This is a genomic window from Bacillus sp. URHA0034, from assembly GCF_056280405.1.
Genome location: NZ_JBWCDK010000002.1, coordinates 5,415,337 through 5,876,709 on the forward strand (window position 1 = coordinate 5,415,337; position 461,373 = coordinate 5,876,709).

Annotated in this window: 422 protein-coding genes, 3 tRNA genes, 12 rRNA genes, 8 pseudogenes, 2 riboswitches and 1 other annotated feature (1 of these 448 only partly in view); of the genes and pseudogenes, 313 read left to right on the forward strand and 132 right to left on the reverse strand. The window is 40.0% G+C overall.

Translation table 11 applies throughout. The annotated features are described in order from the left end of the window. Window positions 1-18 precede the first annotated feature (18 nt). The 4 genes from ACZ9EE_RS28290 to ACZ9EE_RS28305 all read left to right on the forward strand — a co-directional run bounded on the left by ACZ9EE_RS28290 (window position 19) and on the right by ACZ9EE_RS28305 (window position 3,453). The gene (locus ACZ9EE_RS28290) at window positions 19-963 is read left to right on the forward strand and encodes an EamA family transporter (protein WP_476031891.1); all 945 of its coding nucleotides are present in this window, start codon (window positions 19-21) and stop codon (window positions 961-963) included. A gap of 293 nt (window positions 964-1,256) precedes the next feature. Further along, window positions 1,257-2,027: a transporter substrate-binding domain-containing protein gene (locus tag ACZ9EE_RS28295; RefSeq protein ID WP_476031892.1), complete on the forward strand. Its 771-nt coding sequence runs from the start codon at window positions 1,257-1,259 to the stop codon at window positions 2,025-2,027. Window positions 2,028-2,083: 56 nt separating this feature from the next. After that, a complete protein-coding gene (locus tag ACZ9EE_RS28300; protein ID WP_476031893.1) occupies window positions 2,084-2,728 on the forward strand; it encodes an amino acid ABC transporter permease in 645 nt (214 codons plus the stop codon). Beyond that, window positions 2,725-3,453: an amino acid ABC transporter ATP-binding protein gene (locus tag ACZ9EE_RS28305; RefSeq protein ID WP_476031894.1), complete on the forward strand. Its 729-nt coding sequence runs from the start codon at window positions 2,725-2,727 to the stop codon at window positions 3,451-3,453. Before ACZ9EE_RS28300 ends, ACZ9EE_RS28305 begins: the two co-directional genes overlap by 4 nt. Before the next feature lie 251 nt (window positions 3,454-3,704). On the opposite strand, the gene ACZ9EE_RS28310 is transcribed toward ACZ9EE_RS28305, so the two are convergent. Next, on the reverse strand, window positions 3,705-6,770 hold the full coding sequence (locus tag ACZ9EE_RS28310; RefSeq protein WP_476031895.1) for a glucuronyl esterase domain-containing protein: 3,066 nt from the start codon (window positions 6,768-6,770) through the stop codon (window positions 3,705-3,707). 375 nt (window positions 6,771-7,145) lie between these two features. Between ACZ9EE_RS28310 and ACZ9EE_RS28315 the strand changes: the two genes are divergently transcribed. The 6 genes from ACZ9EE_RS28315 (at window position 7,146) to ACZ9EE_RS28340 (ending at window position 13,940) form a co-directional block, all read left to right on the forward strand. Next, the gene (locus tag ACZ9EE_RS28315; protein WP_476033132.1) at window positions 7,146-7,943 is read left to right on the forward strand and encodes an AraC family transcriptional regulator; all 798 of its coding nucleotides are present in this window, start codon (window positions 7,146-7,148) and stop codon (window positions 7,941-7,943) included. Between the two features lie 252 nt (window positions 7,944-8,195). Beyond that, complete coding sequence (locus tag ACZ9EE_RS28320; RefSeq protein WP_476031896.1) at window positions 8,196-9,419, forward strand: YecA family protein; 1,224 nt, start codon at window positions 8,196-8,198, stop codon at window positions 9,417-9,419. Window positions 9,420-9,552: 133 nt separating this feature from the next. Further along, window positions 9,553-11,208, forward strand: coding sequence for a LytS/YhcK type 5TM receptor domain-containing protein (locus tag ACZ9EE_RS28325; RefSeq protein ID WP_476031897.1), 1,656 nt, complete (start codon window positions 9,553-9,555; stop codon window positions 11,206-11,208). A 2-nt stretch (window positions 11,209-11,210) separates the two neighbouring features. Beyond that, window positions 11,211-11,975, forward strand: a complete 765-nt coding sequence (locus tag ACZ9EE_RS28330; RefSeq protein ID WP_476031898.1) for a LytR/AlgR family response regulator transcription factor — start codon at window positions 11,211-11,213, stop codon at window positions 11,973-11,975. Window positions 11,976-12,123: 148 nt separating this feature from the next. Then, window positions 12,124-13,371, forward strand: coding sequence for an L-lactate MFS transporter (locus tag ACZ9EE_RS28335; protein ID WP_476031899.1), 1,248 nt, complete (start codon window positions 12,124-12,126; stop codon window positions 13,369-13,371). Between the two features lie 389 nt (window positions 13,372-13,760). Then, on the forward strand, window positions 13,761-13,940 hold the full coding sequence (locus ACZ9EE_RS28340; protein WP_476031900.1) for an H-type small acid-soluble spore protein: 180 nt from the start codon (window positions 13,761-13,763) through the stop codon (window positions 13,938-13,940). A 125-nt stretch (window positions 13,941-14,065) separates the two neighbouring features. On the opposite strand, the gene ACZ9EE_RS28345 is transcribed toward ACZ9EE_RS28340, so the two are convergent. Further along, complete coding sequence (locus ACZ9EE_RS28345; RefSeq protein WP_476031901.1) at window positions 14,066-14,533, reverse strand: CBO0543 family protein; 468 nt, start codon at window positions 14,531-14,533, stop codon at window positions 14,066-14,068. 180 nt (window positions 14,534-14,713) lie between these two features. Between ACZ9EE_RS28345 and istA (ACZ9EE_RS28350) the strand changes: the two genes are divergently transcribed. Together istA (ACZ9EE_RS28350) and istB (ACZ9EE_RS28355) are read left to right on the forward strand one after the other, a co-directional pair. Next, on the forward strand, window positions 14,714-15,964 hold the full coding sequence (istA, locus tag ACZ9EE_RS28350) for an IS21 family transposase (RefSeq protein WP_476025930.1): 1,251 nt from the start codon (window positions 14,714-14,716) through the stop codon (window positions 15,962-15,964). Next, window positions 15,961-16,713, forward strand: a complete 753-nt coding sequence (gene istB, locus ACZ9EE_RS28355; protein WP_476031902.1) for an IS21-like element helper ATPase IstB — start codon at window positions 15,961-15,963, stop codon at window positions 16,711-16,713. Before istA (ACZ9EE_RS28350) ends, istB (ACZ9EE_RS28355) begins: the two co-directional genes overlap by 4 nt. Here the strand turns inward: istB (ACZ9EE_RS28355) and ACZ9EE_RS28360 are convergent. Then, window positions 16,675-17,196, reverse strand: coding sequence for a CBO0543 family protein (locus ACZ9EE_RS28360; protein WP_476031903.1), 522 nt, complete (start codon window positions 17,194-17,196; stop codon window positions 16,675-16,677). The genes istB (ACZ9EE_RS28355) and ACZ9EE_RS28360 overlap by 39 nt on opposite strands. Window positions 17,197-18,081: 885 nt before the next feature. On the opposite strand from ACZ9EE_RS28360, the gene ACZ9EE_RS28365 reads away from it, so the two are divergent. The 4 genes from ACZ9EE_RS28365 (at window position 18,082) to ACZ9EE_RS28380 (ending at window position 21,233) form a co-directional block, all read left to right on the forward strand. After that, window positions 18,082-19,089, forward strand: a complete 1,008-nt coding sequence (locus tag ACZ9EE_RS28365) for a LacI family DNA-binding transcriptional regulator (RefSeq protein WP_476031904.1) — start codon at window positions 18,082-18,084, stop codon at window positions 19,087-19,089. 267 nt (window positions 19,090-19,356) lie between these two features. Then, a complete protein-coding gene (locus ACZ9EE_RS28370; protein WP_476031905.1) occupies window positions 19,357-20,211 on the forward strand; it encodes a sugar phosphate isomerase/epimerase family protein in 855 nt (284 codons plus the stop codon). 27 nt (window positions 20,212-20,238) lie between these two features. Further along, on the forward strand, window positions 20,239-20,685 hold the full coding sequence (locus ACZ9EE_RS28375) for an alcohol dehydrogenase catalytic domain-containing protein (protein ID WP_476031906.1): 447 nt from the start codon (window positions 20,239-20,241) through the stop codon (window positions 20,683-20,685). Next, window positions 20,682-21,233, forward strand: coding sequence for a zinc-dependent alcohol dehydrogenase (locus ACZ9EE_RS28380; RefSeq protein ID WP_476031907.1), 552 nt, complete (start codon window positions 20,682-20,684; stop codon window positions 21,231-21,233). The genes ACZ9EE_RS28375 and ACZ9EE_RS28380 overlap by 4 nt, the downstream gene beginning before the upstream one ends. Before the next feature lie 193 nt (window positions 21,234-21,426). On the opposite strand, the gene ACZ9EE_RS28385 is transcribed toward ACZ9EE_RS28380, so the two are convergent. Together ACZ9EE_RS28385 and ACZ9EE_RS28390 are read right to left on the reverse strand one after the other, a co-directional pair. Then, on the reverse strand, window positions 21,427-21,783 hold the full coding sequence (locus tag ACZ9EE_RS28385) for a Rieske (2Fe-2S) protein (protein WP_476031908.1): 357 nt from the start codon (window positions 21,781-21,783) through the stop codon (window positions 21,427-21,429). Window positions 21,784-21,807: 24 nt separating this feature from the next. Next, complete coding sequence (locus ACZ9EE_RS28390; RefSeq protein WP_476033133.1) at window positions 21,808-22,866, reverse strand: amidohydrolase family protein; 1,059 nt, start codon at window positions 22,864-22,866, stop codon at window positions 21,808-21,810. A 585-nt stretch (window positions 22,867-23,451) separates the two neighbouring features. Between ACZ9EE_RS28390 and ACZ9EE_RS28395 the strand changes: the two genes are divergently transcribed. The 23 genes from ACZ9EE_RS28395 to ACZ9EE_RS28505 all read left to right on the forward strand — a co-directional run bounded on the left by ACZ9EE_RS28395 (window position 23,452) and on the right by ACZ9EE_RS28505 (window position 50,387). Next, on the forward strand, window positions 23,452-24,198 hold the full coding sequence (locus ACZ9EE_RS28395) for a phytanoyl-CoA dioxygenase family protein (protein ID WP_476031909.1): 747 nt from the start codon (window positions 23,452-23,454) through the stop codon (window positions 24,196-24,198). 146 nt (window positions 24,199-24,344) lie between these two features. Then, window positions 24,345-25,496, forward strand: a complete 1,152-nt coding sequence (solA, locus tag ACZ9EE_RS28400) for an N-methyl-L-tryptophan oxidase (protein WP_476031910.1) — start codon at window positions 24,345-24,347, stop codon at window positions 25,494-25,496. Window positions 25,497-25,704: 208 nt separating this feature from the next. Further along, a complete protein-coding gene (locus ACZ9EE_RS28405) occupies window positions 25,705-26,325 on the forward strand; it encodes a YesL family protein (protein WP_476031911.1) in 621 nt (206 codons plus the stop codon). 379 nt (window positions 26,326-26,704) lie between these two features. Next, the gene (locus tag ACZ9EE_RS28410) at window positions 26,705-28,069 is read left to right on the forward strand and encodes an ABC transporter substrate-binding protein (protein ID WP_476031912.1); all 1,365 of its coding nucleotides are present in this window, start codon (window positions 26,705-26,707) and stop codon (window positions 28,067-28,069) included. Between the two features lie 115 nt (window positions 28,070-28,184). Continuing rightward, entirely contained in the window at window positions 28,185-29,183 is a 999-nt protein-coding gene (locus ACZ9EE_RS28415) for a carbohydrate ABC transporter permease (RefSeq protein ID WP_476031913.1), read from the forward strand. A 34-nt stretch (window positions 29,184-29,217) separates the two neighbouring features. Next, window positions 29,218-30,066, forward strand: a complete 849-nt coding sequence (locus tag ACZ9EE_RS28420; protein ID WP_476031914.1) for a carbohydrate ABC transporter permease — start codon at window positions 29,218-29,220, stop codon at window positions 30,064-30,066. A 124-nt stretch (window positions 30,067-30,190) separates the two neighbouring features. Continuing rightward, window positions 30,191-30,865 (forward strand): ribulose-phosphate 3-epimerase, encoded by a 675-nt coding sequence (rpe, locus tag ACZ9EE_RS28425; protein ID WP_476031915.1) that lies wholly within the window; start codon window positions 30,191-30,193, stop codon window positions 30,863-30,865. Between the two features lie 25 nt (window positions 30,866-30,890). Continuing rightward, on the forward strand, window positions 30,891-31,886 hold the full coding sequence (locus ACZ9EE_RS28430; RefSeq protein WP_476031916.1) for an ROK family protein: 996 nt from the start codon (window positions 30,891-30,893) through the stop codon (window positions 31,884-31,886). Then, on the forward strand, window positions 31,877-32,332 hold the full coding sequence (rpiB, locus tag ACZ9EE_RS28435; protein WP_476033134.1) for a ribose 5-phosphate isomerase B: 456 nt from the start codon (window positions 31,877-31,879) through the stop codon (window positions 32,330-32,332). Before ACZ9EE_RS28430 ends, rpiB begins: the two co-directional genes overlap by 10 nt. A 32-nt stretch (window positions 32,333-32,364) precedes the next feature. Further along, window positions 32,365-32,910 (forward strand): D-lyxose/D-mannose family sugar isomerase, encoded by a 546-nt coding sequence (locus ACZ9EE_RS28440; RefSeq protein ID WP_476031917.1) that lies wholly within the window; start codon window positions 32,365-32,367, stop codon window positions 32,908-32,910. 25 nt (window positions 32,911-32,935) lie between these two features. Further along, window positions 32,936-36,256, forward strand: a complete 3,321-nt coding sequence (locus ACZ9EE_RS28445) for a glycosyl hydrolase (protein WP_476031918.1) — start codon at window positions 32,936-32,938, stop codon at window positions 36,254-36,256. A 9-nt stretch (window positions 36,257-36,265) separates the two neighbouring features. Continuing rightward, on the forward strand, window positions 36,266-36,772 hold the full coding sequence (locus tag ACZ9EE_RS28450) for an ureidoglycolate lyase (protein ID WP_476031919.1): 507 nt from the start codon (window positions 36,266-36,268) through the stop codon (window positions 36,770-36,772). Between the two features lie 94 nt (window positions 36,773-36,866). Beyond that, window positions 36,867-37,796, forward strand: a complete 930-nt coding sequence (rbsK, locus tag ACZ9EE_RS28455) for a ribokinase (protein WP_476031920.1) — start codon at window positions 36,867-36,869, stop codon at window positions 37,794-37,796. A gap of 18 nt (window positions 37,797-37,814) precedes the next feature. Continuing rightward, complete coding sequence (locus ACZ9EE_RS28460) at window positions 37,815-38,960, forward strand: amidohydrolase family protein (protein WP_476031921.1); 1,146 nt, start codon at window positions 37,815-37,817, stop codon at window positions 38,958-38,960. Window position 38,961: 1 nt separating this feature from the next. Continuing rightward, the gene (locus ACZ9EE_RS28465) at window positions 38,962-40,365 is read left to right on the forward strand and encodes a family 4 glycosyl hydrolase (RefSeq protein ID WP_476031922.1); all 1,404 of its coding nucleotides are present in this window, start codon (window positions 38,962-38,964) and stop codon (window positions 40,363-40,365) included. After that, complete coding sequence (locus ACZ9EE_RS28470; protein WP_476031923.1) at window positions 40,365-41,267, forward strand: carbohydrate kinase family protein; 903 nt, start codon at window positions 40,365-40,367, stop codon at window positions 41,265-41,267. The genes ACZ9EE_RS28465 and ACZ9EE_RS28470 overlap by 1 nt, the downstream gene beginning before the upstream one ends. Before the next feature lie 24 nt (window positions 41,268-41,291). Further along, window positions 41,292-42,197 (forward strand): nucleoside hydrolase, encoded by a 906-nt coding sequence (locus ACZ9EE_RS28475; RefSeq protein WP_476031924.1) that lies wholly within the window; start codon window positions 41,292-41,294, stop codon window positions 42,195-42,197. Continuing rightward, window positions 42,131-43,159, forward strand: a complete 1,029-nt coding sequence (locus tag ACZ9EE_RS28480; protein WP_476031925.1) for a DMT family transporter — start codon at window positions 42,131-42,133, stop codon at window positions 43,157-43,159. The genes ACZ9EE_RS28475 and ACZ9EE_RS28480 overlap by 67 nt, the downstream gene beginning before the upstream one ends. After that, on the forward strand, window positions 43,156-45,246 hold the full coding sequence (locus ACZ9EE_RS28485) for a glycoside hydrolase family 36 protein (RefSeq protein WP_476031926.1): 2,091 nt from the start codon (window positions 43,156-43,158) through the stop codon (window positions 45,244-45,246). The genes ACZ9EE_RS28480 and ACZ9EE_RS28485 overlap by 4 nt, the downstream gene beginning before the upstream one ends. A 196-nt stretch (window positions 45,247-45,442) precedes the next feature. Further along, on the forward strand, window positions 45,443-47,608 hold the full coding sequence (locus tag ACZ9EE_RS28490; RefSeq protein WP_476031928.1) for an alpha-amylase family protein: 2,166 nt from the start codon (window positions 45,443-45,445) through the stop codon (window positions 47,606-47,608). Between the two features lie 119 nt (window positions 47,609-47,727). After that, the gene (locus ACZ9EE_RS28495) at window positions 47,728-48,744 is read left to right on the forward strand and encodes a LacI family DNA-binding transcriptional regulator (protein ID WP_476031930.1); all 1,017 of its coding nucleotides are present in this window, start codon (window positions 47,728-47,730) and stop codon (window positions 48,742-48,744) included. 30 nt (window positions 48,745-48,774) lie between these two features. Beyond that, window positions 48,775-50,136, forward strand: a complete 1,362-nt coding sequence (locus tag ACZ9EE_RS28500; protein WP_476031931.1) for an MATE family efflux transporter — start codon at window positions 48,775-48,777, stop codon at window positions 50,134-50,136. Window positions 50,137-50,213: 77 nt separating this feature from the next. Further along, a complete protein-coding gene (locus ACZ9EE_RS28505; protein ID WP_476031933.1) occupies window positions 50,214-50,387 on the forward strand; it encodes a hypothetical protein in 174 nt (57 codons plus the stop codon). 360 nt (window positions 50,388-50,747) lie between these two features. Here ACZ9EE_RS28505 and ACZ9EE_RS28510 read toward each other — a convergent pair whose 3' ends face one another. From ACZ9EE_RS28510 to ACZ9EE_RS28525, 4 genes are all read right to left on the reverse strand, one after another. Then, window positions 50,748-51,119, reverse strand: coding sequence for a radical SAM protein (locus ACZ9EE_RS28510; RefSeq protein WP_476031934.1), 372 nt, complete (start codon window positions 51,117-51,119; stop codon window positions 50,748-50,750). Between the two features lie 186 nt (window positions 51,120-51,305). Further along, on the reverse strand, window positions 51,306-51,698 hold the full coding sequence (locus ACZ9EE_RS28515; protein ID WP_476031935.1) for a 4Fe-4S cluster-binding domain-containing protein: 393 nt from the start codon (window positions 51,696-51,698) through the stop codon (window positions 51,306-51,308). A 33-nt stretch (window positions 51,699-51,731) separates the two neighbouring features. Next, window positions 51,732-52,367 (reverse strand): glycine radical domain-containing protein, encoded by a 636-nt coding sequence (locus ACZ9EE_RS28520; protein ID WP_476033135.1) that lies wholly within the window; start codon window positions 52,365-52,367, stop codon window positions 51,732-51,734. 144 nt (window positions 52,368-52,511) lie between these two features. Beyond that, complete coding sequence (locus tag ACZ9EE_RS28525) at window positions 52,512-52,658, reverse strand: hypothetical protein (RefSeq protein ID WP_476031936.1); 147 nt, start codon at window positions 52,656-52,658, stop codon at window positions 52,512-52,514. A gap of 213 nt (window positions 52,659-52,871) precedes the next feature. Here ACZ9EE_RS28525 and ACZ9EE_RS28530 point away from each other — a divergent pair, with 213 nt between their 5' ends. From ACZ9EE_RS28530 to ACZ9EE_RS28550, 5 genes are all read left to right on the forward strand, one after another. Then, window positions 52,872-53,732 carry a helix-turn-helix domain-containing protein gene (locus ACZ9EE_RS28530; RefSeq protein ID WP_476031937.1) on the forward strand — a complete coding sequence of 287 codons (861 nt, stop codon included), beginning with the start codon at window positions 52,872-52,874 and terminating at the stop codon, window positions 53,730-53,732. 87 nt (window positions 53,733-53,819) lie between these two features. Continuing rightward, complete coding sequence (locus ACZ9EE_RS28535; RefSeq protein WP_476031938.1) at window positions 53,820-54,659, forward strand: sugar phosphate isomerase/epimerase family protein; 840 nt, start codon at window positions 53,820-53,822, stop codon at window positions 54,657-54,659. Window positions 54,660-55,050: 391 nt separating this feature from the next. After that, window positions 55,051-55,797 (forward strand): phytanoyl-CoA dioxygenase family protein, encoded by a 747-nt coding sequence (locus tag ACZ9EE_RS28540; RefSeq protein WP_476031939.1) that lies wholly within the window; start codon window positions 55,051-55,053, stop codon window positions 55,795-55,797. Between the two features lie 264 nt (window positions 55,798-56,061). Then, window positions 56,062-57,084 (forward strand): LacI family DNA-binding transcriptional regulator, encoded by a 1,023-nt coding sequence (locus ACZ9EE_RS28545; protein WP_476031940.1) that lies wholly within the window; start codon window positions 56,062-56,064, stop codon window positions 57,082-57,084. Between the two features lie 15 nt (window positions 57,085-57,099). Beyond that, window positions 57,100-57,993, forward strand: a complete 894-nt coding sequence (locus ACZ9EE_RS28550; protein ID WP_476031941.1) for a nucleoside hydrolase — start codon at window positions 57,100-57,102, stop codon at window positions 57,991-57,993. Between the two features lie 56 nt (window positions 57,994-58,049). On the opposite strand, the gene ACZ9EE_RS28555 is transcribed toward ACZ9EE_RS28550, so the two are convergent. Both ACZ9EE_RS28555 and ACZ9EE_RS28560 read right to left on the reverse strand, forming a co-directional pair. Beyond that, on the reverse strand, window positions 58,050-60,098 hold the full coding sequence (locus ACZ9EE_RS28555) for an alpha-amylase family glycosyl hydrolase (RefSeq protein ID WP_476031942.1): 2,049 nt from the start codon (window positions 60,096-60,098) through the stop codon (window positions 58,050-58,052). Window positions 60,099-60,146: 48 nt separating this feature from the next. Continuing rightward, window positions 60,147-60,761 carry a YesL family protein gene (locus tag ACZ9EE_RS28560; RefSeq protein ID WP_476031943.1) on the reverse strand — a complete coding sequence of 205 codons (615 nt, stop codon included), beginning with the start codon at window positions 60,759-60,761 and terminating at the stop codon, window positions 60,147-60,149. Between the two features lie 134 nt (window positions 60,762-60,895). Between ACZ9EE_RS28560 and ACZ9EE_RS28565 the strand changes: the two genes are divergently transcribed. The 11 genes and pseudogenes from ACZ9EE_RS28565 (at window position 60,896) to ACZ9EE_RS28615 (ending at window position 74,061) form a co-directional block, all read left to right on the forward strand. Beyond that, window positions 60,896-62,686, forward strand: coding sequence for a glycoside hydrolase family 2 protein (locus ACZ9EE_RS28565; RefSeq protein ID WP_476031944.1), 1,791 nt, complete (start codon window positions 60,896-60,898; stop codon window positions 62,684-62,686). Window positions 62,687-63,003: 317 nt separating this feature from the next. Further along, window positions 63,004-63,180: pseudogene (locus tag ACZ9EE_RS28570) on the forward strand (sugar phosphate isomerase/epimerase); the annotation flags it as partial. Window positions 63,181-63,260: 80 nt separating this feature from the next. After that, window positions 63,261-64,428, forward strand: a pseudogene (locus ACZ9EE_RS28575) (Gfo/Idh/MocA family protein). Between the two features lie 143 nt (window positions 64,429-64,571). Then, window positions 64,572-65,609: a LacI family DNA-binding transcriptional regulator gene (locus ACZ9EE_RS28580; protein WP_476031945.1), complete on the forward strand. Its 1,038-nt coding sequence runs from the start codon at window positions 64,572-64,574 to the stop codon at window positions 65,607-65,609. A gap of 65 nt (window positions 65,610-65,674) precedes the next feature. Continuing rightward, window positions 65,675-66,628 (forward strand): MDR/zinc-dependent alcohol dehydrogenase-like family protein, encoded by a 954-nt coding sequence (locus tag ACZ9EE_RS28585; protein WP_476031946.1) that lies wholly within the window; start codon window positions 65,675-65,677, stop codon window positions 66,626-66,628. A 64-nt stretch (window positions 66,629-66,692) separates the two neighbouring features. Continuing rightward, the gene (locus ACZ9EE_RS28590) at window positions 66,693-67,784 is read left to right on the forward strand and encodes a Gfo/Idh/MocA family protein (protein WP_476031947.1); all 1,092 of its coding nucleotides are present in this window, start codon (window positions 66,693-66,695) and stop codon (window positions 67,782-67,784) included. 126 nt (window positions 67,785-67,910) lie between these two features. Continuing rightward, window positions 67,911-68,855 carry an ABC transporter permease gene (locus ACZ9EE_RS28595; protein ID WP_476033136.1) on the forward strand — a complete coding sequence of 315 codons (945 nt, stop codon included), beginning with the start codon at window positions 67,911-67,913 and terminating at the stop codon, window positions 68,853-68,855. Between the two features lie 27 nt (window positions 68,856-68,882). Next, complete coding sequence (locus ACZ9EE_RS28600; protein WP_476033137.1) at window positions 68,883-69,779, forward strand: carbohydrate ABC transporter permease; 897 nt, start codon at window positions 68,883-68,885, stop codon at window positions 69,777-69,779. A gap of 123 nt (window positions 69,780-69,902) precedes the next feature. After that, a complete protein-coding gene (locus ACZ9EE_RS28605) occupies window positions 69,903-71,510 on the forward strand; it encodes an extracellular solute-binding protein (RefSeq protein WP_476031948.1) in 1,608 nt (535 codons plus the stop codon). A gap of 425 nt (window positions 71,511-71,935) precedes the next feature. Beyond that, complete coding sequence (gene nagZ / locus ACZ9EE_RS28610) at window positions 71,936-73,681, forward strand: beta-N-acetylhexosaminidase (RefSeq protein ID WP_476031949.1); 1,746 nt, start codon at window positions 71,936-71,938, stop codon at window positions 73,679-73,681. Window positions 73,682-73,860: 179 nt separating this feature from the next. Then, window positions 73,861-74,061, forward strand: coding sequence for a cold-shock protein (locus ACZ9EE_RS28615; protein WP_042463323.1), 201 nt, complete (start codon window positions 73,861-73,863; stop codon window positions 74,059-74,061). Window positions 74,062-74,205: 144 nt separating this feature from the next. Here the strand turns inward: ACZ9EE_RS28615 and ACZ9EE_RS28620 are convergent, their stop codons facing one another. Further along, window positions 74,206-74,415, reverse strand: coding sequence for a hypothetical protein (locus tag ACZ9EE_RS28620; RefSeq protein WP_476031950.1), 210 nt, complete (start codon window positions 74,413-74,415; stop codon window positions 74,206-74,208). Window positions 74,416-74,554: 139 nt separating this feature from the next. Then, entirely contained in the window at window positions 74,555-74,800 is a 246-nt protein-coding gene (locus ACZ9EE_RS28625) for a hypothetical protein (RefSeq protein ID WP_476031951.1), read from the reverse strand. 123 nt (window positions 74,801-74,923) lie between these two features. Here ACZ9EE_RS28625 and ACZ9EE_RS28630 point away from each other — a divergent pair, with 123 nt between their 5' ends. The 10 genes from ACZ9EE_RS28630 to fsa all read left to right on the forward strand — a co-directional run bounded on the left by ACZ9EE_RS28630 (window position 74,924) and on the right by fsa (window position 84,616). Continuing rightward, complete coding sequence (locus ACZ9EE_RS28630) at window positions 74,924-75,946, forward strand: DUF3231 family protein (RefSeq protein WP_476031952.1); 1,023 nt, start codon at window positions 74,924-74,926, stop codon at window positions 75,944-75,946. Between the two features lie 206 nt (window positions 75,947-76,152). Continuing rightward, window positions 76,153-76,548, forward strand: a complete 396-nt coding sequence (locus ACZ9EE_RS28635; protein WP_476031953.1) for a VOC family protein — start codon at window positions 76,153-76,155, stop codon at window positions 76,546-76,548. Window positions 76,549-76,948: 400 nt separating this feature from the next. Then, window positions 76,949-77,752, forward strand: a complete 804-nt coding sequence (locus tag ACZ9EE_RS28640) for a J domain-containing protein (RefSeq protein ID WP_476031954.1) — start codon at window positions 76,949-76,951, stop codon at window positions 77,750-77,752. Further along, window positions 77,742-78,308 (forward strand): methyltransferase domain-containing protein, encoded by a 567-nt coding sequence (locus ACZ9EE_RS28645; protein WP_476031955.1) that lies wholly within the window; start codon window positions 77,742-77,744, stop codon window positions 78,306-78,308. The genes ACZ9EE_RS28640 and ACZ9EE_RS28645 overlap by 11 nt, the downstream gene beginning before the upstream one ends. Before the next feature lie 230 nt (window positions 78,309-78,538). Beyond that, complete coding sequence (locus tag ACZ9EE_RS28650; RefSeq protein WP_476031956.1) at window positions 78,539-78,673, forward strand: BA3454 family stress response protein; 135 nt, start codon at window positions 78,539-78,541, stop codon at window positions 78,671-78,673. A gap of 48 nt (window positions 78,674-78,721) precedes the next feature. After that, window positions 78,722-79,393, forward strand: a complete 672-nt coding sequence (rpiA, locus tag ACZ9EE_RS28655) for a ribose-5-phosphate isomerase RpiA (protein ID WP_476031957.1) — start codon at window positions 78,722-78,724, stop codon at window positions 79,391-79,393. A 76-nt stretch (window positions 79,394-79,469) separates the two neighbouring features. Then, window positions 79,470-80,987 (forward strand): glucose-6-phosphate dehydrogenase, encoded by a 1,518-nt coding sequence (gene zwf / locus ACZ9EE_RS28660; protein ID WP_476031958.1) that lies wholly within the window; start codon window positions 79,470-79,472, stop codon window positions 80,985-80,987. 22 nt (window positions 80,988-81,009) lie between these two features. Then, complete coding sequence (gene tkt, locus ACZ9EE_RS28665) at window positions 81,010-83,004, forward strand: transketolase (protein ID WP_476031959.1); 1,995 nt, start codon at window positions 81,010-81,012, stop codon at window positions 83,002-83,004. A gap of 18 nt (window positions 83,005-83,022) precedes the next feature. Beyond that, entirely contained in the window at window positions 83,023-83,922 is a 900-nt protein-coding gene (gene gnd, locus ACZ9EE_RS28670; RefSeq protein WP_476031960.1) for a phosphogluconate dehydrogenase (NAD(+)-dependent, decarboxylating), read from the forward strand. A gap of 31 nt (window positions 83,923-83,953) precedes the next feature. After that, entirely contained in the window at window positions 83,954-84,616 is a 663-nt protein-coding gene (gene fsa, locus ACZ9EE_RS28675; RefSeq protein ID WP_476031961.1) for a fructose-6-phosphate aldolase, read from the forward strand. A gap of 141 nt (window positions 84,617-84,757) precedes the next feature. Here fsa and ACZ9EE_RS28680 read toward each other — a convergent pair whose 3' ends face one another. Next, window positions 84,758-85,078, reverse strand: coding sequence for a winged helix-turn-helix transcriptional regulator (locus ACZ9EE_RS28680; RefSeq protein WP_476033138.1), 321 nt, complete (start codon window positions 85,076-85,078; stop codon window positions 84,758-84,760). Window positions 85,079-85,358: 280 nt separating this feature from the next. After that, a complete protein-coding gene (locus tag ACZ9EE_RS28685; protein WP_476031962.1) occupies window positions 85,359-85,853 on the reverse strand; it encodes a hypothetical protein in 495 nt (164 codons plus the stop codon). A gap of 192 nt (window positions 85,854-86,045) precedes the next feature. Here ACZ9EE_RS28685 and ACZ9EE_RS28690 point away from each other — a divergent pair, with 192 nt between their 5' ends. From ACZ9EE_RS28690 to pdxR (ACZ9EE_RS28705), 4 genes are all read left to right on the forward strand, one after another. Beyond that, the gene (locus ACZ9EE_RS28690; RefSeq protein WP_476031963.1) at window positions 86,046-87,110 is read left to right on the forward strand and encodes an NAD(P)H-dependent flavin oxidoreductase; all 1,065 of its coding nucleotides are present in this window, start codon (window positions 86,046-86,048) and stop codon (window positions 87,108-87,110) included. A gap of 135 nt (window positions 87,111-87,245) precedes the next feature. Beyond that, a complete protein-coding gene (purU, locus tag ACZ9EE_RS28695; RefSeq protein WP_476031964.1) occupies window positions 87,246-88,145 on the forward strand; it encodes a formyltetrahydrofolate deformylase in 900 nt (299 codons plus the stop codon). 195 nt (window positions 88,146-88,340) lie between these two features. Next, a complete protein-coding gene (locus ACZ9EE_RS28700) occupies window positions 88,341-89,084 on the forward strand; it encodes a hypothetical protein (RefSeq protein WP_476031965.1) in 744 nt (247 codons plus the stop codon). 172 nt (window positions 89,085-89,256) lie between these two features. After that, on the forward strand, window positions 89,257-90,693 hold the full coding sequence (gene pdxR / locus ACZ9EE_RS28705) for a MocR-like pyridoxine biosynthesis transcription factor PdxR (protein WP_476031966.1): 1,437 nt from the start codon (window positions 89,257-89,259) through the stop codon (window positions 90,691-90,693). Window positions 90,694-90,729: 36 nt separating this feature from the next. On the opposite strand, the gene hemG is transcribed toward pdxR (ACZ9EE_RS28705), so the two are convergent. Further along, a complete protein-coding gene (gene hemG / locus ACZ9EE_RS28710) occupies window positions 90,730-92,112 on the reverse strand; it encodes a protoporphyrinogen oxidase (protein WP_476031967.1) in 1,383 nt (460 codons plus the stop codon). 144 nt (window positions 92,113-92,256) lie between these two features. After that, on the reverse strand, window positions 92,257-92,718 hold the full coding sequence (locus ACZ9EE_RS28715; RefSeq protein ID WP_476031968.1) for a YfmQ family protein: 462 nt from the start codon (window positions 92,716-92,718) through the stop codon (window positions 92,257-92,259). Between the two features lie 446 nt (window positions 92,719-93,164). Here ACZ9EE_RS28715 and ACZ9EE_RS28720 point away from each other — a divergent pair, with 446 nt between their 5' ends. Continuing rightward, window positions 93,165-93,305, forward strand: a complete 141-nt coding sequence (locus ACZ9EE_RS28720) for a hypothetical protein (RefSeq protein ID WP_476031969.1) — start codon at window positions 93,165-93,167, stop codon at window positions 93,303-93,305. Window positions 93,306-93,408: 103 nt separating this feature from the next. On the opposite strand, the gene ACZ9EE_RS28725 is transcribed toward ACZ9EE_RS28720, so the two are convergent. Then, window positions 93,409-93,879, reverse strand: coding sequence for a divergent PAP2 family protein (locus ACZ9EE_RS28725; protein WP_476031970.1), 471 nt, complete (start codon window positions 93,877-93,879; stop codon window positions 93,409-93,411). A gap of 422 nt (window positions 93,880-94,301) precedes the next feature. Here ACZ9EE_RS28725 and ACZ9EE_RS28730 point away from each other — a divergent pair, with 422 nt between their 5' ends. Beyond that, entirely contained in the window at window positions 94,302-95,696 is a 1,395-nt protein-coding gene (locus ACZ9EE_RS28730) for an MATE family efflux transporter (protein WP_476031971.1), read from the forward strand. Window positions 95,697-95,767: 71 nt separating this feature from the next. Here ACZ9EE_RS28730 and ACZ9EE_RS28735 read toward each other — a convergent pair whose 3' ends face one another. Continuing rightward, a complete protein-coding gene (locus ACZ9EE_RS28735) occupies window positions 95,768-96,250 on the reverse strand; it encodes a DUF2798 domain-containing protein (RefSeq protein WP_476031972.1) in 483 nt (160 codons plus the stop codon). A gap of 128 nt (window positions 96,251-96,378) precedes the next feature. Here ACZ9EE_RS28735 and ACZ9EE_RS28740 point away from each other — a divergent pair, with 128 nt between their 5' ends. The 3 genes from ACZ9EE_RS28740 to ACZ9EE_RS28750 all read left to right on the forward strand — a co-directional run bounded on the left by ACZ9EE_RS28740 (window position 96,379) and on the right by ACZ9EE_RS28750 (window position 98,235). After that, complete coding sequence (locus tag ACZ9EE_RS28740) at window positions 96,379-96,516, forward strand: hypothetical protein (protein ID WP_476031973.1); 138 nt, start codon at window positions 96,379-96,381, stop codon at window positions 96,514-96,516. A gap of 160 nt (window positions 96,517-96,676) precedes the next feature. Next, a complete protein-coding gene (locus ACZ9EE_RS28745; RefSeq protein ID WP_476031974.1) occupies window positions 96,677-97,945 on the forward strand; it encodes a flavin-dependent oxidoreductase in 1,269 nt (422 codons plus the stop codon). After that, the gene (locus ACZ9EE_RS28750; RefSeq protein WP_476031975.1) at window positions 97,942-98,235 is read left to right on the forward strand and encodes a Dabb family protein; all 294 of its coding nucleotides are present in this window, start codon (window positions 97,942-97,944) and stop codon (window positions 98,233-98,235) included. Before ACZ9EE_RS28745 ends, ACZ9EE_RS28750 begins: the two co-directional genes overlap by 4 nt. 67 nt (window positions 98,236-98,302) lie before the next feature. Here the strand turns inward: ACZ9EE_RS28750 and ACZ9EE_RS28755 are convergent, their stop codons facing one another. Beyond that, complete coding sequence (locus ACZ9EE_RS28755; protein WP_476031976.1) at window positions 98,303-99,796, reverse strand: response regulator transcription factor; 1,494 nt, start codon at window positions 99,794-99,796, stop codon at window positions 98,303-98,305. Further along, complete coding sequence (locus tag ACZ9EE_RS28760) at window positions 99,793-101,526, reverse strand: sensor histidine kinase (RefSeq protein WP_476031977.1); 1,734 nt, start codon at window positions 101,524-101,526, stop codon at window positions 99,793-99,795. The genes ACZ9EE_RS28755 and ACZ9EE_RS28760 overlap by 4 nt, the downstream gene beginning before the upstream one ends. A 174-nt stretch (window positions 101,527-101,700) precedes the next feature. Here ACZ9EE_RS28760 and ACZ9EE_RS28765 point away from each other — a divergent pair, with 174 nt between their 5' ends. The 17 genes from ACZ9EE_RS28765 to ACZ9EE_RS28845 all read left to right on the forward strand — a co-directional run bounded on the left by ACZ9EE_RS28765 (window position 101,701) and on the right by ACZ9EE_RS28845 (window position 122,997). Next, a complete protein-coding gene (locus ACZ9EE_RS28765) occupies window positions 101,701-102,960 on the forward strand; it encodes an ABC transporter substrate-binding protein (protein WP_476031978.1) in 1,260 nt (419 codons plus the stop codon). 91 nt (window positions 102,961-103,051) lie between these two features. Further along, on the forward strand, window positions 103,052-104,002 hold the full coding sequence (locus ACZ9EE_RS28770; protein ID WP_476031979.1) for a carbohydrate ABC transporter permease: 951 nt from the start codon (window positions 103,052-103,054) through the stop codon (window positions 104,000-104,002). Next, window positions 103,999-104,817 (forward strand): carbohydrate ABC transporter permease, encoded by an 819-nt coding sequence (locus ACZ9EE_RS28775; protein WP_476031980.1) that lies wholly within the window; start codon window positions 103,999-104,001, stop codon window positions 104,815-104,817. The genes ACZ9EE_RS28770 and ACZ9EE_RS28775 overlap by 4 nt, the downstream gene beginning before the upstream one ends. Before the next feature lie 51 nt (window positions 104,818-104,868). After that, complete coding sequence (locus tag ACZ9EE_RS28780) at window positions 104,869-107,133, forward strand: alpha-galactosidase (RefSeq protein ID WP_476031981.1); 2,265 nt, start codon at window positions 104,869-104,871, stop codon at window positions 107,131-107,133. A gap of 70 nt (window positions 107,134-107,203) precedes the next feature. Continuing rightward, window positions 107,204-108,052 carry an amidohydrolase family protein gene (locus ACZ9EE_RS28785; protein ID WP_476031982.1) on the forward strand — a complete coding sequence of 283 codons (849 nt, stop codon included), beginning with the start codon at window positions 107,204-107,206 and terminating at the stop codon, window positions 108,050-108,052. Beyond that, window positions 108,049-108,849 carry an SDR family NAD(P)-dependent oxidoreductase gene (locus ACZ9EE_RS28790; RefSeq protein ID WP_476031983.1) on the forward strand — a complete coding sequence of 267 codons (801 nt, stop codon included), beginning with the start codon at window positions 108,049-108,051 and terminating at the stop codon, window positions 108,847-108,849. Before ACZ9EE_RS28785 ends, ACZ9EE_RS28790 begins: the two co-directional genes overlap by 4 nt. Window positions 108,850-108,873: 24 nt before the next feature. Continuing rightward, the gene (locus ACZ9EE_RS28795) at window positions 108,874-109,209 is read left to right on the forward strand and encodes a UxaA family hydrolase (RefSeq protein ID WP_476031984.1); all 336 of its coding nucleotides are present in this window, start codon (window positions 108,874-108,876) and stop codon (window positions 109,207-109,209) included. Then, window positions 109,206-110,372: a UxaA family hydrolase gene (locus ACZ9EE_RS28800; RefSeq protein ID WP_476031986.1), complete on the forward strand. Its 1,167-nt coding sequence runs from the start codon at window positions 109,206-109,208 to the stop codon at window positions 110,370-110,372. Before ACZ9EE_RS28795 ends, ACZ9EE_RS28800 begins: the two co-directional genes overlap by 4 nt. A 32-nt stretch (window positions 110,373-110,404) precedes the next feature. Continuing rightward, window positions 110,405-111,178: an SDR family NAD(P)-dependent oxidoreductase gene (locus ACZ9EE_RS28805; RefSeq protein ID WP_476031987.1), complete on the forward strand. Its 774-nt coding sequence runs from the start codon at window positions 110,405-110,407 to the stop codon at window positions 111,176-111,178. 33 nt (window positions 111,179-111,211) lie between these two features. Beyond that, window positions 111,212-112,105 carry a fumarylacetoacetate hydrolase family protein gene (locus ACZ9EE_RS28810; protein ID WP_476031988.1) on the forward strand — a complete coding sequence of 298 codons (894 nt, stop codon included), beginning with the start codon at window positions 111,212-111,214 and terminating at the stop codon, window positions 112,103-112,105. A 79-nt stretch (window positions 112,106-112,184) separates the two neighbouring features. Continuing rightward, a complete protein-coding gene (gene fucU / locus ACZ9EE_RS28815; protein WP_476031989.1) occupies window positions 112,185-112,610 on the forward strand; it encodes an L-fucose mutarotase in 426 nt (141 codons plus the stop codon). A gap of 249 nt (window positions 112,611-112,859) precedes the next feature. After that, window positions 112,860-114,554, forward strand: coding sequence for an endo-alpha-N-acetylgalactosaminidase family protein (locus tag ACZ9EE_RS28820; RefSeq protein WP_476031990.1), 1,695 nt, complete (start codon window positions 112,860-112,862; stop codon window positions 114,552-114,554). Between the two features lie 90 nt (window positions 114,555-114,644). Beyond that, window positions 114,645-115,970, forward strand: coding sequence for an alpha-galactosidase (gene melA, locus ACZ9EE_RS28825; protein ID WP_476031991.1), 1,326 nt, complete (start codon window positions 114,645-114,647; stop codon window positions 115,968-115,970). 228 nt (window positions 115,971-116,198) lie between these two features. Beyond that, on the forward strand, window positions 116,199-119,174 hold the full coding sequence (locus ACZ9EE_RS28830; RefSeq protein ID WP_476031992.1) for a glycosyl hydrolase family 95 catalytic domain-containing protein: 2,976 nt from the start codon (window positions 116,199-116,201) through the stop codon (window positions 119,172-119,174). Beyond that, complete coding sequence (locus tag ACZ9EE_RS28835) at window positions 119,167-119,799, forward strand: Ig-like domain-containing protein (protein ID WP_476031993.1); 633 nt, start codon at window positions 119,167-119,169, stop codon at window positions 119,797-119,799. Before ACZ9EE_RS28830 ends, ACZ9EE_RS28835 begins: the two co-directional genes overlap by 8 nt. A 296-nt stretch (window positions 119,800-120,095) precedes the next feature. Continuing rightward, window positions 120,096-121,658 carry an acetate--CoA ligase gene (locus ACZ9EE_RS28840; RefSeq protein WP_476031994.1) on the forward strand — a complete coding sequence of 521 codons (1,563 nt, stop codon included), beginning with the start codon at window positions 120,096-120,098 and terminating at the stop codon, window positions 121,656-121,658. Between the two features lie 256 nt (window positions 121,659-121,914). Then, window positions 121,915-122,997: an inorganic phosphate transporter gene (locus tag ACZ9EE_RS28845; RefSeq protein WP_476031995.1), complete on the forward strand. Its 1,083-nt coding sequence runs from the start codon at window positions 121,915-121,917 to the stop codon at window positions 122,995-122,997. A gap of 74 nt (window positions 122,998-123,071) precedes the next feature. Here the strand turns inward: ACZ9EE_RS28845 and ACZ9EE_RS28850 are convergent. Next, a tRNA-His gene (locus ACZ9EE_RS28850) sits at window positions 123,072-123,157 on the reverse strand. A gap of 205 nt (window positions 123,158-123,362) precedes the next feature. Between ACZ9EE_RS28850 and ACZ9EE_RS28855 the strand changes: the two genes are divergently transcribed. Continuing rightward, on the forward strand, window positions 123,363-125,525 hold the full coding sequence (locus tag ACZ9EE_RS28855; protein WP_476031996.1) for a sensor domain-containing protein: 2,163 nt from the start codon (window positions 123,363-123,365) through the stop codon (window positions 125,523-125,525). A 135-nt stretch (window positions 125,526-125,660) separates the two neighbouring features. Here the strand turns inward: ACZ9EE_RS28855 and ACZ9EE_RS28860 are convergent, their stop codons facing one another. Further along, entirely contained in the window at window positions 125,661-125,834 is a 174-nt protein-coding gene (locus tag ACZ9EE_RS28860; protein WP_476031997.1) for a hypothetical protein, read from the reverse strand. 127 nt (window positions 125,835-125,961) lie between these two features. On the opposite strand from ACZ9EE_RS28860, the gene ACZ9EE_RS28865 reads away from it, so the two are divergent. Together ACZ9EE_RS28865 and ACZ9EE_RS28870 are read left to right on the forward strand one after the other, a co-directional pair. After that, window positions 125,962-126,462, forward strand: a complete 501-nt coding sequence (locus ACZ9EE_RS28865) for a hypothetical protein (protein ID WP_476031998.1) — start codon at window positions 125,962-125,964, stop codon at window positions 126,460-126,462. A 12-nt stretch (window positions 126,463-126,474) separates the two neighbouring features. Continuing rightward, window positions 126,475-127,392, forward strand: coding sequence for a TIGR01777 family oxidoreductase (locus tag ACZ9EE_RS28870; protein WP_476032000.1), 918 nt, complete (start codon window positions 126,475-126,477; stop codon window positions 127,390-127,392). On the opposite strand, the gene ACZ9EE_RS28875 is transcribed toward ACZ9EE_RS28870, so the two are convergent. Next, window positions 127,393-128,445 (reverse strand): DUF3231 family protein, encoded by a 1,053-nt coding sequence (locus ACZ9EE_RS28875; protein ID WP_476032001.1) that lies wholly within the window; start codon window positions 128,443-128,445, stop codon window positions 127,393-127,395. It abuts the gene before it with no gap. Between the two features lie 144 nt (window positions 128,446-128,589). On the opposite strand from ACZ9EE_RS28875, the gene ACZ9EE_RS28880 reads away from it, so the two are divergent. After that, a complete protein-coding gene (locus ACZ9EE_RS28880) occupies window positions 128,590-128,952 on the forward strand; it encodes a group I truncated hemoglobin (RefSeq protein ID WP_476032003.1) in 363 nt (120 codons plus the stop codon). A gap of 52 nt (window positions 128,953-129,004) precedes the next feature. Here the strand turns inward: ACZ9EE_RS28880 and ACZ9EE_RS28885 are convergent, their stop codons facing one another. Then, window positions 129,005-129,382, reverse strand: coding sequence for an SET domain-containing protein (locus tag ACZ9EE_RS28885; RefSeq protein WP_476032004.1), 378 nt, complete (start codon window positions 129,380-129,382; stop codon window positions 129,005-129,007). Between the two features lie 143 nt (window positions 129,383-129,525). Here ACZ9EE_RS28885 and ACZ9EE_RS28890 point away from each other — a divergent pair, with 143 nt between their 5' ends. The 8 genes from ACZ9EE_RS28890 to ACZ9EE_RS28925 all read left to right on the forward strand — a co-directional run bounded on the left by ACZ9EE_RS28890 (window position 129,526) and on the right by ACZ9EE_RS28925 (window position 138,179). Then, entirely contained in the window at window positions 129,526-129,924 is a 399-nt protein-coding gene (locus tag ACZ9EE_RS28890; RefSeq protein WP_476032005.1) for a hypothetical protein, read from the forward strand. Between the two features lie 233 nt (window positions 129,925-130,157). Further along, window positions 130,158-131,369 carry a threonine ammonia-lyase gene (gene ilvA / locus ACZ9EE_RS28895; protein WP_476032006.1) on the forward strand — a complete coding sequence of 404 codons (1,212 nt, stop codon included), beginning with the start codon at window positions 130,158-130,160 and terminating at the stop codon, window positions 131,367-131,369. 188 nt (window positions 131,370-131,557) lie between these two features. After that, window positions 131,558-132,385, forward strand: a complete 828-nt coding sequence (locus ACZ9EE_RS28900) for a uracil-DNA glycosylase family protein (RefSeq protein ID WP_476032007.1) — start codon at window positions 131,558-131,560, stop codon at window positions 132,383-132,385. Window positions 132,386-132,657: 272 nt separating this feature from the next. Then, window positions 132,658-133,155, forward strand: a complete 498-nt coding sequence (locus ACZ9EE_RS28905; protein WP_476032008.1) for a TRAP transporter small permease — start codon at window positions 132,658-132,660, stop codon at window positions 133,153-133,155. Window position 133,156: 1 nt separating this feature from the next. Further along, entirely contained in the window at window positions 133,157-134,452 is a 1,296-nt protein-coding gene (locus ACZ9EE_RS28910; protein WP_476032009.1) for a TRAP transporter large permease, read from the forward strand. 50 nt (window positions 134,453-134,502) lie between these two features. Beyond that, the gene (locus tag ACZ9EE_RS28915; RefSeq protein ID WP_476032010.1) at window positions 134,503-135,528 is read left to right on the forward strand and encodes a TRAP transporter substrate-binding protein; all 1,026 of its coding nucleotides are present in this window, start codon (window positions 134,503-134,505) and stop codon (window positions 135,526-135,528) included. A gap of 94 nt (window positions 135,529-135,622) precedes the next feature. Then, window positions 135,623-137,476: a sensor histidine kinase gene (locus tag ACZ9EE_RS28920; RefSeq protein ID WP_476032011.1), complete on the forward strand. Its 1,854-nt coding sequence runs from the start codon at window positions 135,623-135,625 to the stop codon at window positions 137,474-137,476. Beyond that, the gene (locus ACZ9EE_RS28925) at window positions 137,448-138,179 is read left to right on the forward strand and encodes a response regulator transcription factor (protein WP_476032012.1); all 732 of its coding nucleotides are present in this window, start codon (window positions 137,448-137,450) and stop codon (window positions 138,177-138,179) included. Before ACZ9EE_RS28920 ends, ACZ9EE_RS28925 begins: the two co-directional genes overlap by 29 nt. A 58-nt stretch (window positions 138,180-138,237) precedes the next feature. On the opposite strand, the gene ACZ9EE_RS28930 is transcribed toward ACZ9EE_RS28925, so the two are convergent. Beyond that, window positions 138,238-138,963: a MurR/RpiR family transcriptional regulator gene (locus ACZ9EE_RS28930; protein WP_476032013.1), complete on the reverse strand. Its 726-nt coding sequence runs from the start codon at window positions 138,961-138,963 to the stop codon at window positions 138,238-138,240. 236 nt (window positions 138,964-139,199) lie between these two features. Here ACZ9EE_RS28930 and ACZ9EE_RS28935 point away from each other — a divergent pair, with 236 nt between their 5' ends. Further along, window positions 139,200-140,636, forward strand: a complete 1,437-nt coding sequence (locus tag ACZ9EE_RS28935; protein WP_476032014.1) for a glycoside hydrolase family 1 protein — start codon at window positions 139,200-139,202, stop codon at window positions 140,634-140,636. 227 nt (window positions 140,637-140,863) lie between these two features. Continuing rightward, window positions 140,864-142,885 carry a glycoside hydrolase family 3 protein gene (locus ACZ9EE_RS28940; RefSeq protein WP_476032015.1) on the forward strand — a complete coding sequence of 674 codons (2,022 nt, stop codon included), beginning with the start codon at window positions 140,864-140,866 and terminating at the stop codon, window positions 142,883-142,885. 157 nt (window positions 142,886-143,042) lie between these two features. On the opposite strand, the gene ACZ9EE_RS28945 is transcribed toward ACZ9EE_RS28940, so the two are convergent. After that, the gene (locus tag ACZ9EE_RS28945) at window positions 143,043-144,215 is read right to left on the reverse strand and encodes a sulfite reductase subunit alpha (protein ID WP_476032016.1); all 1,173 of its coding nucleotides are present in this window, start codon (window positions 144,213-144,215) and stop codon (window positions 143,043-143,045) included. A gap of 426 nt (window positions 144,216-144,641) precedes the next feature. Continuing rightward, complete coding sequence (locus ACZ9EE_RS28950; protein ID WP_476032017.1) at window positions 144,642-145,817, reverse strand: endo-1,4-beta-xylanase; 1,176 nt, start codon at window positions 145,815-145,817, stop codon at window positions 144,642-144,644. Window positions 145,818-146,290: 473 nt separating this feature from the next. On the opposite strand from ACZ9EE_RS28950, the gene ACZ9EE_RS28955 reads away from it, so the two are divergent. The 5 genes from ACZ9EE_RS28955 (at window position 146,291) to ACZ9EE_RS28975 (ending at window position 152,131) form a co-directional block, all read left to right on the forward strand. Then, complete coding sequence (locus ACZ9EE_RS28955) at window positions 146,291-147,493, forward strand: amidase (protein WP_476032018.1); 1,203 nt, start codon at window positions 146,291-146,293, stop codon at window positions 147,491-147,493. Between the two features lie 24 nt (window positions 147,494-147,517). Further along, on the forward strand, window positions 147,518-149,173 hold the full coding sequence (gene ggt, locus ACZ9EE_RS28960; protein WP_476032019.1) for a gamma-glutamyltransferase: 1,656 nt from the start codon (window positions 147,518-147,520) through the stop codon (window positions 149,171-149,173). Window positions 149,174-149,299: 126 nt separating this feature from the next. Then, entirely contained in the window at window positions 149,300-149,881 is a 582-nt protein-coding gene (locus ACZ9EE_RS28965) for a chromate transporter (RefSeq protein ID WP_476032020.1), read from the forward strand. Next, the gene (locus tag ACZ9EE_RS28970; RefSeq protein ID WP_476032021.1) at window positions 149,878-150,408 is read left to right on the forward strand and encodes a chromate transporter; all 531 of its coding nucleotides are present in this window, start codon (window positions 149,878-149,880) and stop codon (window positions 150,406-150,408) included. The genes ACZ9EE_RS28965 and ACZ9EE_RS28970 overlap by 4 nt, the downstream gene beginning before the upstream one ends. Window positions 150,409-150,661: 253 nt before the next feature. Continuing rightward, window positions 150,662-152,131: an IS1182 family transposase gene (locus ACZ9EE_RS28975; protein ID WP_476031266.1), complete on the forward strand. Its 1,470-nt coding sequence runs from the start codon at window positions 150,662-150,664 to the stop codon at window positions 152,129-152,131. Window positions 152,132-152,436: 305 nt separating this feature from the next. Here the strand turns inward: ACZ9EE_RS28975 and uraH are convergent, their stop codons facing one another. The 5 genes from uraH to ACZ9EE_RS29000 all read right to left on the reverse strand — a co-directional run bounded on the left by uraH (window position 152,437) and on the right by ACZ9EE_RS29000 (window position 157,950). Beyond that, complete coding sequence (gene uraH, locus ACZ9EE_RS28980) at window positions 152,437-152,790, reverse strand: hydroxyisourate hydrolase (protein ID WP_476032022.1); 354 nt, start codon at window positions 152,788-152,790, stop codon at window positions 152,437-152,439. A gap of 46 nt (window positions 152,791-152,836) precedes the next feature. Continuing rightward, window positions 152,837-154,264, reverse strand: a complete 1,428-nt coding sequence (locus ACZ9EE_RS28985; RefSeq protein WP_476032023.1) for an NAD(P)-binding domain-containing protein — start codon at window positions 154,262-154,264, stop codon at window positions 152,837-152,839. Between the two features lie 53 nt (window positions 154,265-154,317). After that, on the reverse strand, window positions 154,318-154,827 hold the full coding sequence (uraD, locus tag ACZ9EE_RS28990; RefSeq protein ID WP_476032024.1) for a 2-oxo-4-hydroxy-4-carboxy-5-ureidoimidazoline decarboxylase: 510 nt from the start codon (window positions 154,825-154,827) through the stop codon (window positions 154,318-154,320). A gap of 16 nt (window positions 154,828-154,843) precedes the next feature. Beyond that, window positions 154,844-156,169 carry a nucleobase:cation symporter-2 family protein gene (locus ACZ9EE_RS28995; protein ID WP_476032025.1) on the reverse strand — a complete coding sequence of 442 codons (1,326 nt, stop codon included), beginning with the start codon at window positions 156,167-156,169 and terminating at the stop codon, window positions 154,844-154,846. Between the two features lie 179 nt (window positions 156,170-156,348). Further along, a complete protein-coding gene (locus ACZ9EE_RS29000; protein WP_476032027.1) occupies window positions 156,349-157,950 on the reverse strand; it encodes a PucR family transcriptional regulator in 1,602 nt (533 codons plus the stop codon). Window positions 157,951-158,148: 198 nt separating this feature from the next. On the opposite strand from ACZ9EE_RS29000, the gene allC reads away from it, so the two are divergent. The 5 genes from allC (at window position 158,149) to ACZ9EE_RS29025 (ending at window position 163,886) form a co-directional block, all read left to right on the forward strand. Then, window positions 158,149-159,396 (forward strand): allantoate deiminase, encoded by a 1,248-nt coding sequence (gene allC / locus ACZ9EE_RS29005; protein WP_476033139.1) that lies wholly within the window; start codon window positions 158,149-158,151, stop codon window positions 159,394-159,396. A 15-nt stretch (window positions 159,397-159,411) separates the two neighbouring features. Next, entirely contained in the window at window positions 159,412-160,674 is a 1,263-nt protein-coding gene (locus ACZ9EE_RS29010; RefSeq protein WP_476032028.1) for a pyridoxal-phosphate-dependent aminotransferase family protein, read from the forward strand. A 47-nt stretch (window positions 160,675-160,721) separates the two neighbouring features. After that, the gene (locus tag ACZ9EE_RS29015) at window positions 160,722-161,576 is read left to right on the forward strand and encodes a spore coat protein (protein ID WP_476032029.1); all 855 of its coding nucleotides are present in this window, start codon (window positions 160,722-160,724) and stop codon (window positions 161,574-161,576) included. Window positions 161,577-161,698: 122 nt separating this feature from the next. After that, complete coding sequence (locus tag ACZ9EE_RS29020; RefSeq protein WP_476032030.1) at window positions 161,699-162,505, forward strand: hypothetical protein; 807 nt, start codon at window positions 161,699-161,701, stop codon at window positions 162,503-162,505. 190 nt (window positions 162,506-162,695) lie between these two features. After that, complete coding sequence (locus ACZ9EE_RS29025; RefSeq protein ID WP_476032031.1) at window positions 162,696-163,886, forward strand: MalY/PatB family protein; 1,191 nt, start codon at window positions 162,696-162,698, stop codon at window positions 163,884-163,886. 93 nt (window positions 163,887-163,979) lie between these two features. Here the strand turns inward: ACZ9EE_RS29025 and ACZ9EE_RS29030 are convergent, their stop codons facing one another. Genes ACZ9EE_RS29030 through ACZ9EE_RS29040 form a run of 3 tightly spaced genes read right to left on the reverse strand, consistent with a single transcriptional unit; the run spans window position 163,980 to window position 164,618 of the window. After that, window positions 163,980-164,192 (reverse strand): c-type cytochrome, encoded by a 213-nt coding sequence (locus ACZ9EE_RS29030; protein WP_476032032.1) that lies wholly within the window; start codon window positions 164,190-164,192, stop codon window positions 163,980-163,982. Further along, window positions 164,146-164,334, reverse strand: a complete 189-nt coding sequence (locus ACZ9EE_RS29035; protein ID WP_476032033.1) for a hypothetical protein — start codon at window positions 164,332-164,334, stop codon at window positions 164,146-164,148. Before ACZ9EE_RS29035 ends, ACZ9EE_RS29030 begins: the two co-directional genes overlap by 47 nt. A gap of 23 nt (window positions 164,335-164,357) precedes the next feature. After that, window positions 164,358-164,618: a hypothetical protein gene (locus ACZ9EE_RS29040; protein WP_476032034.1), complete on the reverse strand. Its 261-nt coding sequence runs from the start codon at window positions 164,616-164,618 to the stop codon at window positions 164,358-164,360. 178 nt (window positions 164,619-164,796) lie between these two features. Between ACZ9EE_RS29040 and tatC the strand changes: the two genes are divergently transcribed. The 9 genes from tatC to queE all read left to right on the forward strand — a co-directional run bounded on the left by tatC (window position 164,797) and on the right by queE (window position 172,553). After that, on the forward strand, window positions 164,797-165,534 hold the full coding sequence (gene tatC, locus ACZ9EE_RS29045; protein ID WP_476032035.1) for a twin-arginine translocase subunit TatC: 738 nt from the start codon (window positions 164,797-164,799) through the stop codon (window positions 165,532-165,534). 86 nt (window positions 165,535-165,620) lie between these two features. After that, entirely contained in the window at window positions 165,621-165,818 is a 198-nt protein-coding gene (gene tatA, locus ACZ9EE_RS29050) for a twin-arginine translocase TatA/TatE family subunit (protein WP_476032036.1), read from the forward strand. Between the two features lie 101 nt (window positions 165,819-165,919). Further along, window positions 165,920-166,684, forward strand: a complete 765-nt coding sequence (locus tag ACZ9EE_RS29055; protein WP_476032037.1) for a gluconate 2-dehydrogenase subunit 3 family protein — start codon at window positions 165,920-165,922, stop codon at window positions 166,682-166,684. A 22-nt stretch (window positions 166,685-166,706) separates the two neighbouring features. Beyond that, the gene (locus ACZ9EE_RS29060; protein ID WP_476032038.1) at window positions 166,707-168,422 is read left to right on the forward strand and encodes a GMC family oxidoreductase; all 1,716 of its coding nucleotides are present in this window, start codon (window positions 166,707-166,709) and stop codon (window positions 168,420-168,422) included. Window positions 168,423-168,527: 105 nt separating this feature from the next. Continuing rightward, a complete protein-coding gene (locus ACZ9EE_RS29065; protein ID WP_476032039.1) occupies window positions 168,528-169,562 on the forward strand; it encodes a LacI family DNA-binding transcriptional regulator in 1,035 nt (344 codons plus the stop codon). 48 nt (window positions 169,563-169,610) lie between these two features. Further along, the gene (locus ACZ9EE_RS29070) at window positions 169,611-170,549 is read left to right on the forward strand and encodes a carbohydrate kinase family protein (protein WP_476032040.1); all 939 of its coding nucleotides are present in this window, start codon (window positions 169,611-169,613) and stop codon (window positions 170,547-170,549) included. 150 nt (window positions 170,550-170,699) lie between these two features. Beyond that, window positions 170,700-171,359 (forward strand): 7-cyano-7-deazaguanine synthase QueC, encoded by a 660-nt coding sequence (gene queC, locus ACZ9EE_RS29075; RefSeq protein ID WP_476033140.1) that lies wholly within the window; start codon window positions 170,700-170,702, stop codon window positions 171,357-171,359. Between the two features lie 2 nt (window positions 171,360-171,361). Next, window positions 171,362-171,844, forward strand: a complete 483-nt coding sequence (gene queD, locus ACZ9EE_RS29080; RefSeq protein WP_476032042.1) for a 6-carboxytetrahydropterin synthase QueD — start codon at window positions 171,362-171,364, stop codon at window positions 171,842-171,844. Continuing rightward, the gene (gene queE / locus ACZ9EE_RS29085; protein ID WP_476032043.1) at window positions 171,837-172,553 is read left to right on the forward strand and encodes a 7-carboxy-7-deazaguanine synthase QueE; all 717 of its coding nucleotides are present in this window, start codon (window positions 171,837-171,839) and stop codon (window positions 172,551-172,553) included. Before queD ends, queE begins: the two co-directional genes overlap by 8 nt. A gap of 20 nt (window positions 172,554-172,573) precedes the next feature. On the opposite strand, the gene ACZ9EE_RS29090 is transcribed toward queE, so the two are convergent. After that, complete coding sequence (locus ACZ9EE_RS29090; protein WP_476032044.1) at window positions 172,574-173,584, reverse strand: FUSC family protein; 1,011 nt, start codon at window positions 173,582-173,584, stop codon at window positions 172,574-172,576. 167 nt (window positions 173,585-173,751) lie between these two features. Between ACZ9EE_RS29090 and ACZ9EE_RS29095 the strand changes: the two genes are divergently transcribed. Next, window positions 173,752-174,873: an NAD(P)/FAD-dependent oxidoreductase gene (locus ACZ9EE_RS29095; protein ID WP_476032045.1), complete on the forward strand. Its 1,122-nt coding sequence runs from the start codon at window positions 173,752-173,754 to the stop codon at window positions 174,871-174,873. 518 nt (window positions 174,874-175,391) lie between these two features. Here the strand turns inward: ACZ9EE_RS29095 and ACZ9EE_RS29100 are convergent. Together ACZ9EE_RS29100 and ACZ9EE_RS29105 are read right to left on the reverse strand one after the other, a co-directional pair. Next, window positions 175,392-176,873 (reverse strand): sodium:solute symporter family protein, encoded by a 1,482-nt coding sequence (locus ACZ9EE_RS29100; protein ID WP_476032046.1) that lies wholly within the window; start codon window positions 176,871-176,873, stop codon window positions 175,392-175,394. Further along, entirely contained in the window at window positions 176,873-177,076 is a 204-nt protein-coding gene (locus ACZ9EE_RS29105) for a DUF3311 domain-containing protein (protein WP_476032048.1), read from the reverse strand. Before ACZ9EE_RS29105 ends, ACZ9EE_RS29100 begins: the two co-directional genes overlap by 1 nt. A gap of 252 nt (window positions 177,077-177,328) precedes the next feature. Here ACZ9EE_RS29105 and ACZ9EE_RS29110 point away from each other — a divergent pair, with 252 nt between their 5' ends. From ACZ9EE_RS29110 to ACZ9EE_RS29130, 5 genes are all read left to right on the forward strand, one after another. Then, on the forward strand, window positions 177,329-177,940 hold the full coding sequence (locus ACZ9EE_RS29110; protein ID WP_476032050.1) for a TetR/AcrR family transcriptional regulator: 612 nt from the start codon (window positions 177,329-177,331) through the stop codon (window positions 177,938-177,940). A gap of 13 nt (window positions 177,941-177,953) precedes the next feature. After that, on the forward strand, window positions 177,954-179,762 hold the full coding sequence (gene ftsH / locus ACZ9EE_RS29115) for an ATP-dependent zinc metalloprotease FtsH (RefSeq protein ID WP_476032051.1): 1,809 nt from the start codon (window positions 177,954-177,956) through the stop codon (window positions 179,760-179,762). A gap of 271 nt (window positions 179,763-180,033) precedes the next feature. Continuing rightward, window positions 180,034-185,142 carry a rhamnogalacturonan lyase family protein gene (locus tag ACZ9EE_RS29120; RefSeq protein WP_476032052.1) on the forward strand — a complete coding sequence of 1,703 codons (5,109 nt, stop codon included), beginning with the start codon at window positions 180,034-180,036 and terminating at the stop codon, window positions 185,140-185,142. 176 nt (window positions 185,143-185,318) lie between these two features. Next, window positions 185,319-186,155, forward strand: coding sequence for an RMD1 family protein (locus ACZ9EE_RS29125; RefSeq protein WP_476032053.1), 837 nt, complete (start codon window positions 185,319-185,321; stop codon window positions 186,153-186,155). Window positions 186,156-186,319: 164 nt separating this feature from the next. Continuing rightward, window positions 186,320-187,270 (forward strand): ribose-phosphate diphosphokinase, encoded by a 951-nt coding sequence (locus tag ACZ9EE_RS29130; protein ID WP_476032055.1) that lies wholly within the window; start codon window positions 186,320-186,322, stop codon window positions 187,268-187,270. Window positions 187,271-187,387: 117 nt separating this feature from the next. Here the strand turns inward: ACZ9EE_RS29130 and ACZ9EE_RS29135 are convergent, their stop codons facing one another. The 3 genes from ACZ9EE_RS29135 to ACZ9EE_RS29145 form a co-directional block, all read right to left on the reverse strand. Then, window positions 187,388-189,700 (reverse strand): thiamine pyrophosphate-dependent enzyme, encoded by a 2,313-nt coding sequence (locus ACZ9EE_RS29135; protein WP_476032056.1) that lies wholly within the window; start codon window positions 189,698-189,700, stop codon window positions 187,388-187,390. Window positions 189,701-189,717: 17 nt separating this feature from the next. Then, a complete protein-coding gene (locus tag ACZ9EE_RS29140) occupies window positions 189,718-190,728 on the reverse strand; it encodes a 2-oxoacid:acceptor oxidoreductase family protein (RefSeq protein WP_476032057.1) in 1,011 nt (336 codons plus the stop codon). Between the two features lie 302 nt (window positions 190,729-191,030). Beyond that, window positions 191,031-192,611: an acetolactate synthase large subunit gene (locus ACZ9EE_RS29145; protein ID WP_476032058.1), complete on the reverse strand. Its 1,581-nt coding sequence runs from the start codon at window positions 192,609-192,611 to the stop codon at window positions 191,031-191,033. A 67-nt stretch (window positions 192,612-192,678) separates the two neighbouring features. Between ACZ9EE_RS29145 and ACZ9EE_RS29150 the strand changes: the two genes are divergently transcribed. The 6 genes from ACZ9EE_RS29150 (at window position 192,679) to ACZ9EE_RS29175 (ending at window position 197,175) form a co-directional block, all read left to right on the forward strand. After that, window positions 192,679-193,362 carry a hypothetical protein gene (locus tag ACZ9EE_RS29150; protein WP_476032059.1) on the forward strand — a complete coding sequence of 228 codons (684 nt, stop codon included), beginning with the start codon at window positions 192,679-192,681 and terminating at the stop codon, window positions 193,360-193,362. 72 nt (window positions 193,363-193,434) lie between these two features. Then, complete coding sequence (locus ACZ9EE_RS29155) at window positions 193,435-194,364, forward strand: aldo/keto reductase (RefSeq protein WP_476032061.1); 930 nt, start codon at window positions 193,435-193,437, stop codon at window positions 194,362-194,364. A 404-nt stretch (window positions 194,365-194,768) separates the two neighbouring features. After that, window positions 194,769-195,149, forward strand: coding sequence for a hypothetical protein (locus ACZ9EE_RS29160; protein ID WP_476032063.1), 381 nt, complete (start codon window positions 194,769-194,771; stop codon window positions 195,147-195,149). After that, window positions 195,139-195,633 carry an aminodeoxychorismate lyase gene (locus ACZ9EE_RS29165; protein WP_476032065.1) on the forward strand — a complete coding sequence of 165 codons (495 nt, stop codon included), beginning with the start codon at window positions 195,139-195,141 and terminating at the stop codon, window positions 195,631-195,633. Before ACZ9EE_RS29160 ends, ACZ9EE_RS29165 begins: the two co-directional genes overlap by 11 nt. Before the next feature lie 112 nt (window positions 195,634-195,745). Then, window positions 195,746-196,285 (forward strand): NADPH-dependent FMN reductase, encoded by a 540-nt coding sequence (locus ACZ9EE_RS29170; RefSeq protein WP_476032067.1) that lies wholly within the window; start codon window positions 195,746-195,748, stop codon window positions 196,283-196,285. A 158-nt stretch (window positions 196,286-196,443) separates the two neighbouring features. Continuing rightward, window positions 196,444-197,175 (forward strand): DUF475 domain-containing protein, encoded by a 732-nt coding sequence (locus tag ACZ9EE_RS29175; protein WP_476032069.1) that lies wholly within the window; start codon window positions 196,444-196,446, stop codon window positions 197,173-197,175. Between the two features lie 44 nt (window positions 197,176-197,219). Here the strand turns inward: ACZ9EE_RS29175 and ACZ9EE_RS29180 are convergent, their stop codons facing one another. Further along, window positions 197,220-197,513 (reverse strand): hypothetical protein, encoded by a 294-nt coding sequence (locus ACZ9EE_RS29180; RefSeq protein WP_476032071.1) that lies wholly within the window; start codon window positions 197,511-197,513, stop codon window positions 197,220-197,222. 293 nt (window positions 197,514-197,806) lie between these two features. Here ACZ9EE_RS29180 and ACZ9EE_RS29185 point away from each other — a divergent pair, with 293 nt between their 5' ends. Beyond that, a complete protein-coding gene (locus tag ACZ9EE_RS29185; RefSeq protein WP_476032073.1) occupies window positions 197,807-197,983 on the forward strand; it encodes a hypothetical protein in 177 nt (58 codons plus the stop codon). A gap of 53 nt (window positions 197,984-198,036) precedes the next feature. On the opposite strand, the gene ACZ9EE_RS29190 is transcribed toward ACZ9EE_RS29185, so the two are convergent. Beyond that, complete coding sequence (locus ACZ9EE_RS29190; protein WP_215042177.1) at window positions 198,037-198,231, reverse strand: alpha/beta-type small acid-soluble spore protein; 195 nt, start codon at window positions 198,229-198,231, stop codon at window positions 198,037-198,039. Window positions 198,232-198,387: 156 nt separating this feature from the next. Between ACZ9EE_RS29190 and ACZ9EE_RS29195 the strand changes: the two genes are divergently transcribed. Further along, the gene (locus tag ACZ9EE_RS29195) at window positions 198,388-199,941 is read left to right on the forward strand and encodes an NAD(P)H-hydrate dehydratase (protein WP_476032075.1); all 1,554 of its coding nucleotides are present in this window, start codon (window positions 198,388-198,390) and stop codon (window positions 199,939-199,941) included. A 465-nt stretch (window positions 199,942-200,406) separates the two neighbouring features. Here the strand turns inward: ACZ9EE_RS29195 and ACZ9EE_RS29200 are convergent, their stop codons facing one another. The 6 genes from ACZ9EE_RS29200 to ACZ9EE_RS29225 form a co-directional block, all read right to left on the reverse strand. Beyond that, entirely contained in the window at window positions 200,407-201,198 is a 792-nt protein-coding gene (locus ACZ9EE_RS29200) for a cytochrome c oxidase assembly protein (RefSeq protein ID WP_476032077.1), read from the reverse strand. 7 nt (window positions 201,199-201,205) lie between these two features. Beyond that, window positions 201,206-201,703 carry a DUF2243 domain-containing protein gene (locus ACZ9EE_RS29205; RefSeq protein WP_476032079.1) on the reverse strand — a complete coding sequence of 166 codons (498 nt, stop codon included), beginning with the start codon at window positions 201,701-201,703 and terminating at the stop codon, window positions 201,206-201,208. A 99-nt stretch (window positions 201,704-201,802) separates the two neighbouring features. Then, complete coding sequence (locus tag ACZ9EE_RS29210) at window positions 201,803-202,585, reverse strand: aldo/keto reductase (RefSeq protein ID WP_476033141.1); 783 nt, start codon at window positions 202,583-202,585, stop codon at window positions 201,803-201,805. A 132-nt stretch (window positions 202,586-202,717) separates the two neighbouring features. Continuing rightward, a complete protein-coding gene (locus tag ACZ9EE_RS29215; protein WP_476032081.1) occupies window positions 202,718-203,554 on the reverse strand; it encodes an SDR family oxidoreductase in 837 nt (278 codons plus the stop codon). Between the two features lie 81 nt (window positions 203,555-203,635). Next, entirely contained in the window at window positions 203,636-204,523 is an 888-nt protein-coding gene (dapA, locus tag ACZ9EE_RS29220; protein ID WP_476032083.1) for a 4-hydroxy-tetrahydrodipicolinate synthase, read from the reverse strand. Between the two features lie 122 nt (window positions 204,524-204,645). Beyond that, window positions 204,646-204,824, reverse strand: a riboswitch (Lysine riboswitch). Between the two features lie 155 nt (window positions 204,825-204,979). Next, window positions 204,980-206,110: a CAP domain-containing protein gene (locus tag ACZ9EE_RS29225; RefSeq protein ID WP_476032085.1), complete on the reverse strand. Its 1,131-nt coding sequence runs from the start codon at window positions 206,108-206,110 to the stop codon at window positions 204,980-204,982. Between the two features lie 292 nt (window positions 206,111-206,402). Here ACZ9EE_RS29225 and ACZ9EE_RS29230 point away from each other — a divergent pair, with 292 nt between their 5' ends. Continuing rightward, window positions 206,403-206,630 carry a hypothetical protein gene (locus tag ACZ9EE_RS29230; RefSeq protein WP_476032087.1) on the forward strand — a complete coding sequence of 76 codons (228 nt, stop codon included), beginning with the start codon at window positions 206,403-206,405 and terminating at the stop codon, window positions 206,628-206,630. A gap of 140 nt (window positions 206,631-206,770) precedes the next feature. Continuing rightward, window positions 206,771-209,374 carry a bifunctional acetaldehyde-CoA/alcohol dehydrogenase gene (gene adhE / locus ACZ9EE_RS29235; protein WP_476032089.1) on the forward strand — a complete coding sequence of 868 codons (2,604 nt, stop codon included), beginning with the start codon at window positions 206,771-206,773 and terminating at the stop codon, window positions 209,372-209,374. Between the two features lie 61 nt (window positions 209,375-209,435). Here the strand turns inward: adhE and ACZ9EE_RS29240 are convergent, their stop codons facing one another. Then, entirely contained in the window at window positions 209,436-209,576 is a 141-nt protein-coding gene (locus ACZ9EE_RS29240) for a hypothetical protein (RefSeq protein ID WP_476032090.1), read from the reverse strand. A gap of 156 nt (window positions 209,577-209,732) precedes the next feature. Between ACZ9EE_RS29240 and ACZ9EE_RS29245 the strand changes: the two genes are divergently transcribed. Together ACZ9EE_RS29245 and ACZ9EE_RS29250 are read left to right on the forward strand one after the other, a co-directional pair. Next, complete coding sequence (locus ACZ9EE_RS29245) at window positions 209,733-210,503, forward strand: NAD-dependent protein deacylase (protein WP_476032091.1); 771 nt, start codon at window positions 209,733-209,735, stop codon at window positions 210,501-210,503. A 109-nt stretch (window positions 210,504-210,612) separates the two neighbouring features. After that, complete coding sequence (locus tag ACZ9EE_RS29250; RefSeq protein ID WP_476032092.1) at window positions 210,613-211,116, forward strand: DinB family protein; 504 nt, start codon at window positions 210,613-210,615, stop codon at window positions 211,114-211,116. 116 nt (window positions 211,117-211,232) lie between these two features. Here ACZ9EE_RS29250 and ACZ9EE_RS29255 read toward each other — a convergent pair whose 3' ends face one another. Together ACZ9EE_RS29255 and ACZ9EE_RS29260 are read right to left on the reverse strand one after the other, a co-directional pair. Next, window positions 211,233-211,910, reverse strand: coding sequence for a YdeI/OmpD-associated family protein (locus ACZ9EE_RS29255; RefSeq protein ID WP_476032093.1), 678 nt, complete (start codon window positions 211,908-211,910; stop codon window positions 211,233-211,235). 24 nt (window positions 211,911-211,934) lie between these two features. After that, window positions 211,935-212,909 carry a 2-hydroxyacid dehydrogenase gene (locus tag ACZ9EE_RS29260; protein WP_476032094.1) on the reverse strand — a complete coding sequence of 325 codons (975 nt, stop codon included), beginning with the start codon at window positions 212,907-212,909 and terminating at the stop codon, window positions 211,935-211,937. A 212-nt stretch (window positions 212,910-213,121) separates the two neighbouring features. Between ACZ9EE_RS29260 and ACZ9EE_RS29265 the strand changes: the two genes are divergently transcribed. The 5 genes from ACZ9EE_RS29265 (at window position 213,122) to ACZ9EE_RS29285 (ending at window position 218,788) form a co-directional block, all read left to right on the forward strand. Continuing rightward, window positions 213,122-213,874: an NAD(P)/FAD-dependent oxidoreductase gene (locus tag ACZ9EE_RS29265; RefSeq protein WP_476032095.1), complete on the forward strand. Its 753-nt coding sequence runs from the start codon at window positions 213,122-213,124 to the stop codon at window positions 213,872-213,874. Between the two features lie 141 nt (window positions 213,875-214,015). Beyond that, entirely contained in the window at window positions 214,016-214,315 is a 300-nt protein-coding gene (locus ACZ9EE_RS29270; RefSeq protein ID WP_476032096.1) for a hypothetical protein, read from the forward strand. A gap of 245 nt (window positions 214,316-214,560) precedes the next feature. After that, entirely contained in the window at window positions 214,561-215,727 is a 1,167-nt protein-coding gene (ftsZ, locus tag ACZ9EE_RS29275) for a cell division protein FtsZ (RefSeq protein ID WP_476032097.1), read from the forward strand. 357 nt (window positions 215,728-216,084) lie between these two features. Then, window positions 216,085-217,623 carry a DHA2 family efflux MFS transporter permease subunit gene (locus ACZ9EE_RS29280; protein ID WP_476032098.1) on the forward strand — a complete coding sequence of 513 codons (1,539 nt, stop codon included), beginning with the start codon at window positions 216,085-216,087 and terminating at the stop codon, window positions 217,621-217,623. Window positions 217,624-217,798: 175 nt separating this feature from the next. Further along, window positions 217,799-218,788 (forward strand): proline dehydrogenase family protein, encoded by a 990-nt coding sequence (locus ACZ9EE_RS29285; protein WP_476032099.1) that lies wholly within the window; start codon window positions 217,799-217,801, stop codon window positions 218,786-218,788. A 75-nt stretch (window positions 218,789-218,863) separates the two neighbouring features. On the opposite strand, the gene ACZ9EE_RS29290 is transcribed toward ACZ9EE_RS29285, so the two are convergent. Further along, window positions 218,864-219,298: a hypothetical protein gene (locus ACZ9EE_RS29290; RefSeq protein ID WP_476032100.1), complete on the reverse strand. Its 435-nt coding sequence runs from the start codon at window positions 219,296-219,298 to the stop codon at window positions 218,864-218,866. Window positions 219,299-219,587: 289 nt separating this feature from the next. Here ACZ9EE_RS29290 and ACZ9EE_RS29295 point away from each other — a divergent pair, with 289 nt between their 5' ends. From ACZ9EE_RS29295 to ACZ9EE_RS29315, 5 genes are all read left to right on the forward strand, one after another. Beyond that, window positions 219,588-220,412, forward strand: a complete 825-nt coding sequence (locus tag ACZ9EE_RS29295) for a formate/nitrite transporter family protein (RefSeq protein WP_476032101.1) — start codon at window positions 219,588-219,590, stop codon at window positions 220,410-220,412. A gap of 186 nt (window positions 220,413-220,598) precedes the next feature. Beyond that, the gene (locus tag ACZ9EE_RS29300; RefSeq protein WP_476032102.1) at window positions 220,599-221,600 is read left to right on the forward strand and encodes a VanW family protein; all 1,002 of its coding nucleotides are present in this window, start codon (window positions 220,599-220,601) and stop codon (window positions 221,598-221,600) included. Between the two features lie 162 nt (window positions 221,601-221,762). Next, window positions 221,763-222,251, forward strand: coding sequence for a PaaI family thioesterase (locus tag ACZ9EE_RS29305; protein ID WP_476032103.1), 489 nt, complete (start codon window positions 221,763-221,765; stop codon window positions 222,249-222,251). Window positions 222,252-222,381: 130 nt separating this feature from the next. Continuing rightward, window positions 222,382-222,768 carry a hypothetical protein gene (locus ACZ9EE_RS29310; RefSeq protein ID WP_476032104.1) on the forward strand — a complete coding sequence of 129 codons (387 nt, stop codon included), beginning with the start codon at window positions 222,382-222,384 and terminating at the stop codon, window positions 222,766-222,768. Window positions 222,769-222,927: 159 nt separating this feature from the next. Further along, window positions 222,928-223,527, forward strand: a complete 600-nt coding sequence (locus ACZ9EE_RS29315; protein ID WP_476032105.1) for a branched-chain amino acid aminotransferase — start codon at window positions 222,928-222,930, stop codon at window positions 223,525-223,527. Window positions 223,528-223,593: 66 nt separating this feature from the next. Here the strand turns inward: ACZ9EE_RS29315 and ACZ9EE_RS29320 are convergent, their stop codons facing one another. Then, window positions 223,594-223,887: a hypothetical protein gene (locus ACZ9EE_RS29320; protein WP_476032106.1), complete on the reverse strand. Its 294-nt coding sequence runs from the start codon at window positions 223,885-223,887 to the stop codon at window positions 223,594-223,596. A gap of 213 nt (window positions 223,888-224,100) precedes the next feature. On the opposite strand from ACZ9EE_RS29320, the gene ACZ9EE_RS29325 reads away from it, so the two are divergent. From ACZ9EE_RS29325 to ACZ9EE_RS29385, 13 genes are all read left to right on the forward strand, one after another. After that, window positions 224,101-225,660: a spore germination protein gene (locus tag ACZ9EE_RS29325; RefSeq protein ID WP_476032107.1), complete on the forward strand. Its 1,560-nt coding sequence runs from the start codon at window positions 224,101-224,103 to the stop codon at window positions 225,658-225,660. Further along, on the forward strand, window positions 225,657-226,811 hold the full coding sequence (locus ACZ9EE_RS29330) for a Ger(x)C family spore germination protein (RefSeq protein WP_476032108.1): 1,155 nt from the start codon (window positions 225,657-225,659) through the stop codon (window positions 226,809-226,811). Before ACZ9EE_RS29325 ends, ACZ9EE_RS29330 begins: the two co-directional genes overlap by 4 nt. Continuing rightward, window positions 226,798-227,040, forward strand: coding sequence for a hypothetical protein (locus ACZ9EE_RS29335; protein WP_476032109.1), 243 nt, complete (start codon window positions 226,798-226,800; stop codon window positions 227,038-227,040). Before ACZ9EE_RS29330 ends, ACZ9EE_RS29335 begins: the two co-directional genes overlap by 14 nt. Continuing rightward, window positions 227,037-228,137 carry a GerAB/ArcD/ProY family transporter gene (locus tag ACZ9EE_RS29340; protein ID WP_476032110.1) on the forward strand — a complete coding sequence of 367 codons (1,101 nt, stop codon included), beginning with the start codon at window positions 227,037-227,039 and terminating at the stop codon, window positions 228,135-228,137. Before ACZ9EE_RS29335 ends, ACZ9EE_RS29340 begins: the two co-directional genes overlap by 4 nt. A gap of 127 nt (window positions 228,138-228,264) precedes the next feature. Further along, complete coding sequence (locus ACZ9EE_RS29345; protein ID WP_476032111.1) at window positions 228,265-229,080, forward strand: uroporphyrinogen-III synthase; 816 nt, start codon at window positions 228,265-228,267, stop codon at window positions 229,078-229,080. A gap of 107 nt (window positions 229,081-229,187) precedes the next feature. Next, window positions 229,188-231,434, forward strand: coding sequence for a DEAD/DEAH box helicase (locus ACZ9EE_RS29350; RefSeq protein WP_476032112.1), 2,247 nt, complete (start codon window positions 229,188-229,190; stop codon window positions 231,432-231,434). 101 nt (window positions 231,435-231,535) lie between these two features. Then, entirely contained in the window at window positions 231,536-232,849 is a 1,314-nt protein-coding gene (locus ACZ9EE_RS29355; protein ID WP_476032113.1) for a glutamate synthase subunit beta, read from the forward strand. 559 nt (window positions 232,850-233,408) lie between these two features. Further along, a complete protein-coding gene (proB, locus tag ACZ9EE_RS29360) occupies window positions 233,409-234,521 on the forward strand; it encodes a glutamate 5-kinase (RefSeq protein ID WP_476032114.1) in 1,113 nt (370 codons plus the stop codon). 7 nt (window positions 234,522-234,528) lie between these two features. Next, window positions 234,529-235,770, forward strand: a complete 1,242-nt coding sequence (locus ACZ9EE_RS29365) for a glutamate-5-semialdehyde dehydrogenase (protein ID WP_476032115.1) — start codon at window positions 234,529-234,531, stop codon at window positions 235,768-235,770. Window positions 235,771-235,864: 94 nt separating this feature from the next. After that, the gene (locus ACZ9EE_RS29370) at window positions 235,865-238,141 is read left to right on the forward strand and encodes an ATP-dependent DNA helicase (RefSeq protein WP_476032116.1); all 2,277 of its coding nucleotides are present in this window, start codon (window positions 235,865-235,867) and stop codon (window positions 238,139-238,141) included. Window positions 238,142-238,270: 129 nt separating this feature from the next. Beyond that, window positions 238,271-238,525, forward strand: coding sequence for a FeoA family protein (locus tag ACZ9EE_RS29375; protein WP_476032117.1), 255 nt, complete (start codon window positions 238,271-238,273; stop codon window positions 238,523-238,525). After that, window positions 238,515-239,204, forward strand: coding sequence for a FeoB small GTPase domain-containing protein (locus tag ACZ9EE_RS29380; protein ID WP_476032118.1), 690 nt, complete (start codon window positions 238,515-238,517; stop codon window positions 239,202-239,204). Before ACZ9EE_RS29375 ends, ACZ9EE_RS29380 begins: the two co-directional genes overlap by 11 nt. 2 nt (window positions 239,205-239,206) lie before the next feature. After that, a complete protein-coding gene (locus tag ACZ9EE_RS29385; RefSeq protein WP_476032119.1) occupies window positions 239,207-240,580 on the forward strand; it encodes a nucleoside recognition domain-containing protein in 1,374 nt (457 codons plus the stop codon). Window positions 240,581-240,627: 47 nt separating this feature from the next. Here ACZ9EE_RS29385 and ACZ9EE_RS29390 read toward each other — a convergent pair whose 3' ends face one another. After that, window positions 240,628-240,924 (reverse strand): hypothetical protein, encoded by a 297-nt coding sequence (locus ACZ9EE_RS29390; RefSeq protein WP_476032120.1) that lies wholly within the window; start codon window positions 240,922-240,924, stop codon window positions 240,628-240,630. Between the two features lie 103 nt (window positions 240,925-241,027). On the opposite strand from ACZ9EE_RS29390, the gene ACZ9EE_RS29395 reads away from it, so the two are divergent. The 3 genes from ACZ9EE_RS29395 (at window position 241,028) to ACZ9EE_RS29405 (ending at window position 242,797) form a co-directional block, all read left to right on the forward strand. Beyond that, the gene (locus ACZ9EE_RS29395; RefSeq protein ID WP_476033143.1) at window positions 241,028-241,351 is read left to right on the forward strand and encodes a DUF1292 domain-containing protein; all 324 of its coding nucleotides are present in this window, start codon (window positions 241,028-241,030) and stop codon (window positions 241,349-241,351) included. Between the two features lie 315 nt (window positions 241,352-241,666). Beyond that, window positions 241,667-241,915 carry a hypothetical protein gene (locus ACZ9EE_RS29400; protein ID WP_476032121.1) on the forward strand — a complete coding sequence of 83 codons (249 nt, stop codon included), beginning with the start codon at window positions 241,667-241,669 and terminating at the stop codon, window positions 241,913-241,915. A 96-nt stretch (window positions 241,916-242,011) separates the two neighbouring features. Beyond that, a complete protein-coding gene (locus tag ACZ9EE_RS29405) occupies window positions 242,012-242,797 on the forward strand; it encodes an alpha/beta fold hydrolase (protein ID WP_476033144.1) in 786 nt (261 codons plus the stop codon). Between the two features lie 40 nt (window positions 242,798-242,837). Here the strand turns inward: ACZ9EE_RS29405 and ACZ9EE_RS29410 are convergent, their stop codons facing one another. Continuing rightward, complete coding sequence (locus ACZ9EE_RS29410) at window positions 242,838-243,377, reverse strand: helix-turn-helix domain-containing protein (protein WP_476032122.1); 540 nt, start codon at window positions 243,375-243,377, stop codon at window positions 242,838-242,840. A gap of 246 nt (window positions 243,378-243,623) precedes the next feature. On the opposite strand from ACZ9EE_RS29410, the gene ACZ9EE_RS29415 reads away from it, so the two are divergent. Genes ACZ9EE_RS29415 through ACZ9EE_RS29425 form a run of 3 tightly spaced genes read left to right on the forward strand, consistent with a single transcriptional unit; the run spans window position 243,624 to window position 245,529 of the window. Beyond that, window positions 243,624-244,268 carry an alpha/beta hydrolase gene (locus ACZ9EE_RS29415; RefSeq protein ID WP_476032123.1) on the forward strand — a complete coding sequence of 215 codons (645 nt, stop codon included), beginning with the start codon at window positions 243,624-243,626 and terminating at the stop codon, window positions 244,266-244,268. Between the two features lie 23 nt (window positions 244,269-244,291). Continuing rightward, on the forward strand, window positions 244,292-244,717 hold the full coding sequence (locus tag ACZ9EE_RS29420; RefSeq protein WP_476032124.1) for a DoxX family protein: 426 nt from the start codon (window positions 244,292-244,294) through the stop codon (window positions 244,715-244,717). Window positions 244,718-244,749: 32 nt separating this feature from the next. After that, window positions 244,750-245,529 carry a dioxygenase family protein gene (locus ACZ9EE_RS29425; protein ID WP_476032125.1) on the forward strand — a complete coding sequence of 260 codons (780 nt, stop codon included), beginning with the start codon at window positions 244,750-244,752 and terminating at the stop codon, window positions 245,527-245,529. 36 nt (window positions 245,530-245,565) lie between these two features. Here the strand turns inward: ACZ9EE_RS29425 and ACZ9EE_RS29430 are convergent, their stop codons facing one another. Beyond that, complete coding sequence (locus ACZ9EE_RS29430) at window positions 245,566-245,931, reverse strand: hypothetical protein (RefSeq protein WP_476032127.1); 366 nt, start codon at window positions 245,929-245,931, stop codon at window positions 245,566-245,568. A gap of 242 nt (window positions 245,932-246,173) precedes the next feature. Between ACZ9EE_RS29430 and ACZ9EE_RS29435 the strand changes: the two genes are divergently transcribed. Then, window positions 246,174-246,458 carry a DUF3219 family protein gene (locus ACZ9EE_RS29435; RefSeq protein ID WP_476032128.1) on the forward strand — a complete coding sequence of 95 codons (285 nt, stop codon included), beginning with the start codon at window positions 246,174-246,176 and terminating at the stop codon, window positions 246,456-246,458. Window positions 246,459-246,474: 16 nt separating this feature from the next. After that, window positions 246,475-247,467 (forward strand): LLM class flavin-dependent oxidoreductase, encoded by a 993-nt coding sequence (locus ACZ9EE_RS29440; RefSeq protein ID WP_476032129.1) that lies wholly within the window; start codon window positions 246,475-246,477, stop codon window positions 247,465-247,467. A gap of 46 nt (window positions 247,468-247,513) precedes the next feature. Here ACZ9EE_RS29440 and ACZ9EE_RS29445 read toward each other — a convergent pair whose 3' ends face one another. After that, window positions 247,514-248,683: a glycosyl hydrolase family 18 protein gene (locus tag ACZ9EE_RS29445; RefSeq protein WP_476032130.1), complete on the reverse strand. Its 1,170-nt coding sequence runs from the start codon at window positions 248,681-248,683 to the stop codon at window positions 247,514-247,516. 194 nt (window positions 248,684-248,877) lie between these two features. On the opposite strand from ACZ9EE_RS29445, the gene trhO reads away from it, so the two are divergent. From trhO to ACZ9EE_RS29480, 7 genes are all read left to right on the forward strand, one after another. Continuing rightward, window positions 248,878-249,828, forward strand: a complete 951-nt coding sequence (gene trhO / locus ACZ9EE_RS29450) for an oxygen-dependent tRNA uridine(34) hydroxylase TrhO (RefSeq protein WP_476032131.1) — start codon at window positions 248,878-248,880, stop codon at window positions 249,826-249,828. Window positions 249,829-249,991: 163 nt separating this feature from the next. Further along, window positions 249,992-251,779, forward strand: coding sequence for an oligoendopeptidase F (gene pepF / locus ACZ9EE_RS29455; RefSeq protein ID WP_476032132.1), 1,788 nt, complete (start codon window positions 249,992-249,994; stop codon window positions 251,777-251,779). A gap of 227 nt (window positions 251,780-252,006) precedes the next feature. Next, window positions 252,007-252,921 (forward strand): hypothetical protein, encoded by a 915-nt coding sequence (locus tag ACZ9EE_RS29460; protein ID WP_476032133.1) that lies wholly within the window; start codon window positions 252,007-252,009, stop codon window positions 252,919-252,921. 20 nt (window positions 252,922-252,941) lie between these two features. After that, window positions 252,942-253,583 carry a DUF4129 domain-containing protein gene (locus ACZ9EE_RS29465; RefSeq protein WP_476032134.1) on the forward strand — a complete coding sequence of 214 codons (642 nt, stop codon included), beginning with the start codon at window positions 252,942-252,944 and terminating at the stop codon, window positions 253,581-253,583. Next, the gene (locus tag ACZ9EE_RS29470) at window positions 253,580-254,713 is read left to right on the forward strand and encodes a DUF4350 domain-containing protein (RefSeq protein ID WP_476032135.1); all 1,134 of its coding nucleotides are present in this window, start codon (window positions 253,580-253,582) and stop codon (window positions 254,711-254,713) included. Before ACZ9EE_RS29465 ends, ACZ9EE_RS29470 begins: the two co-directional genes overlap by 4 nt. Continuing rightward, the gene (locus tag ACZ9EE_RS29475) at window positions 254,710-255,639 is read left to right on the forward strand and encodes an AAA family ATPase (protein ID WP_476032136.1); all 930 of its coding nucleotides are present in this window, start codon (window positions 254,710-254,712) and stop codon (window positions 255,637-255,639) included. Before ACZ9EE_RS29470 ends, ACZ9EE_RS29475 begins: the two co-directional genes overlap by 4 nt. Then, a complete protein-coding gene (locus tag ACZ9EE_RS29480) occupies window positions 255,590-256,948 on the forward strand; it encodes a DUF58 domain-containing protein (RefSeq protein WP_476032137.1) in 1,359 nt (452 codons plus the stop codon). The genes ACZ9EE_RS29475 and ACZ9EE_RS29480 overlap by 50 nt, the downstream gene beginning before the upstream one ends. Here ACZ9EE_RS29480 and ACZ9EE_RS29485 read toward each other — a convergent pair. Further along, on the reverse strand, window positions 256,926-257,906 hold the full coding sequence (locus tag ACZ9EE_RS29485; protein ID WP_476032138.1) for a stage II sporulation protein M: 981 nt from the start codon (window positions 257,904-257,906) through the stop codon (window positions 256,926-256,928). The genes ACZ9EE_RS29480 and ACZ9EE_RS29485 overlap by 23 nt on opposite strands. 119 nt (window positions 257,907-258,025) lie before the next feature. Here ACZ9EE_RS29485 and ACZ9EE_RS29490 point away from each other — a divergent pair, with 119 nt between their 5' ends. Together ACZ9EE_RS29490 and ACZ9EE_RS29495 are read left to right on the forward strand one after the other, a co-directional pair. Next, window positions 258,026-258,829: an RDD family protein gene (locus ACZ9EE_RS29490; RefSeq protein ID WP_476032139.1), complete on the forward strand. Its 804-nt coding sequence runs from the start codon at window positions 258,026-258,028 to the stop codon at window positions 258,827-258,829. Window positions 258,830-258,930: 101 nt separating this feature from the next. After that, window positions 258,931-259,506: a GNAT family N-acetyltransferase gene (locus tag ACZ9EE_RS29495; protein WP_476032140.1), complete on the forward strand. Its 576-nt coding sequence runs from the start codon at window positions 258,931-258,933 to the stop codon at window positions 259,504-259,506. A gap of 140 nt (window positions 259,507-259,646) precedes the next feature. Here the strand turns inward: ACZ9EE_RS29495 and ACZ9EE_RS29500 are convergent, their stop codons facing one another. The 4 genes and pseudogenes from ACZ9EE_RS29500 to ACZ9EE_RS29515 form a co-directional block, all read right to left on the reverse strand. After that, entirely contained in the window at window positions 259,647-261,017 is a 1,371-nt protein-coding gene (locus ACZ9EE_RS29500) for an aldehyde dehydrogenase (RefSeq protein WP_476032141.1), read from the reverse strand. Between the two features lie 41 nt (window positions 261,018-261,058). Next, window positions 261,059-262,259, reverse strand: a pseudogene (locus ACZ9EE_RS29505) (iron-containing alcohol dehydrogenase). A gap of 306 nt (window positions 262,260-262,565) precedes the next feature. Beyond that, the gene (locus ACZ9EE_RS29510; RefSeq protein WP_476032142.1) at window positions 262,566-262,919 is read right to left on the reverse strand and encodes a spore coat protein; all 354 of its coding nucleotides are present in this window, start codon (window positions 262,917-262,919) and stop codon (window positions 262,566-262,568) included. Between the two features lie 27 nt (window positions 262,920-262,946). Next, window positions 262,947-263,213 carry a ferritin-like domain-containing protein gene (locus tag ACZ9EE_RS29515; RefSeq protein ID WP_476032143.1) on the reverse strand — a complete coding sequence of 89 codons (267 nt, stop codon included), beginning with the start codon at window positions 263,211-263,213 and terminating at the stop codon, window positions 262,947-262,949. 64 nt (window positions 263,214-263,277) lie between these two features. Between ACZ9EE_RS29515 and ACZ9EE_RS29520 the strand changes: the two genes are divergently transcribed. After that, window positions 263,278-263,502 carry a hypothetical protein gene (locus tag ACZ9EE_RS29520; RefSeq protein WP_476032144.1) on the forward strand — a complete coding sequence of 75 codons (225 nt, stop codon included), beginning with the start codon at window positions 263,278-263,280 and terminating at the stop codon, window positions 263,500-263,502. A gap of 105 nt (window positions 263,503-263,607) precedes the next feature. Here ACZ9EE_RS29520 and ACZ9EE_RS29525 read toward each other — a convergent pair whose 3' ends face one another. Beyond that, on the reverse strand, window positions 263,608-265,299 hold the full coding sequence (locus ACZ9EE_RS29525) for a GMC family oxidoreductase (protein WP_476032145.1): 1,692 nt from the start codon (window positions 265,297-265,299) through the stop codon (window positions 263,608-263,610). A 238-nt stretch (window positions 265,300-265,537) separates the two neighbouring features. Here ACZ9EE_RS29525 and ACZ9EE_RS29530 point away from each other — a divergent pair, with 238 nt between their 5' ends. From ACZ9EE_RS29530 to ACZ9EE_RS29575, 10 genes and pseudogenes are all read left to right on the forward strand, one after another. Continuing rightward, window positions 265,538-265,681 carry a YjcZ family sporulation protein gene (locus ACZ9EE_RS29530; protein WP_476032146.1) on the forward strand — a complete coding sequence of 48 codons (144 nt, stop codon included), beginning with the start codon at window positions 265,538-265,540 and terminating at the stop codon, window positions 265,679-265,681. 126 nt (window positions 265,682-265,807) lie between these two features. Continuing rightward, window positions 265,808-266,224, forward strand: a complete 417-nt coding sequence (locus tag ACZ9EE_RS29535) for a BlaI/MecI/CopY family transcriptional regulator (protein WP_476032148.1) — start codon at window positions 265,808-265,810, stop codon at window positions 266,222-266,224. Between the two features lies 1 nt (window position 266,225). Further along, window positions 266,226-267,083 (forward strand): M56 family metallopeptidase, encoded by an 858-nt coding sequence (locus ACZ9EE_RS29540; RefSeq protein ID WP_476032149.1) that lies wholly within the window; start codon window positions 266,226-266,228, stop codon window positions 267,081-267,083. Between the two features lie 206 nt (window positions 267,084-267,289). Next, on the forward strand, window positions 267,290-267,709 hold the full coding sequence (locus ACZ9EE_RS29545; protein ID WP_476032150.1) for a DoxX family protein: 420 nt from the start codon (window positions 267,290-267,292) through the stop codon (window positions 267,707-267,709). Between the two features lie 21 nt (window positions 267,710-267,730). Then, window positions 267,731-268,405, forward strand: a complete 675-nt coding sequence (locus ACZ9EE_RS29550; RefSeq protein WP_476032151.1) for a DsbA family protein — start codon at window positions 267,731-267,733, stop codon at window positions 268,403-268,405. A gap of 134 nt (window positions 268,406-268,539) precedes the next feature. Continuing rightward, window positions 268,540-269,052, forward strand: a complete 513-nt coding sequence (locus ACZ9EE_RS29555; protein ID WP_476032152.1) for a DUF3189 family protein — start codon at window positions 268,540-268,542, stop codon at window positions 269,050-269,052. A 159-nt stretch (window positions 269,053-269,211) separates the two neighbouring features. Beyond that, the gene (locus ACZ9EE_RS29560) at window positions 269,212-269,529 is read left to right on the forward strand and encodes a hypothetical protein (RefSeq protein ID WP_476032153.1); all 318 of its coding nucleotides are present in this window, start codon (window positions 269,212-269,214) and stop codon (window positions 269,527-269,529) included. Window positions 269,530-269,646: 117 nt separating this feature from the next. Next, on the forward strand, window positions 269,647-271,206 hold the full coding sequence (gene istA, locus ACZ9EE_RS29565; RefSeq protein WP_476032154.1) for an IS21 family transposase: 1,560 nt from the start codon (window positions 269,647-269,649) through the stop codon (window positions 271,204-271,206). Further along, complete coding sequence (gene istB, locus ACZ9EE_RS29570) at window positions 271,203-271,967, forward strand: IS21-like element helper ATPase IstB (RefSeq protein WP_476024666.1); 765 nt, start codon at window positions 271,203-271,205, stop codon at window positions 271,965-271,967. The genes istA (ACZ9EE_RS29565) and istB (ACZ9EE_RS29570) overlap by 4 nt, the downstream gene beginning before the upstream one ends. A gap of 48 nt (window positions 271,968-272,015) precedes the next feature. Further along, a pseudogene (locus tag ACZ9EE_RS29575) lies at window positions 272,016-272,234 on the forward strand (Gmad2 immunoglobulin-like domain-containing protein); the annotation flags it as partial. A gap of 275 nt (window positions 272,235-272,509) precedes the next feature. Here ACZ9EE_RS29575 and ACZ9EE_RS29580 read toward each other — a convergent pair. Next, on the reverse strand, window positions 272,510-273,517 hold the full coding sequence (locus tag ACZ9EE_RS29580; RefSeq protein ID WP_476032155.1) for a DUF3231 family protein: 1,008 nt from the start codon (window positions 273,515-273,517) through the stop codon (window positions 272,510-272,512). A 359-nt stretch (window positions 273,518-273,876) separates the two neighbouring features. Between ACZ9EE_RS29580 and ACZ9EE_RS29585 the strand changes: the two genes are divergently transcribed. After that, window positions 273,877-274,383 carry a CBO0543 family protein gene (locus ACZ9EE_RS29585; protein ID WP_476032156.1) on the forward strand — a complete coding sequence of 169 codons (507 nt, stop codon included), beginning with the start codon at window positions 273,877-273,879 and terminating at the stop codon, window positions 274,381-274,383. Between the two features lie 40 nt (window positions 274,384-274,423). Here the strand turns inward: ACZ9EE_RS29585 and ACZ9EE_RS29590 are convergent, their stop codons facing one another. The 3 genes from ACZ9EE_RS29590 to ACZ9EE_RS29600 form a co-directional block, all read right to left on the reverse strand. Next, window positions 274,424-274,570, reverse strand: coding sequence for a hypothetical protein (locus tag ACZ9EE_RS29590; protein WP_476032157.1), 147 nt, complete (start codon window positions 274,568-274,570; stop codon window positions 274,424-274,426). A gap of 201 nt (window positions 274,571-274,771) precedes the next feature. Next, window positions 274,772-274,921 (reverse strand): hypothetical protein, encoded by a 150-nt coding sequence (locus ACZ9EE_RS29595; RefSeq protein ID WP_476032158.1) that lies wholly within the window; start codon window positions 274,919-274,921, stop codon window positions 274,772-274,774. A gap of 123 nt (window positions 274,922-275,044) precedes the next feature. Next, window positions 275,045-275,590 carry a DUF421 domain-containing protein gene (locus tag ACZ9EE_RS29600; RefSeq protein WP_476032159.1) on the reverse strand — a complete coding sequence of 182 codons (546 nt, stop codon included), beginning with the start codon at window positions 275,588-275,590 and terminating at the stop codon, window positions 275,045-275,047. Between the two features lie 344 nt (window positions 275,591-275,934). Between ACZ9EE_RS29600 and ACZ9EE_RS29605 the strand changes: the two genes are divergently transcribed. Continuing rightward, entirely contained in the window at window positions 275,935-276,102 is a 168-nt protein-coding gene (locus ACZ9EE_RS29605) for a Fur-regulated basic protein FbpA (protein WP_476032160.1), read from the forward strand. 142 nt (window positions 276,103-276,244) lie between these two features. Here the strand turns inward: ACZ9EE_RS29605 and crcB (ACZ9EE_RS29610) are convergent, their stop codons facing one another. Continuing rightward, window positions 276,245-276,607: a fluoride efflux transporter CrcB gene (crcB, locus tag ACZ9EE_RS29610; protein ID WP_476032161.1), complete on the reverse strand. Its 363-nt coding sequence runs from the start codon at window positions 276,605-276,607 to the stop codon at window positions 276,245-276,247. Further along, window positions 276,601-276,996: a fluoride efflux transporter CrcB gene (gene crcB / locus ACZ9EE_RS29615; RefSeq protein WP_476032162.1), complete on the reverse strand. Its 396-nt coding sequence runs from the start codon at window positions 276,994-276,996 to the stop codon at window positions 276,601-276,603. Before crcB (ACZ9EE_RS29615) ends, crcB (ACZ9EE_RS29610) begins: the two co-directional genes overlap by 7 nt. 280 nt (window positions 276,997-277,276) lie before the next feature. On the opposite strand from crcB (ACZ9EE_RS29615), the gene ACZ9EE_RS29620 reads away from it, so the two are divergent. The 3 genes from ACZ9EE_RS29620 to ACZ9EE_RS29630 all read left to right on the forward strand — a co-directional run bounded on the left by ACZ9EE_RS29620 (window position 277,277) and on the right by ACZ9EE_RS29630 (window position 278,636). After that, window positions 277,277-277,408, forward strand: coding sequence for a hypothetical protein (locus tag ACZ9EE_RS29620; protein ID WP_476032163.1), 132 nt, complete (start codon window positions 277,277-277,279; stop codon window positions 277,406-277,408). A gap of 257 nt (window positions 277,409-277,665) precedes the next feature. Then, window positions 277,666-278,136 carry a hypothetical protein gene (locus ACZ9EE_RS29625; protein WP_476032164.1) on the forward strand — a complete coding sequence of 157 codons (471 nt, stop codon included), beginning with the start codon at window positions 277,666-277,668 and terminating at the stop codon, window positions 278,134-278,136. Next, complete coding sequence (locus ACZ9EE_RS29630) at window positions 278,136-278,636, forward strand: hypothetical protein (RefSeq protein ID WP_476032165.1); 501 nt, start codon at window positions 278,136-278,138, stop codon at window positions 278,634-278,636. The genes ACZ9EE_RS29625 and ACZ9EE_RS29630 overlap by 1 nt, the downstream gene beginning before the upstream one ends. A gap of 110 nt (window positions 278,637-278,746) precedes the next feature. On the opposite strand, the gene ACZ9EE_RS29635 is transcribed toward ACZ9EE_RS29630, so the two are convergent. Next, the gene (locus tag ACZ9EE_RS29635) at window positions 278,747-279,262 is read right to left on the reverse strand and encodes a DoxX family membrane protein (RefSeq protein WP_476032167.1); all 516 of its coding nucleotides are present in this window, start codon (window positions 279,260-279,262) and stop codon (window positions 278,747-278,749) included. Window positions 279,263-279,528: 266 nt separating this feature from the next. Between ACZ9EE_RS29635 and ACZ9EE_RS29640 the strand changes: the two genes are divergently transcribed. The 3 genes from ACZ9EE_RS29640 to ACZ9EE_RS29650 all read left to right on the forward strand — a co-directional run bounded on the left by ACZ9EE_RS29640 (window position 279,529) and on the right by ACZ9EE_RS29650 (window position 281,363). Next, window positions 279,529-280,437 carry a YIEGIA family protein gene (locus ACZ9EE_RS29640; protein ID WP_476032168.1) on the forward strand — a complete coding sequence of 303 codons (909 nt, stop codon included), beginning with the start codon at window positions 279,529-279,531 and terminating at the stop codon, window positions 280,435-280,437. 2 nt (window positions 280,438-280,439) lie between these two features. After that, the gene (locus ACZ9EE_RS29645; protein ID WP_476032169.1) at window positions 280,440-280,646 is read left to right on the forward strand and encodes a capping complex subunit for YIEGIA; all 207 of its coding nucleotides are present in this window, start codon (window positions 280,440-280,442) and stop codon (window positions 280,644-280,646) included. A gap of 423 nt (window positions 280,647-281,069) precedes the next feature. Next, window positions 281,070-281,363 (forward strand): antibiotic biosynthesis monooxygenase family protein, encoded by a 294-nt coding sequence (locus ACZ9EE_RS29650; RefSeq protein WP_476032170.1) that lies wholly within the window; start codon window positions 281,070-281,072, stop codon window positions 281,361-281,363. Between the two features lie 124 nt (window positions 281,364-281,487). Here the strand turns inward: ACZ9EE_RS29650 and ACZ9EE_RS29655 are convergent, their stop codons facing one another. Further along, on the reverse strand, window positions 281,488-281,889 hold the full coding sequence (locus tag ACZ9EE_RS29655) for a GNAT family N-acetyltransferase (RefSeq protein ID WP_476032171.1): 402 nt from the start codon (window positions 281,887-281,889) through the stop codon (window positions 281,488-281,490). A gap of 118 nt (window positions 281,890-282,007) precedes the next feature. Between ACZ9EE_RS29655 and pdxR (ACZ9EE_RS29660) the strand changes: the two genes are divergently transcribed. After that, complete coding sequence (pdxR, locus tag ACZ9EE_RS29660; RefSeq protein ID WP_476032172.1) at window positions 282,008-283,414, forward strand: MocR-like pyridoxine biosynthesis transcription factor PdxR; 1,407 nt, start codon at window positions 282,008-282,010, stop codon at window positions 283,412-283,414. A 19-nt stretch (window positions 283,415-283,433) separates the two neighbouring features. Here pdxR (ACZ9EE_RS29660) and ACZ9EE_RS29665 read toward each other — a convergent pair whose 3' ends face one another. Then, window positions 283,434-284,135, reverse strand: a complete 702-nt coding sequence (locus ACZ9EE_RS29665; protein ID WP_476032173.1) for a polysaccharide deacetylase family protein — start codon at window positions 284,133-284,135, stop codon at window positions 283,434-283,436. A 426-nt stretch (window positions 284,136-284,561) separates the two neighbouring features. On the opposite strand from ACZ9EE_RS29665, the gene ACZ9EE_RS29670 reads away from it, so the two are divergent. The 10 genes and pseudogenes from ACZ9EE_RS29670 (at window position 284,562) to ACZ9EE_RS29715 (ending at window position 295,453) form a co-directional block, all read left to right on the forward strand. Then, window positions 284,562-285,836 (forward strand): VTT domain-containing protein, encoded by a 1,275-nt coding sequence (locus ACZ9EE_RS29670; RefSeq protein WP_476032174.1) that lies wholly within the window; start codon window positions 284,562-284,564, stop codon window positions 285,834-285,836. Between the two features lie 305 nt (window positions 285,837-286,141). Continuing rightward, window positions 286,142-288,514, forward strand: coding sequence for a nitrite reductase large subunit NirB (gene nirB, locus ACZ9EE_RS29675; protein ID WP_476033145.1), 2,373 nt, complete (start codon window positions 286,142-286,144; stop codon window positions 288,512-288,514). 17 nt (window positions 288,515-288,531) lie between these two features. After that, window positions 288,532-288,858: a nitrite reductase small subunit NirD gene (gene nirD, locus ACZ9EE_RS29680; RefSeq protein ID WP_476032175.1), complete on the forward strand. Its 327-nt coding sequence runs from the start codon at window positions 288,532-288,534 to the stop codon at window positions 288,856-288,858. Between the two features lie 91 nt (window positions 288,859-288,949). Further along, window positions 288,950-289,789: a formate/nitrite transporter family protein gene (locus ACZ9EE_RS29685; RefSeq protein ID WP_476032176.1), complete on the forward strand. Its 840-nt coding sequence runs from the start codon at window positions 288,950-288,952 to the stop codon at window positions 289,787-289,789. 19 nt (window positions 289,790-289,808) lie between these two features. Continuing rightward, window positions 289,809-290,597: a uroporphyrinogen-III C-methyltransferase gene (cobA, locus tag ACZ9EE_RS29690; protein WP_476032177.1), complete on the forward strand. Its 789-nt coding sequence runs from the start codon at window positions 289,809-289,811 to the stop codon at window positions 290,595-290,597. 177 nt (window positions 290,598-290,774) lie between these two features. Further along, complete coding sequence (locus ACZ9EE_RS29695; RefSeq protein ID WP_476032178.1) at window positions 290,775-291,143, forward strand: Gp49 family protein; 369 nt, start codon at window positions 290,775-290,777, stop codon at window positions 291,141-291,143. Between the two features lie 304 nt (window positions 291,144-291,447). Beyond that, a pseudogene (locus ACZ9EE_RS29700) lies at window positions 291,448-292,915 on the forward strand (IS1182 family transposase). 414 nt (window positions 292,916-293,329) lie between these two features. Beyond that, window positions 293,330-294,484, forward strand: coding sequence for a serine hydrolase domain-containing protein (locus ACZ9EE_RS29705; RefSeq protein ID WP_476032179.1), 1,155 nt, complete (start codon window positions 293,330-293,332; stop codon window positions 294,482-294,484). Window positions 294,485-294,626: 142 nt separating this feature from the next. Then, window positions 294,627-294,847, forward strand: a pseudogene (locus ACZ9EE_RS29710) (DUF3231 family protein); the annotation flags it as partial. Between the two features lie 6 nt (window positions 294,848-294,853). Continuing rightward, window positions 294,854-295,453: a DUF3231 family protein gene (locus tag ACZ9EE_RS29715; RefSeq protein WP_476033146.1), complete on the forward strand. Its 600-nt coding sequence runs from the start codon at window positions 294,854-294,856 to the stop codon at window positions 295,451-295,453. 56 nt (window positions 295,454-295,509) lie between these two features. Here the strand turns inward: ACZ9EE_RS29715 and ACZ9EE_RS29720 are convergent, their stop codons facing one another. Next, the gene (locus ACZ9EE_RS29720) at window positions 295,510-296,394 is read right to left on the reverse strand and encodes a sulfite exporter TauE/SafE family protein (protein ID WP_476032180.1); all 885 of its coding nucleotides are present in this window, start codon (window positions 296,392-296,394) and stop codon (window positions 295,510-295,512) included. A gap of 177 nt (window positions 296,395-296,571) precedes the next feature. Between ACZ9EE_RS29720 and ACZ9EE_RS29725 the strand changes: the two genes are divergently transcribed. From ACZ9EE_RS29725 to ACZ9EE_RS29765, 9 genes and pseudogenes are all read left to right on the forward strand, one after another. Continuing rightward, window positions 296,572-297,003, forward strand: coding sequence for an RrF2 family transcriptional regulator (locus ACZ9EE_RS29725; protein WP_476032181.1), 432 nt, complete (start codon window positions 296,572-296,574; stop codon window positions 297,001-297,003). A gap of 154 nt (window positions 297,004-297,157) precedes the next feature. Beyond that, complete coding sequence (locus ACZ9EE_RS29730; protein WP_476032182.1) at window positions 297,158-297,646, forward strand: GNAT family N-acetyltransferase; 489 nt, start codon at window positions 297,158-297,160, stop codon at window positions 297,644-297,646. A gap of 434 nt (window positions 297,647-298,080) precedes the next feature. Next, a pseudogene (locus ACZ9EE_RS29735) lies at window positions 298,081-298,451 on the forward strand (DUF3231 family protein); the annotation flags it as partial. Window positions 298,452-298,472: 21 nt separating this feature from the next. Beyond that, on the forward strand, window positions 298,473-299,051 hold the full coding sequence (locus tag ACZ9EE_RS29740; RefSeq protein ID WP_476033147.1) for a DUF3231 family protein: 579 nt from the start codon (window positions 298,473-298,475) through the stop codon (window positions 299,049-299,051). 197 nt (window positions 299,052-299,248) lie between these two features. Beyond that, window positions 299,249-300,451, forward strand: coding sequence for an MFS transporter (locus ACZ9EE_RS29745; protein ID WP_476032183.1), 1,203 nt, complete (start codon window positions 299,249-299,251; stop codon window positions 300,449-300,451). A gap of 246 nt (window positions 300,452-300,697) precedes the next feature. Beyond that, complete coding sequence (locus tag ACZ9EE_RS29750) at window positions 300,698-301,387, forward strand: hypothetical protein (RefSeq protein ID WP_476032184.1); 690 nt, start codon at window positions 300,698-300,700, stop codon at window positions 301,385-301,387. Continuing rightward, a complete protein-coding gene (locus tag ACZ9EE_RS29755; protein ID WP_476032185.1) occupies window positions 301,374-301,838 on the forward strand; it encodes a hypothetical protein in 465 nt (154 codons plus the stop codon). Before ACZ9EE_RS29750 ends, ACZ9EE_RS29755 begins: the two co-directional genes overlap by 14 nt. A gap of 71 nt (window positions 301,839-301,909) precedes the next feature. Then, entirely contained in the window at window positions 301,910-302,890 is a 981-nt protein-coding gene (locus ACZ9EE_RS29760; RefSeq protein WP_476033149.1) for an aldo/keto reductase, read from the forward strand. Window positions 302,891-303,009: 119 nt separating this feature from the next. Further along, window positions 303,010-303,183, forward strand: coding sequence for an asparagine synthase (locus ACZ9EE_RS29765; protein ID WP_476032186.1), 174 nt, complete (start codon window positions 303,010-303,012; stop codon window positions 303,181-303,183). 48 nt (window positions 303,184-303,231) lie between these two features. Here the strand turns inward: ACZ9EE_RS29765 and ACZ9EE_RS29770 are convergent, their stop codons facing one another. From ACZ9EE_RS29770 to ACZ9EE_RS29780, 3 genes are all read right to left on the reverse strand, one after another. Next, window positions 303,232-305,184 carry a GTP-binding protein gene (locus ACZ9EE_RS29770; RefSeq protein WP_476032187.1) on the reverse strand — a complete coding sequence of 651 codons (1,953 nt, stop codon included), beginning with the start codon at window positions 305,182-305,184 and terminating at the stop codon, window positions 303,232-303,234. A 109-nt stretch (window positions 305,185-305,293) separates the two neighbouring features. Beyond that, on the reverse strand, window positions 305,294-305,620 hold the full coding sequence (locus ACZ9EE_RS29775; protein ID WP_476032188.1) for a spore coat protein: 327 nt from the start codon (window positions 305,618-305,620) through the stop codon (window positions 305,294-305,296). Between the two features lies 1 nt (window position 305,621). Then, window positions 305,622-305,828 (reverse strand): hypothetical protein, encoded by a 207-nt coding sequence (locus ACZ9EE_RS29780; protein WP_476032189.1) that lies wholly within the window; start codon window positions 305,826-305,828, stop codon window positions 305,622-305,624. Between the two features lie 438 nt (window positions 305,829-306,266). Between ACZ9EE_RS29780 and ACZ9EE_RS29785 the strand changes: the two genes are divergently transcribed. The 18 genes from ACZ9EE_RS29785 to rrf (ACZ9EE_RS29870) all read left to right on the forward strand — a co-directional run bounded on the left by ACZ9EE_RS29785 (window position 306,267) and on the right by rrf (ACZ9EE_RS29870) (window position 331,082). Further along, a 16S ribosomal RNA gene (locus ACZ9EE_RS29785) occupies window positions 306,267-307,816 on the forward strand. Between the two features lie 193 nt (window positions 307,817-308,009). Next, window positions 308,010-310,945 (forward strand): 23S ribosomal RNA (locus ACZ9EE_RS29790). Window positions 310,946-311,026: 81 nt separating this feature from the next. After that, a 5S ribosomal RNA gene (gene rrf, locus ACZ9EE_RS29795) occupies window positions 311,027-311,142 on the forward strand. The 16S, 23S and 5S rRNA genes sit together here with 2 tRNA genes alongside, the layout of an rRNA operon. A gap of 42 nt (window positions 311,143-311,184) precedes the next feature. Further along, a tRNA-Glu gene (locus ACZ9EE_RS29800) sits at window positions 311,185-311,259 on the forward strand. Window positions 311,260-311,273: 14 nt separating this feature from the next. Continuing rightward, a tRNA-Leu gene (locus ACZ9EE_RS29805) sits at window positions 311,274-311,358 on the forward strand. Between the two features lie 299 nt (window positions 311,359-311,657). Next, window positions 311,658-312,695 (forward strand): PTS sugar transporter subunit IIC, encoded by a 1,038-nt coding sequence (locus ACZ9EE_RS29810; protein ID WP_476032190.1) that lies wholly within the window; start codon window positions 311,658-311,660, stop codon window positions 312,693-312,695. A gap of 74 nt (window positions 312,696-312,769) precedes the next feature. Beyond that, window positions 312,770-313,096, forward strand: a complete 327-nt coding sequence (locus ACZ9EE_RS29815) for a hypothetical protein (RefSeq protein WP_476032191.1) — start codon at window positions 312,770-312,772, stop codon at window positions 313,094-313,096. Between the two features lie 192 nt (window positions 313,097-313,288). Beyond that, window positions 313,289-314,275, forward strand: coding sequence for an aldo/keto reductase (locus ACZ9EE_RS29820; protein WP_476032192.1), 987 nt, complete (start codon window positions 313,289-313,291; stop codon window positions 314,273-314,275). Window positions 314,276-314,365: 90 nt separating this feature from the next. Beyond that, window positions 314,366-315,187 carry a dienelactone hydrolase family protein gene (locus tag ACZ9EE_RS29825; RefSeq protein ID WP_476032193.1) on the forward strand — a complete coding sequence of 274 codons (822 nt, stop codon included), beginning with the start codon at window positions 314,366-314,368 and terminating at the stop codon, window positions 315,185-315,187. 472 nt (window positions 315,188-315,659) lie between these two features. Beyond that, window positions 315,660-317,209 (forward strand): 16S ribosomal RNA (locus ACZ9EE_RS29830). A 193-nt stretch (window positions 317,210-317,402) separates the two neighbouring features. Next, window positions 317,403-320,338: ribosomal RNA gene (locus tag ACZ9EE_RS29835) — 23S ribosomal RNA — on the forward strand. Window positions 320,339-320,419: 81 nt separating this feature from the next. Continuing rightward, window positions 320,420-320,535: ribosomal RNA gene (gene rrf / locus ACZ9EE_RS29840) — 5S ribosomal RNA — on the forward strand. 389 nt (window positions 320,536-320,924) lie between these two features. Then, window positions 320,925-322,473 (forward strand): 16S ribosomal RNA (locus ACZ9EE_RS29845). Window positions 322,474-322,671: 198 nt separating this feature from the next. Then, window positions 322,672-325,608, forward strand: a 23S ribosomal RNA gene (locus ACZ9EE_RS29850). 81 nt (window positions 325,609-325,689) lie between these two features. After that, window positions 325,690-325,805: ribosomal RNA gene (gene rrf, locus ACZ9EE_RS29855) — 5S ribosomal RNA — on the forward strand. Between the two features lie 395 nt (window positions 325,806-326,200). Further along, window positions 326,201-327,750, forward strand: a 16S ribosomal RNA gene (locus tag ACZ9EE_RS29860). Window positions 327,751-327,948: 198 nt separating this feature from the next. Continuing rightward, a 23S ribosomal RNA gene (locus ACZ9EE_RS29865) occupies window positions 327,949-330,885 on the forward strand. Window positions 330,886-330,966: 81 nt separating this feature from the next. Then, window positions 330,967-331,082 (forward strand): 5S ribosomal RNA (gene rrf / locus ACZ9EE_RS29870). A gap of 122 nt (window positions 331,083-331,204) precedes the next feature. On the opposite strand, the gene ACZ9EE_RS29875 is transcribed toward rrf (ACZ9EE_RS29870), so the two are convergent. Continuing rightward, window positions 331,205-332,443, reverse strand: coding sequence for an IS1182 family transposase (locus tag ACZ9EE_RS29875; protein WP_476032194.1), 1,239 nt, complete (start codon window positions 332,441-332,443; stop codon window positions 331,205-331,207). Continuing rightward, window positions 332,415-332,576 (reverse strand): hypothetical protein, encoded by a 162-nt coding sequence (locus ACZ9EE_RS29880; RefSeq protein ID WP_476032195.1) that lies wholly within the window; start codon window positions 332,574-332,576, stop codon window positions 332,415-332,417. Before ACZ9EE_RS29880 ends, ACZ9EE_RS29875 begins: the two co-directional genes overlap by 29 nt. 226 nt (window positions 332,577-332,802) lie before the next feature. Here ACZ9EE_RS29880 and bioB point away from each other — a divergent pair, with 226 nt between their 5' ends. Continuing rightward, on the forward strand, window positions 332,803-333,795 hold the full coding sequence (gene bioB, locus ACZ9EE_RS29885) for a biotin synthase BioB (RefSeq protein WP_476032196.1): 993 nt from the start codon (window positions 332,803-332,805) through the stop codon (window positions 333,793-333,795). A 159-nt stretch (window positions 333,796-333,954) separates the two neighbouring features. Continuing rightward, complete coding sequence (locus tag ACZ9EE_RS29890) at window positions 333,955-334,791, forward strand: hypothetical protein (RefSeq protein ID WP_476032198.1); 837 nt, start codon at window positions 333,955-333,957, stop codon at window positions 334,789-334,791. 30 nt (window positions 334,792-334,821) lie between these two features. Here ACZ9EE_RS29890 and ACZ9EE_RS29895 read toward each other — a convergent pair whose 3' ends face one another. Then, entirely contained in the window at window positions 334,822-336,048 is a 1,227-nt protein-coding gene (locus tag ACZ9EE_RS29895) for an MFS transporter (RefSeq protein ID WP_476032200.1), read from the reverse strand. Window positions 336,049-336,169: 121 nt separating this feature from the next. Continuing rightward, window positions 336,170-337,123 carry an iron-hydroxamate ABC transporter substrate-binding protein gene (locus ACZ9EE_RS29900; RefSeq protein ID WP_476032201.1) on the reverse strand — a complete coding sequence of 318 codons (954 nt, stop codon included), beginning with the start codon at window positions 337,121-337,123 and terminating at the stop codon, window positions 336,170-336,172. A gap of 292 nt (window positions 337,124-337,415) precedes the next feature. On the opposite strand from ACZ9EE_RS29900, the gene ACZ9EE_RS29905 reads away from it, so the two are divergent. The 7 genes from ACZ9EE_RS29905 (at window position 337,416) to ACZ9EE_RS29935 (ending at window position 343,548) form a co-directional block, all read left to right on the forward strand. Next, entirely contained in the window at window positions 337,416-338,444 is a 1,029-nt protein-coding gene (locus ACZ9EE_RS29905; protein WP_476033150.1) for a FecCD family ABC transporter permease, read from the forward strand. Then, window positions 338,444-339,469, forward strand: coding sequence for a FecCD family ABC transporter permease (locus tag ACZ9EE_RS29910; protein WP_476032203.1), 1,026 nt, complete (start codon window positions 338,444-338,446; stop codon window positions 339,467-339,469). The genes ACZ9EE_RS29905 and ACZ9EE_RS29910 overlap by 1 nt, the downstream gene beginning before the upstream one ends. A gap of 13 nt (window positions 339,470-339,482) precedes the next feature. Beyond that, window positions 339,483-340,307, forward strand: a complete 825-nt coding sequence (locus ACZ9EE_RS29915) for an ABC transporter ATP-binding protein (protein ID WP_476032205.1) — start codon at window positions 339,483-339,485, stop codon at window positions 340,305-340,307. A gap of 23 nt (window positions 340,308-340,330) precedes the next feature. After that, a complete protein-coding gene (locus tag ACZ9EE_RS29920; protein WP_476032207.1) occupies window positions 340,331-341,347 on the forward strand; it encodes an NAD(P)/FAD-dependent oxidoreductase in 1,017 nt (338 codons plus the stop codon). A gap of 69 nt (window positions 341,348-341,416) precedes the next feature. Beyond that, the gene (locus tag ACZ9EE_RS29925) at window positions 341,417-341,557 is read left to right on the forward strand and encodes a hypothetical protein (protein WP_215045799.1); all 141 of its coding nucleotides are present in this window, start codon (window positions 341,417-341,419) and stop codon (window positions 341,555-341,557) included. A 179-nt stretch (window positions 341,558-341,736) separates the two neighbouring features. After that, window positions 341,737-342,408 carry an NAD(P)H-dependent oxidoreductase gene (locus tag ACZ9EE_RS29930; RefSeq protein ID WP_476032209.1) on the forward strand — a complete coding sequence of 224 codons (672 nt, stop codon included), beginning with the start codon at window positions 341,737-341,739 and terminating at the stop codon, window positions 342,406-342,408. 15 nt (window positions 342,409-342,423) lie between these two features. Next, window positions 342,424-343,548: an NADH-dependent flavin oxidoreductase gene (locus ACZ9EE_RS29935; RefSeq protein ID WP_476032211.1), complete on the forward strand. Its 1,125-nt coding sequence runs from the start codon at window positions 342,424-342,426 to the stop codon at window positions 343,546-343,548. Window positions 343,549-343,794: 246 nt separating this feature from the next. On the opposite strand, the gene ACZ9EE_RS29940 is transcribed toward ACZ9EE_RS29935, so the two are convergent. Continuing rightward, entirely contained in the window at window positions 343,795-343,941 is a 147-nt protein-coding gene (locus tag ACZ9EE_RS29940; protein WP_476032213.1) for a hypothetical protein, read from the reverse strand. 65 nt (window positions 343,942-344,006) lie between these two features. Further along, on the reverse strand, window positions 344,007-344,315 hold the full coding sequence (locus ACZ9EE_RS29945; protein ID WP_476033151.1) for a hypothetical protein: 309 nt from the start codon (window positions 344,313-344,315) through the stop codon (window positions 344,007-344,009). 239 nt (window positions 344,316-344,554) lie between these two features. Between ACZ9EE_RS29945 and ACZ9EE_RS29950 the strand changes: the two genes are divergently transcribed. The 4 genes from ACZ9EE_RS29950 to ACZ9EE_RS29965 all read left to right on the forward strand — a co-directional run bounded on the left by ACZ9EE_RS29950 (window position 344,555) and on the right by ACZ9EE_RS29965 (window position 348,627). Further along, window positions 344,555-344,824 (forward strand): hypothetical protein, encoded by a 270-nt coding sequence (locus ACZ9EE_RS29950; RefSeq protein ID WP_476032215.1) that lies wholly within the window; start codon window positions 344,555-344,557, stop codon window positions 344,822-344,824. Between the two features lie 12 nt (window positions 344,825-344,836). After that, window positions 344,837-345,712 (forward strand): proline iminopeptidase-family hydrolase, encoded by an 876-nt coding sequence (locus ACZ9EE_RS29955; protein ID WP_476032217.1) that lies wholly within the window; start codon window positions 344,837-344,839, stop codon window positions 345,710-345,712. A 169-nt stretch (window positions 345,713-345,881) separates the two neighbouring features. Then, window positions 345,882-347,090, forward strand: a complete 1,209-nt coding sequence (locus ACZ9EE_RS29960; protein WP_476032219.1) for an ATP-binding protein — start codon at window positions 345,882-345,884, stop codon at window positions 347,088-347,090. A 208-nt stretch (window positions 347,091-347,298) separates the two neighbouring features. Beyond that, window positions 347,299-348,627: an MDR family MFS transporter gene (locus ACZ9EE_RS29965; protein ID WP_476032221.1), complete on the forward strand. Its 1,329-nt coding sequence runs from the start codon at window positions 347,299-347,301 to the stop codon at window positions 348,625-348,627. Window positions 348,628-348,777: 150 nt separating this feature from the next. Here ACZ9EE_RS29965 and ACZ9EE_RS29970 read toward each other — a convergent pair whose 3' ends face one another. Further along, window positions 348,778-349,293, reverse strand: a complete 516-nt coding sequence (locus tag ACZ9EE_RS29970; RefSeq protein ID WP_476032223.1) for a gamma carbonic anhydrase family protein — start codon at window positions 349,291-349,293, stop codon at window positions 348,778-348,780. Window positions 349,294-349,559: 266 nt separating this feature from the next. Beyond that, window positions 349,560-349,808 (forward strand) — a binding site (T-box leader). Window positions 349,809-349,871: 63 nt separating this feature from the next. Between ACZ9EE_RS29970 and ilvA (ACZ9EE_RS29975) the strand changes: the two genes are divergently transcribed. Further along, the gene (gene ilvA, locus ACZ9EE_RS29975) at window positions 349,872-351,137 is read left to right on the forward strand and encodes a threonine ammonia-lyase IlvA (RefSeq protein WP_476032224.1); all 1,266 of its coding nucleotides are present in this window, start codon (window positions 349,872-349,874) and stop codon (window positions 351,135-351,137) included. Window positions 351,138-351,359: 222 nt separating this feature from the next. After that, a complete protein-coding gene (locus ACZ9EE_RS29980) occupies window positions 351,360-352,079 on the forward strand; it encodes a YebC/PmpR family DNA-binding transcriptional regulator (RefSeq protein ID WP_476032225.1) in 720 nt (239 codons plus the stop codon). Window positions 352,080-352,417: 338 nt separating this feature from the next. Here ACZ9EE_RS29980 and ACZ9EE_RS29985 read toward each other — a convergent pair whose 3' ends face one another. Continuing rightward, window positions 352,418-352,837, reverse strand: coding sequence for a hypothetical protein (locus ACZ9EE_RS29985; RefSeq protein ID WP_476032226.1), 420 nt, complete (start codon window positions 352,835-352,837; stop codon window positions 352,418-352,420). 334 nt (window positions 352,838-353,171) lie between these two features. Here ACZ9EE_RS29985 and ACZ9EE_RS29990 point away from each other — a divergent pair, with 334 nt between their 5' ends. The 3 genes from ACZ9EE_RS29990 (at window position 353,172) to ACZ9EE_RS30000 (ending at window position 355,827) form a co-directional block, all read left to right on the forward strand. Continuing rightward, entirely contained in the window at window positions 353,172-354,407 is a 1,236-nt protein-coding gene (locus ACZ9EE_RS29990) for an IS110 family RNA-guided transposase (protein ID WP_476032227.1), read from the forward strand. A gap of 423 nt (window positions 354,408-354,830) precedes the next feature. Next, window positions 354,831-355,346, forward strand: a complete 516-nt coding sequence (locus tag ACZ9EE_RS29995; RefSeq protein WP_476032228.1) for a YbaK/EbsC family protein — start codon at window positions 354,831-354,833, stop codon at window positions 355,344-355,346. A 127-nt stretch (window positions 355,347-355,473) separates the two neighbouring features. Further along, window positions 355,474-355,827 (forward strand): hypothetical protein, encoded by a 354-nt coding sequence (locus ACZ9EE_RS30000; RefSeq protein WP_476032229.1) that lies wholly within the window; start codon window positions 355,474-355,476, stop codon window positions 355,825-355,827. 47 nt (window positions 355,828-355,874) lie between these two features. Here ACZ9EE_RS30000 and ACZ9EE_RS30005 read toward each other — a convergent pair whose 3' ends face one another. After that, on the reverse strand, window positions 355,875-356,279 hold the full coding sequence (locus ACZ9EE_RS30005; protein ID WP_476032230.1) for a hypothetical protein: 405 nt from the start codon (window positions 356,277-356,279) through the stop codon (window positions 355,875-355,877). Window positions 356,280-356,511: 232 nt separating this feature from the next. Between ACZ9EE_RS30005 and ACZ9EE_RS30010 the strand changes: the two genes are divergently transcribed. Next, window positions 356,512-356,919 (forward strand): SET domain-containing protein, encoded by a 408-nt coding sequence (locus ACZ9EE_RS30010; protein ID WP_476032231.1) that lies wholly within the window; start codon window positions 356,512-356,514, stop codon window positions 356,917-356,919. 232 nt (window positions 356,920-357,151) lie between these two features. Continuing rightward, window positions 357,152-357,610: a hypothetical protein gene (locus ACZ9EE_RS30015; protein WP_476032232.1), complete on the forward strand. Its 459-nt coding sequence runs from the start codon at window positions 357,152-357,154 to the stop codon at window positions 357,608-357,610. A gap of 838 nt (window positions 357,611-358,448) precedes the next feature. On the opposite strand, the gene yyaC is transcribed toward ACZ9EE_RS30015, so the two are convergent. Continuing rightward, on the reverse strand, window positions 358,449-359,048 hold the full coding sequence (gene yyaC, locus ACZ9EE_RS30020; RefSeq protein WP_476032233.1) for a spore protease YyaC: 600 nt from the start codon (window positions 359,046-359,048) through the stop codon (window positions 358,449-358,451). 138 nt (window positions 359,049-359,186) lie between these two features. On the opposite strand from yyaC, the gene ACZ9EE_RS30025 reads away from it, so the two are divergent. Beyond that, the gene (locus ACZ9EE_RS30025) at window positions 359,187-359,633 is read left to right on the forward strand and encodes a GNAT family N-acetyltransferase (protein ID WP_476032234.1); all 447 of its coding nucleotides are present in this window, start codon (window positions 359,187-359,189) and stop codon (window positions 359,631-359,633) included. A 43-nt stretch (window positions 359,634-359,676) separates the two neighbouring features. On the opposite strand, the gene ACZ9EE_RS30030 is transcribed toward ACZ9EE_RS30025, so the two are convergent. From ACZ9EE_RS30030 to treP, 9 genes are all read right to left on the reverse strand, one after another. Next, on the reverse strand, window positions 359,677-360,297 hold the full coding sequence (locus tag ACZ9EE_RS30030; RefSeq protein ID WP_476032235.1) for an RraA family protein: 621 nt from the start codon (window positions 360,295-360,297) through the stop codon (window positions 359,677-359,679). A 111-nt stretch (window positions 360,298-360,408) separates the two neighbouring features. Further along, window positions 360,409-360,642: a hypothetical protein gene (locus ACZ9EE_RS30035; protein ID WP_476032236.1), complete on the reverse strand. Its 234-nt coding sequence runs from the start codon at window positions 360,640-360,642 to the stop codon at window positions 360,409-360,411. Between the two features lie 15 nt (window positions 360,643-360,657). Further along, the gene (locus ACZ9EE_RS30040; RefSeq protein WP_476032237.1) at window positions 360,658-360,891 is read right to left on the reverse strand and encodes a hypothetical protein; all 234 of its coding nucleotides are present in this window, start codon (window positions 360,889-360,891) and stop codon (window positions 360,658-360,660) included. A 47-nt stretch (window positions 360,892-360,938) separates the two neighbouring features. After that, entirely contained in the window at window positions 360,939-361,175 is a 237-nt protein-coding gene (locus ACZ9EE_RS30045; RefSeq protein WP_476032239.1) for a hypothetical protein, read from the reverse strand. A gap of 228 nt (window positions 361,176-361,403) precedes the next feature. Further along, the gene (locus tag ACZ9EE_RS30050) at window positions 361,404-362,081 is read right to left on the reverse strand and encodes an SOS response-associated peptidase (protein WP_476033153.1); all 678 of its coding nucleotides are present in this window, start codon (window positions 362,079-362,081) and stop codon (window positions 361,404-361,406) included. Between the two features lie 54 nt (window positions 362,082-362,135). Next, complete coding sequence (locus tag ACZ9EE_RS30055) at window positions 362,136-363,416, reverse strand: S-adenosylmethionine decarboxylase related protein (protein ID WP_476032241.1); 1,281 nt, start codon at window positions 363,414-363,416, stop codon at window positions 362,136-362,138. Window positions 363,417-363,537: 121 nt separating this feature from the next. Next, a complete protein-coding gene (gene treR, locus ACZ9EE_RS30060; protein ID WP_476032243.1) occupies window positions 363,538-364,245 on the reverse strand; it encodes a trehalose operon repressor in 708 nt (235 codons plus the stop codon). A 14-nt stretch (window positions 364,246-364,259) separates the two neighbouring features. Next, window positions 364,260-365,930, reverse strand: coding sequence for an alpha,alpha-phosphotrehalase (gene treC, locus ACZ9EE_RS30065; RefSeq protein ID WP_476032244.1), 1,671 nt, complete (start codon window positions 365,928-365,930; stop codon window positions 364,260-364,262). A gap of 79 nt (window positions 365,931-366,009) precedes the next feature. Next, the gene (gene treP, locus ACZ9EE_RS30070) at window positions 366,010-367,434 is read right to left on the reverse strand and encodes a PTS system trehalose-specific EIIBC component (RefSeq protein WP_476032245.1); all 1,425 of its coding nucleotides are present in this window, start codon (window positions 367,432-367,434) and stop codon (window positions 366,010-366,012) included. Window positions 367,435-368,013: 579 nt separating this feature from the next. Between treP and ACZ9EE_RS30075 the strand changes: the two genes are divergently transcribed. Beyond that, on the forward strand, window positions 368,014-368,553 hold the full coding sequence (locus ACZ9EE_RS30075; RefSeq protein WP_476033154.1) for a GNAT family N-acetyltransferase: 540 nt from the start codon (window positions 368,014-368,016) through the stop codon (window positions 368,551-368,553). Window positions 368,554-368,639: 86 nt separating this feature from the next. Here ACZ9EE_RS30075 and ACZ9EE_RS30080 read toward each other — a convergent pair whose 3' ends face one another. From ACZ9EE_RS30080 to ACZ9EE_RS30100, 5 genes are all read right to left on the reverse strand, one after another. Further along, complete coding sequence (locus ACZ9EE_RS30080; protein ID WP_476032246.1) at window positions 368,640-369,032, reverse strand: thiol-disulfide oxidoreductase DCC family protein; 393 nt, start codon at window positions 369,030-369,032, stop codon at window positions 368,640-368,642. Window positions 369,033-369,269: 237 nt separating this feature from the next. Next, entirely contained in the window at window positions 369,270-369,932 is a 663-nt protein-coding gene (locus ACZ9EE_RS30085; protein ID WP_476033155.1) for a DUF2642 domain-containing protein, read from the reverse strand. Between the two features lie 190 nt (window positions 369,933-370,122). After that, a complete protein-coding gene (locus ACZ9EE_RS30090) occupies window positions 370,123-371,352 on the reverse strand; it encodes a hypothetical protein (protein WP_476032247.1) in 1,230 nt (409 codons plus the stop codon). A 60-nt stretch (window positions 371,353-371,412) separates the two neighbouring features. Continuing rightward, on the reverse strand, window positions 371,413-371,940 hold the full coding sequence (locus tag ACZ9EE_RS30095) for a hypothetical protein (RefSeq protein WP_476032249.1): 528 nt from the start codon (window positions 371,938-371,940) through the stop codon (window positions 371,413-371,415). Window positions 371,941-372,072: 132 nt separating this feature from the next. Next, window positions 372,073-373,161 (reverse strand): CotH kinase family protein, encoded by a 1,089-nt coding sequence (locus ACZ9EE_RS30100; RefSeq protein ID WP_476032251.1) that lies wholly within the window; start codon window positions 373,159-373,161, stop codon window positions 372,073-372,075. Window positions 373,162-373,417: 256 nt separating this feature from the next. Between ACZ9EE_RS30100 and ACZ9EE_RS30105 the strand changes: the two genes are divergently transcribed. The 3 genes from ACZ9EE_RS30105 (at window position 373,418) to ACZ9EE_RS30115 (ending at window position 377,602) form a co-directional block, all read left to right on the forward strand. Then, complete coding sequence (locus tag ACZ9EE_RS30105; RefSeq protein WP_476032252.1) at window positions 373,418-374,251, forward strand: hypothetical protein; 834 nt, start codon at window positions 373,418-373,420, stop codon at window positions 374,249-374,251. Window positions 374,252-374,589: 338 nt separating this feature from the next. Beyond that, the gene (locus ACZ9EE_RS30110) at window positions 374,590-375,948 is read left to right on the forward strand and encodes an arsenic transporter (protein WP_476032254.1); all 1,359 of its coding nucleotides are present in this window, start codon (window positions 374,590-374,592) and stop codon (window positions 375,946-375,948) included. A 148-nt stretch (window positions 375,949-376,096) separates the two neighbouring features. Next, window positions 376,097-377,602 (forward strand): pyruvate kinase, encoded by a 1,506-nt coding sequence (locus ACZ9EE_RS30115; RefSeq protein ID WP_476032255.1) that lies wholly within the window; start codon window positions 376,097-376,099, stop codon window positions 377,600-377,602. Window positions 377,603-377,651: 49 nt separating this feature from the next. Here the strand turns inward: ACZ9EE_RS30115 and ACZ9EE_RS30120 are convergent, their stop codons facing one another. Then, a complete protein-coding gene (locus ACZ9EE_RS30120) occupies window positions 377,652-378,965 on the reverse strand; it encodes a D-serine ammonia-lyase (RefSeq protein ID WP_476032256.1) in 1,314 nt (437 codons plus the stop codon). A 243-nt stretch (window positions 378,966-379,208) separates the two neighbouring features. On the opposite strand from ACZ9EE_RS30120, the gene map reads away from it, so the two are divergent. The 7 genes from map to ACZ9EE_RS30155 all read left to right on the forward strand — a co-directional run bounded on the left by map (window position 379,209) and on the right by ACZ9EE_RS30155 (window position 386,552). Continuing rightward, window positions 379,209-379,949 (forward strand): type I methionyl aminopeptidase, encoded by a 741-nt coding sequence (map, locus tag ACZ9EE_RS30125; RefSeq protein WP_476032257.1) that lies wholly within the window; start codon window positions 379,209-379,211, stop codon window positions 379,947-379,949. 413 nt (window positions 379,950-380,362) lie between these two features. Next, entirely contained in the window at window positions 380,363-381,841 is a 1,479-nt protein-coding gene (locus ACZ9EE_RS30130) for a SulP family inorganic anion transporter (protein ID WP_476032258.1), read from the forward strand. Window positions 381,842-382,023: 182 nt separating this feature from the next. After that, window positions 382,024-382,629, forward strand: coding sequence for an alpha/beta hydrolase (locus ACZ9EE_RS30135; RefSeq protein WP_476032259.1), 606 nt, complete (start codon window positions 382,024-382,026; stop codon window positions 382,627-382,629). Window positions 382,630-382,642: 13 nt separating this feature from the next. Further along, window positions 382,643-383,611: a ring-cleaving dioxygenase gene (locus tag ACZ9EE_RS30140; RefSeq protein WP_476032261.1), complete on the forward strand. Its 969-nt coding sequence runs from the start codon at window positions 382,643-382,645 to the stop codon at window positions 383,609-383,611. 100 nt (window positions 383,612-383,711) lie between these two features. Next, window positions 383,712-384,647, forward strand: a complete 936-nt coding sequence (locus ACZ9EE_RS30145) for an NADP-dependent oxidoreductase (protein WP_476033157.1) — start codon at window positions 383,712-383,714, stop codon at window positions 384,645-384,647. Window positions 384,648-384,706: 59 nt separating this feature from the next. Next, window positions 384,707-385,789, forward strand: coding sequence for a PrsW family intramembrane metalloprotease (locus ACZ9EE_RS30150; protein WP_476032263.1), 1,083 nt, complete (start codon window positions 384,707-384,709; stop codon window positions 385,787-385,789). A gap of 181 nt (window positions 385,790-385,970) precedes the next feature. After that, window positions 385,971-386,552 carry a DUF421 domain-containing protein gene (locus tag ACZ9EE_RS30155; protein ID WP_476032264.1) on the forward strand — a complete coding sequence of 194 codons (582 nt, stop codon included), beginning with the start codon at window positions 385,971-385,973 and terminating at the stop codon, window positions 386,550-386,552. A gap of 49 nt (window positions 386,553-386,601) precedes the next feature. Here ACZ9EE_RS30155 and ACZ9EE_RS30160 read toward each other — a convergent pair whose 3' ends face one another. Both ACZ9EE_RS30160 and ACZ9EE_RS30165 read right to left on the reverse strand, forming a co-directional pair. Beyond that, window positions 386,602-387,162: a DUF1259 domain-containing protein gene (locus tag ACZ9EE_RS30160; protein ID WP_476032266.1), complete on the reverse strand. Its 561-nt coding sequence runs from the start codon at window positions 387,160-387,162 to the stop codon at window positions 386,602-386,604. A gap of 161 nt (window positions 387,163-387,323) precedes the next feature. Continuing rightward, on the reverse strand, window positions 387,324-388,916 hold the full coding sequence (locus ACZ9EE_RS30165; protein WP_476032267.1) for a GMC family oxidoreductase: 1,593 nt from the start codon (window positions 388,914-388,916) through the stop codon (window positions 387,324-387,326). 215 nt (window positions 388,917-389,131) lie between these two features. On the opposite strand from ACZ9EE_RS30165, the gene ACZ9EE_RS30170 reads away from it, so the two are divergent. The 5 genes from ACZ9EE_RS30170 (at window position 389,132) to ACZ9EE_RS30190 (ending at window position 392,467) form a co-directional block, all read left to right on the forward strand. Then, the gene (locus ACZ9EE_RS30170) at window positions 389,132-389,665 is read left to right on the forward strand and encodes a copper resistance CopC family protein (protein WP_476032269.1); all 534 of its coding nucleotides are present in this window, start codon (window positions 389,132-389,134) and stop codon (window positions 389,663-389,665) included. 2 nt (window positions 389,666-389,667) lie between these two features. Next, the gene (locus tag ACZ9EE_RS30175) at window positions 389,668-390,744 is read left to right on the forward strand and encodes a copper resistance D family protein (protein ID WP_476032270.1); all 1,077 of its coding nucleotides are present in this window, start codon (window positions 389,668-389,670) and stop codon (window positions 390,742-390,744) included. Window positions 390,745-390,933: 189 nt separating this feature from the next. Beyond that, a complete protein-coding gene (locus ACZ9EE_RS30180) occupies window positions 390,934-391,197 on the forward strand; it encodes a hypothetical protein (RefSeq protein WP_476032272.1) in 264 nt (87 codons plus the stop codon). A gap of 874 nt (window positions 391,198-392,071) precedes the next feature. Next, window positions 392,072-392,227 (forward strand): hypothetical protein, encoded by a 156-nt coding sequence (locus ACZ9EE_RS30185; RefSeq protein WP_476032274.1) that lies wholly within the window; start codon window positions 392,072-392,074, stop codon window positions 392,225-392,227. After that, complete coding sequence (locus ACZ9EE_RS30190; protein ID WP_476032275.1) at window positions 392,228-392,467, forward strand: hypothetical protein; 240 nt, start codon at window positions 392,228-392,230, stop codon at window positions 392,465-392,467. Window positions 392,468-392,544: 77 nt separating this feature from the next. On the opposite strand, the gene ACZ9EE_RS30195 is transcribed toward ACZ9EE_RS30190, so the two are convergent. Together ACZ9EE_RS30195 and ACZ9EE_RS30200 are read right to left on the reverse strand one after the other, a co-directional pair. After that, window positions 392,545-393,144 (reverse strand): NADPH-dependent FMN reductase, encoded by a 600-nt coding sequence (locus tag ACZ9EE_RS30195; RefSeq protein ID WP_476032277.1) that lies wholly within the window; start codon window positions 393,142-393,144, stop codon window positions 392,545-392,547. Between the two features lie 225 nt (window positions 393,145-393,369). Continuing rightward, on the reverse strand, window positions 393,370-397,029 hold the full coding sequence (locus tag ACZ9EE_RS30200) for a polysaccharide deacetylase family protein (protein ID WP_476032278.1): 3,660 nt from the start codon (window positions 397,027-397,029) through the stop codon (window positions 393,370-393,372). A gap of 304 nt (window positions 397,030-397,333) precedes the next feature. Between ACZ9EE_RS30200 and ACZ9EE_RS30205 the strand changes: the two genes are divergently transcribed. The 5 genes and pseudogenes from ACZ9EE_RS30205 (at window position 397,334) to ACZ9EE_RS30225 (ending at window position 404,173) form a co-directional block, all read left to right on the forward strand. Continuing rightward, window positions 397,334-398,008 carry a hypothetical protein gene (locus tag ACZ9EE_RS30205; RefSeq protein ID WP_476032279.1) on the forward strand — a complete coding sequence of 225 codons (675 nt, stop codon included), beginning with the start codon at window positions 397,334-397,336 and terminating at the stop codon, window positions 398,006-398,008. A 133-nt stretch (window positions 398,009-398,141) separates the two neighbouring features. Then, a complete protein-coding gene (locus tag ACZ9EE_RS30210) occupies window positions 398,142-399,731 on the forward strand; it encodes an amidohydrolase (RefSeq protein ID WP_476032280.1) in 1,590 nt (529 codons plus the stop codon). A gap of 256 nt (window positions 399,732-399,987) precedes the next feature. Beyond that, on the forward strand, window positions 399,988-401,181 hold the full coding sequence (locus ACZ9EE_RS30215; RefSeq protein WP_476032281.1) for a nucleoside transporter C-terminal domain-containing protein: 1,194 nt from the start codon (window positions 399,988-399,990) through the stop codon (window positions 401,179-401,181). Between the two features lie 49 nt (window positions 401,182-401,230). Beyond that, window positions 401,231-402,061: a D-alanyl-D-alanine carboxypeptidase family protein gene (locus ACZ9EE_RS30220; RefSeq protein WP_476032282.1), complete on the forward strand. Its 831-nt coding sequence runs from the start codon at window positions 401,231-401,233 to the stop codon at window positions 402,059-402,061. Window positions 402,062-402,094: 33 nt separating this feature from the next. Then, window positions 402,095-404,173, forward strand: a pseudogene (locus ACZ9EE_RS30225) (thioredoxin domain-containing protein). 14 nt (window positions 404,174-404,187) lie between these two features. On the opposite strand, the gene ACZ9EE_RS30230 reads toward ACZ9EE_RS30225, so the two are convergent. The 5 genes from ACZ9EE_RS30230 to ACZ9EE_RS30250 form a co-directional block, all read right to left on the reverse strand. Next, window positions 404,188-404,526 (reverse strand): hypothetical protein, encoded by a 339-nt coding sequence (locus tag ACZ9EE_RS30230; RefSeq protein ID WP_476032283.1) that lies wholly within the window; start codon window positions 404,524-404,526, stop codon window positions 404,188-404,190. 72 nt (window positions 404,527-404,598) lie between these two features. Continuing rightward, entirely contained in the window at window positions 404,599-405,765 is a 1,167-nt protein-coding gene (locus ACZ9EE_RS30235) for an MFS transporter (protein WP_476032285.1), read from the reverse strand. Window positions 405,766-406,036: 271 nt separating this feature from the next. Beyond that, complete coding sequence (locus tag ACZ9EE_RS30240; protein ID WP_476032286.1) at window positions 406,037-407,671, reverse strand: PhnE/PtxC family ABC transporter permease; 1,635 nt, start codon at window positions 407,669-407,671, stop codon at window positions 406,037-406,039. Then, window positions 407,668-408,426 carry a phosphonate ABC transporter ATP-binding protein gene (locus ACZ9EE_RS30245; RefSeq protein WP_476032288.1) on the reverse strand — a complete coding sequence of 253 codons (759 nt, stop codon included), beginning with the start codon at window positions 408,424-408,426 and terminating at the stop codon, window positions 407,668-407,670. The genes ACZ9EE_RS30240 and ACZ9EE_RS30245 overlap by 4 nt, the downstream gene beginning before the upstream one ends. A 14-nt stretch (window positions 408,427-408,440) precedes the next feature. Then, the gene (locus ACZ9EE_RS30250) at window positions 408,441-409,346 is read right to left on the reverse strand and encodes a putative selenate ABC transporter substrate-binding protein (RefSeq protein ID WP_476032289.1); all 906 of its coding nucleotides are present in this window, start codon (window positions 409,344-409,346) and stop codon (window positions 408,441-408,443) included. 385 nt (window positions 409,347-409,731) lie between these two features. On the opposite strand from ACZ9EE_RS30250, the gene ACZ9EE_RS30255 reads away from it, so the two are divergent. After that, a complete protein-coding gene (locus ACZ9EE_RS30255) occupies window positions 409,732-409,959 on the forward strand; it encodes a spore germination protein (RefSeq protein WP_476032291.1) in 228 nt (75 codons plus the stop codon). A 126-nt stretch (window positions 409,960-410,085) separates the two neighbouring features. Then, window positions 410,086-410,331, forward strand: coding sequence for a hypothetical protein (locus ACZ9EE_RS30260; protein WP_476032293.1), 246 nt, complete (start codon window positions 410,086-410,088; stop codon window positions 410,329-410,331). A 1,731-nt stretch (window positions 410,332-412,062) separates the two neighbouring features. On the opposite strand, the gene ACZ9EE_RS30265 is transcribed toward ACZ9EE_RS30260, so the two are convergent. From ACZ9EE_RS30265 to ACZ9EE_RS30285, 5 genes are all read right to left on the reverse strand, one after another. Next, on the reverse strand, window positions 412,063-412,194 hold the full coding sequence (locus tag ACZ9EE_RS30265; protein WP_476032295.1) for a hypothetical protein: 132 nt from the start codon (window positions 412,192-412,194) through the stop codon (window positions 412,063-412,065). A 366-nt stretch (window positions 412,195-412,560) separates the two neighbouring features. After that, entirely contained in the window at window positions 412,561-413,115 is a 555-nt protein-coding gene (locus ACZ9EE_RS30270) for a CBO0543 family protein (protein ID WP_476032297.1), read from the reverse strand. A 448-nt stretch (window positions 413,116-413,563) separates the two neighbouring features. Further along, window positions 413,564-413,980: an NAD(+)--rifampin ADP-ribosyltransferase gene (arr, locus tag ACZ9EE_RS30275; protein ID WP_476032298.1), complete on the reverse strand. Its 417-nt coding sequence runs from the start codon at window positions 413,978-413,980 to the stop codon at window positions 413,564-413,566. 256 nt (window positions 413,981-414,236) lie between these two features. Beyond that, window positions 414,237-415,547 carry a nucleobase:cation symporter-2 family protein gene (locus ACZ9EE_RS30280; RefSeq protein WP_476032300.1) on the reverse strand — a complete coding sequence of 437 codons (1,311 nt, stop codon included), beginning with the start codon at window positions 415,545-415,547 and terminating at the stop codon, window positions 414,237-414,239. Then, window positions 415,547-416,140 carry a xanthine phosphoribosyltransferase gene (locus ACZ9EE_RS30285; protein ID WP_476032301.1) on the reverse strand — a complete coding sequence of 198 codons (594 nt, stop codon included), beginning with the start codon at window positions 416,138-416,140 and terminating at the stop codon, window positions 415,547-415,549. The genes ACZ9EE_RS30280 and ACZ9EE_RS30285 overlap by 1 nt, the downstream gene beginning before the upstream one ends. A gap of 117 nt (window positions 416,141-416,257) precedes the next feature. After that, window positions 416,258-416,359: riboswitch (purine riboswitch) on the reverse strand. A gap of 210 nt (window positions 416,360-416,569) precedes the next feature. Between ACZ9EE_RS30285 and ACZ9EE_RS30290 the strand changes: the two genes are divergently transcribed. Beyond that, window positions 416,570-417,571 carry an NAD(P)H-dependent flavin oxidoreductase gene (locus ACZ9EE_RS30290; protein ID WP_476032303.1) on the forward strand — a complete coding sequence of 334 codons (1,002 nt, stop codon included), beginning with the start codon at window positions 416,570-416,572 and terminating at the stop codon, window positions 417,569-417,571. A gap of 399 nt (window positions 417,572-417,970) precedes the next feature. After that, on the forward strand, window positions 417,971-418,735 hold the full coding sequence (locus ACZ9EE_RS30295; RefSeq protein WP_476032304.1) for a putative protein N(5)-glutamine methyltransferase: 765 nt from the start codon (window positions 417,971-417,973) through the stop codon (window positions 418,733-418,735). A gap of 133 nt (window positions 418,736-418,868) precedes the next feature. On the opposite strand, the gene ACZ9EE_RS30300 is transcribed toward ACZ9EE_RS30295, so the two are convergent. Then, the gene (locus ACZ9EE_RS30300; protein WP_476032306.1) at window positions 418,869-419,177 is read right to left on the reverse strand and encodes a hypothetical protein; all 309 of its coding nucleotides are present in this window, start codon (window positions 419,175-419,177) and stop codon (window positions 418,869-418,871) included. Window positions 419,178-419,491: 314 nt separating this feature from the next. On the opposite strand from ACZ9EE_RS30300, the gene ACZ9EE_RS30305 reads away from it, so the two are divergent. From ACZ9EE_RS30305 to ACZ9EE_RS30315, 3 genes are all read left to right on the forward strand, one after another. Beyond that, window positions 419,492-420,682 carry a glycine C-acetyltransferase gene (locus ACZ9EE_RS30305; protein WP_476032308.1) on the forward strand — a complete coding sequence of 397 codons (1,191 nt, stop codon included), beginning with the start codon at window positions 419,492-419,494 and terminating at the stop codon, window positions 420,680-420,682. A gap of 91 nt (window positions 420,683-420,773) precedes the next feature. Next, on the forward strand, window positions 420,774-421,718 hold the full coding sequence (locus tag ACZ9EE_RS30310; protein WP_476032310.1) for an L-threonine 3-dehydrogenase: 945 nt from the start codon (window positions 420,774-420,776) through the stop codon (window positions 421,716-421,718). Next, complete coding sequence (locus tag ACZ9EE_RS30315) at window positions 421,719-421,880, forward strand: hypothetical protein (protein WP_476032311.1); 162 nt, start codon at window positions 421,719-421,721, stop codon at window positions 421,878-421,880. A gap of 339 nt (window positions 421,881-422,219) precedes the next feature. Here ACZ9EE_RS30315 and selD read toward each other — a convergent pair whose 3' ends face one another. Beyond that, window positions 422,220-423,275 carry a selenide, water dikinase SelD gene (gene selD / locus ACZ9EE_RS30320; protein ID WP_476033158.1) on the reverse strand — a complete coding sequence of 352 codons (1,056 nt, stop codon included), beginning with the start codon at window positions 423,273-423,275 and terminating at the stop codon, window positions 422,220-422,222. A 140-nt stretch (window positions 423,276-423,415) separates the two neighbouring features. Between selD and ACZ9EE_RS30325 the strand changes: the two genes are divergently transcribed. Beyond that, window positions 423,416-423,655: an Rdx family protein gene (locus tag ACZ9EE_RS30325; protein WP_476032312.1), complete on the forward strand. Its 240-nt coding sequence runs from the start codon at window positions 423,416-423,418 to the stop codon at window positions 423,653-423,655. A gap of 83 nt (window positions 423,656-423,738) precedes the next feature. On the opposite strand, the gene ACZ9EE_RS30330 is transcribed toward ACZ9EE_RS30325, so the two are convergent. Further along, window positions 423,739-424,134, reverse strand: a complete 396-nt coding sequence (locus ACZ9EE_RS30330; RefSeq protein WP_476032313.1) for an Hsp20/alpha crystallin family protein — start codon at window positions 424,132-424,134, stop codon at window positions 423,739-423,741. Between the two features lie 189 nt (window positions 424,135-424,323). Between ACZ9EE_RS30330 and selA the strand changes: the two genes are divergently transcribed. Continuing rightward, the gene (selA, locus tag ACZ9EE_RS30335) at window positions 424,324-425,739 is read left to right on the forward strand and encodes an L-seryl-tRNA(Sec) selenium transferase (protein ID WP_476032314.1); all 1,416 of its coding nucleotides are present in this window, start codon (window positions 424,324-424,326) and stop codon (window positions 425,737-425,739) included. An 87-nt stretch (window positions 425,740-425,826) separates the two neighbouring features. On the opposite strand, the gene ACZ9EE_RS30340 is transcribed toward selA, so the two are convergent. Then, complete coding sequence (locus ACZ9EE_RS30340; protein WP_476033159.1) at window positions 425,827-425,967, reverse strand: small acid-soluble spore protein P; 141 nt, start codon at window positions 425,965-425,967, stop codon at window positions 425,827-425,829. A 91-nt stretch (window positions 425,968-426,058) separates the two neighbouring features. Between ACZ9EE_RS30340 and ACZ9EE_RS30345 the strand changes: the two genes are divergently transcribed. Further along, a complete protein-coding gene (locus ACZ9EE_RS30345; protein ID WP_476032315.1) occupies window positions 426,059-426,349 on the forward strand; it encodes a hypothetical protein in 291 nt (96 codons plus the stop codon). A gap of 38 nt (window positions 426,350-426,387) precedes the next feature. On the opposite strand, the gene sspO is transcribed toward ACZ9EE_RS30345, so the two are convergent. Further along, entirely contained in the window at window positions 426,388-426,540 is a 153-nt protein-coding gene (sspO, locus tag ACZ9EE_RS30350) for a small acid-soluble spore protein O (protein WP_476032316.1), read from the reverse strand. Window positions 426,541-426,864: 324 nt separating this feature from the next. Here sspO and acnA point away from each other — a divergent pair, with 324 nt between their 5' ends. The 9 genes from acnA (at window position 426,865) to ACZ9EE_RS30395 (ending at window position 436,682) form a co-directional block, all read left to right on the forward strand. Next, window positions 426,865-429,570 carry an aconitate hydratase AcnA gene (gene acnA, locus ACZ9EE_RS30355; protein ID WP_476032317.1) on the forward strand — a complete coding sequence of 902 codons (2,706 nt, stop codon included), beginning with the start codon at window positions 426,865-426,867 and terminating at the stop codon, window positions 429,568-429,570. Between the two features lie 369 nt (window positions 429,571-429,939). Continuing rightward, complete coding sequence (gene abc-f / locus ACZ9EE_RS30360; protein WP_476032318.1) at window positions 429,940-431,664, forward strand: ribosomal protection-like ABC-F family protein; 1,725 nt, start codon at window positions 429,940-429,942, stop codon at window positions 431,662-431,664. Window positions 431,665-431,754: 90 nt separating this feature from the next. After that, window positions 431,755-432,291 (forward strand): redoxin domain-containing protein, encoded by a 537-nt coding sequence (locus ACZ9EE_RS30365; protein ID WP_476032319.1) that lies wholly within the window; start codon window positions 431,755-431,757, stop codon window positions 432,289-432,291. A 370-nt stretch (window positions 432,292-432,661) separates the two neighbouring features. Further along, window positions 432,662-432,793 carry an FbpB family small basic protein gene (locus ACZ9EE_RS30370; RefSeq protein WP_160723454.1) on the forward strand — a complete coding sequence of 44 codons (132 nt, stop codon included), beginning with the start codon at window positions 432,662-432,664 and terminating at the stop codon, window positions 432,791-432,793. Between the two features lie 65 nt (window positions 432,794-432,858). Then, window positions 432,859-433,002: an acid-soluble spore protein N gene (locus tag ACZ9EE_RS30375; RefSeq protein WP_160723456.1), complete on the forward strand. Its 144-nt coding sequence runs from the start codon at window positions 432,859-432,861 to the stop codon at window positions 433,000-433,002. 138 nt (window positions 433,003-433,140) lie between these two features. Then, window positions 433,141-433,368 carry a small acid-soluble spore protein Tlp gene (tlp, locus tag ACZ9EE_RS30380; protein WP_476032320.1) on the forward strand — a complete coding sequence of 76 codons (228 nt, stop codon included), beginning with the start codon at window positions 433,141-433,143 and terminating at the stop codon, window positions 433,366-433,368. Window positions 433,369-433,553: 185 nt separating this feature from the next. Continuing rightward, complete coding sequence (locus ACZ9EE_RS30385; RefSeq protein ID WP_476032321.1) at window positions 433,554-435,893, forward strand: AAA family ATPase; 2,340 nt, start codon at window positions 433,554-433,556, stop codon at window positions 435,891-435,893. 3 nt (window positions 435,894-435,896) lie between these two features. Then, on the forward strand, window positions 435,897-436,343 hold the full coding sequence (locus ACZ9EE_RS30390) for an acyl-CoA thioesterase (protein ID WP_476032322.1): 447 nt from the start codon (window positions 435,897-435,899) through the stop codon (window positions 436,341-436,343). A 21-nt stretch (window positions 436,344-436,364) separates the two neighbouring features. Continuing rightward, the gene (locus ACZ9EE_RS30395; RefSeq protein ID WP_476033160.1) at window positions 436,365-436,682 is read left to right on the forward strand and encodes a hypothetical protein; all 318 of its coding nucleotides are present in this window, start codon (window positions 436,365-436,367) and stop codon (window positions 436,680-436,682) included. Window positions 436,683-436,709: 27 nt separating this feature from the next. Here the strand turns inward: ACZ9EE_RS30395 and ACZ9EE_RS30400 are convergent, their stop codons facing one another. Continuing rightward, window positions 436,710-437,864: a CapA family protein gene (locus ACZ9EE_RS30400; RefSeq protein ID WP_476032323.1), complete on the reverse strand. Its 1,155-nt coding sequence runs from the start codon at window positions 437,862-437,864 to the stop codon at window positions 436,710-436,712. A gap of 454 nt (window positions 437,865-438,318) precedes the next feature. Further along, complete coding sequence (plsY, locus tag ACZ9EE_RS30405) at window positions 438,319-438,918, reverse strand: glycerol-3-phosphate 1-O-acyltransferase PlsY (protein ID WP_476032324.1); 600 nt, start codon at window positions 438,916-438,918, stop codon at window positions 438,319-438,321. A gap of 370 nt (window positions 438,919-439,288) precedes the next feature. On the opposite strand from plsY, the gene ACZ9EE_RS30410 reads away from it, so the two are divergent. The 11 genes from ACZ9EE_RS30410 (at window position 439,289) to ACZ9EE_RS30460 (ending at window position 453,207) form a co-directional block, all read left to right on the forward strand. Further along, entirely contained in the window at window positions 439,289-440,593 is a 1,305-nt protein-coding gene (locus ACZ9EE_RS30410; RefSeq protein WP_476032325.1) for a GGDEF domain-containing response regulator, read from the forward strand. A 13-nt stretch (window positions 440,594-440,606) separates the two neighbouring features. Beyond that, window positions 440,607-441,539, forward strand: coding sequence for a sensor histidine kinase (locus ACZ9EE_RS30415; protein ID WP_476032326.1), 933 nt, complete (start codon window positions 440,607-440,609; stop codon window positions 441,537-441,539). A gap of 284 nt (window positions 441,540-441,823) precedes the next feature. Continuing rightward, window positions 441,824-442,237, forward strand: coding sequence for a CoA-binding protein (locus ACZ9EE_RS30420; RefSeq protein ID WP_476032327.1), 414 nt, complete (start codon window positions 441,824-441,826; stop codon window positions 442,235-442,237). A gap of 287 nt (window positions 442,238-442,524) precedes the next feature. Beyond that, entirely contained in the window at window positions 442,525-444,504 is a 1,980-nt protein-coding gene (gene parE / locus ACZ9EE_RS30425) for a DNA topoisomerase IV subunit B (RefSeq protein ID WP_476032328.1), read from the forward strand. Further along, a complete protein-coding gene (gene parC, locus ACZ9EE_RS30430) occupies window positions 444,501-446,939 on the forward strand; it encodes a DNA topoisomerase IV subunit A (protein ID WP_476032330.1) in 2,439 nt (812 codons plus the stop codon). The genes parE and parC overlap by 4 nt, the downstream gene beginning before the upstream one ends. A gap of 101 nt (window positions 446,940-447,040) precedes the next feature. Further along, entirely contained in the window at window positions 447,041-447,787 is a 747-nt protein-coding gene (locus ACZ9EE_RS30435) for a hypothetical protein (protein WP_476032332.1), read from the forward strand. A 165-nt stretch (window positions 447,788-447,952) separates the two neighbouring features. Beyond that, window positions 447,953-448,402 carry a MarR family winged helix-turn-helix transcriptional regulator gene (locus ACZ9EE_RS30440; protein WP_476032333.1) on the forward strand — a complete coding sequence of 150 codons (450 nt, stop codon included), beginning with the start codon at window positions 447,953-447,955 and terminating at the stop codon, window positions 448,400-448,402. A gap of 36 nt (window positions 448,403-448,438) precedes the next feature. Then, window positions 448,439-450,166 carry an ABC transporter ATP-binding protein gene (locus ACZ9EE_RS30445; RefSeq protein WP_476032334.1) on the forward strand — a complete coding sequence of 576 codons (1,728 nt, stop codon included), beginning with the start codon at window positions 448,439-448,441 and terminating at the stop codon, window positions 450,164-450,166. Further along, window positions 450,163-452,040, forward strand: a complete 1,878-nt coding sequence (locus tag ACZ9EE_RS30450; protein WP_476032335.1) for an ABC transporter ATP-binding protein — start codon at window positions 450,163-450,165, stop codon at window positions 452,038-452,040. Before ACZ9EE_RS30445 ends, ACZ9EE_RS30450 begins: the two co-directional genes overlap by 4 nt. A 316-nt stretch (window positions 452,041-452,356) precedes the next feature. Continuing rightward, on the forward strand, window positions 452,357-453,076 hold the full coding sequence (locus ACZ9EE_RS30455) for a DUF1206 domain-containing protein (RefSeq protein ID WP_476032336.1): 720 nt from the start codon (window positions 452,357-452,359) through the stop codon (window positions 453,074-453,076). Then, entirely contained in the window at window positions 453,061-453,207 is a 147-nt protein-coding gene (locus ACZ9EE_RS30460; protein ID WP_476033161.1) for a DUF1206 domain-containing protein, read from the forward strand. The genes ACZ9EE_RS30455 and ACZ9EE_RS30460 overlap by 16 nt, the downstream gene beginning before the upstream one ends. Before the next feature lie 409 nt (window positions 453,208-453,616). On the opposite strand, the gene xerS is transcribed toward ACZ9EE_RS30460, so the two are convergent. The 6 genes from xerS to ACZ9EE_RS30490 form a co-directional block, all read right to left on the reverse strand. Next, window positions 453,617-454,705: a tyrosine recombinase XerS gene (xerS, locus tag ACZ9EE_RS30465; RefSeq protein ID WP_476032338.1), complete on the reverse strand. Its 1,089-nt coding sequence runs from the start codon at window positions 454,703-454,705 to the stop codon at window positions 453,617-453,619. Window positions 454,706-455,001: 296 nt separating this feature from the next. Further along, entirely contained in the window at window positions 455,002-455,556 is a 555-nt protein-coding gene (locus ACZ9EE_RS30470; protein WP_476032339.1) for an NADPH-dependent FMN reductase, read from the reverse strand. Window positions 455,557-455,703: 147 nt separating this feature from the next. Next, window positions 455,704-456,564: an SDR family oxidoreductase gene (locus ACZ9EE_RS30475; protein WP_476032340.1), complete on the reverse strand. Its 861-nt coding sequence runs from the start codon at window positions 456,562-456,564 to the stop codon at window positions 455,704-455,706. Between the two features lie 71 nt (window positions 456,565-456,635). After that, window positions 456,636-456,983, reverse strand: coding sequence for a DoxX family protein (locus ACZ9EE_RS30480; RefSeq protein WP_476032341.1), 348 nt, complete (start codon window positions 456,981-456,983; stop codon window positions 456,636-456,638). A gap of 63 nt (window positions 456,984-457,046) precedes the next feature. Further along, entirely contained in the window at window positions 457,047-458,093 is a 1,047-nt protein-coding gene (locus tag ACZ9EE_RS30485; protein ID WP_476032342.1) for an LLM class flavin-dependent oxidoreductase, read from the reverse strand. A gap of 12 nt (window positions 458,094-458,105) precedes the next feature. Continuing rightward, window positions 458,106-458,750: an NAD(P)H-binding protein gene (locus ACZ9EE_RS30490; protein ID WP_476032343.1), complete on the reverse strand. Its 645-nt coding sequence runs from the start codon at window positions 458,748-458,750 to the stop codon at window positions 458,106-458,108. A 148-nt stretch (window positions 458,751-458,898) separates the two neighbouring features. On the opposite strand from ACZ9EE_RS30490, the gene ACZ9EE_RS30495 reads away from it, so the two are divergent. Then, window positions 458,899-459,459, forward strand: a complete 561-nt coding sequence (locus tag ACZ9EE_RS30495) for a TetR/AcrR family transcriptional regulator (RefSeq protein ID WP_476032344.1) — start codon at window positions 458,899-458,901, stop codon at window positions 459,457-459,459. 422 nt (window positions 459,460-459,881) lie between these two features. On the opposite strand, the gene ACZ9EE_RS30500 is transcribed toward ACZ9EE_RS30495, so the two are convergent. Together ACZ9EE_RS30500 and ACZ9EE_RS30505 are read right to left on the reverse strand one after the other, a co-directional pair. Further along, entirely contained in the window at window positions 459,882-460,427 is a 546-nt protein-coding gene (locus ACZ9EE_RS30500) for an NADPH-dependent FMN reductase (protein WP_476032345.1), read from the reverse strand. Between the two features lie 251 nt (window positions 460,428-460,678). Next, on the reverse strand, window positions 460,679-460,906 hold the full coding sequence (locus ACZ9EE_RS30505) for an NUDIX domain-containing protein (protein WP_476032346.1): 228 nt from the start codon (window positions 460,904-460,906) through the stop codon (window positions 460,679-460,681). 325 nt (window positions 460,907-461,231) lie between these two features. Between ACZ9EE_RS30505 and ACZ9EE_RS30510 the strand changes: the two genes are divergently transcribed. Continuing rightward, window positions 461,232-461,373 carry the start of an acyltransferase family protein gene (locus ACZ9EE_RS30510; RefSeq protein ID WP_476032347.1) on the forward strand. The gene runs 845 nt beyond the window's last position, so 142 of the gene's 987 nt are visible here — the first part of the coding sequence; it begins with the start codon at window positions 461,232-461,234; the stop codon falls past the right edge of the window.

Here is a 461,373-nt window from a genome sequence, read left to right on the forward strand (position 1 = left end):
AAAGGTGGAGAATCAATCATGAAAAGACAAAAGGGTATCGCTCTTGTTATTATAGGAGCCGTATTTTGGGGGATTGGTGGAACTGTTGCAAAAAAGCTTTTTCAACAATATCAAATCGATGTAGATTGGCTTGTAACCACCCGCTTGCTCGTAGCTGGTTTTTTACTCCTAACAGTTCAATTTTTCGGAAAGGACCGTTCCCAGATACTTGGTGTTTGGAAAAATCGAAGGATAGCTTTTCGATTAATGATCTTTGGGTTACTCGGCATGCTTGCGGTTCAATATACGTATATGGCTTCTATTAAACATGGTAATGCTGCTGTTGCAACTCTATTACAATATTTAGCACCGGTTATGATTATCGTTTACTTAATTTTCCGCAAACAAACTGTTTTAACACGAAATGACCTGTTGACTGTTTCCCTGGCTTTAATAGGGTGTTTTTTCTTATTAACAAACGGCTCAATCTCTCAATTATCTGTACCAACACTAGCAATCGTTTGGGGTGTTTTATCTGGAATAGCTTTAGCATTTTATACGTTATATGCCATTCCTTTATTGAAACAATACGATTCCCTTGTCATTGTTGGTTGGGCTATGATGATCGGTGGTTTAGCATTAAGTTTTATCCATCCACCATGGCAAATTGACTTTAAAAGCTTAACACTAGAAACTTATTTCTACTTAGTCTTCGTTATTATTTTTGGTACGATGATAGCATTTTGGTTTTACATCAAAAGTTTGCAAAGTCTAACACCAAAAGAATCAAGCCTGCTAGGAAGCGTAGAGCCACTAGCGGCTGTTTTAACGACAGTCTTTTGGTTAAAAGAAACCTTTGGATTTTTCCAATGGATTGGTACAGTTTGTATCATTGGAATGATATTATTGTTGGCTTTGAATAAAGGTTCCTCTTCAAAGACTGACAAAATTTCAAATAATGAAAAGCCCCTCAAAATTAGCTAGCTCGCTGAGGCGCTTTTTGGCCGGATATTTTTGCAAACTGGTCTATTCGAAACCTAATAATATAATTAGAATATTAAAATAATATCCACAATTCATTTTCAAAAAATAAATTCTGTTTAATTGTTTTATTAGTTACTATGAAGATATTCAAAGGTTAAAAAGTTTTTTTGTATTTTATTAAATAGATAGATTAATACACAAAAAAAACTTTTTCATGTTTGATATATGTGATATATTAAAAAAGTATTGTTTTTATTATATTAGAAATAATCTAAAAAGTAGGGGTGTATTTGATGAGGAAATTTGGTTTATTTAGTTTATTTTTAATTCTAACTCTCTTTATCGCAGCATGCGGAAGCAAGGAAACATCAGGAGAAAAAACGAATAGTGAAAAGGTATATAAAGTCGGCGTGGACACGACTTACCCTCCATTCGAATATAAAGATGGAAATGAGTATAAGGGTATTGATATTGATTTGATCAATGCGATCGCGAAAAATCAGGGCTTTAAAATTGAACTTAATCCAATGGACTTCGGTGGTATTATTCCAGCCATGCAAGCCAATCAACTTGACGTAGCGATTGCCGGAATGAGCATTACAGATGATAGAAAAAAGGTAGTAGATTTCTCAACTCCTTATTTTGATGCAGGATTAACAGTAGTTGTTAAAAAAGAGAATTCAACTACTAAATCAGTTAATGATCTTAAAGGAAAAACGGTTGCCGTTAAAAAAGGCACAACGGGTGCTAAATTTGCACAAGATAATGCAGCGAAACTAGGAATTAAAGTCGTTCAATTTAACGATAGTCCAGCCATGTTCCAGGAAGTTTCAAATGGAAATGCGGATGCACTTATTGAAGATTATCCGGTTATCTCCTACGCTATTGCTCAAAAGGACCTTGGTTTGAAAATTGTGGGTGACCGATTAAATGGAGACCAATATGGAATTGCTGTTTTGAAAGGGCAAAACAAGGATTTATTAGAAAAAATCAATAAAGGTCTTGCTGAACTCAAAAAAGATGGTACATATGATAAAATTGTTAAAACCTATCTTGGTGAATAAGTTTAGTCTAACGGGCGCGCATAAAGCGCGCTTTCTTTTTGAAAGGGGATGAAAAAATGGACGTAATTACAGCATCTATACCAATTTTATTAAAAGGCCTTCAAGTTACACTTTATATATTTGTTATTGCCATTATTCTGGGCTTTTTAATTGGTTTACTGATGGCCCTGTTACGACTTGCACCTATTAAAATCTTAAATTGGATTGCCAAGGTGTATGTGGATGCAATTCGAGGGACTCCATTTATCGTACAGCTGTTTTTTATTTATTTTGGAGTAAATTCTTTACATTTGATTTCATTGAACAGTACAACGGCCGGTATTATCACCGTTGCCATTAACGCAGGGGCATATTTTGCAGAGATTATCAGAGCTGGCATTCAATCGATTGATAAGGGTCAAACAGAAGCGGCTAGATCAATTGGTTTTACTGGAGCACAAACTATGCGTTACGTGGTCCTGCCTCAGGCTTTTAGAAGAATGCTCCCAACAATTACAAACCAATCTATAATTAGTTTAAAAGATACTTCTCTTTTATCTGTTATTGGTATTGCTGATCTAACACAGCAGGGGCAAATTCAGGCTTCAGCAACCTTTGAAGCATTTAAGATTTGGCTGGCTGTAGGTATCATTTATTTTATCATTATTTATTTGTTAACCCTTCTTGCTAATTTCGTTGAAAGGAGGATTCAAGTCCGATGAGTATTATATCAGTAAAAAACTTAAGCAAATCATTTGGGAAACTAGAGGTCTTAAAAGATATTAATGCAGAAGTGCAAGAAAAAGAAGTAATATGTGTCATAGGCCCTTCTGGATCAGGAAAGAGTACATTCCTTCGTTGTCTTAATCGCCTTGAAGATATTTCAGGTGGTGAGGTAGTGATTAACGGGCATAACATAACGGACCCAAAAATTAATATCAACAAAGTTAGGCAAGAAGTTGGAATGGTATTTCAACAATTCAATCTATTTCCTCATAAAACAGTTTTAGAAAATATCACTTTAGGACCTATTAAAATTCTTTCTATTAGTAAAGCGGAGGCTGAAAAAATGGCCCTTGAGTTACTCGATAAGGTTGGCCTGAAAGAAAAAGCAAGCAGCTATCCGGGAGAACTATCGGGCGGACAGAAACAGCGGGTTGCGATAGCAAGGGCACTGGCGATGAATCCTAAAATCATGCTCTTTGATGAACCGACTTCTGCACTAGACCCGGAAATGGTCGGTGATGTATTAGAGGTCATGAAGCAGCTTGCTAAAGAAGGAATGACAATGGTAGTTGTTACACATGAAATGGGATTTGCCCGGGAAGTGGGCGATCGTGTTATTTTCATGGATGGAGGCTATATTGTCGAAGAAAATGAACCGAATCTTTTATTCGGTAACCCTCAGCATGAGAGAACGAAGGCTTTCTTAAGTAAGGTCCTATAAACCGATTCCTTAGATTTGGGTTAGACGTTAAGAGCGTAAAGTAACTGCCTTAAGTGGTAATTACTTTGCGCTCTTATTTTATTCATTGGTTCTGATGCATTATTTCTACTTTTTTATCCTATTATCGACGCCAACAATGACCAGAAGCCGGCCAAAGTTGTTACAAATAGCTGGAGAGTACGGTGACCAATACCATTAGACTAAGTGAGAATATTATGCGCCTCAAACAAAATAACAATGATTCGAGAAACTTACTTGGTTGGCTTCAACTGAACAGGTTCACTTTTAGCGACCGAAACACCGTTCTCATTGTAGACGATATAAGCCCAATAGGTCTTATTGTTGGTCAATCCCTTGATGTGCACTCCATTGGCATCATAGTTAACGTTCCCATACAATTTATATGGGCCTTTTTTCTCCGTATCAGAGAGATACACGGCGTATCCCTTGCCATTTGCGGACTTAATGTCAAAATCTATGTCGGACTGACTGTTTTTATTTTTAGTTACACTAGACGGAATGTACGGTAATTCAAAGGTTTTCTCAATTGGTCCGCCGATCAGATTCCCTGCCGCATCCTTCAGGCGGAAGATAATGAGACCGCCGTTTGTGGAGTCCGCGTTGAGATCACCATTGCCAATGGAAAGGGTTACTTGTGTTCCATTTTCATTCCAAAGGGTTTCCCATTTCTTAGCCACATTTAAGCCGAAACCAAATTCACCCTTGTTTAGAGGTTCGCTGAAATTAATAACAACGTCGGTCTTGTCTCCATTAATGACTGGCTTAACGCTGGTGACTTCGGCTTTGAAATTTGTCGCTTTCGGCGCAGGAGCATCCAGTCGGGAAACCGATCCACCCGCTTGCAATGTGTCTTTCTCTGTTTTTGTGTCGGGGATGATCGGCCACATCCCTGCTGGACCGTTGTTGTATTTTTCCACATTCCAGCTTATTGGCTGAGTAAAATTAGCGGCACCGTCCTTGCCTGAGTTTGCTGCCGAAGCGTAAACGTTGCTGAAAGAAATTTCGAACGTATACCCTGGAATAGTGACAAACTTAAGATTTTTGATATCAAATGTCTTTGATGCTGACCAACCTTCATTCGCGATACGCGCAAATAGATTGTCGTGGAACTGGATGCCGTACTCGAGCAAAGTAGTTTCTTCAGCAGGAATCCGGTTTGGTGTAAAGCTCATGGTGGTCTGCTTGCCGTCAATATAGACCTCCGGTGGGTTTTCGGCGTTGTTATCCAGCCTACTCGAGAAGCCTATCAAGCGGTTTTCTTCACCCTCATCACCTTTGGAGGTAGCATGGCGCAGAGAGTCAGACAGGCTGACAGCTGCAAAGAATACCTCCCTGTTTGCTTTGTCGTCACCAACAGTCCTCAGCTCATAGCGACCGTATTTTGCCTGGTCTTCAGTAAGGTTGTAAGTAAACACTTCTCCGTTGTGACTGGCGGCGCTTACATTTGTACCATCTGGGAGGTAGAGCTTAACGTCCGGCGCGTTAGAATGAGCCGTGATTGTTACTGCATGCCCCACAAGGAAGTTCTCTTGAGTGGTCCACAAGGTGTACTTGTTAGTGCTCGACCATGGCAGGTAGGAACTGTTAATGTCAAATGGATAGGAATTGAATTCACTGACATTGCTATAGTCCTTTGCTGGGTAAGACATACTGTTCAAAGAGCCGTCACCTGTCGGGTACAGATCCTGAACATGCAGCTTTTTGTCATCTTTTTGCTTGAATTCACGGTCCATAATCGCGACTACAAACGGCAAATCGCGGTTATATAGCGCGTGATTGCTCTCACGGGCACGGACGGCAATGTTGGTCTTTTCAATCTCGTCTTTGCCAATGAAGTCGTAAACCTCGGAGGCCGCTTGTACGGACGCCACGCTGCCTTCGTTGCCTAGCCAGTGAGCGTCGATTCCAGACGTCGCGAAGAAGGGACGCGGTGCAACCAGAGAGATTATTTCGTCAGCATCGAATGGCAGCTGGTTGTCCTTATTGACAAAATTAGCCGCCTGTTCAGGGAACCAGCTGCTGCCTCCGCCGTATGAAACGGTCGGTATTTCCGTCTTACCGTAAACCCTGTCTGCTTTGGGATAGGTATTAAAGTTGAAAATCTTGCCCTCGACCTTATAGCGGTAGCTTTGGATGCCAGAGCCGCCTGATTCGCTAGGGAGGCATATGCTGAAGCGATCATCAAACGCTGCGGCAAATAACGCGGCCTTGCCGTAGCGGGAATGCCCTGTAACAAGTGTTCTGGCGGGATCGATACCCAATTCTTGGCCGAATGTTTGCTTACCCTCACCGTCCGGTGTTTTTTGCTCCAGAGCACTGATAACTTGGCTCGCAGCCCAGCCCCACGCCATTTCCGCGCCGGACGCATACTCGTATTGGTCTTTGTTATAGGGATACAGTGTGGTGTATACGCCGCTGCGGTTTATTCCGTCGGATGGATCGGAGTCATCCGCATAGATATCTGTCGGGGTGAAAACGATATCTGCATACCCCTGCTTGTTCATCGTAGCGACATGAGCCTGGGAAAGGGTACTGCCGATTTCAATAATGGCGGGAACCTGGACGTCCTTGCTGCCCCAAACCTCTATCTTTTGCTGGTCTGTCGGATTGTTTATGGTAATAAAGAATCTTGCTGTCTTTTTTGTGTCCGGATTGGTAATCGTCACTACATTGCGTGTTACCATTTTCGTTGGATCGGGTGCCTTATTGATTGTACCTCCATTATCCTTAAAAATTACATTCCAGTTTAACCACCCAAAAAGTTTGATGGTGATGGAATAACCAGCATTCCAAGCATCGATAGCCATTCGAGTGGCATCATCCTGGTCTTTTGCCGGCCCGAAAGTGGTATTATTGACGACTACTTGCCCAGCCAGGAGTTTTGCTGATAATTTATCAAACTCATCTCTCAGGTTGATATCTGTCCCCCAGACGTTAATAGAATTGGGTATTTCTACGACCTTATTATATTCGCCAACCACGTCTTTCACTTGAGTTGGCCAACGGTAGCCCAGCCAGTAGTGCTGAACAAGATCTTTAATCTCATTTTTGCGAGCATCCCATTCCGCGGGAGTAGAAACAGAGCCGTTACCGTTCGGGTCATTTTTGACATCAAAGAACTTAAAAGGATCCGGGATGGTGTTGATAGAGGGGAGCTGGTCAACTCCGGGATATCCCGGCCATATCTCTGACGATGCTGCTAGACTTGTTACGGGAGCCGCTTCAAACACCAATAGTGCACTCAACGCCGCCGAGAAAAAATGTTTGATAGGTTTTACTCGTTTGATGTTTTTCATTCTGATTCCTCCTTTTAACAATTTGGGTTAACGGCAATCATTTAAAATTAATCTTTTCGGAAAACGATTAGTTTCCCGCAACATTCAATTGAATCGATTAGCGGAAATTCCCCCTTGTACTATTAAATTAGTTATTTCATCAGTGTTTTTGGCACTGTACAACCCCATTTGTTTTTTTAAAAGAGATTCGTATTACCTGTTAATTTAGGAAACTAGGATGAAAGACTGATACAAAAATATCCGAAATTAGTACTTTAAACTGAAGGCTTCTTATTTTGAGATGATTGTATAATTAGTTAATAAGGAAATCCATGGACAAACCAAAGCAGATTTGTATTTTTTAAAGATTATTTTAAGTGGGGGACTTAAAAATTGATGATAGAGTACGAAGAAATGGTGCCGCAAATGGGATATTTTATTAGCCGGAGCTGTATGCCCAACTGGGCAATAGGTGAAACCATAATTGATTTTATCGATTTAACGTATATCGTCGAAGGAAAAGCAACGTATGTAATTGACGGACAGCCATATGAAATTGAAAAAGGTGACCTGCTTTGCATTCCAAAAAACAGCCGCCGTGCAGCCATTACTGATTCAAATCACCTGATGGTCAATTTTGCCGCTAACTTTCAGTTCTTTGACTTAAAGGGTAAGGATGTAAAATTGCCTTTTCCCGTTGTTTCAAAGGTTGGTGTTCATGATGAATTGATTTCACTTTATAAAGAACTGAGTGTAGAGTGGCTGAGAAAAGACCCCGGATACAAAATGAAGGTACAATCAATCTTTCTTTCCATCCTCCATCGTTATTTCAGCATGATTTATTACAAAAGTTTTTCTGAACCAATCGATTCCCGCATACAGAAAGCTTTAACCTATATCCATGATCACTACGTCAATACCATCACACTCGATGATTTAGCCAATCTAACAGGATTGAACCCGATCTACTTCGGAAATCTATTTAAAAAGTACATGGGTGTATCCGTCAAAAGATACATTAACCAGGTCCGAATTAACCAATCGGAAAATATGCTTTTGAGTGGAGAATTCCTAGTCAGCGAGGTCGCCCTAAAATGCGGCTTTGAAGACATGTTCTACTACAGCAAGGTTTTTAAACAGGTTAAGGGCTTTTCTCCATCCAAAATAACAACTCGCAGAAAATCTTACCAATAAAATTGATGAAATATACCTCATAACTCATTCATTTGGTGGGAGTTTTGGTATAGCTCTAAGGTTATCAATCGTTTAGGCCGAAACTACAAAATTAGTAGCTATAGAATGAGCCCAAGTTAAGGGCGTAGATGGAATGGGCTAAACAGTTTAATATTGAGACCTTTTTCTGATATAATAAACACTTAAAAAGTAGAGCCCTTTTTTACATATAGCCAAAAATACTTAAACTACTATTTTCAGAAGGTGAACATCTTGAATACTAGCATCATGGATAAAGAAACTTATGAAAGATTACAAAGCGCTTTGGAAGGTTTAAAAGAAATGACCCAGAAGAATCAGCAGAAACGGGAACTAAAAATGTGGAATGATATGTCCGTTCCATTAACCATAAACGATGCGCTTACTAGGTTTTCGAAAGATGACTTAAGTGCCATCAGAAGGCGTTTAGATATAAAAGGCGCTAGTCAGCTAAAAAAAGCGGAATTAATAGACTTATTAAATAGAAAGATTCCACTTTCGCTGGAACAGATCTGCATGTATCTGGACCAAGAGCGTTACAACTTAATCAAAAAAATAGTCCATCATGGCGGATATATGGAAGCGCCAAAATTAACGGCGAATCAACTAGACTACTTTCGCAATTTAGGGATCATCTTCACAGGAACCTTTGAAGGCAAAAAGATCATCGCGATGCCCGAAGAAATTGTTACTAATCAATTTTTTCAAGACAACCAAAAGCAATTAATCACCATATGCCGCCGAAATACCGAATGGATCAAGGTTACGCAAGGACTGCTTTACTATTATGGGACTTTGACCCTCAGTGAGTTACACAATTTACTAGAAAAATACATGAATGAACCTGTCAGACTTTCCGATTACTTAGCTGTGATCGATCATGCTATCTCCTACTACGACCAAATAAGAAGGGATCAGTATGGCTTTTCCAATCTTCGGGTGTTCGATCCAGAAAAAGTAAGAAGAGAACACAAAGCGAGAAGAGACTTGGCATTTTTCCCATTCACTAAACAGCAATTACTAAGGGCGGGTGAACCAGGGTATATTGAACGAAATGATAGCTATCTTCAATTTGTTCATTTTTTAACTCAAAACTATGAAATGAACAGACAAGAAGCGGATGGAATGGTAGAAGAATGCGTCTATGCGGCAAACCTTGAAGAGAGTCTAAATCAAATCTTTCAATATTTAGAAAGCAGAATAGAAATTGAAAATATAGAAATGGTGAAGGCTTGCATGGACAAGGTTGTTAATCTAGTAAATAACACGAAACAATGGTCTCTCAAAGGATATTCACCAAGAGAGCTATCGAGGGCAAATGAGCAGCAGCAATCACTGCAGCCATTGCCAAATCCTAAAGAGAGGATTGTGGATTTTACAATCAGACAGAAAATCGGCCGAAATGACCCTTGTCCATGTGGAAGTAACAAGAAATATAAAAAGTGTTGCGGGCGATAACTATATTGGTGAATCATTTAGTCTGCCTACAGTCGAGGCAGACTTTTACAATTGAACCTACATGCACAAAATAAAGATATAGGTAACTATTATCAACCAAATTTATTGGTGCATAATTTGAGAGGATTTTTCGATGAATACATCATTAGAAATGCTGATCCATTTATTTGAGCGGGCGGCCTTGCTGTTGATTTGTCTGTTCTTTATGATTAGGATTCCAAGGTTTAAGGAATCCCTGCAAAAAGATCGGCATTCGCTGACAGAGCGGCTTGTGATTACCATCTTGTTTTGCTTATTTGCCATTTTTGGTACCTATTCAGGGATCAATGTCGAAGGTTCACTGGTGAATACCAGGATTATCGCCGTTGTGTCTGGTGGTATTTTGTTTGGACCTTGGGTAGGGATCATTTCTGGCGTTGTTTCGGGTGTGCATCGCTATTTGATTGATATTGGCGGCGTCACATCGGTACCATGCCTTATTACGAGTATTTTGGCGGGAATTGTTTCGGGTTATATTAACCGTAAAGTTAAGAGGTCGTTACGCTGGGTGTATGGAATCGCCGCTGGGATGTTTTGTGAAGTATTGACCATGCTGTTGATTCTCGCGATGGCAGAACCATTTTCACTTGGTTTGGATATCGTTTCGAAAATTGCCTTTCCGATGATAGCAGGAGAAGTGAACATTGGTTTAATCGTATTACTGGTCATGAGTGTGGAGGGTGAGAAGGAAACGATTGCGGCTAGACACGCCAAGCTAGCATTAGATATCGCCAATAAAACATTGCCTTATTTTCGTTCCATCAATTCTGATTCCTTACGGCAAATCTGCAGTATTATCAAAAATGATATCAAAGCCGATGCTGTGGCCATCACCGATATTGATCATGTGCTCGCATATGTGGGCTTTGGAGAAGAGCATTATTCGATTGGTCAGGAAATCATCAGTGATTTGACGAAAGAATCGATTCGAACCGGAAAATTCATCATCCGGAATCAAATTGCCGATCACCATACGCCCCAAATTCATTCACTGCTGATTGTTCCGTTTGAGGAACACGGAGAGGTGACGGGAACCCTAAAAATCTACTATCGCAAAGCCTATAAGATGACATACTCGCTACAGACGATGGCGATTGGACTATCACAGATTATTTCTACCCTTATGGAAGTTTCTCGGATTGAACAGATGAAGGAAGCAGCCAACAAGGCAGAGCTGAAGGCACTCCAGACAAAGATAAATCCGCACTTTTTGTTTAATGCGCTCAATGCGATTGCCTCCACGACACGCAGGAATCCGGACAAGGCTCGTGAGTTAATCATCAATTTATCTGGCTATATGCGCTACAATTTAGAGGTAAGTGATGAATTAATTGATATTCATAAAGAATTGGAACAAATCCGCGATTATGTGGAAATTGAAAAGGCCCGTTTCGGCAGTCGTTTGACCGTAGAATATGATATTGATGAAGTGAATGTAAACATCCCAAGCCTTCTTATCCAGCCTTTAGTGGAGAATGCCATCATCCACGGCATCTTAAAGAAAAAGGGACCCGGAGTGGTGACCATTTCAGTCAAGGATTTGGGAAACAGAATAAGAGTGAGCGTCAAGGATACAGGTGCGGGAATTAGTGAGGAGGTCATCCACCATTTGCAGCATGATACGGTCCCAGCTAATAAAATCGGCCTGTATAACGTTCATCAGCGAGTCAAACTGATCTATGGAAAAGGACTGGTGATTAACCAACTGTCACCAGGAACAGAAGTTTTTTTTGATATGGTAAAGGAGTAGCTATGAAAGCAATTATTGTAGAGGATGAAATTCCAGCTCGTGAGGAGTTGGAGTATTTAATTGAAGCCTATAGTGAGATTGAGGTCACTCATTTCTTTGATGATGGCCTAGATGTTTTAAAATATTTGCAGGAGCGGGAAACAGATGTGATTTTTTTAGATATCAATATTCCATCACTTGATGGGATGTTGCTGGCTAGTACGATTAGCAAATTCACGAAAAGACCGTATATCGTCTTTACCACTGCCTATAAAGAACATGCTGCTCAAGCCTTTGAATTGGAAGCCTTTGATTACGTCCTCAAGCCATATGATGAAAAGCGGATGGCAACAATGTTAAGCAGGCTTGAAGCTGCTTATAAACGAAATCAGGCAGAAGCAGCCGTCCCAGAAAGTAGACCGAATGCTAAAGTACAGGAAGTGGAGGGCCATGCAAAATCAAACAGAATCAATTTAAAAAAGAACGATAAAATCATTGTGACGGATGTAAATGACATTTATTATGCGGAGGCAAGTGAAAAGGTGACATTGGTTTATACGCAAGATGAGGAGTATACGATGCAGATGAGTATAACCGAGTTTCAGGCCCTTCTGCCGGAGGACATGTTTTTTCGCTGTCACCGGTCTTATACGGTCAACTTAACAAAAGTCCACGAAATTGTCCCATGGTTTAACCAAACCTACCAATTGCGTTTAAAAGATCTTTCAATCGAAATTCCGGTAAGTAGAAGCAAGGTGAAAGCGTTTCGACAAATTATGAAGCTATAACCTCCATTCATTCCGAATAATAAGCATTTCATTCCGAAAACGGTTTCTCCCTTTTTTTCAGTGGTATTATGATCATGTAAACGATAACAAATAAAGATTACTAATGTTAACCATGATTATTTTTAGAGGAAGAAAAGAGGAGATTGTGATGAAAACTAACACAGATCGTCGTTGGTTGATTGTCGTAGGAACCATTATCGTGCAAATGGGATTAGGAACTATCTATACATGGAGTCTTTTCAACCAGCCCTTGGTAGACCACTTTGGCTGGAAGCTGAATTCAGTTGCTTTTACTTTTTCAATTACCAGCTTAGCACTGGCCTTATCGACGCTGTTTGCCGGGAAGCTGCAAGATAAATGGGGAATTCGCCGCTTAATTGCTTGTGCCGGAATTATCGTCGGTGCAGGATTGATCATTAGCTCCCAAGTATCATCATTGTGGATGCTTTATATTTTAGCAGGTGTCATTGTTGGAGCAGCTGATGGTACCGCCTATATCACATCACTATCGAATCTAATTAAATGGTTCCCGGAAAGAAAAGGACTTATTTCTGGTATTTCGGTTGGTGCTTACGGTACAGGTAGTTTGATATTCAAGTTTATTAACGGGTCATTCATTCAATCAGCAGGAGTTACCCACGCTTTCTTTTATTGGGGATTAATCGTCATGATTATGATCGTCGGTGGTTCATTTCTAGTTCGGGAAGCCAAAATAAGTAACGAATTGAAAATTCAAAATGGCAGCATTCAAAAGGATTTTACCGTTAAAGAAATGTTGAAAACGAAGGAAGCTTATCTCTTATTTGTCATTTTCTTTACATCATGCATGAGTGGATTATTCTTGATTGGAATTGTGAAGGATATTGGTGTAAAAATGGCGGGGCTTGATATTGCAACAGCAAGTAATGCGGTGGCATTAGTGGCCATTTTTAATACTTGCGGCCGAATCATTCTTGGAGCATTATCCGATAAAGTGGGACGTTTACGTGTCGTTTCAGGGGCATTACTTGTTACGGCAGCAGCGGTAACGGTATTAAGTTTTGTTCAACTAAACTATGGATTGTTCTTTGCTTGTGTGGCAGCAATTGCGTTTTGTTTTGGCGGTAATATTACGGTATTTCCAGCGATTGTAGCTGATTTCTTTGGTTTGACAAATCAAAGTAAAAACTATGGAATCATTTACCAAGGCTTTGGTATTGGTGCGATTTCAGGGTCATTTATTGCTTCCTCTTTAGGCGGATTTATTCCTACCTTTAAGTTGATTGCCGTTTTAGCCATTATATCTGTTATCATCGCCATGTTGATCAAGGCGCCAGGAAATGGGACACCTAAAGCGAAGGATAAAAGAAATACTGAAAAAATGCGCAGCCTTTCACCGGATACACGAGTAAGTTAATTGCGATTTTCAATATAAATAGTAGAAATATAACAAAAGAAGCTGACCCAAAAGGTGATTGATGAATAATTTTTGCACACTCTGTTGATTGGAGCGGAAGGCGCGAAGACTCCTGCGGGAGTACGGGGCAGGGGAGACCCCGCAGGAGCGAAGCGACGAGGAGGCTTCCCGTTCCGCCCGCGGAAAGCGAAGCGCCTGGAGCGGAAATCAACAGACTAAAAAAAGAAGGTGACCCTAAAAGTTATACTTTTGGGACACCTTCTTTTTTCTGTATTATTTATGCTAAGGACTACATGAATGGAGGCAAGGGAAACATTTTTTAAATGAATATAAAATGGATATTAGACAAATACTTTTCCCTGAATACTGTTTAGAAGGGTGGTGTAGTTATGAAAGTACAAAGGGCACAAGAAATATTAAATGCTTCTGCGGTAATAAATGTGAACTACAAAGATATACCTGTTTACATTGAAGATGTGGACAGAGGTCAAGAAATGGCGATCATCCATCCGATTGGAGAACCTGACAACAAACAAAGTATTCCAGTATCAGAATTAGTTGAACAATAATTTATAAACATTAAAAGACACCGCTATTTGGTGTCTTTTATATAATAATTGAGCTGCTTTAGGCGGTCATTTATTGATATAGTAATTTAAGCTTAGAGCTGCTCTACAATACTTATTGCACAAGATTAGGTTCTAGCTTTTGAGAAGAACCAAACACAAAATAAGCGCACTATAAAAAAGGAAATAAGGATAGTAATCCAACTGATATACCATTCCCAATGTATGTAATTAATGAGTTCTGTGTATTTTTCGATAAGGACTTCACCGATCGTCAACACCGTACTGAAAACGATATAATAACCTAATTGAATAAAGGTTCTTCGATCATTTGGATACCATACATTAAAGACTGCACAAGCGATAGGAAAGAAATAAAACTCATAATCAAAGCTAGTTCGATTGATCGAAGCAAATGAGCGAACAGGATATTCAATCAGGCCCAACTCTACGACCAATAGACCTATAAGAAAAGTAATAACTTGTTTGAACACAAATGCCACTACTGCAAGTCGAATTTTATTTTTAGGTATCAAAAAAAGAAAACCTGTTGCTACTGCGTAAGCCGATATCAAGATCCACCATTCAATCTTCATTAGTGCCTCCAACGTGTGACTTAATTGGAGTTTTTTCCTTATAGAACCAATTACAGCAGACTAAGCTTATATAGTGTAAAAAACGGTGTTAAAATCCCCAATATAAACGGTTAAAAATTCCCCAAAAATAACGGATAATTGTCTCGATACATCAAAAATCTTTTTGAGTGGAGAGGCAATATGTTAAAGGATGGGGAATTTTTTATGATTAGAGAGTTACACCAGAAAGGATGGACTCAAACTGCAATTGCAGAAGAAACCGGGTTTGATAGAAAAACTATTAGGAAGTACATAAATCAAAATCAGCTTCCTAAAAGATCGGGGAGTAAAAAAAGTAAGGTAAGTAAATTAGATGCATACAAAGATTATTTGTTAAAGCGATTGAAAGAAGGAACAACAAATTGTGTTGTTTTGTTAGAAGAGATTCAAGCAATGGGCTATGATGGTCAAATCACTATCCTAAGGGAGTTTATAAGCCCCTACCGGGCAAAACCAAATAAACAATCAAGTATTCGTTTTGAAACTCCTCCAGGTAAGCAAGCTCAAATGGATTGGGGCGAACTCGGAGAGCATGAGGTCGATGGTAAGAGGAAAAAACTTTATGTTTTTGTCATTGTTCTTGGGTATTCGAGAATGAAATACATGGAGATCACAACCTCTATGAATATGGAACAACTGATGAAGTGTCACATGAATGCTTTCTCGTATTTTAATGGTGTTCCTTCTCAGATTCTTTACGATAATATGAAAACTGTAGTGATAAAACATAGTCCAACAGAAATTCGGTTTAATCGCAAATTTGAGGAATTTTTAGCTTACTATGGTATTGTTCCAAAAGCTTGTAAACCAGCACGACCTCAATCTAAAGGTAAAGTGGAAAGTGCAGTCGGATATATGAAGAAGAACTTTATGCAGCGGAAATTGGAGCCTTCCTTGATAAAGATGAATGAGAGTCTACTAGAATGGCTGAATAAAATAGCTAATAAAAAACCAAATCAAACTACTAAAGAAGCCCCCTTTGATCGTTTTGAAGTGGAGCAAGAGAAATTACTAAATTGGAACCAACGACCTTTATTCCCTATGAATAAGTGGACAACTACAACAGTTGACCCACAGGGATTTATCTCTTACGATAACAAACTTTATTCTGTCCCCTTCCGATATAAAGGATCAGAAGTAAAAATTAAAGAGACCTTAGAGCATCATATTGAGGTTTACTACGAACTTGATTGCATTGCCACACATCCGATAATCAAAGGGATTACCCAATCAATTGCACAACTTAAACATTATAAAGAGAACGAAAAAGAAGAGACGAAAGTGACAACTAAAGGTTTGGCGACCGGTCACAATCCTCTCTCTGGTCCAAAAGTGGAACAGCGTTCCCTTCTGGTTTATGAAGAACAGTCAAAGGCTGGTGAATATGAATGAACACTGACCTTTTAACTGAACGTCTTAAAAGTGTAGGTTTTGATATAACCTCAAATTTAATAGAAGGCATTTTGGAAGATGCCTCTAAGAATAATGTATCATATTCTGACTTTCTTAACACGGTGTTATTACAAGAAATTGAAAATAAAGAAAGGAAAAATCTAGATAGAAGGCTAAAAAAATCAAAACTGCCATTCTATAAAAAAATTGAGGATTTTGATTTTGAGTTTCAATCAAGTATAAGCGAACGTAGAATTAAAGAAGCAATGACTTGCCGCTTCATACAAAATGGCGAGAATATATTACTCTTGGGCCCTCCAGGTGTTGGAAAGACTCATCTAGCAATCGGTTTAACAATAGAAGCACTAGAACAAGGAAATACAGCCTATTATACAAGATGCGATGATTTTATTCTGTCATGTAAAAAGGCAGAGCAGCGAGGAACTACTTGTCGCTTGGTAAATAAATTATCAAAGCCCGATGTTTTAATTATTGATGAAATGGGATACTTTCCATTTGATGACCTTAGTGCAAATTTATTGTTTCAGATCATTTCAAAAAGATATGAGCATGGATCGGTCATTATTACATCCAATAAATCCTACGTTGAATGGGGAAAGATATTTGGAGATGACGTTTTAGCAACTGCTGTCCTCGACCGTTTATTGCATCACTCTACAACGTTTAATATTAAAGGACAATCATATAGATTAAGAGAAAAACAACGGGCAGGCGTTCAACCTATTTAAGGTTGAACGCTGAAATTGGGGAATTTTTGACTGTTGTAAATGGGGAAAAATAAACCGGTGTTGACAATAGAAAAGAAGTCCAATGTAAATCCACATCCCAAACCAAGTCAAGGAATTATATTTTATTAAATCTGTATATCTTTCGAGAACGGTATCATATATCGTGAGGCTAGAAATCCATACGATAAAGTATGCAAATCTAAACCATAGACTTTTCTTTGCTATCCTATGTACATAGAAAATGGCAAACAATACAGGATAAAAGAAATAATTGATTGTAACCGTGAGGTCTGTTGCTTTAGGAAACAACCGAACAGGCGCACTTAACAAACCATATGTAAAAGAAGGCATATCACACAGCCAAATGAATGATTGAAAAATTAGGGCAGCTAATATTCCCTTGCGCCAATCTTTGTTTGGAATAAACAGAAAAAAGCCAATAAAACCGAACAGCCACATGGCTGCCAGAATCATATAATCCATTCGCATGTTTTTGAATTCCCCCTTCCATAAGATAAGTATTTTTTAATGGCAGTAATCTTATTTTCCACCAAAGCTGATTTTTTAATTGTATTCAGACGTTGGTTACTAAAAAACATGCTTCTTAAACTGCGCGACACTTTTATATAATTAGAAAGGTATTACTGGGGGCAAAATTTAAAAAGGCTTTTCTTATTAAAGTAAAGGGCAGGGTGTGCGGCCGAGAATAGGTCATATCATGAGCGGGTAGGATTCCCGTCGAGTAAGAACTTGCCATTCGCTGTGTAGCGTGTCGGATTAACGGGTAACTTTTAGTCTTTAAGCGAAGGCAGTTAGGGAGAAGAGCCGAAAGTCAATTGGTTGAAGCCCATGGATTCGTGTAATGTATAAGATGTAAATGAGCCGTACCAAGGTATGCTCTTCGTCTGCGTCCCATTTGCTGTGTTGTCATAGATTTAAAGTCCCTCGTTGTCTGGGGGGTTATACAAAAGATGGAAAACCAAGAGGCTTTTTTTGTTGCAATATTGTGAAGGTTTTAACTTAACTGTCTGGGGCTTTTTATAATCAAAAAACAAACTGCCGAAAAATCATTTTTTAATTGCCAAACACATTTTAGTTGATTCCTAAATTCAGATGAATTTAGGTTTTAAGCGAAATGAATATTGAATCATTTAGGAAGTTGGCACTTATCTACTGTAAAGTTTACTTTGGACAATTTGATTAACGACCTTAACCTTAAAAAAGGCACCTAAGGTTAAGGTGCCTTATTACCATGATTGGTACAAATCTGTCAGAAAATGATTGACATACAATTCGAAAAATTCATATAATATTGTTTATATAATGTGGTAACGTTACCACAATTATAAAACAGAGAGAGTGATTTCATTGCCAACCATTAGAGATGTGGCTCGACTTGCAGAGGTATCAATATCCACAGTCTCTAGGGTAATAAACCAAAGTGGCTATGTTGGATTAGAAACAAAAGCAAAAGTACTCAAAGCAATGAATGATCTGGGTTTTTCGCCAAACGGAATTGCAAGGGGGCTGGTAAGTGGAAAAACAAATACTATTGGACTGCTGATTCCGGATGTTTCAAATCCATTTTATGCAGATGTATCCAGAGGTGTAGAAGATGCAGCAATAAAAAACGGCTATACCCTGATCCTTTGCAATAGCGATTGGAAAACGGAGCGTGAACAAATTTACTTAAACATCCTGCGCCAAAAATGGGTAGATGGAATAATTGTTGCAGGGAGTAAAAGTGAAGAACATGCGCTCGAAGATTTAGTTGGTTCGGTACCTTTAGTGGTCATTGACAGACAAAATAATCCAATCGGTGGCTCTGTTTGGATGGATAACGAAACGGGTGCCATGATGGCAACGGAATATTTAATCAACACAGGATGTAGAAACATTGTCCATATTTCCGGCCCTGAGCAATCACCCTCTGCAAACGGCAGGAAAATAGGGTTCTTGCAGACGATTGAATCTTATCAGAAAAAAGGTGTATTAGTACAGGGTAAAATTGTTCAAGGTGATTATCGTTTTGAAGGTGGTTATCAAATCGGACTGCATTTGTTGAAATCCCGGGAGCGCCCGGATGGAATTTTCGCCACTAATGACCTGATGGCAATAGGTGTGGTGCAGGCGGTCCAATCTTTGGGTTTTAACGTGCCTGAAGATATTTCTGTCATAGGGTTCGATAATATTGCAATGGGACAATATATTGCCCCAAAGTTAACCACCATTGATCAACCTGGATATGAAATGGGAAAATCTGCATTTGAATTGTTAAAAAGCATAATAAAAACAGGGGATCTTTCCCATAAAGAAGTTCAGTTTCGCCCCAAATTGATTATTCGCAATTCCACGTATAATGTTATTTCAAAGTAATGAGAGAATCAATTGCACTATATACAACTGGTTTCAAAAATTCACGAAATGTTTCCTTCTAAAATACTATAACTTCTTAAAAACCTTATTTGTTCCATCAACTGTAGTCTAAAATCATAGATATATACACCCAGGAAAATGTGACTTCGAAAGAACTTTTTTATAAGTTTAATTGAAAACGCTTTCTGAGATAGATATTTGTAACAATAAGATAAAAATTGGCGGGTAAAATAGTTTTAAATTTTAATAGAAACGAGGAGGATAAATATGATTCCTACACTAAATCCGGTGACTACCGGTCAAAGCGTACCTGTTATGGATTTTTTGAACGCCGCATCAACAACAGGATTTCCTGCAATTGAGTACTCGATTACACCTTTTTATCAAATTGCTCAAGAGAAATCGGTTGATCACGTAAAGCAACTTTTACTATCAAAAAAACTGGAGATTGGTTCGTTTCACCTGCCTGTTGAATTTCGCCTGGATGAGGAGACGTTTAAAAGCGACTTGGCAAAACTAGGCGCAATCGCCGCATTTGCCCGTGAATTAGGCGTAACGAGATGCTGTACTTGGCTGTTTCCAGCAACAGATGAACCGGTAGCAGAGTATACGTGCCGTTTCGTCCGAAGATTGCGTGAGTGTGCCAAGATTTTGGGTGATCATGGAATTCGATTTGGTATTGAATGGGTAGGACCAAAAACGCTTAGAGCAACGAAAAAATATGAATTTATCCATACCATTCCAGGAGCTCTTGATCTCATTGGGGCGATTGGTGAATCCAATGTCGGTTTATTGTTTGATAGTTTCCATTGGTATACATCTGGGGCAACAACGAAGGATATCGAAGCCTTAACAGCAGACCAAATTATTTTAGTTCACATTAATGATGCCCCTGACAAACCGGCTGACGAACAAATTGATAACCAGCGACTGCTCCCTGGGGAAGGAATTATTGATTTATCGGGGATGCTGACATCCCTTAGAAAGATTGGTTATGACAGTTATCTATCCATTGAAACGTTTAGTGACGAACTGCCATTGCTTGGTGCAGAGCAAGCAGCATTAAAAACCAAACAGGCAGTTGACCATGTTTTATCCGGAATCTTCAGCAGGAATGGATAACATTCATTAAAAATTAAGGGGGATTTTATGAAAAAGGCAGCTGTTCTAGGAGAAAAACGAGCTGGATTGGTGGAAGCACCACTACCGGAAATACCAGCCGGCTCTGCGCTCGTTAAAGTTCATATTGCACCTATGTGTGCGGAATACAAAGGATTTTTAGATGGTAATATAAGTGATTGCTTGGGACATGAAGCAGTTGGCGAGATCGTGGAGATTCCGAATCCAGGGCCGCTTCAAGTCGGAGACCGCGTGGTGGCGATGCCATTGTTTGGATGCGGAACCTGCCAATACTGTTTATCCGGCGACTACATTCATTGTTATGAGAGCCTGAAAACCCCAGATGCAACCATGTCACAATACGTGGTAAAACCAACATTTATTCTAAAGAAGATTCCAGATGATGTATCGTATGAAAAGGCCTCCTTGGCGTGTTGTGGATTAGGACCTTCCTTTGGTGTGCATTTCAAAAAATGAATCTGAATGCATTTGATACTGTTTTGATCACAGGATTGGGACCTGTTGGACTTGGGGCTATCGTCAATGCCAGCTACCGTGGCGCTCGTGTGATTGCCGTCGAATCGAATAGTTACCGGGCTGCGCTTGCGTTGGACTTAGGGGCCGAGGCAGTGATTGATCCCCGCGACCCGGAAGCATTAAGCAAGATTGTTGAATTGTGCGGCGGAAACGGGCCTGATTGTGCAGTCGACTGCTCTGGTGTAGTAGCGGCGCACCGCCTTTGCATTGATGCCGTTAAACGCAAAGGCAAAGTAGCGTTCATAGGGGAATGTCATAGCGAAACTCCGCTTGGCATCAGCAGAGATATGATTCGCAAAGGTCTCGAGCTCTATGGATCTTGGCATTATAACTTGAATGATTTTCCTAAGGTCATGCAAATCATACAAAATTCTCCGGTAGTGGATAAATTAATCACACACGTATTTCCGATGAGTCAAATCCAGCAAGCTTTTGAAATTTCATCCTCACAGCAAGCAGCAAAGATATTGCTTAAGCCTTGGGAATAATTTGTAAAAAAATTTAAAAAATAACCCACAAAAAAAGAAGCTTAAAAGCTTCTTTTTCTGCGTATAATTATCAAAAAGCTGCTGATACTGATAGTCTCTTCTAATCGATTTAAACTTGTTCAAGGATTTCGAATCAAATAAATTCGCTTTCCCCTGCGGAGCCTATCAATTTGGCCGGTTGATTTGGCCTTTTTTATGCTCCGATAACAACGCCTATTTTTTCCCCTTCTATAACAAGTTGAAATTTTTTCGTTCTTACTTTGTCACTAAATAAAGATTTACCAGTTTTAATATCGAATTCCCATCCATGCCACGGGCAACGAACAATTTCTTGATCTCTACCATAAATATACTGATATACTTCTGATTCTAAATTCGTTCCACATACAGGTCCTTTACATAGCTTAGCTCCTTGGTGTGGACAATAGTTGTTTAATGCATGGAATTCACCTCTAACATTAAAAATACCGATTGAAAATCCTTTAACATCAACTATTTTATGGGTACCCTCAGGAATTTCATTTATTCCTGCTACATAATGCACAGCCATAGAATCCCACCTCATTTACATTTATCATAATTTATATAGATTTTTTGCATTTTGATAGAAAATTTTATTTTTTGCTTCTGCACTTAATCCTCTTAATATTTTTGATGGATCATCATTATCCCAATGTGGGTAGTCGCTAGAGAACATCAGAATGTTTTCAGCATCGATCATATCAAAGATTCTCAGCAAATCTTTTGGATTTTCAGGCTCTTCAATTGGCTGTGTGGAGAACAAGCAATTGCTGCGAATATATTCGCTCGGAAGTCGTTTAAGCCATGGTACCGAAGAACGTAATCCTTTATAGTTTTTATCTAACCTCCACATAAGGTGAGGTAACCAGGCAATGCCACCTTCAAGACATACAAACTTTAGATTTGGAAATTTTTCGAAGACCCCTTCACATACAAGACTAGTGATATGCGCCATATAGTTCTGCGACAAAATCGTGTGATATTCGATGTATCGTGTTGGATAGCCAGAGGCTGTCGGCGCAGATGATATACCCGCACCTTCCCCACCTGGATGAATGGCAATTGGTAGGCGGTGACGTTCAGCTGCTTCATAGATCGGATGGAAATGTCGCTGTCCAAGCAGGGTACGCTGTGCACTGCCAATCACGATGCCAACTATTTCAGGATGTTCTGCCATGCGGTCAATTTCTCTTACTGCAAGAAGAGGATCTTGAGTTGCGACAACGATAGAACCTCGAAAAGATGGATGCATCGGAAGCCATTCCGATATCAAATAATCGTTATAAGCCGAAGCGATTGCTGCAGCATAATCAGGGTCATGCATGGTAGACACATCCATCATGTTACCGGTCAATATTGCGTATTCAATATTAAATGGATCAATCAAATCCTTAACCAGAAATTCTGGATCAGATGCAGCTGGGCCCCCAGAGGGAGGTGTACAATCTTTACGAAGTACACCGACAGGAGACGGATAGCCTCTATCTGGAATACCGATACCATACCGCGCAACTTGGGACCTCCAAGGCTCCGGTAAAAAAGGCAACAAATCATTTGAGCTTTTTAGTTGGTTATGTACATCAACATCAATAACTTTTGAATAGGCTGACATGTTCATCATCACATTCCTTTCAATTATATATTTATAAAATAAAAGATCTTTCTCATTTTCTTATAGACTTGGACACAAAATCTTAATTCATTCTACTGAAATTTCAAATATTTGTGAATAATCTTTTTTTAATAAATATCTAAAAAATCCTGATCGATTTCATTTTAAGGGCCTTGTACATAAAAATCTTGTACTATATTGTGTGAAATTGTACTATTTTGATGTTAATACAAGAAAGGAAAATCAGAATCCATTTTGCATGGGGACCAGATCCTTGATTCAAACGTTGTTTTTACGTTTAAGTTAATATCATTAGATAGATTATATTTTTCGGTAGAATGATTTTTTTATATTTTAATATTGACAATATAAATTACATCAAATAAGATTTCGTTAAATGCTTACATTTGTTAAACGTTTAACTATGATTGGGAAATTAGTAGAGAGGGAGGTTTAAGGTAAGACATATGTATTAAATACCTTTTGTGAAACTAGATACATATATTCGCATAAAGGTGAACCCGACATTTCTTTAAATTTACGTTAGATTATCTTGGAAATCTTTTAAAAAGGGTGGAATTTGAGATGCCAAAACTTACACAACAGGAAGTAGATTTTTTTAACGAAAATGGATACTGTTTATATCATAAACCATTATTTTCGCAAGAGAAAATGGAGCGATTAGAGGGAATTTTTCAGGAACACTTGGAGGAAAAAGGCAGCAAATTGTCTGATGAACTTGACACGCCCCATTTTCGTGATGAGCGTTTATTAGAATATTTGTTGAGCAATGAAGCACTCGATTTGGTGGAGCCAATCCTTGGCCCGAATATTATCATGTGGACCAGTCACTTTATCTGCAAAGATCCCTATGTCGGCAGGATCACACCATGGCATGAAGATTCTGCATATTGGAATGGGCGCTTTGATAAATATGACAAAATAGTGACAATTTGGCTCGCTCTCGATCGAGTTACAAAAGAAAATGGATGTATGAAGGTCATTGCCGGAAGTCATACCAATGGATTTTCCGAATATGAGGATGTCGATATGACAGTGAATACGTTCCATGCACAAATTAAGAATATTGATGAATCAAAGGCCGTTGATTTTGAGATTGAAAAAGGGGAATGCTCTATCCATGACTCTCGAATCATTCACGGTGCAAACGCGAATCCAAGCCCGCATCGCCGTCTTGGATTTACCATGCGTTATATCTCGGCTGATACAAAAGTACTGCCGGTTGAAATGAATAAAGGTTGGAAGTTTTGGCTGGCGCGAGGAGAAAATGTAGCTGGGAACCCATGTGTAAACGTCCTTTCCAAGTCCTAACTTCCCATTAACCTGTTTGGGAACGACGAACATTTTACATTTGAGACCACTTTTTCTTTGATTGAAAGATCATTTGAATAGTGGTCTTTTGTGTTTATACATAAAATGCTATGATTATCAGAAAAGAAAAGTAGGGAATGTTCAGAATGATGGATCGATTTGAGACAATTGTTATTGGTGCGGGTTCTATGGGAATGGCTGTTGGATATTTTTTGGCGAAACAAGGCGTGAAAACATTACTTATTGATGCTTTTGATCCTCCGCATCCCTTTGGCAGCCATCATGGCGACACACGAATGATTAGGCACGCGTATGGAGAAGGTGCATCCTATGTTCCACTGGTTTTACGAGCCCAAAAGCTCTGGGGGGAATTGGAAAAGGAGTCGGGAAAACAGCTTTTCTATCAAACTGGTGTTTTGAATATCGGTAAAGCGGATTTACCATTCATCCAAGAGGTGGCATATTCCGCTGAGACCAATTCATTATCCCTTGAATATCTGAAACCTGACGAAATTATGAAAGAATGGCCCGGTATCTATGTTCCAGAAGATTATGTCGGTTGTTATGAATCCAGCTCCGGAGTCCTGCTTAGTGAAGCGGCCATTGCAGCCTATCGTCAGCAAGCTCTTGAGCTTGGAACTCAGTTACAAACCAATTCAAAGGTTTGCAACATTCAGATTCGGGATCACGAGGTACAAGTCTCAACAGATACCCATACATACTATGCGGATTCCCTGGTCCTTACTGCAGGAGCTTGGATGGGCAAACTACTTGCTGAGACTGGTTTATCCATTCCGGTAAGACCGATTCGTAAGACTATCGCGTGGTTTGCGTGTAACGAACAACTATATAAATCAAATAATTTTCCTGCGTTTAACTACCACTTTGGTCGTGAAATCTATTATGGATTCCCTAGTTTTAATCAATCAGGTATTAAGGTCGGAAGACACGACCAGGGCATTGAAATCGATCCAGATAACCTAAACCGAGAGTTTGGTTCAATCGTCGAAGATGAAGGGGACGTACGTAGATTCCTTAAACATTACATGCCTGAGGCTGAAGGGAAATTGCTAAAGGGTGCAGTATGTATGTATACTGTAACCCCGGATGAACATTTTATTATTGATCACCATCCCAATTACTCAAATGTAGTCATGGCAGGTGGTTTCTCAGGGCATGGCTTTAAATTTGCTAGTGCGGTTGGAGAACAACTTAGTCAAATGATTATCGCTGGCTCCAGTACATTAGATCTTTCTCTGTTTTCTCTGAGGCGTTTTGATAACAACTTGAAACATTAAATACCAGAGAAAATAAGCAGTTACCTCTCAGGTGAGAGGTAACTGCTTATTCATTGAGGTACTCGATATTTGAACGGTGCCTACTTAACTAGAGGAAGAATATGGTGCTGGGATGTTTTCACATTGACATTTTTCTACTAAAACAATAAGCTACAATTACTTAAATTACTTCAGTTTCCGAAAAATTTTTAAGGATGTGAATATCCGTATGTTAAGTATTAATGGAAAATTATATCGTTTATGTTTATGGATCTCGAACTTTGCGATTCTCAATCTCTTGTTTTTAATCAGTTGTATTCCGATTATTACAATATTTCCAGCTGCCGCAGCCCTTTTTGCTGTTGTTCGGCAACTTGTAAAAAACAACGAAACTAGTATTTTTAAAGGATACTGGATGTTTTTTGCTGAGAATTTTAAGCAGAGTTTTCTGATTGGGCTTGTTTCAACATGTATCAGTTTATTTCTTTTTGTAGATTTTCGGATCATTTACCAAATCGAATCTAGTTTAAAGTCAATTTTATTTGCATGTCTAGTTGTTATCACTATATATTTCATTCTTTTTTTATTAAGTGTTTTCCCTCTGATGGTAAACTCCTACTATACAATGAAAGAGGTGTTTTTGAATGCAGTTAAATTGATTATGTATAAACCACATTTAACCTTGTTAAACTTAATCACATTTTCAGCAATTGTTTATGCATCCTTCATGTCCACATACTTATTGGTCTTCTTTTCTTTCAGCTTTTCTGCATACCTGACTTATTGGTTTGCGGAACGGAAATTTTCTACGCTTGGTTTGTCTCATCCGGATCAAAAAGAGAGAGTTTAGATATCAATATTTAATAATTTATAAATTTAATATTTTTGAGAATTGTTAAAAATTTTTATTATTGACAAGCTATTTGATTGCGTTTACAATTATGTTAAACGCTTAAGTTAAACGCTTAACGTGTTCTTGAATCAAAGTATAACTTCTAGGAGGGATGTAAGGGACTAGGAATTCTCTGAATAATGTGTGCATATGATTTAAACCTTGGAAGACTATTAAGGATATTGTTGAGCTATTACTAGATTAATAGTGAGGATTATAGATTCACTATTTAGCTGAAACTGTCTTTAAAATTTTTAAAGGTTGGTGTAAACGGTTACATATAGTAATCAAAACAAGAAAGATGAAATTATTTTATTCATTCTATGGAGGAGTAATAATGAAGAAGAAACTGTTAGCTGTTGGAATGAGTGTTCTAATGGGAATGTCCTTGCTTGCTGGTTGTACTTCGGATAGCGCATCTTCCGGTTCAGAGAAAAAATCATCAAAAGAAGAACAAAAAGTAGTCTTCTGGACTCACTATACAGATGATCAGAAGTTTACCGAGCAGGCAGTGGCTGATTTTAACAAAAAGCATGACGGGAAAATTGAAGTTGAGTTTAAAATGGTAAGCAACGATAACTACAATAACATGTTGTTATTGGCGCTGAAAAACAACACTAACGCTCCGGATATTTTTGCAGACGGTGTTCAACTACCGCAGCTTGTAGGTCAGAATTATGTTGCACCTTTGGACGATTTGATGAGTAGCGATTTGAAAAATCGCGTGCAAAATTTTAAGGCGTTGGGTAGCAACTGGATGAATGGAAACTGGTATTCATTACCGATGAGAGGTTTCAATTTCCGTCTTGTTTATAATAAAGATATGTTTAAGGCCGCCGGTCTTGATCCGAACTCACCGCCAAAATCTTATGCTGAGTTAGTTGATTATGCTAAAAAGCTTACGAATGAAAAGAAAAAACAATATGGTTTCATGTTGCCTACTGGAGAAAGTTGGATTTGGTGGATTTATGGTAACCAACCATCTTATGCAAGCGGTAAAAGCCATTTAGATTGGAAAACTCTAAAGTATGATTACTCAGCTGCAAAACCAATCTTAGAAACGTACCTCAAGATGAAGAAAGACGGATCATTATATCCTGGCGGTACTTCCATGAAGAATGATCCTGCACGTGCACAGTTCTCTGCTGGAAATGTAGGTATGATGTACGCTGCATCTTGGGATGTTGGAGTATTTAATGATCAGTTCCCTGCTAAAATTGATTGGGGTGTAGCTCCGCTTCCAACAGAAACTGGGACACAACAAGGTAAGGCAGAGTTTAACTTTGGTTCTTACTTACTGATCAATAATAATTCAAAAGTAAAAAAAGCTGCGATGGAATTCTATGAATTCTTACTGAGCCCAGAAGAACTTACGAAGTATTATGAACAAGGATATGGAATCCCAGTATATCCAGGAATCACAGATAAGGCGAAATCACCGAGTAAAAACGGTGCTGCCGGATTTGCAGATATTAGCAACGATGCTTTATACCCAATGGAGCCGCCTACACAGGTAGAAGGTAAAGGCATAGGCGATGTTTATAATGACATCATGAACGGATCAGTATCTGTGGATAAAGGACTAGCTGATCTAACCAAACGTTACAATGCTGCGGTTGAGAAAGGTATTTCATCTAAAGCCTTTAATCCGGATGATTATATTGTCAAGAATTTCAGTGTTCAAGCTCCAAAAGGAGAGTAAATAGCTCTTCCATAGCAATTCGTTAGATTTGATCCTTAAAAAAAGAGGGACAGTACACAATCTTACTATAAGGCTGTTCCTCTTTTCTATTAATAAAAAGTGTGGTGAGGAATACATGAAGATTGAGCAACCAATTGATCAAGTAGAAGCCTTTAAGAATGCAACGGTACCAGCAAGTCCTGCATCATTGTTGAAAAATACAAATAAGAAAACTCTTTGGAATCGAATTAAGGAAAATAAACTCGCATATTTTATGTTGGCGCCTGTTGTACTTGGGTTCCTCGTATTTACAATATATCCTAACCTTTGGGTGATTGTTCTATCTTTTACCGAATATAACGGTGTAAATAGTCCTAAATTTATTGGTTTTGATAATTATGTTCGCCTGTTTACTCGTGATCCATTGTGGTGGAAAGCCGTATTGAATACAATTGTTTTCTCGTTTGGTAAATTGTTAATCGAAATTCCTTTGGCACTTTTTTGTGCCGTCCTGTTGAATAACGCTAAAAGAAAAGGAAACAACTTTTTTAAAAGTATCTTCTTTCTTCCAAATGTTGTAAGTATCGCGATTATGTGTACCGTTTTTTCAGTTTTATTAATGCCTGTAAATGGTTATATTAATGGCTTGCTTACTAGTTTCGGCATGAAACAAATTGACTTTCTTGGCACTTCTCCTGCTGCGATGTTAACGGTTATGGGGGTATCGATCTGGCAAAACTTTGGTCTAAACATGATTCTTTTATTAGCGGGATTACAAAGTATTCCGGCAGAGGTTTATGAAAGCGCAGAAATTGATGGGGCGACGGGCCTAGTACGTTTCTTTAAAATTACACTTCCAATGCTTTCAAGAATGTTCCAAGTCATCCTAATGCTCGCCATCATAGGATCCCTGCAGGTTTTCGATATACAGTGGCTGCTTACTGGTGGAGGACCGTCCAATACAACTGAAGTCATGATGACTAATCTATTCAAATATTATTTCCCGCCTTCATTTGCCCAAAATGCGATTCCTCAAATGGGGTATGGAAGTGCATTAGGCGTTGTTGCTTCAATCATTATCGGTATTGTGACAGTCATTTACCTTTATACCACTAGAAAAATGGATGATAATTGATGAGAATGGTCTTTTATTAAAGGGAGGGTTTTGAATGAGATTGGCTAAGAGGTCAGTTGGGGATCTAATTGTTTATTTATTCTTAATTATCATGTTAATTATCACATTATTCCCGATTTTTTATGGGATTATGGGGTCATTTAAATCCAATATGGACTTTATTACAGGAGACGGTGGGCTAATTCCATCGGAATGGCATTTAGAAAATTATGTACAAGCATGGCAAGAAGCAAATTTCTCGCGATATACGATTAACAGTGTGGTGATTACAGCGTTGGCCATCATTGGCTCCTTGATCATGACATCAATGGCTGGGTATGTGTTTGCGAGAAGTGAATTTCCTGGAAAGAAGTTCATCATGGGTGCATTTTTAGCTACAATGTTTTTAGCAACCGGTACCATTACGATATTTCCTACATTTTCAATTATTAAGGCACTCCATTTAAATGGAAGTATATTTGGAATGATCACCGTATATGTATTCTCGGTCAATGTCGCCAATATTTTCTTGACCATGGGATATATCAAGGGTATTCCGAAAGAAATCGATGAAGCAGCTGCAATGGATGGCTGCGGCTTTTTCAAAACGTATCTCCATATTCTTATGCCTATGTGTCTTCCAATTTTGGCAACTATTGCATTGCTGGTTTTTAAGGCAACATGGAACGATTATATGATGCCAATGGTTTTCAGTCTTTCGAATGATAACATTAAAACATTAACTGTCGGTGTCACATCGCTTGCGAGTTCGGGTGCTGGTTCTTCCGCTTATAACCTAATGTTAGCCGGAACGGCTATAGCTTTAGTACCTCAAATTATATTTTATATGTTTACGAGTAAATTCTTTATTTCGGGCATTACTGTGGGTGCGGTAAAAGGATAAAAAAAATTCCATCAATATAAAGAGAAAAAAAGATAGTTCAATATATTTTTTAAAAATACTGTTAAGCGTTTAACGTATAAAACACAAAAGAGTGTGATTGATTTTTTTGAAAGAGGTGCCGAGAATGGTAAGACTTTCTCCATCGTTAATGTGCGCAGATTATTTGCATCTTGAAAAGGATATCAAGGATCTCGATAGGGCTAAAGTTGATCTCTATCATATTGATATTATGGATGGGCACTTTGTGCCAAATCTTTCCTTAAATTTTGACCTGATAAAAAGTGTAAAAACTGCTACAAATACGCCGATTGATGTTCATTTAATGGTGGATAATCCGGAATCGTACATACAAATTCTAGAGAAGATCAGGCCAGAATACGTATCGTTCCATATTGAAACTCTGAATCACCCAATTCGGTTTATCAATGAGCTTAAGAGCAGAAATATCAAGGCAGGAGCAGCCATTAGTCCAAGTACCAGTTTGAATGCATTGGAGTATATTTTAAAAGATTTGGATTATGTACTGGTAATGACGGTAGAGCCAGGATATGCCGGTCAAAAATTTATTCCGAATATGGTAGGGAAGATAGCGAAATTAAGTGAATTGAGAAACAGTCATAATAAAGATTTGTTAATCGAAGTAGATGGCAACATTAGCGAAGTTACAGGAAAACAGTGTATTGAAGCAGGAGCTGATATTTTGGTTCTTGGAACAGCGAGCATATTTAAAGAGGGAAAAGATTTATACACCTCTGTAATAGAGTTTAAAAATAAGATTTATGGATTTTCTGTTAAATAGCAAAGTAGGTTTAGGGGGCGTATTAATGCGCGAGCGTCATTATATTGGCATCGATATAGGCGGAACAAAAACCAATATAGGATTAATAGATGCAAAAGGACAGATTCTGCAAAGTAAAAGGATAACAACGAAAATTCCTAGTGAAGACAGCATAAACGCGGTTAAGAGAATCATAGAAACTACAAAATCTCTGGTTGATTCGATCATGGTAGAATACGAAGTTGAATCGATTGGGATTGGCGTCCCTGGAACTGTAGAAAGAAAAGAAGGTATCGTTTTACTTGCTCCTAATCTGGGGTGGAAGGATGTACCTGTCAAAAAGCTTTTTAGAGAAGTGTTTTCTGTGCCTATTTTTGTCGGTCAAGACACAGAGGCCGCTGCATTAGGAGAATTTCTTTTTGGAGCCGGGAAGGGGCTCGAGGAAATTGTCTGCATCACTGTAGGAACTGGTGTTGGCTGTGGTTTAGTTTTAAATGGGAAATTGTACAAAGGAAAATTTTTTACAGCCGGTGAATTTGGCCATACTCTGGTTGAAAAAGACGGGTTACAGTGCAACTGTGGCAAAAACGGCTGTCTTGAAGCATATGCTTCAGGTACCGCTATATTAAAGCGCTTTAAAATGAAGTTGGAAACTGGTAACCACACCAGCCTGCTTCAAAGAAAAACTATGAATGAGATAAGAACCGAAGATGTTTTCGCTGAAGCAAAACAAGGAGACAAACTGGCGCTCTCCGTTATAAGTGAAGCAATAGATTACTTAAGCATGGGGATAACAAATGCCGTCAATCTCATTTGCCCAGAAGCCATTATTGTTAGCGGCGGTATTGGATCGGAAAAAGAACTATTTATCAATCCGTTGATTGAAAAGGCCTATTCGCAGATTTATAGCCTTTTGTCAGACAAGGTAAAGATCACCACTGCAGGATTGGGAGAATACGCACCTTTAATCGGCGCGGCAATGCTGTTTAAAGATCCACTATTTAACATGCAAGAGGGAGAAAGGGAAGGTTCATTATGTTAGCACTTGGCAGCGATCATGTGGGTTTGACTTTAAAAGAAGAAATCAAAAAGTATTTAGATGAAAAGGGAATTCAATATAAAGACTTTGGCTGTGACTCTACAGAGAGAACGAATTATCCAATATATGGACAAAAGGTGGCTAAAGCAGTAGTCTCAGGTGATTGTGAAAAGGGAATTTTATTCTGTGGAACAGGTGTTGGTATTTCACTCGCAGCCAACAAGGTAGAGGGCATCAGGGCGGTTGTATGCAGCGATTGCTATACGGCAGTTCTGTCAAGACAGCATAACAATACGAATATATTGTCACTTGGATCTAGAGTGGTTGGTGTTGACCTTGCTAAGATGATCGTTGACGGATGGCTGAATGCAGAATTCGAAGGCGGAAGGCATCAAACAAGAGTCGAGATGCTTGGCCAGATTGAAAAAGGCAAGGACTTATCTGAATAAAATTTCGAGTACGACGTAAAAGGGTGAACGAAATGATAAACAAACAAATCTATGATGAGCTTGCAGAAAAAACACTAGAATACTTGAATCAATCAAATATAGTGTTAACCGAGGAAGAGAAGAAAAATATTGAAGTGGCAGATTTTGGCTTAAACGATATCGAAAATACAGGCCTTCAGTTAATAACTTATATAAATACCGAGCGGGTATGTGCTAAGGAGCTTGTTTTATTTCCTTCTCAAACTTGTCCTGAGCATAAACACCCCGACCGAAATGGACAGCCCGGCAAAGAGGAAACTTTCAGGTGCAGGTATGGGAAAGTGTATTTATATGTAAGTGGAGAGCCGACTGCAAACCCTTCCTGTAAGCCTCCAGCTGGCAGTGAGGAATATTATACAGTCTGGCATGAGGTCGTATTAAACCCAGGAGAACAGTACACGATCATGCCAAATACGCTTCACTGGTTCCAAGCTGGTGAAGAAGGTGCGATTGTATCCGAGTTCTCTACAAACTCTCATGATGAGTCGGATATTTTTACTGATGTTAGAATCAAGCGGATTCCTGAAATAGAAAGCTAATCTTATGAATCAAGGAGTGTAGCAAATGGAACAGAACATTTTAGTACATGGTGAAGCGTTGTCTACGGCTAAATTTAAAACTCCATCTAGGGAATTTGGGATCATGCCTTTCTGGTTCTGGAATGGAGAAATGAGTTATGAAGAAATGGAGTATCAATTAAGAGAATACTATGATAAAGGTATACCAGGTATTTATATTCATGCTAGATTCGGAGTTAAGGAGAAAATCGGCTACCTTTCCGACGATTGGTTCGACCGAGTCAAGTTTACAGTAGAAAAGGCCCAGGAAATTGGTCTTCAAGTTTGGGTGTATGACGAATACAACTGGCCAAGCGGTACTGCCAATAACGAGGTACAAAAGCAGAATCCGGAACTTACACAGCGCTATCTTGAACTTGTAGAAGTGGATATTCCGGGACAGTTTTTTACCTTTCTTGAGGGCACAGATTCAAGATATCACGATTTGGAGCAATCAGAACCGATCTTTGCTTGTGCGATTTTGACGGAAGATTTAAAAAATGGTGTAAACAACTACATTGATTTAATGCCATCGCTTTCGTTTGATAAAGTAATCACCTGGGAAGCACCAAAGGGACCTTGGAAACTATTCTATTTTATAGAGAGAAAAGCTTCCTGGTATACAGATGTTTTAGATAAAGAAACTACCCAAAAATTCCTTGAACTTACACATGAGAGATATAAAGAAACGATGAATGGCAGTTTCCAAGGAAATATAAAAGGTTTCTATACCGACGAGCCTGCGATGCATTATTTCGCAACAGGAAAAGACAATCCGATTGTTCCTTGGTCAAGGAAGATGTTCAAAATCTTCAAAGATGCCAATGGTTATGATTTGAAAAAACACCTTATTAAACTTTTCTACGATTGTGGAGAGGATACTGCGAAGGTACGCTATGATTTCTGGAGCGCTTTAAGCAAGCAGTATGAAGAAGCGTATTATAAGCAAGTTGCTGATTGGTGTGAAGAAAACGAGGTAGTGTTCACTGGTCATTTGCTTTATGAAGAGTGGTTAAGAAAACATGCAAGAACAGGAGGAAACCTGTTCCACATGCTTAGACATTTGGATATGATCGGGGTTGACCATCTGTATCCACGAATTGGTACGAGAGAAATGCCGGATGAGCATGTAGCTTTAAAGCTTGCAAGCTCTGCAGCTCACCAATTTGGAAGCACCAGATTACTGTGTGAATCATTGGGCGGTATCTACTGGGATGCCACAATGGAGAGAATGAAATGGATTGCAGATTGGGAATATGTACTCGGAGTAAATCTCTTTAACCCACATGGTTTCCACTATTCAATAGAAGGAGAACGGAAGAGGGATTGGCCGCCTTCACAGTTCTATCACCATACATGGTGGAAAGATTACACATTGTTCAATGATTATATGGCAAGAATGGGGTACCTGTTAAGCGGTGGAAAGCATATCGCTAAGATCGCCATTTTATACCCTTTAAATAGCATTTGGACAAACTATACCCCGCAGGCAACAAATGCAGTCGGCGATGCGATTGAATTTGACTTTAACTATCTTACGGATACATTGCTCCGTTTGCATGTGGATTTTGATTATATCGATGAAGATGTGATGAAGGATGCTGTTGTTAAGGACGGAAAGATCTGTATTAGGGATGAGGAATACTCATTGTTATTACTTCCGCCAGTGACTCACATCAAAGAAAGCACATTGAAGACGATGGAGGAGCTGTACGAAGCAGGCGGAAATGTCATGGGAGATGCAATCCTTCCATTTGACTGCTTGGAAGGCGATAAAGAAGGCTTTACAGATCGAATCGAGAACTTGTTCCAGGTATCTCCAATTGAAGTGAAAAAGGATTTCGATGCTAATAGTAAACAGGTCTACAGCTTAAAAGTCAATGAAAATAGTAATGGCGGTAAGGTCGTATTTATCGATGGACCAGGACTTTACGTAAATAAGCCTATGGAAGTATTGAAAGAAGCAGTGCTCATGTGTGTGACTCCGGAAATCGAAATCGATAGCGAAGAGGTATTTTATCTGCACCGTGTGAAAGATGACAAAGACTTCTTCTTCATCATTAACCCTGTTGAAGATGGAAGAGAGATCAACGTTACGATCACGTCAAATGGCAGACCTGAGCTTTGGAACCTTGAAAATGGTGATATCAAAGATATGCCTGTATTCCAAAGAAATGGGGGAAAAGTAAGCTTTAAGCTTGCTCTAGAGCCATACGGTTCTGCAATGGTATCATTCTCTGAAACTGATGAACTTCCACATATTGAAAAAACAAATATAACGATTTCTTCTATTAATAATGATGAAGTACATGGTTATGGAAGAGTGGAGGACGATGCTTACGTAGTCATTAACCAAAACGGAACAGTTATGGATTTACGTGCAGAAGCCAAAACGCCATTAGCTCCTATTAAATTCGGAAATGAGTGGGAGTTCACCACCGACCATGAAAATGCCCTGCTGGTTAACAACTGGAAGGTTGCTATAGATGAGGCCGAACAAGGAGAGGAGCAGGGATACCATTTAAGCAGCTTTAATGATGAAAACTGGCTGGACTTTAAAATGGGTGCTTGGGAAATGCAGCTGCCTGAAGAGCGTGACGAAAAGGTTTATCCAGTAGCTTTATGGTATAGAACGACTTTTCAAGCAGAATATATTCCAAACGATCTGAAACTATTAATCGATGGATTTAAAGGCAGCAGCTATGAGTTATATATTAATGAACAAATAGTTAATGAAACACCAGAAAGAAGTTATCTGGATGCAGAAATTAAGGCAGTTCCTATTAAAAATTATGTAAAAACCGGAGTAAACAGTGTTGTTGTCAGAATCGTTGTAAATACGAAAAGTGATGGAATTCTTGATCTATTAAAAATTACCGGAGACTTTGCTTTAAGAAGCAAGGATGATGAATATATCATTACAGCTCCTAAAACTATCATTAACACTGGCAGCTGGACAGTACAAGGCTATCCATTCTTCTCAGGTGCGGGTGATTATACTCAGACGATTTCGGTTGATGAAATCTATATTGGAAAAGTGTTCAAGCTCCGAGTCGAATGCGGTAAAGATGTGGCTGAGGTTTGGGTAAACGGACAAAAAGCGGGCGTCCGTCTTTGGAATCCATACGAGTTTGATTTGACTCCATTCCTTCATGCCGGGGAAAACACGGTAACAGTGAAAATCACAAATACGCTGATCAATGTTTTAGAAGCCGTTGAACAAGCTTCAGGTGTATTTAATCTAAGCTTGGTGCCTTATGATACCTATGAGTTTAAACTTTCAGACGTGGTTTCTGGTAATCAATCATTAATGGGCGCTAGAGAATAGGAAGGCTTCATGATGATATACGAAATTCCACTGAAAAAAATCAATAAAGAAAATTTTCGTGACTACGGGACCTATCTCGACGAAAGTGATATCACTCCTACCTATTCAGATTCAGCCTTTAATTGGTGGAATGCGGTTGGAATCATCGATATAGAAGGTGAAATCTCTGTAGGAGTCGTGCGGCCGAATTTTAATCCGGAATTTTCGGAGCAAGTTTTTGAAGCGCACAACCATACGCCTGAAGTATTGGTACCAATTGATGATAATGTGATTGTGCTGGTAGGAAATAAATCAGCGTTTGACGGTGGAATGCCTTCAAGGGAAGACTTTGAAGCGTTCCTGCTGCCAAAAGGGATGGCGGTAAGTCTAAATCCGGGCATATGGCATCACGCTCCGATGACTTTATCGGGTTCTGTCAAAACGCTTGTGTTTTTTAAAGAAAATACCTCCTTTGAAGATACAATCGTAAAAAATCTGAAAGAGCAGGACCTCGTCATAAAAGTTAAAATTAACTGACATACGACTTGTAATCATGCACGCACCAAATGATAACGGTAGTTTTCATTTGGTGCGTATCACTTTATATATTATTGTACAGGAGGATCCTCCGTTGAACAGTAAACCTTCAGTTTTAGTAATTGGAAGCATTAATATGGATTTGGTTTTGAAGTCGGCGAAAATACCAGTAGGTGGAGAAACGGTACTTGGGGATAGTTACGCTTACATTCCAGGAGGAAAAGGTGCCAATCAAGGAGTTGCGGCAGCAAGGCTCGGGGCAGACGTTACCTTTGTAGGGAGAGTAGGCGAAGATACAAACGGCAAAGAGTTAAAAGGAAATTTGCAACAGGAAGGAATAAACGCTGATTTTGTTATAGAAGATCCAGCCAGCAGTACAGGACTAGCAGCCATCATGCTAGAAGAAACCGGACAGAACAGAATTATTGTCATTCCTGGAGCAAATATGAATATAACAAAAGAGGATTTGCTAATCGCATTTGAACATACATATGATGCCGTTATTGTTCAGCTTGAAATTCCGGATGAAATCGTTCTAGAAGCCTGCAGGTTGGGTAAGTTAAAGAACATTCCGGTTATTTTGGATGCAGGTCCTGCAAAAAGCTTTCCACTAGAGGCCATTGATGGTTTGGAAATATTAAGTCCAAATGAATCAGAAGCATTTGCCTTAACAGGATTGGAAGTTCATTCAATTGAAAGCGCGGAAAGAACAGCCAAAGTGTTAAAGGAACGATCAAACGCAAAAAAAATTGTCTTGAAGATGGGGGCCCAAGGTGCATATCTGTATGAGGATGGCCAAGGTGAATTTTTCCCTGCTCATAAGGTGAAAGCTGTGGATACCACTGCAGCCGGGGACGCCTTTACAGCTGCCTTGACAGTAAAATACATTTCAAGTGGAAATATTAAAGAAGCGATTCGGTTTGCGAATGTCGTGGGTGCCATAACAGTTACCGGAATGGGGGCACAACCATCACTTCCAACGGCTGAGGAAGTCGGTAAGTTTACAGTGCGCTCATCAATCTAACGAATTTGAGGTGTTCATATGTTTTCAGAAACCATTTTAGATAAAGAAACGATTTCAAAGTTTAGAGATCAAGTATATCAAACGCAGTATAAAGATATCCCGGTATTTGATTGTCATACTCATATTATGCATGGTCCTGAAGGCATTCAAAATGCGATGGTTATAAAGGAACTTTTTAACTTTGAGTGGATGAATGTATTGAGTATCCCTACTTGGGATTTCGCACAAAATCTTAAAATGATGGTATTTAAGAACCATTTTACGGAAAAAAGTTATATTTTTGGCGGACTCATTCACAACAAAGAAGTGCTCGAAGCAGGATATGATTACGCAACACAAGCCAAAAATTTAATTGCACTTGGCTTTGACGGAATGAAGATGCTCGAGGGAAAGCCAGAAATCAGAAAAGAACTGCAAAAACCTTTAGATGACCCTTCCTTTGACGAATATTATAAATTCCTTGAAGAGGAAAAAGTGCCGCTTTTAATCCATGTTGCCGACCCTGAAGAATTCTGGGATCGCGAAAAAGTACCGGAGTGGGCATACAACAATGGTTGGTTTTGGGGTGACGGTACCTATACCTCAAAGGAAGATTTGTATCGGGAAGTCGATGGATTTTTGACTAAGTTTCCAAAAATTCATGGCATTTTTGCCCATTTTTATTTCCTATCGGCAGATCTCGAAAAGGCTGCTGCCTTTCTTGATAAATGGGAAAATGTCAGTATCGACTTAACCCCGGGAACCGAAATGTTTGTAAACCTCTCAAAAAATCCTGAAAAAGCGAGAGAATTTTTCCTGAAATATCAAGATCGCATTCTTTTCGGTACCGATAATTTTGATCCTGGCACTGAAGAAGAGCTGGACATTATGACGAAAATTGTACGAATTATGCGGCAGTTCCTCGAGACAGATGATACATTTCAGGTTTGGGATTTAACCTTTAAAGGAATTAAACTTGACCGGGAAGTTTTAGAAAAAATTTATTATAAAAATTTCTTTAAATACGTGAAAGCGGAGCCCAAAAAGCTTAATATAGAAGCCGCTGTAAAGGAAAGCAGGCTCACAATTGAGTTAGCGAACAAGGCTTCAGTAAAAGACTCAAAAATCGAAGAAATGAACCAGCTTTTACATCTTCTTGAAACGGCAGCGAAAGGGGAAGCATAAGATGAAGATTGCACTTATTGGCGGCGGCGGAGTCCGGACCATGTATTTTACAGAAGCTGTCGCGAAGTATGCAAACAGACTCGGTGTTACACAGATTTCCATCATGGACAACGATGAAGAGAAATTAGCGATATTTGGAAATATGGCAAAATACGTTGCCATGAAGGCAAATGACACTTTAAAAATTGAGTTAACCACAGATGTCGTCGAGGCAGTAACAGATGCTGACTATGTCGTGACCACCATGCGGGTTGGCGGCGACGAAGGCCGTGTGATAGACGAAAGAATCGCGTTAAAACATGGGGTAATCGGCCAGGAGACAACTGGTGCCGGAGGTTTTGCTTTTGCAATCCGCACAATCCCAGTCATGGTCGAATATTGCAAGATCATCAAGGAGCATAGCAACAATGCTGTTATCTTTAATTTCACAAATCCGGCAGGGCTCGTCACCCAGGCCATGCATGCACATGGTTTTACAAATGTGGTAGGGGTATGTGATAATCCGACTACCTTAAAGACGGAGGTCGCACATGCATTAGGCTTAGGTGTGAACAGCATCAGCACCAGAATGTACGGCTTGAATCATTTATCTTGGATGGACAGTATTAAAATCAGAGGCATTGAGGTTATTGATAAACTCCTAGCAAGTGATGCGTTCCTTGAAAGCTCCTGGGAATTCGGGTACTTTGACAAGGAATTAATCAAGATGCTTGGCCAAATACCAAACGGATACCTGTATTATTTTTATTATAGTGAAAAGGCTCTAAAGAATATCCTCACATCCGGTCAATCACGCGGTGAGGTCATCCGAGATATTAATAGCAGAATGATTAAGAGATTAAAAGAAATTGATGTAAAGAATAATCCGGAAGAAGCCATTGATGCCTATCAAAAGTTCCTTCATGAGAGGGAAAGCAGCTACATGTCAATTGAACTTGCAGGTAAAAAGCTTGAATCGAAGCAATTCGATTTATCCACTTTATGTATAGAAGGTTTAGAACAAGTGGAGGAAGAAGGAGAAAATTTCGAGGGTTATGCAGGGGTTGCTTTCAATTATATTGAAGCTGTCAAAAATAATACCTCAATGGAAATTCCTCTGAATGTAGCCAATAACGGAGCGATTCCGGAATTAATGGATGATGATGTGGTTGAGTTGACGTGCATTGTGAATAAAGAAGGAACGCATCCAATCAAGGTGGAAAGTGTGCCGGAAAATAATATGCTCCTTATCAATGTTATCAAACGATATGAGAATTTAACTGTAGCAGCAATCAAGAATCGTTCAAAAGATCTGGCTGTACAAGCTTTGATGATCCATCCTTTAGTAAATTCATATTCGCTTGCAAAGGCATTGGTGGAAGATTATCTGGAAGCACATAAGGAATTTGTAGGAGAATGGAATTAATGAAACCATTTGTTTCAGCAATTGCACCCATCAACATCGATATTTTATATTCCGGACTCTCTAGAGTGCCGAATCTCGGTGAAGAGGTTTATTCCAAGCAATTCGACACGCAGTTAGGTGGCGGACCTACGGCAACTATTATTGCGTTAGCGAGGCTTGGGATTCATTGTGAATTTGGAACCTTTCTCTCCAATGACTTAATGAGTACTTTTGCAAAGGACATCCTGGTGCAAAATAGCGTCAAGTTTAAGAATTTATATAAAGGAAGTGATATACCGGTGCTCGTTACCAGTATTGCTTCCTTCCCCGAAGATCGATTTTTTATTACCTATGTTCCCGAATGGAAAGAAATCGACAGTACGGATGAGGAAATTTATCAATTGTTTACCGGCTCCAAAGTATGCAGAGGTTTGGACGGACATAATGAAGTGCTCAAGAAACTAAAGGATGAAGGGACCAGAATCGCATACGATGTGGCGTGGAGCGATGACCTGAATATTGAAAGTCTTCGTGAAACATTACAATATGTCGAAGTGTTTACCCCAAATGATGCGGAAGCTTTAAAAATGACAGGTAAAGCTACGGTTGAAGAAGCATTGGAAGTCATTAGCCAGTATGTGGAGCACGCGATCGTTAAAATTGGGAAAAAAGGCTGCATTACAAAGGCAGGGAATGAAATTCTTCAAGTTCCGGCCTTGGATGTATTCCAAGCAGTGGATACCACTGGAGCAGGGGACAATTTCTTAGCTGGAGTCATGTATGGCATGATGCAGGATTGGGATATTGAAACATGCATGAGGATGGGAAATATCGTAGGAGGCTATTCTACTACTGAGCTCGGCTGCAGTAAAGCACATCTAACATTGGATACCGCCATGGAGTATATGAATTTATACAAATAAAAATCAGCAGGAGGATTTAAAAGCATGAGTGAGACCAAAGAAAAAATCATTATCGATACGGATATAGGCGATGATATTGATGACGCACTCGCTATTTCCTTTGCGGTCAAATCAGCTGAAATCGATTTGATTGGTGTTACAACAGTTTGGAAAGATACTGCAGCCAGGGCGAGATTGGCAAAAAGAGTATTACAAATGCTTGGCAGAGACGACATTCCGGTTTATATCGGATCCAGACAGCCTCTAATAGGTAAAGTAGATGACCATGAAATACCGAATCAATACTCAGAGGATATGGACGGAATTTCGTTCAATACAGAAATGGATGCTGTAGACTATATCATCGATACGGTGATGAAATCAGAGGGTGAAATTAGCCTGGTCCCAATCGGCGCTCTTACCAATATCGCGCTCGCCATTATCAAGAAGCCCGAAATTAAGAATAAGATCAAAAGGATTGTTATGATGGGGGGAGCCTATTACTTCCATTACAATGAGTATAATATCGAATGTGATCCGGAGGCCGCAAGGATTGTATTTGAATCAGGCATTCAAATACAGGCTGTAGGTCTCGATGTTACGCTTAAGTGCCAGCTCACTCAGCAAGATGTAGAAAGAATTGAGCATCCAAATAGTGAAATTACTAAGTTTTTATCCGACCTGATCGGGCGTTGGAGAAGCATTAATAATTATCTGCCAATCTTACATGACCCTTTAGCAGTTTGTGCCGTTTTTGACAAGAAACTCTTAGAATTTAAAGAAGAAAGAATTGTTGTCGAAACAAAAGGTGAATTTACTAGAGGCGCCACACATAATCAAACCAGCTACAGATGGGGCAATACGGATCCTGTAAATTCTAACATATGGACGGCGAAAAATGTCGATCATATGAAGTTTACCAAACTTTTTATGGACCGTGTGTTTGGTTAAAAAAACATCATATAAACGAAAGAGTAATAGATATGCTTAGATTTTCTAAGATTTCAAACCAATTTTCTAATAATATTTATGTGCTTATGTCCATAATTTTGATTCTTTGGGGGACTTTTGCTGCTGTTAGCAAAATGTCCCTTCGCTCACTAGACAGCCTTCAAGCACAATTTTATATGTTCTGTTTAGCCTTTATATGTATGACAGGGATTTGCATACAAAACGGCAAGTTTAAAGAATTAAAGCATTTAGATAGAAAAGAAGTTATTAGATTAATTGGTTATTCCATTCCTTCTTTTCTATATTATGTGTTTTATCTTATGTCCTTAAAGTTAATACCTGCTGTGGAAGCTTCGATGTTGAACTATAGCTTCCCTATTATGATAGTTATATTTTCTATCCCTATGAACGGGGAAAAGCTAGACAGATTGAAAGTGTTCTCATTACTATTGGGATTTATTGGGGTAATTATTATTTTAACTAATGGAAATCTAGCTCATTTAAAGATGTCAAATGCAATGGGTGATTTGTTAGCATTAGGGGCAGCGATTTGCTGGGGAATCTTTTCAAACCTAGGTAAAAAAAATAAGGTAGATACGTTTTTGAGCAATTATATTTATACCACCGTATCCTTCATTCTTACTACATTGTGTATGAATTATTATTCAGAATTTGTTTTACCCAGTTTTCATGAGTTTATTGGGCTTCTATGGTTAAGCTTAAGCAATATCGTATTTAGTTACTATTTATGGTTTCGGGCACTAAAAGTGGCGGATTCCTCAATAGTAGCAAATTTATCTTTTATTACTCCATTTGTCACTTTATTTTTCATTATGATTTTTCTTGGAGAGTCAATACAATACATTCAATTCATTGGCCTGATGATTATATTAGCAGGAACGGCTCTTGAACCTATCAAGTTTAAAATATCAATAAAGAAAATTAAAGAGGAGAAACCATGAGCCAATTCATATCTCTTAATGAAAATGGAATCCATGTCGTGCTTGAAGTTACGGTTGAAAAGGATGTAAGACTTCTTCACTTCTCTTCGCTTCCTTTCGATGAAGCAACACATAAAAATGCTGAGCAAAGAAAAAGATCTCGGCTTGTAGAGGTTCAGGTCACGGGAGAAAATCAAGACGACCATCACGGCTCCAAGCACACAAGAACGAATCCAGGATTTCTTCTTGAATTCCAGGAATACAGAGATTTTAGGAATCATCACGGCAGAAAGCTTGAAATTGAACTAGAAAAAGATGGTCTTATTGTCATTAGCCATTTGCAGTTCTTTGATAATGTTTCCGTCGTTAGGTCATGGACCGATGTAACAAATAAGTCTGATTCCTCAAAGGGAATTGAATACGTATCATCCTTCGCTCTATCGGGAATCGAAAAGGAAGGGCTGCAATGCTGGAGCGAAACATGCAGGCTCCATGTACCACATAACACTTGGTATGGAGAAATGCAGTGGAGAAGCTACTCACTTCCGGAGTTGGGATTATCCCCAGTCAATTATGTCACCTTAAAACGAATTAGCTATAACAGTACAGGCACATGGTCTTCATCCGAGTTTCTTCCGATGGGATGCTTTGAGAATCTGGAAAGTGGGAGCGCATTCGTTTGGCAAATTGAACATAATGGTTCCTGGCATTGGGAACTGGGGGAACAAGCGGAACACCTTTATATTCAATTGAGCGGGCCTTCTGAAAATGAAAGCCATTGGTGGAAAGAATTAAAGTCTGGAGAAAGCTTTACTTCGGTACCCGCAGCTGTTGGCGTTAGCTGTAAATTTGAAAAGGCTATTGTTGAACTCACGAAATATAGAAGGCTCATTCGAAGGGAAAACAAAGACAATAAAAAATTGCCTGTTATCTTTAATGATTATGCTAATTGTCTTGATGGGGATCCTACCACAGAAAAACTGAAGCCGCTTATTGATGCAGCAGCCAAGGTTGGCTGTGAAATATTTTGCATTGATGCAGGCTGGTATTCTGATGGAGATTGGTGGACCGGCGTAGGCGAGTGGTTGCCATCTAAACTAAGGTTCCCAGGAGGAATCGAGGAACCGCTGAACTATATCCGTTCAAAGGGAATGATACCGGGATTGTGGCTTGAAATAGAGGTAATGGGGATCGATTGCCAACTTGCAGAAAAAGTTCCTGATGAATGGTTTTTTGTCCGGCACGGGAAACGGATCATTGATCATGGACGGTACCAATTAGATTTCCGCAACCCTGAGGTTGTAATATTCGCGGACCAAGTTGTAGACAGGCTGGTAAACGAATATGGTGTAGGCTATATCAAGCTGGATTATAACATCAATGGTGGAATCGGAACCGAAATTCTTGCTGATAGCTTTGGTGATGGACTTTTGGAGCATAACAGGGCCTTTTTAAGTTGGATTGACAGTATATTTGAGCGATATCCGGAGCTTATTATTGAAAACTGTGGCAGCGGAGGTATGCGTATGGATTATGCTGGCTTAAGAAGATTCAGTATCCAATCCACGAGCGACCAGTCCGATTATAAAAAATACGCCGTTATTTCTGCAGCTGCTCCGATTGCGGTAACACCTGAACAATGTGGAGTATGGTCGTATCCATTAAAGGATGGCGATGATGAAGAAGTTGTCTTTAATATGGTAAATACGATGCTTCTCCGAATTCAACAAAGTGGGAATATACTTGGAATAAAGAATCAAGGCCGTGAACGGATCAAGCAGGGTATCGACTATTATAAATCGATACGAAGCGACATTCCCAAAAGTTTCCCATTTTGGCCATTAGGTATCCCAACCTATGGAGACGGATGGCTATGTTTAGGTCTTAAGTGTGCAGGAAAAATCTATCTGGCTGTATGGAGACTAGAAGACCAACAAAATACTTGCCTATTACCTTTACAGGAATACAAAGGCACCAATTTAAACGTCAAATGTTCCTATCCTGATAAGGAAAGCTGCATGTATTTATGGAATAAAAAAAGAGGAACGTTAACCGTTACGATGCCCACGAGGAATTCAGCAAGGATATTTGAAATTTCTATGTGTTAAATTCGTCATTTCAGAGAAATAACATTTAAAGGGTAATACTTCTATGGATTATCAATAAGGCCTGCCGGTTAAGGATTTATTATAGTTGTCCTATAAATTTTTGATAGAAGAATTTCGATAGAATTATAGCTTCCATGGCAGTAATTATTGAAAAGTTAATCTAGTTTAACAATTAAAAGAAACGAGAGTGAATCATATGGAAAGAGGAATTTACTTTGACGGCTGGTATAAAAATAACCACTGTTATCATCCAAGTTTGCCATTTCGCAGCATGCAGATGATTGAAGACTTGGAAAAATATAAGGGCACCATATTGGTTTGGTCAGCTCTTGGAGGAGGCTCTATATCACTGCCTTTTCTTGAGCACGAAGCCTATGGAGAAGTCGACCCGCGCTTAAGATTTTATGGATTTATGAACGATAGCGAATTTATCGAAGAGTGCAATAAAAGAGGGATAAAGGTATTTGGGATTGTGTTTGAAGTGCAGGGCTGGGAGTTTCCGGCAGTGTTTAACGAGGACGGTACGGAATTTAAGGCCCTGAATGTTCTAAGGGATGATACAAACCATGATTGGTATGGGCTCAGGGAATTCACTTCCGGAAAGTATGATGGAGTGTTTGGAAAAAGATTAAAGGATTATTTCCCGGAAGGCCTATTTAATAGCGAAGGGATAGAGGTTAAAGATCTTTGGGAAGAATGTGCAGCAAGAGATTATAAAGGAGAACCGGTTCATTCCAATTGGGTCGAGGTTGTGGGTCATAAGCATATTGCGTACCAAATGTGCAGAAATAATCCTGTGTGGAGACAATATTTAAAAAAAATCATGGAAATTCAAATTGACGCCGGTGTGCCTGGCATTCAGCTTGATGAATGTGAATTGCCTATTACAGCCTTGCAAGCAGGAGGATGCTTCTGTAACGATTGCCGAAAGCAATTTACAGAGTACCTGAAGCATATAAAAGCTGAAGGGAAATTAGATGCCCAGTATCAGGATATTGATATAGAAACATTTGACTACAAAGTGTTTTTAAATGAAAGAGATCTTAAGTTTCCAAATGATCCAAAGGGAGTACCACTCTTTAAAGAATATTGGCATTTCCAGGTTCGCGCTGTGAAAAAATATTTTACTGAACTTGTCGACCATGCGAAGGAATATGGATTAAAAAAGGGAAAAGACATTTTAGTGTCAGGAAATTTCTTTAACCTAATGCCTGTGTACTACCCAATTGAAAATAAAGTAGATGTCATCATAACAGAAATGAGACAGACAGTATTTAAACAGCCATATTGGTATCGTTATTCCGCAGGTTTTGCTGGTGATAAGACCATCGTAGTAGCGGAAAATCCATATGGTGGCATTGTTCCTGAACTTGTTGAAATGCTAGAAACCGGAAATGGCTTTGATTTGTATCGAATATTCCTGTTGGAAGCATCGGTTTATGGTTGTAATATGGCTGTACCTTATGGCGGTTGGATGGGAAATACGATTAAAGATTCCTTTTCACCCCCAAGAGGTGTAACAGAGGAAGTTCAAACCTTCCTTGCTGATAAAGAAAGGTTGTTTTCCAAAAAATCTGGTTCAAATGTGGCTGTGTTATACAGCTGGCCAAGCTATTACTGGAGAGAAACAGCTTCAGGTTATTCAGGCAATCTGGTGGATAATAATGAATCCGGCTTATTATCTTATAAGGTAGATGATATCAATGATGCAAATACTCCTAGGCTGCCATTCTGGGAGGTAATCAAGAATTTATCGGACAACCAAGTGAACTATGACGTTATGCTCGCAGCGGATGGAGATATGAGAGAAGATGAATTTAGCCTTGAAGACATCAAAGACTATGAACTTCTAGTACTGCCTGATTGTGATGTATTAACGGAAAACCAGACAAAAGTGTTCGAGGAATTTGTAAACCAGGGTTCTAAGCTGTTAATTTTTGGACGTGCAGCCGATAATGTACATGGATGGCTTGAGACGATGAAACAATTGGACAATGTTTTCTATTGCGAAAATCCTACCAACAAATCGGAAGCACTTGAGACATTTATAGAATGCTTTAATAATGCATATGCAGACGTTTGGCAGATTAAAGCTTCTAACGCGGAAATAGGGATTCAAATGCACCAAACGGTTGAAGGTAGAGCTGTCCATGTTATCAACTATAATTACTCAAAAGAACATGACAAAATCAATACGTTAGAAGAGTTAAAGTTAGATATAAAATTTAAAGAGTCGTATAATAGCGTTCTTGTTTATACACTCGATGGCAGTCAAATTGAATATACTTATGAAGTTCAGGACAACCAAGCTTTTGTGAAGCTTTTGAATGTACCCATTTATACCGTAATTGAATTCAAATAGTATATATTTTACTAAAAGTTCTGCAAATCCAGCGGTTTTTGGCCTGAATTTGCAGAACTCAATTCGCTTAAAAAATACTACGTAAGAAAACGATATATTTGAAGGGAGGGCAAAGTAAATTGGTAACGATTAAGGATATCAGCAGGGAAGCAGGAGTATCAACCGCCTCAGTTTCTAAGGTACTAAATGGTGACTATAAAAATGTAAGTGAGGAAACAAAAAATAGAATACTCCGTATTTCAAAGGAACTAAAATACAGACCGAACCGATTAGCCAGAGGCTTGGTCAATAATCGCACCAACATTATCGGATTGATAGTTTCCGATATCACGAACCCTTATTTTGCTGAGCTTGCAAAAGGAATTGAGAACAGGGCAGATGCTGCTGGGTACAAACTAATCCTTTGCAATACGGATGAAGATGAAGAAAAGGAACTTTCATATATTAATGTCATTCTTGAATACAATGTAGATGGTGTAATTATTACAGGTAGTGAAAAAACAACAAATAGTCGAAGCATTGAAGAGTTACAAAATTATAATATTCCGTATGTTTCAATCGACCGTGAGCAGGGCGATCAAGACTATCGAGTATATGTGGGGAATCTTGAGGGCTCTTACATTGCCACTCAGCATATCATAAGAAATGGCCATACTAAAATAGCCTTTATCGGTGGGCAAGGAATGCACGGAAGTCGGAATTTGCGTTTAGAGGGTTATTTAAAAGCGCTAACTGATTATGGTATTGGACCTAATAATTCACTTATTAAAATAGGTAATTATCAAATGGAAACAGGCTATCATTATACTAAGCTTCTTATCGAAAACGATTCAGAGTTCACCGCTGTTGTGTGTGGAAATGACCTTATAGCTTTTGGTGCACTCAATGCCATAAAAGACAGTGGACTAAAGTGTCCGGAGGACATCTCAATTATTGGGTATGACGATATTTATTTAACTCAAATGACAGACCCTAAGCTTACTACAATTAAACAACCATCGGAAGAAATTGGCAACTATGCAATGGAAGTTCTCCTAAAGCTAATGAAAAAGGAAAATGTTGAAGAAAAAGTAAAATGTTTTGTTCCGGATTTAGTTCATAGAGGCTCGGTGAAGAGAATAAGTTCTGAACCATAATAAGCAGCAAAATATAGAGGGGTTTTAATCATGGCGCTAATCAAACAAATTTTTCGTTTGGCAATTCCCTCTATCGCGACTTTTTCATCGATGACATTTATGGGGCTTCTCACCTTAATGATTGTCGGGAAGTTAGGAGCAGCTGCGCTTGCAGTTGTGGGCATTGCAAATATGTTAATGTACAACATGTGGGCTCTGTTTTCAGGTATCCAAGGCGCCATCAATTATCTGGTTGCACAAAACAATGGATCGGATACCATGCAAGTGGGAAATCAACGAATGCAAATTGCGTTGATTGCTTCATTGGGAATTTCGATTCTTGTATTTTTTACAAGTTTTGTTTTTCCACACATGATTTTAAAAGCAATGGGCGCAAATTTAGCCCTTTTAACCCTTGGAACACCGAACCTTCAGGTTAGGATGATTGCATTCGTGTTGACCATTTTTAACATTGCATTCTTCGCGTATATGCGGGCAATCGGTGATACAAGAACACCTATGATCATATCCTTATTAGCTGATTTTTCTGTCGTGGCTTTTACATATGTATTTTGTTACGGTCAATTTGGCTTTCCAAAACTTGGTCTGCAAGGTGCAGCATGGAGTATGGTAGCAGCTGAAGGTGTTGCGTTTCTCTTGAATTTACTCGTATATTACGGTGTTCTAAATAAGTGGTATATGACACGGAAATGGGTACCGATTGACTTGAGCGAAGTTCGTTTATTCATGAGCGAAAGTGTAAAGCTTAGTATTGCAGAATTGTCTAATAGTTTGGGTATGCTTGTGTTTACAAGTTGTATAACAAGACTTGGAACGGCCGCAGTTGCTGCAAATGAAATCGCGCTAAACATTCTTTCATTTGGTTATATGCCTTCCAATGGATTTGGTGCGGCATCTACTATTGGAATAGGCCAAGAGATTGGAAAAGGCCAACCGCAGGAGGCCAAGAGATTTGGATTGGTCACGGCGTATTTGGGTATGGGATTTATGATACTTGTTTCAATTGTTTTATTCCTGTTTGCCTTGCCGATTACCAAGCTCTATTCTACCGACCCGGATGTTTACTCTCATACTTTATCCTTAATTTACATTGTTGCTTTCATGCAATTGTTTAGTGGAGCTACTGTCATTTTTGGCGGTGGTTTGCGAGGTGTAGGAGATACGACCTTTTTATCTCGAGCATCTTTAGTTTTCAATTGGATCCTGTTTATTCCCGGCACACTTCTTCTTACTCAGGTGTATGATTTAGGCCAAGTCGGAGCATGGGCTGCATTATGCAGTATGAACGTTATAACCGGGGTTGCTAATTATTGGCGATATCATAGATTCAAATGGGATTCTGCTAAAAGTAAAACTATCAACATTAACTTACCGGCGAGTACAGATGTATAATCGCCGTTTTTTTCGTTTCAATAGCTACAATTGTTTCTTAAATAAGGTCTGTTGGGCAAACTGAAGATACGTTTCTGTTGGATATAGTTACGAAAGCAATGAATGATCTGGGGGTTTCGCCAAACGGCATAGCAAGGAGGCTGGTAAGTGGAAAAACAAATGCAATTGGAATGCTGATTCTGGATGTTTCAAACCCATTTTATGCAGATGTATCCAGAGGAGTGGGATATGCAGCAATAAAAAACGGCTAAACCCTGATCCTCTGCAATAGCGATTGGAAAACAGAGCGTGAACAAATTTACATAAACATCCTGCGCCAAATATGGGTAAATGGAGTAATTGTGGCAGGGAGTAAAAGTGTAGAACATACTCTCGAAGATTTAGTTTTTCTCGCAATTTTTTATGTTTTTAGAATCTAAATACAAACTTCTAGATTGTCCCTGCAATTGGGCCTGTTGATTTCCGCTCCGCCTCCTCGGCGCTTGGTACCTTCGGGGTCTCCAGTGACCTCTCTATCCCGCAGGAGTCGAGTGCCCTCCGCTTCAATCAACAGGGGAGTAAATCATCTTAGAGTATTGCAACACACCTTTTCAAACCTTTCCAAGTGTGTTCTATCCGAGTGAAACCTGTTCACAGCCGAGATCGTGGAGCGTCTTTAGCCAATCTGCTTTCAACGCTTCATCCGCCGTTTTTAGATCGTCGAGTGGAGCGGTCGCACCAATCCTGACCGCTTTATGACTGCCCATTTCGTGGTAAGCCATAATCTGAATAGCTTTCAAATTCGGGTATTTGCAGGACATTCCGGTAATACCAGCCAAATGTTCAGATGAGTCATTAACGCCGGGAATCAGCGGACAGCGCAGGATAATCGATGCTTCCGCGTTGTATAGTGCATCGAGATTTTTCAAAATGAGCCGGTTCGACACCCACGTTAGCGCCCGATGGCGTTTTTCATCCGTTTCTTTATAATCAAACAAAAACATATCAATATAGGGGGCAATCTCGGTAAACTTTTGTGCAAGCGCATGCCCGGAAGTATCGAGGCAGACGCGAATATGCTCCTTTTGCAGCCTGGAAGCATGCTATTTGACAAATTCAAACTGTGTCATCGGTTCTCCGCCGGATATTGTTACCCCGCCACCCGACCTTGCATAGTAGTCCGCATCTTTTCATACCTCCGAAAGCACCTGGTCCACAGTCGTTTCATAACCGACAAGCTTTATTGCATCATAAGGACAGGCATCAACACTCGTTTCATTGATGTAAGCCAGATTATGGAAACGGATCCTGTTCCCGGTCCGGATGGGTTCCATCGTTTCATTCGTCTCAGCAGCACTCTTTGATTTTGAGACCCCAGCTGGACAGAGCCGGCCTTCATCAAGGCATCGCACACATGAACCGTAATGAAAGGAGTATTGCGGATTGTGCATTTGCGACTCCGGGTTATGACACCACTTGCACTTTAATGAACATCCTTTCAGAAAAATCGTTGTGCGAATCCCTGGTCCGTCATTCAACGCGAACGGTTGAATATCGAAAATTACAGGCTCATCCATCGCCATAACGTATCATCTCCTCTCAATAAAGAGTCCGGTTTAAGATTTCTTCCTGCACGTTCTTTCTAATTCAACGAATATGGCGCTAAATCCGCCAACTCTGACAAATACGTGTGTATATTTTTCTGGTTCCATCATTGCCCGATCCAGTTCGGCCCGGTTGACGACCGAAATCATCAGCTGTGTGCCGCCCTTGGCAAAGTAGGTTTCCAAAACCGCTTTAAATTGCTCTATTCGTTCCGTGAACAGTTCCCGGCTGACTTTCAAATTATGAACCGCCCCAGCGTGGTTTCGCGGATCGAGTTTGACAATTGAATTGAGCAATGCGGTCATGCCGTTCTTGTCACTGCCGCCAAAGGGAGTATTCCCATTCGTTATCGGTTCCTTTGCTTTTCGGCCATCTGCCGATGCACACGTATATCTGCCAAGAATCGTATTCGCCTGGTTATTGATAATAACGGTTAAATAGGAATGCATTTGTGTCCGGCTTTTCTGCTGTTTGATAGTATGGCAGATGTGCTCATGCACCTTCTTGGCGATTTCATCGGCAGATTCATCATCGTTGCCATACTTAGGAACCCTCTGCAATTGTTTCCGCTCCTCCTCAAATCCCTGGAAATTAGCATCAAGCCATTGTACGAGTTGTTCCAGACTGACTGAACCGTTTCTACTTATAAACTAAGGACCGGATAGCTGTCAAACTGTCAGCTGTATTGATGTTCCGTAAGCTTCCAATGTGCCCCCCAAGTATGTGATGCCAACGTCAAAGATGGATTTGCCCCGATCCAAACAATCATCGTACAGCATGCTTGTGAACAATTAAGGAGCGGTTTCGCCGATTACTCGATATCCGAGTTCTTCCTGTTCAGCCATGATTTCCGTAAAATATTCAATCTGCTGCTTGTAAGCGTCGAATAGCTGATCAAAGGTCGTGACGCCTGATAAAAGCGAATTGACCCAAAACAAATTGCCTGATGTTCCTTTTCAAACATACGGTAAGTCTTGGTAAACAGGATTGCATGAACATGATCTTCTCTCCATGTATTCATCTGTTCTCACCATTCCATTCCAATCTCATCTAATATGATTCCATTGTAGAGTCACTATAAATAAAAATCTTGTTTTATTTTTGCATGAAATTGTGCTATTTTGATATTGAACCAAGAAAGGAAGATCCAAATGATTATTTTGCGCGGAGACGATATCCTTGATTTTGATGCAGAAGTTCATTACGCTTACCATCGGTCTTTACAAACCGTAACTGGATTGCATCGCCATGATTTTTTTGAAATATTTTTGATTACAAAAGGCTCTGTGTATCATTTAGTAAATGGAAAAAGGTTGCAACTTGTCGAGGGCTCGCTTGTCCTGATTCGCCCTGATGATATTCATTGTTATGAAAATGATGGAAATGAAGAATGCGAGCTGTTGAACTTAGCTTTTCCTGAAACAACCTTGGAAGCACTATTTAATTTTTTAGGAGAGGGATTTGATGGGGAACGGCTGTTGGATGATGAAACCCCTCCAAGCAGCATTATTGAGAAAAACGAAATAGAAAACGTCAAAGCAAGATTTCAGGTATTGAACTCCATCCCAAATGATTCAAAAAAAGTAATCAGGTCGGAAGTGAGGGCATTGCTAGCCGATTTGTTCATTCGATTTTTTTCCGGACAAAAAAAGATAGTGGCGGATAACATGCCGGAGTGGCTGAAGGATCTCATTGATGAAATGAAGCATAAAGAAAACTTTACTGTTGGTCTTACAAGGCTGTATGAGCTTTCTCCGAAAAGTCCGGAGCATGTCACCCGAATGATTCGAAAGCATCTTGATATGACACCAACTCAGTGGATCAATAAATGTAAGCTTCAATATGCTGCGAATTTACTCTTGCACACAGATGATTCGATTTTGACGATTTGTATGGAATCCGGTTTTGAAAACTTAAGCCATTTTTATCACAGGTTTCAAAAATATTTTCAGGTCTCTCCAGCAAAATACCGTAATTTAAACCGTAAAATCGTCATCCCGGAAAAGCATTAAACATTATTGGTTGACGGATTATATATAAAGCGATTACATTATCTGTGTAAGCGTTTTTTAATAAAGTAGAGAAATGGAGGTACAGCCATGCAGTTAAAACTTTTTAAATCTCTTTGGGAGGTTGTTGGATTTACTGGTTCTCCACTTAGGATCCGCTTAAATGAGCAAGCAGAAGCCTACATAGCCTCTGTAGCAGAAGCCGGATACACGGGTGTTGAGTCACCACTTCCTATTCCTGAACAAGAAGATTTATTTAGAAGACTCCTAGAAAAATACCACTTGGAATTTATTGCACAGGTCCTAACAGTGGACCCGCATGCCACTTCATTCGAAGATCAGGTGCGTGAGGCGGTTCGTTTTGACCCGCTCTTCATCGTTTCGCAAAGCTCCAAAGATTCGATTGCCTATGAAGAACAAAGGAAATATTTTGAACATGCTGTAGCGGTTGAACGTAAGTATGGGATTGCAGTGGCTCATGAAACCCATCGTGGAAGGGCATTATATGTGCCGTGGAATACGGTTAGGTTGTTAGAAGACGTACCTGGACTTAAGTTGAATGCTGATTTTAGCCATTGGTGCTGCGTGTGTGAGTCGCTGCTTGATGACCAGGAGGAAAATGTAGTGAAATCGTGTGAGCAGTCCATCCATATCCACGGCCGAATTGGCCATGCGGAAGGTCCGCAGGTTTCGGACCCACGGGCACCCGAATATACTCATGAGCTAGAGGTTCATATGAGGTGGTGGGAAAAGATCTGCAAGGCAAGAAAAGAGAGTGGTGCCGAGTGGATGACGTTTACGCCGGAATTTGGACCACCCGGGTATATGCCAACTTTTCCCTTCACAAAACAGCCGGTCACGGATGTATGGGAAGTTAACTTATGGATGGCGGAGTATTTCCGTAATCACTTTAAAAGAATGTTTGCGTGAAGAGTGGTTCCTAAATTTATCACTAGGAATTACTAATAGTTCTAGTCGGTAAAAAGATTGAAAGTTCCTTTTATTGGTAGAAAGTTAGATTGGTAGCAAGTTAGATTGGTAGATTAAATTTTTATAAAATTTTGAATTTTGAATATTGACAAAAGAACCTGCATCTTTTAAGATTACTTCAAACGTTGTATTGTATTTTGTTAAACGTTTAACAGTATATAGAAGGGGGGAAGGACAGAGAAATTTTTGACAAAATGTTCCAAACTCTATTGATTCCTTTTTACTTAACCTAATTTTTGAAACCGTATTCATTGATTGCGTTGAAGGTGATTTGTCAATTCTTTGATTCACGAAGAATACTATTAAATTCTTTGAAAAAGGTGGAATTCCGATGTCCAAACTAACAAAACAGGAAGTCGAATTCTTTAACGAGAATGGTTACTTTTTATATCATAGACCGTTATTTTCGCAAGAGAAAATGGAGAAATTAGAGGAGATTTTTCAGGAACACCTTGCGCAAAAAGGCAGCAAATTGTCAGATGAACTTGATACGCCTCATTTCCGGGATGAACGTTTATTGGAATATTTATTGAGTGATGAAGCGCTTGATTTGGTAGAGCCGATCCTTGGCCCGAATATCATCATGTGGACCAGTCACTTTATCTGTAAGGATCCCTACGTCGGCAGGAATACACCATGGCATGAAGATTCGGCGTATTGGAATGGCCGTTTTGATAAGTATGATAAAATCGTAACTATTTGGCTTGCCCTTGATGACGTTTCAAAAGAAAATGGATGTATGCGGGTCATTGCAGGAAGCCATACCAATGGATTCTCCGAATATGAAGATGTCGATATGTCAGTGAATACGTTCCATGCTCAAATAAAAAATCTTGACGAATCAAAGGCAGTAGATTTTGAGATTAAAAAAGGAGAATGCTCCATCCATGACTCCCGGATCATTCACGGAGCAAACGCAAATACCAGCCCTAAGCGCCGGCTTGGATATACTATGCGTTATATCTCTGCAGATACAAAAGTGCTGCCAGTGGAAATGAATGAGGGCTGGAAATTTTGGCTTGCACGTGGAGAAAATGTGGCTGGAAACCCATGTGTAAACGTTTCTAGCAAAACCTAAAGAGACTTATTAGTCCCCCAATCTTAGGATTCGCAAACTACAAAAACTTAAGTGCATGACCACTTCGTTCATTTGATTGATAGATTAATTGAATGCAGTGGTCTTTTGTGTTTGAAAATAAAATGTTATGATGAAAAAAATGCTGCACGGCCAAAAATGAAGCTTGGATCCCCGATTTACAAATTCTTGGAATACACTCGGAGAAAAGCTTTTTGAGTAGTTAGATTTTAGATTCAAAAAAATGTATATGGAGGGCTCTGTGAATTGGTAACTATTAAGGATATCAGCAGGGAAGCGGGGGTATCAACTGCCTCGGTTTCCAAGGTATTAAATGGTAACTATCGAAATGTAAGTGAAGAAACAAAAAATAAAATACTTCAAATAGCAAAGGAACTAAAGTATAGGCCAAACCGATTAGCGAGAGGCTTAGTCAATAATCGTACCAATATTATCGGTTTACTTGTTTCGGATATCACGAACCCCTATTTTGCGGAGCTTGCAAAAGGAATAGAGAATCGAGCGGATGAAGCTGGATATAAACTTATCCTATGTAATACGGATGAGGATGAAGAAAAAGAACGTTCATATATAAATATGACTCTTGAATACAATCTAGATGGTGTCATTATTACAGGTAGTGAAAAATCGACAAGCACAAGCAGTATAGAAGAGCTGCAAAATTATAGTATTCCGTATGTTTCGATCGATCGTGAGCCTGGGGATGCAGATTACCGAGTATACGTCGGCAACCTGGAGGGCTCTTACATTGCAACTGAGCATATAATCAAAAATGGCCATACTAAAATTGCCTATATTGGCGGGAAAGGTATGCACGGAAGCCGGAACCTGAGGTTGGAGGGCTACTTAAAAGCGCTCACCGAATATGGCCTTGAAGCAGATTATTCACGCATCAAGATAGGCAATTATCATATGGAGACGGGCTATCTGTATACACAGCAGCTCTTAGAAAACGGTTCGGAGTTTACAGCGGTTGTATGCGGCAATGACCTTATCGCTTTCGGTACACTGAATGCCATTAAAGATTATGGCTTAAAGTGTCCGGGGGATATTTCCATTATTGGCTATGACGATATTTATTTAACTCAGTTGACAGATCCAAAGCTGACTACGATCAAACAGCCATCATTGGAAATCGCCAACTACGCAATGGAGGTTCTCTTAAAGCTAATGAAGAATATACCTGTTGAGGAAAAAGTAAAATGTTTTGTTCCTTATTTAGTTGAAAGAGGTTCAGTGAAAAGTATCAGTTCTGAAGTGCAAAAGTAACGGAGGGGGTTTCATGTGGAAAGAATCATTATTGATACGGATATCGGCTCGGATCCCGATGACGCCTTAGCAATTGCACTTGCGATGAAATCACCCGAAATCATCATCGAAGGAATCACCATTGTGAATGGAGATATCGAGCGTAAAGCGAGAATGGCTCACAAAATATTATCCCTCGGAAAATGCAGTGATATCAGGGTTATTCCGGGGATATCAAATTCGTTATTGAAAAACCGGACTCTTTACGCTAACGGCCAAGAAGGCCAGGGGTTTGTTTCTCCGGATGATACTACTACATTTGACGGACATGCTGTAGATTTCATCATTGAAAAAGTGATGAATAATCCAGGTGAAATCAGTTTGGTGGCCATCGGTCCCTTGACCAATATCGCGGCGGCGATGATTAGAGAACCAAGAATCTCTAGGATGCTTAAAAGAATTTATTTAATGGGCGGAGTAACAGGTATAGGAGAACACTATATAGATTTACCGAGAGTCGAATATAATATAAAATGTGATCCTGAGGCGGCATCAGTTGTGTTTTCATCTGGGACTTCCATTTTAATGGTGGGTTTGGATGTTACAATGATGCTGATGTTGACCAAAGATATGCTCAATCAAATAAAAAATAAGTATACTCCGTTGAATGATGTTTTGGCAGGAATTGTTGAAAGATGGCTTACGTTCATCGGAGAGGAAGCTACGCCCATGCACGATCCGTTAGCACTCGCATTAGTGATAAACCCAAACCTGGTCAAAACGCAAAGAATGAATGTGGTTGTCGAATATTCCCATGACCGTTCCTCAGGACAGACACTGGCCTCGCCCGATCAGGATGGGCATGTATCGGTTGCATGTCAAGTCAATGAAAAGCAATTTTTTGAATTGTTATTAAGCCGCTTAGCCTGATTTTAATATAATAAAGACAAGGCTGAGAAATCTCAGCCTTGTCTTTATATTAAAGTTTAATTTATTCGTAAGATTGCGTAGCTATAACCGTCAAGGGAAATCTGGTTTCCTGCCATTTGTGATTGTCCGAATAAAGTTTCTTGAAATGGTAAGTCACTGGACCATTGTTCTTTATTCGAGGATAGGTTGATTACGATAAGCCGTTTATCAGTACTTTTTGAACGAGTGTAGGCCATGATGGACGTTCCGGTATATAAATAATTTATATCGTATTTATTTCCGAGGTACTTTTTCCTTGCATAAAATAGCTCTGTGAAAAACTCTCTTAGCACCGGGCCTTCCTTCCTATAGATGGATGCATCTTCATCTCCTTGATAAATCATAGGAATGCCATCAATCGTAGCCATTAACACCCAAAGCGCCTTTGCTTTTTCAACTCCGTAAACGGCTGTTGCCCGTGCTTTTTGCCAAACCCAGCTTACTGAATCATGGTTTCCGAGAAAACGTAACTTGAGATAATTTTCTGGTGTTGTCAGTAATTGGTGGTGCAGCCATCTTGTCAAGCGTTTGACATAGTCTTCTGGAGCTAAATTTGCCTCTTCCATTTCAAACAATACTCGATATAACGGCATATCGTAGAAAATATCTGTATATGGAGCATATACGGGTACCGGGTTAAAGTTTTCAGGCGTCACGATTGGCTTTTTATTTTGATTCAGGAATCCTTCACGAATGGCTTTTGAAATGCTTACCCCGCCTCGCAGACTCGAGCTGCTCGGCCGATTTCCCATTACGGGATTCCAATTGGATAGACCGCCCATTGCACAATCAATCCTTGCTCCGTCAATATCAAATCGTTCCACATGGTCCTCAACAAGCTCTGTCGTATATTGCCGATAGTCTGGATTCGTCATGTCGAATGATAAACAGTTCCATTCAATCTTAGGTGTACCATCCCTCCACAATGAAGCCCATTCGCGATGCTCAATTCCTAGAGGATCATCCTTCTCCGGGCCATGAGGAACATAATCAAACAGCAAGGTCATGTCTAGTTCGTGCAGTTTTTGGCTGAAGAACTTGACATCTTCATCTGTGCCATAGCGGGGATCAATGATTTTTTGATCGGTCGGATGGTACACCCCTCGATCAAGATGTTCAAAAATGGGTAAAACCCAGACGTGGTCAATCCCTATTTTTTTAAGACCTTCCAATTCTTCTGCATATTCTCGCATTGTCTTACGATCCTGAAAGCCCGAATCCATTGTCCCATGCGGATGACAGGAATATAATATCCCTTCCGTATGACCATCGGTTGGTGGATTCCAGCCTTTTTTCTTATAAAGTTCTCGAATTGGCACAAATGGGTCTTCTTGACCGATGGGCTGAATATAGAGCGTCCCACAGTATATTGTTTCATTCGGTTCGATATAGCTTTCTAGACAGGCGATATTAACATAATGCGGGATGCCTGCATCATCCTTATAAACGCCAGAGCTCCATTTTTCTTCTTCGTCTATAAACAAAATATTGAGATTTCCATAATCAGACACGGTTCGAATAATTGGATTCACAAGGCCGGTGACAACTGGTTCAAAAGGTTTCAGCTGTGAAATTCGAAATTCATCGTGAGGGACATTTCCGGGAAACTCAAATTGAACTTCCCGCGCTTGACCGGAATCACGTAAAATAAAAGCCAAACCATTAATCATCCTTCGGGTAGAACGAGTATTTTTTACCCGAGTGGATACCTCTAAAGTTTCTTCGTTAATCTGATAAATGACGGTGATGACGAGATCATCGATAGCAAAATTGATATGTAATTCATTGAGCGAAGAGTTGTATCCAATAAATTCCCATTCTTTTTGGGGATGTTTAATCGGATCAATTGGCGGCATTTCCCATGTATGGAGAGGATCTAATGAATGGTAGTTAAGCAGACCAAGTTTAAATTCTTTGTCACAACCGACATCAATGAAGAGTCCTTTTGTTGTCCATTCCCATTGATTATTAGCAATACTTAACAACTGTCCAGTAAGACTATTAAATTTACAATGGAAATCCCCATCTTTTAAGATTAATAGTTCATTAGATTTAGTGACCTTCATACGTGCATCCACCTCTTTATTTAATGTAATAACTAGACAACTTAAGAATTATTGAGTATAGGAGCTTTCCTTTCCTTTTTCAACTTTATTAAAGGCATTGTGACAAATCGCATAAATGAAGTAGGCCCCAATGCTGATAGAAAGAAAAATGGATAACGGAAAAACATAACCCAAAGCAGCTATGAGTCCCAGAGCGACTAAGCAAAGGATTGTTAATGGCAGATTGCCGATTGATAGAAAAAAGGATGCCTTTATTAGCTTAATGACACTTGATTTATATTGTGCCATTACTGGAAAAAGGTAAATCGTAGTAAAGGAAAAAAGAATCGTTACAAGGAATAAAGTGATGGAAAAAATAGGCTTTAGGTTGGAAGTCATCTGGTTTGTGAATAAAAAATCAACATACAAAATACTGGAGCAAACAGCCCAAATAATACTAAGCATTACACTCTGGACAAGATTTTCTTTAAAATAACGGAAAAATAGAGTGAATAGTTGGGTGCTTCGTTTCGTCTGCCATTCCCTGACCACGGAGAAAAGAGCGCTAGTAGCTGGGAAAATTGTTACAATTGGCAGACACATAAGCAGCCATAGAATATTTAATAGGAAAAAGTTTGAGATTGTATTGATTATTTGATATAAAGCGCTTTCAAAAAATTTCATTCCATCACCCTTTTATTATTCTATTAATTCTGAAATTTCTGTATTAATATTAAATTAGCATATTTCTTTTAAAAAAAGAAGAAGCCGGCTTAAAATTTCTTAATGTTGTAAAAAAACAGACTGGAGGGAAAAACATGAGCATTCGCAATGAATATCCAAGGCCGCAGCTCGTTCGCAAGGATTGGTTGAATTTGAACGGGGTTTGGTCATTTGCGTTTGATGATGAAAAAATCGGAACAACCGAAAAGTGGTACAAGAGGGGCAATGATCAATTTACGAGAAACATTAACGTCCCATTCGCTTACCAGACACCGTTAAGTGGAATTCATGAACCAGGCTTTCATGATGTTGTTTGGTATAAAAGAGAGTTTCACATCCCTTCGAACTGGCAGGGCCAAAGGGTCATCCTCCACTTTGGTGCCGTCGATTACCGTGCATGGGTGTATGTGAATGAACAATTTGTTGGTTTCCATGAGGGCGGACACGTTCCATTTTCCTTTGATATTACCGACCAACTAACTGGAAGCACAGAAAAAATTTCCATCAAAGTGGAGGATCCTTCGGAAGATGAAACGATTCCAAGAGGGAAACAATTTTGGCTTAAGAAACCAGAAGGCATTTGGTACACAAGGACAACGGGTATCTGGCAGACCGTTTGGCTGGAGGCTGTCAGTCATGTTCATATCCAAAAAGTAAAGTTTACCCCGAATATTGATCAAGGGGAAGTAACAGTTGAATTGGCAGTAACAGGCGAGAAAACAGAAGTGGAAATCGAAATCGAATTTGCAGGAAAAAAGATTGTCAAAGATTGCTGTTACCTCGACGAAGAATATTTTAGGCGTTCGTTTGATTTATACAACCATAAAATCTTTCGAACGGGTGTTCATTATCCCGGGTGGAACTGGGCACCAGAACATCCCAACCTGTTTGACGTTAAAATAACCTTGAAACAGGAAAATACCGTTTTGGACGAAATCAGCTCTTATTTTGGAATGAGAAAGATTCATACTGAAAACGGGATGGTCTACTTAAATAATCGCCCCTATTATCAGAAACTGGTATTGGATCAGGGCTACTGGCCAGAAGGTCTTTTAACTGCACCAACAGATGAGGCGTTGAAAAAAGATATAGAACTTGCTAAAGAAATGGGCTTTAATGGCTGCCGCAAGCATCAAAAAGTAGAAGACCCCCGCTTCCTATACTGGGCCGACCGCCTCGGCTTTCTTGTATGGGGTGAGTGTCCTTCCGCGCCTTCTTTTCATGAGGATGCTGTTGCAAGGATGACCCGAGAGTGGCTTGAAATTATCGAACGTGATTATAATCATCCGTCCATTGTTGCCTGGGTACCATTAAATGAAAGCTGGGGTGTTCCCCAAATTTCAGAAAACCGGCAACAGCAGCATCATTCACTGGCGATGTACCATTTGATCCATTCAATTGACCCAACCCGTCTGGTTATTTCGAATGATGGCTGGGAGCAGACAAAAACCGATATTTGTGCCGTTCATAATTATAATCATGGTAATAAGGATCAGGTGGAAAAGTACGAACAATACAAACTGGAGTTATCGACAAAAGATGCAGTCCTCCATTCGAGTCCGGCGGGAAAAGGGATTTATGCCAATGGCTTTAACCATCAGGGAGAGCCGATTCTCTTAACCGAGTTTGGCGGAATTGGATACAAGGTCGATGAAGAGGATGGCTGGGGATATACGTCCGTGTCGAGTGCAGAAGATTTTATTGCTGACTATAAGCGCATTCTCAACGCAATTTATAGTTCAAGGATTCTATATGGTTATTGCTACACTCAGCTCACAGACGTGGAGCAGGAAAAAAACGGTCTATTAACCTATGAACGTAAGCTAAAATGTGACTTGAAGAATATTAAACAGATAAATGACAGCTGGCATGCGTATACGATATAAAAAGGATAGGTCGAAATTTGGAATAATTAGTAAGTCGAAAAGTGCAGAAAAATAATCATTGATAATGTCGTCCACAAAATTTAAACTAAGAGTAGATAAAACGTTTACATTGATAAAAAACTTCATAATACCCTTTGAATTGTAAACATATTTGATTGAATAAGTTTGTTAAGAATTTACCTTAACAAATTTATTTTATACTTATGTGGAAACGTTTACATATATGTGGCAAGTAATCATTGATCATATTTTAATAAAATACCGTACACATGATTGGGTAAACGTTTTTATCATTTTCGTAAAGGGGTGCAGGTATAGTGAAATTATGTGTTTTTGCTGTTTTATTTCAGAATAAACCTTTTGAAGAAGCACTTGACTATATCGCTTCAAGAGGGCTAAAAGCGATTGAAATTGGCACTGGGGGATATCCCAGTGATACTCATTGTCAACCGGAAAGGCCAATCGCAAATGAGGACAAATTTAACAAAGCGGTTTCCTTTTTTAATCAAATCTTGATTAAAGAAAGGATTGGTGAAGTTTGGTGGACATAGTAAAGAAAAAGGTACGAATCGGAATGATAGGTTATAAGTTTATGGGGAAGGCGCATAGCAACGCGTACCGAAATCTATCATTCTACTTTAATACAGATGTGGAACCTGTTATGCAGGCGATCGCCGGCCGCAATGAGGAAGCCGTAAAAGCGGCAGCAGAACAGATGGGGTGGGCCACCTATGAAACCGATTGGCGTCGCTTAATAGAACGCGATGATATCGATTTAATCGATATTGTGACACCGAACAATGCCCATGTGGAAATTGCCATTGCCGCAGCAAAGGCAGGGAAGCATATTCTTTGCGAAAAACCCCTGGCCCTGACCGTGGAACAGGCTGAGCGAATGCAGCAGGCCGTAAAAAAATCGGGAGTTGTTCACATGATATGTCACAACTATCGATTTGCTCCAGCCATACAATACGCGAAAAAGTTGATTCAAGAAGGAAGACTGGGAAGGATTTATCATATGCATGCTACATACCTGCAAGATTGGATTCTCGACCCAAATTTCCCGCTTGTTTGGCGGCTGCAAAAAGAAGTTACTGGCTCGGGTGCTCATGGCGATATCTTGGCACACAGTATTGACCTTGCTCGTTTCCTTGTCGGAGAATTTACAGATGTGGTGGGGATGATGGAAACGTTTATTAAGAAGAGGCCCATTATCGAAACAAGCGGGGGGTTAAGCGCCAAAGCCGAGGGGACTCAGAATTGGGAGACGTAACCGTTGACGATACGTCGGCTTTTCTTGCTCGCTTTGAGAATGGGGCAACAGGTGTATTTGAGGCGACAAGACTGGCCGGCGGCAATCGAAATGGTAACGCATTGAAATCAACGGTGAAAAAGGCTCCATCCGTTGGGACTTGGAAAATATGAATCTCCTGCAGGTTTATTTTGCAGATGATGAACCGGGTCTTCAAGGTTTCCGGACGATTAATTGCACGGAAGAGCATCACCCATTTGCAGGAGCTTACTGGCCTGCGGGGCACATTATTGGTTATGAACACACTTTCATCAATTTAATGGTGGAACTAATGAATGGGATTGCAAAAGGTATTAGTCCAACACCTAATTTTGATGACGGCGTAAAAAATCAGGCTGTACTTGCAGCAGTTGAACAATCCGTAAACACAAAAAATTGGGTGAAGATCTCGGAACTCTATAAATCAAAAATCAATCTGATCAATCTGTAAAGGAGCAACACTGCTTATGAAAATCTCCTCTCACCTTAAATTGTTGCTTCCGATTACAAAATAGGTTGATGAAAAAGTGACAAAGCTTTTAAATTAGAAAACTAAAAACGTTTACGTTTTTTTGAAAGAATAGGTGTAAGAGAATGAAAAGTACAATTAAGGATGTTGCCAAGGAAGCAAGAGTTTCAATAGCTACTGTTTCAAGGGTGATAAACAATAAAGACCGTGTGAAAGATTCGACCAGAAGAAAAGTAGAAGAAGCTATCAAAAAACTGCAATTTAATCCAAATCAAATTGCACGTACCATGATAAACGGCGAGACGAAGTCTGTTGGACTGATTGTCCCGCATTTGTCTAATGAATACTGGTCACAGGTTGCGGAAGTTATACAAGAAGAACTGTGGCAGTTAGGGTATACCGTGATGTTGTGCACCACATCAGTCGTTGAAAATCCAGTCGATCGGGAAGTCGCATTTTTGAAGAATTTTATGGAAAGACATGTGGATGGGATTATTTTCGGATCACTGAATGATTTCAGCAGTTTTGAACACCCCGATATTAAAGCCATATTGGCGGAAAAACAAGTGGCAATTGTGGCATTTGACCAACGAATTCCCGGTGTCAGCCAAGTAAATGGCGACCATATGTATGGTGCTCAGATCGCTGTCAACCACCTTATTAAGTTAGGACACAAGCAAATTGCTTATATCGGAGGAAGTTTGTTAAATCCCGACCGGGAATTTGGCTATCGAAATGCCCATGTTATTAATAATTTAACCGTAAACGAATCGCTTATAAGGCGAGGAATTGCCACCTTCGACTTTGGATATGCCTCAATGCAGGAGCTTCTTAACTCAGGGGAGGAATTTACGGCACTATTTTGTGGAAATGACCTCATTGCGTTAGGCGCCTTGAAGGCGATTGAAAGTAATAGCCTAAAGGTTCCGGATGATGTTGCTATCGTTGGTTACGATGATATTAATATCGCGAGAATGATCAAGCCGGCATTGACGACCATTAGACAACCAGTTAAAGAAATGGCCAAGGCTGCCGTTGATTTATTGATTGAACTGATTGAGGCGGATGAGGAACAGGAAATAATCCCCAAAAATTTGTTATTTCAAATGGATTTGGTTATTAGGGAAAGTTCCGGTGCAATGGTAAAAGAACTATCAAATTGATAAATAAAAACACTATTACGATTTGTAATGTAAACGTTTTTATTATCTTTAGAGGAGTTGACAATATGAAGGCTGCAGCAATGGTCAAAGCGGGAAGTTTTTCAGTCTATGACATTGAAATACCGACGCCAAAACCAAATGAAGTTTTAGTTAAAATGAAGGCCTGCGGGCTTTGTTCCTCGGAGTTGGGGATGTGGCGAAATAAAGAGTTTAATGTTGAAAATCCACTTTTTATTGGCCATGAAGTCAGCGGTGTAGTTGAAAAAATTGGTGAAGAAGTTACCCAATTTACGCCTGGTGACCGTGTCACTGTTTTTACAGAAAAAGGAGGCTATGCTGAATATATAACTGTCCCTGAAAAAGCCGTCGTTAAAATTGCCGATCATGTCCCATTTGAGTTGGCTTTGGGTGAACCAATCGCCTGTGCGATGAATGGGACTAAAAGATCCGGAGTCGAGATCGGAGATACCGTTGTAATGATTGGCCTAGGATTCATGGGCGCACTGATATTGCAAGGAGTCAAATTGAAAGGGGCGTCAAAAATCATTGCGATTGATCCCCGCGAAGAATCACAGGAGATTGCCGAAAAGCTCGGTGTCGATGTTTTTCTAAATCCCAACAAGGAAAACATTGTCGACAAAGTTTTCGAGCTTACTGATGGCCGGGGTGCAGATGTGGTCATCGAGAGTACTGGTTATCAGGAACCGCTGAATTTGGCAACCAAGCTTGTCAAAATTCGAGGCAGAATCGTTATCTTTGGCTACCATCAAGGCGGCCCGAGAACAATTGACGTACAAACCTGGAATTGGAAGGGGCTTGACGTCGTCAATGCGCATGAACGTGATCCTGAGGTATACATTGATGGAATGCGAATGGGCATAAAATTGTTGAATAATCATCAATTACAAATGGAGCCGCTTGTTACACACTTTTTTACGATTGATCAAATTAATGAAGCTTTTGAAACTGCCAACGCCAAACCAAATGGCTTTATTAAAGCAGTCATTAGAAATGACTAATGGAAGGCCGTCTTACTCAACTCGCTAGAGTTGGAGATTTTAATAACAGTATGAAAGGTTGTTGATGATATTGACAAAAGTAAAGGTCGGTTTAATAGGGTTGGGAGAAGTGGCCCAAATCATCCATTTACCTATTTTAAGAGCGTTATCCAATCAATTTGAAATCGCCGCACTTTGCGATATTTCCCCGCAATTGCTCAGCGTCTTAGGAGAAGAATATCAAGTTGATAATCTGTATACCGATGCCGATGAACTAACAAAGCAAAACGATTTAGACCTGGTTATGGTCCTAAATTCTGATGAGTACCATACTGACTGTGTCCTATCAGCCATTAAGAATAAAAAACATGTGTTTGTAGAAAAACCGGTCACGTTAAATTTGGCAGAAGCAGACGCAATTATCAAAGCTCGTAATGAAGCTGGTGTGCAAGTCATGGTTGGCTATATGAGACGCTATGCCCCGGCGTTCACTCAAGCGGTTGAAGAAGTGAAAAAATTAGAAAAAATTAATTACGTAAGAGTTCGCGATATTATCGGCGAAAACAGATTGATGATTGAACAATCCAGTAGAGTCCACCGCTTTAGTGACATACCTGAGTCCGCCATCAAAGAAAAATATCTTCGAGGTAAAGAGATGGTGAGACAGGCAATCGGGGACGTTCCTGATGAGCTATACGGTACTTACAGAATGTTATGCGGTCTAGGCAGCCACGACTTATCGGCGATGAGAGAACTAATCGGTGTACCAAAACGAGTTGTCTCAGCGGTACAATCGAACTCAGGTCAATTTATAACTGCGATTTTTGAATATGACGGCTTTTACACAACCTTCGAAACAGGCGTTGACAAGCAAAGACGATTTGATGCCTCTCTTGAGGTATACAGCCCGACCAAAACACTTAAGGTTCAATATGATACCCCCTACATTAGACATCTGCCAACGAACCTTCATATTGCTGAAACGATAGATGAATCATTTAATCAAACGATCGTTAGACCTACCTTCAAAGATCCCTACACACATGAACTTGAATACTTATATGATGTAATCACCAAGGGAATGACACCAAAAACCTCCATCGAAGATTATAAAGAGGATTTGAAATTATTTAAGCAAATCATCGAAGTTTTAAGAGCTAGCTTCGTAATGAAATAGGAACCTCGAGGGACCCTGAATCCTTTGGGTTCCCTCGCAGAATGGTATATGGAATAAGGACAGCCCTGACGGAACAATAGAATACAATGATAGATTAATAAAAAGGAGGGTTATTCCTTGGAAGTCGTGACAGAGAAAGCAGTGAACAAAACAAAAGTGACCAGGTCAAGTACAACTTGGAGGAAAATGAAAAAGCATTGGCAATTCTATTTATTAATTGTCCCGCCGATGTTGTATATTATTATTTTCAAATATATCCCACTTGCCGGATTGCAAATTGCGTTTCGGGAATTCAATGTGGTAGGTGGAATTTGGCATAGCCCATGGGTTGGATTTGATCAATTTACTAGATTTTTTCATTCCCCGCAATTTTGGGATTCCTTAAGAAATACATTAATGATCAGCGTCGTGACCTTGGTTTTTACCTTTCCTGCACCGATTATTCTGGCATTGCTATTGAATGAAGTGCGAGCAGGCTTTTATAAAAAGATAAGCCAAACAATTACCTTTGCGCCGCATTTTATTTCGGTGGTCGTTATGTGCGGTATGATTCTTTTGTTCCTTGATCCCAATAACGGGATCGTGTCAAAGCTTTTGCATCTTTTTGGCGTGAAACCGACCAATTACTTGGCAAGTATAGTAGGCTTTAAGTATGTATATGCCTTAACCGAAGTTTGGCAGCATACTGGTTATTCTTCGATCCTTTATCTGGCCGCCTTGGCAGGGGTAAATCCCGAGTTATATGAGGCAGCGAAAGTGGATGGGGCTTCGAAATTGCAAAAGATTATCCATGTAGATATTCCTGGGATTATGCCTGCCATTACCATTCTTTTAATTCTGTCAATTGGCGAGTTAACAAGTGTAGGTTTTGAAAAAGTTCTATTGCTTCAAAATCCGGTGAATTTACCTGGTTCTCAGATTATCGCAACCTATGTTTATCAGATGGGTCTGATAAATGATAATTATAGCTATGCAACCGCAATAGGAATGTTTAACTCTGTTATTAATTTCATCTTGTTATTTGTGGTGAACTGGATTGCCCGAAGAACTTCAGAAAACAGCTTATGGTAATTTCAATGGAAAGAGAGGCTTATTTTGATGAAATCAAGTGCGATTAAAGAACCCTTAGGTGACCGAATATTAACCATTATCATTTACACAGTATTAACACTTATTTTGATTATCGTCACATACCCTCTGCTTAATATAGTAGCATCATCATTTAGCAATCCTAATGCCGTCATAAAAGGTGAAGTGACGATTTTTCCAATCAAGCCAACCCTTATCGCTTATAAAACGGTGTTTAACAATAGCCAGGTGGTAACCGGCTTTGTTAATACAATATTTTATACGGTTGTCGGAACTATTGTTCAGCTTATATTAACGGTGCTAATTGCTTTCCCGCTTTCAAGGAAAGAATTTGTTGGAAGAAAAGTCATCATGTTGCTGATTGTGTTTACGATGTTTTTTGAAGGAGGACTAATTCCTTCCTATATGGTTGTTAAAGACTTAGGATTGGTTGATACCCGCTGGGCCTTGATTATTCCGAAGGCACTTGGTGTCTGGCAGGTGATTATCGCAGTTACCTTCTTTAAGACCACGATTCCAACCGAACTTTATGAAAGTGCCCAACTTGATGGCTGCAGCGACATCAAATTTATTTCTCGGATTGTTTTGCCGCTCTCCAAGCCAATTCTTGCGGTTTTGGTGCTGATGTATGCAGTAGGAAACTGGAATTCCTATTTTGATGCTTTGATTTACTTAAATTCACAGGAATTATATCCATTACAATTAGTGCTCAGAAATATCTTGGTTTTGAATCAAATGAATACGCTTTCTCCAGCAGTAGCCTATAAATTGCAACATTTACAAGGGTTAGCCGACCTTCTTAAGTATGCGCTAATTGTTATCTCCAGCCTGCCGATTCTGTTATTCTATCCTTTCGTTCAAAAACATTTTGTCAAGGGTATGATGATTGGATCTATAAAAGAATAGTTGTTATTACCTTAAACGTTCTTTTTGAAGGTGTATTAAGGGAGGGGATCGTTATGTGATGATACTTGATGGTTTCCTGTTTTCAAAGCTTAACTAAAGTCCAAAAAGGGGAGCGATTAGTGAATGAAAAAGGGTTTAATTAAAACGTTAATTTCAATCACAGCTTTGTTAACTGTATTAGCCGGATGCAGTTCAAAAGAAACAGCAACCGAGAAAACGAAAGATGGAAAAACCATCGTAACGGCATTTTCTGCTGTAACACCAATGGTAACGGATTATAACAATAACGAATTGACCAAAAAAATTGAGAAAAAGCTGAATATTGATATTCAATTCAAGACGACTCCTCAAGATGGAGCCGATCAAAAGCAAAAACTACTATTATCCAGCGGTGATTATCCTGTCGCCTTTATCGGCGGAAATTTCAGTGGGATTGACCAGTTAAAGTATGGTAAACAAGGTATCCTGCTGCCGTTGAATGATTTGATTGATAAGTATGCACCAAATATCAAAGCTGCATTTGATACGATGCCTTGGCTTAAGCAGGCGATTACCATGCCGGATGGAAAAATTTACGGTTTGCCTGGCATGATGGGGTGCTATCACTGTACTTATCCTATCAAAATGTGGATTAACAAAGACTGGTTGAAGGCTGTAAATATGCCGATGCCGAAAACTCCAGCGGATTTGGAGAAGGTATTGGAAGCGTTTAAGACAAAGGATCCAAATGGAAACGGCAAACAGGATGAAATTCCTTTAACCGGTATCCCGAATGATCAAGAAATGAACCCGGTCAATTTCATCATGAACGCCTATACTTACACAGATCATGGCAACTATTTCAAAGTTGAGAATGGCAAGATCAGTTTTGTTGCCGATACTCCGGAGTGGAAACAAGGTCTTGAGTATATGCGTGATTTATATAAGCAGGGATTAATTGATCCTAAAGCATTTACACAACAATTAGAAGGAATTCAACAAGAAGTAAATGGTGGCGATGTACCACAAGTTGGTGTGTTTGCAGGGCTCTGGTCGGGTGCCGGTCTTACCATCGATGATAAAGCAACCCGTTGGACACATTATGAAGCTATTCCTCCGTTAACGGGTCCTGATGGAAAACAAGAAACCGTATACAATGGACATCAAATCTATGGCTCCAAATTTGCCATTACCAATAAGGCATCTAAGGAACAGCAAATTGCCGCAATTAAAATTGCTGACTACATTTACTCCAAGGAAGGCGCGATTGATGAAATGTTTGGTATCAAAGGGAAAGGATGGGTCGAGCCTAAGCCGGGAGACCTTGGAGCAAATGGAGAGCCGGCTCTATTCCGCAGAGGGAATACAAACCCTGATGAACCATCCAATATCCTTTGGGATAATGATTTTACCTTCTTAACAGAAGATATGTATAATGGCCAACAGTCATCACAAGATGTTAATAATGTTGAAGGATATGAGAGATATCTATACTTGCAAACAAAAGAAAAATATGATGGACACCATCCAGCAGAAATCCTGTTAAATGATGTTGTTGATCCTGATAAGGCAAGTGAAATTTCTCAGGTTAAAACTGATATCGTAAACTATGTTCAATCAAGTGCCGTTCAATTTATTATGGGTAAAAAGAACTTTACCAGTGATTGGGATGCTTACGTAAAGCAGATCAAAACACTTGGCGTAGATGGATACGTTCAAGCTTACCAAGAAACTTATGATAAAATGAAATAATAAAGGGTCAACCATGATGAACCTCCGTTAACATTTTGCTTAACGGAGGTTCTATATTGATGCTAGACTAAATAGTAGACACAGATTGTTATAATATATATCAATTATGTGTTCCACCAACAGGCGGAAGAATGGCTAAGTTCAAGCAGACTAAAAGTTCAAAATTCATGCTAAATGGCAAAAAAACGTCTTCAAATTTCGAATTTGAAGGCGTTTTTTACTGTTAGGCGCTAAAAAGTGCTCTCAAATTCGACTAAATAAACCTCTTAAAATATTTCATATATAATTCTAAAGATGGATTGGTACTGTGGTCTTTTTTTCTATTTGAGTATATATAGTGTATAGGTTACTATGAATATACCAGTCTAGATCATTGGGACACATGTTTTTTAAAAAAAATGACGCAGAAAGGAATTAATTATCTTATGCGTAAACGCAGTACCTCCATTTTAAAACCGCTTATTTTTTCGGCGCTCTTACTCGTTATTATTCTAGTTGTTGGCATTTACTTTTTCGGTGGGGTGAGAGGTGAAAAGGCTCCCGACAAGACTGCTCCCAGCACATCCCCCCCGGCTAGTAGTAAACCATCCGATTCAAATGAAGATAAACATTTGAATCTAAGCGCATTAGTACTTAACACCTTCTTACTGTCTAAGGAGGGAAAGGTAGTAAACTCTCCGTTCATTTCCGGCAAGACCCAAAAAATAGAGGTTACGAATCAATGGGGAAGACCAAATCAAACAACGAAAACTTCAAGTGTTAGGTACGAAGAATATACAAAGCACCAGGTTGTCGTTGGCTATCTTGGAGAAATATTGAGTGATATCAGGTCCTATGATTCGCAATTAAAGACTATTCCATTAAATGAAATTAAGAAGGCAGGCGGTGAACCCGATCAAGTTCGGTATTATAAAGATCAATTCAATAACCAAATTATTCTTATATACCATGTTAATTCTCAAACTGATTTAAAATGGATATTACCAAAGCCAACCGAAAAGGAGCCGAATCCCAAAGTGGATCATATTTCTGTGTATACCCAAGTTGAAAATCAAGAAGGAGATCAGAGCGTAGAAAAGATCATTTCGGAAATGAGTTTAGATGAGAAAATAGGACAAATGATGATCGCAGGTATATCGGGTACAAAAATGGATCCACAAATAAAAAGTTTAATCACGAATTACAAAGTGGGCGGGTTGATTTTTTATCAGGACAATTTAGCCAATCCGGAACAAACGGTTCAGCTGCTAAATGAAATAAAGACTGAAAATGTTCACAATCGCCTGCCGTTATTTTTAAGTGTTGATCAAGAAGGGGGACGCGTTACCAGGCTGCCAGGAGGACTTATCAATTTTCCTGCCAATCAAGAGATTGGAGCAATAAATAATTCTCAGTTTTCTTACAAAGTTGGAACGATTTTAGGTAAGGAGTTACATGGGTTTGGCTTCAATCTTGATTTCGCTCCGGTACTTGATATCAACAGCAATCCGAACAACCCAATAATAGGGGACAGGTCATTCGGAAACAATCCGGACGTTGTCAGTAAGCTTGGGATTCAAACCATGAAGGGTATTCAGTCGCAAAATATAATCGCTACGATTAAGCATTTTCCAGGTCATGGAGATACATCGGTTGATTCCCATCTCGAGTTGCCAATCGTCTATAAAAATCTGACTGAGCTAAAAAAACTCGAATTAATCCCGTTTGAACGTGCCATTGATAATGGGGCCGATGTGGTCATGGTCGCACATATTCTACTGCCAAAATTAGATGCTAATTATCCAGCTTCTATGTCCAAGGTAATCATTACGGATATCCTTAGAAAACAGCTTCATTTCAGCGGTGTTGTGATAACGGATGACATGACAATGAAGGCGGTCGCTGACCATTTTAAAATGGGCGCGGCGGCAGTGGATTCCATCAATGCCGGCAGTGACATCATTTTAGTGGCTCATGATTATAACAAAATTGTCGAAACGATTACATCCATAAAAAACGCTGTTCACAATGGAGTGATTTCTGAACAAAGAATTAACGATAGTGTTAGAAGAATTATCATGTTAAAAAGGAAATATGGAATTAACAATACGAACATGGAAAATGTGGATATAGGAGAGCTGAACCAGTCGATAAAAAACCTTCTAGATGAGTACAAAATAGAAAGGAAATAAGAAAACAAATGGTTGTGTTTATGTTTTCTTGCAATTACTATTGAAAAATGTTAAACTTAAGAAGAATTATTTTTGTTCGGTGTAAAGGATAGTAAAAAGATTAACTTTTCGTCTTGATGATCACTGAGTGCAAGGATAGTAACACATTGTGTGCAAAGCACACAGCAGGAGGAAACAAAATGGAACAAGGTAAAGTAAAATGGTTTAACGCAGAAAAAGGTTTCGGATTCATCGAGCGTGAAGGCGGAGAAGACGTATTCGTTCATTTCTCAGCAATCCAAGGCGAAGGTTTCAAATCTTTAGACGAAGGTCAAACAGTTACTTTTGACGTTGAGCAAGGCCAACGTGGAGCTCAAGCAGCTAACGTTCGTAAAGCTTAATAATTAGAACAAGGGAAAGCAGGCTCTTCATAGAGTCTGTTTTTTATTTTTTCTTTCAAAAAAAGGAGCCCTACTCATGAATGAGTAGGGCATATGTAAACAAGTATATCAAATGGTAAATCCCCAATAAAAAGAAGCATCCGATTATTCGGATGCATACTTAACTATTCCATGTAAATAAACTGAGTATTCTCTCTGTACATATTCTCTTAATTTAATTTTTTGTTCTGTTTCTAAAACTCTAACCAATTCTTGAATCTTTTTTTCATCTTCTTTTGTAGTAGGAATTTCTAATGTAAACATATTCCCTCGACTACAATTTAATAATCTTTTTAATAACTCAACTTTATTCATTGGTCATCCCCTTTAGCTCTATATTCGACATAAAGTGGACTTTTTCCTTGGAATTTCTTATATTTTTTCAAGTTTTACCGACTTTCTACTACAGCATCTGATTACAGGGAACCTGACTGACAGAAATAGGTAGCTTTTTTTATTTGCTTTTTTTATACCCACTTTCTACCAATCTAATCATATCACGCCCTGAGGTCTTTTCTGTTTCATGATAACCTTCTTCATCACGCAAACTTAAGTACCAGTTGCTATCGCCATCTTCATTTAGCCTATATAACTTATTTGTCAAAACATTTGTATAAAAATCTCCATTTCTAAGCCTCATAATATCCCACCTCAAATGTATATAACCTGTATTATGCCCAAGATAATCACCTGGAGTCATTCATATTTAATCCAAAAATCCCCTGGATATAAAAGGTAAGGTTGGGGTATTAAGGTAACTACTGCATACTAAAGGAATTTATGGGGAAGGTATTATGTAGTATATCTTTTTTGGAGGTTACTTATGGAGGAAAAAGAAAAACAGATTAGGCTAACAGCGGGTGAAATTGGTCAACTCTGGCTTCAATACTTAAATGATAGCTCAAGCATATGTATTCTTTCATTTTTTTTAGAAAAAGTGGAGGATGTTGAAATTAAGCCTATAATTGAATTTTCTTTAGAATTATCAAAGTTACATATTCAAAAGATTACAGCCATACTAACAGAGGAAAAAAATGTGGTTCCATATGGTTTTAGTATTAAAGAAGATGTAGATTTAACTGCTCCAAGACTTTATTCCGACAGTTTTGTACTAAATTATTTAAACCAAATGTCTAAGGTAGGACTTACAACTTATGCTGGTAGTGTTGCAACATCTGTAAGAAGTGATATTAAATCCTATTACATGAATTGCCTTACAGAAACCATGCAATTATATGATAAGTCAACTCAATTATTATTGTCTAAAGGATTGTTTATCAGATCTCCGAGCCTGCCAAATTTAGAAAAGGTTGAATTTGTAAAAAAGCAATGGTTTATGTTAGATGTGATCGGAGAAAAAAGACCATTAGTTGCCGCCGAAGTCGATAATTTATTTACGAATCTACAAAGAAATGCCATGGGGGTAGCTGCACTTACTGGATTTAGTCAGGTCGCAAAGAATAAGGATGTAAAACAATTCTTTTTAAAGGGTTTAGAAGTTGGCAATAAACATATTAAATTATTAAGAGGTAAGCTTGAGGAAAGTAAACTTCCTGCACCCATGGGTTGGGATTCAGAAATAACAAATAGTACTACCCCTACTTTTTCTGATAAACTGATGATGTTCTTCACAAGTGGTTTGATTTCTTTGAGCATTGGCTATTATGGTACAGCTGTTAGTCAAAGTCCTCGAGGCGATCTAAGTTCAATGTATAACAGACTATCCATAGAAGTTCAGATGTATGCTGAGGATGGAGCTAATATCATGATTAAAAATCGATGGTTGGAACAGCCACCAATCGCATCCGATAGGGATGAATTAATCAGAAAAAATAATCGGTTGTAAATCTTATATAAAGTCCTTCTGCATTTAGCAGTAAGGGCTTTTTTAATATCATTATGAATCATGTATGATATATTGTGAATATTTACTTGTAAAAACTGGATATTCTACCATATCCTCCTGTATAATAGAGATGAAAATAGACTAGCTTAATTTTAATAAAACAACACAATCATAAAATAGAGCGACGTTAATTTTGGGAGGTTCTTATGGGTAGATTAGTTCATTTTGAAATTCATGTGAATGATATGGAACGGGCCAAGAAGTTTTATGGCGAGGTGTTTGGATGGTCATTTCAGGACTGGAGTGATTATGCAGGTATGCCTTACTTTGGAGCCGTAACTGGAAGTAAAGATGAACCGGGAATTAATGGTGCTTTAATGCAGCGCCAAAGTGCTCCTCCAGAAACAAATCAAGCGTTAAATGGATTTGCATGTACAATGGGTGTAGACGATTACGATTCGGCGGAAACGAAAATTTTAAACAATGGAGGGAAGGTTGCCATGCCGAAGTACGCCCTTCCTGGTATGGCGTGGCAAGGTTACTATATTGATCCGGAAGAAAATATATTTGGTATACATCAGCCAGATGCAAACGCCAAATAAGATTTCTGTTTTAACATAGTTCTATACGATCTCTGTCAAGATTGTCTGGCTTGCATTTAAGATGTGCATTCAAAAACAGTAAATTCCTTTAATTTTCTATGTAAACAGGGTAATAGTTGGTTGAAACATAAAGCATCCTATATGGGTGCTTTTCACTTTGTTTACACCAGCTTATTACTTATTAGGTTTTTTGAGTTAACATAATATAATTATGTCGACTTTCATTCTCTATTCAACCTTTACTTAAAAGACCGGTCATGGGTCTCTACTCTTAGTCTATTTGAGCCATTCACTTTAACCATTAACTCCGATAAGATAAATAATGTGAACACGATTAAAAGCAACTATAAATTTAAGACTATTGAGCAACTTTTTAACTCGTGAGGGAAAGGAGAGCAATGTGAACACAGACCAAGCTTTTGACTTTTTAAAAGCCGCAGGAGTTTCAGACGATCAATGCGTCGAAACGGTAAGAAGATGGCTGCGAGAACGGAAAATTAAATACCAGGCAAAGGGTGCGTTTCATCAAACAGACTATATACTTGATGATACCAATCAGGCTATTAACCTATTAAATGATGCAGGTGTTGCGGCTAATATAGGGATTCAAGTCGTTCAACGCTGGCTGTATGAGGGTAAGATTCAAAAAGTAGGAAACGGCAATCGGCTGACTGAATACATAGCAAGCGTGAAAAATCCTAAGCCTTTACTAAACTCTCCTACAGACCAGGATAAATTGATCCGGGAATTAAAGGCAAAAATCAAAGTACAGGATGACCATATAAAAGAGTTAGAGGAACTCCATAAAACATCTGTCAAGACTTTCATCCAGCAAAGAAACAAATTACAAAAAGAGATCCTCAACTTAGAGCTGGAAAAAAATGAATTACAAAAGGAAACAAGAAAAGTACTAAAGGAAAATATTGAATTACGGAGCGAATTGTTATACTTAAAAGATAAACTTTCTAAACAAGGAAAAAAAGTTCCGGAAAAGGCCCAGGTGTTCACATCCGACCAAACTCTTGATTACCGCCAAAAGTTAGGATTATCAAAAACGGCGAGTGAGAAGGAAATTTTAACAAGGTATAAAAAACTTTTAAAAATCACCCACCCTGACCATGGGGGCAATCCAGTAGTTTTTCATTACGTTAAAACAGATTATGATCATTATAAAAATAGTAAAGGTGTAATTAATGAACAGTAAATTAAGATGGAACAGCAAACATAAGAAACGGATCGAGCAACTCGAGGAACCTGCAACCAATCCAAGATTACTAACGCTAGCTCCTTATCTAAGTGGGGGCAGCGCGCTTGATCTTGCCTGCGGACTTGGAGGCAACAGTATGTTTCTTGCCCAAACAGGCTATCAAGTACAAGCCATCGATATTTCGGATGTTGCTATCACTTATATTCAGGAACTAGCAGCAAAAAAGAACCTCTCAATCGATGCCAAGATAGCCGATCTCACTGCGCTCGACCATTTCTGCTGGGACAACGAATCTTTTGATATGATTGTTATCACCAAATATTTAGATCGGATGCTTTTTCCTTCTATAAAAAAAAGTCTTAAAGAGAATGGTTACTTTTTCATGGAGACTTATTATCAATCACCTCAAGCAGGTAACAAGGCGATATCCACTCATTATAAACTGGAGCCTAAAGAGTTGTTAAAAGTATTTGGTGATTGGCAAGTTCTTTATTATGAAGAAAACGAACACGAGGGAAGGCAAACTATTTTTTGCAGGAAATCAGCATCGTAGAAAGCAATGGATCTTATTTTGCAAAACTAAAACTAACATTAAACTGAAAGTGGCCAAGGTAGCTATACCTGGCCATTTTCGGTTTATTTTTATTTCCGAATATCTTTGAATCGAGTTATATTTCTTGACCACAAAAAAGTCTGGGAGTATGATTGGTTACGTTAATTGATACAGGTTACTAATTGTTACCTAAATAGATAATAAAATTGAACGTTAAAGGAGTGATAGATATGGTGGAGGTTACTTTGATGATTCATTATAGAGGTAAAAATTATTTAACGAATGTAATGGTGGAGAAGGGCACACCAGAAAAACAAATACTGCGTATCGCAAGGGAACAAATTAAGAAGCAATGGGTAAAATAAAAAGGCAAATGGTATCTCCAGGTTCTTTCTGAAAGGAGCAAAACTTCCTTGAATGAGAAAAAAAAAGTCGGAGAAAAAGCTGCCGATTATGTTAAAGATGGAATGGTCATTGGGTTAGGAACAGGTTCCACTGTATTTTATACCCTTACAAAACTTGGTCAATTGGTTCAACAAGGACTTTCGATTAAAGGAATCCCTACTTCTCTACAAACCGAGAAATTGGCAAAAGAATTAGGAATACCATTGGTTTCATTTAATGAAATAGAACAAATTGATCTAGCGATCGATGGTGCCGATGAAGTAAACCCAGATTTAAACCTCATAAAAGGAGGCGGGGGTGCCCTATTACGAGAGAAAATCATTGCGAGAGCGGCTGGCACATTTATTGTCGTCGCCGATTCACACAAAATGGTCGATACATTAGGATCCTTTCCACTCCCCGTGGAGGTGATTCCATTTGGGATGGAAATGACACGAAAATATTTAGAAGAGCTTGGCGGATTACCTAAACTACGGCAAAAAAATGGATCCGCTTATCAAACAGATAATGGTCATTATATTTTTGACTGCAGCTTCCGAGAGATCACCCACCCTGGAGATTTAGAAAGAGATCTGAATCTCATTCCTGGTGTTGTCGATAATGGATTATTTGTTGGAATGGCTGACATCGTCATTACCTTAGATCTACATAAGGAAATTGACATTAATTCTCGAAAATAAATCAGGATTGGATGAGAGAAAATAATTAAGTAATACGATATATAGATATAATTTTCAATTATGAGGAGAAACAAACATGGAATCAATGACGTTTGTATTATTTGGAGCAACAGGGGATTTAGCAAAGAGAAAAATATACCCTGCTCTTTATAATTTATATATAGATCAAAAGCTGCCACTGCCCATTTCGATTATTGGACTTGGCAGAAGTAATTTAACACAGCTAGATTTTCAGGAAAAAGTAAAAGAATCAGTTATCGAGTTTTCACGCCGCTTAGAGCATGATGCGAGTCAATTAGGAGAATTTCTTGAGGCTTTTCGATTTAGTACGTTGGATGTAAGTAAGTCAGAGGATTACAAAAAATTGCTTAAGCTGGTTAAGGAACGAGAAGAAAAATTGCAAATAGCAGAAAATCGTATGTTTTATTTATCGGTAGCACCAGAATTTTTTGATACCATTGCTTTGAATATTAATAGCAGCGGCCTCGGTAAAACGGAGGGCTGGAAACGATTAATCATCGAGAAACCATTTGGACATGACCTTCAATCGGCACGCGAACTTAATGAAAAATTGAGCAGTGCCTTTGATGAAGAAGAGATTTATCGGATCGACCATTACTTAGGAAAGCCAATGGTCCAAAACCTCGAAGCGCTTGAGTTTGCAAACCCAGTTCTCCAATCAATCTGGAATAAAGAACATATTGCAAATGTTCAAATCACCGCGAGTGAAATAGTTGGTGTCGAACAAAGAGCAGGTTATTACGATCAAGCAGGAGCTATTCGCGACATGGTACAAAATCATATGCTGCAAATGCTGATGATGACCGCCATGAACTTGCCTTATAAGATTAACGCTGCCGAAATACGAAATGAGAAAAGAAAGGTAATGGAAGCTGTTCGTCCGGTAAGTAATGAAGAGGCTCAATACGAAATTGTTCGAGGACAATACGCTTCTGGAAAGATGGATGGTAAATTAGTTGCAGGTTATCTTGAGGAGCCGGGCGTAAATCCTTCTTCGCAGACCGATACATTTGTGGCCGCACGTTTATGGATTGATAATCCATATTGGAGTGGAGTGCCGTTCTATATACGGACAGGAAAGCGAATGAAGGAAAAATCTACTCGGATTGTTATTGAATTTAAAAATACGCTAAAACTTCTATATAACCAAATTGATCAAAAAGTAGAGCCTAATTTATTAATTATTGAAATCAGCCCAAATGAAAATGTTACCTTGCAGTTGAACAGTAAAAACCATTTGAATAACGGGAAACTGGAACCTGTAAGAATTAATTTTTCTTGTGAGGATTCAGAACGTAATGGATCAAGTGTACCGGAAGCGTATGAAAGACTTATCTATGATGCTTTAATTGGTGATTCCACCTTTTTTGCTCATTGGAAAGAGGTTGAATTATCTTGGGAATGGGTACAGCCAATCCTGAATGCGTTTGAGGAAAATCAATTGCCTCTTTATGAATATCCGTCCGGTTCGTATGGACCTGATGCCGCTGATTCCTTGTTAGCTGAAAATGGCTTCAAGTGGTGGCTGGATGAAACTATTCAAGATGACAAAGAGGCCGTACTTCAGAAATAAAAAAGTCTAGGAGGAAATTGACTTGGCACAAAACATTGAAAACTTAGCAGTTACAACCATTCGTACTTTATCTATCGATGCGGTTAATGCAGCAAACTCTGGTCATCCAGGTCTCCCGATGGGGGCAGCACCGATGGCCTATGCGTTATGGGCGAACCATCTAAATCACAATCCGGAAAATCCGAACTGGTTTAACCGTGATCGATTCGTTTTATCTGCAGGACATGGTTCGAGCTTATTATACAGCTTGCTACATGTATTCGGCTATCAAGTTTCGATGGATGATTTAAAAGGCTTCCGAAAATTAAATAGCAAAACCCCGGGACATCCTGAATTCGGACATACCCCTGGAGTTGAGGCGACAACTGGTCCATTAGGACAAGGGATTGCCAATTCAGTTGGGATGGCGATGGCGGAAGCCCATTTAGCTGCTAAGTTTAATAAAGAAGGATTTCCACTGATTGACCATTACACCTATGCATTAGTTGGTGACGGCGATCTTATGGAAGGTGTTTCTTATGAAGCAATGTCAATGGCTGGGCATATGAAACTTGGGAAACTGGTTGTGCTATATGATTCTAATGATATTTCCCTTGATGGTGAATTAAATGTTTCCTTTTCTGAAGATGTCAAGAAAAGAGCGGAATCTGCCCACTGGCACTATCTAAGAGTAGAAGATGGCAACGATATTGAGGCGATTACAAAAGCGATCCAAGCGGCGAAAGAAAATACAGATCAGCCAAGTTTAATTGAAATCAGAACTATTATTGGTTTTGGAAGTCCCAAGGTAGCAGGTACCAATAAGGCCCATGGTGCACCGCTTGGAGTTGATGAAGGGAAAGTAACCAAACAAGCCTATAACTGGCTTTATGAAGAGGATTTCTATGTTCCAGATGAAGTAAGAGCCCATTTTGAACAATTAAAGCGTAAAGGAATGGATACGGAACAAACCTGGAATCAATTATTCGATTCATATCAAAAAGCGAATCCAGACTTAGCCGTCGAGTTAACTAATGCGATTTCTGGAAAAGTTCTCATCGATGTGAACGATATTTTAACGTTTGACACCGCCAAAGCTGTATCAACACGTGTAGCGAGTGGGGAAGCGATTAATCATTTTGTAAAAACGGTACCAGCTATTTTCGGTGGCAGTGCCGACCTATCTCACTCAACTATGACTGAGATAAAAGGGGAGCAAATATTTGCCGTCGAATCGTATGGTGCCCGCAATGTTTATTTTGGTGTTCGTGAGCATGCCATGGGTGCAGCGGCAAATGGGATGGCTTATCATGGTGGGTTAAAGCCATTTGTCAGCACGTTCTTTGTTTTCAATGATTATTTGCGTCCGTCTATTCGTTTGGCTGCCTTATCCAAGCTTCCAGTTACGTATGTGTTTACACATGATTCGATCGCAGTAGGGGAAGATGGACCAACACATGAGCCAGTGGAACAGTTGGCTGCACTTCGCGCCATCCCAGGTTTAACGGTTATTAGACCAACAGACGCTAATGAAACAGCTAGTGCTTGGACCTATGCGCTTCAACAAACAGAAGGGCCAGTGGCTTTAATTCTAAGCCGCCAAAACTTACCAATATTTAGTGAAACGAAAGCGAATTTAGAAAATGTATCTAAAGGGGCTTATGTTTTAACAGAAACTAATGCAAATCCAGATGTGATCTTAATTGCAACAGGATCTGAAGTCTCATTGGCAGTCAATGCAAAAACCGAACTGGAAAAAGAAAATACCTCTGTTCGGATTGTCGCAATGCCAAGCTGGGAATTGTTTAACAAGCAATCAGCTGAATATAAAGAGACTGTGCTTCCTTCTTCTGTAACCAAACGGGTGGCAATCGAAATGGGCATCCGGTTAGGTTGGGAACGCTATGTTGGTTTTGAAGGAGAAGTACTATCAATTGAGTCGTTCGGTGCTTCTGGAGAGGGTACAGCCGTCATGAAACATTTTGGATTTACGACTGAAAATGTCGTTCACATCACGAAAAATGTTTTAAATAAGTAAAAAATGGGGTAATGGATTATGAAACTAGGATTAATTGGTTTAGGAAAAATGGGTTTTAATCTAGGACAAAATTTATTGGAACACAATCATGAACTGGTTGCATTCGATGTCAATTCGAGTGCTGTCGAAGAAATGAAAAAATTCGGTGCGTCAGGCGTTTCAAGCTTAAAAGACCTTGTTCAATCCCTTGAGCAGCCAAGAATTGTGTGGATTATGGTTCCACATGCCGTCGTGGATTCCGTGATTGGAGAAATTCATCCGTTTTTAAACGAAGGGGATATCGTGATTGAAGCGGGAAATTCTCATTATAAAGAATCGATTCAACGATATAACGAATTGAAGGAACTTGGAATTCATTTTATGGATGCTGGTACTTCCGGCGGTATGGAAGGTGCCCGCCATGGTGCCTGCTATATGGTTGGCGGAGACCCTGAGGCTTGGGATATTGTCGAACCTATTTTTAGAGATACAGCTGTGGAAAATGGTTATTTATATGCAGGCAAAGCCGGCAGCGGCCATTTCTTAAAGATGGTCCATAATGGAATTGAATACGCGATGATGGCTGCGATTGGTGAAGGTTTTGAAGTCCTTGAGAAAAGTGATTTCAATTATGACTATGAAAAAGTAGCCAGAGTTTGGAATAACGGTTCTGTCATCCGTTCTTGGCTAATGGAATTAACTGAAAATGCCTTTTCAAAATATCCGAATTTGGATGAAATTAAAGGGATTATGCATTCCTCAGGTGAAGGAAAATGGACGGTTGAAACAGCCCTCGATCTTCAAACCGCTACACCTGTTATCGCTTTGTCGTTGATGATGCGTTATCGTTCCTTAGAGAATGACACCTTTACAGGAAAAGTAGTTGCCGCCTTAAGGAATGAATTTGGTGGACATGCAGTCGAAAAAGCGAGACAATAGAATAGATTAAATAATAGGAGGAAGAAACATCATGAAATTTTTTATTGATACTGCTAATTTAGACGAAATCAAAAAGGCTTACAAAATCGGGGTTTTATCTGGTGTTACGACCAATCCTTCCTTGGTTGCAAAAGAAGGAGTTAAATTTGAAGATCGTATTGCAGAAATTTTAAATGCGGTTCCAGAAGTTGAGTCTGTATCTGCAGAAGTAACGCCAAACGCTTTAACAGCGGATCAAATGATTGCGGAAGCCGACGAGTTAATCAAAATTAATGGCGGGGATAAAAATATCACCATTAAACTTCCAATGACGCTGGATGGATTAGAAGCATGCCGTTACCTAACTAAAAAAGGTGTAAAAACAAACGTTACCCTTATCTTTACGGTTAACCAAGCTTTATTAGCAGCACGTGCTGGGGCAACCTATGTTTCCCCATTCTTGGGCCGCTTAGATGATATTAGCGAAGACGGTGTACAACTTGTTGCAAAGATTGCTGAGTTATTCCGTGTTCAAAAATTAGATTCACAAATCATTGCTGCATCCGTTCGTCATCCTGACCACGTAACTCGCGTAGCACTCGCAGGTGCACATATTGCTACGATTCCGTTTAAAGTTATTGAGCAAATATCTAAACACCCACTAACAGATCAAGGAATTGAAAAGTTTGCTGCCGATTGGAAAAATTCCATTTAATACGGACAATAAGCAGATGTGATTTAGTTGTTCTAAACCGCATTTCTAAATAAAAATAAAACGACCATCCATATCTATACTGATAAGGATGGTCGTTTGTTCTATAAAATAAAATCTTTCTTTAACGGACAAAAAAATCTGTTATTTATCTTTCATCCAGCAATTTGCCCACTGACTAATAGGTCCTAATATTTTTCCTAGTTCGGTCCCTTTTTGTGTTAATAAATATTCAATTCTTACCGGACGGTCAGGCAAAACATGGCGAAGGACGATTCCATGCTCTTCTAATTCTTTCATCCTCTCCGTGAGAACTCGTTTACTTAAGTCAGGAATCAGGGCATTTATTTCGCTAAAACGCTTCGGGCCGCTAAGTAATACATATATAATTAATCCTGTCCATCTTTTCCCTATTAGCCCAAAAGATCGTTCAACCTCTGGGCAAAGGTTTGCCTCCTCTTCCATCACATCACGCACTTTCTATTTATAATTTAGATATAATTTGTCTCTTATATACTTATTGTAACCATATATTAATTTCTTAAAAAGCTAAATTATTAAATTTTTTTAAGAAAAACCTCTGTTTAATGAATTTGTAATCATTTCGACAAAATTAGAAGGATACGATGAGGAAAGGCAGCGGAAATAAAAGAAGCTTGATTCGAATATGAATAGAAAAATAGGGAAAAGCCTTTCTTAAATGGAAGCTTTTCCCCAAAGCATTTCTCTCATTATTTAAAAGAACTCAAGCTGTAATTCTTTTTTGACTAGGAAATGTGATATCTTCAGAATGGATTGTTAATAATCTTTCTAATAATTCTAGCTTTCCTTTTGTCTCTTTTATTTCGCTTGTAGAAATCACGTTTGCCTGTTTAAGCTGATCGATCGTGGTCGATACTAATTCGTTAAAATGGGTTGAATTTGTTAAAATATATTCAATTAATTCGCTGGCCGCTTGTCTTTCCTTTTCGTTCTTTAAGGCGAAAATATTTTGTTTATCAGTCTCAAAGATAAAGATAGATTGTTGATCTTCTGACATTCTAAGGCCAAATAGCTCTTTTTTTGTTCCATAATATTCATTATTTCTAATCCGCAGCATACCGATGCTAATCATCACTTCATAAAACGGGAAATTTTTATCAGGATAACGAAAATTTGTAAGTTCGATGTTTGAACTTTGATCAATAAATATTTCTTTTTCTAATTCGGTTTGGATCACTTTAGAATCTATTAAGTTCACAATAATTACCTCTTTTCTAATAATAGTTTTATACAAAAAGGAACAAGGGAACAAAAAGTAACCTGTGTATACTAGTATTATATAGCAGCAGTGCAAATAAATCAAATAGACTGTTTTCAACATGATAATCATTCTAAATAACCAGGGGAAAAGGAATGTAACAATCAAAAGATGAAGGGAAGGAAGAACACTATGAATCTAAACACGAAACTATGCGAAATACTTGGAATTGACTATCCAATTATTCTAGCAGGCATGGCTGGAGGCCCTACGACAGTAGATCTTGTAGCTAGTGTCTCAAACGCCGGCGGATTAGGGACCTTGGGTGCAGCCTATCTGAAACCAGAAGAAATAAGAATCGCTATAAGGAGGATTAAGGAGCAAACCTCTAAGCCATTTGCTGTAAACTTGTTTTGTACAGAATGGCAAGATCAATATACTGGAGTGGATGAGTCTCAAAAAGTACTAAATTCGATTCGGGTAAAGTTAGGTATGAAGGAAATGGAAAAAAGGGTTGTAACAAATAACTTTTTTGAAGAGCAATTTGATGTACTATTGAAAGAAAAAGTACCCGTCGTTTCTACGGCTTTCGGGGTCCTTCCCCGTGAGAAAATGGCTGCAGTAAAAGAACGAGGAATGACGGTAACGACGATGGTGACGACGGTTCGGGAGGCGCTTTTGGCAGAAAAAGAGGGAGCTGATATCCTAATTGCACAAGGAAGTGATGCCGGCGGCCATCGGGGAACATTTGAAATTGAGCAAAACACGCTTGGTGCCGCTATCGGAACCTTCTCGCTTGTTCCACAGGTAGTTGATGCAGTATCCGTGCCAGTGGTGGCTGCCGGGGGGATCATGGATAGCCGCGGCCTGGTTGCCTCATTAGCGTTAGGGGCACAAGGAGTGCAGATGGGAACAGCTTTCTTAACGACATCCGAGTCGGGAGCGCATCCGGTCTATAAACAGGCACTTCTCAATAGTACGGAAGAAAGTACGGTGATTACGAAAGTTTTTTCAGGTCGTCCCGCAAGAGGGATTAAGAATGCTTTTATCGAAGAGTACCAGAAGGCGAAGATTGCCCCCGCGGACTTTCCAACGCAAAATACTCTGACGAATGACATTCGAAGGGAAGCTGCTTTTCAAAATAATTCGGAATATATGTCATTATGGGCGGGGCAGGGGACAAGGTTATTACGAAATGAGATTTCAGCTGAGCAGCTGATTAGAGATTTGGTTGCTGGTGCGGAAAGACTTCTTTAGACAAACCGACCAGGAAACTTGAGGGAAGTCCCTATTTTTTCGCGACGTTATTTTAGTAAAGAATTTTCAAATAATTATTAACTATTAACTTTTTTTCAGGTATAATGTTTCAAACAAGATAGAGAGGTTTATAACATGAATGCATTTATTAAAAATCAAATTGAACTATTTCAAGCTCAAAATAAGAATCGTGGACGGCTTTTAGTAAGCTGCCCGGACCAACCAGGGATTGTTTCTGCGATTTCGAAATTTTTATTTTCCCATAACGCCAATATTATCGAATCTAGTCAGTATTCTACCAATCCAGAAGGGGGCATCTTTTTTATTCGAATTGAGTTTGAGTGCCCAGGACTTAAAGAAAAAGCTCAGGAAATGGAAAAACAGTTCGCTGAAATTGCTGAGCATTTCTCAATGGAATGGAAATTTACGCATGCCTACAATATTAAAAAGGCCGCGATTTTTGTATCTAAGGAACTTCATTGCTTACTTGAATTATTATGGGAATGGCAAAGTGGGGATTTAATAGCTGAAATTGCCCTAGTCATAAGTAACCATGAAAATGCGCGAGAGGTTGTTGAAGGGTTTAATATCCCATTTCATTATATTCCAGCGAATAAGGATATTCGTCAACAAGCAGAGGCTGAACAGCTTAAGCTTTTAAAAGAATATGAAATTGATTTCGTCGTACTGGCCCGCTATATGCAGATTTTAACGCCTAATTTTATTAAAGAAAATCCCAATACAATTATAAATATTCACCATTCGTTTTTACCTGCCTTTGTGGGAGCTAGACCGTATGAACGTGCATTTGACCGCGGGGTAAAATTAATCGGTGCGACTTCCCATTATGTAACGAATGACCTTGATGAAGGACCGATTATCGAACAGGATATTAGCCGTGTGGGGCACCATGACAATGTTGATAGCCTTAAAAAGATTGGCCGGAGAATTGAACGAAGTGTGTTGGCTCGAGCTGTAAAATGGCATGTTGAGGACCGAATTATCGTTCATCAGAATAAGACGATCGTTTTCTAATAAACAAAAAAGCTGTTCATCAGGATTTACTGATTTGAAATGACCCCCTTGAGTTGGGCTTAACGATCCAGCTTAGGGGGTTTTTTTATTTGGTTATGATATTAATTTAACAATTTGTTCATAATTTGGTAATAATTCATGGGCATCCTACCATCTGTAAAAACTTAAAACCATTTTTTAGGAGGAAGTTACAAGATGAGAAAGATGCTGATGAATTATTTTTTTGCTATTCCTTTAATGATTGGACTTTTGGGACCAATTCAGGTGTTTGCAGCCACACAGCCAAGTGAACAAAATCAATCCGAAGAGGTCCATGGCCATGGTCATGGTCACTTCAGACATAATCCAGACTTTATTATAAAGCAGGCTGAATCACTGGGGATTAAAACGGATGGCAAAGATACAGAGACCATCGCCAAAGAAGTTAAAGAAGCTATGATTAAAAAGAGAGCTGAGGAACTCGGAATCAGTACGAAAGGGAAACAGATTGATTCACTAGCGAAAGAGGTCTTTGAGACGACCATTAAAAATGAGGCCAAAAAGTTGGGGATTTCAACAGAAGGAAAAGACCTTCGTGATGTTGCGCGAGAAATTCATGAAACCCAAATAAAAAAAGAGGCGAAAGAGCTGGGAATTCCGACAGATGGGAAGGACCTCCGTGATATAGCCCGAGAAGTTCGTAAAACTCAAATTAATAAAGAAGCTAAAGAATTAGGCATTTCAACGGCCAATAAGGGTTTTCATCAAATAGCCCATGAAGTACGCGATAAAAAGATCTTTCAAGCAGCTGAGAAGTTAGGAATAGACACAAAAAATAAATCAGCTGACGAGCTCTTTACGGAAATTATGACAAAACATGCAGATAAGGCAAAGGAGTTAGATCTTTTTCCACATAAAGAACGAATGATGCACTTCTTTAAAGGTCCAAAAGCGGAATAATTTCTTAAAAGCAGGTTCAAACTTTCTGAATCTGCTTTTTTAATAGTATGTATTAAACAACACGAAGGAAAGGAGCAAAGCTTTTTCATTGTAAACGTAAGTTAATCCATAATAAGATGGATACTATAGATTAACAGAAAGATAAATGAATATTTACCGAAGGATCTGACATATGGATTGGACACCTGATAAAAAATCAAAGACACCCATTTATAAACAACTTGCTGTCTATATTGAGAATGGAATTGCTGACGGAACTTTTCCAGCTGATAAGCCTTTGCCCTCGGAAAGGGGCTTGGCGAAAGAGGTGGGAATAAACAGAAGTACGGTTATTGCGGCCTATGACGAGTTAGAATCAAATGGGCTGATTAATCGAAGCAGGGGAAGCGGAACAACCATCAGTAAAGATATCTGGGGAATTACCAAGAAACGGATTCCAAGTTGGAACAGGTATATTGAGGCCGGTTCATTCTTGCCTAACCTGCCTGTAACACAAAGAATACATAAAGAAATGGCAGAGCACAAACTCATCAATTTAGCCAGCGGGGAATTGTCTCAGGATCTATTTCCAATGAATTCACTTAGGGAAATTACATCTAATCGGTCTTTTATTGGATCACTTGGATACGATCATCCACAGGGGAATGCCATTCTCCGGCAAACACTAACTAACCATGTTAAACAGTTTCGTGGGATCGAAACGAATCCTTCTTCGATTTTAGTTACATCAGGGGCGCAGCAAGCTTTGCATCTCGTCGTTCAATGCTTGTTAAAACCTGGGGATGCAGTAGTGATTGAAGATCCTTCCTACCATTATAATCTGCCAGTTTTTAAATCAGCAGGAATCAAAACGTATTTTTTAAAAGTGGAAAAGGACGGAATAGACCCAGAGGAAATCACTGCTTTATATAAAAAACATAGAATTAAAATGATTTTTTTGAGCCCTATTTTCCAAAATCCGACTGGTACTTTATTGGATTTAGACAAGCGGAAAAGGGTGCTTGAAATATCATCTGAGTTTGGAATTCCTATTGTAGAAGATGACCCGTACAGTTTAACCTCATTTAGCGGAGAGCAGATGAAGACTCTTAAATCATTGGATCGAAATGGCAATGTATTATATATTAGCTCGCTTACAAAAATCGTAGCTTCCGGATTACGGATTGGCTGGATTATCGGACCCAGAGCAGTAATCGAGAGATTATCCGATGCGAAGCAGCAAGTAGATTTTGGTCACGCCAGCTACAGCCAATGGGTTGCCAATGACTTTTTAGACTCAAGGGATTTTACAGCTCATATTAAAAAGCTAGCTGAAAAATTAGAAAGCAGGAGAGATCAAATTGTTGCCAGCCTGCAGTCCTTTTTAAAAGAAGAAGTTGAATTTACGATCCCTAATGGCGGCATTCATATATGGTGCAAGATAAAAAAAGAACTGAATGAAATTCAATTGCTAGAAGAGTCGATTAAAAAGGGAGTTATTTTTGTGCCGGGTTCGACGATGGGGTCTATAAAAGGATGTGTCCGGTTTACTTATTCTAGGGAAAATGAAGAGAATATCCATGAAGGAATCAAAAGGTTTGCAGACGCACTAAACGAAATTTTAAACTAGAAAAAGGATAGCTGTCCACGAGCTATCCTTTTTAAATTAAAACATCTGAATAATCTTCTTAGCAGAATCGAATCCGTTTTGGATGCAATCTGGGATCCCTACTCCATAATAGGAACAACCGGCAATGATAACTCCAGGGTAGTCGGCTGCCATTTTGCTTTCAAGCGTCTCGACACTCTTAGGATGGGTAATCAAATAGTTGGGCATCTGATCAGACCATTTCGTGACAATACTTGCAACGGGCTCGGCGTTAATCTTTAGACTTTTATGAATATCATTAAGCGCAATTTCAAGGAGCTCTTTATTATCCATTTTTTCTAAAGAAGTAAATGAAGGATGGCTGCTTTTATAAAAGAGTCTGACAAGCAGATTGCCGGATGTTGAAGTATGTTCCCATTTCCGGCTTGTCCAAGTACAGGCGTTGCATGACAATTCATCTGAATTTGCGGTGATAAAACCTGTTCCATCGGCAGGAAGAACGCTGTCAGGCACATCAAAGCCAACATACACACTAATAAGTGAACTGTTTTTGAAATTTGAATACCTGGATTTTAATTCCGGATCATCAATTAAGTCTTCAGCAGCTGTATTTGGAATACTTAGTACCACATAATCGGCGGCGATCATTTCCTGATTGTTAAGATATACTCGATAAAGCGAGTTTTCTTTTTCAATTTTATTGATTTTCGTCTTTTTTAGAATCTCAACTTCATCAAGTTGTTTTTCAAACGCGTCAATCAGTGAACCTAAGCCATTTTGAAAAGAAAGAAATTTTCTTTCCCCACCCTTAAATTTCTGTTTATTAGCTTCAAGACCTTTGATGATGCTGCCATATTGTTCCTTGTAATCAATCAAATACGGAAGGGTAGATGTGAGTGTCAAGTCACTGAGATTACCTGAATATACACCTGAAAGGACAGGGGATATTTGTTTTTCAACCAATTCGGTACCAAGAAAATACTCAAGAAAGGAACCAATCGAATCGTTCTTAGTAAATGTTTCATTTTTAATATAAAAATCTTTAAGTGCCGCCACTTTTCCTTCTGCAGAAATGAGTGTGCTGTTAGCCAGCGATTCAATACTTGCAGGAATGCCAAAAACAGCATCCTCCGGTATAAGCTTCAATTTTTCATCCGTATAAATATAGGAACGGCCTGTCGCATTATAGACCACTTCTTTTTCTAAACCAAGTTCTTCGATCAGAGTCATTGTCTCCATTTTACGTGCCACAATGGAGTCTGCTCCTGTTTCCATGCAATATCCACTTTGTTTTTTGGTTTTGATTTTCCCGCCAAGCTCATCTTCCGCTTCTGCTAAAACCAGCCTTATATCATTTCTAGTGGATTTCTTCCATTTTTGTAATTCATACATGGCAGCTAATCCTGTAATTCCGCCACCGATTACTACAATTGTTTTCACTCTTGCCACCTCTTATGTTAGCTCATACTTTGTATCTACTAGTGTACCATACCATGGAAGTTAAAATCATATCGGCAATCAGAGAAAAAGACTAGTAAGGCACAAGATTATTAAAAAATTAGGTATAACAAAAGGCTCAGTTTACTAAACTGAGCCATAGTGCATTTTTGGTCTTTCTTTATAATAGGAAAATTTCTGAAGGTTATCAGAAAGAAGACTATAGGCGATTATTTTCTTCTTTTCCTGTTTGACTACATCAATGCGATCGTTATATCGGTACAAAAATAACTTGACCTCTTTTTTGCCTCTTTTTGTATCAATGACGAGTGGAGGTTCACTGTTGTCGGGATTTAAAAATAATTCCTCTGTTCCTGGAAAAATATAGTGTTTCTTTAAAAATATTGCTTCGTTAAAATCATTAATTACTTTCGTTTTGTTTTCGTCTTCCAGCGTTTTTCCGTCTATCGTTAAGGTGACATTCTCTTCACTGAGTTTTGCGTGTGTTTCAAATTTCCTAATTAACCAATTCACAGGACCGGTTGGAAGACAGGTAATTAATATTTTAACCAAACTAATAAGGATTATTGAAATAATAGTCCATGTCATATAGATCATCTCCGTTTATCATCATACCATATTAATTAATTAGGTTAACCAAATGTAGATCCCCAGGGAAATTATCGCGAGAAAAATAATGATGACATAAATTAAGGTCAAATTTATGGTATTTCTTTTTGCTGAACTACTGTAATTTTCGTCAGACCTCCCAGTTAACCATAGCGTAGCGACTACTGCAATTATTAAAATCAATGTAACTAAACCGAACATTATATTCATAATACACCTCGCAAACTAATAAAAATTTAATTATGCTCATAGATTTAATAATAGCTTACCTGGTTAGAAAATGAACCATCCAATTTACAGTAAATTTGACCATCCAATTTTTATAGCTTTTTTGTTATAGAGAGAACAGAATTTTGACACGATATGAGGTAAAATAGTTTTAAGTCTTAATATAGGGATGAATGAAGTTCTTAAGGAGAGCATTCATGAAAGTTAAAAAGAAACGAAAAAAGAGAAAATGGGATTGGCTTTTAGATTTATTTGATGTTGCTGAAGTTATAGGACAAATCTTATGGTGGATGATTCGTGGTATTATCCATTTGGTTGCTAAAATACTCCATCAATAGCTGAAACGATAAAATTATAAAAAAGGTTATGTATGATAGAGATTTTAAAGAGGTTGCATGCGCAAAAACCATCCACCCTTTTTCTTTGGGTGGATGGTTTAGGTTAGAACGGATAAAGATAATATGTAGCCAAACCAATAATGATACCAGTGATTGCCCCACCAAACACTTCAATGGGCTGGTGGCCTAATAATTCTTTTAGTTTTTCACGAGACTCGGGTTTTTTTATTTTCGGGTTTTTTAATGTTTCAATTAATGAATTAAAATCAATCAATAAAGCATTTAAGATTTCCGCATGATAGCCGGCATGTCTGCGAACGCCAGTCGCATCATGCATGACAATCGCGGAAACGACAACACAAATGGCAAATTCATTTGATTTGAATCCAGACATCAATCCAATCACCGTTGTTAAGGAGATAATGGTCGAGGTATGCGAACTAGGCATTCCGCCCGTGCTAAACATCAAATTCCATTTTAGTTCCCTTGTTGAGATAAAATGTATCGGGATTTTTACAAATTGCGCAATCAGCATCCCCAAAAGGGCAGCCAAAATGGGACAGGATAAAAACATAAATAATCCTCCTTATCCTTCAATAAAATTTATCATCACCTCTCAAACTCCCTTAAGAGTAGAGGCTGATATCCCAGTTATATTTATTTACCCTTCATTTAATTAATATAGACTATTTTAAATAAAAAATGGTAAGATTCACAAAAATAATCCACAAAATAAAACGTAAGCTTAGTATCGTTTTTATCAATTGGAGGATTCAGCTAATTCAAATAATAATTTGCTGAATCCTTTCATATAGTTAAAGTGCTGTGTACCATACTCTGGGGTAGGAACGTAGCTTGACTTTTTTTAGCGGTCTCAGTAGGTTAAGATTTTAAGAAAAAAATCCCTTTTATCTTCCAAAAATCGTGCTATAATAGTCCATATTAATTTGATGATTATTATTGAATACATAATAAATTGAAAAGAAGTGTAGCGGTATGAATAAACTCGCAGTGAAGATTAAACCTAGAACCGTCTTTTTGTTAGATAAGTATTTTACTGGTGAATCCATTGATTATAAGAAATTATTTGCGATTATTACGCCCATTTTTGTAGATCAGGCTTTCTTGATCATTATGAGTCTATTAAACACCGCCATGGTCAGTTCCGCCGGGGTTGCTGCCGTTAGTGCAGTCAGTATGGTAGACTCATTGAACATTTTCTTGGTTAACGTCTTTATCGCGGTCGCAACGGGTGGTACGGTCATGGTGGCCCAATATAAAGGCAACGGGAATTCAGAGATGGTGTCCAAAACTGCTACACAAGCGATATCAGCGGTTACCTTATTTTCTGTAGTGCTTAGTGCACTGGTTATCACTTTTCATACGCCAACTTTAAACTTGTTATTCGGTAAGGCGGAAGCAGAAGTGTTTCAAAACGCCAGAATTTATTTAATAGGAAGTTGTCTTTCTTATCCGCTCATCGCGATATTTCAAGCCGTAACGGGCGCATTAAGAGGTGTCGGTGAGACCAAACCATGCTTGAATTTATCCTTATTAATGAATTTAACCAACACCATTCTCAATGTTTTACTAATTACCATTTTTGATATGGGGGTGGAAGGGCTTGTCATTTCCACCATTTTTGCAAGATTACTAGGTGTGGTTGCTTCATTAATCTATATTATTAAATACAATGATACAATCCGATTTAAGTTGAAGAATGCCGTGCATATCGATGCTGCTATTTTAAAGAAAGTTATGTTTATTGGACTTCCATTCGCGGCGGAACAATTATTTTTCAATGGCGGGAAGCTGTTGACACAAACCTTTATTGTTCAATTAGGAACCCTTGCCTTGACCTCTTATGCGATTGGAAATTCGATTGCCCTGCTATTTCAAATTGGACCCAATTCATTAAGCATTGCGATTGTAACAGTAGTGGGACAATGTATCGGGAGAAGGAACATCGAGGATGCAAGGAAATTTATTATTTCCTTAATTGGACTGGGCACGATTCTATTTGTGGTGGCCGACGCCGTGTTGATCCCATTGTTTCCGTTATTAATTAAACTGTTCAGTCCGCCGGATGAAATTATCCCAACGGTTTTTATGATGATTTTAATTTCTGCGGTGGGTCATCCTTTGTTATGGCCAGCAAGCTTCATTATGCCATCGGCTTTAAGGGCAGCAGGGGATTCCAGCTTTACATCCATTGCCTCCCTGCTCTCGATGTGGCTATTGCGGGTAATCCTGGGATATCTATTGGGAATTACGTTTGGATTCGGGATTATCGGAGTTTGGGTAGCGATGAATATCGAATGGGGGATGCGGACATTGATCTTTGTTTGGCGGTTTAAAGGAAAGAAGTGGTATGCACATAAGCTGGTGTGACGATTCAATCAGAATTATAGTTAATAGTGTCAAAGAATAAAGCTGCCCAAAGGCAGCTTTATTCTTTGACACTATGCATTCATGGAATTTTTCCCTTTAACAATCTTAATAAATAAAAAACGAACAATTGGTCCCATAATTAATAGTTGCAGAGGAAAAGCGACTATAAAGTTCTTAATGGCGATGGAGAAGTAGCTTGTAATCATGGATCCTGTCGGTACTCCGTTAGTAAGCAAGGAGGTTCCGAGTCCGTATAAAGACATAAACAGTACCATTCCTATTACCATACAAAAAGATATCGCTAAAATGACATAGACTTTTTTTGATTTGTCAAAAGGAAGCATAAATGCCACTTTCTTTGCTGTTGGACCAACAAGAAATAAATCCAAAAGCAATGCAATCATGAATCCAATAATCCCTTCGATCAACATTTTTCCTACCGACAGTTCATCAATCAATCCATTTAGAAATAAATTATAAACCGACATAATTAGAACCATTCCAAAACACATCATTGTTCCAAATAAAATACTTTCTTTCTTAGTTGTAGGCATTTCTCAATCTTCCCTTCCTTTTATCTTTTGTATTATAGCGATAGTAGTAACCTCTTTATAAGTGAACGTTTTGTGAACATTGTTTAGAAAAACTAAATACTGTTCTATTACCAACTACCTAAGAAAATATGGACTCAAAGATCGTAGGATCGATTGTTGCTATCGTGATAGCGGTTGTTCTTGGATTGATGCCTGCTAGTAACCTTTTAAATCAGGCTTCAACCAAGGCATCAATTTCTAATAAGAAAACAAATTCCATTAATTAAGAGATACATAGAGTGGGGGTAGAATCCGGTTTGGATTCTACCCTTTTTTTGGGTAAAGACAACCGTACGTTACGAGAAAAATATAATATTGATATATTTTAAGATTGTGTAATAATTAAGAATAGTCAGCAAGTTGTGAAAAACAAGGAGAGAGAGTAAGATGACTAATATCAAAACAGCTATTGTTGTTGGCGGCGGGATTGGCGGACTTGTGACTGCCCTTAAACTTCACCGCGTTGGCGTGTCAGTGCGTGTATTTGAAAGTGTAGAAACGATTAAAGCTCTCGGTGTTGGGATAAACCTTTTGCCACATGCAGTAAGAGTTTTAACGGAACTAGGTTTAGAGGGCGAACTAGAAAAAATAGGCCTACCTACAGCCGAACTCCTTTATGTTAACAAATTTGGTCAAAATATATGGCGGGAGCCTCGAGGAGTTGAAGCGGGATACCACTGGCCGCAATACTCCATCCACCATGGAAAGCTGCAAATGTTGTTGTTGGAAGCAGTAAAAAAGGAACTTGGAGAGGCATCAGTACTTACCGGACATCATTTAAAATCTTTCCAAACCTTTGGCGACATCGTGGCTGCGCAGTTTGAAAACCGAAAAACGGGCGAGAGTCTTGGATCTTACTATGCTGACGTCATGATTGCGGCCGATGGGATTCACTCTGTTGTAAGGAAATTTTATTATCCGGATGAAGGCAAAACTAAATTTAGTGGTCGTATTTTATGGCGCGGGATTACAGAGTCTACACCCTTTCTAACAGGAAGATCCATGATTATGGCAGGCTATCAGGATCAAAAATTTGTCGCCTATCCCGTTTGCCCCGATACTGCAGCAAAGGGAAGTTCGCTTGTTAACTGGATTGCGGAGCTAGCGGTTGATGAGGAAATGCCATCTAGGGCAGATTGGAATCGGAAAATTGATAAGGAGATCTTTGCCCCGGCCTTTGCGTCATGGGATTTTGGCTGGCTGAATGTGCCAAAGTTGATTGATGAAACAGATGCCGTTTATGAATTCCCAATGGTTGACCGTGACCCCCTGCCGCAATGGACCTTTGGGCGTGTCACTTTATTAGGGGATGCAGCACATCCCATGTATCCAATTGGCTCCAATGGTGCTTCACAAGCCATACTTGACGCTGATGCTCTGGGAGAAGCAATTTTGACACATCATGAAGCTGTACTAGCATTGAAGGCGTACGAAGAGGCTAGGTTAGAACCAACAGCAAACATTGTCTTATCAAACCGGAAGAATGGGCCAGAAGTGGTTATGCAAATTGTCGAAGAGCGGGCCCCTAGTGGTTTTACCGATGATCTAGAAGATGTGGTTTCATATGAGGAATTAGAGGAAATCTCCAATAGGTATAAGCAAATTGCCGGTTTCGATAAGGAGAAGCTGAATAGTAAACTAGGAGTCAAATTATGATTGAGCATATTGTCTTACTCAAATTTTCGTCAGAAACGACTAATGAAGAGAAGGAAGAATTGATTCGACGGACGTTATGTTTAAAAAATGTGATACCTGGGATTGTCGATATTCAGCAGGGGGCTAATTTTTCAAACCGGAGTCAGGGTTATGAAATGGGCCTGACGGTCCGCTTTGAGGACAAAACCTCGTTAGCAAACTATGGTCCTCATCCGGCACATCAAGATGTATTTAGCTATTTGAAGGAGATTGGCTTAGAAGATAGTATCATAGTTGACTTTGAAATATAATTTTATTAGTTTCAGATTTAGAAGAGGAATATGATCAAAAACGGAGCCTAGTCTGGCTCCGTTTTTTTTATTGGATACTACTTGCTGCCTTAGTCCTGAAATTCTTTTGAAATTCCGATGGATAACTTCCGACTTGTTCGGTAAACAGCTTTGTAAAATGTCTTGTACTGTAATAACCGACTGCCTCTGCAACCTTTTGAACCTGATTTTTCGGGTTTGTTAATAATTCTTGTGCTTTTAATATTCTAATTTTGGTTAGATACTTGATAAAGGTCGTTCCCATTTTTTTATGGAACAAAGTGCTTAGGTAATTGGGGGTTACCTGAAGGTCTTGGGCGATCTGTCCGATCCCAATGTCATTCATATAATGCTCCGCCACGTAAGCAATAACTTGATCCACTAGAAATTGGCTTTTATCCTCATCTTTACTAGTGTTCTTTAACAATTTTTCTCCACAATTTCTTAAATTGTTTATCCATTGCTCGGCATTTTCATTCTCGTCTAGTTGACATGGAATCAAGCAGCTAAGAAATGTACAAAGATTTTCTTTTACATTGTTAACCTCTATTTTTGGGAGTAGGGAGCTTAACTCTTCTAAAAGTTTAAAATAATTTAAAGACGATTTTGCTAGGTAATTTTCCGATAAATTGATTAGTATTTGACTTAATTCAGATAAATCCTTATGTTTCCTTGCATTTTCTATGTCATGTAAAAACAACTGTCGGTTTATTCCTAAAATAGTACGAAAGGAAGCACAATCTTTCATCTTATCCATTAGTATTTTGGTATTTTCTAATGGTGATGGCGTACTTGATATCATGGTAATCGAAAAACCTTGGTCACCCGACGTAGACAGTAATTCGTTGACCTTTGTCATATATTCGTCAATAAAATCCACACTTTCTTGAGCAGTCCATGCTGTTATGAACGCTAATTCTCTGTTTGATAGAGGAAATAGTGCAAATCTTACCTCATTCGTCTGTCCATCGTTCATAATATGCTGTAGTCGGTTACAAAACGGGGTGATTCGATTTGTTTTTTCTTTTTCCTCAAGACCGCTATCCATGATAATGATATGACTGGAAAAGGTTGTATTTTGGTATATTTGATGTAATTCACTAATGGTATTAATACCGTGAAAATAGGAACTTATATCGTTTTCAAATTGTCGATTAAGTTTACTAAAACTTTCTCGTTGATAATTTGCCGCTTTTTCAAGAGCTTTATGTAAATCATCAGGACAGACTGGTTTCAATAAATAATCGGAAGCACCAAGTTTTATGGCTTTTTGGGCATAACTGAATTCAGAGTATCCCGTTAAAATAATCCATTGAGTCGCTGGAGAAATAGTTTTGCCGAGTTTGATGGCTTCAAGCCCAGTAAGACCAGGCATTTGAATATCTACAAAGGCAATGTCGGCTTGAAAGTTTTTTAATTTTTCTACCATATCTGTTCCGTTCGTTGCTTCCTCAATTGTATGTAATGAGAAATCAATTTCTTTTAGCATACTTTTTAAACTTGCCCTCACTAGTTTTTCATCATCTGCCAATAAGATTTTCATTTCTTCACTTCCCTCTCTGGAACTTTGATCGTAACTGTTGTACCTTGCCCTTCAATACTGAAAATGCTAAATAAAGAGTTTTGGTAAAGCAATTTTAGGCGGTCGCGGACATTGGTAATACCAATACTCTTACTTTCTCTTAATCTTTCAGTATTAAATCCTACCCCATCATCTTCAATTCGTAGTTCAAGGTATTTTTCATTGTCTTCAACCAGCTGCCTTGCAGAGATTGTTAATATACAAGGAGTAGAGGATGGTTCAATACCGTGAATGATGGCGTTTTCAACCAAAGGCTGAATAATTAGTTTCGGGACTATATACTCGGAAACCTCCTCATCCATTAAATATTCGACGGAAAGACGATCATCAAATCGTAATTGCTGAAGGCTGCAATAGCTGTTTAATAATTGATAGGATTCTCTAACGGTTGACCAATCCTCCTGGGTAAGACTGTACCTCAATAGTGAGCTTAATGATAAGATTGCCTTCTCAAGCGTATCCCGGTCACCCATACGATTTAAACCAATAAAACCATTAAGGGTGTTGAATAAAAAGTGGGGATGAATCTGGGACTGTAGTGCTCTGAATTCGGCGTTCCGCTGATTTAGTACCGCCCGATATTCACGATTAATCGACTCATTAATTTTTTCAATCATCGTATTAAAGGAGTTTCCAAGCTGAGTAATTTCGTCATTTCCTGTCATGTTAACTCGTACATTTAAATCGCCTTCTTGAACCCTTTTCATGACTTTTATCATCTTTTTGAAAGGTTTGGTGATAGAGCGGGATAGAAAAAAGAATAATAGATAAGTTAATAGCAGCCCGCCGCAAGCAAATAGGATACCGGTTAAATACATCCATTTTACCTTGTTATTTAGCTCTGATTTTGAAAGAAGAATGACAATCTTCCAATTTGCTGGCTTTACTACCTTTGATACCACAACATATTTATCATGTTTGCCTTTTATCGTTTTTTTTCCGTCATTTAATTGTTTTAATACTCCTGCAGAAAATGGTGAACTCGAATAGAATAAATCATTATCCTCATTTAAAATGGCTGAAAACGATTTAACATTAAAATTCAAGTCGCCAAGAATTTCTTTAAGGATCACCGTATCTGCATCAGCCATAATGACACCCAATGGGTTAAGGGTTTCTGGATCTTTAATTAAACGGGCAACAGAAAACACTTCATCGGCAGAGGGTGACATCAAATAGTCTTGTTTATGTGTGCTGATGAAGGCCGCTTTTCCGTCTGCATCAATTGCTTTCTTATACCAGACTTGCTGGTTGTATGGATAATTGGGATATGAACTAGATAGTGATGTGTTTTCAATATATACTGAATTGTCTTTAGTTAGTAATATCGTACCTACAATGTCCTTCCGTACATTTTGAAAATATAGTGGTAATGTTGAAGTTAATGTTTTTTCTACAAACATTTTGGTAGAAAGATTGGCTTGCGGGTAAGTCATGGATGATTTTAATTCAAGCGCATTCATTAACGGATCATTAAAGTATGGAACAATCGTTAATCTTTCCAGGTCATCTAAATAGGACTCTATGTTTCTTGCAGTAGAGGATAATGTGGTCTCTGTTAAGATTTCAGTTTCTCTCCCGATTAGAAATTGATAATAGTAAGGCATAATAAAAGAGATGATCAGGATTGGAACAATAAATGTAATGCCATAAAAAATCGTTAATTTAGATTGCAGGGTATTTGTTTTCATTTTTATGGTCTCCTTTATCTATATAAAGGATAAAAGAAGGGACAATATGTGTCAATATTAAAAATAAGCGCTTTCAGTGTAGATTTGTGACATGTGAAAGCGATTTCTAAGCTGGTATTCTTTAAATAACAGCAGAAAACAACCTGCTAATAAAAACATATTGGGGGAAACGGAATGAAGAAGGGTCTCATTTTTGCGATGATTTTACTTTTATGCGTCGGTATTTTTGGCTGCTCGAACAGCGGCTCTGAAAAAACGGAAGCAAACAGTGACGCTGTTAAATTAACGGTCATGTCTTCCACAGCAGACCAGGGGATGAAAACCGCCTTAACGGATGTAGTGAAGGCATTTGAAAAAGAAAATCCAAACATTAAGGTAGATTTACAATTTCCTGGATCAAACTACGAAAATATTTTAAAAATGAAAATGGCGTCGAACGACTTGCCGGATTTATTTGATACACATGGATGGGCGATTAAGCGCTACGGAAACTATCTAGCAGACCTTAGCGGAGAGAAATGGGCAGCAAATTTATCTGACACAATTAAACCGGTTATCACAGATGATAAAGGAAAATTATATGCACTTCCTTTAAACGAAGCGAAAGAGGGCGTCCTTTATAACGTCGATGTACTAGAAAAGTATCACATTGAAATACCAAAGACCTTTGATGAGTTAGTAGCAGCATCTGAGAAATTGGTAAAAGAAAGTAAAGGCGAGGTTACACCATTCTACTTTGCGGCTTTAGACTCTTGGACAATTGGACAATATTTTGATTACTTTGCAAATCCATTGTTAATCAGCCCGGAAAAAAATGAAGCTGATGCGTTAACAAAAGGATCATTCGATTGGTCAAAATGGACCTTCCTGCCTGAAAACTTCAAGAAATTTTATGATAAAAAGTTAATCAATCAAGATATGCTAACTGCTAAATACGTAGACGAAGCAAGACTGTTTGCGGAAAATAAATTAGCCTTTGCACTTCACGCACCAGCTTCAATTGCGGATGTTAAGAAGATTAATCCAAACGCCAAAATGGGTGTATTCCCAATCCCGTCGATTGAAGCTGGAGACACGCCGACATTCGTTGGCGGGGAACGCTTTACTTTGGGTCTATGGAAGGATACCAAGCATGAGAAAGAAGCAAAGAAATTGCTAGAATTCGTGGCTAAACCAGAAAATATTAAGAAAATCTCTGACACTACACTTGCCCCTGCTCCATTTAAAGATGTGACAGCTGGTGGAGAGTTTGCACCATTCTATGATCAGTACAAAGATGTAAGAGTCCTTCCTTATTTCGACCGTCTATACCTTCCAAATGGAATGTGGGATGTCATGTGTACGCTTGGCCAAGATTTAATCGCTGGTAATATAACGGCAAAAGAATATTCACAAAAAATGAAAGCGGAAGTAGAGCGATTAAATAAGAAATAACAGAGGGGGAGTTTACTCCCCCTTTTTAACAAAGCATCCGTATAGTTAAGATTTAAGTACATAGTTATGCACGAGAGAGGGGAGAAACGAAATGCAGAATGAAGTAAGCCATAATAGCGGAGTCTCCACTGCTCCACAGACGACAGCCGCGGCACATAGAGTAAAAAAAAGAAGAATGAAGTCGGTATTTTGGATTAACATATTATATTTACCAGCCCTACTATTGTTTTGTGTTTTTATTTTCTATCCCTTTTTTAAAGGGATTATCATCTCGTTTACAAACTGGGACGGGTATTCTCAAGAATCAAGATGGATTGGCCTGGAAAATTATAAGCGAATGTTAACCGACACCAATATTGTAACCGTCATCAAGAACACCCTTATTTACGGAGTAGGCAGCACCCTTTTACAGAATATTATTGGTCTTGCCTATGCCCTGTTATTAAATCAAAGCATTAAAGCAAAGGGAATAACGAGAACGATTGTTTATTTGCCAGTCATTATAAGCCCTTTAATTATGGGGTATATCTGGTATTTTATTTTCCAATTCAATGGTGGTGCATTAAATGACATCATTTTGCTGTTCAGGGACAAACCTATCAATCTATTATCTATGCCAAACGTGAATGTGTGGATTATCACCTTTGTGAATACGTTTCAGTTCTTAGGGATCGCCATGACGATATATTTAGCCGGACTTCAATCCATTCCCCAGGATTATTATGAAGCAGCAGACCTTGATGGGGCATCGAACTTTGGAAGATTTAGACACATTACGCTGCCAATGCTCGCCCCCTCCATCACCATTAATATTGTCCTGAATATTATTGGGGGTCTGAAGCTATTTGATGTAATTATCGCCATGACAAACGGAGGACCTGGATATGCGTCCCAATCGTTATCGACGATGATGTATCAAACATATTTTGCTAGACAGGATGCCGGTTATGCCGCTTCGTTAGGAAATCTCATGTTTGTCATCATTAGTATTATCAGTTTAGCTGCGCTCGTGTTCTTAAGAAGAAGGGAGATTGTACGATGAAAAATAATAAGAAGCCTATTTTTATCTTAATCTCAATTCTTATCAGTATTTTTCATATCATCCCTTTATATCTGCTCTTTAGTACATCGTTTAAAAATGAAAGTGACAGCAGCTCCAAGTGGCTGCTTCCACACTATTTGTATACCGATAATTTTAAAAATGCCTGGGAAAATGCCAATCTCGGGAGTGCCTTCATCAATAATATTGTGATTACTGTCACCAGTGTTATCCTTGTCATAATCATTGGTGCTCTGGCCTCTTATCCTCTTGCTAGATATCAGACCATGCTCAATAAAATTATGTACATTGTGTTTATTTCGGCATTAATTGTTCCTCCATTAACCATCCTTGTACCGTTATATCAATTTATCGTTGACCTCGGGGGATTGAATTCATACTGGGCAATGATCGCATTAAATGTGACGTTTAATTTACCAATCACGATTTTCCTTTATACAGGATTTATTGGCACCATTCCAAGAGAGCTGGATGAGGCTGCCATGATTGACGGAGCGTCGAGGATAGGGCTGTTCTTTAAGATAATTCTTCCAATCCTAAAGCCTGTAACAGTTACAACGATTATTTTAACGGGTGTAGCGGTTTGGAATGACTATCAGTTCTCTGTATTCTTCCTGCAAGACAGTGACAGGTTAACGATTACTGTTGCCTTATCGCAGTTCTTTTCACAATACAACAACAATCTTGGCTGGGTTGCCGCAGGATCTTTACTAGGTATGCTTCCACTTACGATTCTGTACTTGTTCTTGCAAAGATACTTTATTAAGGGATTATCAGCAGGGGCAGTTAAAGACTAAGTAGAAAGCTGCATGTTAAAAATAAAATTGGAATTTTCATGAGGTGGCATAATGCAAAGTGTAAAAGAAACGATAAAGGAAGCTGGGATTCTTTTTAACAAGCAAGAAAAAGAGTTTCATATACAGGGGAAGGATTTTAGCTATATATTTACGATTTTAAAAAACAATCAATTAGGCCATGTATATTACGGGAAAAGAATTCACCACGAAACATCCTTTTCCCATCTTTATACATCAACTGAACCGAAAGCGACGACTTCCTGTGTATATGAAGGGGATATCGCTTTTTCACTGGACATTCTCAAGCAGGAATATCCTTCCTATGGAACAAGCGATTACCGTGATCCAGCTTTTCAGATTGAACAGGCAAACGGAAGCCGTATTACCAATTTCGAATATCAAAGCCATACAATTTATAAAGGGAAGCCTAAATTAGCAGGACTTCCCGCTACATATGTGGAACATGAAGATGAGGCAGAAACGCTTGAAATAAAGCTTTATGATTCCTTAATTGAAACGGAAATTACGTTAGTTTATACCGTTTATAAACATTTAAATGTGCTGACAAGAAACAGTAAATTCACTAATTATGGAACTGAGAAACTGAATCTTACCCGAGCAATGAGTATGAGTGTGGACTTTTTTGATGCAGACTTTGAAATGCTGCAGTTATCAGGGGCTTGGGCGCGGGAAAGACATCTGTATAGAAGGGAGCTAAAACCCGGCATTCAAAGTATCTCGAGTACTAGGGGAACGAGCAGTACCCAGCAAAATCCTTTTCTTGCTTTAAAAAGAAAGGAAACAACTGAACATACAGGTGAGGTGTTTGGCTTCAATTTTGTTTATAGTGGGAATTTCTTAGCCCAAGTCGAGGTAGACCAATACAATGTTTCCCGTGTTCTGATGGGAATCAATCCGTTTGACTTTAATTGGCTGCTAGTAGGCGGCGAGAGCTTTCAAACACCTGAAGTCGTTATGGTCTATTCTTCTAACGGCCTTAATGAGATGAGTCAAACCTATCAAACTCTCTACCGTACAAGACTGGCAAGAGGAACCTGGCGTGATAAGGAACGCCCAGTATTAATCAATAACTGGGAAGCCACTTATTTTGAATTTGACGAAGAAAAGATTTTGACAATTGCCAGAACGGCCAAGGAACTGGGTGTAGAGTTATTCGTCCTTGATGATGGCTGGTTTGGTAAAAGGGATAATGATAAGACCTCACTTGGCGATTGGTTTACAGATACTAGGAAGTTACCAAACGGAATTAGCGGTTTAGCTACAAAAATTACGGATTTAGGTCTTAAGTTTGGTCTTTGGTTTGAACCGGAAATGGTATCGAAGATAAGCGAACTCTACCGAGAACATCCGGAATGGATTGTCCATGTCCCAGGACGAAAACCGTCACATGGCAGAAATCAATTTGTATTGGATTTCTCCCGTGAAGAAGTAGTCGATCATATTTACAATCAGATGGCGGCTGTCCTAACAGATGCACCTATCTCTTATGTGAAATGGGATATGAACCGCTATATGACGGAAATCGGTTCACCTGCTCTGTCAGCTGAGAGGCAAAAAGAAGTGGCCCATCGCTATATATTAGGAGTCTACGATTTATATGATCGTTTAACTAATAATTTTCCGAATGTTTTGTTTGAATCATGTGCCAGCGGGGGAGCACGCTTTGATCCAGGTTTACTACATTATGCACCACAGGCCTGGACAAGTGATGATACCGATGCGATGGAACGCCTTAAGATTCAATATGGTACGTCATTCGTCTACCCATTAAGCTCAATGGGAGCCCATATTTCCGCAGTTCCAAACCACCAGGTAAAGAGGGTGACAAGCTTAGATACGAGAGCCAATGTTGCCTGTTTTGGGATGCTTGGGTATGAGCTAGACGTTACTAAAATGACCGATGCTGAAAAACAACAGGTAAAAGAGCAGATTGCATTTTTTAAAAACAATCGGGAGTTAATTCAGACCGGCACCTTTTATCGCTTACAAAGTCCATTTGAAGGGGATGGAAATAGTACAGCATGGATCGTAGTTTCCAAGGACCAAAAAGAGGCCTTAGCGGGTTATTATCAGGTGTTGGCAAAACCAAATCCCGGATTTTCTAGAATTCTCCTAAAAGGATTGAATGAAGATTTTGCCTACCTTGTTGATCAGGATGGCATTCATTTTGGAAGTACCTTAATGAATGCCGGAATATTACTAAAAGGTGAATTCTCAGGAATTGAAACAGAGGGTATTCAAGAGGGGGGAGATTTTTCCTCAAGAATCTTTAAACTCCAGGCTGTTGAAAAGTAATAGCTCTCAAGAGGAAGTGGAGAATACATGTCTCCTCTTCCCAATTACACTACTTAAAGGAGACAGTCGGATGAGAATAGATGCCCATCAGCATTTTTGGAAAATCAATCGAGGAGATTACGATTGGTTGAACCCGGAATTGCAGGTATTATATCGGGATTTTTTGCCGGAGGATCTTGTTCCTCATTTAATGGAACATCGAATCGACGGAACGATTCTAGTGCAGGCTGCCCCAACGATTGCAGAAACGGAGTATCTTTTAAGCTTATACAAAAGAAACCCATTCATAGCAGGGGTGGTCGGTTGGTTAGATCTTGAGAGTGAAATCTTTATCGATGAATACAGAAGACTAAGAGAGGAAGAAGGGTTTATTGGCATTAGGCCGATGCTTCAGGATTTAGAGGATGATCAATGGATTTTGCGTCCGAAAGTACTGAAGAGCATAGAACAACTAGCGAGCGATGATTTTCCTATTGATATTTTGGTGGTTCCGCGCCACTTACCATATATCGAAAAATTGATGGAGTATTTTCCAAATCTAAGAGCGGTAATTGACCATATCGCAAAACCGGATATCTCGTCAGGAATGACCGAAGCATGGATGGAGAGCATAGCAAAACTGGCTCGCTATCAAAATGTCATGTGTAAAATGTCTGGCATGATTACAGAGATGAAGCAGCCCTTAAAACGCACGGAATTAAAGCCTTTTATTAACCATATCTTGAAGTGCTTTGGTACAGAGGCCGTGATGTTTGGCAGTGATTGGCCTGTTTGCTTATTGGCAGGGAGTTATCGCGATGTCTATCAGACATTACTAGCACAACTACCGCCTAGTTTAACAACGTGTGAGTTTACTAACATATTTGGTGAGAACGCCATTAAATTTTATAAATTGACACCAAGGAGTGATTCTTGTTGAGGTTACATGACAAGGTTGTGATTATTACAGGTGGAGCAAGTGGAATTGGTGCTGCTTCGGCATTATTATTTGCCGAACAAGGAGCAAAGGTAATCATTGCAGATATTAACGAAGAAAAAATAGAGCAGTTTGTAAATGAATTATTGGAAAAGGGATACTGGGCCTATGGGGTTCATTGTGATGTTTCAAATGAAGCACAAGTAAAAAGATTAATCGATAGGACCGTTCAGCAATGTGGGAAAATCGATGTCTTGTTCAATAATGCGGGGACTATTCTGCCCAAAACGTTAGAAGAGATCGAGGGGCAGGAATGGGATCGCCTCTTTCAAATCAATGTTAAGAGTATCTTTCATACGACGAAACATGCCGTTTCGTACCTTAAACAAACAAAAGGTTCGATTATCAATATGGCCTCGATGACCGGTGTGGTTGGCCAGCAAAATAATGCTGCCTATTCCTCAACTAAGGGTGCGATTATTGCCTTGACAAAAGCCTTGGCCATTGATTATGCCCCATTTGGAGTCCGCATTAATTCGATAAGCCCTGCCGGAGTTAGAACACCTTTATTAGAGAAATGGCTGGAATTACAGGACGATCCACAGCAGGCAAGTCAGGCACAAGACCAGTCCCATATGCTCGGGCGGACCGCGACTTCCGAAGAGATTGCTAGGGTTGCTTTATTTTTGGCAAGTGATGATTCCTCTTTTGTGACAGGAGAGAATATTGTGACTGATGGGGGAGCGACCCTTGGCTACGCAGCAGGACCGAAACCTGAATGGAGCAGAGTCAACATTTAATAGAAATAGGGGAGGTTGAATGTAATGGCAGATCCGTCAATACAAGCAGGCATGACATGCCTTGTCATGGATGTAAAGGATAATGTAGCTACCGTATTAAGAGATACAACCGCAGGAGAAGAGTTAACGTTTCAGGTTGCCGGGGAGAACCGAACGTTAATGGTTAAGCAGGATATTAAATTCGGGCATAAAATAGCCATTTCTCCGATTCGATTTGGTGAGCTGGTCATTAAATATGGGGAGCCCATCGGTGCCGCAACAACGGCTATTTCAGTTGGAGAACATGTACATGTCCATAATATAGAAGGAATCCGGGGCAGGGGAGATCGAAAAATGACAGGGGAGGAAACACCATCATGACCATTATGATTAAAGGCTTTCGAAGAGCAAATGGAAAAATAGGGATTCGAAACCATGTCCTTTTGATGCCTACGGTAGTGTGTGCCAATCAGGTCGTAAACAGAATTCAGCAGCAGGTACCTGGTACCGTTGCGATCCCTCACCAACATGGCTGCAGTCAGGTCGGCCAGGATAAAGAACGAACACATCAAGTCCTTGTTGGGATGGGAAAGAATCCTAATGTAGGTGCAGTCTTAATCGTTAGTCTTGGATGCGAAGTCATTAACGCACAAAAAATCCAAGCAGAAATTACTGCGGAGACAGGCAAGCCTGTTGTCTGGCTTGATATTCAAAATGAAGGCGGCTCGGTTAAAACCATTAAAAGGGGAATTGAGATCGCACATTCATTAGTTTTACAGGTTCAGGATGTACAGCGGGAGGATGTTTCCCTTGCAGAACTAATTGTCGGCGTGAAATGCGGCGGGTCAGATGCAACCTCCGGTCTGTGCAGTAATCCTGCCTTAGGAAGGACCTCCGATTTAATCCTTCAGCAGGGTGGAAGCATTGTAATGGGGGAAACGACGGAAATCATCGGGGCAGAACATCTTGTTGCGGAAAAAGCAGAATCCGACCAAGTACGAAACAAATTATATGTTTGCGTGGAACGCTTTGAAAAGGAAATTGAACGAATGGGCGTGGACATGCGTGGAGGAAATCCTAGTCCGGGTAATATTGAAGGCGGTTTGTCCAGCATTGAAGAAAAGTCACTTGGCTGTATAAGTAAGGCGGGAACTGCTCCACTGAAGGGAGTGGTCGAATACGCTGAGCCAATACCAGGACGAGGATATTATTTCATGGATTCACCTGGGAATGATATTGAATGTGTCTCCGGTATGGCGGCAGCGGGTGTCCAGCTGGTCTGCTTCACGACAGGAAGAGGCACCCCGACAGGAAACCCAATTGTTCCTGTTATCAAGATTACAGGCAACGAAATGACCGCTAAACGGATGAGTGACAATATTGATCTTGATACAAGTGCTGTACTGAAAGGAACTGAAACGCTCGACCAGGCAGGACAGAAGATTTTGGAGGAAATTGTAAAGGTGGCCTCTGGTGAACTGACAAAAGCGGAGGTACTTGGACATGAAGAATTCAGCATTAATCGGATTGGAATAAGTTTATAAAACAAATTGGTTATTAGAAAGGACTTGGGGAAATGAGATTGGCTGACAAAATTACTTTGATTACTGGCTCCGGTTCGGGTATTGGTAAAAGTACAGCATTGTTATTTGCCAAAGAAGGTGCTGTTGTTATTGTTAACGATTTAAATGAAGAAAATGGGAAACGTACTGTACAAGAAATTAATGAGCTTGGCGGTACAGGGCTCTTTATTCATGCTGATGTCACCAATCCAGAATCAGTTAAGCAAATGGTAGCACAGTGTATTCATACTTTTGGTAGAATTGATGTTCTGTTCAACAATGCAGGCATTAGTAATGTCGGCGCTTTGCACGAGGTCGAGCCGGATGCTTGGGATAAAATAATGAGTGTCAATGTAAAGGGTGTATATCTCCCTAGTAAATACACCATTCCATATATGATGGAACGGAAAAGTGGCAACATTATTAATATGTCATCATGTGCGGCGGAAATGGGACTAGCGAAAAGAGCGGCATATTCGACCACAAAAGGAGCAGTTCTTGCCCTGACAAAAGCGATGCAGGTCGATTATGCCCCTTATAATATTCGTGTTAATGCTCTGCTTCCCGGTACTATTATGACACCGTTCGTTGAAAACTATTTAAAATCATCTTATGATAATCCTGAAGAGGCAATCGAAAATATCAAAACACGCCAGCTTAGCGGAAGCCTTGGGAAACCGGAAGATGTAGCTTCTGCCGCCTTATTCTTAGCTTCCGATGAATCTAAGTTCATGATGGGTTCTCCTCTTTACATAGATGGCGGTGTGGTATTTGGGAAAAATGCATAATGAAAAAATAAAACATGAATGGAGTAGAAAACTATGAAGCTATTAACCTTAATGAGGAATAATCAAACTGTTCTTGGAGTAGACACTGAAAAAGGAGTGGTCGATCTTTCATCCGCTTTATCTGTTGTACCTTCGGAAAATATCCCGACCGATATCATGACTGTTATTTCTGTAGGACCATCGGCAGTTCGTCAGATCGAAAATTATTTAGAAAACCTTGATTTAACGAATGATGAATATGTCCTAAACGAAAAGGACATCCAATGGGGCCCAAGTGTACCGGAACCCAAAAAGATTATTTGCGTGGGGCTTAATTACCGCAGGCATGCAGATGAAACTAATGCCCCTTACCCGGAGGTGCCGATTCTTTTTAATAAGTTCCATAACACCATCACGGCTCATAACAAAGATATCGCCGTTCCCAAAGTAACCGATAAGCTCGACTATGAAGTTGAATTAGGAATAGTAATCGGAAAAACTGCAAAATATGTAACGAAAGAAGAAGCTCTTGATCATGTGTTTGGTTATTGCACCGTGAATGATTTATCTGCAAGAGATTTACAGATGAGGACCCATCAATGGCTGCTTGGAAAAACATGTGATGATTTCAGTCCAGTAGGACCTTACTTAGTAACGGCTGATGAAGTAGGCGACCCGCAAAATCTGCAATTAAAAACAATTGTTAATGGGGAAGTAAGACAGAACTCGAATACATCCGATATGATTTTTACATGTGCGGAAATTATTAGCTATATCTCGCAACATATGACATTAGTTCCTGGAGATCTCATTTTAACAGGAACTCCAGAAGGGGTAGTATTAGGGCTTCCGGCAGAACAACAGGTTTATATTAAGCCTGGTGATGTGGTATCTGTCGAAATCGAAAAGCTAGGGAAATTGACAAATCGTTTTATAGAAGAAAGTTAAACCAGCTCTGGTAATTGGGTATACTCCTCTATTTGTGGGCTATACCCAGTTTTTTCTATTTTAAATAAAGGAGAAAGCAATGTTAAAAGGTATCCCTCCGATTATTTCACCTGATTTAATGAAAGTTCTTTTAGAGATGGGTCATGGTGATGAGATTGTGCTTGCTGATGGAAATTTTCCGGCCGCAAGCTGTGCGCAACGATTGATTCGTGCGGATGGTCACAATATTCCAGAATTGCTCGATGCGGTACTGAAGCTTTTTCCACTCGATCAATATGTGGAAAAGCCATTATCCTTAATGGAAGTAGTTCCTGGTGACCCTGCAGTTCCCTTCATTTGGAATGAATATAAAACCATTGTTAAAAACTACTCTGAAGTGTTTGATGATTTTGAAAAGATTGAGAGATTTGCCTTCTATGATCGTGCCAAACAAGCCTACGCCATTATTGCAACAAGCGAAAAATCCCTCTATGCAAACATCATTTTGAAAAAAGGTGTGCTTTAACTGTTTAGTAAATACAATTTATTTGGGTCGTATCTGTTCTATTGGGGAAATGGTTCTGTACCAATAGGACTTTGTTGTTAGGTAGTTGTAACTATATGTAGAAATGAGCGTTGAGAGTGTAGATTTGGGGCATGCCGGTGTGTGACCGCTCTTTGATAAACTTAATTTGGAAGCGTTTCCTATAATTGGAGTGCAGATGTTCCAAGCAACGCTGACAAATTAAATTGATTGAAAGCGAGGAAGAATTTGTTGAAGAAAAATAAGATTGTCACAGGTTTTTTGTCTGCCAGTTTAGTAATCCCTCTGCTGTTTCCTTCACTACACAGTGTAAACGCTATGGAACTTAGCGCTGTTAAACAGCTTAGTTTAACTGCGGAAAAGACGTCTATTAATCTGGACGGAACGACTCAATTAACGCTTAAGGGAGTCATGGAAGATGGAAGCAATGCCAACTTGGAAGATGCCAATATTCATTATTCCATTAGTGATCCAAAGGTACTTTCATCCGTCCAAAAGACAACAGATGGAGCGATTGTCAGAGCTGGTACGATAACAGATGGGGAAGCAACCGTAACGGCCACTGTTGAAACTACAGATGGGGAAACGAAAACCGCCAGCGTTCCAATCAAGGTTAATCTGGCAACTGATAGGCCATTTATTCATAAATATCATGAAACTTTAACAATGAAAATGTTTATGGCTGATACCACAGGAAAAGTTTTTACAACATTTGAACAGGGGCTAGAAGCCATAAAGAAAATTGATAAAGCAACAAGAGGAATTCCTAAAATTATCTATTTAGTCGGATGGCAATACGATGGACATGATACTGGCTACCCTGCTTGGGATGTAGTTAACCCTAAACTAAAGCGGGAACAGGATGAGACAGCAACTGATAGTCTGAAATGGTTAATGGAAGAAGCATATAAATACAATACCACTGTCAGTTTGCACATTAACATGCTTGATATCAATGAAACCAGTCCATTATGGGATACCTATTTAAATAACGATTTAATTGCAAGGGATGTTAATGGCAACTTGATAAAATACCAATGGGGCTATCCAATCAGCTATACAAGTGAATGGGAAACCGGCTTTGCACAAAAAAGAATTGATAGATTATTAGCGATGCTTCCTATTGAAAAAGCTGGGACGATCCATATCGATGCCTTCCATCAATATATACCAGGGTTACCTGTTGGCCCTATTAGTCCTTACCATGGAATTACCATGGATCAAGATATAGAAACGCAGAAAAAAATTCTAAGGTATTGGCGTGACCATGGAGTGGACGTAACGTCAGAAATGGATGCCGGCTACCGTAAAGATCCACTCATGGGGCTGCAGCCGCTTGCTTGGCATTTTGGAAGAACTGGGTTAAACGGCTTAAAAATCAATCAATTAAAAGTTCCCGCATCCTTATATGTCGGAGGTGACGGCGGCGACCCTCGCTATGGCCAAAGTATGCTTGGTGAAAATATCATTAAAGCCGACCCAATAAATTTAACCGGTTTTCAAACTGATTTTGCTACAAAAACATTACCATGGCAGTTTTTAAATTCCCTAAAAAGAATCTCTGATTCAAATGGGGTAGTTACTTTTGAAAAAGGTGTACAAAGTTGGATTGAAAATGGAAAACCAAAAATTACACAAGGTGACCACGTCATTAGAGATGGCAATGATGTCTTTGTTCCTGCCCTATGGAAAAAAGATAAATACCGTGAAATTCTCGTCTTCAGTAAAGATGGCTATGAAAACCGAACCTGGAAGTTCCCTGCAGATTGGGAAGATGTTAAAAAGGTCGATATTTTTACTGTTGGTTTAGACGGAGTAACCTTAATAGAAAAGAATAAAGAAATTACTAATGGTGAAATTTCTTTATCGCTTGAAAAAGGACAAACGCTTTCCATCATTCCGCATAATGAAAATATTAAGAAATAAGATCTTAGTAGACAAATTGTCATGAACAAATTAAGAAAAGGCAGTTCTTACAAAGCTTAAGAACTGCCCTTTAATAAAGGAGGAATTATCATGTCAAAAATTACTTTCTTAGGTGCAGGCAGTACCGTATTTGCTAAAAATGTTCTTGGTGATTGTATGCTCGTTCCCGCCCTCGAAGGCTTTGAATTTGCCTTATTTGATATTGATGAACAGAGATTAAGAGATTCAGAGAGAATGCTTACGAATTTAAAAGAAAGTTTAAACAGAAACATTGAAATAAAAGCCTATTTACATAGAAAGGATGCATTAAGAGGCGCAAAATATGTGATTAATGCGATTCAGGTTGGCGGATATAAACCAAGTACTGTCATTGATTTTGAAATCCCTAAGAAATATGGGTTAAGACAGACCATTGCGGATACGATTGGCATTGGCGGGATTTTTCGAAACCTAAGAACCATTCCTGTTATGCTCGATTTTGCCCGTGATATGGAAGAGGTCTGCCCGGACGCTCTATTCTTAAATTATACCAATCCTATGGCCGTTTTAACTGGTGTAATGAATCGTTTTACCCCAATCAAGACCATTGGTTTATGTCATAGTGTCCAAGTTTGTACAAAAGAATTGTTTAAATCTCTAGGAATGGATGCGGAAGGAGTTCAAGAAAAAATTGCAGGCATTAACCATATGGCATGGCTGCTTGAAGTGAAGAAAAATGGAAAAGACCTGTATCCTGAAATTAAAAGGAGGGCAAGAGAGTTACAAAAAGCTAAACATCAAGACATGGTCCGATTTGAATTGATGGATAAATTTGGTTATTACGTAACGGAATCCTCAGAACATAATGCTGAATACCATCCATATTTTATAAAATCAAGATACCCTGAACTGATTGAAAAATATAATATCCCTCTCGATGAATACCCTCGTCGGTGTGAGAAGCAAATTAAAGATTGGGAATCGATGAGGGAGGACTTAGTCAACAATCACTCATTAACACATGTACGTTCAAAAGAGTATGGTTCACGTATTATTGAAGCGATTGAGACAAATATTCCATTTAAATTCGGCGGGAATGTACTGAATACGGGGAGACTCATCAGTAATCTCCCTGAAAAGGCTTGTGTGGAGGTGCCGTGTGTCGCCGATAGAAGCGGCATTTCTGCAACCTATATCGGAGACCTGCCAGAACAACTTGCCGCATTAAATCGTACAAACATCAATACACAATTATTGACCATTGAAGCAGCAATGACTGCTAAAAAAGAATATATTTATCAGGCAGCACTGTTAGATCCTCATACAGCTTCAGAATTATCGATTGATGACATTGTTTCCTTATGTGATGACTTAATAGAGGCACATGGTGAATGGCTGCCGCAATTTAATCAGTCCACTTCCATAGCTTTGTCGTAAAAAACATGAACGTCCTATCATTCAATGACAGGACGTTTTTTTATTTTCAAAATCAATAAGAGAAATGAGCGCTTTCAGTATAGATTTGTAGCATATTTATTCATTTTCTCCCATGATAAAATTCAAGGAGTAAGCGTTTTCAAGTTATTGACTGAAGGGAGATGGCGGAATACATATTGAAGTTCTGGTAACAAAACAAAAAAATATGATGACTGGAAGGGGAAGGAAATGAAATCCAAAACAGTGAAACGGATGAAAAAAATACTATCAACAACCATCATCGCTACAAGCTTAACAGGTTTTACGCTGGGAAGCTACCACACATATGCGAAGGACAATGTAAGCTATAAACCACCACAAGCCGTAATAGACCACTTAAAGCAAGATGACTGGGCAGTTATTCAGAAAATGTTAGCCAATTACTATGGCTCCATTACAACTCCGTTAAAAATCACCGATGTCAGCGCGGGAAATTATACCAAAGGCCAATTAATGGGTAATGGTGATATTGGTGTTATCGCTGCGGGAGTATCGAACACTTCACAGCAATTTTATTTTGGTAAAAACGATCTTTGGGGCACTACGCATGGTGAAGCCGGAAGAATAAGAGATCAGGCAGGTATATTATCTGGAGGAGGTCTAGATATTTGGCCTACAACGGGTGCTGGAAGCAGTGCTGCCTCCGTTTTCAAGATGAAGCAGGACCTCTTGAACGCAGAGGTTAACACAGATATCCAATTAAAGGACAATAAGGGTAGTGATGCAACGGTTCAAATGAAATCGTGGACAGCCGATACGGATAATGTTTTTGTAACAGAAATCACCAACACCGGATCGGAGGAAATTACGTTAAACTCAAAATTATGGGTACCCGCTAAAGCCTATCCTGGTTCCGGAGCAGACCAAATGGATGATGCGCAAAAAACCTACCCATATTCCGGCGGGATAGATAAAACAGGGCAAAATCCAGTCCTTTGGACAACCAGAGATACTGAAGCAGGCGAAGACGGTAATACCTCAAATTATCGAAGCCGATTAGCAACAGCCACAACGGTTGTAGGTGCAGAACTTAATAATACCCAAGAGAAAATCGAAGCAAATGATTATTATGATGCTTACAGTAAGAAATATCAAGATTCACTAGGCCAGTCTGGTGATTTTACCGTAAAGGCAGGTTCAAAGGTGTACGTGGTTTCTTATTTTGCGAGCAGCAGTGGTGAACATGATCAAATAAAAACCGTTGATGAAGTTCAAGCCGAAGCGATAAAAGGCATTTCTGCCTACCAATCTCCTGAAGCAATCAATCAGCTTAAAAATGATCATTTAAACTGGTGGAAAAATTATTGGCTTAAAAGCTTTGCCCAATTTAATGATCCAGAGATAAACAAGTATTACTATGCATCTCTATACATTCTCGGAAGCTCTAATCGGCCGACAAGTGAAAATGGAAAGGTAAATCCGCAGAATTTGCCTGCACCAATGTATGGTTCATGGATCCCTGCCGACAATATGGGCTGGGGCGGCAGATACTTCCTAAACTATAATCAGCAGGCACACTATTATGCTGCTGGTACGACAAATAGGATTGATACGACTATTCCGTATAACAGAGTGATCGCTTATGATCTTCCTTGGTCATTGAACAATGCTGCGCAACAGGGATTTGAGGGTGCAGCCCATATTCGCTCGACCACACCGTTTGATCTAATGGCCAATCCGCAGCCAGCTCTTATTGGAAAAGCAGCAGAAAAGAGATATGGCTTTAACTCTAGCTCGACTGACCAGAAATCAAATGGTATGTATGCAGCAGTTCCGATGGTTTTCTATTATGAATACTCATTGGACAAGGACTATCTAAAAAATGTTCTCTATCCATATCTCAAGGAATTAATGAAATTTTATAGTTCTTACGTACTAAAAACCGATGATGGAAATGGGCAATACCACTATTCCGTACAGGGTTCTTCCATCCATGAGGGGGATGCGGCCGATATCAATCCGGATTTAGATATTGGAGCGATCAAATATTTGGCGAAAATCCTGTTGACACATGCCGAGGAAATGAATGAAGATCAAGCAAATATTAACCGCTGGAAGGATCTTTCAGATCACACTGCTTACCCGGAAGCGATGCTGCCAAAGGGTAAATTTGATGCCAATAATAACAGTAATTTGGTACCGACCTTGCTGGCGACCGATTATCAGTCACCAAATCAAGCCCATGTGGACATGATTGAACCTGGTGATCAGCCAGTTGAACTGGAGGGCGTTGTTTTTCCATTTGAAAATGTACAAATGCTTGATGGTGATAAAGAATTACTGCAAAAAGTTCGTAACACCCTTGAGTACATGAATGCCTGGGGTGAAAAGAGCTTCTCCGGCTGGAGCAGCCAAAACAATGGCTTCCCTAAGGTTTACCAAATCATGGCGAGATCAGGATGGCCGGCAAACGATTTGCTTAACAAGTTTAAGGCTGTTCTTGCTGCTAAAATCCGCAATAGTAACCTTACTTATTATGGTAATGGCGGTGCCGTTGAAACGATTGCTGGAATGGAAGGGTTGGACTCAATGCTTATTCAAAGCAGTACGACTCCAAGTGTTCCAAGTACAATTTGGGCATTCCCAAACTGGGATATGAACAAAGACGTCAGCTTTGAAAGATTAGGGGCGAAGGGAAATGTTGAAGTTTCGAGTGAATACGATGCGGATACCCATACTGTTCCTTACGTGGATTTAAACAGCAAGCGCAATGGAAAAATTGCCCTGGTGAATCCATGGGAAACAGGAAATCCAGTTATCCAGGAAGTGAATGAGGACAACACCTTAGGGGATACGGTCAATTACAACCTAAAAGGCGGAAAAATTATTTTTAATGCCAAGAAGGGTACTCGTTACATGGTTATGAACGATGGAAACGATAATGTTAAAAATGTTTCCGGAATCGATTTTGACAAATATTCTTCCACTCTTATATTTAATGGAGAAAACGGATCAGATTCCACAACTGTTAATGCAACTATTAACGGTAATCCTGATGATACGCTAACATGGGAGTCTTCAAATGATCGCATCGTCCAAGTTAGTGGCAAAGGAAAGACTGTCACGATTAAAGCGGTTGGAACGGGTGAGGAAAAGGTTGCCAATGTAAACGTGACTGCGAGAAGTAAACAAGATCCAAATCTCACAGAAACGATTAATGGTTAAAGTCGCTGATGTATCAACTGTTCCAACAGATGTAAAGTTGGTCAGCCCAAATACTGCAACCATTTACGGTCCTGCTAAAGGCACGGATTCTTCTACAGCGAAGGTTACTGGTACGAACAGATTGCAGCTGACAACATCAATTGAACCGAGCAATGCGTATGACAAGCGAATCCTTTGGACATCAAGCAATCAAAATATTGCTATGGTTGATAAAAATGGGTTAGTTATTGGCCGTAATCCCGGTACTGTAACGATAACTGGAACAAGTATGGCAAACCCAAGTCTGCCTCCTGTTACGACAACCGTTACGGTTACTGCTTCAGGTACTGATTATAGCGGAGATCAAACACTTGCTGCTGTACTAAATGCTGCAAAATCGATTTCTGCCTATAAAGGCGATAAAACTGCTGGTGGAGGTTTTGTTCAAGTTTGGGATAGCCCTGAATGGGAGTTGAAGCAGGAGGACTTCCAAAAAGCTTATATTAATGCTTTGGGGGTTCGTGCGAAATATTCGGGTTATAGTACGACCAATATCAGTAAAGATACAGCCATATTTGCCGCTCTTGCTCTAAATGAAGCGATTAAATCGATGGATCCGAGCAAGGCTGTAAATTTAGGGAATTAATAGAAACAGTAAAAAGCGAATAATGGTCAAAAGGAAAGGATTCACCTCCTTTCCTTTTTTTAATGGTATGAATTACGGTTTTTGAGCAATAGTAAATAAAACTTTTAGGTGAACGTTGAAGTCAAATAATTTACTTTAAAATTCAAAGTGGTATTATTGTAAGTATATTGTTTTTTAGAGGCTTGTACTATTACTAGGTACTAAATCTATAGAATTTTTTCATAACTGATTTTATAGAGAACCTGACAAATTAATCGAATGTTGTTTTTAAATTATCAGATTGGAGATTGACAAAAGTGGATTTGAACTCATTAATTGCACCAGAACACTTTAATTTAGCAAGTGAAATTTCAAAGCATGCATCCGATAAGATTGCTTTGAAATGGGAAAATGAATCAGGAGAATCTAAGACAGTAACTTATAATGAGCTTAATAAGAAGGCAAACAAACTGGCTAATGGTTTAACGAAACTAGGTCTTAGTAAAGGCGACCGTATCGTTGTCATGACAACTCGATTAATCGAGTCTTATGTGATTTATTTAGCATGTTTAAAAGCAGGGATTGTCATAAGCCCTTCATCTGAATTGCTTCGTGCAAAAGATTTAGTTTATCGTTTAAATCATTCCGAAGCGAAAGCTGTTATATCCTATTACAATTTAATTCATGAATTTGAAAATATCACAGAGGAAACTCCTTTCCTTCAATATCAGATTGCCTTCGGCCAGGAAGTACCTAATTGGCTCTCAATGGAAGCGTTGATGGAAGAAGAGTCAGAAAATTTCACAGATGCAGATACCTTAAAAGACGATGTGGCCTTTTTAGCTTATACATCTGGTACTACAGGGCAGCCAAAAGGGGTTGTTCACAGCCATAGCTGGGGTTACGCTCACGTACGAATCGCCGCTTCAAAATGGCTAAACATTAGTGAAGACGATCTTGTTTGGGCAACAGCAGCACCAGGCTGGCAGAAATGGGTTTGGAGTCCTTTCTTATCGATCTTAGGTTCAGGTGCAACTGGCTTTGTCTATAATGGAAGATTCCAGCCGCATAAATACTTGCAGCTCCTTCAGGACAACAAGGTCAATGTTTTATGCTGTACACCAACAGAGTATCGAATGATGGCAAAATTAGATGATCTTTCTCAATTCGATCTCAGCCCATTACATACAGCTGTTTCTGCAGGTGAGGCACTAAACCGTGAAGTCATTGATGTCTTTAAGAATGAATTTAACATCCTCATCCGTGACGGTTATGGCCAGACTGAAAGTACTTTATTAATTGCTAATTTAAATATTGATGAGAGCAAATTAGGTTCGATGGGCCAGCCATTAATGCCTGAATATATTGAAGTTGTAAACGAAGAAGGACAGCCAGCTCCAGTGAAAGAAGTTGGGACGATTGCGATTAAAAGGGATTTCCCAGCCTTATTTCAACACTATTATAAAAATCAAGAATCCACTGCTGCTTCTTATCTTGGTGACTACTTTTTAACTGGCGACCGTGCATTTAGAGACGAGGACAATTATTATTGGTTCCAGGGTAGAAAAGATGATGTTATCATCAGCTCCGGCTATACGATTGGACCTTTTGAAGTCGAAGATGCGTTAATGAAGCATAAAGCCGTAAAAGAGTGTGCTGTTGTGGCTTCACCGGATCCTGTTAGAGGTAATGTCGTAAAAGCATGCGTGGTATTAAAAGACGGGATTGACGGTACAGTCGAGTTAACAAAAGAATTGCAAAGCTTCGTAAAAAACTTAACTGCTCCTTATAAGTATCCACGTGTGATAGAATATATGGAAGCACTGCCTAAAACCGACTCAGGAAAAATCCGCAGGGTGGCTTTGAGAGTACAAAAATAGAGTTATGAAAATGATAAAAGATGCTATAGCCGTATGGGTTATAGCATTTTTTTCTTGCCTAGGAAAGGTCAACATTAAATAGCTCTCTTTGAAAAATTTAAAAAATTCTGTTACATAAGTAATTTGGATGTTGCTTATTATGAAAAGGAATTGTATAATATAAAATTAATCCTACCTGAATAGTGCGAATTGAAGTTTCGGAACATTGCGAGATTTATTCTACTAGATAGATAGAGATACATAAGGAGAGATTGATATGTTTTGGACGTATTTAGCTTTTATCATAGCATTCTTCTTCGCAATGAACATTGGCGCAAGCGGAACTGCCGCATCAATGGGATCTGCCTATGGTGCTGATGCGATAAGGAATAAATGGCTTGCTATGGTATTAGTAGCAATCGCCGCTTTTTTAGGTGCCGTTCTTGGTGGCGGAGAGGTCGTAAAGACCATTGGAAGTGGGATTATTCCTTCAAAAATCCTTACGATTGAACTAGTGGCTCTTATTCTAGCAGGAGCAACCCTCACATTGTTTATCGCAAACTTAATGGGAATCCCATTATCGACAAGTGAAGTTACCGTTGGGGCGATAGTCGGTGCGGGAATTGCCTATAAGAGTTTGTTCATTAATAGTCTAATCGTTATTATTGCTTTTTGGATCATTGTTCCAGTTGTTTCATTTCTGATTACATTTATTTTTGGAAAGCTGATTGCCAAATCTGAAAAGCGCTGGCCAAGTTTGACAAAGCAAGGAAAGTGGAAAAAATGGCTGGGGCGGATCCTTGTCTTAGGTGGGTGCTTTGAAGCCTTTTCCGCAGGGATGAATAACGTCGCCAATGCGGTGGGACCGTTAGTAGGAGCAGGGATGCTTTCCGCATCTAAAGGGATTTGGATCGGCGGATTATTTGTTGCTATAGGTGCAATTCTCTTGGGGGGCAGAGTAATCGAAACAAATGGTAAGAAAATTACGAAACTTTCCTTATTAGAGGGCAGTGCGGTTTCATTTACTGGTGGAGCCTTAGTTACGATTGCCTCTATCTTTGGGCTGCCCATTCCTTTAACTCAAGTAACCACATGTGGGATCTTAGGAATTGGAGCATCCAAAAATAGGATTGGTTTTTGGCAAAAAGCGGTGATTAGAAAGATTTTAAAAGTCTGGCTGATTTCACCGTTAGCTTCATTGGTTATTTCTTATACATTAATTAATCTGTTGATCAAGACTAATTTTTACAATATTATCGTCATAGTAAGTACGTTAATCGCTGCTTTAGGGACGCTAAGCCTTTATGCCAACATTCGTAAAGAAAACAGCACCATTCATGATGAGGGTGGCGGGATCTAAACGGCTATCAATAAAAAAATGTAGCTCCAGGCTTCATCTCATAAACGATGATGTCTGGAGCTACTTCGTTTTAAAGGACTTGGTGGGATTCAAACCCACAAGATACATTACAGTCTTCATAGGATGACTGCAAGTTGCTCTATCATTGAGCTACAAGTCCTATCTATAAAATACCCTTAACATGATATTTTATACAATTCCCACGCTAGCGCTTCATTTTTTTTCTCTCATATTCATAAATCTTTCTTAAATTACAAAAGTGAGCAAATATTCCTATTAGATAATGTTATATAATAGAGATAAATTAAATTATTTATTGCAAACCTAAAATCAACTGCTTTATATAAAATTAGAGGAGGGTGTAGATGAACGTTCAGTCTAATCAGCAGGCAAATGAATTAGAAAAGCTGCGTTTACAGATCGCTGCACTGGAACGGCAAAACCAGGAGCTTTCAAAGCAAATTCGTGTAAACGAATCGTTATATCAGAGTATTCTGGACGCTTTACCCATTAATATCTTCTTGGAAGATCCGGCAGGGCGCACCCTTTATGCCAACAAACAAGTATGCCTTTCGAATGGAGTAACTTTAGATAAAATCGTTGGAAAGACGATCTTTGATTACTTTCCCCGTGAAATCGCCGAACTGAATCGAGCGTATGACCTTGAAGTGTGGAAGAAACGGCAGCTTATCACCAGGGAGTTTCCAAGTGGATACCAAGGCGAGGAACATCATATGTTTTCTGGAAAGACGATTATCCATATTGATGAATCGGATGAAGACGTTTTACTTGGTTTTGCATTAGAGATAACAGATCGTGTCAGAGCTGAAAATCGCTTAAAAGAAAGTGAAGAAAAGTTCAGAAGTTTAACAGAGCAGGCTGCGGATAGTTTTTTCTTAATTGGAATAGATGGAATGTTTACGGAGGTCAATCCAGCTGCATGCGAAGTATTGAACTTTTCCAAAGAAGAACTTCTTAGGATGAGTACTGAAATGGTCTTTTCTAACCTTCCCGAAAAAGTAAAACACTTAAAAATTGATTCCAAAGAACAGGCCTCCAGTAATTTTGAGGATCTCATGACGGGGAATAATGGTATTCAAATTCCGGTTGACATCAATATTCGCCTTATTCATATTGGGGAAAATCAAATGTTTTTTGCCCTCTGTCGTGACATTCGTGATAAAAAAAGAGCAGAAGCGCAAATCAAACATATGGCTTTTCATGATGCCTTAACGAATCTGCCCAATCGCTGGGCAATCCAATCCATTCTAGAGGATCATATCGGAGAAAAGAATGAATCCTCAAGCGTATTGGGTTTTATTTTACTGGACTTGGACTATTTCAAGGTCGTAAATGATAGTTTGGGACACGAAGCGGGTGATTTGCTGTTACAGGAAGTTTCCAAAAGATTGCAAGCCGCAACAGATCATAGAGAGGTTAAACTGGCGCGTTTTGGCGGGGATGAATTTATCATTCTTATCCCTCATTTATCAAGTGAACAGGAAATTACCGGTATCTGCGATCGAATTATGGAAATGATGGCAGTCCCTTTCCTAATAAAGGGGCAAAAGCTCAATATCTCAGCCAGTATGGGAATTAGTTTTTATCCAAAAGATGGGACAGACCTTAATTCACTGATAAAAAATGCTGACCTCGCGTTGTACGGTTCTAAGGACCTGGGGAGAAGCTGCTATAGTTTATACCATCCAGATATGAAACATCATGCGAATAAACGGATGGACCTAGAAATTCTATTAAGAAAGGCCTTGGATGAAAATGAATTTATCCTTCATTATCAACCTAAAGTAAACTTACAAACAGGTGAAATCAAAGGGATGGAGGCGTTAATTCGATGGAAAAATAAATTGGATCAACTTATCTTTCCAGATGCCTTTATCCCGATAGCCGAAGAAACGGGCCTCATTGTTCCAATTGGCGAGTGGGTATTGCGGGAGGCCTGCAAGCAGTGTAAAGAATGGCAGGATTCAGGCTTTGGTAATTTAACCATTAGTGTCAATTTGTCACCAAAACAGTTTCAAAAACAGAACCTAGTTGAAATGATTATCTCTATTCTTGAAGATACAGGGTTGTCACCGGAGTCGCTGGAATTGGAAGTGACAGAAGGAATGGTTATGAAGAATCCTGAAGAGGCCGTGATTTTCTTACAAAAATTAAAACAGTTAGGAATTAAGATATCGATTGATGATTTTGGCACAGGGTTCTCTTCGCTAAGCTATTTAAAATTTTTTCCAATTGATACACTTAAGCTTGACCGCTCGTTTATGACTAATATCGAAAGCGACGACGCAGATGCAAGGATTGCTTCTGCTGTAATCTCCTTGGCCCATAGTTTGAAAATCAATGTCGTTGCAGAAGGTGTGGAAAATGGGGGACAGTATGATTTCCTTGTTAATCGATGTTGCGACTTTGCTCAGGGAAATTATATTAGCAAACCTGTTGAAGCGCACGAAGTAAAAAGGCTGCTTAGTAGCGATACAGAATCTCTTATATTACTTAACATTGAATAGAATGGTAGAGCAGTAGTTTTGATTTACAGGTGGAGTACACTGTTGGAACATTCTTGGGATAGACGGTCGTCAAAAAGCTCTATTGACGTGTATGAAACATTTTGAGGGTAGACGGCCGTCAATCTGAATTGTTGATTAATCTTCCTCAGCAGTTTGATGCTGAACACTTTCCGCTAAGTCTAGGACGCCCCAATCCATCGGACTTTTCTTTTTAATATCATCTAACGTTTTTTTGTGCTGCCCCGATTTATTATCATCATTACTTTGATTCATTTTTTCTTTTACCACTGTAAACACTCCTTTATTCATGATATTTAGTATTTACTCTTTAAATAGAACTTATCCCAGGCCATTTCTCATCCTCAAAAAGCTCATTTGATGTTATGATGATAGATAATCCAATACATATTTTTAACAACTTTTTGGGGGAACCATTATGGCAGTAGTCAAATCAGTCAAAATTGATGGGGATAGCATCCACATATTTAAAAGTGCAATCTATGTGTTTCAAGCAAGTTCCGGATTTACTTTAGAGTTGGACCTAATCGTCAGTGAGGTTGTCGTAAAAAAATATAAAAAGGAAGATAATCTCATCATTGAAATAGAATTAGAAGATGGCAGAGTCGTCCATTCAATAATGCATGTAAAGGTTTTAGCAGGAGGCTTGCCGCAGCTTAATTTATTTTGTGAACTGGATGACCCTGATGATTATTATTTTTTGGAGCAGGTAAATGAGAATGATACATGGTTTCCAAATCTTGAAGAAGGCATCACCCTCGAAGAAATACGAAAAGTAGAGATGCCGGATGAATATATCAATATAAAACTAAAACTGCCCATTGAACAAGTAGAATGGTTGAAAAATCAAAAAAAAGCACAACTTTATGAATTGTTTAAGGTATTCATTTATGACCATTGGAAAAAAACAGATAAATGATGGGGGGATAAGATGAAATTTGTGATTGCGGGCGGTTCAGGATTTATCGGCCAAAAATTAACCAACTATCTTCTAGAAAAAGGACATGAAATTGTTATTTTAACTAGAACGGCATCCATGGCATCAGGAAAGGCTACATATGTGAAATGGCTGACGGAAGGGACTAGACCTGAAGAAGAAATCAAGAGTGCTGATGGATTTATTAATCTAGCGGGAGTTTCGATTAATCAGGGAAGATGGGATGCGAGACACCAAAAGCAAATATATGACAGCCGGATGAAAGCAACAAATGAGCTGATCCGGATTATCCACAGATTAGAGAGCAGGCCCAGTGTGTTTATCAATGCAAGTGCCATTGGGATCTACCCAGCCTCTAAAAATGCGATCTACACGGAAGAATCTAAAGAAATCGCCGATGACTTTTTAGCGAGAACGGTTCAAGACTGGGAGAAGAAAGCCAAACAAGTAGAGGCAGATGGAATTCGCACCGTTTTTATGAGATTTGGAGTAGTGCTCGGTCGGGATGGTGGTGCACTTCCTTTGATGGCATTGCCTTATAAATTGTTTGCAGGCGGGACGGTTGGTTCCGGTGAACAGTGGGTATCCTGGGTTCATGTGTTGGATGTAGTTCGAGCGATTCTTTTTGCGATCGAAAATCAACAATTACGTGGACCAGTCAATATCACCGCACCTGCTCCCGTTAGAATGAAGGAGTTTGGTCAAACGATTGGGTCCGTTTTACACCGTCCACACTGGCTGCCAGTACCTTCATTTGCTTTGAAATTAGTCCTGGGGCAAAAGAGTGCACTTGTATTAGAAGGACAGTATGTTGACCCAGTTGTTTTGCAACGCGAAGGCTTTGAATTCTCCTACGCTTCACTTAAACCTGCCCTAGAGGACTTACTGGTAAATAAAAAGAGCATCCAATAATTAAGACTTATTGGATGCTAAATCTGACCGATCGGCAGCCTTCGGAGGCTCCTCCATCCAGCCATTATCAATCAATAGATTGGCTCCATCTTCAACGTATACCAACATTTCTGCGAGTGAACGCATGTACATTGCCCCAATATCTCTTCTTCCATTTACTGCAATCGAATTACCAAACGCTCTAATCTTCATTGAGAACATATCAACCTTGTGAAAGACCATTAATTTATCGGAGAAGGGTGAAAAGGTAGATTCCGTTACTAAATGGTCTAACTGAGTAGGGAAAGGTAAATTATCTTTTTGTAATTTTTCACTATATTGCTTAACGGATCGATCTGTTATTTCGCGGCCGCGAATGAGAAATTGTCGGACATCTTCATCTTTTGCAACCTGGCTGAAGGCAATTAATAAAGCTTTGCTGGTTGTGTTATTTTCAATGTTATCGTAGAGATGTGTGATTTCGAGTGCGTGTAGTGAGCGAATATCCCCGAAAAATCCTTTTAAGTAATTTTGCTTTTTAACAAAATCTACTTTTTCGGGAATAGGCAGGACAGGTGGTTTTATGATTAGACCTTTCGTCATTAATACATCGTTCAACTGGCCAAGAAACGTAATCGTAGAGACATTACAATAAATAAAAAAGTCTCTGATATCCTCTCTAAGCACTAAAGGAATGGCAACATTGTATAAACTCAAACCTGCTTTTGCTGCATATTTTAAATAGTGAACATAAAATTCATCTTGAAATAAACGAGGTGCCCCAAGATTTACATCGTCTTTTGTAAAACCAATAGGAACCGGATGGTTCTCTTTTAATAGGAATTCCTCAATCCTCTGCATGAAATCCTCAGACAAACTTAGACCGTTTTCTAATAGGAGTCTAATATCCTCATCATCGACATGTTTAAGAAAGTATTTTATTATATAATGTGACATACTATTTCCTACATAAGTTGCCCACAGTTTTCCCATTTCAGGTGCTGTTAACTTTGCACTTGGTTTTAAATTGTTTGGGCTTAATTTTAACGGTCTAATCACTTTATTAGGTTGCATCTAGAATACCCCTTAACTTATTTTTCTTAGTTTTTTCTAACAAAAGGAATTTATTCTAGTGACTTGTTTTATTAACAAATCGAATATTTACGATGAGTTAGAGGAAAATAGCTTTGTATGTTACAGAAATAGGAGTGAAGATTTATGAAACAAAGTCTTTATGAAAAACTTGGCGGACAAGAAGCAATTGGAAAAGTGGTCGATTATTTTTATAATGAATTAGTGTTAAAGGACCAAACGGTAAATCGATTTTTTGAACACACCGATATGGAAAAGCAAAAGAAACATCAAACCAAGTTTATCAGTTTTGCACTTGGCGGTCCCAACCAATATTCTGGCCAATCAATGGCAAAAGCGCACCATGGAATGAATTTACAGCCAGAACATTTTAATGCAATTGTGAACCATTTGCATGATGCCCTTGCTCATTATGGTGTGAGTGAAGCTGATATTGATACGGCTTTAACTAAGGTAGCGTCCCTACGAGATGATATCTTGTACCAGTAGAATAAAGCGAAAACGGGACCTATTTTAGGTCCCGTTTGTGTTTATAAAATTCTTAAATGATATCAAACCATACAGGTGTCTCATCTTTAGGGTCGCCATTGTAATTGATCATGATTTCGTCGCCTTCATTTATATCGGTATGTGCATAAAAGTCAATCGTTTTTTGAGTTAAGTTAAGCTTGTATAAAGCATTTGGTGTAAAGGAATGGTTAAATAGCGAACCATAGCCTAATGCCAAAGCACATTCCTCTAAATTTTCGCCCCACCAAAATACATACTCTACAAATACTGTCTTCTTTAGGTGTTTATATTCTTCACTTGGGGAAATAATCACCGGGGCCTCATGAATCAGCTCTCCCTTACTAATATTCCTTGTTGCAAAGATGCCTCTGCCATATTTACAAGCTTTTACTTCCAACAATTTATTCACCGCCCATTTATCATCCAATTTGGCTTTTTACTACTTTATGCCAGGAGGGGGCGGTTTGACTAGATCTCTTCCTAGGAAAAATCACTCACGATAGCAGTGGTATATCATAAACTAATTGAAAATTGTCTTCCGGGGTGAGTGGCATGGATAGGTTTACTCAGATAAATAATGAACATTATGATAAAGACCAAAAGATATTAGAGCTCGAAAAAGAAGTTGCCCTTGGTCTCTGGATTCAGGTCATCGGACAGTTTATAGAGATAAAAGGCTTATCGGGATTATTTCATTTAGAGGAAGATCCTAATCGGTTTGGTGAACAGCAAATCCTAACAGGTGCATGGATTCGGACAATCGGTCAATTATTAGAGGCTTTATCAGTACAAAGTCAACTTGGAGAAACCGATAAAATAAAACTAGTCCAAGAACAAAAAATTGCGATAACCGGAGATTTCCTTGTGTCGGTTGGATCTGCCTATGAAGTAATTGGCGGTCTTCGAGTGCTTGATGAGGAAAACGTCCAGCCGCCTAGGATTGTTCCTTAGAGACGAGAGGATGATCCAAGATTAAGATACCATATAAATTAAAAGGTTATATAACCTTGTAGTCCTTGGAAATACGTGAAATAAAACAAGAAGGGCAAGTTTATGTAAAAGGAATTGCTTAAACAAATTAGGCATGGTGGCAATTAACTCTTTATCTGTTAACCGCTGAAGTATAGATAATCTGACCAAAGACATCCTAAAAATAAGAAACTGGGATATAGGAGGTAGTTGATTTGATTAGCCTAGATGATATCATTCTTGCACGTGAAAAAATGAAGGGAATTGTCCATACAACCCCATTAGATTTTTCGCAAACCTTCAGCAGTATTTCAGCAAATAATAAAGTCTATCTAAAGCTGGAAAACTTGCAGAAAACAGGTTCTTTTAAAGTAAGAGGATCCTATAATAAAATGATTTCTTTAACGGAAGAGGAATTACATAAAGGGGTAGTGGCAGCCTCCGCCGGTAATCATGCTCAGGGTGTTGCCTATTCCAGTCAAATGTTAGGCATTCCATGCACCATTGTGATGCCAAAGGGGGCGCCGCTTAGTAAAGTGTCAGCGACGAGACAATATGGTGCGAAGGTAGTTCTTCACGGACAAACATTCGATGATGCCCTTGCGTACGCATTAGATTTAAAGGAACAGATGGGGGCTACATTCGTTCATGCCTTTGATGATGACGCGGTTATTGCGGGACAAGGGACGGTTGGATTAGAAATACTTGAACAACTTCCAGAAGTGGAAGCGATTATGGTACCAGTTGGGGGCGGCGGACTTATTGGCGGTATTGCATTAGCCGTGAAGGAGAAAAATCCCCATGTCCGTGTTTATGGTGTTCAAGCGATGGCCTGCCCGAGCATGAAACAATCACTCGTGGAGAATGGACCAGTTAAGGTAGAGTCCACGCCGACAATGGCAGACGGAATTGCCGTCAAGAAACCAGGTTTACATAATTTTGAACTGGCTGAAAAGTATGTGGATGATATTATTTGTGTCGATGAAATGGAAATTGCCAGAACGATGTTGCTTTTGTTAGAACGAAATAAGCTGTTGGTAGAAGGGTCAGGAGCTGTTTCGTTAGCTTCTCTTTTATATCAAAAGGTGAATTTTAAAGAGAAGAATGTGGTTGCGGTTATTAGCGGCGGGAATGTTGATGTGAATTTTATTTCGAGGATTATTGAGCGAGGTATGGTGGAATCCGGAAGGTATGCTAATTTTTCTATGATTGTAAAAGATAAACCGGGTGAACTGCAAAGGGTGCTGGGGTCTATTTCGGAGTTAGATGCTAATATTCAATCAGTTCATCTTGATCATGTTGGTAAGGATATTTATCCTGGCTATGCCCAGCTAGAGCTTGCGTTAGAAACGAAAAATCAGGATCATATTGAGGAAATTAGGAGCGTTTTGAAAAAAAATGGTTATGCTGTCAAGGATTCGGATTAGGCTGATTGATTTCTAGTTGGTGGAGTGCAAATTCGAGGTGGGTTCAGACAAGTCAGGTTGATTACTAGAAGATCGTGTCCGAACCAGTCCCGCATTCGGACAATCCTAATCAAATTCCACCTGATTTTGTCCGAATCACCTGCGAATTTAATGTGTAACCATTAGGAAAAGACTCCCTGCTCGTAATCTTGTCATTCATCCTTGAAGTTAAACAATCATTAAATCGGAGGCTTTTAGAAACCTCTTTTTCTAGGAAAGCAGGTGATCATTTGGGTATTGTCGCAGCTTCTAGGTTTTCAGATTTCAAAGGCAAAATCTCTGATTTATCACTGCCAATAAAGGACAAAGATATTCTCAATAAAAGGTTTTTAATAGACCAGGACACAGAGAAAAAATTGGAGATTTATTATACTCCTTTTGATTATATCAATGACCAGGCCAAAGTGGTAATCGTCGGCATTACACCTGGATTGCATCAAATGAAAAAGGCCTTTACCACTGTAGTAGAATGCAAGGACCGCGGTTGGAGTGATGAAGAAATCCTTCATGAAGTAAAAAAGAAAGCGAGCTTTGAAGGAACGATGCGTAAAAACCTGGTCGCGATGCTGGATGAACTAGGACTCGCTGGACATTTAGGCATCCCTTCAACAATAGATCTATTTGGACGATCGAGTCACTTAGTATATAATACTTCACTGCTACCTTATGCTGTATTCTTTGATCAAAAAAACTTTAATGGCTCCAGGCCAGCTATAATCAAAACAAAGGTTTTATGGGCATATGTAACGAAATACTTTGTTAATGATATGATCAAACTTCAAGAACCTCTAATCATTCCTCTAGGTGTTAAAATAAGCAAGGTTATAAAATCCTTAATCGACAAGCAACTGATAAAGAGCCACTATGTTCTCAGCGGATTTCCGCACCCATCAGGAGGGAATGGCCATCGGCACCGGCAATTTCGGGAAAATAAAGAAGAAATGAAACATCAGTTGAATCAATTTTTCAAAAAATAAGGTTTCAATCGGAAAAATAGTTAAATTACTCTTTTTACGTCTAAGAAAGGACCGCAGTGCGGTCTTTTTGCATTGAGGAATCTTTTAGCTTAGGCTAGTTGAATGAAATCGATAAACATGTTAAGTTTAAATTAATTAATTCGTTTAATAAACTAATAAATCGAACCAATCTAAAAAAAACACAAATTCTCCTAAAAAAACAACATTTTAAAACATTCATAAGGTCCGTAAAATGAAAGACAAGAAAACGTTTTCAAGTTGGAGGAAGGCTTATGAATGTGATAAAGAAGATAGGTCTAATTATCGATAAAGTTTTCGAAAAAGTTACACTATTATCGCTAGTTGCCCTGATCTTGGTCGTAACTACCCAGGTTATGACACGAAAATTATTTAATTTTGTTTTCTTTTGGTCTGAGGAAATTACGCTTTTGCTGCTTGCCTGGTTTGCCTTCATGGCGATCGCAATTGGATTTCGCGAGTACATTCATATGGGAATTGATTCGTTTACTAATCTATTTCCAAAGAAATTCAATAAGGTTTTAGACAAGATTATCAGTGCTTCGATTTTTGCCTTTGGTTTATATCTTGTCATTCAGGGCTGGGATTTTACTGTATTGATGCTCGATTCTACCTTGCCGGCAACGAAACTGCCAAGCAGTATTACTTATGCGGTCATGCCAGCCACAGGAGTAATGATTTGTGTCTATTCACTTCTCCAATTCTTTAGCATTGATACCAATCGTCATAAAGATCTAGAGGAGGGAATGTAGCATGGATACAAATACAATTGGCATTATTATTTTACTATCAAGCTTTGTCCTATTAATCCTATTTCGCTTTCCGATTGCCCTAACACTTATTGCATCATCCTTACTTACGGTTATTTACTTAAAGATTCCTCTTCCTGTCGTAGGGCAGCAAATGATTCAAGGAATGAACTCCTTTTCATTGCTTGCGATTCCTTTCTTTATTTTGACAGGACAAATCATGAGTGAGGGTGGCTTGGCTACCCGGATTGTCAATTTCGCTAGTTTAATGGTTGGCCGAATCCGAGGCGGACTTGCCATGGTGAACAGTGTGGCCGCCTTGTTTTTTGGGAATATTTCCGGCTCTGCAGTCGCTGACGTTTCTTCGGTTGGTTCTGTTATGATACCGATGATGAAAAAGAAGGGATATGAAGCAGACTATGCGGTTGGTGTTACCATCGCTTCCGCCATTCAAGGGGTAGTGGTGCCGCCGAGTCATAATCTTGTTTTATACTCCTTAGCAGCAGGCGGCGTATCGATTGCCAGTTTATTTATGGCTGGGATTGTACCAGGTTTCATCATGTTAATTTCCTTAATGATTACAGGTTACATTATAGCTAGGAAACGCGGCTATCAAAAAGCGGACCCTGTACCTCGAGCTGAAATAGGCGGTATAATTTTACATGGCTTATTATCGCTAAGCCCAGCGGTTATTATCTTAGGCGGTATTTTGACGGGTTGGTTTACCGCAACGGAGTCTGGTGCGTTAGCTTGCTTATATTCTTTCATTCTAGCATTTGTCGTATATCGAGAAGCAAAATTTGCGAATCTATGGAAAATCTTAACCCGGACGATGCGAACGGTTTCTATGGTGTTTTTCTTAATTGCTGCGTCTGCTTCCTTTGGCTGGATTTTAGCCTATTTAAAGGTTCCTGCCATGGTGACCAATTTATTCTTAAGTATCTCTGATAATCCACTTATTATTCTCTTAATTATTAATATTTTGTTACTGCTGCTAGGTGCACCAATGGACATGGCCCCAATGATATTAATTATGACGCCAATCCTTCTTCCGGTCGTCACAAGTTTTGGGATGGACCCCGTTCACTTTGGTATTGTCCTGATTTTAAATGCTGGGATTGGTCTATTGACACCACCGGTTGGAACCGTGTTGTTCGTCGGCTGTGCGATTGGAAAGGTCTCGATCCAGCAAGGGACCAAAGCGATGATGCCATTTTTCTATGCACTAATAGTTGTTCTCTTAATTATTACCTATATTCCTGAGGTGGTTATGTGGCTCCCACATTTGTTAGTTAAGTAGCCGAAGGAAAGGTAACAATAAATTTTTAAAACAATCAAGGGGGTTATTAGATGAAGAAAAGGAAGATTACCGGTATTTTAGCAGCAACATTGTTAATGGGGACTATCCTCGCAGCTTGTGGTAAAGAAGAAGCATCAAGCACAAAGGATGGGGGGACTAAGGAGGAGGAGCCAAAATACACCTTCCGTTTGGCTGACAATCAGCCGCCTGATTATCCAACCGTTGTCGGGGACAAAAAGTTTGCTGAATTAGTGGAAGAAAGAACGAAAGGCCGGATTAAAATAGAGGTTTTCCCTTCTGCTCAATTAGGGGATGAAAAATCCGTCTTAGAACAAGTTCAGCTTGGCGCCATTGAGTTTACAAGAATCAATTCCAGCCCGCTTGCTGAATTTAATAATCAATTCACTGCGCTTGGACTGCCATATGTTTTTGATAGCGAAGAGCATTTATGGAATTTTCTTAACGGTGAGATGGGAAGCAAATTGTTAGATGGATTAGAGCAGTCCAAAATGAAAGGGCTTGCTTATTATGATTCCGGTTCACGCAGCTTTTACTCTACTAAACCATTAAAAAGTGTGAAAGATCTCAAAGGGCAAAAGATTCGTGTACAACAAAGTAAAATTAATATTGATTTCATGTCAGCTTTAGGTGCAAGTGCAACACCAATGCCATATGGAGAGGTTTTCAGTGCCCTGCAAACAGGGATCATTGATGGTGCAGAAAATAACCTTCCTAGTTTAGACTCTTCCAATCATTATCAGGAAGCGAAAAATCTTATTTTAGACCACCATCAGCGTATTCCTGAAGTACTGCTTATTAGCAAGGCTGCATGGGATAAGCTATCTGAAAAGGATCAAAAATTGATTAAACAAGCCGCTCTTGATTCTGTGAAAACTCAAAGAGAAGAATGGGATAAATGGGAAGAGCGTTCCACTAAGAAACTAAAAGATGCTGGCGTAGTCTTTACAGAGGTCGATGATATTCAACCATGGAAAGATGCCGTTAAATCGATGGTTGATTCGTATTCAAAAGATTATAAAGAAGTCATGGATGCAATTGAAAAAGCCCGTCCCTAATCACTAGCGGCCTGCTAAATAGCCTAGTTGGGAAAAGTTTCCTTTCCCAGCTAGGTTCTTTCTGCTTAAAAATCCAACCCGGTGGGAGTGAAAAATGATGAAGAGGCTGGAGGAATTTACTAAAAGATATATACTCTTGAAAAATCAATCATTAATGATTAAACTCTGCGTTTTTTCTAGTTTTCTCGTTATTCTTCCTGTGCTTTCAGTCGGGATATTCTCCTATAAACGTTCATCCGCTGAGCTTGAAAATGAGCTCAGGCAATCAAGCAGACAAGTCATTGACCAAGTTCAGACACATATTGAATATTATTTACAGGATTTCGAGATTACCAGCCTCAAAATTATTAATTCCCCTGAATTATCCAGGCTATTAAAATCAACAGAATCAGGTCAAAAGGAGAGCATGATGGAGGCTGCCCGAGACACTTTAAAGGCGGCAGAGTACTCAAGGGCTGATATAAGTAATATCACCATCCTATTAGATAACGTACCAGTGATTGATACCCTTGGGATGAGAAATTTTTATCCCGCCTCCAAAATAAAAGAGGAGTATTGGTATCGGTTGGTGCCGCTTAATGGGATGAGTATGCTAGTAACAAGAAAGTTGACATTAGCAAATAATGAGCAGCCGGTGATATCACTTGTCAGGCGGCTATATAATCCGCGCACACTTATGCCGGTCGGAATGCTCATCATTGATATTAATTTTAGACGGATTGAGGAAATTTCTAATAAAGTTACGATCAGCAAAAACGGCTATTTCTTCATCCTTGATGCTAACGGACATTACGTGTACCATCCCGACTATATGAAACTTGGTAAAAAGGTAGAATACAAGCGGCTTGTTAACTTAAAAACAGAGGGAAGTGATACGGAAATATTAGATAATAAACGAAAAGATTTTGTTACGTTTGCTTTTTCGCAAAACCTGGGCTGGCGCTTTCTGACCGCAGTACCCTACCGTGATGTAACGGGCGGAATTATCCAAATTGAGAAAACCATTTCTACCACCATTATGGTTTCGTTAATTTTGGCCTATCTAATTGGGTTTGGATTCGCGACGAGCATCATTCGGCCGATTCGTCGTCTCCAGCATTTTATGAAGGAAGTCGAGACAGGTCAACTGGAAGGCAGTGTCCTTGTGGATTCACATGATGAAATTGGTCAATTAACGGCAGGTTTTAATAATACGGTTAAAAAATTAGCTCATTTACTTGAGGAAGTATATGTATCTAAATTAAGAGAAACGGAAATGTCTCTCAAACAAAAAGAAGTAGAATTAAAAATGCTGCAATCGCAAATGAACCCACACTTCCTCTATAATTCTCTTGAGACGATCAGGGGAATGGCATTGGAAGAGAATCAGGAACATATTGCAACGATGTCCTATTCACTAGGAAAATTGCTCCGCTATAATTTGAATAATCATTCTTCGACCGTGAGTCTTCGGGAAGAAATTAATTTTTGCGAAATGTACCTAAAGATCCAAAAATTCCGCTTTGAGGACCGTTTTGAATATGACCTTGATATTCCCGAATGGGCAATGGGGCTCAAGGTCATCAAGTTTTCCCTGCAGCCTTTGGTTGAAAATTGCTTTGTACATGGATACGAGGGCAGTGTTAGCAAGCTCAAAATTGTGATCTCTGTCTATCGTGACTCAGAATCTTCTTATATGATCAGTATTTTCGATAATGGAAAAGGAATAATGGAACGGAAGTTAGATCAAATCCGGAATAGAATACACCTTCTAACACCAGCTCATGATGGAAAGAATATAGGGATTTTAAATGTACACCAACGGATTCATTATTTGTTTGGAGCGACCTATGGTATCACGCTTAAAAGTAAATTTGGTTCCGGCACAAAGATATTAATCCGTTTACCGGTGTTAAATCAGCTGGTGGAGGGGGAGAACTATGAAGAAAAATATCTTGTTGGTAGATGACGAAAGATGGGTTCGTACAGCCCTCAAATGGACTATAAATAAGTTGAATATTCCATTGCATGTCATCCACGAATGTGAAAATGGCTTGGAAGCACTCGATTGGATTAAGCAAAATGATGTCGATCTTATCATTACCGATATCCGGATGCCCGTCATGGACGGACTTTCTTTGGTTAAAGAATTAAGTCAGTTGAAAAAGAAACAGGATGTGATAGTGATCAGTGTCCATGATGAGTTTCAATTTGTCCAACAGGCACTGAGAACAGGGGTTACCGATTATTTGCTCAAACCAGTGGAGGAAACGGAACTACAAGCGTGCCTTGAAAAGTGGCTGGATAAACAAAAGAAAGACCTGGATATCAAAAAAGTTGATGAAAGTCTTCCTTCCTCAACGATTGAAAGGGTATTACAGTATTTAGAAAAAACTTCCTTAGACCAAATCACCTTAAAGGATGCAGCTGAAAGTGTACATATGAATCCAAGTTACCTTAGTCAATTGTTTAAGCAGCAATTGAACAAAAAATTCGTTGATTATCTCACGGAACTGCGGATTGAGGAAAGTAAACGGCTGTTACTAAATACAACCTTACGAATGTCAGAAATTGCGGATAGGGTAGGCTACTCTGATCTAGCGTATTTTAGTAACAACTTTAAGAGAATTACCGGCTGCTCTCCATCGGAATTCCGAAAATCAGCGATGTGAAATGAATATCGTTAATGAAAATGCTGCCGGGATCGGCAGCTTGTCTTTTGAATCGAAGCTATTGATTAAGTTGATAAATTTCACGGGCAATTGATTCAAGAATATAAACAACCGGTACTTGTGTCGTAATATTCGTTTCCTCAATGAATTCTTCCGAAACATAATAAGAAATGTTGTGATCAGAAATTTTGGCAACGGTTGAGAGCTTGTTGTTGGTAATACTGATTATTTTATTTCCATCTTGTTTTAGTTGATGGAGATGTGTAATCGTAAAATTAGTTTCTCCTGAAACAGATAAAGCAATAGTGACACTGTTCGTCCGTAGTTTGGAGTGAATGGGAAAGTGGGGGTCTTTTATATACATGGAAAATTTACCTAAGCTAGAGAAATATCTTGCCCCATATTCTGCCAGAATACCGGAACTGCCGATTCCAATAAAAATCACATTTTCTGCCTTGTTCACAAGACTTGCTGCCTTTTTGATTTTTTTCTCTAAATCCCCTTTTAATGTCCGCTCAAAAAACTCGACTAACGAATGCTGGGAACTTTTTATAACCGTTTTTTTATGTTCTTCTAAATACATTTTTAGCTTGATTTTAAATTCTGAGAAACCCTCACAATTTGCCTTTCTACAAAAACGTAAAATAGTGGCAGTAGAGACATGTGTTTCATCTGCTAGTTCACGAATTCGCATATAGGCCACTTTATCAATGTTTTGAATGATGTAGTTGTATAAAGACGTTTCTAATTCATTGAAAGACGCAATTAGTTCATTTGAAAACATTACTATTGGTTATCCCTTCTGTAAATAGATCGTATTCATTTTACCATAATCATTTAAATGTTACACAGCGTTACATCTTTGTCACAAGTGACTTCCAGTGTGAATAAGAACTAGATCATTTAAACTTATTTACTATTTTGTAAAATATCGTTACGATTCCTAATGAAGAGTGAGATTAAATGCCGAAAACTTAACAAATATTAATTACTATGGAAAAAATATTAGGGGGTACCCAAATGGAAAAGTATCAATTCCCAAACGGTTTTTTATGGGGAGGCGCCACAGCAGCCAACCAAATGGAAGGCGGATATAAAGAAGGAAATAAAGGGCTAAATATTGCTGACGTCCTCCCAGGTGGAAAAGAGCGATATAACGTTCTTTTAAATCCAGGATTTGATTTTGAAATCCACCCAGAAAAATATAGCTATCCAAATCATGAAGCGATTGATTTTTATCATCGCTATAAAGAAGATATTGCCTTGTTTGCGGAAATGGGTTTCAAGGCCTTCCGGATGTCGATCGCCTGGACACGAATTTTTCCAAATGGAGATGAGTTAGAGGCCAATGAAGAAGGTTTAGCTTTTTATGATCGGGTGTTTGATGAACTGCACAAGTATGGAATCGAGCCAGTTGTTACTATCTCGCACTATGAAATGCCACTGCACCTTGTAAAGGAATATGGCGGCTGGAGAAACCGTCAAGTAGTAACCTTCTTTGAAAGATATGCAAAGGCCATTCTCCATCGTTTTAAAAATAAAGTAAAGTACTGGATGACTTTTAATGAAATCAATAGCGGTTTGGTGATGCCAATCCAAGGTCTTGGTTTTTCGATTCAAGAAGAAGAGGATAAATACCAGCCAACCTTCCAAGCGTACCATCATCAATTTCTTGCCAGTGCGATTGCAGTCAAGGCCTGCCATGAGATCATCCCAAATTCGCAAATTGGCTGTATGATCCTTTATGCTCCTGTCTATGCCTTTGATAGTAATCCTGAAAATGTACTCTATTCCCTTCAGGAAGAACAACTATTTAATTATTTTTGTGGAGATGTGCAAGTACGCGGTGAGTATCCGGCTTTCATTAAGCGCTACTTTAAAGAGCATCAGATTGAATTAGAGATTCAAGATGGGGATTTAGAATTAATTAAAGAAGGTAAGGTAGATTATGTCGGATTTAGTTATTATATGTCCAGAACTGAGAAAAAGGTAAAATCGCAAGAAGAGGCATCACAAGGAAATATCATTGGCGGAGTGAAAAATCCATTCCTTAGTGCAAGTGATTGGGGCTGGGAAATTGACCCTGTTGGATTACGGATTTCTTTAAATAAATTGTATGACCGCTACCAGATTCCCCTTTTTGTTGTGGAAAATGGTTTAGGTGCCTATGACAAGGTAGAAGAGGACGGTTCCATTCATGATGACTACCGGATTGACTATCTGCGTGAGCACGTCAAGGCAATGGGTGAATCCATTGAGGATGGGGTTGAACTGATGGGCTATACCACTTGGGGTTGTATTGATATGGTCAGTATGTCGTCAGGTGAGTTCTCTAAACGTTATGGCTTTATTTATGTGGATAAACATGATGATGGCAGCGGGACATTAGAACGTAAAAAGAAAAAGTCTTTCTTCTGGTATAAAGACGTAATAGCGACAAACGGTGAAAAACTATAAATTATTTTAAAGGACTGCTGCGAAGTAGTCCTTTTTTAGGTTTCTATCAAATATTAAAAAAACACAAAACATTCTAAAAAAACTCCCTACTAGTAATTAACTGAAAGATTATAAAATGAAAAGGTGATGGAAGCGTTTTCTTTTATTGTGGAGGTGATTATAAGCTGTAATTAGTTAGGTCGATCTATTTTGGAAAAACTAAACAGGTTTAAGGGGGAGGAAAAGAATTGAAACGATTCTCAAAAAGAACTGCATCTTTAACACTAGCCGCCTTAATGCTATCATCGACGGTCATTCCTTTTGCAAGTGCGGAACAGGGGAAATCAAATGGTAATAAACAAAATGCACCTGAGATTGGAGCGACAGCGAAAAACATCCTAGTACAAGGTGAAAAGAAATTCAAAGATCTTAATAACAATGGTCGGCTTGATCCATATGAAAACTGGCAGCTGCCAACTGAAGTACGTGTCAAGGATCTTGTCAAAAAGATGACACTTGAGGAAAAAGCGGGAATGATGCTGATTACAGAATTCCCAGCTTTTAAAGATAACAAATTAGTCTTGCCTAATAAATTAATTGATCAAAACACACGTTATTATATTTTTCGCCAAACGCCAACTCTTGATAGAATCGCGGACTATAATAACCAGCTTCAAGAAGCCGCAGAAGGATCGAGATTAGGAATTCCCATTGTCATCACCTCTAATCCACGGAATCATGCATCTACTGATTATACGAATAGCAGTGAAGGGGCAGGCTTACATTCCTTTTGGCCGGGGCCATTGGGGCTCGCAGCGACGCGTGACACCAGCCTTGTCAAAGATTTTGCTGAAACCGCTGCAAAAGAATGGAGAGCGGCCGGGATCCGCAAGGTATATGGATATACAGCAGATATCGCGACAGACCCGCTCTGGGCTCGAATTGAAGATACGTTTGGCGAACAGCCTGCCCTTGCTTCTGGCATGATTTATAACGTCATCAAGGGTTTCCAAGGAGATGAGCTGGGAAAAGACGGTGTCGCCATTACAGTAAAGCATTTCCCTGGCGGCGGAGCACGCGACAATGGCTTAGATCCACATTTTCCTGAAGGAAAATTCAATCCATATCCAACGACTGGAAGTTTGTTAAAATATCATATTCCAAGCTTTAAAGCAGCTATCTCAGCTGGTGTATCCTCTGTCATGCCATATTATGCGTATCCAAGCAACACAAGTGCTGACCAAGGTTTACCATGGTTTAGCCCTGCCCAACAATTTGAGGAAGTAGGCTTTGCTTTAAACAAAGCGATTATTACCGATCTCCTCCGCGGCCAGCTTGGTTTCAAGGGTTATGTTAACTCTGATACAGGCGCAGTCGGCAATAATGCCTGGGGGGCAGAAGGCTTAACGTCCGAACAAAAATTTGCAAAAGCGATTAATGCGGGAACGAATATCATTTCTGGCGCTTCTGATCCAACACCTATTATCAATGCTGTAAAACACAGTTTACTTAAAGAAGAGAAAGTGGATCAATCTGTTTCATTTTTACTAACAGAGATGATGAAACTGGGTCTTTTTGAAAACCCTTACGTAGATGGACAGCATGCCCTTGATGTGGCGAATAATCCGGAGTCACAGAAAAAGGCGGATGCAGCTCACCGCAAGTCCCTAGTTCTTTTGCGTAATGATAAAGTCAATGGAGAGAATGTACTCCCATTGAGTGATGGTAAAATTAAAAATGTAAAGCTTTATGTTGAAATGTTCCCAGGTGGAAATGATGCTGCCGCTACTAAGAAATTAAGAGAGACGATTCAAAAATATGATTCATCGATAACGGTAACGGATAATCTTGCTGAAGCCACACATGCATTTGTATGGGTTCGACCTGTTCAATCAAACTGGGATAATAATCCAAGGATCACAGTAGGCACTGAAACAGGCATCACAAATGTCGACCGGATCATCGAAATTCAGAAAACTGTTCCGACCATTACTGCAATCAATTTCACAAATCCGTGGTTAATTGACCAAATTGAACCCAATGCAGCAGCCGTGGTGGCCACATTTGGAACAAAGGCAGAGGCAATTGTCGATGTCATCCGCGGCAAGTACAATCCGACCGGAAAACTTCCATTCACCATTCCCGCGAATAAAGCAGCCGTTGACAACGAGGTTGGAGATATTCCTGGATATGAAGAAGCTCCGTCATATGTCTATAAAAATCATAGTGGGGACAAATACCAATTTGATTTTGGATTGAATTATAAATAACGATCATCTTTAGTAATTGATTGTCTTGCTTGCTATCGAAATGGTCATTTATTGAGTAAAAGAATCAATGAAATTATTGAACGGAAAAGAATTGAGAAAAAGAGTGACTTCATTGAAATTGCAATGGAGTCACTCTTTTCATAAACACTAATTTAAATTAATATACATCACGCTGATAACGACCTTGCTCTTTCATTCCATTTAGATATGCTTCTGCGTCTTCAGGGGACATGGAGCCTTCCTTTTCAATAACCGTTAACAGGGCAGTGTGGACGTCTTTCGCCATATATTGCTTATCTCCACAAACATAGAAGTATGCTCCATTTTCCAGCCATTCAAACAGTTCTTTGCTGTTTTCCAGCATTTTATGTTGTACATATACTTTTTGGGCGGAATCACGGGAGAATGCTGTTTCTAATCTTGTTAGTACGCCGTCTTTTTGATATTTTTCTAACTCATCTTGATAAAGAAAATCAGACGCTGCATGCTGATCACCAAAGAATAACCATGACTTTCCGGTTGCTTTATTCACCGCACGTTCCTCGATGAAAGAGCGGAATGGCGCAATGCCTGTCCCTGGCCCCACCATAATAATGTCTTTTTCCTGTGAATCTGGCAGATGGAAGTGTTTATTTGGCTGCACGAAAACTGAAAGTGCTTCTCCTTCTTGAATACGTTCTGCAACTTGAACAGAACAAACACCCTTGCGATCACGTCCGTGAGCATGGTAACGGACAGCACCGATGGTTAGATGTACTTCACCTGGATGGGCCGCAATACTGCTGGCAATAGAATAGAGTCGTGGAGTCATTTTTCTTAATAAAGAAACAATCTCTTGGGCAGTAGCTTTCCAAGGACCGAAATCTTTTAACATATCAAGCAAATCGCGGCCATTAGTATATTCTTTCAGCAGGCTTGCATTTTCAATTAATACGAGAGTTTTTAGCTCTTCATTGTCTGTAAATGAAGCTGCCGTTTGGAGAATTTTTTTCGACAATAAGGTAATTTCAAAGTAGTCTGTTAACGCCTCTTTTAATAGGAGTGTTTCACCTTGCTTATTAATGGTGACAACAGTTTTTTCATCCCAATTCATTTCTTGTAGAAGCGAAGCCACAAGTTCTGGATCATTTTTTGGGATAATCCCAAGGGCATCACCTGGATTATAGGAAAGACCTGAACCTTCCAATGATAATTCAATATGTCTTGTTTCTTTACTAGAGCCCGCCCCGTTTAAATTTACGTTATGGAGAACCTTTGCAGGAAAAGGATTCGTTCTTGAATAGGTGGCCGGCACCTTTTGGTCTTCATTTTTATTTACAGTAAGCTGCATTTATCTTCACCTCTAAATGTTATGTGTAATAGGTATTAGCTTGATGTAGTTGTTTTTCTTCGATACACCTTCCATTATATCTAAATAATATTAATTTTCCCTTAAAAATGTCTTATAAAATTTTTTAATTATTAAGATAAAATTGTGAATTTAATTTTAACATGAAAATCGATCTAAAAAAACAGGGAATTGATAAAAATTTTAGACATTTTTGTGAAAACACTTACAATTTTGAAGGGGATTTTATGCATTATTGAATAATTTTAATGTTTTCGTAAGAGGCAGGGAACAACATAAAAAGAAGCATTAATGTTATCGGAGACAACGAAAGGAACTAGAGTATGAACAAATCTCACCAATATTATTGAAGATAGGGTATTAATAAAAACATCAGCTCCAAATTCAGAGCTGATGTTAAAGGTAATTTTATTTATGGTCAATAATTGCCCAATAAGCTGGTTTTACATTGTTATCTGGATCGAAAACAAAAGGTGCATCAACACCAACGCCGCCATTATATTGTTGGGCACGATCGTTTAGCCACGTGTGGTTGTCTGTTATGCCCCAGAAAGTGACGTTGCTAATTTTGTCACCTAATTTTTCATATAGTTTAAACAATTGGTCGTAACGGTCGGCTTGTGCTTGTAATTTATCCACTGGAATCATACCATAGGTCTCATACGCTGGTTTTGGCGGCCAGCCATATAGACTTACATCAAGCTCGGTAATTTGATTATCTAAGCCAAGCCCGGCAAACATGTTAATTGATTTTTCAATATCTGCCGTGGAAGGCCAGCCTACTTGGATATGGGATTGATGCCCAACGCCGTCAATTGGAACACCTTGATCCTTCATGCTTTTAACTAGGTTATAAAGGCGAGTTCTTTTTGGTTCTACTTCTGTATTGTAATCATTGATATAAAGCTTAGCGTCAGGTGCAGCATATTTTCTCGCTGTCTCAAAAGCGACTTTAATATAATCTGTGCCAGTTATTTTGTACCAGTTCGATTCTCGTAACCCCTCGGGATTTGCGGGGTTGCCGTCATCGATGGCTTCATTAACAACATCCCAGGATTTTACATCATCTTTATAGCGCGTTACGACGGTTTTAATATGTTCTTCTAAGCGTTCTAATAACAGCTTTTTGTTCGCTGCTTGTTTTACTGGATCTGTTTCATCTGGCATCCATTTTCCATCTTTATCCACGAAGAACCAATCTGGTACTTGTTGATGCCAAACAAGGTTGTGACCACGAACGTCCATCCCATTTTCTTTTGCGAATTTAATGATTTGGTCAGCTGGTCCAAAGTTATATTCATTTTCGGATGGATGAATACTTTGAGGCTTCATGACGTTCTCGGCCACAATACTATTAAAATGCCGCTTTAACAATTTTGAGTCATTTTCATTTAATAATTGAGATGGCTCAACTGCCGCACCAATGGTAAAAGAATCTTTATAGCGCTGGTCCAATTGTGGGGCTGTTAATCCACTTATAGCTGGTTTATCGGTTGTTGAGGCTGCAACATTTGAAATACCAACAGGTAACATTAAGGCTAAAGCTAATCCTGAAATCATCGGTTTACGCAAAACTTTTAGCATATTTGGATCCCCTTTTTTAAAAATATTTTTTTAAAGCCCTCTGAACAAACTCTAACGATTCCTCCTTTTCATCATTTTCTAGTCAAACAGGTAAAAGAAAAGGTTTACATTTCGTTAAATACTTATGTAGCTGTTTACCCTGACACGTTCATTATAACTCGATTCATATAGTTTATCCACACAACAAACAAAGTGTTTTAAAAATCAGTTCTTTGGTAAAGTGTTGAATGGACTATAAATGGCTTTTAACTAAGAAAATTTGACTAATAATCTGTTGGATTTTAAATGGAGATTTATAAATTTAATATTCAACTTAGTTTAACCGATAAATAAATGAGGTTTTCCCGAACGGATTGTTAATGGGATTAGTGAAAATAACCAAAAACGAATTAATCTTTAGATAGAATACCAATGACTCGTTTGAATTTTCTCATTATAATAATTTATAAAACTTAGAGTCGTGGGGGTCTGGTATGAAAGATTCTTGGAATGCTTTTATGAATGAACATATAAATATTAATCCGACAGGCACTGGTCATTTAAATGGCCGCACGTTTGCTGTTAAGGATGTATTTGATATTAAAAATTATCTAGCCGGTGCTGGAAATCCTGACTGGCTGCGAACCCATCACCCTGCTAAACACAATGCACCCGTCATTGACCGATTATTGGAACATGGTGCATACCTAAATGGAACGACCCATACAGATGAATTAATGTACAGTTTGAATGGAGAAAATTTCCACTATGGGACACCAACAAACCCACGTGCACAGGACAGGATTCCCGGTGGTTCCTCAAGTGGTTCGGCTGCAGCAGCCGCTGCAGGATTAGTAGACTTTTCCCTCGGCACGGATACAGGCGGATCCGTTCGGATTCCTTCTTCCTATTGCGGGCTATTTGGGATTAGGCCGACACATGGACTTGTTCCTATCAAGGGAGTGATTCCACTTGCTGCATCGTTTGATACAGTCGGATGGATGACCCGTAATCCTGAGTTATTACTGGAGGTCGGTGAAATTCTCATTGATCAGGAAGAGACGTTTGATGACTTTAGATCTCTTTATTTTGAAAAAGAAGCATGGTCTTTTGTAGAGGGAGACACAAAGGAGTATTTCTTGGAAGCCATTGCGGCTTTAGAAGATATTGATACTGATAGTGTTTCAGTAAATCTTTCTGACGAGGGGCTCTCAACGTGGGCACATCTTTTTCGTACCATTCAGGGAATCGAAATTTGGAGAGAACATGGTGCATGGATTGAAGCAGTGAAGCCATCTTTTGGACCTGGAGTTTCCGAGCGATTTGCCTGGGCGAGTACTTTACACGTTGAAGACTGGGGCCCTTTAAATAATAAACGAATAGAACTAAAACGAAGCCTGGCCAGTTTATTGAAAACAAACGGCTTATTGGTTATCCCAACTGCACCAGGGGAAGCACCATTACTCAGGCTTTCAGTGGAAAATATGGAGAAGTATCGCACAAGAGCGATGCAGCTAACGAGTATTGCTGGATTAACTGGCTTTCCACAGGTCACGATTCCTTTGTTGAAAAAGAATGGAATACCAATCGGGCTGTCGTTTATCGCGAATCAAAACCAGGATATGAAATTATTAAAATTCATTCAAAAAGTGTCGTCGATACTGACCGAAAGAAATGTGCAAGTGCTAATCAATTAGATTGATGGAAGGTGAGGTAAGGGAATGAATAACCAATCCCTTTGGTCGCATCGGCCGACGATAATGGCACCCAATGCGATGATAACAGCTCCGCATTATTTGGCCTCCCAAGCTGGTATGAAGATTTTGCAGGAAGGAGGAAATGCGGTAGAAGCAGCGATTGCAGCTGCTTCTGCGATTGGGGTGGTCTACCCTCATATGAATGGAATTGGCGGAGATAATTTTTGGCTCATCTACAATGCTAATGACAAAGAATTAAAGGGGTTAAATAGCAGCGGCCGCTCTGGTGAGAATGCAACGATCGACTTCTACAAAACAAAAGGGCAGGAGAAGATTCCTGCTCGTGGTCCACTAAGTGCGAACACCGTTCCAGGGGCAGTTGCCGGCTGGGAAAAAGCTTATGATTATTCCGTTGAGAGAATGAGAGGAACGATTTCGTGGGAGGACTTGTTACAATCTGCGATCCATTATGCCAAGGAGGGCTTCCCGGTTACCCCCAGCCAGGAATATTGGACCAATCTTAACTTAGATGACACAAATGATCAGTTTCGACATTTACAGCGATTTTCAGAATTTAATAAGATTTTTACAAAAACATCTGGCTTTTCCTATCGTTGTGGTGAAATAATAAAACAGAAGGATTTAGCCCTCACTTTAGAGGGAATATCCAAAGAAGGAAGCCGTCTTTTTTATCAGGGGGATGTTGCTAGAGCGATCGTGAAAGATCTCGAAAATAATGGCGGCTTATTAACTTACGGCGACTTTGCTACTCACCATTCAGACTGGGTTCAGCCGCTATCAGTCGATTACCGGGGATACGGCGTTTACAACTTACCTCCGAATACCCAAGGATTTGCTTCCTTATCCATTTTAAATATTTTAAACCAATTTGACGTTCCAGCTATTGAGGAAGGGTCTGCAGATTATTACCATTTGTTAATCGAAGCTACTAAACTAGCATTTGAGGATAGAGACCACTATTTAACGGATCCCGATTTTTCTTTTATCCCTTTAGAGGAACTACTGTCTGATAAAAGGGGAATGGAGTTGGCAGACAAAATCGACTTTACTAAGCCTATTAATTTCCAAAAACAATTGGATCCAAAAGGAGATACAGTTTGGCTTGGTGTCGTTGACCAATATGGGAATGCGGTTTCGCTCATTCAAAGTATTTATCATGAGTTTGGCTCTGGCTTCATTCCTAAAAATACAGGAATCCTATTACAAAACCGGGGCAGCTTTTTTTCACTTGATAAGGGCCATGTGAATTGTTTGCAGCCTAAAAAGCGAACGTATCATACACTAAATCCCGCAATGATTTTTAAGGGGAGTCAGCCTTTGTTAGTGTATGGTACAATGGGTGGGGAAGGACAGCCGCAAACCCAAGCGGCTCTTGTGACAAGGATTCTTGATTACCATTATCCAATTCAGGCAGCAATAGAGGCGCCAAGGTGGTTATATGGCCGAACATGGGGCGCAGCCTCTAATTCAGTTAAAATCGAAGGAAGAGTTCCGAATGGTATAAGCGAATCGCTCCAAAAAAGAGGGCACCAAGTGGAGATTGTCGAAGATTTTACGGATGTAATGGGGCATGCCGGGGTAATTAAGATTGATCCTGATAGCAAAGTTAAATCGGGCGGCGCCGATCCAAGAGGAGATGGAGCAGCGCTCGGATTCTAGTTTTTTAGAAAATAAATCCAGATTCGTGAGAGAGGTTCATTGCCTTAAAAATGATTTTACTAGTCAATGAATTTTCTAGATTACATCAATGAATAAGAAGCAAACAAGAAAAAAGGTGATTTAAAAGTGAAACTTCAATGGGATTTATTTATAGCATTTTTCAGATCCGGATTATTAGGCTTCGGAGGTGGACCCTCAGCCATCCCACTTGTCCATAAAGAGGTAGTGGATACGTTTAAAATGATGAATGATCAAGAATTTAGTGATATCTTGGCACTTGCCAACACACTGCCTGGACCGATCGCCACCAAGATGGCCGGCTATATCGGCTACCGGCAAGGCGGAATCCTAGGGATGATTATTGCGATTTTGGCGACCGTATTACCAACAATACTGATGATGCTGGTCTTATTAACTTCCTTTAATCAGTTTAAGGATAACCCAAGAGTTCAAGGGATGACGGGTGCCGTAGTGCCGATTGTCGGTGTGATGATGGGAACCTTAACATGGGAGTTCTTGAAAAAATCAAAGAATGGCTGGGGCTGGAAAAAAGGTCTCCTCCTGCTGGCTGGTAGTTTTATTGTGATGGAGATCTTTCATGTGCATCCAGGTATTGTGGTTGGAATCTTACTGGTCGCAGCGCTGGTAATTCCCGATAAAAAAGAAAAACTGGAAATTCCAATTAACGAAAAAAGTGAGAGCCTATGATTTATTTACAAATATTTATCGCATTTTTTATTCCGAGTATTGTTGGATATGGGGGTGGTCCTGCATCCATCCCCTTAATCGAACACGAGGTGGTCAGTCGTTATGGCTGGGTCACAACTAGTGAATTTAGTGAGATTTTAGCGTTAGCTAATGCATTGCCAGGTCCCATCGCGACCAAGATGGCCGGCTACATTGGCTTTGAAGTGGGCGGGGTGTTAGGAGCTGCGATTGCTGAATTTGCCACAATCGCCCCGTCCCTAATTTTAATGATTGTCCTGTTACAGTTAATTTTTAAATATAAAGATTCACCACGAGTGAAACGATTATCCAAAATCGTTGTGCCAACGGTTGCGATTTTAATGGCAGGTCTTACTTTTGATTTTTTTAAAACCTCTTACAGTTCAAATGGGTTGATTCAAACCATCATCATTGCTGTAGTGAGTTTATTATTATTGGAAAAATGGAAGGTGCATCCCGCTTTCGTGATCGTAGGCGGCTTAGCCTATGGTGCGCTATTTTTAAGTTAGTAATAAAAAAACGTCATTCTATCGGGCGAAACAGATAGAATGACGTTTTTTTATGTTAGCTCTGTTAAGATTGGCTGTTGATTTCCGCTCCAAGCGCTCGCTTTCCGCGGGCGTGCCGTGGAGCCTCCTCGGCGCATAGCGGAGGGCACTGAAAAAGTTCACATTTTAAGCAGTTGAAAGGTAGACTTTATCGACCTTTTAACTGCCTTTTTGTTTTATAATAAAATTATAAAATTTTGCGGGTGGTATCCAGATGATTTCCGATCAAGAATCTTTTACTCTTAGTCCATATACAGCAATTTACGATCTTGTTGTGCCACAAGAAAATATGCTTCGACGAATTAAAGAATTAGTGGATTTTTCGTTCATTCTCGAAGAGTTAAAAACGAAATATTGCCTAGATAACGGGCGGAATGCGGTGCCACCAATCCGAATGTTCAAATATCTATTACTGAAGTCGATTTATGATTTATCAGATGTAGATATCGTACAGCGTTCCAGATATGATATGTCGTTTAAATATTTCCTCGACATGGCACCAGAAGACCCGGTAATAGATCCAAGTTCGTTAACAAAATTTCGTAGGCACCGTCTTAAAGATGTGGGCTTATTAGATTTGCTTATTGGGAAAACCGTTGAGATAGCACTTGAAAAGGAAATTATAAAAAGTAAAACAATAATTGTGGACTCCACACATACGCAGTCACGTTATAACCAAAAGTCGCCAAAGGAATTTTTGCAAGAGAAGTCAAAAAGCCTAAGAAAAGCAGTTTATCAAATCGACGAATCAATGAAGGAGAAATTTCCACCAAAATCAACTTCTGACGAAGTTGGAGATGAATTGAATTATTGTCGTCAAGTTATTTCTGTTGTCGAATCGGAACCACTAATAGCTGCAATTCCTAACGTTAATGAAAAATTAAATGTCCTACATGAAGTAGTAGAAGATTACACAGACCATATGAGTCAAATGAATTGTTCAACTGATACAGACGCACGGGTAGGACATAAAACAGCAGACTCTTCATTCTTCGGATATAAAACACATATTGCAATGAGCGATGAAAGAATAATAACAGCTGCAGTTGTGACAACGGGAGAAAAAAGTGATGGAAAATATCTGCAGGAGTTAATTGAAAAAAGCCAAGCAACAGGAATGGAAATTAATACAGTAATTGGTGATACAGCCTATTCTGAAAAAGACAATATTAGCTATACAAAAAAAAATCAACTTGAACTTATTTCTAAATTGCATCCACATATAACACATGGAACACGGGCAAAAGAAGATGAATTTGAATTTAATAAAGATGCTGGAATGTTCGTTTGTAAGGCAGGGCATATGGCAATTAAGAAAAAATATGAAGAAAGAAAGGGGCAAGACAAAAACCCAAGAATCAAGTTCTTTTTTGATATTGAGAAATGTAAAGGTTGTGCATTCCGTGATGGGTGCTATAAAGAAGAAGCAAAAAGTAAGACATACTCAATAACAGTTAAATCAACTGAACATAAAGATCAAGAAGAATTTCAAGAAACAGAAAGATTCAAACAACTAGCAAAAACTCGCTATAAAATTGAGGCCAAAAATAGCGAACTTAAACACAGACACGGGTTTAAAATAGCAAATTCCTCGGGTCTATTTGGCATGGAAATTCAAGGGGCAACAGCGATGTTCGCAGTGAATCTTAAGCGGATTCTAAAGCTCCTAAATGAAAAAGTGTAAAAGAAGACAAGGAAAAAGGTGACATTTCATCTAATTTAAGACGAAATGTCACCTTTTTTTATATTAGCTCGTAATTTTATCTTATCTCAAATTGAAAAGTTAAAAAAACGTAAGTTTTTCAGTGCCCTCGCATAGCGCCTGTGGGGTCTCCACTGCCCCTTACTCCCGCAGGAGTCGAGCGCCTTCCGCTCCAATCAACAGAGTATAAAAAACCACCATATCGTTTAACAGAGCCTTTATGTTAAGAAATATAAAGGTTTTCGACTTTGAGAATTGTCCGGCTCCAGGGCGCTTGCGCTCTTCGTTTAGCTTCCCCGGTAGATTTGATAGCCGAAAGGGGATATAAGCAGTGGGACATGATAATGATTTTCTAAATTAGCAACACCAAACCGGACTGGCACTTGATCAAGAAATAAGGGATCAGGAAGCGCAAGCTCCTTACTTCGAAAGTAATCTCCGATATGGAAGTTCAATTCAAATGTGCCAATCTTCATATCTTCTTCTGAAAGAAATGGTTGATCTAAGCGTCCATCAGAATTGGTTTTAGCTGTTTTTAACAAGTGACGTGCCCCATTTGAAAAATAATAAAGCTCGATTGTCACATTTGACGCAGGCTGACCATGAGTTAAATCAAGTATATGTGTGGTTAAACCAGGCATAATCGCACCTCTCCTTAATGTAATAAAACTACCCCCGCGAGCAAGCTTAGGCTAACTCGTGGGTGGTAGTTAAATCAGCGATAAATTCATGTTCTTGATAGTTAAAGTAGTCATCGAGTATTTCTTTATGATTATCAAGAAAAAGTTGATTTGCTACTTCAGAAACCAGTTTTGGAATACCAAATCTCATTCCGGAAAGGGCAGAAGCTAGGATCCCGCAGCTGATTAATGCCGAATAGTTAAAAGCAAATAGTCCGTGCAGGAGTTTTTTACCCTCTTCATCCCGGCTTTGCAGAGCAAATCCTGGGCTGAGATACGGGTGTGAATCAATCATCGGATTAGCGATTTCGTCAGGAGCTTTGTAACGATCGCCCCAGCGTATGATGTGTTTTTCTACTAACCTAAGCTCCGGCCGTAAAGCAGGATCGGTAACCAAACCGGTACTGATAATTAAGAAATCAAAGGTGAACGTCCCTTTTGGTGTGGTCACAGTCGCACCTTCACCCGTCTCTTCTACATCAAGCCACGGTGAAGCTAAGTGCAGTTTAAAACCTGGGCGTGAGGAGGCCCGTCCGAACGTATCATTGGTCGGAGGTTGGCTGTGTTTAAAGAAATGGGACATGACCTTATATTTATCTTCGTCTGATAGTATCTGGAACCGTTCAATCAATCCTGAACCTTCCATCTGACGGATGGGGTTGATTCGCTGCATTTCTTTGCGGCGTACAAAGACATGTGCTTCAGCGACACCATTTGTCAGCGCAAAATGTGCGTTATCAAAGGCAGATGCTCCTCCGCCCAAAATAGCCACCTTTTTACCTTTTAAAGCTTGAAAATCAATCGGTTTTGAAGTGTGTGTGTAGAGGTGGGGTGGTAATTTTTCTGCAATCATAGCAGGGACGTGCCACTCGCCGCCGCCTTGAATACCTGTCGCCAAAATGACTTTTCGAGCTAATAGTGTGTTTTCATCTATACCTCGGCCAGTCAAGTGCAGCCGGTAGAAATCATTTTCTAAAGGCTCGATTAGATTGAGCGTGACCTTGTTTCGAACCGGAAGACCAAGAACCTCCCGATACCAGCGCAGATAGTTCATCCAGTCTCCCCGCGGTATTTTTTCGATTGCTTCCCAGCTTTTTGCCCCAAATTGTGCCTCCCACCACGATCTGAAGGTCAGAGACGGGATCCCAAGGTCAATGGAAGTTATATGTTTCGGTGTTCTTAAAGTTACCATCCGGGCGTAGGTTTCCCAGGGGCCTTCAAAGCCTTCAGGGTTTTCGTCCAAAACAAGGATGTTCGTGATCCGTTCCCGCATAAGCCCAAAAGCGGCGGCTAAACCGCTTTGACCACCGCCGATAATGATAACATCATAGACATGTCCTGAAGGATGCTGGAGCGGACGGACCCAATCTGTCCCGCCGAATGAAAGATAGGAAAGATCTTTTTTGACTTGTTGGTTCAATGCTTCTAGACTCATAAACTATCATCTCTTTCAATTCTATTTTTTAGATAAGCCCCAAGAACACTTTTTTACATGACCGTACGATCAGTCATTTTCTCTTCTAATCGAAGCAAGGCAATTTTAAATATTTCTGTAAGAGCTGTTTCAAACTCTACCTCTTTTGAGTGATTGATTCTTTCTTCTATTGATTCGTAAATTTGTTGCTTGTTTTTACCGCGAACTGCCAGAATGAAAGGGAAGCTGAATTTTTCCATATACCGTTGATTCATCGTGATCAATTGGTTGTATTCTAACGGGGTAAGGTTTTGTAAGCCGGCTCCTTTTTGTTCCTCAATGGAATCAGCCGTCATTGCCACCCGGTCCCCTAGATTGGGGTGGGCTTTAATGAGCGCCAATTTTTGTTCTAAGGAGGAGTTTTTCACTATATTAACCATTTCTTGGTGTAAATGATAAAGCGAATGGAAGGGTTTTAATCCTTCAGCTTGTTCGGCGATCCAGGGTGAATGCTCAAATATACCACCAGTAATTTCTATAAATTGTTGAAATGTGGTTTCGTTAATTTTTTCGATCGTGTACATGGTTCATATCCTTTCCTTACAAGCTTTTAACATCAGGGGCTAAGGGTGAATCTGGAACAACGGTTAAGGAATTCTTAGGTTGCTTAGAAAGTACTAGATTCAAAAGGATGGCACAAATGCTGCCTGTAATAATCCCATCACCAACCAGAATTCGGAGAGTTTCCGGAAGAACTTTAAACAATTCAGGAACTACCGTTGACCCAAGACCTAATGAAATCGAGCAGGCAATGATTAATAGATTGTTATTGTCAGAAAAATCGACTCGGCTTAGCATTTTAATCCCAGAAGACACCACCATCCCAAACATGATGACTGTTGCTCCACCGAGGACAGCAGTGGGAATGATCGTTGCCAAAGCAGCAATTTTTGGAACAAGTCCTAAGCCGATTAAAATAAAACCTGCTGCAATCGTAACACTTCTATTTTTGATTCCGGACAGCTGAACAAGACCGACATTTTGAGCAAAAGTACTGTATGGAAAGGCATTAAACAAACCGCCAAGTGTAAAAGCAATTCCTTCTGTTCGGTAGCCGCGGATGATGTCTTTTTCGGACAGATCTTTACCCGTAATTTTACTTAAAGCGAGGAAGGCGCCTGTTGATTCAACGAGGATAACCGTTCCGACAATAATCATTGTTAATACCGGGACAATCTCAAAGGTGGGAATGCCAAAATAAAAAGGAGTCGGGATCCGGAACCAAGCGGCATCTGTGACTGCTTGAAAGTTAACCTTTCCCATAAAAGCAGCTGCAATGGTTCCTGCGATAATTCCAATTAATACTGATATAGCACGCATAAAACCGGTAAAGAAACGATTCATTAATAAGATGAAGGCTAAGACACCAAAGGAAAGGATCAGGTTTTCAGCAGAGCCAAATTCAGGGCTTGTTGCGCCGCCGCCCATATTCTTAATCCCGGTTGGAATGAGTGATAAACCGATTATGATGACGACCGTTCCCGTTACAACCGGCGGGAAGAGTTTTAATAATTTCCCATAGACATTGGCAAACAGGATAATGAATAGTCCAGCTGCGATAATCGATCCATAAATGGCAGTAATTCCATAATTAGTGCCGATCGTAATCATTGGGGATACAGCAACAAATGAAGTTCCTAAAACAACCGGAAGGCCGACACCAATATATTTATTATTGATGGATTGAAGCAGCGTGGCGAGCCCGCAGGTCAGCAAATCAATCGCGATCAGGAATGCTTGCTGATGAGCAGTAAATTTTAATGCTCCGCCCACGATCAGTGGGACTAGAATGGCTCCTGCATACATGGCAAGAACATGCTGTAAACCTAATGAGAAAATTTTGGGCTTTCCGATTTTTTCGTTCATAAGTAAATCCTCCCTTAATATCTGTATAATCACTAATGTTATAAAATGTAACATCGTACGTAATGATTAGTTCCATATTAATCAATCAGCCCTAAACTGTCATTGTGTAAACTAACTAAAAATTCAGATTTACGCTATTCATTCTGAACAAAAACAAAAGCGGAAGTGTTGTTAGCTGCTTAGTTTTCTAATAAAGACTTGATCCTTAGGGCAAGTCTGATTTGCAGAGTTGTTTCGGAGTCCTTCAAGCTTTTGCCGAGCATTTCCTCGCATTTTTCGATTCGATAAACCACGGTATTGCGATGAACAAACAATCTTTTTGCTGTCTCTGAAATCTGACAGTGTGTTTCTAAATAAACAGATAAAGTGTCTAATAAGGATTGTTCTTCCTCTGTTTTTGTTTGATTAAAACCGCTAAGGGCGAAGGAATAATAATTTTTTAAGTCTTCAAGGGGGATTTGCCGCAATAATTCCATAATGTCTTTTGTATGGTAGGTTTGGATAAATTGAGTTTTCTTTGACAGTTTACCTTGTGATAGAGCGTCGGTTGCTTCTGTATAACCGTTTTTTGTATGTAAGAAATTCTGACACATAGTGCTTACGCCAAACGAAATCGTGTTTCCTGAATAGTTGGATATTTTTTCTTGAAGCCGTAATAAATTTGTCTCCACATATGCAGCGGGGGTAAGGGGAGGGTCTTGGATTTCGAAAAGCAGAATACATGAATCACCTTTTTTGAAAAAGTGAATTTTGGGCGTGTTAGCTGATAATTCCTCTTCGATAAAATCAAAAATATCATCTTCCTTCTCGTGGCGTTGGGTGAAAGTGGAGTGCTGAAGATCTCCATCGATTTTACCGACAGCGCAAATATACATTTGGTGGTGGTGTAAGGAAAACTCCGTAGCCCGGCCGATAATTTCTTCTTGGGAGGCAAATGCGCCATCCAAAAAATGAAGAAAAAAATCATTACGGATGCTTCGATCATGCTGTTTTAGTGCATTTTCTTTTAATAGCGAAAATGAAATAACATTGGCGGCTTGTTCTATTGTTAATAAAGTTAATTGATCTGTTTTTTTGATTTCTCCAATGATCATGAGAAATCCGTTTTTCTTTTCGCTAATGTTAACAGGAAATAAAGTGCAGTCTTGTTTTGTTGATAAGAATGAAAAGGTAATGGGATATGATTTAGCTGCTGGGATTGAAATTCCATCCAATAATGAAGCGAAGTCTAGGTTGTTGATTGACTGTGAAATTGGCTTAAAATGCTGATTTATTAATTGAACTGGATGCTTGATTATCTGGGATAAATCCTCTAGTAAGGATTGAATCCCTTTCCCTTGCATGATAATGTTCGTGAATTGCTTATGTGTTTCGAGTACTAATTTAAGTTCCGCGGCTCTTTTATTCAGAATGGTATGAAAGGTTAGATTCACTATTTGTCCTAGAGACAAATCCAAGGGGAGTTCTATAATTGGGAAGGATAACTCATTAGCTACGGTAATTACTTCTTGCGGAATATGATCTAAAAAACGTTTAGTTTTAATACCTAGTCCTGCGCAGCCATGTTCAGACATCGCTTTTACTAGTTCTGTCAGCATCTGGGGGGCATCTTTGAGATGATAAGCCGTTGTGATTAGAAATTCATTCTGGTTTAAAAATTGAATGATATCAGGTGCATCCATCATATTGACCGACTCCACTTCGCGGTTTTGTCCGGAAGCACCGGCAATTATCTGCATTCCTTCTAATTGAGGGATGGCTAATAGTTCATATAGTTTCATCAAAAACACTCCTTATGTAAGAAAATATAACATTATAAGTTAGGTAATCTCCGTATATTGTATCAGACTTTGGTTATTTCGCATAAAAGATTTAGAAAATTTTTACGAATCAGCTAATGTAGTTCAATTGTGGGGATTGTAAACTATCTATATAACTATAAATGTTATTAAATATGACGCTAAAAAGGAGAGAAGATGATGGCCATTCAAGTGAACAAACATTTTTTAGATAAAGGGCAGGTTGGAGCTATGATTGAATGGCTTGCTTCATTTGGGCAGACTGAAACAGGGGGAGTAACTAGACTTTTGTATTCACCAGCCTGGCTAGAGGCACAGCAGGCATTAAAACAGAAAATGAACCAAATGAAGTTACAAACGTATTTTGACAGTGTCGGGAATTTATTCGGTAGATTGCCAGGAACAGATCCAGACGAGAAAACCATTCTGACAGGTTCACATATTGATACTGTTATAGAAGGAGGCAAATACGATGGTGCCTATGGAATTATTGCCAGCTTGATAGCAGTCTTAAGATTATTCGATGCTTACGGATACCCCAAAAAAACAATCGAAGTAGTTTCCTTATGTGAAGAGGAAGGAAGTCGCTTTCCTTTAACCTTTTGGGGGTCAAGAAATATGAGCGGTGTCTATTCGCTCGACCGTGTAAAGGATATAAAGGATCCTAATGGAATAGAATTTCTACATGCCATGAAATCTGCTGGCTTTGATCCAGCCCTATATAAAACACCAGTTCGAGATGATATCGACCGATTTATTGAAATTCATATTGAACAAGGGATGGTTTTGGAAAAAAATGAAAACCAAGTGGGGATTGTCAGCCATATTGTGGGTCAACGCCGCTATACGATTCTGGTGAAAGGAGAAAGTAATCATGCTGGGACAACACCGATGCATTATCGAAAAGATGCGGTCACAGTGGCATCCCGCTTAATTTCTTACTTAACGGAAAAAACAAAGGAAATCGAAACAGGATTAGTCGCAACGGTTGGCAGCCTGCACGTTAAACCTAATGTAGCAAATGTAGTCGCCGGTGAGGTGGAGTTCAGCCTCGATATACGGCATCATGAGGAAAACGTGATCAATCAATATTGCAACGAGATTTTTGCTGAGTTTGAACGGGTCACTAAAACCAAAGAAATGGAACTTTTCATATCTCAGTGGATGGACGTTAAGCCGGTTAAAATGGACGAACAGATGGGAGAATGGGCACGAGAACTTGCTGAGAAAAAAAATATTCGTCATCAAAATATGATCAGCGGCGCTGGGCATGATGCCCAGGTTTTCGGTGATGTCTGTCCGACGTGCCTTTTATTTGTTCCCAGTCAGAAGGGGATTAGCCATTCACCCACTGAATATACGGGTCCGGAAGATTTAGAAGTAGGAATTGAGTTATTAACCGAAGTTTTATATAAATTAGCATATTAAAGGGAGATGGAAGAGATGGTCTTTTCTGAGTTACATACACCAAAGCGCACGATTATGACTCCTGGACCGGTCGAAGTGGACCCGCGTGTATTACGGGCAATGAGTACACCGATTTTAGGACAATTTGATCCAGCGTTTACAAGTATTATGAACGAAGTCATGGAAATGCTCCGCCAAGTTTTTCGAACAAAGAATCATTGGGCTTTTCCAATTGATGGGACATCCCGTTCCGGTAATGAAGCGATCCTATGCAGTATCATTGAACCTGGTGACCGTGTGCTGGTCCCCATTTATGGCCGCTTCGGGCATTTATTAGTCGAAATTTGTGAACGGTATGGTGCAGAGGTTCATACGATGGATTGCCCATGGGGAGAAGTGTTCGATTCGGAGCAAGTTGTTGCAGAAATGAAGCAAGTTAACCCAAAAATTGTTGCCATCGTTCATGGTGAAACATCAACAGGGAGGATGCAGCCGCTAGCAGAGATCGGTAAGGCTTGCCGGGAACGGGATATTTTGTTCGTAGTAGACGCGGTTGCCTCTATTGGAGGAGTGGAGGTCAATACGGATGAATGGTACATTGACGGTTTGATTGGCGGAACGCAAAAATGCTTATCCGTACCATCCGGGATGGCGCCCATTACTTATAATGATCGAATTGAAACCATCTTATTTGCCCGTAAAAAGGTGGAACGCGGGATTGCAACCGAAGAGGATTTGCGTTATGCCCGCAGTAAACATGCGATTGCCAGCAATTATTTTGATTTAAGTATGCTCCAGGATTATTGGGGCCCAAGAAGACTCAATCATCATACCGAAGCAACTTCGATGATTTATGCACTGCACGAAGGATTGCGGCTTGTTTTGACAGAAGGGCTTGAGCAGCGATTTGACCGCCATAGGCTTCATGAAAAAGCGTTGATTGCCGGACTAGAAGCGATGGGATTAACACTTTTTGGCGATTCAAATAATAAGCTTACTTGTGTCACTTGTATAGAAATTCCAAACGGTGTCGATGGAGAATCGGTTCGGAAAATGCTCCTTGATGAATTTTGTATTGAAATTGCTTCCTCCTTTGGACCGTTGCATGGGAAAATCTGGCGGATTGGGACGATGGGCTATAGCTGCCGTAAGGAAAATGTCCTCACTGTATTAGGGGCATTAGAAGCAGTTTTGATTCGTCATGGCGTTCATGTTAATCGCGGAGAAGCATTGCAGGCATCCCTTGATGTATATAAAGCAAAACGCACAACTGGAACAGCAGTTGAAAAGTTATCCTAAATTTACCACGATGGAAAAATCAATGATACACATACAAGCGAGGATGCATGAGGATAATACTTTTGTTAAAGAAAACAAAAGGAGTGTTATCGATGCCATTCGGAGCTCATGAAGCAATGGAAGTCCATGAAATTTTAACAGAAAAAATTAATATGATTAACCATTTTAATCTCTATGCACAACAAGCGAAAAACCCTCAGTTAAAAGAAATGATTCACCGTCATTTACAGGAAGAAATTAAATCCTATGATACTGTGGTCTCTTATACACATGATTATCAAAATTTCGCGCCAATGTCGCCAAATACGCATGTTGGGTCCGTTAAACCGGATCAAATTCAATATGGGTTGGATAATCCAAGCATGGTAACCCCTGAAACGAACACCACCTTTAATGATTATGAAATCGCTAGTGCCTTGCTAATCTGCCATAAGAATGGTGCGGCAAATGGCGTAAGGGCTACCCTAGAAATTGCCGACCCTAATCTTCGTCAAGTTCTTTTAAATGGCGCTGTTAACTGTGTGAATCAAGCCTATGAAGTATTTTTATTTATGAATCAGCAGGGGCAATATCAAATCCCAACGATGAGAGATCATACTGCGAAAACCTATTTACACACTTTTCAGCCTGTCAATGAATCATTAAAGGCTCAGTATATGGTCAATCCTGGCCAAACACAAAGTGTTGACCAAGGGATGATGGTTAACAACATGATGGGTGGTACTCAAATGAACCAGCCATCACATGTTTCAAGATCGGGACAAAATATGATGCCGATGGGCCAAGTTGGCGGAATGTCAACTGGCGCAATGCAGCAGCAACATGTTCAAAACCCAATGTATGGTCAAATGGTGGGAAATCCAGGTAATATGCAGAACGGCAGTCATCATTACAATCATTAAACTTTTTCCTAAGTGGACATGGCAGATAGACGCCATGTCCACTTTTGTTTCAGCATTATTTACAAGCATAGAGGATTGTCCCATTCCAATTTTCCATCTGCGAATATGATTAATAAAGGCAGGTGAGAGAGTTGTATTTAGTTGGTTTTTATTCACCAAAAGCAAAATCAGGGGTAACTGAATTGTCTGTTTCCATTTATCATTGGTTAAAAACAAACACTAATCTATCCGTTGCTTTCATTTCCTATGGTTCCTTAGAAAGAGAAAATCCTTCAAATGAGTTGATCCATGAATTTTCTAAATTGTCCGTTCCTGAACAAAAGCGCAAAGTTAAACAAATGAAGAAAGCGCATGATATTACGATTTATGATGCATCAAGCCAATTATCAGAAGGAGTATTAAAGCTATTACCCATCGTCGACCGTTTGTTTGTTGTCGGGGAAGAACATAAAGAATTTGCGTACAATCTCCAGCAAATCATCCAATTTGATAAAATGTTTGATAGAAGCGTCAAAAGTTTTATAGCTCATTTACGAGGCAATAAAACCTTTATTCTTCAGGAAAGTAAGGACAACCATGTGATCGGATTTAACTATTCCAAGCAGGATACGGATGATATTGGCCAAATGATCTATTCTGATTATGTAACACATTACTTAAATGAAAAATTAATTGATAAAAACGAGAATGTCTTTCGAAAAATCAAGAAGATCCCAAGGGAAGATTTCTCTAAGGGCCTCTATGAATTGGGACTTGATTACGAAAAAGCTATCCTGTATGAAAGGTACGTTAAGTTCCGAGAGCTTATGGGGCAGACCTACGAAGACGCCCTTGAAGACCTCTTCCCACTATTCATGCACACCACCTTCCCGCAAATCCTAGACAAACTTCAAGCCGAACTCTACATGATCTCCAAACTCAATTTCTAACCTTTACGGTGCCTGTCACCATTTGTACTGCCAGGATGTTAGAAATGTCCTGGCAGTTTCTATGTGAAAATAAGAGAATTAAATGGAAAGTTTCGCTATTGTGGGTTACGATTTGAGTAAGATGTAAATTATATGAAGTGACTGATTACTAAAGTTGCAAAACTCTATTCGACGACGAAGGGTGATATGCATGAAATATCATTTTGATGAGATTGTTAATCGCAGAGGGACCTATTCCATCAAGTGGGATGGCGGTGAAATGATTAAAAAGATGGGTCTTACGGACAGGTATGACGAAGAGACGATTCCTTTGTTTACGGCAGATATGGATCTACCCGTTCCAAAGCCCTTAATTGATGCCTTACATAAAACAGTGGACCATCGAATTTTCGGTTATTCCATCTTTCCGGACGAGTATTTTGAAGCGATTCAACACTGGTTCAAAAAGAAACATGATTGGGAAATCAAGAAGGAAGAAATTATTTATAGTCCAGGAACCGTTCATGCCTTAAATATAGCCGTGAGAACATTCACTAATCCAGGTGAAGGAATTATCATTCAACGGCCAGTTTATCCTCCATTTACATCAGTGATTGAAGCCAACGGCCGAGAACTCTTAAATAATGCCCTAAAATGTGATGAAGACGGGTATTATCATATCGACTTCGCCGATTTTGAGGAAAAGGCAAAAGATGAAAAGACAAAAATGTTCATCTTATGTAACCCCCATAATCCCACTGGAAGGATCTTTAACCAAGAAGAATTACGGAAATTATCTGATATTTGTGCATCAAATGATGTGGTAATTGTCGCGGATGAAATCCATGGTGATTTGATTCGTCAGAACCAAACATTCATACCGATCGCAAAAGTAGCGGAAAATAAAGACCATATTATCTCGTTTACAGCCATCAACAAAACGTTTAATCTTGCCGGGCTTCATTGTACGAATGTCATAATCACCAATCCTAAACATCGAATCAGCTTCACCCGTGTAATGGGTAACCACTTACCGTCGCCTTTCACGGTATCAGCCTTGATCTCTGTCTACCATGATGGTGATGAATGGCTCGAGCAGCTAAAGGAATACATTGACGGGACGATGGAATGGGTCGTTGACTTTTTAGCTAAAAACATGCCGAAGGTTAAGGTGAGAATCCCTGAAGGAACATATATTATGTGGATGGATTTTAGCGGGTATGGCTTAACACCCGAACAGGTTCATGATCGGATTTATAACAAGGCAAATGTTATTCTAGAAGACGGAAAAATGTTTGGTGAAGAAGGACTAAACTATCAAAGAATTTGTATCCCATCACCACGTCCAATGATAAAAGAAGCGTTTGAGAGAATTGCCAGGGAATTTGAAGAGGTAGAATAAGACAGCATAAAATGTTTATTAAACTCAAAGAAGCAATGCCAAATCCCAGAAGAGGGGTGTGGCATTGCTTTTTCTATTTTCTAAGTATAATGGTTACTTTTTCTCTGATAACCATTTAGCGACCACGGCTACATCGTCACCTGAAATCACGCCTGCAGGCATACCGTTTTTACCATTTTTAATAATATGTTCTATTTCACTTTGATTATATTTAGAACCAATTTTAGTTAAGGCCGGGCCGGCTCCGCCTTGTAATTGGTCACCATGGCAAGTAATACAGTTTTTTCCCGACAATATCCTCCGCATTTCCTCCAGATGCAGATGCGGTAACATTTCCATTCGCAGATACAGGTTCAGAATTTTTAGGACCTTCGTAAACGAAAAGTAAAAATACCAAGCCTGCTGCTAATATGATATTGAATCCAGTTATCATGGTTGTTTTTTTCATATGAATCTCCTAATTAGTTATTTTCAGAAAAAAGAATGCCAATTAAAAAAAATGGACCATACAAGGGTGTTGATTAATAAGCCTACGATAAAAAGAGTCCATTGATTTTTCTTCTGTTCCCAACAAGCGACAATCAAAGCTAGACCAACTGGAGCTCCGATAAAGGCCAGCCAAGGAAAGGAATCAAAAGATTTAGCGCAGTAAACACCTAAGCAGGCGGTTAACAGTAAAGAGAAAACGAGCTCACTTAAGAAAGTTAATTCAGTTTTTATATGAGTGGTCATGATTTCACACCTCTATTGACATTGATTTCATTTTGCATATGCTAACTTTGAACATTTTGTGACAAAACGTTTGTGCTTTTTTTAATTATTGGCGTATACTAGTAATTGTTTTTTAGGCTAACGAAATAAAGTATACTAGTTTTTAATTTATTAAAAAAGGGGTGTTCAGCAATTTATTATGGAACAAGCCAATATACAACAAGATCAAGAACAGCTCCTTGTTGCACATCTAACCGAATTAAGGAAGCGAATTATTATCGTACTAGTTTTTTTAATCCTTTCCTTAATTGCAGGATTTATTGCTTCTCCGACGATCTTACAATATATTAAATCACAGCCATCAGCAGTTAGAATTGAATGGAATGTGTTTGGATTTGCAGATGGAATTGCGATTTATTTTAAATGTGCGCTTGTTTTGGCCTTATTAATTACCTTACCAGTTGCCATGCATCAAACGTGGCTGTTTGTGAAACCGGGGTTAACTGACGAGGAAAAAAAGGGTGTAGTGATATTCATCCCAATAACGTTATTCTTATTTATTTTGGGAGTGTCGTTTAGCTATTTTGTTTTATTCCCAATGATGATTCATTTCTTGTCCTCCATTAATCAATCCATTGGTGCGACAGAAACGTATGGAATTAATCAGTATTTTAAGATGATGTTTGGCATTATATTACCTGTCAGCCTTATGTTTGAATTACCTGTGATTATGGTGTTTCTAACGAAGATTGGCTTGGTAAATCCGAAGTTTTTAAAAAAGATAAGAAAAGTTGCTTACTTTGTTTTAGTGGTCTTGGCGATCACGATCACGCCACCTGATTTTATATCAGATTTTATCTTTAGTATTCCATTATTGATTCTCTATGAGGTTAGCATTCTATGTTCTAACTGGGTCTATAAAAAAAACAATGGTTAATTGGTTTGATCTATTAGATCGATCTAATAACAAACGCGGGCTTTATTTCCGTAAAAGAAAATTAATTCTAAAGGGGGAATTTGTGGATGTTAAGTTCTATCGGTGTTCCAGGCTTAATTATCATTTTAGTGTTGGCTTTGATCCTATTTGGTCCATCTAAATTGCCACAATTAGGAAAAGCTGTTGGCGATACATTACGTGAGTTTAAAAAGTCAACTAGAGAAATGGTTGATGATGTGAAAGAACCTTTTGAAGTCGACAGTAAGAAGGAGAAGCAAAAATAATTTTTTTGCTTTATTATTAGATCGATCTACTAGATCGATCTAATATTCAAACCTTACTAATTAAACAATCTCAATTTATCTAATGAAATGGGGGGTTTTCTGTGTCAAAAGACGAGAAAAAATTAAATGGGGTTCAGGACAAAGCAAGACGAACCTTTATGAGAAATTCAGGATTAACCGTTGGCGGTTTGATTGTGGGTGGAGCTGTAGGAAGCATTTTCGGAACGAAATCTTCCTCCAAGACAGTGCCAACTTCAGCGCCAGTACAAGAGATGGCTGCTAATCCAAATGAGGCACTAATGTTTTTTAATCAAAATCAATATCAGACCACAGCAGCTGCTGCTGAACGTATTTTTCCGAAAGACGAAACTGGCCCGGGAGCAAAGGATTTGAATGTTGCCATTTATATCGATCATCAACTGGCTAGTCCATGGGGAGTTAATGCGAAGGATTACATGATGGGACCTTTTAAAACGCCCGATGAAAAACAAGGCGGACAATTACGGATTCTCCGTAAGGATCTATTCCTTTTAGGCTTGAATGGATTAGATGATTACAGCAATAAAAAATATAAAAAGAAATTTACTGAATTAGAAGCTAAGGAACAGGATGAAGTGTTGGTAGATTTTGAGAGTGGAAAAGCTGGTAATCTTTCCGGTGTATCGACAGCCGCGTTTTTCAAAATGCTTCGCACGTTGACCATTGAAGGAGCATATGCCGATCCAATGTATGGCGGCAATAAAGACATGCAGGGCTGGAAAATGCGGAAATATCCTGGGGCTCAGATGGGATATACCAAAGAAATTCAAAGTGATAAATTCGTAGAATTAACTCCACATAGTTTACATGACCATATGGGTCATTGATGATAGAAAGGAATGAATAAAAATGGCTACAAAACTTCCAAAAGTGCCAGTAGTAATTGTTGGTATGGGATGGGCAGGCGGAATAATTGCCTCCGAATTAACAAAAGCAGGAGTGAAAGTTGTCGGAATTGAACGAGGAAAAGATCGGACGACAAGTGATTATTTAATGGGACATGATGAACTCCGTTATCAGCATCGGACAGAGTTAATGCAGGATCTTTCAAAAGAAACCATCACTTCCCGTAATAATAAAAACATGACGGCCCTTCCAATGCGCAGTTACGGGACCTTTATTGTTGGCGATGGAGTTGGCGGTGCCGGCAGTCACTGGAACGGACAAACGTATCGTTTCTTGCCATATGATTTTGAAATTAAGACCTTAACGGAAAAGAAATATGGGCCTAATAAAGTGAAACCCGAGTATCTTATCCAAGACTGGGGGATTACGTACGACGTAATTGAACCCTATTATGATAAATTCGAAAAAATGGCAGGAATTTCTGGTGAGACCGTTGAGAAATATGGTAAACGGACAAATCCATATCCTACCGGCCCAATGGTGAAAACACCAATCATGAAGGAATTTGAAACAGTAACCAAAAAACTTGGGTACAGCCCATATGTAATTCCTTCTTCCAATCTATCAGAATCATATAAAAATCCAGATGGCATTCAACGTGGTGCCTGCCAATATTGTGCCTACTGTGAAAACTTTGGCTGCGAATACGGTGCGAAAGCTGATCCAGCTGTAACAGTTATTCCTGTGGCAAAACAGACGGGAAACCTTGATTTAAGAACACATTCTAATGTTATACGGATCTTAAATGATGGTAAAAAAGCAACTGGTGTGCTATATGTAAATACGATTACAGGTGAAGAGTTTGAGCAGCCTGCCGATATCGTAGTTGTCGCAAGTTATGTATTTAATAATGTAAGACTTCTACTCAATTCTGGTCTAGGTAAGCCGTATAATCCAGAAACAGGCACAGGTGTTGTTGGTAAAAACTATTGCTATCAAGTAACCGGAGGAGCAACCACCTTATTTTTTAATGATCGAGAATTTAATTTGTATGGTGGTGCCGGTGCATTAGGGATGGAGATTCCAGATTTCACAGGGGATAGTTTCGACCATACCAATGAAAACTTTATTCACGGAGGCTGTATCCGTGTGACACAATATGGAAACCGTCCAATTGCGAACAATAACGTTCCAAAAGGAACACCTGCATGGGGCGAGGAGTTTAAGAAACAATCGATTAAATATGCAAACAGTACCTTCCCAATTAAGGTACAAGCATCCAGCATGCCGCACAAAGACAATTATCTTGACCTTGATCCTACATATAAAGATGCCTACGGTATGCCTTTATTACGGATGACTTATGACTATACGGAACAAGATCGTGAAATGGTTAAATACATGTCTAAGATCACGAAAAAGATTGCCAAAGAGTTTGGCGCTGACATTATGGAAACTTCTGAAGAACAAGCGCCGTTTAATGTAAATAAAGATACCAATACGCATAACACAGGGGGAGTAATCATGGGAGCAAACCCTGAGACCTCTGCGGTTAATACGTATTTACAAATGTGGGGTGCGGAAAATGTATTTGTTGCGGGGTCTTCTGCATTTCCTCACAACAGTAATTTTAATCCAACTGGTACATTAGGTGCCTTATCGTATCGTGCAGCCGAAGGCATTTTAAAATATATTAAACAAGGTGGATTACTTGTTTAATGCGTCATAAAGATTACCTGTCTCAGAATTTGGGGCAGGTAATTTTTTTGTTTTTAAGAATTACTATATAATTAAAGTCTAGTAAGTACTCAATAGGGTGGTAATATGAAACGAAAAAAAGGGTCGAGAGTCACACTAAAAGATGTAGCTGAACATGCTGGTGTTTCTCGGGCAACGGCTTCACTTATTGTGAGAAATAGTCCAAATGTTTCCGATCAGACAAGGAAAAAAGTGTTAGCAGCGATGGATGAGCTGGGCTATGTATATGATCGTGTGGCGGCTAACCTTCGCTCCAAGCGTTCGTCCACGGTGGGAGTAATCTTTACGGATATTGCTAATACATTCTTTTCTGATTTTTTAAAAGGAGTCACGACAACATTAGAAGCGGAAGGTTATACGGTTCTCTTAGGCACAACGTTTGACTCTGAAGAAAAGCAGGTTCGGCTTCTGTCTACTATGCTTGAACATCGAGTAGACGGGATTATTTTATGCCCTGTTTCAGGAAGTACGAGGGAACCAATAGATAAGATATATAAGCTGGATATCCCTATTGTCCATTCAGTAAGAGAGATTTCGAATGTTGAATGTGATTATGTTGGGATCGATTATTTTAAAGGTGCAAAAATGGCTGTAAATCACTTAATTGAAAATGGACATCAACGAATCGCTTTTGTTGGCGGCCGAATAGAATCAACTGCCCGGCAGCAAAGAATAGAGGGATTTATGGAGGCTTTTCAATCTGCTGGTTTAGAAGTGGACCCGTCGAAGTTCATTAGTACAGCCCCAACAAGAGATGGCGGATCAGCAGGAGCTAAGGAGCTGATAAAAAAAGGTGCACAGCCTACGGCCATCTTTTGTTTTAATGATTTAGTCGCACTTGGTGTTATGGTAGGTTTAAGGGATTTAGGGCTTGTACCTGGAAAGGATGTTGCGGTTGTTGGTTTTGATGATATACCTGAAGCAAGTATAACAAATCCTCCCTTAACAACCGTATCCTCATTCGCCAGTCAGATGGGTTCCAATGCCGCAAGCCTTCTTCATAAAAGAATTGTAGATATTGACCGCCCAAGGGAACGAATTATTTTACACCCAGATTTAATTATTCGAGATTCTACATTTGAGAATGGGCGGTATCAATAATACTTTGGTCTATACATCATGAGTTGCTATAATATAAGGAGGACTATTTTGGAAAAGCAAGGCGTCATTTCACTTGGAGAAGCATTTGTCGACTACATTTCAGTCGATTCTAGTAATACAAAATTCCAACAGCTGTTGGGTGGTGCTACCGTTAATGTTGCAGTAGGGACACAGAGGCTTGGAATCCCAACTTATTATTTGTGTAAATTGGGTCAGGACGAAATCAGTCAATTTGTTGAACAAGAACTAGCGAACGAGGGTATTAATACCGAATTTGCTGTTCATACTCCGAGTAAAAAAATTTGTGGAGTCTACGTTTATACAAACGGTCAGGGCGAGCGCTATTTTCACTCATACCTGAATGATACTCCAGATGAACAATTAACAGCGGATGAGTTGAAAAAAGAAGTGTTTCAGCAGACAAAGATATTTTATTTTGGGTCGGGTACGCTTTTTCACAAAAAAGCGAAAGAGACAACAGAAACTTCATTAAAATATGCCAAACAGTTTGGGAATATCATTGCCTTTGATACAAACATTCGCTTAAAACGCTGGGAGAGCGAAGAACAATGCCGCGATACGATTATTTCGTTTTTGCAAAAAGCAGATATTGTTAAAATGGCAGAGGATGAGTTATATTTTTTGACTGAAACCGATTCACTTGAAATCGGATTAGAAAAATTAGCTTTATGGAAGGTTCCTTGTCTGTTTGTTACCTTGGGCGGAAAAGGGGCATTCGCTATTATGGATGGTGACAGAGTTTACGAGCCTGCTCCAGCAGTCAAAGCGGTCGATACTACTGGGGCAGGAGACGCGTTTATTTCAGCATTATTGTACTGCTTCCACGAGAATGGGATGCCGTCCAATCGAGAGCAATTAACCAAATACCTGCGATTTGCCAATCAGGTTGGAGCCGCGGCCACAACCGAGATCGGTTCCCTAACTGCTAACTTAGACTGGGCCAAATTAAAAAAACAATATCAGTAGGTACCCATTTTCGATTCTTTATGATATTATTCTAGTATTGAAATTTTATAGCAGAGGTTCTAGTCCCCCTCGTTAAAAAAACTAAGAGGAAGCAGCACTTCTATCTTGGGGTGCTGTTTTTTCTATTTGAAAGGAGAATTCCTTAGTATGTTGAAGGATGAAAAAGCAGTTGTCGTATTCAGTGGAGGCCAAGACAGCACCACTTGCTTATTTTGGGCATTAAAACAATTTAAAGAAGTAGAAGTTGTTACATTTGATTATAACCAAAGGCATTCTTTAGAAATTGAGTGTGCTAAAAATATAGCGAATGAACTTGGTGTCAGGCACCATATTTTAGATATGTCATTATTAAACCAACTGGCACCAAACGCATTAACCCGGAATGACATTGAGGTAAAAGAGGGTGAGGACGGCGAGCTTCCATCGACGTTTGTCCCTGGACGGAATCTTTTATTCATCTCCTTTGCAGGCGTCCTGGCGAGCCAGGTTGGAGCTAAACACCTTGTTACCGGCGTATGTGAAACGGACTTTAGTGGTTACCCAGATTGCCGTGATATTTTTATAAAATCGTTAAACGTAACCTTAAACCTGTCGATGGATAAGGAATTTGTGATCCACACTCCGTTAATGTGGCTGGATAAAGCTGAAACCTGGCAGCTGGCCGATGAACTCGATGCCTTGGATTTTGTAAGAGAAAAAACATTAACCTGTTACAACGGAATCATTGCCGACGGTTGTGGGGAATGTCCTTCCTGTCTATTACGAAAAAAGGGCCTTGAGAAATATTTAGCAACAAGAGAGGCGTTATAAAAATGTATGGTTTCCGGATTGTCGATAAACTTCAAAAAATAAATGAGGATATCCAGCCCAATCAATTAAAGTACCATCACAAACGGGTACTTGTCAGCAAGGAATTTACCTTTGATGCCGCCCACCATTTGCATTGCTATGATGGCAAGTGTAAAAACCTCCATGGCCATACCTATAAAGTAATCTTCGGAATAAGCGGTTTTGTAGATGAACGAGGCCTGATGATGGATTTCGGTGATATTAAAGACATTTGGAAAAATGAAATTGAAATCTTCCTTGATCACCGCTATTTGAATGAAACGCTTCCGCCGATGAATACAACCGCAGAAAATATGGTGGTATGGATTTACGAGAAAATGGCAGAGGCATTAAAGCAAACGGAAAGAGCTGAAACGTATTCAGGAGCGAGGGTGGAGTTTGTCCGTTTATTTGAAACTCCAACAAGCTATGCTGAAGCAAGACGGGAGTGGATGGAAAATGAGTAAAATTCCCGTAATGGAAGTTTTCGGACCAACCATTCAAGGTGAAGGGATGGTTATTGGCCAAAAAACGATGTTTGTCAGAACGGCTGGATGCGATTATTCCTGCAGCTGGTGTGATTCTGCCTTTACATGGGATGGTTCAGGGAAAGACGATATCCGGATGATGGAAGCAGAAGAGATTTGGACCGAGTTAAAACAAATTGGCGGGGACAATTTCTCTTTTGTCACGATTTCTGGGGGAAATCCTGCTCTCTTAAAAAATCTTGACTCTTTGATCGATATTTTGAAGGATCATGATATCAAAATTGGGTTGGAAACACAGGGGAGTAAGTGGCAGGATTGGTTTGTTAAGATTGATGAATTAACCATTTCACCTAAACCGCCAAGTTCCAACATGGTAACGGATTTCAACGCTTTAGATATGATTCTCGATAATCTGAAGGAAAATAATGTTAGCTTAAAGGTCGTCATTTTTGATGATCATGATTATGAGTATGCAAAAACGATTCACCGCCGCTACCCGGGCGTTCCTTTCTTTGTACAGGTTGGTAATCATGATATCACCACGGCAGATAACCAGAAGCTGCTATTCGATTTATTAAATCAATACGAGCGTCTCATTGATAAAGTGATACTGGACCCGGACCTTAATGACGTTAAAGTCCTGCCGCAATTGCATACATTATTATGGGGAAATAAACGAGGAGTTTAACCAGTACCCGGCCCACAGCTTTACAGTGATGGGGGTCGGGTACTGGTTTTTATTTTTTCTAAAAAAAGCGTTGTCCCTTGATAGAGTGCAGTCTGGTATTGATGGTTCTTTAGTTCTTCAGGGAGCGATATCGTTAAAAGATTCCTTTGTTCCTCAGCGTCCATTGTTAGTGTAAAAATGTCAGCTAGTGTGGATAGTTGATTTGCCCAAGTCATTTGGTCAGTTGTTGTGAGAGTACCTGCTTTAGCCCAGGTACTTAACGTTTCTATTGCTGTTTTTAAGTAGATATATCCCTCAGAAAATAATGTGGTTTTTTGGTCACATTCCTCGAGTATGACGTTACTTTTTTGTGCAAACGGATTATATTTCATACTTTCTTTTGCATCTTTGAGAACAAATTTACAGAGCTGCAGCTCTTGTTGAAGTTTTATTAACTCGTTTTGCAGTTCTTTTTCTTTCGTGAGATCGGAACCGTTTTTTAGCCATACTGCTAGTTTTGTAAAAACACTTGCCATGCTGAGGGAGAAATCCGAGCATTTGTTTAAAGCTTGTTTTGAATAATTTGGCGGGTGGATCATCATTTGAATCAGCACCGCCGCAAGTGCGCCAATTAAGGTATCACGAAACCGATCGATTGGATAGTCTCCTGCTTTTTTCCCCAATACAAAGACAAGCAATACAGTTAAAGCGACTTGATGGATCGCAGTTTCTTCACGTTTTAACCATTTTGCGATAAAGCAGCCGATGATGATCAAACTACCTAATGTCCAGCCATTTACTTTTACAAAAGGTTCTAAAAAAACGACAATTACTATTCCAATAACGGTTCCTACCATTCTTTGATAGGAAAAACGGATCGAACGGTCGATCGTTGTTTGTAAGCAAAGAATGACCGAAATGGGTGCCAAGTAGGGATGGTTAGATCCTGCCAGTTTTGCAATCTCCCATGAAAGGGCGGAAGCTACTCCCATTTTCCAAATCAAAACCGTTTTATTTTCCATTTGTTTTTTTAATTGCTTTTTTGATTTCAATGTAACGGCCCCTTTATACGTGTCCGCAGCGTGGTTAGTTTTACCAAGAAAGCTTTTTCTATACGGGTGATAGGACTGATACAAATGTTTCATTATGTTCACTATTTTGGTACTATAAGGTTTGAATTTACATATTAAATGGATTAATAAACTAAAAAAGGTGACTTATGAAAATTATTGTTATAGGAGCGGGAATTCTCGGCGCATCCACCGCCTATCATCTAGCCAAGTTGGGTGCCGAAGTTCTAGTAATAGATCGCCATGATTCAGGTCAAGCCACTGATGCGGCCGCTGGAATCGTATGTCCTTGGCTCTCGCAGCGGCGGAATAAAGCCTGGTATCAACTGGCGAAAGGCGGTGCACGTTATTATCCGAATTTAGTTGCACAGTTGGAAGCAGATGGTGAAACAAATACAGGGTATAAGCGTGTCGGCGCTATTAGTCTGCATACTGTTCCTGAAAAGCTTGAACAGATGGCAGAGCGAGCAAGAAAACGCCGTGAGGAGGCCCCTGAAATCGGAGAAATTACCATTTTGAGTCCTTCTGAAACAAAGAGTTTATTTCCAGCTTTAGCGGATGAATATGGGTCTGTGTACGTTAGCGGCGGTGCACGTGTGGATGGCAGAGCTATTCGTGATGCCCTGATGAGTGCTGCACAAAAACATGGAGCTGCGTTAATGAGAGGGAATGCTTCGATTGTTTCAGAGGGCGAACGGTTTATGGGGATTAACCTGGAGGGGACATTCCTGCCGGCTGATCGGGTCATTGTAACCGGCGGGGCTTGGTCAAAAGAGTTATTGCAGCCTTTAGGGGTTGAGTTTTTAGTTAAGCCGCAAAAGGCACAAATCATTCATCTTGAATTGCCTAATGCAGATACTGGTTCCTGGCCTGTGGTCATGCCGGTTAGTAATCAATATATCCTTACTTTTGAAAATGGACGAGTGGTCGTTGGTTCAACCCATGAAAATGAAGCCGGTTTTGATCACCGCGTAACGGCAGGCGGCATCCAAGAGATTTTGAATAAGGCTCTTGAGGTGGCACCGGGGCTTTCGGATGGTACTTATCTTGAAACACGTGTGGGGTTCAGGCCTTTTACGCCGGGCTTTTTACCAGTGATTGGAGCTTTACCTGATTATGATGGCATCTATGTGGCAAACGGTCTTGGTGCCTCGGGACTCACGAGTGGACCGTACATTGGGGCCGAGCTTGCTAAGCATGTTGCAGGAAAACCAACAGAGATAGATTTTAGTCTCTACGATGTAGCGGGGGCAATTGAAAATAGGGAGTAAATGATCGCTGCGGCCATTTGGATGGGGACAAAACAATAATGGAATCTGAGGAATATGTCTTTATATCGGGTTCATGAGGACAAAACAATAAGAATATCAAAGGAACAAGTCCACATGGGGGGTTCATGAGGACAAAACAATAAGAATATAAAAGGAACATGTCCACATGGAAGGTTCATGAGGACAAAACAGTAAGAGTATCAGAGGAACATGTCCACATGGAGGGTTCATGAGGACAAAACAGTAAGAGTATCAGAGGAACATGTCCACATGGAGGGTTCATGAGGACAAAACAGTAAGAATATCAGAGGAACATGTCCACATGGAGGGTTCATGAGGACAAAACAGTAAGAATATCAGAGGAACATGTCCCCATAGAGTGTTCATGAAGACACAAACTCAAGAAACCAATAGTCTTGTCCTAAAAACGCGGTCCAGAAAACCAACCTTCAAATATGCATCCAACTTAAAAAAAGACCTGCTTTTCTATCAAGATAGAAGCCGGTCTTTTTTAACTATTAAGCACCTTTTTTCACATTCTGCTGTTTACCAAATAACTGTTCAAGAATAGAGTTATGTTTAATTCTAGACACAAACAATGGATTTAGTACCACCGTTACGATCACATTGGCCATTAAGCCCCAGAAACCTTCATAGATTCCAAACGATTTTCCAGTTGCATAAACAGTGAAGGTAACCACTAAACCAACAATTAACCCCCCAATAGTAGCTTCTTTTGTTTGATTTTTCCAAAAAAGGCTAAACACAATGGCTGGGAAAATTTGTACCATTCCGGAAACCCCTAGCAATTGTAATGAAACCAGGGCAGAAGGGAACACCATTCCGAACACTAAGGCAAGTCCAATTACGACAAATACCATACAACGAGTAACCAAAGTAAGTTTTGCGGGGTGAACCTTTGGATTAATTAAATCACGGTAAATATTATTGGCAAACAAATTGGATGCGCCAATTGCCATTATGGAACAAGGTATTAGTGAAGCAAGAGCTATCGTTGAATAAGCTAAACCTTGGACAACGCCTCCATAAGAAACTTGGATCAAATTCAAAAGTGCAAATCTTGGGTTCGTACCTTCTGGAAGAACATGAAAGGCCACAAAACCAAGGAAAATTAATAGAATTAAAACAATATTATATAATGGAAGAAAAATAGCATTCTTACGAAGCGCATCGGCACTTTTTGCTGTAAATACACCTGTCGCAGCGTGGGCCCACATAAATAAAGCCAAGCCCGATACCAACGAAGCTGTTAAAAACCATGGGATCCCTTTAGGACCTGCTGTAGGAATGGTTAAGAGCTGAGGTGAATCGGTTGCTACCTTATCAATCATCGCTCCCCAGCTTCCAAAATGAATGATCGGGAGATTCACGACCAGGAATAACATAATCACCCACACTAAAATGTCTTTAATAACAGCGGTATAAGTTGGTCCCTTAATCCCGCTGAAAAATGTAAATAGTGCTACTAGAAGGAAAGATATGATGACGACAACTTTTACATTAATAAATCCTGTTCCTGCCACTGTCAACGTATCTTGAATTCCCGCTAATTGCAAATCTATGTAAGGAATAAGCATTAACACACCGACCACCGCGATTAAGAAGGATAAAAATTTACTATTAAATCGCACCTTCGCATAATCGGCTAGTGTAGTTATTTTATGATTCTTTGAAAACTTCCATAGCTTAGGAAGGAAGAAATAGGAGATAAAGTACGCAATAATGGTATATGGAATCGCAAAGAATGCTAGACTTCCACCTGTGTATGCTGTACTAGTTAGCCCTAAAAAGGTATAAGCTGTGTAAAGGTCAGCGCCGACTAAAAACCAGACTAGTAAGGTCCCAAAACGCCTCCCGCCGACAGACCATTCTTCGACTGAACTCCTGTTCGTTTTATCTCTGCCGGATATGAATCCTATCAAGACAACCCCTAAAACGATGATTCCTGTAATTAACAAAGCTGTAAGATTTCCTTGCATTACTCAGCACTTCTTTCTGTTTTTTGTAATTTGTAAATCGCAAAGGTACATAAAGGAGTGACTAGCATTCCGAAAAATAACCAAAACGCCAGGAAGGGTAATCCAAAAATAATTGGATGAATCCGGTTAACAAATGGAATGGCTGCCAGCATAAAGATAAAAGGCACAATAGAAAGTAAAACAACGATGGACTTTTTGCCCATTTTTATAACCCCCTGTTTGAAAAATTTTTCAACGATAATAATAGTATCAATTATTTCCAGTTAAAACAATATAATTTTTAGAAAATAGATAAAATTCATTAATATTGAAAAACCATATTTAATTTAAAAGATGACAAAGTGTCAGTTTAATCTTTGACAAATGACACTTCGTCATTTACAATAGTTTCATAGTGACAGCTTGTCATATGAATGGCATTTACTAATAGTGGTTTACGATTGGAGGAGTAGCCGTTGCCCAAAGTCACCTTTATCAATTTACCTGAAGAAAAAAAACAGACATTGATTGCGGCAATGAGAAAAGAGTTTTCAAGAGTTCCGTTATATGATGCATCTATCTCAAATATCATTAAATCTGCTAATATCCCGCGCGGAAGCTTTTATCAATACTTTGAAGATAAAGAGGACGCCTTTTTCTATCTTTTAAATGATCTGGTCATTAAGATACGGAATAACTTTGTTGTTTTACTAAAAAAATATGATGGGGATCTTTTCGATACCATGATTGATTTCTATCAGCACATTATCATGGAAGAAGAGGATGTTCATTTTTTAAAAAATGCGTTTTTAAATATGACTTATAAAATCGAATTATCTTTTTCAAAAATCTTTAGAGGCCAAGAAAATAGCGGCAGCCTAAGTAATTTTCTTTCTTCTCTTAATACGAATAACTTAAATATTTCAAACCATAAGGATTTGTTTCACCTCTTGCAAATTGTCTTTACGATAACCTTGCGAAATGTTGTGGAAAAGTTTGCCCGAGACCTATCGAATCATGAGGCCTTGGCCAATTATAAAATTGAGATGAATCTTCTAAAAAGCGGATTAGTCCGGAAGGATTCATAATGGAGGAACAAACGTGAAACGAGTTAAACCACCCAAGAAGCCACTAATATTTTATTATGGAATCATAATCGTTATTATACTGCTATTAAATTCATTTATTTTTCCAGCAATTACGAACCACTCCGTCAAGGAAGTCGATTATGGGACGTTCTTAACCATGGTCGATAAAGGACAAGTTAAACAAGTTGAAATTGATGATAACACAATTACGTTTAAATCAACTAAATCGGCCTTATATAAAACAGGGACGATTGAAGACCCTGAATTGGTAAATCGTTTGCATAAAGCAGATGTTAAATTTACAAAGGTGATTCCAAAAGAAACGTCGCCGCTGTTAAATTTCATCCTTTCTTGGATCCTTCCATTTGCTATTTTTATTGCGATTGGGCAATGGTTAACGAAAAAAATGCAAGGTAAAATGATGGGCGGAGGCGGTCCATTATCATTTGGAAAAAGCAATGCCAAAGTATACGTGGAAACCGAAACGGGAATTACCTTTAAAGATGTGGCCGGCCAAGATGAAGCGAAGGAGGCACTGCAAGAAATCGTCGACTTCCTTCATAATCCGAAAAAGTATAAAGAAATTGGAGCGAATATTCCAAAGGGCGCTCTCCTAGTAGGACCTCCGGGTACAGGGAAAACGATGCTGGCCAAAGCGGTTGCTGGTGAATCAAAGGTACCGTTCTTCTCTATGTCAGGTTCGGAGTTTGTCGAGATGTTTGTTGGTATGGGGGCTGCTAGAGTAAGAGATTTATTTAAACAAGCCCAAGAAAAAGCCCCATGTATTGTGTTTATTGATGAAATCGATGCAATTGGGAAAAGCAGAAATTCCGGAATGGCTGGGGGTAATGATGAACGGGAGCAAACGTTGAACCAGCTGTTAACGGAAATGGATGGGTTTGATGCTGATAAAGGTGTCGTGATCCTAGCTGCTACAAATAGACCAGAAACACTTGATAAGGCGCTTTTAAGACCTGGCCGTTTTGACCGAAGAGTACCGGTTGAATTACCAGACTTGAAAGGCCGTGAATCGATTTTAAACGTTCATGCTGCAAAAGTGAAACTAGCGGATGACGTTGACTTCAATGTGATTGCTAGGGCAACTTCTGGTGCATCCGGTGCGGATTTGGCCAATATTATTAATGAAGCTGCTTTAAGAGCCGTAAGATTAGGCGGAACCAAGGTAACTCAAAATGATTTAGAAGAGTCTGTCGAAGTCGTTATTGCTGGTTACCAGCGTAAAAACGCCGTCATTTCCATGAAGGATAAATTAACGATTTCCTATCATGAAATTGGCCATGCCTTAGTTGCAGCCAAGCAGAGTCACTCTGCTCCTGTCCATAAAATCACGATTATTCCGAGAACTTCTGGTGCATTGGGTTACACCATGCAGGTTGATGAGCAGGAAACAGTCTTAATGACAAAAGAGCAGGCCTTGGATAAAATCACTACCTATATGGGAGGACGTGCAGCTGAGGAGATCATCTTTAAAACGGTGACTTCCGGTGCTTCCAATGACATTGAACAAGCTACAAAGATTGCCCGAGCAATGGTTACTAGATTTGGTATGAGTGAAGAGTTTGATATGATGGCACTTGAAACCGTAAATAATCCCTATTTAGGCGGGGATACTTCGTTAATGGTGTCAGCGGAAACAGCTGCCAAAGTAGATGCGGAAATTCTTAAGATTATTAAATCTTGCCACCAAAATGCGATTCGGATATTAGAGGAAAATAAAGATAAATTACATGAATTGACTAAATATCTATTAGAAAAAGAAACCATTACCGGCGACGAATTTATGTCTATTTTATTGGCTTAGTCGTAATGGGAATAACGTATGCCAGGGTAGAATTAGCTACCCTGGCTTTTTGTTTTTGGATATAGGATAAAAGGTCCGCTAAAACATAGTAGGATTTACTCATTTTAATTTGACCACTGTTTTTTAAACTGAATAGTCTGAATTTTATATATTCAGAAGTAAAACGTTAGAGGTAAGATATCTGTTGAAAGCGTTGTCAACGAAAAGGGAGGTGTCAGGATTATCGCGTGCATGCTAAATCGCAAGTAATGGGAGAAGAGGAGGAAATGATTTGTTAATCAAAAGGTATAAGCTGAAAAGGATGATGGCCACGATCCTTAGTTTTTTGCTGATTCTGGCTTCAATCCCTGCTGCTGTTCTACAAGTATCAGCTGCAGAAACATCCTTAACAAAAAAGTTTGATTTTGGAACACCTTCTAGTCCAATAGCAGAAGGTTATCTTCAAGTTTCTTCAGAGACCGCTTACTCGACTGAAAAGGGATATGGATTCGCTGATCCTTCTAAAGTATCTTCAGCCGACAGAAAAACTGCCGATAAGTTGAAATCGGACTTCATTTCCACAACAGAAACGTCCTTTAACGTGGATCTTCCAAACGGAGACTATACAGTTTCCGTGGTTTCAGGAGATCAGACAGAAGGAACGGTAGTAGGAGTGAAGGCGGAGAATATCCAAAAGGTTCAAGATACAACCCTTGGTGCCGGCGAATATCTAGAACGAACCTTTGATATTGCTCTCGTTGATGGTCAATTAACAATTGAACTGACAGGAACAAATCCTAAACTAAATGGCTTGACCATAGAAAAACTCCCGGAACGAGTCGCAGGAGAACTTCCAACGGTTTACATAGCAGGGGACTCGACAGTACAAACCTATGATGAATATTGGAGACCTCAAGCAGGATGGGGACAGATGATTTCCCGCTTTTTCAGTTCGGATATTACCTTTAAAAACCATGCGATTGGAGGCAGAAGCTCAAAGTCGTTTATTAATGAAGGCAGATTAGATACTGTTTTACGTGAAATCAAACCTAATGATTATTTTTTTATTCAATTTGGTCATAATGATGCGACAATTAGTGTACCTGAGCGATATGCATCCGTACCAGATTACAAAAACTACTTAAAGACCTATATTAATGGTGCCCGGCAGCGCGGTGCGATTCCGATCCTTGTTACGCCAATGGGCAGGCGGGACTTTAATCCAGACACAGGTAAGTTTAATGTCAGTTTCCCTGAGTATGTACAGGGGATGAAAGAAGTCGCTGAAGAACTAAACGTTGATGTGGTTGATTTGAGTGCCCGCAGTGTAGCGTACTACAACACGATTGGTCCGGAAGGCTCACTCTCCGTATTCCTTCAATTAGACCCAGGTATCTATACGGCCTTTCCTAATGGCTCTCAAGATAATACACATTTCCAAGAATATGGAGCCATTCAAATGGCACGATTAATCTCGGAAGAAGTGAAAAAATTAGATATTCCATTATCTTCTTATGTAACCGGTATTGAACCTCCAGCCAATGTTCCTGCAAAACCTACTAATTTAGTTGCAAGCAATATTAGTAATGCAGGAGCTTTCTTAACCTGGAAAGAGGTCGAAGGAGCCGATATCTATAAGGTATATCGTAAGCTTTCAACTGATAAGGAATTCTCGTTAATCGGCAGCTCGACCATTCCGCAGCTAAATGTTACTGGAATGGAAGAAGGGAAAACCTATGATATCGTGGTTTCCGCCGTTAACGGCAAAGGGGAGTCTGAGCAATCAGAAATTACCCAAGTCACAACTAAAAAGGCAACATTGAAATATGACTTTGGCTTAGCCGGTAATCCAATTGCAGAAGGGTATACTGGCGTCAATCTGTCAACTAAATATACGAAAGAAAGAGGGTACGGAATTGTCGACCCTACTGGCATGATAGGTCGGGACCGAAACACAGGAGGAGATTTGCTTCGCGATTGGCTTGGCTACTTTAATGTTGGCTGGAAATTTAATGTGGATCTGCCGAACGGTCTTTACGCTATAAAGGTTTATGTAGGAGATTTCTTAGGCAGTGCCAGAACAACCCTCGCCATTGAAGGGCAGGATTATGGAACGATTTCTGCACCGAGTAAAAACTACACTACGAAGGTTGTATGGCAAGTATCGGTAAAGGATGGGCAAATGAATTTTAGCTTCGGTGGCTCAACGGGAATTGTAAACGGCTTAGAAATCACTCCGATTATACTTGCTCCATCCGAATTAAAAGTGGAAGAACAGTCACTGGATATCAACAAGCCATTTGTCTCTCTTTCATGGAAACTAGTTGATGATGCAGAAAAATATAATGTCTACCGGAAAATTGCCGGAACAAAGGATTTCGTATTAATTGGAAGTGCTAATAAAAATTCTTATCAAGACACCACAGTCGATGTAGGTTTAGAGTATGAGTATGTGGTCACAACGATTGATCATGCCAGTGTGGAAACTGTCCCTTCCCTGCCGCTTGAGGTGAAGATGATTGATCCATCACAGCCGGTACCAGCCCGGCCAAATAACCTAAACGTTGGAGACGTCAATAAAAACGATCTTACCATCAGCTGGGGACAAGTGGATAGTGCCGTCACTTATAATGTGTACCGCTCCAAAAAACAGGATGGCCCTTACCAATTAATTGGCAAATCGAAAAGTGCCTCCTATCAGGATAAGACAGTTTTAACGACGATTTCTTATTTTTACAAAGTGTCAGCCGTGAATGCAGGTGGTATCTCAGAACTTTCTGAAAGTCTTGAAACGCCCGCTGTAACCGTATTAAAACGGCAAATGGAGGATATTGATCGCGCGCCAGTATCAATTAAGACAGATGATGGTGTTTACGTAAGCTGGAGAATGCTTGGTACAGATCGAGCTGATATTAGTTTTAACGTCTATCGTGACGGTAAAAAGATCAATGAAACTCCTGTTACAAACAGCACCAACTATGTAGATAAGGACGGAAAAACCGATTCTGTTTATGAAATACGAGCGGTCATCAATGGTAAGGAAAGAAAATCGCAGGATATGGCGAAAGTATTAACTAAAAATTACCTGGATATCCCGCTTCAAAAACCAAAGGACGGTGTTACACCGCTTGGCGACCCGTATTCCTATCGGGCGAACGATGCCAGTGTAGGAGACTTAGACGGTGATGGTAAATATGAACTGGTTTTAAAATGGGACCCTTCCAATTCCAAGGATAATTCACAAGCAGGCTATACCGGAAACGTCTATGTGGATGCCTATGAGATGGATGGAACTTTAAAATGGCGCATTGACTTAGGTAAAAATATTCGTGCCGGTGCTCATTATTCACCGTTCTTAGTGTACGATTTTGATGGTGACGGCAAAGCAGAGGTTGTTTTTAAAACAGCCGATGGAACCGTAGATGGAAAAGGAACAGTGATTGGCAGGGCAGATGCAGACCATCGAAATAGCACAGGTTATATTTTACAAGGTTCAGAGTATTTAACTGTTTTTGAAGGGGAGTCAGGAAAAGCGTTGTCAACGGTCGACTATGATCCGCCACGCGGTGATGTTTCGGCGTGGGGAGATTCATATGGTAACCGTGTTGACCGCTTCCTAGGAGGAGTGGCCTACTTAGATGGCGAACACCCAAGCATCATCATGGCTCGTGGATATTACACAAGAACGGTATTAGCTGCGTACACTTGGAAAGAGGGTAAGCTCACTAAGCAATGGGTTTTCGATTCCAATGATGAAGGCAATGGCGACTATGCCGGTCAAGGATATCATACCTTAAGTGTCGCTGATATCGATAAGGACGGCAAGGATGAAATCGTTTATGGTCAAATGGTTGTCGATGATGACGGCAAGGGCTTATATACCACTGGTTTAGGTCACGGGGACGCCCTTCATGTCGGCGATTTTATTCCTGATCGTCCTGGACTTGAAGTGTTCGGAGTCCAAGAACATACGGACTCACCATATGGCTATGATATGCGTGATGCGGAAACAGGAGAAATTCTTTGGGGAGTAAAAACAGGTCAGGATACAGGCCGCGGTCTGACAGCTGACATCGACCCTAGGTACAAGGGTGAAGAGGCATGGGCTATTGCTGGTGAATGGAACAGCCGTGTAGGCGGCCTTCATTCAGCAGAAGGGGAAAAAATATCCGATAACATCCCGACAAGCAATTTTGCGATATGGTGGGATGGTGACTTACTCCGTGAATTAGTGGACCATAAATGGGATGCAGCAAAAGGTACGGGGGTAGGAACGATTGATAAGTGGGATTATAAAAATAACAAATTAGTAAACTTGCTTACGGCAGATGGAACACTATCCAATAATAGCACCAAGGGAAATCCGGTACTTCAGGCAGACTTGTTTGGAGACTGGAGAGAAGAGGTCATCTGGAGGACAGAGGATAGCAGTGCCTTACGTGTGTATATGACTACAGAAAAAACGGAACATAGAATTTACACCTTAATGCATGATCCACAATACAGATTGTCTGTTGCTTGGCAAAATATTGGTTATAACCAGCCGCCGCATGCTAGTTTCTTTATCGGTGAAGATATGGCGGCCCCACCCGTTCCAAGTATTGAGATAGTCAAAAGGAAAGATGTTACAGCCCCGGAAACAGAGCATGAAGTGGCGGGCGAAGAAAAGGACGGCTGGTACAATAAGCCGGTTACTGTAAATTTGACTGCCGACGATGATGAGTTTGGCTCGGGAATTGCTGCAACTTATTACTCACTAAATGGTGCAGCAGAACAAAGTGGAACATCTGCTAAGATCGAGAAGGATGGCAAGCATGTCTTACAATTTTGGAGTGTAGATAAGTCTGGAAACATTGAAACGAAGAAATCGGTGACGATCAGCCTTGACCAAACTGCACCTGAAATTACCTTCTTGGTAAAAGAAGGGGCCGAGTTTGGTATTGACCAGCAGATCTCTATCAATTGTAAAGCGGTGGATTCTTTATCGGGTATTGCTTCTTCTTCCTGTAAGGATATTTCTACACCTGCCTTTGAACTAGGATTGGACGCTCATTCCTTTAAGGCAGAAGCAATTGATCAGGCAGGCAACCAATCTAGCCAAGCCGTTACTATTCATGTGTTTGTCAACTTTGATAATTTAGGAAACTTAACAGAGCAGTTCCTATCAGCAGAAAGTGGAAAAACTACCATTGCAACTGAAGCAGATAGCAAGCAAACGCTCCTTAATTCCTTAAAAGCAAAACTTGCGGCTGCCAAAGCGTCAGAGGAAAAAGGAAATAAAAATGCTAGAGACGGTCAAATGCAAGCATTTATCAATGAGGTAAAAGCAAAAAGTGAAAAAGTTTTCACAGAAAAACAAGTTCAAATCCTAGTTGAATTGGCAGAGTCATTAACGAAATAAAATTGGTTGAACCCAAGGGAGCAGCTTTTTCAGCTACCTTGGGTTTTTGGTGCCCCAAATTATGAAATTAGGGTATTACTACAATAACAAATTCATTTAAATTAACTAACTGTATTGATTTGTTTTCAAAAATAGAATTAAATAAAGGGTGACCAATCTGTGAAAGAGTGATAACCATGTTGGATATTTCCTTTAAAGCAATCGCCATTACCAATGAAATTGATCTGAATAAAATCGCTTTACAATGCGGAATTCCAAAAAAATTCACCTGGGAGGAACCTTTAATACTGAGAGGAAACATCCTTCAAACAATTCTTAGTAAAGAAGTGGACAACACGAAAAGCGTGTTAATTTTTTCATTTGGAAGTGTTGTATTTATTAATCACTCGAACGATGAAGAGATTAAAGTTTTGCTAAAATACCTCCAATCCTTTGAGCCTGAAATGGATTTAAAAAACATAGGCAGATATTCGGACGATTATAGTCTCCACATAAGTGAAACGGAAACCCTTGAATTGAACGATGAATATGTAGTGGTCCCTGAATATGAGCCCTTTTACCCCGAGTTAATTTCTACTGTCCTCGCAAAATCGGTAGCATTGGAAAAAACAGAGGAACAATTAGGAGTCATTCATGACAGGCTCGAGACAATGATTGACCGTCTAGAAAAGGGTAAGCTAAGGATAGGTAATAAAGAATTAGCAAGGACCACTGCGAAAATTCTACGTCATGACTATAACACCCTTGCTTATATCATGATTTTAGATAAGCCTGATATTACTTGGGCAAGCAGTAATGCCAGCGAATTTTACGACAAAATGATCGATTTTTTTGAGCTTAACGATCGCCACATAATATTGAAAAGTAAAACAGAAATTTTATATAACATCATTGATGGTTTCTCAACCATTAGCCATTCCATCCGCGGATTATTCGTCGAATGGATTGTCGTCATTCTCATTGTGATCGAAATCGTTATCACGATCTCGCAAATTGCAGGTTGGATCCCTTGAGTTTTGCTTACTTTTACCCAGAAAAGAATTAAATGTGCAAAAGGATTGTGTTCATTTTGTAATTTTTTAAGTACAAATCCTACCCTGAAGTCTTCTCTTCATGTAGAATAAGATAATGGACAAGCGCTAATAATGAATCAATAATATATCATGGGGGATCAAAGGTGACATATCAATTGAAGAAAAGCTTTAAGATGTTTGCATTAAATTCGAATCGTGAACTTGCTGAAGAAATGGCTGAGCTTTTGGGCTGTGAATTAGGAAAGAGTTCTGTCAAACAATTTAGTGATGGTGAAATACAAATAAATATTGAAGAAAGTGTACGGGGCAGTGATGTATTTTTGGTGCAATCGACTTCGCAGCCGATCAATGACAATATTATGGAGCTCTTGGTAATGGTTGATGCTTTGAAACGAGCTTCAGCAAAAATGATCAACGTCGTTATCCCTTACTATGGCTATGCTCGTCAAGACCGTACAGCTAAACCGCGTGAGCCGATTACTGCAAAGTTAGTGGCAAGGCTCTTAGAAACAACAGGTGCATCAAGGGTTCTTACGATGGACTTTCATGCGCCGCAATTACAAGGCTTTTTTGATATACCGGTCGATCACTTGATCGCTAATCCCATCCTCGGAAATTACTTTGAGAAAAAAGGGTTAGAAGATGTCGTTGTCGTTGCCCCGCATAATGGTGCGGTTATTAGAGCAAGGAAATTAGCGAGTATTTTAAATGCCCCAATTGCCTTAATTGATCGCAGACAGTCAGAATCGGGTGTGTCTGAAATCATGCATGTGATTGGAAATATCGAGGGCAAAAATGCTATTATCGTTGATGACTTAATCAATACAGCCGGGACGATTACTTTGGCTGCTAATGCTTTAGCGGAGCGTGGAGCAAAAGCGATTTATGCTTGTTGTACCCATCCTGTCTTTTCTGCTGAGGCGATTAACCGCATTGAATCATCTCCAATTAAAGAATTAGTCGTTACCAATACGATTGAAATGCCTGAAGAGAAGCGGATTGATAAAATCACCACATTATCTGTTGCCCCATTAATGGTTGATGCAATTGATCGTATTCATAATGAAAAAGCAGTAAGTCCGTTGTTTGAATAAAAAAATCCCGCTGTGAGAGGGCTCACAGCGGTTTTTTTTAAGTCTATACTTTTTGCGGCGCATTTTTAGTGTATATCAGCGCTTTTTTAAATATATCAGCGAAAAAAATTTTTTAACTTATAAATACGGACTTTCATGTTTCGCCTTCAGTCTCATCCAGCGGCGCTCCACTTCATCATCAAACATTTTTAATAGTTCTTGGCTGTCTTCTTTTAATAAATGCTTGGTTTTTCCCATCATTTTCAACCAATCGGTAGTCGGTAATCGGTTGTTTTTAGCCTCAGGATCATAAGTGATCGTAGTAATGCCACGTTCTACCTCGTAAAGCGGGAAGAAACAGGTGTTCACAGCCGCCTCGACAATCGACTGGCCTAATTCATCCTTCGATTTCCAGTTCAAAGGACAGGTAATCAGAATTTTTCCGTAAACCAAGCCTTCATTTTTAGCATACCATTGGGCTTTAGCCGCCTTTTTCAAAAGATCGCGGTCAAAGGCTTCCGTTCCCGTAAACACATAAGGGATGTGGGTTGCCGCCATAATTTGCGCGGTATCCTTGTGATGGAACGGCTTACCTTTTTGGAAAGCTCCAACACTTGAGGTACTTGTCATGTGCCCCATCGGGGTCGAATAGGAGAGCTGGCTGCCTGTATTCATGTAGCCTTCATTATCATACTCAAGGATGATCATTTTATGGTTCCGGAGTGCAGTTCCAATCGCCGGACCCATTCCGATATCCATCCCGCCGTCACCCGTCACCATCACAAAGGTAAAATCATCGGATAGTCCAAGTTCATCTAATTCTCCACGGCGTTTTCGCTCATGGAACATTTCCACAAGACCGGATAATGTAGCCGAACCATTTTGGAAGAGATTATGGATATAGGTTGCTTTATGGGAACTGTAAGGGAACCCGGTTGTGACGACCATCGCACAGCCTGTATGGAATAAGGCGACAATATCTCCTTCAATTCCTTTGAAAAATAACTCTAAGCCTGAGAAAATTCCACATCCTGGGCATGCACCGTGTCCGGAGGCAAGGCGTTTAGGCTTTTTCGTTAAGCTTCGTAATGGCGGGATTTTCACCTTTAATTCTCCGGTTTTCTCATCAGGGGTGACGGTGATTAATCCCGTATTCAAATCTTCTTTTTTCATAGGATTTAAGACGCGTTTTGGTGCGAATTCGGCTTTCCCAGGATTATGGCCAAAGTAGTCGAATGGTTTTTCAACGAACCCTTTATCTGCTGCTTCTTGGGCTAATTGGAAAAACAACTCTGCTTCGTCAGCATAGAAATCCTTACCACCCAATCCGTAGACCCGGTTTACTACTTTAGTATGAGAATTACCAACGGTTTGCAGCGCTGCTCTAACCTCAAGGGCCATATTCCCGCCATGTGCACCATAGGAGTCCGCCCGGTCACCAACTGTAACCGCTTTTACATTTTTCAATGCTTCCGCTAATTTTTGCTGCGGGAATGGACGGATCATATTAGGGGAGATGACCCCAGCTTTGATTCCTTGTGCACGTAGTTTGTCGGCGACATCTTTGCATACTTCAGCAGCAGAATTCAGCATGAATACAGCAACCTCAGCATCATCCATCCGGTACAAATCAAGAACTGGATATTCCCGGCCTGTTAATTCCGCGTATTCGTGGGATATTCTTTCGAAAACCTGCTCAGCTTTATACATCGCTTCCGATTGTTGATAACAGTTATTAATATAGTCAGGTTCATTCATATACGGTCCGATTGTCACAGGATTTTCCCGGTCCAACGCATGAGGGAAGTTCCTTGGCGGCTCGCCAATAAATTTTTGCACATCCGCCCGGTCCTTCATAACCTGGACCCGCCGCTTCTGGTGGGAGGTGAAATAACCGTCAAACGAGACGATGACCGGCAGACGCACTTCAGGATCTTCTGCTAGTTTAATAGCAATAATGTTCATATCATAAACGATTTGCGGATCACGGGCCATTAAAATCGGCCAGCCTGTATTCAAGGCAAAATAAAGATCGGAATGATCGCCATGAATATTTAATGGGCCCGACACAGAGCGGTTCACTAAATTCAATACCATTGGAAAGCGGGTTCCAGATTGAACCGGAAGCTGCTCTAACATATATAAAAAGCCGTTGGCACTCGTCGCATTAAAGACGCGTCCCCCGCCAGTGGCCGCACCATAACAAATACCGGCTGAGCCGTGCTCTCCGTCAGCAGGAATTAACACGATATCATGCTCACCTTTTGCTTTCATTCCATCAAGGAACTGTGCGACTTCGGTCGAAGGGGAGATCGGATAATAGCCCATTACATGATAATTAATTTGATGGGCTGCATAGGCAGCCATTTCATTACCAGATTCAAACACAACACTCTGTTCAATGGTTCCTTTGGGAACGGTTATATTTTCTTGGTTTATTTCAATGGACATGAATTCCCGCCCTTTCCTTAGTTTCGAATCGCTAAATCAAATAAATGTGGTACACGGTTTTGATCTGCATAACCGTCGTTGTATTCCCGCTCACTTGTTAATGCCTCAACAGGACAAGCATGAACACATTTCAAACAGCCCTTACAATATTGATAGTCAATCCCTTGCAGGAACATTTGCGGGCGGCCGCGTTTATCCGCTTTTTCTTCCCAAACAAAGCAAAAGTCTGGGCAGGCGGTGTCACAGGCGGCACAATTAATACATTTATCATCATGAAAATGCGGCAGCATTCCGGCACGAGAAATACTTAAGTCCTTTAAGATACTGTTTCCTGGATTTATGATGGTCCCGCCTATAGTCTGGGTTTCATACCCGAGCAGCGGTTCTGCCCGTTTAAATGGAATAATCGGTGTCTGTTGATCTACTAGGAAGGTTTGGAATTTGACCTCATTAAAACCGCGATTGAAGGTACGGATGTTTGGCTCGACTAGATGTGGATATTTCTTTTCGAAGGTGCGGCGAATCGTCTGCCTCATCGACTCGGGGTCTAAGAAATCTAAGATTCGATAAAGTGCTCCAAGCATGGCGGTATTGGCTTTGGTTTGTTCTTCAAGGGCAATCCCTGTAGCATCCACGATAGCGATGGTTCCGCCAGGAATTTTCATAGCTTGTTTTAGTTCGTCAGGAGTTCTTTGTGAGTTGACTAAGATGGTGCTATCGGGGTAGATCCCACTTGTACAATCGATCGTTTTGAAAAGGGCATCATGGAAAATGCCGACGACATGTGGACGTTCTATTGGTGTGGTGTCGCGTATGTTAGTTTCTGGGTCACAAAAACGGATATGTGCTTTTACGGGCGATCCTTTTTTCTCGGATCCATATGATGAAAAGCCGACTCCATTGAGTCCATTTCCAACAACCCCATCCTCGGAAAGCATCTTTCCGGCCAGATTGGCTCCTAAACCGCCAATCGATTCGAGACGGATTTCAAAGAAACCTAATTCGTTCATTTTTGGTAATTTTGACAACAAGCATTCCTCCAATCTGCTCTGTTGATAACAATTAGAATTTTATAAATTTTCTATAAATTCTATGATGTTATTGTAACAGGATGTAAAATTAGTTACAACAGAATTTTTATTTCAAATATAGAAATCGCTTTTTATTGCGATATATTCAAGGTAAGGTAGAAATGTGTAAAACGCAGTTACAATTTTTTATATGAGTTGATATAGTACAGTTAGGTTTGTTCTATAACAATAAAACAAGCAATGCCCCAAACCTTTAGTGGTCCAGAGCATTGCCTATTTCTTTTTTGCCATTTTCCAAGCTATCTGGGATTTTGTGTGACAAGGTCGATTAACACAATCTCTTTTTGTGGTTCTTTTAGTATTGTTTCTAATTCGGCGCCGGTAGTTGGACGTATACCCTTAACTCCAAAACTCTCGGCCAGTTGAACAAAATCAGGGTTGTCAAAGGTTACTCCGTAGCTTTCGCCAAACTTCTTGTTCATTTGCTTAACTTCAACCTTTAACATGGAATCATCCAACACAATGATGGTAAATGAAAGTCCTAGACGCCTGGCGGTTTCGATTTCTGCAAAATTCATGAGGGCACCGCCGTCACCGGTAATACAAATTACAGGATCGTCAGGGCGTGCGAGTTTAGCTCCGATCGATCCTGGAATTGCAATCCCCATCGAAGCAAGACCATTTGAGACAATTAACCGGTTCGGACTTTTAGGTTGATAGGTTTTCGCGATCGATACTTTATGAGCGCCGACATCGGAAATAAGTATGGTGTCCTCAGTGGAATGCTTTTCGATCAGCTTGAGAACATTTTCTATCGTGATTGATCCATCTACTTCTTTATCTATTTGATAGTTTGTTTTTATGTCTGCTTGGAGGCTGTCCGTTGGACTCCATGGTTTAGCGTGCAGCGCTGCTAGGTTTAAAGCATGGAGAGTTTTCCTTATATTTCCGACGAGCTCGCCCTTAACCGGATAATATTCGTTCACTTCCGCAGGTAAGGTATCAATATGTAAAACTGGGTGTTTGTTTTTGTTCCAGGCGTTTGGTAGCTGTTCGACGAAATCGAAGCCGATGACAATTAACAGGTCAGCTTCTTGAAGGCCAGGGAGGACAGCATCGTTTTCTTTAAACCCGAATGTATAAAAATTATGCGGTTCGTCTTTCGGTAACACACCTTTTGCCATAAAGCTGTGTGTGGCAGGGGATTGAAGAGTATGGATGAAGGTCTCAAGCTCTTGCGCGGCCTCCTGCCTTATGACTCCGTTTCCAAAAATGATGAAGGGTTTTTTACATGCTTGAATAAGATTAATGGCATCATTGACCGATTCCATATCAGGAATAACTGCTGGTAAGGACGAGACGGGCAAAGGTGTTTTTGTAATTTGTTCCGCTGCAAAGTTTTCTGGCAAAGTGATACCGACAGAACCTGGTTTTTCCATTTTGGCTAATCTAAAGGCTTTTCGGATAACGGCGGGGCTGGTTTGCCCATCTAGGATTTGTGTAGTCCATTTTGTTACCGGTTCTAACAGCTTGATGATATCGATGTATTGGTGTGATTCGTGATGGTGACGTTCAATACCTGCCTGGCCAATTAATGCTACTAGTGGAGAATGATCGAGCTGGGCGCTGGCGATACCCGTAACTAGGTTAGCGGCTCCAGGACCAAGTGTTGATAAACAAACGCCTGCCTTGGCTGCTAATCTCCCATACACATCGGCCATAAATGCCGCACCTTGCTCGTGTCTGACATTTACATACTGAATTTGAGTTGATTTGGAAAGGGAATCTGCGAGATCGAGTGTCTCGGTGCCTACGATTCCAAAAACGTATTCAACCCCTTCGTTTTCTAAGCACTGTACGATTAGATCGGTTAGTTTCATGTTGGCCTCCTAATTGAAAAGGAATGAATAGCTATAGTCTTAGCTAATAGTTGAAGAATCATAAGCTGTGAGTAAAGATCAGATCTTTAGTGTTAAAATAAAAGAAACAGGTAGAAAATGGGTGATGATAATGAAAGAAAAGTATGTATGGTATGCAAGCTATGGATCAAATATGAATACCGATCGTTTTTTATGCTATATAAAAGGCGGCAAACCAGAAGGGTCTTCAAAGGTTGAAACAGGCTGTAAAGATCCTTCGCTCCCTCTAGATTCGTCCACTTTCACGATGAATTTTCCGCTATACTTTGCAAAAGAGGCAGCTAAATGGGAATCAAAAGGTGTTGCTTTTATTGGTCTAACTCCGAATTCTGATTGCGTTACTTACAGCAAAAAATACCTAATCACGTTGGAACAGTTTAAAGATATAGTTAGCCAGGAAAATAATGGCCTGGAGATTGATTTGAATTTGGACGAAGTCATGAAAGACCGTTCAAAGATTTTCCGAGCTAATGCTTGGTATGGAAATATTTTGTATTTGGGAGAAGAAGAGGGGTATCCTATTTTTACTTTTACGGCACCATGGGATATCGGTGATATTGAATGGAAAAAGCCTTCACGTCCCTACTTGAAAACCATTATTAAGGGACTACTAGAAGACTATTCAAATGAGGAGATTTATCGTTATTTTCAAAGTAAACCAGGAATAAAGAGGGAATTTACGGATGAGGAGTTACGAAGCCTCATTTTTTAAAGCCAATTACTTCGTTTACGATTAAAGAATTTGATATCATGAACCTAGACTTAAAAAGGAGATGATTGGTAAATGGCGAAACAAGTTCATATTGGAAAAACTGATTTAGTTGTTAATCCGATTGGTTTAGGTACCAATGCTGTAGGTGGTCACAATCTATTTCCAAACCTTGACGAGAATGCCGGCAGAGAATTAGTCCGAACGGGACTTGCTAACGGTATTAATTTTTTGGATACAGCGTTTATCTATGGTCCAAAACGCTCCGAAGAAATTATCGGAGAAGTCGTAAAAGAAAGTGGGAGACGCTCCGAGATTGTCATCGCCACTAAGGCAGCCCATAAATTTGCCGGGAACGAAATAGTGGTTGATAATTCGCCTGCCTTTTTAAAACAAGCCGTCGAAGACGCCTTACAGCGGCTCCAAACAGATTACATAGATCTTTTTTATATCCACTTTCCCGATAAAGATACACCTAAAGCTGAAGCCGTTGGCGCTTTACAACAACTAAGGGAAGAAGGTAAGATTCGAGCGATCGGCGTTTCTAATTTTTCAATCGAGCAGTTAAAAGAGGCAAATAAGGATGGTTATGTCGATGTCTACCAAGGCGAGTATAACTTATTAGCTAGAGAGGCTGAAAAGGAATTGTTTCCTTATGTGATCAACAACGGCATTTCCTTTATCCCATATTTTCCGCTAGCCTCTGGATTATTAACAGGTAAATACGACAAAAATACTAATTTAGATGAAAAGCGTGGAAAGTATTTTAAAAAAGATCTCTTTGAAGCCACCTTGGAAAAAATAGAGCGTATTCGTAAAATGGCCAACGATAAAGGAGCCGAAGTGGCTCATGTTGTCCTTGCTTGGTATTTAACCCGCGAGGCCATTGATGTCATCATCCCTGGTGCAAAACGACCTGAGCAGGTCCTTCACAATCTTAAAACATTAGACATTCAATTAACAGGAACGGAAATTCAAGAAATAGACCAAATTTTCCATTCTTAAATAAAGGTTGTGTAAAGTTTTGGTTGATTTAAGAATGTTGATTGGAGCATAGGGTGCGAAGACTCCTGCGGGAGGACGGGGCAGGGGAACCGCGCAGGCGCTATAGCGCCGAGGAGGCTCCCCGAACCGCCCGCGGAAAGCGAAGCGACTCGAGCGGAAATCAACATTCCAGACAAACACAGCCAAAATAAACGGCGATGAGAGTTATTTCTCATCGCTTTTTTAATGAGTTATTTAGCAAAATATTGATAGAGAATATAAAAAATTGAATGATAACTTTACCTAATTCGCCGCAATTTGACAAAATCCTCCGACTTTTTCCGTATTTTGCAGTTAAAATAGGCAAAAATACTAGATTGGTTGTATAATAAGTAATTGTTAGAAACTATTGGAGGGTTATCATCATGATGGAATGGACTTTAGCCGGATTGTTTGGGATATCAATTATAATGCTCGTAATATCAATTTCAAAGACGTCTAAACAATCAAAGGCAGAACATAAGCAAATTGATTTAATTCATATTTCCACTATGAAGGAAATCAATGCAATTCAGGATTCAATTAGAAATATTGAACTTGATCTCGAAGTAGTCATGAAGGAAGCAGGCGTTCAACTTTCTCCTGAAGACAAAGTCTTCATGCGTGAAGTACTTGATTTAACAAACCGTAATTACTCGACTGAAAGCATTGCTGAAATGAAACAGGTAAGCGTGAATGAACTTGAAAAAATGCTTGCTCCTTACCGCACAATAAAGGAAGGGAGAAAGGTTGCAAATGAAAATTAACTTACTTAGCAGCTTTGCAGCCGGAATGCTGATCACAACCACGATTTGTGGCGCTGTGTATCTATCTGGAAAAAGTGATCCTGCCAATGTGACAGTTAAACCGTCTGTAACCACAGCAACCAAGAGGGTTCAGCCTACTGAGGCAGAGATGAAGACGCAGCTTCAAGCAGAAGGCTACGTTGTTCAAACGAAAGCTGAAAATGAAAAGCAAGTGCAGGATGCCAAGGCGTCTGTCCAAGCGAAAGCTGCTCCTGCCGCTGCTGACACGACTAAACCTGTAACACGTGTCGTTGTCAATGTAACTGATGGTATGACCAGCATTGATATTGGAAGAGTCCTTGTAGCAGCCAATATCGTGAAGAACGCCTTTGATTTTTCAAAGGATATTGAGGCTAAAAAGCTGGAAAACAAATTGAAACCAGGTGTGTTTGTGGTGGACAGTAAGATGACATACGATCAGGTGGTTGCGACTATCTTTAAATGATAAAAAGCCGATTTCGATCAGAAATCGGCTTTTTACAATAAGCAGGAAATTTGATAATCATAGTAACTATTTCTATAATTTATTTATTACATAAACAAAGGTGGATTAACTAATGAAAATCGTTGCACTTGTAGGCAGTTTACGAAAAGATTCATTTAACAAGCAGCTGGCATATACGATTCAAGAAAGATTTGCTGCTAAATTTCAATTAGAAGTCTTAGATCTTGGGGTGCTTCCACATTTTAATCAGGATGAGGAATTAAATCCAGCATCATCAGTAACAGAGTTTAAAAGTAAAGTAAAGGAAGCAGACGGCGTCATCATTATTACTCCGGAATACAACTGGTCGATTCCCGGGGTATTAAAGAATGCTCTTGATTGGCTATCACGTGTCGATAAAGTGTTAATTGGCAAGCCAGTCATGACAGCCGGTGCCGCAACGGGGTTGATGGGAACATTACGTGCCCAGCTTGAATTGCGTCAAATTTTAACGGCATTACAAGTTAAGCTTTTATCGCCAGTTGGCAATGAGATTCTAATTAATCAAGCTATGACTAAATTTGATGAGAAAACCGGCAGACTAACAGACGAAGCAACAGTTAAATTTGTAGATGGGGTCGTTGAACGGTTTCTTGATTTGATAAAAGAATAGGAATTTCGCCTGTACTCTTAAAGAGGAGTACAGGCTTTTTTTGCTTTGTGGAGTAACTGTCATATATTCACCTGCCTTTCATACATTTAAGTAGGGAGACAAACCTGTTGATTTAGGACAAACATTACTTGGAATGGGAAAGGGAGACATAGATTCAGATGGACTTCTTACAAGAAATTTTAAATAGTTACAGTACTATTTTTTCACTGGAGGCCTTTAAAGAGGTATTTACGAATCCAGCAAGCTGGGGAGTCATTGGTACCTTGATTATTCTTGAAGGCTTACTGTCTGCTGATAATGCCCTTGTTTTAGCGGTGATGGTCAAACACCTTCCAAAGAAACAGCAAAAAAAGGCCTTATTTTATGGGATATTTGGTGCTTATTTTTTTCGAGTCGTAGCGATTGGAATTGGCGTCACTTTAACAACGATCCCTTGGATCAAGATTATTGGGGGTCACTATCTGCTTTGGATTGTTTTCCAAAATCTTTTAAATAAAAATGAACAAGACGACGATGTTCAAAGTCGAAAAAAAGGTTTTTGGAGGACCGTGTTAACGGTAGAACTGATGGACATTGCCTTTAGTTTTGATAGTGTCATTGCCGCGTTTGGGGTTTCTAACCAAGAGTGGATTTTGCTGCTTGGAGGGATTATCGGGATCTTGATGATGCGGGGGGTTGCACACCTTTTCCTTGCCCTAATCGAAAAAGTACCTGAATTCGAGACAACAGCTTTTATCCTTGTGGCGATTATTGGTGTGAAGATGATTGTCTCGGCCTTTGGATTCCAAATGAATGAATTTGTGTTTTTTAGTATCCTAATTGGAATCTTCTTAAGTACCTTCGTTATTCATTTCATTCGAAAAATAACAGGGAAAGAACCTACCATGTAAAATCCAGTCAGGGAAGGCAGTAACTATGCCTTCCTTTTTGCTGTTTAGGATTGGAAATGAACGTTTCCATTTTCATAGATTTCAATCGTGTTGTAGCTTTTAAAGACATCCATGTTTGTGATTTCATGTTGTATTTCATGAGAAAAACTTTCCATGTAGGGCTGATAGACCTCGGGATTTTTTACAAGGTGATACATGGTGACTCTTGTACCATTACGCATATCGGTTCCTCTTAATAAAAAGCGATCGCCGTATAGATTTTTAAAATAAGTCCGTGCTTCTTCATGACTTTTGAAGTTAGGTATCTGTTCATGATTAATGGTAAAATCCTGCGTCATAAACACATTCACCGCTTTCCTATAATATAATAAATATAAACCAGCTCTAGTCAGTTTACATAGTTTTCAACCAGTTTCACGACTATTATTCCCTATTTTGAAAAAATAATGATTCCTGCCTATGGCGATTGAACTATACAAATTTTGATAACCTGCATAAATTACTATAAAAGGGATTATTCCAAATCTCGTTTATGATTTTTCGCCAAAAGTTGCGGACATCGTTTTTAAATAGTCGAGATTTTGGACATGATGGATAAGACAAAGGCGATTAAGAAAAGGAGGAGAAGTTTTTGATGAATACCCCTTTTGAGTATCCGGAAATTTTTTATAATGATGTGATTCTTTATTTAGAAACAAAATGGAACCGCCGCTTAACCGATCATGAAAGACATGTACTGATTGAGGGATATCGATTTGGCCGAATGGTTGAAGCGGAGAGTGAAATCCAAATTTTGTTTGCTAATTAAATGTTGTATGAAAAGGGTGTCCAGAGCTGGACACCCTTTTAAAATCTTCAAGGCTATTGACCTTGTTGATTTCGTAGAGCCTGCTCAGCATAAGCGACTAACCGTTTGGTCATTTCGCCCCCAACTGAGCCGTTTGCTCGTGCGGTCGTATCAGCACCAAGTTGAACTCCAAACTCATTGGCAATTTCCTCTTTCATTTGATTAAGGACATCGTCTGAACCAGGAACCAAAAGTTTGTTTCTACCCATGATACATCACTCCCGACGAATTTTTTTGAGCAGCTACACAGCTGCTCGTATATAATTTATCCTATTTGTTTTTTCGAATACGTAATGGGCAAAACTGCCATCCAGTTGGGAAAGGTTTATAATAGGGGAAACAGCTGGAAAAAAGGGTGTGTTATTATGTTGGTTGCAGGACAAAAGGAAATGCAGCTAATGGATCAATATACGATTGACAAGATTGGTTTGCCTGGTGTTGTCTTAATGGAAAATGCCGGTGCAAGAGTAGTGGATGAAATTGTGGCAAGTGCTGCTACTGTAACTCCGCGTGTGGTCGTCCTTGCTGGCGGCGGGAATAATGGCGGCGACGGGTTCGTGATTGCACGAAGACTGTATGATTTAGGGTTTGACCTGCTGTTATGTTTGGTTGTACCTCCTGAGCGGATTAAGGGGGATGCCAAGGTTCATTTTGATGTGTATCGAAATCGACAGTTACCCATTCTTTATCTGCATGAGAGTTCGCTTGAACAAGTTGGATTGGAAATTAACCAGGCAGATGTCGTTGTTGATGCGCTTTTAGGAACGGGTGTAAGCGGACCAGTCAGGGAACCTTTTGGGGCGATTATTTCAATGGTAAATGAACATGCTGGGAAAAAGCTGATTATCTCCGTTGACATACCTTCTGGTGTTAATAGTGATAGTGGCAAAGTAGAGGGAACGGCTGTTAAAGCAACAAAGACGATTACCTTTGTTTTTCCTAAAAGAGGGTTCTTTTTACAAGATGGTCCTAAGTTTGTGGGGGAGTGGAAGGCCGTTGATATATCGGTGCCTCCTTCGATTGTGGAGGAGTTCGGACTAGCTATGCCGCGGGTCATAACAGAAGATATGGTTAATGAATCGGTACCGCTTAGACCTAAGCATGGCCATAAGGGGACGTTTGGTCATGTTTTGGTAATCGGAGGATCAAAGTTTTATGTGGGAGCACCAATTTTTTCGGCAAAATCGGCCTTGCATTCAGGTGCAGGATTGGTCACATTAGCCGTGCCGGAAAGTATTTATCCCATGGCAGCTGCCCAAAATCCAGAGTCACTATTTTTGCCGCTCGTAGATGAAGACGGGCATTTTGCTCGGGAAGCGATCGCTTCACTTGGACCACTCCTGCATCAATTTAAAAGTGTGGCGATCGGACCTGGGATCAGCCGGTTTCCTGGCGGTGAGGCTTGGATGAAATCTGTTTTGTCTCTGTTATCAAACCAGCCAGTTGTGGTGGATGCGGATGCATTGTTTTTGCTTCGAGATGAACTGGAAATGGTCCGGGAATATAAAGGGGATGTTATTTTTACCCCGCATCCTGGCGAGATGGCGTGGTTGTTAAATACGACGGTAAAAGAGGTGGAAGAAGATCGGATAGGAATTGCGAAGACTTTTGCTAAAGATTACGGCGTATATTTGCTTTTAAAAGGACATAGGCCGGTTACTGCTACACCAGATGGAGATGTGTTTATTAATCCGCACGGTAATGATGCGCTCGGCAAGGGCGGGAGCGGGGATGTGTTGACGGGGATGATTGCTTCGTTTTTAGCGCAGGGTGCTTCTCCTGTTGAGTCGATGGTTGCTGCGAGTTATCTGCATGCCAGGGCAGGGGAAGAGAAGGCTGTGATGCTTTCTAGTTATGGTGTAGGTCCGTTGGATTTGATTGATGGGATTAGGGAGCAGTTGCGGGTATTGATGAATTAAAATGGAACATGTCAATAAAAGTAGATATGATCCTCACGGTCAAAGAAACGGTCGGTGATTGCCCGTGAGTGAGATTTATTGGTTGGGATGGTCAATGAACCGGTCGGTGATTGCCCGTGAGTGAGAATTTTTGGTCGAGACGGTCAATGAAATGACTCGTCATTGCCCGTAAATGGGATTAATTGGTTGGGACGGTCAAAGAAACGGTGCGTCATTGCCCGTGAGTGAGAATTTTTGGTCGAGATGGTCAATGAAATGACTCGTCATTGCCCGTAAATGGGATTAATTGGTTGGGACGGTCAAAGAAACGGTGCGTCATTGCCCGTGAGTGAGAATTTTTGGTCGAGATGGTCAATGAAATGACTCGTCATTGCCCGTGAGTGAGAATTATTGGTTGGGACGGTCAATGAAAGGGTCTGTCATTGCCCGGGAGTGAGAATTTTTGATTGAGACAATCAATGAGACCTACTTCATGAAACGACCGTAGGATGGATTCACAGCCCTAACTGGCCGCGCAGACTTATACCACTGATAGCAAAATATAATAATTAAAACAAGATCAACAACATCACCGCCATAATACATAAGCATTCCAGCTGCTTTTGCCTGTTCCCCAGGGACTCCTGCAGGCGGGTGAGCATAAATATATTTGGCTAATATTCCATGACCTGAAAAAGCGGTCGCAAACACAATCGCACGATACAAGAAGCTGGTTCGGTGAGGGGTTGGATCCATATAAATCATCGAAGAAGTAAACAAATATCCCGCGAGAAATATATGGATATGCATCACCACGTGCAACGGAGCATTATTCTGCATGTCTCGATATAGAGTGCTGCTATACAGCAGCCAAAGTCCACCAATATTCAACACAGAGGCAATAATCGGGCTGCTAGCAAAACGGAGGAGTTTACTTCTTAAAATCAGTGATAAACGGCGAGCCAGCCTCACATTAATAGTTCTTAGAATCAGTGTCATTGGTGCCGCCAATACCATAAGAAGCGGTGCCAACATGCCGAGCAGCAAATGTCCAAGCATATGTGCCGTAAAATGGTGATGGGCGTGTGCTGCGATTGGTCCCGTAACGGCAAAAAGAGCACAGAAAACGCCCATTAGCCACATAAACACTCGGTAAATTGGCCACTTTTTCCCGGAAAGGGCATTCTTAACCACTGCACGCAGATAAATCACCAGGGCAAATATAAACGGCAGTATAACAATAAAATCAGAAATCGAGGACCCATGGCTATGCACCATCTGCTGGCTATTGAACATGATCTGAAACAGCTCCCGTTCTTTTAGAAGAACGAATAAAAAGGACGATGCCAATAAGCAGCATCAAAACAGACGTGATATGCCAAACCATATCATAGGGTAAGAGGTTCACATCGTAGCGAATCTGATGGAGCCGCATCAGTTTATGCTGAATTAATCCATCATATAATTGAAACCCACCGGCGCCAAGAAGTACACCAGCTGTCCATTTTTTAGGCTGCCAAACCTTCCTGCGCCGTACATCTGCAATCATAAATAACCCGCCTACCGTTAAAAACCAACTAAACGCATGGAAAAATCCATCGGAAACCAAACCAACCGCTGTTGTGGCTTTATCGTAAAAATGATGCCAATGAAGGATTTGATGAAAGACCGTCTCGTCCATAAAAGCAACGAGGCCAATCCCAAAAAACACCCCTGACCAGAGATTTTTCTTCAGATGAGTGGAAAGATCTTTACTGCTTCTAGAATGAATCAAACTCTTCACCTACATACATTAATTATTCACCATTCACTTTACCCTTAATAAAGGATCATTAATCAACCAAAAAATAAAAGACCGTCCTAAAGGACAGTCTCATCATACCTAAAAATTAAAATTATCCGGATCAGCACCAAAGCGTTGATTCTCATTAAGTGCATTAATTTTTTCCATATCGCTCTCTGATAAGGTGAAATCAAAGATATTGGCATTCTCTTTAATACGGCTTTCACGAATCGATTTTGGGATTGTTACGATTTCATTCTGAATATCCCAGCGTAAAATCACTTGTGCGATTGATTTGTGGTGGGCCGAAGCAATCTCTTGTAACACAGGATTGTCAAGTAGTCTGCCTTGGCCTAGTGGTGCCCAAGCCTCAATTTGAATCTGTTGTTGTTTGCAATAGCTTCGCAGTTCCGGCTGTGAATGAAGCGGATGTAACTCCACCTGGTTCACCATTGGCTTAATTTCCGCGACTGACATCAAATCTTCTAAGTGGTGGATGTTAAAATTACTGACTCCAATCGCACGAACACGCTTTTCTTTATATAACTTCTCAAGGACCTTCCAAGTGTCTTTATATTTTTCCTTTACTGGCCAATGGATTAAATATAAATCTACATAGTCAAGGCCAAGTTTTCGTAAGCTTGTGTCAAATGCTTCTTCAACTGAATCATTGCGCTGGTCACTATTCCATACTTTTGTGGTAATAAACAGTTCCTCACGGGAAACCCCTGATTCTTTAATGGCTTTTCCGACACTTTCTTCATTTTCATAAAGGGCGGCAGTATCAATGCTTCTGTAGCCTGCTTTAATAGCCATTTTTACGGATTCAAGGGCCACTTCACCCTCGGGTACTTTGTAGACACCAAGACCAAACCATGGCATCTTTACCCCATTATGTAGCGTTGTACTGGATTGTAAGCTAGTCAATCTCTTCTCCTCCTTTTCAGTCATACAATACATAGTATAGTACCCTCAACATGGAAGAATCAACCAAACGAATTCAACCATAACACATCATGGCTTAAGCCGCTTTAATATGGCGGATTCAAGAAGCTTCCACGGCAGTGTCTTTTTAAGAAATAGATTTGTCTTCACGCCCTTGCCGATTGGATAACGAAGGTCAGGCGTTCCAGTCGTGCAGGCAATCTGGGCAGCTAGTTTAGCGACATCACTTGGGTCGCCATAATCAGCCTTGCCATTATTAATTTCCTTTAAGAGGCTCTCCATATAAAAGGTATAAGGCGAATTTTGGTTGTTTTCGAGTTGATCAACGCTCGTCCAAATGTTCGTTTGGTATGAACCAGGTTCGATTAAAGATACATCAATCCCAAAGGGACGTACTTCAAGCCTTAAGCTTTCGCTGTAGCCTTCTAGTGCATGTTTGGAGGCGCTATAAGCGGATAAACCAGGAAAACCAATTCTTCCGCTGATACTGCTCATATTAATAATTCTGCCTTGTTTTTTAGCTCTCATGATGGGCAGAACGGCATTGGTCATGGCAATTACTCCAAAAAAGTTGGTTTCAAATTGACGCCGATAATCTTCTAATGACAGTTCTTCACTAAAACCGCCGATGGCAACACCAGCGTTGTTCACCAACACATCAATGTGAGAATAGTTTTCAAGGAATACTTTAAACTGACGGATCGAGTCACTTGAAGTAACATCCAAAGATGTAACGTGAATATATCCCTCCACTTGCTTTTCTTTGGCAACTTCGATTAAAGCCTTTGCTTTGTTCGTATCTCTCATTGTTGCAATCACCGTAAAACCCTTCAAGGCCAATTCAATTACGCACAGTAAACCAAAACCGCTCGACGAACCCGTTACAATTGCTGTCTTTCGATCCATTCCGATTCTCCTTTCAAAGAGGACAGATTTGTAGGGGAATTCCACAAAAACAGGCTGCCCTTAAAAGGCAGCCCTTGGGTTTTAACTTACACTTACATGTTTGTCAGCTGGGAGCAGCTTCTCTAATGTTAATTTTTCTTCGTCCGTTAATGGCACCAAAGGCAAGCGTACATCACCAACTCGGATGCCGGTCATATTTAGAGCGGCTTTCACTGGTGTTGGGTTTGGTGCTGCAAATAAGCCCTTCATCAGTGGGAGGAGTTTACGATGTGCAGCTGCAGCTTCCTCAAGCTGTCCATTTTTAAATTTCCTCACCATGTCCTGCATTTCGTTTCCAATAATGTGCGAAGCAACAGAAACTACTCCTGTTCCGCCAATGGATAATACTGGAAGAGTTAACCCATCATCGCCACTATAAAGGGAGAAATGATCAGGCGTCTTACTGATGATTTCTGCCATTGCATCTAAGCTGCCGCTTGCTTCTTTCACAGCTACAATATTGTGAATATTGGAGAGACGAACGACGCTATCGACAGACATGTTAACACCACAGCGTCCAGGGATATTATACAGCATAACCGGTAAAACAGTTGATTCGGCAATCGCTTTAAAATGTTGATAGATTCCTTCTTGTGATGGTTTGTTGTAATAAGGGACAACTAGTAAAATACCATCTACACCGGCTTCAGCAGCAAGCTTCGTTAATTGAATCGAAGCCCTTGTGTTGTTGGAGCCCGTACCCGCTATAACCGGAACCCGGCCGGCTGATTCCTCGACCACTAATTTAAATAAGGCTACTTTTTCTTCTGTTGTTAGAGTAGGAGACTCACCGGTTGTACCGGATACTACTAAGGCTTCTGTGCCATTTTCAATTAAATAGTTTACTAACAGTCTTGCGGCGTTAAAGTCTACATCACCATTCTGATCAAATGGTGTAACCATTGCGGTTAATACTTGGCCAAAATCCATTTTATCTCACCCTTTGTAATTTGATTAATAAATTAGAGGGGTAAGGCCATTCTGATGTCAACGCAAAACAGCAGCAACGAGGGGTCGCTGCTGCTGTAGAAACATCAAAATAAAGTTCCTATGCGTGAGATAGCCCTCCATATAGTTTCCTATATGACAATTCTGTGCTTATTCAACACAGAACCAGCTTCAAGACCAATGAGATCCTATCCGCTTCGGCAAATTCCCCTTTCCACCATTTTCATAGGACCTCATTATCCTCATATAGCGTACTGATGGTCTTTGCGCCTCTATCCTCACTTCAAAAGGTATTGAAGTAAGAAAATATGTAATTATTAGTAATATATCAAATTATTTTGATTTATTCAAGAAAAATAATTTGTCATTTTCTTGAAAGTGGAAGCAGAGGGACGGTTCTCTTGCTTCAAAGAGAGCAAGAGAACCGTCCCCGCGCTTTTATTTTGCATAGAAATTTTCTGTATAGTAGGGTTGCGATTCATTATTAAAGGCGACGCCAACACCTAGATACGTGTATCCTTGACGTAAAATATTTTCCCGATGCCCGAGTGAATTCATTAAGCCTTCATGGGCAAAAATACTGCTAAACTGCCCATATGCCAGGTTTTCTCCGGCTAAATGAAACACGATATGATCTGCAGCCATCCGGTCAAACGGTGATTGGCCCTTGAGATTGGTGTGATCAAAATAATGATTCACGGCCATATCTGTACTATGCTTGCGGGCGGTCGCTTGAACATGTTGATCCCATGTAAGGGTGGGAAGCTGGTGCTGGACCCGGGCGGCGTTGGTTAAATCAAATAATTGATACTCAAAGCCCTCTTTTAATTGCGAACTTGCTTTTGGATAGAGAGTAAGTTTCTTATTTTCTAGATTTTTGCTAATCAATTGGACGGCAGTAACTGTATCTCCTTGATGCTTATCATAAAAAATGGTGATATAGTCATTATCACGCAAGAAAACATCATAGTCTTCCTTATCGGATAATTTATATAGAACGAGCCCTTTTTGAATTGTCGTTAACGGTTTACCCAGTAAATTGCGAACTGTTTGTTTAGGGGTCCCTAATTTAATCCCATTCTTAGAGGCTATTAAAGCTTGGTTCGTATATAGACCGGCTACTTTATGATCATCTCCATACATAACCATAAAAAAATGGTGGTAATCATCATGATAGGTATTCCACGTGGTCCCATATTCATTAAGGGTAGAACGAAGCGGATTACCTAGGTTTTCAATTATATCATCTCGGCTATCGCCAAGTTCAATATTAAAAATAGAAAATTCCTGCTGTACTGGTGTAGTTAATTCTATCTTCGACTCTTTTTTTGATTCGATTGGCTGTTGGCTCTCTTGACGGTTATTTAATAGTACTCCAAGCTGTTGCAGGGCAGACTGGATTTCACTATAAATAGTTTGAATGGTCCCGGTAATGTTTGGATCATCCTTTAGTTTATTCATTTCAGAAATGTCTTTTGTAAGGTTTGTATCATTAAATTGTTTTTCTATAAAAGGCCATGATGAGTGGATTAAAAATAAAGCAACAATAATCATTAGAAAACGAACCATCGATTTCCCTCCATTCTATTAGAATTTTAACCAATATTCTTAAAATATATAAGTAATATGCTTATAGAAACAAATAGAACAAAACAGTATGTTAATATAATTTTATTTTTGGAAACGTTTACAAATTCATCAATCCAAATATTACGATTCTAGCTAAAAAGCGTTTATTTAGTGCTTTTGAACTAACATTAGTAAAAGTATCCAATTGTTCAAAGTTTGTTCAATATTTCACAAACAATTATCGTTTTTTCGTGTTATGATGTAACCATAAAGAAACAAGGAGTGATAAGACATGATGATTTGTGAATGGCAAACCTTCTCAACAGATGCCGACACTTATACCCAAGAAATTTTCGAAGAATTAGTGGGTGACCCATTTGAAGCAATGTTTATGAAAGAAAATGAAGAGATTCCAAGTTATATTTGGACAGTTAATTATGTAGTCATTGTTAAAAAATACGCCAAAGTGATAACCGAAATTTTATTTGAAAAAATCCCACGCAATCCTGTGTGTGAATAAATTTATTTTCGCTTTCTCATTTACTTATACTTGTGAAACATTTCACAAGTATAATAATGGAATATATGCTAGTCCGCAATCTAATTTTTTTATAACAATATGTGAAATTATTCACATAGATAATAATTGGAGGGAATATCATGGCAGTAGTAGAAAAGCAGTTAAAAGGCAAACAGGATGTAACCAGTATGATTAATGGCTTGGTTGAAAAAGGCTTAAAAGCATTAGAGGAATTCAGAGGTTTTGACCAAGAAATGATTGATGAGATTGTTAAGCAAATGGCACTAGCAGGTCTTGATCAGCATATGCCTTTAGCAAAACTAGCGGTCGAAGAAACTGGGAGAGGGGTTTACGAGGATAAAATCATTAAAAACATGTTTGCAACAGAATATGTCTATCACAATATTAAATATAACAAAACAGTTGGTATTATCAACGAGAACGACCACGAAGGCATGATTGAAATTGCCGAGCCAGTGGGTGTTGTGGCAGGGGTAACACCAGTGACCAATCCAACATCAACTACCATGTTTAAATCACTCATTTCCATTAAGACACGCAATCCAATCATCTTTGCCTTCCATCCATCCGCACAAAAATGCAGCAGCGAAGCGGCAAAAGTATTAAGGGATGCAGCGATTAAATCAGGCGCACCGGAGAATTGTATTCAATGGATTGAAACACCTTCATTAGAAGCGACACAAGCACTTATGAATCATAATAAAATTTCTATGATCCTTGCAACCGGCGGTGCGGGAATGGTGAAATCCGCTTATAGTTCTGGTAAACCAGCTCTAGGGGTTGGCCCAGGAAACGTACCATGCTACATTGAAAAAACTGCTAATCTTAAACAAGCGGTAAATGATTTAATTCTATCAAAAACATTCGATAATGGGATGATTTGTGCGTCTGAACAAGCCGTTATTATTGATAAAGAAATTTACAAAGATGTAAAGAATGAAATGATCGCTAACAATTGCTATTTTTTAAATGAAGAAGAAAAAGAAAAGGTAGAAAAGTTAGTCATTAATGAACATTCCTGTGCGGTTAATCCTGATATTGTCGGTATGCCTGCTTATAAAATTGCTGAAAAGGCTGGAGTGACGGTTCCGGAAGGCACAAAAATCCTTATAGCGGAATTGAAGGGTGTTGGTCCTAAATATCCGCTGTCTAGGGAAAAATTAAGTCCAGTTTTAGCTTGCTATAAAGTGAATTCAACAGACGAAGGTTTAAAAAGAGCAGAAGAAATGCTTGAATTTGGCGGTTTAGGACACTCTGCCGTCATTCATACTAATGATCAAAACGTAATTAAGCAGTATGGTTTACGGATGAAGGCAGGAAGAATTATCGTTAATGCTCCATCTTCACAAGGTGCGATCGGTGATATTTATAATGCTTATATGCCATCATTAACACTTGGCTGCGGCACATATGGCGGCAACTCTGTTTCAACAAACGTAGGTGCAGTTCATTTAATTAATATCAAAAAAGTAGCTAAAAGGAATGTGAATATGCAGTGGTTCAAGGTTCCGTCTAAAATCTATTTTGAGAAAAACTCAACTCAATATTTAGCAAAAATGCCTAAGATTTCTAAAGCCTTTATTGTTACTGACCCTGGGATGGTGAAATTAGGTTATGTAGACAGAGTCCTTTACTACTTACGTAAGCGTGCTGATTATGTACATTGTGAAATATTCTCTGATGTAGAACCAGATCCATCCATTGAAACGGTTATGAAAGGCGCCGAAATGATGGCTAACTTCCAGCCGGATGTGATTATTGCCCTTGGGGGTGGTTCTGCAATGGATGCGGCTAAAGGAATGTGGCTGTTCTACGAATATCCTGATGCTGAATTCTTTGGCTTAAAACAAAAGTTCCTAGATATTCGGAAGCGGATTGTGAAATACCCTCATTTAGGTCAAAGAGCGCAGTTTGTTGCAATTCCGACAACATCAGGTACCGGTTCTGAAGTAACGTCTTTCTCTGTTATTACGGATAAAGAAGCAAATATCAAATATCCTTTAGCTGACTATGAGTTAACACCTGATGTCGCCATTATCGATCCGCAGTTTGTTATGACGGTTCCAAAACATATTACAGCAGATACTGGTCTCGACGTCTTGACACACGCAATTGAAGCTTATGTATCTTGTATGGCAAATGATTTCACTGATGGTCTAGCGATGAAAGCTATTCAGCTTGTATTTGAATACCTGCCAAGAGCTTATCGAAATGGCCATGATGAAGAAGCCCGTGAGAAAGTGCATAACGCATCTACCATTGCCGGCATGGCCTTTGCGAACGCATTCTTAGGCATTAACCACAGCTTAGCACATAAGCTGGGAGCGGAGTTCCACATTGCACACGGACGCGCAAATGCTGTTCTATTACCGCATGTTATTCGCTATAATGCCACAAAACCGAAGAAGTTTACAGCATTCCCTAAGTATAATCACTTTAAAGCTGACAAGCGCTATGCTGAGATTGCAAGAACATTAGGTTTACCGGCTGCTACTACTGAAGAAGGTGTAGAAAGCTTGGTTCAAGCGATCATTCGCTTAACTCAAGAATTGGAAGTTCCGATGAGTCTTGCTGCAAATGGGATTGATCAAGCAGAATTTGAAAGTAAGCTTGACTTACTATCCGATCGGGCTTTCGAAGATCAGTGTACAACAGCCAATCCTAAGCTTCCGCTGGTAACTGAATTAGCTGAAATCTATCGCCTAGCATACAAAGGAATTTAATAAAATGCAAAAAAACTCAAGCCTTTTGGTTTGAGTTTTTTGTTTTTATTGAAAAATCACCTTAGAAAAATGATTTAACAATATCCTCATGTTTATTACATACGGTACAGGTATATTCTATTTCGAGTGCATCCTCACGAACCATGTGTTCAGTTTCTTTTTGGCATTGCTCACAATAAAGGGTTCTTGGAATTTCGATCATTTGTCAGCCATCCTTTCGTTTTTTTCGAACGGTTCATTATAAGTTTAATATCCCAGATATTTGTTGAAAAATTCTTTAAGGACATATAATATTTACCACATTTAGGTTGACATTAATCAAGTAAAGGTATGAAAGAGAAGAAGGGGGAATTTTTACATGGATAAAAACACAATGGAAACATGCACCGAGATTCTAAAAGATGCCAAGAACATTATTGTTCTGACTGGAGCAGGTATAAGTACAGAATCGGGAATCAAAGATTTCCGTTCGCGGACAGGGATTTATAAACTGGCACCTGAATACATACTGTCAATTGATTATTTTTATCAACAACCAAAGGAATTTTATCAGTTTGCGATTGAAAATTTGTATCACCCTGATGCCGTTCCAAATAAAGGCCATCAAATCCTGGCTAAGTGGGAGAGAGAAGGAAAGGTAAGTTCTATTATTACCCAAAATATTGACGGGCTTCATCAGAAAGCAGGCAGCAAAAACGTGATAGAGTTTCATGGAACCATCAAAACAGCTACCTGTCAAAACTGTGGAAAGACTTATTCTACTAATGAGATGATTACGCGGTTAAACACCATGGATGAATTTTACGTATGTAATCATTGTCATACAAAGCGAAAAGAGGACCATTTCATTAAACCAGATGTGGTTTTGTTTGGGGATACTGGTGAATGGTTTACGATGGAAGGATTTAATCATATTCTAAAACAGATTCAGAGGGCGGACTGTTTATTGGTCTTAGGAACCAGTTTAAAGGTAACGCCTTTCTCCACCTTTCCGCAATATAAAAGTGCTGGTGTCCCGGTCATTATTATTAATAAAGGAGATACTCCATACGACTTTACGCCGAATACCTTTGTTATTCAAGAATCAATAGGCGAGACACTTATGAGGATAGATGAGAATGTGAACTGAGTATCTAGCCCAAGGATTTTTCTTTGTCTTATCTGTCGGGAATGATATACTTTAGTTGCCAAAATTTGGCGAGGGATCAATAGGATTAATGAATCGGAGGAGAGTATCAATGTTTACTTCTATTAATGAATTTAACCAAGAATGGAACCAGGAAGCTGCATCTACCCAAAAGGTTTTGGATGCCTTAACGGATGAGTCGCTTCAACAATCAGTATCCTCAGAAGACCGAACATTAGGCAGAATTGCCTGGCACATTGTTGCAAGCACACCTGGAATGATAAATGAATTTGGAATTCCGATTACCAATGTTGAAAACGCAGACAGAACGCCTGCATCTGCAAAAGAAATAGCTGACACTTTTAGAAAGGTTAGTACTGATGTTGTGGAGCAGGTACAAAAACAATGGACAGATGAGTCATTAACAGAAATGCAGAATGTTTTTGGGATGCATATGCCAAAGGCGGCAACACTCTCACTTCTAATTAAACATATGATCCATCATCGCGGACAAGTGACCGTTTTAATGCGCCAGGCAGGGTTGAAGGTTCCAGGAATCTATGGCCCGGCAAGAGAAGAATGGAGCGAAATTGGAATGGAAGCTCCAGCCTTATAAAAAAGGGAAGAGTTCTTAATAGGCTAATTTAGGTAACAGTAATAGTATTATGTTAACTAAAATAAGTACAAAAAAAGATGCCCGGTTTGTTAATCAAACTAGGCATCTTTTTTTGTTTATCTTTTAGCCTGTTTATATAGTTCAATGGTTTTATAGCCCTCGCCTAAAACAGTCTCCATCTCTAATTGGCGTTTTTCCTGTGTTTCTTTTCTTTTGGCACTATAGATATAACGAGCCCAATCCTTTTGGTAGCCGGGAGTTAGTTCGTTGTATTTTTTTAACAGTTCCTCGTTTTTCTGCAGGTACTTCTTAATATCGTCAATATGATCAATGTAGTCATCCACACATTGGCTGCTTTTACTGCTGGCAGCTTTTTTCGACTTTTTTGGGGTGGATTTTAAACCAACAATCGTAAACACATCATTTAGGCTTACCATTCTCGCAAACTTGATGTTGCTGTTTAGCACATAGCCGTCCTCATCCGAAGGAAGGGCACTAATAAAACTGTCACGGTCTATGTATTCTTTATATACTTTATTGTTCTTTTTGGGATAAGCGAAGTATAAATAGCCGTTGTCCTCCAGCAATTGTTTCTCTATTACGTTTTGAAGTTCTCTTGTGAATTCCTCTAAACTAAAAATGAAACTAAAGATAAGATCATATGTATCTTTTTTTATAGATGAGTCATATTCTAGTTCTTGGAATTCATCAACTTGTTCAGGTTTATGGAGGATAAGTTTGTTTGCATATTTCTGCAAGTTTAATTTATCTATTACACTTTTTGAGGCGGCCATACTATTCCTCCTTCACATTTATCATTAATTTAGCACCTCAGGATTAATCAAGTTTTTGGGGAGCTTGCCTGTTAACCCTGCAAGTAAATTTTCGACGGCAAGTTCTGCCATTTTTAGTTCTGTTTCATAGGTTGACGAACCGATATGGGGTGTAGTGACAACATTTGGGAACTGAAGCAGTGGATTGTCCTTTTTTACAGGCTCTATTTGATAAACATCCAAGGCAGCGCCATGAATTTCTTTATTATTTAATGCCTCAATTAACGCTGCTTCATCGACCGTTTTACCACGGGAACCATTTACAAATATACATGACTTCTTCATCAATTTAAATTCTCGTTCACCAATTAAATTCTCAGTCTCAGGGGTCAAAGGTGTCATCAAGCAGACAAAATCGGATTCCTTTAGTAATGTATCAAGGTCGCAGTAGGTTGCATTATACGTTTCTTCTGCCTCTAAATTACGGTTACGATTATGGTACAAGATATCCATATCAAATCCTAAGTGTGCCCGTTTAGCGATTGCAGAACCGATTTTACCCATCCCGATAATTCCAAGCGTTTTATGGTGAACATCTATCGCATATTCGGCGGTGGTTAAATGACCTTGCCAATTTCCAGATTTTACGAAGTGATCCAATTCGGCAATCCGGCGGGCAGAAGCGAGGAGGATTCCGAAAATGGCATCCGCAGTCGTATCTTCAAGGACGCCGGGCGTATTGGTTCCCATCACGCCGCGTTTTGTCATTACCTCAATCGTAAGATTATTATAGCCGGTGGAATTATTCGATACTATCTTTAAATTTGGTGCCCGATCAAGTAGTTCCTGATCGACCGGAAGTGCCAGCCCGACAATACCCTCAACTTCTTTAAGTGCTTCTAAAAACTCGGGATTGGTTTTCGGGTTAATCCCATCAAAAATTAGTACCTCAAATTGTTCGTCTAGTTTTTCAAGTGCTTCGGTTAATTCAAGGTTATAGGCAATGACTTTTCGTTTCACTTGTACCATTCTCCTCATAAATTGGAAGTCTAATGTATACCTCTATAAAGTGACATAAAGCTAGAAAGGTGTCAATAATTCTGAAAACGAATATATTTTACCTTTTCAGTTTTGAAAAAAATGAAGATTTTGTGTATGAAGGTAATTTCTTACACCGAACGCAGGCCTGCTATCTTATAATAAGAAAAAGTATGTGAGGGAGTGAACAAACTATGGTCTATGAGAAAAAGAAAGTAGTTATTTTGGGTGGAGGCTATGCAGGATTAATGACAGCTGTTTCGCTGCAGAAAAAGGTCCATCCTTCTAGAATAGACGTATATTTGGTAAATAAATATGATTATCATTATTTCACGACAAAGGTTCATGAAATGGGTGCAGGAACAGTGGATCCTGAATCTATCAAGCTGCCAATTCGAGACATTATTGATCTTAATTTCGTCACGTTTATTCAAGATGAAGTGACAAACTTAAATCTTGATAGAAAAGTAGTCGAATGTAAAGAGCATACATTACCATACGATTATGTTGTGTTTGGAATTGGCGGTACACCAAAAAACAATGATATCCCAGGACTAAAAGAGCATGGCTTTTTCTTATTTGACTGGGAAGGCTCGTACCGGCTTAGGGAGCATATTGAAAAGCAATTTTTAGAATATGGTCAAAATCCAAGCGGTTCATTAAATTGGGTGATTGGAGGTACTGGGTTCACGGGAGTGGAATTTATTCATGAATTAAAGGAAAAAATTCCTCGTCTTTGTAATCTGTATGGTGTTGAAAGAGAGGAGGTCCATATCCTAATCATTGAACCTGGGAAGAAAATTCTCCAAGGCTACCCTGTGGCCATAGTAGCTGATGCAACTAAATCATTGAAAAAGGTAAACTGTGAGTTTTTAGTAGGAGTTTCAGTCTCTCAGGTGGAATGTGACCAGATCAGATTAGCAGACGGAACGGTAATCGTAACATAAACATTTGTTTGGGCTGGAGGGGTTCAAAGGAAACCTGTTCTAAAGAACCAGGAATTTGAACGAATTGACGAACGTGTTAAGGTAAATGAGTATTGTGAGGTGCCTAATTACCCAGATGTTTATGTCTTAGGTGATGCATCTGTGAGCTATAATGAAAAGGGAGATCCGTATCCTCCCACAGCACAAATCGCGATTCAACACGGCAAATATTGTGCCTATAATATTGCGCTGAAAATATACGGGCAGCCGGCGAAGCCATTTCACTATATATACAAAGGGATGGTAATGTCGTTGGGAAGTAAGAATGCTTCTGGTATTGTTTATAACCATCATATCAATGGCAGGTTTGGCTCATTTATGAAATGGTTAATCGAAATGCGCTACTATTTTATGCTCGGAGGACTACGCTTAGTTCGAAAAGAATGGAAGGACGCTGAGTAAATAGATGTGACCAAAAACGAAAGAAATAGGACCACAATACGAAATAAGGTCAAAATAGCTAGAAATTGCCCTCATATTTGAGGGTTTTTTTGATTTTTTTTATTGAAATGAATACGTGGTACTATACAAACAAGCCTATTATTTTGCTAAAATAGTAAGTAATAAGTTTAGGAAAAATGCACTTTTTATGATAAAGTTTATTTTCTGAATAATGAAGTAATGATTGGGTTTAGGAGGAGAAGCGAATGTGGGATCTTGACATGAATATAGATCAAATTGCGAGAATAAAAGTAATTGGTGTTGGCGGCGGGGGAAATAACGCTGTTAATCGGATGATTGAAGACGGGATTCAGGGTGTAGAATTTATTGCTGTGAATACAGATGCCCAGGCTTTGAACCTTTCTAAAGCGGAAATTAAAATGCAAATTGGCGCCACCTTGACTAGAGGACTTGGTGCTGGGGCGAATCCGGAAGTCGGCAGAAGAGCAGTAGAAGAGAGCAGAAAGCAGCTCCAAGAAGTATTAGACGGAGCCGATATGGTATTCGTAACCGCTGGTATGGGCGGAGGTACCGGGACCGGGGCCGCTCCAGCTATCGCAGAAATTGCCCGTGAACTAGGTGCCCTTACGATTGGGGTAGTCACACGCCCGTTTGGATTTGAAGGAAAAAAACGTGCCGTCAATGCTGCCAGCGGAATTGAATTAATGAGAGAAGCGGTAGATACGCTCATTATTATTCCGAATGACCGCCTGCTTCAGATTGTCGACAAAAAAACCCCAATGTTAGAGGCATTCCGTGAGGCAGATAATGTACTTCGTCAGGGTGTTCAAGGTATATCTGACTTAATTGCCGTTCCAGGCCTTATTAACCTCGATTTTGCCGATGTAAAAACGATAATGACGAACCAAGGAACAGCGTTAATGGGCATTGGTGTAGCGAAAGGCCCAGATCGTGCCGTTGAAGCAGCGAAAAAAGCGATCTCCAGTCCATTACTTGAAACCTCAATTGATGGAGCACAAGGTGTGTTAATGAACATTACTGGCGGCAGTAATTTAAGTCTGTATGAAGTACAGGAAGCAGCCGACCTAGTCGCATCGGCCTCTGATCATGAATTAAATATGATCTTTGGTTCCATTATTAACGACAATTTAAAAGACGAAATTATGATCACGGTCATTGCAACAGGGTTTATGAATAGCGAAAATGAAGTACATAGACCTTCTGCCGCTCCTGTAACTGAAGCTTTTTCACAGCCAAAACGTGAGGAAAGTTTTAAGCATAATGTCCAAGAGCACGAAGAACAAAGGCCGCATCAGGATGAACAAATATATGAATACAATCGTTCCTATCAGGGCCAAGAGGAATCACTTGATATTCCAACTTTTTTACGAAATCGGAACAGAAGACGATAATCGATCGATAACACTCCCTATTCACTGTTTTTTGAATGGGAGTGTTTCTTTTTTATGTATAGGAGATGTTTATCTTTGTTTTCCGATCCGACCTTTGTCTTCTAGTACCTATATCGATTAATAATTCCGTTTTAGATGAAAAATAGTTTTAAGGTAAGCCTTGACTAGGGTATTAAATAGATAGGGCTGCAGAAATTTGGACTCCTAGTATAAAAAAATGGATTAAATCAATTTGCTTTTATAAAACTTGTTATTTATTAGTATTTTTCCATTGCAATACTTGAACCAAAGGTATAAGATATACTTTATGCGATTTTAACGTACAAATACAAACAAAGCTTCCAAGGGGGAAACTAAATGGAACAAACCAAAAAGCATGCTGATCGTCCACCTTACGGTGTTATTGCCGTTCTAATGGTAGGTGCCTTTATCTCATTTTTAAATAATACGTTACTAAACATTGCGCTGCCTTCTATAATGAGAGACTTAAATATTGAGGCATCTACTGTACAGTGGCTGACAACAGGTTTTATGCTGGTGAACGGAATTTTAATTCCGATTAGTGCTTACTTAATACAAAAGTTTTCTGTTCGGAATATTTTTATTGCAGCTATTGGGTTATTTACTGCCGGGACTATTCTTGCTGGATTCGCCCATGTATTTGCCTTGCTGCTTGCAGGACGGATGCTTCAGGCTTCTGGTTCAGCAATCTTAATGCCATTGTTAATGAACGTTATGCTAGTAAGCTTTCCAATTGAAAAAAGGGGAATGGCAATGGGTGTTTTTGGACTCATTCTCATGTTTGCTCCAGCGATCGGTCCAACTTTATCAGGCTGGATTGTGGAGCATTACGACTGGAGAATGCTTTTCCATTTTATTACACCAATCGCTATCGTTGTTCTCTTAATTGGTTTATTTTTGCTTAAAGATAAAAAGGAAAAGGTTAATCTTCGTCTCGACTTCTTATCAGTTATTCTCTCAAGTGTCGGATTTGGTGGAATCCTTTACGGCTTTAGTTCTGCCGGCAGTAAAGGATGGGATAGCCCACAGGTTTACGGAACGATTATGATCGGAATTATCTCTTTGTTCCTATTTATTTTCCGTCAAATTAAACAAGAAGCACCACTATTAAATTTCCGTGTCTATCGATATCCAATGTTTGCCTTATCATCATGCATCTCTATGGTGGTAAATATGGCCTTATTTTCCGGGATGATCCTGCTGCCTATTTATACGCAAAACCTTCGGGGGATTTCTCCGATGGATGCAGGACTCTTGCTTATGCCAGGAGCAATCTTGATGGCGTTTATGTCACCACTGACGGGAAAATTATTTGATAAAATTGGCGGCAGAATTCTTGCTGTTACGGGTTTAACCATTATTGTGGTAACAACTTATGCTTTTAGTAAATTAACGCTGCATACTACCTATACCCATCTAATTATGATCTATTCTATTCGTTCAATGGGAATGGCGATGGTCATGATGCCGGTATCAACAAATGGTCTAAATCAGCTTCCAAAACGTCTGTACCCACATGGAACGGCAATGAACAATACCCTAAACCAGGTTGCAGGTGCGATTGGGACAGCCTTAATGGTTACGATTATGTCAAACCGTGCAGAATCACACGCAAAAGAACTTGGTAACGCAGCGATGCAGCATTTAACTGCGCCGCCATCAAAGGCAGCTCTAGCGGAAATGAAACAACAAATCATGATGCAATCCATGTTAAATGGGATCAATTTCTCATTTCTAATCGCTACTTTTATTGCAGCAGTCGCACTCGTCCTATCCTTCTTTATTAAACGATCCAAACAAGCAGAAGATCTAGAAGGAAAAAGCCAAACAAAACCTAGCGAGAAAAAAATCTCATCAAAGCTAGCACAAAACTAAGGTGCCTGACACCATTTGTAATATAAACAAGTTGTTTAAGCTCATTTCTTTTCGGAGAGATGAGCTTTTTTCATTTAAGAAATGATGGCGCTTTATTTCGAAAAATTCGCAAAATAAATTTTATTGAAAGCGTATGCTATAATGAAAATAAAACAATCAGCAAGGGGAAATCGCAATGTTGAAGGATTTTTTCATGGACTTATCTCAAAATCAATTTTTAAATAATGCTGCTAAAAAGTATGGCTTAAAAATGGGGGCACAAACTGTTGTGGCCGGAACTAATATACCAGAAGTAATCAAAAGCATTAAAGAGCTTAATGCTCAAGGGATTTCTTGTACAGTCGACAATTTAGGGGAGTTTGTCTTTAAAGAAGAGGAAGCAGCTGCTGCGAAAGAACAAATTCTTAAAGTGATTGAGGCGATCCATGAAAATCAAGTGGATGCACATATTTCATTAAAACCAACCCAAGTCGGATTGGATATTGATTATAACTTTTGTTTAGCTAATATCAGAGAGATTGTTCACTTGGCTGGCCAATATGATATGTTCGTTAACATTGATATGGAGGACTTTAAGCATTTAGAGTTGACCTTTAATCTTTTGGACGAACTTTCACTTGAATATGATAATGTGGGTACGGTCATTCAGGCATATTTTCATAATGCTTTAGAATATCTTGAAAGATATAAAAACCACAGAATCCGGATTGTAAAAGGTGCCTATAAAGAGTCAGCAGAAATTGCTTATCAAGATAAAAAGGATATCGATGCGAACTATATTAAATTGATTGAATGGCATCTCTTGAACGGGAAATTTACTTCAATTGCCACACATGACCACAGGATTATCAATCATGTAAAGGCGTTTGTTAAAGAAAACAATATTCCTAATGACCAGTTCGAGTTCCAAATGCTGTATGGATTCAGGAAAGATCTGCAGTTAAGTTTAGCTAATGAGGGATATAATTTCTGTACGTATGTTCCATTTGGGAATGATTGGTATGGATATTTCATGAGACGATTAGCCGAAAGACCGCAAAATTTAAATCTAGTTGCGAAACAGGTTTTTAATAAGAAAACTAATACCATCATCGGCGTCGCAGCTAGCGCGTTTCTATTAGGCAGATTGTCTAAATCTAAATCTACTAATAAGAAAGGAAGATAAAAAGCATTACAAAACAAAAGCCAAGTATCTATTCCTTTATGGAGTGGATACTTGGCTTTTCTATTTGTACTGGTGTCAGGCACCATTTGTAACAACGCTGTAGGAGTAATTACTGTCGTCCCATTGGTAGATTCCTTCTTGGAGTTTGATGATGGTGTCAAAAGGGCGGTTGACATGGTTGGTATTTTCTGTTGGAGCAGTTTCCTGGTCTTGTTGGTAGTTTTGTTTATTTTCGATTAGATGTTGTTTGAAGGTGAGCATATCTGCTTTGGATGCGATGCGAATGATTTTATCTAGGGTGATTTTCTTTTCGCTGATGCCATAGCTGTTACATATACTTGTTTGAAAGCTTTTGTTATATTGAATCATCATGTGTAAATCATTGATACATGCAACTCCAAATACTTCTTTAATAACATCCTCATAACGAAGCTGCGTGCCGGTCGCAAATTTAATAATGTTTTTTTCAGGATTTTCTAAACGATAAACCGTCTCAATCGTATTCTCCATGTTAACACATCCATTCAATTAATAATTACTATATCATGAAACCAAAGCAAATAGGATTAAGCGATGGTGTTAAGTGTTTTACTAGTGAAATTAATACACTTATATATTATAACATATAATTTACCGCAAAATGTGACATGAAATTTAGCTTTGTGTAAAAATTGTCGAATGAAAGCGCTCTAAAATTATTAAAGAAATATTCACAGGTTTTCGTAAGAAAATGCTTTAAAATAAAACTATGTTAAACATTTCACAAATAAAGAGAAAAGAAAATGAGGGTGTAATTATTATGGGGTTTAGTAAACCGGATCAAATCATGGCCATAACAGTCGAGAACGGAGTTAAAAAAACCAAGTATACACCACTTCAAACCATCCTATTAGGTTTTGAAGCAGGAGCGTTTATAGCACTTGGTTACCTGCTATTTATCCGTGTAACCGCTACGCTAACCGGCAATTTAGAGGGATTAGGCAGTTTAATTGGGGCAAGCATCTTCCCGGTCGGTCTTATTCTCACATTATTGGCGGGCGGGGAATTACTGACTGGGAATATGATGGCGGTGCCTCTAGCAAGAATGGCAAAAAGGATCAGTACGGGAAAGGTACTCTATAACTGGTTCCTCGTTACCATCAGTAACTTTTTAGGCGCCCTTTTTGTTGCCTATTTCTTTGGACATTTAGTCGGCCTAACCGAAGCCACGCCATTTCTAGAAAAAACGATTAGTATCGCAGACCACAAGCTTGAAGCAACCTTTCTCCAGGCCTTTCTATCTGGAATTGGCTGTAATTGGCTGGTTGCCTCTGCGGTTTGGCTATCATATGGTGCGAATGATATGTCTGGGAAAATTTTAGGCATCTGGTTCCCAACGATGGCATTTGTCGCAATTGGATTCCAACACGTTGTGGCAAATATGTTTGTCATCCCTGCGGCGATTTTTGCAGGCCATTTTACATGGATGGACTATATTCACAATTTTATCCCAGTCTTTTTAGGAAATGCCGTGGGCGGTACGATATTTATTGCCATGGCCTATTGGCATACCTATAAAAAATATCTGCCTGTCTTAACAGAAGTAAAAGTTGTTAAACCGATTGCGAAAACTGGAACAAGATAAATGATTGTCTAAGCAGCCTTGAACCGTTTGGTCAGGCTGCTTTTTTGTCGTGCTTCTCACTTTACCATCCTTTATCTAAGTAATATTGCGTGCGTCAAGAGAATAAAATGAGTGAATGGAGGCAATCCGTGTTATCAATTTTGCACTGGATTGTGTGACATTCGATTTAGAGGAGTAGTTGGGAACATGGTGAAGCAAAGATGGGCAATTTCAGTATTATTAATTGGGAGTTTACTAGCTTTAGCAGGGTGTGATGAGAAGGCGGCCACAAACAAACCGGACCATGAAAGGGAAAAGGTAACTGAACCGCAAAAGCCGCCAAGTCAAAAGCCGCAGGAACAACCGCCAAAGGAAGAAAAAAAGAAACCCGTTGTCGTTAATGTCATTGATCCAAATACAAAGAGTGTTGTTAAAACTTTTTTACCAGAGGAATTAGGGTTTGCAAGTAATCCAGACGCATATAAACAGGCATTAGAGCAGTGGGCGAAAGAGCTTGCAAGAGGAACAGCTGCAGCAGCGGGCTATGATCAACGGATGGTCCTCGACAAAATCAATGCAAATGGTCAAATCATTAAAGGAAAGCCCTTAATCATATTAGACGAAGCGGAATTGGTAAAACGAGTGCTCGCAGCATCTGCCGAGGGCGGCGATATTGAACTGCCGATCACGATAACACAAAGCGGGTATAAGCCGGAGGACCCGGCCCATTTAAATGAAGTGGTCGTTGGTTCCTTTACAACCTATTTCAACAGTGGGGTTGTAGGCCGTTCAAAAAATATTGAGCTGTCAGCGATTGCCATTAATAATGTGATTGTGGGCACGCAGGATATTTTTTCATTTAATACAACGGTAGGGCCTAGTGACGCTGCCCATGGTTACCAGCCGGCAAAGGAAATTGTCAATAAAAAAATGGTGATGGGAATTGGCGGTGGAATCTGTCAAACATCATCGACGTTGTTTAATGCGGTTGACCAGGTTGGGGTTAGTTATGTCGAAAAACATCATCATTCCTTATCTGTTGGCTATGTCCCGCAAGGGCGAGATGCAACAGTATCCTATGGCGGCCCAGATTTTCGCTTTCAAAATACAACGGGTGTTCCCATATTAATTAAAACAATTTATGCAAAAGGGAAGCTTACGGTTGAAGTTAGAACATCAGCGGCCTACAAAGGTCTCCTAAAAAAATAATGATAAAAGGATGCCGGCGAACCATTTGCAGCATCCTTTTATGTTGTTTATTGGAAGTTTTTCAATATAATGTACCAATTTAAGTGCCCCCTTTCTGATTGGCTTAAGGTTTAACATATGTTGTCAAACATGTTATAATTTTCTGGAAAAGGAGGTTTGACGATGGTAGAAAAGGTACTGCATGCAATTCAAGATGAGTATCCAGATGATTTTGCCTGGTGTTATGGCTGTGGCCGTTTAAATGAAACTGGCCACCATCTCCGGACCGGCTGGGAAGGGGATCAGACAGTAACTGTTTATACACCAAAACCGGAACATACGGCCTTACCTGGATTTGTCTATGGAGGCTTGATTGCTTCACTTATTGATTGTCATGGAACAGGTTCCGCTGCACTTGCTTTACACCGGAAAAATGGTTTTGAACCAGGTGATGGTCAGGATGCACCGAGATTTGTAACCGCTTCCTTAAATGTGGATTTTCTTAAACCGACTCCGCATGGTGTCCAATTAAAGGCAATAGGAAGAGTGGAGGAAATCCATCCTAAAAAATTTAAGGTCGCAGCAGAAGTGTTTGCAAATGATATTCTTTGTGCCCGCGGTGAAGTAATAGCCGTTGTCATGCCTAGCAGTTTTTTAAAAGAAGGGTTATAGAGTAATAGTTTGGATCCACTCCTAATGGTCGAGTGGATCTTTTGTAAACTAATTGTAATACTGCCAATTGAAACCAAAAGCACCCTTGGATCGTCATATTAAATGAAGGTTTTACAAGGGGGGGTAACAGGTGATCTGGTTGAAAAAAATAATCATAACGACCATCATCAGTTTGACAATTGTTTTTGGATGCATCGTCGGGGTCTTAGGACCTGCTTTATTCCAAGAAGGAAACCCCGTACCGCTGCTGGTGTCAATCGTGAAATTAAAGATTACGGATACTGACTATGTTCAGTTTTTCAATACAGAAAAAAAGAGCAGATATTTGTCTAGCAATACAGGGCCTAATCCCTTTAAAAAGGTCAAAGAAGTGATGAAGGCAAATGGGTGGGTTTTCGAGGAGCAACTAGGGCCTGGATTAATTTTTCTAAAGGACGAAAAGGAAGCAATCGTTTTGACGAGACAGTACTCTAAACATTTTGTTATTTGGGATGTTTCAAAAAGCGTCGATAGATGATATAAACTACATAATTGTAAATCCCCCTAATCGATGTGACTAGGGGGATTTCATTTATTTATTTCTTCTATTGCGTAATAATAAAGTTAACGATCATCGATTTGCTTTTTTAGTAAAGTGGATTAATATTAGTACAAGAGGGCCAATAGGAGGATTAGCATGTTAAAAGAAAAGATCAAACAGTACATAGCGGAAAAGGATCGTCAGTCAACTGCTGAAGGAGTCGTCCTTTTTAGAGAAGAAATCGAGTATGCAGAACAAAATCAGCTGGCTGGTGAAGGAGAATGGATTGAAAAGGATGCCAATACCCGTTTCGCCGATGCCTATATTGAACGTTGTGATAAAGAATCGGAGAATATGTTAAAAAATGAAACCTCTGCGTTTTTGTCAGAACCTCTTCATTATCTCAAGAAGCATAAAAATGAATTTATTTATCTCGAATCGAAATGGTTCGATTTTGTGAATGTTGAAGCGATTTCACTTGAAATGGATGATGTCTTCGGAACCTATGACGTCATGCTGGGCTTGAAGCTACAAAAGAAATATGACAAGCAGATTAGAGAATACTTAAATGCTCATTTAAAAGGTGAGGAAGCAAAATTTGATTTAATGTTTACGCTTGATGATGGGCTGTGGAATTTAAACTTTGTCTTGAATTATGTAGAAGGCTTTCATGAGGAAATGACGATTGGAGAAGCCTTCCAGTTAATCTATCATTTCCTATTTAAATTGGTGGAAGCAGTTGAAAAAGAGCAATAAGTGTGGAAATCCTAATCAGCTTTAAGCTGGTTAGGATTTTTTCAGTTAGACTAATTGCCTTACAAATCAACTTAATCCTTGCTCTGTTATGGAAATCGGTGAACCAGAGGAAGTGTGCTCGTTTACCCAGCCAAGTGACGTTTCTGACACAGCGCTCCAATTTGGTATTTCGTCCTTATGCTGTTCCACCCAGCTCATACAGTATTGAGGATCGATATTATATTCCATACATTGAGAAAGGAATGACTGAATGGAATTCTGATTACAATTTTGCCAAGAACCACACGTGTAACTAAACACATTTTCCATTTTTCCTTGAATAGAAACCTCATCTATAAAATTACTGAATTGACTTTCCACCTAAGTTCACTCCTAATCACGAATAATTATTTTTACATCCTTCAGTATGTCCAATCTTAAAATAATCAAGCCAAAATTACCGAGATAAAAGGAATATTTTTCATTCATTGGTGCAAATTATAAGAAGCCAATTTTAGGTAATCAACTCATAATCTGGGGTACGATTGTTTTAAAAAACAGCTAGAAAAAAATTTATCTAATCGGAGTTTTTCGATGAAAAAATTCAAAAAACTACTTAATGATGAACAGAAGTCATTGCCTGCAGAAAAAACGGATCAACAGATCGAGTCGAATTTATCGAGTAACATTGACAGATTGAAGGAGCTTTTTAAGGACTGTTCTGATATTGTCTTTCGGCAGATTATTGCCGGAGAGGTGGAAGGCTATTTTTTGTTTGTTGATGGGCTCATTGATACGAACAGCATCCAGCTTCATGGGATCAACCAAATTCTTAAGGAAGTAGAGAAAGAGCGAGTTACAGCTGATTTTTTAATAGAAAGAATTATTTCAGTCAGTTCTGTTAAAGAAATAACTAAACTTGATGATGCTGTATCAAATGTTCTAAAAGGGAATACTGTTCTTTTAGTTGATAGAGTGAGTACAGGTATTGTCATCGATGCAAAAGGTGGACAACGAAGAAGTGTCTCCGAACCGGAAACCGAGTCTGTCGTGCGCGGCCCGCGTGAAGGCTTTACGGAGAGTCTTAGAGTTAATACGGCCCTTGTAAGACAGAAAATCCGTTCTAACCGGCTAAAGGCGATTGCAAAAGACGTTGGCGAGGAAACAGGAACCGGCATCGCCATTATGTACATCGATGGTTTAGTAGACCCCGATCTTTTAAAAGAAGTTCAAGCAAGGCTGGACCGGATTAAAATCGATGGTGTTTTGGAAAGTGGTTATATAGAAGAATTAATTGAGGATAATCCTTGGAGTGTATTTCCACAAATCCAAAATACCGAACGTCCGGATACGGTAGCAGCCAATCTCTTAGAAGGAAGAGTCGCCATAATAATCGATGGCACACCGCTTGCCCTCGTCATGCCGGCTACCTTTTGGCAGTTCTTGCAGGCAAGTGAAGATTATTACCATCGTTATCACATTTCAATCTTTCTTCGGCTTCTTCGTATCATCTTTGTTTTTATTGCTCTTACTTTACCAAGTCTTTATGTGGCCGTGACTACCTATCATCAAGAGATGATTCCGACAAACCTGCTCTTTAGTATTGCATCAGCGAGGGAAGCGATTCCATTTCCAGCCTTTGTTGAGGCCATGATCATGGAAATTTCTTTTGAAGCACTGCGGGAGGCTGGAGTAAGGCTTCCTAAAATTGTTGGTCAAGCGGTAAGTATCTTGGGGGCACTTGTCATCGGCCAGGCTGCTGTCGAGGCAGGAATTGTTTCAGCACCGATGGTTATTGTCGTTTCCCTTACCGGGATTGCCTCATTTACCATTCCAAGATTTAATATGGCCATTTCCATTCGGCTGCTTCGTTTTCCTTTTATCGTTCTGGCAGGGATGTTTGGATTATTTGGGATTGTTTTAGGGATATTGGTAATCCTAACGCATTTAAGTAAATTAAGATCGTTTGGCATCCCGTATTTATCACCAGTAGCGCCAATGTCTGTTTCGGGATTAAAGGATGTATTCATTCGGGTGCCATGGTGGTCAATGAATAAACGGCCGGATCAAACGGTCAAAACGGATAGGACACGAGAAGGGGAAGGGTTAAAACCAAGCCCAGGTAAAGGCAGTGAAGAAGGGGATCAATCATGAAGGTAATCCGACTTATGTTAATTTGCATGATTTCCGTGATTTTATTGACAGGCTGTTGGGATCGCTCCGAAATAAACGATATTGCGTTTGTGGTCGCCACTGGAGTAGATAAAGGGGCAAAGAACAAATTTCTTTATTCGGTACAAATTCCGCTGCCCAGCTCTATGGGTGGAGCGGGTTCAAGCGGCGGCGGCGGCGGAACAAGCGGTGAAGGGCCTTATCTTGTCGCACAAGGGGCTGGCGGAAATGAACGGCAGGGGATGGAGGAAATCCAAACGAAGCTTTCGAGGAGGCTTTATTTAGGACATAGAAGAGTCCATATCATTGGAGAATCCCTTGCCAAAGCGGGGATTAGTAAATCATTGAACGCCATTTTTACACAGCCCCGTTCAAGGATTTCAACCTTTTTGCTGATCTCTAATGGCGATGCTGTGAAATTATTAAAGACACAACCTCGGATGGAACAATATTCTGGTGAAGGAATGCGAGAGATGTCTAAAAACAGTCTCAATATGACTGCCCGGGATGCCCTGCAGGATTTATATCGAGAAGGCAAGGACATGATCATTCCTGTCGTTAATACTGCCGGCACAACCAAAACAGATAAATCTAAAAAAGAAGTTCAAATGGACAGCTTTGCTGTGTTTAAAGAGGATAAGATGGCCTTTTCGACCAATAAAGATGAAAGCGCGGGAATATTATGGTTATTTGAAAAAATGCAAAAGAAATCTTCCTCTTTTCCTGTTACTAAGAATGAAGAAATATCCGTCCAAATTTTTGAACAACGAACTGAGCCCAAGCTTAAAATGGTGGACGGAAAACCGACCTTTGTCCTGACTGTAAGGGCTGCTGGAGTTTTATACGAAAATGAAGCAAATTACCGAATTGAGGATCCTAAAACGTATCGATTTATTATTAGTAAAATGGAGAACGAAATAAAAGAAGAAATTCAAGCTATTTTAAAGCATGCACACTCACAGGGAGTTGATGTTTATGGGTTTGGCTGGTATCTTTTTAAAAATAAACATCAAGAGTGGGAACAGAATTGGAAGGATAACTGGAGAAGCACCCTTCCAAACCTAAAGGTTAGCGTCGTGGTAGATGCAGATATCCAAAGAACTGCGAATATTGGGATTAATGAAAAGGAATGACAATATGAAAATTGGGATGATTGTTGTCTGGTTGTTTCTCATAGTCTATATATTATTTGTTTTTAAGAAGAAAATTGTCAGCAAAAAGGAACGAAAATGGGTTTACCTATGGGCTGGTTTAGCGTTTGGTATTTCCATCTTGGATCTATTTCATTTATCACTCAGTACCGTTACGACATTTTTAAATGTTACATTTGAAGGCATTTCAAGATTGGTCGTGAAATTATGAAACAAAAAATATCTGATTTCCAATTGGCCCTCCTCGTTGCAAATGTAATCTTTGCCGGGCCTGTCATAAGCCTGCCACAGATTATTTTACAACAAGGCGATCAAAACGCTTGGCTTGTCCCGATTATTATTTATCCCATTTTAATCTCATTTATCTTTATTATTTTTGGAAAAAACAAACAGCCGGAATGGTTACAAAACGTTCTTATTATTGGTGATAAGAGTAAATGGATCGAAAAGGCCTTTATTTTGCTCTTTCTTCTCTTGGTTATTTTCACCATCGTCAGAGATTTAAGAGGAATGATAGACTTTGTTGCGACAGTTCTATTACCAACGACTCCGAACGATATTTTAATGGTATTGTCCATGTTAGTCATTGTTTATATCGCCATTTCAGGGATTGAGGTGGTAGCCAGAGTTAACGCGATTACGTTTTCCGTTTTATTCATCATCGTAGCGATGCTGCCATTCCTATTAATGAATGAGTGGAATTTTGGCAATCTGCAGCCTATCTTTGGCTGGGAATCCATTCCAGCTATTTTAAGAGCCGTATATGTAACCTTCTCTTGGATGGGGGAGATTTTATTCTTTTTAATTATTATCTCCAGTACCAACCCGCCCAAAAGAGCACGGCGAGCGGTAATTATTGGAACAGGACTTGGCTTGTTTCTGTTCTTTGTAGTACTATTTTCTGCCTTGGGAGTATTAGGACCAAGAATTATCCGAGAATCTACCTACCCCAGTCTGATGCTGATTCAACAAATCAACTTAACTGATTTTCTTGACCGCCTTGATTTAGTGATTACCGTAACATGGCTGCCAACTATTTTTACGAAGGTTGCCTTTCTCCTATATGCGATTAATCACTGCTTTAGCTACCTTTACAAGGGAAATACGAATAAATTCTTATTTCCTATTGCCTTTATTGTAGGGTATTTGTCCATCCTAATGTTTAAAAACACAATGGATCTTTTACGTTTTTCTTTCTACACTTGGAATTTAATCGGTCTTTTAATACAGTTGATGATAATTTTCATCTTCCTGTTTGTTAAAAGAAACATAAAAATGAAGATAAAGAAAAAAGAGGCGGACACTTAAATTTTGATTGATTTCAAGTTGAATGATGTGTATTGAGGAAAAAGTGAGGGAGAAAAACGATCTCCTTCCTTTTTTTTGTCCAGAATTATGATACATTAGTAAGTAAAAAAAGCTGAGAGGTATATAAATGGAAAAGGGTTTATCAGGAAAACGAATAGTGGTTGGCGGTACACGCAAGCTAGAAGAGATTAGTACTTTAATTGAAAAACAAGGAGGTCTTCCTATTGTTCGCTCGCTTCAAGGTACCGTGTTTTTAGCCGAGAAGGAGGTCGAGCCGGATTTGGTTGAATTTGTCGAGAAAGGAGCCGATTGGGTTATTTTCACGACAGGAATTGGGATTGAGACGTTGGTTAAACTGGCATCGAAGCTTGGGTTGGAAGAATTATTTCTCGAAAAGATCCGCAGCACAAACGTTGCAACCCGCGGCTATAAATCACTGGCGGCTCTAAAAAAATTGGCGATTCAGCCGGCTGCTTCATCTGATGATGGAACAACAAAGGGGTTAGTTCGTGCACTTGAGGGCATTGATTTCACCGGAAAACGAGTCATGGTGCAGCTGCATGGCGAAAAGGCACCTGCTTTAACTCATTTTTTCGAAGACCATGGTGCAGTGGTTCAAAAAATACTGCCTTACCAACATATAGAACCAGCCGAGGAGACAGTCGATACCTTGTGCAAGGAGCTTATCGCCAATGAGTGTGACGCCGTATGTTTTACGACTGCTGTTCAGGTTCGTTCGCTTTTCGATTTTGCCAAGAGAAATAATCGTTATAAAGAAATCGTCGAAGCTTTTAAAGAAAAAACGCTTGCCGTTGCGGTTGGAAAAGTAACTTTAGAGGCTCTAAAGGAGGAAGGAATTGACCGTGTCCTGGCACCTGAAAATGAACGCATGGGTGCGATGATCATTACCCTTGCCAATTATTATTTAAAAACAGATATTTAAACTTAATCATAAATCAAAGCATTCGTCGTTGGATTCGAATGCTTTTTTCTTTTACGGGCGAACATGCTATAGTAGCTAAAGGAAAAGCCTATAAAGGAAGAGATAAAATGACAACGGTAGTTTCCTATATCAAGGAGTGGCAGCAGGCCCTCCAGAATGAAATCAATTACTTAAAGAAATTCGGCAGCAGTAAATACCTTATTCGTAATGGCAGGCTGTTATCCGCGGAGGGATCCTTTTCTTATTATTTTGAAACGACCACTTCTTTACGGATACCAGTTGGTTCTTCCGTTAGACTAGATTGGGGAGGAATGACCCAAAATGGACGGATCCTGTCCTCAGAAGGTAAAGGGGTCATCTTAAGCTTAGAACAATCATTCGGTGACTTAATTTCCGAAGCAGAACTGTTCCACGACCCGTGGGAATTGCTTGAACTGTTGATCCAACGGCTCGATGAAATCAAAAAGGATAAACAAAAGAGGCTTCGGGTCAAGAAATTAATGGATCCATCAATGCCTGCCCATCATCCTGTTGAAAAAATAAAGAGCAATGTTCATGAGCTAGTCCTGCGCTCCAAATATAATCCGGTTACCTTTGTCTGGGGTCCCCCCGGTACAGGAAAAACCTATACACTAGCGAGAACAGCAGCCAATAAATACTTTCAAGAAAAGCGAGTCCTTATTCTTTCACACAGCAACCAGGCAGTAGATGTTCTGATTGGAGAATTAAGCGGCTTTATTAAAAAGAAAGATCGTTTCCGGACAGGCGATGTCCTCCGCTATGGATTTGGTTCAGGTGAACAGCTGATTGGTCAGGAAGCGATAACGACAAACGAATTACTCGAAAAGAAGGACCCAAGCCTCGCCGAAGAAAAGGAAATTTTACTAGAAGAACGAAAACTTTTAAAGCAGGACATCGCACGTTCATTCAGCCAAAGGGATACCAATCACCTTTTAGAGCTTGAAACGAAGATTGCCAGGGTATTGGATAAGATTCGGCAAAAGGAGATTCAATTTGTTAAGGAAGCGTTTGTAGTCGGGACCACGCTCGCTAAAGCAGCCAGTGATCCGGCTATTTATGAAAAAAACTTTGATCTCGTAATTGTCGATGAGGCGAGTATGGCCTACGTGCCGCAGGCGGCATTTGCTGCGGCACTTGGCAAACGGGTGATTGTCTGCGGGGATTTCAAGCAGCTGCCGCCAATTGCAGCCTCAAGAGATTCTTTCGTGACCAAGTGGCTGAAAGAGGATATTTTTCATCGCGCTGGTGTAGTGGACTGGGTAAATGACGGCAAACTGCATCCACATCTACTCTTATTAAAAGAACAACGGCGGATGCATCCGGATATCTCGGCCTTCACGAATCAATATATCTATCATTCACTCGTTGGTGACCATGAGAGTGTTTGGAAAAGCAGAAATCAAATTGTTGAAAGTGCCCCATTTCCGGGCCGTTCCTCGATCCTTGTCGATACCAGTTTTACAGGAGCATATTGTATAACGGAACGGACCTCACAATCGAGGATGAATATCTGGCAGGCGTTATTATCGTTTCAGCTTATCCATGAGTCCTATTTGAGTGGATTGAGGTCGATTGGCTATGTGACCCCTTATCGGGCCCAGGCTCAGTTCATGGATTTGATACTGGATGATTTATATGAAAAGGAACGAATGACAGCTGATATTATTGCTGCCACGGTCCATCGTTTTCAAGGAAGCGAGCGGGATGTAATGGTCTTTGATACAGTTGAGGGCGGGCCGCAAACTCGGGCTGGTATGCTAGTCACTGGCAAGGATAGTGAACGGTTAATTAATGTTGCGATTACAAGAACAAAGGGGAAGTTTATTCATGTAAGTAATCAAGTCTATATTAGCCGCCATGTTTTTCAAGGTAAGACCTTGAGACAGCTTGTGGACCATCAGGTGAAGAAACAGCAAATGGTAGAAACGAAGGATATTGGAACGTGGATTAGACATCCTCATCCTAAATTGCAATGGATGCATGCCCGAAAATTAGAAAAGGTATTTTACGATATTGATTTTGCTCGAAGGTCGATGGTTCTATCGTTACCGGCCCGGACAAGACTATCCAAGGAATGGATTGATAAGGTGAAAAATCGAAACCAATCTCTAAAATTAACCGTGGTTTCAGACGATGACTGGCTCGAGCTGCGGCCAGAGCAACGGGTAGCTGAGAGTTGGCCGTTTCCATATATCATCCTGGATGAGCAGATTTTGTGGCTGGGTCTGCCGTTAGAGGGTGCAAAAGAAATTCAGCCGCCCTTTGTGGCAGCCAGACTTGAGTCGGGTAAGGCAGCTGAGTATCTTTTAAGTCAACTATTAACGAAACAGTAATGATAGCAGGATATCTTCCTGCTATTTTCTATTTCATAAAAGTTTTATCTTTGGTAAACTGATGGAGCAAAACAGACCGACCAAAAGGAGAATCGAGCAAGGTGAAGCGTGAACAAGCAATCATTATCGGCGGAGGAATGGCAGGAAAGTTAATTGCCGCGGCAATATCTCCCTATTTTCATAGTGTTCTAATTTTGGAGAAGGATCCACTGCCTGAAAATCAGCACACCGTTAGGAAAGGAATTCCTCAAGCGCATCACATTCATGCACTCCTGCATGCAGGAGACCATGCATTAGAAAGACTATTTCCCGGGTTTCAAAAGGATATGGTAAACCGTGGATCTATTAAAATAGATTCACTAAAGGATTTGGCGTGGTACCATCACGGGGTATGGAAACTGCGGTTTCCAAGCAAGGAGTCGACCCTATTACAGACAAGACCCTTGCTAGAATCGTACGTTGAAGAGAGGGTAAATAAAATTGAAAATGTAACTTATACATACGGAACAAAGGTAATATCGTTTATTTTAACGGACGATCACAGTGGGGTACGTGGTGTAGAAGTTCTTCAGGAAAACAAAACTAAAACAATCATCGGAGATGTAGTGATTGATACTAGTGGTACCGCTTCGTTCACGAATGGCTGGCTCGAGAAGCAGGGGCGTATGGTCCCTGAGGAAAAGGTTGACATAGGACTATGTTATGCCACTCGGAAATATAGCTTACCAGAGCCTCCAAGTGATTTTAAAATAAAGCTTATCTATCCGAATCCCCCTGAGCAAACCCTAGGCGGTACTCTGTCAATGGTGGAAAACAATCAGTTTATCGTGACCCTCATTGGTTACTTAAATACTCTTAATCCTGTTGAGATTAAGGAATCGGATGGTTTTATCAGAATGGCTGAACAGTTACCACTTCCAGATATTTATCAAGAAATAAAAAAAGGAACATCACAAACTGAAACGGCTGTTTATCAAGTTCCACAAATTAAGTGGCGTCACTTTGAGCAGGTGGATTTACCTGATGGATTAATAGTAGCAGGTGATTCTATCTGCAGGATTGATCCAGTGTTCGGACAAGGAATGAGCATTGCAGCCTTAGAAGCATTGGCAATCAAGGATCATCTTGCTTCAACACCGGAAAGAGCACATTTTGGTAAATTACAAAAACAATTGGCTAAGATTATTGCACCTGTATGGTCAATGGTACTCTGCGAGGATTTTCGATATAGTGAAGTTAAAGGAAAAAAACCATTCGGTTTGAAGTTCCAACAGTGGTATGTTAAAAAAATATTCTTGTTATCAGCAGGGAACAAAGGAATCTATCAAGACTTTGTTCAGGTAATGAATCTAGTTAGGACAGCAACCATTCTTTTTAAACCATCTACTATAAAAGAAGTTTTAAAACATAAATAAAGCAAAAGTAGAAAGGTAGATTCATAATAGTTAGAAAAATATAAAACATCTTGCTTTTCCTTCTTGACAATTTGCCCGTTTCTATAGATAATCAAATAAATAAAAATAGTAAATGGTATGGGACTAGTAAATCATTGGAATGTGTTAGAGAGTGAAACCCAAAGGCTGAGAGGTTTCTCACGGAAAGATGATTGAACCTGCCCTTTTAACAGCTGCTTATGCAAACATGAGCCGTTCCCCTCGTTACGGGTTGAAGAGGATGCATTGCATCAATAAAGGTGGTACCGCGGAAACGATTTTTCCGTCCTTTTTTAAGGACAGAAGAATCGTTTTTTATTTTTGGCTCTGTTAAACGATATTTGTTTTTACACTTTGTTGATTGGAGAGGAAGGCGTTCGACTCCTGCGGGAGTACGGGGCAGGGGAGACCCCACAGGCGCTTTAAGCGCCGACGCCGAGGAGGCTCCCCGGCACGCCCGCGGAAAGCGAGCGCCTGGAGCGGAAATCAACTGCCATTTATAAAAGAGCCTTATTTTTAAAAATGAAAGGTCGTACTAAAAATGAAAAAACAGCTGGTGGTCGTAAAAATTGGAAGCAGCTCATTAACAAATGCAACGGGAACCATTTCCGAAGAAAAAATGCGGGATCATGTGGAGGCACTTGCTTACCTAAAAGCTCAAGGACATGAAGTGATTCTCATTTCATCCGGTGCTGTTGCGGCAGGATTTGGCTCACTCGGCTATCCGACAAGACCCAAAACGACAGCTGGGAAACAGGCGGCCGCCGCAGTCGGACAAGGGCTATTAATGCAGCATTACATTGATCTTTTTAAAGAGTTTCATATGGTGCCGGCCCAAATGTTATTAACGAGAGAAGATTTTTACAGCCAGACACGGTTTCAAAATCTATTTTCAACAATCCATGAGCTGCTCGGGCGGGGTGTCATACCAATCATAAATGAAAATGATTCGGTTTCCATTGAGGAATTAACCTTTGGTGACAACGATTTATTATCGGCACTCGTCAGCGGATTCCTACATGCAAATGCCTTGATTATTTTAACAGATATTAATGGTCTTTATGATCAGAATCCAAATGTATCAAAGGATGCGAAAAGGTTTAATTTTATTCCTGAGGTTTCGGAAGAGCTGCTTAGTTTTGCTGGGGAAAGCGGGTCATCGGTGGGCACCGGCGGGATGAAATCAAAATTGCAGGCAGCGAAAAAGGCACTATCACTCGGTGTCAGCGTGTTTGTTGGTAACGGGAAAGGGAAGGAAAAGCTGGCCGATATTCTAGCGGGAAAAGGCGATGGAACCTATATTGGCGGTCCCTTTCATACACAAATGCAAATGAGAAAGCAATGGATTGCTTATCATTCCCAAGTCGGCGGTGTAATTGAAATCGATGATGGGGCCGAAAATGCGATTATGTTTCATGGAAAAAGTTTATTACCAGTAGGAGTCACAAAAGTGGATGGGGACTTTAATGCCTTGGATGTCGTGGAAGTGCGGAATCAAAAGGGGAAATTAGTCGGTAAAGGACAGGTTTTTTATTCTGCCGAGGATTTAGTTAGTGTCAAGGGATTACCTAGTGAACAAGCAAAACGTTTTTCGATAAATAAAAAAGCAGAAGTGATTCATCGAGATAATTGGGTCAAACTACCAAAGGAGTGAATGGAGAATGGGCGAACTGTTGGAGAAAGCAAAGAAATTAAAAAAGGCGTCAAAACAATTAGGCATCATATCGACGGTTGAAAAAAACGCGGCATTGTTGAAACTGGCGGATCATCTATTAACGGAAAAAGAATTCATCCTTGAGGAGAACGCCAAGGATTTGCAAGCTGGAAAAGAACGAGGATTTTCTGAATCACTTCTTGACCGCTTGCTTTTAACAGAAGCAAGAATTGAACAAATTGTCGATGGAGTTCGCCAATTAGTTCAGCTAGAGGATCCAATCGGTGAAACAATTGAAGCGTGGGAGAGACCGAACGGATTACAAATTGAAACGATCCGTGTTCCGCTTGGAGTGGTCGGCATGGTGTACGAGGCACGACCAAACGTAACGGTGGATGCCGGAAGTCTTTGTTTAAAAGCGGGTAATGCTGTACTATTGCGCGGTAGTTCTTCAGCGATTCATTCCAATAAAGCGCTTGTTCAGGTAATGCGTGAGGCCTTAGAAGGAACAGCGATCCCTAAGGATGCTGTTCATTTGCTCGAGGATACCAGCCGCGAAACCGCTTCTGAAATGTTCAGATTAAATGAATATCTCGACGTCCTGATTCCACGCGGAGGGGCAGGATTGATACAAACAGTGGTTCAGAATGCAACTGTACCTGTATTGGAAACGGGTGTTGGAAACTGCCATGTTTTTATTGATGAAACCGCTGAAAAAGAAATGGCGATTGAAATTGCGATCAATGCAAAGTTACATCGTCCATCCGTTTGTAATGCTGCTGAAACGGTCTTAATACATGAAAACTGGCCATATACATCAGAATTATTAAGTCGTTTGCAAGAGAAACAGGTTGAACTACGCGGTGATGATTCGTTAGTTTCAACCTATTCGTTTGTAAGACCAGCAACCGAGGAAGATTGGGCCAATGAATTTTTAGCCCCTATTTTAGCAGTGAAACAAGTCAGCGATGTCAGGGAAGCGATCAACCATATTGACCGATATGGAACCAAGCATTCGGAGGCCATCATTGGCGAAAATGCCGATAATGTCCGTTTGTTTTTCCAAGCTGTCGATGCCGCCGTCCTATATCATAATGCGTCCACTCGTTTTACAGATGGAGAACAGTTTGGCTATGGCGCTGAAATTGGGATTAGTACACAAAAACTTCATGCCCGTGGTCCAATGGGTCTAAAAGCGTTAACCACCACGAAAGCGCTAGTGCGCGGAACAGGACAAATTCGTTCATGATAAATGGGAAATAGTGCAGAAATGCGCTATTTTTTTTGTCTTTTGATATAATGGAATACAAACATATATTCTCATGGAGTAAGTTGGTGAACTTGTGGCAAGTGACATACAAATATCAGTAAGAACACTGGTAGAGCATGTTTTTAAGAGCGGCAGTATTGACGCACGGTTTCGCTCGCAAACAGCACTGTTGGATGGAACAAGGATCCATCAAAAAATTCAAAAGACCTATTTAGATGGAGACCAGAAGGAAGTATATTTAAGCACCGAGATTCATTATGATGGTCTCACTTTTACTATTGATGGAAGATGTGACGGTCTATTATACCATGATGGTAAGATTATCATTGACGAAATAAAATCCTTTTCCCAGCCGCTCGATCAACTAGAAGCTGAAGGATATCCTGTTCATTGGGCTCAAGCTAAAATGTATGCCTATATAGTGGCAATGGACAGGGAGCTCGAAGAAATTGATGTTCAGTTAACCTATGTCCACGTTGAAACGGAAGTGAAAAAATCACTTGCACAGACGTATACATTTTCAGAGCTTGAGAGCTTTGTCATGGAGGTCATTGAAAACTATGCACCCTATGCGAAACTGCTGAATGGCCATCGGTTGAAACGAAATGAAAGCTGTAGAAAACTCGCTTTTCCATTTAAAACGTATCGCAGTGGGCAGCGAAAATTAGCAGGAGCGGTTTATAAGACCATTGTCGACCAAAAAAATTTATTTGCAAAAGCTCCAACAGGGATTGGAAAAACCATCTCCACACTCTTTCCAGCCATGAAGGCAATTGGTGAAGGAGAGCTAAATCGAATTTTCTATCTTACGGCAAAAACGATTACCCGAACGTCGGCGGAGGAAGCTTTTGAGCGGATGGGGGCCTGCGGATTATGTGCCAAGACGGTAACCATAACAGCAAAGGACAAGGTTTGTTTTCAAGAGGAAACCAATTGTCAAAAAGAATTTTGTCAGTTTGCGAGTGGTTATTACGATCGGATTAATGAAGCAATAATCGATATTCTATCAAACGAAAACCACCTTACTCGTGAGGTGATCGAAAGCTATGCACGGAAGCATACGGTCTGCCCGTTTGAATATTCCCTCGATCTCGCCTATTCGGTCGATGCGATTATTTGTGATTATAATTATATCTTTGACCCGCGTGTCTCATTAAAACGTTTGTTAGAAGAGCAAAAGAAGTCCACCGCTTTATTAGTGGATGAAGCGCATAATCTTGTCGACCGCGGCCGGGAGATGTTTTCTGCTTCTTTAAACAAGGAACCATTTCTCCAATTGAAAAAGGATTATAAAGGAGTAAATCAGTCTATTTACGAAGCGGCCAGCAAAATGAATTCCTGGTTTATTCAATTAAAAAAGAGCCATGAGAACCAAAAAGAATTTGTTTTAGAACAGCTGGAAGAAGCTTTTTTAGAAGAAACCCGCCAATTTACTATGATTTCAGAACAAGTTCTGCAACAAGACACCTCACCATTATTACTGGAAGCTTATTTTAAGGTCAACCAATTTAGCAAAGTTACCGAATTACTCGATGACCATTTCATTATTTATGTGGAAAAAGAACGGAATGATGTAAAAATCAAATTGTTTTGTCTCGATCCATCCCAGCTGCTTCATCAAATGGGAAAGGGTTACCGCGCAAAGATTTTCTTTTCGGCAACACTTTCGCCGCTGCCCTATTATCAGGAGATTCTGGGCGGCGGTGAAGGGGATTATAGCTTAAACATCCCCTCACCGTTTAGTGAAGAGCAGGTAGAAGTTTTTATTAAACCATTGTCCACCCGTTACCGTGATCGGGAACGAACTAAGAACTCGATCATTTCAGTCCTTCAATCACTGCTAAAAAAGCGTCCAGGTAATCACCTGATTTTCTTTCCTTCTTATCAATATTTATTGGATGTGTACGAACAGTTTAAACAGATCGATGATACCACCCAGACACTTATCCAAGAAGCAGGGATGACGGAGAGTAAAAGAGAAGCCTTTTTAGCTGCCTTTAAATCGGAACAAACCGAGACATTGGTGGGATTTGCCGTTCTCGGGGGAATTTTTTCAGAGGGTGTTGATTTAATTGGCGACCGTTTAAATGGAGTAGTGGTAATCGGAGTCGGCTTACCACAAATTTGTTTCGAAAGAAATTTGATTAAAGACCATTTTGCTTCGCTTGGGAAGAATGGCTATGACTATGCCTATGTGTATCCGGGGATTAACAAAGTGTTACAAGCGGGCGGAAGATTGATTCGCTCTGAACAGGATCATGGGACGATTGTATTAATCGACGATCGCTTCTTACAAAGGCAGTATCAACAGTTACTGCCGAGTGAATGGAGACAATTTACTCTAATATAAATCATTTTAAAAGCCGCCAAAAAATGGGCGGCTTATTTATTTTACAATTTCGTGTCAAGTTAGAAACTTGCTTCATATAATTAAAGAAAAGTTGCGCACGGTAAAAACTTTAGAAAAGGGGAAAGAGAAATGGCTAATACTAAAAAAATCAAATTGGTAAATGGGGAAAAAGGAAATGTAATCAAAATTACGGCTTTAAACTTAGAAGGTGTAATGAGAAGGAGATTATTAGATTTAGGATTTGTTGCCGGGGCGTTAGTGGAAGTGGTCCGTAAAAGTCCATTAGGGGACCCGATTGCCTTCCGAGTCAGTCAAACCACCATTGCCCTCCGTAAAGAGGAAAGTTCACAAATTGAAGGGGAGTTGTTGTTAAATGGGGAATGAATACCGAATCGCGTTAGCGGGTAACCCGAATACAGGGAAGAGCACCTTGTTCAATGCCTTAACAGGCCTAAGACAGCATACTGGAAACTGGGCAGGGAAGACAGTTACCCTAGCGGAAGGCAGCGTTCCGTTCAAAGAAAAGACCTTCCATTTAATCGACCTGCCCGGAACCTATTCCCTTTTTTCAAATTCAACAGATGAAGAGGTTGCTAGAAATTATATTGTTTTCGAAAAACCGGATGTAACCCTTGTCGTCTTGGATGCGACCTCATTGGAGCGTAATTTCAATCTCGCCTTACAGGTATTAGAAATGACAAAAAATGTGGTGATTTGCATCAATCTCATTGATGTAGCAGAGCAGCAAGGCATCCATATCAATGAACGGCTGTTAACCAATCGGTTAGGTGTACCCGTAATAAAAATCTCCGCGCGGAATAAAAAAGGCTTTCCTATGCTGCTTGATACGATTGATCGCATTGTAACCGGAAAAATTGAATGTCATCCCGTCCAAATGAAATATCCTCAAGAAATTGAAGAAAAGATCAACATCATTGAACCAAAGGTCCATGAATTGGTCGGTAATCATATATCCTCTCGCTGGGTTTCTCTGAGATTACTTGACGGAGATGAGACGCTTCTTAACGAGATTACTAAACGAGTGGTGCCGGAGGTGGTTTAGGAATGAGTATTCAAGAGCTATTTACAGAGGCCCAGTCCTTGTCGACATCGAAACTCCGGGATGAAATTGTCCAGCAGCTTTATGATCGAAGCCGCCAATTATGTCATGAAGGAATTTCCTATACGAAATCCAAACAAGATACCCGGACCGAAAAACTCGATAGCATCTTTACCTCCCCTATCTTTGGCTTCCCGATTATGATTACGATGTTAGGTGTGCTGTTTTATTTAACCATCGCTGGTGCAAATATACCATCATCTTTACTAGCCGAATTATTTGGGTTCATTGAAGGGAAAATAACCTTCCTCTTCCATGCCATTCATGCACCTGATTGGCTCCATGGAGTTTTAGTGTTGGGTTTATACCGGGGGACAACGTGGGTCATTAGTGTCATGCTGCCACCGATGGCGATCTTTTTTCCAGCCTTTTCATTATTAGAGAATTATGGCTACCTGCCGCGGGTTGCTTTTAATATGGACCGTCTATTCAAACGGGTTGGGGCTCATGGGAAACAATCATTAACAATGGCAATGGGCTTTGGCTGTAACGCCGCCGCTGTCATCTCGACGAGAATTATTGAATCACCAAGAGAGAGAATGCTGGCCATTTTAACTAATAATTTTGTCCCATGTAATGGCCGGTGGGGGACCTTGATCTTGTTAGCTTCCTTATTCATGGCCGCCAATTTTACCGGAGGCTTAAAATCACTCATTACGACAGGAGTAATTGTAGGGATTGTCTTATTTGGAATAATTGTGACCTTCTTTGTCTCCTGGGTACTATCGAAAACGGCACTTAAAGGGATTCCTACTCATTATACGTTAGAGCTGCCGCCCTACCGAAAGCCGAAAATCCTTGATACCGTCATTCGTTCTTCCTTAACTAAATCATGGTCGGTTTTAGTCCGTGCTGTTAAAGTGGCAGCCCCGGCAGCGATTCTTACCTGGGTGTTTGCCAACATTTATATTGGCGACACAAGTATCCTTATGTACGCGGTAAATTTCTTAGAGCCGTTTGGAAAAATGCTTGGTCTTGATGGTTATATTATGATGGCGTTTATCCTTGGTCTGCCTGCGAATGAAATTGTCCTGCCAATCCTCTTAATGGGCTATCTTTCAACAGGATCGTTAACGGAAGTGGATAATTTAGTGGATTTAAAACAAATTTTTCTAGATCATGGCTGGACGTGGCTTACCGCTCTTAACATGATGTTATTCTCCCTCTTGCATTATCCATGTGGTACCACGTTATTAAATATCTATAAAGAAACAAAGAGCAAAAAATGGACGTTTCTAGCTTTCTTAATTCCAACCGTCATTGCAATCGTTATTCCATTGATTATCACACAGATAGTAAGAATGTTCGGTTTATTATAAATGGATAACAAATGCCCTCAACTTAAAATTGGGGGCATTTGTTAGCTTTATTTCCTTTTTTGTATTTCCTCGGTGACCACAAAGGCAAGGTCATCATTTCCAAATAAGGAGAGTACACCGAGTAATGTTTCATCGGCAATTTCTCCCGCTTCTTCTTTTGGGACGGTTAACTCGATCGCTTCTCTTAGAGCCGGATTGGAAGATTGGTTTGGATAGGCCCGTAAGTATACTTCTTCAGGATCGAGTTCATGATTCACACACCATTGGGCAAAGACGAGGATCATCATTTTTTCTTCACCTTGATAGTGTTGAATTATTTTTTCTTCTAATTCTTTTGAATTCATCTTCAAGTCTCCTTTATAGCTTTAAAAAAATTTTAGGAATCAATGGTTATATCTCTAATACTACCATAAAAACATGGGTAAAATTTGGTATGGACATGCTTTTATGAGATACTGTCTATATTCTTATTTTTGTAAAGGGGAGTTTAAGGTGAGCAAAATTGAAGTAGGCGAAATTTTTACTATTAGTGATGAAAGCAATGAAGAACAGGAAGTAGAAGTTCTAGGTGTTATGACGATTGAGGGAAATGACTATGTTGCTGTTGCCTTTGCGGAAGACGTGAGTCAGGATACAGAAGAAGATATCGATATCTTCTTTCTAAAGGTAGATGAAGAGGGTGATTTCAGTGCGATTGAAAGCGATGAGGAATTCGATAAAGTTTCCGCAGCCTTTGATGATATGATGGACGAAGAAGAAGCCGAAGAATGATTATTTCTAGAGGTTGACTCAAAAGATGTTGATAATAATTTTTTCACACTCTGTTGATTGGAGCGGAAGGCGCGAAGACTCCTGCGGGAGTACGGGGCAGGGGAGACCCCGCAGAAGCGGAGCGACGAGGAGGCTCCCCGTACCGCCCGCGGAAAGCGGAGGGCCTGGAGCGGAAATCAACAGACTAGTTTAGTGTGTAAAAAAAGGAGGGTGCCCATAAAACTTTTGGGAAACCTTCTTTTTTTGGAAAAATTGGGTATGTAATATTTTCCATTAGGCATACTAACAGGGAGAATATCATAAAGGAGTTAATGCATGTTAATCGAAGAAGGAAATAAGTATCAAATTTCGCAGAATGCAAAAGGGTTTTTCAACTCTGCAGAAACGATGACGGTGAAAAGCTATAATGGCATTACAGTACAATTTATCCTTGGTGACAGTAAAGGTTATGGATCGATGCCTGTCGAGCACCTAGAGTATTTATTGAAAAAATCAAACTTAACAGTCATTCCTAATAAACGATCATTATTACATTCTGACATAAGTGAAGAACAAATTGGGTAAACATATGGCATTACTTCCTTTACAGAAGTAGTGCTTTTTATTTTGGATTTTGGCTTAGTCTATTATATGCTTGATAAAAAGGAGTGGATTTGTGGGATGGAAACGAAAAGCTTGGGGTTAAAAAATTCGACCGTTACATACATAGATAAAGGGGAAGGGAAACCGATTGTTCTGCTGCATGGATTTTGTGGGAGTTCTGCGTATTGGTCAGAAGTCGTGCCAGTTTTATCGGAAAATTATCGGGTGATTGCCCCCGATTTGCCCGGTCATGGCGATTCCAAAACGATGTTAGAGAACTATTCGATTGCAGATATCTCGGATATTCTCCAAGAATTTTTAGATAAGTTGAATATCGGACAGGTGGCGATGTTTGGTCACTCCTTAGGCGGTTATATAACGCTGGCCTTTGCCGAAAAGTACAGTGGTTCATTAAACGGTTTCTCGCTCGTTCATTCTACCGCCTATCCTGATAGCGAAGAGGCCAAGAAGGGAAGAACAGCTAATATCGAAAAAGTAAGCCATGAGGGGATTAAGACGCTTATTGATGGTTTGGTTCCAAAGCTTTTCTCACCGGAAAACCTGAAAGAACAGTATGTCGAAACAGCAAAACAGATTGGCTATCGGACACCTTCAGACGGGGCGATTCATACATTAAGTGCTATGAGAGACAGACCAGATCGGAATAGCGTGCTCGAGTCCACTTCATTACCTGTGCTGTTAATTGCCGGGGAACAGGATCAAATTATCCCAGCTGAAAAAACCTTTTCAGTGAGTAAAGCAAACATTAAACAAACCACCATTAAAGATTCTGGTCATATGAGTATGTATGAACATCCAAGCGAACTTATTGCAGCTATTAAAGACTTTATGCAAACTATTTAGGAGGCAAAGGAGGAACTGAATTGTGTTCCTCCTTTTCTATTTAAAAAAAGCCATTCAGTTCCGTATCGGAATAAACGGCAATCAGTACGACCGCTTTTTCCGTACCGATATTCTTAACGGTATGAGGGACACTCGCATTCCAGCTGAACGAATCCCCTTTTTCCAAGACAAACGAATCTTCGCCTTGTTCTGCAAGTACTTTTCCTTCCAAGACTAAATGACATTCTACCCCTTCATGGGCATGTGCATCCCCAATCGAGGCTTCGGGTGGAAACTCAACACTTCTAAGCCATAAGCCTCCCTTTGAAGAGATATGCTCGATTTTCAACGTATTCATAGTTGAGTACGTTCTTTCTTCTTTTTTGACCACCTGCATATGTTCCTTTTTTTCTAACAGAAGGTATGGAAGTGGAACATCTAAATAGGCTGCAATGGTTTGCAGTGTACTGATGGATGGAGAAGTGTTGTTATTTTCAACATTACTGATAAATCCTTTGGAAAGTCCTGTTCCTTCACACATTTGGGCAATGGTTATTTTCTTTCTATTACGTATTGTTCGGATTTTTGCACCGATATCCAAATCATCCACCTCGGTAGTTTGCTAATATAGAACATATTTATATATTAGCAAAAAAATAATTGACAATCTACTTCATCGATTGTTATCCTATAGATAACAAAGATTCGTATTTAAAAACAAATAAAAACAAATTTTTTTGCAGATATATTTTCTTATATGAATCTTTTTATTCTATTTGAATAATGTCTAACACCTGAAATTGAAGGTAAGACTAAACAATCAAGTAGTAGGAAGGGGATGTTAAATATGACGGCACCGATGATTTATGAGCTTCGCCGGCCGGCACAAATGGATCCGGATAAAAGCTATCCAGCCTTATTTCTTATGCATGGCATTGGCAGCAATGAACAGAATATGCTGCCATTGGTGGAAGGATTAGAAAACCAGTTTTTCATTTTTAGTATTCGCGGTCATTTACCCCAGCCTCCTGGCTATGCCTTTTTTACGATTGAAGGCTATGGAAAACCACATCGGGCAGTCTTCGATGAGGGAGTGAATAAGCTTACTAGCTTTATTGATTATGCCTGTGGAGAATATCCAATAGACCAGAAACAATTATTCCTGCTTGGCTTCAGTCAAGGCGCGATTCTGTCGATGACGTTAGGATTAACCCTAGGTCAGCGAATGAAAGGGATTGTGGCCTTAAGCGGGTATATCCCAGCTTTTGTAAAAGAAGAATACAACATTAAACCGGTCGACCATCTTTCCATCTTTATTTCACATGGGGAAATAGATCAGGTGCTTCCTTTTGAATGGGGAGTAGCCAATGATGAATACTTCCGCAAGTTAGGGGCAAATGTTACCTTTCGGACTTATCCAGTGGGGCATACCGTCTCTGCAGAGAATCATCAGGACTTTATTAGTTGGCTATCTGAACATCTAGAAAAATAAAAATTTTTTAAGGAGAGGTTAGAATGTTAAAAAAATTCGAAGCTAGTACATTAATTTTACGTGTTGTCTTAGGAATTACGTTTTTTGTTCATGGAGTTGTGAAATTCCAAGGGGGAATTGAAAATATTGTTGGCTGGTTTGAAGCAATCGGGTTACCGGGATTCTTAGCTTATGTAGTCGCATCAATCGAGGTTGCTGGCGGAATTGCCTTAATCCTTGGATTAGGCAGTAGAGTGGTTTCAGCCTTGCTTGGATTATTAATGATCGGTGCAGCCTTAAAGGTTAAACTTGCTGTCGGCTTTTTAGGTAATGGTGAAATGGCCGGTTATGAATTGGATTTAGCCTTACTAGCCATGGCTGTTTTTATTGCCATTAACGGCAGTAAGCTATTTTCCCTGGATCAGTTTATTTTAAAAGGGCAGAAGAAGGATACTTCAACATCCATATAAAACCTTTACAAACGAAATAGGGGGAATTTAATATGATGCCATCTTTATTTATTGCACATGGTGCACCATTGTTAGCAATCGAAAATAACGACTACACTCAATTTCTGACTGAGTTAGGCAAAAATATGCCGCGTCCAAAGGCAATTGTGTTATTTTCTGCCCATTGGGAGTCTCGCGCTCAAAAAGTAAGCAAGGTTGAGACTTACGATACGATCTATGATTTTGGCGGATTCTCTCCTGAACTTTATCAGATTAAGTATCCAGCTCAAGGGGATCAACAGATTTCGAATGAAATACAAGAGCTGTTTACGGAAAATGGCATTCCTTTTGAACTTGAAACTGACAGAGGCTTAGACCATGGCGCCTGGGTTGTCTTACGCTTACTTTATCCCAATGCCGATATTCCAGTGATTGCGATGTCAGTAAATCCTAAGCTTTCACCTGAAGAGCAATATAAGATTGGCAAGTCTTTATCAGCTTTAAGGGAAAAAGATGTATTAGTGATTGGCAGCGGGGGGACGGTTCATAATTTGCGAGCGGTGAAATGGGCTGATAATGAAATTGATCAGTGGGCACAGGAATTTGATGATTGGTTGGCTGTTCATTTAATCAATTGGGATTTGGATTCGCTGTTTAACTATGAGTCAGCTGCGCCAAATGCAGAATATGCTGTTCCGCATTATGGAAATGAGCATTTTATCCCGATATTCTATGCGTTGGGGGCGGCGGATGATGCTAAAAAAGCAACATTGCTACATCGCAGCTACCGGTACGGGAACCTTAGCCATAGTGTATGGCAGTTTGGACGTTGAATAAAATCCCCAACTCTTTTGTTGGGGATCTTTAGCTTACTCCTCTTCCAATGGGTTATGTCCCATAAAATGTCCATTTATAAAAACAGCCATTTCGATGGATCCATCTTGGTTATAAAAAGGTACACCAATCATAATCGCACCACCCTTGCTATGATTGACGATTACTTCAATTTTATTGACACCTTTCCATAAATAACCTTCATTTTTTAGAGAATGCTTAGTGTCTTTAAACTCTTGACTGCTAATTAAATCAGCCACAATTTTATTTTTTTCAGCCCCTGATACTGATGATACATCACAACCACAATCCGTTGTTGCTGCCTTAACGGAGTTCCCAGACGTTACAAACAATGACAAAGCTACAAGTACACCGGCTAATAAAGTTAATAATTTCTTCATGTTCTTCCTCCCTTATTAAATCTCCTTTATTTCTTTCGCTTTTTTTCGACAATCTCCTTCAAAAATCTTGGAAAAATATTCGACAAATGGCAGATTTTGTGTCAAAAAAGTGTCGTTATTAATAGTTGTTATATTTCTTTTTACCCAAAGAAATAATTTGAATTTTTCTCAGAGGTACTATATTTGATTGGAATATTTCCGAGTGCTATGCTTTTAGTAAAATGAGATGAGGAGACGATTTTTTGGTACATGAATTAATTTTAAATGACACTGTTATTAAACTTGACCATTACGAAGAAGAGCAGGTCAATCATTTATATAGAGTAACGGTTACCTTTAAAGTAACCAGTGCGGATTACCATGATATCACCACCCTGCTTTATAAAGGTACATTTGATGTGAAAATACCGGAAAGACAAGTAGCGTTTAGGGGAGCCATTCAACAATATTCCACATCAGTCACAAACCTATATGAACAAGACCAAGTTGGGGAATTTAAGCTTAGTTTACTGGAAACAAGCCATTAAGAGAGGGGGAGTAATTGTGAGACTTAGCATTTTAGACCAGGCCCCGATTTCATCCAATCAAACAGCTCATGAGGCACTAAACGAATCGATGAAACTGGCCCAACTAGGTGAAAAACTCGGCTACACCCGTTATTGGATTGCTGAACATCATGATTTGCCGGGGCTTGCGTGTTCTGCACCTGAAGTGATGTTAAGTTATATTGGGGCCAACACTTCGACGATTCGGATCGGCTCAGGTGCTGTCTTGCTGCCGCATTATAAGCCATATAAAGTAGCTGAGGTATACAACATGCTCGCAACCTTATTTCCCGGAAGGATAGATATCGGTATCGGACGGGCACCTGGCGGGTCCGCTGAAGCTTCTAATGCTTTGTCTGATAACTTTTTACAACAGGTTTGGAACATGCCGAAGTCAGTCGAGGAGCTGCTCCACTTTTTAGAAAATGACTTTCCTGCTGATCATGAATTTAAAAATCTGTCGGCTTCCCCAGTGCCACCAGTTTCTCCTGTACCATGGCTGCTCGGAACTAGTAAAAAAAGTGCACGGTTGGCAGCAGAAAATGGCATGAGCTACGCTTTTGGGCAGTTTATGAGTGAGAATGATGGACCAGAGATTGTTCAACAATATCTGAATACTTTTCAACCAAAAAAGCAGGGACAAAAGCCTGAAGTGATTGTAACAGTCAATGTGATATGTGCGGAAACAGATGAAAAGGCTGAAGAGATTGCATTAAGTACAATAGTATGGTCCTTACAGAAAGCTAGAGGAGAGGGAAATGGGCTTCCTTCGTTAGCAGAAGCAAAGGAATATCCTTTATATGAAAAAGATTTGACCAATATAGAAAAAACAATGAAAAACCTGATTATCGGCAATCCCAAGAAGGTAATGAAAAAACTGAATGAGCAAGCCTCTTTATTTCTTGCAGATGAAATCATGCTGGTAACGATAACCGACTCACCGGAAGATCGGCTGAATTCCTATCAATTAATCGCCGAAGAAGCTTTTTAAGTCTAAAAAAGGCTGTACACTCACCGTCGAGTGTACAGCCTTCATTTTATTGTGCATTAACAACAGTATAGTATTTAACCGGAGAGTTGTCCGATTTTTCTATCGTATCAGAAATGGAACTAGTTAAGCTATTAGACCCCTTTGCATCGAGCCCGAGCTCCCATAGCATCATTCCTCCGAATCCATGATCTAGTGCCAATTTTGTTTTCTTTTTCATGGTTGCGGCACCATTATAATAGTAAGTGGTTCCGTTCAAATTCACGGTGTCACTGTTTGCGTTTGCGGGATTTTGGTTAATGATGGCACCATAGGATAGCTGTTTAATTTTAGGATCCTTAGGCTGAGCATAAAATGGAACGCCTAGCACTAATTTTTCTTTTGAGATATTTTGAGATTCAAACAATTGCGACCAATAGTTGACGATTTTCTCTGTAAAAGGGTACGGTGATAAGTTAGCCGCATGATAACCTCCGTCCCATTGACCGTCATAGGCCATGATATTCACGTGGTCAACATCTTTAAACATTGATGGTTCATACTGAACAAAACCAATTTCCGTTAAGGTAACGGCATGAATTTTTGAATAAACAGCGACTGACAGCTCCTTCTTTTTTGGATGAAGCTGACCGCTTAATTGCTTCGCAAAAGCGGCAAGATTTTCGGCATCTTCTTTTGAGCGGGGATGTTCAAAATCAATATCAATGCCATCAAGATTCTCTCGGTCTGCTAAACTAGTAAGTTCGTTGACTAGCTTTGTCCGGGATGCTGGATTCGAAATAGCAACTTTAAAGTATGGATATGATTCACCGCCGGAAATATTAAACCAGCCACCAACAGCTAAGATTACCTTCGTATTGTATTTTTTTGCATTTGCAACCGTGGTTCGCAGATTTTTTAATGCAGAATCGCCATTCAGTAAAATGCTACCGTCCTTTGTCGGATGGGCAAATGAGAAGATAATATGTGTTAATTGACTGTAGTCCACTTGGTTTGGATCACGAAAATCCTGTATATAACCGATTAGCACTTTTGAATGTGTTTTTTCAACTTTAGGTAATTCTTTTGTCTGAGGCTTAAGCGCCGATTGTGGTGCATCCTTCATATCTTTTTGTTTCTCCTGCTGCTGCTTGTTCGATGAGAATTGTACCCCTGTATAGATTCCTCCAAGGAAGGTAAGAACAATTACCAATACAAGGAGGAGTTTACGTTTTTTCATTAAAATGCTTCCTCCTTCTTTTTACTATAAAATTGTAACAGAATATAGGGGCAAGCATGGTTGGTAATATCCACCTATCAAACAGTCATTACTTACCTAGGTAAATAGATTTGAAAGTTTATTCTGTTTCTGGTATAATCACAAGGTTAATGCTATAAATACAATTATATTTAAAAGGTTTAAGGTGGTTAATAATGAATCAAGAATATAGAGTATTACTTTATTATAAATATGTACCGATTGAGAATCCTGAGGAATGCGCAAATGAGCACCGTCAATTTTGTAACGACTTAGGCTTAAAAGGACGGATTATTATTGCCGCTGAAGGAATCAATGGTACGGTGTCAGGCACCATCGAACAAACAGATGCTTATATGAAATACATGGACGAGCATCCGTTATTTTCAGGAACTATTTTTAAGATTGATGAAGCATCAGAGCACGCTTTCAAAAAAATGAAAGTGCGCTACAGATCAGAGCTTGTTACACTTCGTTTAGAAGATGATGTTGATCCGAATGTATTAACCGGGAAGCATTTGAAGCCAAAGGAATTCTTTGAGGCAATGCAACGGGAAGATACGGTTGTGATTGACGCTCGAAATGATTATGAGTACGATCTTGGCCATTTCCGTGGAGCAGTTCGCCCAGATATATTGAACTTCCGCGATCTTCCGGATTGGATTAGAGAGAATAAAGAAGAATTTGAAGGTAAAAAGATCCTAACCTACTGTACCGGTGGGATTCGCTGTGAAAAATTCTCCGGCTGGCTTCGTAAAGAAGGTTTTGAAGATGTATCACAGCTTGAAGGCGGAATTGTCACTTACGGTAAAGACCCAGAGGTTCAAGGGGATCTATGGGATGGACAGCTATATGTGTTTGATGAGCGGATCAGTGTTCCGGTAAATCAAAAAGAGCATGTCGTTGTCGGCAAGGATTACTTTACGGGTGAGCCATGTGAGCGTTACGTAAACTGCGCGAACCCTGAATGTAATAAAAAAATTCTTTGCTCAGAAGAAAATGAACACAAGCACTTACGAAGCTGCTCCCATGAATGCCGTGTTCACCCAAGAAACCGCTATGTTGCTCAACATGGTTTAAGTGAAGAAGAAGTAAATGAAAGACTTATGGCGTTAAGTCATAACTAATAACAATGGAAGCAGGTCATCATATGGCCTGCTTCCATTTTAAATTGAACTGAAACTTAACATAAAAAAGGATAATGGCTGATACATATGGAATATACTTGAGAGTGCTTTTGGATTTTTAAAAGACAAACTATAACTGAAATATGTTGAAGGGAGCCAACCCATGATCACTTATACCAGTAGAATTGAAGTCCCAGTCCATGAAAAATGGAATTTATCCGATATTTACCCTGATCTTAAGAAATGGGAAGAAGATTACCGATTAATAGAGAATATCGGCACTGCTTTAAAGCAATTCGATGGAAAAATAAACGACGGCCACTCCTTATATGAATACCTAAAACAAAGAGAAGAACTTTCCTTCCATTTTAATAAGGTCTATGCCTATGCGATGTTAATGGTCGATGAAAATACGCGGGAGACACTTCCTCAGTCACACTTAGACAAGGCAAAGCAGCTTAGTGTTAAGATTAGTGCGGCCACTTCTTTCTTTATGCCTTATTTACTGAGCTTAGACGAAGAAACATTAACGGGTTATATCAAAGAAGAGGAAAGACTAAAATACTTTGAAGAAGACTTGCTGGACTCATTTCGGTACAAAAAGCATGTATTAAGTAAGGAACAAGAAGAAATTTTATCCCAATTAGGGGAAGCCTTGTCGGTTCCAAGTCATACCTTTGGAATGATCAATAACGCCGATATAAAATTTGGAGAAGTCACATCCGAAACTGGTGACCGGGTTGAATTAACACGAGGAATGTATTCTAAATTAATTGAAGATGAAGACCGTGATAAACGAAGAGAGGCCTATAAGGCATATTATCAACCTTATGTTCAGTTGAAAAATTCGATCGCTGCCACCCTTTCCGCTGCCATAAAAAATAACGTAACGTTATCGAAAATTCGTCAATATCCAAGCGCGCTTGAAAAAGCACTGTTTGGTGATAACGTACCGCGAGAGGTTTATGAAAATCTGATTCAAACAACAAAAGACAATATCGGTCCCATGCACAAGTACACAAGGATTCGCAAGGAGAAGTTAAACATTGATGAAATCCGACAGTACGATATGAGCGTTCCGCTGGTCAGCGGCGTAAAACAAGTAATTTCCTATGAAGAAGCGTTTGAGACCATGCTGAAGGCCCTCGCTCCATTAGGCGAGGATTATTTAACCATATTGAAGGAGTTTAAAGACGGCTGCTATATTGATGTCCGTGAAACACCAGGTAAACGGTCTGGTGCCTATAACTTAGGGGTGTATGGTGTCCATCCGTTCATTCTTTTAAACCACCAGGATGATTTAGACAGTTTATTTACCCTTGTCCATGAATGCGGCCATGGCGTTCACAGCAAGTTAAGCTCGCAGTATCAGCCGCAAATTACGGCCGGTTACAGCATTTTTGTGGCAGAGGTAGCCTCGACCGTTAACGAGGTCCTCCTAATTAACTACTTATTAACGAATGAAAAAAATCCTGAGGTTCGTCATCATTTACTCAATCATTTCATTGACCAATTCAAAGGAACCTTTTTTACACAAGTTATGTTTGCTGAGTTCGAGATGAAAACGCATGACATGGCCGAAAAGGGGATACCATTAAATGTGGAAGTATTCAACCAAACCTATGAAACACTGTTTAGGGAATACAATGGAGAAGAAATCGTTTTTGATGAGGAAGTCAAATATGGCTGGTCTAGGATTCCGCATTTTTACCGTCCATTTTATGTCTATAAGTACGCGACTGGGTTTGCCTCTGCGATCCATTTGGCGACTAAGATTTTAGAAGGAGATCAAGACACTATCCACTCTTATTTAGAATTTCTAAAAAGCGGCAGCTCTGATTACCCGCTTGAGCTGCTAAAAAAGACTGGAGTGGATTTAACTACACCAGCTCCAATTGAAAATGCCCTTAAACGATTTGGCGAGCTTGTCGAAGAGTTTGCGCAAATCTAATAAAAGAAGCCTAGTACCCTGGAGCTGGACAATTTTTAAAGTCAATTTTGGTACTTCTTAATCTTTTAAAAGTGACCCGAGGAAAGCAACTCCTCGGGTTTTTTCATGATTCTAAGGAATGTATTCCTAAATTATGAGTTTGGCCATTTTTTGTTTTTTTTTACAGCTTTTTACTCTAAAGATTTGTTAGAATATAGGGTATAAACAAATTTTAGGGGGATAATGATTTGGATTCTAAGTTTAAAAAACCAAAAGGGTTTGGAGAAATATTGGATCATACCTTTAGTTTGAGTAAGAATCGCTTTAAGGAATTTTTTATGATTTTAATTGTTTTTATGGGACCGGTCTACTTACTTCAAGCCATTATTCAAATGGCCACTGGGACCAGCTTTTTTCGAGAAATTGGAAAAGGCGGGCAATGGTATGAGCAAATACTCTCAAATTTGGACAATTCCAGCTCGTTTGATTCTGGAAGTTTTGGGGCTGATATCGGCTTAATCATTGTTGGGCTAGTAAGTTTTCTGCTTTTTCCTGTTGCCGAGGCGGCTATTTTATTTGCAATCCAGCATATTCAGAAAAATGAAGAATATACAGTGCGTTCTGTCATCAAGAAAGCCTTCACCCGGTTTTGGCCCATCCTTGGCAGTTCTATTTTATTTGGACTTATTGTAATAGGAATAATCGTGATCCCCATCTTGATTGTCTCTTTTTCGGGTTTTGCATTAGCAGCAGCTGTCCATCCAGCTGTAGGGATTCTGGTCGGACTTCTATTGTTTATTGCGTTTGCAATTGGCGTGGGTCTACTAATCACGCGCTGGAGCTTTTATTTTGGCTCAGTTGTCCTTGATAAGGTTTCCCCAGGTTTCGGCAGGAGCTGGAGGTTGTCACGGAAAAGAACCTGGGTATTGTTTGGCCTCTATATTGTATTTTACTTAATTGTTTCCATTATAAGCTTTGCCGTTCAATTGACTTTTGGCGCACTTTTAGGGGACAGTGTATTATTGGGGCTGATTTCAAATCTGGTCTCATTATTTACAACGATGATTTTCTCAGTTGGCTATGGGATTATGTATCTTGATTTAAAAACAAGAAATGATGCTGACGATTTAAAGGAATTGATAGATGATTATCAGTCGATCTAAATACCTATAAGGTGATGGTTATGTTAAATGCAAACAAAGCACGAGACCATATTGAAGAGATCCTAAAAAAGCAGGAGTATCAAGTTTATAACAATCATTCTAGAGGGTTAATCGAAACCTGGTGGGAAAAGGCAAAAGAATGGATTGCATCCCAGCTGGAGAAATTGTTCCCGTCTATTAAATCAGCCAGCAATGCCTCAAGCGCAATTTTAATCGCAGTGATTATAGTTGTGATTTTATTGTTAGCTTACGCGGCGTTTATTCTCATCCGTAATACGCGCAGGAATCGAGACCTGCGAAAACAGAAGCCGCTTCAATCATTAAAGAATTGGAATTGGACGTACGTGCAGCATTTGGAAGAGGCGGAGAAACTGGAATCACTCGGTGAATATACAGAATCAATCAGACACCTTTTCTTAGCCATGCTTCTTTACTATCATGAGAAGGATTGGCTGGAGGCTAGGATATGGAAGACCAATTGGGATTACTACGAGGAACTAAGAAAAGTGAATCAGCAAAATGCTGATCAATTTAACGAGCTTGCCCGCTTTTTTGAAGATGTGGCCTATGGAGAACATAAGGTAAGTCTCGAAGAATATCAGCCATTCCGAACGAAAATTAGCGGTATAGTAGGAGAAAGAGGGGTGGGAAGGATTCGATGAACAAGGCAAAAATACGAGGATCGATTTGGTTTTCAGTGCTCCTCCTGCTCTTTATAGGAGTGAGTTATTTTTCCTTTACAGCAAAGCCAAAAGTTTACCCGGATTACGTAACCACCTCACCTTCTCCCACTGGCGTGAAGGCGCTATATACATATTTAGAAAAGGAAAAAAACGGAAAGAACTGGAACCATTCGCCAGCTTTACTTCCAAAACGGAACCAAAACCAAATGCTTATAATGGTTGGTCCGGCTTTTACACCTGAAAAAGAGATGATGCAGGCGTATGTCGATTATATGAGGGCTGGAAATACAATCGTGCTATTTCAAACGAATCCAAAAGGGATGTTTAATATTGACGCGGATTTTATTGAAAAGGATCCTTCTCAAAACGAAATATCCACGACGGTTAAGGACCAGCACCGTAAATTTTATAAAGCGGAAGTGAATTCGGATGTTCGAATCCGCCCGAAGAAGGGGGATCAACTGCTGCTGTCTGATCAGGCTGGACCAATCGCAGTAAAAAGAACTTTTAGGAAGGGACATCTCATCGTCGCCATCACCCCTGAGTGGTTGACCAATGCTAAACTATTGAAAAAAGATCATTTACCCCTTAGTTTTGAACTTCTAAACGAAGGAAAGCCTGACACTGTGTTGTTTGATGAGTATACACATGTTGGAGAAAATGAAGCGACCTTCTTAACCGTATATCCAATGTGGTTCTTGGTTCTTATTTTCCAAGGTATCCTCTTATTAATGTTCTGGCTGTGGTATAAGGGGAAACGGTTTGGGCCATTGTTAAGCGAACGGGAAGAGTGGGTCCGCTTTAGTGATGAAGGGATTCAGGCAATTGCCGCCTGGTATGTAAAAGGCAGACGTTATCAAGATTCACTTCATATTCAAGCAGATTATGTTAAGCTGCTGCTGCAGGAACGCTGGCATGTTCCTTATAGTAAAGAATGGCAGGATCTTACTCCTTATGTTGAAAGAAAGTGGCTGAAAATGCCTGTCCGTGAACTGAAAGCTTTCCTTACCGGCTTAGCAGCCATTCTAAACCAAGAAAAAATTAATAAACAAGAATACCTTTTATGGTCAAGAAAACTAGAGGAATTACGAAACGAGGTTGAATCATGAAGACAGAATTAACATCTTTTATTGAAAAATATGATGAGCGGATCTTAGGTCAGAGCCTTAATATTAGGCTCCTTCTTTCTGCGATTCTATCTGGTGGACATGTCCTGTTAGAAGGAGTGCCAGGCACTGGTAAAACGCAAATGGTCCGGACACTTGCCGAACTGCTTGGAGGCAGTTTTAATCGGATTCAGTTTACACCGGATTTACTGCCAAGTGATATTACCGGCAGCATGATTTATAACATGAAAGAAGGTAGTTTTCAAACCCTAAAGGGTCCGATTTTTACCAATATCCTGTTAGCAGACGAAATCAACCGAACACCTGCAAAGACACAAGCAGCCCTTTTAGAGGCGATGGAGGAAAAGCAGGTGACCATCCAGGGGGAAACCTATCAACTACCTGATGTATTTTTTGTGGTGGCTACGCAAAATCCGATCGAATTTGAAGGTACATACCCACTTCCAGAAGCACAGCAGGACCGTTTTTTATTTAAACTTTACATCGATTTTCCCTCTTTTGAAGAGGAGAAAAATGTATTAAAGCTAGTCATTGAAAACAGTTTTAAAGAAAGTCCGCTCTCTTCCCTCCTGGATATCGAAACTTTTATTGAGATAAGAAAGGAAATCGAAAAAGTAATGGTGAGTGAGACGGTGCTTGGCTATATATTACAGATCGTGAGAAAAACACGTGAGGCGGAATCGATTCGCTTTGGGGCTAGTACAAGGGCGGGTATTTCGATCGGTAAAGCCGCTCAAGCATGGGCGTATCTCTTAGGGAGGGATTACGTAACGCCAGATGATATTAAAATGGTCGCTAAACCGGCCTTACGTCACCGGATTCAAGTCTCTCCACATATAGAATTGGAGGGAGTAACCGTTGACCAAATCATTGAAGAGCTTGTGGGCTCGGTTCCTGTTCCAAGATAGAGGGATTTTACCTGCGAAACGGCTATTGGTCCTTTATCTAATTCTATCGCTAGTTTTCATGATGAGTGCGATCATCGGTCTGTCTTGGGCCTATGTCATTACCTTTAATATCTTGGTTCTTGGTCTTAGTTTAGTGGACTTATTTTTTTCACCCGCTAAACAGCAGCTCACGTTTGACCGGGCTCTGCCTAAAGAAATGGAAAGAGGGCTCTCGTATCCAATCGAGATAGAGGTTAGTAATTCCTCTGCCTATTCTATTTCCTACCGATTAATAGACGGCTTGCCGCAGTCCTTTGACAGGCCGTTTCCCCTGAAGGGGTCGATCCCAAAGAATGCTGCTGTAGTGATTACTTATCATTCAACTGCTGCTGTCAGGGGTGAGTATGAGGTTCAAAAACTGTATTTTCGCTATCGCAGCCGCTTGGGATTATGGGAAAAACAAACAACTGTTTCCTTACCGGAATCGGTGAAAGTCATTCCTGATTTAACCGAGACAAAACAATTCTTAGAAAATGCTCAAAGCTTCTTAAAGTATGAAGGTATCCACATCCGCAGACAGCGAAGAGGTGTTGGTGATTTTTCGAAAATCCGAGAGTTTGTTGTCGGTGATGATCCGCGGAAGATTAACTGGCGCCAAACGGCCAAATTGCGGGAAGTCATGACAAATGACTATGAACCGGAGCACGGCAAATATGTGACGATTTTAATCGATTGCGGGCGGATGATGGGAGCCGAATTAAAAAAGGGAAATCGGTTGGAAAAGGCATTAGAAGCAGCCCTGACGGTTACGGCAGCAGCGTTAAAGAAAGGCGATTATGTTTCTGTTCTAGCTTTTTCAAAGGAGATTCACGTCTTTGTTCCCCCTGCTAAAGGAATGGCGCACTTACAGACCATATTACAAGCCATTTACAATCTTAAGGTAGTCGCAGCTGAGTCCAATTATAGCTCCGTCTTACGGTATTTAGAAACGGTGCAAAAAAAACGAAGTCTGCTGCTTTTATTTAGTGATGTCCGGACTTTTTTACACGAGGAAAGTGCCTTGGTCTATTTACAACGGCTTCGCCAGCGTCATTTGTTTTTGATGATTGGAGTAGAAGACCAAACACTACTAAAGAGAGTGAATGAAGTACCTGAAACTGTACAGCAAGCAATGGTGAAAAGTATTGCCCAGCAGCAATTGCTCATAAAAAAGCGGGAAAAAAACAAATGGGAAAAACTAGGCCTCCAAATGATCGAGGCCCGTGAGGAAAAATTGGCTGTCACTGCTGTATCCCATTATATCGAGATTATGAATCAAAATCTTTTATAGGCTGGTCTTTGGCTAGCTTTATTTTACCTATTAAGACATATAGGATCAGGCCGGCAACGGTTAGCACTGCGACAATATATTTAGCTTCTAGTGAAATTTTAGCGGGTGTAATAAAGCCTTCAATAATACCAGCAATCACAAACAATGGGATCGTACCAAGCAGCAGTTGAACAGACCGTTTGGCATGCTGTTTTAATTGCCAGCCTCTTGTGTAGGGTCCTGGAACAAAGAGCTTATAGCCCATTAAAAGTCCGGCACCGCCGGCGATAAAAATAGCTGTAAGCTCGATCATTCCGTGGGGAACAATATAGGCCCAAAAATCATAGGATTTGCCGTGATGCCAAAATAGCGCAGCCAGTGCTCCAATTATAATCCCGTTGTAGACCATTAGGTAAACGGTAACGAGCCCAAAGGTAATGCCTCCGGCAAAGGCAAAAATGCCTACTTTAATATTGTTAGTCATTATACTTGCTGACATGAGGGATGAATCCACGGCACTTGTGCCCTTACCGAGTTTGCCAGGATCGACGCCTTGGGAAATTTCCGCCGGGAGGATCGAATAAATATGGAGCGGGTCATTCATAACCGAAAGAAAGCTTCCAACGGCTCCAATTAAAAATAGAATCATGGCCGCAGCGACAAATTTCCATTGTTCCAGCAATAAACCAATAAATTTTGTACTAAAGAAATACCGAATTTGTTTAATGCTCGACACCTGGTCTTTGTATAAAAGGTTATGTGCTTTCGACACAAGGCCGTTTAAATAGGGCGTTACCTCATCATTTGGAAAATAGGTTTGGCTGTAGGAAAGATTTTGTGCTGCTTTTTGATATAATCGATGAAACTGGGTAATGGTTTCACCTGTATAGTCTCTTTTTCGTTTGCTTAATTGGGTAACGAATTGTTCCAACTGCTGCCAATCTTCACGGTGCATTTTGACAAATTGTTTGAGATTCATTTGACACCTCACTTACGGAGCTATGTAAATTTTTAAGCTTTTCTCCTTAATTATAGAAAATAAGTAGGAAAATAGAAACCATAACTGAGAAAATCAACAAGATTTAAGGGGGGAATTTAATGAAGGATGATCATTTAGATATTAAAACACCTGAATTTGTAGCCATTCAGTTCCAGATTGCCGGGTTAGGAAGCAGAGCTGCTGCCTTTATCTTGGATCAGATCTTGCTAATGCTTGTAAATATATTGATCGTTGTGGCTCTTTTTTTTGTTATGGATGGAATCGAACAGCTGCCTTTTTTTCTTGCCCAAAGTTCCTTTCCGATAGCGGTTGTGGTTATAGGCTTATTTGTCCTAAACTGGGGCTATTTCTTTTTCTTCGAGTTTTTTTCTGGAGGCCGCACCCTTGGTAAAAAAATAGTTGGAATCCGCGTCATCCAGGATAATGGGCACAGTATTACCTTACTTTCTAGTTTTATTCGAAATCTAGTTCGGTTGATTGATTCGCTGCCAACCGCCTATTTTCTCGGTATCCTTATGATCTTTTTCCATCCCAAACATAAACGCCTTGGCGATCTGGTTGCCGGTACGATTGTCGTTCATGAACGAAAGGCAAAAAAGAAAAAGAAGCTTACACCAATTGAAAAGGAACTAAATCTGAGAGGACTTAGCAGGAACGACCTTGAAATGGATGAATGGACCTTAAAATCCTTTTCAGCTAAGGACTGGAAGTTAATCAGCACCTATGCAAGCCGCTTTGATCAGTTACCTCTGGACGAGCGGAATCAGCTGACAAGCCAGATTGCTGACCTGCTGCTGCCTAAGACTGGAATCGACGTGAACGGAAAAAATGATACGGAGTTAGAAAATAATCTTCTAGTTCTTTACTTAATTCTTAAGGATGAATGGGAGTTTGAGCTTTGAGTTTAAAGGGTAAAAACATTAGAATGTGTATCGTCCGTATGAGATTCAGTGAAGAGCAAATACTTCCTAATGTATTCATCAATTTTGGAAAGGAGTAGCAGATGCATTGGTATGAAAAATTAAATCAATATTTTCCAATTGAGGAAATGAAATCGAAAGAGCATATGGAAACTTTACTTAAAGAACGTTCTGAGATCTATCATAAAGATGAGGGACCCAATCATGTTTTGATGTATGTAGAACTTGAAAATTTTATATTTATCGATTATCTATTCGTTTCGAAAAATGCTCGTGGTCAAGGACTTGGTAATAAACTATTAGAAAAAATGAAGCGTAAGGGTAAGCCGATTATTTTGGAAGTAGAACCAGTGAACTATGAAGACAGTGATACTGAAAAGCGGCTTCGTTTTTATAAGCGAGTAGGATTCGAACATGCAGAGTCTATAGGATATGAAAGAAGGTCACTAGCAACAAATCAGATTAATAAAATGGAAATACTGTATTGGGCCCCTAATAATGAGTCTGAAGAAATGATATTTGAAGCGATGAAAAAAACATACAACTTAATTCATACCTATAAAGACAAGCACTTCTATGGAGAATCCTACCAACCTGTTGAAGAAGTCCTAACCTTTAACCAAGAAACTGATAAAAGTAATATCCTTGAGGATTTGTAAAGTTTTTGCTTTTAAACCCAGCACTTTTAAAAGGTGCTGGGTTTTTTATTCCGCTTGCCATAGTGAATGGAATGAGGAGCTTTTTGAACTCGCCTAATATAAAAGCCTGGCCTCCAATTCAGAAGGTCAGGCATTTTATCTTATTTCATAAATAACTTGATTTTTTCCAATCCGTTCTTAACATTTGGATAACGGAACGGTATATCAAACTTGGTCGTTTGTTTAAGAACGCTTTTTTGATGACAGAACGTGTCAAAATTCCCTTTGCCATGATAGGCTCCGATCCCGCTGGTGCCGACACCTCCAAACGGAAGGTAGGGCGAAACAAAGTGATAAACGGTATCATTGACACAACCACCGCCAAAGGAGACCTTGTTTAAGACTTCTTCTTGAATGTGATGATCTTCCGTAAAGATATAAAGGGCAAGTGGTTTCGGATGGCGATGGATCCCTGCCACGACCTCTGATAAATTGTCAAATTCCAGTATGGGAAGGAGGGGTCCAAAAATTTCATCCTGCATGATCGAATCTTCCCAACTGATTTCCGTTAATACCGTTGGCTCGATCGTTAACCGATCTTTATCCACATTTCCCCCCATAAATAAATGCCCACTATCTAAAAATGACGTCAGTCGTGTAAAATGCCTTTCACTGACAATCCGCGTAAAATCCGGATTGTTTAACGGCTCTTTTCCATACAGTTCAAATATTGTTTCCTTCAAGTGCTTCAGAAACGGTTCTTTAATCCGTTTATGCACATAAAGATAATCCGGAGCGATACAGGTTTGTCCTGCGTTGGTAAACTTACCCCAGGCAATCCGTTTTGCAGCCAGCTTAAGATTGGCATCCTCATGGACGATACAAGGACTTTTTCCACCCAGTTCTAATGTTACCGGTGTTAAATGTTTAGCAGCCGCCTCCATTATGATTTTTCCTACCGGAACACTTCCAGTAAAAAAAATGTAATCAAGCTGTTCATTCAGCAGGGCTTGACTTGTTTCGACTCCGCCTTGTACGACCGCAATATATTCCTCTGGAAAAATTTCTCTTAATAGAATCTCTAATACTTCGGATGTTTTTGGGGTCAATTCGGACGGTTTGATTATGGCGCAGTTTCCGGCGGCAATCGCACCGATTAACGGGGCAACCGCCAATTGAAACGGATAATTCCAGGGAGCGATGATCAACGACACTCCGTATGGTTCTGGATAAATATAACTAGTTGAACCAATATGGGTAACGGGTGTTTTGACCTTTTTGGGTGCTGCCCATGAACGAAGATGCTTCATTGTAAACCGCAATTCTTCTAACACAAATCCGATTTCAGAGGTATACGCATCAAATTCTGATTTATTTAGATCGGTTCTTAAGGCTTCCATTAGTAATTTTTCATTCTTTTTAATGGCAGCTCGTAATTTCTGAAGGGCATCAAGCCGGAAGGAAATATTTTTAGTTTTTTCCGTTTTGAAAAATGACTTTTGCTTGGTTATGAGGGAACGATAAGTCTCCATCTCGCAGCAACCTTTCTTTAATTTTATCGTGGAAAAGGATGCTATTCCTTTATCAGCTGGTAAAGTTGGAACAGGTCATCCTTAAAGAGAATTCGCGGGACAGGGTAAAGGGGATTCGCTTCGGCATATGCCCGTTCCACCATGAGGGGGATATCACGTTCAATAATCCCACTCACCTTTTTAGGGATATTTAGCCTGTCATTTAAATGTTTGATTTCCTCAATGAATTTATTGGCATTTTGTTTGGTACTATCAGCAGGATCGGAAATGCCGACAATTTCAGCCAGTTCAGCTAATGTCAGGTGGACAGATTCACCGTAATACTCGAGGACATAGGGTAAGATAATAGCATTTGCCAGCCCATGGGGAACCGAATAGAACCCGCCTAGGGTATGAGCAATGGCATGTACATATCCGACATACGCCCTAGGAAAAGCCATTCTAGCCAAATAGGCTGCCTTTTGTATATTCGACCGTGCCATAAGATTAGTCCCGTTTGAGTAGGCTTCCTCGAGATTTTCAAAAATTAATTTTATCGCCTCGATACTATACTGCGTTGTATTCTTCGTGTTACTCCTGCCAATATAGGCTTCAACGGCATGTGTCAAAGCATCAATCCCCGTTGCTGCAGTGATAGAAGGGGGGAGCTTGACGGTTAACAAGGGATCTAAAACGGCAAAATGCGGTATGAGGGATGTATCCATTATGGCATATTTTTCATGGGTTTCGCTATTAGTGACTACGGCGGCGAGGGTAGCTTCACTGCCTGTACCTGCTGTGTTAGGAATCGCAAAGAGGGGTGGAAGCTTTTTTAATATTTTTAATACACCTTTCATTTGTGGGAGGGATTTATTCGGCTTAGCAACACGGGCCCCTACACCTTTCGCACAATCCATTGGGGAACCGCCGCCAAATGCGATAATCCCTTGACAATTGTGCTCTGAGTACATTTGCAATGCTTCTTCGATATTTTCGATTGTGGGATTCGGGACCGTTTTGTCATAGATCACGTACTTAATCCTTTCGTTTCTCAGATCCTCCAGAAATTCAGTTCATCAGTCCGACAGAAACAATTCCTTGATCGGTAACGATTAAAGCGCTCTCAATCCCTTGTTTTTTTATGAGATTGGCCAGTTTTCGCAAACTATTTTCGCCTTCTAACAGCTCGGGTTCCCGCCAGGGCAGGAAGGAGGAGCTCGTTTTCATGACCCCTTGAATCGTCCTGCAATAAGCTTTGTACATAGCTTTACCCCACTTTACCTAAAATTTCGATTTCCATCTTGCTAAGTTTCATGAGGGAATAGTTAACCTGCCGAAATACAAGGGGGCCATAAAGGAAGATAGTTTTATACGAGATGATGTATACACATTATATAGCGTATTTAATTTCTAAAAGTCAAGTTAGTTTTATGAATATAATTAAAATTCTAAAAATATAACTCATATAAAGAAAAATTTGCTAGGAAGGATTATTCTACTATTTTATTAGGGGGCAGCTAGGAGCTTGGGGAGGGGTAATAAAAAAGCCTAGAACACTAGGCTTTCCTCTTAGTATGGGAATTGGGAAGAATAGTTGTTAAATTGCTTATAGGCCTGGTCAATTTTTTGCTGCTCTTCAGCCTCCAGCTTATACCAGCCATGCTGGAACATTAAGTTATAGAGCTCACGGCAGCTTTGGTGTGTTTCACTAAGCATTTGCAGTAAATCTTGATGCAGCTGTTCATGGCTGGCTTCGCGGACAGCAATATTCATACTGTCTGTTAAATATTTACAAGTACTTAACGCATCGTTAATGTAGTCACGATCGTTCATTTCAGGACTTTTTACTTTTGGCAATTCACCCGTTTGTGGATTGGCAATTTGATTTTTGTTTTGACTTTGCTGTGATTGTTGATTTTGCATCACATAACCTCCTATTTCATTATTAGTTTACTGTAATTGTGTATTAGGTAAGCTTGCTAAGGCTGCATTATTATCAACTTGAAGATGGGTAAGGATTTTTTGGAAATGATTTTGGTGCATTTGCCCAGCTTTGTCGAGCGCTTCTTTAAATTGTGGATTTTGCACTTGCTGTGCCATAGCATGAAATTTCTTAAAAGTTAGCAGCTCCCAAGACATGGCATCCTTTAAATATAAAAGATCCTTAGTCGTAATGGCCCGAGGTGGATTTGGGATCGGTGGCTGATTCATTTGCATAAGAAAAACTCCTTTTATCGTTTGATATTAATCACATATAGAATTTACAAAAGGGAGCCATTTTATGAAAAATAGAGGACGAGATATCATTTCACAAATGAAGGCTCTGTTAAACAATATTGTTGTTTTTTATAATCTGTTGATTGAAGCGGAAGGCGCTCGACTCCTGTGGGAGTACGGGGCAGGGGAAACCCCACAGGCGCTAAAGCGCCGAGGAGGCTCCCCGGCACGCCCGCGGAAAGCGAGCGCCTGGAGTGGAAATCAACAGCCAAATTTAACAGAGCCTTAATGAAAAAAACCGTGGTTATTCCCTAACCGACGTTTTTATGATTAGAAAAATAACATGTGATTTTTAAACGTTATTACACCTAATCCAGTTCAGTTTATATTCAATTTATTGTTGGTCTCGAATAAACTTAACAGCATTTAAACCAATCATTTGGGCTGCTAAGGCTGTGTTACCATCTGGTAAAATAGGGGATATGGATAGATCGGCAACTTTCAGGTTTTGGGTCCCAAATACATTTAAATAACCATCTACCACTCCTTCATCGATATTCTTGCCCATCCTGCATTGTCCTCCATAGTGATTGAGGACGTTATAGGATGCCTTGGCAAAATTAGCAAGTAAGGTTCGTTTCTTTTGTTCATCTTTTAATAGAAATATATTTTCCGAAGGATAAACAACTCTATATATACCCTCTGGATCCAATAATCGTGCTCGTTTTATTATATTGTAAGTCTCAATATAATGGTTAACCATATAATCTAAATCATCCGGGTTCTCTAAAGGATTAAAGTCAACAGATGGATAGGCTTCAGGGTCGCTATGTGCTGCCAAAATGGTCCCTTTACTTTTAGGTTTGAGATCCACAATTCCAATACTCATAATATTACTCGGTTTATCCTCGTTAAAATCCCAACTGTTAATCAGGACATCTTGAACCGGAATAAATCTTGGGAATACATTACCTAATAATTGAAGGCGACGCCCTGACTGGTGACCTTCTTCATCATCTTTCTTAAAGGCACCTAATGGTATTGGTTGATCGGGATCAGACGACATGACCATTAATAGGCGGGTAGTTTCCACTTCTACCCCCATACCAACAGCATAATGCGTATGAAAGTTGTATCCGACATTTGGGCTTTCGACTATTGTTGATATTCCAGCTTTAGACAAATCTGAAGACCTTCCAATTCCTGATCGTTGTAAAATAACCGATGAGAAATTCCCCGCACAGACTATTATCCCTTTGCTCGCAAATGCTCTTTGTGATTTACCATTTCTAACAAATTCAACCCCCACGGCAGTTTGGATTTGCCTGTATTGTTCAAAGAGAATTTTATTGACGGTGGTTTTTGCAATTATTGCCAGTTTTCTTTGACCAACTCCAAACTCATCAGGGTTCCATTCATCTCCATGAGTAACAATATGTTTATTTAAATAACCTGTAGCAGTTGAAGAACGAACGAATTTCCCTGGAGTCAATTCTTTTTGGGTAAATTGGGACTTAAAGAATGTACAATCTCTTATCCCCGTATTATAGTCCTCCACAATGGGAATTCCTAACACATCAGATATTGCCTTTGCTAAAATAGTCGTAAGTCCAGCTTTTGGTATCTTTTGTTGTCTTATAAAGATGGGACCATTGGTTCCTCTTTCATTGGGAGCTTGTGTCCAGCCAATATACGTTTCATTTTCTTGAAATAATTGACGGATACTCTTATAACCCCATTGAGGACCTGAAAGACTTGCCCATTCATCATAAAGATCACTACTTCCTCGAACAGCAAGCATTGCGTTGTGCTCAGAACTTCCGCCAATTACTCTACCTCCTGATAATAAAAGCTGACGCCCAATAGATTGTTCCAATTTTGACAGAATATTAAAGGAATATTTATTATCAGTTGATAAGGTAATTGCAGTTCCACCACTAGGGTTCCTTAACGCTTTTGTCATATTGGTTCCTTCTTCAAGGACAAGTACAGATGTTGATTTATCATCTGTTAATTCTTTGGCAATTACACCACCTGCGGTTCCTGCACCTATTAAAATATAATCAAACGTATTTTTGGGGGTCATGTGATCATTCCTCTCCATACCCTTACAAATATTTAATGAATACTATCATATATGTATGTGAACAGTTCTCTTGAGTGAGTGTCCATGTTACACCTTGTTTTGGACTTATATCATCCTAAACAAATTAGGATGGTGTAAGTTTCTAGTTTGTCCTTAAGTTGAATCTAGTGAAAACGCCCTTCCCATTTTTATTTTCTTTACATAAATTGTAATGAAAATACCTAAAGGAGGGCTCAATATGTTTGGTTATGGTGGCTTTGGAGGTTACGGCGGTTGTTGTGGCGGAGGTTATGGCTACGGAGGAGGATTCGGCTGTGGTTTTGCTTTAATCGTTGTATTGTTTATCCTATTAATCATCGTTGGAGCAGTAATCTGTTTCTAAGAAAATCAATAATCTTCCCCCAAAAAAGCCCGATTCGGGCTTTTTTTAGTTAACTATCCTAATCAGCCCATCCATTGAAAATTTATAGCAGATACACTACAATATGTAATGAAAGGGTGACGATACATGACACTTAATAATTTTCGATTTGATCAAGAAGGACTGAATCGTTTTTTCGGCCCATTAGAGGCTAAAATAATGGATATTCTTTGGAATGGTAATCAGATGAGTATAAAAGAAGTCCAACTAATCTTAGAAAAAGAAAAAACTATAAATTTTAATACCGTCATGACTGTTATGAATCGTCTTGTCGATAAAAACATTCTGACAAAAAGATTGGAAGGAAGAACATCCCTATTTCAGCCTGTTACGACCAAAGAAGATTTCATCAACAATCAATCAAAAAAATTAACAGAAAACTTATTAGATGAATTTGGCGGATTGGTTGTTAACCATATGCTGGATTCCTTAAAAGAAGTTGATGATCATCTTCTTCAAAAATTAGAACAGAAAATCGAACAATTAAAAAAGGAAAGAAAGTAAGATGGTTTGGAAACATAAATCGACCGCCGTATTAGGATCATCCCTATTCTTTGCGATTATTTTACTTGTCCAAATGGTTTTCTACCTAATTAACATCTTATGTGGGCCGATAGAACTATTTAACGTTTTTAATTTCTGTGTCAGTTTATTTAAAAGAGGGACTTTTGCCTATTCTGCGATTTTATTAATGGTTAACTTCTATATTTTTTATACCATTTTTATCGTTTGTCAAAAGGTTGTTCAACAAATCTTTCTTTTAAATAAACTTCGGAGTAAAATAAACAAACTAGTTGTTATGGAACCAACAAAAGGATTAAATCAAAGGTTTAATAGGAAAAACAATGACATTGTGGTTATCGAACAAAACGAGCCGTTTGCATTTACGGTTGGGTTTTGGAAGTCGAGAATCGTACTTTCTACTACTTTAATAAAAATGTTAGATGCAAAGGAATTAGAAGCAGTTATTTACCACGAAACGTCGCATCAAAAGTATGATCATGGAATGAAGGTATTTATTTTGCAAATCATTTCAGAGGTAATGTGGTATATTCCTCTTACCAAATGGTCCTATCAGAATTATCGGATTATGGTTGAACTAGCGGCTGATGAATATGCGATTCACCGCATGGGTACTGAACTTGGGTTAGGAAGTGCGTTATTAAAGTTAATTAAAAAGCAATTAAAGATCAAATCAAGTTTAGCTCCTGCACTGGTTCATTTTGCGGATGAAACAGTCGATTACAGACTTAAACAATTATTAAACCCACAACAAACCATCCCCGTTAAGATTCAGATAAGGGCAATTATTATTTCTTTAAATGTATTTATAGTGATTTCTTTCATTTTAATATTTGCTTAGCCTAAACACGTAAAGGATTGGGGCAACCTAATCCTTTATTAAATTAACGGTGATAATTAAAAGTTCTTGACCAAAATCAGCCATTACACTACAATCAGTAGTGTAATGGGTGGTTAATTTTTATAAAAATAGACTTTCTGTTACCTTTAACACTACACGTTGTAGTGTTTCGTTCAAATTTTTTTGAAGAAGGAAGGAGAATTTAAATGAAAAAAGCAGAGGTTGGGGTATTAGTTTTAAGGATATTTTTAGGTTTATCTTTTTTTATCCATGGGATTTCAAAGTTTCAAAACGGTATTGGAAATACTGCGGGCTGGTTTGAAAGTATAGGAATTCCAGGATTCATGGGATATGTAGTCGCGACGATTGAATTAGTCGGGGGGATTTTATTAATAGTAGGTTTTGGAACTAGATACATAGCTGCACTCTTCTTGTTACTTATGATAGGAGCTACACTAAAAGTTAAATTAGCTGCAGGGTTCATGGGGAATGGACAAGGTGCAGGGTACGAATTGGATCTCGCTTTTGCCGTTATAGCCGTGTTTTTAATTCTACAATCAAATTCCGTCTTTTCCTTGGATTCCAAGCTGCTATATAAAAATCAGCAAAATAAAGTAAATTCATAGAGAAGTAAAGTGGGTGAGACAATGTCTTCAGGTAACAATACATCAAAAAAACAGTCCTCCAAGTTCGTTTTCTGGATTATTGGTTTAATAGCAATTTGTCTGGTTGGGTTAATTTTTCTATCCAATCATGCTAAAAAACAAGCAATTGATTATGAGGGACAGCCATTTATAGGGGAAAAGAGTGCTACGGTAAAAATAGTTGAATTTGGTGATTATAAGTGTCCCTATTGTAAAAATTTCAACGATACCCTTATTCCTAGTATAGAAAAGGATTTTATCGATACAGGTAAAGCATCTTTGTACTTTATGAATTATTCCTTTATTAATATTGATTCAACTCGTTCTGCCAAATTTGCGGAAGCAGTATTTAAGGAACTTGGCAATGAAACATTTTGGAAGTTCCATCAGCTTTTATATGATAAACAGCCAGAAGATACGAACGCAGAACAAAAAGACATCTATACAGAATCTTTTCTTAAGGATACATTAAGTGAAGTTGCCTCTGAAGCAGAAGTAAAAAAAGTGGTCAATGCCTATACTAATGATCAAACCAAAGAGGCATGGGAAAAAGATATGAATGCGGCTAATAACTTAAATATTACAAGTACCCCTGTCATTTATATTAATGGAGTGAAATTTGAGGGAAATACGTATAACGATTTCAAGGACAGAGTAAATGAAGCAGCGAAGGAATAGTCACGTTAGTATCAGGTTTACAAAGTTAGTGCAGATGAACTTGCATTGTTATATGGACGAGTGATGGGCCGTCGAATGAGAATTGGAATATATGCCTATAATAAATATATATACGTTTTAAAGGATGAATTCCTATGATATATATTTATAATGATTTTGCTGGAACACATACAACCTCTTTGGCGGCTGCCTATCATTTAAAACAATTACCTCAATCGCAAAGAAAACTTACCTCTGAAGAAATATTGAATGTAAAGTATTTTAATAAACTTACGAGAAACGATTTTGGAAAGCTTCTTTATCATGGGGACGATGATGAGGGCAATTCCGTTTTTACGATTGGACGCAAACGAGATAAACTCGCTGTACCAGCAATGAAAGAACTGACATTGATGCTGCAAGGAAAATTTCATTTTAATGAGAAGATTATTTTCTCCAATACATCTCCAACCGTGCCATTACCGATGTCACTTGGCGGATTTTTTTCGAGAGGTCTGAAACTCGACTTTATTGGTGTCCCGTTGTTAGTGATTGGTGCCAAACAATGCTGTGATAATATTTATCGGTTAGTTGAAAACACGAAACAGGTGGGTCGTACGTCATTCAATGAAAATGTAATTATTTTAGAAAATAAAAAGTACAAATAAATCACAACATTCTTTTTTTGTAGTCCAATGATTTCTCATTGGATTTTTCTTTTGATTAAGAGGAAAGTCAGAGACCATATTTTTGACAACATGTCTTATAAATAAACCATAATCCATCCTTGAACTTGTGAATAAAAATAAGAAAAGGGGGATGAAAAATTGAAAAAAGTCACGTTTTTATTAGCTGTGTTTATTGCTACTATTAGTTTAGCTGCGTGTAATCACCAACAAGATGAAACGGCAAATCAAGAAAAACCAACTTCCCATGTGCAAGAGGGAGCAAAAAATCCAGACCAGCCAGCCACACCTGTGCAAGAGGGCACAACAGACCCAGCAACACCAGAAAATGAAGAGACAAAAGACCCGGATCAACCAGCTGCACCTGTACCGGAGACAAATGTCTATCAAAACAACGTATTTAAAGAGGTAGTGGTAACAGAAACAGAGGACAAAATTATTGTCAGTGGAAAGGTGTAACTGCTAGACTAAAGTGAACAGTTTGCGATGAATAATATTGAACACTTATTTACTAAAATCGTTCTCCACCTTATGATAGATTTTTATACTTCTTGATTAGGCGGAGGAATTGAAAAGGTGGATAAGTTTGAAATGTATGTAGAAATAAGAGGAATGCTAAATCAAAAATACAGTATTTCTACTATCGCTAGGAAACTAGATATATCAAGAAATACTGTTTATAAGTATATCCGTAAATCACCCGAGGAAATGGCAGAATGGACAGCATCAACAATGACTAGAAGTAAAAAGTTAGATATTCATAAGGAATTGATCCTTTTTTGGCTAAGAGAATATCCAGATTTAACTGCAGCTCAAGTACAAGACTGGCTTAAAGAAAAATATCCTGAATTCAACGTTGGAGAAAGTACAGTAAGAAGCTATGTAAGGTGTCTTCGAGAGGATTATCAAATTCCAAAAGAATCAAGCACTAGGGATTATCAGGCAGTCCCTGACCCTCCAATGGGTGAACAAATGCAAGCAGACTTTGGATTTAAAACGGTAAGGAATCAATTTGGTAAACCAGTAAAATTAGTTTTTATTGTATTTGTGTTAGCCCATTCTAGATACAAATATGTTGAATATCAAAATCGGCCTTTCACAACAAAGGATGTAATTTCGGCTCATTGGAATGCATTTAAGGAGTTTGGGGGTGTTTCAAAAGAGATTTTGTATGATCAGGATCGACTAATTGTTGTATCTGAGAATGAGGGGGATATTTTACTCACTGAAGAATTTCAACAATTTGTAAATGAAGTTAAATTTGAAGTTAAACTCTGCAGAAAGGCTGATCCAGAGAGTAAAGGAAAAGTAGAAAATGCGGTTAAGTTTATCAAGAATAACTTCATTAATAATAGAATTTTTTATAACATTGATTCCTGGAACGAGCAGTCTCAGAAATGGTTAAAAAGAACAGGTAATGGCAAAATTCATAACGGCACAAAAAGAAGACCCGCCGATGTGTTTCTCCTCGAAAAGCAACACATGCGACAGGTCAACTCTGTAAATGATATTCACAAAACTAGTATAGCAAGAAGTGTCCGAAAGGACAATACAATCCTGTATCTCTCGAACAGATACTCTGTTCCGTTAGGAACATTTCAAAAGTATCCAGAAGTACATTATTATGTGACCGATGATAATAAGATAGTAATCTACGTCCAGGATTCAGGGGAATTACTGGCAACACATTACATTAACCCTGATAAAGGAAAACTCATTCAAAATACTTCCCATAAAAGGGATAGATCAAAAGGAATAAAGGAGCTTATCGAAGTCACTAGTGAGCATTTTACAAATAAATCACAAGCTATCGATTACCTAAATGAGTTACGGAATAGGTATCCACGTTATATTCGGGACCAGCTAAGCTTAATAAAAAAGTGTATCGAACTTAGTACATTAGAATTAATAGATGATGCGTTATCACTCTGTTTGGAGAGGCAACTGTTTAGTGCGAATGACTTTCATGATGTAGTAGCCCTCTTTAAACGACAACGACAAGTGAACAGTGTGAACGTCAGCGATCAACAGGCTGATAAAGATCATAACGACATCGCTGAGTTAACACTAACAAATACTGAGGCAAATCAGCGTCCATTAGAACATTATTACACAATCATGGAGAGCACAAAATGAAGCAAATAAAAAATCTTCAGGACTCACTCATTTCACTTCGGTTGATGGAAACATCAAAGAAGCTCCCTACTCTTCTGGAAGAAGCTGAAGAGGAGCAGCTTAGTTATATAGCTTTTCTGAACAATATAGTAGAATACGAACGAAAAATGAGAGATGAGAAAAACATGGAAAAACGCTTGAAACTCGCAGCATTTCCATGTATCACTCCGTTGGAGCAATTTAATTTAGAAGAACAAGAATCCTTAAGCTTAAAGCAGTTTAATCAATTAAAAGAATTAGCATGGATTGAGCAATTATTTAATCTTATTCTATTGGGACCGCCAGGTGTGGGGAAAACACACATGGCGGTTGGATTAGGATTAGAAGCCATTAAACGAGGCTACAGGGTTTCCTTTATCACGATGGGTGACTTGGTTCATACCTTGAAAACTATGGACATAACGAGGAAGTCCCAAACTAGGATTAAGAGAATAAAAGAATCACAATTAGTCATTATTGATGATTTGATGTACGCAGCGATGGATCCAAGGGAAGCGAATCTATTTTTCCAATTGATAAATGACTTGTACAACAACTCATCGATTATATTGACTTCCAACCGTTCCCCAAAAGAATGGACCGAGCTCTTGGGTGACGTAGGTGTTGCGACAGCTATCTTGGATCGTCTTATACATCGAGCAGAAATCGTTCACTTTAATGATTCAAGTTATAGAATGAAACATCGCGAGACAATTTTTAAAGAAGAAAGTGTTCAAAATTAATAAGCAAAATTGTTCAAATGTACTTGACGCTTACAAAAGGCTCAGGTATTTGAAGGAGTCTTTCAATATGCTCTTATTGACGGAGAAAAGGTGTTGATTGAAAATAATTACCAAACAGACGGGGCACCTGCATGGGGAAGATTTGAAATCACTTTTGAAAAAGGATTAGTATCAACAAATAATGTTAAACTCGAATTATTTGTTTACTCAGCAAAAGATGGGTCAAAAGTAAATACTTTAGAAATTCCCATTCCAAAACCTAAATGACTTCTATATAAATAAAGAAGGTGTCCCAAAAGTAAAATTTTTAGAGGCATCTTCTTTTTTATACTAGTCTGTTGATTTCCGCTCCAGGCGTTTCGATTTTCGCGGGCGGTACGGGGAGCCTCCTCGTCGCTCCGCTCCTGCGGGGTCTCCCCTGCCCCGTACTCCCGCAGGAGTCTTCGCGCCTTTCGCTCCAATCAACAGAGTGTGCAAGATTTATTCATTTACCACCTTTTGTGTCAGCCTCTTTATTTTGTTGAGAAAATTGGAGTATTAACTCATTTACTGTTTATAATTCGTGGTCGATCTTCCATTTGAGGCGGCTCCTCAAACATCCCATAATTCATCATCAGTTCAAGTCCTTCATGCCCATATAAAAAGACATCTTTTGCTAATAATGACATTTTCATGGATATATCGTTTCGGAGAGTAAACATAGCTCCAAAGCTGCCACCTACTAGCCCAAATCCATTTAAAAGGCATACGCAATACATCATCAATTTATCAGAAAAAGGTGCAACGGTTGAAGTGGTTACAATACATCCGGAAGTAGCAGAAAAGTGAACATTTGCTTCTAATAAAATTTCTTCCAATGTTTGTATTTGTTTTTTCGCAAGTTCTAATCCCTTTACAAAATATTTTCTGACCTTTTTGTTTTCAGCACATTGGGCAAATCCAGTAATCAGCTGCATGCCAATATTATTTGTCTCAATTCCGTGATGAAGGATTCCTGTCTCAAGGGCACTTAATGATCTTTTGTCGCCAAATGGCTTAAAACCTTTCATATATCGATCACTTTTGACAAATTCAACTGTTTTTGGCATTGTCATATTTGGCGGAAGAGTTAAAATTCCTTTATTCAGTAAATACATCGTAGAAAGTTTATAGACCTTTTGAGTGACGGAAGTGAGTCCTTCATAAATGGCCATCACATCTTTTCGATAGGCCATATTCATATTGATTGTATATAGCCCCATACTTAGCTCTTTGAGGACACGGAGAAACATAATATCAAATCCATTATCGAATAGTTTTGGTGCTTCCATGTTTACATCTTCTTTTCTAAAACCTATTGGAATGACCATACCCTCTTTTTCAAATATAGATTGGATTTCAATCACATAATAGTGTAATTCCTGCCACAAACCACCCATGATGTTTGTGGCTTCTTGGTCATCACTCTTCGCCATAAAATATTCTAAAATTCTAAGAATCATCGTTTTTTCCTGATAGGTAAGCCATAGTGTGCCGATTTCCGAAACACTTAAAGGGTTATTTTTCTCCAAAACATTTACCTCCAGACGTTATATCTCTTTCCCTTTTTTAGACAAGTAATTAATTAACATAAGAATGATTGCCCAAAAATGCCACGTTTCCCAAGTCGAAAATTCCTTCCAATAATCGACCCACGTCTATACCACTTTATCTTGCTGCTTTATGATTTCATCTAAATGATTTTGTTGCTCGTGTTTCATAATTTGTTCCAAACCAGCCCTTATTCATAAGTAATATAACTACTGTTCCCATATTTTTATTTACTTATGAAAAACTTGTTACCTGGAGACAATTATAAAATCGTTGTGATGAATAGGTATATTGATAAAAAGGGAAACTATGAAAAATGCAGTGGAAAGGATAGAGGGTAATGCATATTGCTATTACGATTCTAACCATTTTGGCTTCCTTTAAGTGGGCTGACTGGAAAAACTGGAGAGACTATCACGCTACTATGTTTTTTATTTCCACTGGCGGTTTGATGTACGAATATATTGTCCAAGAAAATACGCTATGGAAGTTTCATCCTGATTTCTTATATGGACATGAAATGGTTGTCTTGGTTTATGCTATTATAACGATGCCATTTAGTATCTTGATCTTTTTATCCCATTTCCCGGAAACCTGGATGAGGCGGCTGCTTTACATTGTTGTTTGGTCTGGAATCTATATTTTTGTTGAGTGGATCTTACTAGTGTTTGAAAGGATCTCTTATCAGAACGGATGGAAGTTTTGGTATTCTTTTTATTTTGATCTTGTGATGTTCTCCGTCATTGCCCTGCATCAGTACAAACCCTTCAGAGCTTATATGATCTCGGTACCGATTATCCTTTTCTTAATTTTTTACTTTGATATTCCTTTTAAGTTTGGGAGGTAACTCAAAAAACCATTCACAAGGGAATGGTTTTTTAGGTGTTTTATGGTATGACAATCAATTCAGAGATATGGACCAGTTTAATCTCCCTATAAGCAGAACCTTCTTCGGTAATTTCACAATAGCCAGATGAGTACTGGTGAAGCATAATAAAATTTTTCCCCATAAAAATGACTGGAATCTTTGTCATCGATACCACATCCTTAATATTCATATAACTTCTTACGGGAGCTACTCTGCAGTTTCTTTAAAAAAAGGAAGGAAACCAAGGGCGGACTGCACCGAAGTTTCCTTCAAGAAAGGTATTAGGCAAATTTATTATAGTATTGAATGACTATTTTCTCCAAGGACCTAGTCAGGTTTTCTAACACGATTTTTCTATTTACCATTATTAAAAATCAGAGGAATCGGTGTAATCATAGCGAATCCCGTCTCTTTGTGCATCCGTTATTTCTTTTACCTGCTCATTATTAGTTGAATGTTGAACTTCTTCTTTACCGTTTGATTGATTGTTTTGTTGTCGTTTATTTGCTTTTGTCAATGATAGCCCTCCTAAATCGCATTTTCACACCTATTGTCTCAAAGAAAATAACATATTATGCTTGGATCAATTTCTTTCATTTTTTTTGATAGATTAGATACTGATTACTACACCCAAACGAGACTAAACACCTGGGACTTTATTAAATAAATTATCCTGTTTCTTATCTCGGTCATTCTGTAAAGATTCGTTATGATTTTCTTTTAACAAATTCAATAACTCCTCACGCGTAAGCGGTTGCGCATGTTCCATCAGTTCATAACCTAGTTCACCATCCGATTCAATTGTTGCTGTATTCACATTTGAAATAAAAGAGATCCCCTTTTGACGGAGCTTCATTTCTAATTGTTCAGTTGTCAATCGTAATTTTTTTAAGTTAGCCCCGATAATTTGACCATTCCGTATAACCACTGTTGCATTACCCGTTAAATAGCGTCGGATCGTTTTAGATTTTATTTGAAGGTATTGAAGTGAAATTAAATAAAGAATAAACAAAACTAAAATGACAATAATTTGCCAGAATTTATGTTCTTTTATAGTGGCGTGCCCCATTGTGGTTCCGATTGCTAAGATGATTACTACTTCAAGATTAGACATTTTAGCCATCGATTTTTTGCCAGCAATCCTCAATAATAGGGTACTTATAAAAAGTAGGCCTAACGTTTCCAATAGAAATGTAAAATTCATTCTTCACCTCGAACAGCTTAACTTCTATGAATCATTTGATGAGCCTGAAAACTAGCAAGTTGTCTTATCTATATTGTTTCCAATTTCCCAAAAAACAGCCATTTAACTTTTGTTAAGGGAAGTAACAATTCCTTTTAAAGTCAGTGAGGATCCGGTCATTCGACAAATTTTAAAAATTTATCTTTTATATCGACATCTGAAGGTGTTATGGATAGTTTTTTGGGGTAAATAAAAGTATGTGGTATGGTAAAGGGTCTTAAATTTAATCCTTTCACTACCTTCTTAACCTAACAAACAACCAGCATGTCGCAGGAGGTCACTTTAACGTGGAAAATTTACTAAATAATGTAGGACAATATAAAAAACAATACCTAATTAAAAGATTGATTCAATCGGGTGTCTATAAGAAAAATAACAAGCATTTATATGAATGGTCATTAACAGAATTAGAGGAAGAGTACTTCAGCTTAAAAAAAGAAAAAATTAATTCTTAAATGATGAAGGGAATAGTGGATTCCGCGGGATTCTTAGAAAATCCCGCTTATACTAGATTTAATTTCGTGAACTTTAGAGATAATCCCACTTACTTTGGAGTTAATTCCGCAAAACACAAAACACATTTTATTTATCTTGAAATTAACGGTACAAATGACCTGCCCACATCCCGATAAATGCAAGAAAAATCCCCAAAGTGTAACTAATGGCTAAATAGAGGCCCAGCACTTTCCATTTTCGCTGAACGAATAATTGTATATTTTCAAGCTTAAAGGTAGAAAAGGTTGTAAAAGCTCCCATAAATCCGGTACCTAAGAACAAGCCCCAAGATCTACTTACATTAGCCCCAAAAAGGAACCCAAGCAAAAACGAACCCAGCAAGTTAATGGTCAGCGTTGCGAAGGGAAAGGTGGAAGGGTATCTTTCCTTAATTAGATTGCTAAGGCCAAAACGCGACATGGCTCCGAAAAATCCCCCAATTGCAACCAATGCGATATTTAACATGATTTTTTCACCTCTGCTTTTCTTTCCATTCCCAGTTGATAGCCGAGCCATGAAAATAAAAGACCACCCCAAAGACTAAGAAGAACATAAAGAATAGCTGTCCCCCATCTAGCTGAATTAATCAAATGGACGGTTTCAACACTGAAGGTAGAAAAGGTAGTAAAAGAACCGATCAGTCCTGTTCCTAAAGCAGTGATGACATGTGGGTGAAGTGATTTAACTTTCGGTAAGAAATTGGTCAGCCACCCTAAGATAAAACTACCCAGCATGTTTGTGATAAAGGTCGCTAATGGAAAGGCATGAAACCACCATTGATTAAAATAAACGCCTAATAAATAGCGTAAGATAGCCCCAATAATTCCGGCGATTCCGACAAGTAGAAATTTCAACTTTCCTCACTCCAATGTAAAACTTACCTAAAAATAACGAACTCCTACCAGTATCTTCTGGTAGGAGTCATTAGCTCTTTCGGCAATTATCGTGAACTCCTTCGTTTTTTCCATTTTATATGTGTATTTTAACAAAAGGAGTGGCGGATTCCAATCTTTTAATAGGCTTATCATGGTAGGTTAGAATCGCAAGTTGAGATGATTTCCAGTATAAACCACAAGACAAATGTAACCGCTTCCATTATAATAGGTAGTAATAATAGGAGAGGGGATACAGCAAATGGAACTTTTAATCGAACAATGTGAGCATAACCAGGCAGAAGAACCATGTGAAAAATGTACTCCGAACAATGATAGGGAAGAAAGTATTGATATCTCAGAATATGATTATCATAAAAGATTGTGGTTTTAATATGACACACTAGTAGGTATGCTCCTTAATTTCAGCCTTGCATTCTCAATACATGAATTTATATGGCCTGTTTCCAAGTTTCATTTTGGGAACAGGTTTTTTTCTATTCGGAATTATTTTCGATATGATGAGGTGGAGGGGAGCTCCAAGTTTTCATTGATTAAAATTTGATGCATATCTCATAGGTTAAAAGCAATTTAAGAATATATTTACAGCGTAAGAAAATAATATAAATAAAAATTTTGGAGTTGGTTTAGATGGGGTTTGCCTTTTATTTCTTTATCTCTTGGCTTATCACAGTTATTTTTACAGTTATGAAAAAAAGGCTTACATTTGTAGAGAACTCATTTGTATTTTTACTGATGCTCATTATTAGTATAAATTTCTCCTGGATCATTTCCGCAGAATTAAAACTAGTTATCCTTTCTAAGGAGCCGTTAGATTATACAGCTTTTATGATTAACCGAAGCATCGGAATTCCATTTATTATTGTGGTCACCATTAATTTTATGAAGAGTGTTAATTCTATCGGAAAATCCTTAATCATTATGGTTTGTTCCATTTTGATACAGGTGATCTTAGTGAAATTGGGCACTAATTTTGACGTCACTAATCGGGAAAAATGGAATATCTTGTACGACATTATCTACTTTGCTCTACTTCACCTTTTTGCGGTTTATTCCTTAAAATTTTTTCAGAAGCTTAAACAAAGTGAGGCGATGAGCTAATGAGAATGTGGGAAAATTTTGATAAGAATGAGATTTCCTTACTGATCATCTTGGTAGTCGCCTATATAGCCTATTTTCTACTGAGTAGAAGGGTTAACCGACAAGTTAGAATACTGGGTTTACTTTGGGGTATAACGATTGGGATCTTATTTGATTTTACAATCGGCGGAGGTTTAATGGATTTCTATAGGATTAATGATTCGAACCATTATGAGGTGTCTGATATTTTTTATTATCTAGACTTTGGACCTTTTGGATTTTTCTTTTTTTATTTCTATGAACTCTTCCACATTAATAGAAAAACATTTATTTATTACACGGTGGCTTGGGCCATTATTGGAGTAGCCGCTCAGTGGCTGTTCACCTGGCTTAATGTCATTACCCTTCAAAATGGCTATCATTTAGTCTATTCGTTCCCCATTTTTCTTATCGTACAAACCGCTACGGGAGCTTTTTTTGAACAAGTAAGGAAAAAGGAACGAGTTCTAGTAAAAAGTTAAACTTGGATTAGCTGACCAAATTGAAAGGCTGCCATTCGCAGCCTTTTTGATCCTTGATAATAAACAAGCAATGCAGCCTAGGTCTACATTGCTTGTTTGAATTTAGTTAGTTATGCGCTGACTTTATGTTTTACGTTACCTGTTTCTTTATTAGCGACTTTTCTGAAGAATGGAACTACCCAGCGGTCTAAACCAATTCTACCAGCGTTGTAGCCTGCTGTTAAGATGATAAAACCTAAGAAAATGTCTCTAGGGTTATGAGATACCGTTCCTGCAAGGAAGAAAGAGAAGTTCATCACTAGACCAAAGAACATGGCTGCAGTTGTTAGGCATCCTAAGATTAAGCCTAAACCAATTATTGTTTCGCCCCAAGGAACGATCACGTTGAAAATATCAACATTTGGTAAGGCAAAGTGTTTTAAGAAATCGACATACCAGCCAAACACGACTGCGCCGTCTGGGCCTTTTACGGGGTTAGCGATCGCTCCTTTTAGGAATCCAGAAGCATCGAATCCGCCTGTTAATTTTCCAATTCCTCCACTGATCCAAGAATAACCAAGGTATAAACGTAAAACAGTTAGGATGACTGCTGAAATTTTATTCTCTCTTAAAAATTTGTTAAACATAAATGATTCCGCCCTTCGTTTTTTGTTTTTGTTGTTTATGGTTATAATATATACCTTTTTAACATTAATAACTTAGTTATGTGAATAAGTTCACAATTTGTTAAAAATGTTTTGACAGAAATTTGAACGCAGAAATTTTCCCCATTAAAATAACTACATTCATTAATAGAAAACTGAGAGTATTTAAAAATACTCTTTATTTTTGTTAATATTTTTCCAAGCTTCACCAAACAATAGTAAAAAAGGAAAAATGGGGGAATGGTGCAATGGGTGGTCCGTTAGAAAGGGATCAGGTCGTTCTGATTGTAACATCGATAATTATTGGAACGTTGGCTCGTATTATCACAATCAAAGAAGATTTCAGACAGTATCCGAGTTATCCGAATGGCTACTTAATCCATTTAGTCTTAGGGTTTGTTGCTGCGGCATTAGGAGCTGTTGCCATCCCGGCATTAATGACCAAAAACTTTATTGCCGTAACGTTTTTAACATTGGCAATCCAACAATTTAGGGATGTTCGAAAATCGGAACGGGAGAGCTTAAAAGACTTAGAAAACACAGAATTTGCCTACCGTGGTGATGCCTATATTGATGGAATTTCAAAAACCTTTGAATCAAGAAATTATTTTTCCTTATTGGTTGCTTTAGGTACTGGAATCACCATTCAGCTTGTAGACAGCAAATCAAGTTTAATAAATATTGTTTCTGGTGCCATTGTTGGCTTTATTCTAATCTATGTCTTAAAACGTTTTTCAAAAGGGAAAACGATTGGAGATATTGCTGAGGTAAAAGAGGGGAAAATTGAAGTTAAGAATCATGAGCTGTTTGTAGATGGAATCTATGTCTCTAACCTCCTTGGGACAGAAAATGCTTCCAAATTGTTTCAAGAGGAAGGGAGAGCTGTGATTATTTATCCGAAAAAGGACCATTTTCGTGTTACATTAGAGAATTTCGGACAAAGGCAGGCAGCTCTATTTGAAGCAACAAAAACATTGGGGGTAAAGCGATACCATTTTACACGGAGAGATTTTAATGATGGCCGCGTGGTCATTACTTTAGTGCCGATTGTTAATGACATAGACGGTCTCATTGAAGTAGTGAAGAAAACCCCTCTTCTTGAGAGTAGTAAGAAAAGTCCGGCTGTTATGAAGTCCAATATGATGGGGAGGGAATAACGGTGGGACGTGAAGGAGGTACAAAAGTGAATTATGATATCCTCGCTCTAGTAACGTTAAATAAGGATCGAATCTTGGGTGGAAAACAGCTGACCCTGCTGGCTAATGATGAAGAAGAGCAGCAAACGATGACGGCGGATATTGCCAAAGCGCTGAAGGCGGATGTGGTGAAGATGACGTCAGGTGATTATTTGGTTATAAGAGGATAAGAGTTGAAATGAAGCCTTTATCTTGGTGTATTCGAGATAAAGGCTTTATTATGAATACATAAATATGAATATATCAACGATAATGGACATAGAAACTGTTGATAATTTGTATGATGATGACAAGGCAGTTGTATGTGTCCGCTTGAACCGTCTTGAGGATAGGAATCCTAGAGAAATTAGGATTCTTGTCCTCATAAAAGCTTCATGAAGACAAGATCGAGTGAAAACCGATAAATTTTGTCTGTATGACCGTTGCATGAGGACAAGATCGAGTGAAAACCGATAAATTTTGTCCGTATGACCGCTCCATGAGGACAAGACCCAGTGATAAACCAAAAGCTTTGTCCATATCAACGTTCTATTGCTCCTGCTGTAATAGCAAGTGTGGAACTTTAAAGGCTTAAATATAAGGGGGAAAAGAACATGATTTTAGAAGCTGCTATGCTGCAAGTTAAAACTGGAATGGAAGAGGATTTTGAAGAAGCTTTTCGACAAGCATCAATCATTATTTCTTCCATGAAGGGATACATTACTCATGAATTACAGCGCTGCATTGAAGTTGAGGGTAAGTATTTACTTTTAGTGAAGTGGGAAACGATTGAAGATCATACCGAAGGCTTTAGGGGATCCAGTGAATATCAAGAATGGAAAAAGCTCTTACATCATTTCTATGATCCGTTCCCAACCGTTGAACATTTTGAGCAAATTCCCCTTTAATATGATAATAATAGAATAGGTTAATATTTTAATTATTTATCCGGAGTGATTTTAAACAATTCTAACCAAAAAGCCTGTGTAAGCTGATCTACACAGGCTTTTTTCAGAGATTTCCACCAGATTTCTATCTCTTCCGAGCAATGATATATCCATTCGTAACCTTATCAAATCCAATACGTGGATAATATTCCATCGCAGTTGGAGATGCCAACAGCAATAAGGTCACTTCCTCACCAATTTGTTCTTGCACCTGTCTAACTAATTCCCTGCCAATCCCATGATTTTGATACTCCTTATCAACCGCCAGATCAGATAAATAGCAGCAATAGCTGAAATCTGTAATCGCCCGAGCGACTCCAACCAGTTTTTCATTTTCCCATGCTGAAATAAGAAGATCTGCCTTTTCAATCATTTTTTCTAAACGCTGTAAATCTTCATATGGTCTTTTAAGCCCCGATGTTCGAAAAACAGCTGATAATTCTTCCGCTGTAATCTTTGAATTCACCTGATATTTGATATTTTCCATGTGTCTGTTCATCCCCTTTATTCTTTATATCAAGATTATATTTTATAGCTGATATGCCTAAAAGTGTCAGTTATAATATATTTAACCATGCCAGTTTACTGAAGGAGGGGGCGACCAGATGATTGAGATTACCGTAGTATTAGAGAACAAAAGTGAAGAACCCTTATATCTACAACTTTATAACTATTTTAAACAAGAAATCCAAAATGGAACTATCAAACCAGGGGAAATGCTGCCATCGAAACGAAAACTATCTCTACATCTTGGAATTAGTCAAAATACAGTAGAAACTGCGTACCAGCAATTGCAAGCGGAGGGATACGTGGAAGGGGTACCGAGAAAGGGGATTTTCGTTAAAGAAATCCAGAGGGACTTGATTCCAGCCAATCGCCGAATGTCCCTCAACAGTCAGAAGGTCTTTAAAGAGGAAAGTGAGCCCTATAGCGTGGACTTTAGCCACGGACGAATCGCTCTCGAACATTTTCCTTATACCATTTGGCGAAAGTTAACCATTCAAAGTCTTTATGAAGACCAGAGTACATTTTTCTTAAACGGGGATCGCCAGGGGGAGCTGCCACTTCGAGAGGAAATTGCGAAATACATTTATCACTCTAGAGGGGTAAAGTGTTCACCAGAACAGATTATTATCGGGGCGGGAACACAATACTTAATTGGATTATTAACCATGGTGATTGGCAGAGATGTCATTTTTTCGATTGAAAACCCTGGGTATCATCGAACAAGGGAGGCTTTTAAAGACCAAGGAGTGAACTTAATACCTATCCCACTGAATGATAACGGGATAAGCATGAAACACTTATATAAAAGTAAGGCACAAATAACTTATGTCACACCTTCCCATCAATTCCCAATTGGAATGGTCATGCCTATTACTAGAAGACTGGAATTGTTAAAATGGGCGGAGGAAAAGGGCCGGTACATCATCGAAGACGATTATGATGGCGAATTCCGATACAGAGGTAAACCGATACCCTCCCTGCAAGGATTAGACGCTAATGGAAAGGTAATATATTTAGGGACATTCTCTAAATCATTGATTCCCTCGATTCGGATTAACTATATGGTTCTACCAGGGACATTATTAAAAAAGTATACCGACCACTTTTCCCTTTATAAGCAGACGGTGTCCCGTTTGCATCAGCACACACTATGGAATTTTATGAAAACGGGACATTGGGAAAGGCATCTAAATAAAATGAGAACGGTCTATCGGAGAAGACAACAGACATTAATCAGCTCCATTAAGAAAAATTTAGGTGATCATGTCAGAATTATTGGGGATGATTCAGGGCTGCACATTTTATTAGATGTTCAAAATGCTATGTCAGAAAAAGAATTAATCGAAAAAGCAAAAGGGGAAAAAGTAAAAGTCTATCCAACTTCTGTTTATTACCAAGATTTGAATGCAAACAAGGGATCAATGGTTCTTTTAGGTTTTGGCGGGCTTACCGAATGTGAAATCGAACAAGGTATTTTATTATTAAAAAGGGCTTGGAACTTATAGTAGATTCCAAGCCATACTATTAATTCATTTCCTGAAGTTCATTTACGGTAACGAATTTGTAGCCTTTATTTGATAGTGTTTGTAAAATTCCCTTGATCGTTTTCAATTCTTCACCGCTTTTATCATACATGGGGTGAATCAAGATAATGGAACCAGGCTTCACATTTTTCTCCACATAATTTACTTTATCCGTTGATGAGGCATAGTAACTGTCTGGTTCCATATTCCAAGTGATCGTATCTCTATTATGTTTGTATAAGTAATAGGGTAATCCAACAAGTTTTTTGCCATTCGGCGGGCGGAAATCAATTTCACCACGATAACCTGCTTGTCGAATTAATTGGTCTGTTTTTTGAATTTCCTCTTTAATGTATGAAGGGGATTTAAATACCATTCGATTATGAGAATAAGAATGATTGCCAATTTGATTTCCTGAATCAGCGATTTTTTTCGCTTCAGCCGGATTTTTTTTGATTTCATTTCCGATAAGAAAAAAGGTTGCTTTTGCATTGTAGGCCTTTAATAATGGTAGAATGTCTTCTACATTTCTTGTTGGCCCATCATCAAAAGTTAAAGCAACTACCTTTTGTTTGGTGCTTACCTGGGAGGTTAATCCACCAAACAACTGAAGGGTTCTAGAATTCATTAGTTTATAGATGCCAAGTAATAAAAAGAAAACAAACACGACGATTATGCTGATTACTACTAATTTCTTTTTCATAGTTCGTTCACCATTTCTTTTTCAAAATATTTTATTTAAGGAAAAAGGCTTGAATCTGTTTGATAGGGTCGCAGTTTCATTGGGAAACCAATAATAGGTATAGCCATCATACTGCAGGTTTTGCAGGTATGCAATCGCTTCACCTGTATAAAAGACGACTTGGTAGAAAAGAGGATCACCCAATTTTAGGGGTTTCCGTTCCATTTTCGAGGCAATAAGTTACCCTTTAAAGAATAATTTTCACAAGTTGCGGAAACCCAACTGGGCATCCTAGTATAGGTGAGAACTTGTCCTTTTTCTTAATAATGGATTAATAATCCATTAAAAACCGAAATCTATTCATTTTCCATGATACATTGTTTAAGAGAAACAAGGGAGGGTAAGTAAATCAATATTAGCCCTTTTTGATACTTTGGAGGCATTTAGATGTCATACTTAATCACACTATTTGAACACCACAATTATTTGATCTTATTCTTGGGGATTTTTTTGGAGCTGATGGCCTTTCCTATATCCGGTGAATTTTTGATGAGCTATGCAGGCTATTTTGTTTATCTAGGAAAAATGAACTATCTTTTGGCCCTTCTAACCGTCCTGTTATCAGGAGGAGTCGGGATTACTAGTACGTATTGGATTGGACGGGCAGGAGGATATAAGCTTATTGAGAAATACGGCAAGTATATTCATCTGGGTCCGGAGAGGTATCAAAAAACAGCTGCGTGGTTCGAACGGTCAGGCCGTAAATTATTGATTTTTGCTTATTTCATTCCAGGCATCAGGCATTTTACTGGGTATATTTCCGGGATTTCGCGAATGCCATTCCGGAAATTTATTATTCCAGCATATCTGGGTTCGTTTTTATGGGGAATCTGTTTTATTACGTTAGGAACCGTATTAGGACCACGCTGGGAGGTTTTTCACCAAGCCGCGAGAAGGTATTTCATTATTTTTATCATAGTTTTTGCGATATTGATGGCAGGGTTTCTTGCCTTCCGATTTTATAAAAATAGCATTAAGGAATTCTTTATTCACTTTTTAACTAGTTTGGTGCACCGCCTTAAGACAATTAGAAACACTGAGATCTTTCTCATTTTCCTCACGATCGCCTTAATTGGGTTGGTCGTTCTCATGCTGGGGCTGGCCCAAGACTATTTATATGATGAGTTTACGCCGTTCAATGAACTGGCTGAATATCTGGTTCATACCACTGTTTATAGGAGCTGGATCAAGGCTTTCTTAGTTTTTCAATCGCCTTATGCAGTAGGAGTGTTGATAGCTGCTGCTATTTTCCGGATTTGGCAGAGAGACAAGAATCGAGTGCTGGAATACCTTCTTCTGATTGTTTCGATTTTAGGGGTTAGGATCTATCATGAAACCATTACGCGAATATTTATGAAGCTGGAAATAACAGGGGTTGTTGGGGAATTTCATTCGGCTAATTTTCCAGATATTAATGCTGCTCTATTAATCGTCTTGTATGGTACTACCATTTTTTTATTGGTCCGTAATTCTAAAAAGAATTACTTTCCTATCAGTATTCCGATTATTGGAGTTATCTTATTAATTGGCACCGCTGGAGCAAATATTGAAACGACCAAAGTCCTTCCGAGTGATATCTTGGGGGGATATGTCTATGGCGGAGTCTGGATGTTTTTTAACTTTTTGTTATTTGAAATGTTTCGGCTTATTGTTGAAAAGTAACGAAATAATATTATTTGTATAAAAATCTCCGCCTGGCAGGTGGAGATTTTTTATTTAAATTTGTTATCTAAAGAGTTAATAAAGTGAATTTTTTAAAGAAAATTCAACAAAAATTGTAATCGTTATCAATGGTGTGGTTACAGGATTTTCCGAAGTTTTAGAGTTTTAAAGCAATAAAATAGCATGACAGAAAACCTTCCAAACTCATGTTAATAAAGCTTCCACCATGATATAAATTACACATGCAAAGTTTAGGGAGGGAATTTCACTTGATCAAACAAAAACTAATACTTGTAGGGAATGGAATGGCAGGAGTTCGTGCCATTGAAGAAGTGCTAAAACTTAATCGGGATGAATTCGAGATTACGATTTTTGGAAGCGAACCATATCCAAACTATAACCGAATTCAGTTATCAACCGTTTTACAAGGGGGTACATCCGTAAAGGATATTACATTAAATGACAAGCAATGGTATGAGGACAATAATATCTGTCTTTATACAGGAGAAACGGTCATTTCTATTGATAAGAAAAGACAAGTGGTAACGACGGACAAAGGGCGTATTGAACCATATGACAAATTGATTATTGCAACCGGATCGAATCCATTTATGCTGCCATTACCAGGGGCAGATAAAGAAGGAGTAACAGCTTTTCGGAATATCAAAGACTGCGAACAAATGATTGAATATTCTAAACAGTATAAAAAAGCAGCTGTCATTGGTGGTGGATTATTAGGATTGGAAGCAGCCCGTGGTCTATTGAACTTGGGAATGGAAGTAGACGTCATTCACATCTTTGACTACTTAATGGAACGACAATTAGACCGGGCTGCGGGAAAACTTTTACAAAAGGAACTAGAAAAGCAGGGAATGAATTTCCTTTTAGAAAAACATACAGCTGAAATACTCGGAAAGAAACATGTTACGGGTCTTAAATTTAAGGATGGCAGTATGATAAAAGCTGATTTAGTTGTCATGGCAGTTGGAATTAAACCAAATATTGAATTAGCGCAAAAAGCAGGCATAACAGTCAATCGAGGCATTATCGTTAATGATTTTTTAGAGACAGATATCCCTAATATTTATGCGGTCGGGGAATGCGCCGAACATCGCGGCACGGCCTATGGGTTAGTTGCCCCGCTTTACCAGCAGGCCCAAGTGTTAGCAAAGCGGGTTTGCGGTATAGAAGATGAAGGTTATCATGGTTCCGTCCTTTCAACCCAGTTAAAAGTATCCGGTGTTGATGTATTTTCATCGGGGAAAATAAACGAAGATGAAAATACGAAGGTATATAAAATGTATGATGATTGGAGAGGGGTTTATAAAAAGGTCCTTATTGAAAATGGGAAAATCACTGGTGCTGTCCTGTTTGGTGACACAAAGGATGGGAATCAACTCCTAAGCCTAATTAAAAAGAATGCAAGCATTGAGGAGTATTTAGAGAGTTCGCAAAATAAGTCATCAGAAGGCAGTTTGGTAGCTGCAATGGCCGATGAAGAGATCATTTGCGGCTGTAACGGTGTCAGCAAAGGGACAATTGTCGAAGCAATTCGTACGCAAGGGTTAACTTCCGTTGATCAAGTAAAGGGTTGTACAAATGCTTCCCGTTCATGCGGTGGTTGTAAATCATTGGTTGCTGATCTGTTAGCCTGCACGCTCGGAGATGATTTTAAGGTGGATGAAAAAGAAGCGATTTGCAGCTGTACAACATTATCCCGTGATGAAATTGTGGAAGAAATTCGTGCCAAGCGATTGACACATATCCGTGAAGTTATGAATGTCTTAGGTTGGAAAACAGATGGATGTTCCAAGTGTAAGCCAGCTCTTAATTACTATCTGGGCATGATTTATCCAACGGAGTATCAGGATGAGAAAGAAGCACGCTTTGTAAATGAGAGGCTGCATGCCAATATCCAAAAGGATGGCACTTACTCAGTTGTACCGAGAATGTATGGAGGAGTAACGACATCTGGTGACTTGCGGAAAATTGCCGACGTTGCCGATAAATACCAAGTTGGCACCATCAAGGTGACTGGCGGTCAGCGAATTGATTTACTCGGCGTGAAAAAAGAGGATTTACCGAAGATTTGGGCAGAACTTGATATGCCATCTGGATCGGCTTATGCGAAAGGACTTCGAACTGTAAAAACTTGTGTTGGTGAAAGTTACTGCCGCTTCGGTACACAAGATTCGATTGGTTTAGGAATCCGATTGGAAAAGAAATTCGAAGGCTTAAACACACCGCACAAAGTCAAAATGGCAGTCTCCGCTTGTCCAAGGAACTGTGCCGAAAGCGGGATTAAAGACGTTGGTGTTGTTGGTACGGATGGGGCATGGGAAATGTATGTAGGCGGAAATGGCGGTACCCATCTTCGTGCAGCTGACTTATTATTCAAGTTCAAAACGGATGATGAGCTTATCGAAATGATCGGGGCATACCTCCAGTATTATCGTGAAACTGCTAATTATTTAGAAAGAACTTCTGCCTGGGTTGACCGACTTGGACTCGATCATATAAGGGAAGTCCTATCGGATGCTGAAACTGTAAAAATGTTGAACTTCCGTATTGAAGAGGCACTTTCAATTGTTCAAGACCCTTGGAAAGAAGCTATTGAGAATAAAACACTTTTAAGAGACCTTTATGAGACGATAAAAATTCCAACAGGTGTTAAATAGAAGGGGAGTTGCATTTTATGGAAGAGATAATTAGACGCGTTTTTATAGGAAGTACAGAAGATATGCCGAGAAAAATGGGAAAAACAACCGTTATTGGCAATACGGAAATTGCCGTTTTTCGATTAGAGAATGGAGACATTCGCGCGATTGAAAACCGATGCCCTCATAAAGGGGGCGTCCTTGCGGAAGGGATTGTGAGTGGGGAGTTTGTTTTTTGCCCGATGCATGATTGGAAAATCTGTGTGACAGATGGGAGGGTTCAGGCACCTGATACAGGTTGTGTGAAATCTTTTCCGGTAGAGGTTATTGATGACCAAGTATTTATTTTAGTGGGAGATGAGTGAGTGCCCTTGAAGAAAATGGTAATTCTCAGCTAGGAGGGAGTTGCTTTTGGAGGAACCAAGTATACTCTCTACATAAAAGAGGAGTGAGAGGATGGCAATAGTAAGTCCTAATCAAGTTATTGAAAGTATGGTTTATTCGGGGGAAGCCAAGGCCAAATTGCCCATAAAAGATTTGTTGATCCGTGGTGCGCTTTCTGGAGCACTGCTTGGGTTTGGTACCACATTAGCGTATACCGCGGAGGTTCAAACTGGATTGGGAATCGTTGGAGCATTACTTTTCCCAACTGCCTTTGTGATTATCATTTTGCTAGGATTGGAGTTGGTTACCGGAAGTTTTGCTCTAATTCCGGTAGCTGTTCTTGGAAAAAAAGCTAGCATTGGTCAGATGTTAAAAAATTGGCTGTGGGTTATTGTTGGTCATCTTTTAGGTGGCATTTTCTACGCACTTCTTTATATCATTGCTATTACTCAATTGGGGCATGTCAATAATAATCAGGTCGCTGCGAAAATCATTGCCGTAGCTGAGGCCAAAACATTGGGCTACAAGAACCTTGGGACAGATGGTCTAATCGTAGTCTTTGTTAAAGCAATGCTATGTAATTGGATGGTGACACTCGGGGCAGTTATGGCGATGACAACTAAGTCTGTCGGTGGTAAAATTGCCGCCATGTGGCTGCCTATCTTGATCTTCTTTGCGCAGGGCTTCGAGCACGCCGTCGTTAATATGTTTGTTATACCGGCAGGCATGATGCTCGGTGCACATGTTACCATAGCCGATTGGTGGTTATGGAATCAGCTCCCTGTTACAGTTGGCAATTTGGTGGGAGGATTTCTTTTTACAGGCTTGACCTTGTATTTAACTCATAGAAAAGTAGAGTCAAAGTCGATTTTAGAGGTGCCAAAATCAACAAAGGCGGCTGCAAGTCGATAATCGTTAGGGGGGCGGTGATATGGGGAAAGCCTATATTGTAGGAGCAGGTCCTGGTGACCCGGAATTAATAACGGTAAAGGCATTAAAGTGTATTCGAATCGCAGACGTGATTCTATATGACCGCCTTGTCAATCGTGAGTTGCTTAGTGAAGCAAAACGGAATTGTGAGATGATCTATTGTGGTAAACAACCAACACATCATACGATGAAACAAGAAATCATTAATGATTTGTTAGTTCAATTTACGAGCCAAGGAAAAACAGTTGTTCGTCTGAAGGGTGGGGACCCATATGTGTTTGGCCGAGGCGGGGAAGAAGCGGCAGCTTTAGCGGAACATGGACTCCCGTTTGAAGTGGTACCAGGTATTACTGCGGGAATTGCAGCCCCAGCCTATGCGGGGATTCCGATTACACACCGAGAGTATGGCAATTCGTTTGCCGTTGTAACAGGCCATTGCGCCAAAGGAAAACCAGTTGACATTGATTGGGGAAGCTTGGTGAAAGCCGTTGATACAATTGCAATCTATATGGGGATCGGCAGCCTCTCATTTATTTGTCAGCAGATGATTTGTCATGGGAAAGATCAACATACGCCTGTAGCAGTAATCGAGCAGGGAACAAGGGTAGAGCAGCGCACTGTTACGGGAACCTTAAGTTCGATTGGATCGATTGTTGAAAAAGAAGGGGTGCAGAACCCGGCCATGATTGTAGTAGGTAACGTGGTGCGATTCCGTGAGAAGTTACTTCCGTTACAGGGAATGACTCCAGTTCGTGAAGCAGTAACAGGAAAAGAAGTTAATCCGGTGTAATGAGAGTGTTTAATGGAGGAAATCGAAACGATTTCTTCCTATTTTTTTGTTCGGAATAGGGATTAAATTTAGATTAAAATGTCATTTGTGGTATATCTGGCCACTATACTATAGGTGATGATGGTATGGACCTTAATAGACGACTAATTTTATTCGATTAAAAGGGAGTGGGGTAGAATGATAATTGAAAGCATTTGTCCCAAATGTGGAGAGATTAATCAAGTGAAAGAAACTGGTGAAAAACTCCTCATAGTAAAATGTAAAAACAACCATTATTATGATCACATCGTAATCCCTTACTCCAGAACGGCTGAGCTCAAGGATGATAAACGGAAGAGGCTAGAGGAAATGATCGTCGAGAAGAAGTTTCATCGCATGAGCGATAAGTCAACCATTTGTCTGCTAATCTTTGAAAACGGTTATGAAGTGGAAGGGCGGTCAACGGTTCGAGATAAAGCCGATTTTCGGATGGTTGTTGGCAAGGATATTGCCTATGAACAAGCATTAAAAAATGCCATGGTCGCATTAGGTGCTTTTTTAGTATAGTGACAAGATGTACTATGAAAAAAGTAAGTATAAAGTAGAAGAATTAAGCAAAGTTAAAAAACATTTTTAATCGTAGAAGGTGTCCCAAAAGGTTGTTGATGAATAATTTTTTTCACACTCTGTTGATTGGAGCGGAAGGCGCGAAGACTCCTGCGGGAGTACGGGGCAGGGGAGACCCCGCAGGAGCGAAGCGAGGGCACTGAAAAAGTTCACATTTTAAGCAGTTGAAAGGTAGACTTTATCGACCTTTTAACTGCCTTTTTGTTTTATAATAAAATTATAAAATTTTGCGGGTGGTATCCAGATGATTTCCGATCAAGAATCTTTTACTCTTAGTCCATATACAGCAATTTACGATCTTGTTGTGCCACAAGAAAATATGCTTCGACGAATTAAAGAATTAGTGGATTTTTCGTTCATTCTCGAAGAGTTAAAAACGAAATATTGCCTAGATAACGGGCGGAATGCGGTGCCACCAATCCGAATGTTCAAATATCTATTACTGAAGTCGATTTATGATTTATCAGATGTAGATATCGTACAGCGTTCCAGATATGATATGTCGTTTAAATATTTCCTCGACATAGCACCAGAAGACCCGGTAATAGATCCAAGTTCGTTAACAAAATTTCGTAGGCACCGTCTTAAAGATGTGGGCTTATTAGATTTGCTTATTGGGAAAACCGTTGAGATAGCACTTGAAAAGGAAATTATAAAAAGTAAAACAATAATTGTGGACTCCACACATACGCAGTCACGTTATAACCAAAAGTCGCCAAAGGAATTTTTGCAAGAGAAGTCAAAAAGCCTAAGAAAAGCAGTTTATCAAATCGACGAATCAATGAAGGAGAAATTTCCACCAAAATCAACTTCTGACGAAGTTGGAGATGAATTGAATTATTGTCGTCAAGTTATTTCTGTTGTCGAATCGGAACCACTAATAGCTGCAATTCCTAACGTTAATGAAAAATTAAATGTCCTACATGAAGTAGTAGAAGATTACACAGACCATATGAGTCAAATGAATTGTTCAACTGATACAGACGCACGGGTAGGACATAAAACAGCAGACTCTTCATTCTTCGGATATAAAACACATATTGCAATGAGCGATGAAAGAATAATAACAGCTGCAGTTGTGACAACGGGAGAAAAAAGTGATGGAAAATATCTGCAGGAGTTAATTGAAAAAAGCCAAGCAACAGGAATGGAAATTAATACAGTAATTGGTGATACAGCCTATTCTGAAAAAGACAATATTAGCTATACAAAAAAAAATCAACTTGAACTTATTTCTAAATTGCATCCACATATAACACATGGAACACGGGCAAAAGAAGATCAATTTGAATTTAAAAGATGCTGGAATGTTCGTTTGTAAGGCAGGGCATATGGCAATTAAGAAAAAATATGAAGAAAGAAAGGGGCAAGACAAAAACCCAAGAATCAAGTTCTTTTTTGATATTGAGAAATGTAAAGGTTGTGCATTCCGTGATGGGTGCTATAAAGAAGAAGCAAAAAGTAAGACATACTCAATAACAGTTAAATCAACTGAACATAAAGATCAAGAAGAATTTCAAGAAACAGAAAGATTCAAACAACTAGCAAAAACTCGCTATAAAATTGAGGCCAAAAATAGCGAACTTAAACACAGACACGGGTTTAAAATAGCAAATTCCTCGGGTCTATTTGGCATGGAAATTCAAGGGGCAACAGCGATGTTCGCAGTGAATCTTAAGCGGATTCTAAAGCTCCTAAATGAAAAAGTGTAAAAGAAGACAAGGAAAAAGGTGACATTTCATCTAATTTAAGACGAAATGTCACCTTTTTTTATATTAGCTCGTAATTTTATCTTATCTCAAATTGAAAAGTTAAAAAAACGTAAGTTTTTCAGTGCCCTCAGCGAAGCGACGAGGAGGCTTCCCGTTCCGCCCGCGGAAAGCGAAGCGCCTGGAGCGGAAATCAACAGACTAATTGAATGTATAAAAAAGGGTGTCCCTAAAAAGTTATACTTTTGGGACACTTTTCTTAATTTGTTTAAATTTTCTCTCAGCATTTCTGCATTCCTGCTGTGTTCAGCTGGTGTTGTTGAGTCGTTTGTACTTAAGAAAATTTGATCAATAAATCTATAAATATACTAACAAATAAGTTACTATAATAGTAAACGCTTGCAGAGGAGAGATCGAATGAAAACCATCCATCATTTACAACCTTTATTAAGAAGTTTTTTAGAAAAAGGACCCGCGGGATGTGCATGTTCTGTCTATCATCAAAATGAACAGGTCTTTGAGGATTATGTGGGTTATGCTGATCTTGAAACAAAGAAACCGATTAATCCTGATACTATTTACCGGATTTATTCGATGACCAAAGTAGTTACTTGTGTTGCCGCGTTAAAGTTATATGAACGTGGATTATTTCTTTTGGAGGATCCGCTCGAGGAATACCTCCCGGAGTTTAGAAAACCGCAAGTGTACCGTGAGGGAGAGAATGGAGAGATTCATGTAACACCTGCCGCCAAATCAATTCGTGTCAAAGATCTGTTCACCATGACTTCCGGGTTAACGTATGGAGGAGAAGCGAATGAAACAGAACGACAAGTCAAAAAGGCGATGAATTTGTTACAAAAAGAAGGTACTTTTTCTGTTAGAGCGTTATCCAAAGCTTTAGCCAATATCCCGTTAGCTTTTGATCCCGGAACACAATGGCGATACGGCTTAAGTCATGATGTGCTGGGGGCATTTATAGAAGTGGTGTCAGGCAAAACATTTGGGCAATTTTTACGGGAAGAAATTTTTCAACCTCTTTCAATGGAAGATACTTTTTTCAAGATCCCAGACGACAAAAAGGAACGTTTATCCAGTTTATATGATTGGAAGGAACCAGGCGTTTTGCAGAAAAATAGTAAACTGGATGCAGAATTTCAACCAGGCACGCTATTTGAAAGCGGGGGCGGAGGTCTGTTGTCGACTTTGAATGATTATAGCCGCTTTGCTCACATGCTGGCCAGTGGTGGTACACTTAACGGTGAACGCATTCTCGGCGCTAAGACGGTCGAATTAATGAGTATGAATCACCTTCAGCCAGAGCAAGTCGCTACTTTCAACTGGGAGCACCTGAAGGGTTATGGCTATGGTCTAGGGGTAAGAGTGATGGTGAACCCGGCACTTGCTGGAAGCAATAGTTCCATTGGGGAATTCGGCTGGATGGGAATGGCGGGAACCTGGGTAATGATTGATCCAAAAGAGCAGCTTTCTGCTGTTTATATGCATCAGCTATTGCCCAATTTTGAAACCTATACTCAGCCGAGACTGCGTAATGTCATTTATGGAGCATTATAAAACAGGCTTATAGACATTATTTCGGAATAGCGTTGTAAGAAATTGGTAAACATATACATATAAATGCTTAAGGAAGAATGTTATGGAGCCAACCCGTATTCAACTTACTGCATCCGAAATATCAAGTCTTTGGACTCAATATATGTTTGATTCTATGTCTATTTGTTTTATTAAGTACGCATTGCAACATCTGGAGCCCCACGTCTGTTTCAAGACCCTTTCTACCTTTATTATATGTATATTATGTCCTTGCAGGGGTTAACAGCATATGCCCTTTCTGTTGGTACTTCCATCAGAGCGGACCTGCGAAAATACTATATCGAATGTAATACTGAAACCATGGATCTTTTTGAAAAAACAATCGATACGATGCTGACCAAAGGAATCTACTCGCGCCCTCCTATCCTTACTGCACCGGAAGCGGTTGATTTTGTCAAACATCAAAGCTTTCTAACAGGCTGGTTCGGACAACGGCGTCTATTGACTGGCATGGAAATTGGCGATATCACCTTTAATATGAATAAAATGCATATGCATGTAGCCTTAAAGGTTGGTTTTAGTCAGGTGGTGCAATCCAAAAAGGTGCGCCAATTTGTAAAAAGAGGTGCGGAAATTTCCAATAAGCATATTGCCACCTTTGAACAAGTATTTCGGGAAGAAAAACTGAATTCACCTATCTCATGGCAATCATATGTAAGAAGTTCAACCGTTTCTCCTTTTTCTGATAAATGGGTAATGTATCAAATTCTCCTCTCTACACAAGTTGCCGTTGCCTTTTATGGATCGGCTTTAAGTGTAACGAATAGAAGGGACCTTGCTGAAAAATATGTAGGTCTCACGAGTGAATTAATCAGATTTGCAGAAGACGGGATGAATTTGATGATTGATCTCGGCTGGTTAGAAGAACCGCCGAAAGCGTCTGACCGCCGGGCTCTCACCCAAGGAAAAAAGGAAGGCATGGGTGGTTAAAAAATGAGTAATAAAACCCATCAAGAGTATTTGGACTCCTGATGGGTTTTTCCTATTTATTCTGCTAATTGTTTCTGATAGCTATTTCTTTTGATCTTTACACTTACATTTATAACCGCTGCGAGCCATAGGACGGCAAGGAATAGGTAGGTGATTAGGCTTACTGTGTGAGAGGCTTGTAAGGCCCCTAAAAGTGTTCTAATATTAGTGATGATAATAATTCCGCCTACCAGCGTTCCTAACAGGTTCGTTGGAATGATCTTAACTAAAAATGCAGCAATAGGAGCTGCGATGATTCCACCGATCATTAAGGCAATCACCCATTGAATATTTATTTGAGTCCACCCCAACGTTAACAGGAACCCTAATGTCGAGGAAATCGCAATGGCAAATTCGCTTGTATCGACCGAACCAATCACTTTTCTTGGCTCCATTTCGCTGCTGGTTAACAAGACAGGTGTGGCTATTGGTCCCCAGCCGCCGCCGCCTGTGGCATCGAAAAATCCAGCGATAAAACCTAAGGGGATCAATTGTTTTTTCCCTAACTTTTTCCCCGACAATTTACTGGTTGGATTAAATTTAAACAAAAACCGATAGATCACATAAACACCTAATATGAATAGAAAAATGGATACATAGGGTTTTACAATATCCCCTGGGATACTGCCTAGAAAACAAGCACCGATAAAGGCTCCGATTGAGCCAGGGATGATTAATTTATAAACAACGCTTTTATCTACGTTTCCAAACCGGATGTGAGATACACCTGATGCGGCAGTTGTTACAACCTCTGCCATGTGGACCGAGGCCGAAGCAACCGCTGGCGCGATTCCAAACATAAGTAACAAAGATGTGGAAGTAACTCCGTATGCCATCCCGAGAGATCCATCCACTAATTGCGCAGCTAACCCAATTAGGGCAAGTACGACTAACCTCCTCATAAAAAGCTCTCCTTTTTATATATTTCCTGAATAGACTAGTTAAAAGGGATAAAATCAGACGCTAAATGTCGACTAATCCAATCAAGTTTCTACCTTACGATATGAACGGACAAAATTCTGGGTTCTCTTTAACAGTGAAAATGGGTAATTGCCTAGATATAGAAGGAGAGAGGTAAGATGAAAATTTCCAGCAGGGGAGAATATGCCTTACGGGCACTGATTTGTTTAGGGAAAAATGAACATGACCTTACTTCCATTGGGGACATTTCAGAACAAACCTTAGTTCCGATGAATTATTTAGAACAACTTCTGCTGCAATTGAAAAGGAATGGCTACGTCCAAAGTAAACGAGGGGTGAATGGCGGATATAAGCTGAGTAAAGCTCCCGGTGATATTATCATCGGTGAAGTCATTCGTAATTTAGAAGGCCCCTTGGCTCCAATGGGTTGTGTAAGTATTACCTCCTATGAGAGCTGTCCCCTTGAAGCGGGCTGTCAATTAAAACCTTTATGGGCTCTTGTTCGGGATACAGTGGCGAAGCTATTAGATCAAACGACGTTAAAGGATTTATTAGACGGGAACGGTTATGCTCTGGATAAACTAGTTTAGCAGCTTGAAAGATATCCCTTTCCAATTTTATAATCACCTATAAAGTTCGAATTGACGGTAAAAAACACACGGAAGGAACACTTGCCATGGAGGAAACACTAGCGGTAAAATGGATTGAATCTAGTATTCATGTTCAATCTTGGAGGAAAACCGCATGGTGCAAATACGAAATGTTAAAAAAGAGGATTTAACTGATTTAGTCATTTTAGAACATCGCTGCTTCTTAAAAACAGAGGCAGCCACAGAAGAAGCCTTTAAAAAGAGGATCGAAAATATACCGGATAGTTTTTTTGTTGCGGAAGAGGATGATGTCATCGTTGGTCTCATCAATGGACCTGTAATCGACAATGCAAGCATTACAGATGATTTATTCAGTGAAATTAAAACCAATTCGACTAGCGGTGGACATCAAACTGTATTAGGCTTAGCAGTGTCGCCTGAATATCAAAATCTCGGGATTGCAGGCATGTTACTTGCGCATTTAGAAAAAGACGCTAAAGACAAACATCGTGAAACCATCACTCTAACCTGTAAAAAGAATTTAGTTGGCTTTTATGAGAAACATGGATACGTGAATCAGGGGGTTTCAAACTCCGAACATGGTGGAGTTACTTGGTACAATATGATTAAAAAATTGAATTAAGGGCTAGTTAAAAATGGTTACCCCCACATACACACCAGCTAAAAAATATCGTTACAATGACTATGAGATGAAAGATAATCCAGCCCCATCGCCCATATCGAAACGATTCGGAATCAATCGGCTTTCGCTGGGCCGGTGGGACTACAATAAAAGGGAATCTTCCAAATCCATTTATCTGGGCTTTCCCTCACCCCGAACAATATTCCGTAATCCCCCAATATAATATCTCCCACTCTCTACTTTTTCAGAGGCGCCTTATATTAAAAAGACTACTTTACAATATATGGAATACAGATTAAGGGCAAAGTAAATAATATAGCGTAATGAACTATTATCGGAATATAACAAATGGCTGTTCCCTTAATCATAGGAGACTGTTTATAAGGAGGACATAATGGAAATCAACCATAATATCAAATTGACCGTCCCCTGAAATTACAAGCTTATGGACGCAATATCAAACGGATTCATTAAACCTTCGAGTTAATACCTATATGCACCATCATTTAGAAGAAGAAAATGAAGCGGTCATATCGATATTTCAAGACGCGATAGCCAATTCAGAAAAAAACCTTCGGGAGATAGAAAGTTTTTTAATAGAATACATTACCCGATTCCTCAAGGGTTTACCGAACATGACGTCAATATTTATACACCGAAGCTGTTTTCTGATCATCTTTGTCTAAAATATCTCCATGAAATGACGATACGTGGTCTCTCCGCCTACTCTGTTGCTTTAACTGTTTCTACCTGTGGGGTGATGAGGAAGTTTTATGAAGATAAAATCCATGACACCATTAAATTATATAATGAAACGATTGATGTATTGCTAGAAAAAGGTCTATACCACAGACCGCCTTATCTGCCTATACCAGTAGGAATCGATTTTATTAAAACAGAAAATTTCTTTAATGGTTTCTTTAGTGATAGGCGGATTCTAAACGGACCTGAAATTAGTAATGTATTCTTTAATTTGAAAAAAAGTATCATCATAAAAGCGCTGATAACAGGTTTTTACCAGGTGGTAACCTCCAAAGAAGCACAGAAGATCTTAGAGAAAGCCATGGGAATTAAGCAAAAACACAATGAAGCATTTAGCCAACTTTTAACAAAAGATCAGCTCCCGGCGCCGCCTTTATGGGATTCTGATGTGACAGATTCTACTGTTCCTCCTTTTTCAGATAAGTTAATCATGTACCTAACAGGATTCTTATTTGGTACGGCGATTGCCTACTATGGTGCGGGGTTAGGAGCGACAATGAGGTCCGATTTGGTTTTAAAGTATGAGCAGTTTTTTCTAGAGGACCTTAAGTTTGCCGAGGATTGGACAGACTTAATGGTCAAAAATCAATGGTTAGAGCAGCCTCCAAAAGCAATAGATAGAAAAAAATTATCGGAAAGCTAACCAGATAAGAAGTAAAAGGGGTATCCAGTTAAGCGATGCCTCTTATTTTATTGTTTTTTAGCCCAGGAGGTTCGAGGATTGTCGAATTTCTTTTATTTCCTGTTTCGAATATTTCGAGAGTGAAAATAATTTAACTTTGTGGTAAGATGGCACATATAAAACGAAATTAAATTTAGGCTTCACTGGAGATGGATAGCATGCTATTGTGGAAACGTAATTTATGGGTACTATGGATTGGAGTCTTTTTTACAGCAGCGAGTTTCTCCATGGTTATTCCTTTCTTGCCGATTTTTCTTTTGCAACTAGGAGTCCATCAACACACGGAAATGTGGTCAGGGTTATTGTTCAGTTCTGCTTTTTTTGCCGGTGCTCTTTCCTCGCCATTCTGGGGCAGGATGGCTGACAAATATGGTAGAAAGCCGATGATTGTCCGTGCTGGTTTTGCTCTTTTTGTCATCTACACATTAATGGCATTCGTCACTAATCCTTATCAGATTTTGGCCCTGCGGATCCTTCAGGGATTATTAAGTGGGTTCATTCCAGGGGCAATTGCGTTGATTGGTACCAATACACCTGGAAACAAAGTGGGGTATGCGTTATCGATGATTTCAACGGCTTCAGCATCGGGTAGTATCATTGGACCGCTGCTGGGCGGAGGGATTGCTGACTTAGTTGGGAATCGCTGGGCTTTCGCCAGCGCCGGTATCATTGTTTGTTTGTCGACACTGTTAATTATCTTTTGGGTTGTCGAGGAGAATTTCACTCCTAGTAAAGGGAAGGGTTCTGTTAAAAAGGACTTTAAAGTGGCAATAGATAACCGGCCGTTTTTATTAGTGCTCATCCTAACACTGGTCACCAGCTGTTCTGTCATGACCATCGAACCTGTACTTCCATTATACATTGTCAAATTGGGCGGCTCTTCTGAAAATGCCTCCTTCCTTGCAGGGGTTGTATTTTCTCTTCCTGGTATTGCCAGTGCCTTATTTGCCCCTTATTGGGGAAAATGGGCTGATAAAGTGGGGTTCCAACGAGTTTTATTTATCGGACTCCTTGGTGGCGGCATTGGTACATTAGCTCAAATTGTTTTTACACATATTTGGGGCTTTTCAATCATTCGTTTTGTATACGGAATCTTCTTCTGTGCCGTGTATCCTGCCTTAAATGGGCTTGTTGTCAAGTCAACTGCTGAAGATTTCCGCGGAAGAGCGTTTAGTTTAAATCAAACGGCAAACCAATTAGGCGGAATGGTCGGTCCTATGATTGGCGGTTTTCTTGGTGGAATATTTCCCGTCTATAGTGTCTTTATCGTCACAGGTGTATTACTTTTGATTGCAATGGCGACCGTTTATTTTAACGCGCGTGAGTTAAATAGTACGTTAAAGAGAAAAGCTGTTTCTTAAAATTAAATTAGGCGAAAGCAGGAAAAGGGTCATCGAATTTTGACTCTTTTTTTATGCAGTTTTTTCAACATATACCTTTTAATGGGAATATTCGTTAGTTTAGAGAAGATACTATCCTTATCATAGACACAAATCCCCCATGAAAATGGTGATCCCTTGTTTCGTTCTTCTAACTTTAGTCAAAGACGTCCAAAAATCAAATTAACTTCGTTTGGGAGTAATTATGTTCGTGTTCTCAATCCCTTTATGCCTATGTGGTGGAGTTTGGCGATGCCGGGTGCTGGGCATGTTATGATTGGCAAAATAGCCAAGGGGTTTTTACTATTTATTTGGGAAATCGTGATTAATGACCAAGCACACCTTAACGAAGCTATATTTTATACCCTTGCAGGAAAGTTTCAATTAGCTAAAGATAGTTTGGACCAAAGATGGTTCTTTGTTTATATAGGCGTTTATATTTTTAATGCCTGGGATTCGTATAGGTTAGCGACAGATGTTAGTCTATTTTCCATGCTGGCTGTACGTGAAAAATCACCTATCAAGGCATTTAGCCTAGATCTATTTGAAATCAATTATCTTCAAAAAATAAATGTCTGGATTCCTGTGTTTTGGTCTATAATTACGCCAGGTCTAGGGCATTTGGTTGTAAGGAATGTCGTACATGGTGTGTATTTAATGCTTTGGTATATCATAACTCTTTATCAATCCAGACTACTCGAAGGGGTTTACTATACGATTAAAGGTGATTTTCATCATGCGATTTACGTGATGAATCTCCAATGGACATTATTTTTACCTTCATTATATTGTTTTTCCGTATGTGATGCCTATTATCGAACGATTGAGATAAATGAGTTGTTTAAAATGGAGCAAGCGAGGTTCCTTGAAAATAAATACAGAAAAACAAATCGAGGCTTCTTGAATGAATTGGGGTAAATACATGTATATCATCTCTTTATTCGAACACTCACTAAAATTAGAATTGGCGATAACCGCATTGGAAGAACTTAAGATTCCTAAGGATGCACTTCTGGCTATTCCTATAAATAAAACACCTGTCGAAAAAAAGTATTTAGACCCCTATAACTCAGATGGTCTCAATATGTTTTTGGTCGCGTGTCTGGGGATGGTGCTGATGCTACTAGGGTCTATTTATGGTTTTGTTCTCTATTGGGGTCCGATTATCTGGGGGTTAATCGGGTTAATAAGTGGTAGTCTTCTTGGGATTGTAATTGACTATAAAGTAAAAAAAGTAACACGCAAAAAAACAATAAGAAAACACATTGTTGATGTCATGTTACTTGTGAGATGTGAAGAAGAAAAGGTTGATATGATAGAAGAAATCCTAAGTAAGCATTATACTTTAGGTACTGCAAGAATATATTAAATAGTACGCAAAAAAAGAAGTGGTTAAATTGTTATTTAACGCATTACAAAAAGAAAGGCAGGTACATAATGATGGATTATGTGAAACTAGGGAATACAGGAATGGATGTTTCCCGTCTTTGTTTAGGTTGTATGAGTTTTGGGATTCCGGAGCGAGGAAATCACCAATGGGTGCTTGATGAAGAGAAGAGCCGGCCGATTATTAGAAAGGCACTCGATTATGGCATTAATTTCTTCGATACAGCAAATGTATACTCCGATGGGACAAGCGAGGAAATTGTGGGCCGGGCTTTAAAGGAATTTGCGAACAGGGATGAAATTGTTATCGCAACGAAGGTTCATGGCCGGATGCATAAGGGACCTAATGGGGGCGGGCTCTCCCGTAAAGCGATTATGAGTGAAATTGATCATAGTCTTCAAAGGCTTGGCACTGATTATGTGGATCTTTATCAAATTCACCGTTGGGATTATGATACTCCTATTGAAGAAACGATGGAAGCACTGCATGATATCGTAAAGGCTGGAAAGGCCAGATACATTGGTGCTTCGTCGATGTATGCATGGCAATTTTTAAAGGCATTACATATTGCCGAAAAAAATGGCTGGACAAGATTTGTCTCGATGCAAAATCATTTAAATCTTTTGTATCGTGAAGAGGAGCGAGAAATGCTGCCACTTTGTAAGGATGAGAAAATTGGTGTCATTCCTTGGAGTCCGCTTGCGAGAGGAAAGTTAACACGTGACTGGGAAGAATCAACCTCACGTTCAGACACAGATGAATTTGGTAAAACGCTTTATGCCGCAACTGCTGAAGCAGACAGTCTTGTCGTCAACCGAGTGGCGGAATTAGCTTCCAAACGTGGAATCCCTCGGGCCCAAATAGCGCTCGCTTGGGTATTACAGAAAGAGCCTGTCACTGCACCGATTATTGGTGCGACGAAAATGGTTCATTTGGAGGGTGCTGTCGGGGCACTTTCCGTAAAATTAACACCCGAAGAGCTCTCTTTTTTAGAAGAACCATATGTTCCTCATCCTGTCTTGGGTTTTAAATAATTCAGAAATAGTACGTTTGAATTCCTTACCCAGCGTCGCATAAAGAATAATCCTATTCCTGAAGCAAACAATAAGGTTGGTGTTATCTACACCAATTAGAGGATGTGGAGGGAGATTACATGAACGTACGTGAAGGCTTAATTCCTACTGCTCTAGGGACCGCTGTAACCGCAACAGGTTATGCTCTTAAGCAGAAACGAGGAACCAATAAAATGATTGCGAACACTCTTTTCGGATTTGGTTTAGCACACGTTGTCTTGGGTGTAATCGACCTTGTTGAACATCGTCGTTAAAAAAGAAGGCGCAGCAGAAAAATCTGCTCGCCTTCTTTATTTATATTATTACAAACAATGCATATAAGCTTCCGCTTGATCCCATGGAACGGAATAACCATGTCCTTTGGAACAGAAAATAGATGACGAGGTATATTCCGGATCGGCATCCTTATTGTATTGTAATCTTTCTATTACTTCTTCTTGATTATGACATGGATAGTAGCCAGCAACCACGAGATTCAGCATTCCTTTACCTTGGGTAAGAGAAGCAAACTTAGGGCCGTAGTTCATAAAGGTGGCTACAGGTACTTTTCCAGTTAGAAAAACCTTATTGCCTTCTGTAATAGGGGTATCAAAACTACCGTGAGCTTGTTGAAGATCTGTCAGTACTTTTCCCATATGATCTAAATCTACTTTTATCTTAAACTCGTAAAATGGTTCCAGTAAGACGTTTTCCGCTTTTTCTAAGCCTTGGCGCAATGCACGATAGGCCGCCTCTCGAAAATCGCCGCCAGAAGTATGTTTGTTGTGGGCTCGACCTGTAACAAGCGAAATTTTAATATCTGTGAGAGGGGAACCAGTTAATATCCCATGATGCTCTCTTTCAAATAGGTGTGATTGAACAGTATTTTGCGTTCCAACCGTCAGGTGATCAGTATGGCAGATACTTTCAAAGAAGATGCCGCTATTTCTTTGAGCAGGCTCCAGTTTTAGATGTACTTCAGCATAGTGTCCTAATGGTTCGAAATGGCCGTACCCCGCCACCTCTGAATTAATCGTTTCTTTATATAAAATTTCCGGTTCACCGAAACGGACGTTAAGGTTAAATCTCTCTTTCACAACTTGCTGGAGGACTTCAAGTTGGATGATTCCCATCACATGGATATGAATTTCCTGTGACCTTTCCTCCCAAGTGACGTTAAGTGCTGGATCTTCCGCGTTAAGGATATTAAAAAACCGTAAGACTTCTTTCACATTGAAGCTGGGGTCATGAATTACTTTGGATTTCAAAGCTGAAATCATTTCAAAATTTGTTTTTTTCTTAAGAGTACCTAATCCATTGCCAGCCGAAGCGGACGAGAGACCGGTTACAGCAAATAAGTCTCCTGCCTCAACATGATCAACAGTTTGAAAATTAGTTCCGTTGTAAATTCTTATTTGAGTGACTTTTTCACTAAAAATTTTGTTTTCTGATTCATAGCTCATTTCTTCGCGCACTTTTAATGTTCCGCTTAAAGCTTTAATAAATGTAATCTTCATTCCTTTTTCATCATATCGAATTTTATAGACGGTTCCTGCAAAAGCTTTCTCATTGGTAAATCTGGTTTCAGTCAATTGGTTGACTTTTTCCAAAAGATTTTCGATGCCGATTCCCTGAAGGGCAGAACCGTAGGTACAAGGGAATATTTGATGATTTCTAAACAGTGTTTTCATAGTACTGTACCATAAATCAGCCTGATATCCATCTTCCATGTATGTATTCAATAAGTCTTCATCACGTTCTGCGATAAATTCAATCAGCTCTTCACTCATGTCATTCTGAATCAACGTATTTGTAATATCACAAACATCCGTTGTTAATTGGGTTCGAATTTCTTCCATTACATTTAATGCATCTGCACCAACCCGGTCTATTTTATTAATAAAGAAGATCGTTGGGACCTTATTCTTTTGGAGAAGTCTCCAAACCGTTTCTGTGTGTCCTTCAATCCCTTCTACGGCACTTACAATAATGAGGGCAAAATCCATCACCTGAATAGCTCGTTCCATTTCAGGAGAAAAGTCGACATGTCCAGGAGTATCAATTAAATAATAGGTCGAGCCATTATAATTGAATAGCGCTTGATCAGCAAAAACAGTAATTCCTCTTTGTTTTTCAATTTCATGGCTATCAAGAAAGGTATCTTTATGGTCGACCCGGCCTTTATGTTTGATGGTATTTGTATAGTAAAGCAATTGCTCAGCCAATGTTGTTTTACCCGCATCGACATGAGCAAACAAACCAATTGTTTTTTTCATGGGGTTACCTCACAAAATCAAAGCGATTTTTAGCTCTATTATATCAAAACAGGTGAAAGACTCTATTAAAAAGACCAAATCTTATTGACTTGGTCTTTTCCGATTTTATTTACTGTTGTTGTTGCTGTTGCTGCTGCTGTTGTTGCTGTAAGTTTAATGCCGTTTGAGAAGCTTGGATGTCCATCTCTAATTGTCTAGACATGTCATCTGGATAGTAATAGCCTTTTGTAATCATGTAATTAGAAATTTGTTCATGTGTTCTAATTGCATGATTCAGGTATTGTGTTAAGGTCTCTCTTACTTCCTTAGTTGATGTTTCAGTAATGGCAAGGGCAAGATTTTTAATTCCTGATTTTGCTGAGATTAAAAAATCGGTCGCAATCACTTGGTCAGTCATTCCACCCATGCCCGCCATATTTTGTAAGTTCTGATTCATATTATTGTACACCTCTATTCGTAATAAATTCTTGTAAACGTTGAACCTGCTGCTTTGTTGCTGTTACATCGGCATTCAGGATGTTCCCTAATTCCTGGTCTTGAACTAGTGCACCCATTGCTGTAGCTTTGGTTAAGCATAAGTTTTTAAACATTAATAACTCATGAATTTCATGTGTTTCATGAAGTCCCATATATTTTGTCTGCATTGATTTCACCCCTTTCACACTTAATTATCATTTGCGCTTTATTGATGTTAAATGATTAGAAAAATGTGGTACCTCATTATATTTTTACTCTGGGAAAAATTGCTATTGAAACAAGGACATTGGGATGTTATTATAAATAAGCTTTCTCGGAGACAAACGTATATAACTCTCATGAAGCATTGGAAAAATCTTTCTATTGTTCTGAAACACACATCGTGTTAAGATAGGAAAGTCGCTCTTCAAAAAGAGTGAGCAAGTCAATCGAAATTGGAAATAATTGATGATTGATAGTTTGTCAGAAATGCGATAAGATAATATTCCTGTCGCTTTTGGTGACATTGTTCTTTGAAAACTAAACAAACAAAAACGTCAACAAACAATAAATATTCATTTCTTATGAAATGAAGCCAACGTTTTAAATTATGAGCTAAATCAACTTTCTTGGAGAGTTTGATCCTGGCTCAGGACGAACGCTGGCGGCGTGCCTAATACATGCAAGTCGAGCGAATCTTCCGGAACTTGTTCCGGAAGGTTAGCGGCGGACGGGTGAGTAACACGTGGGCAACCTGCCTGTAAGACTGGGATAACACCGGGAAACCGGTGCTAATACCGGATAATCCTTTCCCTCTCATGAGGGAAAGCTGAAAGTCGGTTTCGGCTGACACTTACAGATGGGCCCGCGGCGCATTAGCTAGTTGGTGAGGTAACGGCTCACCAAGGCGACGATGCGTAGCCGACCTGAGAGGGTGATCGGCCACACTGGGACTGAGACACGGCCCAGACTCCTACGGGAGGCAGCAGTAGGGAATCTTCCACAATGGACGAAAGTCTGATGGAGCAACGCCGCGTGAGCGATGAAGGCCTTCGGGTCGTAAAGCTCTGTTGTTAGGGAAGAACAAGTACCGGAGTAACTGCCGGTACCTTGACGGTACCTAACCAGAAAGCCACGGCTAACTACGTGCCAGCAGCCGCGGTAATACGTAGGTGGCAAGCGTTGTCCGGAATTATTGGGCGTAAAGCGCGCGCAGGCGGTCCTTTAAGTCTGATGTGAAAGCCCACGGCTCAACCGTGGAGGGTCATTGGAAACTGGGGGACTTGAGTGCAGAAGAGGAAAGCGGAATTCCACGTGTAGCGGTGAAATGCGTAGAGATGTGGAGGAACACCAGTGGCGAAGGCGGCTTTCTGGTCTGTAACTGACGCTGAGGCGCGAAAGCGTGGGGAGCAAACAGGATTAGATACCCTGGTAGTCCACGCCGTAAACGATGAGTGCTAAGTGTTAGAGGGTTTCCGCCCTTTAGTGCTGCAGCTAACGCATTAAGCACTCCGCCTGGGGAGTACGGCCGCAAGGCTGAAACTCAAAGGAATTGACGGGGGCCCGCACAAGCGGTGGAGCATGTGGTTTAATTCGAAGCAACGCGAAGAACCTTACCAGGTCTTGACATCCTCTGACACTCCTAGAGATAGGACTTTCCCCTTCGGGGGACAGAGTGACAGGTGGTGCATGGTTGTCGTCAGCTCGTGTCGTGAGATGTTGGGTTAAGTCCCGCAACGAGCGCAACCCTTGATCTTAGTTGCCAGCATTCAGTTGGGCACTCTAAGGTGACTGCCGGTGACAAACCGGAGGAAGGTGGGGATGACGTCAAATCATCATGCCCCTTATGACCTGGGCTACACACGTGCTACAATGGATGGTACAAAGGGCAGCAAAGCCGCGAGGCCTAGCCAATCCCATAAAACCATTCTCAGTTCGGATTGTAGGCTGCAACTCGCCTACATGAAGCCGGAATCGCTAGTAATCGCGGATCAGCATGCCGCGGTGAATACGTTCCCGGGCCTTGTACACACCGCCCGTCACACCACGAGAGTTTGTAACACCCGAAGTCGGTGGGGTAACCGTAAGGAGCCAGCCGCCTAAGGTGGGACAGATGATTGGGGTGAAGTCGTAACAAGGTAGCCGTATCGGAAGGTGCGGCTGGATCACCTCCTTTCTAAGGATAATGCAGTCCTTACGGACTGATAAGAAGTTGACCGCTTTTTGTTTGTTTAGTTTTGAGAGTACAATCTCTCAAGAGTATATTCGTTCTTTGAAAACTAGATAATCGTATAGAAGAAACCAAGTAAAAACCGAGTAAAATCGCCATTTTAGTTTTTTCTCTCTATTAAATAGAGTAAAACCTTTTAGGTTAAGTTAGAAAGGGCGCACGGTGAATGCCTTGGCACTAGGAGCCGATGAAGGACGGGACTAACACCGATATGCTTCGGGGAGCTGTAAGTAAGCTTTGATCCGGAGATTTCCGAATGGGGAAACCCACTGCTCGTAATGGAGCAGTATCTTTACCTGAATACATAGGGTATGGATGGCAGACCCGGGGAACTGAAACATCTAAGTACCCGGAGGAAGAGAAAGCAAACGCGATTCCCTAAGTAGCGGCGAGCGAAACGGGATTAGCCCAAACCAAGAGGCTTGCCTCTTGGGGTTGTAGGACACTCAACATGGAGTTACAAAGGAACGGGGTAGATGAAGCGGTCTGGAAAGGCCCGTCATAGAAGGTAAAAGCCCTGTAGTTGAAACTTCGTTCCCTCCTGAGTGGATCCTGAGTACGGCCGGACACGTGAAATCCGGTCGGAAGCAGGGAGGACCATCTCCCAAGGCTAAATACTCCCTAGTGACCGATAGTGAACCAGTACCGTGAGGGAAAGGTGAAAAGCACCCCGGAAGGGGAGTGAAATAGTTCCTGAAACCGTGTGCCTACAAGTAGTTAGAGCCCGTTAATGGGTGATAGCGTGCCTTTTGTAGAATGAACCGGCGAGTTACGATTACATGCAAGGTTAAGTTGAAGAGACGGAGCCGCAGCGAAAGCGAGTCTGAATAGGGCGTATTAGTATGTGGTCGTAGACCCGAAACCAGGTGATCTACCCATGTCCAGGGTGAAGTCCAGGTAACACTGGATGGAGGCCCGAACCCACGCACGTTGAAAAGTGCGGGGATGAGGTGTGGGTAGCGGAGAAATTCCAATCGAACTTGGAGATAGCTGGTTCTCTCCGAAATAGCTTTAGGGCTAGCCTCACGTAGTTAGAGTCTTGGAGGTAGAGCACTGTTTGGACTAGGGGCCCTCATCGGGTTACCGAATTCAGACAAACTCCGAATGCCAAAGACTTATCCGTGGGAGTCAGACTGCGAGTGATAAGATCCGTAGTCAAAAGGGAAACAGCCCAGACCACCAGCTAAGGTCCCAAAGTATACGTTAAGTGGAAAAGGATGTGGAGTTGCTTAGACAACCAGGATGTTGGCTTAGAAGCAGCCACCATTTAAAGAGTGCGTAATAGCTCACTGGTCGAGTGACTCTGCGCCGAAAATGTACCGGGGCTAAACGTATCACCGAAGCTGTGGATTGACACCGTTGGTGTCAGTGGTAGGAGAGCGTTCTAAGGGCGTTGAAGCTAGACCGTAAGGACTGGTGGAGCGCTTAGAAGTGAGAATGCCGGTATGAGTAGCGAAAGATGAGTGAGAATCTCATCCACCGAATGCCTAAGGTTTCCTGAGGAAGGCTCGTCCGCTCAGGGTTAGTCGGGACCTAAGCCGAGGCCGAAAGGCGTAGGCGATGGACAACAGGTTGATATTCCTGTACCACCTCTTTATCGTTTGAGTGATGGGGGGACGCAGGAGGATAGGGTAAGCGCACTGTTGGATATGTGCGTCTAAGCAGTTAGGCTGAGAAGCAGGAAAATCCGCTTCTCGCATGTGCTGAGCTGTGACAGCGAGGGAAATATAGTACCGAAGTTCCTGATTCCACACTGCCAAGAAAAGCCTCTAGCGAGATAAAAGGTGCCCGTACCGCAAACCGACACAGGTAGGCGAGGAGAGAATCCTAAGGTGAGCGAGAGAACTCTCGTTAAGGAACTCGGCAAAATGACCCCGTAACTTCGGGAGAAGGGGTGCTCTTTGGGGTTCATAGCCTCGAAGAGCCGCAGTGAATAGGCCCAGGCGACTGTTTAGCAAAAACACAGGTCTCTGCGAAGCCGCAAGGCGAAGTATAGGGGCTGACGCCTGCCCGGTGCTGGAAGGTTAAGAGGAGGGGTTAGCTCACGCGAAGCTCTGAATCGAAGCCCCAGTAAACGGCGGCCGTAACTATAACGGTCCTAAGGTAGCGAAATTCCTTGTCGGGTAAGTTCCGACCCGCACGAAAGGCGTAACGATCTGGGCACTGTCTCAACGAGAGACTCGGTGAAATTATAGTACCTGTGAAGATGCAGGTTACCCGCGACAGGACGGAAAGACCCCGTGGAGCTTTACTGTAGCCTGATATTGAATTTTGGTACAGCTTGTACAGGATAGGTAGGAGCCTGAGAAGCCGGAGCGCCAGCTTCGGTGGAGGCGTCGGTGGGATACTACCCTGGCTGTATTGAAATTCTAACCCGCACCCCTAAATCGGGGTGGGAGACAGTGTCAGGTGGGCAGTTTGACTGGGGCGGTCGCCTCCTAAAGAGTAACGGAGGCGCCCAAAGGTTCCCTCAGAATGGTTGGAAATCATTCGTAGAGTGTAAAGGCACAAGGGAGCTTGACTGCGAGACCTACAAGTCGAGCAGGGACGAAAGTCGGGCTTAGTGATCCGGTGGTTCCGCATGGAAGGGCCATCGCTCAACGGATAAAAGCTACCCCGGGGATAACAGGCTTATCTCCCCCAAGAGTCCACATCGACGGGGAGGTTTGGCACCTCGATGTCGGCTCATCGCATCCTGGGGCTGTAGTCGGTCCCAAGGGTTGGGCTGTTCGCCCATTAAAGCGGTACGCGAGCTGGGTTCAGAACGTCGTGAGACAGTTCGGTCCCTATCCGTCGTGGGCGCAGGAAATTTGAGAGGAGCTGTCCTTAGTACGAGAGGACCGGGATGGACGCACCGCTGGTGTACCAGTTGTCTTGCCAAAGGCATCGCTGGGTAGCTATGTGCGGACGGGATAAGTGCTGAAAGCATCTAAGCATGAAGCCCCCCTCAAGATGAGATTTCCCATAGCGTCAAGCTAGTAAGATCCCTGAAAGATGATCAGGTTGATAGGTCAGAGGTGGAAGCGTGGCGACATGTGGAGCTGACTGATACTAATCGATCGAGGACTTAACCATAGTCTAAAGCGAATAAACTCGTTTTTATAAAGTTTCTTCTACATTATCTAGTTTTGAGAGAGCGATCTTTCAATTAAATAGTCTGGTAATTAAGGCGAGAAGGTCACACCCGTTCCCATACCGAACACGGAAGTTAAGCTTCTCAGCGCCGATGGTAGTTGGGGCTTTGCCCCTGTGAGAGTAGGACGTTGCCAGGCTTCGCCCCTTTGGGGCTATTATTTTGGCCATTTTCAGAATTTGGCCCCTTGGTCAAGCGGTTAAGACACCGCCCTTTCACGGCGGTAACACGGGTTCGAATCCCGTAGGGGTCACCATTTTAAATATGTTTGCGGGTGTGGCGGAATTGGCAGACGCACCAGACTTAGGATCTGGCGCCGCAAGGCGTGGGGGTTCGACTCCCTTCACCCGCACCATTTAATCTAACCTTTCTGCGACTTACATAGAATCCCTTTTTAATTATTTTGTAATTAATTGATATTGTAAAAAAATTATACAATTCATTATCAAACGCTTGGATAAAAGAGTTAATCCAAGCGTTTTTTGTTTGTCTAGAATACGGACTACAAAAAACTTAAATAGAGTTCAGCAGATCCACTGATGCTTTTGCGCTTGTTTGCGGTAAAGCGTTAAATTTTTTTGTTGAATAAAATCAGAATATTCCTTATAATTATCATCAAATAATATTCTTGGATAAAGATAGGAGTTAATTAGGATGAAGGATTTTTTCAGTAAGTTATTAACAGGGATGAGTATCGGGATAGTCTGCGCTTTAATTCCAAACGCTTTATTAGGGGAAATTCTTAAGTTATTAATTCCACGTTTCTCGGGTCTACAACATCTATTAGATATTACCGTTATAGTCATGAGCTTGTTGCCAGTTATGATTGGTGTAATGGTAGGTACCACTTTTAAGTTATCGCCTATCCAAATAGCTAGTGTGGGCATTGCGGCAATGGTTGGGAGTGGTGCTATTCAAAAGACAGCAGATGGATTATTTGCACTTAATGGGATTGGAATTGTAATCAATACTGGTTTTACAGCGGCCTTGACCGTTCTTTTTGTAAAATGGATTGGGGATCGATTTAAATCCTATTCCATTCTTTTAATGCCAACTTTAAGTATTTTAATTCCAGGAATGATTGGTTATTCTGTTTTGCCCTTTGTTAAGTCCTCTACTGGTTTAGTCGGTGTTGTTGTGGCAAATTTAACTTCTTTACAGCCTGTTATGATGGGTGCAATAATAGCCGTTATCTTTTGTATTATAATATTATCGCCGATTTCGACTGTAGGGGTAGCTACTGTCATTATGCTTTCGGGTGTTGGTTCAGGAGCGGCCAACCTCGGAATAGTCGCTGCAGGTGTTGGTTTTGCTTTTGCCAGTTATAAAGCAAATTCGCTTGGAACTGCATTAGCACATGTGCTGGGGTCGCCCAAAATACAAATGAAAAACTTTTTTATGAAACCTAAAATTGCTCTTCCGATGTTAATTACGGCCGCGATACTAGGCGCATTATCCGGTTTGTTTAATATTCAAGGAACGCCTTACAGCGCTGGTTTTGGTTTATCTGGTTTAGTTGGCCCGTTAAATTATATTCACCTGGCCGAGGGTGGATGGTCAATTAAAAACATCACTATCATGCTAAGTACATTCTTAATTCTACCGATCGTGTTAAATTTGGGACTCATCTATTTATTTGCAAGAAAATTAAAAATGATCAAAGCAGAGGATTATAAATTGCAATTTGATTAAAACTTAACATCTTTTCTCGCTAATTATCATAAATGTATATGTAGACCTAATTTTTCCGGATAGGAGGAATAACTGTGTATTATGCGCGGGTTGTACAATATAAACTGGGAACAGGTCAAAGGGGTATAGCGGAAAAGTTAACAAAGGAATTTGATAAAAAGAGTAGAAAACTTGTTGGATTTAGAGGCAGTGTATACTTTTTTGATGACCCTTCTTGTGAATATAGGGCATTAAGTTATTGGGATACAAAAGAGGAAGCCGAACAAGCGAATAAAAAATTATTCCCTGAGTTGGAACATAAACTGCAAAGCGTTACTTCAGAAAAACCAGCAGTGAAATTTTATGAAGTCTTTGAAGCAACCGACGATGAGGACCTAATGGCCTCTCATATTAAAATCTGATAACGATAAGAACTCTGATTTATTAGCCATTAAATGCTATTAATCGGGGTTCTTTTTTATTGTAAAAGCGTATGTAATGGAAAAATTCTCCTTCATCTCGTATAATCATGATGATAACATATGCCGAGCATTTTTTGCTGCAAGTCGTCTGAAGTAGTTGCAGTATAAAAGCCGAAAAAGAGAGGTTAAAAAATGCAAAAAAGAACATTAGGACGTAGTGGTTTAGAAGTATCGACACTTGGGCTTGGTTGTATGGGAATGTCTGATTTTTATAGTGGAAGAAATGACGAAGAGTCCATTAATACCATTCACCGCGCCATTCAATTAGGTGTCACCCTGTTAGATACAGCTGATATGTATGGGGTTGGAAAAAATGAAGAATTAGTGGGACAGGCAATTAAGAACCACCGCAACCAAGTTATCATAGCGACTAAATTCGGAAATGTAAGGGGTAACAAGGGCGAATTTTTAGGCATCAACGGACGCCCTGAATACGTAAAAGAAGCATGTGAGGCTAGTCTTCGTCGTCTAGGTGTAGATTATATTGATCTGTATTACCAGCACCGTGTTGATCCAAAGACACCGATTGAAGAAACAGTCGGGGCAATGGCAGAATTGGTTAAGGAGGGAAAAGTCCGTTACCTGGGCTTATCGGAGGCTGCTCCACAAACCATTCAACGTGCCCACATTGTCCATCCGATAACTGCAGTACAAACCGAATATTCTTTATGGAGCCGGGACGTTGAGGACGAAATTTTACCCCTTTGCCGAGAATTAGGGATTGGTTTTGTGCCATATAGTCCTTTAGGAAGAGGATTTTTAACCGGCCAAATTCAAAAATTCGAGGACTTAGCTGAAGATGACTATCGCCGCCATTCTCCTCGTTTCCAAGGTGAAAACTTCCAGAAAAATTTAAATCTCGTCAATAAAATCAAGGAAATTGCGAATGAAAAAGATTGTAAACCTTCCCAATTAGCACTTGCTTGGTTATTAGCTCAGGGTGAGGATATTGTTCCAATTCCGGGTACAAAAAGAATACAGTATTTAGAAGAAAATGTTCGTGCATTAACCATTTCCTTAACAGATTCCGACCTTGCCCGTATTAATGAGGTGGCTCCTCGAGGTGCAGCATCTGGAGAACGGTACCATGAAGCGGGAATGAAAGGTGTAAATCTTTAATTTTGAACTTGTAGAATAACTAAACCTATGGCTTTGTTACATAGTGTAAGTTATCAAGAGAATTTATATAAATTGATTGGAGGACTAACAATGGCCTTAGAAACAAAATGGGTTCGTTATGGAAAAAATCAAGAATTTATCGGATACATGGCAAAAATGGACCGAGTCAATCAAGACTTACCTGCTGTGATTGTTATTCAAGAAATATGGGGTGTAGATGCACATATTCAAGATATAACAGAAAGATTTGCACAGGCCGGCTATCTCGCCTTTGCTCCAGACCTATATGCGGAGAATGGGGAAAGGATTGAAGATTTAAAAACAGAACGAGTAGTAGAGGTGCGAGACTTTCTAGATTCCTTACCTCATACAGTTTGGAACAATCCTTCTGAAAGGGAGCAGGCAATTCGTGAATTGGAAGAGGGCAAACAAAACCGTGTCACTAAAACCTTTGAAAAAATGTTTGGGGGCATCCAGTCCTCTGTTTATATAGAGAAACTCTTAGCAGCTTCTACCTATTTAAGAGAAGAGTGCGAAGCATCAAAAGGCCAAGGGGTTGCCTCGATTGGATTCTGTTTGGGTGGAGCGCTATCAGGTTTACTTGCTTGCCGCGATCCTCAACTAAAAGGTGCTGCCATCTTTTACGGTAATGCTCCTTCTGAAGAAGAAGTTAAAAATATTAATTGCCCATTATATGGTTTTTATGGGGAGCTCGATAAGCGGATCTCTGATAACATAGCATCTTTTGCAGATCAAATGAAAACTCATGGTAAGTTATTTGAATACCAGATTTATAAGGATACCCATCATGCTTTTTTTAATGATACAAGAGCATCCTATAAGGTTTCAGCAGCAAGGGATGCCTATCAAAGAGTACTACAATTTTTTAAACAAGCCCTAGTTGAGGAATAGTCCGTTGCAGCCTGGAAAAAACAATGATTCTTCATTGAAACGAACGAGGAAGCACCCCTTCCTCGTTTATGTTTTTCTCATTTAAGATCCATCTTATCGAATCAAATAGATTGGAAAAAATTGCGCCTTGCCCGGAGTTTTTTATGGTGTTATGATAATAAACGTTCTCTTCAAAGAGATTATCTTTTAAGTGCATAAAGCGTTTTGGTAAAAATTACTTCTTGTATGGTAATGACAACGGTGTTATTATTAGTAAGCTTCATTAAGAAACTTATTAATTCACTAATGAGTAAATAATTACCATTGAATAAGAGTTTTAAATGAGGTATGATAGTTATTGTCGCTTCTTTAAAAAATCATTTTGTTCTTTGAAAACTAAACAAACAAAAACGTCAACAAACAATAAATTATCATGTTTCTTCTATATTAAATGAAGAACATGAGCCAACGTAACAAAATGAGCTAATCAACTTTCTTGGAGAGTTTGATCCTGGCTCAGGACGAACGCTGGCGGCGTGCCTAATACATGCAAGTCGAGCGAATCTTCTGGAACTTGTTCCGGAAGGTTAGCGGCGGACGGGTGAGTAACACGTGGGCAACCTGCCTGTAAGACTGGGATAACACCGGGAAACCGGTGCTAATACCGGATAATCCTTTCCCTCTCATGAGGGAAAGCTGAAAGTCGGTTTCGGCTGACACTTACAGATGGGCCCGCGGCGCATTAGCTAGTTGGTGAGGTAACGGCTCACCAAGGCGACGATGCGTAGCCGACCTGAGAGGGTGATCGGCCACACTGGGACTGAGACACGGCCCAGACTCCTACGGGAGGCAGCAGTAGGGAATCTTCCACAATGGACGAAAGTCTGATGGAGCAACGCCGCGTGAGCGATGAAGGCCTTCGGGTCGTAAAGCTCTGTTGTTAGGGAAGAACAAGTACCGGAGTAACTGCCGGTACCTTGACGGTACCTAACCAGAAAGCCACGGCTAACTACGTGCCAGCAGCCGCGGTAATACGTAGGTGGCAAGCGTTGTCCGGAATTATTGGGCGTAAAGCGCGCGCAGGCGGTCCTTTAAGTCTGATGTGAAAGCCCACGGCTCAACCGTGGAGGGTCATTGGAAACTGGGGGACTTGAGTGCAGAAGAGGAAAGCGGAATTCCACGTGTAGCGGTGAAATGCGTAGAGATGTGGAGGAACACCAGTGGCGAAGGCGGCTTTCTGGTCTGTAACTGACGCTGAGGCGCGAAAGCGTGGGGAGCAAACAGGATTAGATACCCTGGTAGTCCACGCCGTAAACGATGAGTGCTAAGTGTTAGAGGGTTTCCGCCCTTTAGTGCTGCAGCTAACGCATTAAGCACTCCGCCTGGGGAGTACGGCCGCAAGGCTGAAACTCAAAGGAATTGACGGGGGCCCGCACAAGCGGTGGAGCATGTGGTTTAATTCGAAGCAACGCGAAGAACCTTACCAGGTCTTGACATCCTCTGACACTCCTAGAGATAGGACTTTCCCCTTCGGGGGACAGAGTGACAGGTGGTGCATGGTTGTCGTCAGCTCGTGTCGTGAGATGTTGGGTTAAGTCCCGCAACGAGCGCAACCCTTGATCTTAGTTGCCAGCATTCAGTTGGGCACTCTAAGGTGACTGCCGGTGACAAACCGGAGGAAGGTGGGGATGACGTCAAATCATCATGCCCCTTATGACCTGGGCTACACACGTGCTACAATGGATGGTACAAAGGGCAGCAAAGCCGCGAGGCCTAGCCAATCCCATAAAACCATTCTCAGTTCGGATTGTAGGCTGCAACTCGCCTACATGAAGCCGGAATCGCTAGTAATCGCGGATCAGCATGCCGCGGTGAATACGTTCCCGGGCCTTGTACACACCGCCCGTCACACCACGAGAGTTTGTAACACCCGAAGTCGGTGGGGTAACCGCAAGGAGCCAGCCGCCTAAGGTGGGACAGATGATTGGGGTGAAGTCGTAACAAGGTAGCCGTATCGGAAGGTGCGGCTGGATCACCTCCTTTCTAAGGATAATGCAGTCCTTATGGACTGATAAGAAGTTGACCGCTTTTTGTTTGTTTAGTTTTGAGGGAGCAATTCTCTCAAAGTCATTTCGTTCTTTGAAAACTAGATAATCGTATAGAAGAAACCAAGTAAAAACCGAGTAAAATCGCCATTTTAGTTTTTTCTCTCTATTAAATAGAGTAAAACCTTTTAGGTTAAGTTAGAAAGGGCGCACGGTGAATGCCTTGGCACTAGGAGCCGATGAAGGACGGGACTAACACCGATATGCTTCGGGGAGCTGTAAGTAAGCTTTGATCCGGAGATTTCCGAATGGGGAAACCCACTGCTCGTAATGGAGCAGTATCTTTACCTGAATACATAGGGTATGGATGGCAGACCCGGGGAACTGAAACATCTAAGTACCCGGAGGAAGAGAAAGCAAACGCGATTCCCTAAGTAGCGGCGAGCGAAACGGGATTAGCCCAAACCAAGAGGCTTGCCTCTTGGGGTTGTAGGACACTCAACATGGAGTTACAAAGGAACGGGGTAGATGAAGCGGTCTGGAAAGGCCCGTCATAGAAGGTAAAAGCCCTGTAGTTGAAACTTCGTTCCCTCCTGAGTGGATCCTGAGTACGGCCGGACACGTGAAATCCGGTCGGAAGCAGGGAGGACCATCTCCCAAGGCTAAATACTCCCTAGTGACCGATAGTGAACCAGTACCGTGAGGGAAAGGTGAAAAGCACCCCGGAAGGGGAGTGAAATAGTTCCTGAAACCGTGTGCCTACAAGTAGTTAGAGCCCGTTAATGGGTGATAGCGTGCCTTTTGTAGAATGAACCGGCGAGTTACGATTACATGCAAGGTTAAGTTGAAGAGACGGAGCCGCAGCGAAAGCGAGTCTGAATAGGGCGAATTAGTATGTGGTCGTAGACCCGAAACCAGGTGATCTACCCATGTCCAGGGTGAAGTCCAGGTAACACTGGATGGAGGCCCGAACCCACGCACGTTGAAAAGTGCGGGGATGAGGTGTGGGTAGCGGAGAAATTCCAATCGAACTTGGAGATAGCTGGTTCTCTCCGAAATAGCTTTAGGGCTAGCCTCACGTAGTTAGAGTCTTGGAGGTAGAGCACTGTTTGGACTAGGGGCCCTCATCGGGTTACCGAATTCAGACAAACTCCGAATGCCAAAGACTTATCCGTGGGAGTCAGACTGCGAGTGATAAGATCCGTAGTCAAAAGGGAAACAGCCCAGACCACCAGCTAAGGTCCCAAAGTATACGTTAAGTGGAAAAGGATGTGGAGTTGCTTAGACAACCAGGATGTTGGCTTAGAAGCAGCCACCATTTAAAGAGTGCGTAATAGCTCACTGGTCGAGTGACTCTGCGCCGAAAATGTACCGGGGCTAAACGTATCACCGAAGCTGTGGATTGACACCGTTGGTGTCAGTGGTAGGAGAGCGTTCTAAGGGCGTTGAAGCTAGACCGTAAGGACTGGTGGAGCGCTTAGAAGTGAGAATGCCGGTATGAGTAGCGAAAGATGAGTGAGAATCTCATCCACCGAATGCCTAAGGTTTCCTGAGGAAGGCTCGTCCGCTCAGGGTTAGTCGGGACCTAAGCCGAGGCCGAAAGGCGTAGGCGATGGACAACAGGTTGATATTCCTGTACCACCTCTTTATCGTTTGAGTGATGGGGGGACGCAGGAGGATAGGGTAAGCGCACTGTTGGATATGTGCGTCTAAGCAGTTAGGCTGAGAAGCAGGAAAATCCGCTTCTCGCATGTGCTGAGCTGTGACAGCGAGGGAAATATAGTACCGAAGTTCCTGATTCCACACTGCCAAGAAAAGCCTCTAGCGAGATAAAAGGTGCCCGTACCGCAAACCGACACAGGTAGGCGAGGAGAGAATCCTAAGGTGAGCGAGAGAACTCTCGTTAAGGAACTCGGCAAAATGACCCCGTAACTTCGGGAGAAGGGGTGCTCTTTGGGGTTCATAGCCTCGAAGAGCCGCAGTGAATAGGCCCAGGCGACTGTTTAGCAAAAACACAGGTCTCTGCGAAGCCGCAAGGCGAAGTATAGGGGCTGACGCCTGCCCGGTGCTGGAAGGTTAAGAGGAGGGGTTAGCGCAAGCGAAGCTCTGAATCGAAGCCCCAGTAAACGGCGGCCGTAACTATAACGGTCCTAAGGTAGCGAAATTCCTTGTCGGGTAAGTTCCGACCCGCACGAAAGGCGTAACGATCTGGGCACTGTCTCAACGAGAGACTCGGTGAAATTATAGTACCTGTGAAGATGCAGGTTACCCGCGACAGGACGGAAAGACCCCGTGGAGCTTTACTGTAGCCTGATATTGAATTTTGGTACAGCTTGTACAGGATAGGTAGGAGCCTGAGAAGCCGGAGCGCCAGCTTCGGTGGAGGCGTCGGTGGGATACTACCCTGGCTGTATTGAAATTCTAACCCGCACCCCTAAATCGGGGTGGGAGACAGTGTCAGGTGGGCAGTTTGACTGGGGCGGTCGCCTCCTAAAGAGTAACGGAGGCGCCCAAAGGTTCCCTCAGAATGGTTGGAAATCATTCGTAGAGTGTAAAGGCACAAGGGAGCTTGACTGCGAGACCTACAAGTCGAGCAGGGACGAAAGTCGGGCTTAGTGATCCGGTGGTTCCGCATGGAAGGGCCATCGCTCAACGGATAAAAGCTACCCCGGGGATAACAGGCTTATCTCCCCCAAGAGTCCACATCGACGGGGAGGTTTGGCACCTCGATGTCGGCTCATCGCATCCTGGGGCTGTAGTCGGTCCCAAGGGTTGGGCTGTTCGCCCATTAAAGCGGTACGCGAGCTGGGTTCAGAACGTCGTGAGACAGTTCGGTCCCTATCCGTCGTGGGCGCAGGAAATTTGAGAGGAGCTGTCCTTAGTACGAGAGGACCGGGATGGACGCACCGCTGGTGTACCAGTTGTCTTGCCAAAGGCATCGCTGGGTAGCTATGTGCGGACGGGATAAGTGCTGAAAGCATCTAAGCATGAAGCCCCCCTCAAGATGAGATTTCCCATAGCGTCAAGCTAGTAAGATCCCTGAAAGATGATCAGGTTGATAGGTCAGAGGTGGAAGCGTGGCGACATGTGGAGCTGACTGATACTAATCGATCGAGGACTTAACCAAAGTCTAAAGCGAATAAACTCGTTTTTATAAAGTTTCTTCTACATTATCTAGTTTTGAGAGAGCGATCTTTCAATTAAATAGTCTGGCAATTAAGGCGAGAAGGTCACACCCGTTCCCATACCGAACACGGAAGTTAAGCTTCTCAGCGCCGATGGTAGTTGGGGCTTTGCCCCTGTGAGAGTAGGACGTTGCCAGGCGAGAGACAGGAATTTACGATTCTGTCTTTTTCTTTCCCTATTTTGATAATTGAAAAAATTTTCTATTGCAAGTGAACACCGACGGTGTTAAGATAGAAAAGTCGCTCTTCCAAAGAGTGATCAAGGAATCAAAAATGGAAAAAACTTTCTATTGTTCTGAAACACACACCGTGTTAAGATAGGAAAGTCGCTCTTCAAAAAGAGTGAGCAAGTCAATCGAAATTGGAAATAATTGACGATTGATAGTTTATTAGAAATGCGATAAGATAATATTCCTGTCGCTTTTGGTGACATTGTTCTTTGAAAACTAAACAAACAAAAACGTCAACAAACAATAATATTCATTTCTTATGAAATGAAGCCAACGTAACAAAATGAGCTAATCAACTTTCTTGGAGAGTTTGATCCTGGCTCAGGACGAACGCTGGCGGCGTGCCTAATACATGCAAGTCGAGCGAATCTTCTGGAACTTGTTCCGGAAGGTTAGCGGCGGACGGGTGAGTAACACGTGGGCAACCTGCCTGTAAGACTGGGATAACACCGGGAAACCGGTGCTAATACCGGATAATCCTTTCCCTCTCATGAGGGAAAGCTGAAAGTCGGTTTCGGCTGACACTTACAGATGGGCCCGCGGCGCATTAGCTAGTTGGTGAGGTAACGGCTCACCAAGGCGACGATGCGTAGCCGACCTGAGAGGGTGATCGGCCACACTGGGACTGAGACACGGCCCAGACTCCTACGGGAGGCAGCAGTAGGGAATCTTCCACAATGGACGAAAGTCTGATGGAGCAACGCCGCGTGAGCGATGAAGGCCTTCGGGTCGTAAAGCTCTGTTGTTAGGGAAGAACAAGTACCGGAGTAACTGCCGGTGCCTTGACGGTACCTAACCAGAAAGCCACGGCTAACTACGTGCCAGCAGCCGCGGTAATACGTAGGTGGCAAGCGTTGTCCGGAATTATTGGGCGTAAAGCGCGCGCAGGCGGTCCTTTAAGTCTGATGTGAAAGCCCACGGCTCAACCGTGGAGGGTCATTGGAAACTGGGGGACTTGAGTGCAGAAGAGGAAAGCGGAATTCCACGTGTAGCGGTGAAATGCGTAGAGATGTGGAGGAACACCAGTGGCGAAGGCGGCTTTCTGGTCTGTAACTGACGCTGAGGCGCGAAAGCGTGGGGAGCAAACAGGATTAGATACCCTGGTAGTCCACGCCGTAAACGATGAGTGCTAAGTGTTAGAGGGTTTCCGCCCTTTAGTGCTGCAGCTAACGCATTAAGCACTCCGCCTGGGGAGTACGGCCGCAAGGCTGAAACTCAAAGGAATTGACGGGGGCCCGCACAAGCGGTGGAGCATGTGGTTTAATTCGAAGCAACGCGAAGAACCTTACCAGGTCTTGACATCCTCTGACACCCTAGAGATAGGAATTTCCCCTTCGGGGGACAGAGTGACAGGTGGTGCATGGTTGTCGTCAGCTCGTGTCGTGAGATGTTGGGTTAAGTCCCGCAACGAGCGCAACCCTTGATCTTAGTTGCCAGCATTCAGTTGGGCACTCTAAGGTGACTGCCGGTGACAAACCGGAGGAAGGTGGGGATGACGTCAAATCATCATGCCCCTTATGACCTGGGCTACACACGTGCTACAATGGATGGTACAAAGGGCAGCAAAGCCGCGAGGCCTAGCCAATCCCATAAAACCATTCTCAGTTCGGATTGTAGGCTGCAACTCGCCTACATGAAGCCGGAATCGCTAGTAATCGCGGATCAGCATGCCGCGGTGAATACGTTCCCGGGCCTTGTACACACCGCCCGTCACACCACGAGAGTTTGTAACACCCGAAGTCGGTGGGGTAACCGCAAGGAGCCAGCCGCCTAAGGTGGGACAGATGATTGGGGTGAAGTCGTAACAAGGTAGCCGTATCGGAAGGTGCGGCTGGATCACCTCCTTTCTAAGGATAATGCAGTCCTTATGGACTGATAAGAAGTTGACCGCTTTTTGTTTGTTTAGTTTTGAGGGAGCAATTCTCTCAAAGCTTTTTTAAATCGTTCTTTGAAAACTAGATAATCGTATAGAAGAAACCAAGTAAAAACCGAGTAAAATCGCCATTTTAGTTTTTCTCTCTATTTTAAATAGAGTAAACCTTTTAGGTTAAGTTAGAAAGGGCGCACGGTGAATGCCTTGGCACTAGGAGCCGATGAAGGACGGGACTAACACCGATATGCTTCGGGGAGCTGTAAGTAAGCTTTGATCCGGAGATTTCCGAATGGGGAAACCCACTGCTCGTAATGGAGCAGTATCTTTACCTGAATACATAGGGTATGGATGGCAGACCCGGGGAACTGAAACATCTAAGTACCCGGAGGAAGAGAAAGCAAACGCGATTCCCTAAGTAGCGGCGAGCGAAACGGGATTAGCCCAAACCAAGAGGCTTGCCTCTTGGGGTTGTAGGACACTCAACATGGAGTTACAAAGGAACGGGGTAGATGAAGCGGTCTGGAAAGGCCCGTCATAGAAGGTAAAAGCCCTGTAGTTGAAACTTCGTTCCCTCCTGAGTGGATCCTGAGTACGGCCGGACACGTGAAATCCGGTCGGAAGCAGGGAGGACCATCTCCCAAGGCTAAATACTCCCTAGTGACCGATAGTGAACCAGTACCGTGAGGGAAAGGTGAAAAGCACCCCGGAAGGGGAGTGAAATAGTTCCTGAAACCGTGTGCCTACAAGTAGTTAGAGCCCGTTAATGGGTGATAGCGTGCCTTTTGTAGAATGAACCGGCGAGTTACGATTACATGCAAGGTTAAGTTGAAGAGACGGAGCCGCAGCGAAAGCGAGTCTGAATAGGGCGAATTTAGTATGTGGTCGTAGACCCGAAACCAGGTGATCTACCCATGTCCAGGGTGAAGTCCAGGTAACACTGGATGGAGGCCCGAACCCACGCACGTTGAAAAGTGCGGGGATGAGGTGTGGGTAGCGGAGAAATTCCAATCGAACTTGGAGATAGCTGGTTCTCTCCGAAATAGCTTTAGGGCTAGCCTCACGTAGTTAGAGTCTTGGAGGTAGAGCACTGTTTGGACTAGGGGCCCTCATCGGGTTACCGAATTCAGACAAACTCCGAATGCCAAAGACTTATCCGTGGGAGTCAGACTGCGAGTGATAAGATCCGTAGTCAAAAGGGAAACAGCCCAGACCACCAGCTAAGGTCCCAAAGTATACGTTAAGTGGAAAAGGATGTGGAGTTGCTTAGACAACCAGGATGTTGGCTTAGAAGCAGCCACCATTTAAAGAGTGCGTAATAGCTCACTGGTCGAGTGACTCTGCGCCGAAAATGTACCGGGGCTAAACGTATCACCGAAGCTGTGGATTGACATCTTCGATGTCAGTGGTAGGAGAGCGTTCTAAGGGCGTTGAAGCTAGACCGTAAGGACTGGTGGAGCGCTTAGAAGTGAGAATGCCGGTATGAGTAGCGAAAGATGAGTGAGAATCTCATCCACCGAATGCCTAAGGTTTCCTGAGGAAGGCTCGTCCGCTCAGGGTTAGTCGGGACCTAAGCCGAGGCCGAAAGGCGTAGGCGATGGACAACAGGTTGATATTCCTGTACCACCTCTTTATCGTTTGAGTGATGGGGGGACGCAGGAGGATAGGGTAAGCGCACTGTTGGATATGTGCGTCTAAGCAGTTAGGCTGAGAAGCAGGAAAATCCGCTTCTCGCATGTGCTGAGCTGTGACAGCGAGGGAAATATAGTACCGAAGTTCCTGATTCCACACTGCCAAGAAAAGCCTCTAGCGAGATAAAAGGTGCCCGTACCGCAAACCGACACAGGTAGGCGAGGAGAGAATCCTAAGGTGAGCGAGAGAACTCTCGTTAAGGAACTCGGCAAAATGACCCCGTAACTTCGGGAGAAGGGGTGCTCTTTGGGGTTCATAGCCTCGAAGAGCCGCAGTGAATAGGCCCAGGCGACTGTTTAGCAAAAACACAGGTCTCTGCGAAGCCGCAAGGCGAAGTATAGGGGCTGACGCCTGCCCGGTGCTGGAAGGTTAAGAGGAGGGGTTAGCTCACGCGAAGCTCTGAATCGAAGCCCCAGTAAACGGCGGCCGTAACTATAACGGTCCTAAGGTAGCGAAATTCCTTGTCGGGTAAGTTCCGACCCGCACGAAAGGCGTAACGATCTGGGCACTGTCTCAACGAGAGACTCGGTGAAATTATAGTACCTGTGAAGATGCAGGTTACCCGCGACAGGACGGAAAGACCCCGTGGAGCTTTACTGTAGCCTGATATTGAATTTTGGTACAGCTTGTACAGGATAGGTAGGAGCCTGAGAAGCCGGAGCGCCAGCTTCGGTGGAGGCGTCGGTGGGATACTACCCTGGCTGTATTGAAATTCTAACCCGCACCCCTAAATCGGGGTGGGAGACAGTGTCAGGTGGGCAGTTTGACTGGGGCGGTCGCCTCCTAAAGAGTAACGGAGGCGCCCAAAGGTTCCCTCAGAATGGTTGGAAATCATTCGTAGAGTGTAAAGGCACAAGGGAGCTTGACTGCGAGACCTACAAGTCGAGCAGGGACGAAAGTCGGGCTTAGTGATCCGGTGGTTCCGCATGGAAGGGCCATCGCTCAACGGATAAAAGCTACCCCGGGGATAACAGGCTTATCTCCCCCAAGAGTCCACATCGACGGGGAGGTTTGGCACCTCGATGTCGGCTCATCGCATCCTGGGGCTGTAGTCGGTCCCAAGGGTTGGGCTGTTCGCCCATTAAAGCGGTACGCGAGCTGGGTTCAGAACGTCGTGAGACAGTTCGGTCCCTATCCGTCGTGGGCGCAGGAAATTTGAGAGGAGCTGTCCTTAGTACGAGAGGACCGGGATGGACGCACCGCTGGTGTACCAGTTGTCTTGCCAAAGGCATCGCTGGGTAGCTATGTGCGGACGGGATAAGTGCTGAAAGCATCTAAGCATGAAGCCCCCCTCAAGATGAGATTTCCCATAGCGTCAAGCTAGTAAGATCCCTGAAAGATGATCAGGTTGATAGGTCAGAGGTGGAAGCGTGGCGACATGTGGAGCTGACTGATACTAATCGATCGAGGACTTAACCATAGTCTAAAGCGAATAAACTCGTTTTTATAAAGTTTCTTCTACATTATCTAGTTTTGAAAGAGCGATCTTTCAATTAAATAGTCTGGCAATTAAGGCGAGAAGGTCACACCCGTTCCCATACCGAACACGGAAGTTAAGCTTCTCAGCGCCGATGGTAGTTGGGGCTTTGCCCCTGTGAGAGTAGGACGTTGCCAGGCGAGAGACAGGAATTTACGTTTCTGTCTTTTTCTTTCCCCATTTTGAGAATTGGAAAAAATTTTCTATTGTAAGTGAACACCGACGGTGTTAAGATAGAAAAGTCGCTCTTCCAAAGAGTGATCAAGGAATCAAAAATGGAAAAAACTATCTATTGTTCTGAAACACACAACGTGTTAAGATAGGAAAGTCGCTCTTCAAAAAGAGTGAGCAAGTCAATCGAAATTGGAAATAATTGATGATTGATAGTTTGTCAGAAATGCGATAAGATAATATTCCTGTCGCTTTTGGTGACATTGTTCTTTGAAAACTAAACAAACAAAAACGTCAACAAACAATAATTATTATTCATTTCTTATGAAATGAAGCCAACGTAACAAAATGAGCTAAATCAACTTTCTCGGAGAGTTTGATCCTGGCTCAGGACGAACGCTGGCGGCGTGCCTAATACATGCAAGTCGAGCGAATCTTCCGGAACTTGTTCCGGAAGGTTAGCGGCGGACGGGTGAGTAACACGTGGGCAACCTGCCTGTAAGACTGGGATAACACCGGGAAACCGGTGCTAATACCGGATAATCCTTTCCCTCACATGAGGGAAAGCTGAAAGTCGGTTTCGGCTGACACTTACAGATGGGCCCGCGGCGCATTAGCTAGTTGGTGAGGTAACGGCTCACCAAGGCGACGATGCGTAGCCGACCTGAGAGGGTGATCGGCCACACTGGGACTGAGACACGGCCCAGACTCCTACGGGAGGCAGCAGTAGGGAATCTTCCACAATGGACGAAAGTCTGATGGAGCAACGCCGCGTGAGCGATGAAGGCCTTCGGGTCGTAAAGCTCTGTTGTTAGGGAAGAACAAGTACCGGAGTAACTGCCGGTACCTTGACGGTACCTAACCAGAAAGCCACGGCTAACTACGTGCCAGCAGCCGCGGTAATACGTAGGTGGCAAGCGTTGTCCGGAATTATTGGGCGTAAAGCGCGCGCAGGCGGTCCTTTAAGTCTGATGTGAAAGCCCACGGCTCAACCGTGGAGGGTCATTGGAAACTGGGGGACTTGAGTGCAGAAGAGGAAAGCGGAATTCCACGTGTAGCGGTGAAATGCGTAGAGATGTGGAGGAACACCAGTGGCGAAGGCGGCTTTCTGGTCTGTAACTGACGCTGAGGCGCGAAAGCGTGGGGAGCAAACAGGATTAGATACCCTGGTAGTCCACGCCGTAAACGATGAGTGCTAAGTGTTAGAGGGTTTCCGCCCTTTAGTGCTGCAGCTAACGCATTAAGCACTCCGCCTGGGGAGTACGGCCGCAAGGCTGAAACTCAAAGGAATTGACGGGGGCCCGCACAAGCGGTGGAGCATGTGGTTTAATTCGAAGCAACGCGAAGAACCTTACCAGGTCTTGACATCCTCTGACACTCCTAGAGATAGGACTTTCCCCTTCGGGGGACAGAGTGACAGGTGGTGCATGGTTGTCGTCAGCTCGTGTCGTGAGATGTTGGGTTAAGTCCCGCAACGAGCGCAACCCTTGATCTTAGTTGCCAGCATTCAGTTGGGCACTCTAAGGTGACTGCCGGTGACAAACCGGAGGAAGGTGGGGATGACGTCAAATCATCATGCCCCTTATGACCTGGGCTACACACGTGCTACAATGGATGGTACAAAGGGCAGCAAAGCCGCGAGGCCTAGCCAATCCCATAAAACCATTCTCAGTTCGGATTGTAGGCTGCAACTCGCCTACATGAAGCCGGAATCGCTAGTAATCGCGGATCAGCATGCCGCGGTGAATACGTTCCCGGGCCTTGTACACACCGCCCGTCACACCACGAGAGTTTGTAACACCCGAAGTCGGTGGGGTAACCGCAAGGAGCCAGCCGCCTAAGGTGGGACAGATGATTGGGGTGAAGTCGTAACAAGGTAGCCGTATCGGAAGGTGCGGCTGGATCACCTCCTTTCTAAGGATAATGCAGTCCTTATGGACTGATAAGAAGTTGACCGCTTTTTGTTTGTTTAGTTTTGAGGGAGCAATTCTCTCAAAGCTTTTTTAAATCGTTCTTTGAAAACTAGATAATCGTATAGAAGAAACCAAGTAAAAACCGAGTAAAATCGCCATTTTAGTTTTTCTCTCTATTTTAAATAGAGTAAACCTTTTAGGTTAAGTTAGAAAGGGCGCACGGTGAATGCCTTGGCACTAGGAGCCGATGAAGGACGGGACTAACACCGATATGCTTCGGGGAGCTGTAAGTAAGCTTTGATCCGGAGATTTCCGAATGGGGAAACCCACTGCTCGTAATGGAGCAGTATCTTTACCTGAATACATAGGGTATGGATGGCAGACCCGGGGAACTGAAACATCTAAGTACCCGGAGGAAGAGAAAGCAAACGCGATTCCCTAAGTAGCGGCGAGCGAAACGGGATTAGCCCAAACCAAGAGGCTTGCCTCTTGGGGTTGTAGGACACTCAACATGGAGTTACAAAGGAACGGGGTAGATGAAGCGGTCTGGAAAGGCCCGTCATAGAAGGTAAAAGCCCTGTAGTTGAAACTTCGTTCCCTCCTGAGTGGATCCTGAGTACGGCCGGACACGTGAAATCCGGTCGGAAGCAGGGAGGACCATCTCCCAAGGCTAAATACTCCCTAGTGACCGATAGTGAACCAGTACCGTGAGGGAAAGGTGAAAAGCACCCCGGAAGGGGAGTGAAATAGTTCCTGAAACCGTGTGCCTACAAGTAGTTAGAGCCCGTTAATGGGTGATAGCGTGCCTTTTGTAGAATGAACCGGCGAGTTACGATTACATGCAAGGTTAAGTTGAAGAGACGGAGCCGCAGCGAAAGCGAGTCTGAATAGGGCGAATTTAGTATGTGGTCGTAGACCCGAAACCAGGTGATCTACCCATGTCCAGGGTGAAGTCCAGGTAACACTGGATGGAGGCCCGAACCCACGCACGTTGAAAAGTGCGGGGATGAGGTGTGGGTAGCGGAGAAATTCCAATCGAACTTGGAGATAGCTGGTTCTCTCCGAAATAGCTTTAGGGCTAGCCTCACGTAGTTAGAGTCTTGGAGGTAGAGCACTGTTTGGACTAGGGGCCCTCATCGGGTTACCGAATTCAGACAAACTCCGAATGCCAAAGACTTATCCGTGGGAGTCAGACTGCGAGTGATAAGATCCGTAGTCAAAAGGGAAACAGCCCAGACCACCAGCTAAGGTCCCAAAGTATACGTTAAGTGGAAAAGGATGTGGAGTTGCTTAGACAACCAGGATGTTGGCTTAGAAGCAGCCACCATTTAAAGAGTGCGTAATAGCTCACTGGTCGAGTGACTCTGCGCCGAAAATGTACCGGGGCTAAACGTATCACCGAAGCTGTGGATTGACATCTTCGATGTCAGTGGTAGGAGAGCGTTCTAAGGGCGTTGAAGCTAGACCGTAAGGACTGGTGGAGCGCTTAGAAGTGAGAATGCCGGTATGAGTAGCGAAAGATGAGTGAGAATCTCATCCACCGAATGCCTAAGGTTTCCTGAGGAAGGCTCGTCCGCTCAGGGTTAGTCGGGACCTAAGCCGAGGCCGAAAGGCGTAGGCGATGGACAACAGGTTGATATTCCTGTACCACCTCTTTATCGTTTGAGTGATGGGGGGACGCAGGAGGATAGGGTAAGCGCACTGTTGGATATGTGCGTCTAAGCAGTTAGGCTGAGAAGCAGGAAAATCCGCTTCTCGCATGTGCTGAGCTGTGACAGCGAGGGAAATATAGTACCGAAGTTCCTGATTCCACACTGCCAAGAAAAGCCTCTAGCGAGATAAAAGGTGCCCGTACCGCAAACCGACACAGGTAGGCGAGGAGAGAATCCTAAGGTGAGCGAGAGAACTCTCGTTAAGGAACTCGGCAAAATGACCCCGTAACTTCGGGAGAAGGGGTGCTCTTTGGGGTTCATAGCCTCGAAGAGCCGCAGTGAATAGGCCCAGGCGACTGTTTAGCAAAAACACAGGTCTCTGCGAAGCCGCAAGGCGAAGTATAGGGGCTGACGCCTGCCCGGTGCTGGAAGGTTAAGAGGAGGGGTTAGCTCACGCGAAGCTCTGAATCGAAGCCCCAGTAAACGGCGGCCGTAACTATAACGGTCCTAAGGTAGCGAAATTCCTTGTCGGGTAAGTTCCGACCCGCACGAAAGGCGTAACGATCTGGGCACTGTCTCAACGAGAGACTCGGTGAAATTATAGTACCTGTGAAGATGCAGGTTACCCGCGACAGGACGGAAAGACCCCGTGGAGCTTTACTGTAGCCTGATATTGAATTTTGGTACAGCTTGTACAGGATAGGTAGGAGCCTGAGAAGCCGGAGCGCCAGCTTCGGTGGAGGCGTCGGTGGGATACTACCCTGGCTGTATTGAAATTCTAACCCGCACCCCTAAATCGGGGTGGGAGACAGTGTCAGGTGGGCAGTTTGACTGGGGCGGTCGCCTCCTAAAGAGTAACGGAGGCGCCCAAAGGTTCCCTCAGAATGGTTGGAAATCATTCGTAGAGTGTAAAGGCACAAGGGAGCTTGACTGCGAGACCTACAAGTCGAGCAGGGACGAAAGTCGGGCTTAGTGATCCGGTGGTTCCGCATGGAAGGGCCATCGCTCAACGGATAAAAGCTACCCCGGGGATAACAGGCTTATCTCCCCCAAGAGTCCACATCGACGGGGAGGTTTGGCACCTCGATGTCGGCTCATCGCATCCTGGGGCTGTAGTCGGTCCCAAGGGTTGGGCTGTTCGCCCATTAAAGCGGTACGCGAGCTGGGTTCAGAACGTCGTGAGACAGTTCGGTCCCTATCCGTCGTGGGCGCAGGAAATTTGAGAGGAGCTGTCCTTAGTACGAGAGGACCGGGATGGACGCACCGCTGGTGTACCAGTTGTCTTGCCAAAGGCATCGCTGGGTAGCTATGTGCGGACGGGATAAGTGCTGAAAGCATCTAAGCATGAAGCCCCCCTCAAGATGAGATTTCCCATAGCGTCAAGCTAGTAAGATCCCTGAAAGATGATCAGGTTGATAGGTCAGAGGTGGAAGCGTGGCGACATGTGGAGCTGACTGATACTAATCGATCGAGGACTTAACCATAGTCTAAAGCGAATAAACTCGTTTTTATAAAGTTTCTTCTACATTATCTAGTTTTGAGAGAGCGATCTTTCAATTAAATAGTCTGGTAATTAAGGCGAGAAGGTCACACCCGTTCCCATACCGAACACGGAAGTTAAGCTTCTCAGCGCCGATGGTAGTTGGGGCTTTGCCCCTGTGAGAGTAGGACGTTGCCAGGCAAAAAAAGACAACCTAAATGGGGCTGTTGACAAAATGGGAAAGGAGTCGTACCTCCTTTCCTATTTTGTTTTTTTCTCATTTTTTAATGATTTTAATATCCTTTTTCTCCATCTTTTTAATACTAATTCATCACCTTTATCATTCTTTTTAAATTTAAAGCCAACGCCGAAAAGAGGCATTGTTCAAGAATTTTTTGAATGCCCCTCTTATAAGTTTTAAATAGGTTGTGTTTCGTCTTCATGGTTCCGAAGGAACCTTCACACCAAACTCTTCTTAGCTTTTGAACCATTTTGTATTCAGTTGTTTTTGCTCTTATTTTATTTGCTTCAAGCAATTCATGGGCTATTGGTCGTTCAATAGTTCTTTTTGTTGCTGTCTTCCCAAAGCATTGTTCTCTAAATGGACAGACTTTGCAGTCTTTTGCTTTTGCAGAATATACTTTGGAATACCGTTCACCGCTATGCTTTATATGACTAAAAGAAAGTATTTTTTGATTTTGACAGATGTACGTATCGTTTTTATTATCATATATAAATTCCTTATAAGAAGTTGTATTATAAGCAGTGTTAGATTGAGTTGGAGTAATATATCCTGTGATTTCCAATGTTTCTAATCCATGATGAATGGGAGTGGTATCATATCCTCTATCTGCTCCAACAATATTTAAATCAAATTTCTCTTGAATCACACTAAGTCTTTCGATAAATGGTTCACAATCATTTACGTTTCCAGCACTTGGATGAATATCAACTATGATTCCGTTTTTTGTATCAATGCTTGTATGGGCTAAGATGTGAGGTCCAGATGGCTTTCCTGGGCGATTTAATAACCCAGAGTCAGGATCAGTTTTAACGATGGAGGTTGTTTCGGTTGAGGGACCTTTTGATTTTCGTCCTCTTTTCTTTTTGCCTGATTCTATTCTTTTCTCCTCTAACTCTTTTTCATTTTTCTTCGCTTCTTCTTCAAGAGTATTTAAATATTGAGAAGGAGTCTTCTCTACTTTTACCTTTTCAACTTTACTCTTTGAAGCACTTGCCTTGATATGTGTTGAATCAGTAACTATTACTTCCCCAGTAACGATTCCTTTCTCTATACAAAGTTCAATTAAATAATCAAAAACTTCTTGAAAAACTGTACTATCGTTAAATCTTCTTCGCCGATTCTGACTAAATATTGAATGGTCTGGAAAAGGATCCGTTAAATCAAGACCTAAAAACCATCGATAAGCAATATTTAAATGAACTTCTTGTTCCAGCTGACGTTCAGAGTCAACATTAAATAAATAACCAATGAGTAACATTTTAAATAAAAGTACAGGATCAAGTGATTTCCTACCAAGTTTCGAATAATACTTTTCCATTTTGTCGTATGTATATAAAGGAAAAATCAATTTTCTCATTGATTTGACGAAGTATATGATTTGAAGGGACAAAAACATTTAAATCAATAAACTCTAGTTTACTTTGATACTCATCTTTACAACCCATGGCCATAATAATTCCCCCAATAAAAAACCTATTAGATTGTCAACAGCCCCTAAATGGGTTGTCTTTTTTATTTGGAAGGACAAGTTCATAATTTATAGCTACAAATCCAAATTGATTGTTAACTTAACTCATATTTTGGTTGACATTATTCGATAGAAACTATTATTCTTAATTCATAGAAAATATTTCCTTTTGAGATACAAATGCTAATTTATTTTTAAGAGGTGATTGGATGAGTAAGTGGAAAAAAATAGCACAAACTGTGATCCAAGGTAAAGAACTATCAAAAGAGGATGCTTTAAGTATCCTAAATATTCCCGATACAGAATTACTTGATATTTTACAAGGGGCCTACTTGATCAGGTATCATTATTACGGAAATAAAGTAAAGTTAAATATGATTGTAAATACTAAATCGGGATTGTGTCCTGAAAACTGTGGGTATTGTTCTCAATCCAGTATTTCTACAGCACCGATCAAAAAGTATCGAATGATTGATAAGGATACCATTCTAAAAGGAGCAGAACAAGCTTTTCAGCTAAAGGTTGGTACATATTGTATAGTTGCTAGTGGTAGAGGCCCCAGCAATAACGAAGTGGAACAAGTCGTGTCGGCGGTAAAGGAAATTAAGGATAAATACAATTTAAAAGTTTGTGCTTGCCTTGGTATTCTAAAACCGGATCAGGCATTAAAACTAAAGCAAGCTGGTGTGGATAGATACAACCATAACCTTAATACATCGGAAAATCACCACGAAAACATCACCACCTCTCATTCCTATCAAGATAGAGTCAATACGGTCAAACTCATCAAGGAAAAAGGGATTTCTCCTTGCTCTGGGGTAATAGTGGGTATGAATGAAACCAAAGAAGATGTCGTAGATATGGCCTATAGTTTAAAAGCCATCGATACGGACTCCATCCCTGTTAATTTCCTACATGCCATCGATGGAACCCCTTTAGAGGGCACCAATGAGCTAAACCCAAGATATTGTTTAAAAATATTAGCACTCATGCGTTACGTCAATCCAACAAAGGAAATTCGGATCTCTGGTGGGCGAGAAATAAATTTACGGAGTCTTCAGCCACTTGGTTTATATGCTGCAAACTCCATTTTTGTAGGGGATTACTTAACTACTGCAGGCCAAGAGAGTACGGCGGACCATCAAATGTTGGAAGATTTAGGTTTTGAAATAGATTTTGTAAAAGAAACCATTCAAGCATAGGTAAAAAACCCACAGTGCATCACTTGAAGGCAATCAATAAAGATTGTCTTTTTTAATTTATAGGATACCCATTAATCAGGTTGTTATGATTTGCTGCTATAAGGATATATAATGAGGTTATCTACTGTTATCGAAAGTACTGCCGAGAGGACTTAAAGTATGAACATCTTATTATCTTTTTTAAACACCGTGCTGATAAGTATTTTAGAAATGTTGTACTTAGTAGGTGCAATCATCGTTATTGGTTTTATATTAGGAGCACTTGAAAGAGTATCAAATTCTTATTTAATCAAAGCGTTCGGACCCAGAGGCGTTATGGTGACAGCATGGATTGGGACACCCATTCATGAAATCGGCCACCTCATCCAATGCTTTATTTGGGGACATCGTGTATCCAGGGTGAGATTACTTCAATTAAATCATCCATCCGGCATTCTTGGGTTTGTGGAACACCATTATAATCCCAATAGTATGTATCAGCAGGTTGGTAACTTCTTTATTGGGCTAGGCCCTATTTTTAGTGGGATCGGTTCCTTAATAATAGGAATGTATTTTTTTGTACCACAATCTTTTGTGGCCTTTAAAACAGAAGTGGAACAACGTATTACATTTGAGCAACTGGATATTACTGTCTTAAAAACCTTTTGGGACTCTATATCGATCCTTTGTAAAAGTCTTTTTACACTCGAAAATTTGATCAATCCTCTTTTTTGGCTTTTTTTAATTATAGCATTTAGCATCTCTTCCCACATTGCTTTAAGTAAGTCGGATATTAAAGGGTCTGCGAAAGGATTAAGTATGATTTTTTTCATACTATTTTTATTTAATATCATTTCTCGTTTTTTTAATTGGGATAGCTACGAATTGATTGTCAAATTAGCAGGCTATAATGCCTATGTTCTTGCTTTTGGAAGTATTGCTTTACTATTTTCTTTTGTTACTCTAGTTATTAGTGTTATCCTTTTTAAAGGAAAAGGAATACTGGCACGCAGATAATTGAAAAAAGTAGCACAAAAAAATCCAAGTTTAATTACTTGGATTTTTTATTATGTCTCTATCAAGACTCTCAGCCATCGGTGAACCGAATTTCCTGTTCCATCCATAAAAAAGCGCCGTCATAATAACCGAAAGACTTCCAAAAATAATACTCATTAATTGAAGACCCATTAAATCTAAAAGGAAGCCCGTCAGGAGAAGGACAATTTGGTACGTGACCCTATCGAGCATATTTCGGAAAGAGAAAAACCGGCCATGATACTCTTTGGGCACTTGGGTTTGAAAGATGGTGGCAGCGGTAGGGAAAAAACTGCCGACAGAAAATCCAAATAACAGGAAAGCCAATACCGTCAATATGGGGTTATTGGCAAAATAGAGCAATAGCTGCGATAGCCCAATCATGAAAGAACTACCAAACAAGACAATGTAAGGAGAGAGCTGATTATTGATCTTTTTAATAAAAAGGGCCCCAGCCATAAAGGAAATTCCTTCTGCGGCATAGACCCAGCCTTTAATGGCTGTATTTCCTTGAATCTCACTTATGTTGATGACCATTAGATTAAAGCCGCCGAGAAAAAGGGTAGGGACGAGGGTAATTAATAGGGTCATAAAGACAATTGGGACTTTTTTTATAATGGGAAAGACCTCGTTAAATCCAGTCTTTTCCTCCAATTGTTTCACAGCACTCATACTTTTGTTTTCATTAATATCCAAAAACCAGGTTAGAATAAATAAGCCGACGTAAGCGGCTAATGAACCAACATATAAAAAAGATAACGGGAGAACCACTAATAGGAAACCGCCAAGTGCCGTCCCGATGATGCGGGATAATGTTGATACATTCATATGAATTCCGTTTAATTGTAATAAATCCTGATCGGATACAACTAACGGCAGCGTCGCTTGAAGAGCAGGAAAGTAAAACGCTGCGGAGATTTGAAGCAGGACCAGGAAAAGGACCATCCACCAAATGGAACCCGTCGCAATCGAAATCAGCATAAAAATGACACTAATGATGCGGACCAGACCGGCGATGAGCATTACGCTCTTTTTACTGGAACGGTCAGTAAGTCTTCCCGCATAAGGTCCAAATACGATACCGGCTAAAAGACCCGCAGCCAATAGGAGTGATTTTAAAAAGTCTGAAGGAACCTTCTCCTGCATGAACTCCAAATTCCCAATAATTCCGAGCCATAATCCGAGACCAGCGATAAATTCCCCCGTTAATAAAATCCAAATATTTCTGTTTCTCCACATCGATTTATCCTCACATTCAATACTCTCTATCACTCTATAAATGTTAATAATAACACAAATGTTGAAAATATTTTTAATTAAAAAGAGCAAGTCCCAAAAAAGATACTTGCTCTTCCGATGATTATTTGGTTAAGGCGTTCTCGACTGCATCAATCGTTTTTTCACTAGCCATCAATCCGTTTATCGTCCAGAAACTTGGTTCGTTCATCTCGTAAACATGTCCATTCTTAACCGCATCGAGACCATTCCAGATAGAGCTCTTTGCTAGCAGGTCAAGGCCGGCTTCACCTTTCTTACTAATAAGGAAAATGTGATCAGCCTTAATGTCGGGTAATTTTTCGAGGGCAATTGGATCCCATTGTACGGCCGCATCGCCCAAGTTTTTAACAAACGCAGGCTGATTGACACCTAAATCATTATAAAGGACATTTGCACTGAAACGATTATGTTCCATTAGGTAAAATTTATCGGCCATGACCCAAATTATTGCAGCCGTTTCATTCCCGATGGATTTTTTGATTTTAGTTTTAGCATCTGCAGCTTTCTCATCATATTTAGAAAGAACACTCTTTGCTTTGTCTTGCTTACCTAAAATTTCACCCATTTGGGTAAGCTGCTTACGCCAGTCGGAACTAATTTCATCTTTAAACACATAGGTTGGGGCAATTTTCTTATATTCCTCATATTGACCTTTTTGTATAGCAGAAGAGGAGCTGAAAATAATTAAGTCGGGATTATTGCTAATCACCTGTTCAAGAGGGAGATCCCAGCTGATTTTTGGAATACCTTTTAGCTCTGGCTGTAGATAATCTAATACCGTATCTCCAATCGACCACTGGGCTGCGGGCTTTACACCAAGAGCAACTAGAGAATCTTCTAAATACGGTGCAATAATTCGTTTTGGATTTGCAGGGATCACTACTTTACCTTTGGCATCCGTCAATGTTAATTCTTTCTGATTAGTTTTGTTTTGCTTCGAATCATCAGATGAATTTCCTCCGGAATTACTGCAAGCACTTACTAAAAATAATAGAGTTAGTATCGTAAATAATAAAGATAACCGCTTTTGAAACATGGTGTTTCCTCCTTATGTATAAATACTTGTCGATAATGCAAATGATAATCATTTTCAAGTAAACAGTCAATAAGTAAATGAGAATAATTTTCCTAATATATGAAAGAAGTTAGAAGGATATTTTTGGGAAGCCTATTTTATAATATGTACATATTGAAAAAGCTTAATCAAAACTATATACTAATGATAATGATTATCATTATAATTTAAAAGCTTTTATCTCGTTTTATTTGCTTTAGAAGAAAGGGTGTTCCTTTTGAATGAACATGCCAGGAATCATGATGGCGTCACAATCAATCATTCTCAACAACACAAAACAAAACGGAAAACATCCCTGATAGGTACGTTCGTTTTAGTTTTTGGTCTCATTTTCATTTTTATTTTTATCGGTGTATCCATTGCCTATGGTGCAGCGGATATTAAACTTGCTACGGTATGGGAAGCAATCACCCATTATAATTCAAAGCTTGCATCTCATCAAATCATTCAAGAAATCCGTATGCCAAGGGCGATAGGGGCAGTAATGGTTGGCGCCTTGCTTGCGGTATCTGGAGCAGTCATGCAAGGGTTAACCCGTAATCCACTTGCATCTCCCTCGATTATGGGCGTTACAGACGGAGCAGCCTTTGCCCTCGTTGTCACTCTATCCTTTTTTCCAACCGCTACCATTTTAGGACTCACTTTTTCCTCATTAGTTGGTGCCGGGCTGGGTGTTACACTTGTCTTTATGATTGGGTCTTTTTCAAAAGGGGGGTTAACACCCGTTAAACTGGCGCTTGCAGGGGTCGCAGTAGGATCTATGCTAAATGCCATTTCCAATGCGTTAGCTCTTCATTTTCAAGTGGCAAAGGATATGAGTTTTTGGTATGCAGGCGGATTAACGTCGATAAGCTGGACATCGATTCAAATATTGTCGGTTGCAGGAGCCGCAGGGTTGCTGCTAGCCATGCTTATCTCTCGGTCGATTACTATTCTAAGTCTGGGAGAAGAAGTTTCGAAAGGGCTTGGACAAAATCCTTTTCTCATTAAATCACTTGGTGTCATTGTAGTGCTAGTGTTGACAGGTGCGGCCGTTTCTGTTGCCGGTGCAGTAGGATTTATCGGACTAGTTATTCCCCATATCACACGGTTTGTCATAGGTTCAGATTACCGTTGGATCATTCCGATTTCCGCAGTATTAGGAGGATTACTATTAGTCCTTGCTGATATTGCTTCTAGGATGGTAAACGCTCCTTATGAGACGCCTGTGGGTGCCATTACCGCCATCATCGGAGTACCCTTTTTCTTATACCTTGCACGCGGGGAAAGGAGAGGGTTGTAATGAATGAGGTCTACACAAAACGTAGAAAATTTATTTTAACTATTAGTATTTTAGTCATTCTTACCCTCCTTACGTTTATCATCAGTCTGAACTTAGGGGTTGTGAGAATCGCTCCTATTGATGTCTTGAAAACGTTGATTGGACAGGGGGCTGCCCGCGACCGGCTTGTTTTGGTTGATTTTCGACTGCCAAGAATGATTTTATCTTTATTGATTGGTGCAGCATTGGCGGTTTCCGGCGCCATTTTACAAGGTGTTTCGAAAAATGAATTAGCTGACCCGGGAATCTTAGGTATAAATGCTGGTGCTGGTTTTACTGTTATTCTATTTATCTATTTTTTTCAAGGATCTATGAATAATGTGACTTCCACCACCTTTGGTGTATTGCTAATGCCTTTATTCGCATTAGCGGGCGCCCTAATTGCCGCATTATTGATTTATTCTATTGCTTGGAAAAAAGGAATTGATCCTGTTCGGTTAATATTAGTAGGTATTGGCGTAAATTCTGGCTTTGGAGCAGCTATCATTATTTTCCAGCTGAAAATGAACCCTCAGGACTTTATGCAAGCTGCTGTTTGGCTATCTGGGGATATCTGGGGGGCAAATTGGCGGTTCGTTTCTATCATTGCCCCATTAATCCTGCTAGTTCTTCCATATGCTATCTATAAGGCACATATTCTAAACGTATTAAACCTCGGCGACCAAGTGGCGACAGGACTTGGAATAAGGGTTGAGAAGGAACGAAGAATATTACTAATGGTGGCAGTTGCGTTGGCCGGATTTAGTGTAGCTGCAGGGGGAGGCATTGCCTTTCTGGGGTTAGTTGCCCCGCATATAGCGCGAAAATTTATCGGACCTAAACACCAGCTGCTGCTTCCAGTTACAGCGATCTTAGGTGCATTGCTTCTGTTAGCGGCCGATGCGATTGGGAAAAACTTACTAGCTCCGACCGAGATACCAGTTGGAATTGTCACAGCCATTTGCAGCGCTCCCTATTTTATATACCTACTTATGAAAGCAAAATAAAGGAGGACTTAACATGGTATCACTTTCAACTGAGCATCTTCAAATCGGTTACGGAGAGAAAATCATTGTTGACGATTTAAATTTAAACATAAATAAAGGCGAAATTACTACGATTATCGGAGCGAATGGCTGTGGAAAATCCACGATACTCAAAACGCTGGCTCGTGTTCATACAGCTAATTCCGGCGTCATTTATCTAGATGGAAAGATGATCCACAAAATTCCGACAAAGGAAATAGCCAAAAAGATGGCAGTTCTGCCGCAAAGTCCCGAAGCCCCAAGCGGGTTAACTGTTTATGAACTGATCTCTTTTGGCCGTTCACCACATCAAGGGGGATTCGGCAGGCTGTCCGAAAAAGATCGAAATGTCATCCAATGGTCCTTAGAAGTTACAGGGCTTGCTTTGTTTGCAGACCAGCCCGTAGATGCTCTTTCTGGCGGACAGCGCCAGCGTGCGTGGATTGCCATGGCGATTGCACAGGAAACAGAATTATTATTGCTGGATGAACCGACCACTTATTTAGATATGGCTCATCAGCTTGAAATTTTACAGCTTTTGGATAAATTAAATAAAGAAGAAGGCCGGACGATTGTGATGGTGATTCATGATTTAAACCATGCGGCCCGTTTTTCCCACCATATGGTCGCTCTTCGTGGCGGGAAATTGGTAAAGGAAGGATCAGCAGAAGAGGTTATGACACACGATGTGTTAAAAGAGGTTTTTCATATTGATGCGGAAATTGTGAAAGATCCCAGGACCAATAAGCCTGTCTGCCTTTCCTATAATCTGCTTAAGAAAGAGACACCAGTACAAAAACAAAAAGCAGTCAGCTTTTAAAAGTGAAAATGGATGGGGATACGATGAAACTTTATGATGTAACAATTATTGGCGGGGGGCCTGTCGGTTTATTTACAGCCTTTTATTGCGGAATGAGGGAGATGGAAACCAAAATAATTGAATACTTGCCGTATTTAGGTGGGAAGGTTTCTTATTTTTATCCGGAAAAGTTGATCGGCGATATTGGAGGCATTCCTGCCATTACAGGGGAAGACTTAATCAAACTCTTAGAAGAACAAGCAAGAACATTTGACCCAACCATTGTCCTAAATCAACAGGTTATGGGAGTGGACCGGCTCTCGGACGGCACTTTCCTGTTAACAAGTCATAACGGAGAGCAGCATCATACCAAAACAATCATTTTAGCCACCGGATTCGGATCGATTAAGAACTCAAAACTTGACCTTGTAAACGCTGAAAAATTTGAAGGCAAGCATCTTTTTCATACGGTGGAAGACATTCAACACTTCGAGGATCAACATGTGTTAATATATGGCGGAGGAAACTCGGCAGTTGATTGGGCAATCCGATTACTGCCGATTGCCAAGCAGGTTACCGTTGTTCATCGGAGGGATGAATTTTCTGGGATTGAACGGAATATCACCATTCTAAAAAACTCAAAGGCTGCGATTATGACCCCGTTTATTTTGGATACTTTACATGGCGATGATGTTTTACGAAGTGTACGTATTAAACATATCAAAACCAATGAAACAAAGGAAATTGAAGTAGATACGGTCCTCCTTAATCATGGTTTTTCCATAGACCTGGGAGAAATAAAACAATGGGGGTTAGAATTTGAAAACGGAAGTATTAAGGTAGACCGCTCCATGCAAACCAGTATGGAAGGGATTTTTGCCGTCGGAGATATTGCTGGATATGAGAACAAACTGCACTTAATTTCAGGCGGATTCTCAGAGGGCCCTACGGCCGTAAACAGCGCCAAAGCCTACATCGAACCTGATAAAAACTTAAAACCCATCTTTTCAACTACACACTCAAAGCTGCAGCGGTTAAGAAAGTCAGGCTACTCAAATTAATTGGATGATTATTTTTTTAAAAGGATAGCAAAATAAGAGAGGGGAATGCCAAACGAAGGAGGATTTTCAATGTCAAAGGATAAGCATACACCTTCACCAGAAGTGGATCAAAAGAAACTTTTAAATGATAAAGTAGAAAAAGCTCGTCAAAATAATTTTGAGGATGATCACGTTCGACGTGTGACTCCTAACGGGGCACAGGGCGAATAATCTTTTTTGGCAAAATCAAACTTACTAAGAGCAGAATGTCATGTTGATGATATTCTGCTTTTTTTCTTCATTTCTGGGTATATATTTAAGTGGAATGGACCTATATCAAATTCGGTAAACTAACCTTGTTTGTAAGGACTATCTTTAAAGGACTTTCTAATTGTTAGGAGCAAACCTTTATGGAAGAAAAGGAAACAAAAAAGCAAGAGATTCTTGATGCATTTCATTTCAGACACGCGACAAAAAGATTTAGTTCTGAAAAAAAGATTTCTGAGGATGACTTTCAACTTATCTTAGAAGCAGGACGATTGTCGCCAAGTTCCATCGGTTTTGAACCATGGGTCTTTTTAATTGTCCAGAACATGACGCTCCGAGAAAAATTAAGAGAAGTATCCTGGGGGGCACAGGGCCAGCTTCCTACCGCGAGCCACTTCGTTGTCATTCTTGCCCGGACAGATGTAAGATATAATTCCGAGTATGTTGTCGACCATATGATAAATGTAAAAAAAATGCCGGAAGAAATCCTTCAAAATGCTCAAACACGGTATAAAAGCTTTCAAGAGTCCGACCTGCCCATGCTCGATAATGATCGTGCCTTATATGATTGGTCTTGCCGGCAAACCTATATAGCTTTGGGTAACATGATGACTACTGCTGCCCTAATGGGGATTGATTCTTGTCCGATCGAAGGATTTGACTATAAAGCGGTAAATGAGATTCTTGAAAATGAAGGGTTGTTAGAGAACGGAAAATTAAAAGTTTCTGTAATGGCTGCTTTTGGCTACCGTGAGGAAGACCCGAAACGACCTAAGACTAGAAAAGAACTAAATCAAATCGTGAAATGGGTTTAATAAGGAGGTTAATGAATGAATTCAAAATATGCACCATTATTCGAGTCGTATACGTTTCCTAGTGGAGTGGAAGTTAAGAACCGTCTTGTGATGGCTCCGATGACCAACTTTTCATCCAATCCCGATGGAACGGTAACGGATTCAGAAGTAAAATATTACGCTAGACGTTCAGGCGGAGTGGGGATGGTTGTTACCGCTTGTACCTATGTAACAGCCAATGGAAAAGGGTTCCAAGGTGAATTCGGCGCGGACCGCGATGAATTCATCCCTAGTTTACAGCAGCTTAAGACAGGTATCAAAGAACAAGGAGCGAAGGCTGTTTTGCAGATCTTTCATGGCGGCAGACAATGTCCCCCTGAATTAGTTCCCAATAGAGAGATCGTTAGTGCCAGCGCCGTTCCGGCTGAAGGAACAGGAAAACCTGTACCTAAGGAGTTAACCGATCACGAGATCGAATCAATTATTCGCGATTTTGGGGAGACGACTCGCCGGGCGATTGAAGCAGGCTATGATGGTGTTGAAATTCACGGGGCAAATGGCTATTTGATTCAGCAATTTTTCTCACCTCACTCCAATCGCCGCGACGACCGCTGGGGTGGAAGTATTGAAAAGCGGCTAACCTTTCCGTTAGCAGTAGTCGATGAAGTGAAAAAGGTGGTGGCTGAACATGCTAAGGGTCCGTTTATCATCGGTTATCGTTTTTCACCAGAGGAGCCGGAAACGCCAGGAATAACGATGGCTGAAACGTTCGTATTAATTGATGCGCTTGCCGAAAAAAATCTTGATTATCTTCATGTCTCCCTACAGGAATTTTGGTCAAAACCGAGACGCGGTGTAGAGGATACGCGTTCCAGAATTGAAATTATACAAGAACGAGTTGGTGACAAGGTACCAGTCATCGGCGTGGGATCCCTCTATACGGCAGATGATGTGTTGAAAGCCTTCCAATCAGGTGTACCATTCGTTGCCTTGGGCCGTGAACTGATCATTGATCCCGATTGGGTTCAGAAGGTAAAAGAGGGACGCGAAGCGGAGATTGTAACAAAAATCGATAAAAGTAAACAGCAGGAATTGGTGGTTCCTGATCCTCTATGGCAGGCAATTATTCATTCGCCAGGCTGGTTCCCGGGAATAGAGTAAATCAAAGAGGCTGACCCAAAAGGTGATTGATGAATAATTATTGTACACTCTGTTGATTGGAGCGGAAGGCGCGAAGACTCCTCCGGGAGTACGGGGCAGGGGAGACCCTGCAGGAGCGAAGCGACGAGGAGACTTCCCGTTCCGCCCGCGAACTGCTCGCGCCTGGAGCGGAAATCAACAGACTAAAAAAGAAGGTGACCCTTAAAGTTATACTTTTGGGACACCTTCACCTTCTTAAAAAGTGCGTTAAGAATATTGATTTTCGCTTACAGTGTCGTTGCTATTAATCATTTCTTTAACATCTTGTGAAATTTTATCAAATGTTTGATTGACCCTATTTAGAATTTCCTCATTGTCTGTTGTTGCAGTGTATGGCTGATTGTTTTTTTCCATTTGTTTCACCTCCACTCTTATCGTTTGTAAATAATCGATAGTTTATTACAATGAAACGTTCATAGCTATTGTTTGTATTCTGCATTGTATGAATTTTCACCAGCATGTACCGATAATAAGGTGTCGGCATAACCAACTAATCGATTGATAATTTCATCTGAGATTCCATAAACAAGCTGATGGAGGTCTTTATGATGCAGGGCCGGATCATCAAAAATAATCGTTGTATTAATAAAGATTTCTTTAGTGCCCAATAGATTGTAATGAATGATGGCTTTCCCAGCAGCCCCGCCCGTTAAGGGATCTTTATAGTTAGGTAAAAAGATATACCATTCTTCGGCAGAGGGGGAACGGAAATTTTTTGTAAAGATCATACTGGATATTTCATCCTCGATTTGCTTTTTGGTTTGACTACTGATTACCTCTACAACATTATCTTCCAAGACAATTCCTCTTTTCTATTTCGAAATAGCTATTTTTAACATTCCCCACTTTTCAACATCGGTTTCATAATAATGGAAAGGAATTTTGATTAAATTGTAGAATAATAAGATGAAGAGAAGTATAACTGGCGGAGGTAGAAACTTGCAGGTATATTATTTTTTTTGAGGATATGCTCTTGCTAGTGTTATTTGTTGGAGTGGGTCTTCTGTTTGGAATTGTTGGCTGGAGAAAAAAACAGTATGCTAAAATGTATGGGGGATTTGGACATTTTATCGGGGTAATCTTAAGTGGACTGTTAACTTATGATGTCAGTCGTGAAGATAGCAGTAAAGGAATTGCCATCATGGTCCTCTATCCTCTCTTTGCCGGAGGGGGCTGGTTGATTGGCTTATTGATCGGCAAAGCAAAGGATCGGCAAAGCAGCAGCAAACACATGTAGGGAGAGGTTACTATGTATGAAGAGGGATTAATTGAAGTAACTGGAGGAAGAGTTTGGTATCAACAATTTGACGAAAACGGCAAGGGAACACCATTACTTGTCTTACATGGCGGGCCGGGTTCATCCTGTTTTTCGCTACAAGGTTTAAAGGCGCTTAGCAAGGAACGCCCCGTTATCTTATATGATCAACTAGGCTGTGGCCGTTCTGACCGGCCAACAGATGAGAGCTTATGGCGAATAGAAAGATTTGTAGAGGAATTAGGTCAAGTGCGCACAGCGCTTCACCTTGATGAAGTACATATTTTAGGCCATTCCTGGGGGACTACGCTTGCTGCTGCCTATGCTCTAACAAAGCCGGCAGGGGTAAAGAGTATTATTTTTTCAAGTCCATGTCTCAGTGCACCCTTATGGGAGCAAGACCAAAAACGCAATCTTGTGCAACTGCCACTGGAAGTACAAGAGACAATCAAACGCGCGGAAGAAACTGAAACGACTGACTCAAACGAATTTGAAGCAGCGATTGAGGTGTTTAATAAACATTTTGTTAATCGGTTAGAGAAAAACCCGGAGTGGCTCGAAAAGAGGCCTAAAGAATATCGGAATCCTGAAATTTATAACATTATGTGGGGCCCATCTGAATTTACCGTTCTTGGTAATTTGAAAGAGTTTGACTGCACCTCACAGTTAAAAGAGATTACCTGTCCAACCTTGTATACGTGCGGCCGCTTTGACGAAGCTACACCAGAAACTACGCAATATTATCGTCAAATGACACCAAACTCATTATTTTATGTGTTTGAGAAAAGTGCCCATATGGCTTATATTGAAGAATCAGACGAGTACATGCGAATAATGGGGAATTTTCTAAACTCAGTCGACCGTAAATAGTAATCTTAGATTATCAACATGGAGCAGCTTGTTTGAATCAAGCTGCTTTTTTGAGCATGGGACAAATTCTGAAAAAAATTAGCTGATTTAAAAGGAAAATGTAATTTTTTGGCGAATATACACATTTAACAACTATTAATTCAGAAATATAACACTCATGGGGTATGAAATGAAAAGAAAAGGGCAGGTCATTCTAGTTTCGATATCCATTCTTTTTACCATTTATCAAAAACTTACCGATCACCATCCATTTTTTACGCTAGACTTTTTGATTTTTACGATGATTGCTTGGATTGTTGGATGGCAATATGATAAAGCACGCTACTATGAAAAAAAAGCAAGAGCTAGTGAGGAGAGCTATAAAACATTAATTGATTCCCTTCCGCAACCCGTCTATATTACCCAGAATCATCGCTTTCTTTATGCCAATCTTGCGGCTGTACAAATGGCAGGCTATGAGCGCAGGGAGGATATGATTGGGGGAAATTTATTCGATTTTATTCTTCCCGATTATAATCATCGCTTTAATGAACGATTTAAGCAGGTAAAGAAAGAAAGAAGTTCTGTTAACACGATTGAATACAAGGCAAAACGATTGGATGGGTCAACATTTTTTTTCGAAGTCACCTCATTATTAATTTCCTTTGGTGGTAAAGAAGCCATCTTATCGATTGGAAAAGACATTACCGACCGAAAGGAACAAACGGAAAACCTGTTGCAGAAATCCGAGAAACTGGCCCTTTTAGGTCAAATGGCTGCTGGTATTGCCCACGAGATCCGCAACCCACTTACTTCTATAAAAGGGTTCATCCAGTTATTTAAGGCACAGCAAATAAAAGATGAATACTTTGATATTGTCCTAGCAGAACTTGATCGGATTAATGCCATTGTCGGTGAGTTTCTTTTCCTGGCCAAACCAACGGCGGCGGTCTATTTGGATCACGACCTGACGGTATTATTAAATGACGTTGTGACCTTAATTAGTACCCAGACAATCTTAAATAATGTGGAGATATCTATTGAGTACGACGATAATCTGCCGAAGGTTAGCTGTGAAGAGAATCAATTGAAGCAGGTTTTTCTTAATCTCTTTAAAAATGCGATCGAAGCTATGCCCAATGGGGGAAATATTGAGGTTAACGTAAGGAAAATGGGAGAAGGACAAATCTCTATTCGAATAAAAGATGAGGGAGTCGGAATCCCAAAAGAAAGAATACCAACGCTTGGGGAACCGTTTTATACCACAAAGGAAAAGGGGACAGGACTAGGCCTCATGACTTGCTACAAAATCATTGAAAGTCATCATGGCTTCCTTGATATTCAAAGTACGCTAAATAAAGGAACAACGATTGAAATTATTTTGCCGTCAATTGCATGATATAATTGCCGATTGTATCCATACAAGCATCATAAACTATTTTAAAATACATAAGTGATTGTTTAGTCTTGCGAGAGCTCTAGTTTATAAGAGCTCTTTTTATTTAATTTGGGTCCTTTTTACTAATAAAAACAATCGATATTTTGCTATAATAGTAAATGCGCCTAAATTTTTATTTGGCAAAAAAAGGGAGGATAACGGGAGTTTTATGAAAAAAAATAAATATGTTTTCTGGGGTCTCGTGATTACGACCCTGATTTCCGCACTTGATGCGAATATTATGCAAACGGCAAGCCCCACCATTGTAAGGCAGCTCGGTGGAATGGAGCTATTTGCCTGGGTGTTTTCTGTCTATATGTTAGCAAGTACCATTACCGTGCCGCTTTACGGGAAACTATCGGATATGTATGGTCGGAAGAAGCTTTTAATGATTTCAGTTGGACTATTTACGTTTGGTTCTATTCTTTGCGGTATCGCTAATTCTATGGTTATGCTGATTGTTTTTAGAGGCATTCAAGGTCTGGGGGCAGGCGGGATGGTTCCTCTTTCCATGATCATTGTCGGAGATTTATTTACGATTGAAAGGCGTGGGAAAATTCAAGCCGTTTTTAGTAGTATCTGGGCCATTTCTTCTGTTATTGGTCCAATCTTAGGCTCCTTCTTTGTTGAAGCGTTAACATGGAGATGGATTTTCTTCATCAATATTCCAATTGGGATTGCTACTGTCTTATGTTTAATACCTTACAAAGAAACAACGGAATTTCGGAAGGCACATATTGACTACAAGGGATTTTTCTTATTTGGGATTTCAATTGCACTTTTACTTTTGTCCACCAATGTCAGGCAACCTTTATGGTATCTTGTCATTGCGATCATAGGGATGCTCGTTTTCATCTTGGTCGAAAGAAAGGAAGAACATCCCTTCCTGCCCGTTTCTCTTTTTAAAAATAAAGGGATTCTTAGAACCAATCTGTTTATGTTATTTTACTGCCTTTCCTTTTTTGGTACTTCGAATTTTATTCCATTGTTTTTACAAGAAGGGCAGCATATGAGTATTTATAAAAGTGGATTGATTCTCTTAAGTATTGCGGTCGGCTGGATGTTTGGCAGCACCCCGGCAGGGAAATGGATTATTCGGTTTGGCTATAAATCTTTATTTATAGTAGGCAGCTTTATCACAACGATCTCAGGTCTTCTGCTTTATTTATTTGTCAATGACGTTTCTTATCTTGTATTGTTTCTTATCTTGATGGTCCAAGGGGTGGCCTTCGGCTTGTTGTTCGCGGTTGGGACGATTGCGTCTCAAGAGTTTGCAGAAGCCCATATTAAAGGGATGTCAACCTCTCTGCAGATTTTCCTGCGAAACATCGGGACATCTGTTGGGGTAACGATCATGGGTTTGATTATTAATCATGCAGCTAGTATTAGTGTTGGAATGAAAAATGTGTTTCTTTATGCGCTTATTTTAAGTTTGGTTACTGTTGGGATCAGTTTTATGATCCCGGCTAAGACAGCTGCTGGTGTAAGTGAACAGTAGGTGAGCTCCAGTTTATGCCTAAAGGTACCATTTGAAGGGTTCGGTCACAAACTTGTGACCGGACCTTTTTAATTATTTGAAGGCCTATTATTGTGCCCGTGGACAGTATACATTTACCAGAAGGAGGACTGTGCTTTATTTTTATTTCCTCTACCTTTTAAGAATCTCCCTATACTCTTTTCCTTTTTGCACATAATGTTCGCTCGACATCTGTAGCATTTGCAAATCTTTTTCTGTTAGCTCACGGACCACCTTCCCAGGGGAACCTAACACAAGGGAGCGGGGCGGGATTTTGATTCCACCGGCTAAGAGAGTATTTGCACCAATAATACATTCCTCGCCGACCTCGACATTATCTAAAAGCGTAGAGCCCATGCCTACGATCGAACGCTTACCGACTTTACACCCATGCAAAATGACATTATGACCAATCGTTACATCATCTTCAATTACCACGGGAAACCCTTCATATAAGTGAATTGTTGTATTATCCTGAATACTGCACCTCTCACCGACCATAATAGGCCCGTCATCCGCACGGATCACCGCATTAAACCAAACCGTGGAATCCTTACCAATCTGAACATCACCAATTAAATACGCTCCAGGCGCAATAAAAACAGACTCATCAATAAGAGGAGACTTACCATTGTAAGGAATCTTCAAAACAAAACCTCCTAAATATTTATCAGAATCTTATAACTACTACGACAATTATACCATTGGCAAACAAAAAAGGATAATAATGGTGACAGGCACCATTTTTAATACATATACAGTGAGAACGGTGATACCACTATTTATTTCTCCCACTTAATGTAATCTCTGCCAGCTCATTTCAATGTAAGCGCTTTAAAATAAACAAAATAGTTAAAATAGTCAAAAAATATTGACAGACTTTTTTATCGATGGTAACCTTATCTAAAATTACATAAGAATTGATGACGAGAAGAGTAAGGTAGATTCATTTGTTGCTAGAGAGTCGACGGTTGGTGCGAGTCGATAACAGGACTATCTGAAGATCATCTCCGAGATGTATGGCTGAATGAACAGTAGTAAGCTATACCGGAATGTCCACCGTTAACTTGGAACACGTACAGCTGATTGTGCGTTGATCGAGAGCCGCAGCCTTATTCAGGCAGCGGAAGTAGGGTGGTATCGCGAGTTCACTCGTCCCTATAACCAGGGGGCGAGTTTTTTGTTGTCTATAAACGAATGTGTACTCATAGAGGAGGAAGAAAAGCATGAATCAACAAGTCGATAAAAAAGTTTTTAATGTGGAGGACATCATCATTGCTAGTCATACGATCAAGGATGTCATTTCACCAACACCATTACAATACAACCACTTATTATCAGAACGATACGGCTGCCATGTCTATTTGAAGCGGGAAGATCTGCAAAGCGTTCGCTCTTTTAAGATTCGTGGTGCCTATAACCGGATTAGAAAGTTAAATGAAGACGAGTTAACAAATGGGATTATTTGTGCAAGTGCCGGGAACCATGCACAAGGTGTCGCCTATTCCTGCCACCTGTTAAAAATTAATGGCAAAATCTTTATGCCAAGCACCACACCAAAGCAAAAGGTAAATCAAGTAAGGTTTTGGGGCAAAGACAGCGTCGAAATTGTCCTAGTTGGGGATACCTTTGATGATGCCTATGAAAAGGCGATGGAATGCAGTCTCGCAGAGAACCGCACGTTTATCCATCCTTTTGACGATTACGATGTCATTGCCGGTCAAGGAACGGTTGCTGTTGAAATGCTTGCTGATTGTCCAGAAAAAGTTGATTACCTGTTTGCAGCCATCGGCGGCGGTGGTCTTGTTGCCGGGTGCGGCACTTATTTAAAGCATTTTTCACCACATACTAAATTAATCGGAGTAGAGCCGCAAGGCGCACCCGGCATGAAGGAATCGATTTTGAAAGGTGAAGTAACTTCATTACAAGAGATTGACCCATTTGTGGATGGGGCGGCTGTTAAAACAGTTGGTACGAAAACCTTCAATCTTTGCAAAGACCTTGTCGATGATATTGTGGTGATCCCTGAAGGAAAAGTATGTACGACTCTTTTAGCACTTTATAATGAAAATGCGATTGTTGTCGAACCGACCGGCGCACTTTCAGTTGCCGCCTTAGATTCTTATGCGGAACAAATCAAGGGAAAAACGGTAGTCTGCATCGTTAGCGGCGGCAATAATGATATTGGAAGAATGCAAGAAATTAAAGAAAGATCAAAACTTTATGAAGGGCTTCAGCATTACTTCATTGTTCAATTTCCACAGCGTCCCGGAGCCTTGCGTGAATTTTTATTTGACGTGTTAGGACCAAATGATGATATCAGCCATTTTGAATATACCAAAAAGAATAACCGGGAAACCGGCCCTGCTTTGGTGGGAATTGAATTGAGAAATAAAGAAGATTATTATCCATTAATTGAACGGATTAAGACAAAAGGGTTTTTACACCGAGAAGTAAATAAAGACAGTACATTATTTCAAATGCTAGTTTAATTTTTAAAAGACCATTCACATATTGGATGGTCTTTTTTAGCGTTTTAACCAACAGGATACTTAACAAATGAAACATTTAATGTATAATATTATTTGTGCATGAAAACAAATCTTGTTTTCTAGTCAGTATAAATTGTATGAACTTCAAAATCGTTATATTGAAAAATACATTTTTCATTTTAAGCATTTTGGAAGATTCAAATGGGAAAGAGAGTGTTCAGAATGGGACGTAAATGGAATAATATTAAGGAAAAGAAGGCATCAAAGGATGCGAATACAAGCCGTATTTACGCAAAATTTGGCGTTGAAATCTATGTAGCTGCTCGTAGCGGCGAACCGAATCCTGAGTCTAACCAAGCATTAAAATTTGTCCTAGAACGTGCAAAAACTTATAATGTGCCAAGACACATTATTGACCGTGCGATTGAAAAAGCTAAAGGGGGATCTGAAGAAAGCTATACAGAACTTCGTTATGAAGGCTTTGGACCAAACGGATCAATGGTTATTGTGGATGCCTTAACAAATAACGTCAATCGTACGGCTGCAGATGTGCGTGCCGCTTTCGGTAAAAACGGCGGTAACATGGGTGTCAGCGGTTCCGTTTCCTATATGTTTGATGCTACAGCTGTAATTGGTATTGAGGGCAAATCGTCCGATGATGTCCTTGAACTGTTAATGGAAGCAGATGTAGATGTACGTGATATCGCGGATGAAGATGAGCAAGTGATTGTTTATGCGGAGCCAGATCAATTCCATGCCGTTCAAGAAGCCTTCAAACAAGCAGGAATTACCGATTTTACTGTAGCAGAATTAACGATGCTTCCACAAACCGAGATCACTCTTGATGGTGAAGCATTAGCTAAATTCGAGAAAATGATTGATGTATTAGAAGATTTAGAGGATGTTCAGCGAGTATACCACAACGTAGATCTCGGTGAATAAACAAGCAAGCAGGCAAACTAAGCCTTTTTGAATTTTGTTAATAGGCTTAAATTATGTAACTGTGACATACTTACACAAAACCACTGTAATTTACAGTGACAAATATTAAACCCACTTTTGTATGAGAAATTCAAACAAAGGTGGGTTTTTTTGTATGAATATAGAAGACATTTATATAAAAAAAGAGACCCCGTTATTTAAACGAAGTCACAAAGTATAAAAAGGGGGGAAATTAATATCTTTATTATACTTACCCTTTAAAGTGGTAAAAAGAGGAATTAGAACTAAAAGCGAGATGAATAAGTTGGAAAAGGTGACCTGCATTATTAATCCCTTATTTACTCATAATCTGTATTTAGAGGTGAAGCATATAGATTTATAAATAATATGTAAACTGGATACAGAATCACAGACCCATAAATCAGAAGGCTATATCTCGGAAAAAGTGTTATTCCTGCATTAATAGGTAAAACTGCAGGGAAAAAAGAGAAAAAAAGCACAAAATATGGTAACCACAGAAGGAGTGACAAATAGCTGTATTTTCTACCTATAGTCCATTTTTTTGTTAAGTAAATGAATAAAATTGTTGAAAGTAGAAGTCCACTAACATTAATAGCAGCAATTGCAATGTAAACATTATCCCATTCCCAGCCAGTTAACGTACTAATATGAGTTACATTTATTATGAGTTCGATTGCTATAAACAACGCTACAGCGTATATGGCACTAAGAGTATTTAACTTTATAAAAAACTTCATCATATACCTCCTTAATTAAGAAACAGCAACACCTCTTAGTTAAGTTCTTTATTCAATTATAATCAATCTTAAAGTAACCTGCCACGTTCGTATTATAGGTTCAGCCAGATATTTCTGGTTGAACCTTTTTTATATGGTTGTATTATAACGGTAGCCGGGGTAGAACGTACCTGCCCGTGGGGCTTAGACCTCGTCAGTTAAACCGTTCGCCCCCTACTTGTGGAAACATGTTTGAGGCTGGTTGGGACTATGATCTCGTATAACAAGCGAAGCTATGATACTACAAGAAGGATTAGGGGTACCGGTGAATTTATTTTTTGGAGGAGGAGATTTAATGAATCCAGTAGTTGGTCTGGATGTATCAAAAGGGAAAAGTGAAGTTCAAGCATTCCTGGATAAAGGAAAACCATACGGTAAGAGCTTTTGTTTTGAGCATAATCTTAATGGACTAGGGAAATTGTTAGAGTTTCTCAAAAAGATAAAAGAAATAACAGGTCAGCGACCTTCGGTTGTTTTGGAAGCTACAGGACATTATCATACCCCAGTAGTGAAGTATTTGGAGGAGCGTCTTTATTTATTAATAATTGTTAATCCACTGATTTCTCATAGAGCTAAAAGTTCAAGTTTACGAAAAGTGAAAACAGATGCAGTTGATGCCTATCGCCTCTGCGAGCTTTACTATAAAGAGGAGCTAGAGCCCTATAAAAAGCGAGGAATACGACTCTTAAACCTACGTAATCTCACAAGGCAACATGCGAATATAACTGAGATATATGTACAAACCAAATTACAATTTCAAGCAGTATTAGATCAAGTATTTCCCGAATTTAAGGGAGTTTTTGGGGAGTTATACTCTGTAGTATCTTTACTTACCCTGCAAAAATATCCTACATCAAAAGATATATTAGCTGTTAGTGAAGATGAGTTAGCTAATGGGATAAAAGAGTTATATAAACATGGATCAAAAAAATGGATAAAAGAAAAGGTACAAAATCTTAAGAATGCGGCAGCTCGAAATCCATTCCAAGAAACTTTGTACAAAAGTCATTTATTAAGCTTGAGTATGTATATTGATATGCTTCTTCAGTATAAAGAGCATCTATCCAAGTTAGAGGCAGAGATAGATACTCTCGCTAAGGAAATTGAAGAATATAAGATTATCCAATCTATCCCAGGTATTGGAGAAAAAATCGCGGCAACGATTATTTCCGAAATTGGTGAGATAGACCGGTTTAATCACCCTAAAAAGCTCGTCGCATTCGCTGGAGTTGATCCAGAAGTATTTGAATCCGGTAAATTTAAAGCTACGCTCGTTCGAATTACGAAACGTGGTTCAAGCCGACTAAGGCATGCTTTGTACATGGCTGTTCGTGCTGGAATTCGTGACGCTCGGAAAAAGAAAACGAGTGATGAGATAATCCCTAGAAATAAAAGATTAAGAGCATATTACGATAAAAAACGTAGTGAAGGTAAGCTTTACAAAGTAGCCGTTATTGCTTGTGTAAATAAGCTCTTACATTGGATTTATGCCATATTAAAAAACAAGACCACATTCCATGATATTGCTTAGAAACCACACCTAACCAAATACTGAAAAACCTTCCAGTAACCATTTAACGGAGGGGTATTTGGCATGCGCATTTTTAGTATAGCATGGGTAATTTAAGTTTTTTAGTGAAAAATGTTGACAAACTATTAGCTGGTTTAATAATAGTTCTAAATATAATACAAAAAAGTGATTGATAAAGACCATTACTATTACCACAACGTAGATCTTGGTGAATAAACAAGCAAGCAGGCCGTTAATCGGTCTGCTTTTTCTATACATCCCAGTTTGGCCCTAACTCAGGATATCATAAAAAATTGATGAATAAAGAACCCCACTTGGAATGATTTTTTAGCTGGGAGACTGTTTTCTAAGCCATCCATTCGCTTTAATCTAAAAAAGTGTGCTATTATTCTAATATTGTAAAAAAAGGAAAGGATGAGTAAATTGTCATTTGAGAGTGTTAAAAAGCATTTTGAACAGTGGAATCGGGAGCAGGATGTAATGGAATTTGAAACATCCAGTGCAACCGTAGACCAAGCTGCAGAAACAATTGGTGTAATTCCAGCACGAATTGCCAAAACATTATCCTTTCGAGGGTCTGAGGAACAAGCGATTTTAATCGTAGCGGCCGGAGATGCCAAAATTGATAATAAGAAATTTCGCCACTTCTTTGGTTATAAAGCTCGTATGTTGTCGCCAGATGAGGTGCTTGAGCAAACAGGCCATGCGATTGGAGGGGTTTGTCCATTTGGTTTGAAAAATGACCTAGCGGTTTACCTTGATGTTTCCATGCAGCGGTTTGAGACGGTCTTTCCCGCATGTGGCAGCACCAATTCTGCCATTGAATTAACGAAGGAAGAATTATTTGAATACTCGGCTGCCAGGGAGTGGGTAGATGTCTGTAAAGGCTGGGGAGAGGACGAAGTGACGGCGACGGTTAATCAACAAATACAGGCTTAGAGGATCTTCCTTTTTACCTATCTAAATGGGGGATTTATTAATAAATTGCCATAATGATTAATATAATTATAGTGATTTTATTTTGAATTTAACAACGATAATCATCATAGGAAGAAGGAATCGGGTGATGAAATTCAAAATATACCGCTGTAATTGCCGGAAAACTTGGTCGATTCAAACCAGAAAGTCAAGAGTGAATGTGGGGACGGTTCTTTTAAATGCTAGTTGGTCTGCTGAACTGAAGCCGGAACGGAAGAACGACCCAAAAGGATTTGTTACAACAAATGGAGATACAGGAATTATTGTTAATCCAGACCGTGAATTGGTTGAACAATTCGTTAAGGTAAAGAAATTAATTTATGATAAAGAGAATGTCAATTTCAATGTTCAACAAGGTGAATGTTTATACTTTGCTGAAGATGGAACCTGTTTTATCCTGAAAAAGATGGATGAGACTGCAATAGTAAGTGAAAAAGTATAGATATTCATATAAAAAGAGCTTGGAGATCCAAGCTCTTTTTTCTTCTTTTATCTAGGGGTCACCGGTTTAACCGATATCGCCGGGCTATAACTAGTCGATATACAGCCCTCTAAGTGGCTTGGCATTAATAGTCCTAAATCAAGGGCAGCCTTTATTTTTGTATCATCGGGTTTTTTGGTCACCTGGATCAGATCTGTCATCTTCAACTCTTCTAATCTTTTAACGGTTTCCACCTCATGAAATTTCTCTGTTTTGCGTATTTGTCTCTGCAGCTTGAACCCGCTGACGGTAATTTCAGCTTTTTTCTGGATACCCACGAGGTGATTAAAATAGGTTTGAAAAACGTCCTTTAAATGACCCATTTCCAGTTCAATTTCTTTTTTTTGTTTATTTAGTTCATAATACCTCAGTAACATATCACCAGTAATCAAGGACTCATTGTTGCTAACCATGCTGCCAGCCTCCCTATACGAACGTATATTCTATAATATGTTGGTACAGTGGTGAATATGACCCAAACGAACAATTATTGCAGCAGCCTTAAGAACAAGTTTAACACTTTAGGAACCTACTTAATGGTGACAGGCACCAAAATGGTTTTAAAAAGTATTTGCTTTCTTGTCTATAGTCTGGCAAGCTTAATAGTGATAAATCTTCTTTAGAAAGAACAAATAGGTGATTAATATGATAGAGGTAAAAACATCAAAGCTTAGTGATGGGGAATTGAATCGAGGGGTTTTTGCGACGTGTGATATCGCAAAGGGCGAGTTGATTCATCAAGCACCGGTTCTTCCTTATCCAAATGAGGAACACGTTCATATCGAAAAAACTTTATTAGCGGATTATGCATTTGAATATGGAATCAATCATACCGCCATTCTTTTGGGGTATGGTATGCTGTTTAACCATTCCTATCAGCCAAATGCAACATATGAAATTAACTTTCCCAACCATACCTTTGATTTCTTTGCGTACAAGGATATTAAAGCAGGAGAAGAGATTCTCATCAACTATAATGGTGATGTTGATGATGATGAACCACTTTGGTTTGATAAAGAAAAAGAAAAATCAGCATCGACTAATGATAATTAAATCGATGGAAACTAATTACCACTGATTGAAAGAGCACAACTTTTGTGCTCTTTTTTTTAGCTTTAGACAGCCGGGGGCAGATGACCCAGGAATTAAATGGATGCACTCCATTAGAATCAGTTTAACTAAACCATAAACCCAAGTAGTTTAAGAAACTTAGACATTAGCCCATGCCTTTTTTATGTTTAAACATATTCTAGACTGTAACCTATATAAAGGAGAGATGCTCGAAATGATGGGAACAGGTGGATATCCAGGTATGGATGGTTATGGAAGCATGAGTATGGGAGGCTACCCAGGAATGGGCGGCATGGGAACAGGAATGGGCGGCATGGGAACAGGCTACCCGGGTATGGGCGGCTTTGGCGGCATGGGAGCAGGCTACCCAGGAATGGGCGGCTTTGGCGGCATGGGAACAGGCTACCCAGGAATGGGCGGCTTTGGCGGCATGGGAACAGGTTATCCAGGATATGGTATGCATGGCGGCTGGGGTGGAGGATACCCAGGACATGGCTGGCACGGCGGCTGGGGTGGAGGATACCCAGGACATGGAGGCATGGGCGGATACCCGGGCCATGACGGACATGGAGGCATGGGCGGATACCCAGGCCATGACGGACATGGAGGCATGGGTGGATACCCAGGACATGGCGGCATGGGAGGTTTCTCAGGTCAAGGTGGCCTTGGTTGAATGGGTGGACAGGGAGGAATGTAGTTTCTCCGTCGAATAAATAAAGCCAAAATAACAAAGAAAGCCTTGGCAACTTTTAAGCAGTTCGTTATCAAGTAGAAAATTAAAACGCACAACTGAACTATCAACCTAATTAACACTGCTTTTGTACGTAAATTAGCAAATGAATTAGCAAAAAAACGCTTGGGAAACCGAGCGTTTTTTTAGCGTGTCGGAAAACATATTTGTAGGAAGATTTCCTGACTTTGGACAGGACTGAAGTAATTTAGCCATCCGCTGTCCGAAGATTCCTCGACTTCGGACAGGATTGAAGTAATTTATCCATCTGCTGTCCGAAGAAGCCTCGACTTCGGACAGGATTGAAGTAATTTATCCATCTGCTGTCCGAAGAAGCCTCGACTTCGGACAGGACTGAAGTAATTTAACCATCTGCTGTCCGAAGAAGCCTCGACTTCGGACAGGATTGAAGTAATTTATCCATCTGCTGTCCGAAGATGTCTCGACTTCGGACAGGACTGAAGTAATTTAGCCATCTGCTGTCCAAAGAAGCCTCGACTTTGGACAGGATTGAAGTAATTTAACCATCTGCTGTCCGAAGAAGCCTCGACTTCGGACAGGACTGAAGTAATTTAACCATCTGCTGTCCGAAGATGCCTCGACTTTGGACAGGACTGAAGTAATTTAACCATCTGCTGTCCGAAGAAGCCTCGACTTTGGACAGGATTGAAGTAATTCAGCCATCTTGCGAATTGGACTGAAAAATACAGTTATAATTTAGTTTTTCTACCTTAAAACTGAACTTAGGCTCCTTCAAGGTTTTTTTTATTTAAGATGGCTATTAGTTAACATACAAAATAGGATGATCGGAAGGATAATTAAAAAATTGCCTAACTGCCAGCGAAATACCTTTGGCTATATTAGTAGCCATCGTGTAGATCAGATGCAGATTCGTATATAATAAAGCACTTCCCAATACGGACTCATTTGTCAGCACGACCCCCATGACACTGCAGTCTCCAATTGGAGGGAGGTTTTGCCCGAGGCCTAGGCCCGGCTGCAGCGGTCCTGATCGTAATACAATCGAGTTAACGAAGTCTACAGAGCCTAGCACACTATCAATTGAAATGACAAAGCTGTTTTTTGGAAAGATATGCCCTGAAATTTTCGGTACGATGGTGGCTGCATCCATTGGGCACTCAAGATTCCCCAGTACCGTTAAGTGATTAGGAAAAATATTACGAAGCAAAGTCCCAACAAAGGGTCCCAAACTGTCGCCGCTTATCAAATTCGAACCAATTCCCACCACATAAATGTGCTTGGTTCCTTCTGGAATGAGTGAATATAAGCTGTTGCGAATGAATAGAGGTGCTAGACGATCATTATACGGTATTACCTTCTCAAGAAACTTTGATTCGCTGTTGTACTGTTTAATTCCCACTATTCAAACACCCCACTATGATGACTTCAAAAAAGAATTCTTCATTTACATAGAATAATCCTTCCTGTTAAAATAAAAATCTATCGAGTGGTAAATATTGCTATAATTTGTTTATTGAGAGTACAAGGGGGACTATAAATGTTTATCCAACGAGCAACCATAAATGAACTGGAGCCGCTAACAGAGTTGTTTGATTTGTACCGGCTGTTTTACCAGCAAGAATCGGATTTGGAAAAAGCTAGACAGTACTTAAGGGAAAGAATCAGCAAGGATGAATCTGTTGCCTTTATTGCATTTGACGGCGGTCAGCCACTGGGGTTTGTTCAACTATATCCTTCCTTTTCAAGTGTCAGCATGAAGTCTTCATGGATTTTAAATGATCTTTATGTAAAAAAGGAAACCAGAGGAAGAGGCGTTGGCGAGAATTTATTAAAAACAGCTATTCAATTCGCAACAGAAACAGGAGCAAAGGGACTGTTTTTAGAAACAGCAAACGATAACGTTAACGCCCAAAGACTCTATGAAAAAATAGGCTTTAAAAAAGAAGCAAATTTCTTTTATTATTATTCTATTTGGCAGGAATGAAAAAACCACCCCAAAACCGGTTCGGAAAAGGGGCAGGAAAGAGCTATTTTTTAGCTAGAAGTTCATCTAAAAATTTAATGGTTTTTTCAACATTGCCTGAGATCATATCTTCGCGGATGTGATCTTGTTTTAATTTGTCCAACGAACCTTTCAGGATTTCCTGTTCCCGTGCATGAGGAATCACGATAACCCCGTCAACATCGCCTACAATGATGTCACCAGGCTCGACAGACACGCCGCCGCAGGAGATCGGTACATTGATTTCTCCACCTCCGTCTTTGGCGCTAGCCGCAACCGTTGTTCCTTTGGCGAAGACGGGAAAGTTCAAATCCTTGATTCCCATGAGATCACGAATCGCTCCATCTGCGACTAAACCGCCAATGCCAAGGGTTTTTGCCATTCCTATAAAAAAATCCCCAGCAATCGCTCGATATTCATCCCCTTTTGCATCGACTACGATAATATCACCAGGATTCGCTTCACGGATGGCTTTTAAGACAGCAAGATTGTCACCAACTGGGGTTTTAACGGTAAACGCTCTCCCTGCCAGTTTGTAATGTCCTTCGATGGGTTTAATAGAAGGGTGTAAATTATTTAACCCTTTCATTGCATCAGAAATACAGGTTGTAGGAATTTCCCGAAACTTATCCACGATCTGGTCCATGATAAAAGCTCCTCTCCATTAAATTTCCATCAATTATTATAACTTGTTTTATAAAAATTGGGAAATTTCAAAAAAAAGGAACTTCCTTAGAAAGAAGTCCCCACAGTGTTTTTATAAAATACTATTTTTCACAGTTGCAGCGTCACTCACATCATTATCTAATAAAAATGAGATTGGGATCAGCATAGGGGCAATATCCCCATTTTGTTCACCATAGCCTTGATTCCGTTTATAGGAAATAAACACATCGGTTATTTGATTCGGTCCCATGTTGAGAATGGAGCCATGGTCGAATACATTGACTTTCATATCACCAAGATTGACGTTCATGGGTGCAAAAATCAACTGGATTCCCCCTTATTACACCAAACTGTTTTTCGTGGTGTTGCTGTCCGTTAAATCTGGATCGACGACATAGGAGATCGGGATGTTGACCGGTGATAAATCACCGTTTTGTTCGCCAACCCCTTGGTTCCTTTTATAGGAGATAAATTGATCAAAAAACTGATTGGGTCCAAGATTAATGAATGAGGCATTATCCACTGTATTCACTTTAAAGCCTAAAAAATTTATGGCCATTGGGGCGAGATTCAAATATATCACTCCTAAGTATAAATTTTATCATCCTTTGTAAGGAGTTTTTATCCAAGACTGTTTTGCTTACTGTTAGGAGAATCGATGAGATCATCATCTAGAATAAGATGGATGGGAATAACGGTAACTGTATCATCGGCCATTTGCTGGCCAAAACCTTGCGATTTTTTGCCAGAGACATTCATTCCTTTAAGCAAGGTCGGTCCAACATTTATAGAACTTGAATGGTCTGGACTATTAATCTTCACATCGCCAATATTTACAATCGTTGGGATAAAAAACACCTTTATCCTCCTTCCTAAAAGGAACCACAATGCTGTATCTCATAATATATTCAGATGGAGGGGGGATAAGAACAATTGACAGATTACCGTCAAGACACAAAAAAAAGAAAGTGGGTCTGCCACTTTCGAAAGAAGGAAAACTTTTATGGGTTAGTACAGCATATGTTGGTGCTTGTACGTGCATGTAGTGAACATGTCCATTTTAAAAAATTTTTTTAAAAAAAGGGCTTAACAAATTTTTTGGATTAGCTCAATCGTATTATTCCTGGGTGAATTCACCAAGGTAGAAACCTCGTACGTCTCCATTAAATTTTCATCAAAGGGAATAAGCATGGGAGTTAACTTACTTGGATCGGCAATGTCAGGGTTAAGCCAGAGGGGCTCATCTTCACGTTTTAAAATGACAGGCATCCGATCATGAATGTCTTTCATTAATTCATTGGGATCCGTTGTGATGACAGAACAAGAATATAGTGTTTTACCGTCCGGTGTCCTATAACCTTCCCAGAGCCCTGCCATGGCGAATAATTCATTGGTCTTTAATTTGATCCGCATAGGGGTCTTCGTTTTATCACTATGGCGTTTCCATTCATAAAAGCTGTCAGCAATGACTAAACAGCGTTTCTTCTTAAAGGCATTACGGAAACTGGGTTTATCGGTAATTGTTTCTGCTCGGGCATTAATCATTTTATTTCCTATCGAGGGATCGCTCGCCCACGGTGGAACAAGGCCCCATTTTAAAAAGCCCATGCGGTTTGATGATCCATCATTAATGACAGCCAGAACCAACTGTGAGGGAGCAATATTATAACTTGGGGCATACAGCTCCTCGTTTAGAAAGGATTGGATATCGAAACGATCAATAATTTCATCAATGGATGCTGTTAATGTGAAGCGGCCGCACATTATATTCACCTCAAGAATTAAAGTTACATTTATTGTAGCAATTGCTGGATTGGATTACAAAAGATTCCTATTACGTAGATTTTTCATCCGTTCTAATATGAGACCATCTGTCTGAGTATTTTCCCCTAAAACAAAGTCTGTTAGATTATAAGAGAGGTAATGTCCATATTGATTATTTGTTTGTAATAAAAGCTCGTCCACATAATAAACTCCATTTGCGATTGTGTCTTTTAGTATAACGGCGAGGGCTGCGTATAAACCGCAGGCAGCCTGAAAATTGGCTGCGTTGGTTTTATAACGCTCCATTACACATTCATTGGATAAGACATGATACATATATCGTTCTTTATCAGGATAGACGAGGAGAACCCCTACCAAATTCTCTCCATCAAGAGGGGATTGGAGGGGGTCGAGAACCTCCCTATTCAACTTCCCTATCTTATCCGGATGATTTGAATTCTCTCGAAGCAGACTTGTTGTATGATCATTTACTTTATATAAGTATCCACCTTCCATATTAAACTGTTTGCTCAAGAAATAAACGGCTTCGTGCGGCATTAAACAGCCATGGAACGGCTTGTCTCCTAATGTTGCTCTGAATTCTAAGTCAAAGACCTGTTCATAAAGGAAGAGCGGGGTCTTATTTTTCATGAACATCGGAAAACTTTGCATGGCTAAATTCAGGAAACCTTCAGGCGGTCTAGTCGTATAAATGACATCCTGTTTAGCAGCAGTCCGAGGTGTTAAGAAGGAGGAATCATGTTCGACAATTAAGCAGGCAAGAGGGTGCTCGTTAGGATAATGATTGATCAGTTCAATGGCCATCCATTGAACAACACCAGGGTTCATCCCGGAACAGATAATCGCTTTTAAGCTGGTATATTCCTTTTTATACTTTTCAAAAAAACGAAGTCGTTCAATCAGCGGAAAGCCTTTGTATTCATTAACATGGTCATTGATATAGATATTTTCCAAAGCACTGTTAACATAATGTATACCCAGTTGGTTGCAGCAGTCTAACATTTCAACTGTATCAGCTAATGATACGTCTATGACGATGGATGTATGAGATCTTTTTAAATAGTTCCTAACAATAATCGTGTCCTTTAAATCAATCTGATGGATTTTTAATCGGTGGATAAGATTGGGGCAGATGCACTGATAATAATCTAATGTTCTTTGGTTGTAGTCAATTAAATGGATGGAACTGTTGAAAAGCTTTTGATGAAGGGGATCATGCTGATCTAGGCTTGCTTTATTTAAGAGAGCGAGCAGTGGTCTTGCGAGACCGCCTGCACTGCCTAGGATCGTCATGACGAGTTTCCTATCGTTCATTTTATCACCTCGATTTTTTGGATTCTTAATAGAATATGCCAAAAATAGCGGGATGGTTGGACAAACTGTAACAAAAAAAGAATAGGAGACCTTTTATGGAAAGGTCTCCTAACGGGAGTTATTATCTTCTTGCGAAATCTACAAAACGGAATTTATCGGGACGGTGCCTTGATTCCGTGTATTGAAACAGTGTGGCGTCGTCTAAATAGACATAGTTTTTGATGACCACGACATTGTGAAAACCTTCAAGATCAAGCAGAGAACGGTCTTCGGCGCTTGGTTCTTCCACAACAATCTCCTTTTTTGCAAAGCTGATCGTCAGCTTTAATTCATTTTCTAGATATTCATAGATCGAGTCCGCACAGATTTCTTCCGTTAGCGAAGGAACAAGACTGCTGCATACGTAATCTTTATCTAAAATGATTTTTTCTCCGCCCATTTCCCTTGTCCGAACAACCTTCCAAACCAGATCTTTACCACCTAACTGCAGTTGTTGGCGGATGTAGCCATCGGGCTTTATTAAGGCAAGCTCATTGACAATGGTTTTTGGTTTACTGCCCATTTTACTTGCTAGTTCCTTAAAACTGACTAAACCACTGACTGGAAAGTCAAATTTACTGATGTCAATGACAATGGAACCTTTTCCTCGAACCTTTTGAATATAGCCATTTTGTGAGAGCAAATTTAGTGCTTTTCGAATCGTTTCCCTCGAGGTATCATATTGATCCTTTAACTCATGCTCAGAGGGAAGCAGCGTCTGCGGTGCTAGTTCACCATTTTTGATTTGCTGAACAATGCTATTATAAATGGTTAAGTACTTGTTTGTCATACTGACATCTCCGATCAATTTTTCAGATAGTACACGATAGACTCATAAGGCCGCAGCACCATTTCCTTGCTAGGATGGGCAGGGGAGTCCTCATAGTTAGAGATTAACATTTCACTATCAGACTCATCAAGATTTAATTGAGAGGATAGTGTAAATCTCTTTTCTCGGCCATAAAAATTGTTGAGAACGAGTACTTTTTCTGTACCGCTGGTTCTGATAAAAGCAAAAAGGTCGGGGTCTTGATCTAAAATTAACTCGAAATCGCCATCCGTAATCACATCGACCTCTTTGCGTAATTGAATCAGCTTTTGATAGTGATAAAAGATAGAATCTGATTCTTGAACCGCTTTTTCAGCGTTTATTTCTTTATAATTTGCCGCTGTATCAATCCATGGAGTGCCCGTTGTAAACCCGGCATTTTCTTGATCATTCCATTGAACAGGCGTTCTTGAATTGTCGCGGGATTTTTGCTTCAAAATTTCAAGAATTTCTGGCACTTCAAGGCCTCTATTTTTCAAAATTTGAAACATATTTAATGACTCGACATCACGGTATTCGTCTATAGCATTGAAGTTTGGATTGGTCATTCCGATTTCTTCGCCTTGATAAATATAAGGAGTTCCCTGCATCAGATGAAGCGTTGTTGCGAGCATTTTAGCGGATTCCTTATGATAATGGATGTCATCACCAAAGCGGGAGACTGCTCTTGGCTGGTCATGATTGCACCAGAAGAGGGCATTCCAGCCGCCGCCTTCGTTCATTTCAATTTGCCATTTAGACAAGATATCTTTCAAAGCTTGAAAATCAAAATCCGCTTTTGTCCATTTATCACCATTCGGATAATCCACTTTTAGGTGATGAAAGCTAAAGGTCATATTTAATTCTTGTTGGTCAGGGTTCGTGTAACGAATACAATTATCGATGGAAGTCGAAGACATTTCTCCAACGGTCATAATATCATATTTCGAAAATACTTGTTCATTCATTTCATGTAAGAATTCATGAATTCTAGGACCATCTGTATAAAACTTGCGGCCGTCACTGTCATCCTGAGGGAAGTGCTGGTCTTTAGAAATTAAATTAATGACATCTAAACGGAAGCCGTCAACGCCTTTCTTTAACCAAAAGTGCATCATCTCATATAATGCGGCGCGGAGCTTTTCATTTTCCCAGTTTAAGTCCGCTTGTGTTACATCGAATAAATGAAGATAGTATTGTTCGGTGGTTTCATCGTATTCCCAAGCGGATCCGCCAAATTTAGATTCCCAGTTGGTAGGGGCCCCGCCATTTTTCCCATCTTTCCAAATGTAGAAGTCTCTGTATGGATTGTCTTTAGAAGACTTGGCTTGTTTAAACCATTCATGCTCAGTGGATGTATGGTTAATAACGATGTCCATAATAATTTTGATGCCGCGTTTATGTGCTTCTTCAAGCAGCAAATCAAAATCTTCCATCGTTCCGTACTCTTCATGAATTGAGTAGTAATCACTGATATCATATCCATTATCTCGCTGAGGAGATTTATAAATAGGTGTCAGCCAAAGGACATCCACACCGAGTTCTTTTAAATAGTCTAATTTCTCCATAATTCCCCGGATATCTCCGGTACCATTTCCTGTTGTGTCATTAAAGCTTTTTGGATAGATTTGATAGACGACTGCTTTCTTCCACCATGCTGTTGACATACTAAACACCTGCCTAAATTTTTGATTTATCTAATGTGGAAAAGGAGGGAGATGGTCTCCCTCCTGTAAGGAGTGCTAATTAATTGCTTAACTTTGACTTATTCAAACGAGTCTTTGAGAAAATTGTAGTTAAGATGAATGGAACTACAATTGCAATCAACATACAGATAGCGAACATTGCCATATGTTTTGCCTGGATCGAAAGAATACCAGGTAGACCTCCGACACCGATGGAGTTAGCCATTACACCACTTGCAACGGATACAACACCTGCAATCATCGAGCCGATCATCGCAGCCAGGAATGGGAAGCCATATTTTAAGTTAATACCAAACATAGCAGGTTCTGTTACACCTAGGTAACAAGAGATAGTTGCTGGGATTGAAACTTGCTTTTCTTCTTCATTTTTACGGTTGATAAAGATCATGGCAAGAACCGCTGAACCTTGAGCAATATTTGATAAAGCGATCATTGGCCATAGGTTTGTTCCACCAAATTGACTTACTAATTGAAGGTCAATCGCATTTGTCATATGGTGTAAACCAGTGATAACGAGTGGAGCATAAGCGAATCCAAATACTGCAGCAAACAACCAGCCAAATGATGAAGTTAAGCTAGCGTATACCACGTGAGAGATACCAGCACCAATTTTCCAGCCGATAGGACCTAAGATGGTGTGTGCGATTAATACAGTTGGAACTAATGCAAAGAACGGTACAACAATCATAGAAATTGAATTTGGAACGATTTTACGTAATCTTGTTTCAAAGAAACCTAATGTTAAACCAGCTAAGATCGCAGGGATAACTTGTGCTTGATAACCAATCATTTTAATGTGCGCGAATCCAAAATTCCATGTTGGAATTTCTTTTGCACCAGCAACAGCGTAAGCATTTAATAATTGTGGTGATACTAAGGTAATACCAAGAACGATACCAAGAATTTGGGATGCACCCATTTTTTTTGCAACTGACCAGGTGATTCCGACTGGAAGGAAGTGGAAGATCGCTTCACCAATCAGCCATAGGAATGAGTGAACACCTGCCCAGAATTGGGATACTTCAACAATCGTCTTTGTTCCATCATCTAATAATTTAATGTCACCAATGATATTTCGGAAACCAAGGATTAAACCACCGACTACTAGGGCAGGAATTAATGGCGTGAAGATTTCCGCTAAGTGACCCATCATCCGCTGAATCCAGTTCTGATTTTGCTTGGCCGCTTTTTTCGCATCTTCTTTAGAAGTGCCGTCTACCCCTGCAATTTTTACAAATTCATTATAAAAGCTAGGTACTTCGTTACCGATGATAACCTGGAATTGTCCAGCTTGGGTAAATGTACCTTTCACAAGTTTAATGGATTCAATTTCTTTTACGTTTGCTTTACTTGGATCATTTAAAACAAAACGCATTCTTGTTACACAGTGGGTTACGGCTGCAATATTTTCTTTACCACCAATATGTTGTAGTAGTTCCTTCGAAGGATCTGTATACTTCGTCATTTTCTTTCCCCCTAATTAAATGGTGTCAAGACCATTTTCTTTCCTTAGTTTCTCAAAACTTCTATATAAATAATGGGTACGGTTTCATTCCCTTTCTCATCTTGTATATACAAGTTTTGTTTACGGTTTCATTGTAACTTGTATATACATGTCTGTCAACAAAAAAAATTAAGTTTTTTAAAATAGTTTATAATCTATTAAAAGGGCAAATTTCGCTATTATTATGGGAGTTTTATTAAAAAAACATGCTTAAATAAACTTAATGGATAAAATAGGATGGGGAGGAGGGGGACTATTTTATTATTTCAGCATATGTCTTTTGAATTACTTTTCCACTTTACAGTAATAAATTATTGATAGAAGATTCCGAAAATGATAAAATGAACTTGTTTAAATTCTTCTGAGTTTAGACCTCCTAATTGTGAGAGCTTAGCCTAGACCACTAAGTTCTCTGTTTGAACCTTTGAATCTATTCAAAGGTTCCTTTTTTTGTGGGTTGGCATCGTTAACCGATTATTTGATACGATAGATCTACATACATTTCCTTATAAAAAAGTGAGGGACATTAAAGTGGAATTTATGACGTTGGATCAGTGGAATGATGCATTATGGGACGAGGTCCGTCCGATTTATGAACAGGCATTTGCTGATAAAGGGGCAAAACCGGAAAAGATCATCCGAAATATGTTTCGGAAACAAATTTGTTTTTTACATATCGGTTTTATTGATGGGCGGGCAGCAGCGATGGCGTTAACCGGTAAAATGAAAGGCACACAGTCACTGCTTATCGATTATTTGGCAGTAAAAAATGAACAGAGAGGACAGGGTACGGGAATTCATATGTTGAAATATATCGAGGATTGGGCTATGACTTCTGAAAACTATACTAGTTTAATGATTGAAGTCGAAGCCGAAGAAACGCCTGAGAATCAGGCCCGAGTTGCTTTTTGGAAAAGATGTGGTTTTGTCTTAACGGATTATATCCACCACTATATCTGGGTGCCCGAACCTTATCAGGCTATGTATAAAAAACTAAAACCGGAAAAGACCTTTCCCACGGAGGGGGAGATTCTTTTTACTTTTATTAGTCAATTTCATAAAGCGTCCTTTCAGCGCTGAATTTTGCGAACTATTGGGCTGCGTCCTTCAATAAGAAATAACGGATAATAACCCAGTGGTTCACAGAAGATTTCTTCATCAGACTTCTATTCTAAAAATCTATTCTTCCACTTCATTGATGGCAATAGACAACTTTCGTTTCTTCCAAACCATTTATAGCGGTTAGCTGCCACGATATCATAAACAAAATCCCTTAGGAAAGGGGGAACGATCAGAAAGAACGTGAACAGTTTCCAAGGACCTTCTAGCTGTCTGCAAACACGTAAAGCGGCATTCGACTTTAGGTATAATTTTTCATCCTCAATTAAAACAAAGCTATTAACATCCATCTTTAAGCCATGTCTATCCAACAAATCTTGACCAATCTTTCCTTGAAGAGAGGTAAATTTAAATTTCCCATCAGGGTCTCTTTTTAGGATGAATTGGACACTGCTGTTGCAAAGATTACATTCACCGTCAAATAAAATAATTCGTTCCATCTAAATCACCAACTTTAACCTAGATGTCATTAGCATATCATAATGCACTTATCAACATAAGAAGTCACAATAGTTCTTTTAAAGGTAGTTAGGGTTTAGGTAAACGCTTTATCAAAAATCTAACCATTCGAAATAGTTTCCTTACAATTAAAAAGAGTGTCACACGACACTCCTTTTAGATATTTCTTATTATGCTGCATAAAAAAGCTTGTTTAAAATTGGGCTAAAAAAAACCGGTTACGTCATATGCACTGTTTTAATATGCTGGAAGTTAATATGAATCGGGTCTTCTTTTGCACTAATCAATTCCACAAAATTATTGTTAATGGATTGAATTTTTCCAATCACATTTTCATTTTCCGCGATATTAAATACAATTAACTCTCCAATTAATTTTTCAATCTGGACTTCAAAGGACCGGGCAAATGAGAGGCTGCTTGGACTTACAGGCAGACTGGCGTTACTTAGTCCGTATGGGCGTTGATTGTTCGTATAAGGGATTAACCATTTTAAATGGTTTAACGAAATAAACATGGTTTTGTAAATGGGGGAGTAAAAGACAAAGTAATTATTCATGATACTAATGATATAACCATGTAAAGCTTGATTACTTGTGACATAGATTTCTGTGAAAATTCCTTTTGCCGCCGTAAGAGTTTTCCGTAGCGAAATCTCTTCATTATGATTATAAATGGGGACAGGTTCGTCGTTGAAGGTAATTTCATCAATTTCATATTGTTTCATAAACTGCCAATTTTGAATATGAATGGTTGGAATATAAAGATAGTCAATTCCGTTAAATAGAACCCATAAATCACTCCCAATATCCACCAAAAGTCCATAGATCGACTTCTTTCCAGATATTTCAATTTTTATATACTTACCAATATTTTCTTTCATTTTCACGGATTTACTCACATCCTTTCCCAGGCATTTCCATTCACAAATAGAGATGGGCTGATAGGATCACTTCTTTATCCATCTTCATAACTGACTTGTTGCCCAGCTCTTATTTGTAAGAGGACATGGATGCCATTGAAATACTTGTTTGACTGAGTGATCGACTTGTTTTCATGTGCAATGTGGTCAATTAGAATCTAAAGGTTCGATTATTGTTACTTGGCCAACCTGCAAATGGGAACGTTCTTTCTTGAGTTTGGGATACGGGTTCACTGGTAACGCGGACGGCTCTAGTTTCTTGCTTTTTTTGTCTCCATACTTTTTTCGTATCGTTATATACTTTTTCCTGTGAAGGAGTTTCTGTTTGCTTAGATACAGGTGTTACGGTTTCTTGAGGTTTTTCTTGTTTCTTTTCTTTTTTAGCTGAAGGGGAAGTGGATGTTGGTTTACTAGGTTTTTCAGGTTCTTGATGGGATTTCACATTGTTGGATTTAGAACCGAGTTCTTCGCCCTTTTTCTGCTCTTTTAGAACCGTTTCACTTACTGGTTTTTTTACTTCACTTTTAAACATTTGCATTGATTCAAACTCGTCAAGATACATGTTCCCTTTTGCTGAGTGGTAATCTTGTATAGTTGGTTCACTTTTGTGTGAACTTGACCAGACCACCATGTGGTTCGGCTCCATAACTTCTGAGGATTCAGCTTCAATTTTTATCTCGAACTTTTCTTGGGTGGATGGGGATTTTGATTTTTTTTCACTTGCTTTAGTTTCAGCCTTATATTCTTTTCGTGCAGGATATGAGAAATGATCTTCAACTTTATCCTTTGATTTATTCGTTTTCTCTTTTGAACCCTTGGATTCCTTAGACTCTTTTGAATTGTCCGTTTCGGTTTTCTTGTTTGAATCGTTCGATTCTTTAGACTCGTTTGATTCTTTTTCTTGATTATTCGTTTCATTCTTGCTTTCAGTTTTTTCCTGTTCTTTTTTCTCTTGTTTTTCTTTTATAAATCCTTTTAAAATATTGGAGATTTGGGCTATCTTGATGAGGATTCGCTCTTCGCCATTTATCAGCGTAACAAAATCTTCATCAATCTCGCTTAGTACACCGTAAAAGCTTTGTTTATTAATACTCAGGATCGTTACCCATGAATATTGAAAAGAGTGTAAGAGCTCCATTAAGCTCTGTGTTTTTTTGAATTCTACAGATGCTTCCTCCGGCTGAAACTGCTTTGTATTTTTAAGGATAGCTTGGATTTTATCTATGTTATAGTAGAAAATATATTTGTTTTCAGTTTCTAGAACTACATGGTCAGTTTCTACGCCAATCAATTTTCCTTTAAAGATGTCTTCACCCACATAAAGATTTACTTGAAACCCTTTTAGTAAATCCAATGCAGCTGAAAATTTTTCTAACCCCATGTTTCATCCTCCTTAAGAGATAATGGGTCGCTTCTCTTGTTGGAGAAGCGACATAGTTTTTTACTCGTTATCTGTGCTTTCATCATTTTTTTGGTTATCATTTTCCTCATTATTGTTATCAGAATTGTGGCTGCTGCTCTCGTCATCATTTGATGATTTCTCCACCATCAGGCCGTAGCTAATGTTTCGAATGTGCTTCAATGAAAAACGAACCACTTCTTCATTCACGATGAGAGACGCATAGTGTTTGTTAGAGTCACTTAGTACACCCTCTAAAGACTCTGGACCACCATCGCGGTTTATTTTCACCCATTGAAATCTAATGCTTTCTAAAAGTTTATGAAAATTTTCTGCAGTCTTAAAATCAAATTTTTCAGGAATTTTCAAGCCCAATTTCATCGCATCTTTAGAACTTTCTGTGATACTTCTGACATGGTTCGTTTTATAATAAACCACACCGTCTTTTTCTGTTAGAAGTACAAAGAAGTCTTCAAATACAGCAAGCAATTTCCCGATTCTGGATTCTGGACCGCCACGATCTACCCTAATTGTTTTACCCACATGCATGTTCATAAGTTCTCTATCCATAAAAGTTTTTTCCTCCTTTATTAAATAAACATTTACACTCCATCTATATGTATCACGGGATGACGTTGTACTAATAAAGAGGCCCTTTTTCGTGTTTTTTGCAAAAAATAGGCAAAAAAAAGTATATGATATTCAACCATATACTTTGTCATCCTGTAGTTTAATTAGTTGCTGCTTTAAGTAGCTATTTCGTTTTTCAATGAAATTAATGATTACGTCCTTTTCTTTATTAAGAATATCACCTGTTCTGTTTAGATAAGGATCCATTTGTATAGTAGGCTTCAGAGTTTCAAAGATTTCTTCAATAATGTCTATTTGTGTTTCAACAGTAAATTGGCAGTCTAAAATGGAGGAAAGAATCTCACAATATTTCTTTTTAAAATCAGGAAAGTAAAGTAGTCTGCCTGTTAGGGTATTATACCCAGTTATAGGTACAAAATCATGATCAAGAAGCTTTCCATGCAGGTCTCTTCCCCAAGTTCCATCATAATCCCATGGCGTAATTTCAAAAGTGTTGGTTTCACTATTTTGGTAGAGTGCATAATTATGAATAAAGCCATCAAAATTTTGTGTACAAACCACCCCTGCCAACCATGTTAGATACTGGTCCACATTTAATAACTTAGTTATTTCCTCTTCAAACACCTCATTCTTCAGGGTATTCGTTTTGGAAATTAAATCTTCTAAAGGTGTCAAATCATCCTGATCACCATATTTAAGGGTATATCCTTCCAGTAAATTCGATTTTAATTTCTTTTTTGGAGACAGCAGGGAGAAATTTGCGTAGTAGTTTGTCGCATAAATAATCGGCCCCATTGGTAAATTTCTTTTTTGCAAAAGAAATTGATCGAAGGATTCAATCTCTAAATAAATTCCCTTACAGAAACCATTTATATAGACAAGGACATGCTTGGAATGTGGCGAAATGACACCTATGCTATCAAAGAAATCAAGAGAAAGCTTGTTACGGCTAAGTGAGATATCATTGTATTCTGCGTTTAAATGGATTTCATGAGCACCATTTATAGTAAAGGGTTTTTGAAAAATAATATTATAGGATTTCTTTTTTTTCTTCCGAATTACATTTCCGCGATAGGCCAAGCCGATTGAATATTGATTGTTTCCTATTTTGAGGACTGCCGGAACATGTTTATCCATCCAGATATCTTTATTCAGCTGGTTTAACATCTTGGGATTAATCAAAATTTCATATTTTTGCAATTTAAAAACCCCTAATTCAATACATTTTTTAGAATTCTATGCTGTTTCAATAGTATTTGTGCAGTTTATGGGTAAGTTGGTAATTTTTAAAAAAATAAACTAATGTCTATGACACTTTGGTCCTAACTCCCATAACTTATCAATGAAGTATAAATATATGGAAAGTGGTGGAGTGTTTAAATGAGAATGGTTATGGAAAACCTGCTTACTCAAGCACAAGAGAATGGGGTAATTGAATTTTTAATCAATAACCCTGTTGAATTTAAAAAAGGCCCAAAAAAAGGTCCTAAAAAGTCTAAAGGTTCTAAGGGCAGCAAAGGTTCACAAGGCAGCAGAGGTTCCCAAGGCAGCAGAGGTTCCCAAGGCAGCAGAGGTTCACGAGGCAGCAGAGGTTCCCAAGGCAGCAGAGGTTCACGAGGCAGCAGAGGTTCCCAAGGCAGCAGAGGTACTCGTGGCAGCAGAGGTACTCGTGGCAGCAGAGGTACTCGAGGCAGCAGAGGTTCCCAAGGCAGCAGAGGTACTCGTGGCAGCAGAGGTTCTCGTGGCAGCAGAGGTTCTCGAGGCAGCAGAGGTACTCGTGGCAGCCGAGGTTCCCAAGGCAGCAGAGGTACTCGTGGCAGCAGAGGTTCTCGTGGCAGCCGAGGTTCTCGAGGCAGCAGAGGTTCTCGTGGCAGCCGAGGTTCTCGAGGCAGCAGAGGCTCACGTGGCAGCCGAGGTTCCCAAGGCAGCCGAGGTTCGCGTGGCAGCAGAGGCTCACGTGGCAGCAGAGGTTCCCAAGGCAGCCGAGGTACTCGTGGCAGCAGAGGTTCCCAAGGCAGCAGAGGTTCTCGAGGCAGCAGAGGTTCCCAAGGCAGCAGAGGTTCCCAAGGCAGCAGAGGTTCGCGTGGCAGCAGAGGTTCCCAAGGCAGCAGAGGTTCGCGTGGCAGCAGAGGTTCCCGTGGCAGCAGAGGTTCCCGTGGCAGCAGAGGTTCCCGTGGCAGCCGAGGTTCCCAAGGCAGCAGAGGTTCTCGTGGCAGCAGCGGCTCCCGTGGCAGCAGCGGCTCCCGTGGCAGCAAGGGTTCCAAGGGACAAAAAGGACCAAAAGGACTAAAGGGGCCAAAAGGTAACAAGTAATATAGGATAATTAACCTTATCTATAATCTAATTACAAAAGCCGATATTTAAAATATCGGTTTTTTTATTTCCCCTAAACTTTGTTGCTGATTTGCGAAAACCTCCTTTATTTAAAAGAAAAAACATTATCCCTTAGATGAGATACAAGCTTACATATTTTTTGGAAAAATTTATAGATAGATGCTGATTTGTTTCATTACGGGATATTCGTTTAGAGCGAGCCTTCATTTTGGACGTACTATATTGCAAGGGACAAGAAGAAAAAAACGGAAAATAAACGGAAGGAAACTAAACGAAGGGAGTAAATTCATTTATATGTATCACCAAATGACGGTAATTATCACTATATTTGCTTTTATCCTTACTATGGTCATGATCTTTATCCGTCCAAAAAATATGAACGAAGCTTTACCTGCCACAATTGGCGCTGTTCTCGTTTTTCTGAGCGGTAGTGTTTCAACCGGGGATTTACTTGATATTAGTTCCAAGGTAACGGGAGCTGCGATTACCATTATAGCTACGATTGTAATGGCAATCGTTCTTGAGAGCATAGGCTTTTTCAGCTGGACCGCGGCACTAATGCTGAAACTATCAAGGGGTTCTGGTTACCGCTTATATTGGAATACCTTGATTTTATGCTTTTTAATGACGTTATTTTTTAATAACGATGGAAGTATTCTCATTACAACACCGATCCTGATTCTAATTTTAAATAACTTAAAACTAAAAAATGTACAAAAAATCCCTTATCTTTTAAGTGGAGCTTTAATCGCCACTGCCTCGAGTGCCCCGATTGGTGTAAGCAATATTGTGAATCTGATTGCATTGAAAATTATTGGAATGGACCTTTATCTACAAACCGAAATGATGTTTGTTCCAGGAGTCATTGGTCTATTGTTTTTAGCCTATTTGTTGTTCCTCGTTTTTAAAAAGAACATTCCATCCCAAATCCGCTTCCATTCGTACTCGATTCCATTGCAGAAAAACCGCCCATTCCATCCGCTCCAACAAAACTCTGAAAGTCTATTTACCCAGCAGAAGAAACTGATGATTAAAATGTTAATCTTCGTTTTTATTGTCAGAATTAGTCTTTTTATCGCATCGTTTATTGGCATCTCCGTTTCTTTAGTAGCGGTTTGCGGCTCGTTAATTCTATTGATTTGGAGATGGATGTATTTAAAAGTGAGTCCAACGGATGTCCTGAAAAAAATCCCTTGGCACATATTAATTTTTGCCTTTAGCATGTATGTGATCATTTTTGGATTACACAATATCGGATTAACTGCCTATTTAATTGAACATCTTAAACCGCTTGTCCAGGACAGCTTCTTCCATGCAAGCTTGACAATGGGGGGCATTACAGCCCTTTTATCCAACATTTTTAACAATCATCCTGCTTTGATGGTCTCAACCTTGGCCTTGACAGAAATGGGACTGGACCCCCTAATTATGAAAACAGTGTATTTAGCCAATATTATCGGAAGTGATATAGGATCCCTTATTCTACCGATTGGAACTTTGGCAACCCTAATCTGGATGCATATTTTAAAGAAAAGCAAAATTAAGATTACCTGGGTAGAATACATGAAAGTGACGTTAATCGTCATACCGCCAACCTTGATCTTTACCTTAATCAGTTTGTATCTATGGCTTATGCTTATTTTTGTAAAATAGGGCCACCTAAACAAGTTTGATGAAAGTTACCTAGTTCATTAAACTTGTTTTTATTTTGATCAAAACACTACTACACACTTTTTACATTTATGAATAATAAATAAGGTGAGCACTTATTAAGTTCGGGATATAAGGATGTGAAGGGGATGTGGTAGAATTCTCACTAAACCAACAAGAATTACCACAACGACTAGTAAGGATCTATAAACAAATCATTCAGTCTAGTCATCATGTAGCGGATCAACACGAATTGCAGGACGATGCGAGCATGTGTCGGGACAATTTGATCTCGTATCTTGGACTTCGTGAACAACACTTCTTAAGTTTACGGCAAGAACTTAAGAATAAAGGGCTTCCAGATCTAATGCAATCACCTGCACACCTTTTATATACACTAGAAAAAATATTAGCCTATTTATCTATCTCTTTACCTTCGCAAAAAAGTTTACAGGTGCCCACTCCGGACGAATCAAGTAAAATCTTAACAAAGCGGACAGAGGACCTTTTCGGGAGTAGATTGAACCAGCCAGCCATTATGGTCACAGTGGATTCTAAAGTCTTGCACAATCCGAACCAGCTAGAGGAGCTATTACGTAATGGAATGGACGTTGCTCGAATCAATTGCGCTCATGATGATTCGGAAATATGGAAGCACCTCATTGATGCAATACGAGAAGCAGAAAAAAAGCTGAGGCTGGAAGGAAAGTATGATAAGAACGCTTGTAAAATCTATATGGATTTAGCAGGTCCTAAGGTACGAGTTGGGAAACTTCCGTTTGCTCCAATTTTGGTGATGAAAGGGGATCGGCTGCGATTATATCTGAATTCCGAAACTAGTGGACATTCCGCTCTCGACGATATTCCGGCTGGTGTTCCGGTAACACTTGAAAAGGCGTTTCGAAATGTTCGTGTAAACGATTCTATTTTTATCGATGATGGGAAAATTCATGGATTTGTCACACAGGTTACTAAAGAATTTGTTGAAGTGGTGATTGATTCGCCCGCACTCAAACCGATGCGGATTAAAGAAGGGAAGGGGCTAAATTTACCTGATTCTCTGTTAAGCTTAAATCTTCCGGCCTTAACGGAAAAGGATTTGGCGGACATACCGTTTATTACTAAGCACGCAGATATTGTAGGAATATCCTTTGTTCACTCACCACTTGACTTAAAAAAGTTACGACAAGAATTAGAAATAGTTAAGCGGACGGATATTGGTGTTGTCGCGAAAATCGAAACAAAGGATGCAGTCCACAATTTGGCGAGAATCATTCTCGAAGGATTACATTTTAAAAGATTCGGAATTATGTTAGCAAGAGGCGACTTGGCCGTTGAGGTTGGTCTAGAGAATTTATCTTTTGTACAAGATGAAATTTTAACTATATGCTCGGCCGCTTACACCCCCGTTATATGGGCAACAGGCGTATTGGAAAAGCTAACAAAAAAGGGGATACCGACGCGTGCAGAAATCACCGATGCAGCTTACGGAACTCGGGCAAACTGCATCATGCTAAATAAAGGAGCTTTTATTGTAGACGCAGTGAAAATGTTAGTGAAAATAGTCAATACAAGGGGTGCTGATCCGCCAAGACTGAAGCAACAATCGGATTTAATTACACAATATGGGATATTTGGTCCAAAGAGCAAGGCGTAGAAAAATGGCGTGTTTCAACTATCCAGTTGACACGCCATTTTCCATCAGTCTATTGATTGGAACCTTTTTTATAATCCTGTTCCATGATCTCGTTAGGAACCATGCTGCCGCCTGTTGCCCAAACAATATGAACAGCATTTTCCATTTTCTCTAACAAGTGCCTCTCTTTTAAAAATAACTGACCTTTTTGCCAAAGGTTTACAGGACCGAGCATCCCAGCAAGAGCTGAAGGTTCTAATCTTATTTTCTCTGTATCAACCAAATCCTTTAAAAGTTTAAATAACTCTTCATCGCTAACAGTATAAGCCCCGCTTAAAATTGGCTCAACGATCCTGCCAACGAATCCGGAAGGTCTGCCAACCGCTAACCCATCCGCTGCGGTAACATTATCAATCCCGATATCTTGAACGGAAATCTTCTCATGGAGTCCTGTCATTAGTCCGAGTAACATGGAGGGTGAATGAGTAGGTTCAGCGAAAAAACAGTAAACATGATCTTGGAACAATTGTTTTAAACCAAACGTAACGCCGCCGGGAGCACCGCCGACACCACAGGGAAGGTAGACAAATAAGGGGTGATGTTCATCGACTCTAATTTCAAGCTCTTCAAGCTGATGTTTTAACCTTATCGCCGCCACAGCATATCCAAGAAATAAATGCTGTGAATTCTCATCATCAACAAAGTAACAATGCGGATCTTTCTCGGCCTGAATACGGCCAGACTCGACTGCTATGCTATAATCAGCCTCATATTCAATGACTTGGACTCCTTTACTTCTAAGCAAATCCTTTTTCCATTGTTTCGCATCAGCTGACATATGGACAGTTACCCTAAATCCTAATGCAGCACTGATAATCCCGATGCTTAATCCAAGATTACCAGTTGATCCAACTGCAATTGTATATTGTGAGAAAAAATGCCGGAATTCTTCACTGTCTAAACTAGAATAATCATCATCTTTGCTAAGAAGTTGTTTTTCAATGGCTAAATCTTCTGCATGTTTAAGGATTTCGTAAATGCCGCCTCTTGCTTTAATCGAGCCGGAAATGGGGAGGTGACTGTCACATTTTAACCATAAATCCCCCAAAAATGGCTGACCGTAATTCTTCTCCAATTTTTGTTTCATTGCAGGAATAGCTGTCAACTTGGATTCAATGATTCCATTGGCTGCTTTAGTTTCAGGAAATACGCGGGCTATGTAGGGAGCAAATCGTTTTAATCGTTCTTCTGCATCTTGAATATCTGCCAACGTGACCTGTGCGGCTTTCAGGCCGTTTTGACCATTTTGGATATTCGGATTAAACCAAAAAACCTCGTCGAGTGATTTCATTTTTTCGAGTATGATTTGTTTTTCTGTTGGCATTTATGAATTCCTCCAAGCATTTTTAATGATAAGTTTAGTTTATCACCCAATGATTGTAGGGTGAATGGCTTAACCGTAAGAAAAACAAAAACGTTTCATCGACGTATAACAGCTTGAAGGAACGTCAGAACTATTTTCAAAAAAATAAGAACAATCATCCATACTTGGATTTTAGCGGAAGGACGAGTAAAATCTAAGTTATGGTGTTTTTACAAATAAATTATGTAGAATGGGGCAAGACCAATGATTGCAAAAACAGAAGAGGATTTTAACAGTTTAAAGGAAATTGGCAGAATCGTGGCATCAATCAGAGATGAACTAGTCCGAAGAGCCGTTCCAGGCGTGACCACTAAAGAACTTGATGATCTCGCCGGAGAACTTTTTGAAAAAGAAGGTGCCATGTCTGCACCAAAAGGCGAGTATGATTTTCCAGGGTTTACTTGTATCAGTGTTAACGAAGAAGTTGCACACGGAATCCCTGGAAAGCGTGTAATTCAAGAAGGGGACTTAGTTAATATCGACGTTTCCGGTTCAAAAAATGGTTACTTCGCTGATACGGGGGTTTCCATTGTAGTAGGCAAAGGCGAGGAAATCCTTTCGAAAATTTGTGATGTTGCCAAAGAAGCCTTTGAAGCAGGGTTAAAAAAGGTAAAACCAGGTGCCAGAATTACCGGTCTGGGTAAAGTCGTTCATCAAGTTGCAAGGCAGAACGGGTTAACGGTCATTATGAACCTTACCGGACATGGCATTGGGCGGACGATTCACGAAGCACCTGAGTATATTTATAACTATAATGAAACTTCGGACCACGGGCTGCTGAAAGAAGGAATGGTCATTGCTTTTGAACCATTTATCTCTACCCATGACGAGGAAGTATTCCAACTAGATGATGGCTGGACCTATGTAACCGAAGAAAGCTTTGTCGCACAATATGAGCATACCTTGATTGTTACCAAGGATGGCCCAATCATTTTAACTAAATAATCCATCGAAGGAGAGCGTATATAGGTACGCTTTCTTTTTTTGCCTCTTATGAGAAAAACTAATACCGGACTGTTAAATCCTGCTATGAAATCCACCTCTTATTCAATTGTTGGAATGTTGGTGAAATCACAAGGAAAATAAAGATAATGGAAGCATGATTAAAAAAACACCGCTTACATACGATTTCACAAAATTGTCACATTCCATTATACTTTTCCTATTCACAACGGCCCCGACTTTCATGAGAGTTGAAAGTCAGCAGAAAAGCGGAAGCGTCTTACCTATGGGAGAAAAGTAAAAGACGGCCGGCGAGAAGCCTATTCATTAGCCTTCTTAACGGATTGGCTAATGAACCCGATCCCGAGCGTGCTGAAGCTGGACAATTTTAATAGATAAAGGGAGAGGTGCTGTATTTGAATTTAAGTACAATTAAATATTCATGGTTTGGAAACATCAAGGGGGATATTTTATCCGGGGTTGTGGTGGCAATGGCACTTATCCCAGAAGCTATTGCCTTTTCTATCATTGCTGGTGTTGATCCAATGATTGGGTTGTATGCCTCGTTTTGTATTGCGGTCACCATTTCCTTTGTAGGCGGCCGGCCAGGTATGATCTCGGCAGCCACTGGAGCTACTGCTTTATTAATGACATCTCTAGTCAAAGAACATGGATTGCAATATTTACTTGCTGCGACCATTCTGACTGGTGTCCTACAAATCATCATGGGAGCATTAAAACTAGGCCGTTTGATGAAATTTGTCCCTCGCTCAGTGATGACGGGGTTCGTAAATGCACTTGCAATCTTAATTTTCTCGGCCCAGTTAGTTCAATTTAAAGGGGCAACCTGGCAGATGTATGCAATGGTCGCTTTAGCACTTGTGATTATTTATATCCTGCCTCGATTTACAAAAGCTGTTCCTGCTCCATTAGCGGCAATCCTTGTCATTACCGTCATCTCCATCATGACGGGCAGCGATGTACGTACAGTTGGAGATTTAGGTGAATTGTCTTCTACACTACCGGTTTTTTTAATTCCTGATATACCGTTTAACATTGAAACCTTACAAATTATTTTCCCATATGCCGTTTCTATTGCTATTGTAGGTTTGGTGGAAACCTTATTAACGGCGACGATTGTTGATGATATGACCGATACAGAGAGTGATAAAAACAAAGAGGCTAGAGGTCAAGGGATTGCCAATATTGTATCCGGTTTGTTCGGCGGTATGGCTGGATGTGCCATGATTGGTCAATCTGTTATTAATGTTAAATCAGGGGGAAGAGGGCGTTTGTCTACCTTTATAGCTGGTGCGTTCTTATTGACTCTGATCGTCTTACTTAAGGGTTTCCTAGTTCAAATTCCAATGGCGGCACTTGTAGCCGTTATGTTTATGGTGTCGATTGGCACTTTTGATTGGTCATGCCTGAAGAACTTTAAGAGAGTGCCTATTACCGATTCGATTGTAATGATTATTACGGTTATTACAGTTGTGATGACAAACAACTTATCATTAGGTGTTTTAGTAGGAGTGATCTTAAGTGCGATTTTCTTTGCTTCAAAAATTTCTAAAGTAAATGTAACCAGTGTTTCAGCAAAAGGAGCAACTAAAAAAATCTATCATGTGACGGGTCAACTTTTCTTTGCTTCCGTTACTGATTTGATCAATGGTTTTGACTTTAAGGAAGATATAAAGGAAATCGACATCGATTTATCCGATGCGCACCTCTGGGATGATTCCGCTGTTGGGGCCATTGATAAGATCGTGATTAAGTACCATCAAAATGGTGTAAAAGTAAACCTTATAGGATTAAATACGGAGAGCCATAAGCTTATCAATAAAATAGCTGTCCATAACAAGCCTGGCGCTCTTGAAAAAGTGGCCGGTCATTAAACCAGGCTCGTAACAGCCTTAATCCAAAATTAACACGCTGAAAAATTCAGCGTGTTTTTTATTGACTATTTCAGCTGGATGTATTAAAATTATCTCATATTCAAGATATTCAACTTCGAAATAAAATTCGGATGATTTTTGGAAATAATAATGTAATTCGTACTTTGAAAGGAGATTATTAGATGAAACACATTTTTCAAAAAGGAAAAAATCCGGCAAAGCCAACTTTGCTGTTACTACATGGTACCGGAGGAAATGAATTGGATCTGCTGCCGCTGGCGGGAATGATTGATGAGGAAGCGTCCGTGCTAAGTGTTCGTGGAAATGTATTAGAGAACGGAATGCCTCGCTTTTTCCGACGACTAGCTGAAGGAGTTTTTGATGAAGAGGATCTCGTTTTCCGTACTCAAGAATTAAACGAGTTTCTTGATGAGGCTGCAAAGAAATATGAATTTGACCGGAATAATATCATTGCCATTGGCTACTCAAACGGGGCTAATATCGCCGCAAGCTTATTATTTCACTATCAAAACGCCTTAAAAGCGGCTATTCTTCATCATCCAATGGTTCCGAGAAGGATAGAGCTTCCTGATTTAACCGGAACGAAGGTGTTTATCGCTGCAGGGACGAATGATCCGATTTGTTCACCCTTGGAATCGAAGGAACTGCAAGCATTGCTTCAAGATGCCAACGCATCCGTCGAACTTCACTGGGAAAACCTTGGGCATCAATTAACCAGAGAAGAAGTAGATGCTGCAGCAAAGTGGTATAAAGAGATTGTCATTTAAGGGGGGGCTAGACATGGAATTATTAGGACTGCATCATGTATCGATTTTGACAGGAAAAGCGGAGAAAAATTACGAATTTTATACCAAAATTTTAGGAATGAGATTGGTTAAAAAAACGGTAAATCAAGATAATACAGAATCGTATCACCTTTTCTATGCCGATGCTGAAGGGACACCAGGAACAGAAGTTACTTTCTTTGATATTCCCGGACTAGGTCACTCTTACCGGGGAACATCCGATATTTCTACGGTCTCGTTAAGGGTGAAAACAACAGATTCCCTGTTGTTTTGGGAAGAGAGGTTTAAACAACTTGGAATCGAACATGATTCGATTCAGAAACGAGCCGGCCGCGATACCCTGGCTTTTCGTGACTTTGAAGGAACTCGCTTAATCCTTGTTGCAGACAATGGTGAAAAGGGTGTACGTTCAGGTATACCTTGGAAACGGAGCGAAATACCAGTAGAACATGCAATTATTGGATTAGGTCCGGTAACACTCACCGTCAGCATCGCCGAACCAACAATCGGAATTCTAACAGAAATAATGGGCTTTCGTTATATAAGCTCCTATCCGTCCCTTGAAGGGGACTACCCTGAGATATTGGTTTATGCAACAGGAGAAGGTGGAGCCGGTGCTGAGGTCCATATTGAACGAAGACCAGATTTACCGCGTGCCCGGATCGGCCGCGGCGGAGTTCATCATGTGGCCTTCAGAGTACCGAATGAAGAAGAATATAATCAATGGGCTAAACGTCTAAAGGACAACCGAATTGCAAATTCAGGCATGGTTGAGCGTTATTATTTTAAAGCATTATATTTTAGAGAGCCAAACGGTATTTTGTTTGAATTATCAACGGATACGCCAGGCTTTGCAACAGATGAACCGATGGAAACGATGGGGCAGCAACTCGCATTACCACCATTTTTAGAACCAAGACGAGTTGAAATTGAAGCAAAATTGCGTCCTCTTGAATTTAGTTGATTTCATTAAAAAAACAGGCGAAAAATTCGTCTGTTTTTATTTGTGTTATTTGGTTAAATTAACTTTAAATAAGCAGTTCGTGAAGGGGTACATAATGAAAATGAAAGCAATTGTTATTGAGCAATATGGCGGGAAAGAGCAATTAAAGGAAAAAGAAATGGATTATCCCATTCTTGGTGACAACCAGGTAATCGTCAAGCTTCATGCTACTTCGATTAACCCGATTGACTGGAAATTACGGGAAGGATACCTAAAAGCAATGATTCCTTTTGAATTTCCGATTATTTTAGGCTGGGATGCTGCAGGTGTAATCGAGGCTGTAGGGAGCAAGGTCGATCATTTTAAAGCTGGGGACCGCGTGTTTGCACGTCCTGCTACGACCAATCGGGGTACCTATGCAGAATTTACAGCGGTTGATGCCCAACTGATTGCTAAAATTCCAGACAATATCAGCTTTGATCAAGCAGCTTGTGTCCCACTTGCGGGTTTAACTGCATGGCAATGTTTATTTGATTTTGGAGACGTCAAAAAAGGAGATAGGGTGCTCATCCATGCAGGAGCTGGAGGGGTCGGAACATTTGCCATCCAATTTGCCAAAAATGCCGGTGCCTATGTGGCGACAACAGGGGGAACCTCAAATGTTGAATTCTTGAAATCCCTTGGTGCCGATGAGGTAATTGATTATAAAAAAGAGAATTTTGAGTCGATCTTGAAAAATTTTGACTTCGTTTTAGATTCTTTAGGCGGAGAAATTCAAGAAAAAAGCTTTTCCATCTTAAAAGAAGGCGGCAAATTAGCATCGATTGTGTCAGAACCAAGCCAACAAATGGCAGATGAAAAAGGAATAAAAGCAGGCATTGTTTGGCTGGTGCCAAATGGGGAGCAGTTAGCACAAATTGCTGAATTATTAGAGAAGGATAAAGTTAAAGTAATTATTGGACATAAATACCCGTTAACAGAAGCAGGAATAAGGGAAGCACACGCCTTAAGTGAAACCCATCATGCTAAAGGAAAAATTGTCATTCAGATCCAATAAGCTGCTTTTAAAGAGCAACTAACAAAAAGCAGGAAGTTAACCTAGAGGGGTGAAGTAATATGAACTGTCCACAATGCGTCTACTCAAATCCAGAAGGGGTGAAATTCTGCTTAAACTGCGGTGAAAAGTTCTTTAAGAAGAATACGGAAGAAGATGATAACAGCTTATTTTATGAGTTTGCCCATTATGTAGATATGGTTCCAAGGTTTGAACGTTCGGTTGAACCAAAATTTCAAAACGTCTTTTCTCGTGTCTTCCGAAATCATAGTGAACTAGAGGCAGAACGGCTATTCATCGTAGGAACTGCGCTTACTACACCGAAAATTACAGAAGTGACAGATACATGGCCAAAACCATGGCTGTTTGCCAGGGTATTCATTTTTGCCATACTCGCATTCTTAGGTTTGTATATAGGTGTCGCCATTTTCAGAAATGTGAACTTTATACCCGGACTTATCATTGTGGGAGCCTTTGCTGTTCCATTGACTACGCTAATCTTCTTTTGGGAAATGAATGCTCCACAAAATATTGCCTTTTACCGAATTATATATGTCGTGTTTATTGGTGGGATTCTCTCCATGTTAGTCGCCCTCGTATTTTTTGATATATTAAGGAATAATATCAATCCCATTACGATTGGAATTGCTGAGGAGCTAGCCAAAGCGATAACGGTCATCAGTTTCGTACGATACCGTAAATACAGGTTTATCCTTAACGGCCTTCTTATTGGTGCAGCTGTTGGTGCCGGTTTTGCCGCTTTCGAAACCGCGGGATATGCCCTAAGGGCCATGCTTTCCGGGGATGGTAAGAATCTATACATGACGATGCTATGGCGCGGTTTTTTGGCTCCCGGCGGCCATGTAGCTTGGGCTGCATTGACAGGTGCAGCGTTCTGCAGAGTCCAAGGGGATCAGCCCTTTAAGTTCAGCATGTTATTTCAGTTTAAATTTTTACGTGTGTTTTTCTTAGTTGTGTTAATGCATGCCCTTTGGGATACACCCATACCAGGTATTTTCCCGTTTGGGCAGATTTTCTTGATGGTGGCTTCATGGATCGTGGTTTTCCTGCTGATTCGTGCTGGTCTTAAAGAAATTGGAAATAAAAAAATGATATCAAAAACTCCCTATCCGATCATGGAATAGAGAGAATAAAATAAAACCAGCAAACGCTGGTTTTTATTTTATTACCTGAATATGATTTGGTTCTGAATCCTTTGGTACAGGAATAAAGGAAGAAATGCCCCTTACGTTGATTAGAATTGAAATCATAAATTTTTCCATAATGGGGAAGGTATAAATAGTGAAATTTACAGGAGGATTTTTAATGGATTTATCCTTTATAGTGAAATCTTTTATACTATTCTGTACAGGTGTTTTCCTGCTGCGAATTGCTGGAAGAAAATCAATTGCACAGATGACGCTTGCTCAAACCATCGTCATAGTTTCTCTTGGCCACATGATCGTGGAGCCTATCGTAGAAGTTAGCATGGTCAAAGCGATTGGCGGTGCTGTTATTTTTGTCGTGTCTATTTTAGTGGTGGAATATTTACAGCTTCATTTTAATGTCTTTGAAAAGTTAATAATGGGGAAGTCAAAAATTGTAATTGAAAACGGAGAGTTACATATAAAGAATTTAAAGAAGTTACGATTAACTGTCGATGGGCTGGAAATGCGAATGCGGAATATGGGCCTGACAAAAATATCTGATATCAAAATGGCAACGATTGAACCAAATGGCCAATTAGGCTATGAGTTAATAGAAGATGCAAAACCCCTAACCATTGGCGAATTTAAAAAACTAATGAACATCAGTTTACAACAAAATCAGAGTCAAACTTCTGGACAGAACATCTTCGAAGAAATTCATCCAAATACTCCGCAAAAGCATGCTGAATATCTAAATTAACGAAAAACACATCACAACAAACCCCGGTGAATACCACCGGGGACTTGTCTTATCTAAATAGACCTGCTTCTCTAGCTGCTTCAAAACTATTTCTTGCAAATTCAAATGGGTCTCCGACAAATTCCCAATGCATATACATTAAGCGCGGATTGTCAAATAGCCAGTGGTTGTGCACAGCCGTAACTATAAGGCCTCGTTTTCTCAATGCAGATAGAAAAGGATTAATTTCTTCCTGAAGCACTACAGACTCACCTAGGTTTAGTGTTCTACCTTTTCTATTGTCTTCAAATGAAAGCGCAAATGGCAGTGCCAGTGGGGATTGTGTGCGTCGGCCTAAAATGGTTGCATTGATATTTCGCAGGCGCTGGACAACACAAACAGGTGTTGATGTAATCACCATTCCTCCGATAATATCTGCTAGTTGCTGGCATGTGGTTGAAGGATTACCATCCCCACGTCTGGAAGTATGTTCATGTTTTCGACTCGTGTGATCCATCGATTCCATTATATGATAATTGAATTCGTCATTTCCTAAGAAATCCCTATGGTCGTTACCTGAACTTCTATATAAACTTTGATTTCCTAAGTGATCAAATTCTCTCTTTGCCATAAAATCAACTCCTTGTCCAATTCTCACTAGTTAGGATATTCAGAGAAAATAAAAAGGGAAGGGACAAATGGACAAGGTACAAAAGCCTTTTTTTCGGTTTATCTTTAAGCAACTAGAATTGAATATTTAAAGGCTAAAAAGTGGGCATCTCTGACGTTGTATTAACCGTGGTTTTCCTGTAATAATTGACGGGCAATGGTATATCCAATTAGGTATGCTGCGGCAGAAGTATTACCATCCACCGTAAAAGGGATAATCGAAGCATCCGCAACTAGTAATTGATTAACCCCGTAAACTCTTCCAAATCTATCGACTACACCACCTTGATTTAACGGGGCCATGCGAAGAGCACTTTGTTGGTGGTGATTATGACCAAAATTTTCTTTGATAAAGTCTTCAAGCTTTTCATCATCATTTATCGTTTCTAGTGATGGTTCTATAAGCCGGTAATTCCGATCAATTTTGGCTAATCTCTTTGCTGTCTCTTTGATATACGTTCTATAAATCTCTTTAATGGCTTCAAGATCATCACTGTTCTCCAAAAAGCCTTCATCCGCAAGCACAATTTTTAAAGGGTCCTTGTTTTGAATTTGGATGCTTCCTCGGCTCTTCGGTCGTAAATATAAAATCGCAATACTAAATTTCCCCTCCGATACGATCCCAATCAGCTGCACTCCCCGGCGCTGACTGCGATTCCCCTCCAATGGGTCCGGCAAAAAGGCACCCCCTGTATAAAGAGCAAATGGGTCATTACGTAATTCAGAGGTATCGCGTGGATTCATGGTGAAGACAGCGGTATTCAAGGTATGATTGGTTAAAGATTGACCTACGTTTGGATTATCAAAAATCACCGGTATACCAACTTGACTTAGTTCATTTGCAGGTCCAATACCGGATAACAGTAATAAATGGGTGCTATTTATCCCTGCAGAAATGATCACCTTTTTACGGGCAAACGCTTGTACCTTCTTACCTTCCATTAAAAATTCTATTCCAATTGCTGTGTTATCCTTAAACAGAATTCGAAGAACAGTTGATTCATAAAGAACCCTTAATTTCCGGCCATTTACCCCAAAACCGTCCGAGGTCATGATATCTGAAGATAAAAAGGCTGTTGATGAGCTTTCTCGAAGGCCATTCATTTTTTGAAATAGCTGCCAGCGGGTGAAAGGGCCAAGGGGGGTTCTCGGGTCATTGTAATCAAGGATCCGATTAAAACCTGTTGCTTGTTCCATCGCTTCGACAAATTTCTCTGTCACCCTTGGTGGATGATCAGGGGTCTGTCTAATATTTAAGCGGCCATTATAGCCGTGAAATTCTGGATCATTCGTTTCACCGTGAAAATCTTCTAGCATTTTGAAGTTTTCGGTTGCTTGACCTGGTGACCACATCGATCCTAACAGCCGTTCCCATTCTCTTAATACAGCGGGAGTAGGTCTCACATACTGTTCCCCATTGATAGAAGAACCACCACCGGAAAGGCGGCCTGTTGTCCATTCAAAAGAGCGTTCATTTACCCCTTCTTGTGGGACCCCTTCTCCTTGCCAAAAATATTGCGGGAAAAATTTTTCTTCTAATTCTGGTGCGTACCTGGAATCTTTAATGGGTACATCATTATCATTATTATCGCCGGCTTCTAACACTAAAACTGACATTTTTTTATCATCGGAAAGTGTTTTGGCTATTACAGCCCCAGCAGGTCCGGTTCCGACAACAATATAGTCAAAGATATTTTTTGACTGACTTTTTGCCATTTTTTCATTCTCCTTTTTACCGTTTATTTATCTTATGAAATAGAAATAGGGGAGAAGTGGGTGAAAGCAACAATGTTTAAAATAATAAAATCATGATAAAATCAATAAAATTATCGTTGAGAACTGTTTTCATTTATAAGTTTTTACATTACAATTGATAGCAGGTAAACTGCAAAAAGAAGAAAACTATAAAAGAGTTAAACTAGGAGAAAAAAATGAAAAAACTACTATTTTTACTTATTTGCACTTTAGTTTTGATTCCAACGATAGTAAGTGCACATACGGAACTAACCGGTTCTAATCCAGCAAACGGAGCAGTGGTGAAAGAGGATCTTAAAGATATCGTCCTTACATACGAAGGAGAAATTGAATCATTAAGTACCATGAAGTTACAAAAGGATGGACAGGATATTCCTTTGAAGAGCGTTGTACCTAAAGGTAATCAGTTGATGGGCACGTTGCCATCTCCATTGGAAAATGGCGCCTATACGATCCAATGGAATATTGCAGGGGAAGACGGTCACCCATTATCCGGAGAAATATCTTTTTCTGTCGATAAGGCAGAAGCAGCTGCCCCAAATACCACGACAAAACAGCCTGAAACAAAAAAGGAGGAGCCTAAAAAGGAAGAAGCAAAGCCAGTAAAATCCAACAGTGAAACATCTCCTTCTTCTAAAACCACGATTACACTGGTCATTGTGGTCATTTTATTGATAGGTTTATTCCTATTATTTAGAAGGAAGCGGTAGTCATGGGATTTTTAGTACCACTTTTCGAGTTTGGAAATTATCTTTTGTATTCTATTTTAGTCGGCCATGTCGCCTTGTTATTTGTCCCAGATGACAGCAAACCGAAAACCCGCATAGCCAAACCGTTTTTACTTCTATCTACACTGGGTATTATCATTTTTACATTAGGACCTATCCTGCAAACCATTTATTATTTCCAGGAAGGTGTTGGCCTTGCAGTAGCGATAAATGCAGTTTTCACAGATTTCCAAGTTGGGAGAGCGTGGATTTTTATTGGATTTATGGCCACTTTCTTGTGGATGGCCTTGCAATATAATGCTTCAAAATATTTGCAGGCCATCTTGGTATTATTGATGATTTTAGGAGTAGGTTATTCGAGTCATGTGGCCTCATTATCTTTTTGGACTGGCATGCTTTCACACAGCCTTCATTTTCTATTGGTGACATTATGGACAGGGATCCTGCTGCATGTCGCCTGGTTTTCAAAAGAGGAAGTTAATTGGAGCAAATTTTTACGTTGGTTCACTCCAGTGGCCTTGGTTAGCCTGCTTTTCGTTTTTATAAGCGGTTTTATTTTGATGATTTACATGGTAAAGCCCGAGGACTATGTAAGAGCTTGGGTATTGCCATATGGACAAATGTTGCTGCTAAAACATATCAGCATCATACCAGTTTTATTTTTTGCGATAATAAACGGAGTTTTAGCGAGAAAATCATTACAAGTAGCCTTATTTAATCCCCGTCGCTGGATAAGGGGAGAAAGTATATTTATATTGATTATTTTTTATATCACTGGTGTAATGGGAACATTATCACCACCGCACGAAATTGATTTTACAGTAAAATCCGAAGGACCATCTCAATGGGTGGAATGGTTCTTAGGAAAAAATATCACAACAACTCTAACGACCCATTTAACTCCAAATTTTCAATCAGTATTGTTAATGGTGATTTCCTTTTTATTTTTAATGATGATTTTGCTTAGCTTTAAAAAGGCAAAACCGTTATTAGGGGTAGTATTTGGCGTTTGTTTTATTGTTGTCCTTTATGTAGGGTTGATGTTTTCTTTAACTATTTAAAAATGGGAGCAGCCATTCAAAGATCAAAACATCAGACGTGCAAAAGGGTCGGAAAATAGGGCAACTTTGAAAAGTATGAGGAAAAATTATATCAGTTGTGTCCGAAGTCGAGGTAAGTTCGGACAGTAGATGGCTAAATGACTTCAGTTGTGTCCGAAGTCGAGGCAAGTTCGGACAGCAGATGGCTAAATGACTTCAGTTGTGTCCGAAGTCGAGGCAACTTTGGACAGCAGGTGGCAAAATGACTTCAGTTGTGTCCGAAGTCGAGGCAACTTTGGACAGCAGATGGTTAAATTACTTAAGCCCTGTCCAAAGTCGAGGCAAGTTCGGACAGTAGATGGCAAAATGACTTCAGTTGTGTCCGAAGTCGAGGCAACTTTGGACAGCAGATGGTTAAATTACTTAAGTCCTGTCCAAAGTCGAGGCAAGTTCGGACAGCAGGTGGCTAAATGACTTCAATCCTGTCCGAAGTCGAGGCAACTTTGGACAGCAGGTGGCAAAATGACTTCAGTTGTGTCCGAAGTCGAGGCAAGTTCGGACAGTAGATGGCTAAATGACTTCAATCCTGTCCAAAGTCGAGGCAAGTTCGGACAGCAGGTGTGACTTCAATCCTGTCCGAAGTCGAGGCAACTTTGGACAGCAGGTGGCTAAATGACTTCAGTTGTGTCCGAAGTCGAGGCAAGTTCGGACAGCAGATGGCTAAATGACTTCAGTTGTGTCCGAAGTCGAGGCAAGTTCGGACAGCAGAAGGCTAAATGACTTCAATCCTGTCCAAAGTCGAGGCAACTTTGGACAGTAGATGGCTAAATGACTTCAGTTGTGTCCGAAGTCGAGACAAGTTCGGACAGCAGAAGGCTAAATGACTTCAATCCTGTCCAAAGTCGAGGCAAGTTCGGACATTAGAAGGCTAAATGACTTCAGTGCTGTCCAAAGTCAGGGCAACTTTGGACAGCAGATGGCTAAATGACTTCAATCCTGTCCAAAGTCGAGGCAAGTTCGGACATTAGAAGGCTAAATGACTTCAGTCCTGTCCAAAGTGGAGGCAACTTCGGACAACAGATGGCTAAAATACTTCAGTCCTGTCCGAAGTGGAGGCAAGTTCGGACAGCAGATGGCTAAATGACTTCAGTCCTGTCCGAAGTCGAGGCAAGTTCGGACAGCAGATGGCTAAATGACTTCAGTTGTGTCCGAAGTCGAGGCAAGTTCGGACAGCAGAAGGCTAAATGACTTCAATCCTGTCCAAAGTCGAGGCAAGTTCGGACAGCAGAAGGCTAAATGACTTCAGTTCTGTCCAAAGTCAGGGCAACTTTGGACAGCAGAAGGCTAAATGACTTCAATCCTGTCCAAAGTCGAGGCAAGTTCGGACAGCAGATGGCTAAAATACTTTAGTCCTGTCCAAAGTGGAGGCAACTTCGGACAACAGATGGCTAAAATACTTCAGTCCTGTCCGAAGTCGAAGCAAGTTTGGACAGCAGGTGGCTAAATGACTTCAATCCTGTCCGAAGTCGAGGCAAGTTCGGACAGCAGGTGGCTAAATGACTTCAATCCTGTCCGAAGTCGAGAAAACTTCGGACAGCAGATGGTTAAATTACTTCAGTCCTGTCCAAAGTCAGGAAATCTTCTTACAAATAAGTTTTCCGAACACGCTAAAAAAACAATCGGTTTCCCAAGCATTTATTTTGCTAATTCACTTGCTAATTTTCATACAAAAAATCAGTGTTAATCAGGTTGATAGTTCAGTTGTGCATTTTAATTTTCTACTCGATAACTGAACTACTAATATTCAAATGAATGCTGCTATTATCGCACAGTTTTTAATGCGCCGCTCCAAGCAAGAACTTGGTCGAGCATGGCATTGACATTGTTTAAGTGTAAATCCTGTGGTTTGAAATCAGTGCCGTTTTCAAAATCAGTGAATAAAGATAATGTTGGGTGGACCCTGACATCGGCAATCATTAACTCTCCGCAAATTCCACGCAAGTGCTCTGCAGCACGTGCACCGCCGGTAGATCCATAGCTGACGATTCCAGCCGCTTTATTGTTCCATGCCTCGCGTGCACAATCAAGAGCGTTTTTCAATGCCCCAGTAACACTATGGTTGTATTCTGCGACGATAAACACAAATCCGTCTAAGCTTGTAAGCTTTTCATTCCATCTTCCTAAACCAGGCTCAGAACCGTCAGTGGTGCCTAAGAATGGTAGGTCAAAATCTTTAATATCGACGATTTCGTAGCTTGCATCGCCGCGTTTATCAGCTATTCCTTTTACCCATTCGCCGACTTGTGGACTTACACGCCCTTGACGAGTGCTTCCTAAAATAATCCCGATGTTTAACTTTTCATTTGCCATACTCTGTTCCTCCTTAGTTTCTTGACCAAATAATCTGCTGAAAAAACTCATTCCTACACCACCTGCGGCTAAATTAAAGTAGGTAGAAAAGTTCTTCCTTTACTATCCTTTTAACAAGCCCAATATTACTTAATATCTGTTATTGAGCGTGACTTTATACAGTTTTATATCACATTTTTACAAACTATTTATAGTATTAAACCAAACCTCCAGGAGATAATCAGGTCTATAAAAAAAAGCCTTTCTCGGATGAGAAAGACCTGTACAGATACACTTTTACATATTTTCCTTAACCTTCACCATATAGGTTTCCTGCGTAACATTACCGTTTCGTTTAAGTTTATTCCAACCAACAGTTACTCCCTTTATTGCAGAGAAAATCGATTTTATCACCACATAAGTCATAAGCTGTTTGTACAAGATTCGTTGTAAGAACAAGGAACCTAGTGGTCTAGGACTTTCTTTCTCCAGACGAAACGCATATAAGGCTGTAACAAAATCGAGCAAATAAAATAGGATAAATCCTATGGCTGCTTTTCCAGCGTTTCCGCTAAAAAGCGCGATGAGAAACAATAGATCCGCAATCGGAGAAATGGTTTGATAGATATATTGGAAAATCCACATATTTGGCAGCCCGATATATCCTAATGAATAGTGTTTTTTATTAAATAAGGCCCCGCGATGTTTCCATAGACATTGCAAAGTACCATAAACCCATCGGTACCGCTGTTTTGCTAGACTTTTCAAATCTTCCGGAACTTCTGTAAAGGCATAAGCCTTTTCTTCAAATTCAATCTTTTTCCCTAAGCGCAAAAGAGTAAGCGTGATATCGGTATCTTCTGCCAGTGTATCCTCTTGAAAGGATCCTGCCTCGATTACGGTTGATTTTCTCCATGCACCGATCGCACCAGGTACGACTGTAATACAATTAAGAGCGGCGAAAGCTCTTCTTTCAAGATTAAAGCCTGTCACATATTCAATATGCTGCCAGTTAGTCAGGAGATTTCCTTTATTACCAACTTTAACATTGCCAGAAACTGCAGCAACATGTTCATTCTTAAAATGGCTAACTAGCAGGGTGATTGCATTTTCTGCAATGAGTGTATCAGCGTCAAGTGCAACCACGATTTCTCCGTTTGCTTCCTTAAAACCTAGATTAACAGCAGAAGATTTTCCCCCATTAGATTTTTTAATTAATCTAACAAAGGGGTGGTCTGTGTAAGTTTTTTGAACAACACCTGCCGTATCATCGTTTGAACCATCGTCGATAATTAGCACCTCGAAGGCAGGGTAATCGCTGGAAAGAATAGAATCAACGGTCTTGCAAATTACTTTTTCCTCGTTATAGGCAGCGATCACGACACTGACAAAGGGTGTAAAGTTAGGGTCAATGACAGCCTCTTTATACTCTTTTACCTGCTTTCTAGAAAGGAAGAAAAATAGTGCCAAACGCAAAATCCCTAAGATAATAGCTGAGTAGAAAAGAATGGTTAAACCTAAACGCCAGCCCTGCATGAGCTTAAATATAGCTTTGTCATAGACCAAATACGTGCTGTCATAATTAGCAGAGGGCATAATCTGACTATCCTTTTTTTCGATTAAATGACCAATGGTGGTAAAGGTATAGCCACGGTTTTTAAGTTCGTTAATGATAATTGGCAAAGCCTTTACTGTGTTAGAGCGGTCACCACCTGAATCGTGAAACAAAATGACATTTCCTTCTGACAGCTGCTCCAACACCCGCTTCACAATTTGATGACTAGAAGGTCTTTGCCAATCGTCCGTGTCGATTAATTCACCGACCATCGTATAACCCATATCCTGTGCCCGCATGATAGGGAGCAGCTCGTTCGTAGTGGTTGGTTCCGCATCGGCCACATATGGAGGGCGGAATAGGGTCATCGAATGACCGGTAATTTCCTCAATTAAACGCTGATTGGCATTTAACTCCAATTTTGTTTGCAATGGAGAGATAGATGCCACATTAGGATGTGTAAAGGTATGACTGCCAATTTCATGGCCATCGCTATAAATTCTTTTTACCAGTTCTGGATGCTGTACAGCATTCTTTCCAACCATAAAGAAGGAACCTTTTATATGATATTTGTTTAAAATGTCCAATATTTGTGGTGTATAGACTGGATCCGGTCCGTCATCAAACGTGAGGACAATTTCTTTCTTTTTTGGTTTTCCATATCGAACCACTTCAAAAGGCTTTGGTAATTTCGTATAGGTTTCATCTTGGATCAAACCTTGTGAATCCATTTCAATGGTTCTTTTCCCTTTTTCGGATGGTGAAACAATTTTTAAAATTTCTCCTGCACCTGAATAGTGAACAGGTGTAGAACTGACCAGAGTTTGAAGGGCATGGGATGGGTTGTCGATTGCCTTTGATTTATTAATATAGTTCCAGATAGAAGGATCTTCTGAACCTAAGCGCCAAACGGCGATTCCTTTTGAATCACTTGCTATCTTCATTTGATTATAGAATGTTGCGGCATCTAAAAACCAAACGACATGTTTTTTTCCGTTTCTTTTATAACGTAAATAAGGGTTGCCTGCCTGCTTATTCCATTGGATTTGCAGATTCGTTCCAATTCCAAGAGTCATGATATCTCCGAATGTTACGGTTTCAGCAGGCTTCTTGGAGTTTTCTTCCCAGTCATAACCGTAGCTTCCCAAACCCAAGATCAATTTTTGGGAAGGTATATTGAGCTCGTTTAAACTCTCTTTTACCCAATTTAATGGTGCGACAGGTCCAGGGGTACTCGTCGAATTGTGCTGGTCATATAGCATGACAAACATCCGATCAACTTCATTTGCTAATGAAGCATAGTCAAAAGCATTATTACGTGGCGGGACGTCAATGGTTACCATGAGACCTTGTTGATGGAATTGCTCAGACACTTTTTTAGTAAAGCTTGTTAAATAGGTTTTATCATTTTGACTTACATTTTCGAAGTCAATATTGATACCAGCAAAGTCATTTGCTCTCACGTATGCTAACAAATCTTTAATAAAAAAATCTTCCGCACCAGGATTAGTAAATAATCGGTGGAGAGTTGCACCGTCCCATTGATTATTTATAAAATTATTAATTACTGGAAGAATTTTTATCTTATGTTCTTTTGCTTTAGTCATAATAGCTGAGTCAGCACTGCTATTAAAGGTTAAATCGGGAGTAAGCTGCAGCCACTCCGGCACTAAGGTTGTAATCGAATTAATATTTTTTTCAAAAGAGTTATTGCTGTTTTCGTCCCAATTCACATAAAAACCAAAAACCTCTTGGTTGACAGAAATTTGATTTTTGTTGAGTCGACTATTCTTTGTTTGAACGAGAGGGAGGTGATTGGCCATTTGAAGTTGTGAAGCAAGCTCTTCTTCACTAAAACTTTGATTTATTGGTTGAATCCCGTTCGTGGCTCCGCTTTTAGCTAATTGAAGTTTAGGAAACGACGGGTCGGTATATAGACTTTCCATAAAAATAAATGTGACAAAAACCAATAATACAATAAAGCCCGCACTCATTCGTTTAATGATTGACCAGCGTCTTTTTGCAGGATCAAGAAAAACATGTTCTGGATTCCGTTCCCTTTTTTTTAGCCCCAGATTGTAAAACCAATGAAAGATAAAATAACAAACTAGTCCAATTAATCCACCCAAGATTGGTGTTAGATTGTAACCCTTCAACACATGTAGTTTCAGGGAAGGCAGCTCTCGAATAGTGGGAATAAAAAGGGTTATGAACGTTCCCAAAAATAGGGCGATTATATTAAGACGAAATAAAAGTGAAAGAACTAGCAATAATGGAATCCTTACACTATATATAGGCAAAAAGGCCAGTAAAAATCCGAGAGAACTCGCAATCGCACCTCTATTACCAGTAACAGGTGCAAAAAATGAACGAACCATCCACCTAAAAACTCGATTCACCATGATTCCTCCTTATAGGTGTGGTATTGAAAATTTAGCTTTAATTTTATAGAGATATATGTTTATCTTATTTACAGTTTTTTCGACAAAAAAATAGACTACCAACAAAAGATTAGGCAGTCATGAAAGGATTTTGGGGGTAGGCTGTAATTTTTTTTAAGATTAACCATGGTAGTCGAGTGAATTTTTGGGATTTCTGGTCGAGTTTTATCTATGATTAACCAAGAAACTATTAAGTTACCCCCATATAACCGTAGGGATTGGTCGAAATTTGTAGTGAATCTTGCATAGAAAAAAGGGGAAAAAGATGAACAAACGAATTATAGGGGCCTTAACTATGGTGTTAGTGGGATCCGTTACATTTTCTGTCACCAACACCTTGTTAACCGATCAAACTACTAAACCATTAACTCAAGTTAATAATTTACCTTTATCTGATGACCAAAAAACAATTGATAACCATAACCCCACAGAAAAGCCGGTAAAGGTTCAAACACAAAAATCTGTTAGAAAAGAAGTTACTCAAGTAAAAAATACGGTGGAACAACCAGTTCCAGTACCTGCAACGAATATAAAGGACGAGGAGACCAGGGTATCTCCTAAGATTGTTACACTAGAAGCAGGTACCAAAAATACTAAGACAACAGCTCAGATTCAAAGGAATACGACGAAAATAAGTGCTGCTTCATCAACTGCTAAAACAATTGCACCTGTTACAAATACTACAACGAATCAGAAACCTACTATGGCAACAACTAGCACAAAAACATCTACCATGACGGTACCGAAAATCTCACAATCAACATCAACAAAACCTAGTACAACATCAACAAAACCTAGTACAACATCAACAAAACCTAGTACAACATCAACAACACCTAGTACAACGACAACCAATCACGGAAAACAAGTTTCACAAGCAGCTAGAGAAAAAGCTGCCAGCCGTAAGGATCAAGTAGTCAACAACGGAAAGAAAAAGTAATTTATTTAAAAAGGATCTAAGCGGTCCTTTTTTTATTTTGCTTTTGTTTATTTTTGAGATTAAATCATATATTCTGAAAAAGGACGGTCCTTGCTTGATATCAGAAGTTAAGTGAAAAGAGGGAAGCACAATTATGAAACGACTATGGTATGGCGGAACGATTTACACGATGGAAAAGGAAGGTGAAATGGTAGACGCGGTCCTGACTGACGAGGACAAAATTATCGCGGCAGGTACACTTGATGAACTCACGGATCAGGCAGATGAGCTGATTGATTTGGAAGGTGCCGCCATGTATCCAGGTTTCGTTGATAGTCATCTGCATATGATTTTTCAAGGTGAAAAGTTAACCCGGTTAGATTTATCGAAGGCCACTTCTGCAGGAGAAATGCTTGAAATGGTGAAAGAGGCAGCAAAAAACACACCTGCCGATCAGTGGTTGTTTGGTGAAGGATGGAATGAAAATAACTTTGCTGATCAACGGATTCCGACCATTCAAGAGCTCAATGACATTCGCAGGGAACCTATCCTATTAACAAGAATTTGTCATCATGTGATCTTGGGGAATACGGCAGCACTTGAAGCAGGCAGAATCTTTGAAGAAAGTGAATCCCCTGCAGGCGGTGAAATCGGCCGGGATAACGATGGTAAGTTAAATGGTTTGTTATATGACCAAGCAGCCAATGCCGTGACAGAAGCCATTCCAAGAAAGGGCGAAGCGTACATAGAGTCGTTAACCGAGTCTCTTAATCTAGCGGTTGATCAGATGTTGTCATATGGTTTAACTGGTGGACATACCGAAGATATGAGCTACTTTGGAGAGTTTATTAATCCGTTAACCGCTTTCCAGCGTGTGGTAGGGGAAAAACATCATTTCAGAGTCACACTGCTACGTCATAATAGCGTGTTTGAAGAAATGATGAAAGCACATGTTTCATTTGACGAGCCCTTTATTGAACCGGGGGCTATGAAAATCTTTGTTGATGGTGCATTAGGTGGGGCTACAGCAGCATTATCTCAACCATATGCCGATCAACCGGAGAAGCGTGGCTTATTCATTCATACCGATGAAGAATTAGAAGCGCTTGTGAAAAAAGCCCGTCAGTATGATGAAGCTGTGGCCATCCATATGATCGGCGACGCAGGAGCAGAACAAGTTCTTACTACCATAGAAAAATATCCACTTACGAATGGTAAACGAGACCGACTGATTCATTGCTGTGTATTGCGTGAAGACTTAGTAGAAAGAATGGAAAAGTTACCCGTTGTGTTAGACCTTCAACCAGCGTTTGTCCCTTCTGATTTCCCTTGGGTCATAAATCGACTGGGTGAAGACCGGTTGGAATGGTCCTACGCCTGGAAAAAACTAATAGACCGAGGCTTACTGTGTGCGGCTGGAACAGATGCACCAATAGAGGATATCAATCCTTTATATTCTATCTATGCCGCAGTAGAGCGAAAAAAACCTTATGCAGAGCATGATGGATATCTTCCAGAAGAAAAGCTGTCCCGATTCCAAGCCATTCAACTTTATACCATTGGAAGTGCAAAAGCGATTTGTAAGGAACACGAACGCGGGCTAATTAAACCTGGATATGCAGCAGACTTTTCCATCTTTGATCGGGATTTATTTGCGGGAACATCCGAAGATATGCTGGCAGCAAAAGCTGTAAAAACAGTCGTTGCGGGCAAAACGGTATTTGACAGAGTTAGCTTCAACTAACATAGATAATGCAAACATTCCAAATCGATTTATAAAACACTGCCAACCTATGAATAATGGGTTGGTTTATTTTTATTTTTGTATAAGAGGGTGAGGGCAACAGATGTCTGTCGGCCTACTCGGAAATGTGAATAAACTAGAAATAAAACATGCAGACTATTTACTTAGATACTGATTAATTTGATTATCAAGTACAGTATTGTACTTGGAATGAGGACTTCTTTTACAAGGAAGCCCGAGTACAGGGGGTGTTTGCATGCTTTTTCTAATGAATATACTAGGGGTTTTGGTTGTTTTAGGTCTGGTATTCCTTTGCTCACCTAATAAGAAAAAAGTAAAATGGCGTTCTATTCTTAGTTTAATCGTGATCGAATTGCTGATTACCTGGTTTATGCTTGCGACTAAAATCGGAACATGGATCATCAATCAAATTGCCTCATTCTTTACGTTTCTGATTTCCTGTGCTAACGAGGGGATCTCTTTTGTTTTCCCATCTGCGATGGCGAATCCATCGGTCGATTTCTTCTTTAGTGCGTTAATGCCGATTATTTTTATCATTACCTTCTTTGACATCCTTTCCTACTTTGGGATTTTAATCTGGATTATCGATAAAGTAGGCTGGGTGATTTCCAAGGTTTCAGGACTACCTAAGTTGGAAAGCTTCTTTTCTTTACAAATGATGTTCCTTGGAAATACCGAGGCATTGGCTGTGATTCGACAACAGCTCATCGTCTTGAAGGAAAACCGCCTGCTTACGTTTGGAATCATGAGCATGAGCAGCATTAGCGGGTCGATTATCGGCGCTTACCTAAGCATGGTTCCGGGTATCTATGTATTTGCAGCTATTCCGTTAAACTGCCTCAATGCTTTATTGCTGGCAAGTTTGTTAAATCCGATTGATGTCAGTAAAGAAGAAGATATTGTCTATGTTCCTTCCAAGAATGAACGAAAAGATTTCTTCTCTACCATTTCCAATAGTATGCTAGTCGGAATTCGTATGGTGATTGTGATTATGGCGATGGTGGTGGGTTACGTTGCGTTAACTGCCTGTGTAAATGGAATATTAGGATTTTTTGTACATGGGCTTACGGTCCAAAAGATTTTCTCCATTATTTTTAGTCCGTTTGCTTTTCTTCTCGGATTGTCAGGCCATGATGCTATGTATGTGGCTCAGCTGATGGGAACAAAGCTCGCGACAAATGAATTTGTGGCGATGATTGATCTTAAGAAGCATATTGGTTCATTACCACGTCATACAGTAGCGGTGGCTACAACGTTTTTGACGTCCTTTGCCAATTTTAGCACGGTGGGGATGATTTACGGAGCCATCTCCTCTATCATGGGGGATGAAAAGTCTCGTATCATTGGAAAAAATGTCTGGAAGCTGTTAGTGAGCGGGATTGCTGTTTCGCTTCTTAGTGCCTTGTATGTGGGATTGTTTATTTGGTAAATAACATTGGAGCCTACTATGATAAGCTGGACTCTCCTGGAGGAACTTCATGGCAAACATCAAGAAATTCGTTATAACAACCAGTATAATCCTTTTAATCCTAAATGGATTGTCCCAGAAGCTGAGTACGGCGGAGGCAGAAGCACCTAGCATTGTGGGAGAGTATGGGGTCGCCATCGATGCGGTCACAGGCGAGATTCTTTACAACAAGAATGCTCATTCAAAAGCATATCCGGCGAGTATGACCAAAGTGTTAACGGCCACCATTTTGGATGATCGTTTGAACGATGGGGAAAAGTTAACGGTTAGTCGACATGCAGCACAACAAGAATGTATCTGTTTCGGACTGACTGCAGGCGAAATGATTTCTAAGCAAGACGCAATGAAGGCTTTATTATTGTTAAGTGCAAATGATGTCGCTGTGGCAATTGCTGAAAATGTCGCTGGCAGTGAAGCCGGATTTGCAGAACTTATGAATCAAACCGTGAAACAATGGGGACTTAAAGACACCCATTTCGTAACAGCAAATGGATTACATCATCCGGCCCATTACACCACACCATATGATATGGCGCTTATCACCAAAGAAGCCATCGCACATCCGAACGTGCTGAAGGTCTTGTCTACCCAAACAACGAAAATAAAAACAAGCAGACAAGAAAAAACGATCCATACACTCCTCCACAGCATGCCATATGCTATTGCTGGGAAACCTGGTTTTACCAATGCAGCACAGCATACGTTAGTGGAATATCTAAAAAAGGGGGATAAGGAAGTCATTTCTGTTGTTATGAAAACGGATAAAAAGTCAAAATACAGTGATATCCAAACAATGGCAAACTATTCGTTTGATTATATGCAAGCACTTTCGGCCCGCTGATTCGTATAAGTTTATGAAAGGAGATGATGCCTAATGACTACTGAGAGAAAAGCTAATAGACTAATACAAGAAAAATCTCCCTATCTTCTTCAACATGCTCACAATCCTGTAGAATGGTTCCCATGGGGAGACGAGGCTTTTGCGAAAGCAAAGGCAGAAAATAAACCTGTATTTGTTTCTATTGGCTACTCCTAGTGGGCTTAGTCCACTTGCCACTGGTGTCATGTGATGGAAAGAGAGAGCTTCGAGGACGAAGATGTGGCGAAGCTATTGAACGAACGGTTTGTCTCGATTAAGGTGGACCGGGAAGAGCGGCCTGACATTGATTCTATTTACATGCAGGTTTGCCAAATGATGACGGGTCACGGCGGCTGGCCGATGAGTGTTTTTATGACGCCGGAAAAAGTTCCTTTTTATGCTGGGACGTACTATCCAAAAGAAGCCCGCTATGGACAACCTGGATTTAAGGAGCTAATTGTCGGATTATCAAACAAATACCAACAAGACCCTGATCATATTAATGAAGTGGTTGAAAGTGTACTGGGGGCATTGACACCACAGGAACAAGAAGGACCTCAAGTCAAATTATCTAAAGAAGTAATAGAGGAATGCTTCGATGATTTTGTTGAACGGTTTGATGGCAAGTATGGCGGATTTGGCGAAGCCCCTAAATTTCCGATGCCTCATTCGTTAATGTTTCTTTTACGTTATTACAAATTTAGAAATGATGAACACGCCCTGGATATGGTGGTAAAAACGCTTGATGGACTCGCTCGAGGAGGTATTTATGATCATATCGGCTTCGGATTTTCGCGCTATTCCGTTGATGAGTATTATCTTGTCCCACATTTTGAAAAAATGCTCTATGATAATGCCCTGCTGGTTATAGCCTATACAGAAGCTTACCAGATTACCAAGTATGACCGTTTTAAACAAATTGCCGAGCAAATTCTTACTTATATTCTTCGAGATATGCAGCATTCAGATGGCGGGTTTTATTGTGCAGAAGATGCGGACTCGGAAGGTGAAGAGGGAAAGTTTTATGTTTGGAGACCTGATGAAGTGATGGAAGTGTTGGGAGAAGAGTTAGGCAGCTTATATTGCCATGTATATGATATAACCGAACATGGGAATTTTGAAGGTCATAACATCCCAAATTTAATTAACGTGGATTTAAACTCTTTCGCTGATCAACATAATCTATCTGTTGAGTCTCTAAAAAATCAGTTGGAAGAGGCAAGGCAGAGGCTTTTTACGCATAGAGAGGGAAGGGTCCATCCCTATAAGGATGATAAAATCCTTACCTCCTGGAATGGGCTAATGATTGCTGCCCTTGCAAAAGCGGGCAGTGCTTTCGAGCATGATGAGTATCTAAAGTCTGCAGAGAAGGGCATCGCTTTTATTGAAAATCACCTAATCATCAATAACCGTTTAATGGTCCGCTACCGTGATGGCGAAGTCAAGAATGAAGGATTTATCGATGATTATGCTTTTATGCTGTGGGCTTATGTAGAAATGTATGAAAGCACACTAGAATTATTGTATCTTTCAAAAGCTAGGAAGTTTACAAAAGATATGGTTGATCTATTCTGGGACCACCAGGATGGCGGGTTTTTCTTTAGCGGAACTGATCATGAAGAATTACTAGTTCGGCAAAAAGAAGCCTATGATGGGGCTATACCATCAGGAAACAGTGTTGCTGCCTTACAAATGATTCGGCTTGCGCGTTTGACAGGTGACTACGAGTTAGAGGTAAAGGTCCAAAAATTATTTGATCTGTTTTCGGATGAGTTAACGAGATATCCAACAGGACATACCTTGTTGTTGCAAGCTTACTTGCTTACACAAATGGAAATGAAGGAGGTAATCGTCCTTTCATCCGAAAAAACATACGATAAACTAGTAAAGGAACTGCAAACAGGTTTTCACCCGGAGATTACCTACTTAGTTAGTAGTGATCAGGCACAATTGGCAGAAGAAGCACCGTTTACCAAAGATTATCGTATGAAAGATTCGAAAACGACCATTTATGTCTGCGAAAATTTTGTATGTAATCAACCAACAAACGATGTAGATGAGGCACTAGCCCTGATTAAGAAAAAAGACCGCTAAAAATACTAGCGGTCTTAACTGATTCCTTTACTCTTGCTATAGTCCCAGTATTTAAGGGTATCGGTTTGGCCAGTGGGTTCACTTTTTAAAATATGACCATCTTTATCTTTATAGACTTCATATTCCTCATATGTTTCTAGGATATACCCATCTTTTTTTTCACGTTTCACAAGCCGTTCTTCTGTTGCAGGGACATCTGCTGCAGGTTCCACAGCTGATGGAATGGCCGCAGCTGGCTGATCGTTTGAATAGGCATAGTCTTTATTCAAAAATGAGTATGGTGAATCAAGATAAGCTGAAAAGCCTAAGAGAATCACAACGAAAAAAACACTGATAAGGGTTTTTCTTTTCATGTTTATGCTCCTCATTTCTATTGAATCCTCAAACCCATTTTATGCATGTCCCAGCAACATATGCCTGATAAATTAGAGATTGGTTATTTTTACAGGATTCACCTGAGGACGGAAGATTAGAAATAATACAAAGGCAACCATTGTAATCACAACCCCCGAAATGTAAGGCAGTCCAATGGTTAGCGAAAATAGCCATCCGCCTAATGGCGGTCCTATAATCCTGCCGAGTGAATCAAATGAAGATAATAAGCCGGTCGCCCTGCCATGACCTGCTGTCGACAGCTTCGTCAAAAGGGAAGAAACACTAGGCCGGATTACGCCATTACCTAACCCAAAAATAGTTAGAAAAATAGCAGCCGTAGTAAAACTATGGACAAACAGGATGAGCCCGAATCCAATCGCCGAGACAATCATACCTCCTTGTATTACCACTCTCTCACCGAATCTCTTGGTTAATCTGCCAACCAATCCACCTTGAACGAGCGCACTGCCGAAGCCCATTATCATGAAAATATAACCAAGCTGTATGGAATCCAAGCCTGCTTTTTTAGCAGCAAAATAAGCAAATGTCGCTTCCAGTCCTGAGAGAGAAAGCGAAATTAGAAACTGAACGAAAAACAGAATCGAGGTGGGACCGTTAAGTGCTTTCCAGAAAGCTGGTCTCTTTTGTACCGTTTCGCTCCCATTCTGTTTGGACTCTTTTAATAAAATGAATACAAGCACTAGCGTGATAAACGAAGATCCGCTTGCCAGATAAAAAGGCATATTTAAGCTGATCTTTGAAAAAATGCCGCCTATTGCCGGCCCAAAAACAAAGCCAAGGCCTGTCGCTGCTCCGATAATCCCCATTCCCTTACCACGGTTTTCCTCTGTCGTAATATCAGCTACATAGGCCATCGCAGTTGGCATATTGGCTGAGGATAAAATGCCGCCGAGTATTCTTGCAGCAAACAGCATCCACAATTGCGTGGAAATGGCCTGGATGAAGAAGGAGAGTGCCAGTCCAGCGATTCCAAGCATCATCACCGGCTTTCGCCCAATTCGGTCAGAAACCTGCCCCCATATTGGAGCAAAAATAAGCTGCATAAGCGAATAAACCGCCATTAACAAACCGAGCTCTGTTGGATTAGCCCCAATTTCCTGCGCATAAAAAGGTAAAACCGGAATGATGATTCCAAAACCAACCATGACTAAAAACATAACTAGAAATAAAATAGGTAAAGCCCTCTTTGTTTGCAAAGTTCTCACCCCCCCGATGATTAAAAGTCATTCTATTTTAGAGTATAGCAAAGGAATGTTCGAAAACAAGCATTTACATCCCATTATTTCCTTGCTTGGAAATACTATGCAATCTAACTGTTCGAGAAGTACAACAGAAGAAGTATATTGATAAAATTGCTTAGTTAATCATATGAAACATCATGCTAATAAAAAGCTAGCAATTTGATAGCGATCATATAGTTTTTGATAGCAAGAAAAAAGCACATCTCTATTGAAATGTGCTTTTTTCTTATTTAACTGCTTTTCTAGTGCTTTCCGAGGCAAAATCCGCAATAATGACGAGAATCATATAACATAAGAGGAGTAAGGTAATTTGCGTGTAATTGAAATAGCTCATGGCAAGCTTAAAGTCCATCCCTAAACCGCCAGCCCCAACAAACCCGACAACAATGGTTGTTCTCATAATCACTTCCCACCGATAAAGAATATAGGTTAGAAATCTAGGCATGACAATTGGCAGAATTCCATAAAAGAAGGTTTCTACTTTAGAAGCACCCGATGCTGCTAAATTTCGGATGGGGCGGGAGTCCATATCTTCAATTACTTCAGCCCATAACTTTCCTAGGATCCCAAAATTATGCAGGGCAAGGGCAATGGCCCCAGGTAACAAACCCGGTTTAAAGATAAAGATAATCATCATCGCCCAAACAAGTTCGGGAACTGCCCTGGAAAAAATATAAGCGAGCCGCACCACACCATATAGGAGCCAATTATACCCTTGTTTACCCCCTGTTAATTTACCATTTGCGATGTTCCGTGCTGCCGGAACGACGGTAATAAAGGCGGTGATGGTGGCAAACCCAATTGCCATAATACTCATTTCCAGTGTTTCAAGCGTAAGCTTTAAGGCAGCCGTCCAGCTTTTGCCTTCAAGGAATGCTGGATGATCAACACCTATACCAATAAGTCCGCCGAAAAATCTTTTCGCTGCTTCGATATTCCGATTAGAAAACAGTTCAAGAAATTGCGCATTTTCGTTTGTTTGGATAAATACCCATGAACCAATGATAAGCAATGCCGTAAAAAAGACCGATCTCCAGCCAGGACTAAAACCTCGATGTTTCTTTCGCTCTGTTAAGGCCCTTCTTACAAAATTGCTCCATAAATCTACAAAGATGACAAGTCCGATCAGAAAAAACACATAGGTCCAAACTCGATCGTATTTTAAGTCCTGCAGGGCCAGCTGGATTTGGTACCCCAGTCCGCCAAGCCCAATAAAGCTCATAATGGCTGAAGAACGAATCGCACATTCAAAGCGGTACATCGTATAGCTAATCATATCGGCCCAAATCAATGGCAGGTAGCCATAGATTAGAGTTTGCAACTTAGAGGCACCTGATGTTTTTAATGCTTTAATCGGTTCCTCTGAAACATCATTTAACATATCTGCGAAAATCCGGCCCAAGATACCACCGTAGGGGATGGCGAGGGCAAATATCGCTGCATAAGGGGAGAGCCCCACCGCGGCCACAAACAGCCAGGCCCAAATGAGTTCATGTATCGAACGCGTAAACCCTAAGATACCTCTAAAAAACACCTTTGAAACCAATTTCGAGGTCTTTGTTGACGTTACTACACCTGATGCTAGAATCCCAACAACAAAGGCATATAGAATCGCTAAGGACATTCCCGCAATTGCATATGCTAGTGTAATCCACGATGATTCCAATCCAAGCAGGAGAACATCTGCAGATAGGTCCGGATGAATTAAACCTTCGAATATTTGCAATAACGTTGGAATCCCGCCGGAATGAAATAAATCGGCATTCCACCGAATCGAAAAAAGACTCCATCCAAAAATAGCTGCCAGCAGGAGGGAAAGGAGAAAGCGATTATGCAAGCGAAATAAGCGGGTTAAGTTCATAGGGAACCACCGCTTTTTATTTGGTATAACTCAGCTAGGAGGTCATCGGTTACTTGCTCGGCTGGCAAATCAAAAAAGATTTCGCCATTTTTCATCGATATGATTCTTGTAAAATATTTTCTAGCATATTCAACGGAGTGAAGGCTGGTAATTAAGGTCTGGTTTTCCTCAGTGACAAACTTTGTCAGCATAGATAAAATGTCAGCGGCTCTGGCCGGGTCAAGTGAAGCGACTGGCTCATCGGCTAAAATGATTTCTGGTTTTTGAACCATTAACCTTGCGATGGCGACACGCTGCTGTTCTCCCCCTGATAAAGTGGAGGTGATTTCAAAGGCCTTATCGTCAAGTCCGACTCGTTCTAACGCTCGAATTGCTAACTCTTTCTCCTGGGGGATAAAAAGGGAGAAAAGGGATTTAACCGTTACCCATTCCGAAAGTTTTCCGGCAAGCACATTATGGATGACCGCCAGCGGTCCAATTAAATCGAATTGCTGGCGGATCACGCCGACTTTTTTAGCAAACCCTTTTCCTTTTTTATAAGCAGATAGGGGCCGGCCATCGATGAGCAGGTCCCCCCCGGAAATGGGGACAAGCCCGGCAATAGAATTAAGCAGAGTGGTTTTACCCGCTCCGCTTGGTCCAATTAATGCGACTAATTCGCCTTGTTTAATCGTAAAAGAAAGGGAAGATATGGCTATCTTCCGCTCAAAGTGTTTTGTTAATTTTTTCGCTTCAATCATATGTTTTGAAGACATTTCTCTGACACCTACTACTTAATGATGTTTAGTTCTTTTGCCACTTTTTGGATCTTTTGATAGTTATCATTTTTTGTTTCAATAAATTTATCGGTTTGAAAGAAATCAGTAATTTCTTTTTGATCTGTTGTAATGGAGAGGATGGCATCTTCTACTTTCTTTTTAGCACCATTTCCAAAAACATCGTCAACATTGTTGTTGATTGTCCAGTTATAGTCATAGAAAGAAGGGGTTGTATAGAATACCTTTACTTTGTTTGTATCCACTTTTTTATCTTTTACGGCTGCTTCCCAGACCGCTTCGTTTAGTGCACCCGCTTTGAATGCACCTGATTCTACTAATTTATAAGTAGTATCATGTGAGCCAGAGAAGTTTGGCTTTCCATCAAAGTCTTTGCTAGCGTCTATTCCAGCTTCTGTTAAGTAATAACGTGGCATTAAATGTCCAGACGTCGAACTTTCACTGCCAAATGTGAACGATTTACCTTTTAAATCTTCAAGCTTGGTAATTCCTGAATTTGGTTGAGTAATGAAAACAGAGTGGAATTCGGCATCTCTTGGTCTTTGTGCGAAAGACTCAGCACCAGGAACAAGGCTGATCGCTTGAACACTCGTTAAACCGCCAAACCAGGCCATATGAATTTCGCCGCGTTGAAACCCTGTTACAAGGGCAGCATAATCAACAGATGGAACGAATTCTACCTTCATCCCCGTTTTTTCACTTAAATATTTTGCAACAGCTGTCATACCTTTATCCAGTTCGGCAGCATTTTGGTCAGGAATTGCCCCAATTTTGAACACTTCTTTTGTACTAGTTGTATCTTTTTTTGTATTGCTTGCTTGATCGTCCTTTTGCGTTCCGCATGCTGCTAAGGAGAAAACCAGCATAGCTAATAATAACACAGATAACCATTTCTTCATAAATGTCCGCACCTCTTAGTATAGTTAATTCTTAATGCCTTTCTCATTATAAAGAAAGAAGTGGGTCTAATAAATTCATTTAATCTATTTGTTCTATATACTTTAATCGATTTTTTGAATAGGAAAACAGCGGAAATTCAGATAGAAACACAGGATTGATAAGAAAAACCCCTGCCAAGAGGCAGAGGTCTGGTTCTTATTCCTAAACCGTCATTTGTGACGATTCTTCAACATCCTCTAGATTTTTGAGTAGAAAACAATTGTAAATGATTTGGAATAATAATGATAAGCGATTAATCACCTCTTTTTTCTTTAGATTAATGAAGATGCTTAAACAAGCATTCTACCTTGTACATATAATGAAAAAAGGAGGGAGGAGTGTTTAATGACGGCGGTCAACCGAGATGGAATTACGATTGGGACTATTTCAGGCGGGATAGTGAACTTTGGCGGAGCGGTAACGATTGCACCTATATCCATTACAAATACTACATCAGGATCTAGTGGAGAAAACACCGGCGGAAGTAGTACTTCAACCAGCAGTGGAGCAAGTGGTATATCTCAAACGAGCCTATCAGGAATAGTAGATATGATCAGACAGGGTTTAGCATAGCCTGTCGGTTTTTTCTTTTTAGCTTCCTAGCGAGGAATAAAGTTGGACAAAACAGGCTTAAACCTTTACACATTTAGGACTAGCTTCATATTCTATTGTAAGTTTTATTTGAAGGGAGGCATATGAATGGAATTTGATTATAATCAAGCTTCTCGTTTAATGGGAAAAATGGTTCAATTTAAAAACGAGCAAGGGGAATGGTCAATCGGAAGAGTGGTTGAGGTTCGAAAGGATGGTCTTGAGATCGAAGAATTATCTTCTAGCTCAAGTGGCGGATACGGATATGGATTCTGGGGACCACGACCATTTTTCAGACCTCCTATTTTCTTTCCATTTATCGGATTTGAAGTTATCCCGTTTTTCTTTTGGTAAGATAAGGTTCTTTCATTAACTTGATCACGCTAGTAGGAAAAAGATCGAATGATACTAAAAGTACGGGTGGAAATGGAAAAAGCAATGCTATAAGGTTAAGTAGTTCAGTTATCGAGTAGAAAATTAAAATGCAAAACTGAGCTATCTAACTGATTAACACTGCTTTTGTACGAAAATCAGCAAAAAAAAACGCTTGGGAAACCGAGCGTTTTTTGCTAGCGTGTCGGAAAACTTATTTGTAAGAAGATTTCCTGACTTTGGACAGGATTGAAGTATTTTAGCCATCTGCTGTCCGAAGATACCTCGTCTTCAGACAGGATTGAGGTAATTGAGCTATCTGCTGTCAGAAGATGCCTCGACTTTAGACAGGATTGAAGTAATTGAGCCTTCTGCTGTCCGAAGATGCATCGACTTCGGACACAACTGAAGTAATTGAGCCTTCTGCTGTCAGAAGATGCCTCGACTTCGGACAGAACTGAAGTAAATGAGCCATCTGCTGTCAGAAGATACCTCGACTTCTGAGAGATTTGAAGTAATTGAGCCTTCTGCTGTCCGAAGATACCTCGTCTTCAGACAGGATTGAGGTAATTGAGCTATCTGCTGTCAGAAGATGCCTCGACTTTAGACAGGATTGAAGTAATTTAGCCATCTGCTGACCGAAGATGCATCGACTTCGGACACAACTGAAGTAATTGAGCCTTCTGCTGTCAGAAGATGCCTCGACTTCGGACAGGATTGAAGTAAATGAGCTATCTGCTGTCAGAAGAGCCTCGACTTCGGACAGGATTGAAGTAAATGAGCCATCTGCTGTCCAAAGATACCTCGACTTCGGACAGACCTGAAGTAAATGAGCCATCTGCTGTCAGAAGATGCCTCGACTTCGGACAGGACTGAAGTAAATGAGCCATCTGCTGTCAGAAGATACCTCGACTTCTGACAGATTTGAAGTAAATGAGCCATCTGCTGTCAGAAGGTACCTCGACTTCTGACAGAACTGAAGTAAATGAGCCATCTGCTGTCAGAAGATGCCTCGACTTCGGACAGGACTGATATATTTTTTCCTCATACTGTTCAAAGCTTCCCTATTTTCCGGCACTTTTGCCCGTCTGATGTTTTGAACAGCAAGCGGAAGTTAAAATTACTTATCATTCACCTTATTTAAATCATACGTTTGTCGCATCAAATAACATATGGCCAATAACTATTGTCCATGTACTAATTTATATGCCATTTTTATTGCAAGTTTAGATATCATTCCATTCAAACCTTGATATATCCACAAAAATGAATAGTTCAATTATATTGCGAATTGGCCTGCAAAGTACAGTTATAATTTAGTTTTTCTACCTTAAAACTGAACTACTTAGCTCTAATGCATTGCTTTTTTTGATTCTTCCTTATTTCACTAGATCATTTATTGATTAAACCTCTCAATAAAAAAAGACTACTCACAAACGAGTAGTCATTGTAAAGTATACAGACGATCGAATAAACCTGGCTTAGTGTGAACTAAATATACCCTATGTATAGTATGGATTCCAGTACTGGAATGATATGGGTAATTGGGTGTGATTTGCGAGCAAGGCTAAAATTTATCATGATGTAGTAGCCATACACAGTGAGGTTTGTTGTTAAGCCTTGCTCTAATAATAAGTTTACCCATATAAGTAAGAGTTATATGGGTATAACTTCCTGTTTTCCCGCTGCGTTAAACCCCTACTAAATAGCTATTTATGCCACAGTTTGATTTCTAGTGTTTACCGTTTGGCTTTGCTGCTTAGGTTTTGCAACATTAAAGAGGATATTGAGGATAATCGCAGTGAAACTTCCTGCCACAATTCCACTGTTCGTTAAAATTTTCACATCTTCAGGAAGGGCATAGGAACCGCTGTCCTTTACTCATCTTGAATGAATCACGATTGTTGTTTTTTTACAAGTTTCGATTTTATGCTGTTATTTTGAGATATGATGATACTGCTAAAAATTGTTGTCGCAATTATACTTAAAATTGAGAAGAAAATAAGAGCAGCAAACCCGGTATTATTACGCATAACAGTTCCTCCTTTAGATTGGGTATAGTTTGTGTTGAAGATAATTTATTATCCCTAATGCATATTTCGGGGGATAGCATGGCCTAATAAAACAAAAAGCCGAGAGCAACCCCCGACCAAGTAATAAGTATATCGCTATTATGGAACTTAATAATGTGAAAATAAAAACCAAAATATTTCAGTGTTTTTCACTTATTGAAAATATTTTAAGAACTAACCATCTAACAATTATTCCACCTAGATTATAAAAAATTAGTGAGTAAATCAACTTCCATGTTTTAAGTTCATAAAAATTAAGCCAAATAAATATGGGTTCTCCTACGTAAGTACAAAATAGCGAAAGTATAAAATTAAATATTAAAAATGATTTCCATGACTTTGACCATTGATATATTAACATCATTGAACACGGAATTAATGTAAGGTCAGCTGGTAACAAAGGGGGAATCATTTGAAATAATTTATCGGGGTATTCCCACCACATTAGATCTGTCCCTATATTGTCCAGAACGTAAGTAGGAATCATAATTAATCCACCGAACAAAACCAATTCGGGAAGTCGTTTCTTATCTACTATGAACCACCAAATAATCCATGGAAATATAGATAGAAATACTAGTAAGTACCATTTCCAAGTGAATAAATCATCATGAAGCCAATGTTTAAAAGCTAAATCACTAAATTTTTCTCTTGCATTTTGTACTTCCTCAAATGAGGGAAAAGAATGTTTCATTGTCACACCGTAATAATTGTTTGACGTATAAATCACTATACAAGTATTACCCTAGAAGAATACATGTATTCAGGTCGTTACTACGCAATACGAGAAAAATGTCCTCATGGAGTTGATAGCAATGAAACAATATAAATTTGTGGAACCTAAAGTAACAAGAGAAGAACTGGTCAAGGTGCTTGTAAAAAATGTGAATTTGTAACTAGAGGACTTATTCTAGCTAGATCTAAGGAACTTGTTGAACGGAAGGAAAATAAAAAAGAGCCCAATCCAAAAATGGACTCGGCTAACAATATATTTCTGGGGGTCAATCAATATCTTTATTATATTAACCTTTTAGTGTGCTAAAAAGAGGAAATAGAACCAAAGATTACTAGTATAAATTATCTAAAATAATTTTATTATTTATTTTTGGTTTTGTTTGGCATGACTTTATAGATTTTAAGGATTAATCGTATATTACATTTTTTCCTTGTTCACTTAACTTTATTAAAGATGTAAGCATATGATTTATTTCTTCGTCGGAATGTCTTTCCCATGAACCTAATTCGGCTATTATTTTCAAAGGAGATTTAGACCTATAAGAACGTGTCGGGTTTCCAGGAAATCTTTTGTCAGTTAAGTTCGGATCATTTTCAAAATCACCTAATGGTTCTACAATATAAATTCTTTCCTTTGATTCGGATCTTGCTAATTCAGCACCCCATTTAGCAGCATTTAATGTCGCAGTAAAATATATATAGTTGGATTTCTTATCCTGGTAATTTGATAAGTGTTGTGGCACTAACAAATCTCCAATTTTCAGTTCTGCTTTAGTGCCATGAAAAAAAGGACCGTTATCTAAAACATCTTTTTTGTCGTTCATACTCATACACCTCTTATTTTTTAGATTTGTATATATCAGTATGATGTCGAAATTACAAAAAGAACAGTCTATAAATAACTTGAAAATTATGGTATAATGTAAGTAGAGAGAAGGATATTGAACGACATTTACTTATTTTTTACGTTTTACGTTTTGCATAATGCACAAAATAAAACCACCAGTCGATTATGATTGGTGGTTGTTTTGATTTTCTTAATTTACCCCTACGTTTAACCTTCATTTACTATCCTACTTGTTATGCCACAGTTTGTTTTCTAGTGTTTACCGTTTGGCTTTGCTGCTTAGGTTTTGCAACATTGAAGATGATATTGAGGATAATAGCAGTTAAGCTTCCTGCAACAATTCCACTGTTTGTTAAAATTTTCACACTTTCCGGAAGGGCGTCAAATAAATTAGGAACCGCTGTAACTCCTAGACCAACCCCAACAGAGCAGGCGATGATTAACAGGTTCTCTTGGGATGTGAAATCCACTTTACTAAGCATTTTAATACCTGAAGCTATGACCATACCAAACATCGCGACCATCGCGCCGCCAAGAACTGAGGTAGGAATAACCGTTGTTAATGCGGCAATCTTTGGAACAAATCCAAGGAAAATTAAGATTCCAGCCATCGTGTAGATTACATTTTTCGACTTAACACCTGAAAACTGAACAAGGCCTACATTTTGTGAATAAGTCGTATAAGGGAAGGAGTTAAATAGGGCACCTACTATACTAGCAAGTCCTTCAGCACGGTATCCCTTTACTAAATCCTGTTGCGTTAATTTTCTTCCAGTAATATCACTTAAAGCAAAATACACACCAGATGATTCAATCAAGCTTACAATCGCCACAAGTGTCATTGTAATGATTGGAGCTAGTTCAAATGTTGGTGCAGCAAAGTGCAAGGGAGTGACCATGTGGAACCATGATGCTTCACCAACAGCCGAAAAATTCACTTTACCTAAAAGGGCCGCCACAATCGTACCTGCAATCAATCCTAGTAAAATGGAGATGGAACGAATAAAACCTGTAAAGAAACGATATAGAACAATGATGAATAATAAGGTACCAAAAGCAAGGCCAAGATTGGTTACTGAACCAAAATCGGGGCTTCCTTGTCCGCCGGCAACGTTATTCATGGCAACAGGAATGAGTGTAAGTCCAATAATGGTTACAACAGATCCGGTTACAACCGGAGGGAAGAAACGAACAAGCTTTCCAAAAAAAGAAGCAATTAAAATCACAATAATTCCGGAAATAAGGATTGATCCATAAATGGCCGATAGACCATACTGACCGCCAATCGCAATGATTGGGCCCACCGCCGTGAAGGTACAGCCGAGAACAATTGGAAGCCCAATCCCGAAATAACGATTTTGCCAGACTTGAAGAAGGGTAGCGATACCGCTAGTTAAAATATCGAGTGAAACTAAATAGGCTAATTGTTTACCGGAAAAATGAAGAGCTCCGCCGATAATTAATGGGACAATAACAGCCCCGGCGTACATTGCTAATACATGCTGAATTCCTAAAGACGCTGTTTTCCATGGACTTTGTTTCATTAGACTAATTCCTCCACTTTTTCATTGATAAATTGAACTTCCCCGTTTGCCAGGGAGGCGATCCTTGCTAATGATTCCACCCTTAATCCACGTTCTTTTAGTTTTTCTGATCCTTGCTGAAAAGCCTTTTCAATCACGATCCCAATTCCCAACACCTTAGCACCACTTTGTTCGACAATCTCAACTAATCCCAGCGCTGCTTGTCCATTTGCGAGGAAATCGTCAATAACCAAGATCCGGTCCTCTTCGTCTAAATATTTTTTCGAGATGGATATTTCGTTTGTTTCCTTTTTGGTAAACGAATGGACAGACGCAGTAAGCAGGTCATCTGTAAGGGTTAAAGATTTTCTTTTTCGAGCAAACACAACTGGCACATCCATATATAATCCAGCCATCACAGCAGGGGCGATACCAGAAGATTCAATCGTTACGATTTTCGTGATTCCTTCGTTAGCAAATCGTGCCGCAAATTCTTTTCCAATTTCATTCATTAGGACAGGGTCAATTTGATGGTTAAGAAACGAATCCACTTTTAAGACCTGATCAGACAGAACCCTTCCTTCCGAAATAATCTTTTCTTCTAGTAATCTCATAATGTTAAATCCCCCTTGAATAATAAAAAAAGCCCAATAGTCATCGCTCACACAGATATCCGAGTGAGGCAATGACCATTGGGCTTCTCAATTGCTTTAAGAAAAAAGCGCAATAGGCAAAATTCATTACCCACTCATAGTCGAATTGTTAACGGCAATCCGGTAGAAACTTGCGGGCCATATCCCCGCGATTATATGAGCGAAACTATCTATTAATATAATCACATTATATCAGGATAATAGGGGAAATCAATCCTTTTTTAGCAAAAAACGAACATTCATACAAAAAAATACGTCATCATTCGCTTATTGAAACCATTTTCATCCTATTAAGGGAAGGCTGAAATCTAAGATTGAATAGTCATTCAGTTTCGAGTACTATTAACATACAGATATTTAGTCAGAATATTCCAAATCAAGGAGGGGTTTATGTTGCAAAAATCAATACCTGAAAGCTGGTGGAACCAACTCCGGTTACCAGCTATTTCTGCACCGATGTTTTTAGTATCAGGCACCGAGTTAGTGAAGACGTGCTGTTTAAATGGAGTGATTGGCTCTTTTCCTGCACCAAATGCAAGACCAATTGAAGTGCTAGATCAGTGGATGGGACAGTTAAATGAAGACTTGGCTGAGGCACTGGCAGCTGACCCGAATCGAAAGATTGCTCCCTGGGCTATGAATATGGTGGTACATAGCTCTTACAGCCGTCTGCAGGATGAACTTAACTTAATTAAAAAACATAAACCACAGTTAGTCATTACCTCTTTGGGAAGTCCGAAGCACGTCGTTGAGATTGTGCATGAATACGGAGGACTTGTTTTTTCAGATGTAAGCGATTTAAAATTTGCTAAAAAAGCAGCCGAGGCGGGTGTAGATGGTCTAATCCTCGTGGCAAGCGGTGCTGGCGGCCATGCCGGACAACTTAATAGCTTTGCGTTTGTTGATATGGTGCGGTCATTTTGGGATGGACTCATCATTCTTGCTGGCGCTATTTCCACTGGAAAAGGCATTTTAGCAGCGCAAGCGGCAGGGGCCGACCTTGCTTATATGGGAACACGTTTCATTGTGGCTACCGAGAGTATGGCTAATGATGACTATAGAGAAATGCTCGTTGAGGCAACACAAGAGGATTTGATCTTAACGGATGCATTCTCCGGCGTAAAGGCAAACATGCTCATCCCAAGTATTAAAAAAGCGGGGCTTGACCCGGGCCGATTAGTTAAGAAAGACCAAGTGAATTTTGACGATATGCAAAAAGAAACAAATGCCAAGGCATGGAAGGATATATGGTCTGCCGGCCATGGAGTCGGCGCAATTGATCGGATTGAATCCGCGGCAGATATTATTAACCGGTTAGAATTGGAATACAAACAAGCCTTGGAAAAGATTAATAGCTCTGCTGGTAAATTATCGAGTGTAAGTGTGAATTAATGCCTCCCTGCAGTCAATCGGATATCTAATTACCTCCTAACGTGAAAGAAGTGAACGGCCGTTAACCTGTTGGCTAACCATGATTTTAACAGAAGAAATGGGACCCAATAATTTAATATCGAGTTCAGTTGACGACCGGAAACGTTAATAATGTATAGGAAAATGACTATCAAAATGTATGTCAATTTGATAGTCATTTTTTATTGTAAATAGCAATTTTCTTAGTAATTTCTTTGAAATTTGTACTAAATGTAAAGGTTGTGAAAATTTGCACTTACCTAACGAATCAGGTTTGTGGAGAAGGACTTTTCTAATTTTTATCGAACTACCTTTCATTACGGTTAAAAAGATTGGGTGATAATAATAGGAAAGCAAAATAAAAGTTATATTGATGACCAAATGAAAAAAAGTATAATCAAGAGACTTCAGACCTCCGGTTGTGTTTTCGCAGAAGAAGAGGCTCAGCTTCTTATTTCTGAGGCACAGTCATTGGATGCTCTCTCCACGATGGTCAATCTACGAATAACGGGTACCCCCCTTGAACATATCCTCGGTTGGGCGGAGTTCTGCGGAATCAGGATAGCAGTAGACCCAGGAGTCTTCGTTCCCCGACCCCGTACTGAGTTTCTCGTCAAAATGGCAGTTGCTTTCTCTATACCTGGAGCCACAGTCGTTGACCTTTGCTGCGGTACTGGCGCGGTGGGTGTCGCGATAGCCAAAGCTCTGGGCTGGATTAGCTTGTATGCAATCGATATCGACCCAACCGCGGTGCGCTGTGCCCTCCGCAATGTTACTAGCCTAGGTGGTCTCGTATATGAAGGTGACCTCTATAAGCCATTACCGGCCATACTGCGTGGGAAAGTCGACATTCTTGTAGCAAACGTACCTTATGTACCTACCGAAGCAATCAAGCTGCTTCCGCAGGATGCACGTCTACATGAACCGAAGGTAGCGCTTGACGGGGGAGATGATGGACTTGACATTCAGCGAAGAGTGGCAGAAGAAGCATCTCTCTGGCTGGCTTCGGGAGGGCATCTATTAGTAGAGACGAGCGAATTGCAGGCACCTCAGACCTGTGAAATCTTTACCCAATACGGACTAATACCCCAGTTGACACATTATGTTGAACTGGACGCTACTGTCGTAATTGGAACAAAACCCTAAAATAAATATAAGAAATGGCTCAGTATAGTGAACTGAGCCATTTTAATTTTAATAGCAAAAACAGATACAAAACACGGTACAAATACGGTTCCATTTTCGGGTTTTGTGATAGGAAAGGGAATCTGTTTATAATTTAAACGGTTCTTTTTTTCTGTTTCTTTTTAGTTTCCTTCTTCGCAACAATATTGACCACTTTATAACCTGGTTTTAATTTAACTTTTTTGCTGCCGTTTTCTAATGTAACTTGGTACAGGGTATATTTTCGGGGTTCCACTTCTAACCGATCAATTTTCTTGATCGTTTCTTTACGGAAATGTTTATGAATCTTTTTTATTTGTTTTTCCGGTTTCTCGCCGTAAAAGACATCATAGGCATAAATAAAAATATAAATAAACACAGCACCGATGACAATGTAATAGAGGGCGGAAGTTAAAGCAGCCATGTTAGACATCCTTTCTAAGAAGCAGGTGTAAATAGTTCAAAGTGTATTATAACGAAAAACATATTATTTAGAAATGATTAGTTTGACTGCAGGAATAAGATATAGAAAGAAATATCCTCATTTTAACCTGGGCACACTATTATTATTAAATGAAACTGTCCATTTGCAGTGAACAAATCATGGAATATATGTTAAAATAAACAGTAGAAATCCTTACATATCGCTAATTCAATATCTTTTTGTGTCCATACCAGGAGGACGATTGTTTTTTGTTAATGACAAAACCAACTTCAATTATTAAGGGGGAACATTTTGTGTCTAGTCATATTTTAGAAACTTTTTTAAATGAAAATCTTGAAGATTTAAAGGGTAAAGGCTTATATAATGTCATCGATCCACTCGAAAGTCCAAATGGACCACTCATAACCATCAATGGGAAGCAATTAATTAATCTATCGTCTAACAATTATTTAGGTTTAGCAACAGATGAAAGACTTAAAGAGGCTGCTAAAGATGCCATTGAGAAATATGGTGTCGGCGCAGGGGCCGTTCGGACTATCAATGGAACGCTTAAACTACATGTTGAGCTCGAGGAAAAGTTAGCCGAATTTAAACATACAGAGGCAGCAATTGCTTACCAATCAGGCTTCAATTGTAATATGGCAGCCATTTCTGCTGTGATGGATGCCAATGATGCGATCCTTTCAGATGAATTAAATCATGCCTCGATTATTGACGGCTGCAGGCTTTCTAAAGCAAAAATTATTCGTGTAAAACACTCTGATATGGAAGATCTGCGTACGAAAGCAAAAGAAGCTAAAGAATCAGGTCAATATAACAAAATTATGGTTATTACAGACGGTGTTTTTTCGATGGATGGTGATATTGCGCTGTTACCAGAAATTGTTAAGATTGCCGAGGAATTTGATTTAATTACTTATGTAGATGATGCACATGGATCTGGTGTCCTTGGGGAAGGAGCAGGAACCGTTAAGCATTTTGGTCTATCCGATAAAATTGATTTTCAAATTGGGACCTTATCAAAGGCAATTGGTGTAGTCGGCGGGTATGTGGCTGGTAAGAAAAATCTAATAGACTGGTTGAAGGTTCGGAGCCGCCCGTTTCTTTTTTCCACTTCCTTAACGCCTGCGGATGTGGCTGCATGTAAAAGGTCGATCGAGATCTTAATGGAAAGCACGGACCTTAACAAAACGCTATGGGAAAATGGCGATTATCTCAAAAAGGGATTAAAGGAATTAGGCTTCAATATTGGCAATAGCGAAACCCCGATTACACCATGTATCATTGGGGACGAGTCGCTGACACAGCAATTTAGTAAACGGCTGAATGAGGAAGGAGTTTATGCAAAAGCGATCGTATTCCCAACCGTAGCAAAGGGTACGGGTCGAGTCCGCAATATGCCGACTGCTGCCCATACGAAGGAAATGCTTGATCAAGCCATTGCCATTTATAAAAAAGTCGGCACGGAAATGGGCGTCATTTAGCCGTTAATATAGACACTCTACACAATTAAGTAACGTATCCATAAAATAAATAGAAATATTCAGCATAAGTGAAGAGGACGGAGAAACGACGATGAAGCGTATTTTAATCACAGGTGCATTAGGGCAAATTGGATCAGAATTAACATTAAAGTTAAGGGAGATCTACGGAGCAGATCAGGTCATTGCTACAGATATCAAGAAGAATGATAGTGAAGCAGCGCAGAGTGGCCCCTTTGAAACCGTAGATGTAACTGATTTAAAGAAAATGATGGAGACAGCCCAAAAATACAAGGTGGATACAATTATGCATTTAGCAGCACTGCTTTCTGCAACTGCCGAGGCAAAACCTGTATTTGCTTGGAATTTGAATATGGGCGGGCTAATGAATGCCCTTGAAACAGCAAGGGAGCTAAAAACCCAATTTTTCACGCCTAGCTCGATTGGTGCGTTTGGACCGTCTACACCTAAAAATAATACTCCACAGGATACGATTATGCGCCCGACTACTATGTATGGGGTCAATAAGGTTGCCGGAGAATTGCTTGCCGATTACTATTATCATAAATTTGGCGTCGATACACGCGGATTGCGTTTCCCCGGACTAATCTCACATGTTGCGCTCCCAGGCGGGGGAACAACGGACTATGCGGTTGAGATTTACTATCAAGCGGTTAAGAATGGTAAGTATGCTTCTTATATTGATAAAGGGACCTTTATGGATATGATGTACATGCCGGACGCATTGCACGCGATTATTGACTTAATGGAAGCCGACGCCTCCAGACTTAAGCACCGTAACGCTTTTAATGTGACAGCAATGAGCTTTGCACCGGAGGATATTGCAGCCAGTATCGGGAAAATTATCCCTGGGTTTGAGATGTCCTATAAGGTAGATCCTGAGCGGCAAAGGATTGCAGAAAGCTGGCCAGATTCGATTGATGCCAGTGCTGCAAGGGAAGAGTGGGGCTTTAAATATGAGTACGATTTGGATAAAATGACGCAGGATATGATTGAGAAGCTGCGGGAGAAATTGTAGATGATCGAACCTGAGCCAAAATGGCCAGGTTTTTTTATCGTGTTTGGCTCTATTTTTGATTTCACGGATATCTTTACAAATAAACACATCCAGATAAATTGTCCAACAGAGTTAACTCTATTGGACAATTTATCTGGACTATTATGGGGAACTGTCTTATAAAAGGGTTCTATTGGACAATCATCTTAAGTCTTACTGCTTAACTGTCCAATAGAACGCTTCTATTAGACAAATACAATGGCTAGAAAGAAAATTTGTCCTATAGACCATGCCCTAATGGACAAATTCCTGGTTTTATCAGGAAATCTGTCGATTAGAAAGATTCTATTAGACATTTTCCTTGAGTTTCACTGCACCATTGCCCAATAGACTTTACTGTATACAGATTCTAAGCCCTATCTACTTATCTTTTTTAGAAACACCATAAAAAAGCCTGTCAATCGACAGGCTTTCTTCCTTTATTATCTTGTAAACGCAGCAGGTACCCAGCCGTCTACAGTGTTATCTTTTAACATAAATATATTTTTCTTGTTTCTCCAACACACGACCAACGATTGCTGCTTGGCCAACGCCGCTTGCATGCAGCTGGTCTATATACTTTCTCGCTTCCATTTCGTCCATCGAAACCAGCAAGCCCCCGGATGTGATCGCATCACAAAGAACAAGCTGCTCTTCCGATGAAATATCCTGATACACGGTATCATTACTAATCCATTTATGATTAGACTTTGACCCGCCAGGAACAACGCCATTCTTCGCTAACTCTACAGCACCTTCTAAAATGGGCACCTGACTTAGGTGGATTTCAAAGCTGACATCACTGCCGCGTGCCATTTCGCTGCCATGTCCAAGCAAACCAAAGCCGGTTACATCGGTAACAGCATGTGGTTGATAATTGGTCAAAACTTCAGCTGCCGTCTTATTAAGCATTGCCATTGTTTCCGTAACCAGCTGTTCCTGCTCTTCGGTTACCGTAGATCGTTTAATACCGGTTGTTAGAATACCAACTCCAATTGGTTTGGTTAAGACTAACACATCCCCCGGTTTGGCACCGACGTTTTTCCAAACCTTATCGGGATGGACGATTCCCGTTACAGATAGGCCAAACTTAGGTTCCTGGTCATCGATGGAGTGACCGCCTACTGTAATCGCGCCAGCTTCTTTAACTTTATCGGCTGCTCCGCGAAGGATATCGGAAAGCATTTCAGCTCCAAGCTTCTTAATCGGAAAGCCGACAATATTCATGACTGTTTTCGGCTGTCCGCCCATCGCATAAACGTCACTTAATGCATTGGCTGCCGTAATCTGACCGAACATATAGGGGTCGTCGACAATCGGCGTAAAGTAGTCAACTGTTTGTATGAGAGCAATGGAGTCCGTTAACTTATAAACCCCAGCATCGTCCGATGTATCAAGCCCCACAAGTAATTCAGGGACAGGTTCTTGTTTCGGTAATTGACGCAAAACTTGCGCCAGGTCCTCAGGACCAATTTTGCAGCCTCAACCTGCTTTTGTCGAAAAAGAGGTTAGGCGAATCTTCTCTTGTTCACTCAACATGTCCACCTCCATTTTCATAGTATACCTCTTTCCGTGTGAATCCGCACGAATCATGCAGAACATTTGCAGACCGCAGGGGGATACGATAAAATATTTTTACTATCTAGATATAGGAAAATCGAAATATAGGGGGTGAAATCATGAAAAATTACCATGTAGTGGTAGAATTTTGTATGCAATGAAACTACGCACCTAAAGCTGCGAGTTTCGCAGAAGAGCTATTTAACCATTTTTATCGGGATATACAAAAGTTAGAAATGATTCCAAGTTCAGGCGGTGCGTTTGAAGTGACCGTCAATGGCGAAAAGATCTATTCTAAGCTTGATACAGGAGTATTCCCAGATACAGAAGAAATCATCGAAATCATCAAGACCAAATAACAAAAGGCCCATAAAAAGGGCCTCTTTTAATTTACATAATCATATTATGTTAACTGGATGAGAAAAAAATTCACCTTATCGATCTAAGGTAAGGTAATATATCTATTTTTTCCTGATCCTTTTTTGGTTTTAGAGATAAAAATCTCTAGGATACCATTTGTAAAAACAGCTGATATATCCTGTTCGTTGATATAAAATGGAAACTCGATTGAACGTGACCGTTGATAATGGGGTTGGTAAAGGGGGGGGTTGCTTGCCGAAATGGTTAATTTTTTCTCTTGTATATAAATTCGTAAATCTGATGCTTCAAAATCACTTAAGATCGCTTCAACAATCCACTCTTGATCGGTCTCGAACAGGTCAATTTGAAACTGGGTTTGGTCGTAATAAGAAGTAAGCGGATCTAAAAAATAGTTTTCAAGCCACTTTTCCACTAAAGCAAAATCAAAGGTTTGATTTTGTGGATGTTTTTTCTTCATTTTTAATCCCCCTTGCTCGTTCATTTTATTCCAGTCAACCTTAAAATGTGAACCGGTTATGATATAATAGGAAAAGAAATTTTGCCGGTGGACGAGCCGCGAAAAGGCGAAGGCTGGCGGCTAAATTGCATTTGTATCATACGAAAAAGTTAAACAGCCCACAGCTAGGTAAGAGAAGGAGTTTTTATCGTGAAAGAATGGTTACGTTCATTACCAGCCATCCATGAGCTTCAGAACCATGAGAGTTTTTCCAAACTATCTAACGAAATTCAACTTGATCATTCACTGCTGACCAAGCATTTAAAAGAAGTACTTGATCAAATCAGGGAATCCATCCAAACAGGCAAATGGCAAGGCGCCATACCTGGAACAGATAAATTTACTTTTGAGTTGTTTCAAATCCTTGAAGAGAATATTCAAAAGCAATACACTTATACGATCGAAAAAGTCATCAATGCCACAGGCACGATTTTACATACGAACCTCGGAAGGGCAAGGCTTAGTGAGAATGCGATAACACATGTGCTGGAAACGGCAAGAAATTACTCCAATCTTGAATATCGCTTGAAGGAAGGAGAAAGGGGCTCACGTCATAGTCATGTTGAAGCGCTCATTAGAGAAATTACTGGTGCTGAAGCCGCAATGGTCGTTAACAATAATGCCGCGGCTGTTTATCTAGTATTAAGGGCACTAGCTAAAAATAAAGAGGTCATTGTTTCCCGTGGACAGCTTGTTGAGATCGGCGGGTCCTTTCGCATATCGTCCATAATGGAGGAAAGCGGTGCCACCCTTAAAGAGGTCGGGACGACAAATAAAACCCATTTGTATGACTATGAAAAGGCAATCTCACCAGATACTGCTGTCATCATGAAGGTTCATACCAGTAATTTTAAAGTTATTGGCTTTACTAAATCAGTTGAAACAGACGAACTCGTACAGTTAACGAAAAGGCAAGAGAATGTAATCTTTTATGAGGATCTTGGCAGCGGTGCCCTGTATGACTTTAGAAAGCATGGTATTGGTGATGAGCCTGTTGTTAGAGAAGTCATCGATATGGGGGCGGATATAGTAACCTTTAGTGGAGATAAGCTCCTAGGAGGACCGCAGGCAGGAATTATTGCCGGCAAAAAAGATATTATTGATCAATTGAAAAAACACCAATTAGCCAGAGTGGTTCGGGTGGATAAAATGACTTTGGCTGCTCTGGAAGGGACATTAATTGATTATGCCCGAGGGGGTACCTCGCTTAAGAATATCCCAACCATTCGTGATATATTAGTTTCTATTCATCAATTAGACGAAAGAGCACAATTATTCGTTACAAAATTATTACAAAAAACGAGTCATTTTCAAGCTGCGATTTTTCAGGACTCAAGCCAAGTCGGCGGGGGAACCATGCCGGATGTCTTACTGCCAACGATGATCATTGCCTTAAAGCATGATTCGCTAACCGCAGAACAGATCGGCAGAAAATTACGAACGGAAACAAAACCTGCGATTGTTGCTCGTATCCAAAAGGATGAATTTATTATTGATCTCAGGACCGTTTCTGTTGAAGAAGAAGACTTATTGTTAGATGCCTTAATAGGTATCAATTCTAAATAATCGATAACGAAGGAAGCGCCATAACTGAGAATAAGGGCGCTTCCATTTTTCATGTATAGTTGCAGCGCCTAGGGGCTGCAACTTTTTTTACATATCGTGTCCAGGGTTATGATTATTACGTGAGTGGTTACGGTTCTTAACTTTATGAGAACCACTCAGTGGCTCCGGCTGTCCGGATTGTTTTGGAGCATTTTTACGCATATCTTTTCCATCATTTTTGTTTACCATCATTCATCCCTCCTATCTGTTAGGATGCAGTCAATAAGTGTTTTTATGCTGAATAAATTTTATTGTTCTGTGCAATTTAACGGTATATAAAATGAAGGAGTGGATTAGAAAAATGCAAAAATATCCTTATCATAAAGACAAACAACATGCTTTTCAAGCAGCACAGCAAGGATACGAAAACGCTCAAGGTTTATATGAGACAATTGTTAGTGACAGCGCCAGCTATGGCCATCAGCTTAAGCATTTAAAGGATGAAGTGAATGAGGCTTACCAGCAGATTGAAAATGCCCTAGAGGTGGCTTCAGAACACCAGAAAGCACAATTAGAACGTTTTCAGCAAGATCTTCAAGCGATGGTATCAGAAGTTAATCAAGAAGACTAAAAAAGCAGGAGGGAGATCCTCCTGCTTTACTAATGATGTCATTGATTCTTTTTTCGTTTTTTATTGTTCATTCTCTCTTTTGCGGTTAGTTCTGGCTCACTGGCATATTCCTCATTAAAGCCTGCGCCTTTTCCTTGACCTTTTGCCGCATTCATACCTGGAATTACATGATTAGACTTACGTTTTACCATGCCAATCACCTCCTGTCATTTAATATTTCCTCCTTTACTTAATTAATGACAAAATAAAAGTTTTTTGCGATAATATTAGCGAAAGAACATTTTCCTAAAATTCTAAATTCACTCATATATAGTTGAGATTCACAAAATATTCTGAACAAAATACATAAAAAGCATAAGAAAAACTTATCAATCACAATAACTTTCTTGTTATTTACTTATGTAAAAGGTTGTATTAAGATAAGAATTGTGAGAAAAGTGAAGATGAATGGGAAAATTCAAACTTTCAAGACTTTTCGTTTAATTTTAGAAAACAACGAACAGGGGGATTTACACATGGTAAAAAACGATGTATTTAACGCCCGTTCTTCCTTCGAAGCTAACGGTAAACGTTACCACTACTACCGTTTAAATGCTTTGGAAGAAGCAGGCATTGGCAATGTATCCAAGTTGCCTTACTCTGTGAAAGTATTACTTGAATCTGTACTTCGCCAATACGATGGCCGCGTAATCGCAAAAGAGCATGTTGAAAACTTAGCAAAATGGGGAACTGCTGAGCTAAAAGAAGTGGATGTTCCATTTAAGCCGGCACGTGTTATCCTTCAAGACTTTACTGGTGTTCCAGCAGTGGTTGACCTTGCTTCATTAAGAAAAGCAATGGCTGACCTTGGCGGAGACCCAGACAGAATTAATCCTGAGAAAACTGTCGATCTTGTTATCGACCACTCTGTCCAAGTTGATGCATATGGATCTTCTGATTCTTTAAAAATCAACATGGATTATGAATTCGAACGTAATGCTGAACGTTACCAGTTCTTAAGCTGGGCACAAAAATCATTTAACAACTATCGTGCTGTTCCGCCTGCAACAGGAATCGTACACCAAGTAAACCTTGAGTACTTGGCAGATGTTGTACATGTTGCTGAGGTAGATGGCGAACTAGAAACATATCCTGATACATTAGTAGGAACTGACTCTCATACAACGATGATCAACGGTCTTGGCGTACTTGGCTGGGGCGTTGGCGGTATCGAAGCAGAAGCTGGCATGCTTGGACAGCCTTCCTACTTCCCTGTACCAGAAGTTGTTGGTGTTAAGTTAACTGGAGAACTTCCTAACGGTGCAACGGCAACTGACCTTGCATTAAAAGTTACTCAAGTACTTCGTAAACATGGTGTGGTAGGCAAATTCGTTGAGTATTTCGGACCTGGGGTGCCTTCATTACCACTTGCTGACCGTGCAACAATTGCTAACATGGCGCCTGAATACGGTGCAACTTGTGGATTCTTTGCGATTGACGACGAGTCGCTTGCTTATATGCGTTTAACTGGACGTGACGAAGAGCAAGTTAAGGTTGTTGAAGAGTATTGCAAAGCAAACGGCTTATTCTTTGATCCTTCTTTTGAACCTGTATATACAGATGTTATTGAAATTGACCTTGCAGAGATTGAAGCAAACCTTTCCGGACCTAAACGTCCTCAAGATTTAATTCCTCTTTCCCAAATGAAAGGAGAATTTGTCAAGGCTGTTTCTGCTCCACAAGGAAACCAAGGCTTCGGCTTACAAACCGATGAGCTTGAAAAGTCGGCAGTGGTTAAATTTAATAATGGCGATGAAGCTACAATTAAAACGGGTGCAGTTGCGATTGCATCGATCACTAGCTGTACAAATACATCCAACCCATATGTTCTAGTTGGTGCAGGTCTTGTTGCGAAAAAGGCTGTTGAACTCGGAATGGAAGTGCCAAAATTCGTTAAAACTTCTTTAGCACCTGGTTCTAAAGTTGTAACAGGTTACCTGCGTGACTCTGGCTTACTTCCATACCTAGAGCAAATCGGCTTTAACCTAGTAGGTTATGGTTGTACTACATGTATCGGTAACTCCGGTCCATTAAAAGAAGAAATTGAAAAAACAATTGCGGAAAACGATCTTTTAGTTACTTCTGTTCTTTCAGGTAACCGTAACTTCGAAGGACGTATTCACCCGCTTGTAAAAGCTAACTACCTTGCTTCACCACCATTAGTTGTTGCTTATGCCCTTGCTGGTACAGTAAACATCGACTTTGCTTCTGAAGCACTCGGTAAAGATAAAGATGGCAACGATGTATTCTTCAAGGATATTTGGCCATCAACAGCTGAGGTAAATGATGTAGTAAAACGCACTGTTACTCCAGAATTATTCCGCAGAGAATACGAGAATGTTTTCGGCGACAACGAGCGATGGAACCAAATCAAAACTAGCAATGAGCCATTATATGCTTGGGATGAAGATTCCACATACATTGCGAACCCGCCATTCTTTGAAGGCTTATCACCTGAGCCAGGTACTGTTGAACCTTTAGCAGGACTTCGTGTTGTTGGTAAGTTTGGCGATTCTGTTACAACTGACCATATCTCACCTGCAGGAGCAATCGGTAAAAATACTCCAGCTGGTAAGTATTTATTAGAAAAAGGCGTGCAGCCTCGCGACTTTAACTCTTATGGTTCTCGCCGTGGTAACCATGAAGTGATGATGCGCGGAACATTTGCAAACATTCGTATTCGTAACCAAATCGCACCAGGTACAGAAGGCGGCTTCACTACTTACTGGCCAACAGGCGAAGTTACTTCTATCTACGATGCTTGTATGAAATACAAAGCTGATGGAACGGGATTAATGGTTCTTGCCGGTAAAGATTACGGAATGGGCTCTTCACGTGACTGGGCTGCTAAAGGTACAAACCTTCTTGGCATTAAAACGGTTCTTGCTGAAAGCTTTGAGCGTATCCACCGTTCTAACCTTGTGTTAATGGGCGTACTTCCACTTCAATTCAAAGAAGGCGACAACGCTGAATCAATTGGTTTAACTGGAAAAGAAACTTTCGAAGTCCACGTAGATGAAAATGTAAAACCACGTGATCTATTAAAGGTTACAGCTACGGACGAAGCTGGCAACAAGAAAGAATTCGAAGTTCTTGTTCGTTTTGACTCTGAAGTTGAAATTGATTACTACCGTCACGGCGGAATCCTGCAAATGGTTCTACGTGAAAAATTACAAGCTTAATTAGAAAGTGAAAGCGCCTAGGTGCTGTAGCTATTTTCTAATTACTATACTTAACACCATGTCTAAATAGGCATGGTGTTTTTATGTTAAGGATTGACAAAATTAGCTCTCGTTAAATACAATGGAACTATCAAACGTAAGGGAATGAACAAAGGGCCGATGAAATTTTAATCTTATTTTTCAGCACATTTTTTCGAATATGAAAAAGTTGAACCTGAAGAATAGGATGAGTCTGTCCTTTTTTATGTCCTGATCGTTTATACCGAAATCACCCTAACCTGAAATAGGTTTATTTGGTGTTTAAATTTTTGGTATGGAACTTATATGACATAAAACTCTCTTTCAGGTTCAAATGAAGGGAGTTTTTTTATGCTTACAAATCAAAAAGTAGTGTTAAGAGTAAAGAATTTAAATAAAAGTTTTCATTTAAGCAAGATTCTTGAAAATCTCCAATTTGACATTAAAATGGCCGATCGAATTGGACTCGTTGGTAGTAATGGCTCAGGGAAAACAACCCTGGCCAAACTCCTGCTTGGAAAACTAAGTCCCGATTCGGGAACGATTGAAATCGCCGATCATTTAAAAATAGGTTACTTGTCACAGTCGATTGATTATGAGGTGAATGAATTCAGTCAGATACCTTCAAATGCGGATAGGGACCTATATCACTATACAAAGGAGTTAGGCCTAGACAAAGCGTATGACTGGAACCCTGAACGACTTCAGCATTTGAGTGGAGGAGAAAAACTGAAACTGGCTCTTTCTAACATCTGGGCATCAAAGCCTGACCTATTAATCTTGGATGAACCAACCAATCATTTAGATTTTAAAGGTATAAACTGGCTTGTATCCGAAATAGAAAGGTTTGCTGGCGCTGTCTTCATCATCTCTCATGACCGCCATTTCCTAGATCAAGCGATAACCCAAATAGTGGAATTAGAAAACAGCAGGATTCATTTTTATAATGGAAACTACAGCTATTATTTGCTCGAAAAACAAAAAAGGATCGAGAGCCAACAACATGAGTATAACGTCCAACAGCGTCAGATCGAAAGGGTGGAATCGCAAATGCAGCAATTAAAGTCCTGGTCTGAAAAAGCGCACCGAGATTCAACCCAGAATGGCTCTGGGCCGACCAAAAGGCAGAATGGCTTCAAAGAATATCACCGCGTCAAGGCGAAAAAACGAGACAGCCAAATCAAATCCAAAATTAAACGATTAGAAAGTGAATTAGCTAAAAAGAGGATTGAAAAGCCGGCCGAAGAAGCAACTGTGAAATTCCAGTTCGATGCAAGCGGGAAAAGGGGAAAACGGATCATCGAGGCAAAGAATTTGGCAATAGGTTTTACGGATCGCGTCCTTTTTAAGGATTCACAGTTCTACATTAGCCACGGCGAGCGAATTGGCTTACTAGGCGATAACGGCTGTGGGAAAACTACCTTAATCAAGATCATATTAGGTGAAGAAACCCGCTTTAAAGGCGAGATTTGGAAAAGTGATTCCCTTAAAATTGCTTATTTAAGTCAGGATGTGGACGATCTGCCTGCCGATAAAACGGCGTTAGAAGTTCTCGGGTATACAGAGCGTGAAGACATCTATAAAGCCAGAACGTTGTTGGCTAACTTAGGTCTTAAAGAACAACATATCATCAAGCCAATTAGCACCCTAAGTCTAGGCGAACGAACGAGGGTGAAACTGACTGATATCTTGATGAAAGAATATGATGTGCTGATTCTTGATGAACCAACCAATCATCTTGACTTACCAAGCAGAGAGCAGCTTGAAAGTACTTTATCGGCGTTTACTGGCTCGATCATTACCGTATCCCATGATTATTATTTTTTAAATAAACTTTGTGATCGTCTGCTTGTGTTTGATGGTCAGAAAGTTAAACGGGTCGAAAAGAAACCAGATGAATATTTAAATCCTGTTAAGCAGCCAGAAACTAGCGAAGAAGCATTATTAATTATTGAAAATAAGATTGCCGTTATTTTAGGAAAATTATCGATGATGGATCAAAAGGATCCCCAATATTCGTCCTTAGACCAAGAATTTAACCTTCTTCTTAAACAAAAAAAGGAAATAAAAAAATAATTTGTCACAACTTTGGCATACAGTTACTTTGTTTCAACTGAGTTTATAGTGTAAAATCGTTATAGCAGAAGAAACAAAGGAGGATCCGGGATGATTAAAAAAGTGATTGCCGCTGTAGTACTCGTTAGTTTACTGACAGTAGCGATTGTTCAAGCCATGGATAAGAAGACTGAAACTCCGGAAACGGCAACCGAAGTATCGGCAGCAAAAGAAGGACTTTCCATCGGAGCTGCAGCACCTAATTTTGAATTGAAAACGTTAACCGGGGATACTGTAAGGCTCTCGGACTTAAAAGGAAAAAAAGTGATGCTAAATTTCTGGGCAACGTGGTGCCCGCCCTGTAAAGCTGAGATGCCGGAAATGGAGCAGTTTTCTAAACAAATTAGCGATGATACCGTTATATTAGCGGTCAATATCGACCCGCAATTAGATGTAAAAGGATTTGTAAATGAAAATAAAATCACTTTTCCCATCCCTCTAGATGCAGACGACAAAGTAAATGAAGCGTATCAAATTCTGTCTATCCCGACGACCTATTTTATTAACAGTAAAGGGATCATTCAGAACAAATATACTGGTGCAATGAAGCTTGCGACCATGAAAAAATATACGCAGCAATTGAATTAAAAAGAGGCTGACCCAAAAGGTTGTTGATAAATAATTTTAGCAAACTCTGTTGATTGGAGCGGAAGGCGCGAAGACTCCTGCGGGAGTACGGGACAGGGGAGACCCCGCAGGAGCGAAGCGACGAGGAGGCTCCCCGTACCGCCCGCGGAAAGCGAAGTGCCTGGAGCGGAATCAACAGACTAGTTTAATGTTTAAAAAAGAAGGTGACTAAAAGTAATACTTTTGGTAGACCTTCTTTTTTTTGTTTGTTTTTTGAACTTTTTCTTGCGAAAAGGTTCCACCTTTCTTAAAATTTTCAAAAAGTTGTAATAATTGCAACCGTTTCTGGGAATAATAGCTGTTAGAATAAGTAATAAGGATGGTGAAACCAATGAGAAAACCTAGAAAACGTTCATTCGCAGAACTTGTGCTTGAAAATAAATCACAACTATTAAAAGATCGTGCTGCTATGGAAAAAATTGAGCAGCGGTTAGAAGAAAAGCGCCTCGGTAAAGCAGAATAATCACATTTGTTTCCAATCATGCTTCGCCTCCTTATGGGTAAAATGTTAGTAAGGGGGGATTGGACATGGGTAATCCAAAAAAACATTTTCAAGCTTACACACCGAGCCATTTAGGCACTCAACCTAGAGGCTTTAGTGGCAATAATGGAAAGAAAATGAATGATACTTCCGGGAAGCATGCTCAGGTGATTCAAACTAAAGGTGAATAATTTTGACATTTATAAGACCCATCAGACTTAGGCCTGATGGGTCTTTTTGTTTGAAGTTACCATCGAATCCTGTGATAAATTTTGCATCTCGTTACAAACTATATTTGTACCAAATACACCTTGAGGAGGAATTTGACGATGACTTATAACAACAAACCAAATCCTGATGACCGCAGTGATAACGTTGAAAAACTTCAATCAATGATTACCAATACTATTGAAAATATGGAAGCGGCCGAAGAATCAATTGCTTTTACAGATAGTGAAACACAAAGACAGCAAATCCAAGCAAAGAATGATCGCAGACGGGAGAGCATCGAATCTTTCCGTTCTGAAGTAAAAGATGAGGCAAACAACCAAGGCTAAAAGCAATGCTCTGTAGGACCTGTTCACAAACTGAACAGGTCCTTTTTCCGAGCTATTACCAGTGACTAGTCAACTTGGTAAAGGGAGGCTTCCACCATTTTAAGACCTCTTATTTTATCTGGGGTAATTTATTATGATAAGATAGTGAGTAAAACCTAGCAACAAGAATTTTAAATAGAAGAGTGATGATTTTGAATCAATTGGAAAACAATCGTTCTTCTTCCTACGAGTGGATTCAATCGTGGGAGAAAGAGCTGAATGATACAGGTGTGATTTTAGATGAGGCCAAGTTACTAACGGCCATTCGTCAAGAAACGAATCCTGTTATATTATCAAAACTATTAACGCTTGGGGCTTTATCGAGACTTCACGATCATAAAGACGATTCCATTGCGACCGTTTGGTTAGATAAGGCTTTAAAGTTAGATCCCCATAACCAAAAAGCAAAAGAATTTGCTGTTCAATCGGATTGGAAGAAGATGGAGGAACTTTTAACACCGCTGACATTCCCTTCCATACGGGAAACCGATAATCGCACTGCTAAAAAGAAAACAGCGGAAGAATATATTGACATCTGTCAACGATTTTTAGCGGAAGCGGATGAACAACTCCATGAATTACAACAAATGATTGATACTGCGGCCAAAATGGATATAAAAGACCTTTTACACCAGTATGAAAAACTGGCCGAACTACTTTCCACTTCAATTGAGGAGACGGGGAGCTTATTAAAGGCCGCTGAGGAATACAACCAATCCATTACAGGTGTTTTCCATACCTCAACCTATTATGATGATTTAAAGCTGCATATGGCCAACTTAGAAGAAATCAAACAGACTTGGAAGCAGCAATTTGTTGGTGAAGAAGAGACGTCCTCTGCTGTCACAGAGAATGCCTTGGATCAGCTGCAAAACATGATTGGGATGGATTTAGTAAAAAAACGAGTGAATGACTTTTACCGTTTTTTGAAGTACCAAAAGCAACGGAAGGAACTAGGCTTTCAAATTAAAGATGAGCTTAGTCTTAACATGATTCTAACCGGTAATCCCGGGACGGGAAAGACCACCCTGGCTAGATTATTAGCGAAGATTTATCACGAGCTCGGGGCTTTGCCAAGGGAGGAAGTCATTGAAACCAATCGCTCACAGCTAGTGGGTTCCTTTGTCGGGCAAACAGAAGAAAATGTTCGTTCTATTGTGGAACGCTCGATTGGCGGCGTGTTATTTATTGATGAAGCCTATAGCTTAAAACGTGAGGGGCAAACAGGAAACGATTATGGACAAGCTGCCATCGATACGCTTGTTTCGTTAATGACAAGCAGTGAATACGGCGGTAAATTCGCAGTTATATTAGCTGGCTATCCAGATGAAATGCGTTCCTTTTTAAATGCGAATCCTGGATTACGGAGCCGGTTCCCACAATCAAACTTTATTCATCTTCCAAATTACTCGAATGAAGAATTAATTCAGATTGCTGAGCTCGTGGCAGCCGAAAATGATTATCTCCTGACAGAGGATTCGAAGATTGAAATTGATCACCGCCTCGAAAAAGAACGGGTTGATGATACATTTGGCAATGCTAGAACTGTCCACAATATTGTTATAGATGCGATTTTTAAAAAAGGGGCAGACAACCATACCGCGGATGGAGATATCTTAGATATGATGCTCCTAGACCGGGAAGACTTTCAAACCGAGAAAGAGACTATTACTCAATCACCACAGGAACAGCTCAACCAATTAATTGGCTTGGATTCCTTAAAGGTCGAGCTAAAGACCCTTATTTCATTCGTGAAAATGCAGCAATTCCGCAGATCAAGGGGTCTCCCTACCGTACCGATTCAGCTGCATGCTGTTTTTACCGGAAACCCCGGTACAGGGAAAACAACGGTAGCAAAAATCTATGCGGAGTTTTTAAAGGAATGCGGTATTTTAAAAAGAGGCCATCTGATTGTCGCGAGTCGGGCTGATTTTGTGGCTGGATATGTTGGGCAGACAGCTGGGAAAACGAAGCAAAAAATTAAGGAAGCCTTGGGCGGGGTTCTTTTCATTGATGAGGCATATTCCTTAATCAGTCAAACTTCCGGTGATTTTGGCAAAGAAGTCATCGATACCCTTGTTGATGAAATGACCAAGCAAAATGAAAATGTAGTGGTCGTTTTAGCTGGATACCCAAATGAAATGAACCAATTATTAGAAAGCAATCCGGGACTGCGTTCCCGTTTTAAAAAGTTCTTCCTTTTTCCGGACTATTCAAATGAAGAATTGCTTGAAATTATGGTCAATTATGCGGGTAAGTTTCAATATCAGCTTACAGAAGATGCGAAGAACCTATTGCTTGAAACAATGGAGGCCGAAACATATAAAGGGAATGGCCGATTTGCGACCAATTTAGTCGATGATATGATTCAGGCACAAGCTTTACGGTTAATGGGTGAAGTGGAGGAAGAGGATCTTTTAGAAAAAGCGATGTACCTTGAAGTGGAAGATGTCGAAAAAGCACTCGGAAAGACTTCAGGTTATTGACGAATGAAAGGAACGTTTATGGTGGAAAACTATTTTGTCTCGACACGGGAAATTCAGCTGTATTATGCGGATACGGATATGATGGGCGTGATTTATCATGCCAACTATTTAAAATTTTTCGAGCTTGGCCGGACTGGTTTTATCGAGGATCTTGGTTATAGTTATCTGGCTATGGAGGAATCGGGTTACTTTGCTCCAGTCTATGATATCCAAATCACCTATAAGAAACCATTAAGATATGGGGACAAAGCCTTTGTAAAGACCTGGGTATCCTTAAATGATGGCATTAAGACCATTTATTCTTATACCATTTTAAATGGTGATGACGAGGTTTGTGCGGAAGGAACCTCGACCCACATTATTGTGAAAAAGGATAATTTTAAGCCAACTTCTTTTAAACGAGCTTTTCCGGAATGGTATTTAAAATACGAGGAAATTAAGAAGAAATAACTCCTTTGTGAGGTGATGATGTTGGCGTTTGGAATCAAAAGACGAGAGTTAATCGAATGGAAAAAGAAAATTGACCAGGGTGAAATTGCGTTTTTAACTCATTATTGGCTGGATGACCGCTTTCCTGATAGTAACACAGTCACCAAGGTTGGCTGTCTTGACCTCGATCAATTAGCTGCTTGGGGTAAAAGGTATGGATTAAGGAAAGAGTGGATCCATCATCGCAAGGATGGTTACTCCCATTTTGATTTATTGGGGGAACGGCAAAGAGAAATTTTACTAAATGAAGGCTTGTCCGAACAGCTTTGGCAAAAAGAAAAAGGCACTCCTGAGATATAATCATTTCAAGTGTGCCTTTTTCTCTTCTTATTTTAGCCATTGGGTCATATGCTGCTCTATTTCATTATATTTAGATCCGGCGTTTAATAAGCCATAGGCTCCGGCCTTATCTAACGGAACGATTTGAAAGCTTTTGTTTTTTTGGCTGGTTACATACGTTGGTGTGAAGGTGGGATTTGATAGGGCAACCTTACTGCCTTTTTCGGTAATTTGTTTGTTGATATCAATGGTCGCTAATCCACCGATATCCCTGTAATTTCCGTGCTGACCAGAGATAAAATTCCCTAATGAATAGATAACAAATGACTTTCTGCCATCCTTTGTCTTGATCCATTCCATCGGCTGCAAGACATGTGGATGGGAACCCAAAATAATATCGACCCCTTCATTAGCCAAAAACTGAGCCAATTCCCTTTGGGCATTCGTGGGGATGCGTTGATATTCGTTCCCCCAATGAAGGCTCATCACCACCACATCTGCCTGTGTTTTTGCCCGAGCTATTTCGGCTTTCATGACATCTTTATTGATTAGATTGACAAGATAGTCTTTTCCCTTTGGAAGTGGAATTCCGTTTGTTCCGTATGTATAAGCTAAAAAGGCAAGCTTAATTCCATTTTTATCGATCAATCGTAGTTTTTGACGGTCAGCCGCATTAATAAAACTACCGACATGTGGTAACCCAATCTGATCTAAATAGGCTGATTCTGAATGAATCCCTTTTTCTCCTTTATCTAAGGAGTGATTATTAGCGGTCGAGACGATATCAACTCCAGTATCGAGCAGTGCATTCGCGACCTGATGCGGACTATTGAACCTCGGATAACCGGAGAGGCCCATTTCCAGCCCGCCTAACATACTTTCTTGATTAGCGGATAATATATCTGGTTTCTCCATTAGGGGTTTTACTTGTTCAAAGATAGGGTCAAAATTATAATCAGCTCCATTAAAGGCATCTTGGTATACCGGTTGGTGAATAAGGATATCACCAACTGCCCCTAAGGTGATCTTTTCAGTCAGTAGAAAATCTCGATGCCCATTAAATAAGGGACGTAACGAAAGGTTTTGGGTACGATAAATTTTTTCCTGAGTGCCAGACTGTCTTTGTTGAATGAAGAGAATAGCGGCAATGACGATACAGCCAATGATAATTAAAATAGAAGGTAAAACGGCCTTTTTCTTCATAAAATCTCCTTATGTAATCATACTCGAGCAAATGGTTTTTGATCTCTATAATCTTACTATATTATATTTAAGGATGTTTTTAAAATTATTCATAACCATTTTTAACAAAAAGGGTGGAAAGGAATAGGAATGTTTAAGCTAACAGAAAGTGCGTACCTTAAATTAACCGCAATCATCAATCAAGAGAAAAATTCAAAAGATGAGCAGCTTTACCTGCGTTTAACGATGGGGATTGGCTGAGGCGGTCCCAAATTAAATCTGTCTCTGGAAGAGCGGAAGATTGAGGGAGATCGTACATTCGAATTTAACGATCTGACCGTGATTATTCATGAAAAAGATATGGTATACTTCAACCACACGAAACTAGATTATGTTCAAGATGTACTTGGCAATAAACGGTTTCAACTATTGAGCATATAACAAAAAAATGGCTATAAAGAGACGATTTGTCCCTTTATAGCCATTTAATTTTTGGTTCTGTTTTATTGATGATTCTTTTAATATTTGCGCGGTGGCGGAAAATAACAAACGTTGCTAAAAATAACACCACGATTAGTAAAGGGATGTCCCAATTGTGCACAAGTCCTGATATGATGGCAAATAAAACAGCAGTAATACCTGCAATCATCGATGAGAGGGATACATATTTGGATATGTATAAACTAATAAAGAAGACCACTATTACCGTCAAAAACATATACGGCGCTGCAAATAGTACGATTCCTCCAGATGTTGCAACGGCTTTCCCGCCCCGAAATCCAGCAAAGATCGGATAGGTATGTCCCACAACAGCAAATATCCCAGCCAATAATGGATTTATATCAAGATGGAAGATCACAGGCAGTGCGGCGGCTAGTGTGCCCTTCAGAATATCAGCAAGTGTGACGGCTAATCCTGCTTTTACACCAAGCGTTCGAAACGTGTTCGTACCGCCTAAATTCCCACTTCCGTGCTCACGGATATCGACTTTGTAGAATGTTTTGCCAACAATTAGCCCAGATGGAATGGAGCCAAGTAAATAGGCAAGGATCAAGACTAAGATAATTTGAATCATGAATAATTTCTCCTTCAATAAAAAATCCAGTTCCTCTATTTTACCATGGATTTCCGAAAAAACACTATTCCTTTTGATGATAAGTTTAAAAGAGTAGGAAAAAAAGATAGTGAAAATAGTACTTTCAGCCTGCTTTTAAAAGTGGGATTTCCTTATTAAGTCTAAAGTAAGAACAATTAAAGACAATTTTATTACAAATCAATGGAGAATTTAGCAACCCTACGTTAAGGCGATTGAATGCAGGAAAAGGTGAATTTATAATTGTGAATAAATCGTATGATTAACAAAAGAATTGGCCTTTTCGACGGGGTAAAGCGTCGGTTTTCTTACATAATGTGATTTATTAACTGATAAAAGAGGTGATGGTCGAATGGCGAGAAGCGTGCTGCAATATCTTAAATACCAATACCCGGATATACGAGTTTTATATGTTGAAGATGAAACATTTTCCCGCGAAAAACTGCTTCGGGTTTTAAATCGCCGGTTTGCCCATATCCATGTTGCTATTGATGGCGTGGAGGGATTACAACTCTATCAAAAATACAAACCGGATTTAATTATTGCTGATATCAAAATGAACCAAATGAGCGGATTAGAGATGATTAAAAAAATCAGGGAACTAAACGAAAAGGTCCAAGTCATTGTCACCACCGCTCATGATGATAATGATTTTTTTGTCCAATCGATTGAAAACAATGTCAATCATTTTATCTTAAAACCAATTGATCTTGATTTGCTGTTACAAGCAATTCAAAAATCTGTTTACCAGATTCAATTAGAAAAAGAACTTGAAAAACAAAAGAATCTGACCCGGACGATTCTTGATTTCCAAGATAATCTCATTTTCGTGATTGAAAACGGAGAGATTGTTGAATGGAATCAAGCATTTACTAGTGTAACAGGGATTGGCATTCATAAGAATCATCCCGCGTGTTATCAAAGTCAGTTTCTTTCCAGTTTTTTTGTCGAGGATCCGCACTATTTTTATCCCAAGGATAAAGGGCGTTGGATAGAAGATTTTTCAGCTACTGGGAAAAATTCAGCAAAAGTCCGCTGGAAAGGTCCTCTAGGAAATGATTATAACTATGTAATGAAAGCAGGGCCGATTCCAGGCACAAAACAACTCTTATTTGTGCTGACAGATATAACAGATTTAGAGAAAGAAAGCCGGGATAAGGACCATTTAGCGATGCTGGACCCATTGACAAGCAGTTATACAAGGCAGAAGTTCAAGGAAATTTTGGCCGGCGAAATGAGACGTGCCGAGCGATTTGATCGGTCCTTTTCACTTATTTTAATGGATATTGATTTCTTCCAAACTCTTAACAACCAATTTGGTCCTACAGCAGGGGATAAAGTGTTAATTACGGCTTCTACCATTGTCCAGCAGCGGATTCGTGAGTGTGACATGTTTGCACGTTGGGGAGGCGAGGAATTCATCCTGCTTGTTCCTGAAACAGATGGGAATAAAGCAGTGTTACTGGCTGAATCGATCCGGTCGATTATTGAACAATATCATTTTCTCACGATTGGCCAGGTTACCTGCAGCTTTGGGGTTGCAGAATTTGCTCAGGGTAAAACAAAAGGTGAATTGCTGGCAGAACTCGACCGAGCGCTTACCACTTCAAAAAATAATGGACGAAACTGTGTATCATTATACACCAAAGAAGAGTAAGGAGGCGGCTATAATGCTTTATGTATATATTTCCTTATCATTGGTGATTGGTTATATCATTTTGACCATTTGTTTATATCTCTTTAAGAGCCGCATCCTGATGAAGAAGCTGGAAGAAAGTGAACAAAAAAATCGGGATTTAACGGAAAACTACGAAGCCATTAATCGAAATTTAGAAAAGAAAATTCAAGATGAGGTCGAAAAAAACAGGCAAAAGGATCATCTCCTGATTCAGCACTCCAGACTGGCTGCCACGGGTGAAATGATAGCCAATATTGGACATCAATGGCGGCAGCCGTTAAATAGTTTATCGCTTATTATTCAGGATGTGCGTGAGGAGTTTGAGTTTGGTCAGCTTGACGAAATCTATATTGATCATTTCACCAAGGAAAGTATGATACAAATCAAGCATATGTCCCGTACCATCCATGATTTTCAGAAGTTCTACAAACCGAATAGCGAAAAAACCCCTTTTTCAATTGGAAGTTCGATTGAGGATGCATTATCGATTTTTTCATCAAGCCTAAAATATTATGGGATTAAGATGGAATTTGAATACCGTGGTGAACTAACTGCTTACGGTTTTCCTAACGAATATAGCCAAGTGGTATTGAATATCTTAACAAATGCCCGCGATGCCTTTGTTCAAAAAGATATCAACGACAGAAAAATAACGATTAAATTAAGTAAAAGTTCGGAATTTGTTACAGCAGAGTTCACGGATAACGCCGGAGGAATCGAGCCTTCGCTCCTCAATAAAATCTTTGATCCCTATTTTACTACCAAGCCGCATGGAACAGGTTTAGGTCTATATATGACCAAGATGATACTAGAAAATATGAATGGATTGGTTACCGTTGAAAACCATGAGGCGGGTGCCCGTTTTTGCATCTCCGTACCCAAGGTAAACGAGGCAGTTAAACCTGAACTCATCTCTGTTTCTTAAGGTAAGCTCCCAGATGGCAGGGAGCTTTTGTTTATGAAATGATAATGGTTTATGAAAAAGGCCTGCTTGACGCTAACTATTCCCTGTCTAGCTATAGCGCCTAGGGGCTCTAAGGTCTAAGCCAATCTGTCAAGAAGGCAATAAAGCAGCCTTCTCGCCGGCTTGTCTGTAGCCTTGCGCCCCTGGACAAGGCGCTTTCGCTTTTCTATTTGCAAGCGTTTTATTTTGGTTTTATTTTTCAAAAAGGGTAAAATAAAGATAATAATCTTTAGGGAGTGGTCAGAATGGCAATTGAAAATCCAAGCCGTGAGGAAATCGCCGCTATTTTGAAAAAGGCAAAAAGAATTGCAGTCGTAGGATTGAGCGATAATCCAGCAAAGGCTTCCTACCAAGTATCGGAGGTCATGCAAAAGGCAGGCTATGAAATCATTCCAGTTAACCCAGCTGTCGACGAAGTACTAGGTGTAAAAGCTGTTTCCTCTTTAAAAGAAATCGAGGGACATGTTGATATCGTTAATGTTTTTAGGAGATCAGAACAATTGTTCGATGTTGCGAAGGAATTTGACGAGATCGATGCTGATGTCTATTGGGCCCAGCTCGGTCTTGCTAACGAAGAAGCCTATCAATTTTTAAAAGAAAAGGGCTATACGGTCATTATGGATCGCTGTATTAAAATCGAATATGCGATGACGAGATAAAAACTGCTATTTTTTAGCAGTTTTTTTCTTTTTTCCCTCACAAAGACCGTCAAAATTGTATTACAAAAATAAGTTGTTTTTAAATACATATTTGCCAAATCGAAATAAATCGCTACAATTAGGCATAGACGCCACAACAAGTTATGTTAAAATAAATGTGGCAAACATTAGTTCTATTGGATATATTTAAAGGATAATGGACTCTTTAAAACGAATCTTTTACTAATTTATTTTGAAAATGGCGATGAGCGCCATTTATGTTTTTTTAGGCAGGAAGGGGTATTTTAGTGGCAAGGAATCAGCAAGCATTTGATTATAATGATGATGCCATCCAGGTACTGGAAGGTCTTGAGGCGGTAAGAAAGCGCCCAGGTATGTACATTGGCAGCACTGATTCACGCGGTCTTCATCATCTTGTATATGAGATAGTGGATAACTCTGTCGATGAAGCACTTGGCGGTTTCGGTGATCAAATCATTGTAAGAATACACAAAGATAATTCCATAAGTGTTATGGATAAGGGTCGAGGAATGCCTACAGGCATGCATAAAATGGGAAAACCAACTCCGGAGGTTATTTTAACCGTGCTCCATGCCGGTGGTAAATTTGGTCAAGGCGGCTATAAAACCAGCGGAGGGCTGCACGGTGTTGGTGCTTCAGTTGTAAATGCATTATCTGAATGGTTAGTCGTTACGATTAAACGAGATGGCTTCGTTTATGAACAACGGTTTGAAAATGGCGGGAAACCCGTCACAACACTCGAAAAAATCGGCAAGACCAATCAATCGGGAACAACGATTCATTTTAAACCGGATACGACGATTTTCTCGACCACGACCTATAACTTTGAAACTCTATCTGAACGGCTGAGAGAATCAGCTTTCTTGTTAAAAGGATTAAAAATCGAGATTATTGATGACCGTAATGATCTCCACGAAGTTTTTCACTATGAAAACGGAATTGAGGCTTTTGTTGAATACCTAAACGAGGATAAAGAAACTCTTCATCCAGTTGGAAGCTTCGAAGGAACTCAAAATGGAATTGAAGTAGAATTTTCGTTTCAATTCAATGACGGCTATTCCGAAAATGTCTTATCCTTTGTTAATAACGTAAGGACAAGAGATGGCGGTACACATGAAGCCGGCGCAAAAACGGCGATGACAAGGGTGTTCAATGACTATGCCCGCAAGGTTGCTTTTCTTAAGGAAAAGGAAAAAAATTTAGATGGCAATGATATTCGCGAAGGATTATCGGCGGTTATTTCCGTAAGAATCCCGGAAGAACTGCTCCAATTTGAAGGACAAACGAAGGGAAAACTCGGAACAAGTGAAGCGAGATCTGCAGTTGATTCCGTGGTGTCTGAGCATCTTTCTTACTTCCTAGAAGAAAATCCTGATATCAGCTCGCTACTAATCAAAAAATCAATTAAAGCCTATCAGGCACGAGAAGCCGCAAGAAAAGCCCGTGAAGATGCACGAAGCGGTAAAAAGAAGAAACGGGGAGAAGCAGTCCTCTCTGGAAAGCTGACACCAGCGCAATCACGAAATCCGCAAAAGAATGAACTTTACCTAGTAGAGGGTGATTCTGCGGGAGGTTCTGCCAAGCAGGGCCGTGACCGCCGCTTTCAGGCCGTTCTTCCGCTCCGTGGTAAAGTCATTAATACCGAGAAAGCGAAACTGTCTGATATCTTCAAAAATGAGGAAATCAATACAATTATCCATGCGATTGGCGGCGGAGTTGGCGGGGATTTTTCGGTTGAAGACATCAACTATGACAAAATCGTCATTATGACCGATGCCGATACAGATGGTGCTCATATTCAAGTATTATTACTCACCTTCTTTTACCGCTATATGAAGCCGCTTGTTGAAGCCGGCAAGGTGTTTATTGCCCTGCCGCCTTTATACAAAGTAAGTAAGGGCTCCGGGAAAAAAGAAATCATTGAATATGCCTGGAATGAAGACGAACTCCAGGGTGCGATCAAAAAAGTCGGCAGAGGCTACATCATTCAGCGCTACAAAGGTCTTGGCGAAATGAATGCTGACCAGCTATGGGATACCACAATGGACCCCGAGACTCGGACATTAATCCGCGTTAAGATTGATGATATCGCCAGAGCGGAACGACGCATCACTACCCTGATGGGTGATAAAGTAGAGCCGCGCCGTAAATGGATTGAAAGTAATGTGGCATTTGGTTTAGAAGAAGATGATACGATTTTAGAAAATGAAAATATAACGGTCTCAGAGGAGGTACCTGAAGGATGAGTGCACTTGAAAAATTCCGGGACTTACCTCTAGAAGATGTAATTGGTGATCGTTTTGGCAGATATAGTAAGTATATTATCCAAGAACGTGCCCTGCCGGATGCGCGGGACGGATTAAAGCCTGTACAGCGGCGTATTTTATATGCCATGCATGTCGAAGGCAATACCTTTGATAAAGGGTTTCGAAAATCAGCTAAGACAGTTGGTAATGTTATTGGTAACTATCACCCACATGGTGATTCTTCCGTATATGAAGCCATGGTACGATTGAGCCAGGATTGGAAAGTTCGAAACGTGCTTGTTCAAATGCATGGAAACAACGGTAGTGTTGATGGTGATCCGCCTGCAGCGATGCGTTATACAGAAGCAAGGCTTTCGGCGATTGCCGCTGAACTCTTAAGGGATATTGAAAAAAACACGGTGGAATTTATTCCGAACTTTGATGATACATCGAAGGAACCGACTGTTTTACCGGCGATGTTCCCGAACTTACTTGTTAATGGTTCCACTGGAATTTCAGCAGGTTATGCTACCGATATTCCTCCACACCATTTGGGTGAAGTTATTGATGGTGTGATCATGAGAATGGATCAACCGGATTCAACGGTAGATGAACTCATGACCGTGATTAAAGGACCAGATTTCCCTACGGGCGGCATTATTCAAGGGATAGAAGGCATTAAAAAAGCCTATGAAACTGGCAAAGGTAAAATCATTGTCCGGAGTAAAGCGGAAATCGAAGAAGTTCGCGGCGGTAAGCAGCAAATTGTGATTACCGAGATCCCTTATGAAATCAATAAAGCCAATCTCGTCAAAAAAATGGATGAGTTTCGATTAGACCGTAAAGTAGAAGGAATGTCTGAGGTCCGTGATGAAACCGACCGTACCGGTCTTAGAATCGTGATTGAATTAAAAAAGGATGCCCATGCAGAAGGTGTCTTGAATTACTTATATAAAAATAGTGATCTTCAGGTAACGTATAACTTTAATATGGTCGCGATCTATAACAAACGCCCAAAACTGATGGGTATCCGAGAGTTATTAGATGCCTATATTGGCCATCAAAAAGAAGTCGTCACAAAAAGAACGCAATTTGACCTCAATAAGGCAAAAGAGCGTCAGCATATTGTGGAAGGTTTAATCAAGGCTTTGTCGATTCTCGATGAAGTGATTGCCACCATTCGTGCCTCAAAGGATAAACGGGATGCCAAAGATAACTTAATCGCCAAATTTGGTTTCACAGAATTACAAGCTGAAGCGATTGTTTCTTTACAGCTCTACCGTTTAACAAACACAGATATCACTGCACTAAGGAACGAAGCTGAAGAGTTAGCAGGAAAAGTGGAAGAGCTTACTAGTATTTTAGCTAGTGAGAAAAAACTTTTATCGGTCATTAAAAAAGAGTTAAAAGACGTAAAAAAACGCTTCGCAGATGAACGCCGTTCGAAAATCGAAGCGGAAATTGAAGAAATCAAAATTAATCTCGACGTAACTGTGCCAAGTGAAGATGTGATTGTCACCGTGACACAAGAAGGTTATGTGAAACGAACAAGCCAGCGTTCCTACGCGGCATCCGGCGGACATGACTTGGCAATGAAGGAATCTGACCGTCTCCTTGCCCAACTCGATGTGAATACAAAAGATGTATTACTGCTCTTCACCAATAAGGGCAATTACTTGTTCTGCCCTGTTCATGAGCTTCCAGATATCCGTTGGAAGGATCTTGGCCAGCATATAGCCAATATTATTCCAATTGATCGTGACGAAGAGATCATCCATGCGATTTCAGTTAAAGACTTTGAAATCGATGCTTATCTTGTTTTTGTCACGAAAAACGGAATGGTTAAGAAAACCGAACTGAAAGCCTATAAAGCACAGCGGTACTCGAAACCACTTGTGGCCGTCAATCTTAAGGATGATGATCAGGTAGTCGATGTGCATCTAACGGATGGCACGAAAGAGCTCTTCTTAGTCACCAAGTTGGGCTATGCTTTATGGTTCCATGAAGAAGAGATTAGTATTGTCGGACAGCGGGCTGCTGGTGTAAAAGGGATTAACTTAAAAGAAGACGATCTGGTCGTTGGTGGAAAGCTGATCACGCCAGATAGCAGTGAATCGATTGTAGTTGTTACCCAGCGCGGTGCCTTAAAACGCATGAAATTAAAAGAATTTGAAAAAGCAACCCGTGCAAAGCGTGGTGTTGTCATTCTCAGGGAGCTAAAAGCGAAACCGCATCGGATTGTAGGCTTCTGTTTAGCAAATGAACAAGATCTCATTATGATTGAGACAGAAAAAGGTTACACCGAAACACTAAAAACTGCCGATATTAGCTATAGTGACCGTTATTCAAACGGCTCGTTTATCCTAGACGAGGACGAAAACGGTAAAGTAAGCAACTTATGGAAAGTAGCTGCATCCGAACCAGTAACCGAATAAAACGATGAAAAGAACCTCCCAAGAAAATAGGAGGTTCTTTTCATTTTTTTTCCATAAATGGACATACTAAGTTTAAAGAAAAGGATGTGGAGGGGAACTGGATGAAAAAAGAGATGCTGTTAGTCATCGTTTCGTTTTTTTTTATATCCCTTACGACCATTACGGGCGTATATGCGATTGAAGAAAATATAAGGACCGTTACGATTTCAAAACAGGAAGCAGATCTGACTGGAGATGGGCAAAATGAGACCATTTGGTTAAAAGGGGTACCCTCTCAGGACGAAGAAAATTACTTGAAAAGTGTTTTTATTGATATTAGGGCTTCTAATGGCAGAACCTACAGCTTTCCGTTAGAAAGCGGGAAGAAGGCATCCCTAAAGTTAGTAGATTTGAACCATGATGGTTTGAAAGATTTATTTGCAAATGTATTAACAGACGAAAACGCAGGGAATGTGACGAGCTATTTGTATAGCTTAAAAGATTTTGTCCGGACCGACTTAACCGTTCCAGAGCCATTAGAAATGGATGCAAAATTTAAAAATGGGTATAAAGCAGAAATCAAATTAACCCAAACAGGAAAATCCTATCTATTTGATTTGAAAAAGCGCAAGGACTATTATAAAAAACTAGGCTTTTATTATCGTGGGAAATTAAATGAGCCAACCGAATTAACGGTTAACTCCTATTATAATGTAAAACCAATCCAAATCGACCATCAAAAAGTTGGCCTAAAAGGGCAGCAGAAGGTAACGGGGATCGCAAATGCTGATATCATCGCCTTCGTTAATTCTATTTGGTATTATGATCATGGGCATTGGAAACTCTTTAAGGCAGAAGTAACACATTAATCGTATTTCATTTTCCTATATAACAACCCACCAAAACACAGAAATTTTTCTGTGTTTTTTCTTTTAGCTAATGATTGACGTAGTCTGTCAACGGGAATATACTTAGGTCTATAAATAATTAAGCTGCCTAACTATTAGGATGGTAAATAAAATGAGGTGAGGATAGTGGCTCATTTTGAAAGTGAGACTGCGCAAAAATTAATGAAGGCATTTCAGCAATTTAGGAAAACGGGCTGGCACGAAAAGAAAATTGCTGGTTTTAATCCAAGTGAATTCAGAGTGCTCGCGCTGCTGCAACGAGCAAATATGAATAACAGTGAGATGAAGGTTTCAGAAATTAGTCAGAAATTGAACGTAACACCGCCAACCGTTACGCAAATCATCAATGGTCTCGAAAAGGATGGTTTTATTGAACGGACGATTCATCCTGAGGACAGACGTGCGGTCAAGATCAGTCTGACTGAAGAGGGACTTCAAGCAACCGAACAAGCTAGACAGACATTTGCAAATACTTTTCTAGGTCTGATTGATTATCTAGGGGAAGCGGAAAGTTTGCAGTTGGCAGAATCGCTTTTTAAAGTTCATGATTACTTTAATCAATTGGAAAATCAATAAAATAAAAACTAACATGGAAAATGGAGTGGAAGTAACTTGTTAAAATTGAGTAAATACCTTAAACCCTTTCAAATCCCGATCTATGTTGTCCTTGTGCTAGTACTTTTACAATCTCTATCGGAATTGTATTTACCTACACTGATGTCTGATATCGTCGATAAAGGGGTCGTCACTGGTGACACTCATTATATTTGGAAAATTGGCGGCTACATGCTGCTAGTAGCTTTAGGCGGAATGATTTGTTCGATTGCGGCCAGCTTTTGCTCAGCCAAAGCAGCATCTGGCTTCGGCAGGTTATTACGGAGCAAAGTCTTCTCACATGTCGGAAACTTCTCTTTAAGTGAGTTTGACAAGCTTGGCACAGCTTCACTCATCACAAGGACAACAAACGATATTACGCAAATCCAGCAGGTTATGATTATGATGTTGAGAATGATGGCCGCTGCGCCAATGATGTGTATTGGCGGGATTATCATGGCCTATTCAAAAGATGCCAAGCTCACAGGGGTCCTTGCTGTGGCGATTCCTATTTTGATTGTTGCGATTGTGGTCATTGCTAGAAAAGGGATTCCGCTCTTTAAAGCCATGCAAGTAAAATTGGATAAACTCAACCGTGTCTTAAGGGAGAATTTAACAGGTATTCGTGTTATTCGTTCCTTTAACCGGGTTGAACATGAGAAAAAACGTTTTAACGAAGCCAACTGGGATTTAACGCAAACAGCGATAAAGGTAAATAAAATTATGGCGGCAATGATGCCGATTATGATGGTTGTCCTCAACCTTACAACGGTGGCGATTATTTGGTTCGGCGGCCACCGGGTTAGTAATGGAAGTATGGAAGTTGGGGATATGATGGCATTTATTCAATACGCCATGCAAATCATGTTCTCGTTCATTATGTTATCGATGATGTTTGTTATGATCCCAAGAGCATCGGTTTCAGCAGTTAGAATTAACGAAGTACTTGAGACGGTCGCCGATATTAAGGACCCAGATTCAGCCGCATCAATGGAAGGGGAAAGAGGCCATGTGGAATTTCGCGATGTGACCTTCAGCTATCCCGGTGCTGAAATGCCGGCAATCTCTAACATTTCTTTTTCGATGAATCCAGGTGAAGTGACTGCAATCATTGGAGGAACTGGCTCAGGTAAATCCACACTTATCAATTTAATTCCGCGTTTTTATGATGTGGATAGTGGTCAGGTAGTGGTGGGTGGAACAGATGTTCGTGAAATGACGCAAGAGCAGCTTCGTCAAAAGATTGGATTTGTTCCACAGCAGGCTATTCTCTTTACGGGTACAATGGCAGAAAATATCCGTTATGGAAAAGAAGATGCTACAGATGAAGAAGTACGTCATGCCGCTGAAATTGCCCAGGCAACTGAATTTATTTCATCCATGCCCGAAGGATTTGATTCCATAATTGCGCAAGGGGGAACAAATGTTTCGGGTGGTCAAAAACAGAGACTCTCGATTGCCCGTGCCCTCGTAAGAAAGCCGGAAATCTATATCTTTGATGATAGTTTTTCAGCATTAGATTTTAAGACGGATGCCAAGCTTCGGGCGGCCTTAAAGGAAGAAACCGGTCAATCAACGGTCTTAATTGTGGCGCAGCGAGTTAGTACGATTATTGATGCCGATCGAATTATTGTCTTAGATGATGGAAAGATTGCAGGAATCGGTACACACAAACAGCTCATGGAAACGAGTCCTGTTTATCGTGAGATTGTGATGTCACAGCTGTCAGAGGAGGAAATTGCATGAGTGCAGATTCTAAACATAGCGAGGGTGCACCAAGAAGAGGTCCAGGCGGAGGATTTGGTCCTCGGGGAATGGGGATGCCTGTCCAAAAAGCAAAGGATTTTAAAGGAACGCTTAAAAGACTCGTAGTCTACTTAAAACCATATAAATTGCAGCTCATTTCTGTCCTGATCACAGCCATCATTAGTACGGTCTTTTCCATTGTCAGCCCGAAAATAATGGGACATGCGACAACAAAACTCTTTGAAGGGTTAATGATGAAGCTAAAGGGTGTTCCCGGCGCTGAAATCGATTTTGATTATATCGGTCAAATTATTTTACTATTAATCGGCCTCTATATATTGAGTGCAATCTTTGCTTATTTACAGGGATATATCATGGCAGGGGTGGCTCAAAAGACCGTTTATAATCTACGGAATGAAGTAGAGGAAAAGCTGAACCGAATGCCGTTAAAGTACTTTGATTCTAAGACTCATGGTGAAATCCTCTCCAGAGCCGTCAATGATGTTGATAATATCAGTACGACCCTCCAGCAAAGCTTAACACAGCTGATTACCTCGGTTGTTACCATAGTTGGAGTAATCGTGATGATGCTGTCGATTAGTCCATTAATGACATTAATTGTTATTGTGACCTTACCACTCAGCTTTATTGCAACTGCGAATATTGCGAAAAAGTCACAGCAGTATTTTAAGGGACAGCAAAAATCGTTAGGCCAGTTGAATGGTCATGTAGAGGAAATGTATACAGGCCATAAAGTGGTAAAAGTTTTTGGCCATGAAAAAAGATCGGTTGAGGAATTTGAAAAAATCAATGAAAAGCTCTATCAATCAGGCTGGAAGGCCCAGTTTGTCTCCGGAATGATCATGCCGCTTATGTCGTTTATCAATAATATCGGCTATGTGCTTGTATCGGTGGCAGGCGGTCTGTTGGTCACAAAAAAGGCGATTGAAATCGGAGATATTCAAGCTTTTATCCAATATGCCCGTCAGTTTTCGCAGCCAATCGCGCAAACTGCACAAATCGCCAACGTCATCCAATCGACGATTGCCAGTGCAGAACGTGTTTTTGAAATTTTAGACGAAACAGAAGAGGTTCCAGAAGCGGTTGAACCAAAAGATATTCCATCCCCAGAAGGGAACGTCAGCTTTGAACATGTTTCCTTTGGTTATAAAAACGATGAGCTGCTGATTGAGGATATGAATATTGAGGTGAAATCAGGCCAAAAGGTAGCCATTGTCGGACCGACTGGTGCTGGCAAAACCACTCTGATCAATTTATTAATGCGATTCTATGAACTTAATTCTGGAAAAATATTAATTGATGGAATTGATACTAGAGAGCTAAAAAGAGAGAAACTACGAAGCTTATTTGGAATGGTGCTTCAGGATACATGGCTGTTTAACAGTACGATCCGCGATAATATCGCGTACGGAAGAGAAGGGGCATCGGAAGTGGAAATTGTTGCTGCTGCTAAAGCCGCAAACGCTGACCACTTTATCCGTACACTTCCGGATGGCTATGATACGATTCTTAATGAAGAAGCATCCAATATTTCGCAAGGGCAGAAGCAATTACTTACAATTGCCCGGGCCATTTTAGCAGATCCAGCTATCCTAATTCTTGACGAAGCAACGAGCAGTGTTGATACCAGAACAGAGGTACAGATTCAAAAGGCAATGGATTATTTAATGAAAGGCCGCACAAGTTTTGTCATCGCGCACCGTTTATCCACTATAAGAGATGCGGATTTAATCCTAGTTATGAATCATGGTTCGGTTATTGAAAAGGGGACTCATACAGAATTATTAGCTCAGGGCGGCTTCTATGCGGATTTATATAATAGCCAGTTTACCGGGCAAAAAAATATAGGATAAATGTTAAATGTCAAAAAAGATGGGAACTAAACAATAAAGGTGGGAACTGACTATAAAAGGGAGTTTATGCTTCTTTTAATTTAGGCAATTTTAATACTCCCATTATAGATTGACAGTTCATAGCTCTTAAAAAAGTTTATCATATTTGAAGTAACGGGTGCGTTTCTACAATAAGTGGAGACGCACTTTTTATTTCTAGTTCCCGACTTTTTTGTAACTCGAAAAACATAAGCAGTTCCCAACTTTATTGGTTGTTTCTTTTTACATTGAAACGGGAACTCATATAAAAAGTGAATTGTAGAGGAAGTGGACATTCGTGTTGAATTCGCAGTCAAAAGCAGAAGCAAAAGATAAAATCAAAGAAGTGAAACCATGGGTTCGGCGTTTTGGCCGTTTAGGTTATATGGCTAAAGGCCTCGTGTACGGAATGATTGGGGTACTCGCAGCTTTAGCAGCATTCGGATCCGGAGGCGGCATGACTGGGACAGCTGGTGTTCTACATTCATTGGCCGGAATGCCATTTGGTGAAGTTGCATTATGGATTATCGGAATTGCACTAATTGGTTACATCCTATGGGATTTTATTAAAGTGATTAAGGATCCTGAAAATGACGGAACTGATGCTAAAGGCCTGATTAAAAGAACTGGTTATTTCATCAGTGGTGTGATTTATACAAATTTAGCATTTGGTGCAATAAAATTAGCTAGTCACACAGGGTACACTGGTGGTGACAACTCAGGAAAAACGATTTCCGCTAAGTTAATGGAACAGCCATTTGGCATATGGTTTGTTGGAATAGTGGGTGCTATTATTACTGGGTATGGTGTTTTTGAACTTTATAGTGGTGTAAAAGAGAAATTTATGTCTAAATTCAAGACCTACGAAATGAATGATAAGGAACGTAAAATTGCACGACTTTCTGGTAAACTAGGTCTGATTTCAAGAGGAATTGTTCTGAGTATGGTCGGCTTTTTTTCATTCGTGCAGCATACACACATAACCCCGATCAATCAAAAGGGATTGGCGGTGCTTTAACAGCATTAGCAAGCCAGCCATTCGGACAGTTTATACTGGTAATAGTGGCTGTTGGACTGATTTTATATGGCGTCTACCAAATTATTATAGGACGCTATCAGCATATGAATTTTGGGTATGATAGAGAATAGTATAGGGTAAGTGATGATCAAGCTACCGCGATTAAGACTGTCGTGGCAGCTTTTTGTAGTTTAGAAATTCAATATAAACCGAGTCTATGAAAACAATTGATTTTAATTTATCGAAGTCCTTTTAGGAAGAAGGGAGGCAGTTTTATTTTAAAATTATTCATTTTCAACTTATATTTATACAAAAAAATCCATGAAATTAGTTAAATTTTATCAATTTCATCTCAATAATAAGAATACTTGTTATTTTGAGACAAGGTAGGATTTATATTTATAGTATGTGAATCGATTGACTTATCAATGATTTTAATAAAGGTCCTGAATAGTAATGTGACAATCAATTTATCAGTTTACATAATAATATTATGTAAACTGATAAATTGAATAAAAAAACTGCCCACTAATGGGCAGTCTAATCGATTTCTTCTTTTGGCATATCCATTTTATCGACAGCAATTTTTAGATCATCATTCTTAATATGAGTATAAATCATTGTTGTCTGGATCGATGAATGACCTAATTGACGTCTTAATTTCGGTACATCATTGATCTCAGCATGGTATCTGGTTGCAAACGAATGCCGCAGCTTATGGACCGATAATGATGGTTTCCCAAATGCCGTTGCATATTTTTCAATCAGTTTTTCTACCGATCGTGCTGTAAGCTGCCGCGATTTTCCTTTAGGACCGATCGGTGCAGAGATAAATAACGCCTTATTTGTTTTGTCTACTTTATATTTAGCCGCTCTCACGGAGAGGTATTCCTGGAGGTCCGCCATAGCCACTTGGCTAAAGTAAACAAATTGTTCTTTATTTCCTTTTCTAATCACTCTTACACAGAATTTACTAAAATCAATATCGTCTAATTCGATACCGGTTAACTCAGAAAGACGAAGTCCAGAACCCAATATTAAGGAAACAATCGCCGTATCACGTTCTTTATTTAACTGATAAAAGTTATATAGTTTTTTATTTTCTTTAGTTAATTCGCCATAATCATTTGCAACAAATAAACGAAACTTTTCGTATTCATCACCAAGAAGGATTTTACCTTCCATTTTATTTGCTTTGGTTTCCATGCTGTCTTTTACTTCATTAAACTCGATTTTGGCCATCACATTTCGATTGATATAAGGCTTTAAATCCGGTGTTTCAGCGATATTTTGCAGATAATTAAACAGTGACTTTAAGGCCGATAATTTACGATTTACCGTTAATTCCTTGTTTTCTAACTGATAATGGAGATAGTTTAAAAAGTTTTCAACCTCTAAAACGGTCATTTGTTCGAGACGTTCCAGCGGGATTTCCTTAACAGGACCTTGATACAACTGCTCCATAATGATCCAATTGAAAAAGATCTTGTAGTCATGACAGTAATTAAATAACGATGCAGTCGAGAGTTTACGCAGCTTGTGATTTATGTATTCTTCGACATACCAAGGGAGTTCGTTCAGCAAGGTTTGTAATTTTTTAAAATTGGTTTGTTTATCCTGATTTACCATATTAACACCTCACATCTATTTTACTTGGTATGATTAATTACGTCAAATTTATATTTTACGTAATTATATTTTTGATGATTAATCTATAGGTACGCAATCTATACTTAGCGACCACTAATGAGTGAGTTGAGCATCTGTTACGTATTTGTTTACCTCCTCTTCTCCAATCTCGAGAAAATCTATAAATACATTGCATGCATGAGTATTTTAAATGATTATATTTACTAACAATGAAAAAGAATATCAGACACTTTTTTTGTCTGATATTCGGATTATATTGCACCTTTAAAATATGTTTATTTTCTTAAGATTTGTAATGCACCGCCCCATGCTACAACTTGGTCAAGCATCAAACTGATATTATTAAGATGTAATTCAGCCGGTTTAAATGTTGTAAAGTTTTCAAAATCTGTAAATAAGGATAATGTTGGGTTAATTTTCACATCTGCAATGAATAATTCTCCACATATTCCTCGTAAATGTTCAGCTGCACGAGCTCCACCAGTTCCCCCGTAGCTTACGATTCCTGCTGCTTTGTTATTCCAAGCTTCACGATTAGCGATATCAAGTGCATTTTTTAATGCCCCAGTAATACTGTGATTGTATTCCTGAACAATAAATACAAATCCATCCAAGCTGGCAACCTTTTCACTCCAAGCTGCTATTCCAGGTTCTGTTCCATCAGTTGTTCCGAAAAACGGCAATTGGAAATCGGCAATATCGACAATTTCATAATTTGCATCTTCACGTTTGGCAGCAATTCCTTTTATCCATTCTCCAACTTGAGGACTTACTCGACCTTGACGAGTGCTTCCTAAGATAATACCGATATTTAATTTTCCATTTGTCATGATTTCTTCCTCCTTGGTCTATTAAAACGAATTTTTTGAATTAGTTTTATGATAATTTAATAGTTTGTTTGAGATAGTTGGCTTACAATTTGAGCCAAAGCCTACTTCATCGGTGTGACTGGGCTTCTGATACAGCGGAATTCGTAATTATTTTAATAAAATTTGTAACGCTTCTTTCACAGAAGTTGGTTTGCGATCTAGAAGCATTTCTAAATCAGAATGTGGGGCTTCTAATCCACCTTCACGAATTCCATTTTGAATCATCACTAGCATTGATACAAATTCCTCTGGCACGCCAGCCTCTTTTAGCATTTTTTCATGAGCTTCAGAATGTACGGCTAATAAAGGAATTTCTTTACCTGTAACCTCATTAACTGCATCAACGAATTGTTGTTGTGTTAAGTTTTCACCTGCTAATTCGTATGCTTTATTATCGTGTCCATCACCTGCTAACACATTGGCAGTGGCTTCACCTAAATCTGGACGGTAGACCCAAGCTACCTTCCCTTCACCTGCAGATGTAACCCAAGGTGCGCCATTTAAGCATTGTTGAATGGTACCTAATTCGTTTTCAACATACCAGTTGTTACGAACAAATACATATGGAATACCGGATTCTTTAATGATGTTTTCACGTTCACGGTGAGGAGCAGCTAAAACGAAATCACTCACATCTGCACGTGGTGCACTTGAGTAAACCAATTGGGATACACCAGTCTCTTTCGCTGCTTCTACAGTATTTTTCTGCTGTTGGATTGCTATTTCCATAACAGGTACTGTTGAAACTATGAAGACACGGTCCACACCCTTGAACGCTTCAACTAATGTTTCTTTTTTCTCAAAATCTGTTAAGCGAACTTCAATACCTTGTGCTTCGTATGCCTTTGCTTTTTCTGATTGTGGATCACGTACGCCAGCAATAATATCTGAAACGGGTACTTTCCTCACTAAATTTTCAACGATATTTGATCCTAATTTTCCTGTTGCACCTGTAACTAATATTTTCAACTTCTTTTCCTCCAAAAATAAAATTTTATATTAAATTTCCCTTTTAACCTATCTTGATAAAAAAGAAATTTTTACAATAAATATAGAAAAAATACAACAAACGATAGAATGGCTAAGAATAGAATCATAGCTGTGTCCTTAAAGGCATCCTTTACCCGAATATGTGTAAGGATGCCTCCTACACCTGTAACAGCAAGTAAAAGTGCTCCTGCCATTGCCGAAGAAGGAACCCAATATCCAACAATTAAAAGTATAGCCCCGACTAATTCAACAAGCCCTGTTACCACTCTAAACCATTGTGGCAATCTCCAATGCGTAAAAGCCTCCACATGCATCTTAGAACCAGTTACTTTCCCGAAACCAGCCATTAAAAACATTAAGGCAAGAATTCCTTGTAAAACATAAGTTAAAATTTCCACCCTCATTCTCTCCCTTGTGGTTCTTTTTTATTTTTTTAAAACGAAGCCATCTTCCAGATTTACTTATTTTGATAAAGCTCTACGAACCATTGGTGCTACTTTGTTTGCCAGTAGATCAATGGCTTTTTCTACTCTGGCTAATGGCTGACCACCCATATCAAATTGCCCCATAAAGCGTGAATGGCCGAATAGCTCATGCTGATACAAGATTTTTTCTGCTAATTCTTCGGCACTGCCAACTGCTAAAATTTGTCCTGCTGCTCGCTGAGGTGTCAATTGCTCCGCTGATGTATAGAAGTGTGGATAACCACGATCTTTTGAAAAGTAGCTAAAATATTGATTGTAGGGTGGAAGAAATTCAGTAATCGCTTGTTCTCCTGTTTGGGCGATATATGAATGCCCCGTTACAGAAATTCTTAACTTGGATATATCATGACCTGCTTCTCTTGCGGCTTCCCAGTATAGGTCTGTTAGTGGTTTGACCGATTCTGGACGACCACCTAATAAACCAAGTGCCATATTAACACCAAGTCTGCCTGCACGAACGGCACTTGCAGGGGTACCCCCAACTCCAATCCAGAGAGGTAGTTTCTTCTGAACAGGTCTAGGTGCGATTTGTGCATTTTGAAGGGGGGAACGGAAACTCCCGTGCCAATTGACGAATTCCTGCTCCTGTAATTTCATAAAAAGATGTAACTTCTCTTCAAATAATTCATTGTAATCATTTAAACTTGCTCCAAACAGAGAGAATGATTCTAAAAATGCCCCACGACCTAAAATAATCTCGGTTCGTCCTTTCGATAGTAAATCAAGTGTCGCAAAATCTTCGTAAACACGAACTGGATCGGCTGTACTAATAACGGAAAGCGTGCTCGTTAGTTTAATGTTTTTTGTCTCCCGTGCTATCGCTGCAAGCAGCATGGCATAAGAAGATGTGACAAAATCCAGACGATGATGTTCTCCAACACCGAATACATCGAGTCCTGCTTCATCCGCCATTTTTGCCATTTGAATAATCTCTTCTACTCTGGATTGAGCAGTAGGACTATTCCCATTGGCATCAGGTATTCGTTCACCTAATGAATAAACTCCAAATTCAAATTCGCTCATTCCCTTTCCCTCCTAGTTGTTAAACACGATTGGCATTTTATGAATCCATTCGACTTTCGTTGCAGCATCAAGCATACATTTCGCTGCATGATAACGAGAAACACTCATCTTGCTTTTCGTATCTCCAAACGATATACCGTATCCATTGCCGTCTGTTTTCGCGTTCGGATCGATGATACGCACAACCGTCCAATCAAGCTTAGCTGTTTTAAGTAGCTTTTCTATCTCTTTCATCTCTGCGTAGCCAGTGGGCATGAATATCCTAGGCATGAGGTTCGGCAACACTGTAGCAAGCTGTTTAACGTCTTCCTTTGCAGAAATCGCAGGTGTAGCTAGCGTAATCAACCTTTTGATTCCGTACTCCTCCATAACAGTGATAATGGCTTTATGTGCTTCTGCAATAGGGAGGTCTGTAACTTTTCGTTTCATTGTCATTACTGGTCCAAGGGCACTTAAAACAGCATCTCTTCCGATGATGGCTTCTTTTAATTTTTCTCGTTCTGTTAAAGCCCCAACTACAATTTGTAGGTTTTCATGTTCTATATTTAAAGCATCAGGTCGTCTCGTATAGGCTGTAACATGATATCCAGCCTCAAGTGCTTGCTTAACAAGAAGCTGACCAATCTGACCATTTGCTCCAAAAATCGTTATTTTCATTTTCTTCTCTCCAACATCTTTTGTTTAGACAACATTTGTTGTAAAATCAATATATCAAGTTGGAAAACTTAAAACAACCGACAAAATGAAACATCTATTGTTTAAACAACATTTCGTTAAAAATGTCTAAAAAATAGGAGCAAATTTTATGGAAAAACAAATCGACCCACGTATACTTCGCACTCGTAAGCTCATTATGGATGCGTTTATCGAGTTATCAATGAAAAAGGACTTTAAAGACATCACCATTAAAGATATTACGACTGCTGCAACGGTTAACCGTGCAACCTTTTATTCTCATTTCATGGACAAATATGATTTGCTTGAAAAGGTGTTAAGTGAAAGTGTGATGAGAGAAGTCATTCAAGAGGTAAGTACGCATGAGGAAATTAACGAGGAGACCATTAAAGCCATTTTCTTATCAATCATTAAGTTCCTGACTTCGATCAGCAATAAATGTCAGCGAAGTTATGAGGCATTTACACCCCAGATAGAAACCATTTTTAAAATGGAACTTCAAACCTTTTTTTTAGAGTGGGCTCAAAAGCAATGGCCTAACCAAAATAAAACGGACATAGAGGCCTTTACTGTAATGTTAAGCTGGGCTCTATATGGAGCTGCGATGCATTGTATGCAAAATCAATCGACACAACCAGAAGATTATGTAAAGCAATTAATGAATTTCATAAAAAATAGAGCCTGTTTTTAATATAAAAAACAGGCTCATAAGAGATTCTTCATTTACTATCCTTCTTCAACTTAACCGTACCCAATACTCCGGTCAGGGGATAGCTGCCTTCGGCTTTTTTATTTATAAAACCCGAATTGTGGGGGTACGGTGCGAATCTTTGATTCGGATCGTGCCCCCAAACTTTTATAAGCCTTTCAGATAAGTCATGTGGATGATTAATGAATGTTTTGGAGTTTTAAAGTATTTCCCTTCCCTAGTGTATGTTTGTGAAGGTATGTACTTAGACTATTTGCCTAGTTAGCAAAATAAAAAAAGGCTGCCGTAGCAACCTTACCTTCTTGAAACCAAGCACACTTTAGCGTAATAAAAAGGAGTCCTTTGCAACCCTAACTTCAATTTAGTTAACGTACGTCTAAAATAAGGAACAGTCTAGCGTATTATTATAAAACGTTAATTAATTCATCTTTTAATTTCTTTAAATGCTCTTTAACACCACTATCAATCAGATTTCCTTTCTCATCAAACTTTTCACGGGCATTCCCCACTTGGATAATAGGTCTATTGATCAACTCCACATTTAAAGCATACATAACATCACGCAAATGACTTAGTGATACTCCAACCTGAACGGAAGCAGCACCCATAATGGCAACTGTTTTGCCTGCTAATGGTGTTTGTAAAGAGCTACGTGATAACCATTCTAGAGAATTTTTTAGTACAGCAGTATAGGACAAATTATATTCGGGTGTACTAACTATTATAGCATCGGCAGACTCTACTAATTCTTTAAGTTTTAATACTGTTTCGGGCAAGTTGTGTTCTCTCTCTTCACTAAAAAATGGGAGTTCTGATATATCAGCTTCTGTAAATTTAATTTTATCTGGCAACTGCTGTTCAAATGCTCGTAATAGACCACGGTTAAACGAATTTTTACGTAAGCTGCCGCATATTGCCACAATATGTAAATCTGATTTTAAGCCTTCCATAATATAATCCTCCTATTGAATTAAAACTGTAAATAAAAATTGTAATTTTAAAGTCGTTTTAACATTATAATACGATGCATAATGTAACAAGAGCCATTTATCATAATTTGTTATTGAAACTATACTCCCCGTTACTTCAATAAGGATTGAACCTTTAATGCAACTTCTTTCGGTGTAAACTCAATAGATAATATCCTTTCAATGTCTACCCATATTGGCAAATACGTTCCTCTGCCTCTATTCTCGTCTGTTTACTCTTCGCCTTGTCCAGTTCCGAAAGTTCCATCAATGAGTTCAGACAGAAAAAAGTATTGAGTTCCGTTAAATTCAACTTCTGCAATGCATTCGTTAATGATAATCTCAACTCCCAATTCTTCTAGAGCTTCTCTTTTAGCAGCTCTTTCAGGTGTCTCCCCTTCTTCAATTCCACCTCCTGGAAATACATAGTACGCATTCTTACGGAAAAGACCACTTCCCATATTTGGATCTCGCATATTTTCGGCTTATTTACAATTTTGAATATTGAATTAGCCAAAAAAAGGCAGGGTACATTACGTTAAATTAATTGAAAACATAACTTTTATTTATAATTTTTTAATAGTCTTGTAACAAATTAAATGTATACTAGCATTGGCCTTAAAGATTTAGATTGCACATTGCTATCCGACGCAATTGGCGGATTGGTACATATTTACTAGCTTAATAACCCCTTGAAAAGGGTAATAACAGAGTTATAATAATATAGGGTTTTTTACACTTTATTATTTACTCAAGTATACAAGACTCGGAGGTGCTTTCATTAAAATGGCTTCGTCTTCAAGGAGAAGTCTTTACTTCGACAACGCAAAGTTTTTCTTGATCTTCTTAGTGGTGTTTGGACATGTGATTAGCCCCTTAAAGGGCGATGATGATTTTTTATTCTCTTTATACTCGGTGATATTTCTTT

Coding starts and splice junctions, on each gene's coding strand:
- adhE (WP_476032089.1), top strand. CDS start 206,771: ATGGCAGTAGTAGAAAAGCAGTTAAAAGGCAAACAGGATGTAACCAGT.
- ACZ9EE_RS29125 (WP_476032053.1), top strand. CDS start 185,319: ATGTTGGATATTTCCTTTAAAGCAATCGCCATTACCAATGAAATTGAT.
- ACZ9EE_RS29525 (WP_476032145.1), bottom strand. CDS start 265,299: ATGACCCCCAAAAATACGTTTGATTATATTTTAATAGGTGCAGGAACC.
- ACZ9EE_RS28490 (WP_476031928.1), top strand. CDS start 45,443: ATGGAAAGAGGAATTTACTTTGACGGCTGGTATAAAAATAACCACTGT.
- ACZ9EE_RS29015 (WP_476032029.1), top strand. CDS start 160,722: ATGAGGATAATACTTTTGTTAAAGAAAACAAAAGGAGTGTTATCGATG.
- ACZ9EE_RS29265 (WP_476032095.1), top strand. CDS start 213,122: ATGGTCTATGAGAAAAAGAAAGTAGTTATTTTGGGTGGAGGCTATGCA.
- ACZ9EE_RS29425 (WP_476032125.1), top strand. CDS start 244,750: ATGATGCCATCTTTATTTATTGCACATGGTGCACCATTGTTAGCAATC.
- ACZ9EE_RS28795 (WP_476031984.1), top strand. CDS start 108,874: ATGGCAGATCCGTCAATACAAGCAGGCATGACATGCCTTGTCATGGAT.
- ACZ9EE_RS29895 (WP_476032200.1), bottom strand. CDS start 336,048: ATGTGGAGAAACAGAAATATTTGGATTTTATTAACGGGGGAATTTATC.
- ACZ9EE_RS29670 (WP_476032174.1), top strand. CDS start 284,562: ATGTCATACTTAATCACACTATTTGAACACCACAATTATTTGATCTTA.
- rpe (WP_476031915.1), top strand. CDS start 30,191: ATGGTAAGACTTTCTCCATCGTTAATGTGCGCAGATTATTTGCATCTT.
- ACZ9EE_RS30500 (WP_476032345.1), bottom strand. CDS start 460,427: ATGGAAGGCTTAAAATCAGATTTACATATTGTGGCAATATGCGGCAGC.
- ACZ9EE_RS29720 (WP_476032180.1), bottom strand. CDS start 296,394: ATGAGGAGGTTAGTCGTACTTGCCCTAATTGGGTTAGCTGCGCAATTA.
- ACZ9EE_RS28510 (WP_476031934.1), bottom strand. CDS start 51,119: ATGTTTTTGTTTGATTATAAAGAAACGGATGAAAAACGCCATCGGGCG.
- ACZ9EE_RS29060 (WP_476032038.1), top strand. CDS start 166,707: ATGGCTACAAAACTTCCAAAAGTGCCAGTAGTAATTGTTGGTATGGGA.
- ACZ9EE_RS29250 (WP_476032092.1), top strand. CDS start 210,613: ATGTTTACTTCTATTAATGAATTTAACCAAGAATGGAACCAGGAAGCT.
- ACZ9EE_RS30165 (WP_476032267.1), bottom strand. CDS start 388,916: ATGGCAAAAAGTCAGTCAAAAAATATCTTTGACTATATTGTTGTCGGA.
- ACZ9EE_RS29775 (WP_476032188.1), bottom strand. CDS start 305,620: ATGAATCAGAACTTACAAAATATGGCGGGCATGGGTGGAATGACTGAC.
- ACZ9EE_RS29640 (WP_476032168.1), top strand. CDS start 279,529: ATGGGTGGTCCGTTAGAAAGGGATCAGGTCGTTCTGATTGTAACATCG.
- ACZ9EE_RS30075 (WP_476033154.1), top strand. CDS start 368,014: ATGACGTTGGATCAGTGGAATGATGCATTATGGGACGAGGTCCGTCCG.
- ACZ9EE_RS28345 (WP_476031901.1), bottom strand. CDS start 14,533: ATGAAGATTGAATGGTGGATCTTGATATCGGCTTACGCAGTAGCAACA.
- ACZ9EE_RS29255 (WP_476032093.1), bottom strand. CDS start 211,910: ATGGCCGCCTCAAAAAGTGTAATAGATAAATTAAACTTGCAGAAATAT.
- ACZ9EE_RS28715 (WP_476031968.1), bottom strand. CDS start 92,718: ATGACATGGACTATTATTTCAATAATCCTTATTAGTTTGGTTAAAATA.
- ACZ9EE_RS28925 (WP_476032012.1), top strand. CDS start 137,448: ATGAAGAAAAATATCTTGTTGGTAGATGACGAAAGATGGGTTCGTACA.
- ACZ9EE_RS29945 (WP_476033151.1), bottom strand. CDS start 344,315: ATGATCTTTACAAAAAATTTCCGTTCCCCCTCTGCCGAAGAATGGTAT.
- ACZ9EE_RS28380 (WP_476031907.1), top strand. CDS start 20,682: ATGAATCTGAATGCATTTGATACTGTTTTGATCACAGGATTGGGACCT.
- ACZ9EE_RS29165 (WP_476032065.1), top strand. CDS start 195,139: ATGAAAATTAACTTACTTAGCAGCTTTGCAGCCGGAATGCTGATCACA.
- ACZ9EE_RS28680 (WP_476033138.1), bottom strand. CDS start 85,078: ATGGAAGAGGAGGCAAACCTTTGCCCAGAGGTTGAACGATCTTTTGGG.
- ACZ9EE_RS29340 (WP_476032110.1), top strand. CDS start 227,037: ATGAAACAAAAAATATCTGATTTCCAATTGGCCCTCCTCGTTGCAAAT.
- ACZ9EE_RS29655 (WP_476032171.1), bottom strand. CDS start 281,889: ATGGAAAATATCAAATATCAGGTGAATTCAAAGATTACAGCGGAAGAA.
- ACZ9EE_RS28530 (WP_476031937.1), top strand. CDS start 52,872: ATGATTATTTTGCGCGGAGACGATATCCTTGATTTTGATGCAGAAGTT.
- ACZ9EE_RS29465 (WP_476032134.1), top strand. CDS start 252,942: ATGTTAAATGCAAACAAAGCACGAGACCATATTGAAGAGATCCTAAAA.
- ACZ9EE_RS29950 (WP_476032215.1), top strand. CDS start 344,555: ATGCTCTTGCTAGTGTTATTTGTTGGAGTGGGTCTTCTGTTTGGAATT.
- solA (WP_476031910.1), top strand. CDS start 24,345: ATGATGGATCGATTTGAGACAATTGTTATTGGTGCGGGTTCTATGGGA.
- gnd (WP_476031960.1), top strand. CDS start 83,023: ATGAAACTAGGATTAATTGGTTTAGGAAAAATGGGTTTTAATCTAGGA.
- ACZ9EE_RS30175 (WP_476032270.1), top strand. CDS start 389,668: ATGGGATTTTTAGTACCACTTTTCGAGTTTGGAAATTATCTTTTGTAT.
- ACZ9EE_RS29145 (WP_476032058.1), bottom strand. CDS start 192,611: ATGAAACTAACCGATCTAATCGTACAGTGCTTAGAAAACGAAGGGGTT.
- ACZ9EE_RS29025 (WP_476032031.1), top strand. CDS start 162,696: ATGAAATATCATTTTGATGAGATTGTTAATCGCAGAGGGACCTATTCC.
- ACZ9EE_RS29590 (WP_476032157.1), bottom strand. CDS start 274,570: ATGACAAAGATTCCAGTCATTTTTATGGGGAAAAATTTTATTATGCTT.
- ACZ9EE_RS29810 (WP_476032190.1), top strand. CDS start 311,658: ATGAAGGATTTTTTCAGTAAGTTATTAACAGGGATGAGTATCGGGATA.
- istA (WP_476025930.1), top strand. CDS start 14,714: ATGTTAAAGGATGGGGAATTTTTTATGATTAGAGAGTTACACCAGAAA.
- ACZ9EE_RS30180 (WP_476032272.1), top strand. CDS start 390,934: ATGACTTCAGTTGTGTCCGAAGTCGAGGCAACTTTGGACAGCAGGTGG.
- ACZ9EE_RS29375 (WP_476032117.1), top strand. CDS start 238,271: ATGGCTAATACTAAAAAAATCAAATTGGTAAATGGGGAAAAAGGAAAT.
- ACZ9EE_RS30230 (WP_476032283.1), bottom strand. CDS start 404,526: ATGAAAAGAAAAACCCTTATCAGTGTTTTTTTCGTTGTGATTCTCTTA.
- ACZ9EE_RS29520 (WP_476032144.1), top strand. CDS start 263,278: ATGAAAAATAGAGGACGAGATATCATTTCACAAATGAAGGCTCTGTTA.
- ACZ9EE_RS29280 (WP_476032098.1), top strand. CDS start 216,085: ATGGAACAAACCAAAAAGCATGCTGATCGTCCACCTTACGGTGTTATT.
- ACZ9EE_RS28405 (WP_476031911.1), top strand. CDS start 25,705: ATGTTAAGTATTAATGGAAAATTATATCGTTTATGTTTATGGATCTCG.
- ACZ9EE_RS28335 (WP_476031899.1), top strand. CDS start 12,124: ATGAAAACTAACACAGATCGTCGTTGGTTGATTGTCGTAGGAACCATT.
- ACZ9EE_RS29550 (WP_476032151.1), top strand. CDS start 267,731: ATGTCTTCAGGTAACAATACATCAAAAAAACAGTCCTCCAAGTTCGTT.
- abc-f (WP_476032318.1), top strand. CDS start 429,940: ATGCTTACAAATCAAAAAGTAGTGTTAAGAGTAAAGAATTTAAATAAA.
- ACZ9EE_RS29685 (WP_476032176.1), top strand. CDS start 288,950: ATGGCAATAGTAAGTCCTAATCAAGTTATTGAAAGTATGGTTTATTCG.
- acnA (WP_476032317.1), top strand. CDS start 426,865: ATGGTAAAAAACGATGTATTTAACGCCCGTTCTTCCTTCGAAGCTAAC.
- ACZ9EE_RS29390 (WP_476032120.1), bottom strand. CDS start 240,924: ATGAATTCAAAAGAATTAGAAGAAAAAATAATTCAACACTATCAAGGT.
- ACZ9EE_RS29035 (WP_476032033.1), bottom strand. CDS start 164,334: ATGAAAAAAACAACCATGATAACTGGATTCAATATCATATTAGCAGCA.
- melA (WP_476031991.1), top strand. CDS start 114,645: ATGTCAAAAATTACTTTCTTAGGTGCAGGCAGTACCGTATTTGCTAAA.
- ACZ9EE_RS29635 (WP_476032167.1), bottom strand. CDS start 279,262: ATGTTTAACAAATTTTTAAGAGAGAATAAAATTTCAGCAGTCATCCTA.
- ACZ9EE_RS30000 (WP_476032229.1), top strand. CDS start 355,474: ATGAAATTCAAAATATACCGCTGTAATTGCCGGAAAACTTGGTCGATT.
- ACZ9EE_RS29620 (WP_476032163.1), top strand. CDS start 277,277: ATGGAACTTTTAATCGAACAATGTGAGCATAACCAGGCAGAAGAACCA.
- ACZ9EE_RS28535 (WP_476031938.1), top strand. CDS start 53,820: ATGCAGTTAAAACTTTTTAAATCTCTTTGGGAGGTTGTTGGATTTACT.
- bioB (WP_476032196.1), top strand. CDS start 332,803: ATGAGTAAGTGGAAAAAAATAGCACAAACTGTGATCCAAGGTAAAGAA.
- ilvA (WP_476032224.1), top strand. CDS start 349,872: ATGAATCAACAAGTCGATAAAAAAGTTTTTAATGTGGAGGACATCATC.
- ACZ9EE_RS30490 (WP_476032343.1), bottom strand. CDS start 458,750: ATGAAAATAACGATTTTTGGAGCAAATGGTCAGATTGGTCAGCTTCTT.
- ACZ9EE_RS28745 (WP_476031974.1), top strand. CDS start 96,677: ATGACTAATATCAAAACAGCTATTGTTGTTGGCGGCGGGATTGGCGGA.
- ACZ9EE_RS28780 (WP_476031981.1), top strand. CDS start 104,869: ATGCAAAGTGTAAAAGAAACGATAAAGGAAGCTGGGATTCTTTTTAAC.
- ACZ9EE_RS30005 (WP_476032230.1), bottom strand. CDS start 356,279: ATGGTTAGCAACAATGAGTCCTTGATTACTGGTGATATGTTACTGAGG.
- ACZ9EE_RS30055 (WP_476032241.1), bottom strand. CDS start 363,416: ATGAACGATAGGAAACTCGTCATGACGATCCTAGGCAGTGCAGGCGGT.
- ACZ9EE_RS28385 (WP_476031908.1), bottom strand. CDS start 21,783: ATGGCTGTGCATTATGTAGCAGGAATAAATGAAATTCCTGAGGGTACC.
- ACZ9EE_RS28340 (WP_476031900.1), top strand. CDS start 13,761: ATGAAAGTACAAAGGGCACAAGAAATATTAAATGCTTCTGCGGTAATA.
- treP (WP_476032245.1), bottom strand. CDS start 367,434: ATGACGAAGTATACAGATCCTTCGAAGGAACTACTACAACATATTGGT.
- ACZ9EE_RS28290 (WP_476031891.1), top strand. CDS start 19: ATGAAAAGACAAAAGGGTATCGCTCTTGTTATTATAGGAGCCGTATTT.
- ACZ9EE_RS29430 (WP_476032127.1), bottom strand. CDS start 245,931: ATGAAGAAATTATTAACTTTATTAGCCGGTGTACTTGTAGCTTTGTCA.
- ACZ9EE_RS29230 (WP_476032087.1), top strand. CDS start 206,403: ATGATGATTTGTGAATGGCAAACCTTCTCAACAGATGCCGACACTTAT.
- ACZ9EE_RS29960 (WP_476032219.1), top strand. CDS start 345,882: ATGAAAAGAAAAGGGCAGGTCATTCTAGTTTCGATATCCATTCTTTTT.
- ACZ9EE_RS28970 (WP_476032021.1), top strand. CDS start 149,878: ATGATTTATTTACAAATATTTATCGCATTTTTTATTCCGAGTATTGTT.
- parC (WP_476032330.1), top strand. CDS start 444,501: ATGAGTGCACTTGAAAAATTCCGGGACTTACCTCTAGAAGATGTAATT.
- xerS (WP_476032338.1), bottom strand. CDS start 454,705: ATGGTAAATCAGGATAAACAAACCAATTTTAAAAAATTACAAACCTTG.
- ACZ9EE_RS29930 (WP_476032209.1), top strand. CDS start 341,737: ATGGAAGAAAAGGAAACAAAAAAGCAAGAGATTCTTGATGCATTTCAT.
- ACZ9EE_RS30025 (WP_476032234.1), top strand. CDS start 359,187: ATGTTTATCCAACGAGCAACCATAAATGAACTGGAGCCGCTAACAGAG.
- fsa (WP_476031961.1), top strand. CDS start 83,954: ATGAAATTTTTTATTGATACTGCTAATTTAGACGAAATCAAAAAGGCT.
- ACZ9EE_RS30420 (WP_476032327.1), top strand. CDS start 441,824: ATGGCAATTGAAAATCCAAGCCGTGAGGAAATCGCCGCTATTTTGAAA.
- ACZ9EE_RS28935 (WP_476032014.1), top strand. CDS start 139,200: ATGGAAAAGTATCAATTCCCAAACGGTTTTTTATGGGGAGGCGCCACA.
- ACZ9EE_RS29215 (WP_476032081.1), bottom strand. CDS start 203,554: ATGGATCGAAAGACAGCAATTGTAACGGGTTCGTCGAGCGGTTTTGGT.
- ACZ9EE_RS28470 (WP_476031923.1), top strand. CDS start 40,365: ATGAAACCATTTGTTTCAGCAATTGCACCCATCAACATCGATATTTTA.
- ACZ9EE_RS28830 (WP_476031992.1), top strand. CDS start 116,199: ATGAAATCCAAAACAGTGAAACGGATGAAAAAAATACTATCAACAACC.
- ACZ9EE_RS29910 (WP_476032203.1), top strand. CDS start 338,444: ATGAATGAGGTCTACACAAAACGTAGAAAATTTATTTTAACTATTAGT.
- ACZ9EE_RS28305 (WP_476031894.1), top strand. CDS start 2,725: ATGAGTATTATATCAGTAAAAAACTTAAGCAAATCATTTGGGAAACTA.
- ACZ9EE_RS28415 (WP_476031913.1), top strand. CDS start 28,185: ATGAAGATTGAGCAACCAATTGATCAAGTAGAAGCCTTTAAGAATGCA.
- ACZ9EE_RS28835 (WP_476031993.1), top strand. CDS start 119,167: ATGGTTAAAGTCGCTGATGTATCAACTGTTCCAACAGATGTAAAGTTG.
- ACZ9EE_RS29900 (WP_476032201.1), bottom strand. CDS start 337,123: ATGTTTCAAAAGCGGTTATCTTTATTATTTACGATACTAACTCTATTA.
- ACZ9EE_RS28445 (WP_476031918.1), top strand. CDS start 32,936: ATGGAACAGAACATTTTAGTACATGGTGAAGCGTTGTCTACGGCTAAA.
- ACZ9EE_RS28450 (WP_476031919.1), top strand. CDS start 36,266: ATGATGATATACGAAATTCCACTGAAAAAAATCAATAAAGAAAATTTT.
- ACZ9EE_RS30210 (WP_476032280.1), top strand. CDS start 398,142: ATGAAACGACTATGGTATGGCGGAACGATTTACACGATGGAAAAGGAA.
- ACZ9EE_RS28460 (WP_476031921.1), top strand. CDS start 37,815: ATGTTTTCAGAAACCATTTTAGATAAAGAAACGATTTCAAAGTTTAGA.
- ACZ9EE_RS29040 (WP_476032034.1), bottom strand. CDS start 164,618: ATGACCACTCATATAAAAACTGAATTAACTTTCTTAAGTGAGCTCGTT.
- ACZ9EE_RS30120 (WP_476032256.1), bottom strand. CDS start 378,965: ATGCCAACAGAAAAACAAATCATACTCGAAAAAATGAAATCACTCGAC.
- ACZ9EE_RS29490 (WP_476032139.1), top strand. CDS start 258,026: ATGAAGGATGATCATTTAGATATTAAAACACCTGAATTTGTAGCCATT.
- ACZ9EE_RS30195 (WP_476032277.1), bottom strand. CDS start 393,144: ATGAGTTTTTTCAGCAGATTATTTGGTCAAGAAACTAAGGAGGAACAG.
- ACZ9EE_RS30415 (WP_476032326.1), top strand. CDS start 440,607: ATGCTTTATGTATATATTTCCTTATCATTGGTGATTGGTTATATCATT.
- ACZ9EE_RS30155 (WP_476032264.1), top strand. CDS start 385,971: ATGGATTTATCCTTTATAGTGAAATCTTTTATACTATTCTGTACAGGT.
- ACZ9EE_RS30260 (WP_476032293.1), top strand. CDS start 410,086: ATGGAATTTGATTATAATCAAGCTTCTCGTTTAATGGGAAAAATGGTT.
- ACZ9EE_RS28395 (WP_476031909.1), top strand. CDS start 23,452: ATGCCAAAACTTACACAACAGGAAGTAGATTTTTTTAACGAAAATGGA.
- ACZ9EE_RS30030 (WP_476032235.1), bottom strand. CDS start 360,297: ATGGACCAGATCGTGGATAAGTTTCGGGAAATTCCTACAACCTGTATT.
- ACZ9EE_RS29350 (WP_476032112.1), top strand. CDS start 229,188: ATGACAACGGTAGTTTCCTATATCAAGGAGTGGCAGCAGGCCCTCCAG.
- ACZ9EE_RS28325 (WP_476031897.1), top strand. CDS start 9,553: ATGAATACATCATTAGAAATGCTGATCCATTTATTTGAGCGGGCGGCC.
- ACZ9EE_RS30400 (WP_476032323.1), bottom strand. CDS start 437,864: ATGAAGAAAAAGGCCGTTTTACCTTCTATTTTAATTATCATTGGCTGT.
- ACZ9EE_RS28740 (WP_476031973.1), top strand. CDS start 96,379: ATGGACTCAAAGATCGTAGGATCGATTGTTGCTATCGTGATAGCGGTT.
- ACZ9EE_RS30295 (WP_476032304.1), top strand. CDS start 417,971: ATGAAAAAAAGTATAATCAAGAGACTTCAGACCTCCGGTTGTGTTTTC.
- uraH (WP_476032022.1), bottom strand. CDS start 152,790: ATGCCTGGTTTAACCACACATATACTTGATTTAACTCATGGTCAGCCT.
- tatC (WP_476032035.1), top strand. CDS start 164,797: ATGGAACAAGCCAATATACAACAAGATCAAGAACAGCTCCTTGTTGCA.
- ACZ9EE_RS29920 (WP_476032207.1), top strand. CDS start 340,331: ATGAAACTTTATGATGTAACAATTATTGGCGGGGGGCCTGTCGGTTTA.
- ACZ9EE_RS28300 (WP_476031893.1), top strand. CDS start 2,084: ATGGACGTAATTACAGCATCTATACCAATTTTATTAAAAGGCCTTCAA.
- ACZ9EE_RS29875 (WP_476032194.1), bottom strand. CDS start 332,443: ATGGAAAAGTATTATTCGAAACTTGGTAGGAAATCACTTGATCCTGTA.
- ACZ9EE_RS28515 (WP_476031935.1), bottom strand. CDS start 51,698: ATGGCGATGGATGAGCCTGTAATTTTCGATATTCAACCGTTCGCGTTG.
- ACZ9EE_RS30250 (WP_476032289.1), bottom strand. CDS start 409,346: ATGAAGAAATGGTTATCTGTGTTATTATTAGCTATGCTGGTTTTCTCC.
- ACZ9EE_RS28650 (WP_476031956.1), top strand. CDS start 78,539: ATGGTGGAGGTTACTTTGATGATTCATTATAGAGGTAAAAATTATTTA.
- ACZ9EE_RS29495 (WP_476032140.1), top strand. CDS start 258,931: ATGCATTGGTATGAAAAATTAAATCAATATTTTCCAATTGAGGAAATG.
- ACZ9EE_RS29915 (WP_476032205.1), top strand. CDS start 339,483: ATGGTATCACTTTCAACTGAGCATCTTCAAATCGGTTACGGAGAGAAA.
- ACZ9EE_RS29880 (WP_476032195.1), bottom strand. CDS start 332,576: ATGGCCATGGGTTGTAAAGATGAGTATCAAAGTAAACTAGAGTTTATT.
- ACZ9EE_RS28905 (WP_476032008.1), top strand. CDS start 132,658: ATGAATGTGATAAAGAAGATAGGTCTAATTATCGATAAAGTTTTCGAA.
- ACZ9EE_RS28615 (WP_042463323.1), top strand. CDS start 73,861: ATGGAACAAGGTAAAGTAAAATGGTTTAACGCAGAAAAAGGTTTCGGA.
- ACZ9EE_RS28565 (WP_476031944.1), top strand. CDS start 60,896: ATGAGCATTCGCAATGAATATCCAAGGCCGCAGCTCGTTCGCAAGGAT.
- ACZ9EE_RS28580 (WP_476031945.1), top strand. CDS start 64,572: ATGAAAAGTACAATTAAGGATGTTGCCAAGGAAGCAAGAGTTTCAATA.
- ACZ9EE_RS28605 (WP_476031948.1), top strand. CDS start 69,903: ATGAAAAAGGGTTTAATTAAAACGTTAATTTCAATCACAGCTTTGTTA.
- ACZ9EE_RS30505 (WP_476032346.1), bottom strand. CDS start 460,906: ATGGGAAGTGGTCTTTTCCGTAAGAATGCGTACTATGTATTTCCAGGA.
- ACZ9EE_RS28775 (WP_476031980.1), top strand. CDS start 103,999: ATGAAAAATAATAAGAAGCCTATTTTTATCTTAATCTCAATTCTTATC.
- ACZ9EE_RS29395 (WP_476033143.1), top strand. CDS start 241,028: ATGAGATACTGTCTATATTCTTATTTTTGTAAAGGGGAGTTTAAGGTG.
- ACZ9EE_RS29470 (WP_476032135.1), top strand. CDS start 253,580: ATGAACAAGGCAAAAATACGAGGATCGATTTGGTTTTCAGTGCTCCTC.
- ACZ9EE_RS28810 (WP_476031988.1), top strand. CDS start 111,212: ATGAAGCTATTAACCTTAATGAGGAATAATCAAACTGTTCTTGGAGTA.
- ACZ9EE_RS29940 (WP_476032213.1), bottom strand. CDS start 343,941: ATGGAAAAAAACAATCAGCCATACACTGCAACAACAGACAATGAGGAA.
- ACZ9EE_RS30300 (WP_476032306.1), bottom strand. CDS start 419,177: ATGGCTGCTTTAACTTCCGCCCTCTATTACATTGTCATCGGTGCTGTG.
- ACZ9EE_RS30290 (WP_476032303.1), top strand. CDS start 416,570: ATGTTGCAAAAATCAATACCTGAAAGCTGGTGGAACCAACTCCGGTTA.
- ACZ9EE_RS29105 (WP_476032048.1), bottom strand. CDS start 177,076: ATGGGCAAAAAGTCCATCGTTGTTTTACTTTCTATTGTGCCTTTTATC.
- ACZ9EE_RS28800 (WP_476031986.1), top strand. CDS start 109,206: ATGACCATTATGATTAAAGGCTTTCGAAGAGCAAATGGAAAAATAGGG.
- ACZ9EE_RS30205 (WP_476032279.1), top strand. CDS start 397,334: ATGAACAAACGAATTATAGGGGCCTTAACTATGGTGTTAGTGGGATCC.
- ACZ9EE_RS29405 (WP_476033144.1), top strand. CDS start 242,012: ATGGAAACGAAAAGCTTGGGGTTAAAAAATTCGACCGTTACATACATA.
- ACZ9EE_RS30345 (WP_476032315.1), top strand. CDS start 426,059: ATGAAGGAGTGGATTAGAAAAATGCAAAAATATCCTTATCATAAAGAC.
- ACZ9EE_RS29445 (WP_476032130.1), bottom strand. CDS start 248,683: ATGAAAAAACGTAAACTCCTCCTTGTATTGGTAATTGTTCTTACCTTC.
- ACZ9EE_RS29510 (WP_476032142.1), bottom strand. CDS start 262,919: ATGCAAAATCAACAATCACAGCAAAGTCAAAACAAAAATCAAATTGCC.
- ACZ9EE_RS28875 (WP_476032001.1), bottom strand. CDS start 128,445: ATGCAACCTAATAAAGTGATTAGACCGTTAAAATTAAGCCCAAACAAT.
- ACZ9EE_RS29725 (WP_476032181.1), top strand. CDS start 296,572: ATGAAAATTTCCAGCAGGGGAGAATATGCCTTACGGGCACTGATTTGT.
- ACZ9EE_RS28585 (WP_476031946.1), top strand. CDS start 65,675: ATGAAGGCTGCAGCAATGGTCAAAGCGGGAAGTTTTTCAGTCTATGAC.
- allC (WP_476033139.1), top strand. CDS start 158,149: ATGGCCATTCAAGTGAACAAACATTTTTTAGATAAAGGGCAGGTTGGA.
- ACZ9EE_RS30190 (WP_476032275.1), top strand. CDS start 392,228: ATGACTTCAATCCTGTCCGAAGTCGAGGCAAGTTCGGACAGCAGGTGG.
- ACZ9EE_RS29315 (WP_476032105.1), top strand. CDS start 222,928: ATGTTAAAAGAAAAGATCAAACAGTACATAGCGGAAAAGGATCGTCAG.
- ACZ9EE_RS30150 (WP_476032263.1), top strand. CDS start 384,707: ATGAACTGTCCACAATGCGTCTACTCAAATCCAGAAGGGGTGAAATTC.
- crcB (WP_476032161.1), bottom strand. CDS start 276,607: ATGTTAAATATCGCATTGGTTGCAATTGGGGGATTTTTCGGAGCCATG.
- fucU (WP_476031989.1), top strand. CDS start 112,185: ATGTTAAAAGGTATCCCTCCGATTATTTCACCTGATTTAATGAAAGTT.
- ACZ9EE_RS28555 (WP_476031942.1), bottom strand. CDS start 60,098: ATGAAGGTCACTAAATCTAATGAACTATTAATCTTAAAAGATGGGGAT.
- ACZ9EE_RS30340 (WP_476033159.1), bottom strand. CDS start 425,967: ATGGTAAACAAAAATGATGGAAAAGATATGCGTAAAAATGCTCCAAAA.
- ACZ9EE_RS28540 (WP_476031939.1), top strand. CDS start 55,051: ATGTCCAAACTAACAAAACAGGAAGTCGAATTCTTTAACGAGAATGGT.
- ACZ9EE_RS29170 (WP_476032067.1), top strand. CDS start 195,746: ATGAAAATCGTTGCACTTGTAGGCAGTTTACGAAAAGATTCATTTAAC.
- ACZ9EE_RS28890 (WP_476032005.1), top strand. CDS start 129,526: ATGGATAGGTTTACTCAGATAAATAATGAACATTATGATAAAGACCAA.
- ACZ9EE_RS30435 (WP_476032332.1), top strand. CDS start 447,041: ATGAAAAAAGAGATGCTGTTAGTCATCGTTTCGTTTTTTTTTATATCC.
- ACZ9EE_RS28870 (WP_476032000.1), top strand. CDS start 126,475: ATGAAATTTGTGATTGCGGGCGGTTCAGGATTTATCGGCCAAAAATTA.
- ACZ9EE_RS30375 (WP_160723456.1), top strand. CDS start 432,859: ATGGGTAATCCAAAAAAACATTTTCAAGCTTACACACCGAGCCATTTA.
- ACZ9EE_RS28725 (WP_476031970.1), bottom strand. CDS start 93,879: ATGTTTTTATCCTGTCCCATTTTGGCTGCCCTTTTGGGGATGCTGATT.
- ACZ9EE_RS30090 (WP_476032247.1), bottom strand. CDS start 371,352: ATGGGGTTAGAAAAATTTTCAGCTGCATTGGATTTACTAAAAGGGTTT.
- ACZ9EE_RS30495 (WP_476032344.1), top strand. CDS start 458,899: ATGGAAAAACAAATCGACCCACGTATACTTCGCACTCGTAAGCTCATT.
- ACZ9EE_RS30330 (WP_476032313.1), bottom strand. CDS start 424,134: ATGAAGAAAAAACATCCACAAAATCAAACCTTTGATTTTGCTTTAGTG.
- ACZ9EE_RS28465 (WP_476031922.1), top strand. CDS start 38,962: ATGAAGATTGCACTTATTGGCGGCGGCGGAGTCCGGACCATGTATTTT.
- ACZ9EE_RS30285 (WP_476032301.1), bottom strand. CDS start 416,140: ATGAGATTACTAGAAGAAAAGATTATTTCGGAAGGAAGGGTTCTGTCT.
- ACZ9EE_RS29365 (WP_476032115.1), top strand. CDS start 234,529: ATGGGCGAACTGTTGGAGAAAGCAAAGAAATTAAAAAAGGCGTCAAAA.
- ACZ9EE_RS28635 (WP_476031953.1), top strand. CDS start 76,153: ATGGGTAGATTAGTTCATTTTGAAATTCATGTGAATGATATGGAACGG.
- ftsZ (WP_476032097.1), top strand. CDS start 214,561: ATGTGGGATCTTGACATGAATATAGATCAAATTGCGAGAATAAAAGTA.
- ACZ9EE_RS28330 (WP_476031898.1), top strand. CDS start 11,211: ATGAAAGCAATTATTGTAGAGGATGAAATTCCAGCTCGTGAGGAGTTG.
- ACZ9EE_RS28370 (WP_476031905.1), top strand. CDS start 19,357: ATGATTCCTACACTAAATCCGGTGACTACCGGTCAAAGCGTACCTGTT.
- ACZ9EE_RS30085 (WP_476033155.1), bottom strand. CDS start 369,932: ATGAAAGAAAATATTGGTAAGTATATAAAAATTGAAATATCTGGAAAG.
- ACZ9EE_RS29770 (WP_476032187.1), bottom strand. CDS start 305,184: ATGAAAAAAACAATTGGTTTGTTTGCTCATGTCGATGCGGGTAAAACA.
- ACZ9EE_RS29485 (WP_476032138.1), bottom strand. CDS start 257,906: ATGAATCTCAAACAATTTGTCAAAATGCACCGTGAAGATTGGCAGCAG.
- ACZ9EE_RS28930 (WP_476032013.1), bottom strand. CDS start 138,963: ATGTTTTCAAATGAACTAATTGCGTCTTTCAATGAATTAGAAACGTCT.
- ACZ9EE_RS28625 (WP_476031951.1), bottom strand. CDS start 74,800: ATGACTCCAGGTGATTATCTTGGGCATAATACAGGTTATATACATTTG.
- ACZ9EE_RS28590 (WP_476031947.1), top strand. CDS start 66,693: ATGATATTGACAAAAGTAAAGGTCGGTTTAATAGGGTTGGGAGAAGTG.
- queD (WP_476032042.1), top strand. CDS start 171,362: ATGTATGGTTTCCGGATTGTCGATAAACTTCAAAAAATAAATGAGGAT.
- ACZ9EE_RS30485 (WP_476032342.1), bottom strand. CDS start 458,093: ATGAGCGAATTTGAATTTGGAGTTTATTCATTAGGTGAACGAATACCT.
- ACZ9EE_RS29750 (WP_476032184.1), top strand. CDS start 300,698: ATGCCTATGTGGTGGAGTTTGGCGATGCCGGGTGCTGGGCATGTTATG.
- ACZ9EE_RS28410 (WP_476031912.1), top strand. CDS start 26,705: ATGAAGAAGAAACTGTTAGCTGTTGGAATGAGTGTTCTAATGGGAATG.
- ACZ9EE_RS28700 (WP_476031965.1), top strand. CDS start 88,341: ATGAGAAAGATGCTGATGAATTATTTTTTTGCTATTCCTTTAATGATT.
- ACZ9EE_RS28770 (WP_476031979.1), top strand. CDS start 103,052: ATGCAGAATGAAGTAAGCCATAATAGCGGAGTCTCCACTGCTCCACAG.
- ACZ9EE_RS29135 (WP_476032056.1), bottom strand. CDS start 189,700: ATGTCCATTGAAATAAACCAAGAAAATATAACCGTTCCCAAAGGAACC.
- ACZ9EE_RS28955 (WP_476032018.1), top strand. CDS start 146,291: ATGAAAGATTCTTGGAATGCTTTTATGAATGAACATATAAATATTAAT.
- ACZ9EE_RS28805 (WP_476031987.1), top strand. CDS start 110,405: ATGAGATTGGCTGACAAAATTACTTTGATTACTGGCTCCGGTTCGGGT.
- uraD (WP_476032024.1), bottom strand. CDS start 154,827: ATGTACACGATCGAAAAAATTAACGAAACCACATTTCAACAATTTATA.
- nagZ (WP_476031949.1), top strand. CDS start 71,936: ATGCGTAAACGCAGTACCTCCATTTTAAAACCGCTTATTTTTTCGGCG.
- tlp (WP_476032320.1), top strand. CDS start 433,141: ATGACTTATAACAACAAACCAAATCCTGATGACCGCAGTGATAACGTT.
- ACZ9EE_RS30470 (WP_476032339.1), bottom strand. CDS start 455,556: ATGACAAATGGAAAATTAAATATCGGTATTATCTTAGGAAGCACTCGT.
- ACZ9EE_RS30145 (WP_476033157.1), top strand. CDS start 383,712: ATGAAAGCAATTGTTATTGAGCAATATGGCGGGAAAGAGCAATTAAAG.
- ACZ9EE_RS29345 (WP_476032111.1), top strand. CDS start 228,265: ATGGAAAAGGGTTTATCAGGAAAACGAATAGTGGTTGGCGGTACACGC.
- ACZ9EE_RS29980 (WP_476032225.1), top strand. CDS start 351,360: ATGGGACGTAAATGGAATAATATTAAGGAAAAGAAGGCATCAAAGGAT.
- ACZ9EE_RS29175 (WP_476032069.1), top strand. CDS start 196,444: ATGGACTTCTTACAAGAAATTTTAAATAGTTACAGTACTATTTTTTCA.
- ACZ9EE_RS29665 (WP_476032173.1), bottom strand. CDS start 284,135: ATGAAAAAGAAATTAGTAGTAATCAGCATAATCGTCGTGTTTGTTTTC.
- ACZ9EE_RS29285 (WP_476032099.1), top strand. CDS start 217,799: ATGTTGAAGGATTTTTTCATGGACTTATCTCAAAATCAATTTTTAAAT.
- ACZ9EE_RS29695 (WP_476032178.1), top strand. CDS start 290,775: ATGATAATTGAAAGCATTTGTCCCAAATGTGGAGAGATTAATCAAGTG.
- ggt (WP_476032019.1), top strand. CDS start 147,518: ATGAATAACCAATCCCTTTGGTCGCATCGGCCGACGATAATGGCACCC.
- ACZ9EE_RS29295 (WP_476032101.1), top strand. CDS start 219,588: ATGGGGTTTAGTAAACCGGATCAAATCATGGCCATAACAGTCGAGAAC.
- ACZ9EE_RS29780 (WP_476032189.1), bottom strand. CDS start 305,828: ATGCAGACAAAATATATGGGACTTCATGAAACACATGAAATTCATGAG.
- ACZ9EE_RS28765 (WP_476031978.1), top strand. CDS start 101,701: ATGAAGAAGGGTCTCATTTTTGCGATGATTTTACTTTTATGCGTCGGT.
- ACZ9EE_RS30010 (WP_476032231.1), top strand. CDS start 356,512: ATGATAGAGGTAAAAACATCAAAGCTTAGTGATGGGGAATTGAATCGA.
- ACZ9EE_RS28845 (WP_476031995.1), top strand. CDS start 121,915: ATGTTTTGGACGTATTTAGCTTTTATCATAGCATTCTTCTTCGCAATG.
- ACZ9EE_RS29890 (WP_476032198.1), top strand. CDS start 333,955: ATGAACATCTTATTATCTTTTTTAAACACCGTGCTGATAAGTATTTTA.
- trhO (WP_476032131.1), top strand. CDS start 248,878: ATGAATCAAGAATATAGAGTATTACTTTATTATAAATATGTACCGATT.
- ACZ9EE_RS28560 (WP_476031943.1), bottom strand. CDS start 60,761: ATGAAATTTTTTGAAAGCGCTTTATATCAAATAATCAATACAATCTCA.
- ACZ9EE_RS28760 (WP_476031977.1), bottom strand. CDS start 101,526: ATGAAAACAAATACCCTGCAATCTAAATTAACGATTTTTTATGGCATT.
- ACZ9EE_RS29245 (WP_476032091.1), top strand. CDS start 209,733: ATGGATAAAAACACAATGGAAACATGCACCGAGATTCTAAAAGATGCC.
- ACZ9EE_RS29155 (WP_476032061.1), top strand. CDS start 193,435: ATGGCGAAACAAGTTCATATTGGAAAAACTGATTTAGTTGTTAATCCG.
- ACZ9EE_RS28730 (WP_476031971.1), top strand. CDS start 94,302: ATGAATAAACTCGCAGTGAAGATTAAACCTAGAACCGTCTTTTTGTTA.
- ACZ9EE_RS29400 (WP_476032121.1), top strand. CDS start 241,667: ATGTTAATCGAAGAAGGAAATAAGTATCAAATTTCGCAGAATGCAAAA.
- ACZ9EE_RS29625 (WP_476032164.1), top strand. CDS start 277,666: ATGGGGTTTGCCTTTTATTTCTTTATCTCTTGGCTTATCACAGTTATT.
- ACZ9EE_RS28720 (WP_476031969.1), top strand. CDS start 93,165: ATGAAAGTTAAAAAGAAACGAAAAAAGAGAAAATGGGATTGGCTTTTA.
- ACZ9EE_RS28855 (WP_476031996.1), top strand. CDS start 123,363: ATGAACGTTCAGTCTAATCAGCAGGCAAATGAATTAGAAAAGCTGCGT.
- ACZ9EE_RS29530 (WP_476032146.1), top strand. CDS start 265,538: ATGTTTGGTTATGGTGGCTTTGGAGGTTACGGCGGTTGTTGTGGCGGA.
- ACZ9EE_RS28310 (WP_476031895.1), bottom strand. CDS start 6,770: ATGAAAAACATCAAACGAGTAAAACCTATCAAACATTTTTTCTCGGCG.
- ACZ9EE_RS30245 (WP_476032288.1), bottom strand. CDS start 408,426: ATGTCTTCAAAACATATGATTGAAGCGAAAAAATTAACAAAACACTTT.
- ACZ9EE_RS28420 (WP_476031914.1), top strand. CDS start 29,218: ATGAGATTGGCTAAGAGGTCAGTTGGGGATCTAATTGTTTATTTATTC.
- ACZ9EE_RS28645 (WP_476031955.1), top strand. CDS start 77,742: ATGAACAGTAAATTAAGATGGAACAGCAAACATAAGAAACGGATCGAG.
- tatA (WP_476032036.1), top strand. CDS start 165,621: ATGTTAAGTTCTATCGGTGTTCCAGGCTTAATTATCATTTTAGTGTTG.
- ACZ9EE_RS29325 (WP_476032107.1), top strand. CDS start 224,101: ATGAAAAAATTCAAAAAACTACTTAATGATGAACAGAAGTCATTGCCT.
- treR (WP_476032243.1), bottom strand. CDS start 364,245: ATGACAAACAAGTACTTAACCATTTATAATAGCATTGTTCAGCAAATC.
- plsY (WP_476032324.1), bottom strand. CDS start 438,918: ATGATTCAAATTATCTTAGTCTTGATCCTTGCCTATTTACTTGGCTCC.
- istB (WP_476031902.1), top strand. CDS start 15,961: ATGAACACTGACCTTTTAACTGAACGTCTTAAAAGTGTAGGTTTTGAT.
- ACZ9EE_RS28995 (WP_476032025.1), bottom strand. CDS start 156,169: ATGAACGAAAAAATCGGAAAGCCCAAAATTTTCTCATTAGGTTTACAG.
- ACZ9EE_RS29825 (WP_476032193.1), top strand. CDS start 314,366: ATGGCCTTAGAAACAAAATGGGTTCGTTATGGAAAAAATCAAGAATTT.
- pdxR (WP_476031966.1), top strand. CDS start 89,257: ATGGATTGGACACCTGATAAAAAATCAAAGACACCCATTTATAAACAA.
- ACZ9EE_RS29100 (WP_476032046.1), bottom strand. CDS start 176,873: ATGCAAGGAAATCTTACAGCTTTGTTAATTACAGGAATCATCGTTTTA.
- ACZ9EE_RS29190 (WP_215042177.1), bottom strand. CDS start 198,231: ATGGGTAGAAACAAACTTTTGGTTCCTGGTTCAGACGATGTCCTTAAT.
- ACZ9EE_RS29380 (WP_476032118.1), top strand. CDS start 238,515: ATGGGGAATGAATACCGAATCGCGTTAGCGGGTAACCCGAATACAGGG.
- ACZ9EE_RS28620 (WP_476031950.1), bottom strand. CDS start 74,415: ATGAATAAAGTTGAGTTATTAAAAAGATTATTAAATTGTAGTCGAGGG.
- nirD (WP_476032175.1), top strand. CDS start 288,532: ATGGAAGAGATAATTAGACGCGTTTTTATAGGAAGTACAGAAGATATG.
- ACZ9EE_RS28735 (WP_476031972.1), bottom strand. CDS start 96,250: ATGCCTACAACTAAGAAAGAAAGTATTTTATTTGGAACAATGATGTGT.
- ACZ9EE_RS30170 (WP_476032269.1), top strand. CDS start 389,132: ATGAAAAAACTACTATTTTTACTTATTTGCACTTTAGTTTTGATTCCA.
- ACZ9EE_RS30160 (WP_476032266.1), bottom strand. CDS start 387,162: ATGGCAAAGAGAGAATTTGATCACTTAGGAAATCAAAGTTTATATAGA.
- ACZ9EE_RS28910 (WP_476032009.1), top strand. CDS start 133,157: ATGGATACAAATACAATTGGCATTATTATTTTACTATCAAGCTTTGTC.
- ACZ9EE_RS30365 (WP_476032319.1), top strand. CDS start 431,755: ATGATTAAAAAAGTGATTGCCGCTGTAGTACTCGTTAGTTTACTGACA.
- ACZ9EE_RS28880 (WP_476032003.1), top strand. CDS start 128,590: ATGAAACAAAGTCTTTATGAAAAACTTGGCGGACAAGAAGCAATTGGA.
- ACZ9EE_RS30215 (WP_476032281.1), top strand. CDS start 399,988: ATGCTTTTTCTAATGAATATACTAGGGGTTTTGGTTGTTTTAGGTCTG.
- ACZ9EE_RS28295 (WP_476031892.1), top strand. CDS start 1,257: ATGAGGAAATTTGGTTTATTTAGTTTATTTTTAATTCTAACTCTCTTT.
- ACZ9EE_RS29180 (WP_476032071.1), bottom strand. CDS start 197,513: ATGACGCAGGATTTTACCATTAATCATGAACAGATACCTAACTTCAAA.
- ACZ9EE_RS29000 (WP_476032027.1), bottom strand. CDS start 157,950: ATGAAACTATATGAACTATTAGCCATCCCTCAATTAGAAGGAATGCAG.
- zwf (WP_476031958.1), top strand. CDS start 79,470: ATGGAATCAATGACGTTTGTATTATTTGGAGCAACAGGGGATTTAGCA.
- ACZ9EE_RS30080 (WP_476032246.1), bottom strand. CDS start 369,032: ATGGAACGAATTATTTTATTTGACGGTGAATGTAATCTTTGCAACAGC.
- ACZ9EE_RS29535 (WP_476032148.1), top strand. CDS start 265,808: ATGACACTTAATAATTTTCGATTTGATCAAGAAGGACTGAATCGTTTT.
- ACZ9EE_RS30095 (WP_476032249.1), bottom strand. CDS start 371,940: ATGGATAGAGAACTTATGAACATGCATGTGGGTAAAACAATTAGGGTA.
- ACZ9EE_RS29330 (WP_476032108.1), top strand. CDS start 225,657: ATGAAGGTAATCCGACTTATGTTAATTTGCATGATTTCCGTGATTTTA.
- proB (WP_476032114.1), top strand. CDS start 233,409: ATGAAAAAACAGCTGGTGGTCGTAAAAATTGGAAGCAGCTCATTAACA.
- ACZ9EE_RS29820 (WP_476032192.1), top strand. CDS start 313,289: ATGCAAAAAAGAACATTAGGACGTAGTGGTTTAGAAGTATCGACACTT.
- ACZ9EE_RS29335 (WP_476032109.1), top strand. CDS start 226,798: ATGAAAAGGAATGACAATATGAAAATTGGGATGATTGTTGTCTGGTTG.
- ACZ9EE_RS28315 (WP_476033132.1), top strand. CDS start 7,146: ATGATAGAGTACGAAGAAATGGTGCCGCAAATGGGATATTTTATTAGC.
- ACZ9EE_RS28985 (WP_476032023.1), bottom strand. CDS start 154,264: ATGAGTCTAGAAGCATTGAACCAACAAGTCAAAAAAGATCTTTCCTAT.
- pdxR (WP_476032172.1), top strand. CDS start 282,008: ATGATTGAGATTACCGTAGTATTAGAGAACAAAAGTGAAGAACCCTTA.
- ACZ9EE_RS28375 (WP_476031906.1), top strand. CDS start 20,239: ATGAAAAAGGCAGCTGTTCTAGGAGAAAAACGAGCTGGATTGGTGGAA.
- ACZ9EE_RS28860 (WP_476031997.1), bottom strand. CDS start 125,834: ATGAATAAAGGAGTGTTTACAGTGGTAAAAGAAAAAATGAATCAAAGT.
- ACZ9EE_RS29545 (WP_476032150.1), top strand. CDS start 267,290: ATGAAAAAAGCAGAGGTTGGGGTATTAGTTTTAAGGATATTTTTAGGT.
- ACZ9EE_RS29420 (WP_476032124.1), top strand. CDS start 244,292: ATGTTAAAAAAATTCGAAGCTAGTACATTAATTTTACGTGTTGTCTTA.
- ACZ9EE_RS29500 (WP_476032141.1), bottom strand. CDS start 261,017: ATGGAGACTTATCGTTCCCTCATAACCAAGCAAAAGTCATTTTTCAAA.
- ACZ9EE_RS28360 (WP_476031903.1), bottom strand. CDS start 17,196: ATGGATTATATGATTCTGGCAGCCATGTGGCTGTTCGGTTTTATTGGC.
- ACZ9EE_RS29730 (WP_476032182.1), top strand. CDS start 297,158: ATGGTGCAAATACGAAATGTTAAAAAAGAGGATTTAACTGATTTAGTC.
- ACZ9EE_RS29200 (WP_476032077.1), bottom strand. CDS start 201,198: ATGGTGCATAGCCATGGGTCCTCGATTTCTGATTTTATTGTTATACTG.
- ACZ9EE_RS30270 (WP_476032297.1), bottom strand. CDS start 413,115: ATGAAACATTCTTTTCCCTCATTTGAGGAAGTACAAAATGCAAGAGAA.
- ACZ9EE_RS29630 (WP_476032165.1), top strand. CDS start 278,136: ATGAGAATGTGGGAAAATTTTGATAAGAATGAGATTTCCTTACTGATC.
- ACZ9EE_RS28975 (WP_476031266.1), top strand. CDS start 150,662: ATGATTTCCGATCAAGAATCTTTTACTCTTAGTCCATATACAGCAATT.
- treC (WP_476032244.1), bottom strand. CDS start 365,930: ATGTCAACAGCATGGTGGAAGAAAGCAGTCGTCTATCAAATCTATCCA.
- ACZ9EE_RS28915 (WP_476032010.1), top strand. CDS start 134,503: ATGAAGAAAAGGAAGATTACCGGTATTTTAGCAGCAACATTGTTAATG.
- ACZ9EE_RS29985 (WP_476032226.1), bottom strand. CDS start 352,837: ATGAAGTTTTTTATAAAGTTAAATACTCTTAGTGCCATATACGCTGTA.
- nirB (WP_476033145.1), top strand. CDS start 286,142: ATGGCAGGAGTTCGTGCCATTGAAGAAGTGCTAAAACTTAATCGGGAT.
- ACZ9EE_RS30200 (WP_476032278.1), bottom strand. CDS start 397,029: ATGGTGAATCGAGTTTTTAGGTGGATGGTTCGTTCATTTTTTGCACCT.
- ACZ9EE_RS29585 (WP_476032156.1), top strand. CDS start 273,877: ATGCATATTGCTATTACGATTCTAACCATTTTGGCTTCCTTTAAGTGG.
- ACZ9EE_RS29745 (WP_476032183.1), top strand. CDS start 299,249: ATGCTATTGTGGAAACGTAATTTATGGGTACTATGGATTGGAGTCTTT.
- ACZ9EE_RS28920 (WP_476032011.1), top strand. CDS start 135,623: ATGATGAAGAGGCTGGAGGAATTTACTAAAAGATATATACTCTTGAAA.
- ACZ9EE_RS29475 (WP_476032136.1), top strand. CDS start 254,710: ATGAAGACAGAATTAACATCTTTTATTGAAAAATATGATGAGCGGATC.
- ACZ9EE_RS30255 (WP_476032291.1), top strand. CDS start 409,732: ATGACGGCGGTCAACCGAGATGGAATTACGATTGGGACTATTTCAGGC.
- istB (WP_476024666.1), top strand. CDS start 271,203: ATGAAGCAAATAAAAAATCTTCAGGACTCACTCATTTCACTTCGGTTG.
- purU (WP_476031964.1), top strand. CDS start 87,246: ATGAATGCATTTATTAAAAATCAAATTGAACTATTTCAAGCTCAAAAT.
- ACZ9EE_RS30050 (WP_476033153.1), bottom strand. CDS start 362,081: ATGTGCGGCCGCTTCACATTAACAGCATCCATTGATGAAATTATTGAT.
- dapA (WP_476032083.1), bottom strand. CDS start 204,523: ATGGATTTTGGCCAAGTATTAACCGCAATGGTTACACCATTTGATCAG.
- ACZ9EE_RS29765 (WP_476032186.1), top strand. CDS start 303,010: ATGAACGTACGTGAAGGCTTAATTCCTACTGCTCTAGGGACCGCTGTA.
- ACZ9EE_RS29065 (WP_476032039.1), top strand. CDS start 168,528: ATGAAACGAAAAAAAGGGTCGAGAGTCACACTAAAAGATGTAGCTGAA.
- ACZ9EE_RS30135 (WP_476032259.1), top strand. CDS start 382,024: ATGAAACACATTTTTCAAAAAGGAAAAAATCCGGCAAAGCCAACTTTG.
- arr (WP_476032298.1), bottom strand. CDS start 413,980: ATGAACGACAAAAAAGATGTTTTAGATAACGGTCCTTTTTTTCATGGC.
- ACZ9EE_RS28750 (WP_476031975.1), top strand. CDS start 97,942: ATGATTGAGCATATTGTCTTACTCAAATTTTCGTCAGAAACGACTAAT.
- ACZ9EE_RS30310 (WP_476032310.1), top strand. CDS start 420,774: ATGAAGCGTATTTTAATCACAGGTGCATTAGGGCAAATTGGATCAGAA.
- ACZ9EE_RS29990 (WP_476032227.1), top strand. CDS start 353,172: ATGAATCCAGTAGTTGGTCTGGATGTATCAAAAGGGAAAAGTGAAGTT.
- ACZ9EE_RS28430 (WP_476031916.1), top strand. CDS start 30,891: ATGCGCGAGCGTCATTATATTGGCATCGATATAGGCGGAACAAAAACC.
- ACZ9EE_RS28950 (WP_476032017.1), bottom strand. CDS start 145,817: ATGCTAAAAGTTTTGCGTAAACCGATGATTTCAGGATTAGCTTTAGCC.
- ACZ9EE_RS28630 (WP_476031952.1), top strand. CDS start 74,924: ATGGAGGAAAAAGAAAAACAGATTAGGCTAACAGCGGGTGAAATTGGT.
- ACZ9EE_RS29755 (WP_476032185.1), top strand. CDS start 301,374: ATGAATTGGGGTAAATACATGTATATCATCTCTTTATTCGAACACTCA.
- ACZ9EE_RS29935 (WP_476032211.1), top strand. CDS start 342,424: ATGAATTCAAAATATGCACCATTATTCGAGTCGTATACGTTTCCTAGT.
- ACZ9EE_RS29010 (WP_476032028.1), top strand. CDS start 159,412: ATGGTCTTTTCTGAGTTACATACACCAAAGCGCACGATTATGACTCCT.
- ACZ9EE_RS30450 (WP_476032335.1), top strand. CDS start 450,163: ATGAGTGCAGATTCTAAACATAGCGAGGGTGCACCAAGAAGAGGTCCA.
- ACZ9EE_RS30315 (WP_476032311.1), top strand. CDS start 421,719: ATGATCGAACCTGAGCCAAAATGGCCAGGTTTTTTTATCGTGTTTGGC.
- ACZ9EE_RS28945 (WP_476032016.1), bottom strand. CDS start 144,215: ATGCAGCTTACTGTAAATAAAAATGAAGACCAAAAGGTGCCGGCCACC.
- ACZ9EE_RS30015 (WP_476032232.1), top strand. CDS start 357,152: ATGATGGGAACAGGTGGATATCCAGGTATGGATGGTTATGGAAGCATG.
- cobA (WP_476032177.1), top strand. CDS start 289,809: ATGGGGAAAGCCTATATTGTAGGAGCAGGTCCTGGTGACCCGGAATTA.
- ACZ9EE_RS30390 (WP_476032322.1), top strand. CDS start 435,897: ATGAAAGGAACGTTTATGGTGGAAAACTATTTTGTCTCGACACGGGAA.
- ACZ9EE_RS30370 (WP_160723454.1), top strand. CDS start 432,662: ATGAGAAAACCTAGAAAACGTTCATTCGCAGAACTTGTGCTTGAAAAT.
- ACZ9EE_RS29705 (WP_476032179.1), top strand. CDS start 293,330: ATGAAAACCATCCATCATTTACAACCTTTATTAAGAAGTTTTTTAGAA.
- ACZ9EE_RS29385 (WP_476032119.1), top strand. CDS start 239,207: ATGAGTATTCAAGAGCTATTTACAGAGGCCCAGTCCTTGTCGACATCG.
- ACZ9EE_RS30240 (WP_476032286.1), bottom strand. CDS start 407,671: ATGAACTTAACCCGCTTATTTCGCTTGCATAATCGCTTTCTCCTTTCC.
- ACZ9EE_RS28690 (WP_476031963.1), top strand. CDS start 86,046: ATGAATCTAAACACGAAACTATGCGAAATACTTGGAATTGACTATCCA.
- map (WP_476032257.1), top strand. CDS start 379,209: ATGATTGCAAAAACAGAAGAGGATTTTAACAGTTTAAAGGAAATTGGC.
- ACZ9EE_RS30185 (WP_476032274.1), top strand. CDS start 392,072: ATGACTTCAATCCTGTCCAAAGTCGAGGCAAGTTCGGACAGCAGATGG.
- ACZ9EE_RS29225 (WP_476032085.1), bottom strand. CDS start 206,110: ATGGTTCGTTTTCTAATGATTATTGTTGCTTTATTTTTAATCCACTCA.
- ACZ9EE_RS29415 (WP_476032123.1), top strand. CDS start 243,624: ATGACGGCACCGATGATTTATGAGCTTCGCCGGCCGGCACAAATGGAT.
- ACZ9EE_RS28500 (WP_476031931.1), top strand. CDS start 48,775: ATGGCGCTAATCAAACAAATTTTTCGTTTGGCAATTCCCTCTATCGCG.
- ACZ9EE_RS29715 (WP_476033146.1), top strand. CDS start 294,854: ATGCTGACCAAAGGAATCTACTCGCGCCCTCCTATCCTTACTGCACCG.
- ACZ9EE_RS30410 (WP_476032325.1), top strand. CDS start 439,289: ATGGCGAGAAGCGTGCTGCAATATCTTAAATACCAATACCCGGATATA.
- ACZ9EE_RS29650 (WP_476032170.1), top strand. CDS start 281,070: ATGATTTTAGAAGCTGCTATGCTGCAAGTTAAAACTGGAATGGAAGAG.
- ACZ9EE_RS29925 (WP_215045799.1), top strand. CDS start 341,417: ATGTCAAAGGATAAGCATACACCTTCACCAGAAGTGGATCAAAAGAAA.
- ACZ9EE_RS29290 (WP_476032100.1), bottom strand. CDS start 219,298: ATGGAGAATACGATTGAGACGGTTTATCGTTTAGAAAATCCTGAAAAA.
- ACZ9EE_RS29240 (WP_476032090.1), bottom strand. CDS start 209,576: ATGATCGAAATTCCAAGAACCCTTTATTGTGAGCAATGCCAAAAAGAA.
- ACZ9EE_RS30140 (WP_476032261.1), top strand. CDS start 382,643: ATGGAATTATTAGGACTGCATCATGTATCGATTTTGACAGGAAAAGCG.
- ACZ9EE_RS29300 (WP_476032102.1), top strand. CDS start 220,599: ATGGTGAAGCAAAGATGGGCAATTTCAGTATTATTAATTGGGAGTTTA.
- ACZ9EE_RS29965 (WP_476032221.1), top strand. CDS start 347,299: ATGAAAAAAAATAAATATGTTTTCTGGGGTCTCGTGATTACGACCCTG.
- ACZ9EE_RS29195 (WP_476032075.1), top strand. CDS start 198,388: ATGTTGGTTGCAGGACAAAAGGAAATGCAGCTAATGGATCAATATACG.
- ACZ9EE_RS29095 (WP_476032045.1), top strand. CDS start 173,752: ATGAAAATTATTGTTATAGGAGCGGGAATTCTCGGCGCATCCACCGCC.
- ACZ9EE_RS28865 (WP_476031998.1), top strand. CDS start 125,962: ATGGCAGTAGTCAAATCAGTCAAAATTGATGGGGATAGCATCCACATA.
- ACZ9EE_RS29030 (WP_476032032.1), bottom strand. CDS start 164,192: ATGCGGAGGATATTGTCGGGAAAAAACTGTATTACTTGCCATGGTGAC.
- ACZ9EE_RS28480 (WP_476031925.1), top strand. CDS start 42,131: ATGGACGGCGAAAAATGTCGATCATATGAAGTTTACCAAACTTTTTAT.
- ACZ9EE_RS29540 (WP_476032149.1), top strand. CDS start 266,226: ATGGTTTGGAAACATAAATCGACCGCCGTATTAGGATCATCCCTATTC.
- ACZ9EE_RS28485 (WP_476031926.1), top strand. CDS start 43,156: ATGAGCCAATTCATATCTCTTAATGAAAATGGAATCCATGTCGTGCTT.
- pepF (WP_476032132.1), top strand. CDS start 249,992: ATGATCACTTATACCAGTAGAATTGAAGTCCCAGTCCATGAAAAATGG.
- ACZ9EE_RS29555 (WP_476032152.1), top strand. CDS start 268,540: ATGATATATATTTATAATGATTTTGCTGGAACACATACAACCTCTTTG.
- ACZ9EE_RS28600 (WP_476033137.1), top strand. CDS start 68,883: ATGAAATCAAGTGCGATTAAAGAACCCTTAGGTGACCGAATATTAACC.
- ACZ9EE_RS29210 (WP_476033141.1), bottom strand. CDS start 202,585: ATGCCATGGTTTGGTCTTGGTGTCTACAAAGTACCCGAGGGTGAAGTG.
- ACZ9EE_RS29760 (WP_476033149.1), top strand. CDS start 301,910: ATGGATTATGTGAAACTAGGGAATACAGGAATGGATGTTTCCCGTCTT.
- ACZ9EE_RS29955 (WP_476032217.1), top strand. CDS start 344,837: ATGTATGAAGAGGGATTAATTGAAGTAACTGGAGGAAGAGTTTGGTAT.
- ACZ9EE_RS28785 (WP_476031982.1), top strand. CDS start 107,204: ATGAGAATAGATGCCCATCAGCATTTTTGGAAAATCAATCGAGGAGAT.
- ACZ9EE_RS29160 (WP_476032063.1), top strand. CDS start 194,769: ATGATGGAATGGACTTTAGCCGGATTGTTTGGGATATCAATTATAATG.
- ACZ9EE_RS28475 (WP_476031924.1), top strand. CDS start 41,292: ATGAGTGAGACCAAAGAAAAAATCATTATCGATACGGATATAGGCGAT.
- ACZ9EE_RS29515 (WP_476032143.1), bottom strand. CDS start 263,213: ATGCAAATGAATCAGCCACCGATCCCAAATCCACCTCGGGCCATTACG.
- ACZ9EE_RS28755 (WP_476031976.1), bottom strand. CDS start 99,796: ATGAAAATCTTATTGGCAGATGATGAAAAACTAGTGAGGGCAAGTTTA.
- ACZ9EE_RS30220 (WP_476032282.1), top strand. CDS start 401,231: ATGGCAAACATCAAGAAATTCGTTATAACAACCAGTATAATCCTTTTA.
- ACZ9EE_RS28390 (WP_476033133.1), bottom strand. CDS start 22,866: ATGTCAGCCTATTCAAAAGTTATTGATGTTGATGTACATAACCAACTA.
- ACZ9EE_RS28440 (WP_476031917.1), top strand. CDS start 32,365: ATGATAAACAAACAAATCTATGATGAGCTTGCAGAAAAAACACTAGAA.
- ACZ9EE_RS29305 (WP_476032103.1), top strand. CDS start 221,763: ATGGTAGAAAAGGTACTGCATGCAATTCAAGATGAGTATCCAGATGAT.
- ACZ9EE_RS30280 (WP_476032300.1), bottom strand. CDS start 415,547: ATGAAACAAAGTCCATGGAAAACAGCGTCTTTAGGAATTCAGCATGTA.
- ACZ9EE_RS30385 (WP_476032321.1), top strand. CDS start 433,554: ATGATTTTGAATCAATTGGAAAACAATCGTTCTTCTTCCTACGAGTGG.
- sspO (WP_476032316.1), bottom strand. CDS start 426,540: ATGGTAAAACGTAAGTCTAATCATGTAATTCCAGGTATGAATGCGGCA.
- queE (WP_476032043.1), top strand. CDS start 171,837: ATGAGTAAAATTCCCGTAATGGAAGTTTTCGGACCAACCATTCAAGGT.
- ACZ9EE_RS30110 (WP_476032254.1), top strand. CDS start 374,590: ATGTATCACCAAATGACGGTAATTATCACTATATTTGCTTTTATCCTT.